Annotated in this window: 444 protein-coding genes, 3 tRNA genes and 8 pseudogenes (2 of these 455 cut by a window edge); 223 read left to right on the top strand and 232 right to left on the bottom strand. The window is 63.5% G+C overall.

What is annotated here, in order from left to right:
- From HGP13_RS05180 to HGP13_RS05150, 7 genes are all read left to right on the top strand, one after another.
- Positions 1-550, top strand: partial view of an ABC transporter permease gene (locus HGP13_RS05180; RefSeq protein WP_172222368.1) — the 3' portion only. It extends 245 nt beyond the left edge of the window; the window shows 550 of its 795 coding nt (coding positions 246-795); its start codon lies off the left edge, out of view; it ends in the stop codon at positions 548-550.
- Positions 547-1,620: an ABC transporter ATP-binding protein gene (locus tag HGP13_RS05175; protein ID WP_172222365.1), complete on the top strand. Its 1,074-nt coding sequence runs from the start codon at positions 547-549 to the stop codon at positions 1,618-1,620. Before HGP13_RS05180 ends, HGP13_RS05175 begins: the two co-directional genes overlap by 4 nt.
- A gap of 10 nt (positions 1,621-1,630) precedes the next feature.
- Positions 1,631-2,905, top strand: a complete 1,275-nt coding sequence (locus HGP13_RS05170; RefSeq protein WP_172222362.1) for a glycosyltransferase — start codon at positions 1,631-1,633, stop codon at positions 2,903-2,905.
- Entirely contained in the window at positions 2,902-3,252 is a 351-nt protein-coding gene (locus HGP13_RS05165; RefSeq protein WP_172222360.1) for a cupin domain-containing protein, read from the top strand. Before HGP13_RS05170 ends, HGP13_RS05165 begins: the two co-directional genes overlap by 4 nt.
- A 17-nt stretch (positions 3,253-3,269) precedes the next feature.
- On the top strand, positions 3,270-3,587 hold the full coding sequence (locus tag HGP13_RS05160; protein WP_246707288.1) for a cupin domain-containing protein: 318 nt from the start codon (positions 3,270-3,272) through the stop codon (positions 3,585-3,587).
- 45 nt (positions 3,588-3,632) lie between these two features.
- A complete protein-coding gene (locus HGP13_RS05155; RefSeq protein WP_172222357.1) occupies positions 3,633-3,977 on the top strand; it encodes a cupin domain-containing protein in 345 nt (114 codons plus the stop codon).
- 171 nt (positions 3,978-4,148) lie between these two features.
- Complete coding sequence (locus HGP13_RS05150) at positions 4,149-5,657, top strand: aldehyde dehydrogenase family protein (RefSeq protein ID WP_172222355.1); 1,509 nt, start codon at positions 4,149-4,151, stop codon at positions 5,655-5,657.
- Positions 5,658-5,696: 39 nt separating this feature from the next.
- Here the strand turns inward: HGP13_RS05150 and bla are convergent, their stop codons facing one another.
- Positions 5,697-6,521: a class A beta-lactamase gene (gene bla / locus HGP13_RS05145; protein WP_246707287.1), complete on the bottom strand. Its 825-nt coding sequence runs from the start codon at positions 6,519-6,521 to the stop codon at positions 5,697-5,699.
- A 174-nt stretch (positions 6,522-6,695) separates the two neighbouring features.
- On the opposite strand from bla, the pseudogene HGP13_RS05140 reads away from it, so the two are divergent.
- Positions 6,696-7,533, top strand: a pseudogene (locus HGP13_RS05140) (LysR family transcriptional regulator).
- A gap of 79 nt (positions 7,534-7,612) precedes the next feature.
- On the opposite strand, the gene HGP13_RS05135 reads toward HGP13_RS05140, so the two are convergent.
- The 5 genes from HGP13_RS05135 to HGP13_RS05115 form a co-directional block, all read right to left on the bottom strand.
- On the bottom strand, positions 7,613-9,682 hold the full coding sequence (locus tag HGP13_RS05135; protein ID WP_172222350.1) for a 3-hydroxyacyl-CoA dehydrogenase NAD-binding domain-containing protein: 2,070 nt from the start codon (positions 9,680-9,682) through the stop codon (positions 7,613-7,615).
- Between the two features lie 130 nt (positions 9,683-9,812).
- The gene (locus HGP13_RS05130; protein WP_172222347.1) at positions 9,813-10,760 is read right to left on the bottom strand and encodes an ABC transporter permease; all 948 of its coding nucleotides are present in this window, start codon (positions 10,758-10,760) and stop codon (positions 9,813-9,815) included.
- Between the two features lie 3 nt (positions 10,761-10,763).
- Positions 10,764-11,744, bottom strand: a complete 981-nt coding sequence (locus HGP13_RS05125; RefSeq protein WP_172222344.1) for an ABC transporter permease — start codon at positions 11,742-11,744, stop codon at positions 10,764-10,766.
- A 1-nt stretch (position 11,745) separates the two neighbouring features.
- On the bottom strand, positions 11,746-13,215 hold the full coding sequence (locus tag HGP13_RS05120) for a sugar ABC transporter ATP-binding protein (RefSeq protein WP_172222342.1): 1,470 nt from the start codon (positions 13,213-13,215) through the stop codon (positions 11,746-11,748).
- A gap of 49 nt (positions 13,216-13,264) precedes the next feature.
- Positions 13,265-14,278 carry an ABC transporter substrate-binding protein gene (locus HGP13_RS05115; RefSeq protein WP_172222339.1) on the bottom strand — a complete coding sequence of 338 codons (1,014 nt, stop codon included), beginning with the start codon at positions 14,276-14,278 and terminating at the stop codon, positions 13,265-13,267.
- A 196-nt stretch (positions 14,279-14,474) separates the two neighbouring features.
- Between HGP13_RS05115 and HGP13_RS05110 the strand changes: the two genes are divergently transcribed.
- The 8 genes from HGP13_RS05110 to HGP13_RS05075 all read left to right on the top strand — a co-directional run bounded on the left by HGP13_RS05110 (position 14,475) and on the right by HGP13_RS05075 (position 23,816).
- Entirely contained in the window at positions 14,475-16,883 is a 2,409-nt protein-coding gene (locus tag HGP13_RS05110) for a glucan 1,4-alpha-glucosidase (protein WP_172222337.1), read from the top strand.
- A 55-nt stretch (positions 16,884-16,938) separates the two neighbouring features.
- The gene (gene gnd / locus HGP13_RS05105) at positions 16,939-17,958 is read left to right on the top strand and encodes a phosphogluconate dehydrogenase (NAD(+)-dependent, decarboxylating) (protein WP_172222334.1); all 1,020 of its coding nucleotides are present in this window, start codon (positions 16,939-16,941) and stop codon (positions 17,956-17,958) included.
- Between the two features lie 22 nt (positions 17,959-17,980).
- Entirely contained in the window at positions 17,981-19,357 is a 1,377-nt protein-coding gene (gene zwf / locus HGP13_RS05100) for a glucose-6-phosphate dehydrogenase (protein ID WP_172222332.1), read from the top strand.
- Positions 19,358-19,371: 14 nt separating this feature from the next.
- Complete coding sequence (locus HGP13_RS05095; RefSeq protein WP_172222329.1) at positions 19,372-20,076, top strand: ROK family protein; 705 nt, start codon at positions 19,372-19,374, stop codon at positions 20,074-20,076.
- A 212-nt stretch (positions 20,077-20,288) separates the two neighbouring features.
- On the top strand, positions 20,289-20,747 hold the full coding sequence (locus HGP13_RS05090; RefSeq protein ID WP_172222327.1) for a MucR family transcriptional regulator: 459 nt from the start codon (positions 20,289-20,291) through the stop codon (positions 20,745-20,747).
- Between the two features lie 223 nt (positions 20,748-20,970).
- The gene (locus tag HGP13_RS05085; protein ID WP_172222325.1) at positions 20,971-22,071 is read left to right on the top strand and encodes an aminotransferase class I/II-fold pyridoxal phosphate-dependent enzyme; all 1,101 of its coding nucleotides are present in this window, start codon (positions 20,971-20,973) and stop codon (positions 22,069-22,071) included.
- Between the two features lie 159 nt (positions 22,072-22,230).
- Complete coding sequence (locus HGP13_RS05080; RefSeq protein WP_172222323.1) at positions 22,231-23,469, top strand: MFS transporter; 1,239 nt, start codon at positions 22,231-22,233, stop codon at positions 23,467-23,469.
- Positions 23,470-23,507: 38 nt separating this feature from the next.
- The gene (locus tag HGP13_RS05075; RefSeq protein ID WP_172222320.1) at positions 23,508-23,816 is read left to right on the top strand and encodes an NIPSNAP family protein; all 309 of its coding nucleotides are present in this window, start codon (positions 23,508-23,510) and stop codon (positions 23,814-23,816) included.
- Between the two features lie 21 nt (positions 23,817-23,837).
- Here HGP13_RS05075 and HGP13_RS05070 read toward each other — a convergent pair whose 3' ends face one another.
- From HGP13_RS05070 to hemC, 6 genes are all read right to left on the bottom strand, one after another.
- Positions 23,838-24,554: a glutamine amidotransferase gene (locus tag HGP13_RS05070; protein ID WP_172222318.1), complete on the bottom strand. Its 717-nt coding sequence runs from the start codon at positions 24,552-24,554 to the stop codon at positions 23,838-23,840.
- A gap of 19 nt (positions 24,555-24,573) precedes the next feature.
- A complete protein-coding gene (locus HGP13_RS05065; RefSeq protein ID WP_172222315.1) occupies positions 24,574-25,053 on the bottom strand; it encodes a TerB family tellurite resistance protein in 480 nt (159 codons plus the stop codon).
- Between the two features lie 53 nt (positions 25,054-25,106).
- Positions 25,107-26,708 carry a heme biosynthesis protein HemY gene (locus tag HGP13_RS05060; RefSeq protein WP_172222312.1) on the bottom strand — a complete coding sequence of 534 codons (1,602 nt, stop codon included), beginning with the start codon at positions 26,706-26,708 and terminating at the stop codon, positions 25,107-25,109.
- Between the two features lie 10 nt (positions 26,709-26,718).
- The gene (locus tag HGP13_RS05055; protein WP_172222310.1) at positions 26,719-28,185 is read right to left on the bottom strand and encodes a COG4223 family protein; all 1,467 of its coding nucleotides are present in this window, start codon (positions 28,183-28,185) and stop codon (positions 26,719-26,721) included.
- 109 nt (positions 28,186-28,294) lie between these two features.
- On the bottom strand, positions 28,295-29,011 hold the full coding sequence (locus HGP13_RS05050) for a uroporphyrinogen-III synthase (RefSeq protein WP_172222307.1): 717 nt from the start codon (positions 29,009-29,011) through the stop codon (positions 28,295-28,297).
- Between the two features lie 2 nt (positions 29,012-29,013).
- Positions 29,014-29,940: a hydroxymethylbilane synthase gene (gene hemC / locus HGP13_RS05045; RefSeq protein WP_172222305.1), complete on the bottom strand. Its 927-nt coding sequence runs from the start codon at positions 29,938-29,940 to the stop codon at positions 29,014-29,016.
- A 157-nt stretch (positions 29,941-30,097) separates the two neighbouring features.
- Between hemC and tsaD the strand changes: the two genes are divergently transcribed.
- From tsaD to HGP13_RS05010, 7 genes are all read left to right on the top strand, one after another.
- Positions 30,098-31,183 carry a tRNA (adenosine(37)-N6)-threonylcarbamoyltransferase complex transferase subunit TsaD gene (gene tsaD / locus HGP13_RS05040; protein ID WP_172234613.1) on the top strand — a complete coding sequence of 362 codons (1,086 nt, stop codon included), beginning with the start codon at positions 30,098-30,100 and terminating at the stop codon, positions 31,181-31,183.
- On the top strand, positions 31,180-32,193 hold the full coding sequence (locus tag HGP13_RS05035) for an NAD(P)H-dependent glycerol-3-phosphate dehydrogenase (protein WP_172222302.1): 1,014 nt from the start codon (positions 31,180-31,182) through the stop codon (positions 32,191-32,193). The genes tsaD and HGP13_RS05035 overlap by 4 nt, the downstream gene beginning before the upstream one ends.
- A gap of 25 nt (positions 32,194-32,218) precedes the next feature.
- Positions 32,219-32,515, top strand: coding sequence for a YciI-like protein (locus HGP13_RS05030; protein WP_027042903.1), 297 nt, complete (start codon positions 32,219-32,221; stop codon positions 32,513-32,515).
- A gap of 40 nt (positions 32,516-32,555) precedes the next feature.
- Positions 32,556-32,981 (top strand): EVE domain-containing protein, encoded by a 426-nt coding sequence (locus HGP13_RS05025; protein ID WP_172222299.1) that lies wholly within the window; start codon positions 32,556-32,558, stop codon positions 32,979-32,981.
- A complete protein-coding gene (locus HGP13_RS05020; protein WP_172222296.1) occupies positions 32,936-33,634 on the top strand; it encodes a methyltransferase in 699 nt (232 codons plus the stop codon). The genes HGP13_RS05025 and HGP13_RS05020 overlap by 46 nt, the downstream gene beginning before the upstream one ends.
- 69 nt (positions 33,635-33,703) lie before the next feature.
- Positions 33,704-34,120, top strand: a complete 417-nt coding sequence (locus tag HGP13_RS05015) for a DUF1761 domain-containing protein (protein ID WP_172222294.1) — start codon at positions 33,704-33,706, stop codon at positions 34,118-34,120.
- 15 nt (positions 34,121-34,135) lie between these two features.
- Positions 34,136-34,873, top strand: a complete 738-nt coding sequence (locus HGP13_RS05010) for a glycosyltransferase family 25 protein (protein WP_246707286.1) — start codon at positions 34,136-34,138, stop codon at positions 34,871-34,873.
- A gap of 27 nt (positions 34,874-34,900) precedes the next feature.
- Here the strand turns inward: HGP13_RS05010 and gcvA are convergent, their stop codons facing one another.
- Complete coding sequence (gene gcvA, locus HGP13_RS05005; protein ID WP_172222290.1) at positions 34,901-35,830, bottom strand: transcriptional regulator GcvA; 930 nt, start codon at positions 35,828-35,830, stop codon at positions 34,901-34,903.
- Positions 35,831-35,996: 166 nt separating this feature from the next.
- Here gcvA and HGP13_RS05000 point away from each other — a divergent pair, with 166 nt between their 5' ends.
- Positions 35,997-36,239 (top strand): hypothetical protein, encoded by a 243-nt coding sequence (locus HGP13_RS05000; RefSeq protein ID WP_172222288.1) that lies wholly within the window; start codon positions 35,997-35,999, stop codon positions 36,237-36,239.
- A gap of 108 nt (positions 36,240-36,347) precedes the next feature.
- Here HGP13_RS05000 and HGP13_RS04995 read toward each other — a convergent pair whose 3' ends face one another.
- Positions 36,348-36,884, bottom strand: a complete 537-nt coding sequence (locus tag HGP13_RS04995; RefSeq protein ID WP_172234612.1) for a L,D-transpeptidase — start codon at positions 36,882-36,884, stop codon at positions 36,348-36,350.
- 144 nt (positions 36,885-37,028) lie between these two features.
- Here HGP13_RS04995 and HGP13_RS04990 point away from each other — a divergent pair, with 144 nt between their 5' ends.
- The 3 genes from HGP13_RS04990 (at position 37,029) to HGP13_RS04980 (ending at position 38,861) form a co-directional block, all read left to right on the top strand.
- Positions 37,029-37,712 carry a response regulator transcription factor gene (locus HGP13_RS04990; RefSeq protein WP_010912284.1) on the top strand — a complete coding sequence of 228 codons (684 nt, stop codon included), beginning with the start codon at positions 37,029-37,031 and terminating at the stop codon, positions 37,710-37,712.
- Between the two features lie 122 nt (positions 37,713-37,834).
- Entirely contained in the window at positions 37,835-38,290 is a 456-nt protein-coding gene (locus HGP13_RS04985) for a cyclic nucleotide-binding domain-containing protein (protein WP_027031869.1), read from the top strand.
- Positions 38,291-38,384: 94 nt separating this feature from the next.
- Entirely contained in the window at positions 38,385-38,861 is a 477-nt protein-coding gene (locus HGP13_RS04980; RefSeq protein WP_246707285.1) for a GNAT family N-acetyltransferase, read from the top strand.
- Here the strand turns inward: HGP13_RS04980 and HGP13_RS04975 are convergent, their stop codons facing one another.
- From HGP13_RS04975 to tesB, 6 genes are all read right to left on the bottom strand, one after another.
- On the bottom strand, positions 38,862-39,668 hold the full coding sequence (locus tag HGP13_RS04975) for an exodeoxyribonuclease III (RefSeq protein ID WP_172222286.1): 807 nt from the start codon (positions 39,666-39,668) through the stop codon (positions 38,862-38,864).
- A 357-nt stretch (positions 39,669-40,025) separates the two neighbouring features.
- Positions 40,026-40,706, bottom strand: coding sequence for an outer membrane lipoprotein carrier protein LolA (locus HGP13_RS04970; protein WP_172234610.1), 681 nt, complete (start codon positions 40,704-40,706; stop codon positions 40,026-40,028).
- Between the two features lie 134 nt (positions 40,707-40,840).
- On the bottom strand, positions 40,841-43,501 hold the full coding sequence (locus HGP13_RS04965; protein ID WP_172222284.1) for a DNA translocase FtsK: 2,661 nt from the start codon (positions 43,499-43,501) through the stop codon (positions 40,841-40,843).
- 439 nt (positions 43,502-43,940) lie between these two features.
- Positions 43,941-45,302: an ammonium transporter gene (locus tag HGP13_RS04960; RefSeq protein ID WP_172222282.1), complete on the bottom strand. Its 1,362-nt coding sequence runs from the start codon at positions 45,300-45,302 to the stop codon at positions 43,941-43,943.
- 31 nt (positions 45,303-45,333) lie between these two features.
- Complete coding sequence (locus HGP13_RS04955; RefSeq protein ID WP_010912291.1) at positions 45,334-45,672, bottom strand: P-II family nitrogen regulator; 339 nt, start codon at positions 45,670-45,672, stop codon at positions 45,334-45,336.
- Between the two features lie 322 nt (positions 45,673-45,994).
- Positions 45,995-46,855 carry an acyl-CoA thioesterase II gene (tesB, locus tag HGP13_RS04950; protein WP_172222280.1) on the bottom strand — a complete coding sequence of 287 codons (861 nt, stop codon included), beginning with the start codon at positions 46,853-46,855 and terminating at the stop codon, positions 45,995-45,997.
- 99 nt (positions 46,856-46,954) lie between these two features.
- Between tesB and HGP13_RS04945 the strand changes: the two genes are divergently transcribed.
- Positions 46,955-48,214 carry a ubiquinone biosynthesis hydroxylase gene (locus HGP13_RS04945; RefSeq protein WP_172222278.1) on the top strand — a complete coding sequence of 420 codons (1,260 nt, stop codon included), beginning with the start codon at positions 46,955-46,957 and terminating at the stop codon, positions 48,212-48,214.
- Here the strand turns inward: HGP13_RS04945 and HGP13_RS04940 are convergent.
- The 4 genes from HGP13_RS04940 to HGP13_RS37750 all read right to left on the bottom strand — a co-directional run bounded on the left by HGP13_RS04940 (position 48,211) and on the right by HGP13_RS37750 (position 50,242).
- Positions 48,211-48,609 carry a GFA family protein gene (locus HGP13_RS04940; RefSeq protein ID WP_172222275.1) on the bottom strand — a complete coding sequence of 133 codons (399 nt, stop codon included), beginning with the start codon at positions 48,607-48,609 and terminating at the stop codon, positions 48,211-48,213. The two genes, HGP13_RS04945 and HGP13_RS04940, sit on opposite strands and share 4 nt — an antisense overlap.
- Before the next feature lie 214 nt (positions 48,610-48,823).
- Positions 48,824-49,351: a hypothetical protein gene (locus HGP13_RS04935; RefSeq protein ID WP_172222273.1), complete on the bottom strand. Its 528-nt coding sequence runs from the start codon at positions 49,349-49,351 to the stop codon at positions 48,824-48,826.
- Positions 49,352-49,511: 160 nt separating this feature from the next.
- Positions 49,512-49,868, bottom strand: a complete 357-nt coding sequence (locus HGP13_RS04930) for a YciI family protein (RefSeq protein WP_172222270.1) — start codon at positions 49,866-49,868, stop codon at positions 49,512-49,514.
- Positions 49,865-50,242, bottom strand: coding sequence for a hypothetical protein (locus HGP13_RS37750; protein WP_246707284.1), 378 nt, complete (start codon positions 50,240-50,242; stop codon positions 49,865-49,867). The genes HGP13_RS04930 and HGP13_RS37750 overlap by 4 nt, the downstream gene beginning before the upstream one ends.
- Before the next feature lie 171 nt (positions 50,243-50,413).
- Here HGP13_RS37750 and HGP13_RS04920 point away from each other — a divergent pair, with 171 nt between their 5' ends.
- Entirely contained in the window at positions 50,414-50,839 is a 426-nt protein-coding gene (locus tag HGP13_RS04920) for an OsmC family protein (protein ID WP_172222267.1), read from the top strand.
- A gap of 98 nt (positions 50,840-50,937) precedes the next feature.
- On the opposite strand, the gene HGP13_RS04915 is transcribed toward HGP13_RS04920, so the two are convergent.
- The 8 genes from HGP13_RS04915 to HGP13_RS04880 all read right to left on the bottom strand — a co-directional run bounded on the left by HGP13_RS04915 (position 50,938) and on the right by HGP13_RS04880 (position 56,826).
- Complete coding sequence (locus HGP13_RS04915) at positions 50,938-51,567, bottom strand: DUF480 domain-containing protein (RefSeq protein WP_172222265.1); 630 nt, start codon at positions 51,565-51,567, stop codon at positions 50,938-50,940.
- A 91-nt stretch (positions 51,568-51,658) separates the two neighbouring features.
- The gene (locus HGP13_RS04910; protein ID WP_246707283.1) at positions 51,659-52,246 is read right to left on the bottom strand and encodes a nucleotidyltransferase domain-containing protein; all 588 of its coding nucleotides are present in this window, start codon (positions 52,244-52,246) and stop codon (positions 51,659-51,661) included.
- Between the two features lie 7 nt (positions 52,247-52,253).
- Positions 52,254-53,033: a succinate dehydrogenase iron-sulfur subunit gene (locus tag HGP13_RS04905; RefSeq protein ID WP_172222262.1), complete on the bottom strand. Its 780-nt coding sequence runs from the start codon at positions 53,031-53,033 to the stop codon at positions 52,254-52,256.
- Entirely contained in the window at positions 53,033-53,470 is a 438-nt protein-coding gene (locus HGP13_RS04900) for a DUF3052 family protein (protein WP_172222259.1), read from the bottom strand. Before HGP13_RS04900 ends, HGP13_RS04905 begins: the two co-directional genes overlap by 1 nt.
- A 2-nt stretch (positions 53,471-53,472) precedes the next feature.
- Positions 53,473-55,308 carry a succinate dehydrogenase flavoprotein subunit gene (gene sdhA, locus HGP13_RS04895; RefSeq protein ID WP_172222256.1) on the bottom strand — a complete coding sequence of 612 codons (1,836 nt, stop codon included), beginning with the start codon at positions 55,306-55,308 and terminating at the stop codon, positions 53,473-53,475.
- Between the two features lies 1 nt (position 55,309).
- Positions 55,310-55,705, bottom strand: coding sequence for a succinate dehydrogenase, hydrophobic membrane anchor protein (gene sdhD, locus HGP13_RS04890; protein ID WP_172222254.1), 396 nt, complete (start codon positions 55,703-55,705; stop codon positions 55,310-55,312).
- A 2-nt stretch (positions 55,706-55,707) separates the two neighbouring features.
- Complete coding sequence (gene sdhC / locus HGP13_RS04885; protein ID WP_172222251.1) at positions 55,708-56,127, bottom strand: succinate dehydrogenase, cytochrome b556 subunit; 420 nt, start codon at positions 56,125-56,127, stop codon at positions 55,708-55,710.
- A gap of 258 nt (positions 56,128-56,385) precedes the next feature.
- Positions 56,386-56,826 carry a hypothetical protein gene (locus HGP13_RS04880; RefSeq protein WP_172222248.1) on the bottom strand — a complete coding sequence of 147 codons (441 nt, stop codon included), beginning with the start codon at positions 56,824-56,826 and terminating at the stop codon, positions 56,386-56,388.
- 256 nt (positions 56,827-57,082) lie between these two features.
- Between HGP13_RS04880 and HGP13_RS04875 the strand changes: the two genes are divergently transcribed.
- A complete protein-coding gene (locus tag HGP13_RS04875) occupies positions 57,083-57,445 on the top strand; it encodes a hypothetical protein (RefSeq protein WP_172222245.1) in 363 nt (120 codons plus the stop codon).
- 63 nt (positions 57,446-57,508) lie between these two features.
- Here HGP13_RS04875 and HGP13_RS04870 read toward each other — a convergent pair whose 3' ends face one another.
- From HGP13_RS04870 to rplS, 9 genes are all read right to left on the bottom strand, one after another.
- Positions 57,509-58,720: a GGDEF domain-containing protein gene (locus HGP13_RS04870; protein ID WP_172222243.1), complete on the bottom strand. Its 1,212-nt coding sequence runs from the start codon at positions 58,718-58,720 to the stop codon at positions 57,509-57,511.
- Between the two features lie 76 nt (positions 58,721-58,796).
- On the bottom strand, positions 58,797-59,993 hold the full coding sequence (locus tag HGP13_RS04865) for a GGDEF domain-containing protein (RefSeq protein WP_172222240.1): 1,197 nt from the start codon (positions 59,991-59,993) through the stop codon (positions 58,797-58,799).
- Between the two features lie 161 nt (positions 59,994-60,154).
- Positions 60,155-61,564: a 3-isopropylmalate dehydratase large subunit gene (leuC, locus tag HGP13_RS04860; protein WP_172222238.1), complete on the bottom strand. Its 1,410-nt coding sequence runs from the start codon at positions 61,562-61,564 to the stop codon at positions 60,155-60,157.
- 294 nt (positions 61,565-61,858) lie between these two features.
- Complete coding sequence (locus HGP13_RS04855; protein WP_172222235.1) at positions 61,859-62,494, bottom strand: class I SAM-dependent methyltransferase; 636 nt, start codon at positions 62,492-62,494, stop codon at positions 61,859-61,861.
- Between the two features lie 54 nt (positions 62,495-62,548).
- On the bottom strand, positions 62,549-63,355 hold the full coding sequence (locus tag HGP13_RS04850; protein ID WP_172222232.1) for an amino acid ABC transporter permease: 807 nt from the start codon (positions 63,353-63,355) through the stop codon (positions 62,549-62,551).
- A 45-nt stretch (positions 63,356-63,400) separates the two neighbouring features.
- The gene (locus HGP13_RS04845) at positions 63,401-64,201 is read right to left on the bottom strand and encodes a transporter substrate-binding domain-containing protein (protein WP_172222230.1); all 801 of its coding nucleotides are present in this window, start codon (positions 64,199-64,201) and stop codon (positions 63,401-63,403) included.
- Positions 64,202-64,366: 165 nt separating this feature from the next.
- Positions 64,367-64,903: a MarR family winged helix-turn-helix transcriptional regulator gene (locus tag HGP13_RS04840; RefSeq protein ID WP_172222227.1), complete on the bottom strand. Its 537-nt coding sequence runs from the start codon at positions 64,901-64,903 to the stop codon at positions 64,367-64,369.
- Positions 64,900-65,313 carry an organic hydroperoxide resistance protein gene (locus HGP13_RS04835; RefSeq protein WP_172222224.1) on the bottom strand — a complete coding sequence of 138 codons (414 nt, stop codon included), beginning with the start codon at positions 65,311-65,313 and terminating at the stop codon, positions 64,900-64,902. Before HGP13_RS04835 ends, HGP13_RS04840 begins: the two co-directional genes overlap by 4 nt.
- A 155-nt stretch (positions 65,314-65,468) precedes the next feature.
- Positions 65,469-66,014 (bottom strand): 50S ribosomal protein L19, encoded by a 546-nt coding sequence (gene rplS, locus HGP13_RS04830; RefSeq protein ID WP_027055127.1) that lies wholly within the window; start codon positions 66,012-66,014, stop codon positions 65,469-65,471.
- A gap of 329 nt (positions 66,015-66,343) precedes the next feature.
- On the opposite strand from rplS, the gene HGP13_RS04825 reads away from it, so the two are divergent.
- The gene (locus tag HGP13_RS04825; RefSeq protein ID WP_172222222.1) at positions 66,344-67,096 is read left to right on the top strand and encodes a sulfite exporter TauE/SafE family protein; all 753 of its coding nucleotides are present in this window, start codon (positions 66,344-66,346) and stop codon (positions 67,094-67,096) included.
- Here HGP13_RS04825 and trmD read toward each other — a convergent pair.
- Together trmD and rimM are read right to left on the bottom strand one after the other, a co-directional pair.
- Positions 67,078-67,776, bottom strand: a complete 699-nt coding sequence (trmD, locus tag HGP13_RS04820; protein ID WP_172222220.1) for a tRNA (guanosine(37)-N1)-methyltransferase TrmD — start codon at positions 67,774-67,776, stop codon at positions 67,078-67,080. The two genes, HGP13_RS04825 and trmD, sit on opposite strands and share 19 nt — an antisense overlap.
- Positions 67,773-68,372 (bottom strand): ribosome maturation factor RimM, encoded by a 600-nt coding sequence (rimM, locus tag HGP13_RS04815; protein WP_172222218.1) that lies wholly within the window; start codon positions 68,370-68,372, stop codon positions 67,773-67,775. Before rimM ends, trmD begins: the two co-directional genes overlap by 4 nt.
- Positions 68,373-68,491: 119 nt before the next feature.
- Between rimM and HGP13_RS04810 the strand changes: the two genes are divergently transcribed.
- Together HGP13_RS04810 and HGP13_RS04805 are read left to right on the top strand one after the other, a co-directional pair.
- A complete protein-coding gene (locus tag HGP13_RS04810; protein WP_172222216.1) occupies positions 68,492-69,430 on the top strand; it encodes a tyrosine recombinase XerC in 939 nt (312 codons plus the stop codon).
- Positions 69,431-69,492: 62 nt separating this feature from the next.
- On the top strand, positions 69,493-70,563 hold the full coding sequence (locus HGP13_RS04805) for a TraB/GumN family protein (protein ID WP_172222214.1): 1,071 nt from the start codon (positions 69,493-69,495) through the stop codon (positions 70,561-70,563).
- A gap of 3 nt (positions 70,564-70,566) precedes the next feature.
- On the opposite strand, the gene HGP13_RS04800 is transcribed toward HGP13_RS04805, so the two are convergent.
- The 14 genes from HGP13_RS04800 to HGP13_RS04730 all read right to left on the bottom strand — a co-directional run bounded on the left by HGP13_RS04800 (position 70,567) and on the right by HGP13_RS04730 (position 85,832).
- Positions 70,567-71,043 carry a DUF2867 domain-containing protein gene (locus tag HGP13_RS04800; protein ID WP_172222212.1) on the bottom strand — a complete coding sequence of 159 codons (477 nt, stop codon included), beginning with the start codon at positions 71,041-71,043 and terminating at the stop codon, positions 70,567-70,569.
- 774 nt (positions 71,044-71,817) lie between these two features.
- Positions 71,818-73,224 (bottom strand): dihydrolipoyl dehydrogenase, encoded by a 1,407-nt coding sequence (gene lpdA / locus HGP13_RS04790; RefSeq protein WP_172222210.1) that lies wholly within the window; start codon positions 73,222-73,224, stop codon positions 71,818-71,820.
- A gap of 24 nt (positions 73,225-73,248) precedes the next feature.
- Complete coding sequence (locus tag HGP13_RS04785; RefSeq protein WP_172222208.1) at positions 73,249-74,004, bottom strand: SDR family oxidoreductase; 756 nt, start codon at positions 74,002-74,004, stop codon at positions 73,249-73,251.
- Entirely contained in the window at positions 74,001-74,453 is a 453-nt protein-coding gene (locus HGP13_RS04780) for a hypothetical protein (RefSeq protein ID WP_246707426.1), read from the bottom strand. Before HGP13_RS04780 ends, HGP13_RS04785 begins: the two co-directional genes overlap by 4 nt.
- A 65-nt stretch (positions 74,454-74,518) precedes the next feature.
- The gene (locus HGP13_RS04775) at positions 74,519-75,100 is read right to left on the bottom strand and encodes a hypothetical protein (protein ID WP_172222204.1); all 582 of its coding nucleotides are present in this window, start codon (positions 75,098-75,100) and stop codon (positions 74,519-74,521) included.
- An 11-nt stretch (positions 75,101-75,111) separates the two neighbouring features.
- Entirely contained in the window at positions 75,112-76,389 is a 1,278-nt protein-coding gene (gene odhB, locus HGP13_RS04770) for a 2-oxoglutarate dehydrogenase complex dihydrolipoyllysine-residue succinyltransferase (protein WP_172222202.1), read from the bottom strand.
- A gap of 30 nt (positions 76,390-76,419) precedes the next feature.
- On the bottom strand, positions 76,420-79,407 hold the full coding sequence (locus HGP13_RS04765; protein ID WP_172222199.1) for a 2-oxoglutarate dehydrogenase E1 component: 2,988 nt from the start codon (positions 79,405-79,407) through the stop codon (positions 76,420-76,422).
- A 139-nt stretch (positions 79,408-79,546) separates the two neighbouring features.
- Positions 79,547-80,449 carry a succinate--CoA ligase subunit alpha gene (sucD, locus tag HGP13_RS04760; RefSeq protein ID WP_027042853.1) on the bottom strand — a complete coding sequence of 301 codons (903 nt, stop codon included), beginning with the start codon at positions 80,447-80,449 and terminating at the stop codon, positions 79,547-79,549.
- Between the two features lie 12 nt (positions 80,450-80,461).
- Complete coding sequence (locus HGP13_RS04755) at positions 80,462-80,959, bottom strand: DUF1579 family protein (RefSeq protein WP_172222196.1); 498 nt, start codon at positions 80,957-80,959, stop codon at positions 80,462-80,464.
- Positions 80,960-80,961: 2 nt separating this feature from the next.
- Positions 80,962-81,333: a cupin domain-containing protein gene (locus HGP13_RS04750; RefSeq protein ID WP_172222194.1), complete on the bottom strand. Its 372-nt coding sequence runs from the start codon at positions 81,331-81,333 to the stop codon at positions 80,962-80,964.
- 4 nt (positions 81,334-81,337) lie between these two features.
- Complete coding sequence (sucC, locus tag HGP13_RS04745) at positions 81,338-82,531, bottom strand: ADP-forming succinate--CoA ligase subunit beta (RefSeq protein ID WP_172222191.1); 1,194 nt, start codon at positions 82,529-82,531, stop codon at positions 81,338-81,340.
- Between the two features lie 49 nt (positions 82,532-82,580).
- The gene (gene mdh / locus HGP13_RS04740) at positions 82,581-83,549 is read right to left on the bottom strand and encodes a malate dehydrogenase (RefSeq protein WP_172222189.1); all 969 of its coding nucleotides are present in this window, start codon (positions 83,547-83,549) and stop codon (positions 82,581-82,583) included.
- Positions 83,550-83,906: 357 nt separating this feature from the next.
- A complete protein-coding gene (gene zapE, locus HGP13_RS04735; RefSeq protein ID WP_172222186.1) occupies positions 83,907-85,106 on the bottom strand; it encodes a cell division protein ZapE in 1,200 nt (399 codons plus the stop codon).
- Positions 85,107-85,292: 186 nt separating this feature from the next.
- On the bottom strand, positions 85,293-85,832 hold the full coding sequence (locus HGP13_RS04730; protein ID WP_172222184.1) for a protease inhibitor Inh/omp19 family protein: 540 nt from the start codon (positions 85,830-85,832) through the stop codon (positions 85,293-85,295).
- 278 nt (positions 85,833-86,110) lie between these two features.
- Between HGP13_RS04730 and HGP13_RS04725 the strand changes: the two genes are divergently transcribed.
- The 9 genes from HGP13_RS04725 to HGP13_RS04685 all read left to right on the top strand — a co-directional run bounded on the left by HGP13_RS04725 (position 86,111) and on the right by HGP13_RS04685 (position 94,039).
- A complete protein-coding gene (locus HGP13_RS04725) occupies positions 86,111-87,130 on the top strand; it encodes an MBL fold metallo-hydrolase (protein WP_172222181.1) in 1,020 nt (339 codons plus the stop codon).
- Positions 87,131-87,202: 72 nt separating this feature from the next.
- A complete protein-coding gene (locus HGP13_RS04720; protein WP_172222179.1) occupies positions 87,203-87,769 on the top strand; it encodes a hypothetical protein in 567 nt (188 codons plus the stop codon).
- A 97-nt stretch (positions 87,770-87,866) separates the two neighbouring features.
- Entirely contained in the window at positions 87,867-88,028 is a 162-nt protein-coding gene (locus tag HGP13_RS04715) for a DUF1328 family protein (protein ID WP_027059387.1), read from the top strand.
- A gap of 73 nt (positions 88,029-88,101) precedes the next feature.
- Positions 88,102-88,986: a diaminopimelate epimerase gene (gene dapF / locus HGP13_RS04710; protein ID WP_172222176.1), complete on the top strand. Its 885-nt coding sequence runs from the start codon at positions 88,102-88,104 to the stop codon at positions 88,984-88,986.
- Positions 88,986-90,326: a tRNA (N(6)-L-threonylcarbamoyladenosine(37)-C(2))-methylthiotransferase MtaB gene (gene mtaB, locus HGP13_RS04705; protein ID WP_172222173.1), complete on the top strand. Its 1,341-nt coding sequence runs from the start codon at positions 88,986-88,988 to the stop codon at positions 90,324-90,326. The genes dapF and mtaB overlap by 1 nt, the downstream gene beginning before the upstream one ends.
- A 12-nt stretch (positions 90,327-90,338) precedes the next feature.
- Complete coding sequence (gene ftsY / locus HGP13_RS04700) at positions 90,339-92,102, top strand: signal recognition particle-docking protein FtsY (protein ID WP_172222171.1); 1,764 nt, start codon at positions 90,339-90,341, stop codon at positions 92,100-92,102.
- 45 nt (positions 92,103-92,147) lie between these two features.
- Positions 92,148-92,822: a septation protein A gene (locus tag HGP13_RS04695; RefSeq protein WP_172222168.1), complete on the top strand. Its 675-nt coding sequence runs from the start codon at positions 92,148-92,150 to the stop codon at positions 92,820-92,822.
- Positions 92,823-92,845: 23 nt separating this feature from the next.
- Entirely contained in the window at positions 92,846-93,466 is a 621-nt protein-coding gene (locus tag HGP13_RS04690; RefSeq protein ID WP_172222165.1) for a pyridoxamine 5'-phosphate oxidase family protein, read from the top strand.
- A 39-nt stretch (positions 93,467-93,505) separates the two neighbouring features.
- Positions 93,506-94,039, top strand: coding sequence for an NADPH-dependent FMN reductase (locus HGP13_RS04685; RefSeq protein ID WP_172222163.1), 534 nt, complete (start codon positions 93,506-93,508; stop codon positions 94,037-94,039).
- A 9-nt stretch (positions 94,040-94,048) separates the two neighbouring features.
- Here HGP13_RS04685 and HGP13_RS04680 read toward each other — a convergent pair whose 3' ends face one another.
- Together HGP13_RS04680 and HGP13_RS04675 are read right to left on the bottom strand one after the other, a co-directional pair.
- Positions 94,049-94,258, bottom strand: a complete 210-nt coding sequence (locus HGP13_RS04680; RefSeq protein ID WP_172222160.1) for a 4-oxalocrotonate tautomerase family protein — start codon at positions 94,256-94,258, stop codon at positions 94,049-94,051.
- A 153-nt stretch (positions 94,259-94,411) separates the two neighbouring features.
- Positions 94,412-95,332, bottom strand: coding sequence for an SMP-30/gluconolactonase/LRE family protein (locus tag HGP13_RS04675; RefSeq protein WP_172222158.1), 921 nt, complete (start codon positions 95,330-95,332; stop codon positions 94,412-94,414).
- A gap of 275 nt (positions 95,333-95,607) precedes the next feature.
- Between HGP13_RS04675 and HGP13_RS04670 the strand changes: the two genes are divergently transcribed.
- Complete coding sequence (locus tag HGP13_RS04670) at positions 95,608-95,775, top strand: hypothetical protein (RefSeq protein ID WP_172222155.1); 168 nt, start codon at positions 95,608-95,610, stop codon at positions 95,773-95,775.
- 158 nt (positions 95,776-95,933) lie between these two features.
- On the opposite strand, the gene HGP13_RS04665 is transcribed toward HGP13_RS04670, so the two are convergent.
- The 4 genes from HGP13_RS04665 to ccmA form a co-directional block, all read right to left on the bottom strand.
- Entirely contained in the window at positions 95,934-96,509 is a 576-nt protein-coding gene (locus HGP13_RS04665; protein ID WP_172222152.1) for a DsbE family thiol:disulfide interchange protein, read from the bottom strand.
- Positions 96,506-96,679: a heme exporter protein CcmD gene (ccmD, locus tag HGP13_RS04660; protein ID WP_172222149.1), complete on the bottom strand. Its 174-nt coding sequence runs from the start codon at positions 96,677-96,679 to the stop codon at positions 96,506-96,508. The genes HGP13_RS04665 and ccmD overlap by 4 nt, the downstream gene beginning before the upstream one ends.
- Before the next feature lie 161 nt (positions 96,680-96,840).
- The gene (gene ccmB / locus HGP13_RS04655; RefSeq protein ID WP_172222146.1) at positions 96,841-97,506 is read right to left on the bottom strand and encodes a heme exporter protein CcmB; all 666 of its coding nucleotides are present in this window, start codon (positions 97,504-97,506) and stop codon (positions 96,841-96,843) included.
- A gap of 208 nt (positions 97,507-97,714) precedes the next feature.
- Positions 97,715-98,323 (bottom strand): heme ABC exporter ATP-binding protein CcmA, encoded by a 609-nt coding sequence (gene ccmA / locus HGP13_RS04650; protein WP_172222143.1) that lies wholly within the window; start codon positions 98,321-98,323, stop codon positions 97,715-97,717.
- A gap of 286 nt (positions 98,324-98,609) precedes the next feature.
- On the opposite strand from ccmA, the gene acnA reads away from it, so the two are divergent.
- A complete protein-coding gene (gene acnA / locus HGP13_RS04645) occupies positions 98,610-101,300 on the top strand; it encodes an aconitate hydratase AcnA (RefSeq protein WP_172222140.1) in 2,691 nt (896 codons plus the stop codon).
- 109 nt (positions 101,301-101,409) lie between these two features.
- Here the strand turns inward: acnA and HGP13_RS04640 are convergent.
- Positions 101,410-102,082, bottom strand: a pseudogene (locus tag HGP13_RS04640) (ceramidase domain-containing protein).
- 182 nt (positions 102,083-102,264) lie between these two features.
- Here HGP13_RS04640 and HGP13_RS04635 point away from each other — a divergent pair.
- Positions 102,265-103,044 (top strand): thioredoxin family protein, encoded by a 780-nt coding sequence (locus HGP13_RS04635; RefSeq protein ID WP_172222138.1) that lies wholly within the window; start codon positions 102,265-102,267, stop codon positions 103,042-103,044.
- A gap of 654 nt (positions 103,045-103,698) precedes the next feature.
- Complete coding sequence (locus HGP13_RS04630) at positions 103,699-104,085, top strand: DUF2794 domain-containing protein (RefSeq protein WP_172222135.1); 387 nt, start codon at positions 103,699-103,701, stop codon at positions 104,083-104,085.
- Between the two features lie 81 nt (positions 104,086-104,166).
- Here the strand turns inward: HGP13_RS04630 and HGP13_RS04625 are convergent, their stop codons facing one another.
- The 4 genes from HGP13_RS04625 to HGP13_RS04610 form a co-directional block, all read right to left on the bottom strand.
- Positions 104,167-104,745: a GNAT family N-acetyltransferase gene (locus tag HGP13_RS04625; RefSeq protein ID WP_172222133.1), complete on the bottom strand. Its 579-nt coding sequence runs from the start codon at positions 104,743-104,745 to the stop codon at positions 104,167-104,169.
- A 119-nt stretch (positions 104,746-104,864) separates the two neighbouring features.
- Entirely contained in the window at positions 104,865-105,638 is a 774-nt protein-coding gene (locus HGP13_RS04620) for a Bax inhibitor-1/YccA family protein (RefSeq protein ID WP_172222130.1), read from the bottom strand.
- Between the two features lie 237 nt (positions 105,639-105,875).
- Complete coding sequence (locus tag HGP13_RS04615; RefSeq protein ID WP_172222127.1) at positions 105,876-108,425, bottom strand: ABC transporter permease; 2,550 nt, start codon at positions 108,423-108,425, stop codon at positions 105,876-105,878.
- A complete protein-coding gene (locus HGP13_RS04610; protein ID WP_172222125.1) occupies positions 108,425-109,120 on the bottom strand; it encodes an ABC transporter ATP-binding protein in 696 nt (231 codons plus the stop codon). The genes HGP13_RS04615 and HGP13_RS04610 overlap by 1 nt, the downstream gene beginning before the upstream one ends.
- Before the next feature lie 85 nt (positions 109,121-109,205).
- Here HGP13_RS04610 and HGP13_RS04605 point away from each other — a divergent pair, with 85 nt between their 5' ends.
- A complete protein-coding gene (locus HGP13_RS04605) occupies positions 109,206-109,850 on the top strand; it encodes an arylesterase (RefSeq protein ID WP_172222122.1) in 645 nt (214 codons plus the stop codon).
- A 128-nt stretch (positions 109,851-109,978) separates the two neighbouring features.
- Positions 109,979-110,575, top strand: coding sequence for an RNA 2',3'-cyclic phosphodiesterase (gene thpR / locus HGP13_RS04600; protein WP_172222119.1), 597 nt, complete (start codon positions 109,979-109,981; stop codon positions 110,573-110,575).
- On the opposite strand, the gene HGP13_RS04595 is transcribed toward thpR, so the two are convergent.
- Positions 110,479-110,997 carry a low molecular weight protein-tyrosine-phosphatase gene (locus HGP13_RS04595; protein ID WP_172222116.1) on the bottom strand — a complete coding sequence of 173 codons (519 nt, stop codon included), beginning with the start codon at positions 110,995-110,997 and terminating at the stop codon, positions 110,479-110,481. The genes thpR and HGP13_RS04595 overlap by 97 nt on opposite strands.
- 104 nt (positions 110,998-111,101) lie before the next feature.
- On the opposite strand from HGP13_RS04595, the gene HGP13_RS04590 reads away from it, so the two are divergent.
- The 3 genes from HGP13_RS04590 to HGP13_RS04580 all read left to right on the top strand — a co-directional run bounded on the left by HGP13_RS04590 (position 111,102) and on the right by HGP13_RS04580 (position 112,666).
- The gene (locus HGP13_RS04590; RefSeq protein ID WP_172222113.1) at positions 111,102-111,398 is read left to right on the top strand and encodes a 4a-hydroxytetrahydrobiopterin dehydratase; all 297 of its coding nucleotides are present in this window, start codon (positions 111,102-111,104) and stop codon (positions 111,396-111,398) included.
- 127 nt (positions 111,399-111,525) lie between these two features.
- The gene (locus HGP13_RS04585) at positions 111,526-111,888 is read left to right on the top strand and encodes a YkvA family protein (protein WP_172222110.1); all 363 of its coding nucleotides are present in this window, start codon (positions 111,526-111,528) and stop codon (positions 111,886-111,888) included.
- Between the two features lie 274 nt (positions 111,889-112,162).
- Positions 112,163-112,666 (top strand): invasion associated locus B family protein, encoded by a 504-nt coding sequence (locus HGP13_RS04580; RefSeq protein WP_172222107.1) that lies wholly within the window; start codon positions 112,163-112,165, stop codon positions 112,664-112,666.
- Positions 112,667-112,719: 53 nt separating this feature from the next.
- Here the strand turns inward: HGP13_RS04580 and HGP13_RS04575 are convergent, their stop codons facing one another.
- Both HGP13_RS04575 and HGP13_RS04570 read right to left on the bottom strand, forming a co-directional pair.
- Positions 112,720-114,075, bottom strand: a complete 1,356-nt coding sequence (locus HGP13_RS04575; RefSeq protein WP_172222104.1) for a chloride channel protein — start codon at positions 114,073-114,075, stop codon at positions 112,720-112,722.
- Positions 114,076-114,330: 255 nt separating this feature from the next.
- Positions 114,331-114,630 carry a hypothetical protein gene (locus HGP13_RS04570; protein WP_172222101.1) on the bottom strand — a complete coding sequence of 100 codons (300 nt, stop codon included), beginning with the start codon at positions 114,628-114,630 and terminating at the stop codon, positions 114,331-114,333.
- Between the two features lie 362 nt (positions 114,631-114,992).
- Between HGP13_RS04570 and rlmN the strand changes: the two genes are divergently transcribed.
- From rlmN to HGP13_RS04555, 3 genes are read left to right on the top strand one after another with little or no spacing between them, the layout of a single operon-like run.
- Positions 114,993-116,225 carry a 23S rRNA (adenine(2503)-C(2))-methyltransferase RlmN gene (gene rlmN / locus HGP13_RS04565; protein WP_172222098.1) on the top strand — a complete coding sequence of 411 codons (1,233 nt, stop codon included), beginning with the start codon at positions 114,993-114,995 and terminating at the stop codon, positions 116,223-116,225.
- Complete coding sequence (locus HGP13_RS04560; protein WP_172222096.1) at positions 116,222-116,668, top strand: hypothetical protein; 447 nt, start codon at positions 116,222-116,224, stop codon at positions 116,666-116,668. Before rlmN ends, HGP13_RS04560 begins: the two co-directional genes overlap by 4 nt.
- Positions 116,668-117,150, top strand: coding sequence for a hypothetical protein (locus HGP13_RS04555; protein WP_172222094.1), 483 nt, complete (start codon positions 116,668-116,670; stop codon positions 117,148-117,150). The genes HGP13_RS04560 and HGP13_RS04555 overlap by 1 nt, the downstream gene beginning before the upstream one ends.
- Here the strand turns inward: HGP13_RS04555 and HGP13_RS04550 are convergent.
- A complete protein-coding gene (locus HGP13_RS04550) occupies positions 117,122-117,763 on the bottom strand; it encodes a LysE family translocator (RefSeq protein WP_172222092.1) in 642 nt (213 codons plus the stop codon). The genes HGP13_RS04555 and HGP13_RS04550 overlap by 29 nt on opposite strands.
- 85 nt (positions 117,764-117,848) lie before the next feature.
- Entirely contained in the window at positions 117,849-119,903 is a 2,055-nt protein-coding gene (locus tag HGP13_RS04545) for a bifunctional diguanylate cyclase/phosphodiesterase (protein ID WP_172222090.1), read from the bottom strand.
- Positions 119,904-120,285: 382 nt separating this feature from the next.
- On the opposite strand from HGP13_RS04545, the gene HGP13_RS04540 reads away from it, so the two are divergent.
- Positions 120,286-121,509 (top strand): argininosuccinate synthase, encoded by a 1,224-nt coding sequence (locus HGP13_RS04540; protein ID WP_172222087.1) that lies wholly within the window; start codon positions 120,286-120,288, stop codon positions 121,507-121,509.
- 5 nt (positions 121,510-121,514) lie between these two features.
- Entirely contained in the window at positions 121,515-122,039 is a 525-nt protein-coding gene (locus HGP13_RS04535) for a hypothetical protein (protein ID WP_172222085.1), read from the top strand.
- 150 nt (positions 122,040-122,189) lie between these two features.
- Here the strand turns inward: HGP13_RS04535 and HGP13_RS04530 are convergent, their stop codons facing one another.
- Positions 122,190-122,987, bottom strand: a complete 798-nt coding sequence (locus tag HGP13_RS04530) for a lytic transglycosylase domain-containing protein (RefSeq protein ID WP_172222083.1) — start codon at positions 122,985-122,987, stop codon at positions 122,190-122,192.
- 364 nt (positions 122,988-123,351) lie between these two features.
- Between HGP13_RS04530 and HGP13_RS04525 the strand changes: the two genes are divergently transcribed.
- The 7 genes and pseudogenes from HGP13_RS04525 to HGP13_RS04495 all read left to right on the top strand — a co-directional run bounded on the left by HGP13_RS04525 (position 123,352) and on the right by HGP13_RS04495 (position 129,855).
- Complete coding sequence (locus tag HGP13_RS04525) at positions 123,352-124,449, top strand: putative zinc-binding metallopeptidase (protein WP_172222081.1); 1,098 nt, start codon at positions 123,352-123,354, stop codon at positions 124,447-124,449.
- A gap of 65 nt (positions 124,450-124,514) precedes the next feature.
- Entirely contained in the window at positions 124,515-125,120 is a 606-nt protein-coding gene (locus HGP13_RS04520) for a DUF1236 domain-containing protein (RefSeq protein WP_172222078.1), read from the top strand.
- A gap of 169 nt (positions 125,121-125,289) precedes the next feature.
- Complete coding sequence (locus HGP13_RS04515; RefSeq protein ID WP_172222075.1) at positions 125,290-126,246, top strand: type II CAAX endopeptidase family protein; 957 nt, start codon at positions 125,290-125,292, stop codon at positions 126,244-126,246.
- Positions 126,247-126,529: 283 nt separating this feature from the next.
- A complete protein-coding gene (gene ffh, locus HGP13_RS04510) occupies positions 126,530-128,125 on the top strand; it encodes a signal recognition particle protein (protein WP_172222072.1) in 1,596 nt (531 codons plus the stop codon).
- A 25-nt stretch (positions 128,126-128,150) separates the two neighbouring features.
- On the top strand, positions 128,151-128,477 hold the full coding sequence (locus HGP13_RS04505; RefSeq protein WP_019862096.1) for a chorismate mutase: 327 nt from the start codon (positions 128,151-128,153) through the stop codon (positions 128,475-128,477).
- A 40-nt stretch (positions 128,478-128,517) separates the two neighbouring features.
- A complete protein-coding gene (rpsP, locus tag HGP13_RS04500; RefSeq protein ID WP_172222069.1) occupies positions 128,518-128,919 on the top strand; it encodes a 30S ribosomal protein S16 in 402 nt (133 codons plus the stop codon).
- Positions 128,920-129,010: 91 nt separating this feature from the next.
- Positions 129,011-129,855, top strand: a pseudogene (locus HGP13_RS04495) (acyl-CoA thioester hydrolase/BAAT C-terminal domain-containing protein).
- A gap of 83 nt (positions 129,856-129,938) precedes the next feature.
- Here HGP13_RS04495 and HGP13_RS04490 read toward each other — a convergent pair.
- The 4 genes from HGP13_RS04490 to HGP13_RS04475 all read right to left on the bottom strand — a co-directional run bounded on the left by HGP13_RS04490 (position 129,939) and on the right by HGP13_RS04475 (position 132,320).
- A complete protein-coding gene (locus HGP13_RS04490) occupies positions 129,939-130,202 on the bottom strand; it encodes a YMGG-like glycine zipper-containing protein (RefSeq protein WP_172222063.1) in 264 nt (87 codons plus the stop codon).
- Between the two features lie 126 nt (positions 130,203-130,328).
- Positions 130,329-130,856 carry an SRPBCC family protein gene (locus tag HGP13_RS04485; RefSeq protein WP_172222059.1) on the bottom strand — a complete coding sequence of 176 codons (528 nt, stop codon included), beginning with the start codon at positions 130,854-130,856 and terminating at the stop codon, positions 130,329-130,331.
- A gap of 18 nt (positions 130,857-130,874) precedes the next feature.
- On the bottom strand, positions 130,875-131,285 hold the full coding sequence (locus HGP13_RS04480) for a DoxX family protein (protein ID WP_172222056.1): 411 nt from the start codon (positions 131,283-131,285) through the stop codon (positions 130,875-130,877).
- A 129-nt stretch (positions 131,286-131,414) separates the two neighbouring features.
- Positions 131,415-132,320, bottom strand: coding sequence for a bestrophin family protein (locus HGP13_RS04475; RefSeq protein ID WP_172222053.1), 906 nt, complete (start codon positions 132,318-132,320; stop codon positions 131,415-131,417).
- A 193-nt stretch (positions 132,321-132,513) separates the two neighbouring features.
- Here HGP13_RS04475 and HGP13_RS04470 point away from each other — a divergent pair, with 193 nt between their 5' ends.
- Positions 132,514-132,927, top strand: a complete 414-nt coding sequence (locus tag HGP13_RS04470) for an ACT domain-containing protein (RefSeq protein WP_172222050.1) — start codon at positions 132,514-132,516, stop codon at positions 132,925-132,927.
- 4 nt (positions 132,928-132,931) lie between these two features.
- On the opposite strand, the gene HGP13_RS04465 is transcribed toward HGP13_RS04470, so the two are convergent.
- Positions 132,932-133,171: a GNAT family N-acetyltransferase gene (locus HGP13_RS04465; protein ID WP_281410998.1), complete on the bottom strand. Its 240-nt coding sequence runs from the start codon at positions 133,169-133,171 to the stop codon at positions 132,932-132,934.
- Positions 133,172-133,196: 25 nt separating this feature from the next.
- Positions 133,197-134,231, bottom strand: coding sequence for an aspartate-semialdehyde dehydrogenase (locus HGP13_RS04460; RefSeq protein ID WP_027031979.1), 1,035 nt, complete (start codon positions 134,229-134,231; stop codon positions 133,197-133,199).
- A 448-nt stretch (positions 134,232-134,679) separates the two neighbouring features.
- On the opposite strand from HGP13_RS04460, the gene HGP13_RS04455 reads away from it, so the two are divergent.
- On the top strand, positions 134,680-136,548 hold the full coding sequence (locus HGP13_RS04455; RefSeq protein ID WP_172222047.1) for a DEAD/DEAH box helicase: 1,869 nt from the start codon (positions 134,680-134,682) through the stop codon (positions 136,546-136,548).
- A 29-nt stretch (positions 136,549-136,577) separates the two neighbouring features.
- On the opposite strand, the gene HGP13_RS04450 is transcribed toward HGP13_RS04455, so the two are convergent.
- Positions 136,578-137,942: a glycosyltransferase gene (locus HGP13_RS04450; protein ID WP_246707281.1), complete on the bottom strand. Its 1,365-nt coding sequence runs from the start codon at positions 137,940-137,942 to the stop codon at positions 136,578-136,580.
- Positions 137,943-138,167: 225 nt separating this feature from the next.
- Here HGP13_RS04450 and HGP13_RS04445 point away from each other — a divergent pair, with 225 nt between their 5' ends.
- From HGP13_RS04445 to HGP13_RS04430, 4 genes are all read left to right on the top strand, one after another.
- A complete protein-coding gene (locus HGP13_RS04445; RefSeq protein WP_172222041.1) occupies positions 138,168-138,872 on the top strand; it encodes a DUF805 domain-containing protein in 705 nt (234 codons plus the stop codon).
- A 514-nt stretch (positions 138,873-139,386) separates the two neighbouring features.
- Positions 139,387-139,599 carry a DUF805 domain-containing protein gene (locus HGP13_RS37745; RefSeq protein ID WP_246707280.1) on the top strand — a complete coding sequence of 71 codons (213 nt, stop codon included), beginning with the start codon at positions 139,387-139,389 and terminating at the stop codon, positions 139,597-139,599.
- Positions 139,600-139,795: 196 nt separating this feature from the next.
- The gene (locus HGP13_RS04435; RefSeq protein WP_172222038.1) at positions 139,796-140,224 is read left to right on the top strand and encodes a polyketide cyclase; all 429 of its coding nucleotides are present in this window, start codon (positions 139,796-139,798) and stop codon (positions 140,222-140,224) included.
- 49 nt (positions 140,225-140,273) lie between these two features.
- Positions 140,274-140,672 (top strand): MarR family transcriptional regulator, encoded by a 399-nt coding sequence (locus tag HGP13_RS04430; protein ID WP_246707279.1) that lies wholly within the window; start codon positions 140,274-140,276, stop codon positions 140,670-140,672.
- Between the two features lie 17 nt (positions 140,673-140,689).
- Here HGP13_RS04430 and leuB read toward each other — a convergent pair whose 3' ends face one another.
- The 5 genes from leuB to leuD all read right to left on the bottom strand — a co-directional run bounded on the left by leuB (position 140,690) and on the right by leuD (position 144,395).
- Entirely contained in the window at positions 140,690-141,793 is a 1,104-nt protein-coding gene (gene leuB / locus HGP13_RS04425; protein ID WP_172222032.1) for a 3-isopropylmalate dehydrogenase, read from the bottom strand.
- Positions 141,794-141,931: 138 nt separating this feature from the next.
- A complete protein-coding gene (locus HGP13_RS04420) occupies positions 141,932-142,282 on the bottom strand; it encodes a VOC family protein (protein WP_172222028.1) in 351 nt (116 codons plus the stop codon).
- Between the two features lie 4 nt (positions 142,283-142,286).
- A complete protein-coding gene (locus HGP13_RS04415) occupies positions 142,287-142,670 on the bottom strand; it encodes a RidA family protein (protein WP_172222025.1) in 384 nt (127 codons plus the stop codon).
- Between the two features lie 112 nt (positions 142,671-142,782).
- Positions 142,783-143,718, bottom strand: a complete 936-nt coding sequence (locus tag HGP13_RS04410; RefSeq protein ID WP_172222022.1) for a hypothetical protein — start codon at positions 143,716-143,718, stop codon at positions 142,783-142,785.
- 71 nt (positions 143,719-143,789) lie between these two features.
- Positions 143,790-144,395: a 3-isopropylmalate dehydratase small subunit gene (gene leuD, locus HGP13_RS04405; protein ID WP_172222019.1), complete on the bottom strand. Its 606-nt coding sequence runs from the start codon at positions 144,393-144,395 to the stop codon at positions 143,790-143,792.
- Between the two features lie 212 nt (positions 144,396-144,607).
- Between leuD and HGP13_RS04400 the strand changes: the two genes are divergently transcribed.
- From HGP13_RS04400 to HGP13_RS04380, 5 genes are all read left to right on the top strand, one after another.
- Entirely contained in the window at positions 144,608-145,033 is a 426-nt protein-coding gene (locus HGP13_RS04400; RefSeq protein WP_172222016.1) for a GNAT family N-acetyltransferase, read from the top strand.
- A gap of 82 nt (positions 145,034-145,115) precedes the next feature.
- Entirely contained in the window at positions 145,116-145,433 is a 318-nt protein-coding gene (locus HGP13_RS04395; protein WP_172222013.1) for a metalloregulator ArsR/SmtB family transcription factor, read from the top strand.
- A complete protein-coding gene (locus HGP13_RS04390; protein ID WP_172222010.1) occupies positions 145,433-145,879 on the top strand; it encodes an SRPBCC family protein in 447 nt (148 codons plus the stop codon). The genes HGP13_RS04395 and HGP13_RS04390 overlap by 1 nt, the downstream gene beginning before the upstream one ends.
- A 162-nt stretch (positions 145,880-146,041) precedes the next feature.
- Positions 146,042-146,413: an SRPBCC domain-containing protein gene (locus HGP13_RS04385; protein ID WP_246707278.1), complete on the top strand. Its 372-nt coding sequence runs from the start codon at positions 146,042-146,044 to the stop codon at positions 146,411-146,413.
- A 121-nt stretch (positions 146,414-146,534) separates the two neighbouring features.
- Positions 146,535-147,215, top strand: a complete 681-nt coding sequence (locus HGP13_RS04380; RefSeq protein ID WP_348647132.1) for a DUF72 domain-containing protein — start codon at positions 146,535-146,537, stop codon at positions 147,213-147,215.
- 247 nt (positions 147,216-147,462) lie between these two features.
- Here HGP13_RS04380 and HGP13_RS04375 read toward each other — a convergent pair whose 3' ends face one another.
- Genes HGP13_RS04375 through HGP13_RS04355 form a run of 5 tightly spaced genes read right to left on the bottom strand, consistent with a single transcriptional unit; the run spans position 147,463 to position 152,657 of the window.
- Positions 147,463-148,629, bottom strand: a complete 1,167-nt coding sequence (locus HGP13_RS04375) for an FAD-binding oxidoreductase (protein ID WP_172222004.1) — start codon at positions 148,627-148,629, stop codon at positions 147,463-147,465.
- Positions 148,630-148,657: 28 nt separating this feature from the next.
- Positions 148,658-150,259 carry an ATP-binding protein gene (locus HGP13_RS04370; protein ID WP_172222001.1) on the bottom strand — a complete coding sequence of 534 codons (1,602 nt, stop codon included), beginning with the start codon at positions 150,257-150,259 and terminating at the stop codon, positions 148,658-148,660.
- Positions 150,250-150,942 (bottom strand): response regulator transcription factor, encoded by a 693-nt coding sequence (locus HGP13_RS04365; protein WP_172221998.1) that lies wholly within the window; start codon positions 150,940-150,942, stop codon positions 150,250-150,252. Before HGP13_RS04365 ends, HGP13_RS04370 begins: the two co-directional genes overlap by 10 nt.
- A gap of 3 nt (positions 150,943-150,945) precedes the next feature.
- Positions 150,946-152,493, bottom strand: coding sequence for a DUF4173 domain-containing protein (locus HGP13_RS04360; protein ID WP_172221995.1), 1,548 nt, complete (start codon positions 152,491-152,493; stop codon positions 150,946-150,948).
- Positions 152,490-152,657 carry a hypothetical protein gene (locus HGP13_RS04355; protein WP_172221992.1) on the bottom strand — a complete coding sequence of 56 codons (168 nt, stop codon included), beginning with the start codon at positions 152,655-152,657 and terminating at the stop codon, positions 152,490-152,492. The genes HGP13_RS04360 and HGP13_RS04355 overlap by 4 nt, the downstream gene beginning before the upstream one ends.
- 379 nt (positions 152,658-153,036) lie before the next feature.
- On the opposite strand from HGP13_RS04355, the gene HGP13_RS04350 reads away from it, so the two are divergent.
- The gene (locus HGP13_RS04350) at positions 153,037-153,912 is read left to right on the top strand and encodes a CoA ester lyase (RefSeq protein ID WP_172221989.1); all 876 of its coding nucleotides are present in this window, start codon (positions 153,037-153,039) and stop codon (positions 153,910-153,912) included.
- A gap of 34 nt (positions 153,913-153,946) precedes the next feature.
- Positions 153,947-154,153 (top strand): DUF1737 domain-containing protein, encoded by a 207-nt coding sequence (locus HGP13_RS04345; protein ID WP_027046018.1) that lies wholly within the window; start codon positions 153,947-153,949, stop codon positions 154,151-154,153.
- A 102-nt stretch (positions 154,154-154,255) separates the two neighbouring features.
- Here the strand turns inward: HGP13_RS04345 and HGP13_RS04340 are convergent, their stop codons facing one another.
- Positions 154,256-154,678, bottom strand: coding sequence for a metallopeptidase family protein (locus tag HGP13_RS04340; protein WP_172221986.1), 423 nt, complete (start codon positions 154,676-154,678; stop codon positions 154,256-154,258).
- A gap of 135 nt (positions 154,679-154,813) precedes the next feature.
- Between HGP13_RS04340 and HGP13_RS04335 the strand changes: the two genes are divergently transcribed.
- The 4 genes from HGP13_RS04335 (at position 154,814) to HGP13_RS04325 (ending at position 161,338) form a co-directional block, all read left to right on the top strand.
- Entirely contained in the window at positions 154,814-155,446 is a 633-nt protein-coding gene (locus tag HGP13_RS04335) for a LysE family translocator (protein WP_172221983.1), read from the top strand.
- A gap of 111 nt (positions 155,447-155,557) precedes the next feature.
- Positions 155,558-156,577, top strand: a complete 1,020-nt coding sequence (locus HGP13_RS37740) for a hypothetical protein (protein ID WP_246707277.1) — start codon at positions 155,558-155,560, stop codon at positions 156,575-156,577.
- Positions 156,519-157,994 (top strand): DNA polymerase Y family protein, encoded by a 1,476-nt coding sequence (locus HGP13_RS04330; protein ID WP_246707276.1) that lies wholly within the window; start codon positions 156,519-156,521, stop codon positions 157,992-157,994. Before HGP13_RS37740 ends, HGP13_RS04330 begins: the two co-directional genes overlap by 59 nt.
- Entirely contained in the window at positions 157,991-161,338 is a 3,348-nt protein-coding gene (locus HGP13_RS04325) for an error-prone DNA polymerase (protein WP_172221977.1), read from the top strand. Before HGP13_RS04330 ends, HGP13_RS04325 begins: the two co-directional genes overlap by 4 nt.
- A gap of 273 nt (positions 161,339-161,611) precedes the next feature.
- On the opposite strand, the gene HGP13_RS04320 is transcribed toward HGP13_RS04325, so the two are convergent.
- The 4 genes from HGP13_RS04320 to HGP13_RS04305 form a co-directional block, all read right to left on the bottom strand.
- Positions 161,612-161,854: a Trm112 family protein gene (locus tag HGP13_RS04320; protein ID WP_172221974.1), complete on the bottom strand. Its 243-nt coding sequence runs from the start codon at positions 161,852-161,854 to the stop codon at positions 161,612-161,614.
- Between the two features lie 9 nt (positions 161,855-161,863).
- Entirely contained in the window at positions 161,864-162,535 is a 672-nt protein-coding gene (locus HGP13_RS04315; RefSeq protein ID WP_172221971.1) for an LON peptidase substrate-binding domain-containing protein, read from the bottom strand.
- A 123-nt stretch (positions 162,536-162,658) separates the two neighbouring features.
- Entirely contained in the window at positions 162,659-163,666 is a 1,008-nt protein-coding gene (trxA, locus tag HGP13_RS04310) for a thioredoxin (protein ID WP_172221968.1), read from the bottom strand.
- An 81-nt stretch (positions 163,667-163,747) separates the two neighbouring features.
- Positions 163,748-164,245, bottom strand: a complete 498-nt coding sequence (locus HGP13_RS04305) for a prolyl-tRNA synthetase associated domain-containing protein (protein WP_172221965.1) — start codon at positions 164,243-164,245, stop codon at positions 163,748-163,750.
- A 212-nt stretch (positions 164,246-164,457) separates the two neighbouring features.
- On the opposite strand from HGP13_RS04305, the gene HGP13_RS04300 reads away from it, so the two are divergent.
- Positions 164,458-164,532 (top strand) — tRNA-Gly (locus tag HGP13_RS04300).
- Positions 164,533-164,692: 160 nt separating this feature from the next.
- Here the strand turns inward: HGP13_RS04300 and istB are convergent.
- A complete protein-coding gene (istB, locus tag HGP13_RS04295) occupies positions 164,693-165,505 on the bottom strand; it encodes an IS21-like element helper ATPase IstB (protein ID WP_172221962.1) in 813 nt (270 codons plus the stop codon).
- Entirely contained in the window at positions 165,495-167,024 is a 1,530-nt protein-coding gene (gene istA / locus HGP13_RS04290) for an IS21 family transposase (protein WP_172221959.1), read from the bottom strand. The genes istB and istA overlap by 11 nt, the downstream gene beginning before the upstream one ends.
- Positions 167,025-167,072: 48 nt before the next feature.
- Here istA and HGP13_RS04285 point away from each other — a divergent pair, with 48 nt between their 5' ends.
- Positions 167,073-167,495 carry a hypothetical protein gene (locus HGP13_RS04285; RefSeq protein ID WP_172221956.1) on the top strand — a complete coding sequence of 141 codons (423 nt, stop codon included), beginning with the start codon at positions 167,073-167,075 and terminating at the stop codon, positions 167,493-167,495.
- 343 nt (positions 167,496-167,838) lie between these two features.
- On the opposite strand, the gene HGP13_RS04280 is transcribed toward HGP13_RS04285, so the two are convergent.
- On the bottom strand, positions 167,839-168,429 hold the full coding sequence (locus HGP13_RS04280) for a hypothetical protein (protein WP_172221953.1): 591 nt from the start codon (positions 168,427-168,429) through the stop codon (positions 167,839-167,841).
- Between the two features lie 174 nt (positions 168,430-168,603).
- On the opposite strand from HGP13_RS04280, the gene HGP13_RS04275 reads away from it, so the two are divergent.
- The gene (locus HGP13_RS04275; RefSeq protein ID WP_172234608.1) at positions 168,604-168,813 is read left to right on the top strand and encodes a helix-turn-helix domain-containing protein; all 210 of its coding nucleotides are present in this window, start codon (positions 168,604-168,606) and stop codon (positions 168,811-168,813) included.
- Here HGP13_RS04275 and HGP13_RS04270 read toward each other — a convergent pair.
- Positions 168,804-169,007 (bottom strand): AlpA family phage regulatory protein, encoded by a 204-nt coding sequence (locus HGP13_RS04270; RefSeq protein ID WP_172221950.1) that lies wholly within the window; start codon positions 169,005-169,007, stop codon positions 168,804-168,806. The two genes, HGP13_RS04275 and HGP13_RS04270, sit on opposite strands and share 10 nt — an antisense overlap.
- Positions 169,008-169,481: 474 nt before the next feature.
- Here HGP13_RS04270 and HGP13_RS04265 point away from each other — a divergent pair, with 474 nt between their 5' ends.
- Positions 169,482-170,723: a Xaa-Pro peptidase family protein gene (locus tag HGP13_RS04265; protein WP_172221947.1), complete on the top strand. Its 1,242-nt coding sequence runs from the start codon at positions 169,482-169,484 to the stop codon at positions 170,721-170,723.
- 8 nt (positions 170,724-170,731) lie between these two features.
- Here the strand turns inward: HGP13_RS04265 and HGP13_RS37735 are convergent, their stop codons facing one another.
- Positions 170,732-171,022: a hypothetical protein gene (locus tag HGP13_RS37735; protein ID WP_246707275.1), complete on the bottom strand. Its 291-nt coding sequence runs from the start codon at positions 171,020-171,022 to the stop codon at positions 170,732-170,734.
- 129 nt (positions 171,023-171,151) lie between these two features.
- Between HGP13_RS37735 and HGP13_RS04255 the strand changes: the two genes are divergently transcribed.
- The gene (locus tag HGP13_RS04255; RefSeq protein ID WP_172221944.1) at positions 171,152-172,936 is read left to right on the top strand and encodes an NAD(P)/FAD-dependent oxidoreductase; all 1,785 of its coding nucleotides are present in this window, start codon (positions 171,152-171,154) and stop codon (positions 172,934-172,936) included.
- Between the two features lie 108 nt (positions 172,937-173,044).
- On the top strand, positions 173,045-173,626 hold the full coding sequence (locus tag HGP13_RS04250) for a CatB-related O-acetyltransferase (RefSeq protein ID WP_172221941.1): 582 nt from the start codon (positions 173,045-173,047) through the stop codon (positions 173,624-173,626).
- Positions 173,627-173,651: 25 nt separating this feature from the next.
- On the opposite strand, the pseudogene HGP13_RS04245 reads toward HGP13_RS04250, so the two are convergent.
- Positions 173,652-174,888, bottom strand: a pseudogene (locus HGP13_RS04245) (amidohydrolase/deacetylase family metallohydrolase).
- A 32-nt stretch (positions 174,889-174,920) separates the two neighbouring features.
- On the bottom strand, positions 174,921-175,286 hold the full coding sequence (locus tag HGP13_RS04240; RefSeq protein WP_172221938.1) for a RidA family protein: 366 nt from the start codon (positions 175,284-175,286) through the stop codon (positions 174,921-174,923).
- Between the two features lie 226 nt (positions 175,287-175,512).
- Here HGP13_RS04240 and HGP13_RS04235 point away from each other — a divergent pair, with 226 nt between their 5' ends.
- Complete coding sequence (locus tag HGP13_RS04235; RefSeq protein ID WP_172221935.1) at positions 175,513-175,998, top strand: hypothetical protein; 486 nt, start codon at positions 175,513-175,515, stop codon at positions 175,996-175,998.
- Here HGP13_RS04235 and HGP13_RS04230 read toward each other — a convergent pair.
- The 3 genes from HGP13_RS04230 to HGP13_RS04225 form a co-directional block, all read right to left on the bottom strand.
- Complete coding sequence (locus tag HGP13_RS04230) at positions 175,995-176,909, bottom strand: peptidase C39 family protein (RefSeq protein ID WP_246707273.1); 915 nt, start codon at positions 176,907-176,909, stop codon at positions 175,995-175,997. The two genes, HGP13_RS04235 and HGP13_RS04230, sit on opposite strands and share 4 nt — an antisense overlap.
- Positions 176,870-177,055 carry a hypothetical protein gene (locus HGP13_RS37730; RefSeq protein WP_246707272.1) on the bottom strand — a complete coding sequence of 62 codons (186 nt, stop codon included), beginning with the start codon at positions 177,053-177,055 and terminating at the stop codon, positions 176,870-176,872. Before HGP13_RS37730 ends, HGP13_RS04230 begins: the two co-directional genes overlap by 40 nt.
- Positions 177,056-177,131: 76 nt before the next feature.
- The gene (locus HGP13_RS04225) at positions 177,132-177,767 is read right to left on the bottom strand and encodes an isoprenylcysteine carboxylmethyltransferase family protein (protein ID WP_172221932.1); all 636 of its coding nucleotides are present in this window, start codon (positions 177,765-177,767) and stop codon (positions 177,132-177,134) included.
- 275 nt (positions 177,768-178,042) lie between these two features.
- On the opposite strand from HGP13_RS04225, the gene HGP13_RS04220 reads away from it, so the two are divergent.
- From HGP13_RS04220 to HGP13_RS04200, 5 genes are all read left to right on the top strand, one after another.
- A complete protein-coding gene (locus tag HGP13_RS04220) occupies positions 178,043-178,300 on the top strand; it encodes a hypothetical protein (protein WP_172221929.1) in 258 nt (85 codons plus the stop codon).
- Positions 178,301-178,441: 141 nt separating this feature from the next.
- Complete coding sequence (locus tag HGP13_RS04215) at positions 178,442-179,236, top strand: hypothetical protein (protein ID WP_172221926.1); 795 nt, start codon at positions 178,442-178,444, stop codon at positions 179,234-179,236.
- Between the two features lie 105 nt (positions 179,237-179,341).
- Complete coding sequence (locus HGP13_RS04210; protein ID WP_172221923.1) at positions 179,342-180,025, top strand: winged helix-turn-helix domain-containing protein; 684 nt, start codon at positions 179,342-179,344, stop codon at positions 180,023-180,025.
- A complete protein-coding gene (locus HGP13_RS04205; RefSeq protein ID WP_172221920.1) occupies positions 180,022-181,392 on the top strand; it encodes an ATP-binding protein in 1,371 nt (456 codons plus the stop codon). The genes HGP13_RS04210 and HGP13_RS04205 overlap by 4 nt, the downstream gene beginning before the upstream one ends.
- 195 nt (positions 181,393-181,587) lie before the next feature.
- Positions 181,588-181,842, top strand: coding sequence for a DUF1344 domain-containing protein (locus HGP13_RS04200; RefSeq protein WP_172221917.1), 255 nt, complete (start codon positions 181,588-181,590; stop codon positions 181,840-181,842).
- A gap of 73 nt (positions 181,843-181,915) precedes the next feature.
- Here the strand turns inward: HGP13_RS04200 and HGP13_RS04195 are convergent, their stop codons facing one another.
- The 4 genes from HGP13_RS04195 to HGP13_RS04180 all read right to left on the bottom strand — a co-directional run bounded on the left by HGP13_RS04195 (position 181,916) and on the right by HGP13_RS04180 (position 186,197).
- Positions 181,916-182,467: a phosphatase PAP2 family protein gene (locus tag HGP13_RS04195; RefSeq protein WP_172221914.1), complete on the bottom strand. Its 552-nt coding sequence runs from the start codon at positions 182,465-182,467 to the stop codon at positions 181,916-181,918.
- A gap of 116 nt (positions 182,468-182,583) precedes the next feature.
- The gene (locus tag HGP13_RS04190) at positions 182,584-183,744 is read right to left on the bottom strand and encodes a glycosyltransferase (protein WP_172221911.1); all 1,161 of its coding nucleotides are present in this window, start codon (positions 183,742-183,744) and stop codon (positions 182,584-182,586) included.
- Complete coding sequence (locus tag HGP13_RS04185; RefSeq protein ID WP_172221908.1) at positions 183,741-185,408, bottom strand: glycosyltransferase family 39 protein; 1,668 nt, start codon at positions 185,406-185,408, stop codon at positions 183,741-183,743. The genes HGP13_RS04190 and HGP13_RS04185 overlap by 4 nt, the downstream gene beginning before the upstream one ends.
- Positions 185,409-185,768: 360 nt before the next feature.
- Positions 185,769-186,197 carry an Lrp/AsnC family transcriptional regulator gene (locus tag HGP13_RS04180; protein ID WP_172221905.1) on the bottom strand — a complete coding sequence of 143 codons (429 nt, stop codon included), beginning with the start codon at positions 186,195-186,197 and terminating at the stop codon, positions 185,769-185,771.
- A gap of 124 nt (positions 186,198-186,321) precedes the next feature.
- On the opposite strand from HGP13_RS04180, the gene HGP13_RS04175 reads away from it, so the two are divergent.
- Positions 186,322-187,425, top strand: coding sequence for a saccharopine dehydrogenase family protein (locus HGP13_RS04175; RefSeq protein WP_172221902.1), 1,104 nt, complete (start codon positions 186,322-186,324; stop codon positions 187,423-187,425).
- Between the two features lie 164 nt (positions 187,426-187,589).
- On the opposite strand, the gene lpdA (HGP13_RS04170) is transcribed toward HGP13_RS04175, so the two are convergent.
- From lpdA (HGP13_RS04170) to HGP13_RS04155, 4 genes are all read right to left on the bottom strand, one after another.
- The gene (gene lpdA / locus HGP13_RS04170; protein WP_172221900.1) at positions 187,590-188,987 is read right to left on the bottom strand and encodes a dihydrolipoyl dehydrogenase; all 1,398 of its coding nucleotides are present in this window, start codon (positions 188,985-188,987) and stop codon (positions 187,590-187,592) included.
- Positions 188,988-189,233: 246 nt separating this feature from the next.
- Positions 189,234-190,553, bottom strand: a complete 1,320-nt coding sequence (locus tag HGP13_RS04165; protein WP_172221897.1) for a dihydrolipoamide acetyltransferase family protein — start codon at positions 190,551-190,553, stop codon at positions 189,234-189,236.
- A gap of 1 nt (position 190,554) precedes the next feature.
- A complete protein-coding gene (locus tag HGP13_RS04160) occupies positions 190,555-191,568 on the bottom strand; it encodes an alpha-ketoacid dehydrogenase subunit beta (RefSeq protein ID WP_172221894.1) in 1,014 nt (337 codons plus the stop codon).
- A gap of 3 nt (positions 191,569-191,571) precedes the next feature.
- Positions 191,572-192,804, bottom strand: coding sequence for a 3-methyl-2-oxobutanoate dehydrogenase (2-methylpropanoyl-transferring) subunit alpha (locus HGP13_RS04155; RefSeq protein WP_172221891.1), 1,233 nt, complete (start codon positions 192,802-192,804; stop codon positions 191,572-191,574).
- A gap of 394 nt (positions 192,805-193,198) precedes the next feature.
- On the opposite strand from HGP13_RS04155, the gene holA reads away from it, so the two are divergent.
- The gene (holA, locus tag HGP13_RS04150; RefSeq protein ID WP_172221888.1) at positions 193,199-194,245 is read left to right on the top strand and encodes a DNA polymerase III subunit delta; all 1,047 of its coding nucleotides are present in this window, start codon (positions 193,199-193,201) and stop codon (positions 194,243-194,245) included.
- 240 nt (positions 194,246-194,485) lie between these two features.
- On the opposite strand, the gene HGP13_RS04145 is transcribed toward holA, so the two are convergent.
- The 5 genes from HGP13_RS04145 to mnmE all read right to left on the bottom strand — a co-directional run bounded on the left by HGP13_RS04145 (position 194,486) and on the right by mnmE (position 200,491).
- Positions 194,486-195,373, bottom strand: a complete 888-nt coding sequence (locus HGP13_RS04145) for a ParB/RepB/Spo0J family partition protein (RefSeq protein ID WP_172221885.1) — start codon at positions 195,371-195,373, stop codon at positions 194,486-194,488.
- A gap of 64 nt (positions 195,374-195,437) precedes the next feature.
- Entirely contained in the window at positions 195,438-196,238 is an 801-nt protein-coding gene (locus HGP13_RS04140) for a ParA family protein (RefSeq protein WP_172221882.1), read from the bottom strand.
- A gap of 54 nt (positions 196,239-196,292) precedes the next feature.
- A complete protein-coding gene (gene rsmG / locus HGP13_RS04135; RefSeq protein ID WP_172221880.1) occupies positions 196,293-196,925 on the bottom strand; it encodes a 16S rRNA (guanine(527)-N(7))-methyltransferase RsmG in 633 nt (210 codons plus the stop codon).
- Entirely contained in the window at positions 196,922-198,811 is a 1,890-nt protein-coding gene (mnmG, locus tag HGP13_RS04130) for a tRNA uridine-5-carboxymethylaminomethyl(34) synthesis enzyme MnmG (RefSeq protein WP_172221878.1), read from the bottom strand. Before mnmG ends, rsmG begins: the two co-directional genes overlap by 4 nt.
- 348 nt (positions 198,812-199,159) lie before the next feature.
- On the bottom strand, positions 199,160-200,491 hold the full coding sequence (gene mnmE / locus HGP13_RS04125) for a tRNA uridine-5-carboxymethylaminomethyl(34) synthesis GTPase MnmE (RefSeq protein ID WP_172221875.1): 1,332 nt from the start codon (positions 200,489-200,491) through the stop codon (positions 199,160-199,162).
- 61 nt (positions 200,492-200,552) lie between these two features.
- On the opposite strand from mnmE, the gene HGP13_RS04120 reads away from it, so the two are divergent.
- Positions 200,553-202,571, top strand: a complete 2,019-nt coding sequence (locus HGP13_RS04120; protein ID WP_172221873.1) for a thioredoxin domain-containing protein — start codon at positions 200,553-200,555, stop codon at positions 202,569-202,571.
- Between the two features lie 343 nt (positions 202,572-202,914).
- On the opposite strand, the gene rho is transcribed toward HGP13_RS04120, so the two are convergent.
- The 3 genes from rho to hemE form a co-directional block, all read right to left on the bottom strand.
- Positions 202,915-204,180: a transcription termination factor Rho gene (gene rho / locus HGP13_RS04115; protein ID WP_172221871.1), complete on the bottom strand. Its 1,266-nt coding sequence runs from the start codon at positions 204,178-204,180 to the stop codon at positions 202,915-202,917.
- Between the two features lie 176 nt (positions 204,181-204,356).
- Entirely contained in the window at positions 204,357-204,845 is a 489-nt protein-coding gene (gene hemJ, locus HGP13_RS04110; protein ID WP_172221869.1) for a protoporphyrinogen oxidase HemJ, read from the bottom strand.
- Between the two features lie 65 nt (positions 204,846-204,910).
- Positions 204,911-205,942, bottom strand: coding sequence for a uroporphyrinogen decarboxylase (gene hemE / locus HGP13_RS04105; RefSeq protein ID WP_172221864.1), 1,032 nt, complete (start codon positions 205,940-205,942; stop codon positions 204,911-204,913).
- A 403-nt stretch (positions 205,943-206,345) separates the two neighbouring features.
- On the opposite strand from hemE, the gene HGP13_RS04100 reads away from it, so the two are divergent.
- From HGP13_RS04100 to dnaQ, 5 genes are all read left to right on the top strand, one after another.
- Positions 206,346-207,167, top strand: coding sequence for a pyruvate, water dikinase regulatory protein (locus HGP13_RS04100; protein WP_172221861.1), 822 nt, complete (start codon positions 206,346-206,348; stop codon positions 207,165-207,167).
- A 28-nt stretch (positions 207,168-207,195) separates the two neighbouring features.
- Entirely contained in the window at positions 207,196-207,795 is a 600-nt protein-coding gene (locus tag HGP13_RS04095) for a Maf-like protein (RefSeq protein ID WP_172221859.1), read from the top strand.
- Positions 207,788-208,630, top strand: a complete 843-nt coding sequence (locus HGP13_RS04090) for a shikimate dehydrogenase (protein ID WP_172221857.1) — start codon at positions 207,788-207,790, stop codon at positions 208,628-208,630. The genes HGP13_RS04095 and HGP13_RS04090 overlap by 8 nt, the downstream gene beginning before the upstream one ends.
- Entirely contained in the window at positions 208,627-209,208 is a 582-nt protein-coding gene (coaE, locus tag HGP13_RS04085) for a dephospho-CoA kinase (protein WP_172221855.1), read from the top strand. The genes HGP13_RS04090 and coaE overlap by 4 nt, the downstream gene beginning before the upstream one ends.
- A gap of 96 nt (positions 209,209-209,304) precedes the next feature.
- Positions 209,305-210,009 carry a DNA polymerase III subunit epsilon gene (dnaQ, locus tag HGP13_RS04080; RefSeq protein ID WP_172221853.1) on the top strand — a complete coding sequence of 235 codons (705 nt, stop codon included), beginning with the start codon at positions 209,305-209,307 and terminating at the stop codon, positions 210,007-210,009.
- Here the strand turns inward: dnaQ and HGP13_RS04075 are convergent.
- The 3 genes from HGP13_RS04075 to HGP13_RS04065 are packed head-to-tail and all read right to left on the bottom strand — an operon-like array spanning position 210,004 to position 212,954.
- Entirely contained in the window at positions 210,004-210,957 is a 954-nt protein-coding gene (locus tag HGP13_RS04075; protein WP_172221851.1) for an alpha/beta hydrolase, read from the bottom strand. The genes dnaQ and HGP13_RS04075 overlap by 6 nt on opposite strands.
- 24 nt (positions 210,958-210,981) lie before the next feature.
- Complete coding sequence (locus HGP13_RS04070) at positions 210,982-211,662, bottom strand: isochorismatase family protein (RefSeq protein ID WP_172221849.1); 681 nt, start codon at positions 211,660-211,662, stop codon at positions 210,982-210,984.
- Positions 211,659-212,954: a Xaa-Pro peptidase family protein gene (locus tag HGP13_RS04065; protein ID WP_172221848.1), complete on the bottom strand. Its 1,296-nt coding sequence runs from the start codon at positions 212,952-212,954 to the stop codon at positions 211,659-211,661. The genes HGP13_RS04070 and HGP13_RS04065 overlap by 4 nt, the downstream gene beginning before the upstream one ends.
- Positions 212,955-213,679: 725 nt before the next feature.
- Between HGP13_RS04065 and HGP13_RS04060 the strand changes: the two genes are divergently transcribed.
- On the top strand, positions 213,680-213,997 hold the full coding sequence (locus tag HGP13_RS04060) for a DUF2251 domain-containing protein (protein ID WP_172221845.1): 318 nt from the start codon (positions 213,680-213,682) through the stop codon (positions 213,995-213,997).
- A gap of 45 nt (positions 213,998-214,042) precedes the next feature.
- Here the strand turns inward: HGP13_RS04060 and HGP13_RS04055 are convergent, their stop codons facing one another.
- From HGP13_RS04055 to HGP13_RS04035, 4 genes are all read right to left on the bottom strand, one after another.
- Positions 214,043-215,011 carry a GlxA family transcriptional regulator gene (locus tag HGP13_RS04055; protein WP_172221842.1) on the bottom strand — a complete coding sequence of 323 codons (969 nt, stop codon included), beginning with the start codon at positions 215,009-215,011 and terminating at the stop codon, positions 214,043-214,045.
- Positions 215,012-215,267: 256 nt separating this feature from the next.
- A complete protein-coding gene (locus tag HGP13_RS04050; protein ID WP_172221840.1) occupies positions 215,268-216,449 on the bottom strand; it encodes a PLP-dependent aspartate aminotransferase family protein in 1,182 nt (393 codons plus the stop codon).
- On the bottom strand, positions 216,446-217,885 hold the full coding sequence (locus HGP13_RS04045; protein ID WP_172221837.1) for a pyridoxal-phosphate dependent enzyme: 1,440 nt from the start codon (positions 217,883-217,885) through the stop codon (positions 216,446-216,448). Before HGP13_RS04045 ends, HGP13_RS04050 begins: the two co-directional genes overlap by 4 nt.
- A gap of 694 nt (positions 217,886-218,579) precedes the next feature.
- Positions 218,580-218,756: a hypothetical protein gene (locus HGP13_RS04035; RefSeq protein WP_172221835.1), complete on the bottom strand. Its 177-nt coding sequence runs from the start codon at positions 218,754-218,756 to the stop codon at positions 218,580-218,582.
- A gap of 308 nt (positions 218,757-219,064) precedes the next feature.
- On the opposite strand from HGP13_RS04035, the gene HGP13_RS04030 reads away from it, so the two are divergent.
- The 3 genes from HGP13_RS04030 (at position 219,065) to HGP13_RS04020 (ending at position 221,723) form a co-directional block, all read left to right on the top strand.
- Positions 219,065-219,433 (top strand): septal ring lytic transglycosylase RlpA family protein, encoded by a 369-nt coding sequence (locus tag HGP13_RS04030; RefSeq protein WP_172221832.1) that lies wholly within the window; start codon positions 219,065-219,067, stop codon positions 219,431-219,433.
- A gap of 233 nt (positions 219,434-219,666) precedes the next feature.
- The gene (locus tag HGP13_RS04025; protein WP_172221829.1) at positions 219,667-220,944 is read left to right on the top strand and encodes a polyhydroxyalkanoate depolymerase; all 1,278 of its coding nucleotides are present in this window, start codon (positions 219,667-219,669) and stop codon (positions 220,942-220,944) included.
- Positions 220,945-221,102: 158 nt separating this feature from the next.
- Complete coding sequence (locus HGP13_RS04020; RefSeq protein ID WP_172221826.1) at positions 221,103-221,723, top strand: transglutaminase-like cysteine peptidase; 621 nt, start codon at positions 221,103-221,105, stop codon at positions 221,721-221,723.
- Between the two features lie 214 nt (positions 221,724-221,937).
- Here HGP13_RS04020 and HGP13_RS04015 read toward each other — a convergent pair whose 3' ends face one another.
- From HGP13_RS04015 to HGP13_RS04000, 4 genes are read right to left on the bottom strand one after another with little or no spacing between them, the layout of a single operon-like run.
- A complete protein-coding gene (locus HGP13_RS04015) occupies positions 221,938-222,306 on the bottom strand; it encodes a helix-turn-helix transcriptional regulator (RefSeq protein ID WP_172221823.1) in 369 nt (122 codons plus the stop codon).
- 25 nt (positions 222,307-222,331) lie between these two features.
- Positions 222,332-222,862 carry a Smr/MutS family protein gene (locus tag HGP13_RS04010; RefSeq protein ID WP_172221820.1) on the bottom strand — a complete coding sequence of 177 codons (531 nt, stop codon included), beginning with the start codon at positions 222,860-222,862 and terminating at the stop codon, positions 222,332-222,334.
- Positions 222,859-223,959 (bottom strand): murein transglycosylase A, encoded by a 1,101-nt coding sequence (locus tag HGP13_RS04005; protein ID WP_172221817.1) that lies wholly within the window; start codon positions 223,957-223,959, stop codon positions 222,859-222,861. The genes HGP13_RS04010 and HGP13_RS04005 overlap by 4 nt, the downstream gene beginning before the upstream one ends.
- 22 nt (positions 223,960-223,981) lie before the next feature.
- Positions 223,982-224,689 (bottom strand): Tim44/TimA family putative adaptor protein, encoded by a 708-nt coding sequence (locus HGP13_RS04000; RefSeq protein ID WP_172221814.1) that lies wholly within the window; start codon positions 224,687-224,689, stop codon positions 223,982-223,984.
- 233 nt (positions 224,690-224,922) lie between these two features.
- Between HGP13_RS04000 and HGP13_RS03995 the strand changes: the two genes are divergently transcribed.
- From HGP13_RS03995 to HGP13_RS03980, 4 genes are all read left to right on the top strand, one after another.
- Positions 224,923-225,423 (top strand): FxsA family protein, encoded by a 501-nt coding sequence (locus HGP13_RS03995; protein ID WP_172221811.1) that lies wholly within the window; start codon positions 224,923-224,925, stop codon positions 225,421-225,423.
- Positions 225,424-225,681: 258 nt separating this feature from the next.
- Complete coding sequence (secB, locus tag HGP13_RS03990) at positions 225,682-226,185, top strand: protein-export chaperone SecB (RefSeq protein ID WP_172221808.1); 504 nt, start codon at positions 225,682-225,684, stop codon at positions 226,183-226,185.
- Between the two features lie 283 nt (positions 226,186-226,468).
- On the top strand, positions 226,469-228,109 hold the full coding sequence (locus tag HGP13_RS03985) for an ABC transporter substrate-binding protein (RefSeq protein WP_172221805.1): 1,641 nt from the start codon (positions 226,469-226,471) through the stop codon (positions 228,107-228,109).
- 545 nt (positions 228,110-228,654) lie between these two features.
- The gene (locus HGP13_RS03980) at positions 228,655-228,882 is read left to right on the top strand and encodes a hypothetical protein (protein ID WP_172221802.1); all 228 of its coding nucleotides are present in this window, start codon (positions 228,655-228,657) and stop codon (positions 228,880-228,882) included.
- A gap of 910 nt (positions 228,883-229,792) precedes the next feature.
- On the opposite strand, the gene lepA is transcribed toward HGP13_RS03980, so the two are convergent.
- A complete protein-coding gene (lepA, locus tag HGP13_RS03975; RefSeq protein ID WP_172221799.1) occupies positions 229,793-231,598 on the bottom strand; it encodes a translation elongation factor 4 in 1,806 nt (601 codons plus the stop codon).
- Positions 231,599-231,760: 162 nt separating this feature from the next.
- Here lepA and HGP13_RS03970 point away from each other — a divergent pair, with 162 nt between their 5' ends.
- The 5 genes from HGP13_RS03970 (at position 231,761) to msrA (ending at position 235,654) form a co-directional block, all read left to right on the top strand.
- Positions 231,761-232,840 carry a pilus assembly protein TadG-related protein gene (locus HGP13_RS03970; protein WP_172221796.1) on the top strand — a complete coding sequence of 360 codons (1,080 nt, stop codon included), beginning with the start codon at positions 231,761-231,763 and terminating at the stop codon, positions 232,838-232,840.
- 323 nt (positions 232,841-233,163) lie between these two features.
- Complete coding sequence (locus tag HGP13_RS03965) at positions 233,164-233,490, top strand: hypothetical protein (protein ID WP_172221793.1); 327 nt, start codon at positions 233,164-233,166, stop codon at positions 233,488-233,490.
- Between the two features lie 155 nt (positions 233,491-233,645).
- Positions 233,646-234,344, top strand: a complete 699-nt coding sequence (locus tag HGP13_RS03960) for a DUF1223 domain-containing protein (RefSeq protein ID WP_172221790.1) — start codon at positions 233,646-233,648, stop codon at positions 234,342-234,344.
- Positions 234,345-234,429: 85 nt separating this feature from the next.
- Positions 234,430-234,771, top strand: a complete 342-nt coding sequence (locus HGP13_RS03955) for a hypothetical protein (protein ID WP_172221787.1) — start codon at positions 234,430-234,432, stop codon at positions 234,769-234,771.
- A gap of 157 nt (positions 234,772-234,928) precedes the next feature.
- Positions 234,929-235,654 carry a peptide-methionine (S)-S-oxide reductase MsrA gene (msrA, locus tag HGP13_RS03950; RefSeq protein ID WP_172221784.1) on the top strand — a complete coding sequence of 242 codons (726 nt, stop codon included), beginning with the start codon at positions 234,929-234,931 and terminating at the stop codon, positions 235,652-235,654.
- Between the two features lie 171 nt (positions 235,655-235,825).
- Here msrA and HGP13_RS03945 read toward each other — a convergent pair whose 3' ends face one another.
- From HGP13_RS03945 to HGP13_RS03935, 3 genes are all read right to left on the bottom strand, one after another.
- A complete protein-coding gene (locus HGP13_RS03945; protein WP_172221781.1) occupies positions 235,826-236,326 on the bottom strand; it encodes a hypothetical protein in 501 nt (166 codons plus the stop codon).
- Between the two features lie 66 nt (positions 236,327-236,392).
- Positions 236,393-236,680, bottom strand: coding sequence for a hypothetical protein (locus HGP13_RS03940; protein ID WP_172221778.1), 288 nt, complete (start codon positions 236,678-236,680; stop codon positions 236,393-236,395).
- Positions 236,658-236,930, bottom strand: a complete 273-nt coding sequence (locus tag HGP13_RS03935; protein ID WP_172221775.1) for a DUF4242 domain-containing protein — start codon at positions 236,928-236,930, stop codon at positions 236,658-236,660. The genes HGP13_RS03940 and HGP13_RS03935 overlap by 23 nt, the downstream gene beginning before the upstream one ends.
- A gap of 244 nt (positions 236,931-237,174) precedes the next feature.
- Between HGP13_RS03935 and HGP13_RS03930 the strand changes: the two genes are divergently transcribed.
- Positions 237,175-239,763 carry an AAA family ATPase gene (locus tag HGP13_RS03930; RefSeq protein WP_172221772.1) on the top strand — a complete coding sequence of 863 codons (2,589 nt, stop codon included), beginning with the start codon at positions 237,175-237,177 and terminating at the stop codon, positions 239,761-239,763.
- Positions 239,764-239,862: 99 nt separating this feature from the next.
- Here HGP13_RS03930 and HGP13_RS03925 read toward each other — a convergent pair whose 3' ends face one another.
- Both HGP13_RS03925 and HGP13_RS03920 read right to left on the bottom strand, forming a co-directional pair.
- Positions 239,863-240,867, bottom strand: a complete 1,005-nt coding sequence (locus HGP13_RS03925; RefSeq protein ID WP_172221769.1) for a cytochrome d ubiquinol oxidase subunit II — start codon at positions 240,865-240,867, stop codon at positions 239,863-239,865.
- Between the two features lie 4 nt (positions 240,868-240,871).
- On the bottom strand, positions 240,872-242,233 hold the full coding sequence (locus HGP13_RS03920) for a cytochrome ubiquinol oxidase subunit I (protein ID WP_172221766.1): 1,362 nt from the start codon (positions 242,231-242,233) through the stop codon (positions 240,872-240,874).
- Between the two features lie 240 nt (positions 242,234-242,473).
- On the opposite strand from HGP13_RS03920, the gene HGP13_RS03915 reads away from it, so the two are divergent.
- Positions 242,474-243,400, top strand: coding sequence for an ABC transporter ATP-binding protein (locus HGP13_RS03915; RefSeq protein WP_172221763.1), 927 nt, complete (start codon positions 242,474-242,476; stop codon positions 243,398-243,400).
- Positions 243,397-244,158: an ABC transporter permease gene (locus HGP13_RS03910; protein WP_172221760.1), complete on the top strand. Its 762-nt coding sequence runs from the start codon at positions 243,397-243,399 to the stop codon at positions 244,156-244,158. Before HGP13_RS03915 ends, HGP13_RS03910 begins: the two co-directional genes overlap by 4 nt.
- A 31-nt stretch (positions 244,159-244,189) precedes the next feature.
- Here the strand turns inward: HGP13_RS03910 and HGP13_RS03905 are convergent, their stop codons facing one another.
- Positions 244,190-245,227 (bottom strand): phosphatidylglycerol lysyltransferase domain-containing protein, encoded by a 1,038-nt coding sequence (locus tag HGP13_RS03905; RefSeq protein WP_172221757.1) that lies wholly within the window; start codon positions 245,225-245,227, stop codon positions 244,190-244,192.
- 440 nt (positions 245,228-245,667) lie between these two features.
- Between HGP13_RS03905 and HGP13_RS03900 the strand changes: the two genes are divergently transcribed.
- Positions 245,668-246,858, top strand: coding sequence for an NAD(P)/FAD-dependent oxidoreductase (locus HGP13_RS03900; RefSeq protein WP_172221754.1), 1,191 nt, complete (start codon positions 245,668-245,670; stop codon positions 246,856-246,858).
- Between the two features lie 46 nt (positions 246,859-246,904).
- Here the strand turns inward: HGP13_RS03900 and HGP13_RS03895 are convergent, their stop codons facing one another.
- Complete coding sequence (locus HGP13_RS03895; RefSeq protein ID WP_172221751.1) at positions 246,905-247,129, bottom strand: hypothetical protein; 225 nt, start codon at positions 247,127-247,129, stop codon at positions 246,905-246,907.
- 391 nt (positions 247,130-247,520) lie between these two features.
- Here HGP13_RS03895 and HGP13_RS03890 point away from each other — a divergent pair, with 391 nt between their 5' ends.
- Complete coding sequence (locus HGP13_RS03890) at positions 247,521-248,051, top strand: hypothetical protein (RefSeq protein ID WP_172221748.1); 531 nt, start codon at positions 247,521-247,523, stop codon at positions 248,049-248,051.
- Between the two features lie 240 nt (positions 248,052-248,291).
- On the opposite strand, the gene HGP13_RS03885 is transcribed toward HGP13_RS03890, so the two are convergent.
- Positions 248,292-248,954: a response regulator transcription factor gene (locus HGP13_RS03885; RefSeq protein ID WP_172221745.1), complete on the bottom strand. Its 663-nt coding sequence runs from the start codon at positions 248,952-248,954 to the stop codon at positions 248,292-248,294.
- A complete protein-coding gene (locus tag HGP13_RS03880; protein ID WP_172221742.1) occupies positions 248,951-250,345 on the bottom strand; it encodes a sensor histidine kinase in 1,395 nt (464 codons plus the stop codon). The genes HGP13_RS03885 and HGP13_RS03880 overlap by 4 nt, the downstream gene beginning before the upstream one ends.
- 168 nt (positions 250,346-250,513) lie before the next feature.
- Here HGP13_RS03880 and HGP13_RS03875 point away from each other — a divergent pair, with 168 nt between their 5' ends.
- The 4 genes from HGP13_RS03875 to HGP13_RS03860 all read left to right on the top strand — a co-directional run bounded on the left by HGP13_RS03875 (position 250,514) and on the right by HGP13_RS03860 (position 254,007).
- On the top strand, positions 250,514-250,852 hold the full coding sequence (locus tag HGP13_RS03875) for a hypothetical protein (RefSeq protein WP_027054900.1): 339 nt from the start codon (positions 250,514-250,516) through the stop codon (positions 250,850-250,852).
- A gap of 28 nt (positions 250,853-250,880) precedes the next feature.
- Positions 250,881-251,582: a phosphatase PAP2 family protein gene (locus HGP13_RS03870; protein WP_172221739.1), complete on the top strand. Its 702-nt coding sequence runs from the start codon at positions 250,881-250,883 to the stop codon at positions 251,580-251,582.
- Between the two features lie 334 nt (positions 251,583-251,916).
- Positions 251,917-252,174: a helix-turn-helix transcriptional regulator gene (locus HGP13_RS03865; protein ID WP_172221736.1), complete on the top strand. Its 258-nt coding sequence runs from the start codon at positions 251,917-251,919 to the stop codon at positions 252,172-252,174.
- 99 nt (positions 252,175-252,273) lie between these two features.
- Positions 252,274-254,007, top strand: a complete 1,734-nt coding sequence (locus tag HGP13_RS03860; protein ID WP_172221733.1) for a SulP family inorganic anion transporter — start codon at positions 252,274-252,276, stop codon at positions 254,005-254,007.
- A 45-nt stretch (positions 254,008-254,052) separates the two neighbouring features.
- On the opposite strand, the gene HGP13_RS03855 is transcribed toward HGP13_RS03860, so the two are convergent.
- The 3 genes from HGP13_RS03855 to HGP13_RS03845 all read right to left on the bottom strand — a co-directional run bounded on the left by HGP13_RS03855 (position 254,053) and on the right by HGP13_RS03845 (position 255,992).
- Entirely contained in the window at positions 254,053-254,679 is a 627-nt protein-coding gene (locus HGP13_RS03855; protein WP_172221730.1) for a DNA-3-methyladenine glycosylase, read from the bottom strand.
- Positions 254,658-255,032 carry a nuclear transport factor 2 family protein gene (locus HGP13_RS03850; RefSeq protein ID WP_172221728.1) on the bottom strand — a complete coding sequence of 125 codons (375 nt, stop codon included), beginning with the start codon at positions 255,030-255,032 and terminating at the stop codon, positions 254,658-254,660. The genes HGP13_RS03855 and HGP13_RS03850 overlap by 22 nt, the downstream gene beginning before the upstream one ends.
- Before the next feature lie 99 nt (positions 255,033-255,131).
- The gene (locus HGP13_RS03845) at positions 255,132-255,992 is read right to left on the bottom strand and encodes an ATP/GTP-binding protein (protein WP_172221726.1); all 861 of its coding nucleotides are present in this window, start codon (positions 255,990-255,992) and stop codon (positions 255,132-255,134) included.
- 114 nt (positions 255,993-256,106) lie between these two features.
- Here HGP13_RS03845 and HGP13_RS03840 point away from each other — a divergent pair, with 114 nt between their 5' ends.
- Together HGP13_RS03840 and HGP13_RS03835 are read left to right on the top strand one after the other, a co-directional pair.
- Positions 256,107-256,901 carry a helix-turn-helix transcriptional regulator gene (locus tag HGP13_RS03840; protein ID WP_172221723.1) on the top strand — a complete coding sequence of 265 codons (795 nt, stop codon included), beginning with the start codon at positions 256,107-256,109 and terminating at the stop codon, positions 256,899-256,901.
- Positions 256,902-257,005: 104 nt separating this feature from the next.
- Positions 257,006-258,382 (top strand): adenylate/guanylate cyclase domain-containing protein, encoded by a 1,377-nt coding sequence (locus tag HGP13_RS03835; protein WP_172221721.1) that lies wholly within the window; start codon positions 257,006-257,008, stop codon positions 258,380-258,382.
- A gap of 81 nt (positions 258,383-258,463) precedes the next feature.
- Here the strand turns inward: HGP13_RS03835 and HGP13_RS03830 are convergent, their stop codons facing one another.
- From HGP13_RS03830 to HGP13_RS03820, 3 genes are read right to left on the bottom strand one after another with little or no spacing between them, the layout of a single operon-like run.
- A complete protein-coding gene (locus HGP13_RS03830; RefSeq protein WP_172221719.1) occupies positions 258,464-259,291 on the bottom strand; it encodes a YiiX/YebB-like N1pC/P60 family cysteine hydrolase in 828 nt (275 codons plus the stop codon).
- A gap of 55 nt (positions 259,292-259,346) precedes the next feature.
- Positions 259,347-260,291, bottom strand: a complete 945-nt coding sequence (locus tag HGP13_RS03825) for a CHAD domain-containing protein (RefSeq protein WP_172221717.1) — start codon at positions 260,289-260,291, stop codon at positions 259,347-259,349.
- On the bottom strand, positions 260,288-260,761 hold the full coding sequence (locus HGP13_RS03820) for a CYTH domain-containing protein (RefSeq protein WP_172221715.1): 474 nt from the start codon (positions 260,759-260,761) through the stop codon (positions 260,288-260,290). Before HGP13_RS03820 ends, HGP13_RS03825 begins: the two co-directional genes overlap by 4 nt.
- Positions 260,762-260,849: 88 nt before the next feature.
- Between HGP13_RS03820 and HGP13_RS03815 the strand changes: the two genes are divergently transcribed.
- Genes HGP13_RS03815 through HGP13_RS03800 form a run of 4 tightly spaced genes read left to right on the top strand, consistent with a single transcriptional unit; the run spans position 260,850 to position 264,593 of the window.
- Complete coding sequence (locus tag HGP13_RS03815) at positions 260,850-261,593, top strand: DUF1956 domain-containing protein (RefSeq protein WP_172234607.1); 744 nt, start codon at positions 260,850-260,852, stop codon at positions 261,591-261,593.
- Positions 261,590-262,543, top strand: coding sequence for an HlyD family efflux transporter periplasmic adaptor subunit (locus HGP13_RS03810; RefSeq protein ID WP_172221712.1), 954 nt, complete (start codon positions 261,590-261,592; stop codon positions 262,541-262,543). Before HGP13_RS03815 ends, HGP13_RS03810 begins: the two co-directional genes overlap by 4 nt.
- Entirely contained in the window at positions 262,540-263,460 is a 921-nt protein-coding gene (locus tag HGP13_RS03805; protein WP_172221710.1) for an ABC transporter ATP-binding protein, read from the top strand. The genes HGP13_RS03810 and HGP13_RS03805 overlap by 4 nt, the downstream gene beginning before the upstream one ends.
- On the top strand, positions 263,457-264,593 hold the full coding sequence (locus HGP13_RS03800) for an ABC transporter permease (protein WP_172221708.1): 1,137 nt from the start codon (positions 263,457-263,459) through the stop codon (positions 264,591-264,593). Before HGP13_RS03805 ends, HGP13_RS03800 begins: the two co-directional genes overlap by 4 nt.
- 46 nt (positions 264,594-264,639) lie before the next feature.
- Here HGP13_RS03800 and HGP13_RS03795 read toward each other — a convergent pair whose 3' ends face one another.
- Entirely contained in the window at positions 264,640-265,623 is a 984-nt protein-coding gene (locus HGP13_RS03795) for a threonine/serine dehydratase (RefSeq protein ID WP_172221706.1), read from the bottom strand.
- A gap of 167 nt (positions 265,624-265,790) precedes the next feature.
- Positions 265,791-266,114, bottom strand: coding sequence for a hypothetical protein (locus HGP13_RS03790; protein ID WP_172221703.1), 324 nt, complete (start codon positions 266,112-266,114; stop codon positions 265,791-265,793).
- Between the two features lie 173 nt (positions 266,115-266,287).
- On the opposite strand from HGP13_RS03790, the gene mbfA reads away from it, so the two are divergent.
- Complete coding sequence (gene mbfA / locus HGP13_RS03785) at positions 266,288-267,271, top strand: iron exporter MbfA (RefSeq protein WP_172221701.1); 984 nt, start codon at positions 266,288-266,290, stop codon at positions 267,269-267,271.
- 366 nt (positions 267,272-267,637) lie between these two features.
- On the opposite strand, the gene HGP13_RS03780 is transcribed toward mbfA, so the two are convergent.
- Both HGP13_RS03780 and HGP13_RS03775 read right to left on the bottom strand, forming a co-directional pair.
- The gene (locus HGP13_RS03780; protein WP_172221699.1) at positions 267,638-267,982 is read right to left on the bottom strand and encodes an antibiotic biosynthesis monooxygenase; all 345 of its coding nucleotides are present in this window, start codon (positions 267,980-267,982) and stop codon (positions 267,638-267,640) included.
- Positions 267,979-268,311 carry an NIPSNAP family protein gene (locus tag HGP13_RS03775; RefSeq protein ID WP_172221697.1) on the bottom strand — a complete coding sequence of 111 codons (333 nt, stop codon included), beginning with the start codon at positions 268,309-268,311 and terminating at the stop codon, positions 267,979-267,981. The genes HGP13_RS03780 and HGP13_RS03775 overlap by 4 nt, the downstream gene beginning before the upstream one ends.
- A gap of 172 nt (positions 268,312-268,483) precedes the next feature.
- Here HGP13_RS03775 and HGP13_RS03770 point away from each other — a divergent pair, with 172 nt between their 5' ends.
- The gene (locus tag HGP13_RS03770; RefSeq protein WP_172221694.1) at positions 268,484-269,158 is read left to right on the top strand and encodes a winged helix-turn-helix domain-containing protein; all 675 of its coding nucleotides are present in this window, start codon (positions 268,484-268,486) and stop codon (positions 269,156-269,158) included.
- 36 nt (positions 269,159-269,194) lie between these two features.
- Here HGP13_RS03770 and ligD read toward each other — a convergent pair whose 3' ends face one another.
- Together ligD and HGP13_RS03760 are read right to left on the bottom strand one after the other, a co-directional pair.
- Positions 269,195-271,702: a DNA ligase D gene (gene ligD / locus HGP13_RS03765; RefSeq protein ID WP_172221691.1), complete on the bottom strand. Its 2,508-nt coding sequence runs from the start codon at positions 271,700-271,702 to the stop codon at positions 269,195-269,197.
- Between the two features lie 12 nt (positions 271,703-271,714).
- Positions 271,715-272,584, bottom strand: a complete 870-nt coding sequence (locus HGP13_RS03760; protein WP_172221689.1) for a Ku protein — start codon at positions 272,582-272,584, stop codon at positions 271,715-271,717.
- Positions 272,585-272,962: 378 nt separating this feature from the next.
- Between HGP13_RS03760 and HGP13_RS03755 the strand changes: the two genes are divergently transcribed.
- From HGP13_RS03755 to HGP13_RS03740, 4 genes are all read left to right on the top strand, one after another.
- Positions 272,963-273,103 (top strand): hypothetical protein, encoded by a 141-nt coding sequence (locus HGP13_RS03755; RefSeq protein WP_013892047.1) that lies wholly within the window; start codon positions 272,963-272,965, stop codon positions 273,101-273,103.
- Positions 273,104-273,359: 256 nt separating this feature from the next.
- Positions 273,360-273,746, top strand: coding sequence for a DCC1-like thiol-disulfide oxidoreductase family protein (locus HGP13_RS03750; RefSeq protein WP_348647139.1), 387 nt, complete (start codon positions 273,360-273,362; stop codon positions 273,744-273,746).
- Between the two features lie 181 nt (positions 273,747-273,927).
- Entirely contained in the window at positions 273,928-274,296 is a 369-nt protein-coding gene (locus HGP13_RS03745; RefSeq protein WP_027041032.1) for a YciI family protein, read from the top strand.
- 46 nt (positions 274,297-274,342) lie between these two features.
- Positions 274,343-275,587, top strand: a complete 1,245-nt coding sequence (locus HGP13_RS03740) for an RNA polymerase sigma factor (protein ID WP_172234606.1) — start codon at positions 274,343-274,345, stop codon at positions 275,585-275,587.
- A gap of 3 nt (positions 275,588-275,590) precedes the next feature.
- Here HGP13_RS03740 and HGP13_RS03735 read toward each other — a convergent pair whose 3' ends face one another.
- From HGP13_RS03735 to hrcA, 6 genes are all read right to left on the bottom strand, one after another.
- Positions 275,591-276,217 carry a glutathione S-transferase family protein gene (locus tag HGP13_RS03735; protein ID WP_172221685.1) on the bottom strand — a complete coding sequence of 209 codons (627 nt, stop codon included), beginning with the start codon at positions 276,215-276,217 and terminating at the stop codon, positions 275,591-275,593.
- Positions 276,218-276,354: 137 nt separating this feature from the next.
- Positions 276,355-277,335: a cysteine synthase A gene (cysK, locus tag HGP13_RS03730; RefSeq protein WP_172221683.1), complete on the bottom strand. Its 981-nt coding sequence runs from the start codon at positions 277,333-277,335 to the stop codon at positions 276,355-276,357.
- A gap of 198 nt (positions 277,336-277,533) precedes the next feature.
- Positions 277,534-278,151 (bottom strand): LysE family translocator, encoded by a 618-nt coding sequence (locus HGP13_RS03725; RefSeq protein ID WP_172221681.1) that lies wholly within the window; start codon positions 278,149-278,151, stop codon positions 277,534-277,536.
- A gap of 287 nt (positions 278,152-278,438) precedes the next feature.
- The gene (locus HGP13_RS03720) at positions 278,439-279,806 is read right to left on the bottom strand and encodes a sorbosone dehydrogenase family protein (protein ID WP_172221679.1); all 1,368 of its coding nucleotides are present in this window, start codon (positions 279,804-279,806) and stop codon (positions 278,439-278,441) included.
- Between the two features lie 93 nt (positions 279,807-279,899).
- Complete coding sequence (locus HGP13_RS03715) at positions 279,900-280,097, bottom strand: hypothetical protein (RefSeq protein WP_172221677.1); 198 nt, start codon at positions 280,095-280,097, stop codon at positions 279,900-279,902.
- Positions 280,098-280,120: 23 nt separating this feature from the next.
- Positions 280,121-281,206, bottom strand: coding sequence for a heat-inducible transcriptional repressor HrcA (hrcA, locus tag HGP13_RS03710; RefSeq protein WP_172221674.1), 1,086 nt, complete (start codon positions 281,204-281,206; stop codon positions 280,121-280,123).
- 198 nt (positions 281,207-281,404) lie between these two features.
- Here hrcA and rph point away from each other — a divergent pair, with 198 nt between their 5' ends.
- From rph to HGP13_RS03685, 5 genes are read left to right on the top strand one after another with little or no spacing between them, the layout of a single operon-like run.
- Positions 281,405-282,121 carry a ribonuclease PH gene (rph, locus tag HGP13_RS03705; protein WP_172221671.1) on the top strand — a complete coding sequence of 239 codons (717 nt, stop codon included), beginning with the start codon at positions 281,405-281,407 and terminating at the stop codon, positions 282,119-282,121.
- A 15-nt stretch (positions 282,122-282,136) separates the two neighbouring features.
- Entirely contained in the window at positions 282,137-282,547 is a 411-nt protein-coding gene (locus tag HGP13_RS03700; RefSeq protein ID WP_172221668.1) for a VOC family protein, read from the top strand.
- The gene (gene rdgB / locus HGP13_RS03695) at positions 282,547-283,194 is read left to right on the top strand and encodes an RdgB/HAM1 family non-canonical purine NTP pyrophosphatase (protein WP_172221665.1); all 648 of its coding nucleotides are present in this window, start codon (positions 282,547-282,549) and stop codon (positions 283,192-283,194) included. The genes HGP13_RS03700 and rdgB overlap by 1 nt, the downstream gene beginning before the upstream one ends.
- Complete coding sequence (hemW, locus tag HGP13_RS03690; RefSeq protein WP_172221663.1) at positions 283,191-284,369, top strand: radical SAM family heme chaperone HemW; 1,179 nt, start codon at positions 283,191-283,193, stop codon at positions 284,367-284,369. Before rdgB ends, hemW begins: the two co-directional genes overlap by 4 nt.
- 3 nt (positions 284,370-284,372) lie before the next feature.
- The gene (locus HGP13_RS03685; RefSeq protein WP_172221661.1) at positions 284,373-284,696 is read left to right on the top strand and encodes a low molecular weight protein tyrosine phosphatase family protein; all 324 of its coding nucleotides are present in this window, start codon (positions 284,373-284,375) and stop codon (positions 284,694-284,696) included.
- A 279-nt stretch (positions 284,697-284,975) separates the two neighbouring features.
- On the opposite strand, the gene HGP13_RS03680 is transcribed toward HGP13_RS03685, so the two are convergent.
- Positions 284,976-285,161 carry a hypothetical protein gene (locus tag HGP13_RS03680; protein WP_172221659.1) on the bottom strand — a complete coding sequence of 62 codons (186 nt, stop codon included), beginning with the start codon at positions 285,159-285,161 and terminating at the stop codon, positions 284,976-284,978.
- 243 nt (positions 285,162-285,404) lie between these two features.
- Here HGP13_RS03680 and rsmI point away from each other — a divergent pair, with 243 nt between their 5' ends.
- Together rsmI and HGP13_RS03670 are read left to right on the top strand one after the other, a co-directional pair.
- Positions 285,405-286,307 (top strand): 16S rRNA (cytidine(1402)-2'-O)-methyltransferase, encoded by a 903-nt coding sequence (gene rsmI / locus HGP13_RS03675; RefSeq protein ID WP_172221657.1) that lies wholly within the window; start codon positions 285,405-285,407, stop codon positions 286,305-286,307.
- Entirely contained in the window at positions 286,300-286,677 is a 378-nt protein-coding gene (locus HGP13_RS03670; RefSeq protein WP_172221655.1) for a YraN family protein, read from the top strand. Before rsmI ends, HGP13_RS03670 begins: the two co-directional genes overlap by 8 nt.
- 172 nt (positions 286,678-286,849) lie before the next feature.
- On the opposite strand, the gene HGP13_RS03665 is transcribed toward HGP13_RS03670, so the two are convergent.
- Positions 286,850-287,656 (bottom strand): undecaprenyl-diphosphate phosphatase, encoded by an 807-nt coding sequence (locus tag HGP13_RS03665; RefSeq protein WP_172221653.1) that lies wholly within the window; start codon positions 287,654-287,656, stop codon positions 286,850-286,852.
- A 159-nt stretch (positions 287,657-287,815) separates the two neighbouring features.
- Between HGP13_RS03665 and HGP13_RS03660 the strand changes: the two genes are divergently transcribed.
- The 11 genes from HGP13_RS03660 to HGP13_RS03610 all read left to right on the top strand — a co-directional run bounded on the left by HGP13_RS03660 (position 287,816) and on the right by HGP13_RS03610 (position 297,994).
- Positions 287,816-288,508 (top strand): glutathione S-transferase family protein, encoded by a 693-nt coding sequence (locus tag HGP13_RS03660; protein WP_027055582.1) that lies wholly within the window; start codon positions 287,816-287,818, stop codon positions 288,506-288,508.
- The gene (queG, locus tag HGP13_RS03655) at positions 288,489-289,643 is read left to right on the top strand and encodes a tRNA epoxyqueuosine(34) reductase QueG (protein ID WP_172221651.1); all 1,155 of its coding nucleotides are present in this window, start codon (positions 288,489-288,491) and stop codon (positions 289,641-289,643) included. The genes HGP13_RS03660 and queG overlap by 20 nt, the downstream gene beginning before the upstream one ends.
- A complete protein-coding gene (locus HGP13_RS03650; protein WP_172221649.1) occupies positions 289,640-290,539 on the top strand; it encodes an SDR family oxidoreductase in 900 nt (299 codons plus the stop codon). The genes queG and HGP13_RS03650 overlap by 4 nt, the downstream gene beginning before the upstream one ends.
- A 64-nt stretch (positions 290,540-290,603) precedes the next feature.
- Positions 290,604-291,698 carry a penicillin-insensitive murein endopeptidase gene (mepA, locus tag HGP13_RS03645; RefSeq protein ID WP_172221647.1) on the top strand — a complete coding sequence of 365 codons (1,095 nt, stop codon included), beginning with the start codon at positions 290,604-290,606 and terminating at the stop codon, positions 291,696-291,698.
- 189 nt (positions 291,699-291,887) lie between these two features.
- Positions 291,888-292,913 carry a glucokinase gene (locus tag HGP13_RS03640; RefSeq protein ID WP_172221645.1) on the top strand — a complete coding sequence of 342 codons (1,026 nt, stop codon included), beginning with the start codon at positions 291,888-291,890 and terminating at the stop codon, positions 292,911-292,913.
- Positions 292,914-293,075: 162 nt separating this feature from the next.
- On the top strand, positions 293,076-294,932 hold the full coding sequence (locus HGP13_RS03635) for an ABC transporter ATP-binding protein (protein ID WP_172221642.1): 1,857 nt from the start codon (positions 293,076-293,078) through the stop codon (positions 294,930-294,932).
- Positions 294,929-295,750 carry a 4-hydroxy-tetrahydrodipicolinate reductase gene (gene dapB / locus HGP13_RS03630; protein ID WP_172221639.1) on the top strand — a complete coding sequence of 274 codons (822 nt, stop codon included), beginning with the start codon at positions 294,929-294,931 and terminating at the stop codon, positions 295,748-295,750. Before HGP13_RS03635 ends, dapB begins: the two co-directional genes overlap by 4 nt.
- Positions 295,751-295,839: 89 nt before the next feature.
- Positions 295,840-296,460 (top strand): 2,3-bisphosphoglycerate-dependent phosphoglycerate mutase, encoded by a 621-nt coding sequence (locus tag HGP13_RS03625; protein ID WP_172221636.1) that lies wholly within the window; start codon positions 295,840-295,842, stop codon positions 296,458-296,460.
- A gap of 152 nt (positions 296,461-296,612) precedes the next feature.
- Positions 296,613-296,697: transfer RNA gene (locus HGP13_RS03620), tRNA-Leu, on the top strand.
- A 289-nt stretch (positions 296,698-296,986) separates the two neighbouring features.
- The gene (locus HGP13_RS03615; RefSeq protein WP_172221633.1) at positions 296,987-297,529 is read left to right on the top strand and encodes a cytochrome b; all 543 of its coding nucleotides are present in this window, start codon (positions 296,987-296,989) and stop codon (positions 297,527-297,529) included.
- Positions 297,530-297,772: 243 nt separating this feature from the next.
- The gene (locus tag HGP13_RS03610) at positions 297,773-297,994 is read left to right on the top strand and encodes an ATP-binding protein (protein ID WP_246707271.1); all 222 of its coding nucleotides are present in this window, start codon (positions 297,773-297,775) and stop codon (positions 297,992-297,994) included.
- A 7-nt stretch (positions 297,995-298,001) separates the two neighbouring features.
- Here HGP13_RS03610 and HGP13_RS03605 read toward each other — a convergent pair whose 3' ends face one another.
- From HGP13_RS03605 to HGP13_RS03595, 3 genes are read right to left on the bottom strand one after another with little or no spacing between them, the layout of a single operon-like run.
- Entirely contained in the window at positions 298,002-299,513 is a 1,512-nt protein-coding gene (locus HGP13_RS03605; RefSeq protein ID WP_172221630.1) for an RnfABCDGE type electron transport complex subunit D, read from the bottom strand.
- A complete protein-coding gene (locus HGP13_RS03600) occupies positions 299,510-300,253 on the bottom strand; it encodes an FAD:protein FMN transferase (protein ID WP_172221626.1) in 744 nt (247 codons plus the stop codon). Before HGP13_RS03600 ends, HGP13_RS03605 begins: the two co-directional genes overlap by 4 nt.
- A gap of 4 nt (positions 300,254-300,257) precedes the next feature.
- Entirely contained in the window at positions 300,258-301,091 is an 834-nt protein-coding gene (locus HGP13_RS03595; RefSeq protein WP_172221623.1) for an FMN-binding protein, read from the bottom strand.
- Positions 301,092-301,336: 245 nt separating this feature from the next.
- On the opposite strand from HGP13_RS03595, the gene HGP13_RS03590 reads away from it, so the two are divergent.
- Positions 301,337-303,022 carry a cyclic nucleotide-binding domain-containing thioredoxin-disulfide reductase gene (locus tag HGP13_RS03590; RefSeq protein ID WP_172221620.1) on the top strand — a complete coding sequence of 562 codons (1,686 nt, stop codon included), beginning with the start codon at positions 301,337-301,339 and terminating at the stop codon, positions 303,020-303,022.
- Between the two features lie 14 nt (positions 303,023-303,036).
- Entirely contained in the window at positions 303,037-303,345 is a 309-nt protein-coding gene (locus HGP13_RS03585) for a UBP-type zinc finger domain-containing protein (RefSeq protein ID WP_172221617.1), read from the top strand.
- An 86-nt stretch (positions 303,346-303,431) separates the two neighbouring features.
- Here HGP13_RS03585 and HGP13_RS03580 read toward each other — a convergent pair whose 3' ends face one another.
- The 3 genes from HGP13_RS03580 to HGP13_RS03570 all read right to left on the bottom strand — a co-directional run bounded on the left by HGP13_RS03580 (position 303,432) and on the right by HGP13_RS03570 (position 305,972).
- Entirely contained in the window at positions 303,432-303,605 is a 174-nt protein-coding gene (locus tag HGP13_RS03580; protein WP_172219721.1) for a hypothetical protein, read from the bottom strand.
- 102 nt (positions 303,606-303,707) lie between these two features.
- A complete protein-coding gene (locus HGP13_RS03575) occupies positions 303,708-303,887 on the bottom strand; it encodes a hypothetical protein (RefSeq protein ID WP_172219698.1) in 180 nt (59 codons plus the stop codon).
- Positions 303,888-303,983: 96 nt separating this feature from the next.
- Complete coding sequence (locus HGP13_RS03570) at positions 303,984-305,972, bottom strand: BTAD domain-containing putative transcriptional regulator (protein WP_172234605.1); 1,989 nt, start codon at positions 305,970-305,972, stop codon at positions 303,984-303,986.
- 239 nt (positions 305,973-306,211) lie between these two features.
- Here HGP13_RS03570 and HGP13_RS03565 point away from each other — a divergent pair, with 239 nt between their 5' ends.
- The 3 genes from HGP13_RS03565 (at position 306,212) to HGP13_RS03555 (ending at position 309,224) form a co-directional block, all read left to right on the top strand.
- Positions 306,212-307,300, top strand: coding sequence for a pyridoxal-phosphate dependent enzyme (locus HGP13_RS03565; RefSeq protein ID WP_172221614.1), 1,089 nt, complete (start codon positions 306,212-306,214; stop codon positions 307,298-307,300).
- A 12-nt stretch (positions 307,301-307,312) separates the two neighbouring features.
- Positions 307,313-308,800, top strand: a complete 1,488-nt coding sequence (locus HGP13_RS03560) for an aspartate aminotransferase family protein (RefSeq protein WP_172221611.1) — start codon at positions 307,313-307,315, stop codon at positions 308,798-308,800.
- A 67-nt stretch (positions 308,801-308,867) separates the two neighbouring features.
- Positions 308,868-309,224 carry a hypothetical protein gene (locus HGP13_RS03555; RefSeq protein ID WP_172221608.1) on the top strand — a complete coding sequence of 119 codons (357 nt, stop codon included), beginning with the start codon at positions 308,868-308,870 and terminating at the stop codon, positions 309,222-309,224.
- Between the two features lie 21 nt (positions 309,225-309,245).
- Here the strand turns inward: HGP13_RS03555 and HGP13_RS03550 are convergent, their stop codons facing one another.
- Positions 309,246-310,763: a winged helix-turn-helix domain-containing tetratricopeptide repeat protein gene (locus tag HGP13_RS03550; protein WP_172221605.1), complete on the bottom strand. Its 1,518-nt coding sequence runs from the start codon at positions 310,761-310,763 to the stop codon at positions 309,246-309,248.
- 262 nt (positions 310,764-311,025) lie between these two features.
- Here HGP13_RS03550 and HGP13_RS03545 point away from each other — a divergent pair, with 262 nt between their 5' ends.
- The 6 genes from HGP13_RS03545 to HGP13_RS03520 all read left to right on the top strand — a co-directional run bounded on the left by HGP13_RS03545 (position 311,026) and on the right by HGP13_RS03520 (position 317,614).
- On the top strand, positions 311,026-311,238 hold the full coding sequence (locus tag HGP13_RS03545) for a DUF1127 domain-containing protein (RefSeq protein WP_172234604.1): 213 nt from the start codon (positions 311,026-311,028) through the stop codon (positions 311,236-311,238).
- 266 nt (positions 311,239-311,504) lie between these two features.
- On the top strand, positions 311,505-311,873 hold the full coding sequence (locus tag HGP13_RS03540; RefSeq protein WP_172221600.1) for a hypothetical protein: 369 nt from the start codon (positions 311,505-311,507) through the stop codon (positions 311,871-311,873).
- Positions 311,874-311,978: 105 nt separating this feature from the next.
- Entirely contained in the window at positions 311,979-312,605 is a 627-nt protein-coding gene (locus HGP13_RS03535) for a CDGSH iron-sulfur domain-containing protein (protein WP_172221597.1), read from the top strand.
- Positions 312,606-312,663: 58 nt separating this feature from the next.
- Positions 312,664-312,966: a cupredoxin family copper-binding protein gene (locus HGP13_RS03530; RefSeq protein ID WP_172221595.1), complete on the top strand. Its 303-nt coding sequence runs from the start codon at positions 312,664-312,666 to the stop codon at positions 312,964-312,966.
- A 170-nt stretch (positions 312,967-313,136) separates the two neighbouring features.
- Positions 313,137-315,179 carry a hydantoinase/oxoprolinase family protein gene (locus HGP13_RS03525; RefSeq protein WP_172221592.1) on the top strand — a complete coding sequence of 681 codons (2,043 nt, stop codon included), beginning with the start codon at positions 313,137-313,139 and terminating at the stop codon, positions 315,177-315,179.
- A 263-nt stretch (positions 315,180-315,442) separates the two neighbouring features.
- A complete protein-coding gene (locus tag HGP13_RS03520; protein WP_172221589.1) occupies positions 315,443-317,614 on the top strand; it encodes a malate synthase G in 2,172 nt (723 codons plus the stop codon).
- A gap of 269 nt (positions 317,615-317,883) precedes the next feature.
- On the opposite strand, the gene HGP13_RS03515 is transcribed toward HGP13_RS03520, so the two are convergent.
- Entirely contained in the window at positions 317,884-318,057 is a 174-nt protein-coding gene (locus HGP13_RS03515) for a hypothetical protein (protein WP_172221586.1), read from the bottom strand.
- 268 nt (positions 318,058-318,325) lie between these two features.
- Between HGP13_RS03515 and HGP13_RS37540 the strand changes: the two genes are divergently transcribed.
- A complete protein-coding gene (locus tag HGP13_RS37540) occupies positions 318,326-318,631 on the top strand; it encodes a hypothetical protein (RefSeq protein ID WP_210267850.1) in 306 nt (101 codons plus the stop codon).
- Positions 318,632-318,826: 195 nt separating this feature from the next.
- Here the strand turns inward: HGP13_RS37540 and HGP13_RS03510 are convergent.
- A pseudogene (locus tag HGP13_RS03510) lies at positions 318,827-318,937 on the bottom strand (ATP-binding protein); the annotation flags it as partial.
- A gap of 60 nt (positions 318,938-318,997) precedes the next feature.
- On the bottom strand, positions 318,998-320,314 hold the full coding sequence (locus HGP13_RS03505) for an IS701 family transposase (protein WP_172221580.1): 1,317 nt from the start codon (positions 320,312-320,314) through the stop codon (positions 318,998-319,000).
- A gap of 453 nt (positions 320,315-320,767) precedes the next feature.
- On the opposite strand from HGP13_RS03505, the gene HGP13_RS03500 reads away from it, so the two are divergent.
- Entirely contained in the window at positions 320,768-320,995 is a 228-nt protein-coding gene (locus HGP13_RS03500) for a hypothetical protein (RefSeq protein ID WP_172221572.1), read from the top strand.
- A 196-nt stretch (positions 320,996-321,191) separates the two neighbouring features.
- Positions 321,192-322,064, top strand: a complete 873-nt coding sequence (locus HGP13_RS03495; RefSeq protein WP_210266340.1) for an SAM-dependent methyltransferase — start codon at positions 321,192-321,194, stop codon at positions 322,062-322,064.
- Between the two features lie 389 nt (positions 322,065-322,453).
- Here HGP13_RS03495 and HGP13_RS38720 read toward each other — a convergent pair.
- Both HGP13_RS38720 and HGP13_RS03485 read right to left on the bottom strand, forming a co-directional pair.
- Positions 322,454-322,582: pseudogene (locus tag HGP13_RS38720) on the bottom strand (ATP-binding protein); the annotation flags it as partial.
- A gap of 3 nt (positions 322,583-322,585) precedes the next feature.
- Positions 322,586-323,493, bottom strand: a pseudogene (locus tag HGP13_RS03485) (ATP-binding protein); the annotation flags it as partial.
- Positions 323,494-323,736: 243 nt separating this feature from the next.
- On the opposite strand from HGP13_RS03485, the gene HGP13_RS03480 reads away from it, so the two are divergent.
- Both HGP13_RS03480 and HGP13_RS03475 read left to right on the top strand, forming a co-directional pair.
- Entirely contained in the window at positions 323,737-325,503 is a 1,767-nt protein-coding gene (locus HGP13_RS03480) for an adenylate/guanylate cyclase domain-containing protein (protein WP_172221569.1), read from the top strand.
- A 357-nt stretch (positions 325,504-325,860) separates the two neighbouring features.
- A complete protein-coding gene (locus tag HGP13_RS03475) occupies positions 325,861-326,553 on the top strand; it encodes a class I SAM-dependent methyltransferase (protein ID WP_172221566.1) in 693 nt (230 codons plus the stop codon).
- A gap of 319 nt (positions 326,554-326,872) precedes the next feature.
- Here the strand turns inward: HGP13_RS03475 and HGP13_RS03470 are convergent.
- Positions 326,873-327,513, bottom strand: a pseudogene (locus tag HGP13_RS03470) (magnesium chelatase domain-containing protein); the annotation flags it as partial.
- Positions 327,514-327,997: 484 nt separating this feature from the next.
- Between HGP13_RS03470 and HGP13_RS03465 the strand changes: the two are divergent.
- Positions 327,998-329,071: a glycosyltransferase gene (locus HGP13_RS03465; RefSeq protein ID WP_172221563.1), complete on the top strand. Its 1,074-nt coding sequence runs from the start codon at positions 327,998-328,000 to the stop codon at positions 329,069-329,071.
- 92 nt (positions 329,072-329,163) lie between these two features.
- Here HGP13_RS03465 and gshB read toward each other — a convergent pair whose 3' ends face one another.
- From gshB to HGP13_RS03450, 3 genes are all read right to left on the bottom strand, one after another.
- Complete coding sequence (gene gshB, locus HGP13_RS03460; RefSeq protein ID WP_172221560.1) at positions 329,164-330,117, bottom strand: glutathione synthase; 954 nt, start codon at positions 330,115-330,117, stop codon at positions 329,164-329,166.
- A 160-nt stretch (positions 330,118-330,277) separates the two neighbouring features.
- Complete coding sequence (locus tag HGP13_RS03455; protein ID WP_172221555.1) at positions 330,278-330,652, bottom strand: GtrA family protein; 375 nt, start codon at positions 330,650-330,652, stop codon at positions 330,278-330,280.
- A 3-nt stretch (positions 330,653-330,655) separates the two neighbouring features.
- Positions 330,656-331,645: a glycosyltransferase gene (locus HGP13_RS03450; RefSeq protein WP_172221550.1), complete on the bottom strand. Its 990-nt coding sequence runs from the start codon at positions 331,643-331,645 to the stop codon at positions 330,656-330,658.
- 163 nt (positions 331,646-331,808) lie between these two features.
- Here HGP13_RS03450 and HGP13_RS03445 point away from each other — a divergent pair, with 163 nt between their 5' ends.
- The 7 genes from HGP13_RS03445 (at position 331,809) to HGP13_RS03415 (ending at position 339,687) form a co-directional block, all read left to right on the top strand.
- Positions 331,809-333,602: a GtrA family protein gene (locus HGP13_RS03445; protein WP_172221547.1), complete on the top strand. Its 1,794-nt coding sequence runs from the start codon at positions 331,809-331,811 to the stop codon at positions 333,600-333,602.
- 152 nt (positions 333,603-333,754) lie between these two features.
- A complete protein-coding gene (locus HGP13_RS03440) occupies positions 333,755-335,104 on the top strand; it encodes an EAL domain-containing protein (protein ID WP_172221544.1) in 1,350 nt (449 codons plus the stop codon).
- A 155-nt stretch (positions 335,105-335,259) separates the two neighbouring features.
- Positions 335,260-336,027, top strand: a complete 768-nt coding sequence (locus HGP13_RS03435; RefSeq protein ID WP_172221541.1) for an SDR family oxidoreductase — start codon at positions 335,260-335,262, stop codon at positions 336,025-336,027.
- Positions 336,024-336,983 carry a 2-dehydro-3-deoxygalactonokinase gene (locus HGP13_RS03430; RefSeq protein WP_172221538.1) on the top strand — a complete coding sequence of 320 codons (960 nt, stop codon included), beginning with the start codon at positions 336,024-336,026 and terminating at the stop codon, positions 336,981-336,983. The genes HGP13_RS03435 and HGP13_RS03430 overlap by 4 nt, the downstream gene beginning before the upstream one ends.
- A complete protein-coding gene (locus HGP13_RS03425; protein WP_172221535.1) occupies positions 336,980-337,618 on the top strand; it encodes a 2-dehydro-3-deoxy-6-phosphogalactonate aldolase in 639 nt (212 codons plus the stop codon). The genes HGP13_RS03430 and HGP13_RS03425 overlap by 4 nt, the downstream gene beginning before the upstream one ends.
- Positions 337,618-338,493 (top strand): SMP-30/gluconolactonase/LRE family protein, encoded by an 876-nt coding sequence (locus tag HGP13_RS03420; protein WP_172221532.1) that lies wholly within the window; start codon positions 337,618-337,620, stop codon positions 338,491-338,493. Before HGP13_RS03425 ends, HGP13_RS03420 begins: the two co-directional genes overlap by 1 nt.
- Positions 338,494-338,625: 132 nt before the next feature.
- Entirely contained in the window at positions 338,626-339,687 is a 1,062-nt protein-coding gene (locus tag HGP13_RS03415; RefSeq protein ID WP_172221529.1) for a D-alanine:D-lactate ligase-like protein, read from the top strand.
- 2 nt (positions 339,688-339,689) lie between these two features.
- Here HGP13_RS03415 and HGP13_RS03410 read toward each other — a convergent pair whose 3' ends face one another.
- Positions 339,690-339,875: a hypothetical protein gene (locus HGP13_RS03410; RefSeq protein ID WP_246707270.1), complete on the bottom strand. Its 186-nt coding sequence runs from the start codon at positions 339,873-339,875 to the stop codon at positions 339,690-339,692.
- A 78-nt stretch (positions 339,876-339,953) separates the two neighbouring features.
- On the opposite strand from HGP13_RS03410, the gene HGP13_RS03405 reads away from it, so the two are divergent.
- Positions 339,954-340,700, top strand: a complete 747-nt coding sequence (locus tag HGP13_RS03405; protein WP_172221526.1) for a GntR family transcriptional regulator — start codon at positions 339,954-339,956, stop codon at positions 340,698-340,700.
- A 105-nt stretch (positions 340,701-340,805) separates the two neighbouring features.
- On the opposite strand, the gene HGP13_RS03400 is transcribed toward HGP13_RS03405, so the two are convergent.
- From HGP13_RS03400 to dnaK, 6 genes are all read right to left on the bottom strand, one after another.
- Entirely contained in the window at positions 340,806-341,093 is a 288-nt protein-coding gene (locus HGP13_RS03400) for a DUF1330 domain-containing protein (protein WP_172221523.1), read from the bottom strand.
- A gap of 29 nt (positions 341,094-341,122) precedes the next feature.
- Positions 341,123-341,836: an orotidine-5'-phosphate decarboxylase gene (gene pyrF, locus HGP13_RS03395; protein ID WP_172221520.1), complete on the bottom strand. Its 714-nt coding sequence runs from the start codon at positions 341,834-341,836 to the stop codon at positions 341,123-341,125.
- Positions 341,833-342,429 carry an NADPH-dependent FMN reductase gene (locus HGP13_RS03390; protein ID WP_172221517.1) on the bottom strand — a complete coding sequence of 199 codons (597 nt, stop codon included), beginning with the start codon at positions 342,427-342,429 and terminating at the stop codon, positions 341,833-341,835. Before HGP13_RS03390 ends, pyrF begins: the two co-directional genes overlap by 4 nt.
- Before the next feature lie 239 nt (positions 342,430-342,668).
- Positions 342,669-343,274, bottom strand: a complete 606-nt coding sequence (gene pmtA, locus HGP13_RS03385) for a phospholipid N-methyltransferase PmtA (protein ID WP_172221514.1) — start codon at positions 343,272-343,274, stop codon at positions 342,669-342,671.
- A gap of 149 nt (positions 343,275-343,423) precedes the next feature.
- A complete protein-coding gene (gene dnaJ / locus HGP13_RS03380) occupies positions 343,424-344,554 on the bottom strand; it encodes a molecular chaperone DnaJ (protein ID WP_172221511.1) in 1,131 nt (376 codons plus the stop codon).
- Positions 344,555-344,755: 201 nt separating this feature from the next.
- A complete protein-coding gene (gene dnaK, locus HGP13_RS03375) occupies positions 344,756-346,672 on the bottom strand; it encodes a molecular chaperone DnaK (RefSeq protein ID WP_172221508.1) in 1,917 nt (638 codons plus the stop codon).
- Between the two features lie 213 nt (positions 346,673-346,885).
- On the opposite strand from dnaK, the gene HGP13_RS03370 reads away from it, so the two are divergent.
- From HGP13_RS03370 to HGP13_RS03345, 6 genes are all read left to right on the top strand, one after another.
- Positions 346,886-349,123 (top strand): hypothetical protein, encoded by a 2,238-nt coding sequence (locus tag HGP13_RS03370; protein ID WP_172221505.1) that lies wholly within the window; start codon positions 346,886-346,888, stop codon positions 349,121-349,123.
- A gap of 10 nt (positions 349,124-349,133) precedes the next feature.
- Positions 349,134-353,114 (top strand): hypothetical protein, encoded by a 3,981-nt coding sequence (locus tag HGP13_RS03365; protein ID WP_172221502.1) that lies wholly within the window; start codon positions 349,134-349,136, stop codon positions 353,112-353,114.
- Positions 353,115-353,323: 209 nt separating this feature from the next.
- Positions 353,324-354,001: a ribulose-phosphate 3-epimerase gene (gene rpe / locus HGP13_RS03360; protein ID WP_172221499.1), complete on the top strand. Its 678-nt coding sequence runs from the start codon at positions 353,324-353,326 to the stop codon at positions 353,999-354,001.
- Between the two features lie 402 nt (positions 354,002-354,403).
- Complete coding sequence (locus HGP13_RS03355) at positions 354,404-355,147, top strand: GntR family transcriptional regulator (protein ID WP_172234602.1); 744 nt, start codon at positions 354,404-354,406, stop codon at positions 355,145-355,147.
- 182 nt (positions 355,148-355,329) lie between these two features.
- Positions 355,330-356,844, top strand: a complete 1,515-nt coding sequence (locus tag HGP13_RS03350) for a malonyl-CoA synthase (RefSeq protein ID WP_172221496.1) — start codon at positions 355,330-355,332, stop codon at positions 356,842-356,844.
- 71 nt (positions 356,845-356,915) lie between these two features.
- A complete protein-coding gene (locus HGP13_RS03345) occupies positions 356,916-357,431 on the top strand; it encodes a hypothetical protein (RefSeq protein WP_172221493.1) in 516 nt (171 codons plus the stop codon).
- 110 nt (positions 357,432-357,541) lie between these two features.
- Here the strand turns inward: HGP13_RS03345 and HGP13_RS03340 are convergent, their stop codons facing one another.
- From HGP13_RS03340 to HGP13_RS03315, 6 genes are all read right to left on the bottom strand, one after another.
- On the bottom strand, positions 357,542-359,590 hold the full coding sequence (locus HGP13_RS03340) for an ABC transporter ATP-binding protein/permease (protein WP_172221490.1): 2,049 nt from the start codon (positions 359,588-359,590) through the stop codon (positions 357,542-357,544).
- 72 nt (positions 359,591-359,662) lie between these two features.
- On the bottom strand, positions 359,663-360,778 hold the full coding sequence (locus HGP13_RS03335) for an NAD(P)/FAD-dependent oxidoreductase (RefSeq protein WP_172221487.1): 1,116 nt from the start codon (positions 360,776-360,778) through the stop codon (positions 359,663-359,665).
- Positions 360,779-360,788: 10 nt separating this feature from the next.
- On the bottom strand, positions 360,789-361,961 hold the full coding sequence (nagA, locus tag HGP13_RS03330) for an N-acetylglucosamine-6-phosphate deacetylase (RefSeq protein WP_172221484.1): 1,173 nt from the start codon (positions 361,959-361,961) through the stop codon (positions 360,789-360,791).
- A complete protein-coding gene (locus HGP13_RS03325) occupies positions 361,958-362,992 on the bottom strand; it encodes an SIS domain-containing protein (RefSeq protein WP_172221480.1) in 1,035 nt (344 codons plus the stop codon). Before HGP13_RS03325 ends, nagA begins: the two co-directional genes overlap by 4 nt.
- On the bottom strand, positions 362,989-363,771 hold the full coding sequence (locus HGP13_RS03320) for a GntR family transcriptional regulator (RefSeq protein ID WP_096452258.1): 783 nt from the start codon (positions 363,769-363,771) through the stop codon (positions 362,989-362,991). Before HGP13_RS03320 ends, HGP13_RS03325 begins: the two co-directional genes overlap by 4 nt.
- Positions 363,768-364,649, bottom strand: coding sequence for an N-acetylglucosamine kinase (locus HGP13_RS03315; RefSeq protein WP_172221477.1), 882 nt, complete (start codon positions 364,647-364,649; stop codon positions 363,768-363,770). Before HGP13_RS03315 ends, HGP13_RS03320 begins: the two co-directional genes overlap by 4 nt.
- 198 nt (positions 364,650-364,847) lie before the next feature.
- On the opposite strand from HGP13_RS03315, the gene HGP13_RS03310 reads away from it, so the two are divergent.
- The 6 genes from HGP13_RS03310 (at position 364,848) to HGP13_RS03285 (ending at position 371,258) form a co-directional block, all read left to right on the top strand.
- Complete coding sequence (locus HGP13_RS03310) at positions 364,848-365,777, top strand: N-acetylmuramic acid 6-phosphate etherase (RefSeq protein WP_172221474.1); 930 nt, start codon at positions 364,848-364,850, stop codon at positions 365,775-365,777.
- A gap of 117 nt (positions 365,778-365,894) precedes the next feature.
- Positions 365,895-367,154 carry an ABC transporter substrate-binding protein gene (locus HGP13_RS03305; RefSeq protein ID WP_172221469.1) on the top strand — a complete coding sequence of 420 codons (1,260 nt, stop codon included), beginning with the start codon at positions 365,895-365,897 and terminating at the stop codon, positions 367,152-367,154.
- Between the two features lie 252 nt (positions 367,155-367,406).
- Positions 367,407-368,336 carry a sugar ABC transporter permease gene (locus HGP13_RS03300; RefSeq protein WP_172221466.1) on the top strand — a complete coding sequence of 310 codons (930 nt, stop codon included), beginning with the start codon at positions 367,407-367,409 and terminating at the stop codon, positions 368,334-368,336.
- A 10-nt stretch (positions 368,337-368,346) separates the two neighbouring features.
- The gene (locus tag HGP13_RS03295) at positions 368,347-369,186 is read left to right on the top strand and encodes a carbohydrate ABC transporter permease (protein WP_172221463.1); all 840 of its coding nucleotides are present in this window, start codon (positions 368,347-368,349) and stop codon (positions 369,184-369,186) included.
- The gene (locus HGP13_RS03290; RefSeq protein ID WP_172221460.1) at positions 369,183-370,244 is read left to right on the top strand and encodes a Gfo/Idh/MocA family oxidoreductase; all 1,062 of its coding nucleotides are present in this window, start codon (positions 369,183-369,185) and stop codon (positions 370,242-370,244) included. The genes HGP13_RS03295 and HGP13_RS03290 overlap by 4 nt, the downstream gene beginning before the upstream one ends.
- 15 nt (positions 370,245-370,259) lie before the next feature.
- Positions 370,260-371,258, top strand: coding sequence for an ABC transporter ATP-binding protein (locus HGP13_RS03285; RefSeq protein ID WP_172221457.1), 999 nt, complete (start codon positions 370,260-370,262; stop codon positions 371,256-371,258).
- Between the two features lie 171 nt (positions 371,259-371,429).
- Here the strand turns inward: HGP13_RS03285 and HGP13_RS03280 are convergent, their stop codons facing one another.
- The 5 genes from HGP13_RS03280 to HGP13_RS03260 form a co-directional block, all read right to left on the bottom strand.
- Positions 371,430-372,275, bottom strand: a complete 846-nt coding sequence (locus HGP13_RS03280; protein ID WP_172221454.1) for a fumarylacetoacetate hydrolase family protein — start codon at positions 372,273-372,275, stop codon at positions 371,430-371,432.
- A gap of 26 nt (positions 372,276-372,301) precedes the next feature.
- Positions 372,302-373,033, bottom strand: a complete 732-nt coding sequence (locus tag HGP13_RS03275) for an SDR family oxidoreductase (RefSeq protein ID WP_172221451.1) — start codon at positions 373,031-373,033, stop codon at positions 372,302-372,304.
- A gap of 188 nt (positions 373,034-373,221) precedes the next feature.
- Positions 373,222-375,594, bottom strand: coding sequence for an aldehyde dehydrogenase family protein (locus HGP13_RS03270; RefSeq protein WP_172221448.1), 2,373 nt, complete (start codon positions 375,592-375,594; stop codon positions 373,222-373,224).
- Between the two features lie 67 nt (positions 375,595-375,661).
- A complete protein-coding gene (deoC, locus tag HGP13_RS03265; RefSeq protein ID WP_172221445.1) occupies positions 375,662-376,708 on the bottom strand; it encodes a deoxyribose-phosphate aldolase in 1,047 nt (348 codons plus the stop codon).
- 188 nt (positions 376,709-376,896) lie between these two features.
- Entirely contained in the window at positions 376,897-377,724 is an 828-nt protein-coding gene (locus HGP13_RS03260) for a ferredoxin--NADP reductase (RefSeq protein WP_172221442.1), read from the bottom strand.
- A 222-nt stretch (positions 377,725-377,946) separates the two neighbouring features.
- Between HGP13_RS03260 and HGP13_RS03255 the strand changes: the two genes are divergently transcribed.
- The 5 genes from HGP13_RS03255 to HGP13_RS03235 all read left to right on the top strand — a co-directional run bounded on the left by HGP13_RS03255 (position 377,947) and on the right by HGP13_RS03235 (position 384,153).
- Positions 377,947-380,031: a hydantoinase/oxoprolinase family protein gene (locus HGP13_RS03255; protein WP_172221439.1), complete on the top strand. Its 2,085-nt coding sequence runs from the start codon at positions 377,947-377,949 to the stop codon at positions 380,029-380,031.
- Positions 380,032-380,047: 16 nt separating this feature from the next.
- Positions 380,048-381,739 carry a hydantoinase B/oxoprolinase family protein gene (locus HGP13_RS03250; RefSeq protein ID WP_172234601.1) on the top strand — a complete coding sequence of 564 codons (1,692 nt, stop codon included), beginning with the start codon at positions 380,048-380,050 and terminating at the stop codon, positions 381,737-381,739.
- Positions 381,726-382,094, top strand: a complete 369-nt coding sequence (locus tag HGP13_RS03245; RefSeq protein ID WP_172221436.1) for a hypothetical protein — start codon at positions 381,726-381,728, stop codon at positions 382,092-382,094. The genes HGP13_RS03250 and HGP13_RS03245 overlap by 14 nt, the downstream gene beginning before the upstream one ends.
- 98 nt (positions 382,095-382,192) lie before the next feature.
- Positions 382,193-382,969 (top strand): ABC transporter substrate-binding protein, encoded by a 777-nt coding sequence (locus tag HGP13_RS03240; protein WP_172221433.1) that lies wholly within the window; start codon positions 382,193-382,195, stop codon positions 382,967-382,969.
- A 53-nt stretch (positions 382,970-383,022) separates the two neighbouring features.
- A complete protein-coding gene (locus HGP13_RS03235) occupies positions 383,023-384,153 on the top strand; it encodes an aminomethyltransferase family protein (RefSeq protein WP_172221430.1) in 1,131 nt (376 codons plus the stop codon).
- A 152-nt stretch (positions 384,154-384,305) separates the two neighbouring features.
- On the opposite strand, the gene HGP13_RS03230 is transcribed toward HGP13_RS03235, so the two are convergent.
- The 3 genes from HGP13_RS03230 to HGP13_RS03220 all read right to left on the bottom strand — a co-directional run bounded on the left by HGP13_RS03230 (position 384,306) and on the right by HGP13_RS03220 (position 386,985).
- Complete coding sequence (locus HGP13_RS03230; protein WP_172221427.1) at positions 384,306-384,962, bottom strand: methionine ABC transporter permease; 657 nt, start codon at positions 384,960-384,962, stop codon at positions 384,306-384,308.
- Positions 384,943-386,040, bottom strand: coding sequence for a methionine ABC transporter ATP-binding protein (locus HGP13_RS03225; RefSeq protein WP_172221424.1), 1,098 nt, complete (start codon positions 386,038-386,040; stop codon positions 384,943-384,945). Before HGP13_RS03225 ends, HGP13_RS03230 begins: the two co-directional genes overlap by 20 nt.
- Positions 386,041-386,130: 90 nt before the next feature.
- Positions 386,131-386,985: a MetQ/NlpA family lipoprotein gene (locus tag HGP13_RS03220; RefSeq protein WP_172221421.1), complete on the bottom strand. Its 855-nt coding sequence runs from the start codon at positions 386,983-386,985 to the stop codon at positions 386,131-386,133.
- 535 nt (positions 386,986-387,520) lie between these two features.
- Between HGP13_RS03220 and hpaR the strand changes: the two genes are divergently transcribed.
- The 8 genes from hpaR to HGP13_RS03180 all read left to right on the top strand — a co-directional run bounded on the left by hpaR (position 387,521) and on the right by HGP13_RS03180 (position 396,344).
- Positions 387,521-387,916: a homoprotocatechuate degradation operon regulator HpaR gene (gene hpaR, locus HGP13_RS03215; RefSeq protein WP_246707268.1), complete on the top strand. Its 396-nt coding sequence runs from the start codon at positions 387,521-387,523 to the stop codon at positions 387,914-387,916.
- Positions 387,917-388,401: 485 nt separating this feature from the next.
- Complete coding sequence (locus HGP13_RS03210) at positions 388,402-389,496, top strand: transporter substrate-binding protein (RefSeq protein WP_172221415.1); 1,095 nt, start codon at positions 388,402-388,404, stop codon at positions 389,494-389,496.
- On the top strand, positions 389,493-390,110 hold the full coding sequence (locus HGP13_RS03205; RefSeq protein WP_172221412.1) for an ANTAR domain-containing protein: 618 nt from the start codon (positions 389,493-389,495) through the stop codon (positions 390,108-390,110). The genes HGP13_RS03210 and HGP13_RS03205 overlap by 4 nt, the downstream gene beginning before the upstream one ends.
- A gap of 19 nt (positions 390,111-390,129) precedes the next feature.
- Complete coding sequence (locus tag HGP13_RS03200; RefSeq protein WP_172234600.1) at positions 390,130-390,996, top strand: ABC transporter permease; 867 nt, start codon at positions 390,130-390,132, stop codon at positions 390,994-390,996.
- Positions 390,993-391,913: an ABC transporter permease gene (locus HGP13_RS03195; protein ID WP_027032292.1), complete on the top strand. Its 921-nt coding sequence runs from the start codon at positions 390,993-390,995 to the stop codon at positions 391,911-391,913. The genes HGP13_RS03200 and HGP13_RS03195 overlap by 4 nt, the downstream gene beginning before the upstream one ends.
- Positions 391,914-391,964: 51 nt before the next feature.
- Entirely contained in the window at positions 391,965-393,608 is a 1,644-nt protein-coding gene (locus tag HGP13_RS03190) for an ABC transporter substrate-binding protein (RefSeq protein WP_172221409.1), read from the top strand.
- Complete coding sequence (locus HGP13_RS03185) at positions 393,598-394,542, top strand: acetamidase/formamidase family protein (protein ID WP_172221406.1); 945 nt, start codon at positions 393,598-393,600, stop codon at positions 394,540-394,542. Before HGP13_RS03190 ends, HGP13_RS03185 begins: the two co-directional genes overlap by 11 nt.
- Positions 394,539-396,344: an ABC transporter ATP-binding protein gene (locus HGP13_RS03180; RefSeq protein WP_172221403.1), complete on the top strand. Its 1,806-nt coding sequence runs from the start codon at positions 394,539-394,541 to the stop codon at positions 396,342-396,344. Before HGP13_RS03185 ends, HGP13_RS03180 begins: the two co-directional genes overlap by 4 nt.
- 33 nt (positions 396,345-396,377) lie before the next feature.
- Here HGP13_RS03180 and HGP13_RS03175 read toward each other — a convergent pair whose 3' ends face one another.
- The 3 genes from HGP13_RS03175 to HGP13_RS03165 are packed head-to-tail and all read right to left on the bottom strand — an operon-like array spanning position 396,378 to position 402,085.
- Complete coding sequence (locus HGP13_RS03175; protein ID WP_172287155.1) at positions 396,378-399,926, bottom strand: glycoside hydrolase family 99-like domain-containing protein; 3,549 nt, start codon at positions 399,924-399,926, stop codon at positions 396,378-396,380.
- Positions 399,919-401,214, bottom strand: coding sequence for a rhamnan synthesis F family protein (locus HGP13_RS03170; protein ID WP_172221397.1), 1,296 nt, complete (start codon positions 401,212-401,214; stop codon positions 399,919-399,921). The genes HGP13_RS03175 and HGP13_RS03170 overlap by 8 nt, the downstream gene beginning before the upstream one ends.
- A 22-nt stretch (positions 401,215-401,236) precedes the next feature.
- Positions 401,237-402,085, bottom strand: a complete 849-nt coding sequence (locus HGP13_RS03165; RefSeq protein WP_246707267.1) for a glycosyltransferase family 2 protein — start codon at positions 402,083-402,085, stop codon at positions 401,237-401,239.
- A gap of 465 nt (positions 402,086-402,550) precedes the next feature.
- Between HGP13_RS03165 and HGP13_RS03160 the strand changes: the two genes are divergently transcribed.
- Together HGP13_RS03160 and HGP13_RS03155 are read left to right on the top strand one after the other, a co-directional pair.
- Positions 402,551-403,390: a hypothetical protein gene (locus HGP13_RS03160; protein ID WP_172221391.1), complete on the top strand. Its 840-nt coding sequence runs from the start codon at positions 402,551-402,553 to the stop codon at positions 403,388-403,390.
- A gap of 293 nt (positions 403,391-403,683) precedes the next feature.
- Complete coding sequence (locus HGP13_RS03155; RefSeq protein ID WP_172221388.1) at positions 403,684-405,678, top strand: GGDEF domain-containing phosphodiesterase; 1,995 nt, start codon at positions 403,684-403,686, stop codon at positions 405,676-405,678.
- 40 nt (positions 405,679-405,718) lie between these two features.
- Here HGP13_RS03155 and HGP13_RS03150 read toward each other — a convergent pair whose 3' ends face one another.
- From HGP13_RS03150 to HGP13_RS03105, 10 genes are all read right to left on the bottom strand, one after another.
- Positions 405,719-406,699 carry a 2-dehydropantoate 2-reductase gene (locus HGP13_RS03150; protein ID WP_172221385.1) on the bottom strand — a complete coding sequence of 327 codons (981 nt, stop codon included), beginning with the start codon at positions 406,697-406,699 and terminating at the stop codon, positions 405,719-405,721.
- A gap of 2 nt (positions 406,700-406,701) precedes the next feature.
- The gene (locus HGP13_RS03145; RefSeq protein WP_172221382.1) at positions 406,702-408,222 is read right to left on the bottom strand and encodes an acyl--CoA ligase; all 1,521 of its coding nucleotides are present in this window, start codon (positions 408,220-408,222) and stop codon (positions 406,702-406,704) included.
- A 91-nt stretch (positions 408,223-408,313) separates the two neighbouring features.
- Positions 408,314-409,900 (bottom strand): gamma-glutamyltransferase, encoded by a 1,587-nt coding sequence (gene ggt, locus HGP13_RS03140; protein WP_172221379.1) that lies wholly within the window; start codon positions 409,898-409,900, stop codon positions 408,314-408,316.
- Between the two features lie 130 nt (positions 409,901-410,030).
- Positions 410,031-410,723 carry an ABC transporter permease gene (locus HGP13_RS03135; protein WP_172221376.1) on the bottom strand — a complete coding sequence of 231 codons (693 nt, stop codon included), beginning with the start codon at positions 410,721-410,723 and terminating at the stop codon, positions 410,031-410,033.
- Positions 410,720-411,433: an ABC transporter permease subunit gene (locus tag HGP13_RS03130; protein ID WP_172221373.1), complete on the bottom strand. Its 714-nt coding sequence runs from the start codon at positions 411,431-411,433 to the stop codon at positions 410,720-410,722. Before HGP13_RS03130 ends, HGP13_RS03135 begins: the two co-directional genes overlap by 4 nt.
- A gap of 74 nt (positions 411,434-411,507) precedes the next feature.
- The gene (locus HGP13_RS03125) at positions 411,508-412,359 is read right to left on the bottom strand and encodes a transporter substrate-binding domain-containing protein (protein ID WP_172221370.1); all 852 of its coding nucleotides are present in this window, start codon (positions 412,357-412,359) and stop codon (positions 411,508-411,510) included.
- Positions 412,360-412,449: 90 nt separating this feature from the next.
- Entirely contained in the window at positions 412,450-413,091 is a 642-nt protein-coding gene (locus HGP13_RS03120) for a GntR family transcriptional regulator (RefSeq protein WP_246707266.1), read from the bottom strand.
- Positions 413,092-413,405: 314 nt separating this feature from the next.
- On the bottom strand, positions 413,406-413,585 hold the full coding sequence (locus tag HGP13_RS03115) for a hypothetical protein (RefSeq protein WP_172221364.1): 180 nt from the start codon (positions 413,583-413,585) through the stop codon (positions 413,406-413,408).
- Positions 413,586-413,592: 7 nt separating this feature from the next.
- Positions 413,593-413,799 carry a hypothetical protein gene (locus tag HGP13_RS03110; RefSeq protein ID WP_172221361.1) on the bottom strand — a complete coding sequence of 69 codons (207 nt, stop codon included), beginning with the start codon at positions 413,797-413,799 and terminating at the stop codon, positions 413,593-413,595.
- A gap of 80 nt (positions 413,800-413,879) precedes the next feature.
- A complete protein-coding gene (locus HGP13_RS03105) occupies positions 413,880-414,638 on the bottom strand; it encodes an SDR family NAD(P)-dependent oxidoreductase (RefSeq protein WP_172221358.1) in 759 nt (252 codons plus the stop codon).
- Between the two features lie 310 nt (positions 414,639-414,948).
- On the opposite strand from HGP13_RS03105, the gene HGP13_RS03100 reads away from it, so the two are divergent.
- Entirely contained in the window at positions 414,949-415,332 is a 384-nt protein-coding gene (locus HGP13_RS03100; RefSeq protein WP_172221355.1) for a VOC family protein, read from the top strand.
- Between the two features lie 27 nt (positions 415,333-415,359).
- Here the strand turns inward: HGP13_RS03100 and HGP13_RS03095 are convergent.
- Together HGP13_RS03095 and HGP13_RS03090 are read right to left on the bottom strand one after the other, a co-directional pair.
- Positions 415,360-415,436 (bottom strand) — tRNA-Arg (locus HGP13_RS03095).
- 277 nt (positions 415,437-415,713) lie between these two features.
- Positions 415,714-417,201: a HAMP domain-containing sensor histidine kinase gene (locus tag HGP13_RS03090; protein ID WP_172221352.1), complete on the bottom strand. Its 1,488-nt coding sequence runs from the start codon at positions 417,199-417,201 to the stop codon at positions 415,714-415,716.
- A gap of 280 nt (positions 417,202-417,481) precedes the next feature.
- Here HGP13_RS03090 and rpmH point away from each other — a divergent pair, with 280 nt between their 5' ends.
- The 4 genes from rpmH (at position 417,482) to HGP13_RS03070 (ending at position 420,570) form a co-directional block, all read left to right on the top strand.
- On the top strand, positions 417,482-417,616 hold the full coding sequence (gene rpmH / locus HGP13_RS03085; protein WP_008833937.1) for a 50S ribosomal protein L34: 135 nt from the start codon (positions 417,482-417,484) through the stop codon (positions 417,614-417,616).
- Positions 417,617-417,630: 14 nt separating this feature from the next.
- Positions 417,631-417,984, top strand: coding sequence for a ribonuclease P protein component (gene rnpA / locus HGP13_RS03080; RefSeq protein ID WP_172221349.1), 354 nt, complete (start codon positions 417,631-417,633; stop codon positions 417,982-417,984).
- A 14-nt stretch (positions 417,985-417,998) separates the two neighbouring features.
- Positions 417,999-419,810 (top strand): membrane protein insertase YidC, encoded by a 1,812-nt coding sequence (gene yidC / locus HGP13_RS03075; RefSeq protein WP_172221346.1) that lies wholly within the window; start codon positions 417,999-418,001, stop codon positions 419,808-419,810.
- A gap of 199 nt (positions 419,811-420,009) precedes the next feature.
- Positions 420,010-420,570, top strand: coding sequence for a fasciclin domain-containing protein (locus HGP13_RS03070; protein ID WP_172221343.1), 561 nt, complete (start codon positions 420,010-420,012; stop codon positions 420,568-420,570).
- Positions 420,571-420,762: 192 nt separating this feature from the next.
- On the opposite strand, the gene HGP13_RS03065 is transcribed toward HGP13_RS03070, so the two are convergent.
- The 3 genes from HGP13_RS03065 to HGP13_RS03055 are packed head-to-tail and all read right to left on the bottom strand — an operon-like array spanning position 420,763 to position 423,834.
- The gene (locus tag HGP13_RS03065) at positions 420,763-422,310 is read right to left on the bottom strand and encodes a DHA2 family efflux MFS transporter permease subunit (RefSeq protein ID WP_172221340.1); all 1,548 of its coding nucleotides are present in this window, start codon (positions 422,308-422,310) and stop codon (positions 420,763-420,765) included.
- Positions 422,307-423,602 carry an HlyD family secretion protein gene (locus tag HGP13_RS03060; protein WP_172221337.1) on the bottom strand — a complete coding sequence of 432 codons (1,296 nt, stop codon included), beginning with the start codon at positions 423,600-423,602 and terminating at the stop codon, positions 422,307-422,309. Before HGP13_RS03060 ends, HGP13_RS03065 begins: the two co-directional genes overlap by 4 nt.
- The gene (locus HGP13_RS03055; RefSeq protein WP_172221334.1) at positions 423,595-423,834 is read right to left on the bottom strand and encodes a hypothetical protein; all 240 of its coding nucleotides are present in this window, start codon (positions 423,832-423,834) and stop codon (positions 423,595-423,597) included. The genes HGP13_RS03060 and HGP13_RS03055 overlap by 8 nt, the downstream gene beginning before the upstream one ends.
- 116 nt (positions 423,835-423,950) lie before the next feature.
- Here HGP13_RS03055 and HGP13_RS03050 point away from each other — a divergent pair, with 116 nt between their 5' ends.
- Both HGP13_RS03050 and yihA read left to right on the top strand, forming a co-directional pair.
- On the top strand, positions 423,951-424,325 hold the full coding sequence (locus tag HGP13_RS03050; protein ID WP_246707265.1) for a hypothetical protein: 375 nt from the start codon (positions 423,951-423,953) through the stop codon (positions 424,323-424,325).
- A 164-nt stretch (positions 424,326-424,489) separates the two neighbouring features.
- Positions 424,490-425,149 (top strand): ribosome biogenesis GTP-binding protein YihA/YsxC, encoded by a 660-nt coding sequence (gene yihA, locus HGP13_RS03045; RefSeq protein ID WP_032937353.1) that lies wholly within the window; start codon positions 424,490-424,492, stop codon positions 425,147-425,149.
- On the opposite strand, the gene HGP13_RS03040 is transcribed toward yihA, so the two are convergent.
- Positions 425,146-425,886 (bottom strand): TetR/AcrR family transcriptional regulator, encoded by a 741-nt coding sequence (locus tag HGP13_RS03040; RefSeq protein ID WP_172221331.1) that lies wholly within the window; start codon positions 425,884-425,886, stop codon positions 425,146-425,148. The genes yihA and HGP13_RS03040 overlap by 4 nt on opposite strands.
- A 127-nt stretch (positions 425,887-426,013) precedes the next feature.
- Here HGP13_RS03040 and HGP13_RS03035 point away from each other — a divergent pair, with 127 nt between their 5' ends.
- On the top strand, positions 426,014-427,201 hold the full coding sequence (locus HGP13_RS03035) for an HlyD family secretion protein (RefSeq protein ID WP_172221328.1): 1,188 nt from the start codon (positions 426,014-426,016) through the stop codon (positions 427,199-427,201).
- A 73-nt stretch (positions 427,202-427,274) separates the two neighbouring features.
- Complete coding sequence (locus HGP13_RS03030) at positions 427,275-428,870, top strand: DHA2 family efflux MFS transporter permease subunit (protein WP_172221325.1); 1,596 nt, start codon at positions 427,275-427,277, stop codon at positions 428,868-428,870.
- 196 nt (positions 428,871-429,066) lie between these two features.
- Here HGP13_RS03030 and msrB read toward each other — a convergent pair whose 3' ends face one another.
- The 5 genes from msrB to HGP13_RS03005 form a co-directional block, all read right to left on the bottom strand.
- Positions 429,067-429,570, bottom strand: coding sequence for a peptide-methionine (R)-S-oxide reductase MsrB (gene msrB / locus HGP13_RS03025; protein ID WP_172221322.1), 504 nt, complete (start codon positions 429,568-429,570; stop codon positions 429,067-429,069).
- Between the two features lie 226 nt (positions 429,571-429,796).
- A complete protein-coding gene (locus HGP13_RS03020; RefSeq protein ID WP_172221319.1) occupies positions 429,797-430,354 on the bottom strand; it encodes a fasciclin domain-containing protein in 558 nt (185 codons plus the stop codon).
- A 225-nt stretch (positions 430,355-430,579) separates the two neighbouring features.
- Positions 430,580-431,302, bottom strand: coding sequence for an anti-sigma factor (locus HGP13_RS03015; RefSeq protein ID WP_172234598.1), 723 nt, complete (start codon positions 431,300-431,302; stop codon positions 430,580-430,582).
- Entirely contained in the window at positions 431,299-431,838 is a 540-nt protein-coding gene (locus HGP13_RS03010) for a sigma-70 family RNA polymerase sigma factor (RefSeq protein WP_172221316.1), read from the bottom strand. The genes HGP13_RS03015 and HGP13_RS03010 overlap by 4 nt, the downstream gene beginning before the upstream one ends.
- A 116-nt stretch (positions 431,839-431,954) precedes the next feature.
- Positions 431,955-432,718, bottom strand: a protein-coding gene (locus HGP13_RS03005) for an IS5 family transposase (RefSeq protein ID WP_172220738.1) whose coding sequence is annotated in 2 segments (ribosomal slippage) — positions 431,955-432,379 and positions 432,379-432,718 — 765 coding nt in all. Because the reading frame shifts where the segments join, the coding sequence is not laid out codon by codon here.
- A 95-nt stretch (positions 432,719-432,813) separates the two neighbouring features.
- Between HGP13_RS03005 and HGP13_RS03000 the strand changes: the two genes are divergently transcribed.
- Both HGP13_RS03000 and argB read left to right on the top strand, forming a co-directional pair.
- On the top strand, positions 432,814-434,310 hold the full coding sequence (locus HGP13_RS03000) for an amidase (RefSeq protein WP_172221313.1): 1,497 nt from the start codon (positions 432,814-432,816) through the stop codon (positions 434,308-434,310).
- 216 nt (positions 434,311-434,526) lie between these two features.
- Positions 434,527-435,420, top strand: a complete 894-nt coding sequence (gene argB, locus HGP13_RS02995; protein WP_172221310.1) for an acetylglutamate kinase — start codon at positions 434,527-434,529, stop codon at positions 435,418-435,420.
- 7 nt (positions 435,421-435,427) lie between these two features.
- Here argB and bchE read toward each other — a convergent pair whose 3' ends face one another.
- Positions 435,428-436,993, bottom strand: a complete 1,566-nt coding sequence (gene bchE, locus HGP13_RS02990) for a magnesium-protoporphyrin IX monomethyl ester anaerobic oxidative cyclase (protein ID WP_172221307.1) — start codon at positions 436,991-436,993, stop codon at positions 435,428-435,430.
- A 113-nt stretch (positions 436,994-437,106) separates the two neighbouring features.
- Entirely contained in the window at positions 437,107-437,583 is a 477-nt protein-coding gene (locus HGP13_RS02985; protein ID WP_172221304.1) for an Lrp/AsnC family transcriptional regulator, read from the bottom strand.
- A 139-nt stretch (positions 437,584-437,722) separates the two neighbouring features.
- Between HGP13_RS02985 and phhA the strand changes: the two genes are divergently transcribed.
- Positions 437,723-438,559: a phenylalanine 4-monooxygenase gene (phhA, locus tag HGP13_RS02980; RefSeq protein WP_172221301.1), complete on the top strand. Its 837-nt coding sequence runs from the start codon at positions 437,723-437,725 to the stop codon at positions 438,557-438,559.
- Positions 438,560-438,640: 81 nt separating this feature from the next.
- On the opposite strand, the gene HGP13_RS02975 is transcribed toward phhA, so the two are convergent.
- Positions 438,641-439,045: a VOC family protein gene (locus tag HGP13_RS02975; RefSeq protein WP_172221298.1), complete on the bottom strand. Its 405-nt coding sequence runs from the start codon at positions 439,043-439,045 to the stop codon at positions 438,641-438,643.
- Positions 439,046-439,148: 103 nt separating this feature from the next.
- Here HGP13_RS02975 and HGP13_RS02970 point away from each other — a divergent pair, with 103 nt between their 5' ends.
- Positions 439,149-439,781, top strand: a complete 633-nt coding sequence (locus HGP13_RS02970) for a TetR/AcrR family transcriptional regulator (protein ID WP_172221295.1) — start codon at positions 439,149-439,151, stop codon at positions 439,779-439,781.
- A 48-nt stretch (positions 439,782-439,829) separates the two neighbouring features.
- Here the strand turns inward: HGP13_RS02970 and HGP13_RS02965 are convergent, their stop codons facing one another.
- Positions 439,830-440,327 carry a MarR family transcriptional regulator gene (locus tag HGP13_RS02965; RefSeq protein ID WP_172221292.1) on the bottom strand — a complete coding sequence of 166 codons (498 nt, stop codon included), beginning with the start codon at positions 440,325-440,327 and terminating at the stop codon, positions 439,830-439,832.
- Between the two features lie 94 nt (positions 440,328-440,421).
- On the opposite strand from HGP13_RS02965, the gene HGP13_RS02960 reads away from it, so the two are divergent.
- Complete coding sequence (locus HGP13_RS02960; RefSeq protein ID WP_167335231.1) at positions 440,422-440,589, top strand: hypothetical protein; 168 nt, start codon at positions 440,422-440,424, stop codon at positions 440,587-440,589.
- An 84-nt stretch (positions 440,590-440,673) separates the two neighbouring features.
- Here the strand turns inward: HGP13_RS02960 and HGP13_RS02955 are convergent, their stop codons facing one another.
- The 3 genes from HGP13_RS02955 to HGP13_RS02945 form a co-directional block, all read right to left on the bottom strand.
- A complete protein-coding gene (locus HGP13_RS02955; RefSeq protein WP_172221289.1) occupies positions 440,674-442,113 on the bottom strand; it encodes a GMC family oxidoreductase in 1,440 nt (479 codons plus the stop codon).
- Positions 442,110-442,310 carry a hypothetical protein gene (locus tag HGP13_RS02950; RefSeq protein ID WP_172221286.1) on the bottom strand — a complete coding sequence of 67 codons (201 nt, stop codon included), beginning with the start codon at positions 442,308-442,310 and terminating at the stop codon, positions 442,110-442,112. The genes HGP13_RS02955 and HGP13_RS02950 overlap by 4 nt, the downstream gene beginning before the upstream one ends.
- Before the next feature lie 185 nt (positions 442,311-442,495).
- Positions 442,496-443,257 (bottom strand): GGDEF domain-containing protein, encoded by a 762-nt coding sequence (locus tag HGP13_RS02945; RefSeq protein ID WP_172221284.1) that lies wholly within the window; start codon positions 443,255-443,257, stop codon positions 442,496-442,498.
- Between the two features lie 162 nt (positions 443,258-443,419).
- On the opposite strand from HGP13_RS02945, the gene HGP13_RS02940 reads away from it, so the two are divergent.
- Positions 443,420-444,139 carry a pyrimidine 5'-nucleotidase gene (locus HGP13_RS02940; protein WP_172221281.1) on the top strand — a complete coding sequence of 240 codons (720 nt, stop codon included), beginning with the start codon at positions 443,420-443,422 and terminating at the stop codon, positions 444,137-444,139.
- Between the two features lie 78 nt (positions 444,140-444,217).
- On the opposite strand, the gene HGP13_RS02935 is transcribed toward HGP13_RS02940, so the two are convergent.
- Positions 444,218-445,063, bottom strand: a complete 846-nt coding sequence (locus HGP13_RS02935) for an LOG family protein (RefSeq protein WP_172221278.1) — start codon at positions 445,061-445,063, stop codon at positions 444,218-444,220.
- Positions 445,064-445,205: 142 nt separating this feature from the next.
- Here HGP13_RS02935 and dapD point away from each other — a divergent pair, with 142 nt between their 5' ends.
- The 4 genes from dapD to HGP13_RS02915 all read left to right on the top strand — a co-directional run.
- Positions 445,206-446,060, top strand: a complete 855-nt coding sequence (dapD, locus tag HGP13_RS02930) for a 2,3,4,5-tetrahydropyridine-2,6-dicarboxylate N-succinyltransferase (protein ID WP_172221275.1) — start codon at positions 445,206-445,208, stop codon at positions 446,058-446,060.
- A gap of 72 nt (positions 446,061-446,132) precedes the next feature.
- Positions 446,133-446,486, top strand: a complete 354-nt coding sequence (locus HGP13_RS02925; RefSeq protein WP_172221272.1) for a DUF805 domain-containing protein — start codon at positions 446,133-446,135, stop codon at positions 446,484-446,486.
- The gene (locus HGP13_RS02920) at positions 446,479-446,856 is read left to right on the top strand and encodes a DUF805 domain-containing protein (protein ID WP_172221269.1); all 378 of its coding nucleotides are present in this window, start codon (positions 446,479-446,481) and stop codon (positions 446,854-446,856) included. The genes HGP13_RS02925 and HGP13_RS02920 overlap by 8 nt, the downstream gene beginning before the upstream one ends.
- A 13-nt stretch (positions 446,857-446,869) precedes the next feature.
- Positions 446,870-447,407, top strand: partial view of a hypothetical protein gene (locus tag HGP13_RS02915; RefSeq protein WP_172221266.1) — the 5' portion only. The gene runs 236 nt beyond the window's last position; only the first 538 of its 774 coding nucleotides appear in the window; its start codon is at positions 446,870-446,872; the stop codon falls past the right edge of the window.

Here is a 447,407-nt window from a genome sequence, read left to right as displayed (position 1 = left end):
CGGCACTTTGCTGGCCATCGGCGTCGAGATGCGCCGGCAATACGGCAAAGGCCTCGAAGCCCTGATGTTTGCGCCGATGATCATTCCCGACATCGTGCTGGCGATCGCATTGCTGTCGTTCTTTTCCATGCTCAATCTGACCATGGGCCTGCACACAATCATCCTTGCCCATGTCGTCTTCAACCTTGCCTTCGTCTGTTCGGTGGTGCGCGCAAGGCTGAAGAGTTTCGACTGGTCGATCGTCGAGGCCTCAGCCGATCTCGGCGCCTCCGCGCTCACCACCTTCCGGCGCGTGACCTTGCCGGTGATCCTGCCGGCGGTGATCGCCGGCGCCCTGCTTGCCTTCACGCTCTCGGTCGACGAGTTCATCATCGCCTTCTTCACATCAGGCGCCGGCCGCGCCTCGACCACGCTGCCGATGCAGATCTACGCCATGATCCGCTTCGGCATCACGCCGGAGATCAACGCGCTGGCGACCATCGTCATGGCGGTCTCGATCACCGCACTGACCCTGTCGCAGCGGCTTAACAGGGGGATCATCGGCCAATGAGCGAACCGCGCACGCTGCTGGCCATCGACAATGTGTCGAAGAACTTCGGCCGCGTCACCGCCGTCGACGGCATTTCGCTCGATATAAGGGAGAACGAGTTCTTCGCGCTGCTCGGCCCCTCCGGCTGCGGCAAGACCACGCTGCTGCGGATGCTGGCCGGCTTCGAGACGCCGAATGACGGCCGCATCCTGCTCGACGGCAAGGACATCGCCCGAACCCCGCCCAACAAGCGGCCGGTCAATCTGATGTTCCAGTCCTACGCGCTGTTCCCGCATATGAGCGTCCGCGCCAATGTCTCCTACGGCCTCGAGGTGGAACGTTTGCCGGCGAGCGAAATCCGTTCCCGCGTCGACGCCATTCTGGCGACGACCGAACTTGTCCCCTTCGCCGACCGCAAGCCCGAGCAATTGTCGGGCGGCCAGAAGCAGCGCGTCGCGCTCGCCCGTGCGCTGGTCAAGCGGCCCCGGCTGCTGCTGCTCGACGAGCCGCTCGGCGCCCTCGACAAGAAGCTGCGCGGCGCCATGCAGCTGGAACTGAAGCGCCTGCAGCACGAGGTTGGCATCACCTTCGTCATCGTCACCCATGACCAGGAGGAATCGCTTGTCATGGCTGACCGCATGGCCGTATTGAAAGACGGCAAGCTGCTGCAATGCGACACGCCGCATGCAATCTATGAACATCCCGCCGACCGCTTCGTCGCCGACTTCATCGGCGTGATGAATTTCATTCCGGGCAAGGCGTCAGCCGAGGGCGTGATCGCCGCGAATGGCGCGGGCATTACCGGCAAGGTCCCCGCAACGCTTTCGCCCGGTGCGTCCACTGTCGCGTCGGTGCGGCCCGAACGCATCCGATTATTCCCATCAGCCGAAACCGCCAACCGCACCAACGGCACGGTCGAGGCGCTCGCCTACCACGGACTAGACCTGCAGCTGCATGTCCGCACCGCTTTGTCGCCAAAACCATTCCTGGTGCGCGTCACGGCCGATGCCGCCGACCGCCGGCCGGTGTCATCGGGCGACCAGGTCGAGCTCGGCTGGGATGCCGCCGATGTCAGAATTTTCGCAGAATAGGAGAAGCTTGATGGCGCAGAAGACGATCGCGTTTTTTCCCGAAGCGGCCTACGGCCCGGCGCTCAATTCCGTCGGCATCGCGCAAGCTGTCGAGGCGCGCGGCCACAAGGCTGTGTTCCTGTCGGACCCCGGCTTCGTCGAGGTCTACAAGGGCTACGGCTTCGAGGCGCATCCGGTGAACCTGTCGGAGCCGATGCCACCCGAACAGATGGCCAAGTTCTGGGAGGACTTCATCAACGGCCACATCCCGAACTTCCGCAAATCGCCCTACGACCAGGTCGATAACTATGTGAAGGATTGCTGGACGGCGATCGTCGACAGCGCCAAATGGGCGCAAAAGGATCTGCCGCGGGTCTTGGCCGCCATCAAGCCTGATGTCATCTGCGTCGACAATGTCATCCTGTTCCCAGCCATCAAGCAGTTCGGCAGGCCGTGGGTTCGCGTCATCTCCTGCTCGGAAAACGAGATCGAGGACGAGGACATCCCGCCGCATCTTTCCGGCTGCGGCGAGAACGACCATGCCGGGCATCAGCGCTATCGCGATCATTTCAACGCGGTCATCAAGCCGATCCATGACGACTTCAACGCCTTCCTCACCGCCAACAACGAGGCGCCCTATCCGATCGGCCAGTTCTTCGAGGCGTCGCCCTATCTGAACCTGCTGCTCTATCCCGAAGCGGCGAAATTCAAGCGCCGCCATCCGCTCGATCCGGCAAAGTTCCAGTATCTCGAAGGCTGCGTGCGGCAGGAGAAACCTTACGCGGTACCGACCTTCGCCAGGAACAATGACGGACCGCTGCTCTATGTCTCCTTCGGCAGTCTCGGCGCGGGCGATGTCGAGCTGTTGAGGCGGATCATCGCGACACTGGGCAAGACCCGTTACCGCGCGCTGGTCAATGTCGGCGGCTACAAGGACCAGTATACCGACGTGCCCGGCAACGTCATCGTCGAGAGCTGGTTCCCGCAGCCTTCGGTGATCCCGCAGGTCGATGCCGTCATCCACCATGGCGGCAACAACTCATTCACCGAGTGCCTCTATTTCGGCAAGCCCGCGATCATCATGCCCTATGTCTGGGATGGCCACGACAACGCCACCCGCGTCGAGGAGACCGGCCACGGCTTCGGCATGCCGCGCTACGACTGGAACGATGGCGAGCTGGTCGCCAAAATCGAAACCTGCCTGACCGACCCGACGATGAAGGCGAAGCTGGCGAAGACATCGGCACAGATGCACGCGCAGAACGGGCCTGAGAAAGCGGCTGGTCTGCTGGAGAAGCTGCTGTGACCTCCTCCGCCCCACACCTCTACCAGGCCTCAACCCGCACCGATCTCGCCGACTGGGGCGCCCAGCCTGACCCACTGGACGGCGCCTCCCACTCCACCGGCAAGCTCGTGCATAAGGGTCCGAACAACCAGCCGGAATCCGGCATCTGGGTGTGCACGCCGGGCCGCTGGCGGCTCTCGATCCCGCGCGATGAATTGTGCCATTTCGTCGCCGGCCGGGCGACCTACCGGTCGGATGTCGGTGAAGTGATAGAAGTGTCGGCCGGGACCGTGGTCATGTTCCCCGCCGGCTGGACGGGCGAATGCACCGTGCATGAGACCATGCGCAACGTCTACATGCTGGCCTGAACAACGGAGCTAACCACATGTCGATACCGCATTGGCCGCAGGCCGCGAGCGTGGAACTGGAGGATTGGGGCGCGGGCAGCAACACGCTTGCCGGCGCGCCGCGCGCCTCCGGCAAAATCCTGTCGCAGAACCCCGACGGATCGAGCGAATGCGGCTTGTGGTCCTGCACGCCTGGTACCCGCAAGGTCACCTTTGCCGCCGACGAGTTTTGTCATTTCCTGTCGGGACGCGGCAGCTATGTCCATGACAATGGCGAACAGATTCCGGTCGGGGCCGGAACGCTGGTCTTTTCCGCGCCGGCTGGACCGGCATCTCCATCATCACGCAAACGCTGACCAAGGCCTTCATGTGCCGGTGAGCCTCATTTCAAGGAAATCCCTATGACCACACCAATCATGCAATCGCCGCTCGCCGTCACTGACCTCGTCGACTGGGGCGTCATCCCGACCATGATCGAGGGTGAGTCCCACACCTCGGGCAAGCTGCTCTACAAGGGACCCGAAGGCCGTTCCGAATGCGGGCTATGGGTCTGCACCCCCGGCAAATGGCACTGCCACGTCACCCGCGACGAGTTCTGCCACTTCCTCGAAGGGCGCTGCACCTATGTCCACGCATCCGGCGAGGTCATCGAGATCGAGCCGGACACCGCCGCCTTCTTCCCGCAGGACTGGAAAGGCGTCTGCACCGTCCATGAGACGATCAAGAAGGTCTACATGATCCGCTGAGCCTTTCCGATAGTTCTACCCTGCCGGACACCTGACGCGGCTTTCTGCGCTTCCGGTGCTCACGGACCAAATGTCCGCTGCGCTCGTCGACGGTGTCGACCCCGAAAGCCACGCCATCTGCCTCGGCAGGGCGAATTCTCAAAAAGGCTCCCCACGTGGAGGAGGACAAAAATGCATTTCTCCCCTGACCGGCCGACCTTCTTCGTCAACCCGGACTACCGGCCGATGGCTGGCACGACCAAGCCGGTGATCGATCCGGCGACGCTGGAAACCGTCGGCGCCATCACCGGCGCCAGCGATGGCGAGATCGACGCCGTGCTGACCGCCGCAACCAGGGCGCAGGCTAGCTGGAAAAAACTCGACGCCAAGAGCCGGGCAAAGCATCTGCATGCCGTCGCCAACGCCATCGAGGCGGCTGACTTCACCCGCTGTGCCGAGCTGATGGTGCGCGAGATGGGCAAGCCCTATCCCGAAGCCATCGGTGAGATCGCCAATTGCGCGCCGATCTTCCGCTACTATGCCGAGATGGCGCGCGACGAGGCCGGCAAGATCGCCGGCACGACGCAAGCCGGCTCGTTCCAGTATGCGCGCTACGAGCCTTACGGCGTCTCCGTCCACATCATGCCCTACAACTTTCCGATCCTGCTGATGTGCTGGACCGTCGCGGCGTCGCTCGCCGCCGGCAATGCCTGCATCATCAAGCCGGCCGAGGCGACGACGCTGTCGACGCTGGATTACATGACCGTATTCCGCTCGTTGCCGGAAGGGCTGGTTTCCTGCCTGCCCGGCGGCGCGGCCACGGCGCAGGCTCTGATCACTTCCGAGCGCACCCATGCCGTTGCCTTCACCGGGTCGGTCGCCGCCGGCAAGGCGGTGGCGGTGGCTTGCGCCGAACGCATGAAGCCATGCGTCATCGAAGCCGGCGGCAGCGATCCACTGATCATCAGTGAGCACGCCCCGCTCGAGATCGCGGCGGCCGGCAGCGTCACCGCCGCCTTCCATCTCACCGGCCAGGTCTGCACCTCGGCCGAGCGCTTCTTCGTCGTCGACGCCGTGCATGATCATTTCGTCGAACTGTTCGCCGAAAGGACGCGGGCGCTGCGCATTGGCAACGGCATGGACAAGACCGAGATCGGCCCGCTGGTCAGCGAGGTTGCCCGTGCGAAAGTCATGCGGCTGGTCGACGATGCGATCGCCAATGGCGCCAAGGCGATCACCGGCGGGCGCATTCCGCCGGCGCACAATGTCGGCTGGTTCTACGAACCGACGATCCTCACCGGCGTCACCTCCGACATGGCGATCGTGCGCGAAGAGTGCTTTGGGCCGGTCGCCGCGATCTGCCGGGTGAGGGATTTCGACGAGGCGATCCGGCTTGCCAATGACAGCCCGTTCGGGCTCGGCGCTTCCGTCTTCACATCAGATCTCGCCGAAGCGCATGAGGCGGCCGAGCGGCTCGAGGCCGGCATGGTCTGGGTCAACAATCCGCTGATCGACAATGACGCTCTGCCCTTCGGCGGCTGGAAGGCCTCAGGCCTCGGCCGTGAACTCGGGCGGCAGGGGCTCGACGCCTTCCGCCGCTCGAAGATGGTCATCATCGACCACAGACCGGCAATCCAGGATTGGTGGTATCCCTATCCCGACAGCTGGTTCCGCGAGACCGGCGGCCGCAAGCACGTGTGAGGGCAGCGGCGCTGCAAGGCCGCGCCAATCGATACTGCTTTACGCCTCGATCGCCTCGACTAAAGCGCGCGAAACCGAGGCAATGACAGCATTGCGCTTGGCCAGGTTCTGCTTCGTGCCGGTCAGGTAAACCGACATCAGGATGGGATCGCCTGATGTCGGCCAGATGACAGCCGCGTCGTTGGTGCTGCCGCGATCTCCCGTGCCGGTCTTGTCGCCGCATTTCCAACCCTTCGGCAGCCCTGCCCTGATGCGGTCGTCACCGGTCTTGTTGGCGACCAGCCATTCCACAAGCTGCGCCTGACCTTTATTCGAGAGGCCGTTGCCGAGAGTGAGGCGCTCGAGATTGTTGACCATCGCAAGCGGGGAGATCGTGTCGCGCTTGTCATCGGGCAGTGACTCGTTCAGATCCGGTTCGGTTCGGTCCAACCTGCCCACATCGTCGCCTAGAGACCGCAAGTAGGCCGTCAATTGCGCCGGTCCGCCAAAGGACTCCAGCATGAGATTGCCGGCACCGTTGTCGCTAACCGTGACCGCTGCCTCGCAGATGTCGGCCATCGTCATCTCGGTGCCGATATGCTTCTTCGTGACCGGTGAGTTCGCGACCACGGCATTGTCCGGAACCTTGATGCGCCGATCCAACTGCTCGATGCCGCCGTCGACACGGTGCAAGACCAGCGCAGCGGCCAGCAGTTTGAACGTGCTGCACATCGGGAACAGCTCGTTTTCGCGATAACCGAACTGCGACGTTGTGCCGGAGATGCGACAGGCTACGCCCAGCCGGCCACCGCTTTTCGCCTCAACCTGCCTTATTTTCGGCGTCAGACCATCAAATTTTGTCGGGCTCGTCGCCGCCTTCGCCATCGCGTCAAGCGTGATGGGGACCGTCAAAAACACTGCGAGACCACCGATGAAACTGCGTCTGCTTGTCATGTCCACACTCTCTGTTGCCCCGCACCACAGGACTGGACCCGATCCGGCGCCATCGCAAATGAGTAAACGTCGCCTCCGCCATAAGAAAAACTAGGGCTCGCGCCGATGAAGCGATCACACCTTCCGCTGAATGGCTTGCGTGCCTTCGAGGCCGCCGCCCGGCATCTCAGCTTCACCGGCGCCGGTCTCGAATTGCGCGTCACCCAGGCCGCCATCAGCCATCAGGTCAAGGGCCTTGAGGAGGTGCTTGGCGTCAGGCTTTTCCGCCGGCTGCCGCACGGCCTTGCCCTGAGCGAGGAAGGCGAAGCCTTGCTGCCGGTGCTGAGCGACGCCTTCAACAGGATCAGCGTCACGCTCGACCGCTTCGAGGGCGGCCGCTTCCATGACATCGTCACCGTCGGCGTCGTCGGCACTTTCGCCTCGGGCTGGCTGATCCCAAGATTGCCGCTTGTTTCATCAGGCCTATCCGGACATCGAACTGCGCATCTCGACCAACAACAACCGTGTCAATCTCGCCGCCGACGGTCTCGACTTCGCCATCCGCTTCGGCGACGGCTCCTGGCAAGGGACGGACAACACGCCGTTGCTGCCGGGCTCGTTCTCACCGGCCTGCACGCCCGACATCGCGACGCGCCTGCGTGATCCCTCCGACCTCGCCCGCGAAACGCTGCTGTGTTCGTACCGGGAAGACGAATGGCTGCGCTGGTTCGAGGCGGCGGGCCGCCATTGCCCGCCGATCAAGGGCATCGTTTTCGATTCCTCCGTCACCATGGCCAACGCCGCTGTCCAGGGTGCCGGCGTGGCGCTGCTGCCGGTCTCGATGTTCAGCCGCGAACTTGCTTGCGGCCAGCTGGTCCAGCCCTTCGCCAGCACGGTCGATGTCGGACGCTACTGGCTTTCGGCAAGGCGCAGGCGCCAGAATTCGCAGGCGATGATTGGCTAAAGGCCGAGGCGGCTCGATCTGACGAAGCCTTGGAACCAGCTCCAATCGCGTCCTAGGGACGTTCTCCGTGCCTCCGAGCTCAACTTGGCGCGCCGTCCCAGGAACCGGTTTCGGCCATCCGTTTCAGCAGCGGTGCTGGCTTGAAAACATCCTTGCCGGTTCGCTGATGCCAGTGGTCGAGCCGCTCGATGATCTTGGCCGCCCCTTCGAGGCCAGCCCAGAACATCGGGCCGCCCTTGCCGATGGGAAAGCCGTAGCCATTGACCCAGACGACATCGATGTCGGACGCGCGGACCACTATGCCTTCCTCCAATATCTTGGCGCCCTCATTGACCAGGGGGTAGAGCGTACGCTCGATGATTTCTTCCGCACCGATCGCGCGCGGCTCAATGCCTTTTTCAGCGGCCTTGTCGCGGATCAGTGTCTCGACTTCGGGATCGGGAATGCCTGCCCGCGCACCGGCCTCGTAGAGATAGAAACCCCGGCCGGTCTTCTGGCCGAAACGCCCCTGTTCGCACAGCGTGTCGGCAATGACGGCCGTGAGGCCCCGCGCCTTGCGATTGCGCCAGCCTATATCGAGGCCGGCGAGATCGCCCATCTGGAACGGACCCATCGGCCAGCCGAAATCGGTGAAGGCCTTGTCGATCTGGCTGGGTGTTGCGCCCTCCAGCAGCAACGCCTCCGATTCCGAGCCACGTGCGGCCAGCATGCGGTTGCCGACGAAGCCGTGGCAGACGCCGACGACGACAGCCACCTTGCCGATCCGCCGCGCCATATCGACGACAGTTGCCAGCGCATCGGGTGCGCTCTTGTCGGCCCGCACGATCTCCAGCAGCTTCATGACATTGGCCGGGGAGAAGAAATGCAAGCCGACCACATCCTGTGACCGCGAGATCGAGGCGGCGATTTCATTGATGTCGAGATAGGAGGTGTTGGTGGCAAGGATGGCGCCCGGCTTGGCCACCGCGTCGAGCTTGCCGAACACCTCTTTCTTCACCGCCATGTCCTCGAACACCGCCTCGACGATCAGGTCGCACTCGGCGAGGTCTGCATAGTCGGTGGAACCCTTGAACTGGCCCAGCCGCTGACGCCTGGCATCCTCCGTCATTGAGCCGCGCGAAACGGAGACGGCATAGTTCTTCTCGATCGTGCCAAGTCCGCGTTGTAGCGCTTCCTCGCCGGTTTCCAGCAAGGTGACCGAAAAACCGCCATTCACGAAAGCCATGGCGATGCCGCCGCCCATCGTGCCGGCGCCGATGACGCCGACACGGCCAATCCTGCGCTTGGGCGTGTCCTTGTCGGGAACCTTGGCCGCCTCGTGTTCGGCAAAGAACAGATGGCGCTGCGCCCGCGACTGGTCGCTGGCGACGAGTTTCACGAACAGCGCCCGCTCCGCCGCCAGCGCCTCGTCAAAGGGCAGTGTGACGGCATTGCGCACTGCTTGCGCGCAGGCGATTGGCGCTTCGAGCCCGCGCGCTTTCTTGGCAAGATCAGCCGCTTCGGCATCGAAGGCCGCGAGGTCGGTTTCCCCAAGCAAGTCATCGCGATCACGCACCGGCGTGAACGGACCACCCTTGCGGGCGATTTCCCGGGCAAAGTTCACGGCATGCGTGGCCACATCGCCTTCGAAGACAGCGTCGACGAGGCCCGCTCCATGCGCCTCGGCAGCGCCGATCGGTGTACCCGAGACAATCATCTTCAGGGCCTTCACCGCCCCAACTAGGCGTGGCAGTCGCACCGTGCCGCCGCCGCCGGGCAGCAGGCCGAGCTTCACCTCGGGCAGACCGAGTTTCGCGCCGGCATCGGCAACGCGGAAATGGCAGCCGAGCGCCAGTTCGAGACCGCCGCCGAGGGCCGTGCCGTGGACGGCGGCGACTGTCGGCTTGGCGATGGTTTCCAGCATCGCCACGATGGCGCGCAGATCGGGCTGCCGCACCGGCTTGCCGAATTCGGTGATGTCGGCGCCGGCGACAAAAGTCCGGCCGGCGCAGGCGATGACGATAGCCGCGACCGAAGCATCATCGCGCAAGGCAACCAGCGCCTGCATCAGCGGCTCGCGGACATGAAAGCTCAGTGCGTTGACCGGCGGATTGTCGATGGTGACGAAGGCGACGCCGTTCTCGTTCACGACGCTGACAGAACTGGACAATCAGAGCCCTCCCGAGGCCAACTGTGATCGCGCAAGGGTTTACTAGGGCGCGCCGCGAATGGGAACCCGATGTTGGTCTGGCCTAACGATTGTCCGGGAGCTCAGCGTCGACGCGTCGTGATCCTCCACGCTAGCGCACCGCCTTCTCCCCACCCGCAGCGGTGATAACCCCGACGATGATCAGCCCGGTCAGCAGCAGCCGCACCCCGGCACTCACCCCAAAGGTGTTGAGCATGGTCAAAAGCAGCACCAAAAACAGCGCCGCGCCCCAGACGCCCGGCACATTGGCCTTGCCGCCGGCCACCGACGTGCCGCCGATGACGACGACGGCGATCGAGGCCAGCAGATATTCATTGCCGATATCGACATTGGCGCCGCGGAAATAACCGGCCAGCAGCGCGCCATCGATGCCGCCGAGCGCCCCCGACAGCGTGTAGGTGAGGAAGCGGATGCGGCCGACATTGACGCCGGCGAGCCAGGCGGCGCGGATGTTCTGGCCGATCGCCAGCACCGAGCGGCCATAGATCATGCGCTGCAAGGCGATGGCCGCCCCGATGGTGAACAGCACGGTGAGGATCGCCAGCACCGGAATGCCCAGGACCTGCCAGTTGGCGAAATCGGCGAAGCCGGGCGGCGGCTTGATCTGCAGCCCACGCCCATAGCTGATGTCGATCGACTGGATGATGAAGCTCGCCGACAGCGTGGCGATGATCGGCGGAATGCGTAGCGCCCAGATCAGCAGGTAGTTCACCGCGCCGATCGCAGCACCGCAGGCGAGTGCCGCCAGCAGCCCCACCACGATCATGGAATCGCTGCCGGCCATGACCTTCATGGCGACGGCGCTGGCGAGACCAATATTGGCCGGCAGCGACAGGTCGACATTGCCCGGTCCGAGCGTGATGACGAACATCTGACCGACGCCGACGATGACCGTGAACACGGCGAGCGACAAGGCGGCGGTGACCATGCCGCCGGCGCCATAGCCGCCGGTGAAGGCGATCGTTGCCAGCCACACCAACAAGGCGCCGACAAACGACCAGATCCAGGGTTTGGCAACCAGCGATCTAACCAGTGCCATCGCTCACCTCTCCCTGCGGCTGATCAGCACCCGCGCCGCCAACACGATGATCAGGATGGCGCCATTGGCCGCCACCTGCCAATCGGGCGGGATGTGCATGAAGGTGAGCAGCGGCGAAGCCGCCAGCGCCAGTGTCAGCGCGCCGATCACCGCGCCGATCGGCGACACCCGGCCGCCGACGAATTCACCGCCGCCCAGGATGACGCCGGCAATCGCAAGCAGCGTGTAGCCATTGCCGATATTGGCGTCGGCCGAGGTGGTGATGCCGATCAGCGCCATGCCGGACAGCACGCCGAACAGGCCGGCCAGCGCAAACAGCACGATCTTTGTCTTCAGCAGCGACCAGCCGGCGCGCTTGAGTGCCGCCGGATTGCCGCCGGAGCCGCGCAGGATGACGCCATAGGAGGTACGCATCAGGCCGAAGTGGACCATGTGCCCGATCAGCAGCGCCGCGATGATCGGGAACGGCACGAAAGGCGGCTTGAACGCCATGAGCCCAAGCAGCCAGTCCGGCGCCTTGCCGCCGGGCTTGGGCAAAACGAGGATGGCGAGCCCCTGCCAGACGAAGCTCATGCCGAGCGTCACCACAATCGACGGCAGATTGCGCAGATGGGTCAGCGCGCCGAGCAGCGCATAGATACCGATCGATCCGAGCAGGATGGCGACACCGATGAACGGCGCGTCCTTCAGCCAGGTCGCGGTGACGCAGCCGACGAAACCGACAAAGGTACCGATCGACAGGTCGAGCTCGTTTCCGGCGATTACGAACATCTGCGCGATCGTCGCCAATGCGATCGGGATCGCCAGGTTCAGCATCAGGCTGAAGCCGAAATAGCTGATGGCGCGCGGGTTGAGCCAGGCGATGGCGAGCAGCACCAGCGTCAACGACAGCGCCGGCAGCAGCCCGCGCAACAGGCGGGCGCGGGCCAGTGCGCCACGCTCGGCGGAGTTCTTTCGGCCGGTGTCGAGGCTCGCCGCCGTCATCTCAGGCCGCGTCGCCGAAGGAGGATTGGATGATCTTCTCTTCCGTCAATTCGTCGCGGCGCAGATTGGCGACGATGCGGCCGTTCTTGAAGACATAGACATGGTCGCAATTGTCGAGCTCTTCCGTTTCCGTGGTGTACCAGAGGAAGGTGCGGCCATTGCGCGCCTCTTCGCGAACAAGGTCATAGACCTCGAGCTTTGTGCCGATGTCGACGCCACGCATCGGATCGTCCATCAGCACGATTTCCGCATCCGAGCCGAGCGCGCGGGCAAACAACGCCTTCTGCTGGTTGCCGCCCGACAGCGAAAAAATGTTGTTGCTCATGTCGGGCGTGCGGATGCCGATCTTCTTCTGCCAGACCGCGGCAAGTTCGGCCTCGCGCTGCGGCGAGATCAGCAGCCCGCTGCGCAGCCGTGCCAGCGAGCGGATGCCGATATTTTCAGCGATCGACCATTGCGGGAAGATGCCGTCCGACTGGCGGTCCCCGGCGACCAGCGCCACAGGTGCTGTCACCTCGATGCCTGCCTTGGCGCGCGAGGCCCCGCTGAAGATCGCCAGCAGCAGATCGGTCTGGCCGTGTCCGGCCAGTCCGGCAAGGCCGATGATCTCACCGGCGCAGGCAACGAGGTCGGTGCCGTCCTTCTGCGCGGCGGGACGCGCCCGAACCCGCAACGGGCTGGCCGCCGGTTTGGTTGCGGCAATCTCCGCCGCGATTTTCTGGCGCGCTTCCGCACCGCCCATCGCCGTCACCAGCCGGTCGCGGTCGAAGGCATTTGCCGCGTCGGCGACGACCACCTTGCCGTCGCGCATCACCACGATGCGGTCGGCGTTTTTCAGCACTTCGCCCAGCACATGCGAAATCAGGATGCAGCTTTTGCCACTGGCGACAAAGCGGCGGACAAAGGCCAGCAGCTGGCCGGCCGTATGCGCGTCGAGCGACGAGGTCGGCTCGTCGAGGATGACGAGGTCAAGCCGGTCCTGCGTGACCGTGAAGGCCCGTGCCACTTCGACCATCTGGCGCCGCCCGATCGACAGATCGCCGACAATGTCCCAGGCCGAGATGCCATGGTCAGGAAAAATCTCGTCCAGCTTGGCGGTGATGAGTGCTGCCGCCTTGCGCCGCCAGCCGAAGCCTGAGAGCGACGCGTGGTTGATGCGCGTGTTCTCGGCGACGCTGAGATTGGGGCACAGCGACAGTTCCTGGAACACGCAGCGTATGCCGAGTTTTTGCGCCCGCGATACCGAGTAGTTGTCTTCGATGCCGCCATGCACGCCGATCTTGCCGCTGTCGGGCGTGAGTGTGCCCGTCACCATGTGCATCAGCGTCGATTTGCCGGCGCCATTGTGGCCGACGAGGCCGACGCATTCGCCGGGGCCGACATGAAAGTCCACCCCGCCAAGCGCTCGAACGGCGCCGAAATGTTTTTCGGCGCCGTTCAGTCTGATGATGTCAGCGTTCCCTTCAGGCATGCTTAGAGATATCCGCGCGATGATACGAAGGGCAACGCTGCCGTGACACTTACTTGATGTTGGCCTTGATCGCCGCGAGGGCGTCTTCCTGCGTGTATTCGTGGGTGGCGACGCCGCCTTCCTTGATCTTCGGCAGCGCTGCCTCGAAATCGTCCTGGGTGAAGGCGAGATACGGCACCAGCAGATCGTGCGGAATGTCCTTGCGGCCATCGAGCACCTGCTGCGCCACCCAGAAGGCGAGTGACGACACGCCGGGCGCGATCGAAGCCGACCAGGTCTTGTAGCCGTCCTTGTCTTTCTGCTCCTTCCACCACTTCAGCTCGTCCTGGCGGTTGCCCATGATGATGGTCGGGCGCGGCTTGCCGGCGGCGGCGAAAGCCTGTGCGGCGCCATAGCCGTCACCGCCCTGGTCGACGATGCCGACGACATCAGGCAGCGAGGGCAGGATGGTGGCGACCGCCTTCTGGGCGGTGGTCTGATCCCAGTCGCCGGTCACCGAGCCGACGATCTTGAATTCGGGATGGGCGGCGACTCCTTCGAGGATGCCGGCATGGATGGCATCATCGATCGAGGTGCCGGCCAGTCCACGGATTTCCAGCAGGTTCCCGCCCTTGGGCTGGAACTTGGCCATCTGTTCGACTTCCTGCTTGCCCATGTCCTTGAAGTCGACGACGACGCGGTAGGCGCAGGGTTCGGTGACGGTGCCGTCGAAGGAAACGACAGTGATGCCGGCATCGCAGGCCTGCTTGATGGCGCCGTTGAGCGCGTCCGGCGAGGCGGCGTTGATGACGATGGCGTCATAGCCCTGCAGGATCAGGTTCTGCACCTGCGCGGCCTGCGTCGGCACTTCCTTGTCGGCGGTGGTGAAGATGTCGGCGGCGCCGACGACCTTGTCGTCGACCGCCTTCTTGGTGACGATGCCATAGCTGTCGAGCATCGCCTGTCGCCACGAATTGCCGGCGTAATTGTTGGAGAATGCGATCTTCTTGCCGCTGGTGTCGGCAAGCGCTGTGCCCGAGGCCAACATAGCCGCCAGCGCACCCAGAACGAGCAGTTTCTTCATATGATTTCCTCCCAAAGTTGCTAGTTTCGCCTGATGATCGTTACGCCCAGTCCCTGTTTTTTATCTATTGTCAGACAAATTCAGACGAACCGCAAGCTGTCAACTGCAAAGCTTGGCATGCCTTCGATCAACTTGCGGTGCGATGATTGAAAAAGCCGTCGGCACATGGTCTAGGAGCACGACAGGAGACCAATTGATGGCAGTAACGCCGACCGTTGCCAAAGGCGCGCCCGGAATACCGGCCCGCTGGACATCAAGCGCCAAGAGTGGCGTCGGCACCGCGTTTTCAGCCAAGAGCCCGCTGTGGTTCACCATCAGTCACGGCATCTTGAACGAGATCTACTATCCGCGTCTCGACAGCGCCTGTACGCGCGACATGGAGCTGATCGTCACCGGCCCCGGTGGCTATTTCTCGGAAGAGAAGCGCGACGCCGCGCACGCAGTAGCGCCGTTCGAGGATGGCGTCCCGGGCTACAGGCTGACCAACACCGCGACAGACGGCGCCTACCGTATCGAAAAGCGTATCATTACGGATCCGAAACGGCCCGTCCTGCTGCAGGAGATCGCATTCGTACCGCTGAAAGCCTCAGTGGCCAACTACCATGTCTACACGCTGCTTGCGCCGCACCTCGTCAACGCCGGCATGGGCAACACTGCCTGGGCCGGCGAACACAAGGGCCAGCGCATGCTCTTCGCCACCGGGCGCGGCGTATCGCTGGCGCTGGTCTCCTCGCTGCCCTGGAATAGCTGTTCGGCCGGCTATGTCGGCGTCTCCGACGGATGGCAGCAATTGCAGAACGGCGGCGTGCTGGATCCCTCCTGTCAACGGGCGGAAGACGGCAATGTCGCCCTGACCGGCGAGATCGGCTTTTCCGCCGGCAAGACCACGGCCTTGCTGGCGCTCGGCTTCGGCGCGTCGCCGGAAGCAGCCGCCGACCTGGCGCTGGCCAGTCTCAAGCAGGGTTTCGACGCCGCCGCGCAAACCTATGTCGAGAACTGGCGGACATTCCAGGCCGGGCTTGAGAAGCTCGACCGCCACACCGCCTCCGGACTGAACACCTATCGTGTGAGCACAGCGGTTCTGGCCTCGCATCTCTCGGTCGCCAGACCGGGTGCTGCCGTTGCCAGCCTGTCGATCCCATGGGGCTTCAACAAGGGCGACGACGATCTCGGCGGCTACCATCTGGTCTGGCCGCGCGACCTGGTCGAGACCGCCGGCGGTTTCCTTGCCGCCGGCGACGGCAAACAGGCGCTGCAGATCTTGACCTATCTGCGCTCGATCCAGCAGCCGGACGGTCACTGGCCGCAGAATGTCTGGTCGGACGGCACCGCCTACTGGCCCGGCATCCAGATGGATGAATGCGCCTTCCCGCTGCTTCTGGCCGATGCCTTGCGCCGCGCCGGCCACCTGCCGCGCGCTAGGCTCGCCGATTTCCTGGCTATGATCGAGACCGCCGCCTCCTATGTCGTGCGCAACGGCCCCGTCACCGGCGAGGACCGCTGGGAGGAAGACGCCGGCTACAGCCCGTTCACGCTGGCCGTCGAGATCGCCGCGCTGCTTGCCGCCGCGGATATGCTGGATGTCGTTGGAAAGAGTGAGCCGGCAAACTACCTGCGTGAAACCGCTGATTGCTGGAACGATCAGGTCGAACGCTGGACCTACGTCACAGGCACTCAGGTCTGCATCGAGGCCGGCGTCAGAGGCTACTATGTCCGCATCGCGCCGCCCGACGATGCGGGCGCCGCTGCGCCGAAGGACGGCTTCGTGCCGATCAAGAACCGGCCGCCAGGCGACACCGACAAGCCGGCGGAAGCCATAATCAGCCCCGACGCTCTGGCCCTGGTTCGCTTTGGCCTCAGGGCGGCCGACGACCCGCGCATCGTCGATACCGTCAAGGCCGTCGATACCCTTTTGCGTTGCGATCTGCCGCAAGGCCCGGTCTGGTACCGCTACACCAGCGACGGCTATGGCGAGCACGAGGATGGCACGCCTTTTGACGGCACTGGCCAGGGACGCGCATGGCCCCTGGTCACCGGCGAGCGGGCGCATTATGAGCTGGCGGCTGGCCGCAAGGAGAAAGCCGCGGAGCTTCTCGATACCTTCGAGCGCTCGGCGGGTATAGGCGGGCTGCTGCCGGAACAGGTCTGGGACAGCCCGGATGTGCCGGACCGCGAACTGTGGCTGGGCAAACCGTCCGGCAGCGCCATGCCGCTGGTCTGGGCGCATGCCGAGCACATTAAGCTGTTGCGGTCGCTGCGCGACGGCGCGGTTTTCGACATGCCGCCGCAAGGCGTCGAGCGCTACATCCAGGGCAAGACAGGCTCGCCGCTCAGGATATGGCGCTTCAACAACAAGATCCGCTCCATTCCGGCCGGCAAGGTTTTGCGCGTCGAGCTTTCGGCGCCGGGCGTTGTCCGTTGGAGCAGCGACAAATGGCTGACGATCGAGGACCACAAGACCAGTGAAAACGCTTTCGGCGTCCATCTGGTCGACCTGCCCGTCGCCGAACTGGTGCAGGGGAGCACGCTCGTCTTCACTTTTTTCTGGCCCGATGCGATGCGTTGGGAGAATGTCGACTTCAGCGTCGACATTGACGCATCATGATGAAAGCAGCCGGGCCGATAGATTTTTTCTTTCCTCAAGCAATCGGGACGAAACCATGCAGATCGGAATGATGGGACTGGGCCGGATGGGCGCCAACATGGTGCGCCGCCTGATGCGCGACGGCCATGAATGCGTCGTCTACGACATCAACGCGGCAAGCGTCGCGGCCCTGGTGAGCGACGGTGCACTGGGGGCGGCATCCCTGACGGAATTCGTCGGCAAGCTCGCCAAGCCACGCTGTGTCTGGCTGATGCTGCCGGCAGCCATCACCGGCAAGATCATCGACCAGGTCGCGGCCCTGATGGAACCCGGCGACATCGTCATCGACGGCGGCAATTCCTACTATCACGACGCCGTCGACCAGGCCGCGAAATTGGCCACCAAGGGCATCCATCTCGTCGATGTCGGCACCAGCGGCGGTGTCTGGGGCCTGGAGCGTGGCTACTGCCTGATGATCGGCGGTCCCGACGTGGCGGTGCAGCATCTCGATTCGGTCTTCGCCACGCTGGCGCCTGGTGCCGATACCGGCGCGCCCACTCCGGACAAGGCTACTGCCGGCACTGCACCGTTCGGCTACCTGCATTGCGGTCCGAGTGGCGCCGGCCACTTCGTCAAGATGGTGCATAACGGCATCGAATATGGCGTCATGGCCGCCTACGCCGAAGGCATGAACATCCTGAAATCGGCCAATGCCGGCAAGCGGCAACGCACGGCGGATGCCGAGACCAGCCCGCTGGAAAACCCGCAATACTACCAGTTCGACATCGACCTTCCGCAGGTGGCCGAGGTCTGGCGCCACGGCAGCGTCATCGGCTCCTGGCTGCTCGATCTCACCGCCGGTGCCTTGAAGAGCGATCCGGCCCTGGCACAGTTCGGCGGCCGGGTTTCGGATTCCGGCGAGGGCCGCTGGACGCTGAAGGCGGCGATCGACACCGGCGTGCCGGCGCCGGTGCTGTCCTCGGCGCTGTTCGATCGCTTCTCCTCGCAAGGCGAATCCGAATTCGCCGACAAGTTGTTGTCCGCCATGCGCTATGCCTTCGGCGGCCATCTCGAAAAGCCGAAGGCCGGCAAGTGACGCCACAGCAGGAGACGCACGCATGAGCCAGGAACGGTCCGACACGCTGGTGCTCTTCGGGGCGACCGGCGACCTCGCCCACAAGAAGATATTTCCAGCCCTGTACCAGATGGTCGCCAAGGGCACGCTCACCGAACCGGTGATCGGCGTCGCCTTCGACGCCTGGGATTTGAAGCAGTTGCAGGACCGCGCCCGCGACGGCATCGTCCACGCCCTCGGCGCCATCGACGAGACGGTGTTCGCCAAATTCGCCTCGCTGCTGCGCTATGTCAGCGGCGACTATCGCGATGGGGCCACGTTCGAGAAGCTGAAGACCGCGCTCGGCAGCGCCCGGCGGCCGCTGCACTACATGGCGGTGCCGCCGACCATGTTCGAGACTGTCGTGCAAGGGTTGGAGCAGTCGGGCACCGCGCATGGTGCGCGGCTGATGGTGGAAAAGCCCTTCGGCCATGATCTGCAGTCGGCACGCTGGCTGAACCGGGTGCTGCATCTGGTGTTCGACGAACAGTCGATCTTCCGCATCGACCACTATCTCGGCAAGGAAGCGATCCAGAACCTGCTCTATTTCCGCTTCGCCAATTCTTTCCTCGAGCCGATCTGGAACCGCAATTACGTCGAGAGCGTGCAGATCACCATGGCCGAGGATTTCGGCGTCGAAGGGCGCGGTAAATTCTATGACGATGTCGGCTGCATCCGGGACGTCATCGAGAACCATCTGCTCAACATCCTGTTGCTTCTCGCCATGGAGCCGCCGGTCGGCCGCTCCGCCGACGATCTGATCGACGAGAAGGTGCAGGTGCTGCGCGCCATCCGCACGCTGACCAGGGACGACGTCGTGCGCGGCCAGTTCACCGGCTATCTCGCCGAGCCCGGCGTTAAGCCGAACTCGCCGGTCGAGACCTTCGCGGCGGTGCGCTTCTTCGTCGACACCTGGCGCTGGCAGGACGTGCCGTTCTTCATCCGCGCCGGCAAGAACATGCCGGTGCATGTCACCGAAGTGGTGGTGCGGCTGAAGCGGCCGCCGCTCGACGTCTTCGATCCGATCAAGCCCGCCGACCAGAATTACGTGCGTTTCCGCATCGACCCGCAGGTGGTGATCGCCATCGGCGCCCAGCGCAAGGCGCCCGGCGATGACATGGTCGGCGAGCAGGTAGAACTGACGGCGCTCGACGACAGCAAGGCCGACATGCCGCCTTACGAACGGCTGATCGGCGACGCCATGAACGGCAATGGCCAGCTCTTCACGCGCCAGGACGCGGCCGAACTCGCCTGGCGCATTGTCGGCCCGGTGCTTGGCGACACCACGCCGCCGCATCTCTACGAGCCGAAGACATGGGGGCCGGCGGACGCCATGGCCGGCTTCGGGCCGCCAAATGGCTGGATCGATCCGGTGGCATGAGGGGAGAGGACGCGATGGCCAAGGCGGTGAAGCAGACAGCATCCGACGCCGAGCAGATCGTTCTGGCGATCGACATTGGCGGCTCGCACGTCAAGATCCTGACCAGCGCCGGTGGTGCCGAGCGTCGGGACGATTCCGGCCCGGACCTGACGCCGCAGCAGATGGTCGACAAGGTGAAGAAACTCGCCGAAGGTTTGTCCTATGACGTCATCTCGATGGGCTATCCCGGCCCGGTGCGTCACAACAAGCCGGTGCTCGACCCCAAGAATCTCGGCAAGGGTTGGGCCGGCTTCGATTTCGCCGCGCAGTTCGGCAAGCCGGTCAAGCTGGTCAACGACGCGTTGATGCAGGCCATCGGCAGCTATGAGGGCGAGCGCATGCTGTTCCTCGGCCTCGGAACCGGCCTCGGCGCGGCGATGATCGCCGACCATGTAGGCCTGCCCATGGAACTCGCCCACCTTCCTTACAAGAAGGCCAAGAGCTTCGAGGATTATGTCGGTGAACGTGGCTTGGAAAGGCGCGGCAAGAAGAAATGGCGCGAATCTGTTTTCGACGTCGTCAACCGGCTGCGCGCCGCCCTCCAGCCAGACTATGTCGTCATTGGCGGCGGCAATGTCGACAAGCTCGACGAGTTACCGGCCGACTCCAGGCGCGGTGACAACACACGTGCCTTCGAAGGCGGATTTCGTCTGTGGCGAGACAAGGCGTTGATCGTCTGATAGTATTACAGTTTAGTATAGTTGTTCAAAATAACGTGTGACGCCGCGCTAAATCATTGCGTTATGCAGATTTGCCGACTAGGAATTTCGCGTACTGCCCGCGTGCTCCACTGGATACGCTAAAGACGCTTCAGCATTTTTTGATTTTAGTGCCTCGTCCTTTCGAAAACGATCCCCATTTTCGAGGCCGTGCGCCATAGACGGAGGAAGAATTGACCGACGATAGCAACGACGCTCGCACCGACCTTCTCGAGCTGACCGCCCACATCGTGTCCGCTTACGTTGAAAAGAACCGCTTGCCCGTCTCCGGCCTGGCCGACCTCATCGCCAGCGTCGCCACCTCGATCGGCGGGCTCGGCAAGCCGGCCGTGCCAGTGGCAGAACCGCTGGTTCCCGCAGTCAACCCGAAGAAGTCGGTGACGCCGGATTTCATCATCTGCCTCGAAGACGGCAAGAAGTTCAAATCGCTGAAGCGCCATCTCGGTGTGCATTTCAACCTGACCCCGGACGCCTACCGCGCCAAATGGGGCCTGCCATCGGACTATCCGATGGTTGCTCCTAACTACGCCGCCTCGCGTTCGCAGCTGGCGAAGTCGATCGGCCTCGGCCGCAAGGCCGCCGAAGTGGTGCCCGTCAAGGCCAAGGGCCGCAAGGCCAAGGTTTCGGCCTGAGCAGTTCAGTCCTGAGCCAATATTTAGGATAACTGGAACAGAAGCCTGCCGGCGAATTCGCCTTGGCAGGCTTCGTGCTTTTGTGGCTTGGATAGCCAGAGCATGATCCCGAAAAGTGGAAACCGGTTTTCGGAACAGATCATGCTCCAGCAAAGAGATGGATCAGGACGGCGGTTCAATTAAGCGTCTTCCTGATCCGGACAGGATGATCCGGGGGGAAGCCATGAACTACACCAGGATGGTGATCGAGAAGGAAGCGCCGGAGGAATACGGCTACGACCGCATCCGCTACAATCTCTCCGAAAGCTCGATCGCCGACCAGAAGCTTTCCGACATCGGCCTGTCGCTGCCCGACCTGACGCTCTTCTATGGCGAGCATCGCGGCGACAAGGACTTGCGTGCGCTGATCGCGGCGCAGGATGCCGGCGTTTCGCCCGGTGATGTCCTGGTCACCGCCGGGGCCGCTGGCGCGCTGTTCATCATCTCGACATCGCTTCTGTCGGCGAGCGACCATCTCGTCGTCATCAGGCCGAACTACGCCACCAACATCGAAACCCCACGGGCAATCGGCTGCGCCATCAGCTTTGTCGACCTCGCCTTCGAGGACGGCTTTGTCATCGACGTCGAGGCCATCAAGGCGGCGATGCGGCCGAACACGAAGCTGATCAGCGTTACCTGTCCGCACAACCCGACCGGCACGATGATGAGCCGTGCCGAACTCGACGCATTGGTGGCGCTCGCGGAGGCCAGCAACTGCCATTTGCTGGTCGACGAGACCTATCGCGACCTTTCCTATGGCAGGCGCCTGCCATCGGCGGCCTCCTTGAGCCCGAAGGCGATCAGCGTTTCGTCGCTGTCGAAAGCCTTCGGCATTCCCGGCATCCGCATCGGCTGGCTGATCACCGGGGATGCGGTTCTTCAGGAGACATTCCTCGCCGCCAAGGAGCAGATCGGCATTTGCGGCAGCGTCATCGACGAAGGCATTGCGCGCGGCATGCTGGAGCGCCGGGATGCCTTCTTGGGCGTGCTGCTGCCCGAAATGGCCAGGCGCCGCGACATCGTCCAGGCCTGGATCGACCGCGAGCCGCTGGTCGACTGGATCAGGCCCGAAGGCGGTGTCGTCGGCTTTCCTCGCCTCAATGTCGATCCCGGCTTCGATCTCGACCGCTTCTATGTCGATCTGCTGGAAAATCATGGCACCTATGTCGGGCCCGGCCACTGGTTCGAAATGGAAAAACGCTTCTTCCGCGTCGGTTTTGGCTGGCTGACGGAAGCCGAATTGCGGGGCGGCCTCGACGCCATTTCGGCCGCGCTGCGACGGTAACTTCCTTATGCGATCGAAGGAACAGCATGAAAATCCCTTGATCCAGGCCTGATTTTAACGCACATCCCGCCGCGAACTTTGTTAGACGTTCCATTGGTCGGACCAGCGCCCTTCTGGGAAGTGCCCCGCCGATCAATGCCATCGCAACGGGGCCTCTCCATGACATCAGTACAAACTTCACCGGAGCAGCGTTACGCCGCCTTCCGGCACAAAGCCTTCCTCAGCTACTGGACGGCGCGTTTCCTCACCACTTTCGCCACCATGATCGTGTCCGTCGCGGTCGGCTGGCAGATCTATGATCTGACGCGCGACCCCTTCGACCTCGGCATTGTCGGCATCGTCCAGTTCCTGCCCTCGCTGCTCTTGGTGCTGGTCACCGGCGTCGTCGCCGACCGCTTCGGCCGCCGGCTGATCATGGCGCTGGCAACGGTGGTCGAGGCGAGCTGCGCGCTCGTTCTCCTGTACTTCACGGTGCGCGGCCTCGTCAGTCCGCTGCCGATCTTCGTCGTTCTGGCGCTGTTCGGCATGGCGCGTGCCTTTTACGGACCGGCCTCGTCGTCGCTGTTCGCCAATCTGGTGCCGCCGGAGGATTTCGGCAATGCGATTGCCTGGAACTCGTCCGCCTGGCAGACGGCAACCATCGTTGGGCCGGTCGCCGGCGGCCTGCTCTACGGCGTTTCGCCGGAGGCTGCATACGCCGTCGCCTCTGTGCTGATGCTGGTGGCTGGTCTGCTGATCTTCACCATTCCCAAGCCTGCCCAGCAGACCGCCACCGACAAGCCGACGATGGAGACGCTGTTTGCCGGCTTCCGCTACATCTGGAGCGAGAAGATCGTGCTTGGCGCCATCTCGCTCGACCTCTTCGCCGTGCTCCTGTCCGGCGCCTCGGCGCTGTTGCCGGTCTATGCGCGCGATATTCTTGAACTCGGCCCATGGGGCCTCGGCCTGCTGCGCTCCGCGCCCGGCATCGGCGCCATCTGCGTCGCGGTCTGGCTGGCCGGGCACCCGCTTCGCGACAATGCCGGCAAGATCATGCTCGGCTTCGTCGCGGCATTCGGCGCCTGCACCGTATTGTTCGGCCTGTCGACCGTCACTTGGCTGTCGATCGTCGCATTGGCCCTTCTCGGCGCCACCGACATGTTCAGTGTTTATATCAGGGAGACGCTCATCCAGTTGTGGACGCCGGACGAGGTGCGCGGCCGCGTCAATGCCGTGAACCAGGTTTTCGTCGGTGCCTCCAACGAAGTCGGCGAATTCCGGGCCGGCACCATGGCGGCGCTGATCGGCACCGTGCCGGCGGTGGTGATCGGCGGCGTCGGCGCCATCGCGGTCGCCGGGCTGTGGGCGTATCTGTTCCCGCAATTGCGCAAGGTGCGCCACCTCAGCGGGCGAAACTGACACTCAGCAAGATACATCACCCTGCCACAGGAACTCCCATGATCACCTGTTACCTGAAATATGTCATCGACCCTTACAAGCTTGCCGAGTTTGAAGACTATGGCCGTCGCTGGATCGGTCTGGTCAATCGCCTGGGCGGCAACCATCACGGCTATTTCCTTCCGAGCGAAGGAGCAAACAATATCGCCTATGCCATGTTCAGCTTTCCGAGCCTTGCCGACTACGAGGACTATCGCAAGCGGATGGCTGCCGACCCGGAATGCCAGGAGGTGTTCGAAACGGAAAAGCGCAATCGCAGCATTCTCAGCTATGAGCGCAGCTTCCTGCGGCCGGTGCTCGAACCCTAGAGAATTGCTGGAGAGAGGGAGCTATCGCACCACCGGCGTCCCGAACACCATCCGCAAGAACTCGTCCAGCCAGCGCTTCAGATGCATGTCCCAGATCAGCCGGCCGCCAAGGTGATCGCGGCCGGGCTGCGCGCCCGGCAATTCGAAGCGATGGGCGCCACGCACCACCCAGCGCTGCATCATCACCCTTGTCAGTTCGCCATGGAACTGGATGCCCCAGGCATTGTCGCCGTAGCGAAAGGCCTGGTTGGGATAGGTATCGGCCGTCGCCAGCAGCGTCGCGTCTCTTGGCAATGAAAAGCCTTCGCGGTGGAACTGGTAGACCATGTCTGGCCAGTGCATCAAATTCCTGCCGGCCTCGGTCGCCTTGAGCGGATACCAGCCGATCTCGACCAGCCCTTCACCGTGCCCCTCGACCTTGCCGCCGAGATGATTGACCAGCATCTGCGCGCCGAGGCAGATGCCGAGACATGGCCGGTTTTCCCTGAGCGGAATTTCCAGCCAGTTGGTCTCGCGGCGGACGAATTCGTCGTCGTCATTGGCGCTCATCGGTCCGCCGAACACTACCGTGCCGGCATGGCCATCCAGCGTTTCCGGCAAGGTGTCGCCGAGTGGCGGGCGGCGGATGTCGAGCTCAAAACCCTCTTCGAGCAGCATGTGGCCGACGCGTCCGGGGCTCGAATTCTCCTGATGCAGCACGATCAGGATTTTTGGCTTCGAACTCGTTTGGCGCGGCATCGTCAGGCGAGATCCCCGTCTATTCGTCGCTCGACGTTCCACGCGCACCAGGCGCCTGCGCCGCCGCTTTGCGGCGCGCCTCGACCCGGTCGTGACGCTCGACGCCGATCAGTTCGGCGACACGCCAGACCGTATTGTCCTCGAGCTCATGCAGCTCGCCATCGGCATAGACGATCTCCCACATCAGGCCGATGAAGGCCTTGCGCCCCTCCGCATCGAGATGACGCTTGAGCACGCTGGTGAAGGCATAGAGATCGATCGCCTCGTTGTCGGCACGCTCACCGGCGGCGGCGAGCGCTTCGAGTTCGGCGCCGCTGATCGAGTAGCTTTCGGAGAGCACCGCCTTGAACCGCTCCCATTCGACATCCTGGCGCACGCCGTCGGCATTCATCACATGGTAGAGCAACGCCGAAGCCGCGACGCGCGGATCATCCGTGCTGGCATGCGCGCTGGAGCCGGCTGGTAGATCCCTGAGAAACGACAGAACGCGTTCGAACATCAATCCATTCCCAAACGGCCCAAAGGCCAAGTCAAATCACCCGATGGCCAAAATCAAAACAGCCGGAACCGGCGTGGCGACTTTTCCGCTTCCTCGTCCGGATCGACGCCTGGATCGTCCGGCAAGCGCGCCAGTTCTTCCGCCGGCTCGACGGCCTCCGCATCGGTCGGCACGGCCGCGAAGGCAGCGGCCGTGACCGGCGTGACGTGGTCTTCGCTTCTATCGGTTCCTTTGCCCGCGGCCTCGCTGCCTTGGACAGCATGATCGACGACGTCGATCGGCTTTTCCGACACCGGTCTGATCGGCGCTTCGATTGCGACAACTGCAGCGTCCGGCGCCTCGTCACGGCTGTCGATCAACTGGCCAAGCCGCTCCATCGGTGCGCGCCACTCGAAGGCGTCCAGCCGACCGCTGACCGGCGATACCGGCGCCCAGCGCTCCGACACCACGCCATCGGCGACCCAGGCCGGGTCGCGCGGCGCCCGCACCGCCTTGGACAGCAGCTGCCGTACCTTTCCCTGGTCGCCGGTCTCGGCCTCCTCGATATCGGCCAGGAGCAGATAGGCACCCTCGCGGCGGTCCATCCGGATCGCCGCCTCGGCCTCACGGCGGGCAGTCGGGAAATCCTGCGCGTCGAGTGCGGCCCGCGCCACCGTCATCGACGATTCGGCGTGGTTCTTCTTCATCTCCTGCAATTTCTTAGCCCTGTTGAGCCGATCGAGCACGGCATCGCCCGGCCTTGCATGGGTATAGAGCTCGGCGATCTCCGGATGCGGCTCGGCCTTCCACGCTGTCTCGAGGATCTTCGAGCCCTTGCGCACGTCGTTCTGCTTGAACAGGGCGGCGGCGGCGGCAACGGCGGCAGGCGCGAAATCCGGCCGGAGCTTGTTCGCCTCCAGTGCCGCCGTCCTTGCCGTCGCAGGATCGCTGCCGGCGAGCGCCTGCGCCTTGGCGGTCAACAGCACGGCGCGGCGGCGGTTAGCGGCGTCGCGTTCGATCTGCCGCGTAGACTTCTGCGCGTCGACCAGTTTCAAGGCCCCATCCCAGTCGCCGCGCGCGGTCAGCTCTTCCAGCGTCGATTCGGCAGCCCAGGCCAGTTGCGGCGCCACGGCGGCGGCGCGACCGGCATAGTGCCGGGCGGCGTTGCGGTCGCCCAGCCGTTCGGCTTCGAGATAGAGCCCACGCAGGCCGAGCAGGCGCATTTCGGGATCGTCGAGCATGCTCTCGAACTTTTGGCGCGCGCCTTCATGGTCGCCCTCGAGCAGCGAGGCCTGCGCTTCGAGCAGATGGATCAGGGGTTCCTGGTCGGAACGGATCAGCTTGGCCGCTTCCTTGGTCTTCTTGCGGGCCAGCGCGCCGTCACCGGCGCCGGCTGCGATCATGCCCGTCGACAGCGCCTGATAGCCACGGTCGCGGCGGCGCACGCGGAAATAGCGCGAGATGGTGTAAGGGCTGTTCCACAGCGACTTGACCAGCCACCACAGGATCATCACAGCGGCAACGACGGTAACGACGGCCACCGCCGCCACCATCAAGCTGACCTGGTACTGATAGCCGTTGAAGGTGACGACCATGTCGCCCGGCCGGTCGGCCAACCAGGCAAAGCCCAGCCCGAGCGCGAAAACGACGATGAGGAAGGCGAGCAGGCGGATCATCGTGTTGCCCTCATGCCTTCATCGCGCGGGAGATCAATGCGTCGACCTGGGTTTCGACCTCGATGCGCGCCTTCAGTTTGCCGGCAAAGTCGGCACCCGCCGCCTTCACCGCTTCGGGCAGTTTGTCATACTCGCTGAGCGCCTTGGCATAGTCGCCCTGGGTGACCGCCACTTCCATGCGCGCCACCGTTTCCGGCGCTCCGGCGCCTTCGACGGCGCCGATCGGCCGGACTTTGACCAGCGACTCGGCACTCGACATCAGGTTCTGCAGGAAGCCGGCATTCTGATCGACCGGTGTAGCAGCGGCGACCATGGCATTGGCGGCGGCATCCATCTGCGAGGCGATCTCGGTGCGGGTCGGCACGCCCTTTTCGGCATAGGGCCGCAAGGTCGCGAGCTCCGGCGCGTCGGGTGAAATCGCAGCCAGCGTATCGAGTTCCGCCGAGAACGGCGCGCCGCGTTCGAGCGCCGACTTCAAAGCCGACGCGGCTATGGCGAGCGCGATCTTCGGCTGTCCTGCCGCCGCCTCGACCTTGCCGGAAAGCTGCGATACCGACTGCTCCAGCGCGGTGAGCCTACCATCCTGCGCCTTCGCCGCTTCGCCCGCCGACTTCACCAGCGCATCGAGGCTGGCCAGCTTTTCGTTGAGCGGGCCAAGATCGAGCGGTGCTGCGCTGCCGGCCTTGCCGAGGGCAGCGACCGCGGTTTCGATCTGCTTGACCTTGTCGCCAAGGGCGGCGAGCCCGGCATTGTCGCCCGCGCCACCTTGTTCGACCGCCGATTTCAGCGCCGCGACATCGGCCTTTACCTGCTCCAGCCCCGAGGAAAGCCCTACCACCTTGGCCGCTGCATCGTTGTTGCCGCCGCCCTCCTTCAGGCCGGCAATGTCGCTTTTCAGCGAAGCAATCTCGCCATTGACGCCGTCGAGCGTGACACCGGCGCCGGAACCCGGCGCTCCGAGCAGGCCGGCAAATTGCAGGCCGCCGGCGCCGACCAGCGCGATGACACCCCCGATAATGCCGGCGGCAATACCGTTGAGGCCGCCACGCTTTGCCGGAGGAGGTGTCGGCGCCATCTTTTCGCCCCGTGTCTCGGTTTTTTCCTTGCTGTCGTCGCTGCGCTTCGCCGATGCGTCCTCGAAATTGTAGTCGGAGGCCTTGGCGCGATTGGCTGGCGCATCAGAACCGGGATAGGGCAGCTCCGGCTCGTTGGCTTTGGCCTCCGCAGATGTGTTTGCTTCGAGCGATGCTGCGGCGGTATCGGCATGCTCCCAAGGCTCGAGATCGGCTTGGTCGGCATGCACCGGCTCTTCAGGAATCTCTGCTTGAGAGGTGGTCTCCACCAGCGCTTCTTCGGCGTCAGACTCCGGCCTGGCGGCATCCTCGTCGACGATGCGGGAGACGGCGCCCGGCTCGAGATCGATGGTCACCGGCTCGCGGCGGCTTTTCGAGTGTCGCATCTTCGGCGTCTTGACCATGCCGGGGCTCCGCAAATTCGCTTCGTCTCAACGCCTGGCGGCGCGTGATGGTTCAGAAAGGGTCTAGCACATCACCAAGCGGTGAAAAGGGGCGGTGTGATGACGCGGCTCAGGGCAGCACCCGCAAAAGTGCCAGCAGCGCCTCCTCGTCGGGCCGTGCGGCAATGCCGATTGCTTTGCCAGCGCCGTCGTTGAAGGCAGCGGCGATGCGCGCGGAAAGCACGAAAAAACGCGTCTTTTCAAAGGCCTCTTGCAGAGCAAGCCGTTTGGCCAGAACCTGCATCGCGGCCGCCGCCTTGGCCGAATAGAGCAGCACCGCATCGACCGGTTCGCCGGACAGCAGTGCAACGATGGCCTCGTCCGAATAACGCACCGGGATCGTATCATACGTCTCCACGACGCGGACCTGGACACCAACCGCTTCCAGCCGCTGCTCAAACACCGGAAACCGCACGCGTCCGCAGAGATAGGCGATTGCCTTGCCGGAAACCGCCGCCGCAATGCTGTCGGCCAGCGCCTCGGCATCACTGGCGCCTTCGATGACCGTAGAGAAACCCATCTTGCGCGCCGCTTCAGCGGTTCTCGCCCCCACCGCATGGCAAGGCAGAGCAGCAAGCGCCGCGATCACCTCTTTTGAAGCATGGCGCACGGCATTGGCGCTGGTGACAGCAACGGCGACAGTATCATCTGGAATGAGTTCGGCATCGACCGGCAAGGCCACAGTTTCGGTCAGCGGGAGAACAACCGGCTGGAATCCCATTTCCTGAAGCCGCCGCGCCGTGCGCGATGCGCCCGGTTTCGGTCTGGTCACCAGGACGCGAAGCATCTTCAGAGCCAGCCGTCGAAGAATTTTTCGCCGGCCCTGGCCCGCACCGTCCGCGCGGCCTCATTACCAATGCGGGCGGCATCCTGCGCTGGCCCCTGCAACTCGACCGTGTGCGACTGGGTGCCATCTGGCGAGATGATCAGGCCTGCGAAAGAGAGCTTTCCGGCCTCGATCGCCGCATAGCCGGCGATCGGCGTGCGGCAGGAGCCGTCGAGTGCGGCCAGGAAGGCGCGCTCGCAAGCCAGCGCCTGTCCGGTCGGCACGTCATGGATCGCCACCAGCATCCTTTCGGCGTCGCGGTCGCCAACGCGGGTCTCGATGCCGATCGCGCCCTGTCCGGGTGCGGGTGGGAAGATGTCGAGCGGTATCAGGTCGGTAACGACATGTTCGAGCCCCAGCCGCTTCAGCCCGGCATAGGCGAGGATGGTGCCGGCGGCGACCCCTTCGTCTAGCTTGCGCAACCGCGTCTGCACATTGCCGCGGAACATCACCACGTCGAGATCCGGCCGCATGCGGCGGATCAGTGCTTGCCGCCTGAGCGACGACGAGCCGATTTTTGTCCCGTGCGGCAGTTCGGAGATCGTCCTCACCGCCTTGCCGACAAAGGCATCGCGCGCGTCCTCGCGCGGCAGGAAGGCGGAGAGCTCCAGGCCTTCGGGCAGTTGCGTCGGCATGTCCTTCGACGAATGCACGGCGATGTCGATCGCACCCGCGAGCAGCGCTTCCTCAATCTCCTTGGTGAACAGGCCCTTGCCGCCCGCCTCCGACAGCGGTCGATCCTGGATGCGGTCGCCGCTGGTCGAGATGACGACGACCTCGAACGCTTCCGCCGGCAGGCTATGCGCGGCCATCAGCCGCGCCTGGGTTTCATGCGCCTGGGCCAACGCCAGCGGGCTGCCGCGTGTTCCGATTTTCAAGGTTGTTTGCATGACGCGCCGTCCGTGATAACCCCCGGCCGGAGCATTTTGCAGCCAGGTGGAGCCACTTGGCGTCGCAGAAATGCGGCTAAAATAACCGAGGCCTTTCCGGGCATTCTCCTAAAGGGGAAAGGCCCGATAAACAATCTCTTGGGATAGCGACGAATTGATCCGCGTTCTGGGCATTGAGACGAGTTGCGACGAGACCGCCGCCAGTGTCGTGGCGCTGGAGGGCGACTCCGCGCCGAAAATCCTGTCCAACGTCGTGCTTTCCCAGATCGAGGAGCATGCCGCCTTCGGTGGTGTCGTGCCGGAGATCGCCGCGCGCGCTCATGTCGAGGCGCTGGACGGCATCATCGAGGCGGCCCTTGCCGATTCGGGCACGGCCCTTGCGGATATCGATGCCATCGCCGCCACCGCCGGCCCCGGCCTGGTCGGCGGCCTGATCGTCGGGCTGATGACGGCCAAGGCGATTGCGGCTGCGGCAGGCAAGCCACTGATCGCCATCAACCACCTCGAAGGCCACGCCTTGACCGCAAGGCTGACCGATGGGCTCGATTTCCCCTATCTGCTGCTGCTGGTCTCCGGCGGCCACACGCAAATCCTCGCCGTGCGCGGCGTCGGCGACTATCAGCGCTGGGCCACCACCATCGACGACGCGCTCGGCGAAGCCTTCGACAAGACCGCCAAGATGCTTGGCCTGCCCTATCCCGGCGGGCCGAATGTCGAAAAGGCGGCACAGAGCGGCAATGCCTCACGCTTTGCCTTCCCCCGGCCCATGAAGGGCTCGCCGCAGCCTGACTTCTCCTTCTCCGGCCTGAAGACCGCCGTGCGCCAGGCGGCAACGGCCATCGAGCCGCTGAGCGACCAGGATGTCGCCGACATCTGCGCCTCGTTCCAGGCGGCGGTCGCCGATGCGCTGGCCGACCGCGTTTCGCGCGCCCTGGCCCGCTTCAGCCAGACATTCCCCGGCACGGAAAAGCCCGCGCTGGTGGTTGCCGGTGGCGTCGCCGCCAACCGCACCATCAAGGCAACGCTGGAGCGGCTCTGCACTGACGCCGGCTTCACCTTCGTCGCGCCGCCGCTGAAACTTTGCACTGACAATGCCGCGATGATCGCCTGGGCCGGCATCGAACGGCTCAGGAAAGGCATGGCGCAGGAAAACGGCTTCGATTTCGTGCCGCGCTCGCGCTGGCCGCTGGACAGCATCTCGGCGCCGATGGTCGGTTCCGGCCGTCGCGGAGCCAAGGCATGATTGGTCGAGCCAACGATCCGGGCAAAGGCAGCTGGCGCGTCACCGTGCTCGGCGGCGGCGCCTGGGGAACGGCGCTGGCGCTGGCCATGCTGCGCGCCGGCCATGCGGTGCGGCTGTTTGCGCGCGACCCGGAAACCGTGGCCGCGATCGGCCGTGGCGAGAACCCGCGCTATCTGCCCGGCATTGCGATTGCGCCCGGCATCGAGGCAACATCAGACATCAAGGCAGCGCTCGCTGGCGCCGATTGCGTGCTGGCGGTGACGCCGGCGCAGTCCTTGCGGGCGACGCTGGCGGCGGCGAAAGACCATATGCCTCCTGGCATCCCGCTTGTTCTCTGTGCCAAGGGCATCGAGCGCGACACCGGCGCCTTGCTGTCGGCAATCGTCGAGGAGATCCTGCCGCGAAACCCGGTCGCCGCGCTGTCGGGCCCGAGCTTCGCCACCGATGTTGCCAGGGGCTTGCCGACAGCGGTCGTGGTCGCCGCCGGCGACGAGGCGCTTGCCGCCGACCTTGCCGCCCGCTTTTCCGCCGAGAACCTGCGCTGCTATTCGAGCGACGACCTGATCGGCGTCGAGATCGGCGGCGCCCTGAAGAACGTCTTTGCCATTGCCGCAGGTGCCGTCACCGGCGCCGGGCTCGGCGCCAGCGCCCAGGCCGCCATGGTGACGCGCGGCTTCGTCGAGCTGCGCCGCATCGGTGCCGCCTTCGGCGCCAGGCCAGAGACCTTGATGGGCCTTTCCGGCCTTGGCGACCTGCTGCTGACCTGCTCGTCGGCGCAATCGCGCAATTTCGCCTATGGGCTGGCGCTCGGGCAAGGCAAGGCGCTTGCCGGGCTGCCGCTGGCCGAGGGCGTGCCGACAGCGGCGATCGCCGCCCGCATCGCCGCGGAGCGCGGCATCGACGCGCCGATCATCGCCGCCGTCGCCGCCATACTGGACGGCACCATCACCATCCGCCAGGCCGTAACGGCCTTGATGACCCGGCCGCTGAAGACCGAAACCAACGATTGATCCCGACCACTGTGGAGAGAAGACAATGCTGTTTGCTTTTGTTTGCAAGGACAAGCCCGGAAGCCTGCAGGTGCGCCTCGACACGCGGCCCGTGCATGTCGCCTTCCTCGAAGGCCTGAATGCGGAGAAGAAACTGGCCTTTGCCGGTCCGTTCCTCGATGCCGACGGCAAGCCCAATGGCAGCCTCGTGGTCGTCGAAGCGCCCGATCTGGCCGCCGCGCAGGCCTTGTCGGCCGCCGACCCCTATGCCAAGGCCGGGCTGTTCGAAAGCGTCGAAATCCGCCAGTGGAACTGGACGTTCAACAAGCCGGCGGCTAGTTAATTTCCGATAGCCCGCGATTGGCTCGCAAGGAGGAGAAAAAATGAACTACTGGCTGTTCAAATCGGAGCCTTTCAAGTTCTCCTTCGAGATGCTGAAGGCCAAGGGCAAGGCCGGCACGCAATGGGACGGCGTGCGCAATTACGCCGCCCGCAACAACATGAAGGCGATGCAGATCGGCGATCTCGGCTTCTTCTACCATTCCAATGAGGGGCTCAACATCGTCGGCATCGCCGAAGTCTGCGCGTTGGCCCACCCCGACACCACTTCCGACGATCCGCGTTGGGAATGCGTCGACATCCGCGCCGTCAAGGACGTGCCGAACCCGCCGACGCTGGAACAGGTCAAGGCCAACCCAAAACTTGCCGAGATGGCGCTGGTGCGGCTCGGACGGCTTTCCGTGCAACCGGTCACCCCGGCGGAATGGAAGGAAGTCTGCCGCATGGGCGGCTTGACGCCTGCTCCGTGACGGCGCTGACCCCGCACAGCGCCAAGCAATTCATTCTCGACAACACGGCGCTGATGGCGTCGCCGCATGTGCCGGAGATTGTTCTGCGCCTCGCCGATGAAGCGCACGATCTTTGGCAGCGGACCGAGGACGAACTGGTCGAGATCGGCCTGCCGCCGCCCTTCTGGGCCTTCGCCTGGGCCGGCGGCCAGGGCCTCGCCCGCTATGTCCTGGACAACCCGGACATGGTGCGGGGCAAGCGCGTGCTCGACTTCGCCTCGGGCTCCGGCCTTGTCGCCATCGCCGCCGCCAAGGCGGGTGCTGCTCAAGTGATCGCCGCTGACATCGACCCGTTCTGCGCCACCGCGATCCGCCTCAACAACGAGGCCAATGGCGTCGGGATCGAATTCCTCGGCACGGACTGCATCGGCACCGATGCCGGCTGGGACGTGATTCTCGCCGGTGACGTTTTCTACGACAAATCCTTCGCCGATAGCCTGATGCCGTGGTTCGCAACGCTCAAGGCGCGCGGCGCGGAGATCTTCGTCGGCGATCCCGGCCGGTCGTATATGCCCAAAGCCGGCCTGGAGCCGCTTGCGGTCTATGAGGTCGCCGTCACCCGGGCACTGGAGGATTCCCTGGTCAAGCGCACCACCGTCTGGCGCTTTGCTTGACGCCATCGCCGAAGCGCTTGATACAAAGTGCACGCACGCCGCACGGCTTGCATCTGGAGGGGGAAGCTCATGGATTTTTCAGCAGTGAACTGGCTGGCGGTGATCGCCGCCGCCGTCGTTGCCTGGTTGTTCGGCGCCGGCTGGTACATGGCGTTGAGCAAGCCGTGGCTGAAGGCCGCCAGGCTCGATCCAGCGACGATGAAGAAATCGCCGCTGCCTTTCGTCATCAGCTTCGTCGCCGAACTGCTCATGGCCACCATCATGGCGCTGGTTGTCGGCGCGATGACCGGTGGTGAGCCGACATGGCTTGCCGGGCTTATCTTCGGCTTCGTGCTTTGGCTCGGTCTTGTCGCCACGACGCTGTCGGTCAACCATCGCTACGAGAATTTCGGCTGGGACCTGACCCTCATCGACGGTGGCCACTGGCTGGGTGCCCTGCTGATCATCGGCACGGTGATCGGCTGGTTCGGCGCCGCGGCAAGCTGAGACGGTGCGTTGACGATGGCAGCCGGATTTCCACGCGACCTGGTGTTCACCCGGATCTGCCACGTCAAGCAGGGCTATGACGACCGGCGTCGCCACATCGTCCGCGAATTCGAGCGGCGTGGCGTGCCGGTCTATTTTTACACGGACTGGGACCGGCCCGACATCACCCCGGAGATCCGCAACGAGCTGATTGCCCCTGCCTTTACCCACCCGCCGGCCGTCTCGCTGGCGCTGAAGCATGTCGGCATCTGGCGCGATTTCCTCGAGACCGACATGCCCTATTGCCTGGTCTTCGAGGACGACGTCTTCCTCGCCCGCGACTTCGTCGGCAAGTTCCGCCAGGGGCTGGCTGAGCTCGGCAGTCCCACGCGCAAGGCCGTCATCTATCTCGGCAATGGCAGCAACTACTACACGCCGAGCTGGAAATTGCGGAAGGGTCAAAGGCTCTACCCGGCCCTGCACGCCAGATGCACCGATTCCTACCTTATCACCCGACCGGTCGCCGAAGCCCGTTGCGCCTGGATCGAGCAGAACAAGATCTACACCTCGATCGACCACCAAGTCGAACAGATGGACGAGAAGCTCGGCATTGAAATGCTTTGGTTCGAGCGGCCGATTGTCGAGCAGGGCAGCGAGAACGGAGCGTTTCAGACGTCCATTTCGGCGAAGAGATACCCGCGTTTGTACAAGAGCCTGAAATGGAAGTGGAAGAAATACACCCGCATGATCTTCGGCCATAACGCCCGGTCGTGACCGGAAGACGGGCTCGGCGCAGCCGGCTCATGCCTCCGTGCCGTGGGTCTTGGCCGCCTCCTCGAGAAGCCACTCGCGAAACGCGACGATGCGCGCGTCGTCCTTCGCGGTTTGCGGATAGACCAGGAAATAGGCGAACTCCGGCGCGACCTTGATGCCGAGCTCGAAGGGACGGACAAGCCGCCCCTGCGACAAATCGTTGGCGACCATGGCGAAGTCGGCCAGCGCCACGGCGTTGCCGTCGAGTGCCGCCTGCGTGGCATCGGTCGAGGAGCCGAAGACGAGGGTGCGGCTGTCGTCGAAGTCGTCAACGCCGGCTGCCTGCATCCACATGCTCCAGTTCGGCCAGGTGACGCCTTGCCGCGACCATTCGATATGCGCCAGCGTATGCCCGAAGAGGTCGCGCGGTTCATTGAGCGGCGGGCCTGAAGCGAGCAGCGCCGGACTGCACACCGGGATGATGATGTTGTCGAACAGCCGGTGCGCGCAAAGCCCGGGATATTTGCCGGTGCCGAAGCGAATGCCGATATCGACGTCATCGCGCTCGAAATCCCTGACATCGTAGGTGATGTCGAAGCGCAGCTCGATGCCCGGCCTTTGACGGCGGAAATCGTCCACGCGCCGCATCAGCCATTTTGTCGCAAACTGCGCGTCGAGCGTCACTTTCAGCAGCGCCGTGCCGCGCGTCATCTTGCGCGCCCGGGACACTGCCCGGTTGAGCAGGTCGAGCGCGTCGATCGACGCCTCGAACAGCACGTTTCCCGCTTCCGTCAGCCGCATGGTGCGACTGGTGCGCGTGAACAGCACCAGTTCGAGCTGCTCCTCGATTTCCTTGACCTGGTGGCTTACCGCGGCCGGCGTCAGCCCAAGCTCGTCGGCGGCGCGGGTGAAATTGAGGTGACGCCCAGCCGCCTCGAAGGTCCTCAGCGCACGCGTCCCGGGCAGGAGGCGAGACATCAGCGCATAATTTCGAAAGAGCGGATCATAGCGTCTCGATCCTCAAACAAAACTTGATGATTGAGCAAAAACTACTCGTTTCCTCCCAAGATTTCAATCAGGCATGATGCGAGCATCGAAGTACCATTAAACCGGATTTGAAGTCCGGAGAGAAACGGATCGCATCATGTCTCACATCGCTCTTCACCCCGCAAACACCGCCCCGCCGGCCTGGCTGTCGGCGGTCCGCGATTGGCTGCGTCAGGCCAGGGTCGCGGTCAATCTTCCGCACCAGAACGTCGAGGATCTGTCCGATCGACAGCTGCGCGATATCGGCGCTGGCCGCAAGGATATTGGCCGCGCCATGGACCGCGAGATCGGCCGGCTGGGCCTGCTCGATATCGGCTGGCAGCAGCCGCGCCGGAGGTGAGTAAGGGAATAGGGGAGTAAGGCAGTAGGGGAAAATCAAGGCAACACCGGAAGATACACCCTACTGCCCTACTGCCCTACTGCCCTACTGCCCTACTGCCCTACTGCCCTACCGCACCACCCTCATCACCGTCCTATCCAACAGCAGCGGCAACAGCCGCTTCATCGTGCGCGCGGTCACCGCGACGCAGCCTTGCGTCGGCGTGAAGCCGGGGCGTGCCAGGTGGAAGAAGATGGCGCTGCCGCGTCCCCTGCGGCGCGGCGAGATGTTCCAGTCGAGCACCAGGCAGGCGTCGTAGAGCCGGTCGTCGCGCCGCATGCGTTCATGGCTGGCGCCATAGGGAATCTTGACCGGCCTGTTGTAGTTGCGGTCGTCAGGCACTTCGCACCAGCCGAGATCGGGCCCGATCGGCGTCATCGCCAGTCGCGTCCGGCGGCCACCGGCAAACTGATCTCCCCTAAAATAACCCGACAGGATTCGCATCGAGCCAAGCGGCGTGGCGCCGTCGCCCTCGCGCTTGTCGGCAGAGATGCCGCCGCGCCCCAGCGCGCAGGCAAACACCGCATTTCCGGCCTGCAGCAGGCCCTGGCTGGGGTGGCCAGGCCTTGCCCGAACGGTCAGCACACGCAGCCGTTTCAGCAAAATTGCGCCGGCTGCATTGCGATCGCGTTTTTTCTTGTATGATCGTGCCACGGAACAAATCACTGTGATCGGCTATTGTGTCGGCCAGCTTCCGCATAAATACGCAGCGGTCAACTGAATTTCATTTTCAAAACAACGGATTGATCCATGACTTCACGCACCATTCTAATCGTCGACGACGATGACGACCTGCGCGGCACACTGGTCGAGCAACTCGCCCTCTATGAGGAATTCGACGTGCTGCAGGAAGCTACTGCGGCAAAAGGCGTCACCGCGGCGCGCGGAGGGCTCATCGACCTGCTCATCATGGATGTCGGCTTGCCCGACATGGATGGCCGCGAGGCCGTCAAGATCCTGCGCAAGGGCGGCTACAAGGCGCCCATCATCATGCTGACCGGCCACGACACCGATTCGGACACCATTCTGGGTCTCGAGGCCGGAGCCAACGACTATGTGACGAAGCCGTTCCGCTTCGCGGTGCTTTTGGCGCGCATCCGCGCCCAGCTGCGCCAGCATGAGCAGAGCGAGGACGCCACCTTCTCGGTCGGCCCCTACACCTTCAAGCCCAGCCAGAAGCTGCTCATCGACCCACGTGGCGGCAAGGTGCGGCTGACGGAGAAGGAAGCTTCGATCATCAAATATCTCTACCGCGCCGATCAGAAGGTGGTGACGCGCGACGTGCTGCTGGAGGAGGTCTGGGGCTACAATTCCGGCGTCACCACGCACACGCTGGAAACCCATGTCTACCGGCTGCGCCAGAAGATCGAGCGCGATCCTTCCAATGCGGAAATTCTTGTGACAGAAAGCGGCGGCTACAAGCTGGTTCCTTAAACATTTCATTATCCAATAAGCGGTCTGGGCGGGGCCGCGTTCGGGTGCGATCCTGTTGGAGGAGATTCAGGATCTACCCGTGAAGGAGGGATTGGACTGACCGTTCGGGGACGCAGCTAGAGATGGCGCTGGATGACGACATCCGCATCCTGTCCGCCGTGAAGCTCTTCCAGGGTTTCACGCAGGAACAGCTGCGTCTGCTCGCCTTCGGCGCCGAGAACACCCTGCTGCAAGCCAACCACAAGCTTTACCGCGAGGACGATGAGGCCGATTCGGCCTATGTCGTGGTCAGCGGCCGCATCGTGCTCTATCGCGAGCAGACTGGCGAGCGCATCCCGATCGGCACCGCCGGCCCCGGCACCATCCTGAGCGAACTGGCATTGATCGCCGACAGCAACCGGTTGACCAGCGCGTCGGCCGAAATCGATTCGGAAGTGATCCGGCTGAGCCGCAAGATGTTCCGTCGCATCCTGGAGGAATATCCCGAAGTCGCGGTGAAACTCCACGAGCGCATTTCCGAGGAATTCCAGACCATGATCCGCCGCATCGAGAAACTGGCGCCACGGTTTTCGGGATAGAGCAATTCCAGGAAAAGTGTGAAGCGGTTTTCCCTCCGGAATTGCGTCAAATCAAAGAGACAGAGGCGCGATGCGAACATGACCTTTCAGCTTTGTGCGCGCCACCGAGAACGACCTACCCTTCATCATGGCCACCGAACGGCGTGAAGGCTACGAGGCGTTCGTCGGGCGTTGGGATGAAACGCGCCATCGCAAGGCTCTCCTCGATGACAACCATACCTATTTTCTCGGCGTCGGCGATTCCTTGCCGATCGGCTTCGTCATCCTGCGCGGTTGGGCCTCTGCCGAGTTTGTGACATTGGTCAAGCGCATTGCCGTCGTCGCGTCGGGGCAAGGCCAGGGCAGAATGCTGCTGACCGCAGCGGTTGATAGGGTCTTCGTCGAGACCGACGCCAATCGGCTCTGCATCGGCCTTTTCCCGGACAATCATCGCGCGCGCCGCGCTTACGAAGCCGTTGGATTCAAGGCTGAAGGCATTGCACGCGGCAGTGCGTTCTTCAACGGCGAACACCGCGACGAACTGGTCATGGCGCAGCTGCGGCCGGAATGGGAGAAGCGCCGGTCCGAATAATCAATCCAGGTCGAACCGCGCAATGACAGGCACATGGTCCGACGGCCGGTCCCAGCCACGCGCCGCTCTCAGGATTTCGTAGCCGGTGAAATCAGGCACCAGGTTTGGCGACGACCAGACATGGTCGAGCCGTCGGCCGCGGTTCGACGCTTCCCAATCCTGCGCGCGATAACTCCACCAGGTGTAGAGTTTTTGCTCAAGCGGCACGTTGAGCCGCATCAGGTCGACCCAGTCGCCGGCCAGCCGCATCGCTTCGAAATTTTCGGTCTCGACCGGCGTGTGGCTGACCACGTTGAGCAACTGCTTGTGCGACCAGACATCGTGCTCGAGCGGCGCGATGTTGAGGTCGCCGACCAGCACCGAGGCGGACACTTCGGTGTGCTCGGCGCGGATGGCGTTCATCTCGGCGACGAAATCGAGCTTGTGCTTGAACTTCTTGTTGATCTCGGGATCCGGCTCGTCGCCGCCGGCTGGGACGTAGAAATTGTGCAGCAGGATCGTCTTGCCGCCGGCGCGTACAGTCACCGACAGATGCCGGCTGTCTTCGACCTCGCAGAAGCGGCGTTTTTCGACCAGTTCGATCGGCCGCCGCGCCACCGTCGCCACGCCGTGATAGCCCTTCTGGCCATGGAAGGCGATGTGCTGGTAGCCGAGCCTGCGGAATGCCTTTTCGGGAAACAGCTCATCGGGAACCTTGGTTTCCTGCAGGCACAGCACATCGGGGGCGTACTCATCGAGCAGGCGCTCGACGATCGGCATGCGCAGGCGCACGGAGTTGATGTTCCAGGTGGCGATGGAAAAGGGCATTGGCGGTCCGGGACAGCGTGATTCCGGCCAGGACCGATGGACCCTGACGAAGAAGACGCCTTTTGAGGGAGTCAGTCCGGAAACTGCCAGCCGGGCGTCACAAACACAAGCCGGGCTATGCCCGGAACCTGCTCAGGCGGCCGCCAATGTGGACTGGGATTCAGGTCAGGCCGAGTCGAGAATGGTGGCTTCCGGGGTCGCCCTTGCGACGAGCGGAGCGTACTTTTCGTAAGCGAGCACCGGCCTACGCCGGCCATAGCCTTGACTGCCCCGACCATCAAGTGCTTCGGCCGGCGAAGGCCGGAAGCGCAGGTATCAGCCATTCGCGGGCCGGCCTCATCTGAATTTCCGCGTACCTTAGCGCGTCTTGGAGTTCAGCTCGCGGTTGGCCGTATAGTCGATGGCAAACGTGTCTGGGGCGAAGCTGACGCCTTCCTTGGTGTTGAAGATCATCACCGTGGTATCCTTGCCTTGCGCGTCGGTGATCGTCCACTGGCGCAGATCATAGGTTTTCGGATCGAACATCATGGTGATCATCGCATTGCCGAACACCGACTTGTCGGAAAGCTTGATGGTGGTGAGGTCGTCTTCTTCCTTGACACTCTTGACGCGGTCGCCTGAGAGGTCGATCCGGTCGTCGAGCAGCAGCTTGAGCGGCGTCTTCGACAGCGGATAGAGATCGGACGTCCTCATTTTCTTGTTGAGGATGACCACCGACTTGCCGTCCGAAATCACCTTGAAATTCGACGCCCCGTCATAGTTGAAGCGGATCTTGCCCGGCCGTTCCAGGAAGAACTTGCCGCCGGTCTGCTCGCCCTTGGGGCCGAACTGGACGAATTCGCCGCTCATCGATTTGACCGAGGAAAAATGGTCGGCGATCTTCTGTGCGGCGGCGGGCACGCCGGCCTGCGCCGAGGCCAACAATTCGAAGCCAGGCACCACATTGAGGGCAGCGGCACCCGCGATGACAACGCCGAGGCCGAGCAGCTGGCGGCGGGTGGGAGCAAAATCGCTGAGTGCGGAAAGATCGTTCTTCATGTCGGTCACTCGCTTGGTGATTCCTGTGTCTATCGCTGTCGTGAACCCCCAGTTGGGCTGAAGTTTGGCGGTAGAGCGGCGCTGCTTCGCCTCAACGCGTCAGGGGGTTCAAAGTTGCCGTGAACTCCCTGCGATCAGAATTTGTCGTCCTCGGTCGGCACCAGAATCTCGCGTTTGCCGGCATGGTTGGCCGGCCCGACAATGCCTTCCTTTTCCATCTTCTCAATGATCGAGGCGGCCCTGTTATAGCCTATGCCGAGACGGCGCTGGATGTAACTGGTCGACGCCTTGCCGTCGCGCAGCACCACGGCGACCGCCTGGTCGTAGGGGTCGTCGGAATCCTCGAAATTGCCGCCGCCCCCGCCACCGGAGCCGCCCTTGCCGGACGGTTCGTCGTCGTCCTCGTCATCATCCTCGGTGATGGCATCGAGATATTCAGGCACGCCCTGCAGCTTCAAATGCCCGACGATCTTCTCGACCTCGTCGTCGGAGACAAACGGGCCGTGCACGCGCTGGATGCGGCCACCGCCGGCCATGTAGAGCATGTCGCCCATGCCGAGCAGTTGCTCGGCACCCTGCTCGCCCAGAATGGTGCGGCTGTCGATCTTCGACGTCACCTGGAAGGAAATGCGAGTCGGGAAGTTGGCCTTGATGGTGCCGGTGATGACGTCGACCGACGGACGCTGCGTCGCCATGATGACGTGGATGCCGGCCGCACGCGCCATCTGCGCCAGGCGCTGCACCGCGCCTTCGATGTCCTTGCCGGCGACCATCATCAGGTCGGCCATTTCGTCGATGATGACGACGATATAGGGCATCGGCTCGAGATCGAGATTCTCGGTCTCGTAGATCGCTTCGCCCGTCTGGCGGTCGAAGCCGGTTTGCACGGTGCGCGAAATCTTCTCGCCTTTCTTCTCCGCCAACTGGACGCGGGCGTTGAAGCCGTCGATGTTGCGCACGCCGACCTTGGACATCTTGCGGTAGCGGTCCTCCATCTCGCGCACAGTCCATTTCAGCGCCACCACCGCCTTCTTCGGATCGGTGACGACGGGTGTCAAAAGATGCGGGATGCCGTCATAGACCGAAAGTTCCAGCATCTTCGGATCGATCATGATCAGCCGGCATTCCTGCGGCGTCAGCTTGTAGAGCAGCGACAGGATCATGGTGTTGATGGCGACGGATTTGCCGGAGCCGGTGGTGCCGGCGACCAGCACGTGCGGCATCTTGGCGATGTCGACGATGACCGCCTCGCCATTGATGGTCTTGCCCAGGGCCAGCGCCAGCTTGGACTTGGTGGTTTCGAAATCGCGGCTGGCCAGTATCTCCCGCAAATACACGGTCTCGCGCTTGGCGTTCGGCAGTTCTATGCCGATGGCATTGCGGCCCGGCACCACGGCAACGCGGCACGCGATCGCGCTCATCGAGCGGGCGATGTCGTCGGACAGGCCGATGACGCGCGACGATTTGATGCCGGGCGCCGGTTCGAGTTCATAAAGGGTGACCACCGGGCCGGGCCGTACGGCGATGATCTCACCCTTGACGCCGAAATCCTCCAGCACGCCCTCGAGCAGGCGCGCATTCTGTTCCAGCGCGTCCTTGGAGAGACTTGGGTCTCGCGCCACGTTCTTCGGTTCCGACAGGAAATGCAGCGACGGCATCTCGAACGTGTCCGAGCCGATCAGCGAGGTCTGCGCCTCGCGCTGGACGCGCGCGCCGGGCACCGGGCGCGCCGCCGGCGCCTCGACGCGGGTGGCGGCGTCGGAGCGGAACTGCTGTACCTTGGCTGTTGGCGCCGCACGGCGCTGGGCGACGGGCTCCTCGTCGAAATCCATGTCCGCGTCATCGCGCTCGAAGATATCGCCATCGTCCGGATCGACGGAAACGCTGCGGTCATTGACCATGGCGGCGAAGAATTCCGGCTCGACGCGGGCGCGGCCGTCCTGGCTCATCCGCGACTCGGCGAACTCAGCCGATTCGACCCGTTCGGCTGCGCGGCGCCAGGCAGTGGAGCGCTGCTCCATCTCCGGCTCGTATTCGTCCCGTTCCTGCCTGCGGCGCACGGCGCGGCGATGCATCCACGCACGCAGCGAGAGCCACCAATGCGTAATCGCGCCGAGCGCCAATATGCCCTCGTCGCCCTCATCCTCGTCATTGTCGAACAGAAGATCATCTTCGCGTGGATCGGCGGCAGCAGGCTCTTCCATGACGGCGAAGCCGTTCTTGCGCCCGATCAGCGCCGCGCCATAGGCGAACAGCCAGAGCGCCGGCGCGGCCAGCAAAACGGCAAGCACGCTGGCGATCAGCCCGGTCGGGTAACCGCCGATGAGGACGCCGGGAATCTTGAGCACCATGTCGCCGAACACGCCGCCGAGCCCGGTGGGCAGCGGCCAGGTCTTGGGCGGGACGATGCAGCCGGCGATCGCGGCGGCGAGCAGCGCGAAACCGAACCAGAACAGCCCGCGCTTGGGCAGCCTGTCGACGCCGCGCGCCGAAAACAGCAGATACCCCCAGATGACGGCGGGGACCAGCGCGGCGACCGCGGCGAGGCCGAAGAACTGCATGGCGAGGTCGGAGAACACGGCACCGGCATAGCCCATGGCGTTGGTGACGGTGTTGTTGGTGGCGTGCGAGAAGCTTGGATCGGCAACGTTCCAGGTAGCGAGGCTGGCGACGCCGAAGGCGACAGCCAGGAACAGCCCGGCGCCGACCAGCCGGCCGACCTGGCGCCTCGCGAAAGCCTGGATGCCGTGCCCCGTATCGGCCAGCGCGAGCGGTGCTGAAGCCCCTGAACGCATGCTCTTCCCCGTCAGTGATTGACTGACCCGAGCGCATGACGCACTCCGGCAGATTCGGAGGTCAGACTAGCTGTGGGAAGGTTAAGGGCGCATTAACCATGGCGGGATTGCCGCGGTCTCGTAAGTCCAGCTACGACAATAGCGAGCAAGACTGCTCGCCATCATTCGTTATGTCTCAAGACACCGTCAGGCGCTGGCCCGAAACGATCGCCAGAACGACGATCGCATTCACAGTTCGGAGCCAAGATATTTCCTCGAAAATCTTTTTCACGCGAACGTGATTGCGCAGAGCCGATCTCAGCCAGGATGAGCCAAAAAAGAGGCCCGGATCGCTCCGGGCCTCAATGCGTGAGCCTCTTTCGAGAACGTCACGACGGGATCTCTGGAAATCTGGGGCCGGCGGGAGGAGGGTTCCGCCGGCCCCGTTGGCGAGGCGGCCTTACGGCACCACTTCGCCATGCTGGGAGATGTCGAGGCCCTCGACCTCATCCTGGGTCGTCGGACGCAGGCCGACCAGCGCCTTGACGATGTAGAGGATCACGAAGGTGGCAACCGCCGTCCACAGGATGGTGAAGGCGATACCATAGAGCTGCTTGCCGACCGAAGCGTCCTTGCCAAGCGCATTGATCGCCGGATCGGCGAGTGCACCGGTGAGCAGTGCGCCGACGATGCCGCCGATACCATGCACGCCGAAGGCATCGAGCGAGTCGTCATAGCCGAGCGCATGCTTGAGCTTGACCGCCGAGAGGTAGCAGATGACGCCGGCGAGAATACCGACGATGAAGGCGCCGGTCGGGTTGACGAAGCCGGAAGCCGGCGTCACCGCGACGAGGCCGGCGACGGCACCCGAGATGATGCCGAGCACCGAGGGCTTCTTGGCGACGATCCATTCGGCGAACATCCAGGCGAGCGCCGCAGCGGCGGTGGCGACCTGGGTGTTGAGCATAGCTGCACCGGCAAGGCCGTCAGCCGCCAGTTCCGAACCGGCGTTGAAGCCGAACCAGCCGACCCACAGCAGCGAAGCGCCGATCACCGAATAGACCAGGTTGTGCGGCGCCATGTTGGTGGTGCCGTAGCCTTCACGCTTGCCCAGAACGAGCGCGCAGACCAGACCGGCGACACCGGCGTTGATGTGGACGACCGTGCCGCCGGCGAAGTCGAGCACGCCGGCCGCGCCAAGGAAGCCGCCGCCCCACACCCAATGCGCGATCGGGCAATAGACGAACACCAGCCACAGCGCCATGAAGAGCAGCAGCGCCGAGAACTTCATGCGTTCGGCGAAGGCGCCGGCGATAAGGGCCGGCGTGATTATGGCGAAGGTCATCTGGAACATCGAGAAGACGAATTCAGGGATGTTGGAGACCCCTGGCAGCCACAGCGTCGAGACGGTGATGCCGTGATGGAAGAATCTCGAGAAGCCGCCGATGTAGTTGTTCAAGCTGGCGGAATCATTGGTGGTGAAGGCGAGCGAATAGCCGAACATGAACCACAGCACCGTCACCAGGCAGGTGATGGCAAAGCTCTGCATGATGGTGGCGAGCACGTTCTTCTTGCGCACCATGCCGCCGTAGAACAGCGCCAGGCCCGGAATGGTCATCATCAGCACCAGCGCCGTCGAAGTCAGCATCCAGGCCGTGTTGCCGGTATCGAGCACCGGGGTAGGCGCGGCTGCCGGAGCGGCCGCTGCAGCGGCGGGAGCCGCGGTCTGCGCGAATGCGGAGACCGTGCCCAATGCAGCGAGAGCGAGCGAGCCCAGCGCCGCCACGCGTCCCGTTGTCTTCAAGGTGGAAGGTATGTTCATTGAACTCTCCATTGGAATACGTGTTCGCCGCTCAGAGTGCGTCGGTGTCTGTTTCGCCGGTGCGGATGCGCACCGCCTGATCGATGCCGAAAACGAAGATCTTGCCGTCGCCGATCTGGCCGGTCTTGGCAGCGGCGGTGATGGCTTCGACGGCCTTGTCGACCGTGTCGGCACTGACCGCGACCTCGATCTTGATCTTCGGCAGGAAACTGACCGCGTATTCCGCCCCGCGATAGATTTCCGTATGCCCCTTCTGACGCCCGTAGCCTTTGACTTCGGTGACGGTCAGGCCCTGGATGCCGACGGCGGTAAGCGCTTCGCGTACCTCGTCCAGCTTGAACGGCTTGATGATTGCCATCACGATTTTCATAAGGTTTCACCCTTTGCTGTTGCGGTCCCCCGCGTTTGCACACCTTCACCGATCCCAAGGAGCCGGAGAGTGCTCCCAAGAATTCAAGCTTCGTGCCAAGTGCCGAAGCAGCATGTTAACCTGTTGTAAACAAAGGGAATGGAGTGGCCGAGGCCAGCCGGTGCCGAGACCTTCGGCACGCCACATGCTCAAAAATTATGCAATTTTTCGAATTTGCCTAATTTGCCGGCTTTGCGCACGGCGCCGAAAGGCGGAGCCTGGCCTTTTCGGACAAACGGTTTTCGTTTGTCCAGAGACTCTGCACAAACAAGACTCGCAGTGCTCAGCGCTTGAGCCGGATCAAGCCTTCCTGAGCCATCGAGGCGATCAGCGTGCCGTTGCGGGCATAGAGCGTGCCGCGGCTGAAGCCGCGCGATCCCGAACTCGACGGACTGTCCTGCGCATAAAGCAGCCAGCCGTCGAGTGAATGCGGCCGGTGGAACCACATCGAATGGTCGAGGCTCGCCGCCTGGATGTCGGGATCGAACAGGCCACGCCCATGCGCGAAGGTCGAGGTGTCGAGCAATGTCATGTCGGAGAGGTAGGCGAGCAGCACCGACTGCAGCGCGCGGTCGTCGGGAACCGGCCCGGCAAGACGTATCCAGACATTTTGCCGGGGCGGCAGCTTGTCGCGGCTTTCATAGTGCTGGAGATTGACCGGCCTGAGCTCCAGCGGCCGCTCGCGCGCCCAGAAGCGGCGCACCGCTTCCGGCACCCGCTCGGCCCTTTCGAGCAGCTGCCGCTGCGTCGGCAGCCCTTCCGGCGGCGGCACGTCATCGGGCAGCGCGAACTGATGTTCGAGCCCCTTCTCGTCGACCTGGAACGAGGCTTCCAGAGAAAAGATCGCCTGGCCGTGCTGGATCGCCAGCACGCGACGGGTGGTGAAGGAGCCGCCGTCGCGGATGCGGTCGACCTCGTAGACGATCGGCACCCTGATGTCGCCCGGCCGCATGAAATAGCCGTGCAGCGAATGCACGAAGCGGTCCGGCTCCACCGTTCGCTGCGCCGCCACCAGCGCCTGGGCGATGGTCTGGCCGCCGAACACGCGCTGCCACTCCACCTGGGGGCTGCGACCACGATACAGATTGTGTTCCAGCCTCTCGAGGTCGAGAATGCTCAGAAGCTCGTCCATGGCCGCCGTCATGTTTTGTGACCTCGCCGCAAAATTGCTATGGCGGTTTCCGACAGGAAGAACGAGCCGTCAAGGGCGCAGGCCCGGGCCGGCGCGCAAGGAGCCAACACGATGGAACGCAAGGCTGATGCCAAGATCAGATCCGGGCTCGATGTCCTCGTCGCCGGCGCCGGCTATGTCGGGCTGGCCACCGCCGTTTCGTTGAAACAGGCGCGACCCCACCTTGCCGTGGCGCTGGTCGATGCCGCGCCCGCCGGTGCCTGGCAAAAGGACGGCCGTGCCTCGGCCATTGCCGCGGCCGCCTGCCGTATGCTCGACCAGCTTGGCGTCTGGGCCGAGATCGCGCCGCAGGCGCAGGCGATCACCGAGATGATCATCACCGATTCGCGCAGCGCCGATCCGGTGCGCCCGGTGTTCCTGACCTTCGGCGGCGAAGTGGCGCCGGGCGAGCCGTTTGCGCATATGGTCGCCAACAGGGCGTTGAACGGCGCCTTGCGCGCCAGGGCCGAAACGCTCGGCATCGACATCATCGAAGGTGTGGCGGTGCAGGGTTTTGAGACCAACGGCGCCAGCATCACTGTGCATCTGGCCGACGGTGCCGCGCTGACCGCACGGCTGCTGGTCGCCGCCGACGGCGTCAATTCGAAGCTGCGCGACATGGCCGGCATCAAGACGGTGAAGTGGGACTACGGCCAGTCCGGCATCGTCTGCACCGTGGCGCATGAACGCCCGCACAATGGCCGCGCCGAAGAGCACTTTTTGCCGGCCGGCCCCTTCGCCACCTTGCCGCTGAAACCCGACAAGGACGGCACCAACCGCTCGTCGATCGTGTGGGTCGAACGCGCCGAAGATGCAAAGGCGCTCGTCGAAGGCGACGATCTCGTCTTCGAGCATGAGTTGGAACAGCGTTTCGGCCTGAAGCTCGGCGAGATCCGCGTTGCCGACAAACCGCGCGCCTGGCCGCTTGGCCTCACCATCGCGCGCGCCTTCGTCGCACCGCGCGTGGCGCTTGCCGGCGACGCCGCCCACGGCATCCATCCGATCGCCGGACAGGGCCTCAACCTCGGCTTCAAGGATGTGGCAGCACTTGCCGAGGTGATCGTCGAGGCCGACCGGCTCGGCCAGGACATCGGCGCGCTCGACGTGCTTGAGCGCTACCAGCAATGGCGCCGTTTCGACACGGTGCAGATGGGCATCACGACGGATGTGCTGAACCGGCTGTTTTCCAACGACATCACCCCGCTGCGCACCGTCCGCGACATCGGCCTCGGCCTGGTCGAGCGCATGCCGCGCTTGAAGGAATTTTTTATCCGGCAGGCGTCGGGACTGTCGGCCGGCACGCCGAGGCTGTTGAAGGGCGAGGCGATCTAGTCTTTCGTATAGTCAGGCCCGACACGTGTCGGCAGGCCGTCGGCGAGTTTCAACCAAGGGAGCTTCTCCTCAAAAGCGACATGCAGCGTTGGTGCAAAATTTTCCGGCTCCTGCATCGCTGCGGCAAAAAAATGCATGACACCGGACATGTTCTTTGAGCGGAAGGACAGCGGCGAGCCACAGTGATCGCAAAATGTTCTTTCCACACCGGGAGAAGAGTTGAATACCTTCGGCGGCCTGCCCAGCCATCGCCATCGGCTGTCCAAGACGCCAATGTAGGTTGTCATCGGCGCAGAACATTGCCGCCGGCAACTTTCACAATGACAGCTCACGCAGGCTTGTGCCGGGCCATCGACTTCAAAAGCAATAGCGCCACATAAGCAATGACCGCGCATGCAAAGTCTCCTCGAGGCAACCAACCTGACCGATAATTTATACCGGTCGTAATGAGGGAGTCGGCGTGAAATGCGCTGAACTGACGCCCAATTCCGACACCGTGTCGAGAACGGTAGTTTTTGAGAACGGAGCGGGGCGTACTCAAAATACGTGAGCAATGGAAGCGCAGGAAGCCGTCGTTCGCAGGCCGGCCTTACCTGAATATCAGCACACCTAATTCACCTCGAAACCCAGCTTTTGCCGCAGCCGCAGCATGCGCTGGTCGGCGATCTCCAGTTTCTTCTCGCCGCCCTGGGCGGCTCGATTGACCATCTGCAGCAGATCGTTGCGCTCGGCCACGTCAAGACGCTCGCGCAGGAAAGGCGCCAGCTTGTCGATGACGACCGTGGTGTCGTCGATCTGTGACGCCGCCCATTTGGCGTAGATCACCGCCTCGTCGGTCTTCTTCTTGTCGGCGATCTCGGAAATGACAGCGCGGATGACGGCCTCGCGCTGCGGCAGGATCGGCCCGCTCTCGGAGACGATCGATGTGATCAGCGTCGCGGCGGCGACCACCGGATCGTCGATCGCCGTCAGCGGCGAAAGCGCCGCCTGCTTGCGCAGCTTCTTGCGCCTGATGTTGCCTTGCACGCGCCCGACGACATCGGCGACCTCGCGCGCGGCGTCGTTCATGGCCTTCATCCGGTACCACCAGAACGCCGCCGCTCCGAGCACGCCAAGGACAGCAATCAGGAAAGGCATGTCGACATCCCCCAGCAATCCGCGCGACGATAGGAGAACTGCCGCGTTGCTTCAACACGCAAGAGTTGCCTGCGGCCAGGAAAATTCAATTTGCGGCTGGTGACACTCAGGCCATTAAACGGGCCGATTTGCCGGTCCCGACCGCCCAGGCCAGCGCCGCCTATGACCCTGGTATGTCGTAGATCGCCCGCACCTCGATCGTGCCGAGTTCGGCCAGCGGAATGCCGGCGGCGATGTCCAGCGCTTCGTCGAGAGTGTCGGCCTCGACCATCACGAAGCCAAGCAGTTGCTCCTTGGTTTCGGCGAAGGGGCCGTCGGTGACAAGGCGCTTGCCCTCGCGCCGTTGCACCGACTTCGACGTCCTCACCGATTGCAGCGCCTGTGCGATGATCAGCTTGCCCTCTAGGTCCAGCGACCTGTCATAGGCCAGCGAATCGGCGTCGAGCTTGGCCCCCTGATCGGGGGTCAGCGCATAGAGGTCTTTCTCCTCGCCATAGACCAGGCAGACATATTTCATTTCCAGCTCCCTTGCTGCGATGAACCATAAGATGCGGTGACGAGCGTGTCAGCCTTGCCGTCGACCGCGGCCGCGTGGTCGAGAAGCCATGCCGCGACACCGATGATGGCAACAGCCGCCAGAAGCCTGCCGAAGACGGGTGCCGGCGAATCCAGCCAGAAGTCTTCCTGCCGCCCGGCTCTATCGCCTGGGCTCTTCCACAGTGCGAAAAACAGATTGTCCATGTGAACCTCCATCCGGCCACGAAAACCATGGCCGCCCGCAGGACGGCCGGGCCGGATGGAAGTCGACATTTTTTGCCCGAATATTTTTCCGGAGAGCCTAAATATTTTTCCGCAAGGCCAGATATTTTCCCGCAAGGAATGAACCGTCATCGCGCCGTGGTCGAAACAGCGCAGTGGTCTTCGCGCCCGCCCGCGCTATAGTTGAGCGGACGCCGGGCTCACCCAGGCCAAGTTCACGACAACCCTAAGTTCACGACAACCCCAAGTCACGGCAACCCCAAGTCACGGCAACCCCAAGTCACGGCAACCAAGGAGGACTTCATGGACCGCATCGCAACCGCCGTCTGGAAAGGCAATCTGAAAGAAGGCAAAGGCACGCTCGACAGCCAGAGCGGGACGCTCAAGGGCACGCCCTATTCGTTCAAGGCGCGCTTCGAGGATGAAAGCGGCAAGTCCGGCACCAATCCGGAAGAGCTGATCGCCGCCGCGCATGCCGGCTGCTACGCCATGCAGCTTTCGCACTTCCTGGCCGAGAACGGCACGCCCGCGGCCGAACTCGACGCCAAGGCCGTGGTGACACTGGTTCCCGGCACCGGCATCACCGGCAGCGCCATCACGTTGGTCGGCAAGGTGCCCGGCATCGATGCGGCGAAGTTCAAGGAATTGGCCGAGAAGGCCAAGGCCGAATGCCCCGTCTCCAAGGCGCTCGGCGCGATCAAGGTGTCGCTCGACGCCAGGCTCGGCTGAGCAAGGTGACCTGAAGTGACAAACGCCGGCCTTCGGGCCGGCGGTTTCATGACGGACAACCGCGCCTCTGAGCAGCTATATCTGGATTGCTGGCGGCCTCAACCGCCCAGCGCGTCAAGCCGGGCACGTAGTGCGGCGACTTCCTGCTCCAGCGCCTCCACTCTCGCTTCCAGGTCGGAGTGAGGCATGGCCGGCGCGCTGCGTTGCGCCGATAGCGCTGCAACATCCACCGCGCCAGCGAGAAGATGCACGTAGCGGTCCTCGCGCTGGCCTGGCCCGCGCGGGACTTCCTGGATCAGCGGCGGGCGGCGGCCGATCAGCATGTCGAGTTCAGCGCGCAGGTCCTCGATCGACGCAAACCGCGCCATGCGCTCGGCTCGCGCCAGGAGCTCATGCGCCGTCTGCGGCCCGCGCAACAAGAGCAGGCCGAGCAAGGCGGTCTGCGGCGTGGTCAGCGAGAAGCGCTGCGCCATCTGATGCTCGTAGCGCTCGACGCGCGAGCCGAACATCTGCCGCACCAGCCCCTTCTGCTCGAGCAGCTTCAGACCCCGGTGCACCTCTGTCTGCTCCAGCGCCATCACCGGCTCGCGCGCCGTCTTCTGGTTGGCTGCGGCAAGGGCTGCGTTGAGCGTCAGCGGGTAGACATCCGGCGTCAGCTCCTTCTTCTCGATCAGGCAGCCAAGCACGCGCGCTTCGATCGGGGAGAGGATGGGCAGGTCTTCGCTCATGAAATTTGTTCAGCCTCCCGGCGGCAAAAATCGATTGCAAAGGCATGGTTGCGCGCCTGGCGGGCCTCATCCCTGACCGTGGCGGCGAGGTTCATTTCGTGGTGACCATAGCGCGCTTCGAGATAGTGCGCGATTGCGGTTGGGATGAGACCAGACCCCATCTCCCGCGTCTGGCTTTTGCGCTCGACCAGGCGGGCTTCTTCAGCTTAACCTCGCCGGAAAAACTGCCGATCTTGGCGACATGCGAGCGCGCCAGGCCGAGATAATGGTGCGAGACCTTTGCCGGATCGACGATCTCGGCCAGCAGGTCGAGAAGGCGTGCGCGAAATCCCACGACTTGCTCATAGACGATTGGTGACTTTGTCCACTCGACGATGACCGCATTGCCGCCGAGCGCCAGCAGCAAGGCCTTGCGCAAATCCCAGCCACCGGCATCGATCTCGCCTTCGATCGGGAACTCGATCACGTCGCGCGGCTGTTGCAACACGAGATGATCCGACACAGGCCTGATATAGACAAAACGGCAGTCATAGTCGCTGTCGGGCGACGGGAAGCCCCAGGCGCGACTGCCGCTTTCGATGGCGAACAGGATTTTTACACCCTGGCTTCGCACCAGATCGAGGCGCGCGCGGAGTGCCGCGACGGCGTCCGGCGAAAAGTCCGCAGGCAGCGGCTCCATGCAGGGCCTAAACCCGCCGCTCCACCATCATCTTCTTGATCTCCGCGATCGCCTTGGCCGGGTTGAGGCCCTTCGGACAGGTCTGCGCGCAGTTCATGATGGTGTGGCAGCGGTAGAGCCGGAACGGGTCTTCGAGATTGTCGAGCCGCTCGCCCTTGGCCTCGTCGCGGCTGTCGATCAGCCAGCGATAGGCCTGCAACAAAGTTGCTGGGCCGAGATAACGGTCGCCGTTCCACCAGTAGCTCGGGCACGAGGTCGAACAGCAGGCGCACAATATGCATTCGTAGAGCCCGTCGAGCTTCTCGCGGTCTTCATGGCTCTGCAGCCATTCCTTGGCCGGCTGCGGCGACACCGTCTTCAGCCAAGGCTCGATCGAGGCGTGCTGGGCGTAGAAATTGGTGAGGTCGGGCACGAGGTCCTTGACCACCTGCATATGCGGCAGCGGATAGACTTTGACCGCGCCGGAAATGTCGTCGCAGCCCTTGGTGCAGGCCAGCGTGTTGGAGCCGTCGATGTTCATGGCGCAGGAGCCGCAAATGCCTTCGCGGCAGGAGCGGCGCAAGGTCAGCGTCGGGTCGATCTTGTTCTTGATCCACAGCAGCGCGTCGAGCACCATCGGCCCGCAATCGTCCATGTCAACGAAATAGGTATCGATGCGCGGATTCTCGTCATCGTCCGGCGACCAGCGGTAAATGCGGTATTCGCGGAGATTAGTCGCGTCTTCCGGCTTCGGCCAGGTTTTTCCCGCTTTGATCTGCGAGTTCTTGGGGAGCGTCAGTTCGACCATTACCTCAGGTCCTTTCGGATGACGAGCTTCAGCCCGGACCAGATTTCATTGACGGCGGCGACCTTGACGTCGACGAGGTCGCGCTTCAGCGCTTCCGTGCGGACAACACCCTCGGTGACATCGGTCGGCACTTTCGATGCCTTCTTCGGCCAGGACACCCAGACCATGCCGTTGCGCTTGATCGCCGCCTCGACATCGCCGAGGCGATCCTCGATCTCGGCGCGCTGCCGGGTGAAGGCGTGGACGGCGTCGTATCTTTGACGGCTGCCCGAAATGTCAGACCATTCGGCCAGCCGGTCGACCTCGGCAAAAGCCACGGCGCCAACCAAGCCGTCGAGTTCCGCTGGCAGCGCAATGAAGGCGGCAGTCATGCCGTCCTTCAGGCCGAGCTTGGCCGGAAGAGGCGTGCCGGAATAGCCTGAGCCCGCCAGCGCCATCGTCAATACACCCGCGCCTTGGGCGCGATCTTGGCGAGGCTGATGCCACCGTCCTTTTCCGCCAACAGCGGCTCGGTGTGCACCGGCCGGTAGCTCAGCGTCACCTTGCCGTCCTCGCTCAGCCTGGCCAGCGTGTGCTTGCGCCAGGTGGCATCGTCGCGCGCGGAAAAGTCTTCCCGCGCATGCGCGCCGCGGCTCTCCTTGCGTGCCTCGGCGCTGTAGACGGTGGTGATGGCGTTGGCCATCAGGTTTTCCAGCTCCAGCGTCTCGACCAGGTCGGAATTCCAGATCATCGAGCGGTCGGAGACCTTGATGTCCTTGAGCTCGCCCCAAATCTGCGAAATGCGCTTGCAGCCGTTTTCCAGCGATTCCTGCGTGCGGAACACGGCGGCGTCTTCCTGCATCGCCTTCTGCATCTTCTCGCGCAGCACCGCGGTCGGCGTCGAGCCATTGGCGTGGCGCAACCCGTCGAAGCGGTCCATGATCTTCTTGACCGAGGCTTCGTTGGGCGAAGGGATCGCCGACTTGCGGTCGATGACCTGGCCGGCGCGGATCGCCGCGGCGCGCCCGAACACCACCAGATCGATCAGCGAGTTCGAGCCCAGCCGGTTGGCGCCATGCACCGAGGCGCAGCCGGCCTCGCCGACCGCCATCAGCCCGGGCGACATCCGGTCCGGGTTCTCCGATGTCGGGCTCAGCACCTCGCCCCAATAGTTGGTCGGCACGCCGCCCATATTGTAGTGCACCGTCGGCAGCACCGGGATCGGCTCCTTGGTCAGGTCGACGCCGGCGAAGATTTTTGCTGATTCCGAGATGCCCGGGAGCCTTTCGTGCAAGACCGCCGGATCGAGATGATCGAGGTGGAGAAAAATATGGTCCTTCTTCTTGCCGACGCCACGGCCCTCGCGGATCTCCAGCGTCATGCAGCGCGAGACGACGTCGCGCGAGGCAAGGTCCTTGGCCGACGGTGCGTAGCGCTCCATGAAGCGCTCGCCCTCGGAATTGACGAGATAGCCGCCCTCGCCGCGCGCGCCTTCGGTGATCAGGCAGCCGGCGCCATAGATGCCGGTCGGGTGGAACTGCACGAACTCCATGTCCTGCAATGGGAAGCCGGCCCGCGCTGCCATGCCGCCACCGTCGCCGGTGCAGGTGTGCGCCGAGGTCGCCGAGAAATAGGCGCGGCCATAGCCGCCGGTCGCCAGCACCACCATCTTGGCCGAGAAGCGGTGGATGGTGCCGTCATCGAGATTCCAGGCGACGACGCCGGTGCAGGTGCCGTCCGGCTCCATGATCAGGTCGAGCGCGAAATACTCGATGAAGAATTGCGCGTTGTTCTTCAGCGACTGGCCGTAGAGCGTGTGCAGGATGGCGTGGCCGGTGCGGTCGGCGGCGGCGCAGGTGCGCTGCACGGGTGGACCTTCGCCGTAATTCATCATGTGGCCGCCGAATGGCCGCTGGTAAATCTTGCCCTCGTCGGTGCGCGAGAACGGCACGCCGTAATGCTCGAGCTCGTAGACCGCCGCCGGCGCTTCGCGCACCAGGTACTCCATGGCGTCGACGTCGCCCAGCCAGTCCGAGCCCTTGACGGTGTCGTACATGTGCCACTGCCAGGAATCGGGGCCCATATTGGACAGCGACGCGGCGATGCCGCCTTGCGCGGCCACCGTGTGCGAGCGGGTCGGGAACACTTTGGTTATACAGGCGGTGCGCAGGCCCTGTTCGGCCATGCCGAGCGTGGCGCGCAGACCGGCACCGCCGGCGCCGACGACCACCACGTCGAATTTGTGGTCGACAAAGGTGTAGCCTGCCGTGTTGGCCGATTTCGCGTCTTTGGCCAACTCAGCCTCCGAATGCCAGTTTAAGCAGGGCGAAGATCGAGGCGACGCCAACCGCTATGGTGAAAAATGTGTTGAGGGCGATCAGCGCCAGCTTCATGCCTTCGCCATGCACGTAGTCTTCGATGATCACCTGCATGCCGAGCCGCATATGGATAAGGCCGGAGATGAGCACCAGGGCCAGCACCAGCGCCACGAACGGATTGGCGAGTGCCGCGCGCACTTCCGCATAGCCGGCGCCGTTGAGCGCGATCAGGAACCCGACGAAGAACAGCGTCAGCGGGATGTTGGCGATAGCGGTGAGGCGCTGGCGCCAGAAATGCCCGGTGCCTTCGCGGGCCGAACCCAGGCCGCGGACCTTGGCTAGCGGCGTGCGCATGTCGCTCTTTCCGGTGCTCATGATCAGGCTCCCCGCGCCATATAGCCGGCAGCCCAGATCAGCAGTGTGAGCAGGATCGAGCCGGCCAGCGTCGCCCAGGCGATTTTTGAGGCGGTGTGCTTCTGAAGGCCGGCGCCGGTGTCCCAGACCAGGTGGCGCACCCCGCCGAGCATATGATGCATCAGCGCCCAGGTGTAACCGAACAGGATGAGCCGGCCGAGCCAGGTGCCGAAAGCCCAGTTGACCAAATCGAAGGTCGCCTGCGAGCTTGCCGCAGCCATCAGCCAGACGGCGACCAGCAGCGTGCCGAAATAAAGCGCCCCGCCGGTGATGCGATGGATGATCGACATCGTCATCGTGATCGGCGGCCGGTAGATCGACAGATGCGGCGAGAGCGGCCGTTCACGTCTGGCGAATTCGCGGGTGGCTGGTGATTTGCTCATGGCTCCCCCAGGTTCGGCGTCTCAGGAACCGCAGGTGAAAATGCGGCATCGCCGCTTCCGGTTGCGACTTCGGACAGCCGGTTTCTAATGCTCTTTTTGCACCGCGTCAAAGCCGGAAAATCGTTTTGGAAACGTCATTTAGTCTGACAAAAGGGCAGGCGCGGGCTTCAATCGATTAGCGACTGATGACCGGCAGCCGGCTCGATATCGCTGCAGTGCAGCATATCTGGTCCAGGCTCGGCTGTGTTGAGATTCGAACTATCGCTTGCAGGTCTGCGGCGTCGAGCCCCGCTTCATCACCAGCGCCTCACGCCCGTCGATCACGATTGCGTTATGCGTGGCGGCCTCCTGGTAGCGGCTGGATTGGTTGGCGGGCGACGCAACAAACTCTTCGGTCGCGCCACCCGGCTCGATCACACGCAACGACGAGCCCAGATTCTGAATGGTGATCGCACTGCCATTGCCGCATCCATAGGTCGCTGTACCCACGGTGGATCGCGGCGCGGTGAGATCGGTGGTGATCTTGGTTGCCGGTGCTGGAGGCGCGGATGCCGGGGGCGCCCCGGCTGCGATGGCCTGCTGAGCCGGCGCGGGCAGGATGGTATTGGCCGCCTTTGGCGCGCTATCCTGCGGCACACAGGCAGCGACGACGCCGAGCAACGGGAAAACGGACACCCAAACCGTCCGGCGTAACGCCATATGCTGTCCTCCCATGCGACAAGCTAGCCGCGATGCTTTGCCAAGATCAAGGGCACCCACCGCTGTCGCATTCGGAGCCGGCCGCGATGGTGCGGCCAAGCATGGCCGAATGATGGCCGCCGGGTTTTTCCTCCGGTCGGATATTAACCATGTTTGACGAGACATCGCCGCGCAACGCGCCGGCCTCTTAACAAAGGTTAATAAAAGGTTAATTTCTGATTCGAGGAGGCTCTTCTCCAACCATCAGGAGGACGCCATGCGTTCTAACTTTGGCAGATCGCGCCTTGCGGCGCTCATCTTGGCGGCCACGGTCGCCGGGCTGGCTGCACCCGCACTTGCCGGCGCGCGTCATCAGGATCGCGTCTACGCCGATTCCTTCGGCAATCTCGTCATCGAAAGCGCCGCCGGCTACAAGCGCATCATCGTCGGCGAAGGCAAGCTCGCCAAGCAGCTGTCCGACTACACCAGCGCCGGCCAGCCCAAGGTGATCTACCAGAACGAAGCCGACGAGATTTCGGGCTACAGCGATTGCTACCGGCCGCCGGTCTTCGTCAAAGGCCGCAGCTACATGTACGGCCTGTCCGACGGCGAAATGCCCGAACTCAGCCCTTGCCGCTAGAGCATGATCCCGAAAAGTGGGAACCGGTTTTCTCGGACAAACGGGCTCCCGTTTGTCCAGAGATCATCCTGATCTAGAGCTCATGACGATTGCGCTGGACGACCACTCGCCTCCCGGTCCGGCCGAGACACGCACGCAGTCGCGCCCGGCATTCTTCGCCAGATAAAGCGCCTCGTCCGCGCGCCGCATGAGATCGGCGATGGTCTCGCTGGGATGAAGTTCGGCAACCCCGAAACTCGCCGTGCAACTGATGTCAGCCGGCAGCCCGTCGATGGGCAGCGTGCCGAACGCGCTGCGCGTACCCTCGGCGAACAGCCGGGCGGCGGCAAGGTTGGTCCCCGGCAGGATGATGGCGAATTCCTCGCCGCCGATGCGGCCCGCGACATGGTGCCCGGCGGCGGCCTCGCGCAGGAAACCGGCAAAGGTCTCGATCACCCGGTCGCCGGAGGCATGGCCGAAATTGTCGTTGATGCCTTTGAAATGGTCGAGATCGGCGATGACCAGCGTGACCGGAACGCCTTGCCGCACGGCGCCGAGCAATGCCTGCTCGGCCTGGCGCGTGAAGGCACCGCGATTGAGCAGCCCCGACAGCGTATCGGTCTCCGACCGCGACGTCACTTCAACCAGCACCTCAAGAACCAGGATGGCCAGTATCAGCAGCGCCAGCGCCAGGGCAAAGACGGTGCCGAGCGATTGCGACACCAGCGCGTAGTTGCTCTGCAGATAGGCCTGCGGATTGGCGCCCCAGCCACCGAGCGCATGCGCGATGAACGGCTTTGACGCAAACTGCACAGCGCTGGCGGCGAGCACGGCCATGAGGATGCGATCGAGCCGGCCACGCCTTTGCCTGGACGACCAGACGATGGCCAGGCCGACGAATTGCATGACGGCATAGGGGAGCTGGTAGGCCATCATGCGGGCCAGCGACTGGCGCGGCAGGTCCTGGACGAAGTAGACGGCGATGGTGGCGGCGACCAGGAAGAACAGCATCGGCGGCCATGGCGGCGCCACGCCGTATTTGCGGGCCAGTCCGGCATTGAAGGCGATAGTGGCGCCAAGGAAGACCGCAAAGGCGGTGACCACCGGGATCCGGGCATCGGTGAAGACGGGAATGCTGAATTCGATCGCCGAATAGGCCATGCCCAGGACATAGCCAAAGGCAAACCAGCGCGCCGGGGCGCGGCCGACATCGTGGAACGCCACCGCCATGAACGATGCCGCCAGCAGGCCGGCAACCGACAGGTTGATCAACAGGATGAAGTTCGCGCCGCTCATCTCTTCTCGCACACCGTGCCTCAGCTAAGCATCGACGGGCGAAAAAGACGTTAACGTGCGCTAAAATATGCGGATGTCAGCCGGTCCTGGACGGCTCCGGCGCGAACACCATTTCGGGCCGTTCGTAGGAGAGGCGCACGCTGTCGCGGCCGTTTTTCTTGGCCTTGTAAAGCGCCTCGTCGGCACGGCGCATCAGGGGCTCCAGCGCTTCGTCGCCGCTGCGGGCCGCCACGCCGAAACTGGCGGTGACCTTGGTGCCAGGGGGCAGCCCGTCGACGACGCCTGCGGAGTAGAGCGTACGGACTGCCTCGGCGAACAGCCGCGCGGCCGCCAGATCGCTCAAGGGCAAGAGAACCGCGAACTCCTCGCCGCCGATGCGCCCGGCGGCGCCGCGCGCGCCAGTGGCCGCCCGGAGCTTGGCGGCGAAATCGGCGATCACCCGATCGCCGGCGGCATGCCCGTGCACATCGTTGAGCGCCTTGAAATGATCGAGGTCGGCCAGCACCAGCGCCACCGGAAACCTGGCCATCGCACAGTGTAGCAGGAGCTGGTCCGCGCGCTCCTCGAAGCCGCGCCGGTTGAGCAGGCCCGACAGCGGATCGGTGTGCGTTTCGGCCTTCAGCGCCTTCATCACGTCGAGGGCTGCGGCGGTAAACAGGCAAAGCGCGATCAGCAGCGACAGCAGCGCCTGCGACAGCAGCGCCGTCGTCCAGTACGACGAGCCGTAGAACCCGTCATAGCTGGTGAACGGCCCGTGCGCGATGACGACGGCAAGGGTGCGCACGAAGAAGTTCAGCCCCGACAGCAGCGCCAGCACGAACAGGATGTTTTCGGTCGGGCCGTTGCGGCGCACCGGCCGCAGTTCGGCGGCGACCAGAAGGCTGATGCCGCCGAAGGCGAAATTCATCGACAGGATGCGCCAGGTGAGATCCGGCGCGACGAACAGGAACCAGCACAGCGACGCCAGCCCGCCGCCGCCCAGGATGCCGATCGCCACATAGGGGACCTTGCGGCCATAGCGGGCGACGATGGCGCCGGACAGGCAGCAGGCGGCAAGGGTGAAGCAGATGTTGGACACCAGCTTGGTCGGCAACATGCCGATCGGCAAGGTGAAATACTGGAGCAGGAAGCCGGCCGCCGAGAAACAATAGCTCATGGCCAGCACGGCGAGATAGGGGCGGTGGCGCTGATGGACCCATAGCACGAAGAAGGCCGCGCCGAGGGCCAGCGCGATCGTCGGATTGAGCAGCGCTATCAACAGGCCGGTGTCCAAAGGACGATGACTTCCCTCGCTTGACGTCAGGGAAGAGCTTAGAGCGCAAGCCCAAACAAGCGGTTAAGCCCGGGCGAATATGCGCACCGCGCGAATGAAAAAGACCCCGGACCGCAATGCGGTCCAGGGTCCGGCAATCATCGGAACGCGTGGACCGGACGTTATTTCCAGTCGCGGATGTCGACGAAATGGCCGGCGATCGCCGCCGCCGCCGCCATCGCCGGCGACACCAGATGGGTGCGGCCCTTGAAGCCTTGCCGTCCCTCGAAATTGCGGTTCGAGGTCGAGGCGCAGCGTTCATGCGGCTTAAGCCGGTCGTCGTTCATGGCGAGACACATCGAGCAGCCCGGCTCGCGCCAGTCGAAACCGGCGGCGAGGAAGATCTTGTCCAGCCCCTCGGCTTCCGCCTGTTCCTTGACCAGGCCCGAGCCCGGCACGATCATGGCGTTGACGCGCGGATTGACTTTTCTGCCCTCGATCACCTTGGCGGCGGCGCGAAGATCCTCGATGCGGCCATTGGTGCAGGAGCCGATGAAGACGCGGTCGAGCGCGATGTCGGTGATCTTGGTTCCCGGCGTCAGGCCCATATAGTCAAGCGCGCGCTGCTTGGAGGTCCGCTTGTTCTCGTCGGTGATGTCGTCCGGGTTCGGCACGATGCCTTGCACCGAGACGACATCCTCGGGCGAGGAGCCCCAGGAGACGATCGGCGGCAGTTTCGCCGCGTCGAGCACGATCACCTTGTCGAAATGCGCGCCTTCGTCGGACTGCAGCGTCTTCCAGTATTCGAGCGCCGCATCCCAGGCCGCGCCCTTCGGCGCACGCGGCTTGTCCTTGACATAGGCGAAGGTGGTCTCGTCGGCGGCGATCAGGCCGGCGCGCGCGCCGCCCTCGATCGACATGTTGCAGATCGTCATGCGGCCTTCCATCGACAGCGCACGGATCGCCTCGCCGGCATATTCGATGACATAGCCGGTGCCGCCGGCGGTGCCGATCTCGCCGATGATGGCCAGGATGATGTCCTTGGCGGTGACGCCTTCCGGCAACTGGCCGTCGACGCGCACCAGCATGTTCTTGGCCTTGCGCTGGATTAGCGTTTGCGTCGCCAGCACATGCTCGACCTCGGATGTGCCGATGCCGTGCGCCAGCGCGCCGAACGCACCGTGGGTCGAGGTGTGGCTGTCGCCGCAGACGATGGTCATGCCGGGCAAGGTAAAGCCCTGCTCCGGGCCGATGATGTGGACGATGCCCTGGCGGATATCGTTCTCGGAATAATATTCGACGCCGAAATCCTTGGCGTTCTTGGCCAGCGCCTCGACCTGGATGCGGCTTTCCTCGTTCTTGATGCCGAACTTGCGCTCGGGCGAGGTCGAGACATTGTGATCGACCACGGCGAGCGTCTTTTCCGGATGCCGGACTTTTCGGCCGCTCAGGCGCAGGCCTTCGAAGGCCTGCGGGCTGGTCACTTCATGGACGAGGTGGCGGTCGATGTAGAGCAGGCAGGTGCCGTCGTCCTGGCGGTCGACGACATGGTCGTCGAATATCTTGTCGTAGAGGGTGCGCGGTGCGCTCATGTGCGTAAATCCGTCGATATGAGAATGGGTAAGAGCAGAAGCCCGCAATCTCCGGCCGGCGAACGACCTGGACGGGTCGGCCTAGCTAAGTCGGCTGGTCAGCGCACCGCTGACGCGCGCGGAAAAGCGCGACGGCAGGCGTTTTCTGTCCTGCAGCACGAAACCCTTATAGGCCGGATCGCCAAAAAGCTCTTCCATGGCGTGGCTCATACCAATGTTTTGGCTTTTCGGCAATTGCGGCGTGGCGGTGCGACTTCCCCTTGTCCCCCAGGGGAGAAGGGAAGATGGCGCCGCTCATATCACCTCGAACACAAACGTCTTCACCAGTGCGTCGGGCTCGGCGATCGCGTAGCAGCGGAACCACGGGCTCTGTTCGACGAGCCGCCATTTGCCCACCTGCTCCAGCTCATCAAAAACGCCCTGAAAGCCGCCGCTCTCGAACACTTGGTCGCGCACGGTAAAGATGGCGCGGCCGCCTTTCCCGGTGATGCGCACCAGTTCGTGCAGGCCCGACGCCGGCGCGTGGCTGATGGTGAAGACGCCGGTCGAGAAGAAGGCGCGGAAATGGCCGTCCGGCCATGGCAGCGGCCCGCCGAGCATCGCCTGTTTCAGCTCGCTATAGGCATTGCGGCTGCCAGCGATCTTGAGCATGTCGTCCGAAAGATCCAGCCCGGCAATGTCGCCATAGCCGAGCGCCTTCAGCGACGGCCCCGACAGGCCGGTGCCGCAGCCGGCGTCGAGCAGCGGCCCTTCGCCGACGGGAACATGGCGCGCTACCCAGGCGGTGATCAGGAACGGCAGCAAATAGCCGAGCGAGGCGGTCTCGCTGTCATAGGTCGCGGCCCATGCGGCATAGGCCTGCGCCAGCGTTTCCGGCGTGTCGGCGCCATAGACGGAATCCAGTGCCGCATTGGCCTTGTCGACGATCATGAAACCTCCTCAACGAGATATGCCGGGGATCGTAGCGCCGTCTCTGCTGGAAAACTATTCCTGATGCTGGTTTCTCAGCCGCCGTTCCAGCGCCCTAAGCGCCAGCGACAGGCTGACGGTCAAGATGAGATAGATATAGGCCGTTATCGAATAGGTCTCGAAGAAGCGAAACGAGCCGGCGGCATAGACCTTGCCCATCTGAGTGATGTCGGCGACGCCGAGCACCGAGACCAGCGAGGAATCTTTGACCAGGGCGACAAAATCATTGCCGAGCGGCGGCAGTATGGTGCGGATCGCCTGTGGAAAGACGATCAGCCGGAAGCGCTGCGAGCGGCTCAGCCCGAGCGCCTTGGCCGCCTCGATCTGTCCCTTCTCGACCGCCTGGATGCCGGCCCGGAAAACCTCGGAGATGAAGGCCGAGTAGCCGATCGTCAATGCAATGATGGCGCGCCACAACAGTGACACGTCGCGCACCAACAACTCGCCGAGATAGCCCGCACTTTGCAGCGGCGCGGTCAGCGCGTTCCAGGCCGCGACGAAGGCGGGCGCGCCGGCAAACGCGATCCAGAACAGCAGCACCAGGATCGGCACGCCGCGGATGATCTCGACGTAGAAGCGGGCGACCTGGCGCAGCCAGGGCGAGCCGGACAGGCCCATCAGCGCAATGCCGAGACCGATGATCGACGCCAGCGCGAAAGCCACCACGGTGACAAAGACGGTGACGCCGATGCCCTTGGCGACAGTGGCGAAGACCTGGGCATAGAGATCGCTGGTGGCGATAGACAAGGCCGCGACCAGCGCCAGGGCAGCGGCAACGGCAAGCCACCAGGGGAAGTCGGATTTGGGGGAGGAGGCCCGCATCAAAAGGATCGCGCCAAGGCACCCCCCGTCCGCACCAGGATCGCCCTACTGCCCCATCTTGTAATCAAGAAACCACTTCTTGTTCAGCGCATCCAGCGTCCCATCCGCCTTCAGTGTCGCGATCGCCGCGTTGACCGGCTTCACCAGGTCCGATCCTTTCGGGAAGATGAAGCCAAAATCCTCGGTGCCGAGCGGGCCGCCGATCAGCTTCAGCTTGCGCTCGGAAGCATCGACATAGCCCTTGCCGGCGGTACCGTCGGTCAGTACGACGTCGACATCGCCGGACTTCAGCGCCTGCACCGTGGCGCCAAACGTCTCGAACAGCTTGATGCGCGGGTTTTGCTCATTGCCGTCGAGCACGCTGTAGACGGCGGTGTAGAACGGCGTCGTGCCGGGCTGCGCGCCGATCAACCCGTCCTTGAAGGCGCCGAAGGTCTTGGCATCGGTGAAGCGGTTTTCGTCGCCGCGCACCAGCATGAACTGCTCGGAACGCATATAGGGGTCGGAGAAGTCGACCTTCTGCTTGCGGTCGTCCTTGATGGTGATGCCGGTCATGCCGATGTTGTACTGATTGTCGGAAACCGCCTGGATCATCGCGTCCCAGGAGGTGTTCTGGTACTCGACCTTGAAATTCAGCCGCTTGGCGATCTCGTTCATCGCGTCATATTCCCAGCCGATCTGTTTTCCCGTCTTGGGATCGATGAACTGCAGCGGCGGATAGGCGTTTTCGGTGACCACCACCACCTTCTTGCCGGCGAGATCGGGCAGCGCATCGGCCGCCCACGCGGCGACGGGCGCCAGCACGAGGGCCAACAGGCCGGCCAGCAGTAGTTTCGACTTGGTCATGACACACTCCCGAAAATTGAAAGTGCCCGGACATTGGCCGGGCTTACTGGAAAATCCGGCGCCGACTTTAGCTTTCCGCATGCGTCATGCAAGACGCTCCGCTGCGTCATCGCACGCGAAAAGGGATTCGGATGCCCTGAATTCAGGGATTTCGGGATGATGTGGTTATGTCGAGCCGGAAACCAACGCTTCCGCGTCCGCCGCCGGGTCTTCCGTTACGGCGTTGCGCAGACCTGCGACAAGATTGGTTAGCGTCGCGTGCAGCGCTTTCGCTTCGCCGGGCTCCAGCGGCACGCTGCAGGCAAGGGCTGAGGACACATCCTTGATTCGCGCGCGCAGCGCCTGGCCCTTGGCCGTCGGCTCGACCATCACCCGGCGCTCGTCCACCGCATCGCGGCGGCGAGTAACGAGGCCGCCCGCCTCCATCCGCTTGAGCAACGGCGTCAGCGTCGCGGAATCCAGGCCAAGCGCTTCGCCAAGCGCGCCCACCGTGCTCGGCGCGTGCTCCCATAGTGCCAGCATGGCCAGATATTGCGGATAAGTCAGGCCAAGCGGATCGAGCAGGGGCCGGTAGAGCTTCGTCATCAGCCCGCTCGCCGAATACAGCGCGAAGCACAGCTGCTGGTCGAGCCGAGGGACCCTTATCGTCCCGGCGCCCCCCGCCGGGACGTCGCTGGTGCTCTTTGTGGTCTTTCCCGTCATGCCGCCTTTACCGAAAGCTCCACCTCGATATTGCCCCTGATGGCATTGGAATAAGGGCAAACCTGATGCGCTGCCGATACAAGCGCTTCCGCCGCCGCCTGATCAAGGCCTTTCGTTTCCACGGCAAGCGCGACGCCGAGTTTGAAGCCCTCGCCATTGGGAAGCAGGCTGACGGTCGAGGTTATCCCGGCATCCGTGAGCGGCAGCTTCTGTTTGCGCGCGATGAAGCGGACCGCGCTTTCGAAGCAGGCGGCGTAACCGATGGCGAAAAGCTGCTCGGGATTGGTGGCGCCCCCAGGCCCGCCGAGTTCCTTGGGCATCGCCAGATCGACCTTGAGCAGACCGTCGCTGGTCTCGCCATGGCCGGCGCGGCCGCCGGTCACGTGAGCCTGTGTGATGTAGAGTGCCATATCAAATCTCCAATTATATTGTACGCGATTATTTAGTACACAAGATAATATGCCGTCAACACCCTGATCTCGTTTCCGTGGCTGAAACCGTTCACAGTCCGGTGAAACGAAAAAAGGCGGCCGAAGCCGCCTTTTCAAAAGAGATTTCCGAAATCTTATTCGGCCGGGGTCGCTTCAGCGGCCTTGGCAGCCTCAGCCTCGGCGGCGGCCTTCTTCTCGGCGGCTTCCTTGGCAGCCGTCTCGGCGGCGAGCGCCTGGGCAGCGGCGACCTTCTCGGCCTCGATGCGGGCCTTCTCGGCGTTCAGCGCATCGCGCTCCTCATCATTGAGTTTGCGGGCGCGCACGCCGGTGTTTTCCGAAATACGGGCCGACTTGCCGCGACGATCGCGCAGGTAATAGAGCTTGGCGCGACGCACCTTGCCGCGACGCACGATCTCGACGCCTTCGACCATCGGCGAGTAGACCGGGAACACGCGCTCGACGCCTTCGCCGTAGGAGATCTTGCGGACGGTGAAATTTTCCTGGAAGCCGGAACCGGCGCGGGCGATGACGACGCCCTCATAGGCCTGGACGCGGGTGCGGGTGCCTTCGGTCACGCGGACCTGGACGCGCACGGTGTCGCCGGGCTGGAATTCGGGAAGCTTGCGCTTGGCTTCGATCTTGGCGGCCTGCTCGGCCTCGAGCTGACGGATGAGATCCATCTCAATAATCCACTTCTTGTTCTTCCGACAGTCAGAGCGTCCGACACTCGCCTTGCAGTTCCATTGACCGCTCGGCTATGTCCTTTGTCTCTAGACATTTTTGTCTCTGAGACATCGGACAGGGGCGACTACACCGTCATTGTTGACGGGTCCGGCAGATTCTTCTGTCCGGTACGGGCGGGCACATACAGCTATTTCAGCGCTTTGTCACGCCTTGGCACGAGTCTTTTTTGCCGGCATGGCACCGTCGCAATCGCTTCGTGCCGGGTTGCGCCGCTCCCCGGGGCTCTCTAAGCCTGACATAACACAGTTTTCCGTGGCGGCATTGCATGTCTGTTTTCGACGCCATCCTGCTGTTCCTGGCAGGCTTTCTGTCCGGCGCCGCCAACGCGGTCGCCGGCGGCGGCACCTTCATCACCTTCGGCGCCATGACATTGGTCGGCGTACCGCCGATCGTCGCCAACGCGACTTCGTCGGTCACGCAATTCCCCGGCTATATCACCTCGACGTTGGCCTATTGGGACGACATCAGGCATTTCTGGCGCGGCGCCTTACTGCTCTGCCTGATCTCGGCAATCGGTGCGCTGGCCGGTGCGCTGATCTTGCTGGCGCTCGAGAACCCGTCGTTCCGCGTCCTAGTGCCGTGGCTGCTGTTGGCCGCGACCGCCCTGTTTGCCGCCGCGCCATGGCTGAAGCCAACGCCAAAGCCCGGGCAGGAAGCGGCTGTCGGCTCATTCGTCGGTTCGCTGGCACAGTTCGTCACCGCCATCTATGGCGGCTTCTTCGGCGCCGGCACGGGCGTGATGATGCTGGCGACGCTCGGCCTGACACAGGCCGGCGACTACCACCGGCTGAACGCGCTGAAGAACATGCTGGCCGTGGTCATTGCGGCTGTCGCCATCATCGTCTTCGTCTCCGGCGGCGTCGTCGCCTGGCCGCAGGCGATCATCATGATCCCGGGCGGTGCGCTCGGCGGCTATGCCGGGGTGTGGATCGCCAAGCGCGTACCGCAAAACGTTGTGCGCGGCTTCGTCATCGCCGTCGGCCTGTTTCTGGCTTTTTACTACTTCACCAAGGGCTGATCATCGAGCAGGTCCGGCCGCCGCTCTTTGGTCAGCTTCTCGGACTCCGCGCGCCGCCAGGCCGCGATCTTCTTGTGATTGCCGGAGATCAGCACTTCCGGAATCTCCAGGCCCTCGAACTCCTGCGGCCGTGTGTAGTGCGGATGTTCGAGCAGGCCGTTTTCAAAGCTCTCTTCCTCGCCGGACACCGCATTGCCCATTACGCCGGGCAGCAGCCGCACCACCGCGTCGAGCAGCACAAGCGCCGCCGGCTCGCCGCCCGAGAGAATAAAATCGCCGATCGAGACTTCCTCTAATCCCCGCGCGTCGATCACCCGCTGGTCGACGCCCTCGAAACGTCCGCACAGAATGACGGCGCCCGGCCCGGCGGCGAGCTCGCGCACACGCGCCTGCGTCAGCGGCTTGCCACGCGGGCTCATCAGCAGGCGCGGACGCGCGTCGCCCGGCGGCGAGGCGTGGTCGATCGCCTTGGCCAGCACATCGGCACGCATCACCATGCCGGCGCCGCCGCCGGCCGGCGTGTCGTCGACGGTGCGGTGCTTGTCGGTGGCGAAATCGCGGATCTGGATCGCTTCCAGCGACCATGTGCCGGCCTCGAGCGCGCGGCCCGCCAGCGACAGGCCGAGCGCGCCCGGAAACATCTCGGGATAGAGCGTCAGCACGCTAGCCGAGAAACTCAACGGTTGCCCCCGGCGTCGCGCGGTCCGCGCGGCCTGCCCTTCGGGTCGAAATCCTCGTCGCGCGGCGCGGCGCCATCCCCGTCCTCGACCAGTCCGGCCGCCACCGGGTCGACGCGGACAAAGCCCTCGGCGATCGACACATCAGGCACGGCGGCCTGCGTGAACGGGATCAGCACGCCCTTGCGGCGGGCAAGCGTCACATCGAGAATGTCGCCGCCGCCGAAATTATGCACGGCGACGACTTTGCCGAGCGCGGCACCCGTATCGTCCCGAACCTCCAGTCCGACCAGGTCGGCATGGTAGAATTCATCCTCCTCGCCATCGTCCGGCAGCATCGAGCGGTCGACGAACAGTTCGGTGCCGGCGAGCGCCTCGGCGGCGTTTCGGTCAGCAATGCCTTTGAAGCGCACCACGACAACCGTGTTGGCGGGACGGATATCGATGATCTGGAAGGCGCGCCCATCCCTGGCATAAAGTGGCCCATAGTCGGCCAGCGCCAGCGGCTCGCCGGTGAAGGTTTTCACCCTGAGTTCGCCCTTGATGCCGTGGGCGGCGCCGATCACGGCCATCTGGACGGGGTTTTGGAGCTTGCTCATGGCGAAATTTCCTTTGGCCTGCTCTAACCCCAGCCCGGCGTCATTTCAATGATCGCCCCTTGTCATTTCAATGACGGGCTCTTCACCGCTTCCTAACCCGAATACCCCAAAATGCCGCCATGCAGGAATTCCTCATCCCGGCGAAACCCGATCTCCAGGCGGCGCGCGAAAGCTGGCTGAAGATGCTGGCGCGGGAGCGCCGGCTGTCGCCCGCAACCGTCGAAGCCTATGAGCGCGACACGCGCCAGTTCCTGCATTTCCTCACCGCCCATTGCGGCGGCTCGCCCGGCATTTCCGACATCGCCAATCTACGCCCCGCCGATCTCCGCGGCTTTCTCGCCGCGCGCCGCAACGCCGGCGCCGGCGCCCGCACGCTTGGCCGCGGGCTGGCCGGCATCCGCTCGCTGCTGCGTTTTCTCGAGCGGCGCGGTCTTGCCAATGCTGCGGGTGCCGCAGCGCTTCGCGCGCCGCGCCAGCCGAAATCCCTGCCCAAACCGCTGACGGCGAGCGACGCCAAACATGTCGTGTCGGTGGAAGGCCAACTGGCGGAAGAGCCCTGGATCGCGGCCCGCAATGCTGCCGTGCTGACGCTGCTCTACGGCTCCGGCCTGCGCATTTCCGAGGCGCTTGGCCTCGCCGGCGCCGATCTGGCGTCTGAGACCGACACGGTGCTGCGCGTCACCGGCAAGGGCGGCAAAACGCGGCTGGTGCCGGTGTTGCCCGGGGCGTTGCGGGCAATCGCCGCATACCGCCGGCTCTGCCCCTATCATCTCGATCCGAAGGGCCTGTTGTTTCGCGGCGCGCGCGGCGGCCCGCTCAACCCAGCCATCATCCAGCGCGACATGGCCAAGCTGCGCTCGACGCTCAACCTGCCCGATACCGCGACACCGCACGCGCTGCGCCATTCCTTCGCCACGCATCTGCTAGGCCGTGGCGGCGATTTGCGCACCATCCAGGAATTGCTTGGCCACGCCAGCCTGTCGACGACGCAGATCTACACCGGCGTCGACACCGCCAGGCTGCTCGAAATCTACGAATCGGCGCATCCGAGGGCGTGAAGCCTTCAATTTCGCGGTACCAATTAACCGTTTTGCCGCTTTTCGGTCCTAGGAATAGGATCATGAAACGTGTCATCGCCATCGCCGACCGTGCAGCTTCCCTGTCGCTGAAGCTGCTTGTCGCCCTCAACGTGCTGTTTTTCCTGTCGTTCCTTGCCGTCCTTTTGTTCGCGGCCGGCAGGGCGCATGCGGAAGTCCCGACCTGCAGCGGCGCCGACATGCTGTCGGCCCTGCAGAAGAGCAACCCCGCCACCTACAGCAAGATCGAGGCGGAGGCCGCTGCTACGCTCAATGGCAAGGGCCTGTTGTGGAAGCTGGAAAAATCAGGCGAACAGCCATCCTACCTGTTCGGCACCATGCACATGACCGATCCCCGCGTCACCACGCTGACGCCGGACGCACAGAAGGCCTTTGACGCCGCCGGCACCCTCATCATCGAAACCACCGATGTGCTCGACAAGCAGAAGATGATGACGGCGATGCTGAAAGAGCCGGACCTGATGATGTTCACGGACTCCACGACGCTGTCGTCCTTGCTGACGCCGGACGAAGCGGCGGCGATGAGTGCAGCACTCGACGCGCGCGGCATTCCGCCGGCAACGGTCGCCAAGATGAAGCCGTGGATGCTGTCGGCGATGATGGCGCTGCCGGCTTGCGAACTCGCCCGCCAGTCGGGCGGCGCGCCGGTGCTCGACGTCAAGCTGGCCGAAAGTGCCAAGGCCGCCGGCAAGCCGGTGGAAGGATTGGAAACGGCCGAAAGCCAGTTGCGCGCCATGGCCTCCCTGCCGCTCGCCTTTCACATGAAGGGCCTGGTCGACACGTTGAAGCTGGGCGACAAGGTCAACGACATCAACGAGACGATGATCATACTCTACCAGCGCGGCGACACCGGCATGTTCTGGCCGCTGTTCCGCGCCGCCATGCCCGAGGAGCAGAACGATCCCGCCGGCTATGCGGCCTTCGAGGAAACCATGATCACCAGCCGCAACAAGGTGATGGTCGATCATGCTGAGCCGATCCTGGCGAAGGGCAATGCCTTCATGGCGGTCGGCGCCCTGCACCTTCCCGGTCCGCAGGGACTGGTCGAGGATTTCCGCAAGGCCGGCTACACTGTCACGGCAGTGGGGCTTTAACCCCTATTTGATCAACACCTGAGCCACCATTGCCGGAGCGATGATCCGGTGAAACGGCATGATGATGGCAAGATACGTCCGCCCAAACAGATTGTGCGTCTTCACGATCGTCGACACAGCCACCTCCTGCCGGCCCGCGCCGAGGTCGTTCACCTCCACCAGAATGCGGAAATCGAGATGCCGGTCGTCCAGGCCAAGGACGGCTCTGCCTTGTGCCTGGCTGATGAGCGGAAAGATGCCGATCCTGCTTTCCGGCGGCGCGTCGGGTTCCGCCCCCGCTTTCAGGCCAAATGGCCTCACGGCGAGATTGCGCAGCTGCGTAAGCCAGCCGACCCATCGCGGTGACCGCCCCAGGACACGTTCGGCGGCGCCAATGGCGGTCAGGGCAAGACCATCGGTTGTCAGAACGTATCGGTCGGCGAACTGAGCGCCGGCAAGTGGGCCTTCGGCATTGGGAAAAGTCTGTGCAGTGGGCGTCATACCGGCAACTCCCTCACAACCAACGATAGCATCGGTTGGTTTGGCTTGCTGCGTGGCGAAACGACGCCTGTCCGGCGAGGGACTGGTCGAGGATTTCCGTAAAGCCGGCTATACTGTCGCCGCCGTCAATTGAGTCGGATGGCAGTGGGAGGCCCAACGCCGCGTTTTCGGCGTTTTCCTTCCCTAGCGTGAAACCCATTCAACGCTTGCGCGTTGATGGCTGTTGATTGATCATTTTAATCCACGGAGGGCACTTTATGGCAAATCCATCAAACGACAGGCCAAGCGGCGGTGGCGGCAGCCCCTGGCTGATTGCGCTGGTCGTCGTTATCCTGGCGATTGTCGCGTATTACGTTTTCGGCAGAAGCGGCGAACATCCGGCACCCGCCGAGCCGCCAGCGGCCAGCACACCGGCTCCGGCGCCCGCGCCGGCAGAACCGATGAAGCCAGCCACACCTGCGCCCGCTCCGGCACCCGCGCCTGCGCCCGCTCCGGCTCCCGCGCCTGCTCCGGCACCTGCGCCTGCTCCGGCTCCCGCGCCAGCACCGGCTCCTGCCAACTGATCGGCGCGACATCGAATACGAACGGCCCGCTGAAAGGCGGGCCGTTTTGTTTGGGGCGATGGCGCCCGAAAGGCCCTTTAGAAACTCGCTCCGGTGAGTCAGCTGGCGTGGCTTTCGAGAACCGGAGCGGAGCGGACATTCAAGTCCGAGAGCACCGGAAGCGCAGAAAGTCGCGCCAGATGGCCTCCGGAGTAGAGTTTATAATGGGCCTTTAGATGTGGATCGGCTTGAAGAATGTGGCCAGCGCCGCTTCCTTCACCGCCTCCGACATCGTCGGATGCGCGTGGGTGGTGCGGGCGAGGTCTTCGGACGAGCCGCCGAACTCCATCAGCACCGCCGACTCATGGATCATCTCGCCGGCGCCGAAGCCGACGATGTGCACGCCGAGCACGCGGTCGGTTTGCTTGTCGGCGAGGATCTTCACGAAACCGTCCGTGTGCAGCATGGCGCGTGCCCGGCCATTGGCGCTGAACGGGAATTTGCCGACCTTGTAGTCGATGCCGGCCTTCTTCAGCTCTTCCTCGGTCTTGCCGACGGAGGCTATTTCGGGGCTGGTGTAGACGACGCTCGGAATGACATCGTAATTCACATGGCCGGCCTGGCCGGCGATGGTTTCGGCGACCGCCACGCCCTCGTCCTCGGCCTTGTGCGCCAGCATCGGTCCGGCGATGACGTCGCCGATGGCATAGATGCCAGGCAAATTGGTCCTGAGATGAGCGTCAGTCTTGACCCGGCCGCGCTCGTCGACCTCGACGCCTGCTTCCTTCAACCCGAGCGTGTCGGAATAGGCGCGGCGGCCGGTGGCGATCAGCACGACATCGGCAGCGATGGTTTCAGCCGCACCACCCTTCACCGGCTCGAAGGTGACGCTGGCGCCCTTCTTGGTCTTGGCGACGCCGGTCACCTTGGCGCCGAGCTTGAACTCGAAGCCCTGCTTGGAGAGCAGCCGCTGGAACTGTTTTGAGACCTCGCCGTCCATGCCGCCGAGGATGGTGTCGAGGAACTCGACGACGGTGACCTTGGCGCCGAGCCGCGCCCAGACCGAGCCGAGCTCGAGCCCGATGACGCCGCCGCCGACCACCACCAGATGGCCGGGAACCTTGTCCAGCGACAGCGCGCCGGTCGAAGAAACAATCACCTTCTCGTCGATATCGACCTTGACGCCGGGAATGCCGGCGACATCGGAACCGGTGGCGATGACGATGTTCTTGGTCTCGATCTCCTCGACCTTGCCGTCTTCGCCCGTCACCGACACCTTGCCGGCCGCAAGCACCTTGCCGGTGCCACGAAAACTGTCGATCTTGTTCTTCTTGAACAGGAAGGCGACGCCGTTGACGTTGGACGACACCGTCGCATCCTTGTGCGCCATCATCTTCTTGAGGTTGAGCTTGGGTGCCGCGATCTCGACGCCGAGCGTGTCGAAGGAATGGCCGGCCTCAGCGAACATCTCAGAGGCATAAAGCAGCGCCTTGGACGGAATGCAGCCGATGTTGAGGCAGGTGCCGCCGAAGGTGGCGTTCTTCTCGACCACCGCCACCTTCAGCCCAAGCTGTGCCGCCTTGATGGCGCAGACATAGCCGCCGGGTCCCGATCCGATGATAACGACGTTATAAGCCATGATACTGTCCTTCTCGATTGGGGTTCAGCGGCCGCCGCTGACATTCAGGATCGCGCCCGTCGTGTAGGACGCGGCGTCGGATAGAAGATAGAGGACCGCGCCGGCGACTTCATCCGCGGTGCCGGCTCTTTTCATCGGCAGCGTGTCCTGGAGCAGCGCCACCCGGTCCGGCTGTCCGCCGGAGGCGTGGATGTCGGTGTCGATGATGCCCGGCCGCACCGCGTTGACGCGAATGCCTTCCGTTGCCACCTCGCGGGCAAGCCCGATGGTGAACGTGTCGATGGCGCCCTTGGAGGCGGCATAGTCGACATAATTGTCCGGCGCACCCAGCACTGCCGCGGCCGACGAGATGTTGACGATCGCTCCGCCCTTGCCACCATGGCGCGTCGACATGCGCTTGACCGCCTCGCGGGCGCACAGGATGGAACCGACGACATTGATGCGCATCATGCGTTCGAGCCGCGCCGCGCTCATCTCGTCGACGCGCGCCTTGGCGTCGACGATGCCGGCATTGTTGACGAAAGCGTCGAGCCGGCCCCAGGTGCGATCCACCGCGTCGAAGATGGCCAGGATATCGGCCTCGCTGCCGACATCGCCCTTGACCGCAAACGCATCCCCGCCAGCGGCCTTGATGCCGCCGACCAGCGCGTCGGCGGCAGCCTGGTTCGAGGCATAGTTGATTGCCAGCCGATAACCAGCCTTCGCCCCGAGCCGGCAGACGGCGGCGCCGATGCCGCGGCTGCCGCCGGTGACCAGCAGCACTCTTTGCGCCTCGTTCATTCCTGGCATCCCTTCAGCGTAAACACATCCGCCGGCACTTTCGAAAATCCAGTGCCGCCAAAGGCCAGCGAATGCCGCAATGACGGCCCGAGGTCGGGAAGGATCAGTGTCTTCGGCGCATCGACGCCTTGCGCCGGCAACAGCCCGATCGCGCCATTGTCATCCGACGTATAGATCACACCGTTCCACAGCGTGCAGGCGGCAAGCTCGCCGCCAGTGACGTCGCCCTCAGGGCATTTATACATCAAGGAGCCGTTCGGCCGGGCTTCACCCGAGCTCCACATCACAATGCCGTTCAGCACCACGTTGTTGTCGAGGATCATGCGGAAGCTGTTGGTGACAACAGCCGAGGTCCCGGTCGGCGTAAAATCGATCTCACTGCCGCTTTGTGCGTCGCCATAGACGGCGAGTTCGATCGGGCAGGCGGCATGGGCGATGACTGGGATCATCGCTACCCCGACCGCTATCGATGCGGTCGACAGGCTTGCGGACAAGAAAGAACGGATGGTCACCGCTATCCGCCTTGAACAGCTTGATCGAGGATGAAGACGGTCGAGAGAAAATAGTCTATCTCGAACGCAACGTTTTTATCCCTGTCGACCGGAACGGTGTTCACCTCGTATTTGAGGGTTAAGATGCGGGAACTCTCCGCCAGTTCAATATAAACGTCGCGCTCTCGACCACCGCCGATTGTCCACTTGAATTCGCTTTCGTTCAGGAACCGCAGAGCCTTGGGCAAGGTATGTACCTCTATCGGCTTTCTGCCCGCAAAAGTAATCGGATGCTCCCCCACATCGACGTCCAGATCACCGTACCAGGTGGGCGTCATTCCACCCGATTGCAATCTTCCAAAGACAGGTTCGATGCTAATCGACCGCAAGCGAAAATCGGGGCTGAAGAAGAACTCGCAATTCGCGCCATAGATGCACCACGCCGAATCGCTGTCTCCGTAGCGATAATGATTGTCCGCCCGCATATCCTCCGGGTCGATCAAGGCTCGAACCGCTTCGCGGCTGCTTTTACCGAGTTCGATCGGCCCTGCCCGGCCTGTCATTACAAGCTCGAACAGGTCGATTGGCTCGACAGACTCAGCCACCGAGCCAACCCCTAGAGATCGAGCACCAGCCGTTCCGGATCCTCCAAGCTCTCCTTGACGCGCACCAGGAAGGTCACCGCTTCCTTGCCGTCGACGATGCGGTGATCGTAGCTGAGCGCCAGATACATCATCGGCCGGATGACGATCTGGCCGCCGGCCACGACAGGCCGGTCCTGGATCTTGTGCATGCCCAGGATGCCCGATTGCGGCGCATTGAGGATTGGCGTCGACATCAGCGAGCCATAGACGCCGCCATTGGAAATCGTGAACGTGCCGCCCTGCATGTCGGCGACCGACAGCTTGCCGTCACGCGCGGCAATGCCCAGCCGGCCGATCTCCTTCTCGATCTCGGCGATGGACATCTGGTCGGCATCGCGCACGACCGGCACGACGAGGCCCTTCTCGGTGCCGACGGCGACGCCGACATGGGCAAAGTTCTTGTAGATGATGTCGGTGCCGTCGATCTCGGCATTGACCGCCGGGATTTCCTTCAGCGCGTGGGTGACGGCCTTGGTGAAGAAGCCCATGAAGCCGAGCTTCACGCCGTGCTTCTTCTCGAACACGTCCTTGTATTTGGTCCTGAGCGCCATCACCGCCGACATGTCGACCTCGTTGAAGGTGGTCAGCATGGCGGCGGTCGACTGCGCTTCCTTGAGCCGGCGCGCAATGGTCTGGCGCAGCTTGGTCATGCGCACGCGCTCTTCGCGCGAGGCGTCGTCACCCGAGGATGGCGCACGCACAGCAATCGGCGCAGGAGCAGCCTTCGGCGTCTCGGCCGGTTGCGATGGCGCGCCCTTGGAGATGGCGTCGAGGACGTCGCCCTTCAGCACCTGGCCGCGCTTGCCGGAACCCGAAAGCTGGTCGACCGCGAGATTGTTCTCGGCCAGCAGTTTTGCCGCCGCCGGCGCCGGCGGCATGCTGCGCGGCTCGACCGCGCCGGCATCGCCGGCGATCTTGGCGGTCTCGGCCGCAGCCTGCTTGGTGGTCGTCGCCGCATCCGGCGAGGAGGCCTGCGACACCGCCTGCGGCTTGGTCGCTGGGGCAGCGGCGCCACCTGCCGAAATCGAGCCCAGCAAAGCACCGACAGCGACCGTCTCGCCTTCCTTGGCAACGATTTCGCCCAGCGTGCCGGCGGCCGCAGCGGGCACCTCCACCGTAACCTTGTCGGTTTCGAGTTCAACCAAGGGCTCGTCGACGGCAATGGCATCGCCGACCTTCTTGAACCATTTGCCGATGGTCGCCTCGCTGACGGATTCGCCGAGAGTGGGAACGCGGATTTCGGTAGCCATTGTGCCTGTCCGTTTTCTTGTCGGGTTCTGTTATTCGCCGAGCGCGTCTTCGAGCAAGGCGGCGAGCTGGGCAAGGTGCTTGGACATCAACCCGGTCGCCGGCGACGCGGCCGCCGGCCGGCCGGTGTAGCGCACCCGCTGATGCTTGGCATCGATATGCGCCAGCACCCATTCCAGATATGGGTCGATGAACGACCAGGCGCCCATATTCTTGGGCTCCTCCTGGCACCACACCATCTCGGCGTTGCGGAAACGCGACAGTTCGGTGATCAGCGCCTTGGCCGGGAACGGATAGAGCTGTTCGACGCGCAGCAGATAGATGTCGTTGATGCCGCGCTTCTCGCGCTCCTCGTACAGGTCATAATAGACCTTGCCCGAGCACAGTACGACGCGGCGGATCTTCGAATCCTTGACCAGCTTGATCGCTTGGCCGGAGAGCAGTTGGGCGTCATCCCACAGCAACCGGTGGAACGAGCTTTCGCCCGAGATTTCCGGCAGCGTCGACACCGCCCGCTTGTGGCGCAGCAGCGACTTCGGCGTCATCAGGATCAGCGGCTTGCGGAAGTCGCGCTTCAGCTGCCGTCGCAATATGTGGAAGTAGTTGGCCGGCGTGGTGCAGTTGGCCACTTGCATATTGTCTTCGGCGCAAAGCTGCAGGAAGCGCTCCAGCCGGGCCGAGGAATGTTCCGGGCCCTGGCCTTCATAGCCGTGCGGCAGCAGGCAGACCAGGCCCGACATTCTGAGCCACTTGCGTTCGCCAGACGAAATGAACTGGTCGAACACCACCTGGGCGCCGTTGGCGAAGTCGCCGAACTGCGCTTCCCACAGGGTCAGCGCCTTGGGTTCGGCCAGGCTGTAGCCATATTCGAAGCCCAGCACCGCCTCTTCCGACAGCATCGAGTTGATGACTTCATAGCCGGCCTGTGCCGCCGACAGATTGTTGAGCGGGATGTAGCGGGTCTCGTCGCGCTGGTCGTAGAGCACCGAATGGCGTTGCGAGAAGGTGCCGCGTTCGGAATCCTGTCCCGACAGGCGGATCGGATTGCCGTCGAGCAGGATGGCGCCGAAAGCCAGCGCCTCGGCCGTCGACCAGTCGATGCCTTCGCCGGAATCGATCGCCTCGCGGCGGTTTTCGAGGAAGCGGATGATCGTCTTGTGCGCCTCGAAACCCTTCGGCACCTCGGTCAGCTTCTTGCCGATTTCCTTCAGCGTCTTGACCGGCACAGCGGTCTTGCCGCGCCTTTGTTCGTCCTGGTTGTCGGCCGTGCGCAGGCCCGACCAGGCGCCGTCCAGCCAGTCGGCCTTGTTGGGCTTGTAGTGCTGGCCGACTTCCCACTCCGATTCCAGATGCGCGCGCCAGTCGGCCTTCATCTGGTCGAGCTCGGCCTGGCTGATGTGGCCTTCGGCGATCAGCCGCTCGCCATAGATCTGCACCGTCGTCTTGTGGGTGCGGATGTTGCGATACATGATCGGCTGGGTGAAGGCCGGTTCGTCGCCCTCATTGTGGCCGAAGCGGCGGTAGCAGAACATGTCCACGACCACCGGCTTGTGGAACTTCATGCGGAATTCGATCGCCACCTTCGTGGCATGCACCACGGCTTCCGGATCGTCGCCATTGACGTGGAAAATCGGCGCCTCGATCATCTTGGCGACATCGGACGGATAGGGCGACGAGCGCGAGAAGCGCGGATTGGTGGTGAAGCCGATCTGGTTGTTGATGATGAAATGCAGCGTGCCCGCAACGCGGTGGCCGCGCAGGCCGGACAGGCCGAGGATTTCGGCGATCACGCCCTGGCCGGCGAAGGCGGCGTCGCCATGCAAGAGCAGCGGCAGCACCTTGGCCCGTTCCTCCAGCGGCACGATCTCCTCGCGGCCGCGGCCGAACAGATAGTCCTGCTTGGCGCGCGCCTTGCCCATCACCACCGGATCGACGATTTCCAGATGCGACGGGTTGGCGGTCAGCGACAGATGCACCTTGTTGCCGTCGAACTCACGGTCCGACGAGGCGCCGAGATGGTACTTCACATCGCCCGAGCCCTCGACTTCGTCGGGTGCGGCCGAACCGCCCTTGAACTCGTGAAAGATGGCGCGGTGGGGCTTCGCCATCACCTGGGACAGTACGTTCAGCCGGCCGCGATGCGCCATGCCGAGTACGATTTCCTTCATGCCGAGCTGGCCGCCGCGCTTGACGATCTGCTCCAGCGCCGGGATCAGCGCTTCACTGCCGTCGAGGCCGAAGCGCTTGGTGCCCTTGTACTTGACGTCGATGAACTGCTCGAAACCTTCCGCCTCGACCAGCTTCGAGAGAATCGCCTTCTTGCCGGTGGCGGTGAACGAGATTTCCTTGTCGGCGCCTTCGATGCGCGCCTGGATCCACGCCTTTTCCTCAGGGTCCGAGATGTGCATGAACTCGACACCGAGCGTCGAGCAATAGGTGCGGGTCAGGATCTCCAGCATCTGCCGGATGGAGCCGAATTCGAGCCCCAGCACATTGTCGAGGAAGATCGGCCGGTCGTAGTCAGCTTCAGTGAAGCCGTAATTCTCGGGCGACAATTCATTGTAGTCCTCGAGCGGCTTGGCGATGCCGAGCGGGTCGAGATCGGCGTGCAGATGGCCGCGCATGCGGTAGGCGCGGATCATCATGATGGCGCGCACCGAATCGCGCGTCGCCTGGTGCACATCGGCATCGGACAGGACGACGCCGTTGGTGATCGCCTTGTCCTTGACCTTCTTTTCCAGGTGCTTCTCGACGATACCCCAATTGCCGTCGAGCGCCGACACCAGCTCGCCATTGGCCTGCAGCGGCCAGGAGGGTTTTGCCCAGGAAGCGCCCTTGGCATTCCTGCGCACATCGCCGGCATCGTCCTTCAGTCCGGCGAAGAACTCCTGCCATTCGGGGTTTACCGAGGCAGGATCGTCCTCATAGGCGGCATAGAGCGCGTCGATATAGTCGGCGTTGCCGCCATAGAGGAACGAGGTGAGCGAAAATTGGTCGTTGGCCTGATCTTGTCTTGCCATTTTTGCCTGCGGAGCCTGGCTCCGTCTCCTTGCGTTTGGAGGGGAGTGGGGCATTAAGACAATAGGGCAGTGGGAAAGTGGCGTTGCCGCCGCTCGTCCCGTTCTTCCTATTCCCCTACTGCCATACTGCCCTACTCCCTTAACCCTTGATCGCCTCGACCAAGGTCGTGCCCAGCCGTGCCGGCGACGGCGAAACCTTTATCCCGGCCGATTCCATCGCCGCGATCTTGTCCTCCGCGCCGCCCTTGCCGCCGGAGATGACAGCGCCCGCATGGCCCATGGTGCGGCCGGCCGGCGCCGTGCGCCCGGCGATAAAGCCGGCCATCGGCTTCTTGCGGCCACGCTTGGCTTCGTCCTTGAGGAACTGCGCGGCGTCTTCCTCGGCCGAACCGCCGATCTCGCCGATCATGATGATCGACTTGGTCTCGTCGTCGGCGAGGAACATCTCGAGCACGTCGATGAATTCGGTGCCCTTGACGGGGTCGCCGCCAATGCCGACGGCGGTGGTCTGGCCGAGGCCGACATTGGTGGTCTGGAACACTGCCTCATAGGTAAGTGTTCCCGAGCGCGAAACAACGCCGACCGAGCCCTTGCGGAAGATGTTTCCGGGCATGATGCCGATCTTGCATTCGTTGGGGGTGAGCACGCCCGGGCAGTTCGGGCCGATCAGCCGCGAGGTCGAGCGGTCGAGCCGCGCCTTGACCTTGATCATGTCCATCACCGGAATGCCCTCGGTGATGCAGATGATCAGTGGGATTTCCGCCTCGATCGCTTCCAGGATCGCTTCGGCGGCGCCCGCCGGCGGCACGTAGACGACGGACGCGTTGGCGCCGGTCTTTTCCTTGCCCTCGGCGACGGTGGCGAAGATCGGCAGGCTCTCGCCCTTCGACCCGGTCCAGGTCTCGCCGCCCTTCTTGGGGTGGATGCCACCCACCATCTTGGTGCCGTGATAGGCCAGCGCCTGTTCGGTGTGGAACGTGCCGGTCTTGCCGGTCAGGCCCTGCACCAGCACCTTGGTGTTCTTGTCGACGAGAATGGACATCGGAGCCCTTTTCTAAAAACCGTTGATCGAGGAAGGCGAGACGCGCTTGTAGACGCCGCTCACCATGTCTTGCCAGGCATCACTGCCGGCAGGTTTGAAATGCAATCGCATGCGGTAGATGTCGGCATCGTCAAAAATATACGTCACGCGCGCGGAGCCGCGCGGCGACGATCGCTCCAGGACCAGCTCGCTGCCGTTCCAGCTGCCCATGGCCGGCGAAACCGGCACAAAGCCCATCGAATCGAACTGGTGCATGGTGACGAGGCTGTTCTGCTGGTCGAAGCCGAACACGCTATGCGCGCCGAAGGAAATCGTGCCGTCGCGGCGCTGGCGATAGCGCTGCACCACGAACAGGCCACCGAACTGTGCCTCCGCCAGCACTTCGGACGTCGCCGGGCCGCCGTCGGCCCATTGTGTGTCCGCCACCTCTTCCTCGCCGCGCCACGCGCCGACCAGCGCCAGCAGGCGCTGGTGATCGGCCGAGAGCGAAGAGAAGGATGCAGCGTTCATGGTCAGAGCCGCTTCAGGTCGGTGACGGTGAGGTCGCTCTTGGCATTGCCGGTGTTGAGCGTCGTCGCCGGCTCGAACATCAGCACCACGGGCTCTGCCGTAAGAGAGCGCGGCCGGTGCTCGACACCACGCGGCACGACGATGAAATCGCCCTCGCCGAGCTCGACGGGACCGTCGCGGAAATCGATGGCGATCCTGCCCCGCAGCACGAGGAAGGCTTCATCCTCATGCTCATGCGCGTGCCAATCGAACACCTCGCCGAACTTGGCGACCTTCGCCTGACTGTCATTCACGTCGCCGGCGATATGCGGATCGAAGACCTTGGTGATCTTCGCATCCGCCGCCTCGACGAGGTTTATCTTGCGCGGAGGCATCCGCTCAGCCCTTCACCGCCGCCACGATCTTCTTGGCTGCGTCATCAAGATCATCGGCCGATACGACATTGAGGCCACTGTCGTTGATGATCTTCTTGCCGAGCTCCGCATTGGTGCCTTCGAGGCGCACCACCAGCGGAACCTTCAGGCCGACTTCCTTGACCGCGGCAATGACGCCCTCGGCGATGATGTCGCACTTCATGATGCCGCCGAAGATGTTGATCAGTATGCCTTTGACCGCCGGATCCTTGGTAATGATCTTGAACGCCGCCGTCACCTTCTCCTTGGAAGCGCCGCCGCCGACATCGAGGAAGTTGGCCGGTTCGGCGCCATATAGCTTGATAATGTCCATCGTCGCCATGGCCAGGCCGGCGCCATTGACCATGCAGCCGATATTGCCGTCGAGCGCGACATAGGCGAGGTCGTATTTCGACGCCTCGATCTCCTTCTCGTCCTCTTCGGTGGTGTCGCGCAGTTCGAGCACGTCGGGATGGCGAAACAGCGCATTGTTGTCGAACGATACTTTGGCGTCGAGCACGCGCAGCCGGCCGTTCTTCATGACGATCAGCGGGTTGACCTCGAGCAGGCTCATGTCCTTCTCGACGAAGGCCTTGTAGAGGATCGGGAACAGCGTTTCGCCGTCCTTGGCCGCGTCACCGTCGAGCTTCAGCGCGCCGTTGAGCGACTTCAGATCGGCTGCCGTCACGCCCTTTTCCGGGTCGATGGCGACGGTGATGATCTTTTCCGGCGTGTCATGCGCCACCGCCTCGATGTCCATGCCGCCTTCCGTCGAGACGACGAAGGCGACGCGGCCAACCGAACGGTCGACGAGGATCGACAGATAGAGCTCGCGCTCGATGTCGGCGCCGTCCTCGATATAGAGGCGATTGACCTGCTTGCCGGCCGGGCCGGTCTGCTTGGTCACCAGCGTATGACCGAGCATTTCGTTGGCGTTGGCGACGACGTCGGCGACCGACTTCGCCAGCCGCACACCACCCTTGGCATCGGGGCCAAGCTCCTTGAATTTGCCCTTGCCGCGGCCGCCGGCATGGATCTGGCTCTTCACCACATAGAGCGGGCCGGGCAGCGCCTTGGCCGCGGCTTCCGCCTCGCTCGCCTTGAACACCGGCACGCCTTCGGCCACCGGCGCGCCAAAGCTCTTCAGCAGCGCCTTGCCTTGATATTCATGGATGTTCATTGGGAACTATCTCCAAGTCTTTTTTGCCGGGATTGACGTTTTGGCGGAATTACTTCGAGGCGAGCTGCGGCGCGATCTTGACGCAGGCCTCGGTCAGGCCCTGCACGGTCGCCACCGAACTGTCGAACATCTTCTGCTCGGCCTTGTTGAGGTCGATCTCGATGATGCGCTCGACGCCGCCGGCGCCGATCACCACGGGAACGCCGACATAGGTGCCCTTGACGCCATACTGGCCGGAGAGGTGGGCAGCACACGGCAGCACGCGCTTCTTGTCCTTGAGATAGGCCTCGGCCATCTGGATCGCCGAGGCGGCCGGCGCGTAATAGGCCGAGCCGGTCTTGAGCAGGCCGACGATCTCGGCGCCGCCGTCGCGGGTACGCTGCACGATCTGGTCGAGCTTCTCTTTCGAGGTCCAGCCCATCTTGATCAGGTCGGGCAGCGGAATGCCCGACACCGTCGAATAGCGGATCATCGGCACCATGGAATCGCCGTGGCCGCCGAGCACGAAGGCGGTGACGTCCTCGACCGAAACCTTGAATTCCTCGGCCAGGAAATACCGGAAGCGCGCGCTGTCGAGCACGCCAGCCATGCCGACGACATGGGTCTTGGGCAGGCCGGAAAACTTCTGCAGCGCCCAGACCATGGCGTCGAGCGGGTTGGTGATGCAGATGACGAAGGCCTTCGGCGCGTACTTCTTCAGACCGGCGCCGACCTGCTCCATGACCTTGAGGTTGATGCCGAGCAGGTCGTCGCGGCTCATTCCCGGCTTGCGCGGCACGCCGGCGGTGACGATGCAGACGTCCGCGCCCTCGATGCCGGCATAGTCATTGACACCGGTCAGCCGGGAATCGAACCCATCGACCGGCGACGACTGCGCGATATCGAGCCCCTTGCCTTGCGGAATGCCCTCGGCAATATCGAACAGCACCACGTCGCCGAGGTCCTTGAGGCCGATCATGTGGGCCAGCGTGCCGCCGATCATGCCCGAGCCGATAAGCGCTATCTTGTTGCGTGCCATGTGAGGATGTTTTCCCTTTGTCTGTGACTGCGCCCAAATCTTTGACGACTTGATGACGGCGTCGAGGAAGAGGCCGGAATGCAGCGGAAACCCGCGAGATTTCGCCGCACCCAATAGCCCTGGTGCAAGATAAATTCAAACGATTATTTTGGGGTGAGTATTTTCAATCGGTTAGATGGTTTGGGATTTACGTAAACGTCAAAGTTTGTAAGCCGACCTGCCAGAGATTACACAATTAGGGTGACGATCAGAAGGCTTGAAGAGGCGATGACGACCTTGTGATGCGGGTCGCCGAGGATGTGAGTTTTAAGCAGCGGCGGGACAGAGGGGTGCGATGGATCGCGAACTTTCTCGCCTCTAAGCCTGCGCCTGCGACGCTTCTGTCGGCGCCGTCGCCTTCCGCCGCTCGGCCCAGCCTTCCAGCCAGTCGCGGCTCTGCATCTCGATCAGGCGCGACGCGGTGCGTTCGAATTCGAACACCTCGACGCCGCGCTTGGCCACATAAAGCTCTTGCGGCGGCGCCTCTGCGCTCACCACCAGCCGCACGTGATGATCGTAAAGCGTGTCGATCAACAGGATGAAGCGCTTGGCCTCGTTGCGCTTGCCTTCGCCCAGCACCGGCACGTGATCGATGAAGATGGTCGAGAAGCGTCCGGCGATGGCCAGGAAATCGCGCGCGCCGAGCGGTTTTTCGCAGAGATCAGCGAAGGAAAACCGCGCCGCGTCGCCCGCCGCGGCCGGCACCACCACTTGCCGTCCCTTCAGCGTCAGCGAGGTCGCTTCTATCGGCGCGCCGCGTGTCATCGTCCGCCAGGCCTCATCGAGCGCCCGGTCGGCCACAGTATCGGCCGGCATGACATAGACCGGCGTGCGGGCGAGCTTTTCCAGCCGGTAATCCTTGTCTGCGTCGAGCGACAACACCTGCGCGTGCCGTTCCAATATGCTGATGAACGGCAGGAACAGCTGGCGGTTGAGCCCGTCGCGATAGAGATCTTCCGGCGCCACGTTCGAGGTGGCGACAAGCACGACGCCATTGGTGAACAACGCCGAAAACAGCCGCGACAGGATCATCGCGTCGGCGATGTCGGTGACCGAGAATTCGTCGAAGCACAGCACCCAGGCCTGCTCGGCCAAGGCTTTTGCCACAGGCGGGATCGGATCGTCTTCCTTTACGTCACCATTCTTGCGCGCCTGCCGGTGCTTCTGGATGCGATCCTGCACGTCGGCCATGAAGTCGTTAAAATGGACGCGGCGCTTGCGCCGGACCGGCAGCAGCTCGAAGAACATGTCCATCAGCATGGTCTTGCCGCGGCCGACGCCGCCATGGATGTAGAGGCCCCTGACGAGGTCCCGCGTCTCGCGCTTGCGGGCGAACAGCCAGCCTAGCGCACTGGATTTGTGCGCCAGCCGTTTTGCCGAGATTTCCGATGTCAGCCGATCGAGCGCTGCCGCGATGCGTTCCTGCGCCGGATCGCGCTCGATCGCGCCGGTGTCCACCAAATGGTCGTAGCGCTGCCTGACGGTCGCATGGGTCTGGAGGCCGTCACGCAGATGCATCGGTCACGTCGTTTGTTCAGAGCAGGATGCTCCGGGGGACTAGGTGTGTCGAGATTCAGGTCAGGCCGAGCCGAGAATGGCGGCTTTCGAGAACCGGAGCGGAGCGTACTTAAAGTACGTGAGCACCGGAAGCGCAGAAAACCGCCGTTCGCAGGCCGGCATCACCTGAATATCGGCATATCTGGCTTATCGTGTAAGCGAAATCGGCTGACCGCTGGAAGTCTGGCCATCGAATTTCGAACCGCCCGAGGAATAGAGCCGCGCCAGCGAGCCGCCATTCTCATCGTAAAGCGTCAGCTGCTTGCCGGCGACGTTCCACGACTTGATGCCGTCGATCGGGGCCGGGCAATGCAGCGGCCCGGCGCGGAAGCCGGCGCCGAACTTGGTCTGCGGCGTCGCAATCTTGCAGCTCTGGCCGGAAACGCTGGCGTTCCAGACGCCGGCGACGGCAGCCGCGCTGAGATCCGAGGCACCGGCGGGCGCCGAGCCGTCCGGCGGCAAGGACGCAACCTGCGTGTTTGCCGGTGCGGTCGGGAATTGCGACGGGTCGGTGGTGCCGGGCGAGGCCGGCGGCGGCAGCTGGTTGGAACTCACTTGGCCGGCCGGAGCCGCAGGCAGCGGCGCGGGCTGCTGGTCGTCCATCGACGAGAAGCGTGTGGTCGAGCAGCCACTCGCAACGAGCGCAGCCAGCGATACGGCCACAAGGCCGCTTTTCGAAAAATTCATTCCAACCTCCGTCGGATCCGGCTGGGGGATGCCGTCCGCGCAATCTCACCTCCACCAAGATGGAGAAGGTGGCGAAATTTCAACCTGATATGGTTAAAATAGGGTTTGCGGCAAGAATTGTTGCAAATTTATCGCAATCAGGACGGGTCCGGCGGCTCGCCGCTCAGCCTCCGGATCCCCAACCGACAAGTCCCCCGTCTTCGCCATTTGACCGGCGACGCTTGCGCCAACCGGCACAGAACCTATGTCAAGGAGCCGAAACCGCTGGAGCGCAGACCTTGGCCGCGAGAAAGAAAGGCGCCAACCGCTATTACAGCGGTCCGGCCAACGACCATTTCGATGGCACTCTGTTCTTCAATCCCGGCGGCCAGATGCCGGGGCGCTTCACCGATCTGCTGAAATGGCAGTTCAACGGCCAGCGCGCGAAATGGCCGGCGACCAGTCCGAGCCTCTTTCCGCAGGCAAGGCCGGCCGCGCGGGTCGAAGGTTCCGATCTGACCGTCACCATGGTCGGCCATTCCACTTTGCTGATCCAGACGGCCGGACTGAACATCCTCACCGATCCCGTCTGGTCGCAACGCACCTCGCCGTTTTCCCTCGCCGGACCAAAACGCGTCAATCCGCCGGGCATCGCCTTCGACAATCTGCCGCCGATCAACATCGTGCTGGTCAGCCACAACCACTATGATCATCTCGACCTAGCCACATTGAAGCGACTGAAGGAAAAACACGATCCGCTGGTGGTGACGCCGCTCGGCAACGATGTGCTGATCGGCGAGGCGGTTCGCGATATGCGGCTGTCGGCACATGACTGGGACGACAGGGTTGAGATCGTTGACGGCGTTTTCGTCCACGTCGAGCCGGCGCATCACTGGTCGGCGCGTGGCGCCCGCGACCGCCGCATGGCGCTGTGGGCCGGCTTTGTCATCGAAACCGCAGCCGGGAAAATCTATTTCGCCGGCGATACCGGCTTCCACGACGGCATCAACTACCGGCTGATGGCGGACAAGCATGGCGGCTTCCGCTTCGCCATCCTGCCGATCGGCGCCTATGAGCCGCGCTGGTTCATGGCGCCGCAGCATCAGAATCCGGAGGAAGCGGTGCAAGGCATGAAACTGTGCAATGCCGCCTTCGCCGCCGGCTGCCACTGGGGCACTTTTCAGCTCACCGACGAACCCATGGACGAGCCAGCCCGCAAACTGGCCGAGGCGCTCGAGGTCGAGGGCCTGCCGCAGGACCGTTTTCGCGCCTTGCGGCCCGGCGAGATCTGGAAGGTACCGGAGGTCGAACAAGGCTGAAGTTTCTGCATTGGCCATTTACGGCACCATCATTTTCGCCGATGGTCCGGCCAGCAAAAAGGGGGACTTCAGATGAAATCGATCGTTGCAGCTCTGATGGCGCTGGCAATTTCAGCACCGGCGGCTTTCGCGGGGGAGATTACCGATCGCGCGGCCGAAGCCGAAAAGGCGCTGCAAGCCGGCGATGGCGCTGGCGCGCTGGAGAAATTCCGCGGCGCCGAGGAGGCCTTGTGGCAAGCGATGCCGCTTGCCGTGCAGAACGTCAAACAGGTCGACTCGGCCAGTGGCTTCGGCATCTACAACGAGCGCGCCAATCACATTTATAAGCCAGGCGAGAAGGTCGTACTCTACATGGAGCCAGTCGGCTATGGCTACGGCTCGGACGGCCTCGGCAACAGCCAGATAGCGCTTTCCGTCGACCTCACCGTGCTCTCCGACTTAGGTGAAGCTTTGGGCACCTTCGAGAAGATCGGCAGCGTTCAGGTCGCTTCCCGTTCGCACAACCGCGAACTCTTCTTCAAGCTCGACCTGTCTCTCGACGGTCTGCCGGCCGGCAAATACAAGTGCAATTTCCTCATGCATGACCAGAATTCGACCAAGACGGCACCGTTCAGCACCGACATCGAGATCGCCGGCTAGTTTTTGCCACCGCCACAGCCTCGCAACCTACGGAACCCAAGCGCTACAGCCGCGTTTTCATGCGGTTTTAGAATCTGTCGGTTTGCGAGGCATTCCCATGATCAAATGGATCATCATTCTGCTCATCGTCGCCGCCGCGGCGAGCCTGCTCGGCATGCCGGCGCTGGCCGGAGCCGCTGCCACTGGTGCGCGCGTCCTCATTGGCATTGTTCTGGTCATCTTCCTGCTGGTGGTGCTTGGCATCTTCGCCGTCACGTAAAGCGCCTGCAGACTGGTAATTCCCGCCCGTTTCCGCCATATAGCGCCAAACGGACATGGAATTTCGCGGAGCTATGGCAAGCACTGCCCCTTTCGCCAAGATGAACGGCATCGGCAACGAGATCATCGTTGCCGACATGCGTGGCCGTGCCGACCTGGTGACGGCGGCGGCGGCGCTTGTGCTCAACGCCGATGCCGCGACCCGCTTCGACCAGATCATGGCGATCCATGATGCGAAGACGCCAGGCACCGCCTACTATGTCGACATCCTGAACTCGGACGGCACCAGTGCCCAGGCTTGCGGCAACGGCATGCGCTGTGTCGTGCAGGCGCTCGCCGCCGAGACCGGGCAAAAGACCTTCACCTTCGAAACCCGCGCCGGCATTCTTAACGCCCGGGAACATGCCGACGGTACGATCTCGGTCGACATGGGCATACCGCGTTTCGGCTGGCAGGAGATTCCGCTGGCGGAAGAATTCCGCGACACCCGCATGATCGAATTGCAGATCGGCCCGATCGACGCGCCGGTGTTGCATTCGCCCTCCGCCCTCTCGATGGGCAATCCGCACGCCATCTTCTGGGTCGACCGCGACGTCTGGTCCTATGAGCTCGAACGCTTCGGTCCGCTGCTCGAGAACCACCCGATCTTCCCCGAACGCGCCAACATCACCATCGCGCGGGTGACGTCGCCCGAAACCATGATCATCCGCACCTGGGAACGCGGCGCCGGCCTGACCAAGGCCTGCGGCTCGGCGGCTTGCGCCGCAGTGGTGGCCGCGGCCCGGACCAGGCGCACCGGCCGCAGCGTCGGCCTTTTGACCCCGGGCGGCGGCACGCTGCATGTCGAATGGCGCGACGACGACCACGTCATCCTGACCGGTGCCGCCGAATGGGAATTTTCCGGCAGCTTCGATCCCTCGACCGGCAGTTGGGCCCGCGACACCGAAAGCGCTGCCTGATGTCGGCTGCTCTGTCCAAGAGCCCGGTCTTCGAAGGCTCCCTTTCCGAGGCCCCCAGCCGCATTGATGTGGTGACCTTCGGCTGCCGGCTGAACACCTATGAATCCGAAGTGATGAGGCGCGAGGCAGAAACCGCCGGGCTCGGCGCGCTGCAAGGCGGCGCCGTGATCTTCAACACCTGTGCCGTCACCGGCGAGGCGGTGCGCCAGGCCAAACAGGCGATCCGCAAGGCGCGCCGCGACAACCCGCAGGCGCGCATCATCGTCACCGGCTGCGCCGCCCAGACCGAACCTGAAAAATTCGCCGCCATGGACGAGGTCGATCTCGTGCTTGGCAATGAAGAAAAGCTCAAGGCGCATTCCTATCGCGCGCTGCCGGATTTTGGCGTCAACGACACCGAGAAGGCTCGCGTCAACGACATTTTCTCGGTGCGCGAAACCGCCGGCCATATGGTCGATGCCATCGAGGGCCGCGCGCGCGCCTTCGTCCAGGTGCAGAATGGCTGCGACCACCGCTGCACCTTCTGCATCATCCCCTACGGCCGCGGCAATTCGCGCTCGGTGCCGATGGGCGCGGTGGTCGAGCAGGTCAAGCGGCTGGCCGGCAACGGCTATGCCGAGATCGTGCTGACCGGCGTCGACATGACGTCTTTCGGCGCCGACCTGCCAGGCGCGCCGAAACTCGGCAAACTGGTGAAGACTGTCCTGAAACAGGTGCCCGACGTGAAGCGTCTGCGCCTATCCTCCATCGATTCGATCGAGGCCGACGACGAATTGCTCGACGCCATCGCCACCGAATCCAGGCTGATGCCGCATCTGCATCTGTCGTTGCAATCCGGCGACGACATGATCCTGAAACGCATGAAACGCCGCCATCTGCGCGACCAGTCGATCCGCTTCTGCGAGGACGTGCGCAAATTGCGTCCCGGCATCGTTTTTGGTGCCGACATCATCGCCGGCTTCCCGACAGAGACCGAAGACATGTTCGAGAACTCGGAAAAGATCGTCGAGGAATGCGGCCTGACCCACCTTCACGTCTTCCCGTTCAGCCCGCGCGAAGGCACGCCCGCCGCGCGCATGCCGCAGCTGCGCCGCGAAGTGGTCAAGCAGCGCGCCGCTAGGCTGCGTGCCGTCGGCGAAGCCGCGTATCGGCGCCATCTGTCCTCGCTGCCCGGCACACGCCAGTCGATCCTGGTCGAGCGCGACGGGCTTGGCCGCACCGAAGGCTTCACGCTTGCCGCGCTCGGCACGGGCGCGCCGGGCGAGATCGTCGAAGCGACAATTACTGGCCACGATGGTATCAGGCTGATCGCAGCCCCGCTTGCCGCACGCGCCGCCTGAGAAACGCAAAGCATGGCTGGTTTTTTCAAGAAGATATTTTCGTTCGGCAAGAAAGAAATTGTCGAGGAGCGGATCGACGAGACCGCGCCGCTGCCGCCGATCAAATGGGATCAGCTCGATGCGCTGAAGCCGGCGGCCGAGCAGGTCGTTCCGGAGTTCTTGAAGCGTGACTTGCCGCAGCCCGAGGAGGAGGTCGTGCCGGCACCGGCGGTCGAGCCTGTTGTAGCGCTGCAGCCGGAACCGGCGCCTGTCGAAGAACCAGTACCCGAGCCCGCTCCGACCATCCCGCCGGTGCCTGAGCGGACTGTTCCGTCGGAACCGCAGCCTGAGCCGGCGCCGGTCGAAGAACCGGCACCCGCGCCAAAGCCAGAGCCGCCGGCACCCGAGGAAGTTCCGCTTCCCCCGCCTGCTCCGAAACCCGCCCCCGAACCGCAGCCGCAAGAAGTCCCTGCACCAGCCGAGCCGGAAATTGCGCCGCCACGTCCGGAACGGCAGCCGGAACCGGCGCCGATCGAAGTGCCGGCGCCGCCCGCCGAGGTTCCAGCTGAACAGCCCGCGCCGGTCGAAGTGCCGCCACCGGCCGCGCCTTCCGCGCAACCGACTTCAAAGGCTGGAGCCGCCCCTTCAACCATCGAGGCTGCTCCGGAAGCCCCGGCGGCGGAAATCGCTCCCCCCATTCGCCAGCCGGCGCCGGTCGCGCCGCAGCTCGTCATTGCCGAGATCGCGCCCGAGCCGCAGCCCATCCTGCCACCGGCCCCACAACCCCTGCCGGAGCCGAAACCCGCTCCCGGCAAGGTGACGGTGGCGAAAAAAGTCGAGCAGAAGGCCGAGCCGCAAAAAGCACCGGAGCCGGCGCCGAGGCGCTCCTGGTTCCAGCGCATGCGGGACGGGCTTGCCCGTTCGTCGCGCGAGCTCACTGGCAACATTGCCGGCGTCTTTACCAAGCGCAAGCTGGACGAGGAAACGCTGCAGGACCTCGAGGATGTGCTGATCCGCGCCGACCTTGGCATGGAAACCGCGCTTCGTATCACTGACGCGCTGGCCGCCAGCCGCTACGGCAAGGACGTCTCCGACACAGACGTGCGCACGGTCATGGCCGCCGAAGTGGAGAAGGTGCTGACCCCTGTCGCCCGGCCGCTGGAGCTCGACCTCTCGCACAAGCCGCATGTCATCCTGGTGGTCGGCGTCAACGGCACCGGCAAGACCACCACCATCGGCAAGCTGGCGGCAAAACTGACCGATGGCGGCCTGTCGGTGATGCTCGCCGCCGGCGACACCTTCCGCGCTGCCGCGATCGAGCAATTGAAGATCTGGGGCGAGCGCACGAAATCGCCTGTCATCGCCTCCAAGATCGGCGCCGATGCTGCCGGCCTCGCCTATGACGCCTTCGAGAAGGCGAAAGAGGCAGGCTCCGACGTGCTGATCATAGACACCGCCGGCCGGCTGCAGAACAAGACCGAGCTGATGGCGGAACTGGAAAAGATCGTCCGCGTGCTCGGCAAGCTCGACCCGGAAGCGCCGCACACCGTGTTGCAGACGGTCGACGCCACCACCGGCCAAAACGCGCTCAACCAGGTCGAGATCTTCCGCAACATCGCCGGCGTCAACGGCCTGGTGATGACCAAGCTGGACGGCACGGCGCGCGGCGGTATTCTGGTGGCGATCGCGGCAAAGCACAAACTCCCGGTCTATTTCATCGGCGTCGGCGAACAGGTCGACGACCTCGAACCTTTCTCGGCAAGCGAATTCGCCAGGGCGATCGCTGGCGTGGCGTAACGGCATGATCCCTTTTGAACGGGACCGTGTGTAAGAAGGAAGATCATGAACCCACCCATTCTCGAACGCGATCCGTCCGACCCGCAGAAAGAGAAGAAGGAAGGCGTCAATCCCGTGCTTAAGCTGGTGCTGGAGCTGGGGCCTCTGCTGGTCTTCTTCTTCGCCAATGCGCGCGGCGAATGGCTGGTGCAGAAATTCCCTGTTCTCGGTGAGTTCGGCGGTCCGATCTTCGTCGCCACCGGCCTGTTCATGGCCGCCACGGCCATCGCGCTGATCGCCTCCTGGCTCCTGACGCGCACCTTGCCGATCATGCCGATGGTGTCGGGCGTCGTCGTCTTCATTTTCGGCGCGCTGACGCTCTATCTGCAGGACGACATCTTCATCAAGATGAAGCCGACCATCGTCAACACGCTGTTCGGCGGCGTGCTGCTCGGCGGCCTCTACTTCGGCAGGTCGCTGCTCGGTTATGTCTTTGATTCGGCCTTCAAGCTCGATGCCGAAGGCTGGCGCAAACTCACCTTCCGCTGGGGCCTGTTCTTCATCTTCCTGGCCGTCGTCAACGAAGTGGTCTGGCGCAATTTTTCCACCGACGCCTGGGTTACCTTCAAGGTCTGGGGCATCATGCCGATCACGCTTTTGTTCACCTTCAGCCAGATGCCGCTGATCCTGCATCATTCGCTGGACGACAAGGCGAGCGGGGAAGAAAAGCCCGGCAAGTAGAGGCGGAAAATAAGGGGAGAGCCATGGAATTCGTCACCACGCGCGACGAGCTGAGGACGATCTACAAGACGCCCCTGCCCACCGATGGCTCGATCCGCAAGGAATTGAGGTCGCTGGACGGCCATTGCCGCTCCTTCATCGGCAAGAGCCCGTTCGTGCTGATCGGCTCCTCCGACGGTGAAGGCAATGCCGACGTGACGCCGAAGGGCGACAAGCCCGGCTTCGCCGCCGTTCTCGACGACCGCACCATCGCCATCCCCGACCGGCCCGGCAACAACCGGCTGGATACGCTGGAGAACATCCTGCGCAATCCCTCGGTCGGGCTGCTTTTCCTCATTCCCGGCATGAACGAGACGCTGCGCGTCAATGGCAACGCCCGCATCACCGTCGATGCTACCCTGCGCGAGCGCCTGGCCGTCGACGGCAAGGAGCCGCAAAGCGTCATCGTCGTCGCCGTCAAGGCCGCCTACATGCACTGCGCCAAGGCCTTCATGCGCTCCGATTTGTGGAAGCCCGAAAGCTGGTACGACCGCGCGACGCTGCCGACACTTGGCCAGATCCTGCGCGACCAGCTCGCGCTCGCCGATTCGGCCGAGGCGACCGATCGCTGGCTGGACGACGATTACAAGCAGACCATGTGGTAGGCTTTTGCGGACGCGATTCGTCCGAACTGGCTCCATACCTTGCTGAACATCCTCGCCATCTCCGGCAGCCTGCGCGCGGCCTCCACCAATTCGGCCCTGGTCGCGGCCCTGGCGCGCAACGCGCCAACCGGCTGCCGCGTCAGCGTCTATGACAGGCTCGGCCGCTTGCCGATCTTCAACCCCGACGACGAGGCCGAGCGCACGCCGCGCGAAGCGGCCGACCTGATCGATGCCGTCACCGGTGCCGACGGCATCATCGTCTCCTGCCCCGAATATGCCCATGGCGTGCCGGGCGGGCTGAAGAACGCGCTCGACTGGCTGGTCTCGCGCGACGCCGCCGTCGCCAAACCGGCCATGCCAGTGCACGCCTCGCCACGCTCGCTGTTCGCCCGCGCCGCCCTGGCCGAGATCATGCGGACGATGTCGTTTGCTCTTTATGAGGACGCGGTGCTGGAGATTGCACTGCTGGGGAAGAAGCCGCAGGAGGTGGCGGCTATTTTGGCTGAGCCGGCGAATGTGCTGGCGATGCGAGACGCGCTGGCTGCCTTCGCGGAGTTTATCGCCTCGCGTTGAGCCGCGGCCTTACTTCTTCCCTCGCAACGTCTCGACATCGGTCTTGCCGACATACCAGTCGCGGGCGTTGACCTCCTCGAAAACCACCCAGACATCGTCATTGCCGAGCCCGGTCGCCTCCATGATGGCTGCCGTGACTTTCTTGGCGATATCAGCCTTCTTGCCTGCCGGATCGGCGGCGATCACTTCCTTGACGATGCGGATGTTGACGAATGGCATGACGTCCTCCCCTTGGATTGTGCCTGATACCGGCAAGAAACTGCTTCGATATCCTCTCAGGCGAACTGAATGGTGGCGGCGCCGGCAACCGTGGCGCGAGGGGCATGCGCAGAAACGCCATCAAGGCCCGCCAGAGAAAAGTTCGAAGCAGCCTCAATAGGTCTTGGCCCCGTTCACCATCAGCCGCACCGAGTAGAGCGAGGTGGTGCCGGCGATGTAGAGGCAGTTCAGCTTGGCGCCGCCGAAGACGCAATTGGCGGTCACTTCGGGCACCTTGACCTTGCCGATCAGCGTGCCGTCCGGATCGTAGCAATGGATGCCGTCGGCGGCACTGGTCCAGATGCGTCCGTCCGCGTCGAGCCTGAACCCGTCGAACAGGCCGGCCGTGCAGTCGGCGAACACCTTCTCGCCCGAAACCTTCTTGCCGTGCTTGCCGACGTTGAACACCCGCATATGCGCCGGGTTGTCAGCGCCATGCGTGCGGCCGGTGTCGACGACATAGAGCAGGCTCTCATCGAGCGAGAAGGCAAGCCCGTTCGGCCTGACCATATCGGTGATGACGGCCTCGACCTCGCCGCTATCGGGATCGACCCGGTAGACATAACAGGCGCCGATCTCGCTCTCGGCCTTGTCGCCCTCATAGTCGGTGTCGATGCCATAGGTCGGATCGGTGAACCAGATCGAGCCGTCGGACTTGACCACCGCGTCGTTGGGCGAGTTCAGCCGCTTGCCCTTCCATTTGGCGGCAATCGTGGTGACCGAGCCGTCATGCTCGGTGCGGCTTACGCGACGGCCCGAATGCTCGCAAGTGACCAGCCGGCCTTGCCGGTCGACGGTGTTGCCGTTGGAATTGCCCGACGGCTGCCGGAAGACACTGACGCTGCCATCCGTCTCGTCATAGCGCAGCATGCGGTTGTTCGGAATGTCGGACCAGACGACATAGCGGCCGGCGGCGAACCAGGCCGGCCCTTCCGCCCAGCGGCATCCGGTGAACAACTTTTCCACCTGCGCGTTGCCGTTGAACAGGCGCGCGAAGCGCGGATCGAGAATTTCGTAATAGTCTTCGGCCGCCATGCATTTCCTCCCGGCATCATGTGACGGCGGATCAAGCCAGCCCGCGATCGATCTGGCAAGACGGGGCCTTCGCAATTTGTATGACAAAACGGAGAGGAAACAGCCGCGCGACTAGGCCTGTCTCGCCTTAGGACTCGATTAACCGGCTATGCGCTGCGTGCAATGGTGCATTGCAACATCTTCTTTTTGCAATGCACCATTCCTATGTCATGATCCGTATTGACCAAGGGAGGAAGAACCGGCCGCCAGAATGCGGCACAGAAGGAACCCTTGCTATGATCTTCAACGATCTCATGAACCGCGCTCGCAGCAGCATCGCCAAGCGCAAGCACTACAACCGCCTCGTCGCCGAAATCGACAGCTTCTCCAGCCGCGATCTGGCCGACATGCGCGCCGATCGCTCGGAAATGCTCTACCAGGTCCACAAGCAGATCTACGGCTGATCTCACGTCTCGTGGCACGCGCCGCCGAGGCGCGTCGAGATTCAGGTCAGGCCGAGCCGAAAACGGTGGATTCCGAGAACCGGAGCGGAGCGTACTTTTCGTACGTGAGCACCGGAAGCGCAGGAAGCCGCCGTTTGCAGGCCGGCATCACCTGAATATCAATGCGCCGCCAATGCCTTGTCGATCTGCGGCAACAGCAGCGTCCGCGCCGCCTCCGTCGTCAGCGGGCCGACATGCTTGTAGGCGATCTTGCCGTCCTTGCCGATGACGAAAGTCTCCGGCACACCATAGACACCCCAGTCGATCGCCGTACGGCCGGCTTCGTCGACGCCGATCGCCTGGAACGGATTGCCGAGGTCGCCGAGGAACCGGCGGGCATTTTCCGGCCGGTCCTTGTAGTTCAGCGCTGTCATCACGAAGCGCTTGTCCTGCGACAGCGCCAAAAGCACCGGGTGCTCTTCCCGGCACGGCGCGCACCATGAAGCAAACACGTTGACCAGCGTGACCTTGCCGGCAAACGACCTGGAATCAAGCCCCGGCAGGTTTGCCCCCTCCAGCGCCGGCAAATTGGTCTGCGGCGCCGGCCGCCCGATCAGCGCCGACGGCACTTCCGAGACATCCCGACCGGACAAAAGCTGCGACAGGAACAGGCCGGCCAGGCCGAGGAAGACAAAAAGCGGCAACAGCACGAACAGGCGGCGACCCCGCGTCGGCGTTTCGGTTTCCGTGCTCACGGCTTCTCAGCCTCCGCCTTGTCGGAACGTCGCCGCACGCCTGCTGCTTCCAGTTCGGCAAGATCCCGCTTGCGCCCCCTTTGGTCGAGCAGGATCCAGCCGATCAGCGCGGCCAGCACTATGGCGGTGATGCCATAGGCGACCGTGACATAGAGCGCATGCGCGCTCATGCCTGTCGCTCCATCGGCACGTGTCTTTCCGACCTTCCGGTTCGTTCGATCATGCTTTCCCTTAACGGCCTGCCCGCGGCTTCGCAACGCACCGTGGTCTCAAACATACATGGCCACCGTGCCGCTGCCCTTGATGTCGCGCAAACCATGGCCACCCTCGCTCAGTCGGTTCCATGCCGCAGCGCCAGCGCCGCCGAGACCGGCCCAAGCACGGCAAGAAACAGCGTCAGCGCGGCAAGAATGAGGAAAGGTTGCAGGAACGGATCGGGGTTGGCCGTCGCGCCATAGCTCGCCGAAACGCCGAAGATCAGCACCGGAATGGTCAGCGGCAGCACCAGCACCGAGATCAGCAGCCCGCCGCGCGGCAGCGCCACAGCCACGGCGGCACCGGCAGCGCCGATGAAGGTGATCGCCGGCGTGCCGACCAGCAGCGTCAGCGCGGTGGCGCCGATGGCGAGCGGCTCCATATTCATGAACAGGCCGAGCAAGGGAGCAGCGACGACAAGCGGCAAGACGCTGCCCGCCCAATGCGCCAGGCATTTCACCAATACGGTCACCGCCAGCATGTGCCGGTCGTTGCCGAGCACTAGGAGATCGAGCGAGCCGTCCTCGCGATCGGCCTGGAACAGCCGGTCCAGCCCGAGCAGGCAGGCGAGCAGCGCGCCGATCCACAGGATCGCCGGGCCAATACGGGCCAGCAGCTTGAGGTCTGGCCCGACGCCGAACGGAATGGTGGCGATGACGGCGAGGAAGAAGATGACGCCGGTCAGCGCCCCGCCGCCGGCGCGGATGTTGAGGCGGATGTCGCGCAGGAAGAGGGACCACATTACGATGTGGTCCCTGGTTGGGGACGGCGTTCTGTGGCGCCCCCCTCTGTCCTGCCGGACATCTCCCCCACAAGGGGGGAGATTGGCAGCTTCGCCGTCAGCGCACTTCTTGCAACGTTGGAGATTGGCGAAAGCCGAGCCAACAGCCGATCTCCCCCCTTGTGGGGGAGATGTCCGGCAGGACAGAGGGGGGCGCCTCGCACCGTCATCAATCCGTTTCCCCCATTCTCAATTCCGTCGCCCCCTCCAGCCCCAACGGCAGATGCGTCGCCGCGACAATCATCCCACCCCCAGCGCAATGCTTCATCATCAGCCCCGCAAACCGCGCCTCCGAAGCCTTGTCCAATCCCGCCGTCGGCTCATCCAGCAGCCATAGCGGCCGCTGACTGACCAAAAGCTTGGCGATCGCCGCGCGCCGCCGCTGGCCGGTCGAGAGATAGCCGAACGGCAGATGACCAATGCCAACCAGCCCGACCGTCTCCAGCGCCTCGTCGACGCCGACAGCTCCACCACCATTGAAGTCGATCCAGAAGCGCAGGTTTTCCATCACGCTGAGCGCCGGCTTCATCGCGTTCTGATGGCCAAGGTAATGACAGGCCGAGGCAAGAGATGGAAACGCCTCGCCGCCGCCTTCGAGCAGCACTCGGCCCTCCGCCACCGGCAGCAGCCCGGCAATGATCCTCAGCAAGGTCGATTTGCCGGATCCGTTCGGCCCGGTGACGACCAGCGCCTGGCCGTCACCGAGGTCAAAACCAACCCCGGAAAACACGCTCTCGCCGCCGCGTTCGCCGCCCAGATTTTCGGCGATAAGCCGCATCCCTCGCCTGCCCTGAAAACAATGTTTCGCGAGCGCTGCCGCATCGCACAAATTTGCTCTCCGACTGTCTAGAACTATTCCAGAAAATTCTCTATATGCGGTGCATCCGTGCCAGCGGTCGGCACGGGAACAAAAATTTGCGCCGAACCAGCGCACGCGCCGCCTTTAACGGCTCGGGTTGCTTGGGAACGGACAGCGGAAATGGCCGTACCCGCACCTTTGCGCGTGATTGCATGCCATCGGCGTCCGTTCCCTTTCAGGCTGAACAGACAAGGACGGACCGCACGTGTCAAAATCCCTCGATAGTTTCAATTGCCGTCGCACGCTGACCGCGGGCGGCACCGAATATGCCTATTTCGACCTCATCGAGGCCGAGAAGAACGGGCTGACCGGCATCGCCCAGCTGCCCTATTCGATGAAGGTGCTGCTGGAGAACCTGTTGCGCAACGAGGACGGGCGCTCCGTCACCAAGGAGAGCATCCAGGCGGTTGCCGGCTGGCTCACCGACAAGGGCACCGCCGGCGTCGAGATCGCCTATCGCCCGGCCCGCGTGCTAATGCAGGATTTCACCGGCGTTCCGGCCGTGGTCGACCTTGCCGCCATGCGCGACGCCATGGCCTCGCTCGGCGGTGTTCCGCAGAAGATCAACCCGCTGGTTCCCGTGGACCTCGTCATCGACCATTCCGTCATCGTCGACGAGTTCGGCACGCCGATGGCCTTTGCCCGCAATGTCGAACTCGAATATGAGCGCAACGAGGAACGCTACAAGTTCCTGAAATGGGGCCAGCAGGCGTTCCGCAACTTCCGCGTCGTGCCGCCCGGCACCGGCATCTGCCACCAAGTCAACCTCGAATATCTCGGCCAGGTGGTGTGGACCAACACCGAGGATGGCGAAACCACGGCCTATCCCGACACCTGCGTCGGCACCGATTCGCACACCACGATGATCAACGGCCTTGGCGTACTCGGCTGGGGCGTCGGCGGCATCGAGGCCGAGGCGGCCATGCTCGGCCAGCCGGTCTCCATGCTGTTGCCCGAAGTCATCGGCTTCCGCCTCACCGGCAAACTGAAGGAGGGCGTCACCGCCACCGACCTGGTGCTCACCGTCACCCAGATGCTGCGCAAGAAGGGCGTCGTCGGCAAGTTCGTCGAGTTCTTCGGCCCTGGCCTGTCCAACATGACGCTGGCCGATCGCGCCACCATCGGCAATATGGCGCCCGAATATGGCGCCACCTGCGGCTTCTTCCCGGTCGATAGCGAGACCATCCGCTACCTGACCATGTCCGGCCGCAGCGAGGATCGCATCGCGCTGGTCGAGGCTTATTCGAAGGCACAAGGCCTGTGGCGCGACACCGGCTCCGCCGACCCGGTCTTCACCGACCTGCTCGAACTTGAGCTTGGCAGCGTCGTGCCGTCGATGGCCGGCCCCAAGCGCCCCGAAGGCCGTGTCGCGCTGGAAGGCATCCCGGCCGGCTTCGCCAAGGCGATGGAGACCGAGTACAAGAAGGCGGCGGAAATCCACAAGCGCTATGCCGTCGAAGGCACCGACCATGACCTTGGCCATGGCGACGTCGTCATCGCCGCCATCACCTCGTGCACCAACACCTCCAACCCGAGCGTGCTGATCGGCGCCGGCCTCTTGGCGCGCAACGCCAACCGCCTCGGCCTCAAGCAGAAGCCCTGGGTGAAAACCTCGCTCGCCCCCGGCAGCCAGGTCGTCGCCGAATATCTCGAAAAATCCGGCCTGCAAAAGGAGCTTGACCAGATCGGCTTCAACCTGGTCGGCTTCGGCTGCACCACCTGCATCGGCAATTCCGGCCCGCTGCCGGCGCCGATCTCGAAAACCATCAACGACAAGGGCCTGATCGCCGCCGCGGTGCTTTCCGGCAACCGCAACTTTGAAGGCCGCGTCTCGCCCGACGTGCAGGCCAACTACCTCGCTTCGCCGCCGCTGGTCGTGGCGCATGCGCTGGCTGGAACCGTCACCAAGGACCTCACCACCGAGCCGCTCGGCGAGGACAAGAACGGCAATCCGGTCTACCTCAAGGATATCTGGCCGAGCTCGGCCGAGATCCAGGAGTTCATCGAGAAGAACGTCACCCGCGAGCTGTTCGCCCGCAAATATGCCGACGTCTTCAAGGGTGACGAGCACTGGCAGAAGGTGCAGGCGCCGGAAGGCCAGACCTATGCCTGGGACGACAATTCGACCTATGTGCAGAACCCGCCCTATTTCGCCGGCATGACCGCTGGATTCGGCAAGATCGGCGACATCAAGGGCGCCCGCGTGCTCGGCCTGTTCGGCGACAAGATCACCACCGACCACATCTCGCCGGCGGGTTCGATCAAGGCCGCTTCCCCGGCCGGCAAATACCTCACCGACCATGGCGTCGGCGTCGCCGACTTCAACCAGTACGGCACGCGGCGCGGCAACCATGAGGTGATGATGCGCGGCACCTTCGCCAACATCCGCATCCGCAACCACATGCTGGGCGAGAACGGCCGCGAGGGCGGCTACACCATTCACTACCCGTCGAAGGAAGAGGAATCGATCTACGACGCGGCGATGGAGTACAAGAAGGAAGGCGTGCCATTGGTCATCTTCGCCGGCGTCGAATACGGCAACGGCTCGTCGCGCGACTGGGCGGCCAAGGGCACCAACCTGCTTGGCGTCCGCGCCGTGATCGCCCAGTCCTTCGAGCGCATCCATCGTTCGAACCTGGTCGGCATGGGCGTCATCCCCTTCGTCTTCGAGGAAGGCACCTCATGGGCCTCGCTCAACCTAAAGGGCGACGAACTGGTCGCGATCGACGGGCTGAGTGCCATCAAGCCGCGCCAGACGATGACCGCCAAGATCACCTATGGCGACGGCACGGTGAAAAACGTGCCGATCATCTGCCGCATCGATACGCTGGACGAGCTCGACTACTTCAAGAACGGCGGCATTTTGCAATACGTGCTGCGCGATCTGGCTGCGTAACAAGGGAATAAGGCAGTAGGGCAGTAAGGGAGTAGGGCAAGGAAGTCATCTCCCTACTGCCCTACTGCCCTACTGCCCTACTGCCCTACTGCCCTACTGCCCTACTGCCCTACTGCCCTACTTTCGGTGCCCCAAATCGCGCCGCCGCCGCCAACAGCACCCCCAGCATCAGTCCGTTGAAGATGTGCCACAGGAAGTGGGTGCCGAGCGGAAAGCTGGCGCAGACCCATCGGGTCAATCATGCGGCAGATGACGGACACCACGAAGATCGCCGACCCCGCCAGATTGTACCAGCCGGCCCGGTTGCCGCTGGCTGTCACCAGCACACCGAAGAAAGCGAGCGCCAGGAACGGCGGCAGGTAGCCTGTCGTGCCGTTCGATACCTGGCGCAGCCAGTCGGGCACGGCGACGGTCATCGCGCCTGCCACCGCATAGAAGACGGCAAAGATCGCGATCGCCTTGCCCTGGTCCATGCCGAGGAAGCGGCGCAGGTTGAACAGCGTATAGGCGAGCGTGAAGCCGGCGATGGGCAGGATATCGACCCAGATCGTGCCCTTGGTGGCAAAGGTATGGAAGATCGTCGAACCGATGCCGATCGCCACCACCCACCAGGCCAGCACTTCGGCAAAGCTGCCGGCCTTGCACCGGCGTACTTCCCGCACGCCCCATAATCCCGCGGCAATGAAAGCAAGGTTGGTCAAAGCATTCATCGGCTCGGACCAAAGTCCAGGGCCGGTCCGCTCGCAATAGAGATCGACAGGGGTCAAGAGAGTTTGCCACATGGTGATGCTGCCACCCCCCGATTCGAACCACGCCGTGAAATGCAGCTCTCCTATTGCGGCCTTACCTGCGGCTGCAATGGCAAAATTTCACCGCAACGTGACTTCCCGTTGACTTCCGCTTCTGCCACATATTTCAGACAATCAGAACAAAGCCGGCGCCACCGGCGGGAATTGGAATTGTCATGGCCTGGCGAAGATCATTTTGGCTGGCAGCTTTTGCGCTGGCCTTTTCGGCTTTTGCCGGTGCCGGCCATGCCGGCGAGGCCGAGCGCATCCAGGCTGACAAGCCCCAGCAGGACAAGCCGCTCGGCGTGGTCGAACTGTTCACCAGCCAGGGCTGCAGTTCCTGTCCGCCGGCCGATGCCTTCTTCGCCGAACTTGCCGCCAAGGAAGACATCGTCGCGCTTTCCTATCACGTCGACTATTGGGACTATCTCGGCTGGAAGGACACGCTGAGCCGCAAGGAAAACACCGAGCGGCAATATGATTATATGCGCGCCTTCGGCAGCCGCTCGGTCTATACGCCGCAGGCGGTTCTCAATGGCCGCGTGCACGTCAACGGCGCCAATCGCGGCGAGGTCGACGGCGCGCTCGCCCGGATGGCGAGATCCGGCGAAGGCATGCATGTGCCCGTCAAGGTCAGCCGCACCAGCGACCGCGTGATCATCGACGCCGGCGATGCCGGTGCCGGCCCGAACGACGCCCATGTCGTCATCGTCTATTTCGAGCCGCCGCAGACGGTCAAGATCGCCCAGGGCGAGAACTCCGGCCGGAAGATGACCTACTGGAATGCGGTCACCGGCATCCAGACCGCCGGCATGTGGCACGGCAAGGCGCAACGCTATGAATTGCCGATGAGCGAGATCACCAAGAAAGGCGGCTGCGCCGTGCTTTTGCAGTCGGTCGGCAAGGACGGTATGCCAGGCCCCATCCTCGGCGCCGCCTTTGTCCACAAGCCGTAACGGAATTGCCGAAACGGCCCTGCCCTCGTCATCCTGGGGCGAAGCAGGAGCGAAGCTCCGTCGCGGAGACCCCAGGATCCATGCCGTGACATTTGCTGCATGTAAAAGCGGTCCAGGGTCGAGCGTTTCTCTCGACTCGGCCTGATCGACACCAACCTTTTGCGGCCGCATATCCTGAACCGCCGCAGCATGGATCCCAGGGTCTGCGCGCCGCTTCGCGTCACTCCGCCCTGGGATGACGAAGGCTCTGGGCATCCCGGCGCCTCAGACCACGGGCATGAAAAAACCGACGTCAGCTTGCTTCTGACGCCGGTCATTTAGGTTTTGGGATCGTCGCACCCGATTCTTCCGAAGAAGAACCGAGGTTGGTTCGATCCGACGCAGACCCGTGGGCGGGGGGCTTGGGGTTTACGAGCCGGTGCCGGACCGAACCGTCTCAGGCAACGCCGGTAAATTCGTCGGACATTGGGGCATGAGCGCGGATAAAAAAAGGCGAGAATGTGGCGAAGCATCACCAATTCCAACATGCGGTTCGCAAACGTGACTGGACGTTGCAGAAACGGCGCGCCGCCGCCACTGCTTCGCCGGCTCTTGCAATTGCGGCGCGAAGGGGCCAATTTTGGTTGGCAAAGATTCATTTTGAAGGATCGAGGCATGACTGACGACAGCGGCGGGACGGGGGATGGTGACGCATCCGCAATATTGATCCCGCTGCACGAGGCGCGACGTGAGCGCCTCGACCAGCCGGTACGCTTCGACCGGCGTGAACTGGACCAGATCCTGAGGCTCTACGGACGCATGGTCGCCGCCAATGAATGGCGTGACTATGCCATTGATCATCTCACCGACAGGGCCGTGTTTTCCGTCTTCCGCCGCGCCAGCGAAGTGCCGCTGTTCCAGATAGTCAAGGACCCGAAACTCGCCCGCAAACAGGGTGCCTTCGCCGTCATCGCCGCCGGCGGGCGCATCCTCAAACGCGGCCAGGAACTCGGCCGCGTGCTTGGTGTGTTCGATTCCAAGCTCAAGGTTGTAGGGGCCTGAGCTGCGGAATTGGAGAACTGAAGAAAAGGGCATCGGCGCCTGATATGCCCGCCGGGTTCTTTCGCTCTTCAACTCCTCAATTCATTTCCCCCTAAGCCCGTCGCGAAATATGCGCTCCGGCAGAGAAGCCGGATCCGGCGGCAGCGTCGCCCCGCCATTCAGCGGCAGCTGCATGAACACCGTGTCCAGCCAGCGCCCGTGCTTGTAGCCGGAGCCTTCGAGCCGGCCTGAATGGCGAAAGCCGAGCTTTTCGTGCAGCCTGACCGAGGCGCTGTCGGCATGGCCGTCGCCGATCACCGCGACGATCTGGCGGAAGCCCGCCGCCTCGGCAGCCGCGATCAGGCTCAGCATCAGCTTGAGGCCGACACCCTGGCCCTTGGCTTCAGGCGCGATATAGACCGAATCCTCGACGATGAAGCGATAGGCCGGGCGCGGTCGGAAGGCGCCGGCATAGGCATAGCCGAGCACGGCGCCGTCCTTTTCCGCCACCAGATAGGGAAGGCCGCCGGCCGTGAGCGTGTCGAATCGCGTGCCCATCTCGGCCCGGCTTGGCGGGTCCAGTTCGTAGCTCGCCGTGCCATGTGTCACCGCGTCGGCGTAGATATCGGTAATGGTGTCGAGGTCGGCCGCGATGGCCGGCCGAATCACAATATTGCTCATTCTTTATGCAAGCCTTCAGTCTGCCTCGGATAACAGCAAACGCCGGCGCAAAAGAAAAGGGCGGCCGTTGGGCCGCCCCTTCCAAACCCTATGGTCCAGTCAAACCATGATGCGAAGCCTTAGCGGCGGTCGCCCATGAACTGCAGCAGGAACATGAACAGGTTGATGAAGTCGAGATAGAGCCTCAGCGCGCCCATGATGGCCTTGCGGCCGGCGACATCCGAAGCATCACCCTCGAAATACATCTCCTTGATCTTCTGCGTGTCATAAGCGGTGAGGCCGGCGAAGACCAGCACGCCGATCGCCGAAACGGCGAAGGACAGCGCTGACGAGTGCAGGAAGATGTTGATCACCGACGCGATGATGATGCCGAACACGCCCATGATCAGGAACGAACCCATCGCCGTCAGGTCGCGCTTGGTCGTGTAACCGAACAGCGACAGCGCGCCGAAGGCGGCGGCGGTGGCAAAGAAGGTCTGCGAGATGCTGGCCGCCGTGTAGACCAGGAAGATCGACGACAGCGACAGGCCGACGAGGCCGGCGTAGACCCAGAACGTCGTCTGGGCGGCAGCAACGCTCATCGACTGGACGCGAAACGATAGAAACATCACAGCTGCCAGCGGGGCAAAGATCACCACCCACTTCAGCGGCGAACCGAAGATCGCAACGCCGAAAGAGGTCAACATCTCGCCAGTCGGCAGCGTTGCGACAGCCGAGGCCGGATCGGTGGTGGTGGCCAGCATGATCGTGCCGACAGCGGCAAGGCCGGTGATGAGGAGGCCAAGCCCCATCAGATTGTAGACCTTGATCATATAGGCGCGCAGACCCTGATCGATGTCGGCGCGGACGCCGGGCACTGCCGACGTCTGATAATTGCGAATGGGATCAGCCATTGGAATCCTCTATTGCTTCTGCCCCGTCCGGTGTCGGGCCTCTTGCGGACCCAGGCGCCGCTGGCGGGGCTCCAGCATGCCTGTGGCGAAATATGATGGTTATTCGCGTCAAGAACAAGACCGTAACCGGATGTAACGGTTCGTGAGAGGCCGAAAGGCCGTTTCCCGGGCTTTCCGGCCGGCATCCTTACCGAGATTTAATCCGGGATGGCCGCTCCGGCCCTGAAATTCCTGAAGTTACAGCTCGCGCAGCACCGGTGCCGCCTTGTGGCCGAGCACCCGCCAGGTGCCGGCGAGACCGATGCCGACCGTGATCACCAGCGCAAAGACGATGGTCGCCACCGCCACCTCGGGCATGAAATGCGACGGCAGCGTCATGATGCGGGCGACAACGTACCAGGCCGCGATGCCGCCGGCGGCTAGCGCAAAGAGCGCGGTGGCCAGTCCGATCAGCATGTACTCGAGAGAGAAGGCCGTGATCAGCGTTCGCCTGGTGGCGCCGAGCGTCTTCAGCACGACCGCGTCGTGGACGCGCGCCCGGTTGCCGGCGGCGAGCGCGCCGGCCAGCACCAGCACCGACGCGATCAGCGCCACGCCGGCCGCGGCCCGAATCGCCGTGCCGAGCTGGCCGACCAGCCGGTTGACGACATCGAGCGCATCCTTGACCCGCACCGTCGTCACCGCCGGAAAGGCGCGGGTGACGGCATTGAGGATGCGCGCGTCATCAGCCGTCGTGGCGCTCTTTTCGGTCAGCGTCGCCATCCAGCCATGCGGCGCCCCAGTGAATGTATTGGGCGAGAACACCATGACGAAATTGATGCCCATCGTTTCCCATTGGACCTGGCGGAAATTCGCGATCCTAGCCGTCACGTTGCGGCCGAGCACATTGACGGTGATAGTGTCCCCGAGTTTCAGCCCGATTTCCTTGCCTTCTTGCGCCGAGAATGAAACCAGCGGCTCACCGGTATAATTGTCCGGCCACCATTTGCCCTCGGTCAGCGTCGCGTTTTCCGGCTGTTTGGCGTCATAGGTCAGGCCGCGGTCGCCTTTCAGCACCCAGGCGCCTTCGGCCGGCACCTTGACCTTGTCGACATCGACGCCGTTGAGCGCCATCACGCGGCCGCGCAGCATCGGCACCTTGGCCAAAGTCCCCTTTGGCGCCTCCTTGCCGATCAGCGCCGAAAACGCATCGACATCGCTGCCCTGGATGTCGACGAAGAAGAAGTTCGGCGCCCGCTCCGGCAGGCTGCCGGAGATCTGTTGCCTGAGATTCCCGTCTATCAGCGCCAGCGTCACCAGCAGCGTCAGCCCGAGCCCCAGCGACAGCACCACCGATGGCGTCAAGGCGCCCGGCCGGTGGATGTTGCCGACGGCGAGCCTGAGCGCCACGAAGCGCACGCGCGGGCTCTTCCTGGCCGCCCATTGCACCAGCGCGCCGACGAGGCGCAGCACCAGGAAGGCGAAGATGGTAGCGCCGACGAAGATCGAGGCGATGCGTTGGTCGCCCGAGAACAGGATGGCCAAAGCCGCCAGCAGCAGCGCGATGCCGATGGCCGATGCGACATAGATCGGACGCGGCAAGCCACGGCTTTCCAGACCCATCTCGCGGAACAGCGCGGTTGCCGGCACATCGCGGGCGCGGCCGAGCGGCAGCAGCGCGAAGGCCAGCGTCACCAGCAGCCCGAACAGCGCCGCCATACCGAGCGCGCCGGGATAGAAGCCACTCTCCGCCGGCACCGGGATGACGGACTGCAGCGCGGCACTCGCGGCAAAGGGCATCAGCGCGCCGAGCACGAGACCGAGCACGATGCCAAGTGCCGCGATGATCAGGATCTGCACGAGATAAACGGCAAAGACGAAGCCGCCGGAAGCGCCGAGGCTCTTGAAAGTGGCGATGACGCCGCGCTTACCGTCGAGATAGGCGCGCACCGCATTGGCGACGCCGACGCCGCCGACCACCAGCGCCGTCAGCCCGACCAGCGTCAGGAATTGCGAGAAGCGTTCGATGTTGGAGGACAGTGCGGGTGCCGCATTGCTGCGTGTACGGATCGACCAGCCGGCCTCGGGAAAGTCTTTCGCCGCCTGGTCCTGGATCGCCTTGAGCCGCGCCTCGTCCGCATCGGCGGGCAGCCGGACCTTGTAGGCATTTTCAACCAGGCTGCCCGGCTGCACCAGCCCGCTGGCCGCCAGGCCTTCGGTCGAGATCATCAGCCTTGGCGCGAAACCGAAACCGTCGGATACGGCATCCGGCTCGGTGACCAGCCTGGCACGCAGCTCGAAGGTCGCGGTGCCGAGCTTCAGCCGGTCGCCGGGCTTGAGATGCAGCCGTTCGAACAGCAGATCCGGCGCCGCCGCACCGAAGACGCCAAACTCTTCGCCGAACAGCTGCTGCTTCGACAGCTTCGGTTCGGTTTCCAGCGCGCCATAAAGCGGATAGGCCTCGTCGATCGCCTTGGCCTCGACCAGCGCCTGGTCCGAACCATCGGCCAGGCGCGCCATCGAGCGCATGCTTGCGGTACGCGAAACTGTGCCGAGTCCATCGAGAAAGCCGCGCTCCACCTGGTTGGCATCGCGCTGGTTGATCTGGAAGCGCAGATCGCCGCCAAGCAGCGTCTGGCCCTGGTCGGCGACGCCGGCGCTGATCGAACGGGCAACCGAATTGACGCCGCCGATCGCCGCGACGCCGAGCGCAATGCAGGCGAGGAAGATCAGGAAGCCGGACAGGCCGCCGCGCATCTCGCGCAGCGAGAAGCGAACGGCGAGCTTCAGCGTCTGCGCCAGGGGCATCAGGCGGTGACCTTGACCGGCGCCGGCGCTTCGATCCGTCCCGAGCGCATCGAAACCTGGCGCGAACAGCGTGCCGCAAGGGCGGGATCATGGGTGACCAGCACCAGCGTCATGCCGCGCTCGGCCGCCTTGGCGAACAGGAGGTCGGCGACCTGCCGCCCCGTCGCCTGGTCGAGATTGCCGGTCGGCTCGTCGGCAATGAGAATGCGCGGCGATGGCGCCAGCGCCCGGGCGATCGCTACGCGCTGCTGTTCACCGCCCGAGAGTTCGCCGGGATAATGGGTGACGCGGTCGGAGAGGCCCACCGCCGCCAGCTCGCGTGCCGCCACCGAAAACGGATCGGCATGGCCGGCCAGCTCCAGCGGCACCGCGACATTTTCGAGCGCCGTCATATTGGGGATGAGATGGAAGGATTGGAACACGATGCCAATGTTTCGGCCACGAAACGAAGCAATCTGGTCCTCGCTTTTGCCGTTGAGCAGCTCGCCGGCGATTCGTACCGTACCCGAATCGACCCTTTCCAGGCCTGCCAGCACCATCAGCAAGGTCGACTTGCCGGACCCCGACGGACCGACGATGCCGGTCGCCTCGCCGTGCGCCACTTCAAGGCTGACACCCTTCAGCACATGGACGGATGAAGCGCCCTCGCCGAGCGTCAGGGATACGTCTTTCAGCGCGATGACGGCTTCTGTCAAAATGAAAGTGTCCTATATGGAAGGTGAAGGCTCTGCTTGCCGGAAGCCGTCGCCGGAAGATTTTCTGTCATATGGGGCCCGTCGCATGTCTTTCAAACGCAGTATTGCCGCAGGCCTGATCCTTTTCCTCGCCGTTTGCGGCGCCATTTCGTCGGCGCGGGCCGAGCCCTTCAAGATCGTCGGCTTCGGTGACAGCCTGATGGCGGGGTTTGGCCTCGGACCCGGCGAGGGCTTCACCGACAAGCTCCAGGCGGCTTTGCGCGACAGGGGCCATGACGTGATCGTCGCCAATGCCGGTGTTTCCGGCGACACCACCAGCGGCGGCCTGGCGCGGCTCGACTGGTCGGTGCCGGACGGAACCCGGCTGGTCATCCTCGAACTCGGCGCCAACGACATGCTGCGCGGCGTCTCGCCCGATATCACCAGGAAGAACCTGGACGCCATGCTGGCGAAGCTGAAGGGGCGCAAGATCGCTGTGCTGTTGGCCGGCATGCGCGCCGCGCCCAATCTCGGCGCCGACTACCAGAGTGCTTTCGACGCCATCTTTCCGCACCTTGCCAGGAAATACGACGTCAAGCTTTACCCGTTCTTTCTCGACGGCGTCGCCGGTCAGCCCGGCCTGCAGCTCGAGGATGGCATGCATCCGAACGCGCAGGGCATCGACCGGATGGTCAAACGCATCCTGCCCACGGTCGAGAAGGCCATCGCGGCGGTGCAGGGAGGTTTGTGAGGACGACAAAGCCGCCTTCCCCTGCGGAAACTATTTGGCAAAGCCTGTGACCAATAAACCTCTTGCTCCATTTGACTATCGATGATTCGCTAGGGATGACAGTTCGATTCGAGGAAGGGAGGCTCATCATGCCGCGTCTTTTCACCGCCCTCGAAATTCCGCGTGACGCCGCTCTTTCGCTGTCCCTGCTTAGGGGCGGCCTGCCGGGGGCCCGCTGGATCGACGTTGAAAACTACCATCTGACGCTGCGCTTCATCGGTGATGTCCCGGGCCATGTCGCCGACGAGATCGCCAACGCGCTCGACCGCGTCCACCGCCCCTCCTTCTCGCTGACCCTGTCCGGTGTAGGCGCTTTCGGCCAGAAGAAGCCGCATGCGGTGTGGGCCGGCGCCTCCGCTTCGCCCGATCTCGCCGCCCTTCAGGGCGAAATCGAACGCATCTGCCAGCGGCTCGGCATCCCCGCCGACCCGCGCAAGTTCATGCCGCATGTCACGCTTGCGCGCCTGCGCAATTCCACCCCGCTGGATGTCGCCCAATATCTGTCGGCGCGTGGCAATTTCTCGACGCTGCCGTTCCGCATCGGCCGTTTCGTCCTGATGTCGTCTCGCGATTCGGTCGGCGGCGGCCCCTATATCGTCGAGGAAGCCTGGCCGCTGTCGGGCAACGATGCCCGCGCCGCCAGCCGCGCCGCCAGCGCCTCCGACGCCTCGCGGATCATGCGGTAGACTTCGGCAAAGGCCTCCGCCCCGTCATAATAGGGATCGGGCACGTCGCGCGCCTGTCCGTGCGCGAACTCCAGGAAGAGTTGCAGCCGGTCGCGCGCAGCCGCCGGCGCCAGCGCCTTGAGATCGGCGACATTCGAGCGGTCCATGCCGAGGATCAGGTCGAAACGGGAGAAATCCTCCGGCCTGACCTTGCGTGCCCTCTGCCCGGAAATGTCGATGCCGTGACGCACCGCAATCGCGATCGAGCGTGGATCGGGCGCCGAGCCGACCTCCCAGCCGCTGGTAGCGGCCGAATCCAGCTGGATATCCTGGCCCCGGCCACGCTCCGCCCAGACGGCGCGAAAGACGCCCTCGGCCAATGGCGAGCGGCAAATGTTGCCGAGGCAAACGAACAGAATGGAATTTATCGGCTTCATGCTCATTCGATATGCGCCGTTTGTGCATTTGGAACCCCAAAACCGCAAAGCACTTTTGGGCGACTTGCATTATGGTGAGGGTCGAATTCGAGATAGCACGGGAAATCATCATGACGAGAGAAAAACTCAGCAAGGACGCCATCACCGCGGCCCTTGCCGAACTCGGCGACTGGTCGCTGGCCACGGACGGCGCCTCGATCAAGCGCCGTTTCGCCTTCAAGAATTTTTCCGAAGCCTTCGCCTTCATGACCCGCGTCGCGCTGGCAGCCGAGAAGATGGACCATCACCCCGACTGGTCAAATGTCTACAAGACCGTGGACGTGACGCTGAACACCCATGACGCCGGCGGCGTCACGGCGCTCGACTTAGCGCTGGCAAGGAAGATGAACGGCTATTTCGGCGGCTGAATGTACGCTTGGCCGCAAGCGTCGATCCAAATCGGCGCCCGCATCTTGCAGCGGGGGCCGGCTTTCACCACATTTTCCCTCGCGAGGCATGCGCCAGGATGCGCATGAGACCCGCAAGGAGTGATTGATGGCGCAACAACCCGGTTTTGATTTCTTCGGCTTTGGCGACAAGCTCGGCGGCGAAAGCGAAGTGCGCGAAAAATTCTGGCGCACCGCCAAGAAGGCCGCACGGCAGATCCCGTTCATGGAAGACGTCGTCGCCGCTTACTACTGCGCCATGGACAAGAATACACCGATGCGCGCGAAGGGCATATTGGTGGCCGCGCTCGGCTATTTCGTCCTGCCCTTTGACCTCATCCCCGACTTCATTTTCGGGCTCGGCTTCACCGACGACATCGCCGTGCTGACCGCCGCGATCACCGCCGTCAGCACCCACATCACGCCGGCGCATCGCCAGGCCGCCAAGGACGCCATCGCCGACAAGGGCTGAGCGTCTTCAGCCGGCACGTGTCCCCTGGATCCCAGGCGTTCAGCAGCCGGCGAAAAAGTCAAACTCTTGCCGCTTTCGTGGCCTCCAAGTCGCCGAAGGGACGTCGCGCCGACCGCTGACAAGGCGGTGGCGCGGGAATGGCGGCGGTTTCCTGGGGTGAGCGTCCTTTTGTTGAGGGAAATTCACCGTTTGGTAACCCAGATTAAATCAAAATGAAGCGACGGCAGGACGCCAAGCGGCCCGCCTCCGCACCATTTGGAATACAGGAAAGACGATGCGCGGATTGATAGCACTGGTTTCGAGTCTGTTCCTGGTGGCCTCTGCAGCGCCTGTTCTGGCGCAGCAGGCGACCAAGATCGGCCAGCACAATGCCTGGGGCACCTACAGCTATCAGGCATCGGGCGGCAAGGTCTGCTACGTGCTCACCGTGCCGACCGACAAGCAACCGCCGACGCTCGACCATGGCGACATGTTCTTCTTCGTCAGCCAGCGGCCGGGACAGCAGGTGTCCTACGAGCCGCAATTCATTGCCGGCTACACCTTCCAGGAAGGTTCCAAGGCCACCGTCACCATCGACAAGAAATCGTTCTCGATGTTCACGAAAGGCAAGTCGGCCTGGGTCGAGAACGCCGCCGAGGAACCGGTTCTGATCGCCGCCATGAAGACCGGCACCGACATGAAGGTGACGGCCAAGTCCGGCCGCGGCAACCCGACCTCCTATGTCTTCTCGCTGAAGGGCATTTCGGCGGCGCTGACATCCATCGCCAAGTGTAAATAGGCACAAGCCGCATTTGAACCGAAGGCCGGGCCACCAGCCCGGCCTTTTGCTTTTCAGCCATGGCCTGACTCTGGTGCCGCTTCCGCCCGCCGCCGCCGGATCGCCTCTGCGATGAACACCCGTGACAGCGCATGATAAAGCGGCTCGTGCGAGATCATGCGCGCCGTGCCATAGCCCAGCATCGAGGCCAGCATCAGTGCAATGACATTGTCGTGATTGCCGGTCATCTCCAGGATGATGACGAAGGCCGTCATCGGCGCCTGCACGACACCGGCGAAATAGCCGGCCATGCCGAGCAGTGCTGCAGCGCCGGTGCTGGCGCCCAGCAGCAGGCCGAGCGAGCTGCCGATCCCGGCGCCGACCGCCAGCGACGGTGCGAAGATGCCGCCTGGGATGCCCGAAACCATCGACAGCAGCCCGGCGACGAATTTTTCGGCAAAGAAGAACCATGGCAGCGGCGTGCCTTCGACGGCGCCGCGCGCCTGCGCGTAGCCGGTGCCGAAAGTCAGCCCGCCCGAGGCGATGCCGATCGCCGCCACGGCAAGCCCACAAACAGCGGCCACCAGCAAGGCACGCGCCAAGGGCTGCTGCGTGTGCCAGCGCCGGATCCGCCGCGTTGTCTTCAGCGCCAGCAAGGAGAACAGCGCGCCGAACCCACCGCCAATGATGCCGCAGGCGATCACTAGCGGCCACTCCGCGGCGAACGAGATCGTCTCTTTCGAGACGCCGAAATAGGTGTAGTTGCCGAGCAGCCCAAGCGAGGCGAGCCCGGCCAGAATCACGGCCGTCAGCACCAGCCCGTTGGTGCGGGCTTCATAGGTGCGGCCCATCTCCTCGATGGCGAAGACGATCCCGGCCAGCGGCGTGTTGAAGGCCGCCGCAATGCCGGCTGCCGAACCGGCCAGGATCAGGCCCCGCGCCTGCGCCGTGCCGCCCCAGCGCGCCGCCTGCAGCATCAGCGAGGCGCCGACCTGCACGGTCGGGCCTTCGCGGCCGATCGAAGCGCCACAGAACAGGCCGACAACGGTGAGCGCGACCTTGCCCGCCGCCAGCCGCAACGAAAGCAGGTGGTTGCGATCCTCGTCTTCGCGCAAATGGCGCGCGGCGATCGCCTGCGGAATGCCGCTGCCTTGCGAGCCGGGAAAGAAGGCGGAGGCAAGCCAGGCGCACAGCACAAAACCCAGCGGCGTGACGATGAGCGGCAATAAGAAACGCCAGCCGCTGTCGTTTCCTGTCATCAAGTGGAACAGCGCCTGCGCCTTGTCGGCCAGCACCGCAAACAGCACGCTGATCACACCGATGCCGACAGCGCCGGCCCAGAACACCAGCCGTGGCTGCCAGACACGCCGTGAGCCCAGCATGGCGCGCGAACGCCGCAGCATGGGGTATTTTCGCGATGTGCCGGCCATATCTGTCCTCGCAATGGAGGCCCAGCCCTAGCATAGGCATGACGTCGATCAAGCCTGTCGGATCAAGTCGGCGTCACGCGATTATTTGAAAACTGCCTCGGCCAAACGGCCGTGATCGCCCCTGTTGGACATAGGCGGACGTTTTAGAGGCTAGTCCCGGACGCAGCCCGAGGCTCGGCGCCGGCGTCGGTGTTCCGCGCGCCGGATGCTCCCGCCAGCTCCTGCCGGCGGGAGCGGTTCCTGCGGATTCAGGTCTCACATAGCCATTTTTTCACATTCGGCCTGGGCCTTCTTGGTCGACGTATCGATCATGTAGGCTTTGCCCTTGGCATCGGTGATCATCATCATGCAGTGCTTGATCGGCTTGGCCATCTTCATCATCTCGGCGCCCATTTTTGCATCTGGCATCATGGTTCCCATATGCCCGTCCGGCATGATCGCCGTCACCTCCCCGCCTTTCATCATGGTCATCGTGCCCATTGCGTCTTCGGCAAAAGCCTGCGGGGTGGAAAGGCCGACGAGGGCGGCAATGACGGCGAGCTTGATCGAGTTCATTCAGCATACTCCCATTTTTTGCAGGGGCATGGTTGCCCCCTTCAGCCTTCGAAGGCGGCAGGGGAATCGTTACGTCAACACGACTATGTGATCGGCACCCGCGCGCCGGGAAGATTGGGCGCAAGGCTGCCAGTCGGTCGTAGCGGGCTGTCGTGGGTGCGACAAACTGGTTTATCCGATGAACTTTCGGTTCAGACGCCAGGGACCGTCTGTCGATCAGAACATTCGCGATCGAAACGCTCCGCCCACCCGGGGTTGTGTTCGCCACCGCATGACTCCTCCCTCAACCTGTGCTATGCGCCGCGCTTCATATCAGGCACGATGGATGAAATCGGCCGCAAACCGCTTATATCTGTGCAACCATGACCCTTTCCTTCGACCTCACCACTGACGGCGCCCGTGACGCGTTGCGCGCCCGCGCCGCGCCCGAGAAGCCGTCGCTGATCGGCCTGACGCGCGCAGAACTCGCAGAGGCGCTCGTCGCGTCCGGCATCGTGCCGGAGCGCCAGGCAAAGATGCGCGCCCAGCAGCTCTGGCACTGGATGTATGTGCGCGGTGTCTCCGACTTCCCCGGCATGCTCAATATCTCCAAGGATCTGCGCGCCGAACTCGACAAGCATTTTACGGTCGCGCGGCCCGAGATCGTCGAGGAACAGATTTCTTCCGACGGCACCCGCAAATGGCTGTTCCGCTTTCCGCCGCGCGGCGCCGGCCGTCCGGTCGAGATCGAGACCGTCTATATCCCCGAGGAAGGCCGCGGCACGCTCTGCATCTCCTCGCAGGTCGGCTGCACGCTGACCTGTTCGTTCTGCCACACCGGCACGCAGAAGCTGGTGCGCAATCTGACGGCCGAGGAAATCCTCGCCCAGTTGCTCACCGCGCGCGACCGGCTCGGCGACTTCCCCGACCGCGACACGCCGGACGGCGCCGTCGTGCCGGCCGAGGGCCGCAAAGTGTCCAACATCGTCATGATGGGCATGGGCGAGCCGCTCTACAATTTCGAGGCGGTGAAGAAGGCGCTGCTGATCGCCTCCGACGGCGACGGACTGTCTTTGTCGAAGCGCCGCATCACGCTGTCGACCTCCGGCGTCGTGCCGGAGATCTTCCGCACCGGCGAGGAGATCGGCGTCATGCTGGCAATCTCGCTGCATGCCACCAATGACGATCTGCGCGACCTCCTGGTGCCGATCAACAAGAAGTATCCGCTCAAGGAACTGATTGCCGCCTGCCGAGCCTATCCCGGCCTGTCCAACGCCAAGCGCATCACCTTCGAATATGTGATGCTGAAGGACGTCAACGATTCCATCGAGGACGCCAAGGGCCTGATCAAGCTGCTCAAGGGCATTCCGGCCAAGATCAATTTGATCCCGTTCAACCCATGGCCCGGCACCAATTACCAGTGCTCTGACTGGGAGACGATCGAGAAATTCGCCGACTACATCAACAATGCCGGCTACGCCTCGCCGATCCGCACACCACGCGGCCGCGACATCCTCGCCGCCTGCGGCCAGCTGAAGTCGGACTCCGAGCGCATGCGCAAGGTCGACCGGCTGGCGCTGGAAGCCATGATGATCGCGGGGCACGGCGAGGCGTGAGCCGTCTCGTCGCCGGGCTCAAGCGCTTCGCCATCATAGCCGTCGGCTATATCGCCGCCGTGCTGACCTCAATCGTGGTGCCTGTGCTGCTGATCACCCTTCTCGAAGGGATCGAGTATGGCAATTGGTCCCTGGTTTTCACCTTCGACTGGCTGGGCTCCTTCCCGCTCGCCGTGTTGACCGTGGCGGTCTGCGCGCTGCTGATCGTCGGCCCCGCGATCCTGGTCGCCGAATGGCTGTCGCTGCGGGGGTGGTTCTATTTCGCGGTCACGGGCGCGATCACCTCCATCGCATTTGGCGTTCTCGTCCCGGGCTCGGCCGGCGGGTTTGTTTTCAATCCGGGCTTTCTCGGGTTCCTGGCCACCGCCGGTACGGCCGCAGGTTTGGTCTACTGGCTGTTGGCCGGATGCAGGTCAGGCCGTCTTGTGAAGCGAAATCCGTGATGGGCCGCTTCGTCGCCTATCTCGTTCGGTTCGCCATTATCCTGTTCGGCTATGCCGTCGCCTCGCTGGCGGCGAGCGCCTTCCTCAACATCCTGTTCCTGGCCTCGCTCGGCTATACGCCTGACCACGCGCACCCGACAGCGACGGCTGCGCTGTATTTCTCGATCCCCTTCGTCGCTTTGTTCGTCGCCTATTTCGCCTTTATGCCGGCGGTGGTCGTCATCCTGGTTGCCGAAATCCTCGGCCGGCGCGACTGGCTGTACTATGCGCTGGCGGGTGCCGTGGTGGCGGCCGCCTATCTCGGCCTAGTCGACCACGCCCAAGAGCCCACCTTCGCGGTCACCGATACCAGCGCCATCATGGCGGTGATCGGCGGCGGCATGGTCGGCGGCATCTTCTACTCGCTGAGCGCCGGTCGTTGGGCCGGAAGCTGGTGGAAGGACGAGAACGCTTCTACTTCGCCTGGGCCGTCAGGATCTTGAGCGCGAAGGCAGAGAACACGCCGGCGAAGAGATAGTCGACCACCCGCGTGACGCGCGGGCTGGCCTTCATCGCCGCGGAGAATTTCTCTGCCGCCAGCACCATCGGCGCTGTCACGGGGATCGACAGCACGATGAACATGGCGCCGAGGACGAACAGCTTTCCCGGCGCGTGCGGATCATGCGCGGAGACGAACTGCGGCAGGAAGGTCATGAAGAACAGGATGATCTTCGGGTTGAGCAGATTGACGCCGAGCCCCGCCGCCCAGCTGCGCAACAGCGAGATCTGCGGACCTGTCTTCTTCTCCGGCGAAAAGGCCGAGCCCTTGGCGATCGCCTGCCAGGCCAGGAAGACGAGATAGCCGGCGCCGAAAATCTTCAGCACGAAGAAGGCCATCGGCGAGGCGACGATCAGCGCCGAGACTCCGACCACCACCAGCGTGGTGTGGATCAGCGTGCCGCACAGCGCGCCCGCCATCGAGGCAAAGCCGGTGGCACGCCCCTGGCTCAGCGTGCGCGAGACAAACAAGGTCATGTCGGGACCAGGCGTGATCGCCAGGATGACCGTGGCGATGGCGAACTGGATCAGCGTGGTCGTGTCGGGAATGAAGGACATTGCAGGCCCCAGGGAAAGCGTAGGCCTATACAAGATGCGTCGCGCCGGCGCCAGATGCGAGGTGGGCGCCCGACAGCAGTGATGTCTAAGCCGCCGACTGATCGAGCTCGACCACCATGACAGCTGCCGTTCCGGGCAACAAAATCTGATCGATCGGCTTGGGGCGGCCGAGGAAATAACCTTGCGCCTCGTTGCAGCCTTCGACCTGCAGGATGGTGAGCTGGACGTGGGTCTCGACGCCTTCGGCGAGCACCGGAATGTCGAGGCTGCGCCCCAGTGTCAGCACCGCGCGGATGATCGCCTTGGCCTGCGGGCTGCGCTCGACATCGGCCATGAAGGAGCGGTCAAGCTTGATCTTGTCGAACGGAAACGAGCGCAGCGTGTCGAGCGACGAATAGCCCGTACCGAAATCGTCGATAGCGATCGTCACGCCCAGCGCCTTGATCTGGCGCAGCACGTGCAGCGTGCGCACCTTGTCGGCGACGATCGTCGATTCGGTCAGCTCGAGCTCGAGACGCTTCGGCGACAGGCCGGTCTCGATCAGGATCTGGTGGACGAGCTTGGCCAGGTCGGCATGGGCGAACTGCACCGGCGACAGATTGACCGCGATCTTGTGGCCATTGTCCCAGGAGGCCGCCTGGCGGCATGCGGTGCGCAGCACCCATTCGCCGATCCCCAGGATGGAGCCGTTTTCCTCGGCGATCGGAATGAATTCGGCGGGCGGGATCATGCCGTGCACGGGATGCGTCCAGCGCAGCAGCGCCTCGTAACCGCAGGTGGCGCCGGTCGCAACCGAGGTCTGCACCTGATAGTGCAGCGAGAGTTCGCCGCGCTCGATCGCCAGGCGAAGGTCGGTGGCGAGCGCGCGCCGCGCCCGCGCCGTCTCGTCCATGGTCGATTCGTAGAAGCAGACGGCCCGCGTCACGTCATTCTTGGCCCGGTACATGGCCAGGTCCGCATTGCTGACCAGCCTCTCGCGGTCGGCGCCGTCGCGCGGATAGACAGCGACGCCGATGCTGGCGCCGGTGACGGTCTCGAAATCGTCGATCCGTAACGGCTGGAACAATGATTTTTCCAGCCGCGACACCAGGCCGAGCAGCTCGTTCTGGTCCTTGAAGCGCTTGATGGCGGCAAATTCGTCGCCGCCAAGCCGGGCGACAAACTCGCCGTCGCCGGCCAGTTTCGCCAGCTTGCGGGCAACGATCTTGAGCGCCTGGTCGCCGGCCGCGTGTCCCCTGAGGTCGTTGATTTCCTTGAAGCGGTCGAGATCGATGACGATGACGGCGGTCATCGTGTCCTTGTCCTCGCCCGCCCGCTCGATCTCATGGTCGAGGCGATCGTTGAAGGAGACCCGGTTGGCAAGGCCGGTAAGCGAATCGTTCAGCGCCAGATGCTGCAGGCGCTCGAAGCTCTCGGCCCGGCCGCGTTCGTCGATCAGATAACTGGCGAAGCCGGTGGCAGCGACGATCATACCGACCACGGCGACCGCGACGGCCATCGCTTCGAGGATATCGGGATTGGTGCCGGTGGTGATGAAGGAGAGCGGCGTCACCGCCACCGCCGCCATCGCCGTGAAATGCAGGCCGACGATCGCCAGCACGAGCAGTCCGATGCCGAGATAATGCGACCAGCGATACGGCCGGCGCGCCGCCTGGCCGATCGCCGCGGCGGAGAACGCCATCGCGATCAGCACCGAAGCGACGACATAGCGGGCGTCCCATTCGACGATGCCGGCCACGTGATAGGCCATCATGCCGGTATAATGCATGGCCGAGATCGCCAGCCCGACGAGGCATCCGCCCCATTCCGGCGCCAGGCCGCGGCTTTTGTCCAGGGCAAGGCCGAAGCCCGCCCCGGTTCCAACCATGGCGATGACCAGCGAGATCATGGTGAGCACCGGATCGAAGGTGATCGGCGCGCCGGGCTGATAGGCCAGCATGGCGATGAAATGCGTGCACCAGATCGAGGAACCGGCGGCGACCGCGGTCAGGAACAGCCATCCCCGCATCTGCACGCCGACGGTTTTCCTGGCGCGATCCAGGAGACCGATCGTCACCCAGCAGCCGGTGACGCACATCAGCGCCGCCAGCAGGACGAGCCACAGATTATGTTCCGTGACGATGCATGATATAACGCGCATCAAGAATGGTCCAAGCCCGAGGACTCCCGCAATGAACGGGCAAAAGCCGCCTCGGCACGGTCGCATTGCCCAGTGCAGCTGTATCTCGCCGATTTAGCGGCCGGACATGAAAACTTGCTTAAATCCTCGGCATAAATGCAGCCCATGATTGTAGCGGTTGTTTCCGCAAGGGCATGATCCCGAAGTGGCAACCGGTTTTTCTCTGGCAAACGGTTTCCGTTTGTCCAGAGATCATGCTCCAAAAGAGATACGATGCCGCCTGCAGCGCGCTGGATCAGCAATCTGGGGCCGCGCGCGCTTGCTCGCTTTGCCGTTCCTGCTAAAAGGCGCTCCGACAATCCGTGACGCCCTTGCCCAAGCGTCCGCCATCGACGGAGCAGAAATGTCCAAGACCAAAGACGTCAAGAAAGTCGTGCTCGCCTATTCCGGCGGTCTCGACACATCCATCATCCTGAAATGGCTGCAGACCGAACTCGGCGCCGAGGTCGTCACCTTCACCGCCGATCTCGGCCAGGGCGGCGAACTGGAGCCGGCGCGCCAGAAGGCCGAGATGATGGGCATCAAGGACATCCGCATCGTCGATGTGCGCGAGGAATTCGTCTCCGACTTCGTCTTCCCGATGTTCCGCGCCAACACCGTCTACGAAGGCACTTATCTGCTGGGAACCTCGATCGCGCGGCCACTGATTTCAAAGCACCTTGTCGAGATCGCCAAGGAGACCGGCGCCGATGCGATCGCGCACGGAGCCACCGGCAAGGGCAACGACCAGGTGCGTTTCGAGCTTTCCGCCTACGCGCTGAACCCCGACATCAAGGTCATCGCGCCCTGGCGCGACTGGTCGTTCAAGTCGCGCACCGACCTGATCAACTTCGCCGAGCAGCACCAGATTCCGGTGGCCAAGGACAAGCGGGGCGAGGCACCGTTCTCGGTCGATGCCAATCTCCTGCACTCGTCTTCCGAGGGCAAGGTTCTCGAAGATCCATGGAGCGAGCCGCCGGAATTCGTCCACCAGCGCACCGTTTCGCCGATGGATGCGCCCGACAAGGTCACCGAGATCGAGATCGAATTCCTGAAGGGCGACCCGATCGCGCTCAACGGCAAGAAGCTGTCGCCGGCGACCATGCTGGCCGCGCTCAACGATCTCGGCCGCGACAATGGCATCGGCCGGCTCGACCTGGTCGAGAACCGCTTCGTCGGAATGAAGTCGCGCGGCGTCTATGAGACGCCCGGCGGCACCATCCTCATCGTGGCCCATCGCGCCATCGAATCGATCACGCTCGACCGGGGTGCCGCGCACCTCAAGGACGAGTTCATGCCGCGCTATGCCGAGCTCATCTACAACGGCTTCTGGTTCTCGCCCGAGCGCCTGATGCTGCAGGCGATGATCGACAAGAGCCAGGAAGACGTTGAAGGCACGGTGCGGCTGAAGCTCTACAAGGGCAACGTCATCGTCACCGGCCGCAAGTCTAAGAAGACGCTCTATTCCGACGCACTGGTCACCTTCGAGGACGACCGCGGCGCCTACGACCAGAAAGACGCCGCCGGCTTCATCCGCCTCAACGCGCTCAGGCTCCGCACGCTTGCCGCGCGCAACCGAGCGAAGTAGGACTGATGCATGGCCTTGGCCGCCACCTGACGTTGCTGGTTTTTCTGGCGACGCCGGCCATGGCCGAGACCTTCGATCCCAGCTCCCTCGAACTTGCCGCACTGATAGAATGCAGGGCCGACGTGCCGGCCTATAATAGCTTTGCCCTGTGGCTGGGCGGCGAGCCCGGGGCGGCGGGCACGCTCGGCTGGAAAGAGGTTCCATCCGGCAATCCCTTCCTGCGGCAGTATCGACTGCCCGCACCGGTTCATGTCTTCAGGCACGAGACGGGGACAATCGTCTTCACCGCGACCGGGCCGATGGCCGTGCTCGACGGCATCGCCGCGCCGGAACTCGCCCGGCAGCTTGGCGTCCCGGCGACGGTCTCCAGCCCGGACAAATTCCTCGGCGAAAAAGTCATGGCCGAGAGAACCGAGGACAGCGGCGGCGTGACCTTCGCCACGCGCATTGCGCTCAGCGTCTCGACGGTCGATACCCATCCCGGCCAGACGCTGGCGGGCTGCTCCTACGCGCTCGAAATTGGCGATTAGCCGGAAACATCCGTCACTTCGTCATCCACGGGCGGAGCAAGGAGCGTAGCGACGCTGGGGACGCTTCGGTCGATCTCGAACGTCCGAAATGCTTCCCTCGACAAAAAAAGCCCGGAGCATGGCCGGGCTTTTGTCGAACAGGGCTTTCAATCAGTCGCCGTCGATCGCGGTGGCGATCTGCACTATGGCCTGCTGGTAGACGTTTGCGTCATTCCAGCCGGCAATTGCGCCGATATTGGCCGCAGCGCTCGCACCCCGCCGCCAACCATGGGCCTTGAGGAAATTGGCGGTGGAAGCCAGCGCCGTCGCCTTGTCGCGCAGGTTTCCGCTGCCCACGCCATATTTCAGGACATTCCCGGGCAGGAACTGCGTATGGCCGATCTCGCCATGGGCAGCGCCGACCGACGAGGCGCTCAAAGCCCCGCGATCAACCAGCTTCAGGGCCGCAATGGCATGTGGGTGGAAAAACGCCGGACGGCGGCAATCATAGGCAAGCGTCAAGATGGCGGAAACCGTATTCTGGTTGCCCATGGACGAACCGAAGCCGGTCTCCATGCCCCAGATCGCCAGCAACACACCTGGCGACACGCCGTAGTTGCTTTCGATCTGGCTGAACAGCGCCGCGTTCGACTTCTTCAGCACACGGCCCTTGGAAATGATCGCCGCCCCGCCACGGCGCTTCATGAAGGCTTCCACCGAGCCGCTAAAAGCCTTGTGGATGCCGCGATCGACGGAGATCGTCTTTGTCGCGTAAGTAGCGCCAGCCAGCGCGGCCAGACCCCTGGCGCCGACACCTTCGGCCTTGGCCTCTGCGGCGAACCCCGGCTTCCAAGCATCGAAGCCGGCACCGGTGCTGCCACAACTGGCCGCCGCCTGTGCCCCCGTCGCCAGCCCAAGCGCCGCCACCACCGCGGCCGCAAAAATCCTACCCTTGGCAAGAAATGCCATGTTGTTCTCCTGGTTGCCTGATTCACGTCCCATCTGCGAATTTGCCAGCGAAACGCGCACTTGTCACGGTCTGCGGCACAATGCTGGCGAATGCCGGGGAATTTGCCTACGATCAAGTGATTATTGTGGCGGGGTCGAAATAGCCATGGAAGACGTTGATGTGGTCGGCGCCGGCGAGCACCTCGCCGGCCGCTGATCCCGACCTGCGGCGGTGCGCGTCTGTCGGGCGAAGCGGTGGCGAGGCAGGTCGTCGCCCAGCTTGCCGCGAAATAGCTTCGAGATCTGCGGAACGCCTGCCCGGCGATTGGCGTTGGGCACCTGCCGCCGCGCACCTATATGCTGGCTCTGATGGTTTGAGACCGACATGAAACTCTTTGATTGCCCGCATTGCGGCCACCGTCTCTATTTCGAGAACGCGCAGTGCCTGAATTGCTCCAGCCTTGTGCTCTACGATCCCGAGCATGCCCGCTTTGCCTTGGCGGGCGCGGACGGCATCTTCCAGTGCACCAATGCCGATGAATGCGCCTGCAACTGGATGGCCGAACCGGGACAAGGCTTTTGCCGCGCCTGCGGTCTGAATCAGCTGATCCCCGATCTCTCCGTCGACGGCAACCGCCGCCGCTGGATCCGCGTCGAGGCGGCGAAGAAGCGCGCCATCTATTCGCTGCTCGCCTTCGGCCTGCCGGTGGCGCCCAAGCAGAGCCCGACGGACGAGGTCGGCCTCGCCTTCGACTTCCTCGCCGATCCGATCGGCGGCGGGCCAGGCGGTGAACGCATCCTGACCGGACATGACAACGGCCTGATCACGCTCAACGTCGCCGAGGCCGATTCAGCCGAGCGCGAGAAGCGTCGCGTCCAGATGGGTGAGAATTACCGGACGCTGCTCGGCCATTTCCGCCATGAGCTCGGCCATTATTACTGGGACCGCCTGATCCGCGACGATCCGCAAAGGCTGGAGGCCTTCCGCGCTCTGTTCGGCGACGATCGCGCCGATTACGAACAGGCGCTGAAGGCCTATTACACCAACGGCGCGCCACCCGACTGGCAGCAAAACCACATCTCGGCCTACGCCACCTCGCATCCGTGGGAGGACTGGGCCGAAACCTGGGCCCATCATCTGCACATCACCGACACGCTGGAGATGGTCCATGCGCTGAACTTCCCGCTCGGCCGGCTGAAGACGGTGGTGGCCAATGATTTGCCGCGGGGCGACACCGGCGGCGAACTGCAGGCCGCCCCTTCGGAACCTGCGAACACGCCCGAGCCCTTCGAAAAGATCCTTGCCCGCTGGCTGGTGCTGTCGGAAGCCTCCAATTCGATCAACCGCTGCATGGGCCTGCCCGACCTCTATCCCTTCGTCATTTCGGACGTGACGGCGCGAAAACTGGCCTTCGTTCACGACCTTTTGACTGGTCTGCCGAAAGAGACGGGAACAAATCGTGAGGTGGCGCCGGCATTTTAGCCGGAACGCATGCGCCGCTGCCCCGTTTTCAAACCCGAGGGGACAATGAAAACGGAGAGAAAACCATGAAGTCCGTATTGTTTCCCGCAATCGCCGGGATGATGACCGTGATGTCGGGCGCCGCGTTAGCCGACACCGCCGTCTCGGCCGTCACCGATCTCAACGTCCGCGCCGGTCCGGGTCCGCAATATCCTGTTATCGGCGTGCTCGCCGCTGGCCAGTCGGCGACCCTCAATGGCTGCATCGAAAACAGCAAATGGTGCACCATCGCCGAAGCCGGCGGCCAAGGCTGGGTCTATTCGGACTATGTGACCGCCGATTTCAGCGGCAGCCGGGTGGTGCTGACGCAGCGTCCCCACGGCTCGAGCGTTGCCGTCGTCTCGCCGCCGGAAGATATCGGCAACTACTCGAACGACTATACCGGTGCGATCATCGCCAGTGATCCAGTCGAGGGGGACTTTCCTCCTCCGCCAGCCGAAGTCCGCACCTATGTCGACACGCATCGCCTCGACCCGGTCTATCTCGACGGCGAAGTGGTGACCGGCGCGACCTTGCCCGACACTGTCGAGCTGCGCGAAATTCCTGATTACAACTACCGCTATGTCTATGTGAACGGTCAGCCGGCGCTGATCGATCCGCAGACGCGGCGCATCATGTACGTGGTGCGTTGATGGAAACCAGCGGTCGACAAGGCGGGCGCTGGCCACAAACAGGACGGCTGCTTCCGTGGCGCTTGGGTGCCACAAGGTCTGTTGCGCATTGATCCCTGACGAATAGCGATTCCGATTCCCGAAGCCATCGGCTAGATCAAAGGCGATGGATTCGGGCGAAGGACTCTGCGTGACGATCGACGACACTGCCTTCGAGCGCTACCGGCAGTCGCCGAACGCCAGGACGACCTTTCTGCGTCTGTTCCTGGGAACGCTGATCGTCGTCGTGTTGTGGGGTGCCACCACCGCAGCCGTGATCATCGGCGGCACTCGTCTCTTCTTCGCCTGGCAGGCTTCGGCGGCTTCATCCGCCGGTATGGAAGGCTTCCTCGCCTCGCCCATCGGCATCCTCAGTGCGCTCGCCTCCTTCGCCGGCATCTGGATCGGCCTGTGGATCGCCATGCGCTGGGTGCATGGCGAACCGCTGTCTGCGCTGCTTGGCGCCAGCCGTCGTGTGTCGCGGCCGGACTTCCTCAAGGGGCTGGTCGCTGTGCTGATCACCTCGGCTCTGTCCGAAATCCTGCTCTACCTCCTGCAGCCGGGGATCGCGCGCGGCACGATCAGCCTGTCGTCGTGGCTGCTGTTTCTGGTCCCGATCGTCGCGCTGACCTTGCTGCAGACGTCCTCGGAAGAGGTGCTGTTTCGCGGCTATCTGCTGCGCGGCCTGGCCAGCCGGTTCAGGAGCCCGCTGATCTGGGCGCTGCTGCCCGGCCTGCTGTTCACCTCGCTGCACTGGAGCAGCGCGTCGTCGGCCGCCATCAACGCCTGCGTGCTGGTCTCGATCGCCGCCTTCGCGCTGCTTCTGACACTCGTCGTCTACGCCACCGGCAATCTCGGCGCGGCGCTGGGCGCCCATCTCGGAAACAATCTGACCGGCTTCCTGCTGATCTCGCACCAGGAGAGCTACAACTCCTTCGCCCTGTTCACCGCCAGGCCGCTCGAAGGGCCGGGCTGGATGATGTCGGATGCCATTCTCATCGCCCTCATCGGCATCGCCTGCAGCCTGCTGACGATTGTGTCGCTGCTGCATCCCCGCTCGCCGCTCAGGGTTGGAGCCAAGCTTCCGGACGCCAAGGGCGCGGCCTGATTGCGACACACGGGACGGCCAGACTGGCCCTTGTCTTGACTCTTCGGCCGATTTCCTGTCTACACGCCTCGAATTCCGCGACGAGTATCCCTCCGAGCAAGCCGACCAGGACGCCGAAGCCTCTTTGGGGCCAAGTGCTGTAAATCGATCCTGGAGGCCAACACCCGGCAGCGCTGAGCGCCCCCGGGTGCTTTTTGGTTGTGGGCTTTGCTTTTGCTTGGACACTTGGCGCGAACGCATTACCTCTCGGGCACCATCCGGGTGTCAGGGAAAAGGAAAACGAATGTTTGAATCGCTGCAGGAGCGTCTTGGCTCCATCCTGAACGGCCTGACCGGCCGCGGCGCGCTGTCGGAGGCTGATGTCTCGGCGGCGCTGCGCGAGGTGCGCCGTGCGCTGCTCGAGGCCGACGTGGCGCTCGAAGTGGTGCGCTCCTTCACCGACAAGGTGCGCGAAAAGGCCGTCGGCGCCGCGGTGCTGAAGTCGATCAAACCCGGCCAGATGGTCGTCAAGATCGTCCATGACGAGCTGGTCGACATGCTCGGCGCCGAGGGCGTCGCCATCGACCTCAATGCGCCGGCGCCCGTCGTCATCATGATGGTCGGCCTGCAGGGCTCCGGCAAGACGACCACTTCGGCCAAGATCGCCAAGCGGCTGACCGAGCGTCAGAACAAGAACGTCCTGATGGCCTCGCTCGACACGCGGCGTCCGGCCGCGCAGGAGCAGTTGCGCCAGCTCGGCGAGCAGGTCAAGGTCGCGACGCTGCCGATCATTGCGGGCCAGAACCCGGTCGATATCGCCAGGCGCGCCGTCCAGGCGGCCAAGCTCGGCGGCCATGACGTCGTCATCCTCGACACCGCCGGCCGCACCCATATCGACGAGCCGCTGATGGTCGAAATGGCCGACATCAAGAAGGTGTCGAGCCCGCATGAAATTCTGCTGGTCGCGGATTCGCTGACCGGCCAGGACGCCGTCAACCTGGCGAAGAGTTTTGACGAACGCGTCGGCATCACCGGCCTGGTGCTGACCCGGATGGACGGCGACGGCCGTGGCGGTGCAGCCCTTTCGATGCGCGCCGTCACCGGCAAGCCGATCAAGCTGATCGGTACCGGCGAAAAGATGGACGGGCTGGAGGAATTCCACCCCAAGCGCATCGCCGACCGCATCCTCGGCATGGGCGACATTGTCAGCCTGGTCGAAAAGGCCGCCGAGAACATCGACGCCGAGCAGGCGGCGGCGATGGCCAAGAAGATGCAGTCGGGCAAGTTCGACCTGAACGACCTCGCCCAGCAGCTTCGGCAGATGTCGAAGATGGGCGGCATGGGGGGCATCATGGGCATGATGCCCGGCATGGGCAAGATGAAGGACCAGATGGCCGCCGCCGGTCTCGACGACAAGATGTTCGGCCGCCAGCTCGCCATCATCTCCTCGATGACCAAGGCCGAGCGCGCCAACCCCGACATGCTGAAACACTCGCGCAAGAAGCGCATCGCCGCCGGCTCCGGCACCGACGCGGCCGAGATCAACAAGCTCTTGAAGATGCATCGCGGCATGGCCGACATGATGAAGGCGATGGGCGGCAAGGGCAAAGGCGGCGGCCTCATGCGCGGCATGATGGGCGGCCTTGCCTCGAAAATGGGCCTCGGCGGCATGATGCCCGGCGGTATGGGCGGCATGGGTGGCATGCCCGATTTGTCGAAGATGGATCCCAAGCAGCTCGAAGCCTTGCAGAAGCAGGCGCAGGCCGCCGGCCTCGGCGGCATGAAGGGCCTGCCCGCCCCCGGCGGCGGTGGCCTGCCCGGCCTGCCGGGCGGCATGAAACTTCCGGGGCTTCCCGGCCTCGGCGGCGGCGGACTGCCGGGTCTTGGGAAGAAGAAGTGATGGGGCAAGAAGAAGTGAGGAGACCATGAACGAAGAAAAGGACATGGCCGACGCCCGCACCATCCTGGCCGGCTACCGCGCCTCGATCGACAACATCGACGCCGCCCTCATCCACATGCTGGCCGAGCGCTTCCGCTGCACCAAGGCGGTCGGTGTGCTGAAGGCCGAGCATGGCTTGCCGCCGGCGGACCCGGCGCGCGAGCAGCAGCAGATCGCCCGTCTGCGCCAGCTGGCCAAGGACGCGCATCTCGATCCCGATTTCGCGGAAAAATTCCTCAACTTCGTCGTCCGCGAAGTGATCCGCCACCACGAACAGATCGCCGCTGCCAACGGCGTGACGAAAACCGGCTGAAATCCAATCCAACGAAATCAGAGCTTTTAGGAGAAAAGAAATGGCACTGAAGATCAGACTGGCCCGTGCGGGCTCGAAGAAGCGTCCTTACTACCACGTCGTCGTCGCCGACGCCCGTTCGCCGCGCGACGGCCGGTTCATCGAGTCGCTCGGCTCGTGGAACCCGCTGCTGCCCAAGGACGGCGAGCGCGTCAAGGTCGACGCCGACCGCGTCAAGCATTGGCTGTCGCATGGCGCCCAGCCGACCGACCGCGTGCTGCGCTTCCTCGACGAGGCCGGCATTGCCAAGCGCGACGCCCGCTCCAACCCGAAGAAGGCCGAGCCGGGCAAGAAGGCCCAGGAACGCGCCGCCCTTCTGAAGAAGGCGCAGGAAGACGCTGCCGCCGCTGTTGCAGCCGCAGCTGCCGCACCGGCCGAGGCGGAAGCCGCCACTGCCGAATAAAGAGTGCTTCATCGCATCGACAAAACGGCGGGCCTGTGCCCGCCGTTTTGCTATTGTCCGGCAATGCCAGGCATTGAGGCTGATGAATCGGATGGGCGAACCGGCAATCACGGAAGAAATCCTGTCGGGCAGCGTTGCCGGAACCCTCCTGCGATGCGCTGACGCACGACCGGCGTCGTGGTGTTGAGCGGATCGAGCGGCCGCGTCGACGTCGCCCGCGCCAGGCTGTTTGCCGGGCAAGGGGCGTCCGCGCTCGCGCTCCAGTGGTTTGGCGGCGAAGGCCAGGTTCCCGGCATCTGCGAAATCCCCTTGGAGACGTTTTTCGCCGCAACGGATTGTCTTGTCGGACTGGGATGCCGGCGCATCGTCTATATCGGGACATCAAAAGGCGCCGAGGCATCCCTGCTCGCGGCCGTTCATGACCCGCGCATCGACGCCGTGGTCGCGATCAGCCCGACATCGGTGGTTTGGGGCAATATCGGACCTGGCCGCGACGGCATCGATTGGCCCGAACGATCATCATGGACGCTGAAGGGCGTCCCTTACCCGTTCGTCCCAAGCAATCCCGATTGGAGCGCTGAACACGTCGACGGCCTGGTGTCTTACCGGGGGCTTTTCCAACGCGCCCTCCAAACTTTCGCTGACGCGGCGAGCAAGGCCGCCATTCCTGTCGAAGCCATTTCGGCGGAAATCGTGCTGGTTGCCGGCGGCGATGACGCGCTGTGGCCATCCCTCTGTTTTGCCGACCGGATTGTTCGGCGTCGCAAGGATGCCGGGAAGACCACCGGCCTCGTTTCGGCGCCCGACGCCGGTCATCGGATTCTGCTGCCGGGTGAAACCACGCTGCGGTCGAGATTGCACGCCCATGGCGGCAACGATGACGCCGATGCAAGGCTAGGCCGGGAAGCGTGGAGCTATATCCAGAAGCTGCTGTAGCGCAGCCCGCAGCTTTCCGGCCCATCCCACGAAAACGGCGGGCCTGTTGCCCGCCGTTTTGCTGTTTCAGTCCTGAGCGCGGCTCAATAGCCGTCAGGGCAGCGGTCAACATAGACTCGCCCATGGCGGTCGCGGTACCGGCATTGGCCGCTTTCGCTGGCATGGCCGATGAGCGCCCCGGCCACTGCACCGACTGCGCCGCCGACAATCGCGCCCTGCACCGGATCTCCGGCCACGGCCGCGCCGATCGCAGCGCCGCCAAGGCCGCCCACGGCAGCACCTTTTTCCGTCTGCGAACAAGCACCAAGCGCGGTCGTCAGCAGCAGAATGGTCAAGATTTTCTTCATTTTCGTTCCTCTCACATGCGGATCGCCGTCTCGCCGCCAAGGCCTTAACTCTCAGACGGCTAATTTGATCCCAGGGAGAATGAAGATCGCGACGCCGCCTGTTCAAACAAGCGGCGTCCATACCGGTCATGCCTCGGTGTTGCGCTTTAGATTGGCGAGGCCGACCTCGAAATCCCGGCCGATCAGCGTGTCGAAGTTCATGAACAGGCCCATCAGCTTGGCGATGAAGGGCCGGCTGCCGCGCATCGCCCAGCTGACGGCGGTGGTGTCGCCAGAAGGCGTCAGGGTGAAGTCGACGCTGTTGTTGGCGCGGAACGGCTTCTCGAAATCGAGCTTGAGCGCGACCTGCGAGGACGGCACCGAATTGACGATCTCCATGCGCCCCTTGCCGGCCTTGCCATTGCCTTCCCAGGCATAGGCGGCGCCCTTGCCGCTTGCCGCGCCGGAGAGTGTACGCTTCATGTTGGGGTCGAGCTTTTCGTAAGGCGACCATGTCGGCCAGCGGTTGAAATCGTTGATCATTGGGAAGATCGCTTCCGGCGGCGCCTTGATGGTGGCGGTGCGGGTGGTGACGAAATCATTCGGCCGTGTCGCGGCATAGATGAGGATGGCGGCGACAAGGGCGACCAGGATAATGAGGATGGTGCTGAACATTTTTCTCTCCTTAGAGGCTCAACGGCTGAACGGGATCAGCGCGCGCACCTTGGGGTCGCGCAGATAGAGGCCGCCCCACAGGATGATGCCGAGATAGACGCCGAACAGCGTGTGCGAGAACAGCGGGCTGTCGATGCGCAGTTTTGTGGCGATGGCGCCGCCCATATAGGCGGTGAGCAGTATGGCGCCGAGAACCGAAGTGCGCGGCCATGCGTAGAGCGCCGTCGCGAACAGGCCGATGACGCCGAGCAAGCGCGCCATATCAGGGTCTGCCGGCCAGCCGAGCGGCACCATCGTCTGGGTGACGACATCGAGCGGCGGCAGCTTGATGGCGCCGTCGAAGATCATGAACAGGATGGTGAGGCCGCTGAGCACGCGGCCGGTCCACAAGGCGCCGGACGAAACGGGCGCGGTTTCAGAAATGCTCATGGTGTTCCCTCCTGATGGTTCGAGCCCTTTTCGCCGGGGTCGAACCAAGGACGCGGCATGAGGCGGCAATCCTACAGGGGGTTCGGATTCTTTCTGAGCCGTCCCTCGGCTGGCAAGCTGGGCCGCAGCTCAGGAGAAGTAAAACCTCTCGGCCGCGATCATCTTCGGCGGTGTTTCGCCCAGCGCCTCGAAGACGGAGATTTCGCAGACACGGCACAGGCCGTCCAGCGCCAGGTCGTTGGCCTCGGTGCCGAACGGATCCTCGAGCTCTTCCGACAGCGCGTCGAGGCCGAAGAAGGTGTAGGCGATCAGCGCCGTGAACAATGGCGTTGCCCAGCCGGTGCTCGAGATCAGCCCGATAGGCAGCAGCAGGCAGACGATGTAGGCCGTGCGATGCACCAGCAGCGTATAGGCAAACGGCAAGGGCGTGCCGGCGATCCGCTCGCAGCCTGCCTGAATGGCCGTGATCGATGCCAGCCTCTCATCCAGGATGCGAAAGCCGATCGAATCGACCTCGCCGGCCCGGCGCTGTGCGTTGGCGCGGCGGCCCATGCGCCTGACCATCTCGTCGGCCGGATTGGCGAATTTTGCAGCCGTGTCCGTCTCGGTATCGATGAAGGCATGGGCGTCTTTCACACTGTCGGTCTTGCGCAACTGCCCGCGCAGGAAATGGCAGAAGGCAAGCGCCTCCATGAGCAAAGCACGCTGCTCGGCCGGGTCGGCGATCAGGCTAGTCGTGGCCCGCGCCAGATTGCGGATCTCGAAGACCAGCGCGCCCCACAGCTTGCGCGCCTCCCACCAGCGGTCATAGGCGGCATTGTTGCGGAACGACAGGTAGATCGACAGGGTCACGCCGACCAGTCCGAAAGGCGTGATGTTGAAGACGCCAAGATCCAGCTGAAACCTGCGTGCGAGAGCGACGATGATCGCCGAATAGAGCGCGAAGCCAAAGATCTGCGGCAGGATACGTGGCACCACGGAGCCGCGCATGATGAAGAACAGCTGCAGGAATGTCGGGCGCGGGCGAACGATCATCAGGAGCCTTTCACGGACCGGCGCTGGTCCTCAACTCCTTTATTGTGCGATGCGACAGCTTCGCAAGCCTAGCCGCCAGCGACATCGCCATGTCGTCTGTGCGGTGCGCGCTGGCGCGGACTATCGGCATTCATCGGTCGCGGGTATTGAAGGTCTGTGGGCTGCCCGCCCTGCATCCATTGAGAAAAGACAGATGACCGGCGAGACCGATCTCAAGACATTGCTGGCATCGATGACGCCGGAACTGCTCGACGGCATCTATGTCTTCACCACGCTGGCGCCTGGTATTCTCCAGCCCGAAGGCCTCGAAGCGACGATGGTGTTTCGCGAGCGCGAGGGCACGACGCTTATCGTGACCGAGGAAGCGGCAAAGGCAGCCGGACTGACCCCTTCGTTCCGCTGCCGAATGATCACGCTGAACATCCATTCCTCGCTGGAAGCAGTCGGCTTCCTCGCCGCCATCACCACGCGGCTCGCCGCCGTCGGCATGGGCGTCAATCCAGTCTCGGCGTTCTATCACGACCATCTGTTCATCCCGGCGGAGCGGGGGGAGGAAGCGATGGTCTTATTGCGCGGACTGGCGGCAGAGAATGGACGGATTGAGTAAGGCGTCAGCGCCTGCGGACGTACAGAATATCCGGCAGGCCTTCCTCGTTGGTCGTGCCGTCGCCAAACGACTCCGCCTGGAACCCACGACCCTCATAGAAGCGCCGGGCGCCGGTGTTGGCCTGGAAGCAATGGAGTTTCACGACCGGCAGAGCAGCGGTCGCGTCTAATAGCAACCGGCTGCCTATGCCTTGCCCCGTCCAGGCCGGTCGTCCGGCGCCCTCGCGGAGGGCCCGCCGCGGCAGCGGCGGTGCGGCCCGTGAGCGGTAACTAGGCCGCCTTCTTCTTCGGCTGGATCAGGCCACGCTCGACCAGAAGCTCGGCGATCTGCACCGCGTTGAGCGCCGCGCCCTTGCGCAGATTGTCGGAGACGATCCACATCGACAGGCCGTTGTCGATGGTCGAATCCTCGCGGATGCGCGAGATGAAGGTGGCGTCCTCGCCAGCCGATTCGAGCGGCGTGATGTAGCCGCCATCCTCGCGCTTGTCCAAGACCTGGCAGCCCGGCGCCTCGCGCAGGATATCACGCGCCTCGTCGGCGGTGATCGGCTTTTCGAACTCGATGTTGACCGCTTCCGAATGGCCGATGAACACCGGCACGCGCACGCAGGTCGCCGTCAGCTTGATCTTGGGATCGAGCATCTTCTTGGTCTCAGCGACCATCTTCCACTCTTCCTTGGTCGAGCCGTCGTCTAGGAAGACGTCGATATGCGGGATGACGTTGAAGGCGATGCGCTTGGTGAACTTCTTGACCTCGACACCGTCGGCGACGAACACGGCTCGCGTCTGCGTGAACAGCTCGTCCATGCCTTCCTTGCCGGCGCCCGACACCGACTGGTAGGTGGCGACGACGACGCGCTTGATGGTGGCGAAATCATGCAGCGGCTTCAGCGCCACGACCAGCTGCGCCGTCGAGCAGTTCGGATTGGCGATGATGTTCTTGCGCGTGAACAGCGAGATCGCGTCCGGGTTCACTTCCGGCACGATCAGCGGCACGTCCTGGTCGTAGCGGAAGGCCGACGAATTATCGATGACGACGCAGCCCTGCTTGCCGATCTTGGGCGACCATTCCTTGGAAACGTTGCCACCGGCCGACATGATGCAGATATCGGTGTCGGAAAAATCATATTGATCGAGCGTCTTGACCTTCAGCGTGCGGTCGCCGAACGACACTTCCGTGCCCTGGCTGCGCCGCGAGGCGAGCGCCACGACTTCACTTACCGGAAAGCCGCGCTCTTCCAGTATGTTGAGCATTTCCCGGCCCACATTGCCCGTGGCGCCGACGACTGCAACCTTGAAACTCATCGAAAAATCTCCTGTCCCTCTCCGCTTGGTTTTTGGAGAAAACCCGCTGGCCGATGCGGGTTCCGTCCCCCGGGCCGGACCCGGGAGAGGGTGGTTAGGCCAAGGGAATCACACCGTTTTGCCGGTTTTCTTGGCCAAGAATGGGGTTTTGCTGGAACGAGGGGACGCGCCAGAACGCCCGGCCCAATGATGTGCATTGAGGCTGGGGGCGTCGAATGCAAGAAGAGCCATCAAAAGGCCGCGCATCGAAAACGATCCCGTTCGAAGCGGGCTTTTACGCGGTTTGCGGCAGGAGTCAATTGGCGACGCATCGCCTGGCTTTCAAGGCGCGCCCTGTACAAGAGCGGCGCCAGGAAGTACGAACGGCCAAGATTGTTTGGCTGGCGTGACGCCGGCCCCGGCTCGTGCTCCATGATGAGCGCAGAACCCCGAATTCCGAAAGAGCGAGATGTCCAACTTCGAAGCTATTGTCCCAGCGCTTGCACAGGCGCTGGAAAAACGCGGTTATTCCGAACTGACGCCGGTGCAGAAGGCGGTTCTGGAGCTCGGCCAGGCTGATGCGCTGGTCTCGGCGCAGACCGGCTCCGGCAAGACCGTCGCTTTCGGTCTTGCTCTGGCGCCGACCCTTCTGGGCGATGCGGAGCGCTTTGGCCATGCCGCAGCCCCGCTGGCACTGGCCGTGGCGCCGACGCGCGAACTGGCGCTGCAAGTGACACGCGAACTGGAATGGCTCTATGAACTGACCGGCGCGACGGTGGCGTCCTGCGTCGGCGGCATGGACATGCGCACCGAGCGGCGCGTGCTGGACCGCGGCGCCCATATTGTCGTCGGCACACCGGGCCGCCTGCGCGACCACATCACGCGAAACTCGCTCGATATGTCGGCGCTCAAGGCCGTGGTGCTGGACGAGGCCGACGAGATGCTCGATCTCGGTTTTCGCGAGGATCTCGAATTCATCCTCGACGCCGCCCCGGCCGACCGCCGCACGCTGATGTTCTCGGCCACCGTGCCGCGTTCGATCGCAACGCTGGCCCAAGGCTACCAGCGCGATGCCATACGTATTTCCGCCGCCGGCGAGGAAAAGCAGCATCTCGACATCGAATACCGGGCGCTGAGCGTCGCCCAGGCCGACCGCGAGAACGCCATCATCAACGTGCTGCGCTTCTATGAAGCGAAGAACGCGCTGGTGTTCTGCAACACGCGCGCCGCGGTCAATCATCTGACCGCGCGCTTCAACAACCGCAATTTTTCGGTCGTGGCGCTATCGGGCGAACTTAGCCAGAACGAACGCAGCCATGCTCTGCAGGCGATGCGCGACGGCCGCGCAAAAGTCTGCATCGCCACCGACGTCGCGGCGCGCGGTATCGACCTGCCCAACCTCGAACTGGTCATCCACGCCGACCTGCCGACCAATCCCGAAACGCTGCTGCACCGCAGCGGCCGCACCGGGCGCGCCGGGCGCAAGGGCGTCAGCGCGCTGATCGTGCCCAACAGCGCCCGCAAGCGCACAGAACGGCTGCTGCAGAACGCCGGGCTGAAGGCGACATGGGCAAGCCCACCTTCCGCCGACGACGTGATCCGGCGCGACGACGAACGCATCCTGGCCGACCCGGCCTTCGACGAGCCGGTGAAGGATGACGAGCGCGGCTTCATCGACGCGCTTCTCGCCAAGCATGGCGCCGAACAGGTGGCTGCCGCCTTCGTGCGCCAGTGCCGCGCCAGCCGCTCGGCGCCCGAGGATCTGATGGACGTGGCACCGTTCACGCCTTCGCGTGAAAGACCGGCGGGCGAAAACTTCGCGCGCCGTGACGAGGCGCCCAGCCGCCGAGAAGATTTCGGCAACAGCGTCTGGTTCTCGCTGTCGATCGGACGCCGGCAGAACGCCGAACCGCGCTGGCTGATCCCGATGCTGTGCCGCACCGGCAGCATCTCAAAGCGCGAGATCGGCGCCATCAAGATGCAGCCGGAAGAGACCTACGTGCAGATCGCGGCGGACTGGGCCGACCGCTTTCTCGCCGCGATCGGACCCGACCGCAAATTGCAGGGCAACATCGTGGTAAAACGGCTGGAGGGCACGCCGGACCTGTCGCGCGCCGGCTATCAGCCGCCGAGCCCGGACAAGAAGCCGCATCGCGGCAAGGCGCCATTCGACCCGAACGCGCCGAAGCGCAAATTCGAGAAGCTCGCACCGGCTTCAGCCGACCAGCGCCCGGCAGCCGCGCATGAGGCAAAGCCATGGGCAAAAAAGCCGGGCAAGCCGAAATTCGACAATGCCGGCCCGCCGAAGCACAAGAAGGCGAAGAAGCACCCTTCATAGGACCGCTTTGAACCCGCAGGCTGTTGCGATCAGCCTGCCTGCTGTTCGGTGCGCTGGCGGGCTGCGCTCGCCTGCAGGCCTGCCTTGATGGCAGCCCAGCTTGCCGACGCAGGCGTCGGCCGGTGGTTTTGGGCGATGCGCTCCGCCAGCGAGGCGCGCCAGGCGTGATCCTCCGCCATCCTGCGGATCGCAGCATACCAGCCGGCCTGATCGTTGGAATCGATCGCCGGCATCAGGCCTCCGGTCGCCTCGATCAGCGACGGCGTTGTCGAGACGATGACCGGAACGCCGAAATCTAGACATTCCGAGGCGCCGTAGCCCCAGCCCTCTATATGCGAGGGAAAGACACCGAAGCTGGCGCTGCGATAATATTGGATGAGCTGCTCGTCGCTGACCAGTCCGGTGAAAGTGACCGACTGGAGCAGTTCGGGATGCGCCTTGAGATAGGCGCGCAGCGGCTCGATCATCCAGCCCCAGCGCCCGGCGCAGACAAGCCTTGGCAGCTTGACGCCTTCCTCGAGCGCTTGCTGCCAGATCCGCGCCAGGAGGATGTGGTTCTTGCGCACTTCGATGGTCGAGCAATAGAGCACGAACGGCTCGCCGGCCTCGATACGCGAGGTCGTGCCGGCGCGCGATGCGTTTGCGTGCAGGATCGAGGGCATCGGAAAGCGGTACACCACGGGCGCGGCGATGCCGGCCTTGCGCATATGCTCGGTCAGCGTCGCGCCGACCTCGTCGGAGGCGCAGAATGCCGGAGCGCCGGAACGCACGAGCTGCTCGAGATAGGAGCCGAAGCGGCGCTCGCTGGTGCCCGAGCCAAGCAGATCGGGGCGCAAGGCCGGGATGATGTCGTGACAGAGGAAGGCCAGCTTGCCGGCGGCCCCCGAGACGGTGGACCGGTCTTCCTGGGTCAGGATATGATGGCTGATCAGCACAAGGCCGGGTTCCGCCTTGACCGGCTGCGCTATCGCGTCCTGGCGCAAACCAAACCGGATCCTCGCCCGCTGGTCCAGACGATAGGCGCGGATCAGGAGCCTCGTCGCCTGATAGGCGATCCCCTTGCGGCCGTTGGTCACCGTCCTGGCCAGATGGCGGTCCATCTCACGCTTGTCCCAAGGCTGCTTGCGCACCACCTCGAAGGCCTGCGACAGCGCTGTGCATCTCCCCCGCCACCTTTTGACACGATGCGGTGAAATCTCGCCCGCCGCGACATGGTCCTGTTCGTAAGGGACGAGCGGCCGGAACCGGCCTTCCCCGGACCTGAACGCCACCACCTCCACGCTGGGGTCGGGATCCGCCAGGGCCGCATTGACGAGAAAACTTTCGACCCGCGGAATGCCCGCCAGGCCCTTGCCGGGCGGCCAGAGCATCAGCCCGGTGGCATCGATGGCCAATGTAGGAGTCAGCCTCGGAGGTTTTATACCCTCGGTCGCGGCGCTGGCTTCAGAATGCTCGACTGTCATGGTCCGCTTTGGCGACGAGGCTGCACGTGAAGCCTTATGCTTGATTTGCCGCTGATATGGTAGCCATGTCGCACGGCCCATGTCGCACGGGCTTGCCCGCTGGCTTGGCCTTGTGTCACACCTTGGCAGCGACGTGGCGACAAAAGGGGGTGGGTGATGCGCGGCGAAGTGCTCCACTATGACGAGGATCAGGGCTTCGGCTTCATCACCGGAGCCGACGGCAACCGCTACACGTTCACCCGCGAGAACCTCCGCCGGCAAGCCGCGATGCCCAAGGGAGCGGCAGTCGAGTTCCAGGCCGGCGGCGGCCAGGCGCGTGACGTTTTCTCGATTGCCTCACAGACAGCAAGCCCGGCCGCCGAGTCCAGCATAAGCGCCGCACCGGCTCAAGCCGTTCCCGCAGCCAGTGCAGCGCAGGCGCAGCCTTTCGGCCGGTCTTCCGAACCAGCCGAGCCCACCGATCTCTGGGGTTATTTCTGGCGCGGGGTGACCCAAAACTACTTCAACTTCGCCGGCCGCGCCCGGCGCAAGGAATATTGGGGCTATTGCCTGTTCTGGACGATTGCGTTGCTGATGATCATGGGCGTCGGCGTTTTCGCCGATGTCGAGATGGGCAATTTCGACAACGCCGAGGTGCCGGCGATGACGGTCGGGCTTTTCGGCCTTTTCCTGCTGGCCACCTTCCTGCCCAATCTCGGCATGATCGTGCGCCGCCTGCACGACCTCGGCCTGACCGGCTGGCTCTGCCTGCTCATCCTGATCCCCACCTTCGGCAGCCTGATCATCCTGGTCTTCGCGCTGATCCCGACACAGGGACGCGAAAACCAGTGGGGGCCGGTGCCGGCGGGCCTCATCATTTAGCCTGGCGTGCATATTGCAATTGTGAACAACTCTGGGTAGCATTTGCGCATCGCATTGTAAGGGGGAAGCATGCGCGGCGCGGTTTATCACTATGACCAGGAGCAGGATTTCGGTTACATCAATGGCGTCGACGGCAAGCGCTATATCTTTACGCGTAACGACCTAAGCCCTGACATCGCCCCCGCAAGGGGAACCCTCGTCGAATTCCAGCCGGATGATGGCGCGGCCCACAATATCGTCGCCGCCTCAACCACGCCGTCGTCAAGCAGCGGTCAACCATCACGGCCTGGCCAGCTTGCCGAAAATCGGCCTGCCGGGTCTACAGGACTGTGGGCCTACTTCCTGCAAACGGTGACCGTGAATTATTATAATTTCAACGGACGCGCTCGCCGCAAGGAATTCTGGGCCTTTTGCCTGTGCTTTATCCTGGTGCAGCTAGTGCTTCTCGGCTTCGGGATACTCGTCAATCGCTATCAATGGCTTCGGCATCAACGCGGGCCAGAGCACGATAGGGTTGATACCCGCTCTTATCTTCACATTTGCAGCCGGCCTGTCGTGGATCGCACTCGTTGTGCGGCGTTTGCACGATGTCGGCCTGAGCGGCTGGTTTGTCTTGCCCTGCTTCATCCCAGCCGTCGGCGGGGTGGCCATGCTGGTCTTGGGGCTTGTGCAGTCTCAGGTGGGCGAAAACCCCTGGGGGCCGGTGCCGGCAGGGGTCAGGACCTAGAGACCAGTCCCGAGAAAACAAGAAATCTTTCCCGCTCGAAGCTGCATACGAGCAGGGAGAGGTTAAGTCCCACTCAAGAGCCACCGTTCAGGCAGGGGCATCGCGGCAGAAGATTCCTCTTGCAATATTATCTGTGCACAGATAGTCTGTGCACAGATCGAATAATCGGTCGGCCAGGATGAACGGAGCCAAGACAATGTGGAGCAACGAGTACACCGCAATTTCCTCCCTTCCCGCAGCAGCCGTCTGGAACGCGCTGAAGGCGCTGCATGAAGGCCGCCTGACCTATGAGGGCTCCGACACCTTCGTGCTGCACGGCCCGTTCGCGAAGGGCACCCGTGTCTCGGTGACGCCGGTCGGTCAGGACACGTTTGAATCTGTTATCGTCGATCTCGTCGAGAACGTCACCTATGCCGACGAGACCTCGTTCGGTGACACCAGGCTGCTGTTTCGGCATACGCTGGTGTCGGTCGAAGGCGGCACGCAGGTGACCCATCGGCTCGAAATATCAGGCCCTTCGGCCGCCGAGGTCGGACCGGAACTCGGGCCGCAGATCAGCGGCGATTTCGACACCTCGATGGCTAAATTGTTCGAGCAGGCAGAGGAGCTGGCAAGCCGTGGCTGATGGGCAGGATTTGAACACACGCTTCAGCGGACCATCGGAGAGCCCCGGCTTGTTGCTCTGGCGAACCACCATGCGCTGGCAGCGCGTCATGACGGCGGCATTGGCCCCACTCGACCTGACCCACGTCCAGTTCGTGCTGCTTGCCTCGGCGATGTGGCTCGGCCGCAATGGCGAGCCGCCCAATCAGGTGCAGCTCGCCGCCCAGGCCGGTACCGAGGTGAAGATGACGTCGGATGTCGTTGCCCGGCTGGAGGCAAAAGGATTGATTGCGCGGGAGGTCGACCCCAGGGATTCCCGCGCCAAGGTGATCCGCATCACGCCGACAGGGACGGCCGCAGCGCAGCGCGCCATAGTCGCCGTCGAGGCCGCCGACGCGGCCTTCTTCGAGCCGGTGGACGAAGCGCAACTCGTTGGCTTGCTGCGCCAGCTGGCCGGCGAGATACGCTGAGTGGGTCCGCCCCGGAATTATCCCAGGAACTTGGCGATGATCGCGTCGCCCATCGCAACCGTGCCGACCTCGGTCATGCCGGCGGACAAGATATCCTTGGTGCGCAGGCCCTGATCGAGCACGGCGGCGATGGCGCCTTCGAGCTTGTCGGCTTCATCGACCATGCCGAAGGAATAGCGCAGGCACATGGCGAAGGAGGCGATCATGGCGATCGGGTTGGCGATGCCCTTGCCGGCAATGTCGGGCGCCGAGCCGTGCACCGGCTCGTACAGCGCCTTGCGCTTCTTGGTCTTGGCGTCAGGCGCGCCGAGCGAGGCCGACGGCAGCATGCCGATCGAGCCGGTCAGCATGGCGGCGATGTCGGACAGCATGTCGCCGAACAGATTGTCGGTGACGATGACGTCGAACTGCTTGGGCCAGCGCACCAGCTGCATGCCGCCGGCATCGGCCAGCATATGGTCGAGCTTGACGTCGGAATAGCGCGCCTTGTGGGTCTGGGTGACGACCTCGTTCCACAGCACGCCCGACTTCATGACGTTGCGCTTTTCCATCGAGGTGACGTGGTTCTTGCGGGTGCGCGCCAATTCGAAGGCGACGCCCGAAATGCGCTCGATCTCGAACGTATCGTAGACCTGGGTGTCGATGCCGCGCTTCTGGCCATTGCCGAGATCGATGATCTGCTTGGGTTCGCCGAAGTAGACGCCGCCGGTCAGCTCGCGCACGATGAGGATATCGAGGCCTTCGACCACTTCCTGCTTGAGCGAGGAGGATGCGGCCAGCGCCGGGTAGCAGATCGCCGGGCGCAGATTGGCGAACAGCTCCATGTCCTTGCGCAGGCGCAGCAGGCCGGCCTCCGGGCGCACCTCGTAAGGCACCGCATCCCATTTCGGCCCGCCGACCGCGCCGAACAGCACCGCGTCGGCCGCCATCGCCTTTGCCATGTCGGCATCGGAGATCGCTGCCCCATGCGCATCGTAAGCGCAGCCGCCGACCAGGCCCTCATCGGTGACGAAGCCGCTGCCGAGCTTGTCGTTCATGGCCGCGATCAGTTTCTTGACCTCGGCCATGGCCTCGGGGCCGATGCCGTCGCCGGGGAGCAGGAAAAGATGCTTCGTTGCCATGGAGAAACCGTCCCAGAAAGAATGCGTTTCGATTTTGCACAGCGTCCTTTGCGCGCCACGAGGCGCGCGGCGCTGTGCGACCGCGGCCTTGCTAACCGCCAACCGGCCTGCGCGCAAGCCTGCGCTTGAGAAGCGCCATCACCGATGCGAGAGAATGTTGACCAGCCGGCCCAGGGGATCGCGCACGTAGAAGCGCCGCACGCCCCAGGGTTCGTCGGCCGGTCCGTATTCGATGGCGAAGCCGGCCGCCTTCATGCCTTCGAGTGCCGCCTCGACATCGTCGACCTCGATCGACAGATCCGGCACCGGCGTGCCCGATCCGCCTTGCTCGGCAAAGCTGATCTGCACGTCCATTGTTTCGTGCGAGCCATACGTGGCGATCCAGCCGTGATCCATGAGCAAATCAAGGCCAAGCACGTCCTGGTAGAAGCGCTTCGCAGCCGTGATGTCGTGCGTGCCTATATTGGCGATGATGCGTTTGACCTTCATCCGCTCAGGCCGTCCGCCGCAGCGCCGTGACTTCGATCTCGATCTTCATTTCCGGCTTGTTGAGCTGGCAGACGATCATCGTCGCCGCCGGCCTGATGTCGCCGAACGTCTCGCCGAGGATCGGGAAGACCACATCCACGAAGGCCTGGTCGGTGATGTAATAATGCGCCCGCACCACATCAGCCATGTCGAACCCACCGTCAGCCAGCGCCTTGCCGATCGTCGCCAGGCAATTGCGCGTCTGCGCCTCGACCGTCTCCGGCATCGTCATCGTCGCATAGTCATAGCCGGTCGTCCCCGAGACGAAACACCAGTCGCCCTGCACCACGGCGCGCGAATAGCCGGCTGTCTTTTCGAAGGGCGAGCCGGTGGAGATGAGTTTGCGCATGGGGTCCTCGCGGGGTTTGTCAGCCTGCATTTAGCAGGCGAGACACCGCCGGTCGTGGGCCAAGCAGGGCGGACCGTTGTCACGACGCGGCGCACGCGGACCGTGGAGAACCCTAGTTCGCCGATCCCTGCGCGTCGTCCAGCGCCTTCTTGATATCGTCCGGCCAGTCTTTCAGCGCCGGCCAAGCCGCCGGCTCGCCGTTGTCGCCGCGTCGCGAGAAATAGAGTTTGTGCTTGGCCGGGTCGACCGCCATGAAGCCGTCATTTCCGCCGCAGTCATGCGGCACGCATCCGCTGGCGTAGAAGGCACCCGACGCAGTCTTTTCCGTGCCACCACCGACCAGCAGGCTGGTGGCCATGTCAGGCATGGTGTCGCCAAGCAGCGCCTTGGCCGCCGTGTAGACAGCCTCGTTGTGGAAGGCATCGATGATATTCTCATACTTCGCCGGATCGACATCCTTCCAGTCGGTGCCGGGTTCCGGCGTATAGGCGAGGTTGCCGGAGGTCGTCAGGCCTTCTGTCGGCGACCATTGCAGTGCCGCCTTTATCTCGCCGGGCAGCAGATAGGGCACGAAATAGATGGCGCTGTCCGAGATTGCCGCCGGCGGCGCGCCGCATTCGTCCTGTTCGACCGTCGTGGTCTTGATCTCGCCGTCTTTCGGCTTCCAGACGATGACCTTGGCCGGGCCGCATTGATTGCCGCCGTCGCCGACGTCGACCAGCGCCACGTTGACGTCGCCGATCTTCACGATCTTGTCGAAGAAGACATCGTAGTTGCTGGCCAGCTGCTTGCCGTCATAGGCGAGCACCTTCTCGCCATCCTGCTCCGGCTGCGTGATGGTCAATTGGCCGCCCTCGAACGCGATCGGCGCCTGCTTGTCGTCGTCGGAGGGCGCCGCGTCGCTGGTGTTCGACGACCCCTGGTCGGTCGCCGGCTGATCGGCCGGCTTCTGGGCTGCGGCAGGCGTCTGTGTCTGGGCAAAGGCGCTCACGGCGGGCACCAGCAACAGCGCCAGTCCGCAAACGCCGGCAAGAAGCGAACGTGCCATGACTGTCCCTCCCATTCAGTCGTCGCCAACCCGGCCTGAAAGGGCCGGGCCTATATCTCGGATCGTGCCGCTCAGGCCCAGGGGCGCTGTTCGGCGTTCTTCTTCTCGAACGAGGCGATGGCGCCGGCCTTCTCCATGGTCAGGCCGATGTCGTCGAGGCCGTTGAGCATGCAGTGGCGCTTGAAATCGTCGAGGTCGAAGGTGACGACGCCGCCATCGGGGCCGCGGATTTCCTTGGCTTCGAGGTCGATCGACAAAGTGGCGTTGGAGCCGCGCGAGGCGTCATCCATCAGCTTCTCCAGATCCTCGGGGCTGACGGTGATCGGCAGCACGCCGTTCTTGAAGCAGTTGTTGTAGAAGATGTCGGCGAACGAGGTAGAGATGATGCAGCGTATGCCGAAATCGAGCAGCGCCCACGGTGCGTGCTCGCGCGATGAGCCGCAGCCGAAATTGTCGCCGGCGACCAGGATCTGCGCCTTGCGGTAAGCCGGCTTGTTGAGCACGAAATCCGGGTTTTCCGAACCGTCGTCCTTGTAGCGCATTTCGGCGAACAGGCCGGTGCCGAGCCCGGTGCGCTTGATCGTCTTGAGATAATCCTTCGGGATGATCATGTCGGTGTCGACATTGACGATCGGCATCGGAGCGGCGACGCCGGTGAGCTTGGTGAATTTTTCCATGACTTTGGCCCGTGTTTTCGTTTCGGGGGATTTGCTGAGGCCCGGTTTACACAAAGCCGCGGGCAAATAAAAGGCAACTGTTTGTGCGCGCTGGCATAAGAGGCAATGCATGTCGCCCAAAAGTGGCCCCGGTTTTCGGGAGAACGACATGCATAGAAACAAGAGGCGAAAACGGCTTCGAATTCGCTGCCCCCTGGTGCAGTCTGACCAGCATGGTTGAAAACTCCCACGTCCTCTACAACAGTGAACCGGCGCTCGGCACCGCCGAATTCCGCAAAGTGCTGGTGGAATCCGGCCTCGGCGATGTCAGGCCCATTGAGGACGACATCAGGCTGCAGGCGATGCTGTCCGGCGCCGATCTGGTGCTGACCGCGCGTCTCGACATCGAGGGCAAGCCGCTCATCGGTGTTATCAGGGCCATCACCGACTTTTCGTGGATCTGCTACATCTCGGAACTCGCCCTTGCCCAATCAGCGCAAGGGCTTGGCATCGGCAAGGGCCTGATGAACGAGGCGCGCCGGCAACTCGGCCCGTCGGTCGCCATCAGCCTTCTCTCCATGCCGGAGGCCGCCGCCTTCTACGAGCGCATCGGCATGAAGCGCATGCCGGACGCCTTCTGGTTCTCCCGCAAGCGCTGATTCTTTCTCCCGCGGTCGCGCCCCGGCGCCAACGCGCACTCTTGCCACTTGACATGCAACTAAATGGTTGCATATTAACGCCATGAGCATGGATGCCGTCTTTCGCGCCTTGGCCGACCCGACACGCCGGCAATTGCTGGACAGCCTCCATGCCCGGAACGGGCAGACGCTGAACGCGCTGTGCGCGGAGATGGCCATGACGCGCCAGGCTGTGACCAAGCATCTGGTGATCCTGGAGGAAGCAAACCTCGTCTCCACGCTCCGCCGGGGCCGGGAGAAGGAACATTACCTCAACCCGGTTCCGATCAACGAGATCGCCGAGCGCTGGATCGGCAAATTCGAGCGCCATCGGCTGGATGCATTGAGTGACCTGAAGAAACGCCTCGAAAGGGAAGACTGATGAGCAACAGCTTCGTTTACGTGACCTACATCCGCACCACGGCCGAAAAACTGTGGGAAGCGCTGACCGACCCGGAGTTCAACCGGCAGTTCTTCCTCTGCTCCTATCAGGAGAGCGAATGGAAGGTGGGCGCCAGCTGGAAGCTGATCTTCCCTGACGGCCGCGTCGCCGACAGCGGTGAAATCCTCGAGATCGACCCGCCGCGTCGCCTGGTCATCAAATGGCGCAATGAATGGATGCCGGAGATCAGGGAGGACGGCTACACGCGCTGCACCTTCGCAATAGAACAGGACGGCGAATTGATGAAGCTTGCCGTCACCCACGAAGCGGACGGGCCGCACAGGCTGATCGGCAACGTCGCCAAGGGCTGGCCGCTGGTGCTGGCCAGCCTGAAGAGCCTGCTCGAGACCGGCAAGGGTTTCGAGCGCCCGCCATCGAAAGGATGAAAGGCTCGTTTCGATACCGAAACAAATATTTTTGGAGGCATCCGTGACACACATTCCCAGGGTGCGGAGCATGACCAATGGCGAGACGATCATGGCATCAGCCGAGATCGAAGCGCCGCCGGAACGCATCTTTACGGCGCTGGTCACGAAAGAAGTCGAACAATGGTGGGGTCCGCCGGCACCTACCGGATGGCCGACTGGTCGGCCGACCTTCGCGTCGGCGGCCGCTGGACCGTTGTTGTCCGCACAGTTGACGGCAGCGACCTCCCGGCCAGCGGCGAATTCCTCGAGATCGAAGCGCCACGCCGGATCGTGCAGACGCGGGCCTATGCATGGGACCACCCGACGCTTGGCCGGCGGCAGACGACGGTCGCCTGGTTGCTGCAACCGATCGCCAGGGGTACGCGCCTCACCATCTGCCATGGCGGTTTTGCCGGGCGCAGCGATGCGGCGGCTGAACATGCCGAGGGCTGGGGCTGGGTGCTGGCCTGGTTGCAGGCCTATGTCGCGGCTGGGAGACTGGCGGCGGCTTAGGCGGCGGGTCGCGCCCCCGCCTTGACCCGCACCTCATCTGGTCCACATCCCATGCATGGAAAAGCAGCGATGTTTCATAGGCACGGCCAGCTGGGGCATTCCAACCCGATACAAGGAAGACTTGCCCCAGCCCGGCTCACATCTCGAACGCTACTCCAGGCACTTTCCGATCGTCGAGATCGACACATCCTTCTACAAGCCGCATCGCCGCGAGACCTATGAACGCTGGGCAGGCTCTGTGCCGGAGCGTTTCCGCTTTGCCGTGAAAACGCCGAAAGCGATGACCCATGAAAATCGGCTCGTCGACTGTGAAACGCTTGCCGATGCCTTTCTTCAGCAGGTTGACGGTCTCGATGAAAAACTGAGCGTCCTTCTGGTACAGCTGCCGCCGAGCTTGGCCTTCGAGCCGGACGTCGCGGACGGTTTCTTCGAGATGCTGGGATGGCGCAGTCTCGCCAGGCTGGCATGCGAGCCGCGCCACCCCAGCTGGTTCGAAGCAGAGGCGGAAGCGCTTCTCGCAAGCCGCAGGATCGCGCGCGTTGCCGCCGATCCCGCTCCGGTCCCGGCGGCGGCAGTGCCGGGCGGTTGGGCCGGCCTCGCCTATTTCCGCTGGCACGGCATGCCGCGCGTCTACTATTCGGACTACGACACCGAAGCGCTCGACCGGATCAGCCGGCAAGTGCAAGCAGCGTCCGCTTCGGGCGCCGAGGTCTGGGGCATCTTCGACAACACGGCTGCCGGCCATGCTCTCGGCAACGCTCTCAGGGTTGATGCGGTGATACCCCGAACTTCGTCATTCTAGGGCGGAGCAAGGAGCGAAGCGACGCGCGCAGACCCTAGAATCCATGCCGCGACGTCGATGTGTCGCGACGGATCAGAACTGTTAGGACAACGCACGGGCGTTTCATTCTGCACCGCTGGCGCCCATCGGCAGCGGTAACGGCATGGATTCCAGGATCTCCGCGACGGAGCTTCGCTCCTGCTCCGCCCTGGAATGACGAAGAAACTGGGACGCCTTGGCAAATATTGAAGGTCGTAGCCCGCCTCGCTCAAATCACATTCAATTCCCGGAACGCCCTCCCTTCGGCTACCCGCCCGTATCCAAACGACGAGCAATCCACCGTCCGATACCCGCCATGCACCAAAAACTCGGCCAGCGCCTTGCCCACCGCCGGCGCCTGCTGCAGGCCGTGGCCGGAAAAGCCATTGGCGAAGATGAAATTGCCGACCTCTGGATGCGGGCCGATAACGGCGTTCTGGTCGAGCGTGTTGTAATCATAATGGCCGGCCCAGGCGCGGGTCGCCTTGATCGCCTCGAAGGCCGGAATGCGGGTTGCCAGCACCGGCCAGATCACCTCTTCGAACAGCGACCAGTCGACGTCGAAATCCCCGGGATCGGCCGGGCCGTCGCCCTCTTCCGGTTCGGCGCCGCCGGTGAGGTAGACCGAGCCTTCCGGCCGCACATAGATGCCCGAGGGATCGACCAGCAGCGGCATGTCGGCATATTTCTCGCGCGCCTCGAAGACGAAGACGTTGCGCTTGCGCGGCTCGACCGGCAGCGAGAGATGGGCAAGCGCTGCGACCTTGCCGGCATTTGGCCCCGCGGCGTTGACGACGATGCCGGCCTCCAGCATCTGGCCATTGTCGAGGGAGACGCCGGTGACGCGGTTGCCGTCGCGCGCAATGCCGGTGACCGAAGTGCTGATGAAATCGATCTTCTTGTCGCGCAGCGCCTTGCGGAACAGCATCAGCATCGCATGCGCGTCGAACCAGCCTTCGCCGGTGCGGCCATAGGCGCCGGCAGCAATACCTTCGGTCGACAGCCACGCGAAGCGCCGCGCCAGCTGCTCGGCATCCTCGAGTACGATGTCGGCGCCCTCGGCGATCTGCGCCTTGTGATTGGCCTTGAGGATCGGCAGCCCGGCTTCTCCGGCGAGGATCAGATAGCCGCCCTCGCGGAACCCGATATCGGCATCCGTGCCGAATTCTTCCTTTAGCCGCCTGAACAGTTTTAGCGTGAACTGCGACAGGCGGATGTTTTCCGGTATCGAGAACTGCTGGCGGATCGAGGCCATGGACAGCGTCGTTGCCGCATGGGCGAATTGCGGATCGCGCTCGATGAGCGCGATGGAGCCGGAAAACCCTTCCTCGCGCAGATAGTAGGCGATCGAGGACCCGACGATGGCCCCACCGATGATGACGATGTCGTAGCGCATTTTTTCTCCGATCCGGGCGGCGGCCTGTCTATGCCGCCGGCAGGATGATCTCGAAGCGCGTGCCGCGCTCGCTGTCAACCAGCCGGATCATACCATCATGCGCTTTCAGGAGGGCCAGCACGATGCCGAGGCCCATGCCGGTGCCGCCGGTAGCGCGCCGCGTGGTGAAGAACGGCTCGAAGATGCGCGCCCGGTTGCTGGGTGAAATGCCGTCGCCATCGTCGCTGATCAGCAGCGTCGCCTTGTCGCCGGCGCTTGTCGCTGTGATCGAAACCAGCGTCGCGCCGTGCCTGGCCGAATTGTCGATGAGATTGGCAAGCACGATTGCAGCGTTCTCGGCCGATATGCGCAAGGCGAGATCGCCGCCCGCCTCGATGCGGACCGCCAGCCTGGTGTCGACCGGAAGCAGTGCCAGCGCCGCAACGATGGAGCTGCTTTCGCCGCTGGGTGCAAGATTTTCGGCCTTCGCTAGGTCGAGCAGGCGCCGGACCAGCAGATTGAGCCGCCCGGCATCGGTGACGATGTTGTTGGAAAAGCGCCGCCGCTCGTCATCATCCATCGCCGAACCGGAATCGCGCAGCAGTTCCGCCGCGCCCTGGATCGCCGTCAGCGGCGATTTGAGCTCGTGCGAGACATGGGTGGCAAAGGTCTGGATCGAATCCGAGCGCGCCTGCAGTTTTTCCGCCATGTCGAGGAAGGCGGCGGACAGTTCCGCCATTTCATAGGTGCCGTGGTGGTCGAGCGGCCGGATCGCGTCGCGCTCGCCGGCGGCGATGCGCTGCGTGCGGTCGATCAGCGCGTAGATCGGCCGGCTGACGGTGCGCAGGAAGACGAGGCCGATGAGCAGCGTGCCGCCGAGGATGGCGATAGCCGCCAACGTCACCTTGCCGCGTTCGCCGTAGAGATGCTTTATGATGTTGTTGGGCGTCCGCGAGACATAGACCACGCCGGCGACCCGGCCGTCGACGGCCACCGGCAAGGCGACGAAAACGCGCACCTTGGTGCCGCGGCTGACCGAATAGAGCGGTGGCGTCGGCTGGTCCGGGATGCGCAGGCGCAGCGCACTGGCATAGTTGCCGGCGAGCGCGGCGCGCACCTCCTCGACCTCGCCAAGCGACTGCCCGACATCGCCGCGCCCGGCAATGACCACGCCTCGGGGATCGAGCAGCCGGAAGCCGGCCAGCGTGGTTTTCTGCGTCGCGTCGAGAATGCCGGACAGGCGCGTGCCGATCGCGGCAAAGGCGGGATCGGCGGTGGCGGGAACAGCGGCCGGTCGGGTCGGCAGCACAGTGTCGGAGGCGAGATCGAGGCTCGGCTCGATCGGCCTGTATGGCCCGTCGGGATTGGCGTCTCGGCTGGCACCGCCATTGGCCTGCGGCATCGGCGCGCCGAGTTTTTCCAGGGCAATGCCGGCGTCGCGCACCTCCTGCGCATAGGTGGCGGCGATGGCCGCCCCTTGCGCGATCAGCTCCGCCTCAGTCTGGCGGATCAGCTGGTTCTCGTAGAGGCGGAAGAAGAACAGGCCGACCAGCGGCAAGGCCATGACCAGGATCAGGATGGCGACGACGACCGTGGCAAGCCGTGGCCGCCATTTGCGGCCGATCCATTTGCGCGAAGTCGTCAGCCGCATCGGCCGAGCCGGAAGCCGACGCCATGCACGGTCTCGATGGCGTCGAGGCAGCCCACCGCCGCCAGCTTGGCGCGAATGTTGCGGATGTGGCTGTCGACGGTGCGGTCGGCGACATGGATTTTTCCCGCATAGGCATTGGCCATCACCGCGTCGCGGTCGAGCACATAAGTCGGCCGCGCCAAAAACCCTTTCAGGATCGAGAATTCGATGCCCGTCAGAGCCAGCGGCTTGCCGTCGAAGCTGACGCTGTGGCTGGCCGGCGCCAGGCTGAGCTTGCCATGCGCGAACTGCCGGTCGTCGGCCGGTTCGGGCGGCACCGGGCGCGCGCGCCGCAGGATGACGTTGACGCGGGCGACCAGCTCGCGCGGGGAAAACGGCTTCGTCACATAGTCGTCGCCGCCCATTTCCAGCCCGAGAATGCGGTCGATTTCTTCATCGCGCGCGGACAGGAACAGCACCGGCACATCTGAAGTGTGGCGCAGCCGCCGGCAGACCTCCAGCCCGTCCATCTCCGGCATGCCGATGTCGAGCACGACAAGGTCAGGGGTGCGCCGTTCGATCTCCTGCAAGGCGGCGGCGCCGTCGGCCACCCCAAGCGTTTTCATGCCGGCCTTTTCCAGGGCGAAGCAGATCACTTCGCGGATATGCGGGTCATCGTCGGCGACGAGGATGTGGTGCGGCATCGATCAGCGGCCCGGCAAGGAAGGTTGCGAAGGCTGAGGAAGCACGAGCGACCCCTTGCTGTCGAGATATCGAATCAGGCGCCAGTCGCGAAAGCTCCAGGCCCTCCAGTTCTGCTGGGCGGCGCGGTACCAATCTTCGTCGCTGGCCCGCAATCCTTCAAGTTCGCGGACCGCGCCGGCGGCAGCCGTTTTGCCCTGATGATCGAAGAAACGATCAAGCGCCGGAAACGCGCCGGGGCCAAGCGAGCGCAGATACCAGGCGTCGAGGGGAATGCCCTGGCCGGTCATTTCGAGGGAATGGTCGACATTGTAATTGGCAATCGTCGCGGCGAAATTGATGAAGCAGCAGGCATAAAGCGTCAGCGATAACGTCAGAAGATTGGCGGAGGAGAGCCATTCATTGGATTTTCTGAGCGCGATGCGGGCGATGATCAGCGCCAGCCCTGCCGCCACCAGCCCCATCCAGACGAAAGCGGCGATGCGCCAGTAGGTCAGCGCATAGATGCCGATATAGAGATCGAGCCGCAGGATCGACGAGACGACCAGCATGATGTTCTGCGCCACCCAGGCATAGACCAGCCGGCGGATGAGCGGATCGCCTGAGGTCTCGCTTCCAGGCCTGAGCGCCGCCAGCACAAAACCGGCGGCAAGCAGCGCCGTGACGATCAAGGGATAGGCGCCGCGATGCGCATAGGCGGCGTAGCTCAAGCCATCGGGAAGCGAGACCCCACCCCAGAGATAGGTGGCGTCGAGCCCGGTCTGCAGCGCGAACAGCACGTTGAAGACGATCAAGGCGCGCAGGATGGCTGCCTTGCCGAACACGATATCCTCGACGACGTGCCTTTGCGCATCGGTCACCGGTTGAGCAGCGGCAAGAGGATTGTTCGGCCGGGAGACGCGCTTCGAAAAACGCGGCAGGCGTGGCCGCAAAAAGACCCAGACGCCGGCGAGCACGAACAGCCAGAAGGCAATCCGCGCCAGCTGGATCAGATCGAGCAATTTCATTAGGTCGATCAGCGACAGCCAGTATTCGATGACCGGATTGGCGGCGCCGAACAGCGCCAGGAAGACGGCGCCCAGCGTCAGCGGCATCACCCAGACGGCAATCGCCGCCAGCCGCACGCGGCGCCGGCCGAAGCGCCGCGCCGTCTTGCGCCAGCGGATGAAATCTCTGATGAAGCGGAACAGCGCCGCGAGCCCGAACAACGCGACCTGGCCGGGAATGCGAGCGATGCTGTGCCGTAGGCGGCCGCTCAGCGAAAGCGCGAAAACGACCAGCGCCGCCAGCGCGATCGAGACCGACAGAGGGCTGACATTTTCGGCGAGCGGCAGCAGCGCGACAAGCAGGGCGGCGGGTTTGAGCCAGACCCTGATGTCGCTGAAGGCTGTCGGATGCACGGCCACGACCGCGGCGGCAATCAGGGTGGCGAACAGGAAGATCGTGATGCCGGCAGGCTGGCCATAGAAGAGAAAATCCGCCAGCACGACCAGCAGCACGGCAACGCCGAAGCGACTGCAATAGCTCGGCGCGGCAGTGAAAAACGATGTCATGATCTGGCCTTCCTGATCGCTTCCCGTCGCCATGGCGGCGAGCTCTTGCGGACATAGGGAATGAGGATCGCCGCAGGATTTGCGCGCGGCGGATCGACCAGCGACCAGCCTTCGCTGCGCAGCCGGTAGGGGAGGGACCAACGGGGTTTTGCTCGCTTGTGCATGCCGCCTGTCTCGCAGGCCGGCAGGGAGACGGCAGGGCGGATCCGAGGAGCTTTTCCGCAGCTGCGTGCAGTTTTCGTGCAGAGGGTGGCAATCACTTGGGTTGGAATTCGGCCAACCCTCCAGAGGTTGGCGCGGCCCCTCATCTGCCTGCCGGCATCTTCTCCCCGTGAACGGGGAGAAGGGAGCTGTCACCGCTGTTTTCGCCAACTGTCAGCGGTGCGGAAAGGATGCCGGCGTTGCGGCCGGCTTCTTTCGCCCCGTTTACGGGGAGAAATGCCCGGCAGGGCAATGAGGGGCAGCGCCAGCTTTCGCAATTGGCTCGTCTCAGGCACAAGCCGGACGCTTGCCTCACTCGCCCACACGCGGCATAGAACAGGCATGGAACCCTACCGCCCGCGCCGCTCGGTGCTCTATGTCCCGGCCTCCAACGACAAGGCGCTGGCCAAGATCGCGCAGCTGTCCTGCGATGCCGTCATCATCGACCTCGAGGATGCCGTCGCCCCGGCCGACAAGATCGCCGCCCGCGATAAGCTGGCCGGAATTTTCGCCGATCGCCCCGCTAGGCGCTGCGAGATGGTGGTGCGCGTCAATGCGCTGGCCAGCGACTGGGGCGCCGACGATCTGCTGGCCGCGTCAAAATTCGAGCCCGACGGCATCCTTTTGTCCAAGGTCGCCACACCGCGCGATATCCTCGAAGTCGGCGATGTGCTCGACGACAATTTTGCTCCGGACAGCGTGAAACTCTGGGCGATGATCGAGACGCCCAGGGCGCTGCTCAACATCGGCGCCATTGCCGAACTCGGCCGCGATCCGGCCTCCCGCCTCAATTGTTTCGTTGCCGGAACAAATGATCTGGCCAAGGACACCGGCGTGCTGGCGACGCCCGATCGGCGCTACCTCGTGCCATGGCTGATGCAGATGGTGCTGGCGGCGCGCGCCGGCGGCCTCGACATGCTCGACGGCGTTGCCGATGATTTCCGTGACCTCGATGCCTTTGCCCGTGAGTGCGCGGAAGCCGCCGCCATGGGCTTCGACGGGAAGACCCTCATTCATCCGGCCCAGGTCCAAGCGGCTAACCGCGCCTTCGCGCCCTCGCCGGAGGCGATTGCCGAGGCGCGTCTGGTTAAGGAGGCCTTTTCACTTGCGGAGAATGCTGGCAAGGGCGTGATCGCGCTGAACGGCAGGATGGTCGAGCGGCTGCATCTGGCGCAGGCCGAAAAACTGCTGGCGAAAGCCGCCGCCATCGGCGCATGATCCCGGCTAAGTCTATTCACGACAGGACTGAAAAATGAAACTCTACCGCTTTCTGACCGCCCCGGATGACGCCAGCTTCTGCCACAAGGTGACGGCGGCGCTGAACAAGGGCTGGCACCTGTTCGGCTCGCCGACCTACGCCTATGACAAGAAAGCCAAGACCATGCGCTGCGGCCAGGCCGTGGTGAAGGATATCGACGGCCAGGAATATGGGCCGGACACCAAGCTCAGCGACTGGTAGATTTTTGCAAAAAGCGCCGAGGCCCTCCCTTCTCTTCGTCATCCTATGGCGAAGCAAGGAGCGAACCGACGCGGCGCAGATCCCAGGATGACGAAGTGTGGCCTACTCGGCCGCCTCTTCGAGCTTCTCCATATCATCATCCGACAGGCCGAAATGGTGGCCGATCTCGTGGATCAGCACATGGGTGACGATGTCGCCCAGCGTTTCCTCGTTTTCGGCCCAGTAGTCGAGCATGGCGCGGCGGTAGAGCGTGATGCGGTTCGGGCCTTCGCCGGTCTGCGGGTTCCAGCGCTCGGCGATGCCGCGGCCCTCGAACAGGCCGAGCAGGTCGAACGGTGTTTCCAGCGACAGATCGTCCATGATCTCGTCGGTCGGGAATTCGGCGATCTGGATGACGATCTCGCCGGTCAGCTTGCGAAAGTCCTCCGGCAGATGGGCGTAGGCCTCCAATGCCAGGAACTCGAACTCCTCCATCGAGGGCGCGAGTTCGCTATGCCAGGTGCGGGTTTTGTAGATGCGGGCCATGCTTTGTCCTTTGAACCCGGCATATAGGCTTTCGCACCGGTCGAGGCAAATGAAGCGGCAATTCTTGCCGCAGCGCCTTTGCCGTCGCCGGGGAATCGCGTAGGGGTCGGTTCCGGCCATCTCTCAGGAGTTCTCATGCCGGACCTTTCCACCATCGGACTTTTTGCCATTGCCTGCCTAGCGCTGACCGCAACGCCGGGGCCGGACATGCTGTTGATCGCTTCGCGCAGCGCCAGCCAGGGGCGCGCATCGGGCCTGGCGACCTATGCCGGCATCGCCGCCGGCACCTATTGCCACGCGCTGGCTGCCGCCTTCGGCCTGTCGCAACTGTTCCTGGCAGCGCCCATCGCCTACGACATCGTGCGCTATGCCGGCGCGGCCTACCTCGCCTGGCTGGCCTGGAAGGCGTTCCGTTCTGACGGAACGGCTCTTGCCCCGGTCGCCGGCCTGCCGCGCTATTCACGCGGCCGGATTTTTCGGCAAGGCCTGCTGACCAATCTGCTCAACCCGAAAATGGCGCTGTTCGTGCTGGCGCTGTTCCCGCAATTCGTGCGCCCCGAGGCCGGTTCCGTCGCCGGCCAGATCCTGTTGCTGGCGACCGTGCTCAACCTGATCGGCCTGCTGGTCAACGGCCTGGTCATCCTGACCGCCAGCCGGATCGGAACGGCGTTGTCGAAGCGCACGCGGTTCCAGCGCGCGCCGCAGATCCTGCTCGGAACCGTGTTCGCGGGTCTGGCCGCACGGCTGGCATTTGGCGGCCAGCGCTGAAGCACACGCGTTTGCAGGAATAAATTCCTTATGACTCTGCTTGACTCTTCGGGCCGCCTCTGGAATCTATAGGAACATAACAGGAACAATTGTGAGTGGACACTGACCGTCATGGCGATATCAGCCGTGGCGCGGGAAACCGTTTTTTCCCTGCGCCGCCAGATCGCGAAAATCGAGGGAACGCTGCCGGAGCGCTTGCAGGCGCCGGCTGGCGCGCCGCTTGATGCTGACGCCAATGCCGATCTCACAATCGTCCGGCGCGGCCTTGCCGCAGCCTTGCCGGATGCCTTCCTGCCCATCGGCGTCGAGCGGCTCGATGCCGCTTTGGGTGGCGGCCTGCCGAAAGCCGCGCTCAGCGAAATCCATGGCCTGGAAACCCGCGATGCCGGAGCCGTCGCCGGCTTCGCCCTGTCGCTCACCAGCCTGATCCTCAAGCAGGCGCAAGGGCTGCCGGTGCTTTGGATCGGCACCACGGAAATCTTCCGCGAGGCCGGCTTTCCCTATGCCAGGGGGCTGCAGGCCTCGTTCGGCATCGAGCCCGGGCAATTGCTGTTTTCCGAGGCGCCAAAGCTCGTCGATGCGCTGTGGGTCGCCGAGGAGGCCGCCCGGATGACGGCGCTCGCCGCCGTCATCCTCGAAATCCGTGGCAACCCGCAGCGGCTGGACCTGACCGCGACGCGCCGGCTGCACGCCAGGGCGCAGGCCGCCGGCCGCCCGGTGTTCCTGCTGCGGCAGGCGGCCGCGCCCGAGCCGACGGCAGCGCCCGTCCGCCTCATCCTCGCGTCGGCGCCGGCAACACCACGCGATACCATCGCCGGGCCGCTCGCCGGCTCGATCGGCCGCCCCGCCTTCACCATCACCATCGGCAAGAGCCGCACGGCCCTGCCTGGACAATTCACACTGGAGTGGAACCCCGATGAACGCGCATTCGACGAAAGAAGAGGCGAGGAAAAACGGGAACGGGCAAAGAATCCTGTCGCTGTGGTTTCCCTATCTGGCGGCCGAAAGGATCCTGCGGCAGCGTCTAGGGCGGTCGTGGCGTTCCCGGCCGTCGTCGGATCATACGCCACTGGTGGTCAGCCACCGCCAGGGCAACGCGCAGCGCATTTCGGCCCTCGACGAGCGGGCTGAGGCGCTGCACCTGAAGCGCGACATGGGCATCGCCGATGCGCGCGCCATGCATCCGTCGATCGACATCGTCGAGGCCGATCCCGAGGCCGACCGCCGCCTGCTCGAAGGCCTGGCCGACTGGTGCGACCGCTACACCCCGCTGGTGGCGCTGGACGGCGTGGACGGCCTGTTCCTCGACGTCACCGGCTGCACCCATCTGTTCGGCGGCGAACGCGCCATGCTGGACGACATCCTGTCGCGCTTCTTCCATCAGGGCTTCGATGTCCGCGCCGGCCTTGCCCCGACTCCAGGCGCGGCCTGGGCGGCGGCCCGGTTTTGCGGCGACCGCATCGTTGATGGCGGCGACGAGGAAGCCCTGCTGGCACCCTTGCCGCTCGCCGCACTGCGCATCGACCCGGCAACCCGCGCCAGCCTGGAAAGCGTCGGCCTGCGCACGGCAGGCGCCGTCATGGCCGCGCCCCGCGCGCCGCTCGCCCGCCGCTTCGGCGCCACCTTGCTGCTGCGTCTCGATCAGGCACTTGGCCGTCTCGACGAGGCGGTCTCGCCGCGCCTTCCCGTCGCCCCGCTTTCCGTCGAGCGGCATCTTGCCGAGCCCGTCACCTTGACCGAGGACATCGAACGGCTGGTCGGCCTGCTGGCGACGACCTTGAAGACCGATCTCGAGCGTCGTGGCGAGGGCGCCCGGACGCTGGCTCTGCTGCTCTTCCGTGTCGACGGCGCCGTCAGCCGCATTGCGCTCGGCACCTCACGGCCGCTGCGCGACCCCCGGCTGATCCAGAAACTGTTCCATGAAAGGCTGGCGGCGCTAGAGCAGGACATCGATGCCGGCTACGGCTTCGATCTGGTGCGGCTTTCGGTGCTGGCCGCCGCCGCTTTCGACATGGCGCAGGCCGATCTGACCGGCGACGTGACCGACGACGGCGCCGACATCGCGCTGTTCGCCGACCGCATCCGCGCCCGGCTCGGCGAGGGCGCGGTGCTGCAGCCGGTCCTCGTCGAAAGTCATCTGCCGGAACGCGCCGTCGCCACCATCCCCTTCACCGAGGCGCCGCGCCGAACCACACCGCCGAAGAAGCCGGGCAGACTGCAGGCGCCCAAAACCATCTTCCCCCCGGAGCGGCCGATCCGGCTGTTCCGCGCGCCCGAGCCCATCGAGGTGCCGGCGACCGAAATGCCCGAGGGTCCGCCGCTCAATTTCCGCTGGCGGCGCGCGCTCTACCGCGTCACCCGTGCCGAGGGTCCGGAACGCATCGCCGCCGAATGGTGGCGTGAAGCGTCAAGCGATCCGCTCACATCGACCCGCGACTATTTTCGCATCGAGGATGTCGACGGCCGCCGCTACTGGCTCTACCGGCAAGGCCTTTACGGCAACCCGCAGGTGCCACCGCGCTGGTTCATGCATGGCGTCTTTGCATGAACGCGCTGACCGTCATCCCCTATGCGGAGTTCGGCATCCAGTCGAATTTCTCCTTCCTGCGCGGCGCCTCCAAGCCGGAAGAACTGGTGGTCGCGGCCAAGCTGACGGGCTTTTCCGCGATCGGCCTTGCCGACCGCAACACGGTGGCCGGCGTGGTGCGCGCCTGGCAGCAGGCCAAGGTCGAAAAGCTCGCCTATCACCCCGGCTGCCGGCTGGTTTTTGGCGACGGCACGCCGGACATTCTCGCCTATCCCAGGGATCGCGCGGGCTGGGGGCATCTCTGCCGCATGCTCACCCAGGCCAATCTGCGTGACGAGACCGAAAAGGGCGCCACCCTGCTCCAGCGCCGCGACCTCTTCGAATGGGGGGACCTGATGTCGCTGGCCGTCCTGCCCGATCTGGCGGCGGACGCTGAAGACAGCCTTGCTTTGCTCCGCCAGCTCAAGGACCGCTTCGGCAGGACCCTGCGGCTTGGCGTCTCGCCCTGTTATGCAGGCAATGACCGGTTCCGGATCGAGCAGGCGGCGGCGTTGGCCGAAATTACCGGCATCCCGCTGATGGCGACCAACGATGTCCTCTACCACACCGCCGAACGGCGCCCGCTGCAGGATGTGCTGACCGCGATCCGCCTCAACACACCCGTCGCCGAGGTCGGGCTGGAGCTCACCGCCAATGCCGAGCGCCATTTGAAGCCACCGCTGGAAATGGCCCGCTTGTTCCGCCGCCATCCGCAGGCGCTGGCCGAGACGCTGCGCTTTGCGGAAGAGCTGACCTTCTCACTCAGCGACCTCCAGTACAACTACCCCGACGAACCGACAGAATCCGGCCTTGGCCCGCAGGCAGAACTGGAAAGACTGGCACGGGAAGGTGCGGTCAGGCGCTTCCCCGGCGGTGTCCCGGCCAGCGTCATAAAACGCATCGAGGAAGAGCTCGCTCTGATCGAGCGTCTCAACTACGCGCGCTACTTCCTGACCGTCTACGACATCATCAAATTCGCCCGCAACCAGAACATCCTCTGCCAGGGCCGCGGCTCCGCCGCCAATTCGATCATCTGCTTTTGCATCGGCATCACCGAGGTCGGGCCGGACAAGATCGATACGCTGTTCGAGCGCTTCATTTCCGAGGAGAGGAACGAGCCCCCGGATATCGACGTCGACTTCGAGCATGAGCGGCGTGAAGAGGTCATGCAGTACATCTATACGAAATACAGTTCCAAACGCACCGCGCTTGCCGCCGCCGTCATCAGCTATCGCGGCCGCTCGGCGCTGCGCGAAGTCTCCAAGGCGATGGGCCTGTCGGAAGACGTCAGGGCGTCGCTTTCCGGCTCGATCTGGGGCTGGTCGACATCCGAGCTTGGCGAGAAGGAAGCCCGCGCCGGCGGCCTCGACCGCAGCGACCCCACGTCGCGGCATGTGATGGAGCGGGCCAACGAGATCATGGGCTTTCCCCGTCACCTCTCCCAGCATGTCGGCGGCTTCGTCATCACCAGGGACCGGCTCGACGAGATCGTGCCCATCGTCAAGACGGCGATGGACGAGCGCAAGATGGTCGAATGGGACAAGGACGATCTCGACTCGGTGAAGATCCTCAAGGTGGACATCCTGGCGCTCGGCATGCTGACCTGCCTCCAGCGCGCCTTCACCTTGCTTGCCGACCACTATCCGAAGGCACGGGATCCATACGGGCAACCCTATGTGCTGGCCACTCTGCCGGCAGAGGATCGACGCGTCTATGACATGATCTGCCGCGCCGATACGCTCGGCGTCTTCCAGATCGAGTCTCGCGCACAGATGTCGATGCTGCCGCGGCTCCAGCCGCGCGATTTCTATGACCTTGTCATCGAGGTGGCTATCGTTCGGCCGGGCCCGATCCAGGGCGATATGGTCCATCCCTATCTGCGCCGCCGGCAAGGCAAGGAGAAGGCGGAATATCAGAAGGCGGAATTGAAAGAGATCCTCGGCAAAACGCTGGGCGTGCCGCTGTTCCAGGAGCAGGCGATGAAGATCGCCATCGTCGCCGGCGGCTTCAAGCCGGGCGAGGCCGATGAACTGCGCCGCGCCATGGCTACCTTCAAGCGCACCGGCACGATCGGCAATTACCGCGATCGTATGATCAATGGCATGGTCGGCAAGGGCTACACCAGGGACTTCGCCGAGCGCTGCTTCAAGCAGATCGAGGGTTTCGGCGAGTACGGCTTTCCCGAAAGCCATGCCGCCTCCTTCGCCTTGCTCGTCTATGCCTCGTGCTGGTTCAAGACCTTCTATCCCGACGTGTTCTGCGCCGCGATCCTGAACGCGCAGCCGATGGGATTTTACCAGCCGGCGCAATTGGTGCGCGACGCGCGCGACCATGGCGTCGACATCCGCGACGTCGACGTCAATTTCTCCGTCTGGGACTGCACTTTGGAAAAAGCGCCTTTCGATCCGGCCCGCATCCTGCCGCGCCATGCCGAGATGCGCGGTGTGATCGAGACGAGCCATGCGTTGCGGCTCGGTTTCCGGCAGATCAAAGGCCTGTCCAAGGAACGCATGGAGCAATTCGTCGCGCGACGCGGCTCCGGCTACTCGACCGTCCGGGATGTCTGGCTGCGTTCCGGCCTCGATGTCGACGAGATCGAGCGGCTGGCGCAGGCCGATGCCTTCCGCTCGATCGGCCTCGACCGCCGTGCCGCGCTGTGGGACGTGCGCGCGCTGGGCGCCAGGAGTGCGGCCGAAAAGCTGCCGCTGTTCGACCAGCCGGCGTTGCGCCTTCGCGAACTGGAACCCGAGACGAAGCTGCCGAAAATGCCGCTCGGCGAGCATGTCATCCACGACTACCGCTCGCTCGGCCTGTCGCTGAAGGCGCACCCGGTCGCCTTCCTGCGCGAGCGGCTCGACCGCGCCGGCGTTACCCCCAATGCCAACCTGCCATCGGTGCGCGACGGCAGGCGGGTTTCCGTCGCCGGCCTGGTGCTGGTGCGGCAGCGCCCGGGCAAGGGCAACGCGATCTTTCTCACGCTGGAGGACGACAACGCCGTCGCCAATGTCATCTTCTGGGAGCGAACTTTCACCCGCTTCCGCCCCATCGTCATGGGCGCGCGGTTCGTCAAGGTCAGCGGCAAATTGCAGTCGGAATCCGGTGTGGTCCATATCGTCGCTGAGAAGGTCGAGGATCTGACGCCTTGGCTCACCGTGCTTCTGGAGAAGGTCAGCGGGGCCGGGCTGCCGGCCACGCGACACGCCTCCAGCGACGGTCCGGATCGCTCCAGCCAACCCGCGATACAAAACGCGCCAGCTAGGCAGGACCTCGCAACACTGTCGGAAGAAGCGGAAAGCGTCATGCCCAAGGGACGGAATTTTCAGTAGAGCTGCGGCGCACGGGCTTTCTGCACGTACCTTCGTCATCCACGGGCGGAGCAGGAGCGCAGCGGCGTCGCGGAGACCCGAGGATCCATGCCGCGACAGCGATCAAAGAATGCCACGGTCCAGAATTGCGTCTCTATATCGTGGGAAGAAAAGGCACCTGGTTCTGGCCCGCTTTCGCACGTCACATACGTCGCGGCATGGATCCCAGGGTCTCCGCGACGCCGCTGCGCGGCTGCTCCGCCCTGGGATGACGAAAGGAGGGCGCTCTGACACTCAACCCGGCCCACCCAACCTCGGCGGCGCCAGCACATCCTCCGCCGACAGCGTCCGCGCCTCCGAAGGCAGCATGATCGGGATGCCGTCACGCACCGGATAGGCGAGCTTGGCGACCCGCGAGATCAGCTCGCCCCGCTCCGGATCCCAGGCCAGCGGCCCCTTGGTCAGCGGGCAGGCCAGGAGCTCCAGCAGCTTGGGGTCGACATTGGCTCTCTTTCCGTCCCGTTCGTCCGCCGCCATCGCGCCCTCTTATTGTAAGCTCGAGCCAAAGTCCTCATTCTCGCGCGCCAATGCCATTTCGGTGATGGCGATCAGCGTTTCGGCCCGCGTCTTCAGGTCCGCCGCCTCGAGCAGCGCCTGTTTCTCGGCCGGCCCGTAGGGCGCCATCATCGACAGCGCGTTGACCAGCATGGCATTTTCGGCGCGGCTGACGCTTTCCCAGTCGGCTTCGAGATCATTGGCCTGCAGATAGGCGCGAAATGCCTTCAGCAGCGCCGGCCGATCGATCTCGTTCGCCGCCGGATCGTCATCGAGATCGGCGAGGAAGGGCGCGGGCTTCGCCTGGCGAAACGGCGTCTTGACCGTCAGTTCATGGGCGATGCGGAAGCGAAACACGCCTTGCAGCGAAATCAGGTAACGGCCGTCGCCGGTTTCGGAAAAGGCGATGATGCGGCCGGCGCAGCCGACATTGCACAGCTCCGGCTCGCCATCGTCGCGCAGCCCACCGTCGAGACGGGGCTGGATGACGCCGATCAGCCGCGAGCCGGCCACCGCTTCATCCACCATCTGCAAATAGCGCGGCTCGAAGATGTTGAGCGGCATGCGGCCGCCCGGCAGCAGCAGCGCCCCCTCGAGCGGAAAGATCGGGATCGTCGACGGCAAATCCTTGGCGAGCCGATAATGCGCGTTTCCCGCTTGCACCTCATTCCTCCGATCGACTTCTTCCGCCTCCCGCCACAGGGAACCTCGGCCTGCCGAAGTCAGGTACCTAATCTGGCGCGGCCACCGCCGACGCCAAGCCCATGCGACGATTGAGCCGCCGGCTCAGGAAAACAGCAGCGCCGACAATTTGCGCCGAGCAGCCAGCGTCGCCTCGTCGGTCATGCCCCAGGCCTCGAACAGCTGCAGCAATTGCGCCCTCGCGCCATCCTCGTTCCAGCTGCGGTCGGCCTTGATGATGGCCAGCAGATTGTCTGCTGCCGCCGTGCGCTCGCCCCTGGCGTTCTGGATCATGGCCAGATCGAAACGCGCCTGATGGTCTTTGGGATTTTCCGCCAGGCGGCGCTCGAATTCGGCCGGATTGCCAAGCGCTGCCGCTTGCGCGGCCAGCGCCATCTTGGCGCGCACGGCGGCAAGCGCCGGCGCGTCCTTCTTGGCCTCGGGTGCCGTTGCCAGCAACGCCTCGGCGCCTTCCGTGTCGCCGGCCTCGAACAACAGATCGCCCAGCCCGGCGATCGCCTCGATCGTCTCAGGCGCCTGCGCCAGGACGGCGTCAAAAATGTCGGCGGCGGTCTGCATGTCGCCGGCATCGCGCGCCTCGGTCGCTGCCGCCAGTGCGTCGGCGACGGCAGGCGCGCCATTGCCCTTGCCGCCGACCTTGGTGATGAATTCGTTGATCTGGCTCTCGGGGATCGCCCCCATGAAGCCGTCGACCGGCTGGCCGTCCTTGAAGGCGATGACCGCCGGAATGGACTGGATGCCGAGCTGGCCGGCGATCGAGGGGTGATCGTCGATGTTCATCTTGACCAGCTTGACCTTGCCGCCGGCGGCCTTGACCGCCTTTTCCAGCTGCGGCGTCAGCTGCTTGCAAGGCCCGCACCACGGCGCCCAGAAATCGACCAGCACCGGCTGACGACGCGATTCCTGGATGACGTCGGCGGCAAAGGCGGCGGTCGTCGTGTCCTTGATGACATCGCCGGCGGGGGCGGCAGCCGGCGCACCGCCAAGCGCGACCTTTGCCGGCGCTGGTGCGGTTCCGCCATACTGCACGGTGGTGGCATACTGGCCGCCACTGCTGCCGAATGACCCGCCAAACGGCTTGTTGTCGCTCATCTCGTCACCCTTTCGGTCGCGCCGCCGGTCCGCCGGTCGCCGCCGTGTCATTGGAAGTCGGTTTCGCCATGCATGTGGCGATCATGCCGAGACTTTCAAGATAGCAGCATCATGCCCGGTTGCCTCGACGAATCTGATGAGATCGGCCGCGCCGATCGATGTCGTCGCCTCATTGGTCAGCGGATGCGCGTTGATGACGGCATGTTCCATCAAATCCTTGTCGAGCACCAGCTTCACACGCTTTGCCGTGTCGTTGATGACGCCGAAGACGGTAACGGCGCCCGGCGAAACGCCCAAAAGCTCCATCAGCATCTCCGGCTTGCCGAAGGAAACACGGCTGGCGGCGCCGATCAGCTGGTGGACCTGCTTGAGATCGACGACAGCATCCTCGCCGACCGTGACCAGGAAGAAATTGTCCTTCTTGTCCTTCAGGAACAGGTTCTTGGTGTGCCCGCCGGCGATTTCGCCGCGCAGCGCCTGCGAATCGGCCACCGTATAGAGCGGCGGATGGCGTATCGTCGAAACGGCAATGCCGAGTTCGGCTAGAAAGGCAAAAAGTTCGGCTTCGCTCTTCGGCATCGATCTTCTTCTTCGTCCAATTCCTGCCTTGCCGTTTACGGCCAATGCGGTGGCCGACACAAGACCATCGCGCAACCGCGTGGCAAAATCCGCGCGGCGCGGGCGGTTTGCCGGCGTCGCCCAGGACGTTGCAAAAAGCCTGCGATTTCCCTGTTGCAATCGCCGCGCTCTTCAGCCATATAGGCCCGGCTTGCGGCCAAGACGCCGTGTGAGCGGGTGTAGCTCAGGGGTAGAGCACAACCTTGCCAAGGTTGGGGTCGAGCGTTCGAATCGCTTCACCCGCTCCAGTTTTCCTAGGGAAATCAAGCAATTAAAGCGGCTGCCGAAAGGTGGCCGTTTTGCGTTCTATTCCTGGTGTCCACCGGGTGACCACTGCTGTGTGATCTCAAGGATGTTGATTTCCACTGAGAAGTGACCCGGCATTTCCACCGAGAAGTGACCCGCCTGTCATGTATGTTTCGGTTCGGGGTTTACGGTCAAGGTTCTGGCTTTCTCCTTCGCTTTTTTGGGCTCGTGTGCGGAGCTGTTTTTGAATCGGAAGCTATCGTTTCCGGTTTCCAGGATGTGGCAATGATGGGTCAGCCGGTCGAGTAGCGCGGTTGTCATCTTGGCATCGCCGAAGACGCTGGCCCATTCGCTGAAGCTGAGGTTGGTGGTGATAATGACGCTTGTGCGTTCGTATAGCTTGCTCAGCAGATGGAAGAGCAATGCTCCACCTGATGCACTGAACGGCAGATAGCCAAGTTCGTCCAGGACGACGAGATCAGAATGGACGAGGCGATTGGCGATCTGGCCGGACCTTCCCTGTGCCTTCTCCTGTTCCAGCGCATTGACCAACTCGACAGTCGAGAAGAAGCGAACCCGTTTGTGATGATGCTCGATGGCCTGCACGCCGAGAGCGGTCGCAATATGGGTTTTGCCTGTTCCAGGGCCGCCGACGAGCACGATGTTGTTGGCTTCGTCGACGAACTCGCAACGATGAAGTTGCCGCACCAGTGCCTCGTTTACCTCGCTGCTGGCGAAGTCAAAGCCGTTGAGATCACGATAGGCTGGAAAGCGAGCTATCTTGAGCTGATAGGCTGTCGACCTGACCTCGCGTTCTGCCGTCTCGGCCTTCAGCAGTTGCGACAGGATGGGAATGGCGGCTTCAAACGCCGGCGCTCCCTGTTCGGTGAGTTCGCCTACAGCTTGCGCCATACCGTGCATCTTCAGGCTCCTGAGCATGATGACGATTGCGCCACTGGCAGGATTATGACGCATGGCGCACCTCCAAGGCCTTTCTCAAAGCATCGTAGCGTTCGACATTGGCCTTCGGCTCGTTGGTAAGCGTCAAAGCCTGAGGAGCGTCGATGGTGGGGGGTGTGAGGGATTTGCCATCGACCAGGCGATGAAGCAGATTCAGCACATGGGTCTTGGTGGGAACACCGCCCTGCAATGCCATCTCCACGGCGGAGAGCACCGCCTGCTCGTCGTGCTGAAGGACAAGTGCCAGGATGTCGACCATCTCGCGATCGCCGCCGGGCTTCTTGAGCAAATGCTGCTGCAAAGATCTGAATGCATCGGGAAGTTCGGCAAAAGGTGCTCCGTTGCGAAGGGCGCCTGGTTTGCGCTGAACAACAGCCAGATAGTGCCGCCAGTCATAGACCGTCTGTCCTGGCCGATCATGTGAGCGATCGATGATGCGGCGATGCTCACAGATGATCAAACCTTCCGCGGCAACCACGACACGATCTGGATAGACCCGCAGGCTCACGGGCCGGTTGGCAAAGGACGCCGGCACGCTGTAGCGGTTGCGCTCCAGATGTATAAGGCAGGTCGGAGACACCCGCTTGGTGTATTCGACAAACCCATCGAAGGACCGTGATGTCGGCATCAGAGACTGGACTTCTTCGGTCCAGACGTCATTGATGGTCCCCCTCATTCGCCCATGTGGCGTCTGCTGCCACAACACCCTGCAACGCTGCTCAAGCCAGTCGTTCAGGGCATCCAGCGAGGGAAAGCGTGGAATGGGCTGCCAAAGCCGGTGACGTGCGTCCTGAACATTCTTCTCGACTTGTCCTTTCTCCCAACCCGATGCGGGATTGCAGAACTCGGGTTCGAACAGATAGTGGCTGGCCATTGCCATGAAGCGGACATTGACGTCGCGCTCCTTGCCTCGTCCGACCCTGTCGACCGCCGTCTTCATGTTGTCGTAGATGCCGCGCCGGGGAATGCCGCCAAACACACGGAAAGCGTGATTGTGCGCGTCAAACAGCATCTCGTGCGTCTGCAGCAGGTAAGCCCGAACAATGAAGGCACGGCTGTAGCTCAGCTTCGTATGGGCCACCTGCAGCTTGGTGCGCTCATTGCCGATGATTGCCCAGTCTTCGGACCAATCGAACTGGAACGCTTCGCCGGGCTCAAACACCAAGGGAATGAAGGTCCCACGGCCGGATGTCTGCAACTCCCTTTGCCGATCAGCTCTCCAATCCCGGGCAAAGGCCGCCACCCGATTGTATGAGCCCTCATAGCCAAGGCTGATCAGATCAGCGTGCAGCTGCTTGACGGTTCGCTTCTGCTTGCGAGACCTGTTGGCTTCTGTCTTCAGCCAGGCAGACAATCGGTCGGCAAAGGCATCGAGCTTGCTCGGCCGGACCGGCACCTTGAACTTCGGCTCGACGCCATCAGAACGCAGATATCTGCGAATGGTATTCCGCGACAGGCCGGTCCTGCGGCTGATCTCACGGATCGATAATTGCTCTCGAAAATGCCAGCGTCGGATCACGCTCAATAACGCCATGTCGATCACTCCATAACCCCCGCTGAGACAGCAAGGGGTGGTTCAAACATGGGTCAATTCTCGATGGAAATATCCTCCAATGCCGGGTCACTTCTCAGTGGAAATCAACAAGCCATGCTGACTAAAAGTGGATGGCAAGATATTGCCGAGTTCGGCAACAAGTTCATTGCTCACGCTGCCGACGAGCATTCGCGCGGTACTTTGTTGGACGGTCAGGACGGCTTCTCTCTCGACAAGCTTGCACGCTGCCACGAGGGCATTTGCCGCGCCGCAGCGGCGATATATGGGCCCCTCCTGTGGGAGGGATCGAGCGGGTTGCTCCCCATCCCCCAGTTTAATCATTTCGACAATCTTGAGGCCGCATGGCTCCTGCCTCAGGACATCGAGACGCTTTCCGCATTTTGGGATGCGCATGTCGAAAATGTCGAGTCGTGGACTGAGAGGGATCCGCTCGAAGAAAGGCCAGACTGACAGCCGGCGGTCCTCCTTTGCCGTGCGCAGGAGGAAGCCATAGTGCACATTGGTTAGGGATCCCGTCGCGCCGAGACAATCGCAACGATGTTCACGACTGAGCCCGTCGCTTCCAGGCTGATCGCCGCATCTCGGAAACCAGGGGTTCGCTTGTGCGTGGTTTGATTGGCAACATCAATGGCCGAGCGCGCGTGCTTTATGAGTTCCTCGACCGCGCCGCCTACAAGCTCGACTGCGATTTACGCCTCTATCATCCTCTTGAAGTCTGAAGGGCCAAGGCCTTGCTGTCGAGGATCGGTGTCGTGCGGCCACGAAAACTTCGTTGGCCAATCAAAGAAGGCCCTCACTCCGCCTTAATGCGCAACACGGAGCTACGGCCTAAACGAAGGTTAGCGGCCTGCTTTTCCAGACCGATCATGTCTGCCGCCATCGCTTGATATCGCCTGCAGTCCGTCTGAACGACGGATCGCTCAGGCCGTCCAAGGGGAGGGCTCCCGGCGATTTTTTTCAAGTCGTCAAGGACCGATGCAATGTGCGGCCAGGGAAAGTCTGTTGGATCGTCAATGTCGCGATCTGCGCCGGCGATGATTTCAAGCTTGGCAACAATGCCCAGAAGCGACCGCGCCTGGATGCAAGGAAGATTGTCTTGGAGCTTTAAGGCAGCAGTCGCGGCCTCGACTTCCGCTTGGCAGGCGATCGAATAGCCGACCTTCTCATCCATCGCATCCGGGGCCGCAGCATCGAGAACGCGCCTCTCGAGACGTTGTTGAAGTCGGCAAAGGACGTGCGAAGCATACTCTGCCCGCAGCCATTCTCGCTGCAGTAGGATGGCAGGGTCTGAATCGTCGAAATATCCATACGCGTTTGAGACCTGCCGATCGCGGCGGCTGTGCGTGACGGAAGCCAAAGTCGTGCTATTGTCGGAATCAGTCATGATCCGAGCTCCTCGCAGCTTGGGCGTGGCAAGGCTGCTGAAGGTGGTAATAACACCGTCAGCAGCCGCAGTAAGCGACTCCCATAATCGTATCAGGGTTACGATATCTCAGGTGACGATGCAGATCAACATAAATCGTATCGATGTTACGAAATGAACGTCGTCCAGTGCAAAATGGCGCGTGTCGCCCTCGGTTGGGGGACGAGAGACTTGGCTCGGAATGCTGGAGTTTCACCTGATACCGTCGCCCGGTTTGAACGGGGAGAACAACTAAAGGGCACTACCGTCGCGGCACTTCGGAACACATTTGAGGCTGCCGGGGTCGAATTCATTCCAGAGAACGGCGGCGGCCCTGGTGTTCGTCTGTCTCGCAATCAGACCTGACGCTCTTGTCGCCATGCACCTGGATCGCCGACCCATCGATTGACATCGGATTCCCGCCAGCCCACCCCGTTGATGCTTAACTTGATCTGAGCCGGGAACGTGCCTTCGGCGATCTTGCGATCGATGGTTGAACGGGACAGGCCGGTCCTGGCAAGGACGGTTTTGAGGCGTACAATACGATCCGGCTCGGACATAGCTTGCCTGCTTCTCAGTGGTTGTTGCTGGTATCTACTGGGACAGACAGAGCGAACTGATTCTCGACGCAATCGAAGTTGCCGCTTCGTCTATCTATGGCGTGCAGCCGGCGGCAAATCGGCTTGCCTTAGATCCCAATGCCCCGACCCTTACCTATGCCATGGCTGAATGCGAGTTCCGCGCCCAAGCGACGACCCGAATCCACGTTGATGCCAAGCTCGCGTTTGCGGTTGCTCGAGACGATCAAGTAGCGGTTTCGCCGTTCGATTGGGTGTGGACTGGGTCTACCATCATCGCATGCCTCGACGATTAGCGGAACGCCGCCCTTTTCCTTCGTCATCCACGGGCGGAGCAAGGAGTGCAGCGACGCAGCGCAGACCGAGGATGACGACGCTGGGGAGGCATCACAGCAACCGGCTTGATTGTCTGCACCCACAATGCTCCGTTGCCGCTTCGGACATCCGGAGAAAGACATGACGGGCTTTGTCGACCGCCAGCGCGCCGCGCAACTGATGCAACGCGCCGGCATCGAAGCACTTGTGCTCTCGGCGCCCGAGGCCTTCCACTATGCGACCGGCGCGTGGATCGGCCCGGCCGGCCTGTTCCGGCGCGCCGGCGGCGGCTTCGTCGTCATCCCGGCCAAACCAGACCTGCCGATCGGTGTTGTCGTCGCGGACTTCAACGCGGCGCAGCTGCGGCTCGCCGCGCCCGAAGCGGTTGTGCGTTCGCACCCGATCTGGATCGAGTCCGCACCTGTGGAGACAGGCGCTCACGGTCTTCTGGCCGAGCGCATCGAGGCCGGCCTGGCCTCGCTTGGCCGTGCGCCGGATTTCTCGCGGCCCGCGACCTTCGATCTCGCCGGCTCGGTGCGCCAGTTGCAAACCTTGCTGGACGACTTCGGACTGGCGCGCGCAACGCTCGGCATCGACCTCGACTTTATTCCAGCCGCCGATTTCGCGGCCATCCAAGCACTGCTACCGGGTTGGCCGATGGTCGACGGCTCACCCGTGCTGGACAGGCTACGAGCCATCAAGTCGCAGCGCGAGATCGATCTCCTGCAGCAAGGTATTTTTCTGTCGGAGGCCGGGCTGGAGCGGCTGCAGGTGGACGCGATGGCCGGCATGCGCCAGGCTGATCTCATCGCGCTCTACCGCAAAGGCGTCGCCGACGCCGCCGCCGGGCTGTCACATCCGGTCGTGACAGCCGAATATGTGACGCTGGGCGCCCGGGCCAAAAGTGCCGACGCCAGGGCCATGGCCGGCGATCCCTTGAAATGCGACATGGTCTGCACGGTCGGCTTCTACGCCTCCGACATGTCGCGCAATTTCATCTTCGGGCCGCCTTCCGCCGACCAGGCAGAGCTGCACGCGATCGCCGAGCGCGCCTTCGAGGACGGGCTGGCGGCGCTGATCCCCGGAAACACGCTCGCCCATGTGCACCGCGTCACCGCCGACAGCCTGGCGCGGCGGGGCCTGCGCTCCTACCGCCGCGGCCATTTCGGGCACAGCGTCGGCCAGTCGGTCTTTTCCGAGCAATGGCCGTTCATTGCAGCCGACAGCGAAGTCGTGATCGAGGCCGGCATGGTGCTGGCCTTCGAAATCCCGCTCTACATAGACGGCCTCGCCAGCTTCAACCTCGAGGACCAGTTCCTCATCACGGCGGATGGGCCTGTTGCGATGAACCGGCTGCCGAGGCGGCTGGAGACGATTGGGTAGCGGGGGTTTCACTCCGGAGATTGGCCGAGGCCCTTCCACGACGGGAAAGGTTCTGCCGTTCCCGCCCATTTGGCGTTGTAGCGGTCGATGTCGGTCTCCGACATGTCGTAATAGCCGAACGGGCACGGCAGTTGCGTCGGCGTCGGCGTGATGAAAAGGTCGTAGGCAGTGAGATCGCCGACAATGTCGCGGGCGACCTGGCGGAGCTGCTCGACATCGCAGATGTGTGGCACGATGAAAGGCCGGCGACGCCGGGACGCTGTGAAGCAGCGGGGAAACCCGGCGGGTGGATCGTCCATCGCCCGGCCCTTCGCAGGCTCAGGGCGTTCGAAGCTCGAAAAGCCAGGCAGTTGGCTTTTCGTCCGCTACGCAGACCGCTTCTCACCCCATAAGGCGGCCGCGCCAATGTGAAACGAAAGAGGGAAGACATGCTCGATATCGCACCAACGAAACAGGCCGCCGCATGGCTCGACTCCCTGGCCCAAGCGCTCGCAGCCGGCGATGCGACGGCGGCGAGCAACCTCTTCGTCGACGATTGCTACTGGCGCGATCTTCTGACCTTCACCTGGAACGTCACGACGATGGAGGGGCGCGAGGCCATCGCCGACATGCTCAAGGCAACGCTGGCGACGACCAAGCCAACGGCTTGGCAGCTCACCGGCGAAGCGACCTCGGACGAAGGCACGATCGAAGCCTGGTTCACATTCGAGACCGCGGTGGCCTGGGGACAAGGCATCATGCGGCTGCGCGATGGCCGCTGCCGCACCCTGTTCACGGCGATGACCGACCTCAAGGGGTTCGAAGAGCGCAAGGGTGCGGAACGGCCGCTCGGCGTGCGCCACAAGGCCGACCCCGAACGCGAGACCTGGTCGGAAGCGCGGGCGCGAGAAACGCGCGAACTCGGCGCCTCCGAGCAGCCCTATTGCCTGGTCATCGGCGGCGGCCAGGGCGGCATCATGCTGGGCGCGCGACTGCGGCAGCTCGGCGTGCCGACCATCGTCATCGAGAAGAATGCAAGGCCAGGCGATTCCTGGCGCAACCGCTACCGCACGCTCGTACTGCACGACCCGGTCTGGTACGACCATCTGCCCTACATTCCGTTTCCGGAAAACTGGCCTGTCTTCACGCCGAAGGACAAGATGGGCGACTGGCTGGAAATGTACACGCGCGTCATGGAGCTCAATTACTGGGTCGCCACCAAGTGCCTCAGCGCCTCCTATGACGAGACCGAGAAGGTCTGGACCGTGGTGGTCGACCGGGTCGGCCGCCACATCACGCTGAAGCCGAAACACATCGTCTTCGCCACCGGCGCCTATGGCCCGCCGCGAAAGATCGACCTGGCCGGCGCGGATCAGTTCAAGGGCGAGCTGCTGCATTCCAGCCAGTATTCGAACGGCGACAAATTCCGCGGCAGACGCGTTGCAGTCATCGGCGCGGCAAGCTCCGGTCATGACGTCTGCGTCGATCTCTGGGAAAGCGGCGCCGACGTAACCATGATCCAGCGCTCGCCGACGACCGTGGTCAAGTCGGACACGCTGATGGAGGTCGGCTTCGAGATCTTCTCGGAAAGCGCCTTGGCGCGCGGCATCACGACCGAAAAGGCCGACATGATCGTCGCCTCGACTCCCTTCGCGCTGGTGCCCAAGGGCCAGCGCGCGCTCTACGAGGTGATCAAGGCGCGCGACGCGGCCTTCTACGACCGCTTGCGCACCTCAGGCTTCGCCATCGATTTCGGCGACGACGAAACCGGCCTGCTGATGAAGGCCTGCCGCACCGGCTCCGGTTATTACATCGATGTCGGCGCATCGGACCTGATCATCGACGGCAAGATCGGCATCCGCAGCGGCGTCGCCATCAAGTCGCTGACGCCGAAGGGCATCCTGTTCGAGGACGGCAGCGAAATCGAAGCCGACGCCATCATCGCCTGCACCGGCTACCAATCGATGAACGAGAATGTCGCCGCACTCGTCTCACGCGAGGTCGCCGACAAGGTCGGTCCCTGCTGGGGCCTTGGTTCGGGTGTGAAGGGCGACCCCGGCCCCTGGCAAGGCGAGCTGCGCAACATGTGGAAGCCGACGGCGCAGGAAGCGCTGTGGTTTCACGGCGGCAATTTGGCGCTGTCGCGGTTTTATTCGAAATATGTGGCGCTGCAGATCAAGGCGCGGATGGAAGGCATCGAGACGCCGGTTTATGGAAAGCCGAGCAACGCCTGATCCCGCAACGCAACTAGCGTTGGGCCAGTACTCGAAATTGCTTGCGAACTTTCCATATACGGTGAGTAGTTCTCCCCTGTATTGCCTGGCATTCTGGGAGGGGAGCCGGTGGGACTGCTGAGAGGGCTTCGCATAAAGCTTGGACTGAAGAAGGACCCATTGCCGGCATTGCCTGGTGTCACGATTGGTCGCCATACCTACGGTCTCAACAGAGGCTCGTTCTTCGTCCCGCATAAGAACGTGCCGGTGCGCATCGGGTCGTTCTGTTCGATTGGCCCGGGTGTTCTCTTCATCTGCGCTGCCGAGCACCGCATCGACACCGCGACCACCTTTCCGATCCAGTTCGTGGACGGAAAGATCCGCAATGCGCCCGGCACGGCGGGCAAGGGGCCGATCACGGTCGGTCATGACGTGTGGATCGGTGCCCGCTGTATTATCCTTGGCGGCGTAACCATCGGCAATGGCGCGGTCATTGGTGCCGGCAGCATCGTCACCCGCGACATTGCGCCCTATGCCGTCGCTGTCGGCAATCCGGCCCGCATCATGCGCTATCGTTTCGCGCCCGAAATTATCGAGCGCCTACAGGCGTTGCAATGGTGGAACTGGAGCGACGATCTGATCCGTGAACGCGTCGAGCTGTTGACGACGATGGGCGTCGATCGGTTCCTGAGCGCGGTCGAGCCGGCGTGAACATGCCGGCACCGCATCCTCGCACTCAATCATGCCGATGCCCGAAAATGCCGGGCGGCAACCTCGACATGCGTGTGGCTGGCATGCGCCTCGAAACGCTCCGTCTCGCTGACATCATTGACCGCCTCGTTCGGCCACCAGGTGCCGCCGATGACGATGCCTTCCGACACCAGCCGCTGATCGGCGACCAGCGAAGCCCCGACGGCGTCCACGAAAGTGAAACGACCCGACCGCTGGCGAAGGACAGCGACGTCGCCGACAGTACCGACCGCCAGCGTGCCGAGGTCAGGCCGTGCGATGGCCTGCGCCGGCGCTTGCGTCGCGGCGCGCAAGACCTCGACCAGCGGCATGCCGAGCGCCATCAGCTTCGACATGCAGACAAGAATGTCGAAGGCCGGCCCGTCGACGCAGTAGAGATGCACGTCGCTTGAGATCACGTCCGGCGCCAGCCCCTCGGCGAGCATCGCCCGGGCGACCTCGAAGTCGAACGAGCCCATGCCGTGGCCGAGATCGAAGATGACGCCGCGCTCGCGCGCCAGCCGCATGTCGGGCCGCACCGCGCCCGAGGCGAAGACCGGCGCGTTGGGAAACGGCCGGAAGCAATGGGTGAGGATATCGCCCTTGCGCAGGCGCGGCAGCACTTCGGAGCGGCCGGGCGGCGGCTCGTCAATATGCGCCATCAGCGGCAGGCCGGCTTTGTCGGCGGCCTCCAGCGCCAGATCGACTGGCGCGATGCCGCTGGTGCCGCCGGCATGCTTGCCGGAGCGCACTTTCACGCCGACGACGACATCGGCGTGTTCGCGCGCCGCGGCAACCACCTCGCGCGGTTCGCAGAGCCTGAGATCGCTGCATTCGCCGACCGACACCGTCTGCGAGAAGCCGAAAATGCCGGCAAAGGAAATGTTGACATAGGCCAGGATGCGCACCTTCGAGCGCTCCATGACATGGCGGCGGAAGCCGAGGAAATTGCCGGCGCCAGCACTGCCCGCATCGATGAAGGTGGCGGTGCCGCTCTTTGCCGCCAGCCGGTCGGCATCGACCCCGAGTGAAGTGCCGCCCCAATAGACGTGGCTGTGCAGGTCGACGAGGCCTGGCGCGACGATGCAGCCCGTCGCGTCGACAATTTTGGCGGCGCTGGTCACGGGGATATCGGCGTCGATCGCGGCGATGCGGCCATTGGCGATGGCGACATCACGCGGCGCGTCGATGCCGGACGCCGGATCGATCAGCCGTCCGCCCTTCAGCAGGAGGTCGAATTGCATTTTTTGGGGGAACCTCCGCTTCGTTGTCTGTCTTAGACGGGCCGGTAGGCGACGGCCTCGACCTCGATCTTGATATCGATCATCAGCCGCGATTCGACCGTGGTGCGGGCCGGCGGGTTCTTCGGAAAATGCCTGGCATAAACCGCATTGAAAGGGCCGAAGTCGCGCGCTTCCTCTAGCCACACCGTGGTCTTCACCACATCGTCCAGCGTGCAGCCGGCGAGCGCCAGCGCCGCCTTCACATTGGCAAGCACCTGTTCCGTCTGTTCCGTAATGCCGCCCTTGACCACGATGCCGTCGCTGCCGACCGGAACCTGGCCCGAGACAAAGACAAAGTCGCCGGCCCGCACGGCGGGCGACAGCGGCACATGTGACGTTCCAAAAGTCTGCTTGGGCAAGGCATGCCTCCTCTGATCGTTACGCGACAGGGCCCCGGGGCGGCGCCCGCTTCGGCGCAGATTTACCGCGATCGGGGCGGCCCCGATAGGGCTCTTGTTGGAAAGCAACATTCATTCCTTGAAATTCGTGTTGCTTTATTACAGGAGCGCTTGCATCGTGCACGCCGGCCGCGCGGCTTTCAAGCCGCGATGGACCGATGCCTGCGCGAGACCGGAGAAACCGAGAATGACCTTCGACAAGAACCCGTTTCCGTCAGGCGACGCCGATCGCCACGCGCTGTGGGAGATGCTGGTGCGGCGCGACATCGACGCCTTCATCGGCCAGGACTGGTCGATGGTCGAAAATGATTTCATCGCCGAAAGCTTCTTCGGCATGCATGCGCATTTTCTCGCCAACGCCGACGGCTGGCGGCTGCAATTCCCACGGCTGGAGATCTATCGCGACGAATGGCTGCGCCAGGCCGAGGAGACGGCGGCGACCAAATTCGCCGAGCCGCTGCGCGAGGCGATTTTTCGCGTCACCAATCTGCGCGACATCGATGTCGACGGCGACCGCGCGGTGCTGCACAAGAAGTTCGACGGCACCATTGCCAAGGCGGATGGCAGCGTCGACCGGCTGAAATGGCAGACGCTGTATTTCTGCAGGAAGGTCGAAGGCAGCTGGAAGATAGCCGGCTTTGTTGGGTATATGCCGTATCCGCTGGGAGCCTAGATCCCGGGGTTCGGCCCAACCAGCACCGCCGCCCTGTAGGCCGGATTGCCGTACCAGGCCATCCGGTCGAGCTCTGCCGCCATCACCGGCAGGTCGACAACGTCCATCATCTGTTCGAGCCGGTCCGGCTCGATCCAGGGGTCGTTGAGGAAATAGACCCCGCCGCCATGGCCGTGGACGAGCACCCAGTGCGGGCAGGTGTAGCCCATCATCGGTGCCTGATCGATCAGCACCAGCGCCGAGAAGCCGCGATCGAGCGCCTGGGCGATTTCTTCGACTGCAAAGGCGCGGGGCTCGATCGGCAATGATGCGGCTTCGATCCGGCGCTTGAAGCCGGCCTGCACGAAGCGCATCAGCCCGCGCCTTTCCTCCGAGGCGGCGCGGTCGAGGAAGATCGGCTCGGTGCTACTCATGAACACTTTGGTCCGCAGCCCGCGCCGGTGCGCCGCCAGCGCCAGGCCGTAGGGATCGCAGCCGCCCGGCCCGCTCGGACCGATGATGGTGGTGGCTTCACGCCAGAGCTCGATCTCCAGCGCCCGGTCCGGCCGCAACGCCGGGTCGACGCCGGCCATCACCATGGCCAGCGCCGATGGCCCGCAGGTGAAGCCCGCGGTCTGCGGCAAGGATGGCGGAAGGCGCTCCTGCCGGCGGATCGGCTCGATGCCGATCCAGCGCTGCAGAAAGCCGTCGCGGCGCTCCCATTGGCCGCCGATGCGCAGCACTGTGTCGTCGTCGGCGCGCAAGCAGAGCACATCTTGCGCATGCGCCTCCTTCTCCAACGCCTCCAGCAGGCGCGGGCCGCTGATGAAGCCGGCGGCGGACCAGAACAGGCCGATCCGCATCATCGCCGCCGCCGGCCGGCGCTGGCCGATCACGATCGCCTCGGCGCCGCCGTCGCTGTATTGCGCCACGCCGGTGACGCCGGAGATTTTTGCAGGGCGGCCAGGCGATCGCCGATCTCGGCCGGCACCGCCGCCATCAGGTCCGCCCAGGCGGACGCATCTTCGGCTGTGAAGACTGTCACACTGGCCCTGCCGGTCAGCAGCGAAGCTGGCATGGCGTCATCTCCGTTCAAACCAATACCGGCCGGGCTTCCGGCAACGTCATGATTTAACGGCAGCAGGCCTTAATGATCAGTAGAGCGTGATGAAGGCCGGGAACAGCAGGCCCGTCCCGCGGAAATACTCAATCAGCTCGATGGCCGGGAAGATGGCGAGGAAATAGAGCCCGTCGAAGAAGGTGCGCTTCAGCGCCCGCGTCGAGAACTGCAGCTCGTCATTGTCGCGGTAGAGCAGCGGGTTCGGCCAGAACCTTGGCGTTCTTTTGATGTAGGCAAGATAGGCGGGGCCGAACTTGCCCAGCAGATATTCCGCTTCCTTGCGCGCCGTGACGCGGAAGATGAAGAAGCTGGCGAGGCCGAGCGCCAGGGCGGCGAAAGCCGAGCCGTAGAGCAGACCGATGCCGACCGCCCCGAGCGTCGAAAAGAAATAGAGCGGGTTCTGGCTCATCGAGAACGGCCCCGTCGAAACCAGCTCCTCGTTCTTCTTGCCGCCGACATAGAGGATGCTCCAGAGCCGGCCGGCGACGCAGGCGAGTACCAGGCAGAAGCCGAAGAATTCGAGCGCTTCGTGCCCGTTTGAGCCCTCGGCGAGTGCCGGCTTGGTGAGGAACAGCAGCAGCACCGCCAGCACCGCCGCCGCCCGCACGAAAATCAGCCGCTTGCGCTGCACGAAAGCCTTTGAAACCGGCTTGAGGGAAGCATAGGTCATTCGTGTTTTCCTGGCCGATTGCAGGCTTGGGCACTGGGACACGCCATTGATGGCAGATGCAAGGCGGTGGCTTCTATCTGCGCGCGCGCGCGCTTCGTAAAGGCCTTTTCTGCCGTCTGCGTCTATTCTTACGAATTTGTATGCCGGCAGACAGGCTGGAGTGAAGTCGCTTCCCTATCGTTGAGATGCCGGCCCGCCAATTAGGGGCCCGCTTCAATTATCGCAGCCGGACCGCCTTTATCAGATGGGGCCGCCATCATGCAGGGAATGGTTTCATGACAAGATTTGCACTTGCCGTCGCGGTCGGCATCCTCGCTGTCTCGGCCTCGATTTCCACCGTTTACGCGGCGCCGGCGCCTTGCGAGGAGACGCTGAAGGCACTGCGCGCAGCGGAGGCTACGGCCAAGCTCAACGACGCCGACAAGAACAAGGTCTCGGAACTGGAGACCAAGGGCATCGAACGCTGCAACGCGGATGACGACAAGCGCGCCGACGACTTCTTCGCCCAGGGCATGAAAGTCATGGGCAAGTAGTCCTTCCTGTCCAAAGCACCCTCGTGCTCACCCGAGGGTGTTCAGCGATTGAGACATGACATGCATGAAATAGAGGGCGGATCGCATGAACCCGTCGCAGTCGCTTTCATCGCGCCGTAACCATCAACCTCAGGATCAGCCATGCTCCCGACCAACAAGCAGCCTGCCGAACCGAGCCAGAACAGGGTCCCGGACGTTGCCATCGATTTCTGGCTGATCAAGCTGATGGCGGTCACCATGGGCGAGACGGCGGCCGACTATCTCGCCGTCAACCTCGGGCTCGGGCTGACCGTCACCTCGCTGATCATGACCGGCGTCCTGATCGTCGCCCTCGTCCTGCAGTTCGCGCAGAAACGCTACGTACCCTGGGCCTACTGGCTGGCGGTGGTGCTGATCAGCGTCGTCGGCACACTGATCACCGACAATCTCGTCGACAATTTCGGCGTACGCCTGCAGACGACGACGATCGCCTTTTCGGTCGCACTCGCGGCGACATTCGCGGTCTGGTACGCCAGTGAGCGGACGCTGTCGATCCACACCATCTTCACGACCAGACGCGAAATCTTCTATTGGCTGGCGATCCTGTTCACCTTCTCGCTCGGCACCGCCGCCGGCGATCTCGTCGCCGAGAGCTTCGACATGGGCTATCTCGCGTCCGGCCTCATGTTCGGCGGCGTCATCGCGGGGATCGCGCTCGCCTATTACCTCATCCACCTGGACGCCATCCTGGCCTTCTGGCTTGCCTACATCCTGACGCGGCCGCTCGGCGCCTCCTTCGGCGATTTTCTATCGCAGCCGACCGAATATGGCGGCCTCGGCTTCGGCACCACCTTCACCAGCCTGATCTTCCTCGGCTGCATCGCGGCCCTGGTTCTCTACATGACATTGAAAAGAACCGCCGGCGATGCCGACGAGATCCTGCTGGAGTCGGACTGAACCTGCGGCACGCCCCGGAGGATTGGCTGGCCTTGCGACCATCCTAGGAAAGGGCCCATGCCGGTGATAGCCTGTGCCCGATATCGGCGATCAACCGGGACAGCGATGCGACTTCTTCTTGTCGAGGACGACCACAGGACGGCGGACTATATCGTCAAGGGGCTGACCGAGGCCGGTCATGTCTGCGACCTCTTGCGCAACGGCCATGACGCGCTTTTCGCGGCGACCCGGGACAATTACGACGTGATCATCGCCGACCGCATGCTCCCGGGTCTCGACGGCCTGTCAATGGTCAAGGCGGTCCGAGCCGCGGGTGTGCGCACGCCGGCGATCTTCCTCACCTCCATCGGCGGCATCGACGACCGCGTCGAGGGGCTGGAGGCCGGCGGCGACGACTATCTGGTCAAGCCCTTCGCCTTTTCCGAGCTGCTTGCCCGCATCCATGCGCTCGGCCGCCGGCCGGCGGCGCAGGAGCAGAAGACGGTTCTGCGGGTCGGCGACCTCGAAATGGACCTCATCATGCGGCGCGTCACGCGGGAGGGCCAGCCGATCGACCTGCAGCCACGCGAATTCAGCCTACTCGAGGTGCTGATGCGGGGCGAAGGCCGCGTCATCACCCGCACCATGCTTCTGGAGCGCGTCTGGGACTTTCATTTCGATCCCAAGACCAGTGTCGTCGAGACCCATATCAGCCGGCTGCGGGCCAAGATCGACAAGCCGTTCGAGACCCAGCTCATCCACACCATCCGCAACACCGGCTACAGCCTGCACACTCCGCTCGCACCATGACCGGAACCTGGTCCCGCCTGCTGCGCAGCACGCCGTTCCGGCTCGCGCTGACATTCGGCTTTCTGTTCATGCTGGCCTTCGTGCTGTCGGGCGCCATCGTCTACCAGATGATGAGCGCCGATCTTGCCGAGCGCCTAGACGACACCATCAAGGAAACCTACGCCGTTGTCGCCGCCACCTATACCGATAACGACCTGGAAGACCTTGTCGCCACGATCGAAAGCCACGCCAAGCTCAGCCCGAAGAAAGAACAGCTGTTTTCGCTGACCGGCCCCACCGGAAACCACCTGGCCGGTAACTTCACCGCGGCCGGGCTTCCCGACGGGTTCTCGGCATTCGACGCCATATTGCCCGGCGTCCCTCCGGATACGGAGTATCGCGCCTTTTCCGGTTCGGTCGGCGGCAACAATCTGACCGTCGCCTTCAGCCTGTCCGAGACGGAGGAACTGGAAACGGTGGCGATGATGAGCTTCGGCTGGGCAACGCTGATCATCACCGGGCTGGCTGTCACCGGCGGCGCGCTGCTCGCCTCGCGCGTCCAGCGCCGCCTCGATGGCATCGCCGCCACCATGGTCGATGTGTCACATGGCAGGCTCGATGCCCGCATTCCGCTAACCGGCAAGGGCGACGACATCGACATCGTCTCCAGCCAGGTCAACGCGGCGCTCGACCGCCTGTCGGCTCTGGTCGAAGGCATGAAACAGGTCAGCGCCGACATCGCGCATGATTTGAAGACACCACTCAACCGGCTGCAGATGATCCTGGAGGGTGCGGCCGACAAAGCCGGGCAGCATCAGGACGTTTCCGGCGACCTGGCCGATGCGCGCGCCGAGGGCCATCAGATCAACGAGACCTTTGACGCGCTGCTGCGCATTGCGCAAATCGAGGCCGGCGCGCGCAAGGCGCGCTTCACCGATGTCGATCTGGGCCTGATCCTGCAAACCATCGCCGAGATCTACGCCGACGTGGCCGAGGATGACGGCAAGTCGCTGTCATCGCTGCCGCAGCACGCAACGGCGGACCGGATCCACGGAGATCGCGAACTCTTGACGCAGATGTTCGCCAATCTGGTCGAAAACGCGCTGCGCCATTGCCCACCCGGCGCGACGATCAAACTGTCGCTGGAGCGCCAGGGCGATCGTGTCCTTGCCGGCGTCGCCGACAATGGACCGGGCATTCCAGCCGACGAACGCGAAAAAGTGTTTCAGCGACTCTACCGGCTGGACCACAGCCGCTCGACGCCGGGCAACGGCCTCGGGCTGAGCCTGGTCAGGGCCATCGCCGATCTGCACGGCGCAACCATTGCCCTTGAGGACTCCGGGCCCGGCCTCGCCGTGATGGTGAGCTTTCCCATAGCGACGGAGTAGCCGGCAAAGTGGAGGGCTCTCCGTCCGCTGGTCTTACTCATCCGTAAGGGCACGGCAAGCCGCTCAAGAACTCGGCACGTTATGATCCCTGATCTTCTCTCGATCCCGAGGGAAGCGGGTTGGCGACTGCAGGCGTCGCGGCCATATCGATGCCGGAGCAGTTCGGCACCCCGACCAACATCAGGAGAAAAGACCATGAAGAAACTCGTCATCGTCGCCACAACCGTGCTGGCGACCGCGATGTCGACCGCGGCCTTTGCCAGGACGGTCACCAGCACCATCGTCAGTGTCGATGCCAAGGGCGACGCCATTACGCTGGCCGATGGCAAGACGCTGAAGCTGCCGGAAGGCATCGAGGTCGAGACGCTGAAGGCCGGCCAGAAGGTCGTCGTCACCTATTCGACTAAGTCAGGCAAATCGCTGGTGTCGAGCATCCAGCCCGCCAAATAGACGAACACTACGCAAGATCTGAGGCGCGCCGGTAGCGATGGCAACTACCGGCGGGTCATCCGCGCCGACTTCGTCAAAATATTCGGGTAATCAGGCGATCGAGCCGGGTGTTTTCCCGATACGCAAGGCGCACCAGCGCTGCGGCCAGAAAGCCGGTCATGGCGCCGCCCAGAACATCGCTGACATAGTGGGTCCCGAGATAGACACGCGACAATCCAATCAGCAGCGCGGCCGCAAGGAAGCCAAACCCACGCCGCGAGAGCCCGTGGACGACAAAGGCCGCCGCGATGGCGAAGCTTGCCGTCGCGTGGTCTGAGGGGAACGAGAAGTCGACGGTTCTATCGATGATCAGATGCGTGACATCTGCTTCGTAGGGGCGGGCCCTTTGCACGAACAGCAAGATCAGCTGGTTGATGCCAAGCCCCAGAAGAAACGACGTGCCGGCCGCTATCAAGACATGACGGATGGCCGGATCGGCGCGCGACAGCCACCACTGCGACACCACGGCCAGCACGAGCAGAGGCACGCCTGCCGTCGATATGCCAATCATCACGGTATCGAGCATCGGAGCGTGTCCGGCCCATGTGTTGGTCCAGGCAGTCAGCGCGGCGTCGAGTTTGAGCATGCGTGGTTGGCCTCGGTCAGAGCAAGTCCTGGAAAGTGCGTGATGGTTTTCCGTCCGACTTGTGTGGAACAAAAGAAATAGAGAGGTTATGCGTTTCCGTGAAACGGTGAACCGGTCTATTGGCGGCGCCAGGTGATGGCGGAATTGGTGATGTAGTTCCACGCAGAGCCGACGACAGCGCCGGCAAGGCCGGCGACCCACCAGCGTGAGTGGCTGCTATAGAGAAGCGTCGACACGCCGACACCTGCCACGACGCCAAAGCTGCACAGCGCCGCGAACATCAGCAAGCCGGTCAAGAATCGCCAGCCGCGACGGCGCTGGTCGCGATAGGTGAAGCTGTTGTTCAGCGTGTAGTTGAAGGCCATCGCGGTGAACATGGCGACTGTCTGGGCGACGGCAAAGGACAGTCCGTGCGGCAGCAACGCATGCAGGACCCCGAGATGGACGGCAACGCCGGCGGATCCGACCAGGCCAAAGGCAAGGAAGCGCGTCGAAATCAGGTCTCCCGACATTTTCGCGACCAGCAGACCGGCATATTCAAGCGCGACCAGGGAGTCGAGCTTGCTCTGTCCGTGCAGGCGCGGGCCAAACACGTAGGGAATTTCCTTGATCCTGATGGTGGCTGGCGAAGACGCGACAATGTCGAGCAGGATCTTGAACCCTTGCCGCGACAGTCGCGGGGCCACCGCGTCAACGATTTCCCTGCGCAACATGAAGAACCCGCTCATCGGATCATCGACCGGCGTTCTCAGAAGCAGGCGCGCAAGACGCGTCGCCAGCCGGCTAATGCTCGACCGCAGCCTGCTAAATCCGCCAAGGGCACTGCCATCGCCCTGGTAACGGCTGGCAATCACCAGATCGGCTTCGCCACGCCGCAGGATCGCGAACATGGCGGACAGACAGGTTTCGTCATGCTGCAGGTCTCCGTCCATCACGGCGACGATTGGTGCCGAGCTCGACAGGATGCCCTCGAGGCAGGCACCGGCAAGACCGCGCCTGGCAATACGCCGGATGCCGCGAACGCGATGATCGCCTGCCGCAATGTCACGAACCGCCAGGATCGTGCCATCCTTCGAATCGTCGTCGACAAAGACCACTTCCCAGTCGATGCGTGCCAGCGATTGCCGCAGCCGCGCCACCAGCAGGCCGATATTGGCGCGCTCGTTCAGTGTCGGAACCACGAGCGTCAATTCCGGGCCGCCATGCCGGGCCGCGACGGGAAATGCGCTGTCCGTTGCAAGCGCCACGGCGCCATGCTGGGAGGCCGCGTGGTTCATGGCAGTTTCACGCCTTCAGCCGGCTGGACGTCGGCCTTGGGGAGCGGCGGCCGCGCGGGTTTCACCGGCAGGACCAACATGTCGAAGACCGGAAATCCGGAGAGCCGCTGCGTTATGTGCCGGGCGTCGCCGTCGACGACGAACAGGCCGCCGAGACTGACGCGATAGTCCTGTTCATGAGCAGCCTCGTCGCTGAAACTCAGGGCGGCAATGAAAAAGCCGGTGTTTCGGCCGGCAAGGGGCCCGTTGTCCATGAACTGGAAATGACGCGGGTCGCCGGGAAGCACCTCGATCGGAATGTTCGGGCCAAGCTCGTAGGACAGCTTTGCCGCCTGCATCCAGTTCGAGGCAACGACATATCCGTTGGCGCGCCTGATCTCGTCGGCGACCTTGCTGTCCGTCAGTGCGGACCAGTCGACGAGCTGCCAGTTGACGTCGAACTTCGGCGCACTCTGGAAGAATGGCCTGGTCAATGCGGCGGTTGTCGCCTGCACCGCAAACCCGGTGGCCAGAAGCGGAACGACGACAGCGGCGACGACAATGGACACCACGAGCAGTCTTGGCCTGCGCAATGAGAATGCGCCGCACCATTGACCGACGAGCGGAAAGGCCAACAGGAAGCCACTCATCGACCAGTGCGGCAGCGAGTGGGCGCTGAACAGGGCGATCAGATCGAAGAATATGATGGAAGGCGCCGAAAGCAGCACGAAGAGGCGACCGGCCTCCGTGTCGCCCGAGGCGCCTCGCCACAGGCACGCCATGGCGACCGCCCAGAGCGGCGGCCAAACATACAGCGCCTGGCCGAGCAACGTGACGGCGAGATTGCCGGGATGCAGGAGATAGCCGGCATTGGCCGTACCCCGCCCGGATTGGAACGCCAGCGAGATCCAGTCATGGTCCATGTTCCACAGAACGACCGGCAGCAGGCCAAGTGCAGCGATGGCGCCGGCCATCCATGGCCCGGCAGTCCGCAGCTGGTCCCGGCCAGATTTCGTCAACAGCAGCACTAGCAGGGCGGAAAGGCAAAACAGACCGGCCTGATATTTCGACATCAGTGCCAACCCGAGCGCCACGCCGGCCGCGCACCAGCGCAGGAACGCGAAGCGCGGCTCTGCACCGAAAAGCATCGGCACGGCCAGGCAAGCGGTTGCCAGCAGAAAGAAATCGAGCGGCCCGTCGGGAACGACGAAATGGCCGGCCGATATGAGAAAGAACGGCGCGACGCTGTACCAGGCCACGGCCCAGAATGCGGCAGTGACGCCATAGGTGTATCTCGTCAGCGCAAACAGCAACAGCGCCGACGCAGAGCCGAGCAAGACATAGGGAAGCCTCACCACAAGCCGGCATTCGCAGCCGGACATATCCGCCATGAAGCGGGCAAGCGCGAAGCCGAGCGGCGGATGATCGAAATAGGATAGCGAATGGCTGCGCGACACCACCACCGCATAGGCTTCGTCGATCGACAGTGGGATGACCGACGCAAGCCCTATCCTGAAGATCAGGAACGCTCCGACCAGGAAGAGCATCTGCAAAACCGGAGAGGCGGGTGCAAGGCCTTGCCCGGAGGACCAGCCAAAAAGGCCTTTGGCTATCCCTGTCTCCGCCACGTCCGGCGAACCGGCCGTCGGACCGTAGTTGGCGGCCGACGCCTGGAAAGCCCGCATCCTGTCTACCACATCCACAGCATGTGCCAGCGCTCATCGGCCGCAAACCCATAGCCGGACACAACGGTCGACAATAAAACGAGGGTAAAAGTCACCAGGGAAGTGGCGACCAAGGCCAGTTTGCTCAAACTGGCGGAGTGAATTCTGTACAGCATTTGTGAAAACCGAACCAAGAACAATAATTATGATTCTTTTGGACGGGCTTTCGACTTTCGTCGACTATAGTCATCAACGGCCCGCGCAGCACAATGCGCCCATGAACATACGGGAGATTTGCCGGTTTCTTACAAATTTGTAAGTACCCCCGGCCGGATCGGTATCGATTCGGACCTGCGCAATCCGCCGGGTCCGAAGCCGGTCTCATCTGTCTATGCGCGTCGACAGGATGATCGACGACGCGGTCCGCTCGACTCCATCCATGGCGCCGATCTGGTCGAGCAGCGCGTCGAGGTCGCGGATCGACGGTGCGTCGACGATGACGATCATGTCGAAATTGCCGCTGACGGAGTGCAGCGTCCGCACCGGCGGCAACGCCTGCAAAGCCCGCACCACCTTGTCGGCAAGCTTGGGCGTCACAGTGAGCAGCACATGCGCCTTGACCAGCCCCTGCTCATAGTCCGCGGACAGTTTGACGCCATAGCCTGATATGATGCCGCGCTGTTCCAGCCGCTCGATCCGGCTCTGCACCGTCGTGCGCGATACGCCGAGCTGCCTCGCCAGCTCGGCCGTCGAGGCGCGGGCGTTGGAACGCAGCAGGGAAAGCAGCGCCTGTTCGGCTTCACTGAGCATTTCGACGGAACCTTTCGGCGGATCCGTTAAAGATAGGGTTCATTCTGCCAGATTTCACGCTTCCTTTCGACAGGCAAGCTGCGATGAATCCTGTCAAATCGAAATTTGGCAGGGATATTTGATCATGAACAACATCATTATCGTCGGCGCTGGCAAGATCGGCTCGACCATCGCCGGCATGCTTGCCGTAACGGGCGACTACCGCGTCACCCTCGTCGACCGCTCGGCGGCCCAGCTTGCCGCGGCCGAAGTGCCCGCCGGCGTCGAGACGCTCGAACTCGACATCGCGGCCGTCGGCACCCTTGAGGCAGCATTGGCCGGCAAGTTCGCCGTGCTCAGCGCCGCCCCCTTCCATCTTACCACGCGCATCGCCGAGGCTGCGGCCCGCGCCGGCGTCCACTATCTCGACCTCACCGAGGATGTCGTCTCGACCCGCCGCGTCAAGGAGCTGGCGCGTTCGGGCAAAAGCGCCTTCATCCCGCAATGCGGGCTGGCGCCGGGCTTCATCTCGATCGTCGCCAATGATCTCGCCAGCCGCTTCGACACGCTGGAAAGCGTGCGCATGCGCGTCGGCGCGCTGCCGCAATACCCGTCCAATGCCCTGAACTACAATCTGACCTGGAGCACCGACGGCGTCATCAACGAATATTGCGAGCCCTGCGAAGCGATCGTCGAGGGCGAGCTGATCGAAGTGCCGCCGCTGGAAGAGCGCGAGGAATTCTCGCTCGACGGCGTCACCTATGAGGCGTTCAACACCTCGGGTGGGCTCGGCACTTTGGCCGAGACACTGAAGGGCAAGGTGCGCACGCTGAACTATCGCACCATCCGCTATCCCGGCCACGCCGCGATCATGAAGGCGCTACTCAACGACCTTGGCCTGCGCCACCGCCGCGACGTGCTGAAGGACATTTTTGAAAGCGCCCTGCCGGCGACGCTGCAGGACGTCGTCATCGTCTTCGTCACCGTCTCCGGCCGCCGCAACGGCCGCCTTTTGCAGGAGACCTACGCCAACAAGATCTATTCGCAGCGCATCGGCAACCAGGTCCGCAGCGCCATCCAGATCACCACCGCGTCGGGCATCTGCGCCGTGCTCGACATGCTGGCCGACGGCAGCCTGCCGGCGACCGGCTTCGTCAGGCAGGAAGACATCGCGCTCGATGCTTTCCTCGCCAACCGTTTCGGCCGCGCCTACGCGCAGCACGAGATGGTAAGCCGGCTCGCGAGCTGAGCGCCTAATCTCCCCCCTTGAGGGGGAGATGTCGCCGAAGACGACAGAGGGGGTCGCCGCACGTGAGGCGCCAACTTCCTTCTGTCGCAAGAGGGTCGCGTCCAGTCGAACCGACCCCCTCTGGCCTGCCGGCCATCTCCCCCTCGAGGGGGGAGATCACTCCCTCAAATATGCAGCGCGTGCCCGAGCGCCTTCAGCGCCGCTTCCTGGAACCCCTCGCCCTGCGTCGGATGCGCATGGATGGTGCCGGCGATATCCTCCAGCCGCGCGCCCATTTCCAGCGCCAGCCCGAACGCCGCCGACAGTTCCGACACGCCCTGCCCGACCGCCTGGATGCCGAGCACCAGATGGTTGTCCGCACGCGCCACGACGCGAACGAACCCATCCTCGCCGAGCTTGGTCATCGCCCGCCCATTGGCGGCGAACGGGAACAGGCCGATCTTGATCTCGCCGCCAAGCGCTTTCGCCTCGTCCGGCGACAGCCCTGATGTCACCAGTTCGGGATCGGTAAAACAGACGGCGGGGATCGAGCGCTTGTCCCAGCTGCGCTTGTGGCCGGCGACGATTTCGGCGACCATTTCGCCTTGCGCCATCGCCCGGTGCGCCAGCATCGGCTCGCCGGTGACGTCGCCGATGGCGAATATGCCGCGCATCGAGGTGCGGCACTGCTGATCGATCTTGATGAACTTTCCCGCTCTGTCGAGGTCGATCTGGTCGAGCCCCCAGCCTTCGGTCACCGGCCTGCGCCCGACCGTCACCAGGATCTTGTCGGCGGCTACCTTGACGCTCTTGCCGTCCGCTGTTTCGACCAGCAGCGCGTCGCCTTTTGTCGACAGCCCCTTGGCCTTGGCACCCAGCATCACCTCGATGCCGAGCGCGGCGAGTCGCTTGACGACCGGCCGGGTCAGCTCGGCATCATACTGCGCCAACACACGCGGCAGGGCTTCGACCACGGTCACCTTCGCCCCCATCTTGGCGAAGGCCATGCCGAGTTCCAGCCCGATATAACCGCCACCGACAACGGCAAGCTTCTTGGGCACATCGCTTAAAGCCAGCGCATCGGTGGACGAGATCACTGGCCCGCCAAAGGGCAGGAACGACAATTCGACCGGCGCCGAGCCGGTTGCGATGACGATCGTCTCGGCCCGGATCACCTGGCTTCCCATCTCGGTCTCGACCTCCACGGTCTTGCCGTCACGGAACGTCGCCCAGCCATGCACGGTCTTCACGCCGGCCTTCTTCAACAGGCCGGCGACGCCGCTGTTGAGCCGGCTGACAATACCGTCCTTCCAGGCGACGGTTTTGCCGAGATCGAGCACGGGTGCCGAGACCGAAATGCCGAGCGGGCTCTTGCCGCCGGCCATGCGCGCGACCTTCTCGAATTCTTCCGCCGCGTGGATCAGCGCCTTGGACGGAATGCAGCCGACATTGAGGCAGGTGCCGCCAGGCTTGCCGGCTTCGACGATGACGGTGTCGACGCCGAGCTGGCCGGCGCGGATGGCGCAGATGTAGCCGCCCGGACCGGCGCCGATGACGAGCAGCTTGCAGGAGATTTCTTTCATGTCGACTGCTTCCTTTCGGCGAAGGCCGCGTCGCAGCCCTTCCTTCCCCCCTTGTGGGGGAAGGTGGATCGGCGCGTCAGCGCCGAGACGGATGAGGGGTGTTCCAGCGGAGTGAGAGGTCGGCGTTCCCTGGAACACCCCTCATCCGTCGCCTTCGGCGACACCTTCTCCCACATGGGGAGAAGGGGGAGCACATCCCCCGGCGCCGACAACTTCCGACGAGCCGTCTTGATCAACCGCATCCCCTCAATCCACAAAAATCAGCGCCGGCGTTTCCAGCAGCGCCTTGATCCGCTGCACGAACACCGCCGCGTCCCAGCCGTCGATCACGCGATGGTCGAAGCTCGACGACAGGTTCATCATCTTGCGTGGAATGAACTGGGTGCCGTCCCACACCGGCCGCACCATCATCTTGTTGACGCCGATGATCGCCACTTCCGGATGGTTGATGACCGGCGTCGTCGCGATGCCGCCCATGGCGCCGAGCGAGGTGATGGTGATGGTCGAGCCGGACAGCTCGTCGCGTGTCGCCGTGCCGGACTTGGCCGCTTCCGCCAGCCTGATAACCTCGGCCCCGCAATCCCAGATGTCTCGCGCCTCGGCATGCTTGACCACAGGCACCACCAGCCCCGACGGCGTCTGCGCGGCAATGCCGATATGGATGCCGCCATGCTGGTGGATGATGCCGGCCTCGTCGTCGAACAGCGAATTGAGCTGGGGCTGGTCAGCGATCGCCTTGACCATCGCCCGCATCAAAAACGGCAGCAGCGTCAGCTTCGGCCTGTCCTGACGCTTTTCCTTGTTGAGCGCGGCACGCAAATCCTCGAGCGCGGTGACGTCGATCTCCTCGACATAGGTGATGTGCGGGATGCGTGACTTGGACAGCGTCATCTTCTCGGCGATCTTGCGCCTGAGACCAACAACCTTGATGTCCTCGACCCCGTCGTTGCGGGCGAGACCCGAGGTCTTGGCGACCTGCGGTCCGCGCGCCAGGAACGCCTCGATATCGTCATGGCCGATGCGGCCGGCCGGGCCGCTTCCCGCGACTTGCCTGAGATCGATGCCAGCCTCTTTCGCCCGCAGGCGTACGGCCGGCGACGCCAGCGGTTTTTCACCTTCGGGGCGCGGCGCGCCGGACGTCTGCCCAGCGCTCTTCGAAACGCCAGCGCTTTTCGATGCGGCCGGGGCGGGCTTCATCTCCGCAGCGCTGGCCTTTGCCGGGGTCTTCGCGGCCGGCGCGGCGGTCTCGGGTTTCGGGGTTGGAAGCTTGGCCGGAGGCTCGGTCGCCCCCTCGGCCTTGGCGCCACCCCTCACATTGCCCTCGCCCACCACCTTGAGCCGCACGATCGGCGAGCCGATCGCCACCGTGTCGCCGATCTCGGCGCCCAGCCACAGGATCTCGCCATCGACGGGGGACGGAATCTCGACCGTCGCCTTGTCGGTCATCACGGCGGCAAGCACGGTGTCCTCGCGCACGATGTCGCCGATCTTGACGTGCCACTCGACGAGCTCGGCCTCGGCGACGCCTTCGCCGACATCGGGCAGCTTGATGATGTGTTCGCCCATGTCAGGCCTCCATGGTTTCGACCAGAGCGCGGCCGACGCGGGCGGGACCGGGAAAGTAATCCCATTCCTGTGCATGCGGATAGGGCGTGTCCCAGCCGGCGACCCGCGCCACCGGCGCCTGCAGATGGTAGAAACAATTTTCCTGCACCAGCGCCGACAACTCGGCGCCGAAGCCCGAGGTCAGCGTCGCCTCATGCACGATGACGCAGCGCCCGGTCTTCTTGACCGACGCGACGATCGTGTCTAGGTCGAGCGGCAGCAATGTCCTGAGATCGATGATCTCGGCATCGATGCCGGTCTCCTCGGCCGCGGCCTGCGCGACATAGACCATGGTGCCGTAGGCCAGCACGGTGACCGCGGAGCCCGCCCTGCGGATAGCCGCCTTGCCGAGCGGCACGGTGTAATGGCCGTCGGCGACTTCGCCGAGTTCATGCTTCGACCATGGCGTCACCGGCCGGCCGTGGTGGCCGTCGAACGGGCCGTTGTAGAGCCGCTTCGGCTCGAGGAAGATCACCGGGTCCGGATCCTCGATCGCCGCGATCAGCAGCCCCTTGGCGTCATGCGGGTTGGACGGCACCACCGTCTTCAGCCCCGACACATGGGTGAACAGCGCCTCGGGGCTCTGGCTGTGCGTCTGACCGCCAAAAATGCCCCCGCCGGTCGGCATCCGGACCACGATCGGGCAAGTGAAATCGCCATTCGAGCGGTAGCGCAGCCGTGCTGCTTCCTGGGTCAGCTGGTCGTAGGCCGGATACATGTAGTCGGCAAACTGAATTTCCACACACGGCTTCAGGCCGTATGCCGCCATGCCGATGGCCGAACCGACAATGCCGGATTCGTTGATCGGCGCGTCGAAGCAGCGGCTCTTGCCGTACTTGGCCTGCAGGCCCTGCGTGCAGCGGAACACGCCGCCGAAGAAGCCGACATCCTCACCGAACACGACGACGTTGTCGTCACGCCGCATCGACACATCCATGGCATCACGGATCGCCTCGATCATGGTCCGTCTTGGCATGGCTTAGACTCCCGCCTGCTGGCGCTGGCGCCGCAGGTGCGCAGGCATTTCGGCAAAGACGCCCTCGAACATCTCGCGCGTCGATGGCTTGCCGCCGGCATGCAGCGTGCCGTGGCTTTCCGCTTCCTTCTGCGCCGCGATCACCGTGTCGAGGATTTCCGCCTCGGCCTGCGCGTGGCGCTCGTCCGACCAGACGCCGAGTTGAATGAGATGGTTCTTCAGCCGCATGACCGGGTCGCCGAGCGGCCAGGCGTCGGATTCGGTCTTCGGCCGGTAGGCCGATGGATCGTCCGAGCTGGAGTGGGCGCCGGCACGGTAGGTGACGTATTCAACCAGTGTCGGCCCAAGATTGCTGCGCGCCCGCTCCGCCGCCCATTTGGCCACTGCATGCACGGCGAGATAATCATTGCCGTCGACGCGCAGCGACGGGATGCCGAAGCCGAGGCCCCGCGCGGCAAAGGTGCCGGAGCCGCCACGCGCAATGCCTTGAAAAGTCGAGATCGCCCACTGGTTGTTGACGACATTGAGCACGACCGGCGCCTTGTAGGTGGAGGCGAACACCAGCGCCGAATGGAAATCGGATTCCGCCGTCGAGCCGTCGCCGATCCAGGCCGCCGCGATCTTCGAATCGTTCGAGATCGCCGAGGCCATGGCCCAGCCGACCGCCTGGATATACTGCGTCGCCAGATTGCCGGAGATCGAGAAGAAGCCATGCTCCTTCGAGGAATACATGATCGGCAGCTGCCGGCCCTTCAGCGGGTCGGCCTCGTTGGAATAGATCTGGTTCATCATCGTGACCATCGGATAGCCGTCGGCGATGAGCAGGCCGGCTTGCCGGTAGGTCGGGAAATTCATGTCGCCCGGCTCGAGCGCCTTGCGGAAAGCGCAGCTCACAGCCTCTTCGCCGAGATGCTGCATGTAGAAAGAGGTCTTGCCCTGGCGCTGCGCCATCTGCATGCGCGCATCGAAGGTTCTAAGCGTCATCATGTGGCGCAGGCCCTCCAGCAATTCCTCGCTGGAGAGCAGCCCGGCCCAGGGGCCGACGGCTTCGCCATCGCGGTTCAGCACACGGATGATCGAGAAAGCCATGTCGCGGATGGTGCGCGGATCGACATCGATGTCCGGGCGCGGCACCGAACCTGCCGGCGCAAGGGTCACATTGGAGAAATCAGGCGCCCCGCCCGGCCGCACTTCCGGCTCCGGAACATGGAAACGCAACATCCCAGCATCGGCCATGACCTTTGTCCTCCAATGTTGCCTGGCGCCGATATTTGCACATCCGCGCGTCCAGTGCGAATTCGTCGGGCAAGGCCTCACGCATCGGACCGGCCGCACCGGCCGATCCAGCCTCCCGCCCACAAGATGTAGATATATCCGCGAAATTTCTTGTCGATGTTGGGCGGTGGCGCGCAATTTGGCGCAAGGTTGGGCGGGATTTCGGGCCAGATAAGGTGATTGGTTGGCAAGAGGTCGGTTCCCTGCCCCACTTTACATCTCCGGAGGGAGAGGAAGGGCGCGCCAAGGTTAGCGAACTCGCGCTTTTCATCTGGCCGTCGATGGCTCTCATGGTTGGCGGGGAACCCAGCTTGAAACCATTCACCTCGTCCCCTTGTCATGCTAACCACCCTCCATGGCACAGAAGAAAGCGTTCGAGGTCGATTCGTGGCTCGCGAAGCCTGATCCGCGCATCTCCATCGTCCTGCTTTACGGACCCGATCGCGGCCTCGTTTCGGAGCGCGCGAAGGCCTTTGCCGAAAAGACCGGCCTGCCGCTCGACGATCCGTTCTCCGTGGTTCGGCTCGAGGGCTCGGAGGTCGACCGCGACGAGGGCCGGCTGCTCGACGAGGCTCGCACCGTGCCGATGTTTTCAGACCGGCGCCTGCTGTGGGTGCGCAATGCCACCGGCCAGAAGGCGCTGGCCGACGACGTCAAGGCACTGACAGCGGAGCCGGCGCGGGATGCCATCATCTTGATCGAGGCCGGCGATCTCAAGAAAGGCGTCGGCCTGCGCGCCGTGGTCGAGGCCGCGGACGGTGCCATGGCGCTGCCCTGCTACGCCGATGAAGCCCGCGACATCGACACGGTCATCGACGACGAACTACGCAAAGCCGGCATGTCGATGACCATGGAAGCGAGACAGGCGCTGCGCCGCAATCTCGGCGGCGACCGGCTGGCCTCGCGCGGCGAGATCGAAAAGCTCATTCTCTATGCCCACGGCCAGAAGGACATCGGGCTGGAAGAGGTCCGGGCCATGTCTGGCGACGTCTCCGGCGCCTCCTTCGACGACGCCGTTGATGCGTTGCTCGAGGGCAAGGTCGGCGACTTCGACACCGCCTTCACCCGCCACTGCCAGTCCGGCGGCCCGCCCTTCCTCGTGCTGTCATCGGCGATGCGCCAGCTGCAGCAAATCCAGATTATGCGCGGCCAGATGGATTCGGGCGGCCGCAACGCCGCGTCGGTCGTTGCCGGCGCGCGTCCGCCGGTTTTCTTCTCCAGACGCAAGCTGGTGGAGAAGGCGCTCGATCGCTGGAGCAGCGATGCGCTCAGCCGCGCACTGACCCGGCTGCAGACGGCGGTGCTGCAGACGCGGCGAAGGCCGGACCTTTCGGTGGCGCTGGCACGGCAAGCGCTGCTGGGGATTGCGGTAGAGAGCGCGAGGCTGGGGCAGCGCGGGTAATCTCCCCCCTCGAGGGGGAGATGTCGCCGAAGGCGACAGAGGGGGTCGGCGCGACTGGATGCGACCTCCTTGTGGCAGATGAAGGCTAGCACCCGGTCGGACCGACCCCTTCTGGCCTGCCGGCCATCTCCCCCTCAAGGGGGAGATCAGCGCTTCGCCGATTTCGCTCCATCACCAGCGCCATTAGAGAAGGACCGGCCTAACAGCCAGCCCTTAGAGTCCAAATAATTCGCCGGCTAACTACCGCTCCTGCTTCAGTCGTCGGCACAGCTCATCCAACTGCTCCAGCGACCGGTACGACACCCGGAGCTCGCCGCCCTTGCCCTTGTGGTCGATGGCCACAATCATGCCGAGCGTGTCGGTCATCAGCTTTTCCAGCGCCAACGTGTCGGTGTCCTTTTCCGACGCGGCTTGAGCCTGCTTCGGTTTGGCCGGCGTAGGACCGGCCGGCATTTGAGCCAGCGCTTCGGCCTGGCGCACCGAAAGGCCCTCTTCGACGATGCGCTTGGCAAGGCCGGCCGGATCCTCCGCCGTCACCAGCGTACGGGCATGGCCAGCCGACAGGGCGCCATCGACCAGCATGTCGCGGATCACATCCGGCAGCTTCAACAGCCTGAGCGTGTTGGCGACATGGCTGCGGCTCTTGCCGATGACATTGCCCAGGTCGGCCTGGGTGTAGCCGTGATCGTCGATCAGCTGCTGGTAGCCGAGCGCCTCCTCGACCGCGTTGAGGTCGGTGCGCTGGACGTTCTCGATGATCGCCAGCTCGAGCGCGGTGCGGTCGTTGACATCGCGGATGATGACCGGGATCTCGGTCAGCCCGGCGCGCTGCGCCGCCCGCCAACGCCGCTCGCCGGCGATGATCTCGTAACGACCCGCCTGCGTCGGCGACGGCCGCGCCACCACCGGCTGCACAACACCGTGTTCGCGGATCGATTGAGCGAGGTCCGTCAGCTCGGCATCGCCGAAATGCCTGCGCGGATTTTTCGGATTGGGGCTGAGGAACTCGATCGGCACCTTGCCGTCGGCGCTCATGCCGGGCTTTTCCGGTGCCGCCGGGCGATCAATCTCGCCGATCAGCGCGGCCAGCCCACGGCCCAGTCTTTTTCTCGAAAGGTCTTCGCTCATGTCTATTCCAGGTCTCAAGATCGTTTCGGTATCGAATCGGCTGTTAATTATGCGGCGGACGTAATCAAGCGGCGCGCAATTTGCGCTCGCGGCGGATCACTTCCGAGGCCAGCTGCAGGTAAGCCTGGCTGCCCGAGCACTTCAAATCGTAAAGAATCGCCGGCTTGCCGTAGGACGGCGCCTCGGACACCCGCACATTGCGCGGGATGATGGTCTCGTAGACCTTGTCGCCCATATGCGCCCGTACATCCTGCACCACCTGGTTGGCGAGGTTGTTGCGGCCGTCATACATGGTCAGCACGATGCCCTGGATAATGAGGTCCGGATTGATAGAGCGGCGCACCTGCTCGACGGTTTCCAGCAATTGGCTGAGGCCTTCGAGCGCGAAGAACTCGCATTGCAGCGGCACAAGAACAGAATCCGCAGCGGCCATTGAATTCAAAGTCAAAAGGTTCAGCGAAGGCGGGCAATCGATCAGCACATAATTGAAGGGCGCCCCGCGCGCGCTCGCGGCGCGCAGCGCATTGCGCAGCTTGAGCACGCGGTCGGGCGCCGAGGCGATCTCCATTTCGATGCCGAGCAGATCGAGCGTCGACGGCACGATCGACAGACCGGGCACGGCGGTCGGAATGGCCGCGGCTTCCAGGTCCAGCTCGCCCGTCAGCACATCGTAGGATGAGACCGTGCGGTCCTTGCGATCGATGCCGAGACCGGTGCTGGCGTTGCCTTGCGGGTCGAGATCGACGATCAGCACCTTTTCGCCGATTGCGGCGAGCGCGGTGGCTAGATTGATGGCGGTGGTCGTCTTGCCGACACCGCCCTTCTGGTTGGCTACGGTGATGATTCGCGGGCCGTTTTTCATCATGGATCTATGCCAGAAGTTCATTTTTGGGTCGCCAATTACCCGACAAATCGAAGCTCAGACAGGCCTGATATCGGACAGTTCGAGGATGACGCCATGAGGGTCGGTCACACTGGGATGTTCTACCAGATCGAAGGCCCATCGGTTAATGCTTTCTTGCACTTCGGCGCGATAATCCCGGCCTTTGTGGAACAGCCCGCGCGCGCCGGACGTCAGCCAGGGCGCCGTCAGATCGAGCAAGACCGAAAGCGACGCAAGGGCCCGCGCCGTGACGATTTGTGGCGTCGAAACAAGCGCATGGCTGTCCTCGATGCGGCGCGCCACGACCCGCGCCGGCAGGCTGAACTGGCCGATGACAGTCTGCAGGAACGACGCCTTTTTGCGGTTGCTTTCGACCAGATCAATGCTGGCTCCCGGACGCTCGGCGAGCAGAAAGGCCATGACCAGGCCCGGAAATCCCCCACCCGATCCGATGTCGACCCAACGCGTGGCATTGGGCTCTATGCGCGCAAGCTGCGCGCTGTCCAATATGTGGCGCTGCCAGACATCGGCCGCGGTCGACTGCGCCACGAGGTTGATGCTGCGATTCCATTTCTGGAACATCTCTTCGAACGCCACCAGACGATCAAATGTTTCACGTGAAACCGGGCCGGCTGCGACCTTTAGGCTCTCTAGCGACAAAGAACTCACGCAACGTCTCTTTGCGAACCTTGGGGTCTCTGCGCACTCTCATGGTACCGGACATGCGCGACAATGATCGCCAGCGCTGCCGGAGTCATGCCTTCCATGCGCTGCGCGTCCGCAACCGAACGCGGCCGCCGCGCCTGCATCTTCTGCCTCAATTCATTGGACAGTCCGGGCACGCCGCCGAAATCGACGGTCTCTGGGATCAACCGGCCCTCTTCATGGCGGATCTGCGCCACATCCGTCTTCTGACGATCGAGGTAGACAGAATATTTCGCTTCCGTTTCGAGCCGCTCGGCGGTCTTGGCATCGATTGCAGCAAATTTCGGCTCGACCCTGGCCAGCCAGGCGACGTCGACATCGGGATAGGCCAGCAGCTCATAGCCGGACCGGCGCACGCCATCCCTATTGATCTCCAGCCCATGCCGCGCCGCTTCATTGGGGGTCATCGCCACCGCCTTCGCCAGGTCCCGCGCTGCGTCGAGCCTTTGCATGACATCGCCGTAGCGTTGCATCCGTTTCGCAGAAGCGATCCCGAGCCTCTCCGCCACCGGCGTCAGCCTTTCATCGGCATTGTCGGCGCGCAGCGACAGCCTGAACTCGGCCCGCGAGGTGAACATACGGTAGGGTTCGCTGATGCCGCGACTGGTGAGGTCATCAACCATCACGCCAATATAGGCCTCGGTGCGGCTGAGCACGATCTGTTCGCCGCCCGCCGCGCGCCGCGCCGCGTTGAGGCCAGCGAGCAGGCCCTGGCCGGCGGCTTCCTCATAACCGGTCGTGCCGTTGATCTGCCCGGCGAGGAACAGGCCTCCGACGCGCCTGGTCTCCAGCGTCTGATGCAATTCGCGCGGATCGACGTGATCGTACTCGATGGCATAGCCGGGCTGCAGCATGATCGCGCGCTCCAGCCCCGGGATGGTTTTCAGGATGTCCAACTGCACATCTGCGGGCAGCGAGGTCGAAATCCCGTTGGGATAGACCGTGTCATCGTCGAGCCCTTCCGGCTCGAGAAATATCTGGTGGCCGTCGCGGTCGCCGAACTTGACGATCTTGTCCTCGATCGACGGGCAATAGCGCGGCCCGACGCCTTCGATCGAGCCGGAATACATGGCCGAGCGGCCGAGATTGGCGCGGATCAGCTCATGCGTGGCTGACGTCGTGCGGGTGATGCCGCACTCGATCTGCGGCGTTTCGATGCGGTCCGTCATCAGCGAGAACGGCACCGGATCCTCATCCGCTGCCTGGCTTTCCAGCGACGCCCAGTCGATGGTTTTTCCATCCAGCCGCGGCGGCGTGCCGGTCTTCAGCCGGCCGAGCTTGAAGCCCGCACGGTCCATCGTTGCCGACAGGCCAAGGCTCGCCTGCTCGTTCATGCGTCCAGCGACGATCTTCCTTTCGCCGATATGAATGAGCCCGCGCAGGAAGGTTCCGGTCGTCAAAACCACGGCGCCGCAGCCGAGCCGACGGCCATCCGCCAGCAGGACGGCGGCGATTCGCCCCTCGACGATCTCGAAGTCCAGGACTTCGCCCTCGACCACATCGAGATCGTTCTGGTGCCGAATCGCTTCCTGCATCGCCAGGCGATAGAGCTTCCGGTCGGCCTGGGTGCGCGGTCCGCGCACAGCCGGGCCCTTGCGGCGGTTGAGCAGGCGAAACTGGATGCCGGCGGCATCCGCCACCCGGCCCATCAAACCGTCCATGGCGTCGATCTCGCGGACCAGATGGCCCTTGCCCAGGCCGCCAATCGCCGGATTGCACGACATCACGCCAATCGTGTCGAAGCGCAGCGTCACCAGTGCAGTCCTGGCCCCGGCGCGCGCGGCTGCGCTGGCCGCCTCGCAACCCGCATGGCCGCCACCCACCACAACCACATCATAGTGATCGGTCATTTCAATTTTCCTGGACTCAACGATTGAAGGGACACATGTCCCCGCGCGGCCAAGCTGTCAAGAAACCTTCGCTGCAAGTTTCACGTGAAACAAGACATTACGTTACCCGAAGGGCCACTGCACAGCGGCAGCGGGTGGGCGTCGCGCAGAACCCATCCGGACCTGCGGTCCAACCTCCCCGCAAGGCAGAGGCAGGGCGCAGCGCCGTGTTTCACGTGAATCATGGCCGTTCTACTTGTTTCACGTGAGTCACAGCCCGGAGGCGTCCCAACTTCGGGCGTTCCCGCAAATACTTCACCACCGCAAAAAACCAAGCTCATATTCGACCAAGCCATTGTTTCACGTGAGTCATTTCCCGATGCAGAACTGCCCGAAGATCACGTCCAGCATGTCCTCGACATCGATCGCACCGACGATTCGGCCCAAGCGGTCAGCCGCCTGCCGCAACTCCTCGGCCCGCAACTCCTGGCCGACGGCGTGGCCATCGATGGCCCGAAGCAAATGGCGATTCGCCTCGGCGAGCAATTCCACATGCCGGAGGCGTGACGGCAGCACGTCACCGACGTCGCCCGCCGCATCCGCCGCGCGCCGGCCGATCTCAGCCAACAGCGCTTCCACACCAGTCCCGTCCAGAACTGAAATGACGAGGTCATATCGGCTGGACGCATCCCGGGCGGCCTGTTCATCCAGCATGTCGAGCTTCGTGCCGACGCGCAAAAGAGGCCCTGCCGCTGGGACTGGACCGGTTTCCCGTGGGGAAAGAACGTCTTCCAGCAGCAGCAAAAGATCGGCACGATTGGCCTTGGCCCGCGCCTTTTCGATGCCGATCGCCTCGACCTTACCCGGCGCCTCGCGCAATCCAGCTGTGTCCGTCAGCCTGACGCGCAGCCCGCCGAGATCCAGCGTCACCTCGAGCAGGTCACGAGTCGTGCCCGGTTCATCCGTTACAATAGCTGCATCCCGCCTCGCCAGGGCGTTGAACAGACTCGATTTGCCGGCATTCGGCGCGCCAAGAATGACCACCTCGAACCCATCGCGGATGATTTCGGCCGCGTGAAATCCGGCGATGTGGCGATCGATCTCGCCGATCATCGCCCTCACATCGGACCAAACCGTATCCGAAACGGACCCGGGCACATCGTCCTCGTCAGCAAAGTCGATTTCTGCCTCGATCATCGCCCGCGCATGGATCAGCCGGCGCCGCCAGCTCATATAAAGATCGCTCTGGACGCCTTCGGCATTCCGAATGGCGAAGCGACGTTGTGCCTCGGTCTCCGCGTTGATTAGGTCCGCCAGTGCCTCAGTCTCGACCAGGTCGAATTTGCAATGGAGAAAGGCGCGGCGCGTGAATTCGCCGGATTCTGCGTGCCTGACGCCGTCAAATCCGGCGATCACCTCCAGCATCCTGGCCACCACAGCGCGTCCGCCATGGACATGGAATTCAGCGACATCCTCCCCGGTGAAGCTGGCTGGGCCAGGGAAGAAGATGACAAGACCGCTGTCCAGCATGGTTCCATCCGGCGCCCGCAACTTGCGCAGAACCGCCGCGCGCTCCCTAACCATGCCGCCGGCGATCGTTTCGACCACGAATCGAGTCTGTGGGCCGGAGATACGCAGCACGGCAACGCCCGCCGGAAGCCGGCCGCTCGACAGCGCAACGATCGAATCGCCTGAAATCATTTGCCCGCTCTGTTGAACCGCCCTAGCTTCGCGCCTTCAAACCAACCCGAGTGTGCTCATCGTGACGCTGCCCGCGCAAAATCTGCTTGCCGACGAAGCCAGCCCCTATCTGCAGCAGCACAGCGGCAATCCCGTCCATTGGCGGGCCTGGTCGCCGGCTTCCCTCGACGAAGCAAAGACGCTCGATCGCCCGATCCTGCTCTCTATCGGCTATGCCGCCTGCCACTGGTGCCATGTCATGGCGCATGAAAGCTTCGAGAATGACGGCGTCGCCGCCGTCATGAACCGTCTGTTCGTCAATATCAAGGTCGACCGCGAGGAGCGCCCGGACATCGATCAGATCTACATGGCCGCCCTGTCCTCGATGGGCGAGCAAGGCGGCTGGCCGCTGACCATGTTCCTGAGGCCGGACGGCAAGCCTTTCTGGGGCGGCACCTATTTTCCACGTGAGGCGCGCTACGGCCGCCCGGGCTTCATCCAGGTCATGGAAGCCGTCGACAAGGCGTGGCGGGAAAAGCGCGCCAGCCTGCATCAAAGCGCCGACGGCCTGACCTCGCATGTCGAGGCGCGTCTTTCCGGTACGCATGCCAAGGAAAGCCTTGATCGCGGCAGGCTCTCCGACCTCGCCGGCCGCATCGACGGCATGATCGACCGCGACCTTGGCGGCCTGCGCGGCGCCCCGAAATTCCCCAACGCGCCGTTCATGCTCACGCTCTGGCTGTCCTGGCTGCGCGACGGCAACGCTTCCCACCGCGACGACGTGCTCATCAGCCTCGAACAGATGCTGAGCGGTGGCATCTATGACCATATTGGCGGCGGGCTCAGCCGCTACTCGACCGATGCCGAATGGCTGGTGCCGCATTTCGAGAAGATGCTCTACGACAATGCGGAGCTGATCCGCTTCTGCACCTGGGCCTTCTCGGCGAGCGGTAATGATTTGTTCCGGGTACGAATCGAAGAGACCGTCGACTGGCTGCTGCGTGAAATGCGCGTCGACGGCGGTGCCTTCGCCGCCAGCCTCGACGCCGACAGCGATGGCGAGGAAGGGCTTTTCTACACTTGGAGCAAGGACGAGATCGAGGCCGTCCTCGGTGACGATTCTGCATTATTTTTCAAATACTTCACGCTCTCCAGCCCGCATGGCTGGGAGGGCAAGCCCGTTGTCCACCAGACCCGTTCCCAACAAGCCCAAGGCGTGGCCGATCGCGATCGGCTGATCCCGCTAAAAGCCAGGCTTCTCGCTGCCCGGGAAGGGCGGGTCAGGCCTGGCCTCGATGCCAAGACCCTGACCGACTGGAACGGTCTGATGATTGCAGCACTCGCCGAGGCCGGCCGCTCGCTGGGGCGGCCCGACTGGATCGAGGCCGCGGCCGGGGCATTTGCCCATATCAGCTCCGCCAGCCGCGACCACCGTTTGCCGCATTCCATGCTCGGCCCAAGAAAGCTGTTTCCCGCTCTGTCGATCGACTATGCCGCCATGACCAATGCGGCGATCTCGCTGTTCGAAGCATCGGGCGATTGGAACTATATCGACCAGGCAAAGCAGTTCATTGAACAGCTGGACCATTGGCACGCCGACGCCGCGGGCACGGGCTATTATCTCACGGCTTCGGACAGCACCGATGTCCCGATCCGCATCCGAGGCGATGTCGACGAGGCCATTTCGTCGGCCACCAGCCAGATCATCGCAGCGCTGGTACGGCTCGCTTCCGTCACCGGCGATCTCGACCTCGGGGAAAAAGCCTGGACGGTTGCCGAGCATGCGGCCGGCCGCGCGGCGCACCAGGCCTATGGCCAGGCCGGCATCATCAACGCCTGCGCGCTTGCCATCGAGCCGCTGAAGCTGGTCGTCGTCGACAGTGTGGACGAGCCAAAGCTCGTTCCGGTTACGAATCGATGCCCTGACCCGCGCCGCGTCGACATTGTTCTCGCAATTGGTTCGGAAACGAATCGACCCTTACTGCCTGGGGGGATTCTACCGCCGACCGACAAGGTAGGCGCCTGGCTTTGTACCGGGCAGGTGTGTTTGCCAGTGGTGACGGATGCAGGGGAGTTCGAGCGGTTGCTGCGACGAAGCTAGAAGAGCCGGCGGACTACGCCGGCGGCCCCTTACCTCACATATCAAACGTTAGCGCTGCCCATCACCTGCCTGCCGGCATCCTCTCCCCATAAACGGGGCGAGGGACGCTGTCGTCGCTGCCTTCGCCAACTGTCAGCGCTGCAGAGGAAGGCGCCGGCGCTGCCGCTGGCCTCTTTCTCCCCGTTTACGGGGAGAAATGCCCGGCAGGGCAATGAGGGGCGGCGCCGACCTGGGCGACTTACCGCCATGGCAATGCAGACCTAACCCCTGGCAATGAAAAACCCCATCCCGGTTTCCCGGAACGGGGTTTCAATTCGCAGGTCGGAAAACTCCGGACAGATCCTTACGTGTTCATCGAGTCGAAGAAATCGCCATTGGTCTTGGTCTGCTTCAGCTTGTCGATCAGGAACTCGATCGCGTCGGTGGTTCCCATCGGTGCCAGGATGCGGCGCAGCACGAAGATCTTCTGCAGGTCCGAGCGCGGAACCAGCAGATCTTCCTTGCGGGTGCCGGACTTCAATATGTCCATGGCCGGATAGATGCGCTTGTCGGCAACCTTGCGGTCGAGCACGATTTCCGAGTTACCCGTACCCTTGAACTCTTCGAAGATGACTTCGTCCATGCGGCTGCCGGTGTCGATCAGCGCGGTGGCGATGATGGTCAGCGAGCCGCCTTCCTCGATGTTGCGGGCGGCACCGAAGAAGCGCTTCGGCCGCTGCAGCGCGTTGGCGTCGACACCGCCGGTCAGCACCTTGCCGGATGACGGCACCACGGTGTTGTAGGCGCGGCCGAGGCGGGTGATCGAATCGAGCAGGATGACGACGTCGCGGCCATGTTCGACCAGGCGCTTGGCCTTCTCGATGACCATTTCGGCGACCTGGACGTGGCGCACCGCTGGTTCGTCGAAGGTCGAGGAGACAACCTCGCCCTTCACCGAGCGCTGCATGTCGGTCACTTCTTCCGGCCGCTCGTCGATCAGAAGCACGATCAGATAGCATTCCGGATGGTTGGTGGTGATGGAGTGGGCGATGTTCTGCAGCAGAACGGTTTTACCCGTGCGCGGCTGCGCGACGATCAGCGCGCGTTGGCCCTTGCCGAGCGGCGCCACCAGATCGATGACGCGGGCCGAGATGTCCTTGGAGGCTGGAACCTCCATTTCCATCTTGAGCCGCGAGGTCGGGTAGAGCGGCGTCAGATTGTCGAAGTGGATCTTGTGACGGATCTTTTCGGGATCGTCGAAATTGATCGTGTTGACCTTGAGCAGCGCGAAATAGCGCTCGCCCTCTTTCGGGCTGCGGATCGGTCCTTCGACCGTATCGCCGGTCTTCAGCGAAAAGCGCCGGATCTGCGACGGCGAAATGTAGATGTCGTCGGGACCTGGCAGATAGTTGGCATTGGCCGAGCGGAGGAAGCCAAACCCGTCCTGAAGCACTTCGACCACGCCGTCGCCGATGATCTCGACGTCCTGGGCGGCCAGCTTCTTCAGGATCGCGAACATCAGCTCCTGCTTGCGCATGACGCTGGCATTCTCGACCTCGAGCGATTCGGCATAAGCGATCAGCTCTGGCGGTTTCTTGTTCTTGAACTCGGCGAGTTTCATTTCTTGCATAAACGGACCTTGAATAGATGGAGTCTGGGCAGGCTTTGGGAAGATATCGACGGGATGCGACAAATGCCGGGCGCGGCCGAAAGCAATGAGGGGCGGCGCATGACGGGAAGGAAGACCCGTCTTTTATCGTCGGTCGGGTGAAAGAGCAAGCCGCGTTTTGCGGGACTTTGGAAGCGCTAGAACGGCTTGACAACAACCAGGATCACGATTGCGATCATCAGCAATGTGGGGATCTCGTTGACGATCCGCCAGTGCCTTGCCGGCTTTTCATTGCGGTCCTCGGCAAATTTCCGCACCGCGCCGGCCAAATAGCCATGAACGCCGGACAACAAAAGCACCAGACCGATCTTGGCGTGCAGCCATCCGCCCTGGAATCCGAAAACTTTCCAGGCGAGCCACAGGCCGAATACCCAGGTCACGATCATAGCCGGATTGATGATGCCCCGTAGCAGGCGCCGCTCCATCACCTTGAAGGTCTCGGACTGCACCGAGCCTTTCTCGGCATCGACATGATAGACGAACAGCCGCGGCAGATAGAGCATGCCGGCCATCCACGAAATGACGGCAAGGATATGGATCGCCTTTGCCCAGGGATAGAAACTTTCCGGCCCGAAAAAAAACAGAAGTACCGTCAGCACAATCAGGACACCGATCCCGATAGTCATGCGCATCATCGCCTGGCCCGTGCTGTTCGTGTTGCCAGCGTCTTTCGTATTATCTGACCGAGCCATCAGCGTGTCGCGCTCCGAACCTGTTTCACCATCGCCTCGACATGGGCGATCGGCGTCTCCGGCGTGATGCCATGGCCGAGGTTGAAGATCAGCGGTCCATCACCAAGCGCTTTCAGGATTGTCTCGACGCCATCGGACAGGGCCTTGCCGCCAGCCACGAGGCGCAAGGGATCGAGATTGCCCTGGACGGCACCTGAGCGCTGCAAGTCCTTCGCTGCCGCCAGCGGCACCGTCCAGTCGATCCCCAGCCCCGTCACACCGGTCTTCTGGCGATAGGTCCGGTAGCGGGCGCCGGCGCCCTTGGGAAAGCCGATGATCGGAACATCGGGATAGACGGCGCGAACCTGCCTGACGATCTCGGCCACCGGCCAAACGCAGAACTGGTCGAACGACGCATCGTCGAGCACGCCGGACCAGGAATCGAAGATTTGCACCACATCGGCGCCAGCTTCGATCTGCCGGATCAGATAGGCAGCCGAGTGATCGGCGAGCACTTTCAGCAGATGTTGAAACGCCTCCGGCTCGCGATAGGCGAACAGCCGTGCCGGCGCCTGGTCGGGCGTTCCATGCCCGGCGATCATGTAGGTCGCCACCGTCCATGGTGCGCCGCAGAAGCCGATCAGCGTGGTCTCGTCAGGCAGTTTTGCCCGCAGCCGGCGAACCGTCTCGTAGACCGGTTCGAGATTCACGTGAAACACATCGCTCTCCAGAGCCGCGATCTCGGCCACGGTAATCGGCGTCAAAAGCGGCCCTCTTCCCTCTTCGAAGCGCACGTCACGGCCAAGCGCATGCGGAACGACAAGGATGTCCGAGAACAGGATCGAGGCGTCGAAGCCGAAGCGCTCGATCGGCTGCATTGTCACTTCGACGGCAAGGTTGGGATCGTAGCAAAGGTCGAGGAACGAACCGGCGCGTCTGCGCGTGTCCCGATACTCCGGCAGATAACGCCCGGCCTGGCGCATCATCCAGAGCGGAGGCGGAAAATGAGCCTCGCCCTTGAGGACGTCCAGCATGATCCGGCTTTTGGGCATCGAGCTCGCCTCTCCCAGCCTCTCTATAATCTTAAAGATTCTTATATCTAAGTTTCTTCTGATTCTAAGAGTCTGTTGGTTGTGGTGGTTGTCACCTGTCCCGCTTTGCCCCGAAAAACACCAGCCAGCATATTGTCGCGCGCTTCGCTCTCCCGGATGTAGGGTTCTGGGGATGGTTCGAAATCCGCCACTGGAGTCAAAGCCTTAGCATGCGGCGGGAAAAGCCGGGCCTGTGGACGGCCGAGGCGCAAGAAAACTGGTCCCCAGACTTGTCCCCAGCCGCCCGACGAGACTGACAGCACAGCGAATTGTGGACAAACTGCCATCTGATACAGTCGCCTCCGACCGGCCTCTCTTTCTGTCCCGGTTTATCCACACAAGCCCACAGCCCCAGGTGTACCCTGTGAACAAACCCCAGAGCTTCTTTCACCTGCACCTGATTTCCGACGCGACCGGCGAAACGCTGCTCGCTGCCGGCCGGGCAGCATCCGCGCAATACAAGGATGCGCGCGCCATCGAGCACATCTACCCGCTCATCCGCACCGAAAAGCAGGTGGCCAAGGTGTTCGAGGACATCGAGGAGGAGCCGGGCATCATCCTCTATACCGTCGTCGACCAGAAGCTCGCGCGCGGCATCGACGAGCGCTGCGCCACAATGGGCCTGCCCTGTGTGTCGGTGCTGGAGCCAGTGCTCACCGTCTTCCAGTCCTATCTCGGCACCCCGGCCGGCCGCCGCGTCGGCGCCCAGCATGTTCTCGACGCCGAATATTTCCGCCGCATCGATGCTCTCAACTTCACCATGGAACATGATGACGGCCAGCTGCCGCTCAACATGGACGATGCCGATGTCGTGCTGATCGGCATTTCGCGGACATCGAAGACGCCGACCAGCATCTATCTCGCCAACAGAGGCATCAAGACCGCCAATATCCCGATCGTCCTCGGTGTGCCGGTGCCCGAAAGCCTGGTCACCGCCTCGAAGCCGCTGATTGTCGGCCTGATCGCCACCGCCGAGCGCATCTCGCATGTCCGCCAAAACCGCATCCTCGGCAACAGCAGTTCCTATGAGGCTGGCGACTATGTCGACCGCGCGGCCATCACCGAGGAGCTCGCCTACGCCCGCCAGATCTGCACGCGCCATGGCTGGCCGATGATCGACGTCAGCCGCCGCTCGATCGAGGAAACGGCCGCGGCCATCGTTGCCCTGCGGGGGAAGACGCGCTAGGGCGGAGCGCCAACCCTGGTAAACAACCATGACCGAAAAAATCATCCTCGCCTCAGGCAGTCCGTTCCGCAAGACGATGCTCGTCAATGCTGGCATCGACGTCGAAGCGGTGCCCGCCGATGTCGACGAACGCGCGCTCGAGGCGCCTTTGCAAAACAGCGGCGTTTCCCCCGAGGATGTCGCTTTGGTGCTGGCCGAAGCCAAGGCCACGGAAGTGAGCGAGCGCCGACCCGGCGCACTGGTGCTCGGCTGCGACCAGACGCTGTCGCTCGGCGATGAAGTGTTCCACAAGCCGGCCGACATGGAAGGCGCACGGCGCCATCTGCTGGCGCTGTCGGGCAAGACCCATCAGCTCAACAGTGCCGCGGTCCTTGTCCGCGACGGCCAGGTGCTGTGGCGCCATGTCGGCATAGCCTCGATGACCATGCGCAAGCTGGAGCCCGGCTTTATCGGCCGCCATCTGGCCCGTGTCGGCGCCAAGGTGCTGGCCAGCGTCGGCGCCTACCAGATCGAAGGCGAAGGCATCCAGCTTTTCGAGAAGATCGAAGGCGATCATTTCACCATTGTCGGCCTGCCGCTTTTGCCGCTGCTGGCGGGACTGCGCACGCTGGGAGCGATCGATGGCTGAGGCGTCGAAAAAAGCGTTCGTCACCGGCCACCCGATCAAGCATTCGCGCTCGCCGAAGATCCATGGCTATTGGCTGACCAAACACGGCATCGACGGCAGCTACGAGGCCATCGACGTGGCGCCGCAGGATTTTGCTGAATTCATCGCGACATTGCAGGCGGCCGGCTATCGCGGCGGCAATGTCACCATTCCGCACAAGGAAGCCGCCTTCGCGCTGGCCGAACGCCGCGACCAGGCCGCGGAAGAAATCGGCGCCGTCAACACGCTGTGGTTCGAGGACGGTGTCCTTTGGGGCGGCAACACCGATGGCCATGGCTTTGCCGCCAACCTCGATGATTACGCGCCGGGCTGGGCGAGCACCGGGCCTGCGGTTGTGCTCGGCGCTGGCGGCGCGTCCCGCGCCGTCATCCAGGCGCTGAAGCGCCGCGGTGTCGCAGACATCCGCATCGTCAACCGCACGCTCGCCCGGGCGCAGGAATTGAACGATCGTTTCGGCGCCGGCGTCTCGGCGCACGGCACGGCGGCAACCAATGAGCTGCTGGCTGACGCCGGACTGCTGATCAACACCACCGCACTCGGCATGGTCGGCAATGAGGGCCTTTCCGCCGATCCGGCTTTGCTGCCGAACCACGCCATCGTCACCGACCTTGTCTATGTGCCGCTCGAAACCCCGTTGCTCGCCGCCGCGCGCGCCAAGGGGCTGAAGACGGTCGACGGTCTTGGCATGCTGCTCAACCAGGCCGTGCCCGGCTTCGAACACTGGTTCGGCGTCAGGCCGCAGGTGACGGCTGAGCTCCGCGCGATCATCGTGGCCGATCTGGCGCCCAAATCATGATCGTGCTCGGCCTCACCGGCTCGATCGGCATGGGCAAGTCGACGACGGCAAAAATGTTCGCCGAGGCCGGCGTGCCGGTCCACGATTCTGACGAGACCGTGCATCGCCTCTATTCCGGCGTGGCGGCGCCTTTGGTTGAAGCCGCCTTTCCCGGCACCACTGTTGCGGGCGTGGTCGACCGCGCCAAACTTGGTGCACGCGTGCTCGGCGATGCCGCCGCGCTGAAGCGGCTGGAAGCCATCATTCATCCGCTGGTCCGCGCCGATGCCGATGCCTTTCTGGCCAGGCATCGTAACGCGGCCGAATCGATCGCCGTGCTCGACATTCCACTGCTGTTCGAAACCGGCGGCCGTGGCCGCGTCGACAAGGTCGTCGTCGTCACCGCGCCCGCCGAAGTCCAGCGCCAGCGCGTGCTGGCACGGCCTGGCATGACCGAGGAAAAGCTGGCGGCGATCCTGGCCAAGCAGGTGCCGGATGCCGAGAAGCGCAGGCTGGCGGATTTCGTCATCGACACCGGCCAGGGGCTGGATGCCGCGCGTGCTGCCGTCGCTTCAATCATTGCCGAACTCCGGGGATAAGTCCGGCGAAGCCGGTTACTGACGCCACCGTGTCAGCATTGCCCATTGCCATTTTGTTCCGGTCTCGTGATTCTGCCCCCAGGAGCACCTGATTCGATGCGCGAGATCATCTTCGATACCGAAACCACCGGCCTTGATTCGCGCGACGACCGCGTGATCGAGCTGGGCGGCGTCGAGCTGGTCAATCGTTTCCCGACCGGCAGGACCTTCCACCACTACATCAACCCGCAAGGCCGCGCGATCCACGCCGAGGCGCAGGCGGTGCACGGCATCAGCGCGGCGGATCTCGCGGGCAAGCCGACCTTTGCCGACATCGCGCAGGAGTGGCTGACCTTCACCGACGGCGCCAAGCTGGTCGCGCACAACGCCACCTTCGACATCGGCTTCCTCAATGTCGAATTCGGCCGGCTCGGCCATCCCGTCGTCGATCCCGGCCTTGTCGTCGATACGCTGGCGCTGGCGCGACGCAAGCACCCGATGGGCCCCAATTCGCTCGACGCGCTGTGCCGGCGCTACGGCATCGACAACACGAAGCGCACCAAGCACGGCGCGCTGCTCGATTCCGAACTGCTGGCCGAGGTCTATATCGAGCTGATCGGCGGCAAGCAGGCGGCGCTCATCCTCGACAGCGCCACGGCGCCGGCGCAGGGTGAAAATGTCAGGCACATCGAAATCATCGTCGCCCAACGCCCAAGGCCGTTGCTGCCGCGCCTGACCGAAGCGGAGCGCGCGGCGCATGCCGCCATGGTCGCCACGCTTGGCGAAAAGGCGCTGTGGCTGAAAGCCGGTTCTTCCTCATAGATACGGCCACTCACCCCACCCCAGCGCGGCGACTGCCGCGACGATGTGCGTGAATGCTTCCGCAGCGGCCGGCACCGTCGTGCGAGCGCGCAGAAAACTGTGCACGAGACGGGGCTCCTCATGCCACCACGCCTTGCCGCCGGCCGCAACGATGCGGTCGCGATAGGTCTCGCCGTCCGACGACAACGGGTCACATTCGGCTGTGATGATCACCGTTGGCGGCAGGCCGGAAAAGTCGCTGTCGCGCAGTGGCGAAAATGTCGGATCATCAGGCAATTGCCGCTTGGCCGAGCGGACATCACGGTAGAAGGCGATGTCGCCGACCGACAGCAGCGGCGCATTCGCATGCTCGACATAGGAGCCCGCGCTCTCGTCGCCGCCGAGCCCGGGATAGATCAGCACCTGGCCGATCGCGGCGCGGGCGTTCCTCCGCGTCGCCTGCGCCACTGCCGCTGCGAGATTGCCGCCGGCGCTCTCGCCGCACAGCAGCAGCGGTAGGTCTGACGCCGCTGCCGCCCACTCAAAGGCGGACATCGCATCCTCGAAGGCGGCGGAATGAAGATGCTCCGGCGCCAGCCGGTAGTCGACCGACAGCACATCGAAGCCGGTGCCGGCGCAGAGCTCGGCGCAGATGTCATCATGGCTGTCGAGCCCGCCCAGGATAAAACCGCCGCCATGGAAGTACAGCACCATCGCCCGCGCGGCCTTGCTGGCGCGCTGGTAGTGGCGGATCGGGATGCCGTGGCCCGAGGCGGCGATTAAGCCGTCACTGGCCTTGACCCCTGCCGGGCGACCCCGGTGGAAGGCCCGGCACATCCGGTCATAGACTGCGCGCTGCTTGTCGATCGGCAGGCCGATGATCTCGGGCGGATACCAGGCGTTGACGCTGTCGATATAGGCCCACAGCGCCGGATCGAGCCGTGTTTCATATTTGCCGCGGCCGGTCATGTCAGTCCTGTTGGTAGAGACACGTCAAAGCTCGGCATAAAGCTTGGCGGCATTGTCGAAGCTGAAGCGCAGCGGCACCGAGCCCTCGACCTGCCAGACGGCAACCTTCTCGCCGGCCAGCAGCCGGCAGGCGCCATCCGTGTCGGTGACGGCGCCGCCATAGAGCCGGTTGGCGAGGTTGAGGATGCCGGTCTGGTGCATCGCTGCACTGCCGCTGCCGCAGGCATCCTTGACCAGCAGCACGCGAAAGCCTTTGGCCACCGCGTCTTTCACGGTGGCGTCGATGCAGGCCTCGGTCCATACGCCGGCGACGACAAGCCATTCAACGCCGGAGGCCTTGAGCTGATCAGCCGCCGGTCCGCTGCGAAAAGCGCTCGCCTCGGCCTTGATCAGCAGCGCCTCGCCGTCCGCCGGTGCCACCTCATGGCAGATTTCGGTCAGCGGATCGCCCTTGTCGGAAAAAGCCGACTTGCCGTCGGCATCGAGCGGATGGAAGGGCCGGTCCTGCTTGTCGAGATCAACGATATAGGCCCAGTGCTGGAGCGCCACATGGTTCTGCCTCGCCGCCGCCTGCAGGCGCTGGACGTTGGCCAGGATGTCGCCATAACCCTCGACCAGATAGCGCGGGTCCTGCCGGTGCTCTTCCTGCAGGTCGATGAAGACAGCGGCCACCGTGCCGCGTTTGATGGTGATGGGAGCCTTCACGCCAGAAACTCATCCTCATACGGAAAGCGCGACAGCAGCTCCGTACCCGTCTCGGTGATCAGGATCTCGTCCTCCAGCTTGACGCCCTCGCGGCCGCCCTTCTCGCCGATATAGCTTTCCACGCTCACCACCATGCCTGGCACGATATGACCGTCGCGGCCATAGGTCTCGTAATCCATGGCATGCGCGATGAACGGTGTCTCGCCATGCATGCCGACGCCATGCATGATCGAGGTGTAGCGCTGGTCGACGAAGCGGTCCGGAATCTTCCACGCTTTCTCGCCAATCTCGCGAAACGCCATGCCGGGTTTGACGATCGAAATATTGTGCTGAACCTGGTCATGAGCCATGCGGTAGAGCGACTTCTGATAGGGCGTCGGTCTGCCCGGCCCGCAGCGGAAGGTGCGGGAGAAATCAGAATAATAGCCGTAGCAGCCAATCGTATCGGTATCGAGCGCCAGCAATTCGCCGGGCCGGATCTTGCGGCCGCTGGCCTCGTTGAACCACGGATTGGTGCGCTGGCCTGATGTCAGCAGACGCGTCTCGATGAACTCGCCGCCCTGGCGGATCACCTCGCCATACATGATGGCGAACAAATCGTTTTCGGAGACGCCGGGCTTGATCGCCTCGCGCACCGCGTAGACGGCGGCTTCGGCGCCCGCCATCGACACTTGCAGGCATTTCACCTCCTCGGGCGTCTTCACCGCGCGCACGGCCAGGATCTCGCCCTGGCAATCCCGCACCTCGCAGCCGCGCTTTTCCAAAGCCAGCGCCTGCAGATGGCTGCAGCGGTCGAGCCCGAGCTTCATCGAGCCGCCGCCATGCTTCTTCAAAAGCTCGGTGATCTCGTCGGCGAACGGGCCGGCGGTCTCGTCGTCGCGTCCGGAGACCGACGACCAGACCAGCTTGGACGGCCGAGCCTCGTCGATCGTGTCGAGAACCATCGAGACATGGTAGCTCTGCGGATATTCGAACAGCACGATCGGCCCGTCGGTCGGAATAAAGAAGTAGCGGGTCGAGTTGCGCAGGAAATAACCGAACATGTTGCGCGAGCCGGTGGCGTAGCGCTGGTTGTAGGGATCGAACAAGACGACGCCGCCATAGCCGGCGTCACGCATCCAGGCCCGCAGCTTGGCCAGCCGGCCTTTGCGCAAGGCGTCGGCATCGATGAAGGACGGCTCGGTGTCCGACAGCCACATGCCGCCAGCCGGATCGGCCGCCGCCGGGTGGCGCATGCGGTCCTTGAAGTCGACGTCCTCGGTGCTGTCGGGGTCGAATACGACGATGCTCATGGGTGCCTGGCCTTGGGTGGGTTGCGAGGCCTGACCATGGCGCAGGAGGCGTGGAAGCATTGTGCGGAAAACCGCGTGTGTTGTGCGGGATACCGCCGCACCTAGATCAAACCTCATCATCCCGAACGACCGACTTCGACCCTTGGCGGACGACCGTCACCACGTGTTAGAAAGCAGGTAGCAATCGCGGGCACCCATGATGAACAGCTACCAGAACCGACTTGGCGTGACATATTACCTGCCAGACTTCGGTCCCCCGTTCGTTGGTTCTCGGACGTTCCTTCGTCCGGTGGGACCAACCTGGACCTTCCTGTCGTTTACTACTTTGAATGCGATGCCGAAAATATTGGCTGTCGGGCAATGCACATCTACAACGATGGTCGCGTGATCCTCGCATACCCCGGCGGTCTCGACGGCGATTGCTTGCCAGAAGGGGTACTGCCGCCTGTGGGAGAGACTGACCGGGATGGCTTGCAAAGCCGAGAGATCACCAAAATCGAGTTCGACGCTCTGTGGGCTGCAATGTCTCGCCTGCAAGCTAGCGTGTGAACGGCTACTAGCCGCTCATCCTGTCGCTAGCGGCAACCAGCGGGTTGAGCTTCTGGTCTTAATGCCTCCTTGCCAGTTTCGGCGGATGCCCATGCTCCTCGCGAAAAGCCCGCGCAAAGCTGGACATCGAGGCAGAGCCGCAGGCCAGTGCCACGACGGTGATGCGAGGAGAGGGCATGATTGACGTTTATGAAAGCGCTGTTGATGCTGCGGGCCGATACGCCGCTGCCTTCGAGCGCGACGATGAAACTGCGTATTTTTACCTGCTCGACCTTGCTCGAGACGAAGGTAGCCAAATCGTCGAAGCCTTCAGCGCGCACACCGTCACCACCATGCCTGCTGATGCGCCAGTCTTTGTGCAGTGGAACAGTGGTGGCGAGGCGGTAGGTCTTTTCATTGCCGGTGACTTGATTGCCGTGTTCGAGCTCCGAAGCCATGGCAAAAAGGGCCGCTGGGCGACTGACGACGACAAGAGCCTGTTCGTCCGCCACTAAAGTCCGCTTTCCACGGATCTCAGCCGTCGGGGCAAACAGCTGATCCTAATGCCGCCTCGCCTGCTTCGGCGGGTGCCCATGCTCCTCACGAAAAGCCCGGGCAAAGCTCGACATCGAGGCAAAGCCACAGGCCAGCGCCACGTCGCGCACGGCAAGCGTCGAATGCGCCAGCAGATCGGCGGCGCGCTTCAGCCTGAGCCGCCGGTAGTAGCCATTGGGCGAGATGTCGAGTTCGGAGCGGAAGGAGCGTTCGAGCTTGTCGGAGGAGACGCCAAGGCGCGCAGTCAGCTCGGCCATGCCGAGCCGCTCCTCGACCGCGTCCTCCATGATGGCGATGGCCGACAGCACCAGCTCGTTCTGCACGCCGGTGCGCAGCCTGAGCGGCATCAGCTTGCGGTCGACGCTGGAGCGCAACTGGCTGTGCACGAACCATTCGGCGACGCCGGCGGCAAGCTCGGCGCCATAATCCCGGGTGATGATCTCCAGCATCATGTCGAGGCTGCCGACGCCGCCGGCCGAGGTGAAACGCTTGCGATCGATGACATAGAGGTCACGCCGTAGCTCGATTGCAGGAAAGGCCTCGGTGAAGGCGGCCTGGCTGGTCCAGTGCAAGGTGCAGGCATGGCCGTCGAGCAGGCCGGCCCGCGCCAGGAAAAACGCCGCGTCCGCCACCGCGCCGATATGCGCGCCATTGCGCAGGCTGCGGCGGATCCAGCTTGCCGCATCCTCGGCAACGAGGTGATCGGCATCGCCGCCCGAGCAGACGACGATGCGATCAACCTTGGGCGCATCCTCCGCGTAAAAACCCGGCTGGATGACGACGCCGTTCGAGGCCTCGACCGCCCCTTTCGTGCCACCGACGATGATCCAGCGATAGCACTGCCGCTTCGCCAGGATGTTGGCGGCACGCAACGGCTCGATGACCGAGCTGAACGCCATCATCGGAAAGCCGGGGAAAACCAGCACCGCGAAGGTCAGGGGTTCGATGGGTTTCGGGGGTTCGCGCGTGGCCATGGGCGTTACATTTCGGGCGAATGGCGCGCGAGGTCAACCTGGGCGATGACTGGTCCATCATCATTGACGTCGGCGCCGCCCCTCATTGCCCTGCCGGGCATTTCTCCCCGTAAACGGGGCGAAAAGGCTAACCGTCTGCCGCCGGCGATTGGCGAAGCCGGCGACAACAGCTTCCCTCGCCCCGTCTACGGGGAGAGGATGCCGGCAGGCAGGTGAGGGGCGGCGCTGGCTTGGGAGATTGGCTCGACTCCGCCGCTCAGCCCCCCAACGCCTGCTCCAGATCAGCGATCAAATCATCGCCATCCTCGATGCCCGCCGACAGCCGCACCAGCGAATCCGATATCCCGATCTCCGCCCGCTTCTCGGCGGGAATGGACCCATGCGTCATCAGCGCCGGGTGTTCGATCAGGCTCTCTACGCCGCCGAGGCTTTCGGCCAGCGTGAACAATTGCGTGCGTTCGAGGAAGCGCTTTGTCCCGGCAAGGTCGCGGTCGAGCACGGCTGATATCATGCCGCCGAAAGCATGCATCTGCTGCACGGCGATGGCGTGCTGCGGATGACTGGCGAGGCCGGGATAGATCACCCGGCGCACATCCTTGCGGGCCTCCAGCCACTGCGCGATTTTCAGGCCGTTGTCCGAATGCCGCTCCATCCTGAGCGCCAGCGTCTTCAGGCCGCGCAAGGCGAGAAAACTGTCGAACGGGCCCGATATGGCGCCGATGGCGTTCTGCAGGAATTTCAGCTGAGCGGCGAGCTCCTTGTTGTCGCCGACCACGGCGACGCCGCCGACCATGTCGGAATGGCCGTTGAGATACTTTGTCGTCGAATGGACGACGATGTCGATGCCGAGCTCCAGCGGCCGCTGGATATAGGGGCTGCAGAACGTGTTGTCGGCGACCGACAGGATGCCCTTGCGTTTGGCCAGAGCCGCGACGCCTTCGAGGTCGACGATGCGCAGCAGCGGGTTGGTGGGCGTCTCGACCCAGAGCAGTTTCGTCTCCGGTCGGATCGCGGCCTCGACCGCCGCAAGGTCGGTGAAATCGACGAAGGAGACCTGCAGATTGGCCGAGCGCTTGCGCACCCGCTCCATCAGCCGGAACGAGCCTCCATAGATATCGTCGGTGGCGACGATATGCGCGCCGCTGTCGAGCAGTTCCAGCACCGTCGAAATCGCCGCCAGGCCGGAGGCGAAGGCGAAGGCTGCGGTGCCGCTTTCGAGATCGGCCACGGCACGCTCGAAGGCGAAGCGCGTCGGGTTCTGGCTGCGAGCATATTCAAACCCTTTGTGCACGCCGGGCGACTGCTGGCCATAGGTCGAGGTGGCGTAGATCGGCACCATCACCGCACCGGTCAGCGGGTCGTGGCTCTGGCCGCCATGGATGGTGCGCGTCGAAAAGGCCAGGCGGTTCTTGCCGGCCGGCGGGGTATGTTTGGTCATCGTGCGCGCCTCAGATGGTTGATCAGGTCGATGCGGGTTATCAGGCCGACGAACTCGTCGCCGTCGAAGATGATGGCGACCTCGTTGCGGTCGAACACCGGCAGCAGCGCATCCAGCGTCTGGCTGGCTTGCAGCGTGTGCAGATTGGAGGTCATCGCCGTGCGCACCGGGCCGTTGAAGCGTTCCCAGCGCCCGTCATGCGGACCCTCGACCTTGGCCAGGATGTCGCTTTCGTCGACGATGCCGACCAGCTTGCCATTGTCGAGCACCGGCAGCTGCGACACATCGGAGCGGCGCATGCGGCCATAGGCGTTGAGCAGGCTTTCGTCCGGCCCGACGGAGACCGTGTCACCGGTGCGATGCGAGCGCATCACCAGGTCGCGCAGATCGCCATGATGTTCCTGCTCGGCCAGGCCCTGTTCGGCCAGCCAGAAATCGTCGAACACTTTTGACAGATACTTGTTGCCGCTGTCGCAGACGAAGGTTACGACGCGCTTGGGCACTGTCTGCTCGCGGCAATAGCGCAAGGCGGCCGACAACAGCGTGCCCGACGACGAGCCGGCCAGGATGCCTTCGCGCGACAGCAGGTCACGCACCGCCAGCATGCTTTGCTTGTCGGTGATGGAATAGGCCTTCTTGACCAGCGACAGGTCGGCATTGGGCGGCACGAAATCCTCGCCGATGCCTTCCACCGTCCAGCTGCCGGCCTCTTCCATCTTGCCGGTCTTGATCAGTGGCGCCAGCACCGAGCCGACCGGATCCGCCAGCACCATCTCAGTCTTCGGCGACACTTTCGAAAAATAGCGGCCAAGTCCGGTCAGCGTGCCGCCCGAGCCGACGCCGACCACCACCGCGTCGACATCGCCATCGAGCTGCGAAAAGATCTCCGGGCCGGTGGTCGTTTCATGCGCCAGCGGATTGGCCGGATTGGCGAACTGGTTGGCGTAGAAGGCGCCCGGCACTTCGGCCGCGATCTTCTCGGCCATGTCCTGATAATATTCGGCATGCCCCTTGCCGACATCGGAACGGGTCATGCGCACTTCCGCGCCCAGCGCGCGCAGATGCTGGATCTTTTCACGCGACATCTTGTCGGGCACGACCAGCACGATGCGGTAGCCCTTGGGAATGCCGACCTGGGCAAGGCCAAGGCCGGTATTGCCCGCGGTCGCCTCGACGATCGTGCCGCCGCGCTTGAGCTTGCCCTGCTTTTCGGCGGCGGCGATCATCGACAGCGCGATGCGATCCTTGATGGAGCCGCCGGGGTTCTGGCTTTCGAGCTTGATGAACAGCCGGCATTTGCCGGTGTCGAACTTGGTCAGCTCGACCACCGGCGTCTGGCCGATCAGGTCGAGAACCGAGGCATAAGGTGGCCGCAGGCGGGATAATGGACCATCCGAGGGGGTGCTGCCTGGCGCAGCCTTTCCGTGCTCGCTCATATCGAAGCTCCCTGATCAAGCGACCAGCTCGGGGGCGGAGCGGCAGCGTAGCCTCTTTTCCAGCCGTTTGTCGCGGGAAAGAAGATAGAACGTGCCAATCAGACGGCCAGACGAGGAATGAAATTCCACAGGTGCTTAATCTCCCCCCACGTGGGGGGAGATGGCCGGCAGGCAGAGGGGGTCGGTTCGACCGGGCTCGGCCTATCTGCTGCAGAAGGAGGTTAGCGCTTCACGCGCGGCGACCCCCCTCTGTCGGCTTTGGCGACATCTCCCCCTCAAGAGGGGAGATTATGCCTCAACCGCCGCCTGGCCCTCGATCTCGATCAGGAAATCCGGATTGGCGAGGCCGAGCACGCGGATGCCCGTCACCACCGGCGGCGGCCCGCGATCCGCCCAGAACGCCATCCAGACGCCAAAGGCCGGCCTTGTCCGAACCGGATAGATAGGTAACAGAATCGACCGGTAGCATGGGTGACGGTTTTCTTGCTCGCCGGGTTGTGGCTGTCTTGCGACAGCGCGATTGACGAGCGGCTTCCCCCACTCCGTCGCTGCTTCGCAGCGCTACCTCTCCCCCCTCCGGAGGAAGAGGAAGGGAGCCAGCCGGCATAAGTTCGCGCCTTTCCTCTCCCCCGTCGATCGGGGGAGAGGTGTCGAGCGAAGGTCGACGGAATGGGGGTCGACCTTTTAGCGAAGCCTACCGGTTCGCCCACACCAGCCCGGCCAGGCCGACCAGCATGGCGACGAGGCCGATGTAGAGCCATTGCGACTGGCCGGTCATGAAGCTGCCGCCGACGACGCCGATGCCTTGCAGCGACCACAGCGCGCCGATGGCCAGCACAATCAAGGCCAGCAGATTTTTGGTCAGTCTCATTGACGGATCTCTCTTTTCAAGTCGATCGCCCATGGCGCCGTGAGCGTGATGAAAGAGCCAAAGGAAGAGGCCCAATCTCGCCGGATTCTACTTGGATATTAACCCGATATCTTGTCAAAGCGATCTCGAATATCGACCCGAAGATCATCGAGAATTGATCAGATATCGTGGAAAATCCCTGACAGACTGTTACCCGCTGACTCCAAACGTGTGATCTCGCCACGGAACGGACAGATGCTTGCCGCATTTCCTGCCTTATTCGCCACCTAACGGCTGGGGTCTGTCAAAAACGGAGCCACCCCCTAAAGATGAAGAACCTAAACCAGACCGCGCTTGTCGCGGTAACGATCGCTGCTGGCCTTATGGTCGGCGCTTCTGCTACCTCGGCAACCGCTGCCGCCGGCCAGTGTGGCCGCGCCTCCTGGTACGCGCTGCACTCGAAGACCGCATCGGGCGAGCGCATGAACCCTTCGGCGATGACCGCCGCCCATCGCACTCTGCCGTTCGGCACCAAATTGCGGGTCACCAACCAGCACAATGGCAAAAGCGTCATCGTGCGCATCAATGATCGTGGCCCGTTCATCAGGGGTCGCATGCTCGACCTGTCGAAGGGTGCCGCAGGCCAGCTTGGCTTCATCAGCTCCGGCCAGACCGCCGTCTGCGTCGCGCGCGTCTAGTCCTACTCTTGTGTCCGGCATCAGGGCCGGACACATTTCCTACACATTTCGGCACTGCACATTGAGCCGGCTCGGCCATTCCAGGCGGATTTGCAAGCCTTTGGACGAAAGAACCATTGGTCACGCAACGTGACGTATTGCGTCGCAGCAATTAGTTGTTAACTTCGCCGCGAGACATTTAAGGCTCGGCGCTGCTCGTCGTCCCTTCGGTCGAGGCAGCAGCGGGGTTCTTTATGTTCTACCAGCTCTACGAAATGAACCACGCTGCCTTGCAGCCCGCGCGCCTTTACGCCGACGCGGTGCGGATGTTCTACTCCAACCCGCTCAATCCGTTTTCGCACACGCCCTGGGGCCGTTCGATCGCGGCGGGCGCCGAGCTGTTCGAACGCACCACGCGCCGCTACGGCAAGCCCACCTTCGGCCTCGACAAGACGGTCGTCGACTGGAAGAGCGTCGCGGTCACCGAGAAAACCGTCTGGTCGAAGCCGTTCTGCAATCTCGTCCGCTTCGAGCGCGCGGTGGCTGCTGGCCGCAAGCCGGATCCGAAGCTTCTGATCGTGGCGCCGATGTCGGGCCACTATGCCACGCTGCTGCGCGGCACGGTGGACGCCATGCTGCCCTATGCCGATGTCCACATCACCGACTGGGTCGACGCCCGCATGGTGCCGCTGGCCGACGGCAGCTTCGATCTCGACGACTATATCGACTACATCATCGACATGTTCCACGCGCTCGGACCCGACACCCATGTGATGGCGGTGTGCCAGCCTTCCGTGCCGGTTCTGGCGGCGGTGGCGCTGATGGAGGCCAAGGGCGACCCCTTCGTGCCTTCGACGATGACCCTGATGGGCGGCCCGATCGACACCCGCCGCAACCCGACCGCAGTCAACCTTTTGGCCGAGGAAAAGGGCATCGACTGGTTCCGCGGCAACGTCATCATGCGCGCGCCCTGGCCGGAGCCGGCCTTCGGCCGCGAGGTCTATCCCGGCTTCCTGCAGCTGTCCGGCTTCATGAGCATGAATCTCGACCGCCACATCGCCGCCCACAAGGACTTCTTCATGCACCTTGTGAAGCATGATGGCGACAATGCCGAGAAGCACCGCGACTTCTATGACGAATATCTGGCGGTCATGGACCTGACGGCGGAGTTCTACCTGCAGACCGTCGACACCGTCTTTGTTCGTCAGGCCTTGCCGAAGGGCGAGATGATGCATCGCGGCACCCGCATCGATCCGTCCGTTATTCGCAACGTCGCTCTGTTCACCGTCGAGGGCGAGAACGACGATATATCGGGCCTCGGCCAGACCAAGGCCGCGCAGGACCTCTGCGTCAACATTCCGGCCGAAAAGAAGGCCCACTACATGCAGCCGGCGGTCGGCCATTACGGCGTCTTCAACGGCTCGCGCTTCCGCTCCGAGATCGTGCCGCGCATCGTCGACTTCATCACCAGCTACGGCCGCCAGAACCGCGTCGCGGTGAAGCCGAGGCTGGTCCGCAGCGCCAAGCGATAAGCAATTCCGCGACAAAATCGGCCGTCAGGCCGATCCTGTTGCACATTAGACGCCCTTCCTCCCGCGGGTAACCATGCTGCAAATCAGGCCGTCGTCGTAATTGACACGGACTGTCAGTCGCCCTTAACGTTTCGTTAACAACAGGGTGAGCGGGGACAATGAATTCCTCAACAATGGCGAGAAGGCTGCGCTTGTGCACGGCTGCGGCCGGTCTGGCAGCCACGGCAGGCTGGATGACACCGGCAATGGCAGCCGGAGCGATGGCGACCGGGGGGCTGACCTCGCAGCCGATCGGCCATTATGATTTCTGCCAGCTGCACCCCGGCGAATGCTCGATCCGTCCGAGCAATCTGGCACCGGCCAGGATGACCAATGGGCTGATGAGCAAGCTCGCCGGCGTTACCGCCAGGGTCAACGCCGCCGTCAAGCCGATGAGCGACATGGACATCTACGGCAAGGACGAGGTCTGGGCCTATCCCGACAAGGGCGTCGGCGATTGCGAGGACTACGTGCTGGAAAAGCGCCGCCGGCTGTCCCACATGGGCATCTCGCTAGCCGATCTTCTCATCACCGTAGTGCGCAAGCCCGACGGTGAAGGCCATTCCGTGCTGACGGTGCGCACCGACAGGGGCGACTACGTGCTCGACAATCTGACCGACAAGGTCAAGGCCTGGGACCAGACCGGCTACCGCTTCCTCAAGCGGCAGGCGATCGACAATACCGGCCGCTGGGTCTCGATCCGCGGCGGCCAGCAGGTTCTGGTCGGGTCGGTGGAATAGGGACGCGTTCGCGGTCCCGCCGACGTCCTCTTCAGCAACGGCGGAGGTTGGCGCCGCCCCTCATTGCCCTGCCGGGCATGTCTCCCCGTATAGTGACGGGCGAAAGACGCCGCCATCGTCGCTTTCGCCAATTCATCAACGTCGTAAAACAACGCCAGCGGCGCGGCCACTCCCTTGGAGTGGACACTCGGCCGTCGCAATCCGGCAAAACCAGTTACTTCAGCCGGCCAAGTGCCGCGCGGATCGAGGCGGTGATGCGGCGCAGTTCCGCTTCGTCCAGCTTCTCGATGTTCTCGGCCAGAAGATTGGCGAGTTCGGTGGCGGCGGGGCTGAGGCCCGACGTATCGAGTTTTACGCGTGGATGCGAGGCCTCGGCCAAGCGCGCCAGTTCCTCGGCATCGTCCCAGATGACGTTGAAATAGCCGATGATCTTCTGGATTAGCGTCCAGGTCGGCGCGCCGCGCCTGCCATGCTCGAGCGCTGAGAGATAGGCGGCGCTGACACCGATCGCCGCCGCCATGTCCTTCTGGCTGACGCCGCGCTCGGCGCGCAGCGCCCGCAGCCTCTCGCCGAACGGCGTCATGCGCCCGGCCTCCCGGCGCCAGCGCTCATGCGCGCACCCGCCGCAGCCTGATATAGAGCGCGCCCGAGCCGCCATGATTGCGGGCGGCATGGTCGTGGCTGGAAACCAGCGGCCGGAACGCCGGCGTCGACAGCCAGGCCGGCACGGCGCGCCGCAAGACGCCGTCGCCGCCGGAGGACGACCCTTTGCCGGTGATGACCAGCACATAGCGGATGCCGCCGGCATGCGCGCGGTGCAAAAAGGAGAACAGCAGCGAATAGGCCTCGTCCTGCGTCATCCCGTGCAGGTCGACGCGGCCCTCGATCGGCAGCCGGCCTTTCGACAATTTGTCCAGCGTCGGATCATCGAGCCGGTGCGTGACATGCTGGACCTTCGGCTTCACCGCGCCCGGCGCATTGGCGGCGGGCTGGGCCGTCTGCGGCGCCGTCCGCTTGGCCTCGATGGCCAGGTCGGGAATATCGACCGAAATCCTGCCCTTGAGCGGCTTGGCCGTGCGCGCCACCAGGTTCCACAGCACCCGGTCGTCTTCGCTCAGCCTGTCCGGGCGCTTGCTCATCTGGCGCCCCCGGCCAGCGCGCGCGGCACCAGCGCGTAAAAATCCGCCGCATTGCGCACCACGCCGGCGATCTCGCCGGCGGCATCGCCCGAGCCGGCGAAGAGATCACCGCGCGCCGGCCCGGTGATGGCCGAGCCGGTGTCCTGCGCGATCATCAGCCGCCGGAATGGGTTTTTGTCGAAAGCGGTCAGCGTCGGCGCGTCGATATGGAAAGGCGTGCCGAATGTGTGCAGCAGCCGGTCGACGGCGACCGAGCGGCCCGGCGTCAGCGGCACCTTGGCGGCGGCGATCGGACCGAGCGCCGCGTCCTCCACTTGAGCTTCGCGGAAGAAGATGTAGGAGCGGTTCTGCCACAGGATCTCGTCGACCCGGTCCGGATGCGCCTTGAACCAGGCGCGGATCGACTGCATCGTCACTTCGGCGAGCGGGATTTCGCCCAGTTCGCTCAGCACCTTGCCCGGCCCGGTAAAACGCTGGCCGGACTTGGCGGCGTAGGTGACGCGGCGAAGCCGGCCGTCTGTCATGGAGAGCCGCGCCGCCCCTTGCACATGGATGAAGAAGGCGTCGACCTTGTCGGCCAGCCAGGCGATCTCCAGCCCTTGGCCTTCAAGCGCGCCGCGCTCGATGGCGCCACGGTCCGGATATTCAGCCAATCCATCCGTAAGCCTGCGTGCGAAGGCAAGATAAGAATCCATCCCCTGCGGCCGGTTGGCGTCGTCGACATCGACGAGATCGGCGGGACGCGACATGAGCGGCACGGCAAACCGGTCCGTGCGCACCGGCGACGCCTCGACCTGCGGCTCGTAGAAGCCGGTGACGAGCCCGGCGCCGGTTTCGGCGCGGACCAGCATGGGCACGAAATGGCGCTCGAAGAAAGCTCGCGCCTCCGCCCGGTTCGTGGGCGGTGCACTGCGCGCCTGCGCATACGCCTCGGCAAAGGCGCCGAAATCGACGCCGAGCGCGCCGCTGCGATAGGGCTTTACCGGCACATGGAAGGCGGAGCGGCGAAAAGCGTCGAAGGCCGGCAGATGGTCGTCGTCGCCCCAGCCGGGGAGATCATCGAAAGACTTTGCCGTAAAGAGAGGCGATAGCGACACCGGAGCCCCGCTCTGTCTGGGCTCAGTCTTCTTCTTCGGTGGCGACGAGCTTCCAGTTCGGATCGCGCGAGCGCGTGTCGCGGGCGAAGGTCCAGACATCCTTGACCTCGGCCACGGTTTCCGGATCGCCGTCGATGACGGCGCCAGCCTTGTCGCGCGTCGCCGAAATCAGCTCGCTGATGATGCGCAGCGTCACATGCGCCTCGCCGCCCTTCATCTCGGCCGAGACGATGTCGGCCTTGTCGATGCCGACGAAGGAGGACTGGATCTTTTCCGCCTTGGCCTCGCGTTCGCCGATCGCTGCGACAAAACCGTCGAAAACCTCGCGCGACAACAGGTTCTTCAGCGTTTTGCGGTCGCCGTCGGCATAGGCCATGACGATCATCTCATAGGCCATCTTGGCGCCGTCGATGAAACCCTTGGGATCGAAGGACGGATCATTGTCCTTGATTGCGCGCAGCCCCTTGTTGAGATCGGTGTCCGGCTTGGCGAAAGCGTCGATCGCCGTATAGGCGTCGGCCGGCGCCGGCTCACCGGGCAGACGCTTGCGCGGCAGCGAAACGACATTCTCGGGCTTCTGCGTGGCGTCCTTGTCGGTGCGCGCCGCCGTGTAGGGATCGAAAGGCGGCCGCTCGCTACCGGTCCGACGGCCCAGCACGTTGCGCAGCTGGAAGAAGATCACCACCGCCGCGATCAGGAAGAAAATCGTGCCGAAGTCGAAGAATCCCATATCTTCCGCCAATCAATCCCTGCCTGGAGGCCGGACCATCCAGCCAACAGGCCGCGGTCGCATAGCGTTCAACATTCAAAGCATATAGAACGCAAGGTGCAATCATTCAAATCAAAGGCAGGCATACCTATCTAACAGCCACAGTGCCAGCGGCGATTGGCCGCCGACGGGCCAAAACAATCGAAACGACCAAAACGACCGAAAAGGTTGCCCAAGGAAAAGGTTGCCAAGACTTGCGTATTTCGCTGCTTCCCTTTTTTCTTCTCGCCCTGCCGCTGCTGGAAATCGCCGGTTTCGTCATCGTCGGCCGTGAGGTCGGCGCGCTGGCGACGGTCGGCCTGGTGCTGGCTTCGAGCATTGCCGGCGTGCTTTTGCTCAGGCACCAGGGTTTCGGCGTCATGGCGCGGGTGCGCGCCGAGATGGACGCCGGCCATGATCCCAGCCGCCATCTTGCCCACGGCGCCATGATCGTGGTCGCCGCGATCCTGCTGATCATCCCCGGCTTCATCACCGACATTATCGGCCTGCTGCTGTTCCTGCCGCCGGTGCGCGACCTCGCCTGGCGCCGGTTCAAGGGCCGCATCGTCGTCGCCACCGATTTCTCGGCCGGCGGTTTTCGCGGCCGCCAGCGCGACAAGGTCATCGACCTCGAAGACGGCGACTATTCGCGCGAGGATGATTTCAAGCGCGGACCCGACCACAACTCGCCCTGGCGGCGTCTGAAGGACGATTGAGACTGTATCGATTTTCAGGTGATGCCGGTCTGCAAATGGCGGCTTCCTGCGCTTCCGGTGCTCACGTACTTCAAGTACGCTCCGCTCCGGTTCTCGGAAACCACCATTTTCGACTCGGCCTGACCTGAATCTCGACACAGTCTGGGTCACCTGCCGTCGCAAGGCGGCAAACCTTGTCTTGTCCTGTTGGCCATGCTAGCCAACGCCCGATTTCAATTCGGTCAGCAACGCTGCCCAGGGGAAAAGGATTTGAGGCTCATGGCCAGCAATGATGACGCGCCAGCCGGCGCGGCCAACGGAAACGGCAACACGGCGGCGCAGCCGTCGCTCAACGTGCTCGCCCAGTATGTGAAGGATCTGTCCTTCGAAAGCCCCGGCGCGCCGAACTCGCTGCGCGGCCGCGACAAGGCCCCCGGCATCGCCATCAACGTCAATGTCAACGCCAACCCTCTCTCCGACAAGCAGTTCGACGTCAATCTGACGCTGAACGCCAAGGCCTCCTTCGACCAGGAAGTGCTGTTCAACGTCGAGCTGGTCTATGGCGGCGTCTTCGCCATTTCGGGCTTCCCGCAGGAGCACATGCTGCCGATCCTGTTCATCGAATGCCCGCGCCTTTTGTTCCCCTTCGCCCGCCAGATCATCGCCGAAGCCACCCGCAATGGCGGCTTCCCGCCGCTAATGCTCGACCCGATCGACTTCGCGCAGATGTTCCAGCAGAAGATCGCCGAAGACCAGGCCGCGTCGCAGGTCAAGGTCAGCTGAGGCTTCTCCTTCGCGTTTCTGAAAAACCCGGCCTCGCGCCGGGTTTTTTGTTAGGGGCCACCCCTCGACTTCGTCATCCTCGGGTCTCGGCGCCGCCGCTGCCGCCCCTTGCTCCGCCCGTCGATGACGACGTTGCGGAACACCGCACAAGCTCTGCGGATTCCAGAACACTTCCCAACGTCACCTCACCCTATCATCGCCGCCTCAGGCAAAGGCGTCCCGGCGGTCGCAGCCGCCCCCGCGTACGCGACCAGTCGGGGCGCCCAACGATAAGGGAACGACGATGAAATTCATGCTGACCGACCGCAAACTGCACCCGCAAGCCAAGCCCGTCGCCGACGATTTCAAGAAGGGCGGCATCAACCGCCGCGAATATTTTGCCCTCATGGCCGGCCTCGGCGTCAGCGCCGCCGGCGCGCTTGCCCTTGGCGGTCTGACCGCGACGCCTGCCCGTGCCGCCGCGCCCAAGAAGGGCGGCACCTTGCGCGTCGCCATGAACGTCAAGGGCTTCAAGGACCCGCGCACCTTCGACGGCGTCGAAATGTCCAACGTCGCCCGCCACTGCAACGAATATCTGGTGCGCTGGAACACCGATTTTTCCTTCGAGCCCTGGCTGTTGGAAAAATGGGAGATGAGCGACGACGCCAAGACGCTCACACTTCACGTGCGCAACGGCATTTCCTGGTCGAATGGCGACGCCTTCAACGCCGACGATGTCGTCCACAACCTCGCCCGCTGGTGCGAGGCCGGCGTCGCCGGCAATTCGGTCGCCGCACGCATGGGCGCGCTGGTCAATGCCGACACCAAGAAGGTGGTCGATGGCGGCATCGAGAAGGTCGACGACTTCACCATCAAGCTCAACCTGCCCAAACCCGACATTTCGCTGATCGCCGGCATGGCCGACTACCCCGCGCTGATCATGCACCGCTCCTACGACGGCGACGGCTCCCCGATGAAGGCGCTCGCCATCACCACCGGCCCCTGCGAATTGGTGAAATGGGACGCCGAGACCGGCGCCGAGGTGAAGCGCAAGGACAAGCCGTGGTGGAAGGGCGAATTCTGGCTCGATGGCATCCAGTGGATCGACTACGGCTCCGACCCCAACGCCATGCTGTCGGCCTTCGAATCCGGCGAGATCGACACCGACCACGAAACCGCCTCCGATGCCGTCTCGCAGACCGACAAGATGGGGCTGAAGAATTCCGAGATCGCCACCGGCTCCACCATCGTCGCCCGCTTCAACATCGGCAACGCGCCTTATGACGACGTCAAGCTGCGCCGCGCCGCCCAGCTCGCCGTCGACAATGCCGCCGTGCTGCAGCTCGGCCTCGATGGCCGCGGCAAACCCGCCGACAACCACCATGTCGGCCCCATGCATCCCGAATATGCCGATATCGGCCCGGCCAAACGCGACATGGACGAGGCGAAGAAACTGCTCACCGCCTCCGGCAAACCGGACCATGAATATGAGCTGATCTCGGTCGACGTCGAATGGCAAAAGAGCACCGCCGACGCCATCTCGGCGCAGATGCGCGAGGCCGGCCTCAAGATCAAGCGCACCGTGCTGCCCGCCGCCACCTTCTGGAACGATTGGAGCAAATATCCTTTCTCCTGCACCGAATGGCTGGGCCGCCCGCTCGGCGTCCAGGTGCTCGCGCTCGCCTACAAATCGGGCGCCGCCTGGAACGAAAGCGCCTACGCCAGCAAGGAGTTCGACGACCTCCTCGACAAGGCGCTGGCCACGCCGGACGCCAAGGCGCGCAAGGAGATCATGGCCGGCATCGAGAAGAATCTGCGCGACAGCGGCATCATCATCCAACCCTACTGGCGCTCGGTGTACCGGACCTATCGCAAGGGCGTGGAAGGCTGCGAGCAGCACCAGGCGCTCGAGCAGCACTTTGAGAAGGTTTGGATTGAGGGGTGAGGCGTCGACGCTTCTGCCTTCTCCCCCTGTGGGGTGAGAGGCGGTCCGCGTCAGCGGACGGAAAGCCAATTGCTTGGCTTTCCGAGCCTCGAACGCCCTGAGCCTGCGAAGGGCCGGGGCGCTGGCGCTGCGTTGGTCTTTCCTTCTCCCCTTGTGGGGCCCGAAGGGCGGGCGAGGCGCGTGACTCGCCCAGGGCGGTGGATTGCCGCGAAGCGGCAAGACGGATGAGGGGTGCTCCAGCTTGACGCCACGTCAATAGTCACGAGACCGAACCAGAAAGCACCAACGCCTCACTCCGCTGGAACACCCCTCATCCGTCTCGGCGCTGTCGCGCCGATCCACCTTCCCCCACAAGGGGGGAAGGCAAGGCCGAGCCAGCGCCCCATCTCCCACACCCCAACATTTCATGTACGACGCAAAGCGTGCGACGCCGGGCGGTGGACCGCCGCCGCCACAGGGCGCATGGTTGCGCTGTCGCCGGCCACTCAATGGGCGCTGGTGCTTGAGAGTGTCAGCGTACTCCCGCCCTTGTCGGGAGCAATGCAATGGAAGACCCCACCGGGCCGCAACTCACTTTCCATGCGTTGCGCAGGGCGTTCCAGACCTCCATTGCCGAACACCTCATCCCCGAGGCGCAATGGGCTGATCATTGCAAGGCCCTGCTGCGCGAACGCACGGGCAGGGCGCATGTCGACAGCGGCCTGGTCAACTGGATTGTTCGCGGCGAGATGGCCGGGCGCATGCAGGGAAGTGGCCGGCGCGCATGCCGGTGAAGACAATTGCCTGAGTCCCGCGCCGGCCACTGGCGACCTGATAAAAGGTCCGCCGCCCGATTTGTGTAGCTGGCGATGGGGGCCCGATCAACCAAGCCGGGATGCTTGGTACGGTTTCGTACAAAACTTGCTGTGGTGCGGGAGAGCGGCTGGCGGCGAACGGCTGGAAGAAGCGGCCGTTAAGCGCCGGGAGGCCCGCCCGGCAGGGCGGGCCTTGAAGCGGAGCCTGTTATTTGCAGGGCTGCGATATCGGGCAGGTTACAGCCGTCACCGCCGAAAGCTTCTCGCGCCTGTTCAGCGTCGGCTTTTCATAGATCTTTTTCATGGACAGTTCCCCTTAGCCCCCAATGGCCGGGGCCCAAAGGCGCTGGTATTGGCGCGATGTCAATGCGGGGGCGCTCTTCGGGGCAGGTGAAGCGCGGTCCTCCCTTCTCCCCTTGTGGGGCCCGAAGGGCGGGCGAGGCCCGTGACTCGCCCAGGGCGGTGGCCTCGCGAAGCGAGGTCGGATGGTTCCAGCTTGGCAATAACGTCAAACAGTTACGAAATCGAACCAGAAAACACCAACGCCTCACTCCGCTGGAGCACCCCTCATCCGTCTCGGCGCTGCGCGCCGATCCACCTTCCCCCCACAAGGGGGGGGAAGGTGGAGGCCCCCTCACCGCCCAGCCCTCACCAGCGTCCAGATCCATCCAACAAAAGTCAGCACCAGGAACGGATAGCCGGCGGCGGGCAGCGGCGCCGAGGTCGGCAGCGAAGGTGGGTCGCTGTGACCTGGAAGAAGTACCTCGCTCGCACCGTCAGCGCCGCGCTGGCGGGGGGCCCGCTGCCTCCGGCAGCTCCCCCGCTTTCGAAGCCTGTCATCGATCCACCGGATCGATGACTTGGCGCGCTGTGCGCGCCAACCGGCTTCTCAATCCCCCATCTTCAGCGCCTGGATAAACGCCTCCTGCGGAATATCGACCTTCCCGAACTGCCGCATCCGCTTCTTGCCTTCTTTCTGCTTGTCCAGCAGCTTGCGTTTGCGCGAGACGTCGCCGCCGTAGCATTTGGCGGTCACGTCCTTGCGCAGCGCCGAGATGGTTTCGCGGGCGATGACCTTGCCGCCGATTGCCGCCTGGACCGGGATCTTGAACAGATGGTTGGGGATCAGCTCCTTCAGCTTCTCGACCATCTGCCGGCCGCGCTTTTCCGCCGCCGTGCGGTGCACCAGCATCGACAGCGCGTCGACCGGCTCCTCATTGACCAGGATCGACATTTTTACGAGGTCGCCCTCGCGATAGTCGGTCAGGTGATAGTCGAACGAGGCGTAGCCCTTGGAGATCGACTTCAGCCGGTCGTAGAAATCGAAGACCACTTCGTTGAGCGGCAGATCGTAGGTCAGCATGGCGCGCTTGCCGACATAGGACAGGTCGGCCTGGATGCCGCGCCGGTCCTGGCAGAGCTTTAGAATACCGCCGAGATAGTCGTCGGGGGTCAGGATGGTGGCGCGGATCCACGGCTCCTCTATCGACGCGATCTTCACCACGTCGGGCATGTCGGCCGGGTTGTGCAGCTCCTTCTCCGTGCCGTCATTGAGCTGCAGCCGGTAGACGACGGATGGCGCGGTGGCGATCAGGTCGAGGTTGAACTCGCGCTCCAGCCGCTCCTGGATGATTTCGAGATGCAGCAGGCCGAGGAAGCCGCAGCGATAGCCGAAGCCGAGCGCGGCACTGGTTTCCATTTCATAAGAGAAGGAAGCGTCGTTGAGGCGCAATTTGCCGACGGCGGCGCGCAGATCCTCGAAATCGGCGGCGTCGACCGGGAACAGGCCGCAGAACACCACCGGCTGCGCCGGCTTGAAGCCGGGCAGGGCTGTTGCCGTCTGGCGCTTGTCCTCGGTGATGGTGTCGCCGACGCGTGTGTCGGCCACTTCCTTGATCGAGCCGGTGAAGAAGCCGAACTCGCCGGGGCCGAGTTCGTCGACATTGATGCGGGCCGGCGTGAACACGCCGGTGCGCTCGACCAGGTGCTTGGCGCCGGTGCCCATCATGCGGATGGTCTGGCCCTTCTTCAAAACGCCGTCGATGATGCGCACCAGGACGATGACGCCGAGATAGGCGTCGTACCAGCTGTCGACCAGCATCGCCTTCAACGGTGCAGTCGCATCGCCTTCGCGCGGCGGCGGCAATTGGTGGACGATGGCTTCGAGCACATCTGGAATGCCAAGCCCGGTCTTGGCCGAGATCAGCACGGCGTTGGAGGCGTCGATGCCGATCACCTCCTCGACCTGCTCGCGGATGCGCTCCGGCTCGGCGGCCGGCAGGTCGACCTTGTTCAGCACCACGACGATCTCGTGATTGTTGTCGATCGCCTGGTAGACATTGGCCAGCGTCTGCGCCTCGACGCCCTGCGAAGCGTCGACGACCAGCAGCGAGCCCTCGCAGGCGGCCAGCGAACGCGACACTTCATAGGCGAAGTCGACATGTCCCGGCGTGTCGATCAGGTTGAGGATATAGTCCTCGCCATTGTTGGCGCGGTATTTCAGCCGCACCGTCTGCGCCTTGATGGTGATGCCGCGCTCGCGCTCGATATCCATCGAGTCCAGCACCTGCTCCTTCATGTCGCGCAGCTCCAGCCCGCCTGTGGACTGGATCAGCCGGTCGGCAAGCGTGGATTTGCCATGGTCGATATGGGCGACAATGGAGAAATTGCGGATGTGATCGAGGGGCGTGCTCATCCGCGCGCTTTAGCAGGGGCGGAAAGCTGCGGCAAGCGGCGGCCTTTGCCGACCATTTCTGCCGCATTGCGGGAAAATCAATAAACTTTAACCAAATGCGTTAGAGCATAATTTTATACCCGTATGTTAGTTCTGCGAAATGTTACGTTGAAAGGGCAGGAAATGCGGGGGATTGCAGTCAGGTTCATGGAGTCGCGCAGCGGCTCGATAATGCCGTTGTTCTTTCTCATGCTGGTGCCGGTTATATCCGCGGTCGGCTTCTCGGTCGACTATACCAGCGCGATCCAGACCCGGTCCAACCAGCAGCAGGCGCTGGATGCCGCGCTGCTGTCGATCACCACCATGGACACCACCTCGACGCTGGCGCAGCGTCAGGCGGCGCTGCAGGATTCTTTCAACGCCAATGGTGGCCAGGGCACTGCGACGCTGAACAGTTTTGTGGCTGGTACCACCACCGCCGCCGCCACCGGCCAGGCCTCGGCAAGTTTCTCCATGCCGACCATTTTCATGAAGATCGCCAGGATCGACACCGTGCCGGTTGCCGTCGTGTCGGCGGTCAGCAAGCCGCCGGCGCTGGTCAATGCGACCTTCAAGATCACCAAGGTGTCGGGCTGGTGGAACAAGACGATGACGCTCTACGGCACGCAATTTGGAGCGACGTCGGCCAAGTCGCTGATGTCTATCGAGTATACCTATAACGGCTTCGGGGATCCGAAGGGGTACGGCACCACGAACGTGTATACGATCACCAACAATGGTGGCGCGGACATCAAGACGCTCGTCCAGTCGCAAGTTTGCACCACCGCCATCGTGAGCACTTTCACCGGTTTGCCCGCCGATGCGATCCTCCAGACCAGTGGTAGCAGAAAATATTCCACAACCTGCGTCAACACCATGTATCCAGCCAACGGCGCCGGCGCGTCGATCGATGTCAGCCAGATGGGTGGCCTCTCTCTGCAGATGTACGTGCCATCGGGCAACCCGCAATACCTTAAATCGGACGATGCGAGCACCTCCAACCGACTCTACAACGGGGTGGACGCGAACGCCCTGACCGAGACCGCGACCGGGACGAAGGTCGACATCTTCTCCATCGTGCCTTGTGGCGTCACCAGCTATCAAGCCTGGGAAGACGGTGGCACAACGGTGCCGACTCCGTCCTCGAATGCCGACTTTTTCTACAACGTCACCGGCAAGTGCGACTTCAACAAGCGGCCCTCGGACACGGCGCTGACGCAGTAAGAACGCTGCCGATCTCCCCCTCGAGGGGAGATGTCGCCGAAGGCGACAGAGGGGGTCGCCGCGCGTAGAGCGCCAGCCTCCAGCCCTGGCGTTAGGGGCGCGGTTTTCCCTTCTCCCCCTTGTGGGAGAAGGTGTCGCCGAAGGCGACGGATGAGGGGGTGCTCCAGGGAACGCCATCGTCTCACTCCGCTGGAACACCCCTCATCCGTCTCGCCGCTGCGCGGCGATCCACCTTCTCCCACAAGGGAAGAAGGAGGAGGCGCCTTGTGGGCCTGGGTCGGCATGGCCTAGCGTGCGGTGCGTCAGCTCCTGGAGAAAACCCGATGTCAGAGCCCGTGCTGCGTGTGTCCATCTTGCGCTGCGATGCCACGAAGTTTGCACTGTTGCGAGAGATGATGCTGGAGGCCGAGGCTGCGCTTCGGCCCGGCATCGAGGCCATGCCAGGGCTGCTCACCTTCTACGCCGGCGCCGACGAGGCGACACTGTCGCTGATCAACACCAGCGTCTGGGACACGCTCGAGCACGCCAGGCAGCTCGATACCTTCCAGCCCATGCTGGATGCAGGAAAGCGATTTGTCGCCGAAGGCGCAATTTTTGAGCGGCCGATCATGCACTACACATCACTGTGGCGTTTTGGGCAGCGCGCATAGGCCTGGCGCCATGGCGCTTCTCCCTTATCCCCCCGGGGACGAAGGAAGAAGGCGCCGTGATCACAAACCGGTGAGCGCTGTAACGAAGCGGCAAACGGCAGCGAAGTGGGGGAATGACCGGCGCATTTGAGCGCCGTCCCACACGGAGCCAGCCGATGCCGAGAGCCAGAAAATTCGCCGCGTTGTCCAGCCTGGGCGCGCTGGCGCTCGCCGCCTCGCTCGGTGCCGCCGCCGCGCAGCCGCTCAGCGTCGTCGAGCTGTTCACCAGCCAGGGCTGCTCGTCCTGCCCGCCGGCCAACGCCAACCTCATCAAGGTCAAGGACCAGCCCGGCGTGCTGGCACTGTCCTTCAACGTCACCTACTGGGATTATCTCGGCTGGAAGGACACGTTCGGCAAACAGGAATTCACCCAGCGCCAGGTGTCCTACGAACCGCCGCTCGGCCATGACGGGCCGTTCACGCCGCAAGTCGTGGTCAACGGCCACGCCGATGTCGTCGGCGCCGCGCCCGGCGAAATCCAGCATCTGATCGCGGCGACGGACAAGACCGGCGGCCCCTCGCTGTCGCTTGGCGGCGGCAAGGTCTCGATCGGCGCCGGCGCTGTGCCGGGCGGCAAGGCCGATGTCTGGCTGGTGCGCTACACCAAGGGCGTCGTGCAGGTGCCGGTGGCGCGTGGCGAAAACACCGGCCGCACACTGCCGCATGCCAATGTCGTGCATGCGCTGACAAAACTCGGCAGCTGGACCGGCGACGCCACCGCCTATCCGCTGCCCGCCGAGTCCGGGGGCTTGAGCACCGCCGTGCTGGTGCAATCACCAGGCGGCGGACCGATCCTGGCCGCTGCCACCAACTGATCATCCCTTTTATCGCGCGGGGCCGTGGAACGCGGCAGCGCATCACCCGGCCCGCTTCCGCGCGCCAAAACCCAAGGAGACTCTCGTGAACAAGTACCTGACCCTGCCGGCGCTCGCCTTCGCCCTTTCGGCCGCCGTTTTCGTCGCCGGCGCCCGCGCCAACGACACGACCGACGCGATGAAGCCCGCCAATGCGATTACCACCGACGCCATAAAGCCGGCGACAGATGCCATGAAGCCGGCGGATGCCATGAAGCCCGCGACCGACGCGATGAAGCCTGCCGACCCGATGGCCACCAATGCCATGAAACCGGCAACCGATGCCATGAAGCCAGCGGCGGATGCGATGAAGCCGGCCGCTGATGCCATGAAACCGGCGACCGATGCGATGAAGCCGGCAATGGATGCCACGGCACCGGCCAATTGAGATTGGCCCTGGCCTTCTGTCCCCGGCGGTCTCTGTCCAGCCGGGGACAGTTTATGGAGCATCGCACGAATGTGAGACTGCGCCGCAACTCGCGCATCGCGTCATCGTAGCTGATCCAGTAGACTGATCCCAAATGGAAGCCATGAGGAGTGCAACCATGACCAATACCAAGAACCGTTCAATCGGCTTTGTCAGAGGCACGCTGGCAGCGATGGCCTTTGCTGCAGCCGGCGCCGCTTTCTGGCTGACTCCCGCCGTCTCGGCGGAAGACGCTGTCGTCATCCCGCCGCCGGCGCTCGACGAAAAGGCAGCCTCGAGCAGCGAGACGGCGATCTTCGCCGGCGGCTGCTTCTGGGGCGTGCAGGGCGTGTTCCAGCACGTCAAGGGCGTCAGCCAGGCCGTCTCCGGCTACACCGGCGGCGCCAAGGATGACGCCGTCTACGAGACCGTCGGCACCGGCCGCACCGGCCATGCCGAATCCGTCGAGATCACCTATGATCCCTCGAAGGTCACCTATGGCCAGCTGCTGCAGGTCTATTTCTCGGTCGCCCACAATCCGACGCAGCTGAACTACCAGGGTCCGGACTCCGGCACCCAGTACCGCTCGACGATCTTCGCCGAAAACGACGCGCAGAAGAAGATCGCGCAGAGCTACATCGACCAGCTCGACAAGGCCAAGCTCTATCCGGCACCAATCGTCACCACGATCGAGACCGGCAAGACGTTCTACCCGGCTGAGAACTACCACCAGGACTTTCTGACGCTGAACCCGACCTATCCCTACATCGTCTACAACGACCTGCCCAAGGTGGCGAACCTGAAGCAGCTGTTCCCGGCGCTGTACAGCGACAAGCCGGTGCTGGTGCTGTCGGCGAGCAATTGAGGCTTGGTTATCTCCCCCTCGAGGGGGAGATGGCCGCGAAGCGGCCAGAGGGGGTCGGTCCGACCGGGCTCGGCCCCTTGCGACAGAAGGAGGCTAGCGCTTCACGCGCGGCGACCCCCTCTGTCGCCTTTGGCGACATCTCCCCCTCGAGGGGGGAGATTCGCGCCCCTGTTACATGGCCTTCATCGCGTCGCACGACACATCGGGATTCATGTCGGCGAAGGTGCCGGTGGGGTTCTTCTTCCAGGCCCAGACATGCAGCTCATAGAAGGCGCCCAGGCCGTAACGGTTGGGCGTGCTGTTGAAGTTGAACAGCTGTCCCTCGAGCGAGGCCGGGCCTTTCGATGTGATGTACTCCACCGCCACCAGCTTCAGCTTGCCGTCCGCCATCGGCTCGTACATCACCGCTTCCGGCTTCGCCAGATCGACGGCATCGTCCTTCAGGTAGGCCGCGTTGACATAGTGGATGCCCATGGCGCCGCCGGTGATGCCGCTGGCACAAGGGATCGGCGCATAGCCATCAGCGGTCGCCATCGCCACATTCTCGAAACGGCTGTTGGCTGCCCGCACTTTCTCATCCAGCGTGCCGGTATCATGGGCATTCGCCGCCGTGGCCGCGATCGACAGGATCGACAGGTTGATGAGGTGTTTCGTCCACAGATGGATGTTCATCTTCTCTCCTCGTTGTTGATGCGCGGGAGCAGCCGCTCCCGCCGCGACGTCGGATGGCTGCGCGTCTCAGTGGTTCCGGGTGAAGTCCCAGTACTGCGGCAGCTCCTCGAGCTCCGGCAGGCCGATGTCGCGTCTCAGATAGTCGTCCTGCGGAGGCAACCGGCGCCGATTCTTGCGCCATGGTGCGAACAGCAGCGAGGCAAGCCACCGGAGAATCCGGCCCAGTAGCGGGCCTCGTCCGACTGGTCTCGCACCCGCCGACACCGCGCTGGGCGCGTTGTCAGGCAAGCCGCCACCGCTGCGAAGGGCAGTTGGATGGTCATTGTCGGGATCAACGGTAAAAGTAAGGGTCAAGGACCCGCACCTCCGTGATCTTGTCGACCGGCAGCGCGTTCTTCTGGGCGGTGCTGCGGATCGCCTCGGGCGACGGCGCATCATAAATGCAGAAGCTCTGCTTCTTGTCGGGCGAGACGAAGGACTGCACCCAGGTCACACCTTTTTCGGCGTTGCGCATGATGACGCCGCCCAGCGCATCGGCGCCGACATCGTTCATCGGTACGCTGAGGCCATTTGGAAATGTGCGTTCAACTACATAGCGAGGCATATTGGATTTCCCTTTTGTGTTGATTCACGCTCGATTTGAGCGCGGCCGGACATTGATCACGCTCGCAAAGGGCGCACATCGGCACCTTTCCCTATATTTTGTGTGGAAGATTCCCTATATTAGCGTCGTTATGTGGAGAATGGCACCGGAATGTGTGGAGGGTCACATTTTCGGGCAAGCGCCTTGGACAGTCGTGGCGGATGTCCGGCGCAGCGGTGAAACCGACCCCATTTGAGCGATGACGATGCTTCTGGAACGGCAGGCGCAGCTGGCGCAACTGGACGAACTTTTGGCGGAGGCCAGCCGCGGACGCGGCCGCGTCGCGGCATTGTCGGGCGAGGCCGGAGCCGGCAAGTCGGCGCTGGTCGAAGCCTTTACCAGCCGCGCCGGGCCGGATGCGCGCATCTTCCGCAGCGCATGCGAGGACCTGTCGATACCCGACCCGCTCGGGCCTCTCTACGATCTTGCGCGCGAGGCGCAATGGGCGATGCCGCAGGCGGTCGACGCCCGGCAAGGCCAACGGCTGCCGCTGTTTTCCGATGCGATGGAGGTGTTCGAGGCAAGGACGGGTGCGACGCTGTTGGTGATAGAGGACCTGCACTGGGCCGATGACGCGACGCTCGACTTCGTCCGCTTTCTCGGCCGCCGCATCGCCAACTCCCATATCCTGCTGCTTCTGACGGCGCGCACCGACCGCAGCGAGGGACAGGCGCGCGTGCGCCGGGCGCTGGGTGAAATCCCGTCGGGCAGCATTGCACGCATCGACGTGCCTCTGCTCAGCGAAGCAGCGGTGCTGTCGCTCGCCGCCGGCGCCGGCCGTGACGGCGATGCCATTTACCGGGCGACCGCCGGCAATGCCTTCTTCGTCACCGAATTGCTGAGCGCCGAAAATGAGACGGCGTTGCCGGCCAGCGTGCGCGATGCGGTATTGGCGCGCGCCGAACGCCTGTCTGAGGGCGCCCGCTCGATGCTCGACGCGGTGTCGGTGTTTCCAAGGCGCGCCGACGCCTGGGCCTTGCAGGGCCTGTGCGGCGTGGCCGCCGCCGGCCAGCTCGCCGAATGCGTCTCGAATGGGCTGCTCGACGATCTGGGCGACGGCTACGCCTTCCGCCACGAGATCGCCCGCCGCGCCATCGAGACGATGCTGACGACAAGCCACAGACGAGCGTTCAACCAGCGCGCCCTTACCGCGCTGCTCGAGAACGCGTCCGTTGCGACGGCGCGCCTGGTCCACCACGCCGTGGAGGCAAACAATCCGCAGGCGGTGCGTGAATTCGCGCCGATCGCAGCGCGGGAGGCCTCCCGTGTCGGCGCCCATCGCGACGCCGCCGGCTACTATGAGGTGGCCTTGCGCCAGGCCGATGCCTTGCCTGAAGAAGAGCGCGCCGGCCTCTACGAGCACTATGCCTTCGAGTGCCATTTGATCGCGCGCATAGACGAGGCCATCAAGGCGCAGGAACAGGCGCGTGCCTTGCGACAGGCGCTTGGCAATACGTTGAAGGAAGGCGACAGCCTCAGATGGCTTTCACGCTTCGCCTATCTCCTGGGCGATCGAGAGGCGGCCGACATGTTCGGCGCCCAGGCGGTCGCGTTGCTGGAGACCGTGCCAGTCAGTGCCGAGCTTGCGATGGCCTATTCGAACCTGTCTCAACTGGCGATGCTGGCCGAAAGGCTGGACGAGACCTTGTCGCTGGGCGCCAGGGCGATCGAGCTCGCCGAACGGTTGAACAGGCCGGAAGTCGTTTGCCATGCGCTCAACAATGTCGGCGCCGCCGAGCAGTGGCTGGATCTGGACTCGAGCCGGCTGCATCTTGGCCGCAGCCTCGAAATCGCGCTTGAAGAGAATTTCCAGGAACATGCGGCCCGCGCGTTCACCAATTGTGCTTGTGGTGAAATGAACCAGCTGGGCTACAGCCGGGCCCGATCCTTCCTTGATCGCGGCATCGACTATTGCGTCGAGAACGATCTGGCGACGTGGCGCGATTACATGCGTGGTGTGAGGGCCCAGTTGTTGCTGCGTCAAGGATGCTGGGATGAGGCGGCCGCCGAGGCACTGGATGTGATTGCCAACGACCGGGCGACCGCCCTGGTGCGCTATCCGGCCCTGGTGGCGCTGTCGCGGCTAAGGGTCCGTCGTGGCGACCCCTCGGCAGAGCCGCTTCTGGCCGAGATGAAGCAATTCCTGGAAAAGGGAGCCGAACTGCAGCGCCTGTCGCCTTATGCGGCGGTGATTGCCGAACAGGCCTGGCTCGGGGAGGCGGACAGGGACGAGGCGCTGCGGCTTATCGGCCTTGCCGAGAGCCTGTCGCCGACGCGGGGGGTCTTCGCCGAACTCGCCGGTTGGCGGCGGATGCTGGCGCCGGATGTCGATCCGGGCGACACCACAGGTATGGCCACGCCCAACCGGATGCTGCTGGCCGGAGACTGGCGGGGCGCCGCCATTGTCTGGGCGGAACTCGATGCCCCTTACGAACGTGCGCTGGCGCTCGCCCAGGGCGACGAGGCCGCACAGCGGGAGGCGTTGGAGATTCTCGAGGCGCTCGGCGCCCGTCCGGTCGCAAACCATGTGCGTGAACTCATGCGGCAGAACGGCGTCATTCGCATTGCCCGGGGGCCGCGCCGCACCACCCGTGCCAACAGCGCCGGCCTGACCCAGCGCCAGATGGAAGTGCTGCAGTTGATCGAGCGCGGCCTGTCCAATAAGCGTATCGCCGACCACCTCGCCATTTCGCCAAAGACGGTCGATCACCACGTCTCGGCGGTGCTGGGCAAGCTGGATGCGGTCTCACGCGGCGAGGCCACAGCCGCCGCGCGCGACTCAGGACTGATCTGAAACCAGCAATTCCAGGAAAAGTGGGACCCGGTTTTCCCGGGAAAAGCGCATTGCGCTTTCCCTTGGGAGTTGCGTCTAAACAAAGAGACAGCCGGCGCCTCAGTCGTAAGTCAGGTCCGTCGCTTTGCCGCCGAACACCCGGTAGGCATAGAAGGAATAGAAGATGATGACCGGCAGCACGACGACCGTGCCGGCCAGGATGATGGCCAGGCTTTCGGTCGCCGACGCTGCCTGCCAGATGGTCAGCTTGTCGGGCACCACGAACGGATAGAACGACCAGGCAAGACCGGCAAAGCCGAGTGCGAAGATGGCGGCCAGCGTCAGGAACGGCGTCAGCGCATGGCGGTCGTCGGGCTTCGGCAGATGGAAGGTCTGCCGCCACAGCCACAGGAACAAAAACGCCGACAGGATCGGCAGCGGCGAGAGATACAGCATTTCCGGCCAGACGAACCATTTGGCGAAAATGCGCGGGCTGGCGAAGGGCGTCGCCAGCGATACCGCCACCATGCCGAGCGCGGTCAGCACCAGTGCGGTGCGCAGCCAGCGCACCGCCTTCTTCTGCAACTCGCCTTCGGTTTTGTAGATCACCCAGGCGGCGCCCATCGCCGCGTAGGCCGCGGCCAGGCAGAACGCCACCAGCGCGCCGAACGCCATGCCGCCGAAGCCGACATCGAGGCCGAGCACATAGACGCCCAGCATATAGCCCTGCGCCAGCGAGGCGATGACCGAACCCAGGAAGAAAATGCGGTTCCAGCGGTGTTTCTTGCCGCTCGGCACCTTGGCGCGGAAGTCGAACGCGACGCCGCGCAGGATTAGCCCGACCAGCAGCACGAAGACCGGAATGTAGAGCGCGGTCAGGATGACGCCATGCGCCAGGGGAAAGGCGACCAGCAGCAGGCCGACGGCCAGCACCAGCCAGGTCTCGTTGGCATCCCAGAACGGACCGATCGCCGCGATCATCGTATCCTGCTCGGCATCGTCCGCCACGGCGAACAGGATGCCGATGCCGAGATCGAAGCCGTCGAGGATGACGTAGATCAGGATGGCGAGGCCCATCAGGCCGGCGAAGATCAGGGGAAGCGCGGTTGGCCAGTCGAAGGTCATTTTCTTACTCCCCCGCCGCCGGCTGCGACATGGCTGCCTTCATAACACCCGGCAGCGGCGAGGCGTCGCCATCCTTGGCCGCCTTCAGCGCCAGATGCACCAGCACGCCGAGATAGGCGATCAGCAACAGCACGTAGAGGATAAGGTAGATGGCGAGCGTCAGCGCGACATGGCTGACCGCCACCGGGCCGACGGCATCGGCGGTTTTTAGCACGCCAGTCACCAGCCAGGGCTGGCGGCCGATCTCGGTCGTGTACCAGCCAGCCAGCGTCGCCAGCCAGCCTGACAGCGCCATCGGCACCATCAGCATGGCGAGCGGCTTCGGCAGGCTATGCCGGCGCTTGAGGAAGAAGGCGGCGGACCAGGAGACGGCGAGCATCAAAAGGCCGGTGCCGACCATGATGCGGAAGCTCCAGAACAGCGGGAAGACCGGCGGATGGTTGCCGGGATAGTCGTTGAGCCCCGGCACCACGCCGCTGGTCGAGTGCCTGAGCACCAGGCTGGCGCCGTCGGGAATGGCGATCTCGAATTTGTTTTCCTTGGTCGCCTCATCGGGCAGCGCGAACAGCACCAGCGGCACGTTGGGGCCGGTGTTCCAGTTAGCCTCCATCGCAGCGATCTTCTGCGGCTGGTGCTCCAGCGTGTTCAGCCCGTGCTGGTCGCCGGCAAGGATCTGGATGGGGATCAGGACCGCGGCGGTGAAGACGCCGGTGCGCAGGGCCTTCCACATCGATTCCGAGCGGTCGCCGTTGAGATAACGTAGCGCCGACAGGCCTGATATCAGGAATGACACCGTGAGACCCGAGGCAAGCAGCATGTGGACCAGCCGGTAGGGCATGGACGGGTTGAAGACAACAGCCCACCAGTCGACGGCGTGCGCGACGCCATCGCGCATCTCGAAGCCGGCCGGCGTCTGCATCCAGGAATTCAGCGCGATGATCCAGAAGGCGGAGACGGTGGTGCCGCCGGCGACCAGCACCGTCGCCAGCGTGTGAACGCGGTTGGAGACGCGGCGGAAGCCGAACAGCATGATGCCGAGGAAGGCCGCTTCGAGGAAGAAGGCGGTCAGGATTTCGTAGGCCAGCAGCGGCCCGGCAATGTTGCCAACCTTTTCCATATAGCCCGGCCAGTTGGTGCCGAACTGGAAGCTCATGGTGACGCCCGAAACCACGCCCATGGCGAAGGACAGCGCGAACACCTTCACCCAGGTGAAATAGGCGCGCATCCAGGCGGAATCATTGGTCGCGTTGTAGCGCAGCTTGAAGAACAGCAGCACCCAGCCAAGGGCAATGGTGATCGTCGGAAACAGAATATGAAACGAGATATTCGCGCCGAACTGGATGCGCGACAGTATGAGCGGGTCCATGGCGGGCTCCGGCTGCTGCAAGTACTAGGCGGAGAGTAGGCCCGAAGCGGGTTCAGGTCAAAGCGGCGTCCCGCCGCGAGGCTGAACGCCACAGGACAATTTTACCGGCTGCACCAGGCACATCCCCAGTCCCTGCCGCACTGGCTGTCCAGAACTGTCAGCAGCACCATTGACTTCCGGTTGCACGCTCCGACATTCGGCCTATATCAGGGGACCTCTTTCAGGCAGCCGTTTTCAGCCATGCCCTCCGTTCTGTCCATTTCCGGGGTCTCCAAGACCTACGCCACCGGTTTCACCGCGCTCAAGGAAGTCAATCTCGACATCCAGCGCGGCGAGATCTTCGCGCTGCTTGGGCCCAACGGCGCCGGCAAGACGACGCTGATCTCGATCGTCTGCGGCATCGTCAACCGCTCGACCGGCACCGTCACCGTCGACGGCCACGACATCAGCAAGGACTATCGCGCCGCGCGCCGCCTGATCGGCCTGGTGCCGCAGGAACTGACCGTCGACGCCTTCGAGAGCGTCTGGGCGACGGTCAATTACAGCCGCGGCCTGTTCGGCAAGCCGGCCAACCCGGCCTTTGTCGAGAAAGTGCTGCGGGACCTGTCGCTGTGGGACAAGAAGGACGCCAAGGCGATCACGCTGTCGGGCGGCATGAAGCGCAGGCTGATGATTGCCAAGGCGCTTTCGCACGAGCCGCGCATCTTGTTCCTCGACGAGCCGACGGCGGGCGTCGATGTCGAGCTGCGCCAGGACATGTGGGAGATGGTGCGCCGGCTGCGCGAGGATGGCGTCACCATCATCCTCACCACCCACTATATCGAGGAGGCCGAGGCGATGGCCGACCGCGTCGGCGTCATCAACCGCGGCGAGATTATCCTGGTCGAGAACAAGGCCGAACTGATGCGCAAGCTCGGCCGCAAGCGGCTGGTGCTGGAATTGCGCAGTCCGCTGACCGCCATTCCGGAAGCCTTCTCGCGCTACGCGCTGGAACTGTCGGCGGATGGCGGGCAGCTGACCTACACCTATGACAACCAGGCCGAGCGGCCGGGCGTCGCCTCACTGATCCGTGACCTCGAGGCCGGCGGTATCCAGTTCCGCGACATCGACACGCAAAACAGCTCGCTCGAGGAGATCTTCGTCAATCTGGTGAGGAAAGACGCATGAACCTGCGCGCGGTCTGGGCTATCTATCGGATGGAAATGGCGCGTGCATTCCGCACCGTGCTGCAGAGCATCGTCTCGCCGGTCATTTCGACATCGCTCTATTTCGTCGTCTTCGGCTCGGCCATCGGCTCGCGCATCACCGAGATCGACGGTATCAGCTACGGTGCCTTCATCGTGCCGGGGCTGATCATGCTGTCGCTGCTGACGCAGTCGATTTCCAACGCCTCCTTCGCCATCTACTTCCCGAAATTCGTCGGCTCGATCTACGAATTGCTGTCGGCGCCGGTCTCCTACCTGGAGATCGTCATCGCCTATGTCGGCGGTGCCGCCACCAAATCGATCATCCTCGGCCTGATCATCCTGGCCACCGCCTCGCTGTTCGTGCCGCTCACCATCCTGCATCCGTTCTGGATGGTCGCCTTCCTGGTGCTGACGGCGATGACCTTCAGCCTGTTCGGCTTCATCATCGGCATCTGGGCGAAAAGCTTCGAGCAGCTGCAACTGGTGCCGCTGCTGATCATCACGCCGCTGACTTTTCTGGGCGGCAGCTTCTATTCGATCAACATGCTGCCCGGCATCTGGAAGACGATCACGTTGTTCAATCCAGTGGTGTACCTGATCAGCGGCTTCCGCTGGAGCTTTTACGGCAAGTCCGACGTATCGGTCGGCATCAGCCTTGGCATGACGCTGGTCTTCCTGGCCGTCTGCATCGCAATCGTCGCCTGGATCTTCAAGACCGGCTACCGGCTGCGGAACTGACAGGGCAAAGGCACGCTGACACGCCGACGATCTAGATCGCCTTGACCAGCCGGAGCAGCCCCAGCATCTCGATATAGGTCCCCTTGCGAAAGGCGATGTAGACCGGCTCTTCCATGCCATGAAAACGGCGCTTGAATGCCGCTTGGCCCTGCAGGTTGAACCGGCGGCGATTGACCCATGGCGAATCGTAGGCGCGCTGAAAAGCATTGCGCCAGAAGTCGCTTTCGGCAAATCCGCTGGGGGCGACGTCGACAAGCGGCGACAGGCCAAGCGTCACCACCTCCATGCCCTCTTCGCGAAACCGGTCGACGGCGAATTTGGTCAGGCCGATCTCGGCGTGCGGCGAGGCATCGATATGCTTGCGCTTGAAGGCGGTGGTGTAGCCGATGACCTTGCCATCGCGAAAAATCGGATCGAAATCGAGCAGGGCGATCAGCTCACCCTCGGGACCATGCAGGACGAAGCGGCGCATGTCGGTGCCGAGCTGGTCGTGGAACCGGCGGTTGAGGAAGCCCATCTCCCAGCGCTTGACGATGCGGTCGCTGCGCCAGTTTTCGGACAGCCGGGCGATTTCGTCGAGGAATACCGTCCGCTTGTCTTCCTCGAACGAAAAGCCTTTCTTCGAGAGCCAGCGCTCGGAATAGCGCACGGTCTCGTTGCGCTTGCCGGAAAAATCATGCTCGGGCAGGACGAGACGGGTGTCGATGCCCAGCCGGTTGACCTTGTAGCCGAGCCCGGCCAGCACACGTGCGGTCTCCTCGCCGATCTGCACGAACCACGGGTCACCGGCGGTCTCGACGAAGCGTCTGATGTAATAGGGTCGCCGGGCCGTTGCCGCCACTGGGTCGCCAAGCGCGAAATGATGTTTCATCTTGGTGCCGAAAGCGATGTAGCCGTCGGCGTCGCCAAAATAGGAAAGCTTGGCTTGCACGGCGGTGGAATAGGCGAGCGAGAAATCGCCATGGCGGCGGACAATCGCCAGCCGTTCGACATGCGTCAGCGCCTGGCGCTCGACCTTGGGCGAGGCGCCCTCGAGGATGTTATCGAAAGAAATCCGCAAGGAGGGCATGGTCGAGATTCCGCGTGCCGTCTGTGGCGCGACGTGCCTTTCGACACGCTGGACGCGCCACGGCGTCCTGATTTTTCGCGGGAAACCAAAATCGCTGCGATTTGGAATTCCTGCGTCGGTAACGAGATCCGCCAGCCCCCGGAGCTCGAATCAATCACATTGCCGCGACCTGATTATCGCCGATGCCGCGGATATGCCATATAGGGCTGCATGGTTTCGGACAGAAGCGGGCATCCCGCTCCATGTCGTTGTTTTGGCCGCATTTCTGCGATGGAAGTTGTTTCCGCTTGGCGGCGCAATGCTCTGGAGCGCAAGCGCGGCCCGGCGCAGGGCCCCGGCAACCGGTACCGATCCGCTGTATGGGTTTGCGCGCGATCAAACGGTTACAGCGTCCTGCGAACCTGTCGGATGCTGCAGCGATTGAATGGGTTTGAGAGTGAATGGCTGATACGACGACCAGATCGATGGTGGAGCAGTTGGTGGCGATCGAGCCGGCGATAGTCATTGGCGCCGGCGCCGCCGGACTGGCTGTCGCGCAGGCTTTGATCAAGGCCGGCGTGCCGACGGCGATCCTGGAAAAGGAGAGCCGGCTGGCCGAACCTTGGCATCGGCGGCACCAGCAACTGCATCTCAACACCCATCGCGATCTCTCGGCACTGCCCGGCCTTACCTATCCCGGGGATACGCCAGCCTTTCCACCCAGGAATGTCGTGATCCGCCATATGAACGATTTCCGCGAGGCGAATCGGCTGCCGGTGGAGTTCGGCGTCGCCGTCGAGACCATCGTGTTCAGGGGCGACCATTGGGCCGTGCGCACCAGTGCCGGCTCGCGCCTGGCGCGTCATGTCGTCGTCGCCACCGGCCGCGACAAGGAACCGTTCACACCGCAGTGGAAGGGCATGCAGGCTTTCGCCGGACGGATCATCCATTCGGCGGATTTTGGCGACGCCAAGTCCTATGCCGGCAAGAAGGTGCTGGTCGTCGGCGCCGGCAATTCGGGCTTCGACGCCCTCAATCATCTGGCTGGCGTGGATATGGCTGCTCTCTGGCTGTCGGCCCGCAATGGCCCCGCCCTGCTGCCCAAGCGGATCGGCAAGATCGCCGTGCACCGGCTCTCGCCGCTCATGGCGCGCCTGCCGCTGCGCGTCGCCGATGCGGCGATCGCCGCGACGCAGCGCCTAGTTTTCGGCGATCTGACCAAATTCGGCATGCCGCCCGCGCCGTCGGGCGGCGCCAGCCGCCTGACCTCCGACTACACCGCGATTGCCGCGGACGACGGCGCCGTCGACGCCATCAAATCGGGCAAGATCACCGTGGTGCCGGCGATACGCGAGTTCAGCCGCGAAGGCGTGATCCTGGCCAATGGCCGCCTGATCGATCCCGATATCGTCATTGCCGCAACCGGCTACCGCACCGGGCTGGAGCGCATGGTCGGCAGTCTCGGCGTGCTCGACAGCAAGGGGGTGCCACTCTTCAACGGCGGCGACGCCGATCCGAAACTGCCCGGCCTGTGGTTCACCGGCATGCGGCCGAGCATTCGCGGCTGCTTTGCCAATGCCGGCATATTGGGCAAGGCGATCGCCAGGCGGATCGCCGGTGCCGAACCTCACCAGCCGCGCGCCTCTCGCTGATCGGTTCAAGCCGGCGGCTTCGGTGGCACGGAAGCGGCTCTCGATCTCAGGCCGATTTCGGCTCCAGCCGGCGGAAACCGACGGCGTCCGTCAGCATTTCCTCGTCGACCATACCGGCATTGTGGAGCGCCAGCAGGGTCAGGGCGATTTCGCGCGCTTCCGGCGAATCTGGGTGGGCTTCGCGCCTGAGGCAAGCTTCGTCAAAGACGCGCTGCAGCCTGGCGATGTCGCCGGGCTTCAGCAGGCCACGATCATAGACGGACTTCGACAAGGCGGTCTCCTGAAGGAGGAGTTAGGGCGCCACCTGTAAATTGGCAATCTTTCCCGGAGCTTGAATGGGCTTCATGCCGAGAAGGAGGGGCATTCGGGAACCGAAACCCCTCCCAAGGCTGCAAACCGGCGCCCGAGATCAGACCGCGATCTTGCCGCCGCCCTGCCTGGTGATGGCGACGATCGAGGGCGTGACATCATACAAGCTCCAATACCCGGGGCGAGGCAACTTGCTCAGGCGCACCTCAGACTTTGGTCCAATCTTGCGCGGGCAAAGGTCCTGGAGGACAACCGCAACGGTCGGAGGTCGCTTCCGGTCACTACATCTTTCGGCGATGTTGCTGGTTGCAACGTTGGGGTGGGCGCGCCGGCTCAAGCGACGGAGATCAGGGATGCACGGATCGATCACGGCCCGTTGTCGCCGGCTGACGCTCGTTTCGGCGGCTGCTCTGGCGTTGACCATCATCCCCTATCGAATTTCCCTGCACGGCTCCGCCCCCGGGATCGACACTGCCACCGCACAGGCCGCCAAGGGCGGCAATGGCGGCGGCAACAGTGGCGGCAACGGCAATAGCGGTAACGGCGGCGGGAATAGCGGTAACGGCGGAAACAGTGGCAACGGTGGTAACAGCGGCGGCGGCAATAGTGGCAACGGCAATGGAAACGGCGGCAGTTCCGGAACAGATGGCGATGGTAGCGGCTCGGGATCCAGCAATGGCCAGAGCGACCAGGGCGCCAGCCACGTCAATGCCACGACCGGTGACAAGGTCGACGTGAGCGGCAACAAGATCACCGTCACGCACCCCGACGGCTTGACCGAGAAGATCGAGAACGGCCGTTTCAGGATGCTGGATGCGCTGGGTCGCACGATCATCGACCGCCGGGCCACGCCCGCCGATGTCCGCCGTCTGAAGGCCATGTGAGGCTGGTCAACAGGCAACGGCCAGCTTCGCACGTCACCTCCGCAGCCCCCGGCGGAGGTGACGTCTCATTGTCTGGCAATCGCGCGGGTCCGCGCTGGCCCTAAGAGAATGGCCCAGAGCAATTCCAGGAAGAGTGTGAAACGGTTTTCCCGGGCAAAGCGCGTAGCGCTTTCCCTTGCGGAATTGCGTCAAAACAAAGAGTTAGAGCAATTCGCCGTTTCCGTGAAACGGTGAATTGCTCTAAGAGCGGTTCCTGTCCTGGTCGCGAAACTCGCGCATCATGAGAGCCGCTTCAGTGCGGTTTCGCACATTGAGCTTCGACAGCACCCCGGTCATGTGATGCTTGACCGTCTTCTCCTGCAACTCTAGGCGCAGGGCGACCTCCTTGTTGCTGAGCCCCTCCGCCACCAGCCGCAGGATTTCCGTCTGTCGTTCGGTCAGTTGCCGCAGCCGGTCCGCTATGCCATTGGCAGGCTGCGGGGTCTGGAGATCCGAAAGCAGCCGCGCCGACAGGGTCGGCGTAAGATAGCTCTCGCCGGAAGCCACGTTGCGCAGGATGTCAGCGAGCGCGCGCGACCCGACACCTTTCAGGATATAGCCCTGCACCCCAGCGTTCAGGGCCCTGGTCACATCGGCATTGGCCTCCGAAACGGTCAACATGACGATCTTCTGGGCGGGATGGTCGGCAAGGATGGTTGCAACCGCGGCCAGGCCGCCGCCCGGCAGGGATATGTCGAGCAGCAATAGGTCGGGCCGCACCGTCGAGGCGATGCGTTCGGCATCCTGCGCCGTCGCACCTTCGCCGACGATCTCGAAGCCTCCGATCTCCGACAGGCTGCGCGTCACGCCTTCGCGAAAGAGCGGATGGTCGTCGACAATAGCGATGCGAATGGCGCCAATCATGCTTGCTCCTCGACCGACAGGCTGATCACCAGCCGTGTGCCTTGCGGTCCAGTCCGGGTTTCGAAATGGCCGCCAATGCTTTCAACCCTATCCCTGAGGCCAGCCAGCCCCAATCCTTCGACCCGTGCCGCTGGATCAAAACCTGGCCCGCCGTCCGATACTTCGACGAAGAGCCTGCCGCCTTTCATTTCGGCATGCACCGCCTGATCCTTGCCCCGCCCGTGGCGATAGGCATTGTTCAGCCCTTCCTGCACGAAACGATAGATGCTGATCTTCTCGGAGGCTCCGGGTTCGGGCAAATGCCTCGGCAGCGTGAGCGTCACCGACGTTCCCGTCCGGCGCTGGTGTTCGTCGACCGCCAGCCGCAATATGTCCATTGCGGCGGCCGTCTCTATCTGCGGCAGCACGAGGCCGGTGCAGATGCCGCGTATTTCGCGCATTGCATCCTCCAGCGTCTTGCGGATCATCGTGACCTCGGTCGAACGGCTTTCGCCCCATTGGCCGTCGCCGGAAAATATCGGGCTGTCCATGCGCAGCGCCGCCAGGGCCACCAGTTGCGCCGGTCCGTCATGAAGGTCGGCGCCGATCCGGCGCAGATATCTTTCGTTGAACGCGGTGGCGCGGCGGGACGCCCGCTGCACACGCTGTCGCAAGGCGCTGTTTTGCGTCACCAGGCCCTGCAGCTCCGACACCTGGCGGCGCAGCGCCCCGCGCTGGTCGTCGATGGTGCGGCTGGCGCGCAGCACGATGCCCGACAAGAGTAGAAAAGCCGTCAAGGTGGTGCCGGCCACGATCAGCCAGCTCGACAAGAGCGCGGAAGCCAGCGTGGCCTTGAAATCGCTGGCGACCTCGAAGAATTCGGTGACCGCCACCACTTCGCCGGACCAGGGTTCGCGCACCGGGTTGTAGATCTCCAGCAGCGGCACACCGCCGGCCCGCTCCTTCTCTTCGTCGTCGTCGAACCTATCGAATTGGGCGGTGACGTTGCCCTGGAAGGCGGACCGCAAATTGTCGGTCAGATCGAAGCGGCGGCCGATCAGCGCCGAGTCTTTCGCGTAGAGCACGGTACCGTCGCGGCGCCAAAGCCTGAACGAGACCAGGCGCTTGCCCAGCGCGCCCTGGCCAAGCGTCTCGTCGAGCGCCTGCTTGACGGACTCGCTGAGCTCCTCGCTCTTGCGCAGGTCAGGCAGCAGCGGCGCAATCACGCTGTCGACATAAAGCGCCGTCGTGGCCGCCGAATTGCGGGTGACGCCGTCCCGGATCTGCGTCGTCACCCAGGAGCCCACCACGAGCATCACAGCCAGAAGCCCAAAGCCGCCGGCAACGAGGAATTGCAGGGCAAGAGAAAGCTCGCTCCAACGCCGCGCCAAGTTCTGCAGAATACGACTCATTAGCCCCCCGCCGCCCTTCCATCGACAGCTGGACGACATCGGTACATTGAGCCTCAGTCTGGCCGTTGCCAAGGCCTTCGTTAGAACGAGGCCGCTTGACGTCTCGGCGAGCTTGCGAAACAAGGTCCGCGGCACACGCGGCGGCAGCCGCTTCGAGAGGAACGGACGTTGAGTTTTTCGGGACTGCTGCAGCTTGGCTTTTCAACGGTGATCTTCCTTCTGGCGGCGACCGCCGCAAAGCAATGGGGACTGGCGCCGAGCCTGGGCAAGATCCTTTTGACGCTCGCGCTCTATTCGCTGGGCAATCTGATCATGCTGCGGCTGATCCGCGAATTCGGCATGTCGGTGTCGTTCAGCCTCTCGGCGGTCATCCAGCTGGTCTCGGTCAACGTCGTGGCGCTGGTTTTCTTCGGCGAGCGCGTCAACGCGTTGCAGGCCAGCGGCATCGTACTGGCGATCGCCGCGGTGGCGCTGATCACGCTCGGGCCCTATCTGCAGGGGCGTTGATTGAGATGAAGGCTCCGTACACGCTCCGATGAAAGACACCGCAAGCACCCTGCTCAACCGCATAGAATTCCCGGTCCTGCTGGCCGGCCTGATCATCGCTGGCGGGCTATGGGGTTTTGAGGAACTGATGGAGGTGGCGCGTGCCACCTCCCCGCACGCCTTCGACACCGAAATCCTGCTTGCCTTCCGCCAGGCCGGGCAACCAGGCGTTCCGATCGGCCCATCATGGCTGGAAGGGGCGATGCGCGACATCACCAGTCTCGGCAGCTCAGCCGTGCTTGTGCTGATCACGACGGCGACGATTATCTATCTTCTGCTGATCCGCAGGCCCGGCACCGCGCTTCTCATCTTTGTCGCCGTGGCCGGCGGCCAGGTGCTGTCGAGCCTGCTGAAGGTCGGCGTCGACCGCCCGCGGCCCGAACTCGTGTCGCATCTTGTCAACGAGACGTCGCTCTCGTTCCCGAGCGGCCACGCCATGCTGTCGGCGGTGACCTATCTCACGCTCGGTTCGCTCGCGGCGCGCTTCCTGCATGGCCGGGCGACGAAGGTTTACGTCTTGTCGCTGGCCGTGCTGACGACGGTGCTGGTTGGCGTCAGCCGTATCTATCTCGGCGTCCACTGGCCGTCGGACGTGCTGGCGGGCTGGTGCGCAGGCTTCGCCTGGGCGATGCTATGCTGGTTGGTGGCGCGGGTGCTGCAGCGGCGCAAGCTGGTCAGCGACGACGCCTGACCAACCAGCAAGCAAGCGCGGTGTCAGATCATCCTGTTGATGACGTGCCCGCAACCCGCCAATAGCAGGATCATCGGCAGCACGCATGCCGGCGTCATCAAAGCCTTCAAGATTTTCAACGGCTTATCCCCTCAATACTGTCGATGAAAAACGGGATCGGAGTCGATTTCCCGCGAACGGCGACAACGCGGTAGGCTAGCATGAATTCCGTAGTCATCACGACGTCGCTGATAACGAGCAATAACCATGTTTCATATATGCATATTGATGGTTGAAACATCAAAATGATTGTACTATACGTTGGCATTGCAGACTCAGACGGGAGTTTCGACCGATGATCACTGCCGCGCAGATGCGCGCCGCGAGGGCGCTGGCCGGCATCGATCAGAAGACGCTCGCCGAACGCGCCGGCGTTTCGCTGCCGACCGTCCAGCGCATGGAGGCGAGCGACGGTGTGGTCAGGGGCGTGGTCGATACGCTGATGAAGGTCATCCAGGCACTCGACGAGTCCGGGGTGGAACTGATCGGCGAGAACCACGCCAGCGAGCGCGGCGGCCGGGGCGTACGCCTCAAGCAGCCCGCGTCGCGCTAGGCGCTCCCGCCCTCTTGAGTCGGCACACTTAAGTCGCGACGCGACCGCCGACGATCCTGCCGACGATCCCGCCGCCTTCACGGAGCGGAAGGCACATTCATGGACCAGAGCCATCAGGCAAGCCGCCAGCCGGCCCAGAAGTCGGCCCAAAAGTCGGCAAAGCCGACATTCGCCGAACTGTTCACGCCCAAGCTGGTGACGGTCTGGCGCGAGGGTTACCACTTGCCGCAGTTCAAGGCCGACTTCATGGCCGGGCTGACGGTCGCCATCGTCGCGCTGCCGCTGTCGATGGCGATTGCGATTGCCTCCGGCGTGACGCCGGAGCGGGGCCTGTTCACCGCCATCGTCGGCGGCTTCATCATCTCGGCGCTCGGCGGCAGCCGCTTCCAGATCGGCGGCCCGGCCGGCGCCTTCATCGTGCTGGTGGCGGCAACCGTCCAGCGCGAAGGCGTTGACGGGCTGCTCCTGGCAACGATGATGTCCGGCGTCTTCCTGCTCGCCATCGGCTATCTCAGGCTTGGAACCTACATCAAATTCATTCCCTATCCGGTGACGGTCGGCTTCACCGCCGGCATCGCGATCATCATCTTCTCCGGCCAGATCGTCGAACTGTTCGGACTGAAGCTGGCGGGCAAGGAGCCCGGGCCATTGCTGCCGAAACTCATGGCGATCGGGCAGGCGGCCGGCACGGTGAACATCTCGGCGACATTGGTGGCGGTGCTGACCATCGGCACCATTGTCGCGGTCAAGCACTGGCGGCCGGGCTGGCCGGGCATGCTGATCGCCGTTGGGCTGGCCTCGCTGGTGGTGGCGCTGCTGGCACTGCCGGCGGAAACCATCGGCACGCGCTATGGCGGCATTCCGCGCAGCCTGCCGTTTCCTGCGCTGCCGGCGCTCAGCCTGGGCAAGGTGGTCGCGGTGCTGCCGGACGCCATTGCCTTTGCCTTGCTCGGCGCCATCGAATCCTTGCTGTCTGCCGTCGTCGCCGACGGCATGACCGGACGCCGGCATCGCTCCAATTGCGAACTGGTGGCGCAAGGCTTTGCCAACATCGCCTCGGCGCTGTTCGGCGGCATCTGCACCACCGGCACCATCGCCCGCACCGCCACCAATGTGCGGGCCGGAGCGCATGGGCCGGTCTCGGGCATGCTGCACTCGCTGTTCCTGTTGGTCTTCATGCTGGTGGCGGCGCCGCTGGCCAGCTACATCCCGCTTGCCGCCCTTGCCGGCGTGCTGGCGGTGGTCTGCTGGAACATGTTCGAGAAACAGGCCTTTGCCACCCTGCTGCGCGCTTCGCGCGGCGACGCGCTGGTGCTGTTGGCGACCTTCCTGATCGTCGTCTTGCGCGACCTGACCGAAGGCATCGTCGTCGGCTTTGCACTCGGCTCGATCCTGTTCATCGACCGAATGGCCAAGTCGATCGCGGTCGAGGCTGACGTGCCGCTGGTGCAGGACGATGTCGCCGACAGCAGCGGCCGCGCCTATGATGCCAGCGAGGCAAGCGACACCGAGACCGTCGTCTACCGCATCTCCGGCGCCTTCTTCTTCGGCGCCGCCTCCACCGTCGGCAGCGTGCTCGACCGCATCGCCGACCAGCGCAAGAATTTCATCCTCGACTGTTCCGCCGTGCCGCTCTTCGATTCAACGGCCGCCAACGTTATCGAAAGCGCGGCCCACAAGGCCAGCCGCGCCGGCGTGCGCTTCATCATAGCGGGCGCCTCGCCGCAGATACGGCGCACCCTGATCAACCACGGCGTCAAACGCCCGCTGGTGACCTACGCCGCCTCGATCAAGGACGCGAGGGCGCAGCTGGCGGGGAACCTGGAGGCGTAGTCCCTTCGTACCCAGCGACCCTTTCCAGGGAGGCGGCTGGCCCTGTCATTGGTTGAACGATCTCGGACCGCTGACGAACGGACTGCCCCTGACAAAAAATCGCAGCGGCCGGTCGGCATCCCTGGTAATGCCGATCCTGATGCCTTGCCAGATCTCGCCGGGCTCAAAGTCATCGCTTGCGAGCCATAGCGGCCCTTTCCGGCAGAGGTCGAGCCCGTCGAGCGAACGATCGATCCGCAACGCCGCCGCCAGCCGTCCCGGCCCGCGCGCCAGGTCGCGCAGGCGCTCGACGCCGCGGTTCTGGCGCATGATGGCGATGCCTTCGAGCGGCTCGAGCGCCCGGATCAAGACGCCGGTGCCGATGCCTTCCATCTCACTGGAGACATTCAGCATCATGGAGATGCCATAGGCGACATAGACATAGGCGTGGCCACGCTCGAGGAACAGCGAACGGTTGCGGGGGGTCATCCCCCTGAAACCATGCCCGGCGGCGTCGCCGATGACATAGGCCTCGGTCTCGACGATGCGGCCGCTGACGAGGCCTTCGGGCAAGTCGCGCATCACCAGCTTGCCGATGAGGTAACGAGCGAGAGCGGCCGTATCACCCGGCAGCTCCGAACGGGCGATCGGCGGATGGTCGTCCCTGTGGCTCACGGTATCCGCTCGACCCATTGCGCGCGCGACGGTCCCGGCTCGAACGGATCGCTGAAATACTGGGTCTCGCGGGCCACCTTGCCGTCGAGGAATTCCATGATGCTGACCGTGTAGGAGGGCCGCCCGTCATAGGTCAGGACGTATTCGGTGACCCAGAGATCATCCGCGCCAGTGATCCGCCGCACGCTGAAGTGCTTGCGGTTCGGCTGCGCGGCGCGCGACGACTGGATGTTGCGCCGTCCCCGGATGCGCTCGCCCGATTGCGGATAGTCGAGCACCGCATCCTCCTTGTAGATCTCGTGCTCCGTCTCGAAGTCACCGGCATCGGAGGCAGCCCAGTGCCGATCCAGAGCCGCGGGGATGTCGTTCATGGCAACCTCCTTGACCATCACCGTGGGATGGACCGTCGTAGCACGGTCCATCCCACGGCTGTTAGCAGGGGGCGGGCGGATCGGCCTCAAGCGGCCGACTCAATCGAGCTTCAGCGCCGCCACCTCGCCCTCGTTCATCAGTGGCACGTAGAGGATCGACTTGCCGTCGGTGCCGATGTCGGCGCTGCCGGGCTTGAAATGCGCCACCGCTTCCGGCGCACCGCCAGCCTTGTAGCGATAGAGCGTGCCGGTCATGTAGGCGGTGGCATAGATGCTGTCGCCAATGGCGATGACGCCGTCGAGGTCGGCGAATTTCTGCGCCCCGGGCAGCGGCGAAACCACCTTGCTGGCGAGGTCGACGGCCAGCAGCCCACCCGGCTCCGCCGTGCTGAAGTCGGGCTTGATGCCCTTGCCCCAGGAGGCGACGATCAGCCGGTTGCCATCGGCGAAGACGCCGTTGGGCGAGGCCAGCAACGCATCCCTGGCGAACAGCTCCGGTCTGTCGCCGTCGACGCGGTAGATCGTGTCCGCCAGCATGTCGGTCACGTAGACCTTGCCAGACACGTCGGCGGTCATGTCGTTGAGGAAGACGGCATTCGGCACCACGATGCTGGCGATCAGTTTGCCGCTGGCCAGATCGACGACGCGGACCTTGGTGATGTCGGCGACATAGAGCTTGCCACCCGAGATCGCCATGCCCTTGGGCGCGTCCATGCCGTCGGTCCAGTGCCGGGTGACAATCTTGCCGTCCAGGGACAGCACACTGAGATAACCGTTGCCGTCCACATCGCCGGCATTACCGACGATATTGGACACGATGATGCGGTTGTTGGCGGCGTCGAACAGCGCCGATTCCGGCTGTTCGAGGCCCGTGGCGCGCCAGAGTTCCCCGGCCTGGGCGGCTGGTGCCGCCGCGATACTGATGCTGGCGGCAAAGGCTGAGATGATGAGGCGTTTCATAGCTGTTCTCCTGTGATGACAGGCGGAGAGCTAGGATTTTCGATACTTTTCTGGAAGCTCGATTACCACTAGTATCGAGTATCGATACGAAATCGCTGGCAAGAGGTGCATGCCATGAACGGTCTGATCTTCGAGGCGCTGAAGCGGACGCTGAAGGCCAGGGGCGTCACCTATCGCGAACTTGCCGAACGCATGGGCGTTTCCGAGCCGACGGTGAAGCGCATCTTCCACGAGAAGAACTGCAAGCTCGACCGGCTGATGGAGATCTGCACCGCCGCCGGCGTCGAGCTGGAAAACGTGCTCGGCTCGATGAACCGCGGGCCGGGACCGGTCAACCACATCGCGCCCGAGATCGAGCGCCGGCTCGCCGGCCGTCCGGCGCTGCTGTTCATCTTCGTCATGCTGTCGGAAAAATTCACGCCCGAAGGCATCATGCGTTCGCAAGGCCTGAGCGAAGCCTCGATGTTCCTTTACCTGCGTGACCTCGAGGAACTCGGCCTGATCGCGCTCGGCCGGGGTCTTTCGGCAAGATTGCTGGTCGAGACGCCGATCCAGTGGAATTTCGAGGGGCCGCTCAGGCCGCTGTTCGAGATGACCAACAAGAATTTCATCGGCTGGGCCATCACCCATATCGAGAAGGAGGCGACCTTCGTCAGCTTCTCCAGGCGGATGCGGCCGGAGACGGCGGAGATGGTGCGCCGCGAGGCCGAAGAGCTGGCCGAACGCGCCAAACTGCTCGCCCATCACGATCAGCACACGACGCCCGAGGACGCGCTGACCGGCTACAAATTCACGTTTGCCTTTGGGGCGACGCCGTTCCCCGCGATCATGCCGATCGGCCCGCACCCGCGCGATGCGGGTGCCCAGCCCGCCGTTCCTGCAAAGGGGCGCCGTCCCTTGCCGGCCTGATCCGGCACCAATATTCATGATAGAATTCGCACACGGATTTGCCAGACTGTAGAGGGCGGGTTTGCCGAATGCGTGACACGTCCCCGTCAAATCGAAGTGATCCTATGCCGACCGCACCAACGCTTGAACTTCGCCGCTATTCGCGCCTGAAAAATTTGCGGGAACGCGCAGAACGCCAGGGTGCTGCATTGCAGTTCTGGGCGCGTACGGCATCGCTCGCTGTGATCTCCTGCTTCTTTTCATTGATCAGCCGCTGGGATGCCTCACTGCTCTTCGTGCTGGCGGGCCTCGTGCTGTTCCAGCTCGTCGGCCTGATCCAGTTTCTCTTTGCGCGCCGTCGCGCGGCGCCATGGTGGATCGGTTACCTCGTCGGTACGCTGGACATCATTCTGTTGACCATTCTGCTGGTGACGCCCAACCCGTTTTCCCTGGAGGTCGCGCCGGCCGCGATGCAACTGCGCGAGGGCAGCTTCAAATTCCTGCTGATTTTCGTATGCCTTGGCGCGCAGACCCTTTCGACACGATTGGCGCTCTATCTCGGCGCGCTCGCGGCCGTGACGTGGGCGATCGGGGTGGGATGGGTGGTATTTCATCCGGGAACCGTCATTCCGGCGACGAACCTCTATTCGATGCCGATGACGGAGCGACTGAACCTCTATCTCAACCCCAATTTCGTCGATACGTTCGCGCAGGCGACCAACGTCTTGGTTGTGCTGATTATCGGCGCGATCATGGCGCTGGTCGTCTCTCGTTCCCGACATCTGTCGGAAGACTATGTCAAGGCAGAGCGCGCCCGCGCCAATCTCGCCAGGCATTTTTCGCCCAACGTCGTCGATCAGCTCGCCACGGATGACGAGCCCTTCGGTCCGGTCCGCCGGCAGGATATCGCGGTTCTGTTCGCCGACATCGTCGGCTTCACACACTATTCCGAGGATCATCCGGCCGAAGCTGTGTTCGAACTTCTGCGTCAGTTCCACCGTCGCATGGAGCAGGTCGTTTTCGACCACAATGGCACCGTCGATAACTATATCGGCGATTGCATCATGGCGACATTCGGGGTTCCGCAAGCCAGCCATGACGACGCGACTCGCGCCATCCAGTGCGCTGAAGCGATGATCGCCACTCTCGAAGACTGGAATGTGCAGCGGGTTTCCAGGGGATATCCGCCGCTGGACGTTCGAATCGGTGCACAATATGGCGCAGTCGTCATCGGCGCGGTCGGCAGCGAGCGCAATCTGTCCTTCGCGGTGGTGGGCGACACCGTCAACGTCGCCAGCCGTTTGCAGTCGCTCTGCCGTGAGCTTCAGGCGAATATCTGCTTTGGGTCACGACTGATCGAGGCCGCGAAGGCGGAATCGCCCACGACACAGTTGAATGCGCGCGATCATGGGCCGGTGAGCATCCGCGGCCGGGACGAACCGGTCCATGTCTGGGTCGAACAGAGAGCCGAAAACCAGGGCGCCGTTGCGGTTTCGGCATGATGTAGGCCGCCATGTGAGACGCCTGCACCTCGGCCGGATAGGCCGCGCTATAGGGGCATGTCCTGACCCAGGCCGAAGCCATCACGTGTCTGAGGCAATTGCTCCAGCCTTTGCGGCTTCGGCGTCTGTGCTTGCCTGGTCGTCCCAGACCATCTGCCGGTAGTCGAAACCATATTCCAGCGTCGGCTTGACGATGCGGAAAAACGGAGACAGGTCGAAGTCGCGCGGCGTGTAGAGCGAGTGATGGCGAATGTGCAGGATTTCCTTGCGCATATAAGTCGACTGTGCCGAAGCGCGGCCGGGGACGCGGGTGATTTCGGGCAGGATCGGGTAGTGGATCTGGCCATAGGCCTCGGCGATGAGCGAGGAGCAGATGGCCCGCGTCGGGTCGCCGGAGCCGAAGGCCAGCATACGGCGGCGCCAGCGCACCGGCACTGGTGGCGTAGGCAGGAAATAGCGCAACATGTCGAAAATGTTCTTGAGGTCGTATTTCAGGCCAAGCTTGCCGATCATGAAGGCGACGACCTTGTCGCGGTCGTCCGGTGTCAGCCCGCTCGCCCGGCAGATGCGGGTGTTGTAGGTGCGATAGCGCGACAATGGCACCGCCACGCAGCCTTCGCCGAGCGTGACCTCGATCAGCCGCCGTCGCTCGGAGCCGTCTTCCGGCTCGGGCAAGGCATCACCGACATAAAAGGCCGCATGCGACCAGGTCGACTGGGTGAGGTACTTGATCGCCGCCGAGATCTTCTGGTTGCCCTCGATCAGCAGGATGTCGCCGGGTTCCAGCGTGCGGCGCAGCGTTTCAGGGTCGGACGGCGTGTACGGCTCATAGCCGGAGGATTCTTCCTGCAGCCGGCCGGCGAGCCAGCGGCCAAGTCGATCCAGAAGCGTGTTGCTGGGCTCGGTCATGGTAGAGCGTGACTAGCACGGCTCGGCGGAGAAGTGCCAGCGCGTCGGCGCCTTGTCAGCCCGCGGCAGCGCTCGTCTCGTCGTGCGGCGCCGGGCTGGCAAGGTCATCGCGCACCTTGCGGGCCAGCTTCTTCGTCGAGTGCTTGGGGTTGTCGCCAAACAGCTCGGCGGCCTCGGCAAGGCAGGATTTCCGCAGGCTCTTTTCCGAGCGCTTCAAGAGCTTGCCGAGAAGCTTTGTGTCCTCGTGCGGCCCAAGCGGCTCGTCGTCCGCCTCGAGCAGCGCGCGCATGACGAACAAATCATGCAGTTCGCCGAGCCGTTCGCCCAGCGCATCGACCGCCTTGCGCCGCGCCTTGATCGGCGTCGGCCAGAGCCTGCCGAGCAGCGACAGGTGCATGCCATGCGTCTTGGCCGCCTTGCGCAAATCGTGGAAATCATTGGCCTCGCCGCGCGCGCCGGCCCTGTCGAGCGCCTTCCTGGCACGGCGCAAGGTGACGCGGGCGCCTTCGGCAAGCACATCGGCCGCCTGTTCCGGCTGGTCCGGCAAGGCCAGGCTTTCGATCCGCTTGATGCCGTCTTCGCAAGCCGCGGTCGCCGCGCCGATCGCTGCTTCGAGGCCAGCGCCTTCATGCAGATCGTGCTGACGGGCGACGAGCCTGTCGCGCACGGCATCGAGCCCGCCATCGGCGCTGTCCTTGGGAAAAGCTGCCGCCAACCGGTCGACGGTCTCGATCAGCGCCGTCGCCTCGCGCGGGCCGGCAAGCAGAGCCGCCACGTTGCGATAGCACTGGTTCTCCGTCGTGCAGAATGTTTCGTCTCCGGAATGAACCAGCCGCAGCAAGGCACGCGCGCTCTTCAGCCGCTTGCGGCATTTGTGCAGCCCCTGTTCCGGCCGGCTGCGCGCCGCATCCAGATGCTGGACTGCCTTGCCGATTTCCTCGGCAAGGATGCGCCTGACCTCGCCGGTCAGCGGCAGGCGCGGGTCGATGCGAAAGCTCATGCGGCGATCTCCGGTATCCCCCCGAGGGCGAGCGACGCGTTGTAGAATTTCTGCTCGCCGGTCACTTCACGGCCGAGCCAGTTAGGCAGCATTTCGTCCGGCACGTCTTCCGGCGTCTCGAGTTCGGCCACCACAAGTCCCGCGAGTGCACCGCCAAAGACGTCGACTTCATAGAGATGGCCGCGATGCCTAACATGATGACGTGTCTTCTCGATGACACGCCCGAGGGCGAAATCCAGCATCTCCACCGCCTCCGCCAGCGGGATCGGATATTCGAATTCGTCACGCTCGCGCGCCTTGCTGCCGAATTTGAGCGTCAGCTTGGCGGAAGCGCCATCGCTGATGCGGATGCGGATGGTTCGCCCAGGTGCGGTGGCGAGATAGAACTGGAGAATGCGGATCTCCGCCTCGGCCAGATCCCGCCACGCGGCGCTGGAGACCAGGAACTTGCGTTCGACTTCCTTGCCCATGGCCGCGCACTAAAGCGGTTGCCGCGCAGGATGGCAATACAGCCACGCACAAGTTGACTTTAATCAATCGATTGATTAAAGTTCAATGATGATCAAATTGCCTGACCCCAAAAGTCCCCGTCGCGACCCCTCTCCGGCCGATCTGACCCGCGACGCGCTCGTCCAGGCGGGGCTCAAACTGTTCGGGCGGCAAGGCTTCGACGGCACCTCGACCCGCGAGATCGCGGCGGAGGCGCAGGCCAATATCGGCTCGATCGCTTATCATTTCGGCGGCAAGGAAGGCCTTCGCATTGCCGCCGCCGACTACATCGTCGAAACCATCCAGACAATCGCTGGCCAGGCACTGGGTGCCGGCCAGGCGCCGGGCAATGGCCAGACCGCGACGGCAAGCGACCCGGAGGCGGCACGTCTGCTGCTGTTCGCGGCGCTGGAGCGGATGGGCGGCTTCATCCTGGCGCAACCGCAGGCCGGCGAGATCGTGCAATTCGTGCTGCGCGAGCTGTCGCATCCGACGGCCGCGCTCGACCGCATATACAACGGCGTGTTCGAGCCGACACACCGCCGGCTGTGCCAGCTCTGGGAGCAGGCGACCGGCGAGCCGGCGGAAAGCGAGCGGACTCGGCTCACCGTGTTCACGCTGATCGGCCAGGTCATCTATTTCCGCATCGGCCGCGAGGCGGTGATGCGCCGCATGGGCTGGCACGACATCGGCGCCGCCGAGGCGGCCAAAGTGGTGTCTGCCGTATCAGACAATCTCAGCGCCATACTGGCCGCCCGAATGGGATCAAAACCCCCAATGGGATCGAAACCCAAGATGGGATCAAAAAAATGAGTTTCCTCTGTTCCTTGCCGCTTGCCGCTCAGCTCTTCGGTGCCTGTGCGCCCGCCTCGCCGCTCGCTGTCGGCTATGTCGAAGGCGACTATGTGCTGCTGGCGCCCATCGAGGTGGCACAGGTCGATACAGTTACCGTGAAGCGCGGCGATCGCGTCACGCCGGGCACGCCCGTGGTGACACTGGAAAGCGCCGACGCCAGGATCGCGGTGGCACAGGCCGAAGCCGGCCTTGCGCAGGCGCAGGCGCAGCTCGCCGACCTGCAGGTCGGCAAGCGGCCGGAAGAGATCGCCGTGCTGAAGGCCGAGGTCGACATGGCGAAAGCCCAGGCGGCCGACGCCAAGCGCAAATACGACCGCGCCGCCGACCTGTTCAAGCGTGGCGCCGGCACGCAGGCCGACTACGACACCGCCTCGGCGACGCTGGAGACGGCAGAAGCCCAGGTCGGCCAGGCCGAAGCCAATCTCGCCGTCGGCGGCCTGCCGGCGCGCCCCGAGACGATCAAGGCCGCCGACAACCAGGTCAAGCAGGCGCAGTCGACGCTGGAGCAAGCGCAATGGCGATTGTCGAAACGGGTGCTGGCGGCACCCTCGCCCGGCCGCGTCAACGACGTCATCCGCAATCCCGGCGACACCGCCGGCCCGACCGCGCCGGTCATCTCGATGCTGCCTGACGGCGCGGTGAAGCTCAGCGTCTACATACCGGAGGCCGCCTTCTCCTCGGTCAAGATCGGCAGCCTGCTCAGCGTTCATTGCGACGGTTGCGGCCCTGACGTGAAGGCGCGCGTCAGCTATGTCTCGCCCGATCCCGAATTCACCCCGCCGGTGATCTATTCGCTCGAGAACCGGCAGAAGCTGGTCTATCTGGTCGAGGCACGGCCGGAGGGCGATGCCGGCCTGCTGCAGCCAGGCCAGATCGTCGACGTCGATCTTGCGGAAACGGCAAAATGAACGCCATCGACGTTCATGGCCTGGTCAAGCGCTTCGGCGACAAGACCGTCGTCGACCATGTGACGATGTCGGTCGCCGAAGGCGAGATCGTCGGCTTCCTCGGCCCCAACGGTTCGGGCAAGACGACAACCATCCGCATCATGTGCGGCCTGCTGACGCCGGACGAAGGCGAAGGCACGGTGCTGGGCTTCAACATCCGCACCGACTCGCTCAGCATCAAGCGCGAAGTCGGCTACATGACGCAGAAATTCTCGTTCTACGAAGATCTGACCATCGGCGAGAACCTCGAATTCGTGGCGCGGCTCTACCAGTTGAAGCCGGTCGGCGAGTACGTTGCGAGGACGCTGGAAGAACTCGGCCTGACCTCGCGCCGCAACCAGTTGGCCGGCACGCTGTCCGGCGGCTGGAAGCAGCGCCTGGCGCTCGCCGCCTGCATCATGCACAAGCCGAAGCTGCTGCTGCTCGACGAGCCGACGGCCGGTGTCGATCCGAAGGCGCGGCGCGAGTTCTGGGATGAGATCCATCGCCTCGCCAGCGGCGGGCTGACCGTGCTGGTCTCCACCCACTACATGGACGAAGCCGAGCGCTGCCATCGCATCAGCTACATCTCCTACGGCAAGATGTTGGCCACCGGCACGGTTGCCGAAGTGGTGAAGAATGCCGGCCTGACCACCTTCGTGCTGCAGGGTCCGCAACTCGCCAAGGTGGCCGAAGAGCTGCACGGCCGCCCCGGCGTCGACCAGGTGGCGCCGTTCGGCGCCACGCTGCATGTCGTCGGTTCCGACAAGAAGAAGCTCGAAGCAGCGCTTGCCGATGTCGAGAAGCAGCACAAGGGCGTGACGGTGGCGCCGGGCGAAACCAGCCTGGAGGACGTCTTCATCCAGTTCATGTCGGGGTCGAAGGACAACATGGCATGAACAGCGTCTTCTCCTTCGCCAGGCTCGGCGCGCTGCTGATCAAGGAGTTCATCCAGATGCGGCGCGACCGCATCACCTTTGCCATGATGCTTGGCGTGCCGCTGCTGCAGCTGGTGCTGTTCGGCTTTGCCATCAACAATGACCCGAAGGGCTTGCCGACGGCTCTGGTGGCGATGAGCGACGACCAGTATACGCGCGCCATGGTCTCGGCACTGCAGGTGACGGGTTACTATCGTTTCGACCATGTGACCGCGAGCGCCGAAGAGGCGGAATTCCTGATGGCACGCGGCGACGTCTCCTTCGTCGTCACCATCCCGGCCGACTTCGCCAGCCGAGTCGAGCGCGGCGACAATCCGCAGATCCTGATCGAGGCGGACGCGACCGATCCCTCGGCTGCGAGCGGCGCCATTTCCACGCTGAGCACGGTGGCGAGCCAGGCGCTGCTGCGCGCCCAGGGCATGCAGGCCGCCGCCGCCGAGAATGCCAGGCAGCAGCTGCAGGTGGTGGTGCACCAGCGCTACAATCCCGAAGGCATTTCGCAATACAACATCGTGCCCGGCCTGCTCGGCGTCATCCTGCAGATGACCATGGTGATGATGACGGCCATGGCGCTGACCCGCGAAACCGAGCGCGGCACGATGGAAAACCTGCTCGCCATGCCGTCCAGCCCGGCCGAGATCATGCTGGGCAAGGTGCTGCCCTTCCTTGTCGTCGGCGCGGTGCAGGTCGCGGTGGTTCTGGTGGCGGCGAAGTTGCTGTTCGACATCCCGTTCGTCGGTAGCCTGACGCTGCTGTTGTCGTCGGTTCTTGTCTTCGTGCTGTCGCTGGTGCTGCTCGGCTACACCATCTCGACCATGGCCCGCTCGCAAATGCAGGCGATGCAGCTCACCTTCTTTTTCTTCCTGCCGTCGCTGCTCCTGTCCGGCTTCATGTTCCCCTATCGCGGCATGCCAGGCTGGGCCCAGGCGCTGGGCGAAATCTTCCCGCTGACGCATTTCCTGCGCATCACCCGCGCGGTGATGCTGAAGGGCGCCGATTTCCATGCCATCGCCGCCGAGATCGGCTGGCTGGTGGTGTTCGTGCTGGTGTTCGCGGGCACCGCGCTGCTGCGGTTCAGGCGCACGCTGGACTAGAGCCAATTCCAGGAAAAGTGCGAACGGTTTCCGTCCGGAATTGCGATCAGGCGGCCGCTATGATCTCCGCGTATGTGCCGAAATCGACATTGCCGCCGGACAGCACCACGGCGATACTTTTGCCGGACAGCTCGATCTCGCCCGATGACAGCGCCGCCAGCGCGACGCAGCCGCCGGGTTCGACCACCAGCTTGAGATAGGCCATGGCGTCGCGCATCGCCTGTGCCGTCGCCTTGTCGGAAACGGCAATGGCGCCGGCGAGGTTTTTGCGGTTGATCGCGAAGGTGATCGCGCCCGGCTCGGCGGTCAGGATCGCGTCGCAGATAGAGCTGTAACCCGGTTCGTTCGAAACCCGGGCGCCGGCGGCGAGCGAGCGGCGCGTATCGTCGAAATGCTCGGGCTCGACCGCCCAGACCGCTGTGCTTGGCGAGGCATCCTTGACCGCGACCGAAATGCCGCTCGATAGGCCGCCGCCACCGCAGGGAATGACGACGGCATCGAGGCTGACACCGAGCGCCCTGGCCTGTCTCATCAGCTCGAGACCGATCGTGCCTTGCCCGGCAATGATGGCCGGATCGTCGAAGGGCGGCACCAGCACCATGCCCCTTTCGACGTAGGGGCGAACCACGCTCATCCGGTCGTCGCGAAAACGGTCGAAGGGCACCACTTCGGCGCCCATCTTGCGAACATTGCCGATCTTCATTGCCGGCGCGTCGGCGGGCATGGCGATGACCGCCTTGACGCCGAACATGGCGGCCGAAGCGGCGACGCCTTGCGCATGATTGCCCGAGGAGAAGGCAACGACGCCCCGGCTGCGTTCCGCCTCGCTAAGCGACGACAGCTTGTTGTAGGCGCCGCGGAACTTGAACGAGCCGGTGCGCTGCAGCGTCTCCGGCTTGAACAGGATACGCCCGCCGAAGCGCTCGTTGAGTTCCTGCGATTCGATCAGGGGTGTTTCGAGGATCAGACCAGCAAGCCGCGCGGCGGCGGCGTGGATGTCGGCGATGCCGGGAGGGGTAGTGGCGGTCATGCGAGGTCCAGCAAAAAGAGGTAGCGTCCTCTCATGATGCCCGCAAAGGCATGGTGCGCACCATTGAAAAAATGTGACCGTTACAAAGTTGGCGAGTCATGGCAGATGGGCAGCGCCGAAATTTACAGATTCGCCGCTTCCTGCCCGCCGGGCGGTTTTGACCCTGCCTAGCCAAGCAAAGTCCGCTGCCTCTTGGTCCCACCCAGCTTGCGCCAATTGTTGAAGCGGTGGCTGGCGGCGGCGAAGGAGATCTTCATCTGCTGGGCGACCGAATAGCGCGACTTGCCCTCGTCGAACATGCGGTAGCAGCACTCGACGCCTTCCTCGGTCAGCTTGCCGTCCGGCGCCTTGTTGTGCGGGTTGGCAGGATCGAATTTTTCCACTTGCTGCTCGACCAGGCCTTTCAGCCTCTGCAAATCGGCCTCGATGCTGGCGATGAGATCGAGAACGGGTTTTGGGTCATAGCCTTGCGGGGGCTGGTTTGCCGTCATCTACGGATTCCTTTCTCTCGAGGTTGGTCCATATATAGGTGAACATTTGCTGATAATGAAGGGCGGAACTTCCGCGCGGCTTCAACAATTCTTGACACCGCGACCTCTGCGCGATTGACCCGGGGCACGCCAAACCCTACTTTAGAACTATTCTAAACTAGGGTGATTTCCTCATGCTTTCTCGTGTTTTCGGCTTCGGCCGCCGCCCCTTCGAATCGCTCTCCGAACAGGAAATCCTGGCGCTGGCCATTTCATCCGAGGAAGATGATGGCCGCATCTATCGGGCCTATGCCGATGGGCTGGCGGAAAGTTTTCCGCAATCGGCAAAAGTGTTCGAGGAGATGGCCGAGGAAGAGGACGGTCATCGCGACGTGCTGATCGAGCTCTTCCGCAAGCGTTTCGGCGAGCGCATCCCGCTGATCCGGCGCGAACATGTGAAGGGCTATTATGAACGCAAGCCCGACTGGCTGGTGAGACCGCTCGGCATCGAGCATGTGCGCCGCCAGGCCGAAGCGATGGAGCGGCAGGCTTACCTGTTCTACCTCGAAGCCGCAAAGCGCACCACCGATGCCTCGACACGAAAACTGCTCGACGATCTGGCGATAGCCGAACAGGGCCACGAGACGCTGGCGCAGCGTCTCGAGCAGAAGCACGTGCCCGGCGACGTGAAGGATGAAGAAGCTGCCGCCGAGCAGCGCCAGTTCATCCTGACTTATGTGCAGCCGGGACTGGCCGGCCTTATGGACGGTTCGGTGTCGACGCTGGCGCCGATCTTCGCTGCTGCCTTTGCCACGCATGACACTTGGCAGACATTCCTGGTCGGGCTTGCCGCGTCGATCGGCGCCGGCATCTCCATGGGCTTTACCGAAGTCGCTTCCGACGACGGCAAGCTCTCGGGCCGCGGCTCGCCGATAAAACGCGGCATCACCACCGGCGTCATGACATCGGCCGGCGGTCTCGGCCACGCATTGCCCTATCTCATCCCGCATTTCTGGACGGCGACGGCGGTTGCCGCCGTGGTGGTGTTCTTCGAACTGTGGGCCATCGCCTTCGTCCAGAACCGCTACATGCAGACCCCGTTCCTGCGCGCCGCCTTCCAGGTGGTGCTGGGCGGCGCGCTGGTGTTTGCGGCCGGTGTGCTGATCGGCAATGCTTGAGCTTTCTTCCTTCCCCCTTGTGGGGCTACGGTATGCACACATTTCCACGCAGCGAGTCTTCGGCGAAAGCATGCATGGCAGCTTGGTTCATGCATTGTCTCATGCTGCGCTGGTCGACCCCCACTCCGTCTCGGCTTCGCCGAGCCACCTCTCCCCCGATCGACGGGGTAGAGGAAAGGCACCAAGCTCTTGCCGTAACGCTTTTCCAACGAGGCTCCCTTCCTTTCCCTCCGGAGGGGGAAAGGTGGCGCTGCGAAGCAGCGACGGATTGGGGGAACCACATGGCAATCAAGCCGCGGGCCGGTCAGTTACGCCAATCACAGAAGAGTGTGCATAGGGTGGCCTTTGTGGGGGAAGGAAAGGCACTCACCCATTCACCGCCCGGCTGTCCGCCGGCGCCTCATCCCTCTCGGTCAGCCCATAATCCCTCACCACATGGGCGATGCGCAGTCGGTAGCCGGCAAAGATGCCACCGCGACCAGCCTGCTGCGCCTGCCTGTGTTCCTCCGTGTTGCGCCAGGCTTTCACCGCTTCCTCGTCGCGCCAGAATGACAGCGACAGGATGCGGTTGGGATCGGCCAGGCTCTGAAAACGTTCGATCGAGATGAAGCCGTCAATGCTGTCGAGCAAGGGACGCAGTTTGGCGGCGATGCCGAGATAGGCATCGCGTTTGCCCTCCGCCGGCTGGACCTCGAAGATGACGGCGATCATGTCTTCACCAACCGTGCGTGCGGCCCGGAGACGTGTTTCAGGAACATGCGGTCCTCCTTGAGGATGAATCGTCCACGCTTGGCGAACTCGTAATTTGCCTTGCCGGCGGGATCGGCGGCAAGCCGCGCCCGATAGGCTTCATAGGCGGCCAGGCTTTCGATGTTGTAGGCCGCGTATGCCGTCGTCGCCGAGCCCTCATGCGGCGCGTAATAGCCGATCAGATCGGCGCCGCAGCGCGGAATGGCTTGGCCCCAGTTGCGGGCATATTCCTCGAAGGCAGGCTTGCCGAACGGGTCGATCTCGTAGCGGATGAAGCAGGTGATGGTCATGGTCGTCTCCTTGGGTTTTGGCATCAACGGTTAGAGCGTGGTCGAAACGTCATGCGCATCGATGTGCTAGGTGGTTTCGTGTCAGGCCCCGTTATTGCTTGCCTCGTCGTCTCCTTGATCGGATCGGAGAATAGTGGTTATCTGACGAGAATGCTTCGATGAGGAACGAACTATGCGTGAAGGACCTGACATTGCCCGCATCGCCAGCCTGGTCGGCGACCCGGCACGGGCCAACATGCTGAACGCGCTGATGGGCGGCACGGCGCTGACCGCGAGTGAACTGGCGCTGGAAGCCGGCGTGTCGCTGCCCACCGCCTCCTCGCATCTGTCGAAACTGATGGAGGGCGGGTTGCTGACCTTGGCCAGCCAGGGAAGGCACCGCTACTATGGCCTCGCCGGGCCGCAAGTGGCAGGCATGATCGAGGCCATCACTGGTGTTGCGGAAGCTGTTGGCCCCAAGCGCGTGCGGCCGGGCCCGCGCGACGGTGCCATGCGCGTGGCGCGTGTCTGCTACGATCACCTCGCCGGTGAGCAGGCGGTGGCGATGCTCGACCGCCTTGTCGAGAAAGACATCCTGCTGCGTGACGACAAGGAGATCAGGCTCGGCCCGTCGGCGGCATCGCATTTTTCCGCGATTGGCATCGATGTCTACACCAAACCGCGCCGCCCGGTTTGCCGCGCCTGCCTCGACTGGAGCGTGCGCCGCTCGCACCTCGCCGGCACGCTGGGCGCGGCCATCCTCGACAAGATTCTTGCGGAGAAGTGGGCAAGGCGGGAAAAGGACAGTCGCGCGGTGGTGTTTTCGCCACCAGGCAAACAGGCCTTCGAGAGGGTGTTTTTGAGCTGAGGTGTCGGGGCTCACCCACACCTTCGTCGAGTAGGCTCACCCCCGCTTCAACGTCTTGCCCTGCTTAAAGAAATCCGCCCACGGATCGGCTCCCGCCAACTTCGCCAGCGTCGTCTTGTCGCCGATCGGGAACGCATTCGGCGCCAGGCCGGCATCGATCTCGGCCCAAGTCACCGGCATTGATACCGTTGCGCCCTTCTTGGCCCGCGACGAATACGGCGCGACTGTCGTCGAGCCCCTGCCATTGCGCAGATAGTCGACGAAGATTTTGCCGGTGCGCGCCTTTTTCGACAGCGTCGCCGTGTAGCGGTCTGGAGCACCTTGCTCTAGGGCCTTGGCGAAATCATGCGCGAAGGTTTTCACCGCGTCCCAATCGGCCGATGGCTTCAGCGGCACCAGCACATGATAACCCTTGCCGCCCGAGGTCTTGACGAAGTTCGGCAGCGACAGTTCGTCGAGCTTGCTCCTGATATCGAGCGCCGCCTCGCGCACTGCTTTGACGTCGACGCCTTCATCGGGGTCGAGATCGAAGATGATCTGGTCGGGCTGTTCCAGCATGTCGATCGTACAGCCCCAGATGTGGATTTCGACCACGCCGTACTGGACCAGTGCCGCGATGCCATCGAAATCCCGTATGAACAGGATTTCCTCGCCATCTGTTGGATCCTTCATACGCGCGATCTTGTCGCTCATGCCGGCCGAGGCATGCTTCTGGAAGAAGCGTGGACCGCCGACACCGTCCGGCGCTCGCACCAGGCTGAGCGGCCGCTTGACGACGAACTGCTCCATGCGCGGCCAGACCTGCGCGTAATGGTCGAGCAGGCCCTGCTTGGTGATCTTTTCCTCGGGCCACAGCAGCTTGTCGGGATGGGAGAGTTTGACCATCGTGGTCATCGCCCCGGTGGATTTACCGGCGCTGCTTGATGCCGGTTCCGCCTTGGCCGCGCTCCTTGCTGTCGATGCCTTGGGCTTTTCCTGCACCACATCCTCCGCCGGCTTGTCCTCGCGCAGCCCCTGGAACGAGGCATGGCGTATTATACGGTCCGAGGTCCAGCTGCGAAACTCCACTTCGCCGACAAGCTCCGGCTTGACCCAGACCAGGCCCTTGCCTTTTGGCACGGCCTTGTCGAAAGGCGAGTCCGTCGCCTTCAGCGCGTCGAGCTTTTTCTTGAGCTCGGTGGCGCCTTTCGCGGAGAAACCGGTGCCGACGCGCCCGGCATAATGCAGTTTGCCGGCCTCGTAATAGCCGACCAGCAGCGAGCGCAGCCCGCGCCCGGTCTTGTCCGACGGCAGGTAGCCGCCGATGACGAATTCCTGCCGCGCCGTGCATTTCGACTTCACCCAGGACGGGCCGCGCCCGCTGCGATAGGGCGCATCGGCACGCTTGGAAACGACGCCTTCCAGCCCCATGCGGCAGGCATGCTCCAGCATGATCCTGCCGGGCTCGGAAAAGTGGTCGGAGAAACGCACCGCCGTATTTTCCGGCTGCTTGCCGAGCAGCTCCTGCAAGGCCTGCTTGCGCTCGACCAGTGGCTCTGCGCGTAAATCCTTGCCGTCGAGCCGCATCAGGTCAAAGACGTAGTAGATGAAGCGATTTGTCCGCTTCGCCGACAGATCCTGCTGCAGCAGCGCGAAGGACGAGACGCCGCTGTCGGCCAGCACGACGATCTCGCCGTCGATGATGGCGTCGCTGCATTTCAGCGCTGCCAGTTCCGCAGCGATTTCGCTGCCGAATTTCTCCGTCCAGTCGAGGCCGGTGCGGGTCAGCAGCCGCACATCGGTGCCGGCGATCTGCGCCTGCATGCGATAGCCGTCGAATTTGACTTCGTGCAGCCAGTCCTTGCCACCGGGTGCATCCCGCTCGAGCGTCGCCAGTTGCGGTTCGATGAAGTCGAGTTTCCGGGCTTCGGCCTTCGGCTTGCCGGCGGCCGGCTTGTTGGAATGCCAGACTTTCGGCTTCTCACCCTTGGCCGCCTTGCCCTCGCCGACCTCTTCGATCGTCAGGCCCGACTTCACCGATTCCGGTGCATCCTTCAGAATATCCTCGCCTGGACGAGCCGCTGCATCGTCCGACTTGATCAGCAGCCAGTTGTCACGTTTTTCCCCCGCCCGTGGCTTCAGCCGCACCAGGTGCCACAGCCCATGCAGCTTGTGGCCCTTGAGCTCGAAGCTGATATGGCCCTTCTTCATCGCCTTGGCCGGATCGATCTCGGGCACCCATGTGCCCTCGTCCCACACAATGACCGAACCACCGCCATATTCGCCCTTGGGGATCGTGCCCTCGAAGGAGGCATAGTCGATCGGATGATCTTCGACATGCACCGCGAGCCGCTTTTCGTGCGGATCGAGGCTCGGGCCGCGCGTCACCGCCCAGCTCCACAGCACGCCGTCATGCTCGAGGCGAAAATCGTAGTGCAGTTTCGTCGCGGCATGTTTCTGGATGACGAAAATGCCGCCGGCTTTCGTGCCGCGAACAACCTTGCCGGCCGGCTCCGATGTCTTCTTGAAATCGCGCTTGGCTTTATATGGCTCAAGGCTTGCCATGGCTTGGTGTCCTCAGGCCGATTTGCGCTTGGGCGCGGCGGCTTTCGCCTTGGCGCGCTTGGCCGTCGGTTTGGCTTTCGCCGGCGAAGATGTTTTCGATGACCCGGAGTCCGACAGGCTCTTCTTCAGCGCGTCGAACAGGTCGACGACGTTGGAGGGTTTGGGTGCGGCTTTCGCCTTCGGCGCCTCGTGCCCGGCCTTCTTGGCGCGGATCAGTTCGAGCAGCGCATCCTCATATTTGTCGTCGAATTTCGACGGATCGAATTTTGCTTTCTTCTTGTCGATGATGAGTTCGGCCAGCTCGGTCATTTCCTGGTCGGTCTGCACCGCCTTGATCTCGCCGAACACGCTGTCCGGCTGACGCACCGTATTGTCATAGCGCAACGTCGTGAGCACCATGCCCTTGCCGAGCGGCTCGATCACCACGGGCCGCTCCCGGCTGTAAAGCACGATGCGGGCCAGCCCGGCCATCTTCTTGCCGGCCATGGCGTCGCGGATGACGGCAAACGCCTCCTCCGAGACCTTGTCGGCCGGCGCGACATAATAGGGCGTGTCGAGATAGATATGCTGGATCGAGGCTTTGTCGACGAAGCCGTCAAGCGCCATCGTGTGCAAGGACTCGATCTGCACCGCCTCGATCTCGTCCTCATCGACATGGACGAAATCGCCATCGTCCAACTCATAGCCCTTGATCTCGTCGCCATCGCCGAGCGGCTTGCCGGTTTGCGCATCGACATAGATGCGCTTCACCGTATTGCCGGTCTTGCGGTTCAGCACCCGGAACGAGACCTTTTCGGTATGGGTGACGACGTTGGTCAACTCGACCGCGCAGGTGACCAGCGACAGCTTCAAATAACCCTTCCAGGCTGGGCGTGGCGCCATGGCAATTTTCCTTCAGCAATCAGATGAAGGTGAGAACGGCCAGCGCCCGCTACAGTTCCGCCGGCGCGTGACATCAGCCATGCCGAAGCGCACCTGAGCCATTGTGGTCGCCAGAACGAAAATTTCACGAGCGCTGGAGAAATTGAAACAGAACCGCGCGCAGGCGACATTCAAACGAAACACATGTGATGCAAAAGTCACACTGGGCGGAATGGCGACAAGGAGCACTGAAAGACCCCGAATCAGCCGCATTCCGGCCACGAAGCAACGGGTTTTCGACCAGATATTAACATCGTGTTCACCGACTATTCACGCCTCGGCGCTATGATGTCCGTCAATCGGAAGGGACATCCGAAAATCGGTACAGGGACAGGGTAAATGAACTTCCTTACGCACCTCATCGGCTATGCCGCCGCCATCCGCGAATTCGTCGCGCCGACCTATCGGCCCGAGCGCTATTATATGCGCGGCCCCGGTCCGGCTTGCGCCCGTCGCGGCACGTCGCTGGGTGCGCATTGATCATGACCTTCGAGAGCCGCCACAACAGCCGTATCTGCAGGCCGGGTGCCGATACCCGCGCCACCACCTATCGTTCCGAGCGCCCGGCTCTGAGCGACAGGCGTCGTGCGACATCGCCACGTCTTTGATCCCGCCTCCGGCTGGCCTAGTGTCCCAGGACACGAGCAGCCGAGGCCCGCGTGACCGACCTTCCCCAGTCAAGTCTGTCTCAGTCCAATCTGGCCAAGTCCAGTCCTCCCGCTGAGCCAGCCATCCGCTGATCGTCTTCGACGGCATCTGCGTGCTGTGCTCCGGCGTCGTGCGCATGGTGGTCAGGCTCGACCGCAAAAACCGCTTTTGCTTCACTACCGCGCAATCGCCCCTTGGGGAGGCGCTGTTCCGGCAACATGGGCTGCGGACGGACAGTTACGAAACCAATCTCGTCCTTGTCGATGGCGCCGCCTTCACCCACCTCGACAGTTTCGTCGCCGTCATGTCGGAACTCGGCTGGCCGTGGCGCGCGGCGAAAGCGCTGTTGCTGCTGCCGCGCCCGTTGCGCGACGGGCTTTACGAGCGCATCGCCAAAAATCGCTACGCCCTGTTCGGCCGAAAAGACAGTTGTGACATTCCGTCGGCCGAGCTGCGTGGACGCTTGATTGGCTGAAGTCTCGTCGCGACGACGCTTCGCGGCTGCTCCGCCTCGGTACAACGAAGGTGCGAAGGCTTGCGCCGTGCCCGATCAGGGCCGAAAGTTTTTTCCTGCGCCCTGTCGAAATCGGTGGTCACCGCGCGACATACGTCTGGCCCCGCAAGGACGCGGCCTTCGAAACCACGGGAGAAGACCCATGCGATACATGATTTTGATCAACGGCGACGAAGCCGCTCTGGCGAACACGCCGATCGAAAAGGCCCAGCAGATGAGCGCGGCCTATGGCGCTTATACCGAAGCGTTGAAGAAATCCGGCGCATGGCTCGCCGGCGAACGGCTGCGCCCCAGCCAGGCGACCACCTCGGTGCGGATAACCGATGGCAAGACCAACGTGATTGACGGCCCCTATGCCGACACCAAGGAGCAGCTTGCCGGCTTCTACATGATCGAGGCGGCCGACATCGACACCGCCATCGAATGGGCGGCACGCTGCCCGGCGGCCAGCACCGGCACGGTTGAGTTGCGGCCGATCTGGGAAATGGCCGACTACATGCCCAAGAAATGAGGACGTGCCCAGAAATGACGATGTGCCCAGAAATAACAATGTGATGATGGACAGTCGCCCGGAGATCGCCCGGGCGGCCGCGGAGGCCGCCGCCCGGCAGAGCTATGGCAAGCTGGTCGCATGGCTCGCCGCGCGCACGCGCGATGTGGCTGCCGCCGAGGACGCGCTGGCCGATGCCTTTGCCGCCGCGCTCGAACGCTGGCCGAAGTCAGGCGTGCCCGAAAAGCCGGAAGCCTGGCTGCTGGCCGTGGCACGGCGCCGCCGCGTCGATGCGGTGCGGCGGCGGCTCACCCGGGAGGCTGCCCGCGAGCATCTCCAGCTGGTCGCCGAAGAGATGGAGGCGCGCATGACCGACGAAGACCTGCCCGACGAGCGGCTGCGGCTGATGTTTGCCTGCGCGCATCCGGCGATCGAGCCGGGTGTGCGGGCGCCGCTGATCCTGCAGACCATCCTTGGCTTCGATGCCGCGACGATCGCTTCCGCCTTCCTGGTATCGCCGGCAACGATGAGCCAGCGCCTGGTGCGCGCCAAGACGCGGCTCCGCGAAACCGGCATTCCGTTCCGTGTGCCGGAGCGGGCCGAACTCGGCGAACGGCTCGATGCCGTGCTGGAGGCGATCTACGCCGCATTCGCCGAAGGCTGGTCGGATCCGGCCGGCACGGAGACTAGGGCGCGCAACCTTGCGACCGAAGGCATCTGGCTTGGCCGCCTGGTGGCGACGCTGATGCCTGAAGAGCCGGAAGCGCTTGGCCTGCTGGCGCTGATGCTGTTTGCCGAGGCGCGTCGCGCCGCCCGGCGCAGTGCCGAAGGCGACTTCGTGCCGCTGGCCGAACAGGATTGCGATCTATGGGATCGCGCTCTCATCGATGAGGCGGAGGCGCTGCTTTCCCATGCCGCGGTGAGCGGCGTCGTCGGCCGCTACCAGCTCGAGGCGGCCGTCCAGTCGGCGCATGCGGCGCGGCGGCTGACCGGCCACACCGACTGGCCGGCGATCCGCGCGCTCTACGACGCGCTGTTTTCGATCGTTGGATCGCCGGTGGTGGCGATCAACCGCGCGGTCGCACTCGCCGAGACGGAGGGCGCCATGGCGGGGCTGGCAGCGCTTTACGTGCTGGGCGACGACAAGCGGCTCAATGAGTATCAGCCCTATTGGGCGGCGCGGGCCGGTCTCCTGGCCAGGCTTGGTCAGGTGCCGCAGGCAAGCGAGGCCTATGACCGCGCGATCGGCCTCGAGCGCGATCCGGCGGTGCGCCGGTTCCTGCAGGGTAAAAGGGCCGCGCTGCTAAATTGACCTTCAGCCCGGCCACATCTCGTGCGAAATGTTGAGCGTCTTCAGCAGCGGATGCTCGCGCAGCCTGGCCCAGAGCCGTTCAATGTTCGGCCATGTCGTCCGCGCGGTTTCGATGTCGGGATGCCAGGCCACGAGCATGACGAGATAGATGTCGGCCAGCGACATGGTCTCGCCGACCAGCCAGTCACGGCCTTGCAGAGCGGTATCGAGAACGGCGAAGCCGCGGTCCATTTCGACGATCGCCGCCTGCTTGACGGCTTTCGTACCGTCGGCGTCGGCCGTGTAGCGATGGGCGTAGTAGAGCCGCAGCATCGCCGGATAGAGCACCGACGACATGAAGGCCATCCAGCGCAGGAAATCGGCGCGGGCGGGCGCGTCGACCGCCGGTGCCAGGCCGGCCTCGGGATGGCGTTCGGCAAGCAGGATGCAGATCGCCGCCGATTCGGTCATCGAACTTCCGTCCGGCAAGGTCAGCACCGGCACCTGGTTCAGCGGGCTGATCTCGAGGAAGGCCGGGTCGGGCTGGTCGGACTTCGGCACGTCGATCTGCTCGAATGGTGCGTTGGCCAAGGCGAGTGCCGCCTCGACGACGAAGCCGCCGCTACCCGGGCGGGTGTAGAGCTTGTACATGAAATCCTCCCCGGCCCACGCAAAGCGGGCCGGTTGCGATATGAACCGGAAGCAAGGTGCTACTCAAGCCGCCGGTGGTCGCCACCAGCGGTTTTTCAGCGGGCCAGCAAATGCCGCAGTCCGTCGAGGCTGTGGAACTACGCCCCCAACCCTTCGAACAGGATCGTCGACAGATAGCGCTCGGCGAAGGATGGGATGATCACCACCAGGGTCTTGCCCTTGTTCTCCGGCCGCGAGCCGACGACGATCGCCGCCTGCAGGGCGGCACCCGACGAAATGCCGACCGGCACGCCTTCGAGGCGGGCGACAAGGCGGGCGTTGGCGACCGAATCCTCGTTCGAGACCTTGACGATCTCGTCATAGACCGTGGTGTCGAGGATCTTTGGAGCGAAGCCGGCGCCGATGCCCTGAATCTTGTGCGGGCCAGGCTGGCCGCCCGACAGCACCGGCGAAGCCTCGGGCTCGACGGCGACGATCTGCACCGAGGGCTTGCGCTTCTTCAGCACCTGGCCGACGCCGGTGATGGTGCCGCCGGTGCCGATGCCGGCGACGAAGATGTCGACCTCGCCCTGCGTGTCATTCCAGATCTCCTCGGCTGTCGTCGTGCGGTGGATTTCCGGATTGGCGGGGTTTTCGAATTGCTGCGGGATGATGGCGTTGGGGATCGTCGCGGCCAGTTCGTCGGCTTTGGCGATGGCGCCCTTCATGCCTTTCGGGCCTTCGGTCAGCACCAGTTCGGCGCCGAGCAGCGCCAGCATTTTTCTGCGCTCGACCGACATCGTCTCCGGCATGGTCAAGATCAGCTTGTAGCCCTTGGCGGCGGCGGCGAAGGCGAGCGCGATGCCGGTATTGCCGGAGGTCGGTTCGACCAGCGTCGTCTTGCCGGGCGAAATCTTGCCGGCCGCCTCCAGCGCCTCGATCATCGCCACGCCGATGCGGTCCTTGACCGAGGCGATCGGGTTGAAGAATTCGAGCTTGGCAACGAGATTGGCGACGATGCCCTTCTCCTTGGCGAACTTGTCGAGCCGTACCAGGGGCGTGTCGCCGATCGTGTCGGTGATGGAACTGTAGATGCGGCCGCGGCCGGGGATGCGGGCGGAGGTGACGGGCTTGTTCATTGGTTTCGCTCCCAGAATTTCAGGCAAGTGGAGAATTTCAGGCAAGTAGCGTTGCAACCGGCAAGATAAGGCTTTCAGCCGCGCAACATAAGCTGTCGGCCGGAAATATCCGAGTGGGGCCTGTGTCTAAAACGCCCCTGTCCCGGAAAAGCATTTCGCGGGGAGGCCTGCCCCCGGAATGTTTTGGCGGAAAGGGTGCTACTGGCGGGCCGCGATCGCTGCCGCTGCTCCTACCATGAAGCCGGCGGCGGTGCGGTTCAGCACTTTCAGCGCACGCGGCGATTTCAGGAACCAGCGCGCCTTGGCCGCCAGCGCCAGATAGGGAACCAGCACGACGAACAGGACGACGATCGTCAGTGCGACGAGAATGCCGTAGTCGGCCAGCGTGATCGTCTTCAGGTCGACGATGGTCGGCGTTATCGCCAGATAGAAGATCATCGTCTTCGGATTGCCGAGCGTGACGGTGAGGCCGGCGATGAAGCTCGAAACCAGTCCGCCTTTGCCTTTTTTCGCTTCGACGGTTTCGGGCGTGATGCCCGCAGTCCAGAAGCGCCAGCCCAGAAATGCGAGATAGGCGACACCCAGCCATTTGATGGCGAGGAACACCATGCCGAAGGTCTGCGCGACGAAGGCGAGGCCGAGCACGACGGCGGTCAGATAGGTGAGGTCGCCCAGCATCAGGCCAAAGGACATGGCCAGCGACGAACGAAAGCCGGAGCCGAGCGCCCGCGCGACAAGCGCGGTGACGCCGGGGCCCGGAATGGCGGCTGCGATGCCGAGGGCGGCACTGTAGGCGAGGAAGCCGGTGAGGGTCATGGCGAATGGTCCTGGGTCAGGCGGCCTTTTCGCATGGAACGGGCCAGGATTGAATTCCCTGGCGGGCGGAATCCATTGCACCAGCTATCTCGGCCTTCGCCTTACGAGGCCCCCTCATCCGGCCGCTACGCGGCCACCTTCTCCCCGAGGGGGAGAAGAGAGAAGGCGCCAGCGCCGGCAGGCTCCTCTCCCCGCCGGGGAGAGGTCGGATTGCCCCCAATTGCCCTTTGCAATTCGGTTTTGGCAATCCGGGTGAGGGGGCCTGCGCCGTCCCTACCTAGGATTCCTCAGGACCGCCCGCCACCATAAGTCACGCGCCAGATGGTGCCGTTGCCGTCCTCGGTCATGATCAGCGCGCCATCGGCCGCCACCGCCACGCCCACCGGCCGGCCCCACACCTCGCCGTTGGAGACGACGAAGCCGGTCATGAAATCCTCGTATTCGCCGGTCGGCTTGCCATCCCTGAACAGCAGGCGGACGACCTTGTAGCCGGTCCTGTTGCCGCGATTCCACGAACCGTGTAGGGCGACAAAGGCGTCGCCCCTGTATTCCCTGGGAAAACCGGCGTCGGCGGGTAAGTCCTTGCGGTCGTAGAAGGCGATGTTGAGCGGCGCCGAATGCGCCTGCATCAGCACGTCGGGAATGGTTGCCTTGCCGGCGAGATCGGGTCGCGCGCCCGTGTGGCGCGGATCCTCGTGGTTGCCGATATAGTACCAGGGCCAGCCATAGAAGGCGCCGTCCTTGACCGAGGTGGCGTATTCGGTGGGCACATTGTCGCCGAGCGCGTCGCGCTCGTTGACGACGCACCACAGCGCGCCGGTCGCCGGTTGGATGGTCATGCCCGAACAGTTGCGCAGGCCGGTGGCGACGATGCGGCCGTTCTTGCCGTCGGAATCGAAGGCCAGCACATCGGCGCGGCCGTCCTCGGAGCCCCAGGTGGCGCCCAGCGGCTTCGACTTCACCCACGCGTCGATGCCGCCATCCGGCGCCTTGCCCATATCCTCGGCGACATTCGAACCCGAGCCGACCGACAGATAGAGCGTCTTGCCGTCAGGCGAAAAAACGATGTCGCGCGTCCAGTGATGGTTCGAGGGAATGTTGTCGACGATGGTTTCCGGCTCGCCCGATGCCTTCAGGTCGCCCTTGCGGTAGGCAAAGCGCACGATACTGTCGCTGTTGGCGACATAGACCCATTGCGGGTCGTCACCCGGCGGGTAGAAGGCAATGCCATAGGGCTGGTTGAGATTGCCGGCGAAAATGCCGTCTTCGGCGGGTTTGGCGCTGCCCTTCGCCAGACGATAGACGCGGATCTGGTTGGCCTCGCTGTCGGCGACGAACAGGTCGCCATTGGGTGCCACGCGCACGACACGCGGATTGTCGATGCCCGAGGCGATCAGCTCGGCCGAGAAGCCCGGCGGCAATTGCGGTTTTGCGCCTGTCGGCATGTCGGCAAGGCCGGCGCTGTTCGACGCCGATTTGGTGACATAGGGCTTTGGCAGGTCTTCCGGCTTGATCAGGCGGCGCACGCCGGGCTTATCGGCGCGCCAGTCGCCAAAGGCCGCCGCACCCTTCAGCACCGGCTGGTCCGCCTGCTCTGCGAATGCCGCGCCTGTGAGCAAGAGGGCGGGAAGCACCAGTCCGGCCAATCGGATCATTTTGTCCTCCATCGGATCGCGAAGGAAACCAACGGCCGGTTTGTCCCCGGGTTCCGCCTCGGATGCGCTGGGGGCGAAAGTCCGGGCTCCGGTCTACGTCCCGGCGGCGTAAAAATCGTCGTCGAGGCGTTTTTCCAGCGCGACCAGATCCGCCGGCAACGGCAGGCCCATGGCGCGCATTTCCTGCAGCTTTTCGCGCAGCTGTTCCTGGATCTCGTGCTGGTCTTCCGGCTGGTTGACCATCTCTTCGAGCAGCAGGCTGATCCGGGCCTTGAGTTCTTCGAGCGCCATTCTTGTTCTCCTCGGTTCTCAGCTCAACGGAGCATGCGCGATATCAACTGCGCGGTGTAGTCGACCATCGGCACGATGCGGGCATAGTTGAGCCGGGTCGGGCCGATGACGCCGAGCGCGCCGACGACGCGGGCATCCTTGTCGCGATAGGGCGCAACCACCAGCGACGAACCCGACAGCGAAAACAGCTTGTTTTCCGAACCGATGAAGATGCGCACGCCCGATCCCTGCTCTGCCAGATCAAGCAGCTGGATCAGTCCGTCCTGCGTCTCCATGTCCTCGAACAAATGCCTGAGCAGTTCGATATCGGCCTGGGCGGTGACGTTTTCGAGCAGGTTGGCGCGGCCGCGCACGATGAGCCGCGCTGGCAGGCCGCTGTCGGCGCCAGCCCACACCGCCAGGCCCTTCTCGACGAGGTCCTGCGACAGCGTATCAAGCGCCGCCCGTGTCTCTTCCTTGATGCGCGCGATCTCGACCCGCGCTTCGGCCAGCGTACGGCCACGAATATGCGCATTGAGGAAATTCGACGCCTCGTGCAATTGCGAAACAGTGATGCCGGCCGGCAATTCGACGACGCGGTTCTCGACGTCGCCATTCTGCGACACCAGCACGGCCAGCGCCTTGGTCGGCTCCAGCTGGATGAATTCGATATGCTTCAGCGCCACCTCGTTCTTGGCGGCCAGCACCAGGCCGGCGCCGCGCGACATGCCCGACAGCATCTGGCTGGCCTCGGTCAGCATGTGTTCCAGCGTCGCGCCCGAGCCGGAGGCCCGCACCTGTGCCTCGATGGTACGGCGCTCCTCGTCGGAGAGGTCGCCAAGTTCCATGAAGGCGTCGACGAAGAAACGCAGGCCGGCTTGGGTCGGCAGCCGACCGGCCGAAATGTGAGGCGCGTAGATCAGGCCAAGATGTTCGAGGTCGCTCATCACGTTGCGGATGGTGGCCGGCGACAGCGAGGAGGGCAGGATGCGCGAGAGGCTACGCGAGCCCACGGGTTCACCATCCCTGAGATAGGAATCGACGATGCGCCGGAAGATGTCACGCGAGCGCATATCCAGCGATTGCAGAGCGGGCGACAGCAAACTTGGTTCGGCGACTGCTTTGGTCATGTGGCCAAAAACCTCCGGCCCAAGGATATAGACTTACACTGGGCCGGCGCAACCCAGTGTCTGTGTCAGACACCCGGTGTCTGTGTCGGATCACCCGGTGCCGCGTTTGCGTTCATCAAGCCATTTTCCTTTGCGCCATGGGCCCCATGCGGCTACAAGCCGGCCAAGATTTCAAAAAGTGACAAGAAAGTAGCCTGAATGCGCCCCTCCAAACGCCAATTCGACGAAATGCGCGCCATCTCCTTCGAGCGCGGCGTCTCCAAGCATGCCGAAGGTTCATGCCTGGTGAAGTTCGGCGACACCCATGTCCTGTGCACCGCAAGCCTCGAGGAGAAGGTGCCCGGCTGGATGCGCAATTCCGGCAAGGGCTGGGTCACCGCCGAATATGGCATGCTGCCGCGTTCGACCGGCGAGCGCATGCGCCGCGAGGCTTCCGCCGGCAAGCAGGGCGGCCGGACGCTGGAAATCCAGCGCCTGATCGGCCGTTCGCTGCGTGCCGTGGTCGATTTGCAGGCGCTGGGCGAACAGCAGATCACCGTCGACTGCGACGTCATCCAGGCCGATGGCGGCACCCGCACCGCCTCGATCACCGGCGGCTGGGTGGCGTTGTATGACTGCCTGCGCTGGATGGAAGCGCGGCATATGGCCAGTGTCGCCAAGGTGCTGAAGGACCATGTCGCGGCGATCTCCTGCGGCATCCATGATGGCCAGCCGGTCATCGACCTCGATTATCTCGAGGATTCTTCGGCCGGCACCGACGCCAATTTCGTCATGACAGGCAAGGGCGGCATTGTCGAGATCCAGGGCACCGCCGAGGGCGAGCCGTTTTCCGAGGATCAGTTCGGGGAATTGATGGGCCTGGCGAAGAAGGGCATCCAGCGCCTGGTCAGCTTGCAGCAGATGGCGGTGGCTTAGGCCATTGGTTTTCTGGTGACACCCTCCGCCATCCTGGAATCAGCCCTGTACGTCACCGATCTGGCGGCGGCGGAAGAATACTATGTCGGCATCCTCGGCCTCACCCTCCTCGGCAAGGTCGACGGCCGCCACCTCTTCTTCCGTTGCGGACCCGGCGTGTTGCTCGTCTTCAACGCCGAGGTAACCAGGATCCCGCCGGCCCCCGACGCCCGACTGCCGGTGCCGCCGCATGGCACGGCCGGCGAAGGCCATCTCTGCTTTGCGGCCAGCGCCGACGAGCTCGCCGGCTGGAAAGCGAATCTGGCGGCAAAAAGAATCGCCATCGAAAGCGAATTCGAATGGCCGCAAGGTGGCCGTTCGATCTATATACGCGACCCCTCGGGCAATTCGATCGAGTTCGCCGAGCCGAGAATCTGGGACCTTTGATGCATACTCTTGATGGCAAGAAGATCGTCGTTGCCAGCCACAATGCCGGCAAGCTGCGCGAATTCGCCGATTTGATGGGGCCGTTCGGGTTCGAGGCGAAGTCCGCGAAGGACTATGGCCTCCCGGAGCCCGACGAGACCGGCACCACTTTCGAGGAAAACGCCTACATCAAGGCGCTGGCCGCCGCACAGGCTACCGGCCTGCCGGCACTGTCGGACGATTCCGGCCTCTGCGTCGACGCGCTCGATGGCGCGCCCGGCGTCTACACCGCCAACTGGGCCGAAACGCCGGATGGCAGCAGAGATTTCGCCATGGCCATGCAGCGCACTGAAGTGGCGCTGCAGGAAGTCGGCGCAGCCTTGGCCGAACAGCGCAAGGGCCGCTTTGTTGCCGTCATCTGTCTCGCTTTCCCTGATGGCGAGGCCGAGTACTATCGCGGCGAGGCCGAAGGCACGCTGGTCTGGCCGCCGCGCGGCGAGCTTGGCTTCGGTTATGATCCGGTGTTTTTGCCGGATGGGTTCGAAAAAACCTTCGGCGAGATGAGCGCCGAGGAGAAGCATGGCTGGAAGCCTGGTCAGGCGACCGCTCTGTCGCACCGCGCCCGCGCCTTCCAGAAATTCGCCAAAGCGAGATTGGGCTCGGCATGACTGGATCCGGCATCACCATGCCGCTGGATCGCAGCCCCGGCTTCGGCGTCTACATCCACTGGCCGTTCTGCGCGGCCAAGTGCCCCTATTGCGACTTCAACAGCCATGTCCGCCACCAGCCGGTCGACCAGGAGCGCTTTGCCGCCGCCTTCGAGGCGGAACTCGCGACCATGCGCCAGCGCACCGGGCCGCGCGAGGTGACCAGCATTTTCCTCGGCGGCGGCACGCCGTCGCTGATGAAGCCGGAAACCGTGGCCAGGGTGCTGGACGCCGTGGCCAAGAACTGGACGGTGCCTGACGGTATCGAGGTGACGCTGGAGGCCAACCCATCCTCGGTCGAGGCCGAACGGTTTCGCGGTTACCGCGCGGCCGGCGTCAACCGCGTCTCGCTCGGCGTGCAGGCGCTCAACGATAAGGATTTGCGTTTCCTCGGCCGCCTGCACAATGTCGACGAGGCACTGCACGCCATCGGGCTGGCACGAGAGATATTTCCGCGCCTGTCCTTCGACCTGATCTATGCCCGGCCCGGCCAGACGCCGGAAGATTGGCAGGCCGAACTCGAACAGGCGATCGGCCACGCCGCCGACCATCTGTCGCTCTACCAGCTGACCATCGAGGAAGGCACGCCGTTCCACGCCCTGCATGCGGCGAAGAAATTCATCATCCCCGACAACGACCACGCCGCCGACCTCTATGCGTTGACGCAGGAGATCACCACAGCGCACGGCCTGCCGGCCTATGAGATTTCCAACCACGCCAGGCCTGGCGCCGAAAGCCGGCACAATCTGACTTACTGGCGCTATGGCGAATATGTCGGCGTTGGCCCCGGCGCGCATGGCCGCTTCGTCGAGCATGGCCGCCGCACGGTGACGATCGCCGAAAGAATGCCGGAAACCTGGGCCAACCTCGTCGAGGCCAAGGGCCATGGCGTCGCCGGCGGCGAGATCCTGACGCGCTCGGAGGAGGCCGACGAGTTCCTGCTGATGGGGTTGCGTCTGGCCGAAGGCATTGACCTCTCGCGCTACGAGGCGTTTTCCGGCCGCGGCCTGTCGAGCGCCCGGCTGTCGACGCTGCAGGGCGAGGGGCTGGTGGCGCCGATCGGCAATGCGCGGCTGCGCGCCACGCCGGCCGGCATGATCGTGCTCGACGCCGTGGTCGCGGATCTGGCGCGCTGACCCTTGAAAAACGTCCTCTTCGTCTGCAGCCAGAACCGTTTGCGCAGCCCGACCGCCGAGCAGGTTTTCTCCAAGCGCCAAGATATCGAAGTCGCGTCGGCGGGAACAAATCATGACGCCGACACGCCGCTGACGCATGATTTGGTCGCCTGGGCCGACATCATCTTCGTCATGGAAAAGGTGCATCGCACCAAACTGCAGAAGAAATTCAAGACCAGTTTGAAAAAGGCCCGCGTTATCTGCCTCGATATGCCGGACGACTACGAATTCATGGACCTGGAGCTGATTGACCTTCTGAAGGCCCGCGTTTCACGGTATCTGGGCTGAGACAGGCCTTCGTCACCCTCGGCTCTACGCCGCGTCGCTTCGCCCAGGATGACGAAGCGAGGGCAATCCTGAGATCGCAATGGTCAAGCGTCGTGCTTGAAACGGCGCTTGCCGCGATCCTTCTCGGCATGCGCCGTTCCGTTCCGGGCCGGTTTGGCGTCGGCCTTTTCACGGCGAACGCTGTGCTGGTCGTTCATCGGATGTGGGGGCACGCCTTCTCTGGCGCTTTTTGTTTCAAGACGGGTGATGAATATATCGAAGCGATTGGGCATCGTCCGGTCAGTGCTCCGTCGCGCTTTGTGGTTCGTTGTCGGAAAGCCTGACATTGGTAGGCAAGGCGGTTGTCGCCTGCTTGGTCAGGCTGGTGTCGGTCTTGGCTGGCAGGCGCTTGTCCCTGGCGGCGGCAACGCGCTTGCGGCCGGCATAGTAGGGCTCGAAAGCGTCCTGTATCTTAAGGCTGTCCATCCTGTCCTCCCGGGGAATCAGGGGCTAAATCTGCCAATGCCGGTTTCGTTCCCTACTGTGGCAAAGGAATGGCGCTAGCCTTACATCGACATGAGCTTTTGCAAGGCCGCGCCAGCCATGCCAAACAAGATTTGGCAGGCCAAACAAGATTTGGCAGGCCAAACAAGATTTGGCAGGCCAAACAAGATTTGGCAGGCCAAACAAGATTGGCAGGCCGAACAGGGCTGAACGGAGACGGCATCAGTGACCGATGAGACGGGCAAGCGCAGCTATGTGGTCGGGCAGACCGAGATCGCGGCCCGCCCGCTCGAGCCGGCGCTCTATCTGGTGGCGACGCCGATCGGCAATCTCGCCGACATCACGCTGCGTGCGCTGGAGACGCTGGCCGCCGCCGACATCGTCGCTTGCGAGGACACCAGGGTATCGCGCGTGCTGCTCGACCGTTACGGCATCCGCCGCCGCACCACGGCCTATCACGAGCACAATGCCGGCGAGGCCGGGCCGAAGCTGATATCGGCCCTTCAGGCCGGCCAGAGCGTGGCACTGATTTCCGATGCCGGCACGCCTCTCGTGTCCGATCCCGGCTATCGGCTGGTCGGCGAGGCGATCGACCATGGCATTCGCGTCGTGCCGATCCCAGGTCCGTCGGCACCGCTGGCCGCGCTGACGGCATCCGGTCTGCCATCCGATGCCTTCCTGTTCGCCGGATTTTTGCCGGTCAAATCAGGCCAGCGGCTGACGCGGCTGGAAGCCCTGAAAGCTGTACCGGCAACACTGATCTTCTTTGAATCGCCGCGCCGGCTGGCCGAGTCGCTCGGCGCCATGGCCGAGGCCCTCGGCGGCGAGCGCAAAGCCGCCATTGGCAGGGAATTGACCAAGACCTTTGAGGAAATGCGCATCGGCACGTTGCGGGCGCTCGCCGACCATTATGCGGCGGCCGATACGCCGAAGGGCGAGATCGTCGTCTGCGTCGGCCCCGCCGAGGCCAAGCCGGACGAGCCGGCCGATATCGACCGGCTGCTGTTGTCACTCGCCGCTGAAATGCCGGCCTCCAAGGCGGCGGCTGAGGCCGCCAAGATGACCGGCGGTCAGAAGCAGGCGCTCTATCGGCGGCTGTTGGAGCTCAGGGAAGGCGACGGTGGCTGAGCGGCCGAGCGCCAGCCGCCAAAAGGCCTATCGGCGCGGCCATCGCGGCGAATGGCTGGCGGCTGCGGCATTGATGCTGAAGGGCTACCGTATCCTCGCCCGCCGCCACCGCACCCGCTTCGGCGAGATCGACCTGATCGCGCGGCGGGGCGACCTGATCCTGTTCGTCGAGGTCAAGGCGCGTCGCACGCTGATGGAAGCCATGGAGGCAATCGGCCACGAATCGGAGCGCCGCATCGAAGCGGCGGCCGACATCTGGCTGTCGCGCCAGCCGGACTATGGAAAACTGTCGATGCGCTTCGACATGGTCGCGGTGCTGCCGTGGCGCTGGCCGGTGCATGTCGAGAATGCGTTTTATGGGCGGAATTAGAGGCCACTCACGGGCGCTGCTCGCCCTTCGCTGGCTCCCTGCCCTTCGGGCGTTCAGTCTTCTTCAAAAGGGCCACTGGACCTTCTGATCCGCCCGAAGGCGGACCAGCCCCCACCGTTCGTCGTTCGGAAAGCCAAGCAATTGGCTTTCCGTCCGCTACGCGGACCACTCCTCACCCCCAGATCATCAACGCCACCAGCCCGACAATCCCCACCACCAGCCGCCACCAGCCGAACAGCGAGTAGCCGTTGCGCGAGACGTAGTCGAGCAGGTAGCGCACGACCACCAAGGCCGTGATGAAGGCGGCGACGAAGCCGATGGCGATGATGGGCAGGTCGGCGCTGCTCAGCACATTGCGGTTCTTGAACAGGTCGAAGGCAAAGGCGCCGACCATGGTCGGGATGGCGAGGAAGAAGGAAAATTCCGCCGCCGCCCGCTTGTCGACGCCCAGAAGCAGCGCGCCGACGATGGTCGAGCCGGAGCGCGAGGTGCCGGGGATCAGCGACAGGCACTGAAAAAGCCCGATCTGCAGATAAAGCCGAGTCGGAAAGCGCTCGACGTCGCGATAGACCGGCTTCAGGTTCATACGGTCGACCGCCAGCAGGATGACGCCGCCGATGATCAGCATGATGCAGATCAGCCGTGGCGATTCGAACAGCACCGTCTTGATGAAATCATGCGCAAGCGCGCCGATGATCGCCGCCGGCAGGAAGGCAATGAGGATGCCGATGACGAAATGCCGCGTCAGCCGGTCATGCGGCAGGTCGAGCAGCATCTGCCACAGGCGGCGGAAATAGACGCTCAAAATAGCCAGGATGGCGCCAAGCTGGATCAGGATCTCGAAGGCCTTGCCGGTCGAATGGAAGCCGAGGAAATGGCCGGCGAGCAGGATATGGCCGGTCGAGGACACCGGTATGAACTCGGTCAGCCCCTCCAGCAGGCCGAGCAGCAGGGCTTCGACGATGGTCTGGCTTTCCATGGCTACCTCGGCTTTGCGCGACGGCTAACAGAACGGCTTGCTTGTCATGGCGTTGAAGTCCCCCTATAGGTCGCAACACCCTGACGGCCCGCTAACCGGGCGGCCAAGACTTACCGGTGCGCCTGGCGATTCGCCAGTGCGCTTTATCATCGCGGAACCATGCTGACGCTTTTCCATCACCCCATGTTCGCCACCTGCCGCTTCGTCCGCCTCGCCTTTGGCGAGTATGGCGAGGAGCTGGCGCTGATCGAGGAAAAGCCGTGGACGCGGCGCAAGGAGTTCTTGGCGCTGAACCCGGCCGGCACGCTGCCGATCCTGCTCGCTGAAGGCGATGTGCCGATCGTCGGCGCAACCGTCATCGCCGAATATCTCGACGAGACGCGCGGCGTCCTGAAGCGCGACAAACGGCTGTTCGCCGAAGACCCGATGCAGCGCGCCGAAATCCGCCGGCTGACCGACTGGTACCTCAACAAGGCCGAGAGCGAAGTCACCCGCCACCTGGTGCGCGAACGCGTGCTGAAACCGGTCATGCCGGAAACGGCGGGCGGCGGCTCGCCCGATTCGGGCGCCATCCGTGCAGCACGCGCCAACATCCGGCAGCATATGAAATACACCAATTGGCTGGCCGGCACCCGCCATTGGCTGGCTGGCGGCAGGGTCACCTATGCCGACCTCGCAGCCGCGGCGACGCTGTCGGTGCTCGATTATCTCGGCGAGATCGACTGGCGCGAACATGCCGCGGCGCGCGAATGGTACACGCGGGTGAAGTCGCGGCCCTCGTTTAGGCCGCTCCTGACCGACCGCGTGCGCGGCCTGTCGCCGGTGTCGCATTATGCGGACCTCGACTTCTGACGCCGCAAAGCTGCGCGCGCTGATCGACGCGGAGGCGCATCGCGCCGGCTTCGATGCCATAGCCGTCACCTCTCCCGATGCGATCCCGCTGGCGCCGGCCCGTCTTGCCGAATTCGTCGCCGACGGTTTTCACGGTTCGATGGACTGGATCGCCGAGACGATCGCGCGCCGGGGTGAACCGACGGCGCTTTGGCCTGAAGTGCGCTCGATCATCGTGCTGGCGATGAATTACGGCCCGGACCATGATCCGCGCGACCTGCTGGCCAAGCGCGACCGGGGCGCCATCTCGGTCTACGCGCAAAACCGCGACTATCACGAGGTGATGAAAGGCCGGCTGAAAGAAATCGCCGGCAAGATCGTCGCACGCGCCGGCGGCGACGTGAAGGTGTTCGTCGACACCGCACCGGTCATGGAAAAGCCGCTGGCCGAGGCCGCCGGCCTCGGCTGGCAGGGCAAGCACACCAATCTGGTCAGCCGCGAACATGGTTCCTGGCTGTTCCTCGGCACCATCTTCACCACGGCCGAACTCGCGCCCGACCGCGCCGAGATCGATCATTGCGGCTCCTGCCGCGCCTGCCTCGACGCCTGCCCGACCGATGCCTTCCCGGCGCCCTACCGGCTCGACGCGCGGCGCTGTATTTCGTATCTCACGATCGAGAACAAGGGACCGATCCCGCATGAATTCCGGGAAAAAATCGGCAACCGCATCTATGGCTGCGACGATTGTCTGGCCGCCTGCCCGTGGAACAAGTTCGCCAAGACGGCTTCGGAGGCAAAGCTCGCTGCGCGCGACGATCTGCGCGAGCCGGCGCTCGCCGACCTGTTGCAGCTGGACGAAGCGGCCTTCCGTGTCCTCTTCTCGGGTTCACCGATAAAGCGCATCGGCCGCGATCGCTTCATCCGCAATGTGCTGATCGCCGCCGGCAATTCCGGCGATGCCGCCCTTGCAGGCAGTGTCCGGGATCTGCTTGGAGACGCCTCGCCGCTGGTGCGCGGCGCGGCAATATGGGCGCTGGCGCGGCTGGTGCCGGACGCCGAATATTCTGAGCGGGCCGAGACCGGCTTGAACACCGAGATTGATGGGCCCCTACGCGAGGAATGGCGTATGGCGCGGCCAAGCAGGACACATGCATGAGCGAAAGACAGGTCTTCATCTTCGGCTCCGGCTATTCCGGCAAGGCCTTTGCCCGCGCCAAAACTGGTGCCACTGCGGTTCTTGGCACGACTCGTTCCGAGGAAAAATTCGCGGCGCTGCAGCAGGCCGGCATCGCACCGCTGCTGTTCGACGGCGCTCTGACTGGTGAAATCGCCGAAGCGCTGAACAAAACGACGCATCTGGTGATTTCAATCGCCCCGGAAGAGGCGGGCGATCCCGTATTGAATCCTGCCCGCGCCGCGATCGCCAAAATGCCGGCGCTGGAATGGATCGGCTATCTCTCGACTGTCGGCGTCTATGGCGACTATGGCGGCGCCTGGGTCAACGAAAAGACGACGTGCCGGCCGGTGTCGAAACGCTCCGTCATGCGGGTTGCGGCCGAGCGGGAGTGGCTGAAGCTCGGCGAGGAAATCGGCCGGCCGGTGGCGATCCTGCGCCTTTCCGGCATTTACGGGCCGGGCCGCAATGCGCTGGTCAATCTGGAAAACGGCACCGCAAGGCGGCTGGTCAAGCCCGACCAGGTGTTCAACCGCATCCATTGCGACGATATTGCCGGCGCGTTATGGCAGCTCATCGAGGGCAACAAAGGCGGCATCTTCAACGTCACCGACGATGAGCCGGCGCCGCCGCAGGACGTCGTCACTTATGCCGCGTCGCTGATGGGCATCGAGCCGCCGCCCGAAATTCCCTTCGACACCGCCCAACTTTCGCCCATGGCGCGGTCTTTCTATGGCGAGAACAAGCGTGTCGCCAATGCGGCGATCAAGGTTGCGGGCTATCGCTTTCGTTTTCCGGATTACCGCGCCGCCTTCGACCATATGTGGGCAAGCGGCGACTGGCGCGACGGCGAGGCGCGCAGCCCGATGAAGCGCTGACGATCGAAGCGTCATGCGTTGCGTGCTATGATTCGGGCTGAGATTGCGGTGGGGATCCGGTTTCATGAAGGCAACGAAACGGCCCGGTACGGGTAAGAAATTTCGGTTGGCGGCTGCCCTTGGCTTGCTAGCCCTGACTGGTGTCGCCGCTCAGCCGGCGGCGGCCGAGGAACGGGCAAAGGACCTGTTCGGCGCCGAGAAACTGCCGACCGCGAGCGCGGCGCAGTCGATCGGCTTCTACTCCAAGGGCTGTTTTGCCGGTGGTGTCGCCATTCCCATGGATGGCCCGACCTGGGAAGTGATGCGGCCGTCCCGCAACCGGCGCTGGGGTCATCCGGCGATGATCGCGCTGATCGAGAAGCTGTCGCGCGACGCGGCCGCCGATGGCTGGCCGGGCCTGCTGATCGGCGACATCGCGCAGCCGCGCGGCGGCCCGATGCTGACCGGCCACGCCTCACACCAGATCGGGCTTGATGCCGACATCTGGCTGACGCCGATGCCAAGCCGTCCGCTGTCGATGGCACAGCGCGAGTCGATGAGCGCCACCTTGATGGTCGACGAGAAAACCCATCTGGTGAAGGACGCGTTGTGGACGCCGCAGCATACGGCGTTGCTGAAACAAGCGGCGAGCTACGCGGAGGTCGAGCGCATCCTGGTCAATCCGGGCATCAAGAAAAAGCTCTGCGACACGGTCAAGGGCGACCGCTCCTGGCTGCGCAAGATCAGACCGTTCTGGGGCCACGACTACCATTTCCATATGCGCATCGGCTGCCAGCCTGGCTCGCCCAATTGCAAGGCGCAGGAAGCAACGCCGGATGATGAGGGCTGCGGCAAGCCGCTGGCCTGGTGGTTCACCGAGGAGCCCTGGCGACCCAACAAGAACCCTGATGCGCCGAAGGCGCGCGACTTGATGACCATGGCCAACCTGCCCAAGGAATGCCGCGCCGTGCTTGAAGCGCCGGGGCCGGCCTCGGCCGAGGCGGCGACCTACCACGGTGGCGCCATGCCGGTCGTGGTCGCCGCGCCCGAACCGGAAGCGCCGCCGCAGCCCGCCGCCACGGCCAGCGGGGGCGGCGATTTGCCAGGCGCGGCAAATGCTTTCGCGGCGACACCCAGAATGGGCGCGCCCGTTCCTCGGCCACGGCCGCCCGTGAACTGATCACCGCTGCGCCATCGGCGGGCTCAATCGGTTTAGCGGCCTGTTTTTTGGCTAAACAGTGGCCGTTTGGCCGCAGAACCTCACTGCGCGCGCTGCGGGGTTCGAAAACCGTTTCCCTTTTCAAACTCATGCGCTAGTCAACGGAAGAACGGCGATACGCCGTCAGGGGCGCCGAGGACGGACGAGAGCATGCCAAGCGTAAGCGATACCGACACGTCGTTGCGGTTTCCGGTCCTGATCGGCGACATTGGCGGCACCAATGCGCGCTTTTCGATCGTGCTCGACGCCAATTCCGAACCGACCGAGCCGCAAATCTTCCAGACCGCCAATTTCAACACCATCGACGAGGCAATCCAGGCGGCGGTGCTCGACCGCTCGTCGGTCCGGCCCAATTCGGCGGTGCTGGCGGTGGCCGGTCCGGTCGACGGCGACGAGATCGAACTCACCAACTGCCCGTGGGTCGTCAAGCCGAAGCAGATGTTCGCCAGCCTCGGCCTGAGCGACATTGTCGTGCTCAACGATTTCGAGGCGCAGGCGCTGGCCGTCGTCGCCCTCGGCGAGGAGCATATGGAAAAGATCGGCGGCGGCACGCTGGAGCCCAATGCCGGCCGCGTCGTGCTCGGGCCGGGTACCGGTCTCGGCGTCGCCGGGCTGGTCTATGCGCTGCGCCACTGGATTCCGGTGCCCGGCGAGGGCGGTCATATGGATATCGGCCCGCGCTCACCGCGCGATTTCGAGGTTTTCCCCCATATTGAGAAGCTCGAGGGCCGCATTTCCGGCGAGCAGATCCTGTGTGGCCGCGGCCTCGTCAACGTCTACAGGGCGGTGGCCAAGGCGGACGGCAAGCCGTCGCCCTTCACCACGCCGGCCGAGATCACCGGTGCGGCATTGGCCAAGACCGATCCGGTGGCGCAAGAAGCGCTGGAAACCTTCGTCACATGCCTCGGCCGCACCGCCGGCGATCTCGCTTTGGTCTTCATGAGCCGCGGCGGCGTGTTCTTGACCGGCGGCATCGCGCAAAAAATCGTACCGGCGCTGAAAGCAGGCAATTTCCGCGCCGCCTTCGAGGACAAGGCGCCGCACAGTGCGCTGATGCGCACCATGCCCGTCTATGTCATCACCAATCCGCTGGCAGCACTTCTCGGCCTTGCCGCCTATGCCCGCAACCCCTCGCTGTTCGGCGTCCAGACGGCGGGCCGGCGCTGGCAGGCCTAGTTTTCTGCTGCAGGACCCCATGGGAGACCGCGGACGCGCTTAAGCCCCCGCGACGAAGTTAATCAGGTGCGGGCATAGGCAATCAGGCCGCAGGGCGTTAAGAGGGGTGCCGAATTTGCAGCCCCGGTCCCACGAGGCGGAAAACCACAAAGCGCTCCTGATTTGACACTTCAAGCCCCCAAACAAAAAGTCCAGCCCGGCGAGGTCACGGCGGTGCTCCGCCGCATCCTCGCTGAAAACGGCAATGAGTATCGCTGGACCTATGTCGTCGCCGTCTCTTGCCTACTGATTGTTTCCGGCACCACTGCTTTTCTGGCGTGGATCATGGCCCCGATGATCGATGGGATATTCGTCGAGCGGCGCAGCGATATAATCTTCTGGGTCTGCGCCGGTTTCATGGGAGCCTCGCTGTTGCGCGGCTTCGCCGGCTACGGCCAGGCGGTGGCACTGGCCAGAATTGGCAACAACCTGGTGGCGCGCTACCAGAAACGCACCTTCGACCATCTGATGAAGCTCGGCGTCAATTTCTTCAACGACACGCGTTCCGGCCGGCTGGCGGCACAGGTCAGCGAGAATGTCGGCGGCGTTCGCGATCTGCTGTCGCTGACACTGACCTCCATCAGCCGCGACGCGGTCTCGCTGGTCGCCCTCGTCGGCGTCATGATCTACCAGGATCCGGTGTTGTCGCTCAGCTCGCTGCTGATCGGCCCACCGCTGATCTGGGCCGTCGTCTACATCACCCGCCGATTGCGGCGTATCAACCGGGAATCCGTGCTGATCAATTCGCGGCTGAACGGGTCCGTGCAGGAGGCCACGCAAGGCATCGCCATCGTCAAGGCCTTCACCTTGGAGGCCGAGCTGGCGCGCCGCATCGGCATCATGGCCGATACGGCCGAGCAGCGTAACAACAAGATCGCTCGCGTCGCGGAGCGGCTGTCGCCGATTTCCGAGATTCTGGGCGGTCTCGCCATTACCTCCGTGGTTGCCTATTCCGGCTACCGGGCGCTGTATCTTGGGCAGCCGCCGGGCGCGGTGTTTTCCTTCATCACCGCGCTGATCATGGCCTACGATCCGGCAAGACGCTTGGCGCGCACACAGGTGGGCATGGAACGTGCGCTGGTCAACGCGCGCATGATCTACGAGTTGCTCGACCTGGAGCCGAAACAGGGCGACGCGCCCGATGCTGTAGAGGCCAGGATCACCACCGGCGAGGTGCGCTTCGACAATGTGACGTTCGGCTACAGCGCCGACATGCCGGTGCTGAGGGATCTGAGCTTTACCGCCGCCGCCGGCAAGGTGACGGCGATCGTCGGTGCGTCGGGCGCCGGCAAATCGACGCTGGTGGCGCTCTTGCAGCGCTTCTACGACGTCGACCAGGGCAGCATCGAGGTCGATGGCCAGGACATCTCGAAGGTGACCAAGCATTCGCTGCGGCAGTCGATCGCCTATGTGGCGCAGGCGCCCTATCTGTTCGAGGGCACAATCCGCGACAACATCCGCTACGGCCGCCTGTCGGCCACGGACGCCGACATCGAGCAGGCGGCGAAACAGGCGGCAGCCGACGAGTTCATCCGCCAGCAGCCGCAAGGTTACGATACGCCGGTCGGCGAAGGCGGCTCGACCCTTTCCGGCGGCCAGCGCCAGCGCGTCTCGATCGCCCGCGCCATCGTGCGCCAGGCGCCGATCCTGCTGCTCGACGAGGCGACCTCGGCGCTCGACAACGAGGCGGAAGCCCGCGTCCAGGAAGCGCTGACCCATGTCATGCAAGGTCGCACGACCATCGTCATAGCGCATCGGCTATCGACGGTGGTCAATGCCGACCACATCCTCGTGCTGGAGGAGGGACGCTTGGTCGAGGAAGGCACCCATGCGACGCTGATGGCCGACCCGGGGAGCATCTATTCCCGCTTCCACCGCATCCAGGGCAAGAAGGGGCTGGGGCTTGTCGATGACAGCAAGCCGATCCAAACTCCGGTCCGGGCCCCGCGTGCGAAGAAGACTGCTGTGAGGAGCACATGAGCGAAGCAGGCGATATGGGCCTGGTGGTGGTTGGCGCTGCCGGCCGCATGGGCCAGACGCTGATCCGCGCCATCCATACCATCCCGGGCGCCCGCGTCATTGGCGCGGTCGAGCGAGCCGAATCGCCTCATCTGGGCAAGGATGCCGGCGAGCTGGCGGGCATCGGCATCATCAACGTGCCGATATCAGGCGATCCGCTGCCGGCTTTCGCCAAGGCCGACGGCGTGCTCGACTTCACCACGCCTGGCTCATCAGTCGAATTCGCCGGCTACGCGGCGCAGGCGCGCATCGTCCACGTCATCGGCACGACGGGCTGTTCGGCCGACGACAATGCCAAGATTGCTGCCGCGGCGCGCCATGCCACGATCGTCAAGTCGGGCAATATGAGCCTCGGCGTCAATTTGCTGGCGGTGCTGGTCGAGCAGGCGGCGCGCGCGCTCGACGCCGACGATTTCGACATCGAGATCCTCGAGATGCACCACAAGCACAAGGTTGACGCGCCGTCGGGCACCGCACTGCTGCTTGGCGAGGCCGCCGCCACCGGGCGCGGCATCGCGCTGGCCGGCAATGATGTGCGTTCACGCGACGGCCACACGGGCGTGCGAAAGACCGGCTCGATCGGCTTTGCCACGCTGCGCGGCGGCTCTGTCGTCGGCGACCACAGCGTGATCCTGGCCGGCACCGGCGAGCGCATCACACTGTCCCACCATGCCGAGGACCGCGCCATCTTCGCCCGCGGAGCCGTCAAGGCAGCCCTGTGGGCGCGTGACAAGAAGCCAGGACTGTATTCGATGCGGGACGTGCTTGGCCTGAGCTGAGCAAACCACAACCACACTTTGTTTTAACGCAATTCCGAACGGAAAACCGCTTCACACTTTTCCTGGAATTGCTCTTGTAGGGAGCAAAAATGTCGAGAACCCTTGTGCTCGTGCGCCATGGTCAGAGCGAATGGAATCTGAAGAACCTGTTCACCGGCTGGCGCGACGTCGACCTGACCGAGCAGGGCCACGCCGAGGCCAAGGCTGCCGGGCAAAAACTCAAGGCGCGCGGGCTGAAGTTCGACATCGCCTTCACCTCGGCGCTGACGCGGGCGCAAAAGACCTGCCAGCACATTCTCGACGCGGTCGGCCAGAGCGATCTGAAGACCATCCGCGACCAGGCGCTCAACGAGCGCGACTATGGCGACCTTTCGGGCCTCAACAAGGACGATGCCCGCAAGAAGTGGGGCGAGGAGCAGGTGCATGTCTGGCGCCGCTCTTATGACGTGCCGCCGCCCGGCGGCGAAAGCCTCAAGGACACCGGCGCCCGCGTCTGGCCCTACTATCTGCATGACATGCAGTCGCACGTGCTGCGCGGCGGCACCGTGCTGGTCGCCGCCCACGGCAACTCGCTGCGCGCGCTGATCATGGCGCTGGACGGCAAGTCGGGCGAGGAGATCGTCAAGCTGGAGCTCGGCACCGGCGTGCCGGTCATCTACCAGCTCAACGCCGATTCGACGGTAGCGTCGAAGGAAGTGCTGGAGAGCTGAGCCGGCAAGCCGCGGGCTGTTCTTGATCAAGCATGATCTCTGGACAAACGAAAACCGTTTGTCCGAGAAAACCGGTTCCCACTTTTCGGCATCATGCTTTAAAAAAAGCGCGTTGACAGCCATCGCTTGCCCGCTTACATGAGCCCGCACCAGCCCAGATGGCGGAATTGGTAGACGCGCACGGTTCAGGTCCGTGTTCCGCAAGGAGTGGAGGTTCGAGTCCTCTTCTGGGCACCAAATTCCCGTTTCGAACCGCTCGATGGTTCAGAGACCCAAAGGAAAAGCCCGGTTCGTCCGGGCTTTTTCTTTGTCCAGCATATCGGCGTTGTCCGGTGTCCGACTGTCAGCGAATTGACAGGTTCCCCCCGCCAAGGTCCGCCAGATCACGATCGCCAAAGCCCGGTTCCAGAACCGCCTTGTCGGGCGACCGCCACAGCCTCCTCGATCGCGGTCGAAAGGGTCCGCCCGACAAAGCTTTGACATGATCGCGGCTAGTTTAGAGACCTTCAAAATTGGATGACCCGGCATGAATCCCACCTACACAAGCGCACAGAAGGCTATTCATTGGGCGGTGTTTCTGCTGGTCGTCGGCCTTTACGGCCTGACTTATGTCGCGGATATCTTTCCACGCGGTGATCCTGGCCGCGCGCTCGTCTGGTGGTTCCATATCTCGTTCGGCATACTGCTGTTCGCGCTTGTCGTCATCCGCATTGGCCTGCGCCTGACATTGGGAACGCCGGGGCTGCCGCGGGAAATGTCAAAGCTGGAACGATGGGTGGCCAAGGTCGCGCATCTCATGCTGTACGCGCTGCTGGTGACCATCCCGGTGCTCGGCATCCTGCTGACCTGGTACAGGGGCGACGCCTTGAGTTTCTTCGGCCTCGTTACCATCCCGGCTCCTGTGTCCGCGGACATCGCGACGGCTCGAATCATAAGGGAACTGCACAGCCTCTGCGCCAATCTGATTCTTATCCTCGCCGGACTGCATGCGGCGGCCGCGCTCTGGCATCATTATGTCCGCAGTGACGACGTGCTCAAGCGCATGCTGCCGGGGACAAGTGGCTCCTGATCAACGGTCAAATGCCAGCGGCTCGATCTTCCCGTCATATCCAGACCGGGAGACGGGCCGGATTGAAACACAAGGTCTGCGATATGGCCGTTGGATGAAATCGCTACTGAAACGCTTGGCCACGGCGAAGCTGGTCGGGCTCATTCTGCTTCGACCGCTCCACGCCCGCGCGGACGAGGATGACGACAGCGATCACGACCGGGCGCGGGACGGCGAAATAAAGGGCTTGGCCAACTCCTGAGCGTGGTCCATGCCATCGCTGTCGCCGATGATGGGCCGGGCATCCCCGATGCGGATCGGGAAGCTGTGTTGTCGCGCGGCGTGCAGCTGGACAGCGAAGGCGGCAGCAGCGGACTCGGCCTGGCCATCGTCTCCGACATAATCGAAACGTATGGCGGACGCCTGACGATGGCCAATGCCGATCCTGGCCTGGTCGTGACCATTGCCTTGCCCCGGCACGGCTGAGCGGCGCTCAGGCAAATCCCGGAAAATAGTCCACCTTTATCTTCGAACGGCGAACGCCCATTGCCAGCAGCTTGCCACGGAGTGCCTTGACCATGGCTTGCGGACCCGAAATGTAGAAGGTTCGCTCCAGATAGTCTGGGATGGCGAGGCGCACGAGGCGTGCGTCGATATAGCCAGGATACTGGCCACGCTCGGCGCCTTTGGCGACGGCGAGAACCGTCCTCACGCCAAGTTCTCTTTTTGCCGTGTCGAGGACGTCTCGATAGGCGATGTCCTGCTGGGTCTCGGCTCCGTAGAGGACGATGATCGGTCGCTTTTCGTGGATGTCGACGAGATATTGCAGCATCGAGCGAAATGGCGTGATGCCGATGCCGCCAGCCAGGAACGCAATCTTGGTTTCGAGGTTGGCCGGCAGTATGAAGTCGCCGGCGAGCTGGGAAGCGTGGATGGTGCTGCCCGGCTTCATCGTGCCCAGCGCCTGCTTGAACGCGCTCGATTTCGGATAGAACTTGACGCCAAGCCGAACGGATCCCTCCGTGGGGGCCGATGCGACCGTGAAAAAGCGACGGTTGCCGCGATTGTCCGGACGGTCGAGACCAAGCGTCCATTCCAGGTACTGACCGGCCTGGAAGGCAAGCTTGCGCGGTGACCTGAAGACGAAGTCGTAGCTGTCGACGGCCGATTGCTCGACACGTTCGAGCGTCAGCACGAAGCGTCCTTTCGGGCTCACCGCAAAGGCAAAAAGATTGCCCGTCAGAAGCGCCAGCTCCGGCGTGAAGTAGAACGAGCCGACATGGATGTTGGGCGCAAACAGGAAACCGACGATCGCAGCGAAGGCAATGCGCGGTAAGCGCGTCGTCGGCGCGGTCAGCGGCTCGGTCAGCATCACGAAGGCGAAGAAGAACAGCGGCGACGAGCCAAGTGTCTCAGTCAGTGCTGTCGCATATTGCGATGGCTCGGTCGTCGAGAGGGTCATCGCCAGCGCAACGGCGATGAAGATGACGACGAGATCAAGCCGGCGTAGCTTGCGCACGATGAGCAGGCCGCCGGCAAGCACGACGGGAAGCAATGGCAAGTTGCCTCCGACCCACCAGGTGGCCGGCTGGTCAAGCAGCAAGGCGGTCAATGCCACGCCCAGTGCCGCCGGATTGAACAGGTGCTTCCTGCCGATGGCGAGGATGAACTTGGATGAAATCGCCCAGACGCAGGCGAGCACCACCGCGCCGATCCCCTTGAGGTCCGTGGCGGCCACCGGATCGAGGATGAGCGCCAGGATGAGGGCGGTGATGTAGACCGACTCGTTGTTGGCCGGAACCTGGAACACAACAGCGAAAATCCGGTTGGTGATCCAGCAGGCGGCCAGCATCAGGCCCGCCGTGAAGGCGAGCGCGACCGGATCATGCGGCACAAGCTTGAAGAAGCCGAGCACAAAGGCGGTGCCCAACAAGGCGATGAGATAGTAGAGAACCAGCCGGTACATGGTCTGATGGTCGAGAAACCGGTCGATGGTCTTGATCATGATTGGCAAAAAGCTCCGAAGCCGCTTGTCGGCGTGGCGCGGCCGTCGCTGCCGACGACGTAGCCCTCAAGGCCCGGCGTCTGCTCGAGAAAGAGAATGCCATCCCGGCCCATGGCGAAAGCGGCGGTGGCGAAACGGTCGGCTTCCAACACATCCGCGCCGATGACGGTCAGGCTGACGATTTCGGTGATCGGGTCGCCAATCCCAAGCGGATTGTAGATGTGCTGCCCGCGCACATAGGTGCCCGAGGTGGCGACGCCGTGTCCGCGCGGATAGACGATTTTGATGATCTCATCTGCCTTGAAGGGATTGCGGATGCCGACGCTCCAGTCGAGGCCCGAAGCATTCCTGCCGCAGCACTGGATGTCGCCGCCTGCCTCGATGAAGAAATCGCCGGCGCCGGCCTCGCGAGCGATCGCGGCCGCATTGCGGATAGCCCAGCCCTTGACGATGCCTGACGGGTCCAGCGACCCGTCAGGCTTGCGAATGTCGAAATATCCATCCGTCTCATTTTTTGTCTTTGCTGCGAGAGCCATCACTTCCATCATCTCGCCGCTCCAGTCGCGGACAGGAAGGTCGCCACGGTTGATGGCCGAAATCTCGCTGTCGGTCCTGTAGGTGCTGAAGCGCCGGTCGATGTGGTCGAAGTAGTCGAAGACCGTGTCGACAAGGCCGCTGGCCGAGGCGCCGCCGATGTCGACGGTGATGGGCATGCCCATCAGGATCCTTGTGTCGCGCATGGAACTAGGAATGTGCTTGCTTCAATGCGCCAGCAAGCGACTGCCTGAAGGCCCTGCTGGTCAGCGTGGCGCCCGAAATGATGTCGACATTGGCGCTCTGCGCGCTGATCGCTTCGTCCCGCAGCATCGGCAGCGCCTGCCGATTGATGCTGACCGAGGTGCGGCGGTCATTCGGGTATCTCAGCACCTTGAGCGCGGTGAGACGGCCGCCTTGTATGGACGCTTGAATCTGAATGAGTCCGTAATAGGCATCGGTGACAGGACCGGTGTAGGTGCCATCGGCAAACCCGTGCCCGGCCGGCTTGGTGCGGGGACTGGCAGCCGACGTCATGCCCACCTTAATGACGCGGACGGGTGCCCGCGGATAGTCCGGCCTCGGCTGGGGAACGGGGATGTAGACGGCCGGGGTTACGGCGAAGGCTGCCGTGCGCGGCGCAGCATCGGCGACGAGTTGAGCTGGCGCCTGTTCCGGCGGTGGTGCGGGCGCTTGCGAAAGCGGGAGAGGGCTGGCAGAGCGCGGCGGCATTGCCGGGTTCTGCTCCCGGGCGGGAGAGGCGATCGCGGCGGTGGTTTCGCCGCCGACCTTGGTCGGCGTGGTCGCGGGAGGATCGAGGCGTACACTCTGTTGGCGATTCCCAAGCAATGGCGGTGCGGGCGCTGGAATGGGATCACTTGGAACGGGGCTGGCTGGAGCAGGGGGCTGCAACACGCTATCCTCGGCGGCATTGGCGATACCCGCCGTGTCGATCATGTCACCAGCGGGACCCTTTCCCGCCTGGTCCCACACGTAAGCACCCGAAGACGCGATCACGAAAAGTGACAGGGCAATCTGTTTCATGGGCTCATTCCATCTTGAATCCGGCGCCGGCGAATCGGCTTCGCGGCATTTCGGACACAATGTCTCACGACACAGCTGACAATTGGCTGTCAGGCACGGACCCCGTCGACAGCACCGATCCTTGACCCTCCAGTCGTCATCTCGGAACGAACAGGGCGATTGGGGTCGTCCACCAAACCTCGCCTCGCGGCTAGGCGCTGAACAAACCGCTTCAAACCGAGCCAAGGCTTCGCTACGCTAAAGCCATGGCTCAATCCGCTACCGCAATCTTCGGCGCCCGTCGCGATCAGGCGTTTCCCACGCTGAGCGAGGCTGACATCGATCACATGCGCCGGTTCGGCGAAGCCAGCTTCTATGCCGCCGGCGAGCACATCATCAAGGCCGGCGATGTCGCGCCCGGGCTGATCGTCGTCCTGAAGGGCAAGGTCGAGATCACCCAGGATGGCCTCGGCCGGCGTGAAACGATCGTCAGCCATGGTCCGGGCAGCTTCGTTGGCGAGCTGGCGCAGCTTTCGGCGCGCCCATCGCTGGTCAATGCCGAGGCCGCCGAGCCGGTCGAGGCCTTCGTCATCCCCTCGCAGCGCGTGCGCGACCTGATGGTGCAGGAAGCCAATCTCGGCGAGCGCATCATGCGGGCGCTGATCCTGCGCCGTGTCGGGCTCCTGGAAAGCGCCACCAGCGGACCGATCATCATCGGGCCATCAGGCAATGCCGACGTGTTGCGGCTGCAAGGATTTCTGGCCCGCAGCGGCCAACCGCACCGCGTGCTCGATTCCGGCAGCGACCCCTGCGCCAAAACCCTGGTCGAGCGCTTCGACGTCGACCCGCACCATCTGCCGGTGGTGTTGTGTCCGAACGGCATGCTGCTGATGAATCCCGGCGAGAAAGACCTCGCCCGCTGCATCGGCCTGCTCAGGCCGATCGATACCGACACACTGTATGACGTGGCGATTGTCGGCGCCGGGCCGGCGGGGCTGGCGGCAGCCGTCTATGCGGCCTCCGAAGGACTGTCGACCATCGTGCTCGATTGCCGGGCCTTCGGCGGTCAGGCCGGCGCTTCCTCGCGCATCGAGAACTATCTCGGTTTCCCCACCGGCATTACCGGCATGGCGCTGATGGCGCGTGCCTACAACCAGGCGCAAAAATTCGGCGTCGAAATGGTGATTCCCGACGAGGCGAAGCTGTTGAGCGCCGCCACCGACAATTCGGGCGCCCGCTACCTGCTCGACGTCGGCGACGGCGAGACGGTGCGCACGCGCAGCGTGGTCATCGCCAGCGGAGCGCGCTACCGCCGCCTCGATGTCGCCAACCTGTCGCAGTTCGAGGGAACGTCCGTGCATTATTGGGCTTCGCCCATCGAAGGGCGGCTTTGCGCCGGCCAGGAAGTTGCGCTGGTCGGCGCCGGCAATTCGGCCGGCCAGGCGGCGGTCTACCTCGCCAGCCATGCGCGCAAGGTGGCGCTGCTGGCGCGCGGCGGCAGCCTCGATGCCTCGATGTCGCGCTATCTGGTCGAGCGCATCAAGGCGCAGCCGAACATCGAGGTGCTGACCGAGACCGAAATCGAGGCGCTGGAGGGCGAGGACGGCAATCTTGGCACGGTCCGCTGGCGCAACCGCGTCAGCGGCGAAGAAATGACGCGCCCTATCCGCCATCTCTTCCTGTTCATCGGCGCCGATCCGAACACAGACTGGCTGGCGCAATGCAACGTGGCGCTGGACGCCAAAGGGTTCATCCGCACCGGACCGGAGCTGGGATCGGATCATGGTCTGATGGAGACCAGCCGCAGCGGCGTGTTCGCCATCGGCGATGTGCGTTGCGGCTCGGTCAAGCGCGTTGCGGCGGCCGTCGGCGAGGGTGCCCAAGTGGTGGCGGCGCTGCATGCTTATCTAGCGCGGGACGGCAGCCAGGCCGTCGCTTCAACAGAGAGATAGTTCAGGAGAGTGTGATGGCGGACGAATGCAAACATGCGGCCGGGATCAAGGACGTGACGCCGAGCGCGCTTGGCTGCGAGGAATGCCTGAAGAGCGGATCGTGGTGGGTGCACCTGCGGCTCTGCCGCAGCTGCGGCCATGTCGGCTGCTGCGACGACTCGCCCAACCGCCACGCCACAAAACATTTTCACGCCACCAGCCATCCGGTCATCGAGGGCTACGATCCGCCGGAAGGCTGGGGATGGTGCTATGTCGACGAGGTCTTTCTCGACCTCGGCGACCGTACGACACCGCAGAACGGTCAGATTCCGCGCTTTTATTGAGGCGACGCGTTACGAGGTAAGTTTCCGAGGCGCAAAAAAAGCCCGGTTGCCCTGGCTTTTTAATGCCTGACATCCCGATCTCGCGATCAGTCCTGCTTTGGCTTCACCGGCGCGGGCGCCGGATTATCGACGCTGTTTTCATTCACCTGGAAGGCTTTGCCCTCGACCGGCTTTTTCTTCAGGTCCTCGCGAGTCTCAGGCTGAGGCGGGCGCTTGGGATTTTCTTTGGTGTTGTCGTTGATGTCGAAAGCTCCGGTCATCATGTCCTCCAGGGGCTGTGCTGGAAGACAATGTCCGACGGCGCGCGGGGTTCCGCCGCTGAAGGCTCGACCACCGGTGCCGGGTAGCCGCTGCGGCATGGCCTAGCGCACGGACCCGGTGACCGTCCGGTCGACGTCGGGAACGGATTTGCGGTCATTGCCGGCAAGGGCGGCGATGATCAGCAGGCTGGCGACCACCGGGACGAACAGGATGGCGACACGGGCCTGTACATAAAAAATGGCACGCCATTCGCTGCGCTTGTCGGGGCTATCGCTCATCATACTCACTTTGCCATGGACCCCCCGGGAGGTGACATAGAGGGTAACTGTTAAGCAACTCCTTCCGACTTTGTTAACGGATGGAGCTCAAGCGCGAAATCAGCTGAGCCCGATGCGCCTGGCGCCTTGCCGGAACAGCGCCTCGGCGTCGGGCTCGAAGCGGAAGGTGCCGATGAAATCGTCGGCGCGATAGTCCGGCAGTGTCTTGCGGATGGCGGCGGCAAAGCCGCGCGCCTCGTCGAGCCGGCCGGCCAGCGCCAGGCAGTGCGCGGCGATCGCCAGGATGATGGTATGGGCATTGGGCCGTGCCGCCGCCTTCAGCGCCCAGTCGGCCGCCTCCTCGAACTGGCCGAGCCGGACATGCGACATCGCGCGCGCCCCCAACATGCCGAACAGCAGCGGGTCGAACGGGCTCAGATGACGCGAATGGTCGGAGGAGCTTATCGCCGCCTGCGGATCGCCCGACTGCGAATGGACGAAGGACAGCGCGTAATGGCCGAGCGCGAAATTGGGGCTGAGATCCACCGCCCGTTCCAGTTCGGAAAGCGACCCGTCCTGCTCGCCGCGCAGCCACAGCGCCCGGCCCATCGCCCAGTGCGCGGCCGGATTGTGGTCGTCGACCAGCAGGCTGTGGCCGGCGCTCTCGAAGGCCAGCGCGCTTTCGCGGTCGCGGTCGCCCCAGCGCTGGAAGGCATTTTGCCAGTGGGTAAAGGACAGGCCGGCATAGGCGCGGGCAAAGGTCGGGTCGAGCTGCAAGGCCCTGTCGAAGAAATGCCGCGCCTGCTCGTTCTCGGCCTGGGTGAAGCGGTACATGTGCCAGAGGCCGCGATGATAGGCTTCCCAGGCGGTGAGCGAGTTGGGCGCCTTGAGCATGGCGCGGTTGCGCTCGACCGTTTCGATCTCGACCGAGATCGACGACACGATGCTGTTGCCGATATCGTCGAGCACGGCAAAGAGGTCGTCGGGCCGGCGCTCGAACGTGTCGGCCCAGACGATCCTGGCGGTGCGCACCTCGATCAGTTCGACGCTGACAATCAGGCGGCCGGCCGTGCTTCGCACCGTGCCGGTGGCGACATAGTCGACATTGAGTTTCCTGCCGGCCTCCTCCGGCGCGATGGTCTTTTCGGCCAGCGCGAACACAGATCCCCGCGCGATGACGAAGAAATCGCGGAGCTTGGCAAGACGGGTGATGATGTCATGGGTGAAACCGTCGGCCGGCCCGCCGCGCGCACCGCTTTCGTCGACAAACGGCATGACGGCCAGCGAAGCGTGACTAGGTTCGACGGGGTCGGCATCGCCCGATGTAGTCGCCAGAGACGATGCCGTGGACAGGCAGGCCGGTTGCGCCTGGTGCGAGGCACTTGACCGTTGGTCACGGATCGCGCGCCAGGCCGCCCGAAGCGGCGCGAAATCCAGGTCCTCCGACTGAAACAACCTTTCCGCCGAAGCCAGATGCTGCTCGGCTGCAGCGATTTCGCCGCGCCGGGCGAGACTGGCCAGCAGTGCCGCATGCGCACGTTCATCGAACGGCGCCAGTTCCACCCATGTGTCGAGATAGGCGACAGCCTCGTCGCTTTCCGCCGGCAGGCTAGCGACGAGCTGTTCCAGCACGGCAGCGTGACACGCATGAAAACGCCGGCGCTGGGCGATCAGCCAGCTGTCGAAAAGCGGGCTGCGCTCAAGCCCCAGCCCGTCGAGCAGATCGCCGGCGAAATGTCCGGCCAGCGCTCGCAGACGCTCCACGTCAAGCGTGCCGATCCCTAGCGTGGCGGCACGGCTGATCTCCAGCGCATCGACGAAACAGCCTTCCAGATCGAGCGCGACCGTATCGCCCTGTGTGGTAACCCGGCGCCGGTCCGGCGTGTCGAGGGCGGCGCGCAGCTTGCTCAGGCACCAGCGCAACTCACCGCGGGGATCGTTGGGCACATCCCACAGCAGTTCGCACAGCCGGCTGCGCCCAACCGGATGCGGCGCCAGCGCAAGATAAGCAAGCAGGGCACGCAGTTTGCGGGACGCAGGCAATGCCACCGGCACGTCGTTCCGCATGATTTCCAGCGGTCCGAGCAGGCGCACGGACAGGATCGGCATCTCGCCGTCCAGCCTTGATGGTGCGGATTCCACGTCCGTTTCCACGCCTGCTCCCACGCTGGCCTGTCGGCCCTTGCTCTATCACCAAACACGACACGGCGCACCCGGCGGCGAATTGCGCGCCGGCAGCGTCCGTTGCCGCATCGCCGGCACGTCAGTAGCGCGGCAAGGTCTCGAAACCTCGCCGCCCAAGCCACCGGTTTGTAACCGGCCTGTGAAGACAATCGAGGAGATCAACGATGTTGAACAAACAAAAAATCCGGACCACGGCCGGGCGCGGCCGCCTGTTCGACAGCATTCTGGACACCGTCGGCGACACGCCGGTGATCCGCATCAACAATCTCGCACCGGCCCACGCGACGATCTACGTCAAGGCCGAGTTCTTCAACCCCGCCGCCTCGGTGAAGGACCGGCTGGCGCTCAACATCATCGAGGAGGGCGAGCGCAGCGGCGCGTTGAAGCCGGGCCAGACCGTGGTCGAAGCGACCAGCGGCAACACCGGCATTGGCCTCGCCATGGTCTGCGCGCAGAAGGGCTATCCGCTGGTCGTCACCATGGCCGACAGCTTTTCCGTCGAGCGCCGCAAGCTGATGCGCATGCTTGGCGCCAAGGTGGTGCTGACGCCGCGCGCCGAAAAGGGTTTCGGCATGTACAAGAAGGCGGTTGAACTGGCCGAGGCCAATGGCTGGTTCCTTGCCCGCCAGTTCGAGACGGCAGCCAACGCCGCCATTCACGAGGCGACAACGGCACGCGAGATCGTCAATGATTTCGCCGGCTCGCGGCTCGACTGCTTCGTCACCGGCTACGGCACCGGCGGCACCGTCGTCGGCGTGGCGCGCGTGCTGCGCCGCGAGCGGCCGGAGACCCGCATCGTGCTCTCCGAACCGGCCAACGCGCAGCTTGTCGGCAGCGGCAAGGCGCAGCAACGTGGTGCTGGTGGCGCCCCGGCCGCCAGCCATCCGGCCTTCGAGCCGCATCCCATCCAGGGCTGGACGCCGGACTTCATCCCCAACGTGCTGCAGGAGGCGATCGACGCCAGCCTCTATGACGAAGTGATGCCGATTGCCGGACCCGAAGGCATCAAATGGGCCAAGGCCCTGGCGCAGAAGGAAGGCATCTTCACCGGCATTTCCGGCGGCGCCACCTTCGCCGTGGCGCGGCAGGTCGCGGAAAAGGCGCCGGCCGGATCGGTGATCCTGTGCATGCTGCCCGACACCGGCGAGCGCTATATGTCGACACCATTGTTCGATGGCATCGAGGCCGAAATGGATGCCGACGAGTTGGCGCTGTCGCGCTCGACGCCCGGCTGCCAATTCCCGGCAGCTTGACGGGTGGATGTCATGGATATCGCGCAGGAAACCCTTGGCAAGGTGGCCGAGGAAACGCTTGACCCCTTGGACTGGGCCGATGTGCAGGCCCTGTCGCATCGGGTCATCGACGACGCCGTCGATTATCTCAGCAATATCCGGGACCGTCCGGTCTGGCGGGAGATGCCGGCGGAGGTGCGAGAAGCCTTCGCGGCACCCCTGCCGAGATCGCCGGCGTCGCTGGCTGCTGTCTATGACGAGGTCTCGCGCACCGTGATGCCCTACCCGATGGGCAACATCCATCCGCGCTTCTGGGCCTGGTATATGGGATCGAGCAACTTCACCGGCGCGCTCGGCGATTTCCTGGCGGCGATCCAGGGCTCCAATCTCGGCGGCGGCAACCACGCCGCCGGGCTGATGGACAGCCAGGTGGTCAACTGGTGCAAGCAGATGCTGGGACTTCCGGCCTCCGCCTCGGGCACGCTGGTCAGCGGGGGCTCGATGGCCAACATCATCGGCCTGACGGTGGCGCGCAACACCAAGGCCGGCATCGACGTGCGCGAGCACGGCGTCGCGGCAACCGAAAAGCCGCTGCGGTTCTATGGCTCGGACCAGATCCATTCCTGCCACCGCAAGGCGATGGAAGCGCTCGGCCTCGGCAACCGGGCGCTGCGCCGCATCCCGACCGACGCCGGCCTGCGCATCGACATTTCGGCGTTGCGGGCTGCGATCGCTGAAGACCGCGAAGCCGGCTTCAAACCGGCCTGTGTCATCGGCAATGCCGGCACGGTCAACACCGGCGCGATCGACGACCTGCAAGCGCTGGCCAAACTCGCGCATGAGGAAGACCTCTGGTTCCATGTCGATGGCTGCATCGGCGCGCTGATCGCGATTGCGCCTGATAACGCGCATCGCGTCGTCGGCATCGAATGGGCGGATTCCGTCGCGCTCGACCCGCACAAATGGCTGCATGCGCCGTTCGAGGTCGGCTGCGCCCTGGTCAGGGACGCCGTCGCACATCGGCGGACCTTCGCGGTGACGCCCGAATATCTGGAATCGACGCCGCGCGGCCTTGCCTCCGGCGACTGGCTGCACGATTACGGCCTGCAGACATCGCGCGGCTTTCGCGCGCTCAAAGTGTGGATGGCGCTGAAGGAACATGGCGTCGACAGATTCGGCCGCCTGATCGACCAGAACATCGCCCAAGCCTTCTATCTCGCCGGGCGGATCGAGGCCGAGCCTTCGCTGGAACTGGCGATGCCGCCGACCATCAACATCGTCTGCTTCCGCTACCAGCCGGGGCTCACCGGCGAGGCGCTGAAGGCGCTCAACACCGAAATCATGCTGCGGCTGCAGGAGCAGGGCATTGCCGCCCTCTCCGACACCACCGTGCATGGCGAACACTGGCTGCGCGTGGCGATCGCCAACCATCGCACCAGGCGCGACGATCTCGACCTTCTGGTCGCGGAAACGGTGCGGCTGGGGCGGGAGATCGCGGCCGAAGGCTCCCGCGCGAAATAGGTCAGAACGCGAGCGACAGGCATCGGCGGCCATGCGATTCTGCGGCGGTGATTCGGGAGGTCCGACCGTGACGCTGTTTCGTATGGCCGTGCTTTCGGCGCTGGTCTGCACCAGTTCGGCCGAGGCCGCCGACATGGCCTTCTTCGTCAAGAACCTGCGCAAGGAAGCCGTCGCGGTCGAATTGTTCAGCCGCGACCGCGAGACGGTCTGGCCGGGCAACAACAAGGTGTTCATGATCGACCCGAATTCCCAGAAATCGGTGCCGCTGTCCTGCAATTCCGGAGAGCGCATCTGCTATGGCGCCTGGGTCGACGGCAACGACCAGATCTCCGCCGGCGTCGGGCCTGATAACGACCAGCCTTGCGACAACTGCTGCTTTATCTGCGTCGAACACACGACCGAGACGATCGACCTGGTGCCATGATTGGCGCCTCTGCGCAGGAGTTTACTCCGGCAGACCGGCCTTGCGAAAACCATCGACGAAATGCTCGAACATAGCTGCGTCGCGGAAAGGCTCGGTCCAGACCCAGTGGCTGGTTGTGAAATGCGGGTTGCCGACGAGGAACAGCTCGACCTCGGCGCGCGCCTCTTCGAGCCGGCCGAGCTGGGCCAGGCTTGCCGCCAGGAAACGGCGTGAACTCGTGCGATAGGTCTCGTCCCGGCGCAAGGTCTCGACGGCGGCCTCGTAGTCGCGCGCCGCATATTGCGCCTGGCCAAGGGTGAGATAATACCAGCTCGCCGGAAACGGGTTCAGCCGAAATGCCTTGCGGATCTGCTCGAGGCCCTCATCGACCCGCCCGGCCAGTGTCGTGATGTCGGCCAGTGTCGCCCAGGCGTCCGCCTCGTTCGGGTCAAGTTCGAACGCCCTGGCGAATTCGGCATCCGCCTCTTCGAAGTCGTGCTCATAGGCAAGCAAATTGCCGAGCACCCAGCGGCAACCGGCATCGTTGGGATCGATCGCCACGGCCTTGCGCGCCAGTTGCAGCGCCATGCGACGGTTGGGTTCGACCGGCTCGCCCCAATGCACCCATCCCATCCAGTGGTTCATGGCAAGCCAGCGATGGGCCTCGGCGTAGTCCGGATCGAGCGCAAGCGCGCGCGTCAGCATCAGATGCGCTTCCCGTGCCGTCTGCGGCGAATCGTCGATCAGCTTGCGCGCCCGCACGCAGAGATCGTAGGCCTCCAGATTGTTGGGCCGGTTGCGCGGCGGCGGCGCGCGTAGCCGACCGAGCAGCGCCTCCACAATCTTGGCCGTGGCCTCGTCCTGAACGGCAAAGATATCGTCCAGGCCGCGGTCGAAGCGTTCGGCCCACAGATGCTCGCCGCTCATGGCGTCGACCAGCTGGGCGTTGATGCGCACGCGCCCGGCGGCGCGTCTGGCGCTGCCCTCCAGGAGGTAGCGCACGCCGAGCTCCTCGGCGATCGCGCGCACATCCATCGCCTTGCCCTTATAGGCAAAGGTCGAGTTGCGCGCGATGACGAACAGGCCCGGGGCCCTGGACAGGTCGGTGATCAAATCTTCGGTCAACCCGTCGGCGAAGGCCTCTTGTTCGGGGTCGTTGCTGAGGTTGACAAAAGGCAGCACCGCTATCGACGGTTTGTCGGGCAGCGGCAAGGGTTTACGCTTCGCACGATCGAGCTGTTCGATCGCCCCGGTGAAGCGGTAGCCGACGCGCGGCACCGTCGATATCCATTCACCGCCGTCGGCAGGCGGACCAAGCAGCTTGCGCAGCTGCGCGATCTGGACGGTGAGGTTGCCTTCCTCGACCGCCGTGCCCGGCCACGCCGCGTCCATCAGCTCGGCCTTCTCGAGGATTTCGCCGGGCCGTCCGACCAGCGCCGCAAGCAGCTTCAGCCCGCGATAGCCGACGGCAACGGGATCGTCGTTCCGAAGCAGCGTTCCCGCACCCGGATCAAGCACGAACGGACCAAAGGCAAAGCGCGATCCCTGCATAGGGCGCATCTATAGAGCAATTCGAGGAAAAGTGTGAGGCGCCTTTCCTGGGAAAAGCGCGGTGCTCATCCTGAGGAGTCGCGTCAAAACAAAGAGTTAGAGCCGGTTTGGAACTTTTGAGAACTATTTGGGAGGGCTTAATTACGGCGCCGTCCGTATCCTGCAAAATCCAGCCTCATTCAGATCGTTGGCCCCTCAAATCGTATGAGGGCCTCGGAAACCTATGGAGGTTGTCATGACCAATATTTGCGCATCGACCCCGCGTCGGACAATGCGGCGGGGACAGCCAGTCGGGCCGGCGTCGCGCCGGCGCTATAGCCTTGCGGACCTGCGAAACACCATCGCCGCCTGGCGCCAGCGGGCACACTTGCGCTGGGACCTCAAGCGAATCTCGGACACCAATCCGCATCTGATCGACGATATCGGCCTGACCAGACGGCAAGTCGATGAAGAGATCGCCAAGCTGCCCTTCTGGCAACGCTAATGCATGTCGCCCAAAAAGTGATCTCGGTTTTGGGAAGACGACATGCATAAAAACCAAAAAGCTTAAAGCGCGACGCATGAGTCCGTTTCGACGCGACGCGCTTCAGGGCGAAGAACCGCAAGGACGCTGGTTCGTCCGGCCTGTGTACGATTATATCAGCGCGTGCGATTATATCAGGGATTGTCGCCACCATCCCTTTAGCCTCCGCGCGCATCGTGCAATGATTCCCTATCGGCCGTGGGGGCCGATTCTTCACGGGGGTTTCCATGTCTTTCACGTCCGCGCGCCTTGCCGCCGCGTTTTCGCTTGCCGTCCTGTTTGCACCGGCCGCCCATGCCGGCGACGTCACCTTTACCGTCAAGAACAGCCATCCCAATGCCATGCGCCTGGAGCTCTACAGCCAGGACCGCGACTATGTCTGGCCGGGCGAAGGCAAGGACTTCTACCTCGACGATGGCGAGACCAAGTCGTTGCCGATCTCCTGCAACGAGGGCGAATCGATCTGCTACGGCGCCTGGGTCGATGGCGACGAGGGCACCTATTGGGGCGTCGGCCCCGGCAACAAGCAAAAATGCGAGGATTGCTGCTACACCTGCAGCGGCGGCGAGACCGAAGAGATCAATCTCGTCCCCTGACCAGTTTGCCAGCTTGACGGTTTTCCTGTTCGAGCCATAGCTTGCCCAAACACCCAAGGCACGCCGCGTCAGACGCGGCGTGCTCCAGGCAACAGGAGCACCGCGATGGCCGGCATGGTCGAAAGCGACAAGATCGACGTCGGTTTTTCCGGCAAGCGCTGCATCCATTCGCGCAATTGCGTGCTTGGCGATCCGCATGTCTTCGTGCCCAACGCGCCGGGCCAATGGATCCATCCCGATGCGGCCAGCGTCGAGAAGGTGGTGGCAATCGCCGAAAACTGCCCGTCTGGCGCCATCACCTATGTCAGGAAGGATGGCGGGCCGCAGGAACAGCCACCGGTGGTCAACACCGTGCGGCTGCGCGAAAACGGCCCGCTTGCCGTTCACGCCGAGATCGTGCTCAACGGCGAAACCTTTTATCGCGCCACGCTGTGCCGCTGCGGCGCTTCGGAAAACAAGCCGTTCTGTGATGGCAGTCACACCAAGGCCGGCTTCACCGCCACCGGCGAACCGGCGCTGAAGGACACGCCGGCGCTGGAGGCGCGGAATGGCCCGCTCAACGTCACCCCGACCACCAACGGCCCGCTCAAGCTCGAGGGCAATGTCGAGATCGTTACCGGCACCGGCCACACGATCGATCGCACGCAACGCTCCTTCCTCTGCCGCTGCGGCCATTCGGCCAACAAGCCGTTTTGCGACAACACGCATAAAAAGATTGGCTTTGTGGCATGAAAGGCCATTCGGCAACGTTAGTGTAGGATGAGGGTTCGCGCTCAGGAGGAAATCCATCATGCGCACCATGCTTGTACTTGCTCTGCTTGCCTTTGCCATGCCCGCCTATGCCGCCAATCATGCGGTCCAGATCAAGGGCATGAAATTCAACCCGTCGAAAATCTCGGTCGCCGTTGGCGATACCATCACCTTCACCAATGCCGACTCGATGACGCACACCGCCACCGCGCTCGATGGCTCCTTCGACACCGGCCATCTCGCCACCGGCAAGAGCGCCAAGGTCAAGGTATCAGTTGCCGGCGCACATCCGTTCCATTGTGCGATCCACAGCTCGATGAAGGGCACTGTCACGGCCAAATAGCGGCATCCTCGCTGCGTAGCGGCCAACGTTGCCGATCTCCCCTCTCAAGGGGGAGGTCGGGCTCGTATCACGGTCATCGCGTGTTGGCCCAGCGCTCGCGGCTTTATCGGCGGGCCCGTATCGGATAAGGGCGGGGAAGTAAAAGTCCCTACCGTCCGGATCCGCCAAGAATGACCGCCAAGACCAAGCCAAAACCACTCTTCCTCGGCATCGACACCGGCGGCACCTATACCGATGCCGTGCTGTGGTCTGAAACCGAAGGCCCACAGCAGGGGCCGAACAAGGGCAAGGTGCTGGCCAAGGCCAAGGCGCTGACCACCAGGCACGATCTCGCCGTCGGCATCTCCGGTGCCGTCGACGCGGTGCTCGAAAAAGCCGGCACCGACCCGGCCGCGATCAAACTGGTGTCGATGTCGACGACGCTTGCCACCAATGCGCTGGTCGAGGGCCAGGGCGGCCGCGTGGCTCTCATCATGATCGGCTTTTCCGAAGCCGACCTCGCCCGCGATGGGCTGAAGACGGCGCTCGGCACCGATCCGGTGGTGTTTTGCCCCGGCGGCCACGACGTCCACGGCAATGCCGCCAAACTCGACCTGTCCGGGTTGGAAGCGGCCTTGCCGGAGCTCGGCGCCTCGGTGTCAGGCTTTGCCGTCTGCGCCTATTTCGCCACCCGCAATCCGGCGCATGAGATCGCCGCCCGCGAACTGATCCGCGACAAGACCGGCCTGCCGGTCACGGCTAGCCACGAACTGTCGGCCAAGCTCGGCGGCCCGCGCCGGGCGCTGACGACGCTGCTCAATGCCAGGCTGATTTCGATGATCGACCGGCTCGTTGCGGCGACCGAAGGGTTTCTGGAAGCCCGCAACATCGCCGCCCCCTTGATGGTGGTGCGCGGCGACGGCGCGCTGGTCTCGGCGGCGTTTGCCCGCCAGCGGCCGATCGAAACGATCCTCTCCGGTCCGGCGGCCAGCCTGGTTGGCGCCCGCCATATGACCGGGCTCGACAATGCCGTGGTCTCAGACATTGGCGGCACCACTACCGACGTCGCCGTGCTCGACAAGGGCCGCCCGCGGCTCGATCCCGAAGGCGCCACCGTCGGCGGCTTCCGGACCATGGTAGAGGCGGTCGCCATGCGCACCTTCGGCCTTGGCGGCGATTCCGAAGTGGCGCTGGACGATGGCGCGCTCAACCCGAAAATCCTGCTTGGGCCGCGCCGCCTGGTGCCGCTGGCGCTGGCCGGCATGGCGCATGGCGACGCCGTCAGATCGGAACTCGAGCGCCAGCTCCGAGCGCCCAACCCCGGCCGCATGGATGGCCGTTTCGCGGTGCGCACCGGCGTACCGGAAAGGCTTGCAGCTGGTCTCACCGCTCCGGAGGCGCGGCTCTACGAAGCGATCGGCGCGACCCCGCTTGCCCTCGACAGGCTGCTGACCTCGAATGCCCAGAACGCCACCTTGAACCGCCTGGTCTCCCGCGGGCTGGTGCATATCTCCGGCTTCACCCCGTCGGACGCGGCGCATGTGCTGGGCAAGCAGGCCAACTGGGATGCCACGACCGCTCGCCTCGGCGCCGAATTGTTCGCCCGCAAGCGCGATGGCCGTGGCCAGCCTATTGCCGCGTCGCCGGAAGTGATCTCGGAGCGGGTGCTGGTGACGCTGACGCGCTGGTCGGCCGAATACATCCTCGAAACCGCCTTCGCCGAGGACGGCCTCGATGGCGCCGCGACCGTGGCACACGCGCTGGTGCAGCGCGCCGTCGACGCCCACCCCGGCATCGCGCGGCTGAGCGTCGCGCTCGACCGCCCGGTCATCGGCCTCGGTGCCTCTGCGCCGCTGCACTATGCTGGCCTGGCGCCGCTGGTCGGCAATGAGTGTGTGGTGCCGGAAGACACCGATGTCGCCAACGCGCTCGGCGCCGTCGTCGGCCAGGTCAGGGTCTCGGCCGAGGCCCGGGTCAGCCAGCCCAAGGAAGGGCTGTTCCGCCTCGCCTCCGGCGAGACAGTGCGCGATTTCCTCGACGAGGCGGCGGCGATCGCGGCGGCCGAGGCCGATGTGCGGGCCATTGTCGCCCAGAGGGCCAAGGACGCCGGCACCGACAGCGCCGAGATTGATGTTGCGACGGAGTTCCGGGTCTCTACCGTCGAAGCCCAGCGCATGTTCATCGAGGCGCATGTGGTGGCGGTGGCTTCGGGAAGGCCGAGGATCGCGGTTTAGGGTAATCTCCCCCTTGAGGGGGAGATGTCGCCGAAGGCGACAGAGGGGGTCGGTTCGACCGGACGCGACCTCCTGATTTGAACAGAAGGGGCTAGCACCTTACGTCCGGCGACCCCCTCTGGCCTGCCGGCCATCTCCCCCTCAAGGGGGGAGATCGGCAGCGTCGCCGGCGGCTAAATACGCCACCTTCAACCTAAGCTGAATTGACCCTGCAACCCCAACATGCCAAACGCCCCGCAAAGCCTTTCATCTGGAGTAGCCTGATGACCGATCGCATCGAGATCGCCGGATTGCGGATTGCCCGCGAGCTGCATGATTTTGTGGCTGGCGAGGCCCTGCCCGGCACCGGCATCGAAGCGGAGGCCTTCTGGAACGGCTTCTCGGCCATCGTCCACGATCTCGGCCCGAAAAACCGCGCACTGCTGGCTAAACGCGACGCCATGCAGGAAAAGCTCGACGGCTGGTATCGCGACAATGGCGCGCCGATCGACATGGAGGCCTACAAAGGCTTCCTGAAGGAGATCGGCTATCTCGTTCCCGAGGGGCCGGCCTTCAGTGTGTCCACGGAGAATGTCGATCCGGAAATCGCGGTCGTTGCCGGGCCGCAGCTGGTCGTGCCTGTCATGAATGCGCGCTATGCGCTCAACGCCGCCAATGCGCGCTGGGGCTCGCTCTATGATGCGCTCTACGGCACCGACGCCATTCCCGAAATCGGCGGCGCGGAGAAGGGCAAGGGTTTCAACCCGGTGCGTGGCGCTAAGGTCGTCGCCTGGACGAAGAGCTTCCTCGACGAGGCTGCGCCGCTGACCTCAGGCAAATGGGCAGGGGTGAACGGCCTGTCGGTGGCCAATGGCGCGCTGAAGCTCAGCGCCGGCGCCGGCTCGACGACGCTGGCCGATCCCAGGCAATTCGTCGGCTATCGCGGCGACGCCGCCAATCCGCAAGCCGTGCTGCTGGTCAAAAATGGCCTGCATGTCGAGATCGTCATCGACCGCGCCAACCAGATCGGCCGCACCGATCCGGCCGGCATTGCCGATGTCATCCTGGAATCGGCGCTGACCACCATCCAGGACTGCGAGGATTCGGTCGCGGCGGTGGATGCGCAGGACAAGGTCGTCGTCTATCGCAACTGGCTCGGGCTGATGAAGGGCGATCTGGCCGAAGAGATCAGCAAGGGCGGCAAGTCTTTTGTCCGCAAGCTGAATCCCGACCGCGCCTACACCGCACCGGCCGGCGGCCAGATCACCTTGCCAGGCCGCTCGCTGATGCTGGTCAGGAATGTCGGCCATCTGATGACCAATCCGGCGATCCTGGACCGCGACGGTAATGAGGTGCCGGAAGGCATCATGGACGCGGCGCTGACGGCGCTGATCGCGCTGCACGATGTCGGCGCGAAAGGCCGCCGCGCCAATTCCCGCGCCGGCTCGATGTATGTCGTGAAGCCGAAGATGCACGGCCCGGAGGAAGTCGCCTTCGCCGTCGAGATCTTCGACCGTGTCGAAGCGTTGCTCGGCATGGCGAAGAACGCCATCAAGATGGGCATCATGGACGAGGAGCGGCGCACCACCATCAACCTCAAGGAGGCGATCCGCGCGGCAAAGGATCGCGTGGTGTTCATCAACACCGGCTTCCTCGACCGCACCGGCGACGAGATCCATACCTCGATGGAAGCCGGGCCGATGATCCGCAAGGGCGACATGAAGCAGGCCGCCTGGATTTCCGCCTACGAGGCCTGGAATGTCGACACCGGGCTCGAATGCGGCCTCGCCGGCCACGCCCAGATCGGCAAGGGCATGTGGGCGATGCCGGATCTGATGGCGGCGATGCTGGAACAGAAGATCGCCCACCCCAAGGCCGGCGCCAACACCGCCTGGGTGCCGTCGCCGACGGCCGCGACGCTGCATGCCACGCATTACCACAAGGTCGATGTGCACGCCGTGCAAGCAGCGTTGAAGAACAGGCCGAAGGCCAAACTCGACGACATTTTATCCGTGCCGGTGGCCGTGCGGCCGAACTGGACGCCCGACGAGATCCAGCGCGAACTCGACAACAACGCGCAAGGCATCCTGGGCTATGTCGTGCGCTGGATCGACCAGGGCGTCGGCTGCTCCAAAGTGCCCGACATCAACGATGTCGGCCTGATGGAAGACCGCGCCACGCTGCGCATCTCCTCGCAGCACATCGCCAACTGGCTACGCCACAAAGTGTGCTCGGAAATCCAGGTCCGGGATTCCCTGCAGCGCATGGCGGCGATCGTCGACCGCCAGAATGTCGGCGATCCGCTCTACCGGCCGATGGCGCCGGATTTCGACAATTCCATCGCCTTCCAGGCCGCCTGCGACCTGGTGTTCAAGGGCACCAGCCAGCCGAATGGCTATACCGAACCGGTGCTGCACGCGCGGCGGCTGGAGCTGAAGGCGCACGGATCGACCTGAAAAGCAGGGTCGGCCGCGAGCATGTACGCCGCCTGCTCCGAACTCATACGACGATAGGAGATCGCCTTCGCCAGGTGAATGCGGCCGAAGTTGACGGCAGCCGCGGCGCCGGCATCGATTTGCCCGATCCCGGAGGTGTCCATCCTGCCAGCCTGGCCGCACTTGCGGCGGAGGGCAGGCTTTCTTTAAAAGTCGCTCATGCTAATTTAACCTTGAGTGCCGGGCCGCGGGTTGAGGGACGTCCATGAGGGGATTATTTCGGCACCGAACTACAGCAGCGCCTGCAGCGACGAGCCGATGAGCTTGCCGGCTGGGTCGTCAACACTCCCGGGCTCTGCAATGCCGGCCGAATGGTCTCCACGGACGACGTCGATCGTGTAGGGCTTGAAGCTTGTATCGCGATGGTGGAGGCGGACGGAGGCTTCGGTTTTCGCCTCGTGCATGAAGACCGCATAGCGGCGATATCGCACATTTGGCGGCCCGGGGACATCGCCTGGATTGGCGGGATACCTTCATGGGCTCCGCCGATGACGCACTGGCTGTGTCGAAACGGATCGTTGCGCAAGGCCCACCCCAGGGGCTCAATCGCATTCATCTGTCAGGTCGCCCGTCAGAGGCTTGCCTTGAGCGCGTGCAGGTCTTTCTTGCCGAGAATGGCTTGGCGCCGTCTCACGGTCGACCCTCGCAGGCGAAACGGTCAATGGGCGAACTTTGGCGCTTGTCGACGGGCATGGGGGTCTCGTCGCCACGTCGTTTGTCTATATGCCACACAATTCCTTCAGTCCGTTCCGCACCTACGCTTGGGGCGGTCTGGCCGCGGTCTCGCCGGCCCACAGGGGCAAGTCGCTTGGCAGCTACATCAATGCCTGCGCCGCCGCCACGGCATTCGAGCAACTCGCGGCGACCGTCTTTTACGAACAGGTCGCAACCAATGTTCCATCGAGACGGATGGTCGAAAGCATGCGGGCTGGCCCTGCACCCCTATCTGAAGAGCGGGCTTGCTTCGATCGGGGCTGAAAAGTTCACGCGCTGACAGTGTTCGGCTTGCCGCGAATAGGGAAAGTTGCAATTTCGATCTCTCAGGGCCGCCACCTCTCGATGCCCGCTTGGCCGTTGATGTCGGCGAGGTCGCGCACCGAGGCATAGATGCCGGCTTTGGGGCGAGACGGCACCTGGGTGCTGCGGAAGTGATTGGCGACGGTGGAAGGCGCTTCATGCCGTCTGTGCCACCCGTTCAGAACTCATGCGATAGGAAATCGCCTCGGCCAGATGGATGCGGCCGACCGTCCCGCTGGCGTCGAGATCGGCGAGCGTGCGCGCCACAGGATGACGCGAACAAGGGGCGGACTAAAGTGTCGCAGCTAGCACTACTTTGGCAGATTGTTAGCGGAGAGGGCTCTGCGGCAGTGGGGACAACGGATTGGGGGCGGCTGCGCTAGCGCGGTGAGGATGGCTTGCCTGACGGCGGGTAGGCTCGGTTGGGGCGGCGGGCCAACGATTCTTTTTTCCCCCTCCCGCTTGTTTGAGGCGGCGAGATTGCAGGAAGGCGTAGGCGATCATCGTCATCAGCGCGTGCCGGTGCAGGCCGGTCCATGAGCGCCCTTCGAAGTGGTCGAGGCCAAGTTCCTCCTTGAGCTGCTGATGCGCCTGTTCGCAGACCCAGCGCGCCTTGATGGCGCCTGCGATCTGCTTGAGCGGGGTGTCGGCGGGCAAGTTGGAGAGGTAGTATTTGCGCTCGCCGGTCGAGCGGTGCTCGCCGATCACCCAGACCTCCTCGCCGGGCAGATGCTGAGCGCCCATGTCGCGGATGCGCTGGGGTGGGCCATCTGCAACCCGGACACGGACAGCGGCGAAGCGCGCCGAGAGGCGGCCTTTGGTGCCACGCCGCCAACTGACCGCGCGCCATGGGGCTGTCTCCAGCATCGCCTTCGCGGTCATCGACTTCACATCGGGGATATGCCGCTGGCGCGGACGGCCGCGTCCGGCAACGGGAAAGATCATTGCCACGTCGGCGGGATAGACCTTCTGCTTGAACGGGATGCCGACGGCCCAGGTAAGGCCGCGCTCGGTGAGCGCCTGCCGGAAGGGGGCGCTCAAGCCATATCCGGCATCGGCGAGCACGCAGCCAAAGCGTAGGCCGGCTGCGCGAGCCCGGTCGATCTCGGCCAGCGCGATTTCGGGCTTGGTCCTGTAGGCACGATGGTCCTCGGGCACACCGGCACGGTCGAGCCGGGCGGGATCGGAAGTCCAGCTCTCGGGCAGAAACAGCCGCAGTCCCACCATGACCGGCACTTCGCTAGAGGCCAGCGTCAGCGACACCAGCGTCTGGCAGTTGGCGTTCTTACCAAGCGCCGAGGCATATTGCGGCGCGACGCCGACCGAGTGGCGCCCCTTCTTGGGGAGCGCTGTGTCGTCCACGATCAGCCATGCATCGTTCCCGCCAACTTGTCTGTCGGCCTCCGCAAGTAGCACCTTCTCCAGCGGCCCAGCATCCCACACGCCGCTCGCGATGAAGTGGTGCAGCTGGTCATAGTTGACGCCTGCGTCGCGCGCCGCCATCGGTTGGATGCTCTTGCGATCCCCAAGGCCAATCAGCCCAGCAATATAGGCCGGACACATCCGCGCACGCGTCTTGTGCCTCAACGCCGAGACGAACGGCTCAAGCCACTGCTCCAGATCGACTTGCCAATCCCTGTTCATGGCCGGCCCCTCCAACAGCCGACCTCTCATGAATCACGCAAAACCGCTCTTGGGAATCCTCAAACGCTCCCAGAACCAAAAAAATGCCAAAGTAGTGCTAGTTTCGCTGACGGCGCCCGCAATCGCGGCGGCGGGCCGTTCTAATTGGCCGCTATCAATACAGCACGTCCACCAGATTCTGACCGGACCGCGTCGGCGCGAACGGCCTCAGTTTTATCAAACGAGCAAGCGTTTCATTTACCAAGTTCCTTGAATAAATATAAAATATGTCAGAAAATTCAATGGTCAAAAACGATAGGAATATATGCGCATTGACTGATAGAAGACCTGGTGTAAACTACCATGGCCGAAGCAAATCGGTGCGCGCAGACTTGCGTTGACTTCATTTCCATTGTTAAAACATTCTTTTGGCGTGTGAACAACGCATGGCTGCCTTTTGAGTGAGGGAAGACAATGGCCGGAAAACTCGCAGCTTACTTGACAGATATCGCCAAGGACCACGCGAAAATGACTACCTTCAAGGCGGATCCTTATGGCGCGATGAACAATGCTGGCCTGTCAGACAAGGAAATCACTGCTGTTCTGAGCAAGAAACCTGAACTGATCGGCCAGGCGATCGGAGGCCGGGGCGGCCTTGCCGCAGCGGATGCAGATACAACAGTCGTCGTCGTGGTTCTCTGACTGTTTTCGAACGACGACAGCTTCCTAGAAACAGGTTTTGGCCCGCACAGGCCTATAGAACTGCACTCGTTCACCGTGTGCGGGCCAGCTTTCAACCAAAGGTTAGCGCTACCGCCCGTCGAGACAGACTTGGTTGGTCATAGTTTCTGGCCAGGGTTTTGTACCAACGTGTGCATCCGCACGACAGGAGGTCATTGTGAAACAGATCGCTTCCGGCGAATTGATCGTCGTCGGTACCGGCATCGGGCTGGCGGGGAACATGACGGCCTCGACGGAATCCATCATCATTCAGGCGGAGAAGCTACTGTATGTCGTGGCAGACGTGGCAACCGCCGCCCACCTTGAGCAGTTGAACAGCACGGCGGAATCCATCTATTCCCTGTATGACGAGAGTCTGGACAGGATCGACACCTATTACAAGATGACCGAATGCATATTGGACCATGTCCGGGCGGGGCTAAAAACATGCGCCGCCTTCTACGGGCACCCCGGCATCTTCGTCTTCCCAGCTCACGAGGCTGTCCTGAAGGCCCGGACGGAAGGCTATCGTGCCGAAATGAAGGCGGCCGTTTCGGCCGAAGATTGCCTGTTTGCCGATCTTGGCATCGATCCCGGGCGCGTCGGTTGCCAGTCATTCGAGGCAACCGACTTTCTTGTATATGACCGCATCTTCGACCCGAACAGCCTGCTGGTCCTGTGGCAGGTCGGGGTTATCGGCCAAATCGGATTTCGCAGGCAGTTCCCTATCGGACAAAATATCGAAGTGCTCAAAGAAGCGCTCCGTGCGCATTACCCAGCGGATCATTACGTGATTGTCTACGAGGCAAGTGTGCTGCCGGTATGCGACCCAGTCATTCGCCCGTTCCGCCTTGACAAGCTGGACCCCAGCGCGTTGTCACCGATCTCGACGCTCGTCGTGCCTCCGTTGTCGAGCCGGCGCGGCCCTAACATCGATATGGTCCGCAGACTGGATATCCCGGAACGCTATATTCTGAAGCGAGCAGAGGATCCGTCACTGTACGATCCGGCAAAGCCGGGCGCGCTCGTAAACTGGCCGGCAACGGTCTGATCTTGGATCAGTTGGGACGATTTCGAAGCCCGTAGTGTCGAAAAGGGACCGCCGCCAACGACTGCGACCGGACAGGTATGAGTCAAGAAAAATGACAAAACCCGCCGGTCAGCCTCCAGTGGGTTCGGAACCGAACATTGGCATCGAGCGTCCCCGTATTTCCCCTGCCGTGTTACGTACATAGCCGACTTCGAGGGCTACATGCAGCTATCAGTATCTCGTCATGGGCGAGGCCGGCTTCGGCTAGCGACCGCCCACGCGAAAAGTTCCTCCCGAAAGCGGAAGAGCAGCAACCGGCCCATTTCCGGGAATTCGAAAAATGGTCGCGAATGATAGGTCTTGGCCACCTAGCGGCCTTCTCTGGGCTCGATCATTCGTTTAATTGGTCACAATGTTAGAAGATTGTGCCCACCGGCCGCCGCCACTACCAGCGCCCACTTGGCCGTCTCCTGGCCCTTGATGTCGGCAAGGTCGTGCAGGTCGCGCGACTGGGTATGGATGCCGGCCTCCGCCCGCGAACTCTAAGCCGCCAGCGCCACCCGTTCCGAACTCATGCGATAGGAAATCGCCTCGGCCAGATGGATGCGGCCGACGGTCTCGCTGGCGTCGAGATCGGCGAGCGTTCTCGCGACCTTCAGGACGCGGTGGTAGGCGCGAGCGGAAAAGGCGAGCTTTTCGCTGGCGTCCTTGAGCAGCGACAGGCCAGCGGCATCGGGCATGGCGATGTCCTCGATGACCGCCGGCGCGCAGTGCGCATTGGTGGTGGCGCTGGTCACGCCGAGCCGCTCGAAACGCTCGCGCTGGATGGTGCGGCGCGGGCGACGCGCAGCGCCACGGCGGCACTTTTCTCCGCCCGGTCGGGGCGGATCAGGTCGCTGGCCGAGACCGCAGGCACTTCGATCCTGAGGTCGATGCGGTCGAGCAGCGGCCCGGAGATGCGCGCCTGGTAGTCGGTGCGGCAGCGATCGCCGCGCAGGCAGCGATAGCCCGGTTCGCCGGCCATGCCGCAGCGGCACGGGTTCATCGCCGCCACCAACTGGATGCGCGCCGGATAGGTGACGCGATGGTTGGCGCGCGCGATCATGCAATCGCCGGTCTCCAGCGGCTGGCGCAGCGCGTCGAGCGTCTGCGGCGTGAATTCGGGAAACTCGTCGAGGAACAGCACGCCATGATGCGCCATCGACACCTCGCCCGGCCGGGCGCGCAGCCCGCCACCGACCATCGCCGCCATCGAGGCCGAATGGTGTGGGGCGCGGAACGGCCGCCGGTCGGTCAGCTTGCCTTCGCCGAGCTCGCCCGCCACCGAAGCGATCATCGAGACTTCCAGCAATTCCTTCGGCGCCAGCGGCGGCAGGATCGACGGCAGCCGCTGCGCCAGCATCGATTTGCCGGAGCCTGGCGGACCGACCATCAGCATGGCGGACCCGCCGGGAGTGATACGGCTGAACGCAAATCTGAGGCAACGCGAAAGGGACCACTTCGGCGGCTTTGCGCCTCAAATCGGCCGTTGAGATCCGACTCGTCGTTTCCTGAAAGCAGACGTTCGGATAGGCGGCAGACCCAATGGTCACATGTGACCAATCGTTCGGACTATCTACCTTTGGTCTGTCGCCTTGTTTTGTGACGGGGAAGCCTTACCGTGTTGGATCGCTAATTTCAGGCTGAAGGTGAAATGAGTGAGACCCGCAAAATAGCAGCGATCCTGGTCTCGGATGTAGTTGGCTACAGCCGGCTAGCCGGCGCCGATGAGGATCGCATCTTGGCACGGCTGCGGGCGCTGCGCAGCGATCTCATCGATCCCACCATCGCTGTTCATCGTGGTCGCGTCGTCAAGCGCACAGGCGACGGGAGTCTCGTCGAGTTCAGCAGCGTGGTGGAAGCAGTGCGCTGCGCGATCGAAGTGCAGAACGCCATGATTGAGCGCAATGCGGGCGTGCCGCCTGATCGACGTATTGAGTTCCGCATAGGTATCCATGTCGGCGACATAGTCGAGGAGAGCGATGGCGACCTGATGGGCGACGGTGTCAACATTGCTGCCCGCTTGGAAGGTATTGCCGAACCAAATGGGATTTGCCTTTCAGGTGCGGCATATGAGCAGGTGCGCGACAAGCTGAAGGAAGAATTCGAGGATCTCGGCGATCAGGAACTCAAAAACATTGCACGGCCAGTGCGAGCCTATCGAGTGGCCTTGAGCCGGTACACGTCGAGCGAGCCGATTGTTCCCGGACTGTCAGGTGGAAAACTAGCGCTGCCCGACAAGCCTTCGATCGCCGTGCTGCCCTTCCACAACATGAGCGGCGACCCAGAGCAGGAATACTTCGGCGACGGGATCGCCGAGGATATCATCACCGCCTTGTCGAAACTTCGCGGCTTATTCGTCATCGCCCGCAATTCGACCTTCGCGTATAAGGGCAAGGCGCCAGATATCCGTCAGGTCGCGCGCGAGCTCGGTGTTCGCTATGTACTGGAAGGCAGCGTCCGAAAGGCGGGTGAGCGCCTGCGGGTAACTGGCCAGCTCATCGACGCGGCTAGCGGCAATCACATATGGGCGGAGCGCTACGACCGACCCACCACCGACATATTCGCTCTACAGGACGAGATCACGGCTAGCGTTGTCGCGGCGATCGAACCGCAGCTCTACGCTGCCGACAACCTTCGTTTGCGGAGCAAGCCAACCGAAAGCCTCGATGCTTGGGGCTGCGTCGTTAGGGCCATGCCCTACATATGGGTCTGGGTTTCCCAAAAAGACGACACCGGCATCAACCTTCTGAAACGGGCCATTGAACTCGATCCCGGCTACGCGCGGGCGCATTGCCTGCTGGCGTGGATCTTCGCCTCGCGGGTGCAGCTCGGCACCATGGACCACGAGCGCGGCATTTCCGATAGTCTGACTTTGGCCCAACACGCGATCGACCTCGATCCGGAAGACCCATGGGCCCACCTGGCCGCAGGCTATGTTTTCACGTTCGCGCGACGCACCGGACCGGCGGTTGAAGAGCTGAACGAAGCGCTGCAGCGCAACCCGAGTTTCGCCATTGCGCGGGTCTTTTTGGCCCTCGCGTACGGGTACGCCGGGCTTGCGGAAGACGGCTATCGCCAGTTGGAGATCGCCACGCGATTGAGCCCGCGCGACTACCTTCAGGCCGCGAATCTTTCAACCGAGGGACTATGCCATCTGGTCGCACACCGCTATGACGAAGCAGTTGTCGCCGAGCGGCGCGCTGTCCAGCTCCGGCCCGACTTCGGCACGGCTTGGCGCACGCTCGCCTCAGCAGCGGGCCTCGCGGGCGACCTAGAGCTCGCTCGACAGGGCCTCGCTGAATGCAAACGTCTGCAGCCAAACGTCAGCATCGCCTGGGTCGAGAAATACTATCCACTGATCCGGACTGAGGACCGCTCTAGGTATATCGATGGCCTACGTCGTGCGGGCCTCGAATAGTTCAGGTTAGATAGTGCCAGTCCTGCCGCCGATCTCGCCGGACTTGCTCAGTGGACTTGCCGATATCATTGCATCAACGGTTTCATTCCCGCGATCCCGGATTAGCCGAGTGTCAATTGACGGGAGGGATGCAGTTAACGCGGATATCCGTGTCACTCCACCTCACGTGCCTCAGGTTCGCTATTTCAAACTTACCATTGACTGCCCCCGGCCGCAGGCGGACAGTTCTCAGGGCTCAAACTGGCATTTGCGCCTTTGCGAACCGCTGCCTGGCGCCGAATCGAACCGATGTCCGAAAGACATGAGCGCAGTGCTGTGGGTTCCGGTACGCGAAATGTTCGGTCATGGGAGGGGTCTATGAGGTCCGACCAGGAACTATTCGCGAAGGGTCTTGCCACCTACCAGAAAGTGGTGGCGGCGAACTACATGGCCCACAGGGAAGTCTATGGAGTGCTGCGCCAAGTTCTACTCGATGAGGCCTCAAATGGCTTCGTCTTTGCCGATCTCGCATGCGGCACAGCTCCCGGTTCGGCAGCCGCACTGGCCGGCAGCAACGTCGCACGATATATCGGCATCGACATATCCCAACCGTCGCTCGACGCAGCCAAGGAAGCGCTTGCCCCACTCAGCTGTCCGGTCGAACTGCGTTGCGGAGATTTCGTTGCGGCCATCGATTATTGGAAGGGACCGCTTGACGTTGTATGGATTGGTCAGTCGCTGCACCATCTTCTTGCGCCGGACAAGGGGATCTTCATGGGCAAAATCCGAGACCTATTGCCGCGAGATGGTCTTTTCCTGATTTGGGAGCCCACGCGCCTCGAGGGCGAAGATCGCGAGGGATGGCTGGAGCGATTTCATCAGATGAGGCCTGAGTGGGCGTCGATCTCCGACGAGGAGTTCGCCGCCTTTGAGAGCCACTGCCGCGCATCCGACTATGCCGAGACGGCCGCGACTTGGATTGGCATGGGCCGCGACGCCGGTTTCAGAACTGCGGACGAACTGATGATGGTGCCGAACAGACTGGCACGCGTTTACCGGTTCCGTCACTAGGGTGGTGAACTCATAAATGCGGAATGAACCGAGACGAGTGAGACAACGGCCTGTCGGTTTCTTACGACGGAAGAGGCCGCCTTCAGAGGGCGCTATTCCAGCGCCAGAAAGAACGGGAAGTCCTCGCTCCGGTTCAAAGGTGAAGGCAAAAAAATAGAGTGTGAGCCATGAAGCAACGTTGCTTCGGCCCAGAGGGGGTCGCCGAGCGGAATGACGGCTTTCCGGCTAGCTTCGTCCCAGAACCGGACAGACCGCTTCCGGCCCATTAACGGCCTTTCCGGGCCTCGACAATCGCGCGCCGTTTAATTAGCCACAATGTTAGCAGATTGTGCCCACCGGCCGCCGCCACTTCCAGCGCCCGCTTGGCCATCTCCTGGCCCTTGATGTCGGCAAGGTCGGGCAGGTCGCGCGCCGAGGCATGAATGCCGGCCTCCGGCCGCGACAGCACTTGCGTGCCGCGGAAATGGTTGGCGATGGCAATCAGGCTGCGCGGCGCCAATATGTCGAAATCCTTGCCGGCCCAGGCCGCCTCCGGCCCACAGGCGAACGGGCAGATCAGGCCCTTGCCCTCGGCATTGGCGCCGATTGCCGCCGGCAGGCACCGGCGACGGCGGCAATCGTGCCGTCGAGCGACAATTCGCCAAGCACGACATAGCCTGCCAGCATGTCGCCTGGAATGGCGCCAAGGGCGGCCATCAGGCCAAGCGCGATCGGCAAATCGTAGTGGCTGCCTTCCTTGGGCAGGTCGGCGGGCGCCAGATTGACGGTGACTTTCTTCGACGGCATCGACAGGCCAGACGCGTGGAGCGCTGCCTGCACGCGCTCGCGGCTTTCGGCCACCGCCTTGTCGGCCAGGCCGACAATATGCATGTTGACCTTGCCGGGCGCGATCATCACCTGCACGTCGACCGGCACGGCCTCGATGCCCTGGAAAGCAACCGTGCGAACCCGCGCCACCATTTTCCCACCCCGGATGCGGGCCGCAACCCGCGCAATTGGCCTAGAATGACCCTCGCGGAAGACAATCACAATTCTACGGTCAAATCAAGAACATTACGGGAACAGGCAATCGCAGGGGTTGCAGCCGGATTGCGTCGGGTTGCAAAAGCGGAACATGGTTAATACGAAATGAAAACGGGCTACTTCCGCTTGCTCTCAACCGCGCTAGGAGGGCAACCAGTTCCTCCGGCAATCTGAGGCTGTTGCCGTCTAAGCGGTGACGAAGGCATCGACCGCACCTGAAAGGGATCGATCGAACAGGCTTGCCGGTGCCGTCAACCTCGTTGATAAAGACGTGGTGCGGCGCAAACTCCCTGTGCCGATTTATTCGTGCTCTTTCCGACTCCGTCGCAGATGACTCGTTTGAATCGCGATAAAAGACAAATGCGCAACGCTGGATGCCAATATCTCAGGCGATCAAATTTGGTGTGCGGAGGAGCGCCTCGTGAAAGAAAGCATCCTCCCAAGCGGGGCTGATTCTCACATCGCACTACCAACCGTATCCGTTTGCATAGGCTGTTTCAATCAAGAGGCATTCATCGACACTGCGATCAGATCCGTAGCGGCGCAGACGTACACTGCGTTCGAGTGCGTGGTGGTCGATGATTTTTCGACCGACGGTTCCCACCGAAGGATTGAAGAGTGTCTGTCCCAGCTTGGCGACAGTCGTTTCCGCTTTCTGCCCCGACAGCAAAATGGCGGGCAGTTGGCAACAATGATGACCGGGCTTGACGCGACGGCCGGACCTCTGATCTCCTTTCTTGACGGTGACGATGCTTGGCATCCTGACTTCATAGAATGCCATGCGACAGCGCATCTCAGTCACACCCGTATCGCGGCGATGTCGAGCTCCGATCAGGTGTTGATAGATGCGGCCGGCAACCTGCTTGCTGGCGGTCATCCCGTATTCCACCTGAATGACCCGCGATCGATGCCGAAAATGAGCGGCTACCTGCATGTCGATACGGAAGCTGACCCAACATTATTATTTGTTGATCGGGGTACTGTGGGTTGGTTTTGGTCAACCACATCGGGGATGATGTTTCGTCGAGCTCCGCTTGAAATCATGCGTCCATCTGATCCGGACGAAATAAGGATGTGTGCCGAGGGTTATATGGCTCGTGCTGCCCATATGATTGGGGGAACCGTGAGGATTGAGCGGGTTCTTGGCAGTTATCGACTTCACGGCGGCAATAGCTGGGCGGACGGGCGCGTCCTGGGAGGCGGAGTTGACCTCGGTAGGATGTCGCCTGATACCGAAAGAGCTATACGGCGGGCACTGGCCAATCGTTGGTGCGAAGTGGCGCCGGGACTGGAGCATTTAATCTTCCGCCACTCAATGCGCAGGACCTTGGTCGACTTGATCGGACTGTCTGCGGCTTTTGCATTGCTGGAAAAGAACTCCGATGCGGGTTTTCTGCTGGAAGACTGGGCAACACCACGGCGAAAATTGCAGACCAAACTTATCGGTCTCCTTCCCCCGAAACTGAGGCCTCGGCGCTTCCGGGACAGAGTTTGATGTGATGAGCCGCTTGCTCAGCAGTCCTTTTCGATAAAGAGCATCTTTCGCTGCTTCTCAGGGCTCACCGAAGTCCTCCGTAACAATGCAGATTACGCGGCCGACTTCCGCCGCTTCTCCTCCACGCAATCCCAGAACAGACTGGCAATGTCGGCGCCGCCGAAACGGGCGACCTCGCGCACCCCGGTCGGCGAAGTCACGTTGATCTCGGTCATATAGTCACCGATGACGTCGATGCCGACCAGGATGAAGCCGCGTTCCTTCAGCGACGGCCCGATGCGGGCGCAGATCTCGCGCTCGCGCTCCGTCAGGTCGGTTTTTTCGGCGCGGCCGCCGACATGCATGTTGGAACGTGAATCGTGCTCGGCCGGCACCCGGTTGATGGCGCCGACCGGTTCGCCGTCGATCAGGATGATGCGCTTGTCGCCCTTGCGCACCTCCTTCAGGTAGCGCTGCACGATATAGGGCTCGCGGAACATCTGGCCGAACATTTCGAGCAGCGAGGCAAGGTTGCGGTCGGCCTCGTGCAGATGGAAGATGCCGGCGCCGCCATTGCCGTAGAGCGGCTTGATGATGATGTCGCCGAATTCCTTGCGGAAGGCGGCGACTTCTTGGCTGTCCTTGGTGATCAGCGTGTCCGGCATCAAATCGGCAAATTCGGTGACGAAGATTTTCTCCGGACTGTTGCGCACCCAGGCCGGGTCGTTGACCACCAGTGTCGTCGGGTGGATGCGCTCGAGGATGTGGGTGGTGGTGATGTAGTTCATGTCGAAGGGCGGATCCTGGCGCAGCAGGATGACGTCCATCTCCGACAGGTCGGTGCGCACCTTTTCGCCCAGCGAATAGTGGTTTCCCTTCTCGTCGCGCACCTGCATCTCCTCGATGCGGGCAAACACCTTGCCGTCGCGCAGCGACAGCCGGTCGGGCGTGTAGTGGAACAGTTGATGGCCGCGCCGCTGCGCTTCCAGCGACAGCGCGAAAGACGTGTCGCCGGCGATCGACACGGTGGAGATGTGGTCCATCTGGACGGCGATTTTCAGCTTCATGGCAGGTCCCCAACGCAGTCGACGAGAGCGATATAAGGGTCGCGGCGCCTTCTGCCAATCGGGCCAGCGGCCTAAAGCGCGTCCATGCGACGCGCTTTAGGATTTCCTTTTATGCATGTCGTTGCCCCAAAACCGGGAAGCCACTTTTGGGCGACATGCATTAACGGTCGAAGACCAGCCTGGAGTAACCGAGGAAAGACAGCGCCATGGCGGCCAGCGAGGCGACGGCAAGGGCCGCCAGCGGTGGGGTCGCCGGCAGCGCGAACAGGATGGCGCAATAGACGAGATAGTTGACGATACTGGTGGCGATGCCGACGCCGCCATAGCGGACGCCTTCCCTGGCCACGCCGCGGCGCGAGGGCGAGAAGGTCAGATGCCGGTTGATCTGCCAGGTGACGCAGAGCGCAAAGCCGATCGACAGCACCCGGGCGACGAAGGGTCCGAGCGGCGTGACGGCGAGCAGCAGCCAGAGTGCCACCGCATCCGCGGCGAAGCCGATGCCGCCGGCGAAGGCAAACCGGACGAGACGTTGCATCGTTCAGGCCGCGCGCGGGGTCTTGCCCGGCTGCGGCTTTTGCACCACTTCGCCTGTACGCCGCTCGACGCGCCCGGAAGGCATCGAGAGATAAAAAATGCGCTTCTGTTCGGCCCGACCGCGCGAGACCGAATCGAGGATCAGCCCCGTTACCGCTGCCAGCATCGACAACAGCAGCAGGCCGACCGACAGCACCCAGGTCGGCATGCGCGGCACCAGCCCGGTTTCGGCGAACTCGACCAGCACCGGCGCCATCAGGAACAGGCTCGCAGCCAGGAAGAACGCGGCAAAGGCGCCGAAGAAGCGCAGCGGCTGCGTCTCCTTCATCAGCATGCCGAACATCCACAGGATCTTGGCGCCGTCGCCCCAGGTCGACAGTTTCGACGCCGAACCCTCAGGCCGGCGGCCATAGTCGAGCGCGATCTCGCTGACCGGCAATTTGAGCTGCGAGGCGTGCACCGACATTTCGGTCTCGATCTCGAAGCCGCCGGAGACGGCGGGAAAGCTCTTGACGAAGCGCCTGGTGAAGACGCGGTAGCCGGAGAAGATGTCGGTGAAATCGCTGCCGAACAGCCATTTGTAGAGGCCGTTGAAGACACGGTTGCCAAAAGCATGGCCGGCCCGGCCGGCATCGTCGGCGACGCCGCGCCGGGTGCCTACCACCATGTCGGAGCGTTCGGTCAAAAGCGTGTTGATTAGCTGCGGCGCGTCCTCGGGCGCATAGGTGCCGTCGCCATCGGCCATCAGATAGATGTCGGCATCGATGTCGGCGAACATGCGCCGCACGACATTGCCTTTGCCCTGGCGCGGCTCGCGCACCACGATGGCGCCGGCCGCGCGGGCGCGAAGCGCCGTCAGATCCTTCGAATTGTTGTCATAGACATAGATGGTGGCGGCCGGCAGCGTTTCGCGGAACCGCCGCACCACCTCGGCGATGGTCAGCTCCTCATTGTAGCAAGGCAGCAGCACGGCGATGACAGGGTCTTGCGGCATTTTCGTCTCCGAAAGCCTATCGACCACTAGGTCGCGCGCCGGAAACCGGCCTCGTTCAGGCGGTTTTACTATTTATTGAAGCCGTTAAGGCTAGGTTTAGAACCGACTTCACGAGTGTCGATTGGCCTGCAAAGGCCCGGCATTCCCGCCAGGGGCGATCGGGATGGGCACAGCAAGGGGAACTTCCTCAGGGAAGGCCGATATCGCGTTCGCGCTGCTTGCCGCCTTGCTGCTGCTGGCGCTGAATGCCCATGCCGGGTTCCCGCAACTGGCCAATCCGGCGGGCGACAATGACAGCCTGCTGCAGCTGGTCGAAGTCCGCGACCTCATGGGCGGCCAGGGCTGGTTCGACCTGCACCAGTACCGGATGGGGCTGGAGGGCGGCTTCGTCATGCACTGGTCGCGGCTGCTCGACGCGCCGCAGGCGCTTGCCATCCTAGCCGTCTCAGCCCTGACGGGCAGCATCGCTTTGGCCGAGCAAATCGTGCAAATACTCTGGCCCACGCTGCAATTCTGGCTTGCTGTCTTCTTCATCATCCGTGCCGCGCGCGCGTTCGCTGGCCCGCATGCGGTGCTGCCCGCTGCCGTCGTAGGCGGCGCGGCCCTGTATTACATCGGAATTTTCTCGCCCGGTGCGCTCGATCATCACAATGTCCAGCTGATGCTGACGCTGGCGAGCCTCGCTCTGCTGCTTGAGGCGCCCACGCGCCGGCCGGCTGCCCTTGTGGCGGGCATCTGCGCCACGCTGACCCTGTCCATCGGCATGGAAAGCGCTCCCTATGCCGGAACCCTCGGCGCCGTCGTCGCGCTGCTGTTTCTCGTCAAGGGCGACGGCGAAAGGCTGATCGCCCGGGATTTCGGCCTCGGCGTCGCCGGCGTCTCGGCGCTCGTCTTCGTCACCACCGTCCCCATGTCATCCTGGGGCCAGGCCCAGTGCGACACGTTCTCGATCGTGCAGTTCGCCGTCACCGGGCTTGCCGGGGCCGGACTGGCGATCATCTCGTCGTGGAAGGCCGCCAACGCCACGCTCGCCCGGCGCCTGATCTCGCTTGGGCTGCTTGCCGTAGCTCTCGCTCTCGTCGTGATGCTGCTGTTCCCGCAATGCCTGGCGGCGCCCTATGCCCATCTCGACCCCCGCCTGCAGCAAATGTGGCTCGGCTATATCGAAGAGGCGCAGTCGATCGTCCAGCTTGTCTCCGATGATCCTGCCCGGGCAGTGGCGCGCTTTGCCACGCCGCTGGTGGCGATCGTGCTGATGGCGCTTCGCTTCGGCCATGGCGGCTGGCGGCGGCAGGAGAGCCTCGTCGGCGCATTGCTGGTGGTGGCGGTCCTGGTCAGCGCATGGGAAGTGCGCGGCTCGACCTTCTCCATCGCCTTCGCGGTGATCCCGCTTTCGGCCTGGATCGCCAAATGGCGGCAGCGGGCCGAGGCCAGCCCGTCCAGCGGCTCGGTGCTCAGGATGGCCGCCGCCTGGTTGATCTCGGTGAACTCGATCTGGTCAGGCGCCGCCGAGGCCGCATCGAGCGCTTTCGAGGCCGGCGCACCTGTCAAGGACGCCAGCATCGATGCACCTTGCAACAGCAAGGCATCGTTCGCCGCACTTGGCGCGATGGCTCCCACCACGGTACTGGCCATCTCCAATCTCGGCTCGCCGATCCTCGCCTTCACCGGGCATCGCGTGTTCGCCGGACCCTACCATCGCAACGTTGCCGGGAACCTGCTGGTGTTCGACGCCTTGCTGGGCTTCGCCGCTGACGCCAAAACAATCGTCGAGAGCCACCATGTCGGCCTTGTCGCGCTCTGCCCCGGCAACACGGAAAGCCGGCTGTTCGCGGCCAGGGCGCCGGACGGTTTCCTGGCCGGGCTGATGCGCGGCAGCGTGCCCGACTGGCTGGAGCCGGTAGCGGAGACGCGCGGCGCCCCGCTGGAGCTCTACCGCGTCCGGCCAAACGGCTGAAGATCGGCCTGAAAACAAGGGGTTGACCCCAGTTGCATCGACCTTCCCAGGGACAATGCATTTTACCCACGAATAATCGATTTGGGGATACGTTTCCTAAAGGGTTTGCTGCCAGTCTGGAAAGAAATCCGACGTCGCAAACAGGGACACCGATGCAAACTTCGTTTGGCACCGGTCAGGCAAACAGGGAAAGCACGGATCTGGCATTCACCGATCCGTTGACCGGGCTTGGCAACCATCGCCGCTTCTTCGACAAGGTCGATCGCCTGATCAGCGACCGTGCCGACGATCCCGCACCCTTCACCGTCGGCATTCTCGACCTCGACGGCTTCAAGCCGATCAACGATCTGTTCGGCCACAAGGCGGGTGACGATATCCTCATCCAGGTAGCGATGCGGCTGCGCGCCTCTATGGACGGCCATTCGACGGTCTGCCGCATCGGCGCCGACGAATTCGCCTTCCTCTATCCGCTGGTGTTCTCGGAGGAGGCGGCGGCGGAAAAATCCCGCATGCTGATCGAAATCCTGTCGGCGCCCTACGATGTCGGCGAACGCACCGCCAGGCTGTCGGCCTCGGTTGGCTGCTCGCTGTTCTATTCCGGCGACGAGACCACCGAAATCCTCGTCAACAAGGCCGAAACCGCACTCTACCACGCCAAGCGGTCAGGCCGTGGCCGGGTCGTCGTCTACACCCGCGAGATGGAAGAGGCGGCCAAGCGCGTCACCCGCATCGAGCAGGCGCTGCGCCGCGCCGTTTCCGCCGGCGAGGTCGAGCCGCATTTCCAGCCGATCGTCGACCTCAACACGCGCCGCACCATTGGCTTCGAGACGCTGGCGCGCTGGACCGATCGCGACCTCGGCGCGGTGCCGCCGACGGTCTTCATTCCCATCGCCGAGGAGCGCGGCATTATCGGCCCGCTGTCGCAGTTGGTGCTGCGCAAGGCGACCGAGGCGGCCAGGAGCTGGCCGAAAGACTTGTTCCTGTCGTTCAACCTGTCGCCCTCGCAGCTCGTCGACCAGAACACCGGCCTGCACATACTGGCGATCCTCGACCGCACCGGCTTCGACCCGCGCCGGCTGGAGATCGAGATCACCGAGACCGGCCTGATGAACGACCCGGCCTCCGCCGCGCAGATCGTCGAGGATCTGCGCCGCGTCGGCATCCGCGTCTCGCTCGACGATTTCGGCACCGGCCAGTCCTCGCTCGGCCGCTTGCGCGAATTCCATTTCGACAAGCTCAAGATCGACCGCGCCTTCGTCTCCTCGATCCTCGATGACCGTCCGTCCGAACACATCATCCGCGCCATTCTCGCAATGTGCGAAGGGTTGGGCATGGATGTGGTCGCCGAAGGCATCGAGGAGGAAGCGCAGGCCGACCGCCTGGTCCAGTTCGGCTGCGCCGGCGGGCAGGGTTATCTGTTCGGCAAGCCGGTCGATGCCGACGCCACGCTCGGCTATCTCCGCGATTCCTTCCGCGGCGCCTTGCGCGCCAAGGCGATCTGACCGGCCATTTTGGCGCCGCCCACCATCGCGACTTTGGGCCGCGTGCGGCGCATTTTCGTTTTGTCTGACATATGTCCGCAAATCCGACGTTTCGCCCTTGCCCGCGCGACTTGCGTGGCTAGGATGCGCGCCGATTGTGCTGGGAGAGAAGAGACATGATGCCATCGGCGGATTTTGCCGACCTCAAGGGAGCCTCGGTGCTGATCACCGGCGGCGGCTCCGGGATCGGCGCGGCGCTGACCGAGGGTTTTGTCCGCCAGGGCGCCAATGTCGCCTTCATCGATATCGCCGATGGCCCAAGCACGCTGCTCGCCGACCGCATCGAGAGAGACTTCAAGCGGCGGCCGCTCTACCTCAAGACCGACCTGCGCGACATCGAGGCGCTGCGTGCCTCGGCGGCGAAAGCGGCAGAGGTGCACGGCGACGTGACGGTGCTGATCAACAATGCCGCCTGGGACGAGCGTCACGCCATCGAGGATGTCACGGCGGAGTTCTGGGACAACAACCAGGCGATCAACCTTCGGCCACATTTCTTTACCGCGCAGGCGGTGGCGCCGGGCATGAAGCGGGCCGGCGGCGGCTCGATCATCAACTTCACCTCGACGTCCTACCTTATCAACCATCCCGACATGCCGGCCTACACCGCCGCCAAGGCGGGCATCCTCGGCCTGACCAAGGGGCTGGCCGGCAAGCTTGGGCCCGACCGTATCCGCGTCAACGCCGTCGCGCCCGGCTGGGTGATCACCGAACGGCAGCAGGAACGCTGGGTGACCGAAGGGGCGCTTGAAGCCCATGTCGCCAAGCAGTGCATCAAGGAGGTCATGCGGCCGGACGACATGGTCGGCACCGTGCTGTTCCTGGCCTCGGACGCCTCACGCATGTTGACCGCCCAGATGCTCATCGTCGACGGAGGCTTCCTGTGAGCCCCGGCTTTGCCGGCAATGCTCCGGCGGTCGCGGCGCTCGATTGGGGCACGACCCGGCTCCGGGCATGGCTGATCGACGGCAGCGGCAAGGTGCTTGCCGAGCGTCGCGGCGATGACGGCCTGATCACCGCGCGCGAAAAAGGATTTTCGAACGTGCTGGAAGGCCATCTGGCCGCCATGGGCGCGCCGGAAGCGCTACCCGTCATCATCTGCGGCATGGCCGGCTCCCGCCAGGGCTGGATCGAGGCGCCCTATGTAACCGTGCCGGCGCCGATCGGCGCTATTCTCGGTGGTGCCGCCCGCGTGGCTGATCAGAAACGCGACATCCGCATCGTGCCCGGCCTCGCCCAGCGTCTGGCCGACGCGCCGGACGTCATGCGCGGTGAGGAAACACAGCTTGCCGGAGCTGGTTTGCCGGCAAGGGGCCGACATCTCGCCTGTATGCCTGGCACGCATTCGAAATGGGTCGCGGTCGAGGATAGCGCGGTTGCCGGCTTCGGCACATGGCCGACCGGCGAGCTGTTCTCGGTGCTGGCGGCGCATTCGATCCTCAAGCATTCGCTGGGCGAGCATCCGGCGCCGGTGGCGGCGGACAATCCGTTCTTCCGGCAATGGTGCGAACGCGCGCTTGGCGAGGGCGGCGACGTCACGTCAAAGCTGTTTGTCATCCGCGCCGCCGGGCTCCTGCAGGATCTGAAGGCTGAGGATGCGGCGGCCTGCCTGTCCGGACTTTTGATCGGCGGCGAGATCGCCTCGGCGAAGCGCCGTTATGGCGCCGGCGCCGCGCCGGTCGTGCTGATCGCTTCCGGCGCGTTGGCTTCGCTCTATTCGGCCGCACTCGGCCTCGCCGGCCTTGCCTTCCTTGCCGTCGACGCGGATGAAGCGGTGCGGGCCGGCCTTGTCGAGGCCGCACGCGAAAACGGCATGATCGCCAGAACCGGAGCCTTGGCATGACCGAGACCGCAGCCTTTCCAAAGCTCAAGCGCGGGCTGGTCGCCATCCTGCGTGGGCTGAAACCCGCTGAAGCGATTGCCATGGGGCAGGCGCTGTTCGATGCCGGCATCGAGGCGATCGAAGTGCCGCTCAACTCGCCCCAGCCCTTCTCGTCGATCGCCAGGATTGTCCAGGTGCTGCCGAAAACAGCCCTGATCGGCGCCGGCACAGTGCTGACGGCGGCCGATGTCGACGGTCTGCACGAGGCCGGCGGGCGGCTCCTGGTCAGCCCCAACATCGATGCCGAAGTGATGGCGCGTGCCATGCACTATGGCATGGTGACCATGCCGGGCGTGTTCACGCCGACAGAGGCCTTCCAGGCGATCCGACTCGGCGCCTCTGCCTTGAAATTCTTCCCGGCGAGCGCGCTGGGTGCATCCGGCATTTCCGCCATCCGGGCGGTGCTGCCGGCACAGACATTGGTCGGCGCCGTCGGCGGCGTTTCGGAGAAGGATTTTGCCGGCTACAAGGCGGTGGGCGTGACGGTCTTCGGTCTTGGCTCGAGCCTGTTCAAGCCGGGCATGAGTGTCGATGAGGTTGCCGCGCGGGCGCACGCCGCCGTCGCTGCCTGGGATGCGGTGTTCGGAGACGCATGATGAGTGAGGTTTCGGTTTTTTCCGATTACATCTGCCAGCTCGGCGAAGGGCCGAGCTACGACCCCGCCACCGACGCGCTGTTCTGGTTCGACATCGTCAACGGCAAGCTCCTGGAAAAACCGGTTGCCGGCGGCGCGCTGAAGATCCATGAGCTTGGCCAGATGGCGAGCGCGATTGCCATCATCGACGAGCAGCGCCAGCTGATCGCTACCGAGACCGGGCTTTTTGTCCGTGACGTCGCGACCGGCAAGCTGACGCTGCATACGCCCCTCGAGGCCGACAACCCGCTCACCCGCTCCAACGATTCGCGTGTCCATCCCTGCGGTGCCTTTTGGGTCGGCACCATGGCCAAGGACGAGAGCAAGGGCGCGGGCTCGATCTACTGGTTTTTCAAGGGCGAGCTGCGCACGCTCTACACTGGCATCACCGTGTCGAACTCGATCTGCTTTTCGCAGGACGGCACCATCGCCTATTACACCGACACCGAGACTGGCCTTTTGATGCGTACCGCCTGCGATCCGGCCACGGGCCTGCCGGTTGGCGAGCCAAAGGTGTTCGTCGACCATCGTGCTTCAAAGGGCTACGTCGACGGCTCCGTCGTCGACCGCGACGGCGTGCTGTGGAATGCCGTCTGGGGCGGCAAGGCGGTGAAGGCCTATTCGCCCGATGGCACATTGCTGCGCGAAATCCCCATGCCGGTGACGCAAGCGTCCTGCCCGGCCTTTGTCGGCGCCAAGGCCGACCGGCTGGCGGTGACCTCGGCCTGGAAGGGCAAGGACGAGAAACAGCGCCAGCTCGATCCGCAGGCGGGGATGACTTTCCTCATCGACATTCCGGTCAATGGCCGGTTCGAACCGCGCGTGCTGATCGCCTGAGCGGACTGGGAGCTCGCGCCGTTCGTATCCATAGCGCTGCTGTCACGCAGGCGTCTGGCACGGGTCGGTTTCGCGAAAGCCGTTTGTGTCGGCCGTGCGATGGTGGGCGATCGCACCGCCGGGAATTTGTTCATGTCGAGCCACAAGCCAAAGCTGATCCTTGTCTACGAGCCGGAAAAGGCTTGCTTCGACCGCCTGATATCGGACGGCTACGCGCCACAGCGCGCTACCGAAATCTCGTCCTATCTGGCGCAGTCGACCGATCTGGCTCTCGAATTCGCTGCGCTTGCCGCCGCCTGCGAGGCGCGCGGTCTCGCCTTTGCGCCGGTGGCGCTCGACGATGCCGCCGGGGCGCTTGATAGCGCGGATGCGCAGAACACGCTGGTCTGGACGCTGTCCGACGGCATCGCCTATTTCCGCGGCGGCGCGGCACCCGCGCTGGCCCGGCTCAAGGGATTGCGGACGATCGGCGCCGATGATTCGCTGTTTGCGCTCTGCCAGGATAAGTTCCGCTCCGGCGCCGTGCTTGGCGCGCTCGGCCTGCCGGTGCCACAGGCCGGCCTTGCCCGCGACGGCAAATGGCTGGTCGAGCCGCCGGCCTCCGCCGCCGGCTGGTTCGTCAAGCCCAACCGGCTTGGCGCCAAGATCGGCATCTGGCCGGATTCGCGCAGCAGCGACCTCGGCCACGCACTGGAGCTTAGCCGGCGGGTCTTCGCCGCCTATCGCGACGACGTCGTCGTGCAGCCCTATGTCGCCGGCCGCAACGTGCGCGCCAGCTTCCTTGGACTGACGCCGCAAGTTGGTGTCGAAGCGCTCGGCATCGCCTTTGTCGATTCCGGCGCCGATTTCCAGACCATGGCCGACAGTATGGCGCTCTACGGCGAAACCGGCGAGGCGGCGAAGGCGGCAGGACAGTATGTCGAACCGGAACTCGTCGCGGTTGCCGACGTGCAGCCGGTCGCGGATGCCAGGATCAGGGCGATCGCCAGCCAGCTGATCAGCGGGCTCGGTCTGCGCGACGTGTTCTCCGTCGACTTGCGCGTCGAGGCCGACGACACTGTCCACCTGATCGAATTCGAGGTCTGCCCCGGCCTGCCCTGCTTCGATTTCCGCGCCTACTGCCGCCAGCAATGGGACCTGGGACTTGCCGACGCCATGGCCGAGACCGCCGCCAGCCGGCTGACGGCTCGATAGAACTAGTGGGCAGATCCCCGCCGGAGCTCGTCCTCATCCTCCTCATGGACAAGTCTGCCGAGCGAATGGAAGCGATTTGTATAGTCGCTCAAGACGACCTTGACCTCGTCGAAGGGATGAGGGCCTGCCGCCGCGTTGACGATATCCTTGATCGCGGGGTAGAGAGGGGAGTCGGCGGATAAAGGCATGCCACAGCTCCTATCTGAGATGCTTAGATAGAATATCTAAGATGGCCAATGTCAAGGCCGATGCAAAGCGAGAGAAGCATGAAGCCGACAAAGGCCACGCCATCGAAATCGGCCGCGTCCCCGGGCGGGACAACGGCGCTATCCACCGCGGACCTGCTGCGCAGCGAACAGGCCTACGAACAGTTGAAGAGCGATATCGTCGCTTGCGTCCTGTCGCCCGGTGAAGCACTGACCGAAAAACAGATCGAGGCGCGCTACGGCATCAAGAAGGCGACGATCCGCTCGGCACTTGCCCGTCTGATGCAGGAAGGCCTGGTCAGAAGCGAGCCGCGCCGCGGCTATGTCATCACCACGCTGACCTTGCGCGACGTCAACGAGATCTTCGATGTCCGCAGCCTGATCGAACCCGAAGTGTTCCGGGTTGCCACCACTGATATCACCGAGCGCGGGTTGGACGAGATCAGGGTGGCGGCCAGAAAGGTGTTGAAGCCCGAGACGCTGCGCAGCCCGGTTGCGTTCTTGGCGGCCGACCGTGCCTTTCGCCTGGCGATTGCCGAGCTTTCCGGCAATTTGCGGCTGGCGCAGCTGCTCAGCCAGATCCTCGATCAGTCGGAGCGGACACTCCACCTCGGCTTCAAGTCGCGCGATTTCATGCCGCTGATCATCGAACAGCAGAAGCAGTTGCTGCAGGCCTGCGAAAAGAGCGAAGTCCCGGCAATCGTGAAACTTGCCCGCTCGCAGTGCCTTGCCCTCAAGCACCAGCTGGTCGGCGCCCTGCTTGGCGGGGCCAAGCTGCGCGACGTGAACCTTCAGGACCTCGTCTAAAGCAATTCCAGGAAAAGTGTGGACGGTTTTCCGTTCGGAATTGCGTCAAGCAACGGGGCTTAGAGCGGGTCGCCGTTTCCGTGAAACGGTGAACAGCTCTGAAGCTCAGGCGCCTTCGACCAGCACGATCTCGCCGTCGGCGACCTTCTGGCGGATGGCGACCGCGCGCTGATATTCCGGCGAATGGTAGCAGTCATGCGCCGCGGCGAGCGACTCGAATTCGATGATGACGTTGCGCGCGCGCCCCGGCCCTTCCGCCTTTTCATGCTCGCCGCCGCGCGCCAGGAATTTCGCGCCGAACCGCTCGAAGGCAGGTTTGGCGGCGGCGACATAGTCCTTGTAACCTTCGGCATCGCGCACATCGACACGAGCAACCCAGTATCCCTTTGGCATTGTTCTTCTCCGAAGCGGTTCTTTGGAAACTATGCAGAGCGCATTTCGTCGAGGATCGCTTGCACCGCCGCGCGGCGGTCGGTTGCCGCGACGATCGGGCGGGCCACCACAAGATGGCTGGCGCCGTTGCGGATCGCTTGCGCCGGCGTCACCACACGCTTCTGGTCGCCATGGTCGCTGCCGGCCGGCCGGATGCCGGGCGTCACCACCGCCATGTCGGGGCCGACGATGCGGCGCACCGCTTCGGCCTCTGCGGCCGAGCAGACGATGCCGCCCATGCCGGCATGCAGCGCCTGTTCCGAGCGCCTGAGCACCAGCGTGTGCGGGTCATATTCATAGCCGACATCGATCATGTCCTGCTCATCCATCGAGGTCAGCACGCTCACCGCGAGCAGGCAAAGCTCGCTGCCCCGCGCCGCTTCCACCGCCGCCTTCATTGCCTTCGGATAGGCGTGGATGGTCAGCATGGTCATGCCCATCTTGACGATGTTCTCGACGCCCTTGGCCACCGTGTGGTCGATGTCGAGCAGCTTCATGTCGAGGAAGATTTTTGTCCCGCCGCTGGCCAGTTCCCTGGCGAAGTCGAGCCCGCCGGCAAAGGCCAGCTGATAGCCGATCTTGTAGAAGGAGACGACGCCGTCGAGTTCGCGCACCGCCTGCTCGGCCTCTTTCACGGTCGGCACGTCGAGGCCGACGATCAGTCTTTCCTTCATGGAGTGGGGCTGCATGGTTGCGGCGATCACGCCTCGATCCGGGTCGACAGCATGCGCGAGGTTTCGATCAGCGTGCGGCATAGATGCTCCATCGATTTGTACAGTCTTTCGTCACGGAAATTGCCGCCTTCGTCAAAGGCGTCGCCGCCGTCCGGCACCGAGCATTCCGGCGTCACCACCTCCATCTGGCAACGCACCAGAACGGCGCGCAGATGGTTGGCGCAGCGTATGCCGGCAAAGTGGCCGTTGGACGACGAGCACAGCCCGGCAACCTTGCCGGCAAGCGGCCTGACCGTCCGGCCGCCATGCCTGCGCACGCGGCTCACCCAGTCGATCGTGTTCTTGAGCAGCGGCGGGATCGAGCCGTTATATTCCGGCGTGGCAATCAGCAGCCCGTCATGGGCGATGATCAGCCGCGCAAGCTTGTGGGCATTTTCGGGCACACCCTTTTCCTTCTCCAGATCCTCGTCGAGGATCGGCAAGGGATAATCGGCGAGCGAAATGCGGGTGACCTCGGCGCCCTGCACCGCAAGTTCCTTCTGCGCTACGTCGGCGGTCCTGCCGCTATAGGCGCCGCTGCGCACCGAGCCGGCGAAGACGAGGATTTTCGGGATCACTGCCATTGGCCACCCTTGTTCCCGGACAGGTACAGCCAAGGTTCGATCAAATCAACGCGCCGCAGCCGAAAAATCGAAACCGATTTGAGGACAAACGCGTGAAGGGTGTGCTGAGATTCAGGTCAGGCCGAGTCGAAAATAGTGGCTTCCGAGAACCGGAGCGGAGCGTACTTTTCGTACGTGAGCACCGGAAGCGCAGGGAGCCGCCATTTGCAGACCGGCCTGACCTGAATATCGGCACCACCCTAGTGCGCTTCGCGGCGGTAGATCCAGAGTTGCGTCGGCGGGATGTTGCGGAAGATGAAATCGAAATGCTTGACCGTGTAGTCACCACGGCCGGCCGGGATCGGCGACATCGGGCCGTAGGTCAGCTGCACGATCGGACGTCCGGCCGGGATGCGGTCGAGCAGGCTCTCGATATAGGCGATGCGCTGGGCGACAGGGAAATTGAGCAGCGGCACGCCCGATACGACGGAATCGAAGATCATGCCGCTCCTCTCGCCAAGCGTGGCGTTGAGGTTGAAGGCATCGCCCTCGATGATGTTGACGCCGGGATAGAGCCCGCGCAAATGGCGCACGAAATCCGTGTTGTATTCGACGGCATAGAGGTTTTCGGGCCGCACACCCTGGGCCAGGATGGCACGCGTGATGACGCCTGTGCCGGGACCGACCTCAAGCACCGGCAGGCCAGACCTGGGATTGACGATCGAGGCCATCTTGCGCGCGGTGATCGAGCTCGTCGGAACGATCGAGCCGACCGTCTTCGGCTTGTCGATCCAGCCCTTGAAGAACTTGAGCTCGTCGTCGAACTTTTCGGCAAGCGCCTTCCGCAGGCCGGGACCACGTGTCATGCAAGCTCTCCTCAGCGCTTCCCCCAGGTTACTTAACACCTGAGCAGCGCAAGGCAAGGCACGACCCTGCCGATGTCGTGGATAAGATAGATTTGGTCGCGTCCTGGGATGCGGCGCGTTTCATCTGATCACGCGCCATTCCTGGTCTGTCAACGTTCGCCGAAGGATTCGAAGAAATCCTTCATGCGGGCAAAAAACCCGCTCGATTGCGGCGAATTGTCCTGCGAGGAGAGCTGTTCGAACTCTTCCAGCAATTCGCGCTGGCGCCGGGTGAGGTTCTGCGGCGTCTCGACCGCGGTCTGGATGTAGAGATCGCCGACATTGGGCTGGCGCAGCACCGGCATGCCCTTGCCCTTGAGGCGGAACTGGCGACCGTTCTGCGTGCCTTCGGTCACCTTCACCTTGGTCTGGGTGCCGTCCAGCGTCGTCACCTCGAAGGAGCCGCCCAACGCGGCCGTCGTCATCGAGATCGGCACCTTGCAGTAGAGATCGGCGCCATCGCGCTGGAAGAATTCGTGCGGCTTTACCGCCAGGAAAATATAGAGGTCGCCCGAAGGCCCGCCGCGCAGGCCGGCCTCGCCCTCATTGGCCAGCCGGATGCGGGTGCCGTCCTCGATGCCGGCTGGAATGTTGACCGACAGCGAACGTTCCTCCGTGACGCGGCCCTGGCCGGCGCATTTCGGGCACGGATCCTTGATGGTCTGGCCGCGGCCCTGGCATTGCGGGCAGGTGCGTTCGATCGAGAAGAAGCCTTGCGTGGCGCGCACCTTGCCGTGGCCGTTGCACATCGAGCAGGTCACCGGCTGGGTCCCCGGCTTGGCGCCGCTGCCCGAACATTCCGAGCACGAGATCGAAGCCGGCACGCGGATCTGCGCGGTTTTGCCGGCAAAAGCCTCTTCCAGCGAGATTTCCATATTGTAGCGCAGATCGGCGCCGCGCTCGCGGCCCCCGGACGAGCGGCGCTGCCGCCCGCCCATCATGTCGCCGAAAATATCCTCGAAGATGTCGGCGAAGCCGCCGGCGCCAAAGCCTTGCGCGCCGCCATTCATGCCGCCCTGTTCGAAGGCGGCGTGGCCGAAACGGTCATAGGCCGCGCGCTTCTGCGGGTCCTTCAGCGTCTCGTAGGCTTCGTTGATTTCCTTGAACTTGTGCTCGCAGGAATGATCGCCGGGATTGCGGTCGGGATGGAACTGCATGGCGAGCTTGCGGAAAGCGCTCTTGAGCTCCTTCTCGTCGGCGCCCTTTTGCACGCCCAGCGTTTCGTAGAAATCAGCTTTCATTTTTTCCCGCAGTCCGGATGCTCAACGTCTTGATGCTTGTGGCGTCGTTTGCCGGCACGTTTTCTCGATTTAGGAGCGGTGCTGCCCGGATGCTAGGGCCAGCGCTGTCCCGTCTGTGATTTTCGGTGATTTTTCTACAAAGGGTTGCAAAAAAGCCCGGCTTTGCGCCGGGCTTTCTGCATTATCTTGCCGACAAGTGGCTCAGGCCGACTTCTTCTTGTCGTCGTCCTCGTTGATTTCCTCGAAGTCGGCATCGACCACATCAGAGTCCTTGGCGGCGTCCGCCTTGGCGTCGGCTTCCGCCGCTTCCTTCTGCGAGGCCTCGTACATGGCCTGGCCGAGCTTCATCGAAGCTTCGGCAAGCACCTGGCTCTTGGCCTCAATGTCGGCCGCGTCGTCGCCCTCGGCCGCGGTCTTCAGCGCCGCGATCGCATCGGAAATCGCCGTGCGCTCGGCTTCCGAGACCTTGTCGCCATATTCCTTCAGCGACTTCTCGGAAGAATGCACCAGCGCCTCGGCCTGGTTGCGGGCTTCGACCACGGCACGCCGCTTCTTGTCGCTCTCGGCATTGGCCTCGGCGTCCTTGACCATCTTCTCGATGTCGGCGTCCGAAAGACCACCCGATGCCTGGATGCGGATCTGGTGCTCCTTGCCGGTGCCCTTGTCCTTGGCCGAAACGTTGACGATGCCGTTGGCGTCGATGTCGAACGTGACCTCGATCTGCGGCACGCCGCGCGGAGCCGGCGGGATGCCCACCAGGTCGAACTGGCCGAGCGCCTTGTTGTCGGCGGCCATTTCACGCTCGCCCTGGAAGACGCGGATGGTCACGGCCGACTGACTATCCTCAGCGGTCGAGAACACCTGGCTCTTCTTGGTCGGGATCGTCGTGTTGCGTTCGATCAGCCGGGTGAACACGCCACCCAGCGTCTCGATGCCAAGCGACAGCGGCGTCACGTCGAGCAGCAGCACGTCCTTGACGTCGCCCTGCAGCACGCCGGCCTGGATGGCGGCGCCGAGTGCGACGACCTCATCCGGGTTGACGCCCTTGTGCGGTTCCTTGCCGAAGAACTGCTTCACGATCTCCTGGATCTTGGGCATGCGGGTCATGCCGCCGACCAGGACCACTTCGTCGATCTCGCCAGCCTTCAGGCCAGCATCCTTGAGCGCCGCCTTGCAGGGCTCGATGGTGCGCTGGACGAGATCCTCGACCAGGCTTTCGAACTTGGCGCGCGTCAGCTTCAGCGTCAGGTGCTTCGGGCCGGTCGCGTCGGCAGTGATGAACGGCAGGTTGATTTCGGTCTGCGTCGTCGACGACAGCTCGATCTTGGCCTTTTCAGCCGCTTCCTTGAGGCGCTGCAAGGCAAGCTTGTCGTTCTTCAGGTCGATGCCCTGTTCCTTCTTGAACTCGGCCGCCAGATACTCGACCAGGCGCATGTCGAAATCCTCGCCGCCGAGGAAGGTGTCGCCATTGGTCGACTTCACCTCGAACACGCCGTCGCCGATCTCGAGCACCGAAATGTCGAACGTGCCGCCGCCAAGGTCATAGACGGCAATGGTCTTGCCTTCCTTCTTGTCGAGGCCGTAGGCGAGGGCTGCCGCGGTCGGCTCGTTGATGATGCGCAGCACTTCCAGGCCGGCGATCTTGCCGGCATCCTTGGTCGCCTGGCGCTGGGCGTCATTGAAATAGGCCGGAACGGTGATGACCGCCTTCTCGACCTTCTCGCCGAGATAGGCTTCCGCCGTTTCCTTCATCTTCTGCAGGATCATGGCCGAGATCTGCGAGGGCGACTGCTTCTTGCCGCCGGCCTCGACCCAGGCATCGCCATTGTCGCCCTTGACGATCTTGTAGGGGACAAGCTTCTTGTCCTTTTCCGTCACCGGATCGTCATAGCGGCGGCCGATCAGGCGCTTGACCGCGAAGATGGTGTTTTCAGGATTGGTGACCGCCTGGCGCTTGGCCGGCTGGCCGACCAGACGTTCGCCGTCGCCCGAGATGGCGACGATGGAAGGCGTCGTGCGCGCGCCTTCCGCATTCTCGATCACCTTCGGTTCCTTGCCATCCATGATGGCGATGCAGGAGTTGGTGGTGCCGAGATCGATACCGATTACTTTTGCCATTTTTCTAGTCTCTCCTCTAAGCAGGCTTTTCAGGACCCATGAAGGCGTTCCGACGAAAGCCCCTGTTCATAAGAAATCCCGTTCGGTCACCGTTGTTCCGGCGCCGCACGGCTTGGCGCGTATATAAGAACAGGCGGCATCGGGCGCAAGCATTCTGCGCAACGCTTCCATGAACCTTTCCACCTCCGCGCGCGACTGACGTCCAGGTGCTGCATGGTGCGGCCCGGAAAGGAAGCCCCCATGACCAGCAACCCTGAGACTCCCAGGTCTCCGGGAACAACAGGAGCTCGGCGCGACCACCGCCTTCGGGACGGAGTCGATGCGCTGGGCTTTCCGCTGATTCCGTTGACCCTGCGTAAGAGCAGGCGTATCGTGATTTCGAGGAAAGCAGACAATTCGATCAGGGAAGAACGAGCCGGACCGCCGCGCCCTGCCCTGATTTGCGCGGCGGCCCCGGACGTTTCTCCCCTGGACTACGGGGGTAGTGCCATGTCTCGCATCCGCGGCTCGTTCGCATCGTCTCTCTATGGCTACTTGCGCCGCACCGCTTATGCCGGTGGCGGTTTGGTGGCCCTGGCACTTGCCGCCGGCCTTTGGCTTACCGGCACTGCCCAGGCGCAGGAAACCCAGATCATCTATCCCGGCTCGATGGCGGTCACCGGCTTTCCCGGAACCGTCATTCCCAATTTGGATGAGGGCCTGCCGCCCGGCGTCGATCCGGTCGACGAAACCTTCATCGACACAACGCGCGCCACCTTGCGCGTGTTCGACGTTTCGCATCTCGGCGGCCCGGCCTCGGGCCAACTCGTCTTTACCCCGCCGCCTTTCGAGGTGACATCAGGCCAGATCGGCGAAGTGTTCGGCCTTACCTATGATGACGGCGTGCGCGATGGTGTGCCGTCCGGCATTCCCAACCTTTACGCCGCCGCCACCTCGCTGCACGGCATCGAGATCGTCACGCCGGACGCCGACAGTGACGGCAGGCCGGAGCGGCAGCGCCGCGGTACATCAGGCGCCACCTTCATGAAAGGCCAGTTCGGCACCGAAAATGGCGGCGGACCGGGCACCATCTGGAAAATCGACGGCATCACCGGCCAGGTCGCCAAATTCGCCGACATCGACACCAACAGCGGTCCCGGCATCGGAAATATCACCTTCGATCCCAACCACCGCCAGTTCTTCGCCTCCGACCTCGACACCGGCCTGATCCATCGCATCGATGCCAACGGCGCACTGATCGACACCTTCGATCATGGCGTCGCCGGGCGCCCGGCGCATGGACTGGCTCCGGTCGCCGACGACGGCGCGGTGATGGACATACAAGGTGCCGCCTTCGACTCGGAAGACCCTGAGACCTGGGGTTACACGCAGGATGAACGCCGTGTCTGGGCCGTCTCCTATCATGGCGGCCGGCTCTATTATTCGGTCGGCGAAAAGTCAGAAATCTGGTCGGTGGGCATTGCCCGCGACGGCACCTTTGCCGGCGACCCGCGCTGGGAATTGACGGTCAAGGCCGACAAGGACTACGCGGTCACCGACATCGCCTTCGACAACAGCGGCTTCATGTACCTGGCGCAGCGCGGCCCGGTCGAAAACCGCTACGATTACAGCCGCTTCGCCGATTCCGGCAAGGGCGAGGTCATCCGCTACTGGCTTGAGAACCCGGACGATCCGGCGACCGAATCGGTCTGGGTGGAAGCGCCGCAGGAATATGCGGTCGGTTTTCCCCAAGGCAACCGGCAGTCGGCCGGCGGTCTCGACCTGCAATATGGCTATGACGCCGACGGCAATCTCGACACCTCGGTCTGCACCCAGACTCTGGTCAACACCGGCGACAAACTGCGTGACAATCCAGCCCTTGCCGACCAGCTCGCCGCCGGCGGGCCGCTCGCGGTGCATGGCGTCCAGATCACGCCCAAGGAACTGGTCAAGCCGGCCAACGTGCCGCCCTTCGGTTCCTGGTTCGTCGATTTCGACGGCTATTTCGAGGATCCCGAGGTGGAAGGCCATGTCGGCGACGTCGCCGTCTGGCATCCCTGCGAGGGCCGTGCCGGCTATTATGAAGAAATCCCGGGCGGCTATCTGCCCCCCTTCTATCCGCCGGACTTCCCACCGCCCGGCAATCTGCCTCCCTGTCTCGATGTCGAGGACGTCCAGTACTACTGCACGCCTTCGGGCCTCGAGGCGGATCTCTATCTCCATGACCATGCCGGCTTCGGCGGCGATTCGATCAAGGCCCAGTCCAGGACGCCAGGCGTCGGGGTGACTTCACCCATGTCGCATGCGCCCGGCAAGCCCTACACGATCAACATCACCGGCCATTATCCGGGCGACAGAGTGGATGTTGGACTTTGCTTCTACAGGAAGTCCGACAAGGACAAGGGTGGCTACTACCCTTGCTGCAAGATGACCTTGCCGCTCCGCACCCCAGCCGTCAGCTGCGAACGTTGAGGAGGGGAAGATGAAAAATCTCGCACTCTCCCCGCTCGCGGAAAACAACTCAAGCGACAAGCAGTCAACTGTCATGGAGACGATCATGAAACCCCTGTCATACGCCAGGCGCGGCGCGCGCTGGCTGATGGCGGCCGGTATCGCGGTCGCCACCCTAACCCCGGTGCAAAGCTTCGCCTTTGATGTCTACACCGCTGTTACCCAGCCCAAGCTCGATTTCGACAACCCACGCATCGTCAATCCGGAGCCGGGCCGGCTCGTGCCCTTCTTCACCAAGAAAGGCGGACAACGAAGCTGCGACTATGTCGAATATTTCCTGAGCTTCGGCGTGCGCGGCGATCCGCAGAATTTTGCCAACCCGAGCCTGGCGGCCCTGCTGAAGAAAGCCCAGCTCGACTTCAAGGACGTGCTTCCGCACGGCCTGCAGATCGTCAGCGTGCATGTGGCCGGCGACGGCACGGATTCGTCCGGCGGGCCTTTGCCCGGCGCTTCGATCAGCACGTCGACAAATCCCAACGATACGGCGACGGTTTCCGATTTCCGGCTTTCCGCCGACGATCTCGACGGCGTCGGCGCTCCCAATGAACGCGTCATCACTTTCCAGATCACGGCCAAGATCGACCACGCGGCGTTTCCCGCGCCGACGATGGTCGACAACCAGGGCCTGATCAAGGTGACGAACGGAACCGGCACGGGCTCCATCATCCCGTCGCAGGATCCGGGCAAGCCGGACGACGGCAACATCGCGACCGGCGAAAAAACGTCGATCAAGATCGACGTCACCAAATGCGACAAGCAGCCCCCGCCTCCGACCGACCATGAATGCTTCAAGGTCGAACGCGGCACGGTCGACTGCGTGCCCGGCGGTGGTGCCTTCATCTACCACATGCCGGTCGGCCCCGAGATGGGCGGCAAGTGGGTGCAGCTTTCGACCACCACATCGGGCATCAGCATCCTCCCCGACGCCCAGAAGGTGCCGGTGGGTGGCGGCGTGCTCGACTGGAAGATCGTCGGCGCGTCACCCGGCGAGACGATCCATATCATCGTCACGGGCATCAACACCTATGCTGGCCCGAAGGAAGGCTGGGGCCTGTGCTGCACGCAGACCATAGACATCGTCATCCCGCCGGACCTGAAATGTCCGCCACGGGACAAGGAACCGGACCTCAAGGTGGAAAAGCATGCCGATGTGCCGCGCTGCACCATGGCCGGCGGCTGCGACTTCACCATCAGGGTCACCAATGTCGGCACCGCGCCCTATAACGGCAAGATCGTGCTCGACGAGGTGACGCTGCCGGCCGGCTCGACGCTGAGTTCAGGGCCCAATCCGCCCTGGGTCTGCGTGCCCGGCGCCACCCCGATGACGTGCACCTATCCGGTGACCACGCTCAATCCGGGCGCCTTTGTCGACCTCAAGCTCGGCTTCAGGCCGGCCGGCGGCTGGCAAGGCCAGGTGTTGCGTAACTGCGCCACCTACAATTATCCGGCCAGCGGCAAGCCGCTGTTCGGCAGCCAGCAAAACGACAGGGGCTGCGCCTCGATCCCGATCTGCCGCCGTGGCGATCGTGACCGCGACTGCCAGCCGCCGGTCGAGAAGAAGGTCGACCTGATCCTGAAGAAGCGTGCCCGCACCGAGGTCTGCACGGCCGACGGCGTCTGTCTCTTCGTCATCGACATCATCAACAACGGCACATCAACCTATAGCGGGCCGCTGACGGTGATCGACAACTACCCCGGCGGCGCCCCGGCCTCTTCGACTTTCGGCCCAAGCCCGCCCTGGACTTGCGGTCCGAACGGCCCCGGCCAGTTCCGCTGCGACAATGCCGGCATCTCGTTGCCGGCGGGCGCCTCGACGCCAATCTTCGTCAAGGCGGTCATGCCGGCCGGCTACCAGTCGGATACGGTCGAGAACTGCGCCGCGGTCAAGGCCATCCCCGGTGAGGTCGACCTTGCCAACAACAAGGCCTGCGCCAAGGAACGCATCCGTCATCCCAATGGCGGCCAGCCCGGTCTGCGGATCACCAAGGTGTGCAGTGGCTCGCTGGCCGGTGCCGCGGTCGTATCTTGCCGTATCACCGTCTCCAACGGCGGCACCGCGGCCCCCACCGGTCCGGTGCGGGTCAACGATGCCGCCACGCTGGTATCGGGCGGCGCGCCCGTCCAGATCCAGACCGTCACTCCTGACGGTGCGGAATGGGCATGCGGACCGGTCCCGGCCAATGCGCTGTCGTGCCAGATTCCGGGCGCCGTCATGACGCCTGGGACCAGCCGCCACTTCGACGTGACGGTCTCGGCCAATGGCGAGTTCGAGAACTGCGCGCGCGGCTCCTACGGGCCGGCGCAAGGCGACGACGTCGTCTATCCGATCGGCCAGGCCTGCGCCAAGGGCGGCGGCTCTTCGACCATCCGTGTCGAAAAGACCGGCGACCGCGAATGCCGGCTCGGCCAGCCCTGCTCGTTCGACATCACCATCACAAATGATGGAACGAGCCCCTTCTCCGGTCCGGTTCGCATCGGTGATGCGATCGGCGTGGAAGGCCTCGGCCGGCTGGATGGCGTTGCGATCACCTCGATCGACCCGCCCTTCGGCTGTTCGCCGGAGCCGACGACACTGCCGGCCTCCTGCATTGCCAACCTGACGCTCGGCGCCGGCGAAAGCCAGTCGCATCACGTCACCGTGGTCATCCCCGACGATGGCCGCCTGGCCAATCTGCAGGGCAACGTCAACGGCCAGAACTGCGTTGGCGTCCTGTCTCCTGATACGCGGGTGCAGGGCGGCGGCGACGTGCTGGGCGGTGATCAGACCAACGCGCAGGGCGATCGTGGCAAGGCCTATGCGTGCCACCCCTTCATCATCACCCATGAGATGAAGAAGGAGTGCTCGCCAGGCTTCGTCATGAACGATGCTGGCCGCTGCGTCTGCCCGGAAGGCACCACCTTCCGCAACGGCCAGTGCACCGGCGGCGGCACCAACCTTCTGCCGCTCCCCGTGCCGCCGCCGAAGCGCTGCGTGCTGCTCGAAGGCCAGATCCGCACCGAGGACGGGCGCTGCATCTGCCCGCGCGGCACGGCGCTGGAGAACGGCGCCTGCGTCAGGACCGACAAGCCAGGCTGCACCATACCCGGTTCGGTCCCGACTTCGGACGGCAATGGCTGCTACTGCCCTGACGGCACGCATCTCGACAGGCAAGCGAATGCATGTGTGAGAGACAGGCCGAAGCCTGAGCAGTGCACCATCCGTGGCCAGATCCACAATGCCGATGGCGACTGCGTCTGCCCACAAGGGACCGAGGTGCGCAACGGTGCCTGCCGTCCGGCCCGGCCGAAGCCTGAGCAGTGCACCATCCGTGGTCAGATCCAGAATGCCGATGGCGATTGTGTCTGCCCGCAAGGGACAGAGGTACGCAATGGTGCCTGCCGTCCGGTCCGGCCGAAGCCTGACCAGTGCACGATCCGTGGCCAGATCCACAACGCCAATGGCGATTGCGTCTGCCCGGAAGGCACGGAAGTCAGGGGCAACGTCTGCCGACCGGTCCGGCCGAAGCCCGACCAGTGCACTATCCGTGGCCAGGTCCACGATTCCGACGGCAATTGCGTCTGCCCGAGGGGTACCGAGGTGCAAGGCAATGCCTGCCGGCGCAAGCAGCCGCAACAGCAGCAGTGCGACATACGCGGCCAGGTCCACAACCAGAATGGCGACTGTGTCTGTCCGCGTGGGACCGAGGTGGTCAACGGCGCATGCCGCAAACCAAGACAGCAGACGGAATGCGCTCCGGGCTCGCAGATGATCAATGGCCAGTGCCAGCCGATCTTCAGGCGGCGCTGCCCGGAAGGCACGATTGGGCGCTTTCCCAACTGCCGGCCGATGCGCGGACAGCCGTCGCTGGAGCTTAACCCGGGACTGCTGCTGCAGCAGGTCCTGCCACGGCGCCAGCCGCAGACCGATCAGCAGCCGGTACCAAACAGGATCCTGAAGCTCCAGCAGCAGTAGCCATCTGCTTGACGCCAGACCAGAGACCCGCCGGAGCAATCCGGCGGGTTTTTTCTTCATGCCAGGGGGCAAGTGGGAATTGGCGGCAACGCAGCAACGTCACCCAAGCCTGTGGAGCCGCCATGCCTGCGCCCTCGACAAGTTACCTGGAGCGCATTACGCAGTCGGTTCAGAGCCGAATGAACAAGGGCGCTCGGAAAGGCCGCACGATGAGCAAAAAGACCTTGATCGCACCGTCGGTGCTGGCTTCGGACTTCTCGAAACTCGGCGACGAGGTCGAGGCCGTCGCGGCCGCCGGCGCCGACTGGATCCATCTCGATGTCATGGATGGCCATTTCGTCCCCAACATCACCTTTGGCCCGCCCGTCATCAAGGCGATCCGCAACCGCACCAAGGCCTTCTTCGACTGCCATCTGATGATTGCGCCGGCCGATCCCTATCTCGCCGCCTTCGCCGAGGCCGGCTGTGACGGCATGACGGTGCATGCGGAGGCCGGGCCGCATCTCGACCGCTCGCTGCAGACCATCAGGAACCTCGGCAAGAAGGCCGGCGTGTCGCTCAATCCGGCGACGCCGGAAACCATGATCGAATATGTGCTCGACCGGCTCGACCTGATCCTGATCATGACCGTCAATCCGGGTTTCGGCGGCCAGGCTTTCATCCCTGCCATGGTCGACAAGGTGAGACGGGTCAAGGCGCTGATCGGCGACCGGCCGATCCGCATCGAGATCGACGGTGGTGTCTCCCCGGAAACAGCCCCCCTGGTCACATCCGCTGGCGCCGATGTACTGGTGGCGGGTGCCGCCATCTTCAAGGGCGGCAGTGTTGAAGCCTACCGCGCCAACATCGAGGCGATCAGGACGGCGGCCGACAAGGCCGCCGGCTAAACTCACCGCGATCATCCCGTTTCAATCCAACAGGTCGGCCAAGAGCCGTTGTGCGAACGCCGCACTTTCAGGGTACGCCCTGCCCGAACCAGATTCGCTGAGAAGACCTGATTCGGGCGAACCATCCGCTGTCTTTGCGCGCGACAGAAAAGATGCATGCATGGGCACACCAGAAACAGATGATCCTGCGTGCATACAAAACACGTTAAGTTTCTACTGGTTGTAGAGACGCGCGATTTTCCGCGATCGGATGCAGATCGGGGCACATTCCTTTGTGCTTAAGTACAATAGCGCACATCTTGTGCTTGAGCCTATGGACGCAAGCACTGTATGGTACGTGTACGGAAGGGATGCTTCTCGGACTCGAATTGCCCAGAGAAAAATGGGGACAAGGGGTCAACTTTGACATACGGAGCTGCCAACCTGAACGACGACGGCACAGGAGCCAAGAGCACGCTTGCCACTACGGTCTACCAGCAATTGCGGGATGATCTCCTCGGCGGCGCTCTTGAAACCGAAAGCAAGCTGCGGGTCGAGTGGGTTGTTTCCAAGTATGGCGCCGGCGCCTCCCCGGTTCGTGAAGCCCTTAACCGACTTGCCTCCGAGGGGCTCCTCGGCCGCCACGACCAGCGTGGCTTTTTCATCATGCCGGTCAGTGCGACAGAGCTCGAGGAGCTGACGCGCACCCGCTGCTGGCTCGAAGAGCGGGCGCTCCGCGAATCCATTGCCCACCGCACCGCCGAATGGGAGGAACAGCTGGTGCTGGCGCTGCATCGCCTGGGCCGCGCCTCACGTCTTTCGCCGCAAAATGCCACGTCGCTCGATCCCGATTGGGAGAAATTGCACCGCACCTTCCATAGGGTGCTGATCTCGGCCTGCCGGTCGCACTGGCTGGTGGGCTTCTGCGATCAGCTTTCCGATCACGCTTATCGCTACCGGCAAATGGCCAATGACCGCGAAGGCATCCGGCGCGACGATTTCGGCGAACACCGGCTGATCGCCGAAAGCGCGCTGGACGGCAATGCCGACGGCGCCGTCCAGGCCTTGATCGATCACTACCAGCTGACGGCTGCCATGTGCATGGAACGCTTCAAGCAAGGCGAAATCGCAAAAGCCGCCGTCGCGGCCGAACGCGCCAGGCGGTAACGATCATTCCCTTTGGCGGCCCTTGCCGCGATCACTAGCGATCTTTCGGCAGACGTGAGGCGCTGGACCGCTGTTGGCGGTCTTGACGGCGTGGCTAGGAAACGCGAACTCTTCGCCGCCGGCGCATACACCCTCGAAGAGCATGGCCGGTGCCGCCATTGCCGCCACCCAGGGAAAACTTCATGAGCAATCATCTGTTCGATGCGTTCCGGTCCCGGATGCCGGCGCGCGGGCGTCTGTTGATGGAGACCGACGACGGGCGCTCGCTCAGCTATGGCGACATGCTGGCGCGGTCGGCACAGCTCGCGCATGCGCTGCTGCAACTGGACGTCGAGCCCGGTGACCGGGTCGCCGTGCAGGTCGAGAAGAGCCCGGAGGCGCTGTTGCTCTATCTCGCCTGCGTCCGCGCCGGTGCCGTCTTCCTGCCGCTCAACACCGCCTATACCCTGACCGAACTCGGTTATTTCTTCGAGGATGCGGCACCTCGGGTCATCGTCTGCGATCCGGCGAAGTCGGCCGATATCGGGCGCATGGTCGAGCCATCCGGCGCCGTGGTGGTCACCCTCGATCGCAATGGCCGGGGATCCCTTACGGACCAGGCATCGCGACAGGCGTCCGATCTTCACGATGTCGAGCGGGGCGCGGATGATCTCGCCGCGATCCTCTATACGTCGGGAACCACCGGCCGTTCGAAAGGCGCCATGCTCAGCCATGAAAACCTCGCCTCGAACGCGCGGGTGCTGGTCGAGCAATGGCGCTTCACCTCAGACGATGTGCTGATCCACGCGCTGCCGATCTTCCATACGCACGGCCTGTTCGTCGCCACCAATGTCATCCTGATGGCCGGCGCCTCGATGCTGTTCGAGCAGAAATTCGATCCGGCCCGCATCGTCGCGCTGCTGCCGCGTGCCACGGCGCTGATGGGCGTGCCGACCTTCTATACCAGGCTTTTGCAACAAGACGGCCTGGACCGTGAGACGGCTAAGAATATCCGACTGTTCGTGTCCGGTTCGGCGCCGCTGCTGGCCGAGACGCACAAGGCCTGGCGCGAGCGCACCGGCCACGCCATCCTCGAACGCTACGGCATGACCGAGACCAACATGAACACGTCGAACCCCTATGAGGGCGAACGGCGCGCCGGCACGGTCGGCTTCCCCTTGCCTGGCGTGTCGCTGCGCATTGCCGATCCCGACAGCGGCAAACCTCTGGCACAGGGCGAGGTCGGCATGATCGAGGTCAAGGGTCCGAACGTGTTTGGCGGCTACTGGCGCATGCCGGAAAAGACCAAGGCGGAATTCCGCGCCGACGGTTTCTTCATCACAGGCGATCTCGGCACGGTTGACACCGAAGGCTATGTCCACATCGTCGGCCGCGGCAAGGACCTGATCATTTCGGGCGGCTACAACATCTATCCGAAGGAGCTCGAAAGCGAGATCGACGCGCTCGACGGGGTGAGCGAGAGCGCCGTGATCGGCGTCGCCCATCCGGATTTCGGCGAAGGCGTCACCGCGGTCGTCGTGCGGGCGCCGGCATCGCGGATCACCGGCGCCGAAATCCTCGGCGCCATCGCCGGGCGCGTGGCAAAATACAAGCATCCGAAGCAGGTGATCTTCGTCAACGAATTGCCGCGCAACACGATGGGCAAGGTGCAGAAGAATCTTCTGCGCGAAACCTACAAGGATCTCTATGCGTCCTAGGTTGTAGACGCTGCAAACCCGGCCGTGGCTGGTAGTGTTGGATCATGATGCTCTGAAGGTAGGATAGTCCGATGCTCGCATTTGAAGACCACCGATGGGGCGAACTGCAGCATGCGTATGGCCGCGCGGCGAACGTTCCGAGGTTACTCCGGGAACTCCGCTTAGCCACAAGTCCTAGGAACGGCTATCAGGAGGAGCCGTGGTACAGCCTCTGGTCAAGCCTTTGCCACCAAGGTGACGTTTATACCGCCTCATACGCGGCTGTTCCGCACATTGTGAAAATCGCGACTGAGACGCGAACGCCTATCGACTCTTCATTCTTCCAGCTACCTGCGGCTATTGAAGTTGCCAGGAGAACGGGCCACGGACCTGAGATCCCGACCGAGTGCGGCGAGGACTATCACCGTGCTGTGGCGAATCTTGGCGAGATCGTCAGTCTCCATCGAAACGAGGCTTGGGATCAATCGATGCTCTTGTCGGCAATGGCTGCTCAGGCAATTGCCAAAGGTCATGTCGATGTCGCTGAGGCCATGCTGAATTTAGACAGCGATTTGATCGCCAAGATCAACAGGCTCGAGTTCAATTAGCGGTTCGACCGCCAAGGCTGATTCACTGTTGGAACGAGCCGATGAGATCTATCAGGAGCACGTCCGTCAGGCATCGCGTCCAGACAACCAGATAGACCCCCTGGTCCAGCTTACTTGGCCTTCCCATTGCCGGAGCCCCACAAGGCGCGGTGGATCAGGCCGCGTTTGCGCTTGCGTGGCACAAGGTCGATATCCCCGACCAGTTTTGCGCCGCCCTTGTGCCGTTCCAGCGTGATCTTGCGGGTGTGGAAGGCTTCCAGTTCGGCGCGGTGCCCCACGCTGACCATGGTGACCTCGGGCAATTCGCGGATCACCGTTTCCATCATCTGGTCCTGGCTTTTTTCGTCCAGCGCCGAAGTCGCCTCGTCCAGCACGACGATGTCTGGGCGATGCAGCAAGAGGCGTGCGAAGGCGACCCGCTGCTTTTCGCCACCCGACAGGGTCTGGTCCCAGGGCGCTTCCTCCTTGATCCGGCCGGCGAGGTGGCCGAGGCCGACCTTGTCGAGGGCCGCCTTGATCTGCTCGAGCTTCCAGTGGTTGGCGGCCGCGGGGTAGGCGACCACCCGACGCAGCGTGCCGGACGGGATGTAGGGCCGTTGCGGCAGCATGAACAATCGCTTGTCGGGATGGAAATTGACGCTGCCGCTTCCCCATGGCCAGAGGCCTGCAATCGCCCGCACCAGTGTTGACTTGCCCGAGCCGGATTCGCCGGACACCAGCACCCGCTCGCCCGCTTCGACCCCGACTTCCGTTTCCTTGACCACTGACGTGCCGTCGTCCAGCGTCACCGAGAGATTGTCGAGGGAGAGCATCGTATCGCCCTTGGTCTCGCCGTGAAGGATGCGCCCCAGCTCGTTGCTCTGCTCGGCGCGCTCCAGCCCGTCGAGCGACATCATCAGCGAGGCGATGCGCCGGGCCGAGGCGTTCCAGTCGGCAAGGCGCGGATAATTGTCGACCAGCCAGCCGAACGCGCCCTGCACGATGGCGAAGGCGGAGGCAGCCTGCATGACTTGTCCGAGCGACATTGAGCCTTCGAGAAACTTTGGCGCGCACAGCAGCACCGGCACGACCGGCGCGAACAGGCTCGAGCCCTGCGACACCACCGTCGTGCGCATGTGCTGGCCGGTCAATTGCGCCCATCGCTTCAGCACGCCGGCAAAGGTCCTGTCGATGCCGCTGCGTTCCTCCTCCTCGCCGCCGAGCAAGGCGATGCTCTCACCGTTTTCGCGCACGCGCGTCAGTACGTAGCGGAATTCGGCTTCCGTCTGGTTCTTCTCTTCGGACAGCCGCACGAAATCGCGGCCGATAACGAACATCGAGGTCGAGGTGAGCGCGGCATAGATCACCGCCGTGATGACGAGGAAGCCGGGCACGGTGAAGGTCGACCCTCCCAATGTGAAGCTCAAGGCTCCGCCGATCGTCCACAGCACCACGATGAAGGTCGAGGCCGACAGGGTGGCGACAATCACGCCGGCGACGAAATCGACGGGCGCCTCGGTGGCGACCCGCAGATCCTCCGAGAGGCGGGCCTCGGGGTTCTGGTGGTCGCCTTGCACGAGGTTCAGCTGGTAGTAGCGGCCGTTGGCGAGCCAGCGCGCTATCACCGAGGTGGTCAACCAGGAGCGCCAGCGGCGCTGCATGGTCATGCGCAGATAGACCTGCGCGACGACAAGGCTGATGCTGCCAAGCACGAGCGGCACGAACACCGCACTCAGGAAATAGACGCTATGGGCGTCGCGCTTCTCGATGGCGTCGAAGATCGAGCGGTTCCAGACATTGATCCCGTACTGGAAGCCGACATTGACGACGATCAGGATCAGCAGCCCGATCGTCAAGGGCCAGCCGAGTCTGTCGCCGTGCCGTCCCCAGTAGCCGCGTCCGCTGATCCAGAACCGCTTCAGCAGGTATTTCTTGCGTGCCTGTTCGGCTTGCTCTGGCGTCAGCTGTGGATCGGGTTCGACGGCCTCCGGGGGCGGCGTCTCGTCGACAATTCCGGGAGCTGCCGCTTCGACGGTCGAGGCTTTCTTGTCGCGTGGCTTCTTTTCGCGCGGAACTTGGTCGGGCGGCCTCTCGTCACGCGGCTTTTGCCGTCGCGACTTGGGGGCGTTGCGCGGCTTGATTCCATCGGCCGGTGTCGATCTGGGTTTCGCGTCGGACATGCGCTCCGACAACGGCCTCGAAATCAAAAGGTTTCATGGTGTTCGCCTGAGAGGAGAGATTCCCGGCGGTGCTTATAATTGCGTATATAGCAGGTCGACGACATGGTCGGCGATCGCCAGGCTTGCCGTCAGGCCGGGGCTCTCGATGCCGAACAGATTGACGATCCGCCCGGCGCCATGATCGGCCGGACCCTGGATCATGAAATCGGCCGCAGGCTGACCGGGACCAGACAGTTTCGGCCGGATGCCGGCATAGGCCGGCTGCAGGGCGCCGTCGGCAAGATCGGGCCAATAGCGCCGGATCGCTTCGTAGAAGACGGCGCTTCGGCCGGGATCGACGGTGTAATCGACATGGTCGATCCATTCGACATCGGGCCCAAAGCGGGCATTGCCGCCGAGGTCATGCGTCAGATGGACGCCAAGGCCACCTTCGACCGGGACCGGATAGATCAGCCGCGAAAATGGCGAGCGGCCTGAAAGCGCGAAATAGTTCCCGCGCGCCAGCCATTGCCGGGGGATGAGATCTGTTGGGAAACCGTCGATGCGGCCGGCCACCGCCTGCGCTTCGAGGCCCGCGGCATTGATGAAGGTGCCGGCCTCCAAAGCGAAGGTCTCGCCATTGGCATCGCGCGTGTCGATCCGGATCCCGCCGGCCTCGATCGTCGCCCCCGCGAATGAGGTGAGGAATGCGCAAGATGCGCCGGCGGCTTCGGCGTCACCGCGCAGCGACAGCATTAGTGCATGGCTGTCGACAATGCCGGTCGATGGCGACAACAGCGCGGCGGCGCATGTCAGTGCTGGCTCCAGGCTTTCGGCTTCGCCGCGCGTCAAGAACTGGAGATCGTCGACCCCACAGCGTCGCGCATTGGCCTCGATCGCCCGCAATCTGTCGATCTGGCCGGCCTTGCTGGCGACGATCAACTTGCCGGCGCGCTTGTGGGCAATGGTGTGCTCGGCGCAGTAGGCGTAGAGACGCCGGCGTCCCTCGACGCAGAGCCGGGCCTTCAGGCTTCCCGGTGCATAATAGAGCCCGGCATGGATGACTTCGGAATTGCGTGAACTGGTGACCGTGCCGATCGCGTCGGCCTGCTCGACCACCACCACCTCGCGGCCCGACTCAGCGAGGGCCCTGGCAATCGCAAGGCCGACGACGCCTGCTCCGGCGACGACACAATCGATAGTCTGCATGGCCTCGCTTTCAGCGTGAAGCGCCGGCCTCGAACACCTTGTCGCCGCCGATCCAGACGCTTCCTATGCCAAGATCGTCAGACAGCGCAACGACATCCGCCGCCGTGCCGTTGGCAAGGCGGCCAAGCCGATGCGACTGGCCGATCGCTTGCGCCGGATAGAGCGAGGCCATGCGCAAGGCTTCCGAGAGTTCGACACCGACGACGCTGTGCATGAAGCGCACGGCCGAGATCATGTCGAGATCGGCGCCCGCCAGCGTCCCGTCGGCGAGCCTGAGGCTCCCATCCCGGCGGTAGATGGTGCGGCCGTTCAGCGTGAACGAGGTCATGTCGGTGCCGATCGTCGCCATCGCGTCGCTGACCAGCACGATCTTGCCCGGTCCCTGTTTGGCGTCGAGCGCGATCCTGATGGTAGCGGGATGGACATGGATGCCGTCGGCGATCAGCCCGGCGGACAAGGTGCCGATGTCGATGGCCGTGCCGGCCAGGCCCGGTTCGCGGTTGCCGATCTGGCTCATGGCGTTGAACAGATGGGTGACCACGCTGGCGCCCGCGTCGGCGAAAGCTTTTGCGGCAGCGTAACCGGTGTCGGAATGACCGAGGCTGACGACGACGCCGGCCTTGGCCAAGGCCGCAACGCGTGCCGGTTCGACGGATTCCGGCGCAATCGTGGTGAGCAGCACCGGCAGCTTCTGCCGTGCCGCGATCAGCATTGCCTGGTCTTCATCAGTCATCGGCCTGATCAGCGCCGGATCATGCGCGCCCTTGCGGGCGATCGACAAATGCGGACCTTCGAGATGCAGGCCGAGGAAACCAGGGATCTTTTGCAGCGCAGCGGCTTCGCCAGCGGTGATCGCAGCTGCGGTGATGGCGGGCGTATCGGTGATCAGCGTCGCCAGCAGCGCCGTCGTGCCGAACGGCGCATGCGCCTTGCATATGGTTTCGATCGAGGCGACATCGGGATGGTCGTTGAGCATGACGCCGCCGCCGCCATTGACCTGGATGTCGACGAAGCCCGGCGCCAGAATACCGCCACCGGTCTCGACGGTGCGGACGTCCGAGGGGACGGCGCCGGTGGGCAAAATGGCCTCGACGAGGCCGTCGCGCACCACAAGCGCGTGGCCCTCATGCCAGTCGTCGCCGTCGAAAATGCGGGCGCCGGTCAGGGCAAAGCGATTGCTCATACCGTCTCCGTCACCTTGCGAAGATTGCGCGGCGTGTCCGGATCGAGACCCCGGTGGCGGGCGAAGGCCTCGACGAACACGTAGAAGGAGACGATCAGCGTCAGCGGATCGGTCAGCGGATGGCCAGTGGCGACATGCGGCAGGCGCGTGGCGCGGTTGGCCAGTGTCGAGGTGACGAACACCGGTGCCCCCTTGGCCGCCAGCCCGTCGGCGGCTTCAGCGACGGACGGTTCGGACGCGTCGCGCGCGGCCAGCGCCAGCACCGGAAAGTCGGGGCCGATCAGCGCCAGCGGGCCATGCATGACTTCGGCCGCGCTATAGGCTTCGGCATGCATGCCGCAGGTTTCCTTGAACTTCAGCGCCGCTTCGTTGGCCATTGCCGCCGAAGGGCCGCGGCCAAGGATGAACAGCGATTTCTGCTTCTCGATGGTTTCGGCAAGCACGCTCATCCAGTCGCAGGCGATCGCCTTGCCGAAATGCTCGGGCAGGCGGGCCAGCGCTGCCAGAAGCGCCTCGTCGCCAGTGGAATGCGCCATCAAGGCGAGACCGGCGACAGCGGAATTAACGAAGGTCTTGGTCGCCGCGACACTGCGCTCGGGCCCGGCCAATATGTCGATCGCATAGTCCGAGGCGCGCGCCAGCGGCGAATCGGCGGTGTTGGTGACGGCGATGGTCAGCGCGCCGCCGGCGCGTGCGGTTTCGGCCATGGCGACGATGTCGGGGCTCTTGCCCGACTGCGAGATCGCTAGGCAGGCCGAGCCGCCAAGGCGAAGCTTGCGGCCATAGATCGAGGCGATGGACGGACCGACCGAAGCGACGGCAAGGCCCGCGGTCAGTTCGACGGCATATTTCATGAAGGTCGCAGCATGGTCGGACGAACCGCGCGCCACGGTGACGACAAACTGCGGGTCGCGTTCCCTGATGCCGCGCCCGGCCTCGGCGAGCACGGCGCCGGAGCCATCGAGCAGGCGGGCGACGGCTTGCGGGATCTCCTCGATCTCGCGCTGCATATGGGTGGTGTTGGAGATCATGGTCGGCCCTCTTCGCTCGGCCCTGTCAGCCGCAGTTCGGCGACGAAATCATAGGCGTCGCCGCGGTAGATGGAGCGGGTGAATTCGATCACCTTGCCGCTCGCCAGATAGGAAATGCGCTCGATATGCAGGCCGGCAATGCCCGGCGGCACTTCGAGCAGCCGCGCATCGCTGTCGCCGAGATTGGCGGCCGAGATGCGCTGCACGGCGCGCACCGGCCGGTTGCCGGTCAGTTCCAGCGCCGCATAGAGCGACGAACCGATACCCGCCGGGTCGGGCAGCACGCTGGCCGACAGCGAGGCGCGTTCGATCGCCAGCGGCGTGTCGTTGGCGATGCGCAGGCGCGCCACGCGTGCCACCAGTTCGCTCGACGACAGGCCAAGCACCATCATCTCGTCGGGCGAAGGCGCGTAGAGGCCGCGGTCGAGCCAGGCCGAGCGCACCGCCATGCCGCGCCGCGCCATGTCTTCGGTAAACGAGGTGAGCCGCGACAGCGACTGCTCGACGCGTTCCATGCGCGGCGCCACGAACGTGCCGGAGCCATGGCGCTGCACCAGAATGCCGCCCTTGACCAGGTCCTGCACGGCCTTGCGCACGGTGACGCGCGAAATGTCGGCCTTGGTGGCGATGTCGCGCTCGGACGGCAGCGCGTCGCCCGGCCCGATCAGGCCGCGATTGACGGCGTCCTCGATGCTCTTGCGCAATTGCAGATAGAGCGGCGCGCCGCTTTGCGAGGATTGCTTCAGCGTGGCGAAGATCTGGTCGGCGGCGTCGCTCATCGAGCCGCCTCCGCTGGTTTGGCGAACAGACGCGCCGCCATCTGCACCGCCCCGCCCAGCGCGTCGTCGAGCGGCGGCTTCAGCAGTGCCTGGTAGCGTGCCGAGAGGCGCGGCGCATAAAGCGGTGCCAGTCCGCCGAGCAGGCAAAGCGGCGCATCATCCGGAAGGCCGAGCGCGCCGAGCGAAGCCTCGACATCGCTGACCGCCTTGCCGACGATCCAGTTGGCGACGGCATCGTCCTTTTCGGCATGCTCGAACACTTTGGGCGCGAAGCCGCCGAAATCGCCGGGCTTGGCATTGGTGGTGAACTCGACCACGTCCTCGGGATTGTTGCGGAAGGTGGCCATCATGGCGTCGGTCAGCGGCGAGCGCGCGCGCACGCCATCATGGGCCAGCAGGGTCTGTTCCAGGAGATCGCGGCCGATGCGGGCGCCGCTGCCCTGGTCGCCGACCTGAAAACCCCAACCGCCGATGGCGCGCGATTTACCGTTTCTGCGCGCCATATAGGCAGTGCCGGTGCCGAGGATCGCCATGGCGCCGTCACCGGAGCCGACGGCGCCTTCGAGCGCGATCTCGGCGTCGGTCTCGACGCGGCTGGTGCTGAACGGCAGGATCGCTTCGAGCTGTTGCCGGTAGGTGCCGACATTGGCGCCGGCGAGGCCGAGAATGGCGGGGGTTTGCGGGATCAGTTCGGGATCCTGTCCAGCGGCAATGAAAGCCTGCCGCGCGGCGTCGACAATGTTTGAGCGCGCGCCGGTGAGGTCGGTGCGGATGTTGGCGGCGCCGCTTTTGGCACGGCCAACGACAGCGCCGTCCACTGTTGCCAGGGCGGCCCTGCAGCTGGTGCCGCCGCCATCGATACCGAGCACGAATTTCACGCGATTTCTCCTCCGGGCGGATAATACCAATAAAATACCAATAGCCAAGGGTTAATTTCCGTTTCAAAAAGATTAAGCCGTATTTTATTGAAAATCCTCAGCATTTCGTCGGCTCAGCGATTTCCTGCCCGCGAATTCGTTAATGCATGTGGACAAGTGGTATTTTTTTGGTATTGTTCGGGTATTGGAGGAACGCGGATGGCTGAAACGCGCACCGAAGCGCTTCACAGGAATGCCGAGGGGCTGGATATCCAGGCCCCGGAAGCCATCCTTGTTTCGCTGGTCGATGCGCAGATCGAAGCCGCCAAGGCCGTCCGCAATGCCATCCCCGCCATCGCCAGAGCAGCTGAAATCATTGCCGACAGGCTGAACCGCGGCGGCAAGCTTGCATATGCCGCGGCCGGCAGTTCCGGCCTGATGGCGCTGGCCGACGCCTTGGAACTGCCCGGCACCTTCGGCATCCGGCGCGACCGTATCGCCATCCTGATCGCCGGCGGCGACGAGGCGTTCAAGACGCTGGCCGGCGGGCCGGAGGATGACACCGAGGAAGCCGCGACGGCCGTCGCCAATGCCGGCATCGGCGCGGGTGATTGCCTGATCGCCCTTTCCGCCAGCGGCACGACACCCTATGCGGTGCGCGCCGTCGAGGAAGCCGCTCGTCGCGGCGCGGCCACCATCGGCATCGCCAACAACCGGGACACGGCCCTGCTCCGCCAGGCCGATACCGCCATCTTGCTCGAAACGCCGCCGGAAGTGATCGCCGGCTCGACGCGCATGGGCGCCGGCACCGCCCAGAAAATCGCGCTCAACATGCTGTCGACACTGACCGCCGTGCATCTCGGCCATGTCCATGACGGCTACATGGTCAACCTCATGGCTGACAACATCAAGCTGCGCGACCGCGCCGCGCGCATCGTCGCCGCCGTCAGTGGGCGCAGCACGGATGATGCGGCGCGGCTGCTCGAAAAGAGCGGCGGCGCGGTCAAGACCGCCATTCTGCTCGCCGCCGGCGCCGACAGCGCCGATGCGGCGCAGAAGATACTGGAAGAGGCCGGCCAGAAGCTGCGGCCGGCCCTTTCCGCGCTGGCGCATGATCCCGGAAAAGATCATGCCCGAACAAAGAAGTAGGGCCTGTGTCATCCCGATTTCCATCGGGGTGAAACGGGCTTGCGAGGGGAGCAAGGGGTCAAAAGCCTCTGTTCTCATCAAAACCGAACCTGAAAAAGGTCAACAGGGAGACTGAGCATGACAACGAAACTACTGACGGCACTGCTTCTGGGCACCAGCATTCTCGGCTCGGCCGGGATGGCTTCTGCCGCGGACGTAACGCTCAACATCGAAAGCTGGCGTGGCGACGACCTTGCCATCTGGAAGGACAAGCTGATCCCGGCTTTCGAAGCCAAGAACCCGGGCATCAAAGTGGTGTTCGCACCATCGGCTCCGACCGAATATGACGCGGCGCTGGGCGCTAAGCTCGCCGCCGGCTCGGCCGGCGACCTGATCACCTGCCGCCCGTTCGACAAGTCGCTTGAACTCTACAAGAAGGGTAACCTTGCCGATCTCTCGGCGCTGCCCGGCATGGAGAACTTCTCGCCCGTTGCCAAGTCCGCCTGGCAGACCGACGACGGCAAGGCGAGCTTCTGCGTGCCGATGGCCTCCGTCATCCACGGCTTCATCTACAACAAGGACGCCTTCGACAAGCTCGGCATCAAGATCCCGACGACCCGTGACGAGTTCTTCGCCGCGCTCGACAAGATCAAGGCCGACGGCACCTACATCCCGATGGCGATGGGCACCAAGGATCTCTGGGAAGCGGCGACCATGGGCTACCAGAACATCGGCCCCAACTACTGGAAGGGCGAAGATGGCCGTGCAGCGCTGATCAAGGGCGACCAGAAGCTGACCGACAAGGACTGGGTCGCTCCCTATGAGGAACTGGCCAAGTGGAAGCCGTATCTCGGCGACGGCTTTGAGGCCCAGACCTATCCGGACAGCCAGAACCTGTTCACGCTCGGCCGCGCCGCCATCTACCCGGCCGGCTCGTGGGAAATCGGCCTGTTCAACACCCAGGCCCAGTTCAAGATGGGCGCCTTCCCGCCGCCGGTCGAGAAGGCCGGCGACACCTGCTACATCTCCGACCATACCGACATCGGCATGGGCCTGAACGCTGCTTCGAAGAACGCCGACGCCGCCAAGACCTTCCTGTCCTGGGTGGCCTCGCCGGATTTCGCCACCATCTACGCCAACGCGCTGCCGGGCTTCTTCAGCCTGAACTCCTCGCCGGTGAAGATGGCGGACCCGCTGGCGCAGGAATTCGTCTCCTGGCGCGGCAAGTGCAAGTCGACGATCCGCTCGACCTACCAGATCCTGTCGCGCGGTACGCCGAACCTCGAAAACGAGACCTGGGTTGAATCGGCCAACGTCATCAATGGCACCGATACGCCGGAAGCTGCCGCCAAGAAGCTGCAGACCGGTCTCGACAGCTGGTACAAGCCGGCGAAGTAAGAACTCAGGCAACGGAGCCGGCTGGGCGTATGCCTGGCCGGTTCCGAATACCCTGGCTCATAAGTGCATCAGTTCAGATAGCGATTGTCGGCACCGCCTCGCGGCCTTACCCTTGCTGGTCTTGGGGAAGGCTAGCTGATCAGTCGCAGGCCTTTGTTCTTGCCGCATTGGGCAAGGATGTCAGGGCCGTGCATCGAGGCATCATCTAGCATCAACATCGTCTGGAACCGAGAGACGGCGGGGACCGAACTCATGGCCGCAGAAACACGACCGAAAAGACCGACCCGCTGGCACATCGGCGTCTTCCTGGCGCCGGCGCTGCTCGTCTACACGGCGATCATGATCCTGCCGCTGGCCGGCACGCTGCAGCTGTCGCTGTTCCGCAACATCGAGCAGCACCAGATCTTCGTCGGGTTTGAAAATTTCCGCACCTTGTTCGGCGATCCCAACTGGTCCGTCGGGTTCTGGAATGCGCTGAGGAACAACACTTGGTTCTTCATCATCCACATGCTGGTGCAGAACCCGATCGGCGTCATGCTGGCAGCACTTCTGTCCAGCCCGAGGCTCCGGTTTGCCGCCTTCTACCGCACGGCGATCTTCGTGCCGACCATCCTGTCCTTTGTCATCGTCGGCTTCGCCTGGAAGCTGATCCTGTCGCCGCTATGGGGCGTGGCGCCGCATATGATGGACCTGGTCGGCCTGAAAAGCCTGTTCACGCCATGGCTCGGCAAGGAACAATACGCACTGACCGCGCTCAGCCTGATCTCGGTCTGGCAGTTCGTCGGCATTCCGATGATGCTGATCTACGCCGCCCTGCTGTCGATCCCCGAAGAGGTGATCGAGGCGGCCGAATGCGACGGCATCACCGGCCTGTCGCAGTTCTGGAAGATCAAGCTGCCGCTGATCCTGCCGTCGATCGGCATCATCTCGATCCTCACCTTCGTCGGCAATTTCAACGCCTTCGACCTGATCTACACCGCGCAAGGGGCGCTCGCCGGGCCGAACTATTCGACCGACATTCTCGGCACCTTCCTCTACCGCGCCTTCTTCGGCTTCCAGCTGCAGGTCGGCGATCCCAATATGGGCGCGGCGATCGCCACGATGATGTTCCTCATCATTCTTGGCGGCGTTTGCGTCTACCTCTTCCTCGTCCAGACGCGCCTGCGTCGCTACCAGTTCTGAGGGGCAAGAGATGAGCACCGCCACCCGTTCGCTGCCCCGCACCATCGGCGCCCACGCGATCCTGCTGACCTACACGGCGATCGCGCTGTTTCCGGTGATCCTGGTCATCATGAACTCGTTTAAATCCCGCGCGGGCATCTTCGGCGCACCGCTGACGCCGCCGACGCCAAAGACTTTCGACCTGATCGGCTACACCACGGTGATCGGCCAGGGCGACTTCATCCACTATTTCCAGAACAGCCTCGTCGTCACTGTCGCCTCGCTGTTCTTCGTCCTGCTCTTCGGCGCCATGGCCGCCTTCGCCCTCTCGGAATACCGCTTCCGCGGCAATTCGCTGATGGGTCTCTACCTGGCGCTCGGTATCATGATCCCGATCCGGCTCGGCACCGTCGCCATCCTGCAATTGATGGTGGCGAGCGGGCTGGTCAACACGCTGACCTCGCTGATCCTGGTCTACACCGCGCAGGGCCTGCCGCTGGCCGTCTTCATCCTGTCGGAATTCATGAAGCAGGTGTCCGACGATCTGAAGAATGCCGGCCGTATCGACGGACTGTCGGAATACACCATCTTCTTCCGGCTGGTGCTGCCGCTGGTGCGGCCGTCGATGGCCACGGTCGCCGTCTTCACCATGATCCCGATCTGGAACGATCTCTGGTTCCCGCTGATCCTGGCGCCGTCGGAAGAGACCAAGACGGTGACCTTGGGCGCGCAGCTGTTCCTCGGCCAGTTCGTCACCAACTGGAACGCCATCCTGGCGGCGCTGTCGCTGGCGATCATGCCGGTGCTGATCCTCTACGTCATCTTCTCGCGGCAGCTGATCCGCGGCATTACTTCCGGAGCCGTCAAGTGAGTTCAGAAAAGCCTCTTCGCGTTGTCGTCGCCGGGCTCGGCAATATGGGTCGCAGCCATGCGCTGGCCTATCACACCAATCCGGGGTTCGAGATCGCCGCACTGATCAACCGCTCCGACGTGCCGCTGCCGGACGGGCTGTCGGGCTATGGCATCAGGCGCTCCTTCGACGAGGCACTGCGCGACGAGAAGCCCGATGTCGCCTGCATCGCCACCTATTCCGACAGCCATGCCGACTATGCGGTGAAGGCGTTCGAAGCCGGCTGCCACGTCTTTGTGGAAAAGCCGCTGGCAACGACCGTCGCCGACGCAAAACGCGTCGTCGCGGCCGCCAAGGCCAACGGCAAAAAGCTGGTGATCGGCTACATCCTGCGCCATCACCCGTCCTGGATCAGGCTGATCGCCGAGGCGCGCAAGCTCGGCGGGCCCTATGTTTTCCGCATGAACCTCAACCAGCAGTCCTCAGGGCCGACCTGGGAGACGCACAAGCAGCTGATGCAGACGACGTCGCCGATCGTCGATTGCGGCGTGCATTATCTCGACGTCATGCTGCAGATCACCGATGCGAGGCCGGTCGAGGTGCGCGGCATGGGCGTGCGGCTGTCGGAGGAGGTCGCGCCCTCGATGTACAATTACGGCCATCTGCAGGTGCTGTTCGATGACGGCTCGGTCGGCTGGTACGAAGCCGGCTGGGGTCCGATGATTTCCGAAACAGCGTTCTTCGTGAAGGATGTGATCTCACCGAACGGCTGCGTGTCGATCGTGATGAAGGAAGGTGTGAAGTCCGACGATATCGACACCCACACCAAGACCTCGACCATCCGCCTGCACAATGCGGCGACTGGGCCGGACGGCAAGTTCGTCAGGGAAGACGAAATGCTGTCGATGGCAGGCGAACCCGGCCACCAGGATCTCTGCGACTTCGAACAGGCCTTCGTGCTGAAGGCGATCCGCGAGGATATGGATCTCACCAAACACATGGACGACGCGGTGAAATCGCTCGCCGTCTGCCTTGCCGCCGACGAGAGCGTGCGCAGCGGCGCCCCCATCAAACTCTAGAACAGGGACGAAGCCGTGGGCTCGCTGAAGATCGAGAATGTGAAGAAGGCCTTCGGGCCGGTCGAGGTGCTGAAGGGTATCAACTTTGAAGTGAACGATGGCGAATTCGTCGTCTTCGTCGGCCCGTCCGGCTGCGGCAAGTCGACCTTGCTCAGGGTCATTGCCGGGCTGGAGGATTCGACCTCGGGCCGGGTGGTCATCGATGATGTGGACGTGTCCACCATACCGCCGGCCAAACGCGGCATCGCCATGGTGTTCCAGACCTACGCGCTCTACCCGCATCTGACGGTAAAGAACAATATGGGCCTCGGCCTCAAGCAGGCGGGTACTCCGGCGGCCGAGATCGAGAGGCGCATCGGCATCGCGTCCTCCATGCTGTCGCTGGGACCCTATCTTGAGCGAAGGCCCGCCGAACTCTCCGGCGGCCAGCGCCAGCGTGTCGCCATCGGCCGCGCCGTGGTGCGCGAACCCAAGCTGTTCCTGTTCGACGAGCCGCTGTCGAACCTCGACGCGGCGCTCCGCGTCAACACGCGTCTTGAAATCGCGCAGCTGCACCGCCGGCTCAAGGCAACGATGATCTACGTCACCCACGACCAGGTCGAGGCAATGACGCTGGCCGACAAGATTGTGGTGCTGAACGCAGGCCGGATCGAGCAGATCGGTGGCCCGATGGAACTCTACAATTCGCCGGCAAACGAGTTCGTCGCCGGCTTCATCGGCTCGCCGAAGATGAATTTCATCGACGGCGCCAGGCTTGGCGAGACGGCCAAGACCATCGGCGTGCGGCCCGAGCATCTGACGGTCGATACGAAGTCAGGTGCCTGGAAGGGCACGGTTGTGCATGCCGAGCATCTGGGTGCCGACACCAACCTCTATCTCGACTGCGAGAAGGCCGGGCTGATTACGGTGCGGATTTTTGGTGTGTATGACGCCGAGCCGGGGGCGACGCTGTATGCGACTCCGGAGCCTGGGAAGACGTACCGGTTTGGGGCTGATGGGAAGGTGCTGAAGTAGCGCGGCACCGCCCTCTTCCTTCCCCCCTTGTGGGGGAAGGTGGATCGGCGCGATAGCGCCGAGACGGATGAGGGGTGCTCCAGCGGAGTGAGGCGTTGGTGTTCCCTGGAACACCCCTCATCCGTCGCCTTCGGCGACACCTTCTCCCACAAGGGGAGAAGGAAGAGGCGCCTACACGTCAGCCTTGAACGTCTGCTTCTGCTGACCCAGGCCTTCGATGCCCAGCTCCACCACATCGCCAGCCTTCAAGAACACCGGCGGCTTCATGCCCAGCCCAACGCCGGGCGGCGTGCCTGTCGAAATAATGTCGCCGGGGTGCAGCGACATGAACTGGCTGAGGTAGGACACCAGGAAGGCGACTCCGTAGACCATGGTCTTGGTCGAGCCGTTCTGCATGGTCTTGCCGTTGACGGTCAGCCACATCTTCAGGTTCTGCGGGTCGGCGACTTCGTCCTTGGTCACCAGCCAGGGGCCGGTCGGGCCGAACGTGTCGCAGCTCTTGCCCTTGGTCCACTGGCCCTGGCGCTCAGCCTGGAAGGCGCGCTCTGAGACATCGTGGGCAACGGCATAGCCGGCGACATAATCCAGCGCGTCAGCTTCGCTGACATACTTTGCCGTCTTGCCGATCACCACGGCGAGTTCGACTTCCCAGTCGGTCTTTTCAGAGCCGCGCGGGATCAGCACGTCATCGTCCGGGCCGACAATGGCCGAGCTTGCCTTCATGAAGATGATCGGCTCCGGCGGCACTGTGGCGCCGGTCTCAGCGGCGTGGTCGGAGTAATTGAGGCCGATGCAGATGAACTTGCCGGTGCCGGCAACGCAGGCGCCGAGGCGAGGCTTGCCGGAAACCGCCGGCAGCGACTTCGCATCGAGCTTGCCTAGCATCTCCAGCGAGGCCGGATGAAGCACCGTGCCGGCAATGTCGGCGACATGGGCGGAGAGATCGCGGATCGTTCCATCCGCATCGAGCAGGCCGGGACGTTCGCTCCCCACCTCGCCATAGCGCAGCAGTTTCATTGAATTCTCTCCTCAGTCAGATTGGTTCAGATCGACCAGCCGCCGTCGATATTATAGGCTTGTCCGGACGTATAGGTGGCGCCGGCCAGATAGACGGCGAGATCGGCGATTTCCTCCGGCGTGCCGAGCCGGCCCATCGGCTGGCGGGCAATGAACGCCGCGCGGGCGGCTTCGTAGTCACCCTGCGCATGCATCCGGTCCTGCAGCGACGGGCTTTCGACAGTGCCGGGGCAGATGGCGTTGCAGCGTATGCCCTTGCCGACATAGTCGGCGGCAATCGCCTTGGTCAGGCCGATGACCGCGGCCTTGGTGACACCATAGGCGAAGCGGTTCGGCACGCCTTTGCCGGCGCCGGCGACGGAAGACATGTTGATGATCGATCCATCGCCGCGCTCCAGCATGCCGGGCAGCACCGCACGTATGGTGCGGATCATGGCGCGGACATTGAGGTTGAAGGCGAAATCGAGATCGGCGTCCTTCATCTCGAGGATCGAGCCGGAATGGACGAAACCGGCGCAGTTGAACAGCACGTCGACGACACCGATTTCGGCAAAGGCCGCGTTGACGGCTTCGTCATTGAGCACGTCGAGCTTGCGCGTCTTGATGCCGGAGGTCTTGGCGAGTTCCGCCAGCAGCGCCTCGTTGATGTCGGTGGCATGGACGACAGCACCGGCTTTGGCGAAGGCCAGCGCGCTTGCCTTGCCGATGCCTTGTGCCGCTGCCGTGACGACAACGACCTTGCCTGCTAGGTCTGCCATGCTGTTCTCCTCGTCTGCCTGATGCATCCGCCTTTATCGGTGGCTGGCCAAGGTGCCATGTGCCAGTCACGCGTCATCGTGCGGCCTGCGCGGGCGCCAGTTCACTGATAAAGATGTTTTTTCTCGTTAAAGAACATGTGTCCGGGCGTCAAGCCCGAACACGATCACCATTGCGACAGCCTGGCAATTCAGTCGCCGTAAGGCACCCAGACGTTCTTGACCTCGACGGCGCGGCGCAGGAAGGCATCGCCGGCCGCCTCGTCGGATGCCCAGTCGAGGCCGCGGCCATTGCCGCTCCAGACGCGCTTGAGGTTGCCGATGGAGTCGGCTTCCGCCTTGGCGCAAGTCTCGGCATCGGCGAATATCCACAGCCCGTCGACATCGTCATGCTTGGCCAGCACGCCGGCAAGCTCCGCCGTGCGGCCGGTGACGATGTTGATAGCGCCGGCCGGAACGTCGGAATATTCGATCACCTGATAAAGGTCGGTGGCGAGCAGCGGATAGCGTTCCGAAGGCACGGCAACCACCGTGTTGCCCATGGCCAGCGCCGGCGCGACCAGCGAGATCAGCCCGAGCAGCGGTGAAGTATCCGGCGCGACGATGCCGACGACGCCGACCGGTTCATGCAGCGCCAGCGTCACCGCGCGGGCCGGCGGCTGGTGCACGCGGCCCTCGAACTTGTCGGCTAGCCCGGCATAGAGGAACAGCCGTTCGATAGTTTGGTCAACTTCTTCCCGCGCAGCCTTGGGCGTAGCGCCGGTCAGCTCGGTCAGGCGGGCAGCGAATTCACCAGCGCGGCCGGAGAGGTTCTCGGCCAGGTAATAAAGCACCTGGGAACGGTTATAGGCGGTCGCCTCCGGCCAGCTTTTGCAGCCCCGGGCGGCAGAGACGGCATCACGGATATCCTTGCGGCTACCGAGCCCGACTTCGCCGGCCAGCTTGCCCTTGGCGGTCGCGACCGCCAGCGAATAATTGCCGTCCGGCCGAACCTGCTTGCCGCCGATGAACAGCTTTGCCGTGCGGTCGATGGCCGCGCCATCGGCCTGCTCGACCGGTTGCGCCGAGAGCGTCGCCGGCTTGATGAGCGGGCCGAGCGGCAGTTTAGCCGTGAGATATTCGAACATGCCTTCGCGCCCGCCCTCGCGGCCGAAGCCGCTCTCGCGATAACCGCCAAAACCGCAGGCGGCGTCGAACATGTTGGTGCCGTTGACCCAGACGACGCCGGCCTTCAACTGCGGCGCGACGTGGAGGGCGAGGTTGACATTCTCGCTCCACACGCTCGCCGCAAGGCCGTAGCGCGTATTGTTGGCAAGCTCGATCGCTTCCTCGGTGTTGCGGAAAGTCATGGTCGCCAGAACCGGTCCGAACACCTCCTCCTGTGCAAGAATATTAGCCGGCGAAACACCTGTCGCCAGTGTCGGCAGATGGTAGTAGCCGGAGGACGGCAGCACGGCATCCGGCTGCCAGCAGACGGCCCCCTGTTTCGCGCCCTCGGCGACCAGACCCTTGACGCGGTCGAGCTGTGTGGCGTCGACCAGCGGGCCGATATCGGTATTCTTGTCGAGCGGGCTGCCGACTCGCAACCGGCTCATCCGAGTCTTGACCTTGGCGATCAAGGCTTCGGCGATGCCTTCCTGCACCAAGAGCCGCGAGCCGGCGCAGCACACCTGGCCCTGGTTGAACCAGATGCCGTCGACCAGGCCTTCCACGGCGCTGTCGAGGTCGGCGTCCTCGAAAACGATGAAGGCCGACTTGCCGCCAAGCTCCAGCGACAGTTTTTTGCCCGACCCTGCGGTTGCCTTGCGGATGATCTTGCCGACTTCCGAAGACCCGGTGAAGGCGATCTTCTGGATGCCGGGATGGTTGACAATGGCCGCACCCGCTTCCGGGCCACCGTGAACAATGTTGACGACGCCCTTCGGCACGCCGGCGCGTTCGCAGATTTCGGCAAACAGGATAGCGGTCAGCGGCGTGAATTCGGCTGGTTTCAGCACCACCGTGCAGCCGGCGGCAAGTGCGGGCGCGATCTTCCAGGCCAGCATCAGCAACGGGAAATTCCACGGGATGATCTGGCCGACGACGCCGACGCCCTTGTGGCCAGGGAAATCCTTGTCCAGAGCCTGCGCCCAACCGGCGTGGTGGATGAAATGGCGAATGGCCAGCGGCACGTCGATGTCGCGGCTTTCGCGGATCGGCTTGCCATTGTCGATCGACTCCAGCACCGCGAACAGGCGCTGATGCCGCTGCATGGCGCGGCCGATCGCGTAGAGCACTTTAGCGCGTTGGTAGCCCGAGGACGCTGCCCACTTCGGCAGCGCCTTGGTGGCGGCCGCAACCGCCGCGTCGATATCGGCCGCGCTGGCGTCGGACACTTTGGCCAGCAGCTTGCCGGAGGACGGCTCGCTGGTCTCGAAAGTCTTGCCGCCTGAAGCGGCTTTCCAGCCGGCGTCGATGAACAGCGCCTTGCCGAAATCGCGCGCGGCAAGCCACGCATCGGCCTCGTTGCGGGCTTCCGGCGCCGGGCCGTATTCCATGGCATGATAGCGGTCGAGAATGTTCATGGGGTGCCTCCTTCACCCTTCCCCTTGGCGGGAAGGGTCGATCGGCCAAGCCGATCGGGGTGGGTGCTCAAGCCATTGCGTGGCGGTGATTGGCTGAATAGTGCCCGGTCAGATGGTGCTCGAGCTGGCGCTCGATGTCGGTCAAAAGGCTCGACGCGCCGAAGCGGAACAGCTCCGGCTCCAGCCAAGGCCGGCCGAGTTCTTCCTTCATCAGCACCAGCCAGTCGAGCGAAGCTTTCGCGGTGGAAATGCCGCCCGCCGGCTTGAAGCCGATGAGATAGCCGGTTTCCTCGAAATAGGCCCGGATGGCACGCACCATGGCGAGCCCAACCGGCAGCGTCGCATTGACGGTTTCCTTGCCGGTGGAGGTCTTGATGAAGTCGGCGCCGGCCATCATCGCCACCATCGAGGCCAGCATCACATTGCGCAAAGTGGCGAGGTCGCCGGTGCCCAAAATGACCTTCAGATGCGCGTCACCACAGGCGGCGCGCATCGAGACGATCTCGTTGTAAAGTTCTCGCCACTTGGCGCCGAACACCAGGCCGCGCGGAATGACGACGTCAATCTCGTCGGCACCATCGCGCACCGAGGCTTCGATCTCCTGCAGGCGGGTCGACAGCGGCGCCAGGCCATGCGGAAAGGCGGTGGAGACGGCGGCGACATGAATGCCCGTGCCGCGCACGGCGTCGACGGCCGTGGCGACGAAGGGGTGGTAGACGCAGACCGCGGCCGGCCGGATAGTTTCGCCCGCAATGCCGAGTCCCTCGACGATGTCGCGGCGGAACGGGTTGATCGCCTTGGCGCACAGCCGGCGCACGCGCTCCTCGGTGTCGTTGGAATTCAGCGTCGTCAGATCCATGCAGGCGACGGCGCGCAGCAGCCAGGCCGCCTGGTTGTCGGCCTTGATCGAGCGCCGTTTGGTCAGGCTGGCGACACGGCGCTCCAGCGCCGAACGGTTGACGCTGCGCACCGATTCCATGAAGCCGAGATCGAGCTTCATGCCGGGATTACGCGCGATGCGATGGTCCAGCGGGACCGCGGTGTTGGCGGCGGCACGCGCGGGCAGCGGCGTCACCTTCGTGCCAAGATCGGCTTCGCGGATTGTGCTGCTCATATCCTGCCCTTTCATTCAGCGACTTGCGCTTGATGTCTTGACGCACGTCGTTTCCCGACACGCACAAAGATAGCCCGTGAAGTCGTGCTTCACGAGTCCTCAAGCGAGGGATAGCTGAAAAAGGTCGCAAAAGCAGCTAGTTTTTGACCGCATGGTCAAAATGGGATCTTGACGCGTCCGCGTTTGGCTCAGCCGACGAAGGCGCGCTCGACGACGAAAGTCGCGGGATGGCTGAGCGAGCCTTCCTGGAAACCGAGGCTTTCGGCCATCTCCTTGACGTCCTTGAGCATGTGCATCGAGCCGCAGATCATGATGCGGTCGGTCTCGGGATTGAGCTTTTCAATGCCGAGATCGCTGTAGAACTTGCCGGAACCGATCAGCGCGGTGATGCGGCCCATGCAGGCCGACTCTTCGCGGGTCGTCGAATTGTAGAGCGTGACGCGCCCGGCGGTCAGCTCGCCGATCAGCGGGTCGTTTTCAAGTGCCGCCACCAATTCCTGGCCATAGGTCAGTTCGGCATTGTCGCGGCAGGTATGGGTGAGGATCAGCTGATCGAACTTTTCGTAGGTGTCGGGGTCGCGCAGCAGGCTGGCGAAGGGCGCGATGCCGGTGCCGGTCGAGATCATGAACAGCCGCTTGGCCGGGGTCAGCGCGTCGACCACCAGCGTGCCGGTCGACTTCTGGCGCATGATGACGGTGTCGCCGACCTGGATCTTCTGCAGTTCCGAGGTCAGCGGGCCGTCCGGCACCTTGATCGAGAAGAATTCCAGCTCTTCGTCCCAGGCCGGGCTCGCCACGGAATAGGCGCGGTACACCGGTTTCTCGGCATTGGGCAGGCCGATCATGACGAACTCGCCGGAGCGGAAGCGCAGCGACTGCGGGCGGGTGATGCGGAACGAGAACAGCCGGTCGGTGTAATGCTTCACCGAGACGACGGTCTCGGTATAGACGTTGGCCGGAATCGGAAACTGCAGCGGACGAGCGCCGGCGGTGTCGAGAGCGGATGTGGTGTTCATCAAATCCAACTTTCTGGCCCAGCATCACCGATGCGGGCGCCAAACTTTCACCTGCGCGCCCGGACCGTTCAGGTCCCGGCGTGCCGTTCGCACACTCCAAAGCGGTAAGCTCTTGTGTCCGGAATTTATTAGTATACAAACGATATTTGCGTCAAGATGCTACCTTAAAACACCTTTCCAAACTGACGCATATCCGTAGTCCCAGCATTTCGGGTTTCGACGATGAAAGAGAATTTTCCAGCGCAAGCGCGCGATTCCCTGGGAAATGTCGTTGCCGGCATCGATGTCGGCGGAACCTTCACCGACCTGCTTTTGATCGACGGCAAGGACGGCGGCAAGGTGCATATCGCCAAGACCCCGACCACGGTGGACAACCAGGCGTTCGGCGTGGTTTCGGCACTCGGCGCCACCGGATTTGCGATCAACGGCATCGACCTCATCGTGCATGGCACGACCACCACCACCAATGCGGTGCTGGAACGCCGGCTGGCCAGGACCGGCATGATCACCACGCGCGGCTTTCGCGACGTGATCGAACTTGGCCGGCGCACGCGGCCGCAACCCTATGGCATGACCGGCAGCTTCGTCCCGATCATCCCGCGCAATCTCCGGCTCGAAGTGTCGGAGCGCGTCGAGGCCTCGGGTGCGGTGCGCACGCCGCTCGACGAAGCCGAAATGCGCGAGGCGGTGAAAGCGCTGATCGACGCCGGTTGCGAATCCCTCGTCATCCATTTCCTGCATTCCTACGCCAACCCTGCGCATGAGCGGCGCGCTGCCGAAATCGCGGCCGAACTCTGGCCGAACAGCTACATCACCACAGGACACGCCCTGCTGTCGGAAGCACGCGAATTCGAGCGCGGGGTGACGGCTTCCGTCAACGCTTCGGTGCAGCCGATCCTCGAGCGCTACGTCGAGCGGCTGCGCAAGGAATTGGCGGCTAAAGGCTATGCCCGCGACTTCCTGATCATGAACGGCAATGGCGGCATGATCTCGGCCCGCTTCGTCACACGTGAGTCGGCGAAGACGGTGATGTCCGGCCCGGCCTCGGGCGTCATCGCCGCCGCCTATACGGGCAAGCGCGCCGGCTTCGAAAATCTCGTCACCTACGACATGGGCGGCACCTCGACAGACGTGGCGCTGATCCGCAACGCCGAGCCGGCGGTGTCGAACGAGATCGAGATCGAATATGCCATGCCCATCCATGTGCCGATGGTGGCGGTGCATACGGTCGGCGCCGGCGGCGGCTCGATCGCGCGTGTCGATGCGGCCGGCCTGATCCAGATCGGCCCGGAAAGCGCCGGCGCCAATCCCGGCCCGATCTGCTATGGGCGCGGCGGCCTGGAGCCGACCATCACCGACGCCAATCTGGTGCTCGGCCGGTTGGCGCCGAAGAAGCTTCTGGCGGTCGAAAACCCGGTCACATCGGAGCGCGTCACCGGCATTTTCGAGGACAGAATAGGCAAGTCGACCGGCCTGTCCGGCGTCGAAGCCGCGGGTGCGGTTCTCAGGCTCGGCAACATGAAGATGGCCGGCGCCATTCGCATGGTCTCGGTGTCGCGCGGCCATGATCCGCGTGATTTCGCGCTGTTCGCCTTTGGCGGCGCCGGGCCGCTGCACGCGACCGCTTTGGCGCGCGAACTTGGCCTGCCGCGTGTGCTGGTGCCGGCGCGTCCCGGCATCACCAACGCGCTCGGCTGCGTCGTCGCCGATCTGCGCCACGACTTCGTCAACACCATCAACCAGCCGGTTGTCGTGCTCGATGAAACCCAGCTTCACGCCGTATTGGAACGGCACCGAAACGAAGGCGAGGAACTGATCGGCAAGGAAGCGGTGAAGCCGGAGACGATCCGCGTCACCCACTCCGCCGACATGCAGTTCGTCGGCCAGACCCACATCATCAACGTGCCGCTGCCATCCTCCTCTGTGACCCGGCAAGAATTGCAGGCGCTGTTCGAAAAAGCCTATTTCGCTCGGTTCAAGGTCGAGCTGCCGGAAATCCGCGCCAACCTCGTCAACCTCAACACTTCGGTCACCGGCGTCAGGCCGGCGATCGACCTGTCGCGCCTGATCGACCCGGCAGGCCGCGCCAAGACGCTCGAAGAAGCACGACGCGAAATCCGGCCGGTCTGGTATGCGGGCCGGTGGCACGACACGCCGGTATACGCACGCGAAAAACTGCCGCTCGACGCGGTCATCGATGGGCCGGCGATCCTCGAACAGATGGACGCCACCACCGTGCTCGAACCCGGCGACCGCGCAAGATCGGACGCCGACGGCAACATCATCATCGACATCGGCGAGGCCTGAGATGCCTGACATTGATATGGCAAAGCTCGACGCCATCACCCTTTCGGTCCTCCAGGCGGCCTTGCAGCAGGTCTGCGACGAGATGGACCTGACCTTTTCCCGCGCTGCCTTCTCGCCTGTGATCGCCGAAGCCAATGACCGCTCCGACGGCATCTATTCCGCAGTCGACGGCTCGCTGATTGCGCAAGGCAGCCAGGGCCTGCCGGTGTTCGTTGGCGTCATGCAATATTCGACCAGGACGGTGATCGAGATGATCGCCGACGGCCGCTGCCTGCCACCGGAGCCGGGCGACATCTACATCGTCAACGACCCCTATCTCGGCGGCACCCATCTGATGGATGTGCGCTTCGCCATGCCGGTCTATCGGGCGGGAAAGATCTTCTGCTGGCTGTCCAACACCGGCCACTGGCCCGACATTGGTGGCTCGGTGCCGGGCGGTTTCTCGGCCTCGGCGACTGCGGTCGAGCAGGAAGGCCTGCGGCTGCCGCCGGTAAAGCTGTTCAAGAAAGGCGTGCTCGATCCGGAGATCTACGCCATCATCTGTTCCAACATCCGCGTCGCCGACCAGCGCATCGGCGATATCAGGGCGCAGGCCGCCGCACTGCTGATAGGCCAGGACAGGCTCAATGGAATCCTGGATCGTTACGGAGACGAAACCGTTGTCGAGGCGATCGCCGAACTGCGCCGCCGCGCCGCCGAACAGATGCGCGCCAACATCTCAGCCATTCCAGACGGCACCTATCATTCCAAGGCCTTTGTCGATTCCGACGGCGTGGTCAACGAGCCGCTGACCATCGCGCTCGCGGTAGAGAAGCAGGGCGACACGCTGACCTTCGATTTTACCGGCTCGTCGAAACCCTGTGCCGGGCCGATGAACAGCGTGCTGGCGACGACCTTATCCTCGGTCTACCTCGCCATGCGCCACATCTTCCCGGATGTGCCGATCAGTGCCGGCGCCTTCGAGCCGCTGATCGTCAAGCGGCCGGAAGGCACCTTCCTCGACGCCAAGTATCCACGGCCCGTGTCCGGTTGCGCCGCTGAGGTGTCGCAGCGCATCGCCGAGGCGGTGTTCGCCGCGATGGTGCAGGCATTGCCGGACAAGGTGACGGCCGCGCCCGCCGGTTCCAGCGGCAATTTCGCGCTTGGAGGCAACGATCCGGCGCGCGGTCGCGACTACGTCATGTACCAGATCTCCGGCGGCGGCTATGGCGGCAATTCGGGTCATGACGGGCTGACCAATGGCTGCTCGACCATAGGCATCTCCAAATCGCCGCCGGTCGAGATCATGGAGCAGGCTTTTCCGGTACTCTACCGCCACTATGCCTTGCGCGAAGGCTCCGGCGGCGCCGGCAAGCATCGCGGCGGCTTTGGGCTCGCCTACGAGGTGGAAATCCTGCGCGGCGATGCGCGCGCCTCCTTTGTCATGGATCACGGCCGTTTCGGCCCGCAAGGCGCGCTTGGCGGCAGCGATGGCGCGGTCAACACCGTCACCGTCTTCCGCAATGGCGAGGAACATGTCCCGCCACACCTCTCCAAGGAGCAGGACATCCCGCTGAAAGCCGGCGACCGCGTGCGCGTCGGCACGCCGGGCGGTGGCGGCTATGGCGATCCGCGCGAGCGTGATCCGGAACTGGTCGCCGAAGACGTCAGACTTGGCTATTATACGGAAGAGCAAGCCAGGGAGATGTTCGGGGGTGGTCGAGGATAAGTTCAAGTGCCGCGTTTGCGGATTGAGCCAGTTCCCGGATTTGCCATGGGGCGAGGACGGGCAAGACCCCGCCTACTTCATATGCGCATGTTGCGGAGTGGAGGCCGGATACGAAGATGATGGTCTTCAAAACTGTTTGTCCATTCGCCAGCATTGGGTGGAAATCAGGCGGTGTGGATGGTTCGCGCCGAAGGAGCGGCCTGTCGATTGGGATATGGCCGCCCAGATCAGAGGCATACCGTTGGCCTACAAAGGCGCTGACGACGAGCGGCTGATCCAGACCTATCTGGACACCGGAGAGCCACTTCCAAAAGGTTTAGCCGCCCTGAGCGCGGTTGAGAAGCCAAGCCGGTAGCACGCTATAGCGCCGTGATCGCCGCAGCACATGTCGTTTCCGTCTCCGCCGGGAGCACCAAAGCCCGTAGACTTCTGCAGTCAACGGGGATTTGGAACATGCGTCTTTTCGGTCGTTTCGTGCTTGCCGCTTCCGTCGCTCTCACCCTTGCCACCGGTGCTGCCAGCGCCCAGGACAAGAAGCTCAGGATCGGCACCGAGGGCGCCTATCCGCCCTTCAACTACGCCAGTGCCGACGGCACGTTGGGCGGCTTCGACATCGATCTCGGCAAGGCGCTGTGCGCTGAGATGAAGGCCGAATGCGAATTCATCGTGCAGGATTTCGACGGCTCGATCCCGGCGCTGCAGGCCGGCAAGTTCGACGCCATCATCAACATCACCATCACGCCGGAGCGGGCGGAGAAGGTCGAGTTCACTCACAAATACTACCAGACGCCGCCGGCCATCGCCGTGCCGAAGGATTCGACCATCGCCGGCACCTCGCCGGACGATTTGAAAGGCAAAGCGCTCGGTGTGCAGACCGCCACCATCCACCAGAAATACGCCGAGCAGAAATACGCCGGCTCGACCGTCAAGGCCTATCCGACCGGCGACGACGCCCGCACCGACATGGCCAATGGCCGCCTCGATGCGATGATGGACGGCTCGATCATCCTGACCGAGTGGCTGAAGAAGCCCGACGGCGCCTGCTGCAAGTTGCTTGGCACGCTGACCGCCGATCCGGCCATCCATGGCCCCGGCGTCGGTATCGCGCTGCAGAAGGGCAACAAGGAACTGGCCGACAAGTTCGACGCGGCCATAGACGCGTTGCGCGCCAACGGAAAATACAAGGAAATCAACGACAAGTACTTTTCGTTCGACGTCTACGGCAACTGAGACCGACAACAAATGCCTTCCGGCAGCGCCGCTTGGCGCTGCCGTTTTCATGAATGATGGAGACCTTCTTGGTTGAGCGGCGTTCCCCTTTTTACAGCAGCATTGTCGGGCTCGGCGCGACCATGGGTCGGGTCGGCGGCGATTTCATCTCGGCCAAATATTATTCCGGCATCGCCGACGAGCACCTGAACACGCGCGAGAAGGTCGGCGTCCAGGATCTCAGCACCATGGGCAAGATGGACATCAAGGGGCCGGACGCCGAGGCGCTGGTCAACCATGTCATCGTCAACGATGCCGCGGCGATGAAACCGGGCCAGGTCCGCTATTCCACGATCTGCCGCGAGGACGGCGGCATCATGGACGACCTCACCGTGTTCCGGCTGGGGCCGGAGCATTTCATGCTGGTGACAGGCTCGGTCAACCGGCTGAGGATGCTGCCTTGGCTGCAGCACCATGCCGGAGGGCGGAAAGCCTATGTCACCGATATCACCGCCGCCATCGCCTTCCCCACCATCCAGGGCCCGCGCTCGCGCGAACTGTTGAAGGCGCTGGTCACGGATGCCGATCTCGACGGCTTGAAGCGCTGGGCGTTCACCTCAGGCCAGATCAACGGCACGCGCGTCCTGATCTCGCGCACAGGCGTGACCGGCGAACTCGGCTTCGAACTGTTCTTGCCGGCCGACGAGGCAGCCTCCGTCTGGGATGCGCTGATGCGGGCTGGCAAGGATTTCGGCCTGAAACCCTATGGCGTGCTGGCGATGTTCACGCTCGGCCTTGAAAAGGCCTATCCGGCGCATGGCATCGACATGGACGAGACCCGCACGCCGTTCCATGTCGGCCTCGACCGCTGGATCAAATTCGACAAGGGCGATTTCGTCGGCCGTGGAGCCTTGCTCAAGATCCGTGACAAGGGCCTTGATGAACGCTGGACCGGCCTGATCCTCGACGGCGACAAACCAGCTGCAACGGATGCGCGCGTGCTGGCCGACGGCGAGGATGCCGGCGTCGTCACCTACAGCGACCACGGCTATTCCCTCGGCAAGGTGCTGGCGACGGCGCATCTGCGGCTGCCGTTCAGCGCTGTCGGCACCGAACTGAGCATCGATATCGATCGCAAGCTGACGCGTGCGGTCGTGGCGCCGATGCCGTTCTTTGACCCGGAAGGGACTAGGTTGCGAGGTTAGCGCGGCTTGCATCGGGGATCGCTGCCTGGGCGTTTAGCTGGACCGCCCATCGCTTCGTCATCCTCGGGTCTCCGCGACGCCGCTTCGCGGCTGCTCAGCCTGTGGATGACGAAGGTGAGGGAGGCCCGTCTAACCTCAAATATTCAGCCGGCTCACCCCCGCCGATCCAACCTCGCCACCAGACGATCCCCCACCCACTGGATGCCACAGACCAGAATGATCAGCACGATCACCACCGCCACCATCACCGACGTCTCGAAACGCTGATAGCCGTAGCGTATGGCGAGATCGCCCAAACCGCCGGCGCCGATGGCGCCGGCCATGGCCGAGGCGCCGATCAGCGTCACCAGCGTCACGGTGAAGCCGGCGACGATGCCGGGGAGCGCCTCCGGCACCAGCACCTCGCGGATGATCGTCCAGCGGTTGCCGCCCATGGCGCGTGCCGCTTCGATCAGGCCATGGTCGACCTCGCGCAGCGACACTTCGGCGATGCGCGCATAATAGGGCGTGGCGGCGATCGACAGCGGCACGATGGCGGCCCAGGTGCCGATCGAGGTGCCGACGATCAGCCGTGTCAGCGGGATCAGCGCCACCAGAAGGATGATGAACGGCACCGAACGGAAGCCGTTGATCACGGCGCCGAGCACACGGTTCACCCAAAGGTTTTCGGCAATGCCGCCGCGTTCGGTTGATATCAAGGCCAATCCTAGCGGCAGGCCGAAGACCAGCGAGATCAGGCCGGAGGCGGCCGTCATCAGCACCGTCTCCCAGATCGAACGCAGCAGAAGCTCAAACAGGATTGGCGACATGGCCAAGCACCTCCACCCGCGCCTGGCGGGCCTTCAGGAATGTGATCACTTCGGCGAGATGCCTTGCATCGCTGCCGGGGACAGAGAGAAACAGCGTGCCGACGGGCTGCTGCTGGATATGGTCGATGCCGCCATGGACGAGACGGAAGGCGCCCGGAACAGCCACGGCAAGGTCGGACAATAACGGGCCTCGCGCGGCTTCGCCGGCAAAGTCGATGCGCAGGATCGTCTCCGCGCCGGCTTCCGGCAGCAGCCGGGCCGCCAGTTCGGCTGGAAGTTGCGGCCGGATGGCGCCGAGCAGGCTTTTTGTGATGTCCGACTGTGGGTTGGCAAACACCGACCAGACAGGCCCCTCTTCGACGATCCGCCCGGCGTCGATCACCGCCACGCGGTCGGCGATCGAGCGGATCACTTCCATCTCATGCGTGATCAAAAGGATGGTCAGGCCAAGCTGCCGGTTGATATCTCTGAGCAAGGCAAGAATGGAGCGCGTCGTCTCCGGGTCGAGCGCCGATGTCGCTTCATCCGACAGAAGCAGCGCCGGCCGTGCGGCAAGCGCGCGGGCGATGCCGACGCGTTGCTTCTGGCCACCCGACAGCGATGCAGGATAGGCTTTCGCTTTCTCCGACAGCCCGACAAGCTCGAGCAACTCGGCTGCCCGCGCCAACCGCTCTGCCTTCGGCCGCCCCTCGATCTTCAGCGGCAGCGCCACATTGTCCTCGACGGTCTTGGCCGACAGCAGGTTGAAGTGCTGGAAGATCATCCCGATGCGCCGCCGCAGCGGCTGCAGGTCGCGCTCGCCGAGCCGGCTAATCTCGCGGCCCTCGATGAACACTTCTCCGGAATCCGGCCGCTCCAGCCCGTTCAGACAGCGGATCAGCGTCGACTTGCCGGCACCGCTGCGGCCGATAATGCCGAGAATCTCGCCCTTGCGTACCGTCAGCGAAATGCCGTCGATCGCCGGCGTGGCGCCAAAGCGGCGCTTCAGCTCGACAAGCCGCACCACGTCCTGCGACGTATCGGGCGGGGCGTGGGTGGGATCGGCGATCTCCTGGGATGCCGTTATATGCTGGTTCATGCGGTTTCCTGTTCTCGCCATCCGAAAACGCGATTGCGGCCCGCGCTCAGGCGCGGACCGCATTTGCACTCGAACTGGCGCCCGGTCGGATCAATAGGCGCTGAGGCCGGTGCCTTTGTAGACCTTGTCGAACTCGGCCTTCACCGCCTCGTTCTGGTAGGAAGCCACCAGCGTCTTCACCCAGGCCTCGTTCTCATTGCCGACTTTCACGGCGATGAAGTTGCGGTAGGGATTGTCGGCGATCGGCTCCTGGGCAATGCGGTTGTCCGGGGTCAGGCCGCTTTTCAGCGCCCAGTCGGTGTTGACCACGGCGGCGTCGAGATCCTCGACCGAGCGGCCGACGATGCCGGCGTCGAGCTCCTTGATCTCGACCTTCTTGGGGTTCTCCGAAATGTCGGCGGTGGTGGCCAGAATGCCGGTGCCGTCCTTCAGCTTGATCACGCCCTCGTTCTGCAGCACGCGCAGCGCCCGGCCTTCATTGGACGGGTCGTTCGGCACGCCGATGACGGCGCCCTCCGTCAGGTCGGCAACCGCCTTGAACTTCTTCGAGTAGAGGCCGATCGGCCAGACGCCGGTATAGCCGACGCGCACGATGTGATAGCCCTGCGTCTTGATCTGGTTGTCGAGATAGGGCTGGTGCTGGAAGGCGTTGGCGTCGATCTCGCCGCGCTCCAGCGCTTCGTTGGGCTGGGTGTAGTCGTTGAACACCACGGTCTCGATGGTCAGGCCCTTTTCGGCGGCTTGAGCGACGACGACGCGCCAGACATCCTCGTCCTCGCCGCTGATGATGCCGACCTTGATCGCCTTCTTGTCCTCGGCGAAGGACGCATGCGGCGCCATCAGGCTGCCGACCGCGACCGCCGAGGCGAACAGCAGAGCTAGGCCACTGCGCCGGTTGAGGGTTGACCAGAGGGAAGATGGCAAAGTGTTCTTGAAGTCCGACATGGTTTGATCTCTGCGGTTGTGAAGTCATGGCAGCCGGGCGGATTGCCTAGCCTTGGTCACACCATCAGAAATTCTATCGATTTTATCAAAGAACGTGTTTCGCCTTTGCCGTCGATGCCGGGAATATTCTCTCAAAAATTTCAGGGGCGCGAGCACAAGACGCCGTTGGAGCGACAGCAGTGGGCTGCTTTGTAGTCCCGCACCTCGAAGGAGGTCAGATTCGCAGCCGGGGCTCCAAAGCGCATGGCACCGGCGCGCTCAACTCGCCGATGTCGACCTTGGCATGGCGATCTTGGCTGAACGCGATGGGAGGCACCGCATGTCGTTCCCCGCCCTTATTGCGTTATTATAATTAACGCGCGTTGATTTATGCGAGGCCCTCGCGTGGAGCCTTGCGTCGCGCTTGGTACGACGATACCGGATGGTCTGGACGGGCTTGCGGCGGGCAGTTCGTACGAAGGCCGCCGTCCACAGCGAAGCCAGTGTTTGGAGCTTTCATTTCTTGCTGCCCAAAAACGCCCCTCGTTCCCTCCCAATGGCGCTGCTTCATGCCCGAGAAGCGGTGATGGCGCGGTTTCGCCCGATGCTTGCAGCGCATGACGTGACGGAACAGCAATGGCGCGTGCTGCGCGTACTGAGCGAAGCCGGCCCGGTCGAAGCGACCGAGCTCGCCGATCGTGCCTCGGTGCTGCCGCCCAGCCTGACACGCATCATCAAGGCGCTCGAGGGTCGAAAATTCATCACCCGCAACAAGGCGGAAGGCGATGGCCGCCGCGTCATCCTGACCATCGCCCCGGACGGCTCTGCCTTGATCGACGCCCTGTCACCCGAACGCCGCGTCATCTACGACGACATCGAGCGCCGCTTCGGCCACGAGCGGCTGGAGCAGTTGCTCGATCTGCTGGATACACTGATCGAAGCCGAGCGCTAGGCTCTCCCGCCAAGCCGCCAAGCCATGTCGGATCGCTGGCGAACTGACAGATCAAATCTTGGAATTGCTTTTCACACCTGCGCCCTGACCATCTTGTTCGGTTTCGCCACTTCGGCGCGACGAGCCAAGATCGTTGTTCAAAGGGTCCAGCTGAATCCGCAGATGCAACAGCCCGCATTGGCAATAGCGGGGGTCGGCGGCGATCTGTTCATCGAACAAGGGTGGAGGGCAGCGACGATGCCGACCAGCTGCGCAAATACCTAATGCGCTTCGATCGCAGTTTCGAGGACGTCGCCCGGAAGTGATAGACATCGCGCACGCCCAAATCCCATGATCGGGTTCCACGCACTTTCCCGCTTGACTGACCAGCCGGACCGAATACCCTAGCACAAAATACCGGCTCTGATCGCCGGGCGGCAAGAATGCCTCGTATGCCTCGCCCTTGCGGCGCTGGCTGCGGGGCATTGTCATTTCTGGGGTTCTGTTTGAAACGGCGTATCGAGATCGGCATCCTATATTCCCGCTCGGGCAGCTATCAGCTCGTCTCCGATGCGTGCCGCATGGGCGCCATGCGCGCCATCGCCGACATCAATGCCGACCGGAGCTACGGCATCGAACTGGTGCCGGTCGAGCGCGATCCGCAAAGCAATGCCGACCGCTACGCGACGCTTTGCGAGGATATTTTCAAGACCAGCAGCGCCCGCCATGTCGTCGGCTGCGTCACCTCCTGGAGCCGCAAGGAGACCATCCCCGTGCTGGAGAAGGCTGGCGGCATGCTCTGGTACGCTTGCCCCTATGAGGGCTTCGAGGCCAACGAGCATGTCGTCTACATGCACGCCTGTCCCAACCAGCACCTGGTGCCGCTGATGGCGCATGTCGTGCCGGGTTTCGGCGCCAACGGCTTCCTGCTCGGCTCGAACTACATCTGGGGCTGGGAGATGAACCGCGTCGCCCGCGACCTGATCGCGGACGCCGGCGGCAAGGTGCTTGGCGAGCGCTATCTGCGCATCGGCGAGACCGATGTGTCGCGCCTGATCGCCGAAATACGGGCGACACGGCCGAACTTCATCCTCAACAATCTGATCGGCACCTCCTCCTATGCATTCCTGGCGGCCTATCGCGATTTGGGCTGTGAGGATTCCACCTTTAGCCCTGAAACCTGCCCTGTCATCTCCTGCAATCTCACCGAGGGCGAACTGCCGGCGATCGGTGAAACGGGCAAGGGGCATCTGTCGGTCGGGCCGTATTTCGCACCACGGCGGGCCGCCTTCGCCTCGTCCTTCGAGGCCTCCGCCTATGCCTCCGTGCAGGTGATGGCCGACGTGCTCTCGCGAGATGCCGACGCCGGCCCGGCGGCGTTTTCGAAAGCTTTTGCCGAACGCCGCTTCTCCACCCGGCTCGGGCCGATCGCCATAGACGCCCACTCCCAGCACGCTACGTTGCCGGTGATCATCGGTCGGATTGCTGACGGCTTCTTCGAGGTCGTCAGCCGCGAGGACGAGGTCGCGCCGGACCCCTATCTGTCGCGCTACGATCCGGCCAGGACGTTTGGCCGGCCGCGCCTGCGGGTGGTGTCGTGACCAGAACGCCGCGCATCCCCAATCTCGGCGGCGCCAGGGCCTTCATCCTGCATCGCTCGCATCCGACGGTGCAGGCCATCACCAGGCAATTGTCGGCCATCGGCCTGGTCACGCTGGACTGCTGGCCCGAACTGCCGCCCGAGGCGCTGGCGGCCGACTTCGTCTTCTTCGATGCCGATCTTGGTTTCGACGAGCAATTTCCGTGGAAGCCGGGCGAGGCGCCTATGCCGCTAGTGGCGCTGATCGGCTCCGAGGCGCCGGGCCGCATTGAATGGGCGCTGTCGCATAAGGCCGACGCACAGCTCCTGAAGCCGGTCGGCAATGCCGGCGTCTACAGCGCGCTGCTTATCGCAAGGCAGAGTTTCGAGGCGCGAAAACACTTAGCCGGCGAAATTGCTGCGCTGCGCCAGCGTGTAGCCGAGCGCCAGACCATCGTACGCGCGGTGGCGGCGCTGTCGAAAGGCACCGACGACGAGCGCGCCTATGCGCAACTGCGCTCGCTGGCCATGAGCTGGCAGATCAGCGTCGAGGATGCCGCGCGCCGGATCGTGGCAATGACGAATGAGGAAGCAAAAGGTGAGGAAGGCGGCGATGACCAGTCCCATCGCGCCTGATTTCGCCGCGCCATCGCGCATGCCGGCCAAGCCACGTGCGGGCGTCTGGCGCCGGCTGGTCAAACGCCGTCTTGCGCTGCTTGGCCTGGTGATCGTCGCCATCGTCGTCGCCGGCGCTGTGCTGGCGCCCTGGCTGACCGGCTACGATCCCAATGAGCAGATGTTCGACGGCCTGACCATCGAGGGCTCGCCGCTGCCGCCGGACGCCAAATTCTGGCTCGGCACCGACCTGCTCGGTCGCGACCTGTTGACCCGTATCCTCTATGGAGCCCGCACCTCGCTGATCATCGGTATCGTTGCCAATGGCGTGGCGCTATTCATCGGCACTTTGGTCGGCGTCACCGCGGGCTATTTCCGCGGCTGGATCGGCAGCGCGCTGATGCGCTTCACCGATTTGATGATGGCGTTCCCGGCGCTGCTGCTCGCCATCTGTCTGGCGGCGGTGTTCCAGCCGAGCCTGTGGATCGTCGCCATGGTGATTGCCCTGGTCAACTGGGTGCAGACCGCGCGCGTCATTTACACCGAGACGAGCTCACTCGCCGAACGCGAGTTCATCGATGCCGAGCGCACCATCGGCGCGGGCGCGCCACGCATCCTGTTTCGCCACATCCTGCCGCATCTCCTGCCGACCATCATTGTCTGGGGCACGCTCGGCATCTCGACCACGGTGCTGCTGGAGGCGACGCTCTCCTTCCTCGGCATCGGCGTGCAGCCGCCAACAGCCTCCTGGGGCAACATCATCTTCGAAAACCAGACCTATTTTCAGGCGGCACCCTGGCTGGTGTTCTTCCCCGGTGCCGCGATCCTGGCGCTGGCGCTGGCCTTCAACCTGATCGGCGACGCACTGCGCGACATTCTCGATCCGACACAAAGGGGTCGGGCATGATCGCCTATCTCGGCCGCCGCCTGATCCAGTCGCTGCTCATCCTGCTCGGCGTCTCGCTGATCACCTTCGCGCTGCTCTATCTCCTGCCGGCCGACCCGGTGCGCCAGATCGCCGGCCGCAGCGCCACGCCGCAGACGGTCGAGAACATTCGCCAGCAGCTTGGCCTCGACCAACCTTTTGTGGTCCAATACTGGCGCTATCTGACAAAGCTCGTCAGCGGCGATCTCGGCCGCTCCTACATCCAGCGCTCCGAGGTGACAGAGCTGATCGTCTCGAGGCTGCCGGCCAGCCTGCTCCTGATGGTCGGCGCCATCCTGTGCGAACTGCTGATTGGGCTCTCGATGGGCCTGATCGCCGCCGTCAAGCGCGGTACCGCCACCGACCAGACGTTGATGGTCGCCTCCTTCGTCGGCGTTTCGGCGCCGCAATTCGTCGTCGGCCTGCTGCTGCTCTACGTCTTTGCCGTGCGGCTGAGCTGGTTTCCGATCGGCGGCTACGGCACCTGGCGCCATCTCGTGCTGCCGTCGCTCACCATGGGCATCCTCGGCGCCGGCTGGTATGCGCGCATGATGCGCTCGTCGATGATCGACGTGCTGCGCCAGGACTATGTCCGCACCGCGCGTGCGAAAGGCCTGGCGCGCAGCGCCATCATTTTCCGCCACGCTTTGCCCAACGCCATCCTGCCTGTCATCGCCATGATCGGCATCGACATCGGCATCTTCATGGGCGGCATCGTCGTCGTCGAAAGCGTCTTCGGCTGGCCCGGCATCGGCCAGCTCGCCTGGCAGGCCATCCAGCGCGTCGACATCCCGATCATCATGGGCGTCACGCTGGTCTCGGCCTTCGCCATCGTGCTCGGCAATCTGCTTGCCGACATCATCGCGCCCTTCATCGACCCCCGTATCAAACTCAGATGAGCATCAAGCTCAGATGAAACCAAGAAAACAAACAGAGAAAGGGAACACGAAATGAAAAAATTCCTTGCCTCCACAGTGGCGGTATCGGCGCTGGCCCTGATGCTCGGCATGACGAGTGCTCGCGCCGAAGACACCATCGATCCCAACGCCAAGCAGGGCGGAGAGATCATCGCCACCTACAAGGACGACGTCACCACGCTCGACCCTGCCATCGGCTATGACTGGCAGAACTGGTCGATGATCAAGAGCCTGTTCGACGGGTTGATGGATTACGAGCCGGGCACGACCAAGCTGAGGCCCGACCTTGCCGAAAGCTACGAGATTTCGCCGGACGGCAAGACCTTCACCTTCAAGCTGCGCCACGGCGTGAAATTCCACAATGGCCGTGAGATGACGGCCGACGACGTGAAGTATTCGCTCGACCGCGTCACCAACCCGAAGACGCAGAGCCCAGGCGCCGGCTTCTTCGGCTCGATCAAGGGCTATGACGATGTCGCGGCCGGCAAGGCGGACAGCCTCGCGGGTGTCACCGTCGTCGACCCCTACACCGTCAAGTTCGAACTAAGCCGGCCAGACGCCACCTTCCTGCATGTCATGGCCATCAACTTCTCGCATGTCGTGCCGAAGGAAGAGGTGGAGAAATACGGCGCTGATTTCGGCAAGCACCCCGTCGGCACCGGCGCCTTCAAGCTCGCCGAATGGACGCTCGGCCAGCGCATCGTCTTCGTGCGCAATCCGGACTATTGGCACAAGGGCCTGCCGCATCTCGACAAGATCACCTTCGAGGTCGGCCAGGAGCCGATCGTGGCGCTGCTGCGCCTGCAGAAGGGCGAGATCGACCTGCCCCTCGACGGCATTCCGCCGGCAAAATTCCAGGAGGTGATGTCCGACCCCGAACAAAAGGCGCGCGTCGTCGAGGGCGGCCAGCTGCACACGGGCTACATCACCATGAACACCACCATGGCGCCTTTCGACAATGTGAAGGTGCGCCAGGCCGTCAACATGGCGATCAACAAGGCGCGCATCATCCAGATCATCAATGGCCGTGCCGTGCCGGCCAACCAGCCGCTGCCGCCGTCGATGCCGGCCTACGACAAGGAATACAAGGGTTATCCCTATGACGTTGCCAAGGCCAAGGCGCTGCTTGCCGAGGCCGGCCATCCCGATGGCTTCGACACGCAATTGTTCGCCATGAACACCGATCCCAACCCGCGCATTGCCCAGGCGATCCAGCAGGATCTGGCGGCTATCGGCATCAAGGCCAGCATCCAGGCGCTGGCACAGGCCAACGTCATCGCCGCCGGCGGCGACAAGGCCGGCGCACCGATGATCTGGTCCGGCGGCATGGGCTGGATCGCGGATTTCCCCGATCCCTCGAACTTCTACGGCCCGATCCTCGGCTGCGCCGGCGCGGTGCCGGGCGGCTGGAACTGGTCGTGGTATTGCAACAAGGATCTCGATGCCAAGGCTGCCGAAGCCGACTCCATTGTAGACCCGGCGAAGGCCGAGGAGCGCAACAAGATGTGGAGCGATATCTACGCCAAGATCATGGCGGATGCGCCCTGGGCGCCGGTCTTCAACGAGCAGCGCTTCACCATGAAATCCGCACGCATGGGCGGTGCCGACAACCTCTATGTCGACCCGGTCCACGTTCCGATCAACTATGACAATGTGTACGTAAAAGATGTGCAATAACTGCGACTACACCATCCACGGGCGCCATCACCATTTCGGCTGGGACAATTCCTTCGTCCCAGCCGAGCGGGTAGCGCCCGGCTCGACCATCGAGTTCCAGTGCCTCGATTCCTCCGGCGGCCAATTGCAGGCCGACAGCACGGTCGCCGATATAGCCAAGCTGGACTTCGCTAGGATCAATCCGGTGACCGGGCCGATCTTCGTCGAGGGCGCCGAGCCCGGTGACGCGCTGAAGGTCACGATCGAGATGTTCAAACCGTCCGGCTTCGGCTGGACGGCAAACATTCCAGGTTTTGGGCTGCTCGCCGACGACTTCAAGCAGCCGGCGCTGAACATCTGGAAATACGACACCGCCTCGCTGGAACCGGCGCTGTTCGGCAATAACGCGCGCGTGCCGCTGAAACCGTTTGCCGGCACTATCGGCAACGCGCCGGCTGAGATGGGCCATCACTCGGTCGTGCCGCCCCGGCGCGTCGGCGGCAATCTCGACATCCGCGATCTCGCCGCCGGCACCACGCTCTATTTGCCGGTCGAGGTGACCGGAGCGCTGTTCTCGGTCGGCGACACGCACGCCGCGCAAGGCGACGGCGAGGTTTGCGGCACGGCGATCGAAAGCCCGATGGACGTCGTGCTCAAGCTCGACCTGGTCAAGGACGCCAGGCTGAAGACGCCGCGCTTCACCACCACCGGCCCGGTGTCACGTCACCTCGACGCCAAGGGCTATGAGGTGACGACCGGCATCGGCCCTGATTTGATGACTGGGGCCAAGGAAGCGGTGGCGCAGATGGTCGACCTGCTTGCCGGTCGCTACCAGATAGACCCGGTCGAGGCCTACATGCTGGCTTCGGTGTGCGGCGATCTCAGGATCAGCGAGATCGTCGACATGCCGAACTGGGTGGTGTCGTTCTACTTCCCGCGCTGCGTGTTTGAATGAACGCAGGCGTGGCCAGAAATCGGACCGGGGTGGCTGCCCCGGTGGCGGCGGGACCGGTGCTCGACATCGCCGACCTCTCCGTCAGCGTGCGTGGCGAGGACGGCCAACGTGAGGTCGTCTCCAACCTGTCGCTGACGCTCGCGCGCGGCGAAACGCTTTGCATTGCCGGCGAATCCGGTTCCGGAAAGTCGATGACCGCGCTGGCGATCATGCAGCTTCTGCCGCAGCCTGCTGCCCGCATATCGTCAGGCAGAATCCATCTCGGCAATACCGATCTGACTGATCTCGACGAGCGCCAGATGCGCCGCATTCGTGGCGACCGTATCGCCATGATCTTCCAGGAGCCGATGACCTCGCTCAATCCGGTGCTGTCGATCGGCCGGCAGCTCACCGAGTCGATCGAGGCGCACACCAGTCTCTCGCCAGCCGAGGCTCGCCAGCGCGCTATCGAGGCGTTGAAGGCGGTGCGCATTTCAGAGGCCGAAAGCCGGCTAAAACAGTTTCCGCACGAACTGTCCGGTGGCATGCGCCAGCGGGTGATGATCGCCATGGCATTGGCGCTTGAACCCGACGTGCTGATCGCCGACGAACCGACGACGGCTCTCGACGTGACCGTGCAAGGCGAGGTGCTGGAGCTCTTGCGCGACCTGCAGCGCCAGCATGGCACCAGCGTCATCCTCATCACCCACGACATGGGCGTGGTCGCCGAAATGGCCGACCGCGTCATCATCATGCGGCACGGCCGCATGGTCGAGGAGGGCAAGACGTCGGACATCTTCGCCCGGCCGCGGGCCGGCTATACGCGCGAACTGCTCGCTGCCGTGCCGCGCATCGGCAGCGGCGTCGGCCGCCAGAAATCCAGGAATGCAGCCGAAGCCTCGAAACCGGCCAACGTCGCCGATGTCAAGGATCTGCATGTCCGTTTCGACCTGCGCGGCGGCATCTTTGGCCGGGTCAACGCCAGAGTCCATGCCGTCGAGGGCGTCAGCTTCTCGATCGCACCCAACGAGACGCTGGCGCTGGTCGGCGAATCCGGCTGCGGCAAGTCGACCACGGCCAAGGCGCTGGCCGGGCTGGTGCCGTATAGCGGCAACATCGTCATTGGCGGGCGCAATCTCTCTGGTCTCGGTCGCGACGAGCGCAGGGCGGTACGCCGCGACGTGCAGATGATCTTTCAGGATCCCTTTGCTTCGCTCGACCCACGCATGCGCGTCGGCGACCTCGTCGCCGAGCCGCTGGTCATCCACGGCATCGCCTCGAAGGAGGAGCGCAGCCAGCGTGTCGCCGCGCTGTTCGAGCGCGTCGGCCTGTCGGCCGACCAGATGGAACTTTATCCGCACGAATTCTCCGGCGGCCAGCGCCAGCGCGTCTGTATCGCCCGCGCCCTCGCCTTGCGGCCGAAGCTAATCATCGCCGATGAAAGCGTGTCGGCGCTCGACGTCTCGGTGCAGGCGCGCGTGCTCGACCTGTTGAAGGAATTGCAGCGCGATTTCGGCGTCGCCTACCTTTTCATCTCGCATGACATGGCGGTGGTCGAGAACATTTCCGACCGTGTCGCCGTCATGTATCTCGGCCAGATCGTCGAGATGGGCACGCGCGACCAGGTCTTTTCCAACCCTCGTCACCCCTATACGAAACGGCTGATCGAAGCCGTGCCGGTACCCGACCCGGCGCAACGCAGAAGCCGCTTCGCCCGCCTCGACCAGGAAATCCCGGGCGCCACCCGCAGGATCGGCGAGGCACCGCTGAAACTGGCCTTGCAGGATGTCGGCAACGGCCACCTCGTCGCCGCCGGCGACTGATCCTGCGCAGCCGAATCGGATCGCCGCGCCAACTCACGCCGACGGGGAACGGCTCTCCGGTGGCCTCGCGGGGAGTTCGCGCAATTTGCTGAGCGAATACAAACTTTCCATCTCTTCGGCCGGGCGTCCGGGGAAGAGCTGCTTCCAGAGCTGCACGACATGTTCGGCCATTCTCAGCCTGATGGCCAAATCCGTTGGGTATGTCTGCAGCACATGCTGATGGATCATCTGCCGCGTGCGCAGCAGCGCCTCGGAATGGGAAGCCGTGATGATGCTGGTCACGCTGTCGCTATGCAGACGGTGGTGGTTGAGCGATGCAGCCTCATAGGCGACGGATCCGTTGCGGATTGCCTCGAGGATAAAGTGCCAATCGCCGCTCGTCGGCAGGGACAAGATGTACCCGACGAAGTCCGGCGTGATGCCGAATTTCCGGAAAACCGCGGCGCTGATGTTGATGACCGTGTTGGTGACGCCCAACCCCTCGTTGACCTCCTGTTCCGCCGAAACCTGGTAGCTGCGTTTCCATTTGGAATTGGAGAGATCGGTGAGGTACGGGCTGGACGGATAGTCGCCGACGATCTCGCTTCGATCGTTGATGATCTTCGATGCGCAAAAGGCAAGCTTCACGCTTGGGTCGCGGAACAAGGGCAGGAGTGTTTCGAGGAAAGCCGGGTCGGATACGTCGTCGGCTTCGGCAATCCAGATCAAATCGGCCCTTGCGAGCTCTATGCCCTTGAACCATTGAGGATAGGGCGCTCCGGAATTCCTTTCACTGACGATGATGCGGGTGCCATAGACGCCGGCATAGTAATCCAGAATCGATCGGCTATCGTCTGTCGAGGCATCATCCAGGATGATAAGCTCAAAATCCTGGAAGGACTGCCCCAGAATACTATCCATACGCTCGTGCAGGTAGCGGGCGTAATTGTAGTTAGGCACGATGATCGAGACTGCGGGCGGCTTGCCTGCGACCTTCCGCATGGTCGACAGCAGGCGCGGAAAGACCCGATCGGTGGAAAAATGCCGCCTTGCCTTGGCGCTCGCCTGTTTGCCGAGCTTCGTCCGCAAGGGCTTGTCCCGGATCAGTTTCAGCGTGGCATCGGCCATCGCGACGGGATCAGCCCATTCGACGATCATGCCGGCATCGTCTTCGACGAACTCCGGTGCCCCGCCGCTCCCGGCGAAGCAGATCACCGGCAACTCGGAGGATGCCGCTTCCAGCACAACGCGGGCGAACGGCTCTTCGCGGGATGTCAGGAGAAACAGATCAGCGCCCCGGAAATAGAAGCGCACATCGTCGACATCGCCCACGAAGGTGACCTTTTCGTCCAATCCGTCCGCCCGCAACTTTTCGAGCTGCTGCGACCATGTGCCGAGAGCCTCGTCCTTTTCCCGCCCCGGAAACGAGCCGAGCCAATAGAAATGATAGTCTTCGACCCCACGCGCTCGAAGAATTCGGGCCACCTCGATAAAGAGATCGGCACCTTTGCGGAAGGGCACTCCAATGCCCGATCCGACGACGATGGCCTTGTCCATCGGCCAGCCGGCAAGGCGGCGGCATTCAAGGCGCTGGATTTCCGTGTGGCCTTGATCAATGGCTGCTTGCGGAACCGCGCTTGGGACGACGTCTATGGCGCCCGTCGCAATGTTGTGCGCGGACACCAGATAGTCCCGGACACTTCGGGAACACGCCACAAATCTCTGCGTGTGGGAAACGACATCCCCCATGTCGTCCTTCACGTATCGAGCGACGCTCGTTGCCAACTCCCTGGCATGCGTCAGTATTGGCCGACCCAGTTCAGCAAGCAGCGCGTGCGCACGGCCGGTCGCCAGACTGTTGCAATAGACGAGATCCGGCTCGCCGCCGTACCAAGCCTTGATGCAGGCCAGTTTGGCAGCGGTCGTATCGGTCTGCGAAACCACATCGCTCAGAAGAACGGTATCGACGAGACGTCTAAACTGTTCGAGCCGTTGACCACCTTCCAGGCACAGCACCTTGATCTCCAAGTCCGTGTGTCGTTGGAGCCATTCGATAATGTTGAGCAACGATGCCTGGGCCCCACCGAGGGCTGCGTCGTGCGACACGAACAGGACACGCCAGGACTGACTTCTGGTTGATTTGCCGGCCGCTGGAGCCGACACCACGTCCCGCGTCTCTTGCAGATAGGCATAGCCGTAGCGGGCGTCGGGCTCGAGATAGGCTCCCTCCGCCCATTCGTTCCAGGCATTGATAAAGATCAGGCGGCTGTCGAAATCGGCGAAGCGATCGCTTGTATCGACGACCGCGTTGGCGAGCCATTCTCCGTAGCGGGACGGCGACGCGTTGACCAGAATGTAGGCCGCCTCCATCCTCCGCGCGGTGTTGTCCCAGGAGGGGCAAAGTCCGCGAAACAGTGTGTAAGGAACCTGCGGGTAGGCGCGGCTGCGATAAAGGAGTTCTGCCCAGTCGTAGATCTTCCCCCTGAAGCCGCTCTTGAGCGTTGGGATGCTGTCGCTGATCTCGGGGAACCTTCCAAGATTCGGCGGAAACTCGACGGCGGCGTCGAATCCGAATTCGGCGGGATCGCCCATGTCGAACGACTGAGGATAGGCAAGAAAAATCTCGCCGATGCCGGCTTCCCGGCAATAGGCCCTCCAGCGCTGTGCCGTTTCTGCCGGCGACGGAAACAATCCGGGCCGGTAGATCATAAGCAGTGGCCTGCCGCCGACACGGATGTAACGCCGGTCACGGAAATAGCCGGCTACATATTCGATGAAGGCCAGGTCGTCCTCGGGCGAGTGCGATTGCGCGATCAGCACTTCCTGGTCGCGCCCATCCCAACGGCGGCCCCAAGGCTCGTTTGCCCAGTTGATGCAGAAGCCCATCTCGTGCGCATCGTTCTCGACAAACTGGGTGATCGGCATCTCGAGCAGACGCCTGCCGTTGAACCAGTAGAAATGAAAACAGAACCCCGAAATACCATATTGTATGGCGATCTCGATCTGCTCCTTCTGGATGTCCTTCACCCGCAAATCATAGAAGCCAAGGTCTCCCGGCAGCCGGGGCTGATAATGACCGTCGAACTGTGGCACCGCGCGTGTCACATTCGTCCACTCCGTGAAGCCCTTGCCCCAAAAGGCATCATTTTCGGGGATCGGGTGGAACTGCGGCAGATAGAATGCAATCAGGCGCGCCCTCAAGGCGGCCGGTCGCTCCTCGCTGGATCGCGGTACATAGGTGGCGGGTCTCTGGATGTCGCCGGCATTTGTGCCCGGAGCACGTCGGGTGCTGCGCCCCTCAATCTTGCCGAAACGAATGTAGTGATCCAGCGGATTCATCGACGCGACAGCTACGTCGGGATATTTCTTCAGGTAGTATTCGTTGTCGAAGTTTGGACTTGGGTTCCGGGACTCGGCGACACCGTGCCTGATGTAGTGCAGGATCGGATCTTTCCCGCTCCTGACTACATCCGGATTCTGAACGAGATACCACGACACATCGAACAGCCCGCTGGTTCGAATTCGTTGACGGAGTCGAAATCTCTTCCATCGCCTTCTGCTGGTCAACGAACCCACGAAGATCAAAAATTCGGATTTATCCAATCGGGTCTGCCTCGCGGGAATCCGGCGTCATGTCATCATCCCAGGCAACGCCGGAGATATTTGTGCCGATCATTCCAAGCACACGCTCGAGTGCATGCTGCAATGTGCCGTCCTGCTGGTTTGACTCTTCGGGGAAGACTGCCAAAGGCAGGTCAAGCCACATGAGCGGTTCCAGCGCGCTGCGGCGAACCCAGAACATCGTCCCGGCAAAGAAGTCGAGACGAGAGCTGGAGGGCATCCCCATTGTCTCCAGCAAATTGAGGACCATCGCCCTGTTCTCGCCCCATGCAGCTTTCTCTCCCTTCCATTCATTTGGCAACCGAAAGCGTCTGGATCCAATCATCTGGGTGTCGGGCGAACGCTCGAACTCGGCGATAATGCGATCAACCACGTCGCGGGATCCGATCAGGTCGAATGCACTCGCCTGGCGCCAGATCTCACCGAGGACCATGCGCGGCCCGCTCGGCCCCGACTTCTTGCCATGCAGCTTGCAGATGAGATTGAAGGGATCGAGTCGTCCTTCGCGAAGCAGTTGAATGAAGGGGCCGATATCGCGGCCACGATTTTCATAAACAATAATCTCGGCATCCGGAAATCTTGCCTGAACGCGTTGCGCCAATGCCGCGTCGGGCCGGGTCAGCGTGAGAAAGATCTGGAATTGACGGTCGGTCGCTTCCAGCAGCGCCTCGAATTCGGGCCAGAGATCCGCGTAGTGCAGGTGAAGCGCGACGGCGATCTTCTGCTCGGCGCTGGGCCGGCGTTCGGCGGCCTCTGCGGGTGGGCCGTCGAAGTACCGCGACATGGTCTTCTGCAGATTGTCACTCCCGGTACCGAAGCCCCAACCGTGAAGGCTCCCGAGGGCACGGGCCAATTCGCGCCCTTCCGCTCCTGCGATGTGCAAGAGAGGCTGCAATACGAGGCCTTGGCCAAGCGGGACTTGAAATCGCTTGTGGCGATGGCGCCGAGTCAACAGCGCGCCAATATCCCTGATTCTTAAGGGTCGAACGCGCGCGGCAAGGATGTCACTGCTTTCAAATTGCAACACCAGGCCGTCTTCGGTGCTCTTAAGCAGATAGGACGTCCGCTTGGTAACCGGCACATAGACGATCCTGTCGGCATGTCCTGGGCGGCGAACATTGAGCCGGAGAAACGGCATCCGCCTGTCTGTCGGCGAAAGCTCGACGATGTAGCGTCCCGGCGCGTCGATGTGGATTTCGCTCACATCAGCGCTTCGGTCGACGCCCCATGCCTCTTCTTTTCGCGGCTCGCGGCGCAGGACATCAGCCAAGGCGACACTCGTGTCGGCAGCTTCAGGCGACATAGCCGCTGTTCCGATTCGCGCGCGATCGGTCAAGGATGCTGTCAAATATACCTATCAGTCGGCCCAGGGAATTGATCAGTCTGTTTCGATTAAGCGTCAGGCAATAGAAGCCTATTTTCGTGGAATAACGGAGTATGTCCACGAATGGGCTATAGGCGATGCCGTACTTTTTGCGCAAGTGGATTTCCGAGCGCATCTTCGACCGATACCGGAAGATCCGTGACCGGGTCGACTGCGCAACCGAAGTGCCAACGTCGTGGACAGCATGCGCGCCACTGACAAGGATCATGGGCTCGTCACGCTGCAGCAGACGGTACGAGAGGTCGTCATCTTCGAAATACAGAAAGATATCCTCATCAAACCCGCCCGTTTCCAGGAAGAGCGTCCGTTTGATCATGAACACGCCGCCATTGACGAAGCGGACGCAACAATCCCCCCACACCTGCCTGATACGCGTGGGCAGCGACACGCCGGAAAGGCGATCGATTTCGCTCTGCTCGCGAAACCACAGTCGCCCATCCACCGTGTTTGTGCGCGGCACGAAGACACCGCAATTCGGGTAGCGCTCAGCCGCCTGCATAAGCGCATCCACGGCGTCCGTTCCAAGACGCACGTCGGGGTTGATGAACAGCAAATACTCCCCCGATGCCGCGGCCGCGCCGATGTTGCAGGCGTGCCCAAAGCCGAGATTTAATGCATTATCAACACGATGAACGGAAAAGCCCGACAGGGCAGTAGAAAGATCGTCTGTACTTGCATTGTCGACGCATATGATCTCCAGCCCTGGAGGCAGGCGAGCAAGCGCGCCACGCACGGTATGCGCGCTGTTATGCGTCACGGTAATAGCGGTTATCGACCTATTCATTGCCAAGCCATTGCTGATATCTCAGTTGGCTTCCCCGTGGAAGGCTAGCGACCCATGCGCAATCTAAGCGCTGCCACTCCGGTGGTCGAGTCAATACTCCGACTAAGATAGGGGGTAATGGGCGCGCCGACCCCGCCGCGCGCCGCCGGTCTGCGCGCGATGAGCGGACCGCCAGGGAAGCGAGCCAAGTGAGGCAAGGCAGCGTCAAGTTCGAGCCTGAGGTGAAGAACGGAGCCATCGCCGCACAGGCATTGGCCTCCGTGGGTATGGACGGGCCGACGGATGCGCAATATGGGTGGGGATGAGGGCTGCTGTGGTGCTCACATTTTCGCCGCGTCGCTTAGGCAGGTGACGTTCGTTGAATGACGCTGCGCAGGGCGGGTTGGCCTTATGGTCTGACGCCGCCCGCGGAAGTGTCGATATCGGGGGATATGGTCAATGACTGACAACAAGCCGGACGTTACCAAGGATTGGCAAGCGACGCAGGGCCAGAAGTCCTCCGCCGCGCGCCTTCGCCTTTTTGCCGCACTCTCGTGGATCGTCGCCATCGGCGGCGAGATCTACGGAATTATCCTGCTTCGCCAGGGCAAATTCGACCAGGCACACCTGCCCTTGATCATCGGCCTTCTGGTCGGCATCGCGATTTTCGCGATCGCCGGCAACTTGCTGTGGAAGGCGGCCAACAGGCACGACCCGGCCCGCGCATCCGACACGGCCAGTTTCTTCTTCCAAAACCAGCTCGGCGCGATCATCACGCTGATCGCCTTCGTGCCGCTGGTCTTCCTCATCCTCTCCGACAAAAACATGGATCCGCAGACCAAGAAGGTTGCCGGCGGCCTCGGTGCTGTACTGGCCGTGGTCGCCGCGATAACAGGGGTCAGTCTCAAGCCTCCGTCTGTCGAGCAGTACACCCAGGACATGAACGCGTGCGCGACACAGATCAAGACGGGGCAACCGACCACGGCCTGTTCGCCCGACGTCGCCGCCCAGGCGCAGGCGATCGCCACGGACAGCGCCGCGGTGACAGCGGCGACGCAGGACGCGAGCCACCCGGCCGGTCAGGATGTCGTTTACTGGATCGCGCCCGAAAACGGAGCCAAGAAGTCCTCCGAGCCGCATGTTTTCCACCTCTGCGCAGGCGTGAGTCCGCTGAAGGACAAGACCGTGAATAGCGGCTCCGTGACGGAGGCCTACGCACAGAATGCCATCCGCATCACCAAGCAGATCGATATGGAACAGAAGCAGTGCGGGTTTACCGCTAAAGCCAGCACCAACTGAACCCACCCGCGCTCGATCGTCGGCGCCTCCAGCATAACGGTGCCCGCAAGCGCCCCTGGGTGCCTTCGTGGGCATGTGGTTCGCCCGCTTCTGGCGGGCGGTACAAGAACGCGGCGTGACTGGCTGGAGCAATTCCAAGGGAAGTGGGACGCGGTTTTCCCGGGAAAAGCGCTAGGCGCTTTCCCTTGGGAATTGTGTCCAGACAAAGGGCTGCTCCAGGAATCGAGCGATTGCGCCGCGGGCTGGTGAATCCTTAACGCGATTTTCACCGCGCTAGCCTAGCCACTTGGCATATGAGGCATTCCAAGCAGCCTGTTCCAGGGTCCGCCCCTCAAGGGCAGGGTGAATCCGTGGACGCCGGGATTCTCCGGGATCAGTTGGCTGATCTGCGGACCGGGATCTTCATTTCGATGCCTGTCGGCACGGTCCTCTCGGCCCTGATCCTGGCCGTGCAGATGCTTTCGGGCGGCGGGCTTGCGGCGGTTCTGTGGTTTGCGGCGGTCAGCACGATAAATGGCGCACGCATTGCCCTTGCTCTCTCCCAATCGGATAAGATCGACAACCGGCTGAAACCGGTCGGTGCAGGGCTCTCTTCTTATGGGATTCTGGCTCTGGCGTCGGGTATCGCCTGGTCTTTTCTGGCAGTGCTGACCGATGGCTACACCACGCCCCAGGCGCCGATCTATCTGATCGTTCTCGCCGGCGCGTCGGCCGGTTCCGTCACCTACGGAACATCATACGCCCCGTCCTCGATCAGCTTCATGACGCTGCCGCTTTTGATCACCATCGGCTGCCTTTCGGCAAAAGGCGGAGTCGAGAACTATATTCTGGCTTTCACAGTCCTGCTTTTTCTCGCTGGCATGGTCAGAAGCGCGCTTCTTGGACAAGCCCGCTTCCGCGAGGCGAGCCGCCTTAAATACGAGGCGAAGGCGTTCGCCACCGAGATGGAGCGAAACTCCAGGCGGGATCCGCTGACCAATTTGCTCAACAGGTACGGGCTCGAGCAGGCTATCCGCCAGCTCGGACTTGCCGACGGTCCGTTCGTGGCCATGCTGATCGACCTGGACGGCTTCAAATCCGTCAACGACACCTATGGTCATAATATCGGCGACGAGCTGCTGGTCAGGGTTGCGCGCAGAATAGAAAACCATGCGCCGCCAGGGGCAACCATTTCGCGCATCGGCGGCGACGAGTTCGTGCTGCTCTTTCCCGCCGGCAAGTCCGTGCAGTCGACCGGCGAACTTGCATCGTCGATCATCGCCGCCATCGCAAATCCGGATCCGGCGTTGAATTCGGTGCGTGTTGGCGCTTCGATAGGCATCTACGTATCGGAGAGACCGCAATTGACGGAGATGTTGCTGCGGGCGGACTTCGCACTCTATGCGGCCAAGCGCAGCGGCAGGAATGAATACCGTCTCTTCGATGCCGGGCTCGATCGCGGACTCGAACGCAAGCACTGCATCGAGCGCGATCTGCGCGGGGCCATCGAAACAGGCACTCTCTGCTCATGGTTCCAGCCCATGGTGCGACTGGACACGAATGCCGTGGTCGGCTTCGAGGCGCTGCTGCGGTGGCGCCACCCGGTTCATGGCCCCATTTCCCCGCCCGAAATCGTCACCGCGGCGCGTGAAACCGGGTTGCTTTCCCTGTTGACGGAAACGGTGTTTCTAAACTGCTGCGCCATGATCGAAGAGCTGGTGAGAAACGGGCGTCAGCATGTTCGGGTGGCGATGAATCTCTCGCCGCGCGAACTCGAGGCGGGCAATGTCGATGAAATGATCCTCGACACCCTCAAGACGAAGAATGTCCCTGTGGCGATGCTCGAGATAGAGATCACGGAAGAAGCGCCCGTGGATCGCGACAGGGTTGACGAAAAGCTGGAACGCCTGGCGGATGCGGGCCTATCGATTGTGCTGGATGATTTCGGCACCGGCTTTTCGACGCTGGTTTCGCTGAAGGACAGCCGAATCCGCAAGATCAAGATCGACAAGGACTTCGTTCGCGATCTCGCCAAATCCGTGGAAGATCAGGCCCTGGTCAAGGCAGTCATCGATCTCGGGCGAACGCTGGGAATGGAGGTGGTCGCCGAGGGGGTCGAAACCGACGCTGATCGCCTGATCCTGCGGTCGCTCGATTGCATGGTCGCGCAGGGCTTTCTCTTCTCGGCAGCACTTCCCATGCATGATGCGCTGGCCTTCGAGCCAGGCCGCTTCGACAACTCTCTCTCTACCTTCCTTGATCCAGCAGCGGGCTTGCCGCTCAAATCCCAAACCGGCGCCGCCGCTTAGCAACGGCCGCGTGCAGGCCAGCGGCGCCGACGCGTCCCCATCACCCGTAACACCCGCGTTCCACCGCCAGGCGCCGCACAAGCGCCAGCACGGCGTCGATCGTCGGCGTCGGCTTGTCCGTTAGCCGGCCAAGTTCTTGCACCGCGCTCACCAGCGCGTTGATCTCCATCGGCCGGCCGCGCTCCAGGTCCTGCAGCATCGAGGTCTTGTGTTCGCCGACATCGCCGGCGCCCTTGATGCGGCGATCGACCCCGATCGGAAAGCGCACGCCAAGGCTTTCGCCGATCGCTTGCGCTTCCAGCATCATGGCGCGGGCAAGCTGGCGGGTGCCTTCGTCGGCGACGATCGCGGCCAGCGTGGAGCCGGTCAGCGCCGAGATCGGGTTGAAGGAGAGGTTGCCCCACAGCTTCACCCAGATCTCGCTGCGTATGTCGTCGCGCACCGGCGCCTGCAGGCCGGCCTTGACCATTTCCTCGGCCAGGCGCGTCACGCGTTCGCTGCGCGCGCCCGAGGGTTCGCCGAGCGAAAAGCGCTTGCCTTCGACATGGCGGATGAGGCCGGGCGCGTCGACTTCGACGGCGGGATAGACGACCGAGCCGATGACGCGCTGCGGCCCGATCCGTTGCCAGATCGCGCCGCCGGGATCGACCGCGTTCAGTCTGGTGCCCTCGAGCGGCCCGCCAACGCCATGGAAATACCACCACGGCACGCCGTTCTGCATGGTGACGACGGATGTGTGGTTCCCGAGCAGCGGTGCGATCTGGTCCAGCGCCGGGGTCAGCGAATGGGCTTTCAGCGCCAGAACCACGTAATCCTGCACGCCGAGTTCCTCGGCCTTGGCTGCGGCGCGGACCGGCGCCACCGATTCTTCGTCATCCTCGATCAGGCGCAGGCCGTTTGCCTGGATCGCTTCGAGATGAGCGCCGCGGGCGACGATCGACAGCTCGGTGCGGCCGGCGATCGCCAGCTTGGCGGCGAGATAGCCGCCGATCGCGCCGGCGCCGAAAATGGTGATCTTCATCGTCAAAGCCCGAGTTTGGCGGCAAGCCCGATGCGCTGCAGCTTGCCCGTCGCACCCTTGGGGATTTCTTCGAGGATCAGCACCTTGCGCGGCACCTTGAAGTCGGCGAGCCGGGTCGCGGCGTAGGTGCGGATGTCGTTCTCATTGGCGCTCATGCCTTCGCGCAGCACCACGGCCGCCGCCACCTCCTCGCCAAGCTTTTCATGCGGCATGGCGAAGGTGACGACCTGCGCCACCGCCGGATGATCCATCAGCACGTCGTCGACCTCGAGCGGCGAGATCTTTTCGCCACCGCGGTTGATGATCTCCTTGAGCCGGCCGGTGACGCGGAGATAGCCGTCCTCGTCGAGCACGCCCTGGTCGCCGGTGTGGAACCAGCCATGCGCGAAGGCGGTGGCATTGGCATCGGGGTTCTTCTCATAGCCAGCCGTGACATTGGGCCCGCGAATGACGATCTCGCCGGTCTCGCCGGCTTTGAGCAGCTGTCCGTCGGGCGCCATGACGGCCACCTCCGGGCCGGCGCCGGCGCCGACGCTGCCCGGCTTGCGCAGGCCCGGCGGCAGCCGGTTTGAGGCCATCTGGTGGGCGGCCTCGGTCATCCCGTAGGATTCGATCACCGGGCAGCCGAAGGTTGCTTCCAACTCGCCCATCACTTGCGCCGGCAGCGACGCCGAGGAGGAGCGGATGAAGCGCAGGCGCGCGGACTCCAGAACCTCCGCATTGCGGGCCGCACGGGGCAGGATCGCCTGGTGCATGGTCGGCACCGCCGTGTACCAGCTTGGCTTCGCGTCGCTCAGCCACTGGAAGAAACGCAGCGCGTTGAAGCCCGGCGTGCAGTAGATGCTGCCGCCCGACGCCAGCGACGACAGCACCGCCGCAATCAGGCCGTGAATGTGGAACAGCGGCATGATGTTGAGGCAGCGGTCATCGGCGGTCAGGCCGACGGTTGCGCCAATATGGGCTGATGAAGCGGCGATGTTGGCATGGCTGAGCGGCACCAGTTTTGGTCGCGACGTCGTGCCCGATGTGTGCAGCAGAAGCGCGATGTCGCTATCCCGCGCCATATCGGGCGCCGCTTGCGGACCGACCGCCGCGCCCTCGATGGTGAAGCTGCCGGCGGGGGTGCCGGGCGAAACGACCAGCCGCAGCACGCCAATGCCGAGGCGTTCGGCCACCGCCACCGCCGGTCCGGTCTCATTCTCCGTGATAAGGATCGCCTTGGCACCGATGTCGGTGAGGTAGAAATCGAGTTCATCGGCGCGATAGGCGGGGTTGAGCGGCGCCGTCGAGGCGGCGGCGGCCATGGCAACAAAAGCGGTGGCCATCTCCGGCCCGTTCGGCAGCACGATCGCCACCCGGTCGCCCCGGCCGATGCCGAGCGCATGCAGCCGCTCAGCCGTGGCCGCGATCAGGCGGCGCAGTCCGCCATGGGTGAGGGTGGTCCTGTCGGGTGCCAGGATCGCCGGTGCGTCATCGGCGCCGGCGGCGAGACGGTGGGAGAGGTCTTTTGAATTCGTGCTCATGGTCACCGAATATGTTTCAAACGACTGCTTCTAGAAAGCCCAGAAGACGAAGGGCAGCGCCGACGTCCGGAAACCGGTTCTCGCGGTCACCTCAATATCCCAGCGCCAAACCATCCTTGCGCGGATCGGAGGCGCCGGTCAGCGTGCCTTTCTCCCAGTCGATCAGCACCGCCTGCCCGCCACCGAGTGGATGATGCGGCTCGACAATGCGATGGCCACGACGGCGCAAGCCTTCGAGCGCCTCGGCGGGAACGCCGCGCTCGGCCTCCACCATATCATCATTGTAAAACACCCGTGGCGCATCCAGCGCCTGCTGCGGGTCCATGCCGAAATCGATCATGTTGGTCAGCAGATGGACATGGCCGAAAGGCTGGTAACCACCACCCATCACGCCGAACGGCATGACCACGCGGCCGTTCCTGGTTGCCATGCCGGGCATGATCGTATGCATTGGCCGTCTGCCGGGCCCGATCGCGTTGGGGTGCGCCGGGTCGAGGCGGAAGCTCGAGCCACGGTTTTGCAGCACGACACCGGTCTTGGGGCCGACGACACCGCTGCCGAAGGAATAGTAGGTCGAGTTGATGAAGGAGACGGCGTTGCGGTCGCGGTCGACGATCGAGATGTAGACCGTGTCGCTGTCCGGCAGGTCCAGGCGCGGCAGGTGCGTCATGGCGCGGTCGCGATGGATCTCGGCGCGCAGCCGGTCGGCATAGGCGCCGGAAAGGATCTGTTTTGTCGGCACATGAACCCGGTCCTGGTCGCCGACGTAGCGGTCGCGGTCCTGGTAGGCCAGCCGCCCGGCCTCGATCTCCAGATGCAGGCGCTCGGCGCCATTGGGGTCCAACCCGCCGAGCTTGAAGCCAGACAGCACGTTCAGCATAAGCAGCGCCGTCAGCCCCTGATTGTTCGGCGGCATCTGGTGGATGTCGTAGCCGCCATAGGCGGTGCTGACCGGCGCCACATAGTCGCCCTTCGTCGCGGCGAAATCCTCATGCGAATGCAGTCCGCCCAATTCATTGAGCCGGCGCACTATGTCGTCGGCGACCGCGCCTTCGTAGAAGCCCGCGCGGCCCTGTTTGGCGATCACCCGCAGAGTGGCGGCGAGTTCCGGCTGGCGGTGTACGTCGCCAGCCTTCGGCGCCATGCCGCCCGGCAGGAAGATGCGTGCGGCATGCTCGTCGGCCGACAGGTCGGTTTCCGGCTCGGCCCAGTCGAAGGCGACGCGGTCATGCACGACATAGCCGTTCTCGGCATAGTGGATGGCCGGCGCCAGCACCTCGGCCAGGCTCTTGCGGCCATGATCTTCCAGGAGCCGGCTCCAGGCATCGACGGCGCCAGGCACCGTCACCGCATGCGCGCCCTGTTTGGGAAGCTCGCTAAAACCCTTGTCCAGATACCAGTCGACGGTGGCGCCCGCGGGCGCGCGGCCCGAACCGTTGAAAGCCAGCACCTTGCCCTGTCCTCCGGGGGAGTAGAGGACAAAACAATCGCCACCGATGCCGGTCGATTGCGGCTCGACCACGCCTTGCACAGCGGCGGCGCAGACGGCGGCGTCCATGGCATTGCCGCCGGCGCGCAGCATCTCTATCGCGGCAAGCGTCGCAAGCGGATGCGAGGTCGCGGCAAGCGCTTCTGTCGCACGAACCGGCGAGCGGCCGGGAAACTGGAAATCACGCATTCTGTCTTTGTATCCCTTGGTTTGATGGATGCGACGTTGCCGCCATGGCGTAACACGACACGGCAACGGATCGCTTCGGCTGCTCGACACTGCGCATTTTGCCAATTCTCCTCGTTACGCCAGACGCGTATCAGGCTCGGACCCGATAAGGCGTTAGCCAGGTTTCCACCGCGTTCAGTGCCGAGATGATCGTGAAATTGATGGTGAGATAGATCGCGCCCGCGGCCACGAAAACCTCTACGGCGCGATAGGTCTGCGAAATAAGCCCCTGGGCGATGCCCGTCACTTCCATCAGGGTGACGATCGATGCAAGCGACGTACCCTTTACCATGAGGATGATCTCGTTGCTGTAGCTCGGTATGGCTTGGCGCAGCGCCAAAGGCAGAACGACGAGGCGCAGGGTCTGGAGCCGTGTAATGCCTAGGGCAGAGGCCGCCTCGACAAGGCCGCGCGGCACACCCTGTATCGCACCCCGCAGGATTTCGCTGCCATAGGCCGCGGTATTGAGACTGAGCGCGATGATGGCGCACCAATAGGGCTCGCGAAACAGCCACCAGAGCCCAACTGCCTGAAGTGTGGGGCGGAACTGGCCGAGGCCGTAATAGATGAGGAATATCTGGACGAGCAATGGCGTGCCGCGAAAGACGGCAACGAAGGAGCGGATGGGCCAGACCAGCATCCGATGGTTTCCCAGCTGCGCCAGTGCGAGCAATAGGGCCAAGGCAAAGCCTATTCCGATCGACAACCCCGCAAGTTGCAAGGTTAGCGGCAAGCCGGAGAGAAGGGTGGGAATGATTTCTACAAAAAAGGCGAAGTCGATCATGCGTGGACCATGCCTCGCCACGCCCGTGCCTCGCCGTAGCGGAAGACCGATCCGGTCATGATAGCGATGAGGAAATACAGCGTCGCGGCTGCTATATAGAAGACGAAGGGCTCCCGCATCGATCCCGCGCCGATCTGAGATTGCCGCATCAATTCCACCAGGCCGATCACGGAGATCAAGGCCGAATCCTTGAGCACAAGCTGCCAGACATTTCCGAGGCCCGGCAGGGCGTGCCGCATCAGTTGAGGCACGATGACGAGACGCAGCAATTGGAACCGGGACAGGCCGAGCGCCTTGCCAGCCTCAAACTGGCCGAGATCGACGGCGAGATACGCTCCGCGATAGACCTCGGCTTGATAGGCGCCCGAAATGATGCCGATCGCCAGGACGCCAGTCGCAAATGTCGGCAGCCCGACGAAGCCTGCGCTGCCGAAGAATTTACCGATCTCAGTCAATGCTATGCTGCCGCCGTAGTAAAGCAGGTAGATCGTCAACAGATCGGGCACACCCCTGAACACCGTGCCATAGCCCTTGGCGACCCATGACGGTAAAGCTCTCGTGGAGAGCCGGCCTCCTGCTGCAACCGCGCCGAAGAGAGCGCCGAGCAGGAAGCCGAGGACTGACAGCGCAAATGTCACGCCAGCTGCCAGCAGCAGGGCTCCGCCCCAGCCGCCCTTGCCCACGGAAAGGATATGGAGTGTGTCCGTCATGTGAAACCCGATCGTTCAGCGCGGCGCCCGGCCGATCGGTTGATACCAATCGGCCGGACAGAATACACACGTGACTACTTGACCGGCGTCACGTCCGTTTTCACCCATTTTTCCGAGATGCGTTTAATCGTCCCGTCGGCAATGGCGGCGCTGATCGCGTCGTTCAGCATTTCCTTGAGCTTGGTGTCTTCCTTCCTGAGTCCCGCACCCGTTCCGGCGCCGAACAAGCCGCCGACAAAGCCCGGACCTGCAACCGTGAAGCCCGAGAATTCGGGTTTTGCGAGCGTCGCGGCGAGCGCTGTCTTCTGAGCGAATATTGCATCGATGCGGCCCGCGGCCAGATCGAGATCGTGCTGCTCGGTCGTCTTGTACTCACGGATCTCCACCGTGTCGCCGAAGTATTTCTTGACGAATTCGAGCATGGCCGTGGCCGCCTGGACACCGACCACCTTGCCCTTCAGCAAGGGCTTCAACTTGTCGACCGCGGCCTTGGAAGCGGCCTCATCGTCCAGTTTGAATTTCTCGGTCGAAGCGCCGAGCTTCCCCAGGTCGCTATCCTTGGCGGCTGCGAACCCGCCCGGGTCGATCGCATAAGGCTGGGTGAAGTCGATGGTCTCGAGGCGTTTCGGCGTGATGAACATGCTGGCCATGATCACATCGAACTTGCCGACCTTCAGCGAAGGAATAAGTCCGTCCCAGTCCTGAGCGATGATGGTGCATTTGACCTTCATCCGCTCGCAAAGATTGTTGGCGAGTTCGATCTCCAGTCCGTCGAGCTTGCCGTCTGCGTTGGTGAAGTTCCACGGAGCGTAGGCGCCCTCCGTGGCGATGGTTATGGCCTTGGGCGCGTCCTCGGCCAATGCGGTGTGCATGAAGCCGAACATGCTGAGTGCGGCCCCAACTGCGGCCAAACGACAAACTTTCATGTGGTTCCCCTTTTTTGATAGGCTGATCGAACTGTTCCTACGTCCGGCCGCATTGCCGGTTCGAGGCCATTCCTGCCCGGCCGGCGTTCGTCACCGGCTCGGACTCACAAACTCGGCCAGCATCGGTGCTGTGCTGAGAATATGATCCTGCATCACCTTTTCCGCGTGAAGTTCGTCGCCTGAACGCAAGGCCGCGATCACGGCGGCATGCTCCTCGCGCGCAGAATGCGGCTTGTCACAGTCGTCGAACCAGATGCGCATGTAGGGCTCTATCACCACATGCAGCGCCGATATCTGGTGGATAAGCTTGGGCCTCCGGCTTAGCGCACAGATACGGCCATGGAATTCCTGGTGGCGGACCACCCAGTCGCTGCTGCCGCTCTGGCCCGCGCGTTCCATGCGCTCGAGCAGGCGATCGAGTTCCTCGAACTCCTCCTCATCGATCCGGGGCATCGCCAGCCTTACGGCCAGTCCCTCCAGAACCGAGCGAATTTCGAAAATCTCGTAAAGCTCATCGACCGTCAGGCCTGCGACCACGCATCCACGATTGGGCCGCAGAACCACCAGCCCGTCGGAGGCCAGGCGCCGAAAGGCTTCCCGCACCGGCATGCGACTCATGCCGATCTCGGCGGCAATCTCCTCCGGAATAAGCCTTTCGCCCGGTTTGTAGCGGCCGAAGCGAAGGGCTCTATGAACGTGCCTGTACGCCTCTTCCTCGGCAGTGGCGGACATCTGTGGCTCTGCCGGAAAGGCTGCTGGCATGGGGCACCTAAAAGCATTTTTGTATCCACGTATTATCAAATCCGCTTTTTATTTCATCGTCAATACCCCGGTGACGACGTTCAGAAGCCGATACCGGTGCAGTGCACCAGCGGCCCGACGAGCATACCGAGATCGAAGCGATCTGCGCCGGCGATGTCGCGCGGGCCGGTGCGCCTGCACGAGCCCGTGCGCGGATCGCGTGCTGCGCCTGCTGCAGGCGAAATCGGATTATCAGAGCTTTTTCGCCAAGGCGTCGTGAGCAGCCAAGAATGACGGAGGCGGCGCTACTGATGCGCGCTGCGGACCCTAGCCGTTGCCTCAGCCAACATCGCCAGCGCCTGTTCGACATTCTGCGCCTGAGCGTCGGTGCGCTCGATATGCTTCACCATCAGCTTTCGCAGCACGGCGAGCTTTGCGGCTCGATTTGCCGCACTCTTTTCGGGAGATTCGAAGGGCATAGCCATGGGACAATCAGTGTGTCTTGGGATCGATGTGGCGGAGGCGAGAGCGCGCTTCAGCCAGACGCGTTTGCTCGGATCTGATCCGGCAGCACAAGGCAAGGCTGATACCGACGCCACGTTCCTCGTCCAGCATCTCACTCGCTCGCGTGAGAAAGAGTTCCGCACGCTTGACGCGCTGCCTGGCTCTCGCCAGTTCCAGTTCCAGATGGTCGTACATAATTCCGCATCCTTGAGATTTGCGGTCCCTTCAAGGAGAAAACCTTCGCTGAGCGGTTTGGTTCCCTGATTGGGAGGCACTCAGCCCTTGTGCTCCTGAAGGCAGTTGCCGCCATCGACCACCAGAAGAGCGCCGTTGACATAGCTGGCGCCTTCGGAGGCCAGGAACACCACTGCTGCTGCCACTTCATCCGGCCGACCGGCGCGCTCCGGGGGTGTGTGCAGGGCCGCTTCCAACTCCATCTCGCTCGACGAGCCCGTCGCGATCCAGCCGGGCGCCACGGCGTTGACGGTTATGCCGTGCCTCGCCACTTCGAGCGCCAGCGTGCGCGTCAGGCCGACCATGCCGGCCTTGGCGGCGGAATAGGCTGATGTGCCGACGAAGGACACCAGCGGCCCGGTGACCGACGCCACATTGACGATGCGCCCATAGCCTGCGTCGACCATCGCCGGCAGGAACGCATGGGTGACCAGAAACGCCGTCTTCAGGCTGACCTCGATGCCTTGATCCCAATCGGCCTCGGTCATCGCAACAAAAGTCTTGTCGACCGAAGGTGACGCCAGCGAGCCCATGCCGGCATTATTGACCAGTATGTCGACAGCGCCGACCTCTGCCCGCAGCCGCGCGACATCGGCGGCCTTGGTGAGATCGGCGACCACGGCCCTGGCACCGATGCCCTCTGCACAAAGCTCGGCGGCGCGATCAAGCACGCGCGCACTGGCGCCGGTGAGGCACACGGCATCGCCGGCGTGACCAAGCTGGCGGGCGATGGCAAAGCCGATGCCGTCGGTGGCTCCGGCGCCGGTGATCAGGGCGCGCTTGATGCTGGGATGGGGCATGGTCGGATCTACTCCAAAGGCTCCGCCCGCTGCATGCGAACGGACAGTATCGGCTGTATCGGCAGAAACTATATAAAGGAGGTTTGGCGCCGTGTGAGCCCAGGGGCGCGATCCCCGGCAACGGGAAGAAGCTAATCATCGTGCCAAGCAGCGCCAGCTCCTGGCCCAACGCCTCCGCTCCGAGCATGGGGCCGAGCTGCATGTCGAAGCCGACGACGATTGCCTGGCGTATCGACGCTCGATGGCCCTATTGACGGCAAAGGCTCGGCCAACGCACCATCCCCACTTTCGGTGGCTTTAGGAGACCGTCGTGGTGGCACTGCGCCTCAATCATGTTTCCCTCCGCGTCCGCGATCTGGCAGCCAGCGCGAAATTCTATCAGGATGCACTCCAACTGCCCGAGATTGCTTGTGGAGCAGGAAAGCCGAACATCCGCTGGTTCGGCCTTGGCGATGGCCAGTCGCTTCATCTGATCGAAGGTGACTTCGGCAAGACCTTTGTGACGATGTCGACGCATTTTTGCATCTCCACCACCGATTTCGATCAGGCTTTGCAGCATTTAAGCAGCAAGGGTATTCCGTTCTGTAACCTTGCGGGCGAAATCGGCAAGGAGCACGTGAGGGCGGACGGTCAGCGATCCGTCTATCTAAAGGATCCCGATGGCTACTGGATCGAGGTCAATGGCGACTATTAAAAGCGCTGGGAAATCAATCGGATGGAATGGCGCGCCCGAAGAGATTCGAACTCCTGACCCCCAGATTCGTAGTCTGGTGCTCTATCCAGCTGAGCTACGGGCGCGCATCAGGCCATGTTTTCAACGGCCCCGCGATCCGATCCCAAGGACCGGCCGCGAATGTGTGCAGTTCCCTAGCGACTGAATTTGGGAAAAGCAAGCCGAACCGGCAAAAGTTTTGTCGTGAGTTCGTCATCTGGCGTTGACGGCCCCGATCCCGAGGCTTTGAAGCTGTCGGGGAGCCAGCATGATTTCAGGCTGAGAGGGGAAAAATCTCGGCGAGGCTCATGGAGCGCGTCAGGTCTGAAGGGCAAATGCCTTGTTAAAACAGCGCCGAGGCCGTCATGCCGGGCGACGCAGGCTGCCGCGGGCCTGGTCGAGCCGCACCGGCTGGTCGGGGATGGTGACGGCGAAAGTGGTGCGTCCGCCAATCGACTCGACCAGTTCCACCGTGCCGCCATGCGCCCGGATCAGTTCGTGCGCGATGGCCAGGCCAAGGCCGGTGCCGCCGCTGCGCGCCGAGCCGCGGAACGCCGCGAACAGGTTTTCGCGCGCCTTCGGCGGCAGGCCGGGGCCAGTGTCGGTAACGGCGATGCGGCTGACGCTGCCCATGCGCTCGGCCGATACGGCGAGCCGCCGCACCACCGCGCTCTCGGTGTCCGCAGCCATCGCCTGGACCGAGTTGCGGCACAGATTGGTGAGCACGCGGAACAATTGGTCGGAATCGGCGTCCACCTCGAAAGCCGCCTCGACGGCGTTGATGAACTCTATGCCCTCCTCAATGTCGAGCAGCCCGTGCACGTCCTCGACCAGCTGGCGCAGCCGCACCCGGCGGCGCGAAGGCGGCGGCTCCTGCGTGCGGCCGTAGTGAAGCACACCTTCCGAGTAGGAGACGGCACGGTCGAGCGCGCGCAAAAGCTTCGGCGCGAAGGCCTGCACGGTCGGATCCCTGACCTGGCGCAGGCGGTCCGACATCAGCTGTGCCGAAGCCAGGATGTTGCGCATGTCGTGATTGATCTTCGAGACCGCCAAGCCGAGGTCGGCAAGGTGTTTCTGCTCGGAGAGCATTTTTTGCAGCCGCTCCTGCATCTGCGACAGCTCGCGTTCGGCAACGCCGATCTCGTCGGCGCGGGCGGCGGGATGGATGATGCGCCCGGGGTCGTCGGGGGCTTCGGAGAAGGCCAGCATCGAGCGCGTCATCGTGCGGATCGGCCCAATCATGATCAGGTCGATCGCGGCATAGACCAGCATGGCCGTGAACAGCGAGATCAGCAGCGAGACGAAGGCGACATTGCGCGAGTAGATGAGCATCGCCTTGCGCAGCGAATAGTCCGGCATGATCAGCTCGAACTCCTTGTCGCTGTCGCCGACCGGCCCGAAAACCCGCAGCATCCGGTCGCCGCCGAAGAACAGCGTGTCGAGCGCGCCGGTCATTCCCTTGACCATGCCGACGCTGGCGAGGTCGATGTGCTCGTCGACCTGCGGCGGCATGTCCGCCACCACCAGAAGCCGCGAGACGCCGCCGTCGCGCACCGCGATCGCCTTGGCGCCGATCGCCATCAGCACGTCGTTCTGCGCCGTGCGTGACAAGGAAGTGGACTCACCCTGCACCAGTACGATCGACACGGCGGCGGCCGTGCTCAGCCGCTCCTTGAGCCAGCTCAGCCGGTAACTGGCGATCCAGGGCAGGAAGATGAGCACTTCGGCCAGAAGCACGAAAACGATGGTGAGCAGCAGCAGTTTTGTCGACAGGCCGCGCGACAGCGGCACGCCGCGGACGGCGGCAGGCGCCGTGCCGATCCCTTCCCCCGCTTGGCTGATTTCGCTCATGCGACTCTGTCTTCACAATCACTTGATCAGCCAAGATTAGGCGATTGCGGCATTTTTGCCAATTTCATCCTTTGGCTGGAACATTAAATTACCGTCATAAAGCCTGCATCCTTGGCGCGACGACCCCGGATTGACTTCCAAAACCCTTCTTTCTATAAGCCCGCTCACGCTCGGGCCATTCGTCCCGGCGCGGTTTCGATCGCGCCAAAGCCGGCCCGGCAAAGCTCCTGTTACAAAGTGACAGAATCAAGAAGGGCCGCACCCCGCGGTATTAAAACAAATGAAGCGTACCTACCAACCGTCCAAACTCGTCCGCAAACGCCGGCACGGTTTCCGTGCCCGCATGGCCACCAAGGGTGGTCGTGGCGTCGTCGCAGCTCGCCGCAACCGCGGCCGCAAGCGGCTCAGCGCCTAAGCGAGACGAGATCGTTGCCCGCAACCGGTAAGCCAGTGGGGCAAGCTCCCAAGCGGCTTCTGAAACGCGCGGAATTCCTGGCCGTCCGTCGTGGTGAAAAGCGACGCGGACGGTTCTTCCTCGTCGAGGTCCTGGACCGCGGCGATGGCGGCGTGCCGCGCGTCGGCTACACCGTCACCAAGAAGGTCGGCAACGCTGTTGTGCGCAACCGCGTCAGGCGGCGGCTGAAAGAAGCCGTCCGCGTCCATGCCGCAGATGACATGGTGCCCGGCAATGATTATGTCATCGTCGGGCGCGATGACGCACTGCGCGCCCCGTTCGGCCAGTTGAAGGCCGAACTCTCCCGCCGACTTCGCGGAACACGATAGGCCAAGGGCTCTCGATGGAAAACAACCGGAACTTCTTCATCACCATCGCGCTGTCGGTGCTGATCCTGACTTTGTGGCAGGTTTTCTACATGAACCCGCGCGTCGCGTCGCAGCGCGAGGCCGCCAAGATCGAGCAGCAGCGTGTGGAAGAGCAGAAGAAGGCGGCCGAGGCGGCCAATCCGGGTGCTGGAACACCGGCTCCGGCGCCGGGCACCATTCCCAGCGCGCCCGGCGGTGATGCCGTCACCGCGGCCAGCCGCGACCAGGCGCTTGCCGCGTCGAAGCGCGTCAAGATCGATACGCCGAGCCTCGAGGGCTCGATCAACCTGACCGGCGCGCGCCTCGACGACCTCAAGCTCAAGCACTACACCGAAACCGTCGACAAGAATTCGCCCGAGATCGAACTGCTCAACCCGCAGGCTCTGCCCACCGGCTATTTCGCCGAGATCGGCTTTGTCGGCAACGACAAGACCGGTACGGTCCCGGGCGCGGAAACGGTGTGGAGCGTGGACGGCAATCCGACGCTGAGCCCGTCGACGCCGGTGACGCTCACTTACACCAATGACAAGGGCCTGACCTTCAAGCGCACCTTCTCCGTCGACGCCAACTATATGTTCACGGTCTCGGACACGGTGCAGAATTCCGGCGCGAGCGCGGTTTCGCTGTTCAATTACGGCCGAGTTACCCGCTATGACAAGCCGGCCGTGGCCAGCACCTATGTGCTGCATGAAGGCCTGATCGGCGTCACCGGCACTGAAGGCCTGGCCGAATACAAATACGCCAAGATCGAATCTGAAAAGCAGGTCACTCCGGGCAAGTCGACCGATGGCTGGCTCGGCATCACCGACAAATACTGGGCCGTCACGCTGGTGCCGACCGAGAAGCAGCCTTTCCAGCCGCGCTATGCCTTTTTCGAGGATGGCCGGCACCGCTACCAGTCCGACTTCCTTACCGATGCGATCAATGTCGATGCCGGCCAGTCCGCGACCGTCGAGACCGAGATCTTCGCAGGCGCCAAGGAAGTCGCCAAGATCAACGCCTACGAGGCGGACCGTCATATTCGCCAGTTCAATCTCTTGATCGACTGGGGCTGGTTCTATTTCATCACCAAGCCGATGTTCTGGCTGATCGACACGCTCTACAAACTCTTCGGCAATTTCGGCCTGGCGATCCTCGCCACCACCGTCATCGTCAAGGCCCTCTTCTTCCCGCTCGCCAACAAATCCTACGCGTCGATGGCGAACATGAAGAAGGTGCAGCCCAAGATGCTCGAGATCCGCGAGAAATACGCGGACGACAAGATGAAGCAGCAGCAGGCGATGATGGAGCTGTACAAGACCGAGAAGATCAATCCGCTTGCCGGCTGCTGGCCGGTGGCGCTGCAGATCCCGGTCTTCTTCTCGCTCTACAAGGTGCTCTACATCACCATCGAGATGCGCCACGCGCCGTTCTTCGGCTGGATTCAGGATCTGGCCGCGCCCGACCCGACGTCGATCTTCAACCTGTTCGGCCTTGTGCCGGTCACGCTGCCGCACATGCTGATGATCGGCGTGTGGCCGCTGATCATGGGTGTCACCATGTTCCTGCAGATGCGCATGAACCCGACGCCGCCGGATCCGACCCAGGCCGCGATCTTCACCTGGATGCCTGTTATCTTCACCTTCATGATGGCGGGTTTCCCGGCCGGCCTCGTCATCTACTGGGCCTGGAACAACTCGCTTTCGATCCTGCAGCAAGGCGTGATCATGAAGCGCCAGGGCGCTAAGATCGAACTGTGGGACAATCTGGTCGCGCTGTTTCGAAAGAAGCCGTCGCCGGCGGAGTAGCCGTCCCGTCTTCTGCAAAAAGCGGAATAGAAACGCTCTCTCCTTCGCGAAAAGCCCGGTTCGTCCGGGCTTTTTCTTTGCGCGGATAGTCGTTCACGTTCCCGTGATCGACGAAACTGCCAGCCGCCGCGCGGCGTGACTGCGTGTGCATTTCCAAAGGCTATCAATTCCGATCAGCCCTCACCCGGAGGAAGACCAAATGCGCTTGCCATCATTCCGCATCATCGCGCTTTCCGCGCTCGTCGCCAGCACCACGATCATTGCTCCGGCCTTCGCCAAGAACCCCATGGTTGGCGGCGCGCCGATGTACACCACCAAGACCATCGTCGAGAACGCCGTCAATTCGAAGGACCACACGACGCTGGTCGCCGCCGTCAAGGCCGCCGGCCTGGTCGACACCTTGCAGGGCGCCGGCCCGTTCACCGTCTTTGCGCCCACCAACGAAGCTTTCGCCGCACTGCCCAAGGGCACCGTCGATACGCTGCTCAAGCCCGAGAACAAGGGCCAGCTCACCAAGGTGCTAACCGCGCATGTCGTGGCTGGGAAGATTTCAGGCGCCGAGATGATGAAGAAAGCCAAGGCGATGGGCGGCAAGTACGAGATGAAGACCATCTCGGGCGACACGCTCACCGCCGAGGTCAAGAAGGGCAAGCTCTACATCATGGACGAGTCCGGCGGCGAGGCGAAGGTGACGATTGCCGACGTCAACCAGTCGAACGGCGTCATCCACGTCGTCAACAAGGTGCTGTTGCCGAAGTAACGGCTTCCGGCGAAAGGGGGCAATGGCAGCTCGTTGGGCTTTCTCGGTCTGCCATCCCCGCCTCATGACGAGGTCCATGTTTCCTTGGGAAGCCGTATCGGCGAGGCCGGGGTCCTGTAGTCCCTCACAGGATCCCGGTTTCTTTTTGCGTAGCGTGAGCTGGGCGTCAGCGGTCGAAAGCCGACCAGCCCCTCACTCCATCACGGCGCTGTGGTCGACCTTGGCCGGCGTGCCCGGCTTGCGCAGCAGGAGAACCAGCGGGATGGCGGCCAGCGACAGGATCATCATCAGCTTGAAGTCGTTCATGTAGCTGATAACAGTCGCCTGCAGCGTCACCACGCCGTCAAGTGCGGCGCGACCGGCGGCGGTGTAGGGGTTCATCGCTTGCGCGATCGCCGGATTGCCGAACGCCTGGTTGAAGGGCGTCACATAGGCGGCGATGTTGGCATGGTTGATCTGCACGTTCTGCGTCAGCAGTGCGGTGACCACCGAGATGCCGACGCTGGAGCCGATATTGCGCGACAGATTGTAGAGACCGGTGCCTTCCGCGCGACGCTCCGGCGCCAGCGTGGCGAACGTGATGGTGGTCAGCGGCACGAACAGGAAGCCCAGGCCCGCGCCCTGCACGAAGCCGGTGCTGATGATCGTCCATTGCGAGACGTCGGGGGTCCAGCCGGTCATGTCGTACATTGCCCAGGCGGTGATCGCGAGGCCGATGAACAGCAGCCATCGTGTATCCACCTTGCCGATCAGTCTGCCGACCAGGAACATGCAGGCCATCGTGCCAAGGCCGCGCGGGCCCATGACGATGCCGGCCGTCACCACCGGATAGCCCATAAGCGTCTGCAGATAGGGCGTCATCAGCGCCAGCGAGGCGAGATAGGTGATGCCGATGATGAAAATGAAGATCATGCCGACCGCGAAATTCCGGTCGAGGAACAGCCGCGGGTTCACGAAGGTGTTTTTGGCGGTGAAGGTGTGTACGAGGAAGATGTAGAAGGCGGAAGCGCAGATCAGCGCCTCGACGATGATCTCGGAGGACGAGAACCAGTTGAGCTGTTCGCCTCGGTCGAGAAACATCTGTAGCGCCGCGATGGTGATGCTGAGCATGCCGAAACCCAGCCAGTCCAGCCTTGCCTTGATGTCCAGCTTGGTTTCCAGGACGAACAGGGAGACGCCGGCGAAAGCCAGCGCGCCGATCGGTACGTTGATGTAGAACACCCAGCGCCAGCTGATGTTTTCGGTCAGCCAGCCGCCGATGACCGGCCCGAGCACCGGTCCGACCATGACGGAAATGCCGAACAGCGCCATCGCCGAGCCACGCTCTTCCACGCTGTAGATATCGAGCAGGATGCTCTGCGACAGCGGCACCAGAGCCGCGCCGAAAAAGCCCTGCAGCAAGCGGAAGCCGACGATCTGCGGCAGCGACTGCGCAAAGCCGCACAGCACAGAGGCGACCACGAAGCCGGTGATCGAGGTCAAAAGGATGCGCTTGCGGCCAAAACGATTGGCGAGGTAGCCCGAAGGCGGCGTCATCACGGCCGCCGCGACGATGTAGGAGGTCAGCACCCAGTTGATCTGGTCGGCGCTGGCCGAAACGCTGCCCTGAATATAGGGCAGCGCCACATTGGCGATGGTCGTGTCCAGCGCCTGCATGATGACCGCCAGGATCACGCAAGCTGTGATGGCGCCGCGATTGGCGACCACCGGTGTGGCACCTGCCGCGGTCGCGCTGCTCATGATTTCTGTCCGAGCCGATTCAGGAGGTTGGTGACGAAGTCCGGCAGGCCGCGCGCATGGCCGGTCTCGACGTCGACCACGGCGCTCATGCCGCCACGCAGCGGCGGTTTGCCTTGGGGATCATCGACCGTCACGCGCATCGGGATGCGCTGCACGACCTTGACCCAGTTGCCGGTGGTGTTCTGCGCCGGCAGCAGCGAGAAGCTCGACGACGAGGCGGGGCTGATCGAGGCAACAGTTCCGTGCCATACGGTGCCGGAATAGGTGTCGACGCTGATCGTCGCCGTCTGTCCTGGCCGCACATAGGTCAGCTCGGTTTCCTTCGGCTCCGCCTCGATCCACAGATCGGTCGACGACACCAGGCTGAAGGCCGGCTGCGAAGCCGGTAGATACTTGCCGACCTGCAGCGCGTCGACATTGGTGACGACGCCGTCGAACGGCGCCTTGACGACGGAGTCGCCGAGGTTGCGCTGCGCATCGTCGACACCCGACTGGGCCTGTAGGTAGAACGGGTTCTTCTCCACCGGCTGGTCTGCGTCGCCGCCCAGCTGGGCAAGCATGGCGTGCGCCTGTGCCTTGGCGACGGATACTTTCTGGCGTGCCGCGACGAGGTCGTGCTGGGCGCTGTCGAAAGACGCCTTGGAGGCGGTCGAGGTCTTCAGCAGGTCCTGCTGTCGCTGGAAGGCGGCCTCGTAATAGGGAATGTCGGCCTGCGCCTGTTCGATCTGCGCCAGCGACTGCTGGTAGCTCGCCTGCAAGGTCAGCACCTGGTTGCGCACGGTCCCGAGCTGCGCCTGGGCGGCGGCAAGAGCGGTTTCGAAGGAGGCCGGCCGCAGGCGGAAGAGCACGTCCCCCTTCTTCACCGCCTGGTTCTCGTGGACATCGATCTCCTGCACGGTGCCGGAGACGTCGGTGGAAACGCCGAGCGACTGTGCCTGGATGTAGGCATTGTCGGTCGTCATCACCTTGCCGCCGGTGACGTAGTAATAGCCGCCGACGACCAGCGCGACGGGAAGCAGGGCAAACAGCACCGGCCGCGTCAGGCTGCGCTTCGGCTTGGCCGGGGCAGGAGGGGTAATGGCGGCAGGCGTCTGCTTTGGCTGCGGCTCCTTGGCCGGAGCCTCGAGTGCCGCCGGCTCCAGCGCAACCGGGGCTTCCGGCCCGTCATTGTCGATGACGACATTGGCGCGCCTCTGTTCGCGTTCGCTGTCCAGCCGGATGACCTGGTCGCCGGTGCGACCTACGGAAGGGTCGTCTTCGGCAGGCTTCTTGGGGGATGTCGATTCAGCCATGTACTTTCTCCCGGTCGACGGCAAGCTGGGTGCAAGCCGCGAGCAGATTGGATTTGATCAAGCTTAGGGTTGGCAGCAGATGCTGCCGTGCATTGAACGAAAGGCCGGCGAAGGGCTCGTCTCGTGTTTTCTGGCCGTCGCTGCGCATCAGTCCCGACGTCCGCGAACGCCGCTTTCGAAGCAGGCGTGCGACGTCGTGCAGCACGAAGCTGATATTGGGCGAGGAGGACATGGGAGGAGATCAGGGTCTACGGACAAGCTTTCGTGAGCATGCTTATTATCATCATGCACATAATCCTGCTGGACGGCGCGTGCAAGACGGATTAAGCCGCCCGGAACAAAAATTGCATGGGCCACGGCGCCGAAAGACGCCCTGGCGGCGAGCGTTTTCCGGCGAGGATTTCGACGATGAACTGGATCAGGATCGCAGCCGTGACGGCTCTCGTCGGATGCCCGGGCGCCGCGTTTGCAAACGAGGCGGTCAGCTGCGGTGGCGCCGCCATGCTGGGTGGCGCGCAGTTGAACTGCAGCCACGTCAAACCCGCGGCACCACCGCAATTCTGCACCTTTAGCTGGGATCTCCACACCATGGCGGGCGATCAGAAAGTCGTCGAAGGCAGCTTCTTGCTGCCCCCCGGATACTCGAACGTCACCGTCTACCAGGGCAGCGGTTTCGACAGTGCGCTGTCCAATCCGATCGTCATCTGCCGCGGCAACAAATGAGCTTCTTCGTCACGGACGACTCGCTCACCAGCCGATTGGTGCTATAGGGCGGATCACGTTATTTTGACCGGGCGCGTGCGACCGCCTAAGTGCATGGCGGCCAAGATCGGCCGCAACCTCGACGCCATCAGGGGCGCCGACATCTCTCTTCTGGAGGCAGCAGCTTGAACGCTCTGAACAGCACCGTGATCACCACCGACCTCTTCACGCGCGGGTGGATCTTCATCCGTGGCGTGCCGGCCATGAAATTCCTGCCGCCGGAAGGACCGCCGGAAATCGCCTTTGCCGGCCGCTCCAATGTCGGCAAATCGTCGCTGATTAACGCGCTGGTCAACCAGAAGGGGCTGGCGCGCACCTCCAACACGCCGGGGCGCACGCAGGAGCTCAACTATTTCGTGCCGGATGGATTTTCGGGCGAGGGCGCCGATCTGCCGCCGATGGCGCTGGTCGACATGCCGGGCTACGGCTACGCCACCGCGCCCAAGGAGAAGGTCGACGAGTGGACCAAGCTGGTCTTCGACTATCTCAAGGGCCGGGTGACGCTGAAACGGGTCTATGTGCTGATCGACGCCCGTCACGGCATCAAGGCCAAGGACGACGAGGTGCTGTCGCTGCTCGACAAGGCGGCGGTGTCCTACCAGATCGTGCTGACCAAGACCGACAAGATCAAGGCCGCCGGAGTGCCGCGGCTGATCGAAGAGACGCTGGCCAAGATCAAGAAGCGCCCGGCGGCATTTCCGTTCGTCCTGGCGACGTCATCGGAAAAGGGCGAGGGGCTGGAGGAATTGCACGCCGCGATCGTACTCGCGGCCAATGGCGGCTAAGCCTTTGCCTCCAGGGCAATCATCGCGTGGCTTTCTTCCTCGGCAAGCGCTTTGGTGCCGTAGGCCGTCAGGAACATGCCGACGCCCGACCTGACGACGTGGTCTATCTCATCCTGGCTCGGCGCCTTGGTACGGTAGGCGAATATGCACTGCCGGAAGAGGCCGGCCAGGCACAGGTCGGTGAACTGATAGGCGGCCAGATCGACGTCATCGATCCGCAAAAGGCCACGCTCGATGGCGGCGTTGAAAAATTCCATCGTCTTGTCATGGCCGCGTTTGGGGCCGCGTTCATAAAACCGCGCGCCAAGCTCGGGCATCCTGTCGGTAACACCGATCACTGTGCGCTGCGCCTGGATGACCTTGGCCGACGTAATCTTCAGCGCAAGCACCTTGCCGTACTTCACCAGCGTCTCACGCAGATCGTCGGCGTTGTCCAGCAGGTCGTACATGTTCTTGAAGATGGTGCCGCGCTCTTCCTCGATCAGCGCTTCGAACAGCTCTTCCTTGTTGGCGAAGTAGACATAGATGGTGCCTTTGGAGACACCGGCCTCGCGGGTGATGTCATTCATGGAGGCGGCTTCGAAGCCCTTCTCGATGAAAACTCGACGGGCGCCGTCGATGATCTGGCTGCGCTTGGCCGGATCCTGCCCTGCGGCATGGCGGCCGCGGCGGATGCTGTCGAGCAAATCGCAGGGGTCTCTGGTCAGGGTTTCGGCATTGGGTAAGGTTTCGGCCATAGGGTGACACCTCGAAAATAATTCGAACCAATCGGTTCGATTGCCTCTTGATATGGTCTTCTTTTCACGCTATGTCAACGGCCGGATCGAACCGAACGGTTCAGTATTATTACTTTAGAGAGATGTCATGTCCTCGAACGCGCCCACCACTGCCGAAGTCCGCCCTTTCCCCAATGCCAAGGTCGCTCCGGCGACCGAAGCTCCGGAAATTCCCGTCCAGCCGGTCGCACCGCCGCCTGCGGCTGAAGCTCCGGCCAAGAAGAAGCGCTCGGTGCGTTCCTTCCTGCTGCCGATCATCGGCCTTGCGCTGCTGAGCGGCGGCGCCTGGTACGGCTACGACTACTGGACCACGGGCCGCTTCATGATCTCGACCGACGATGCCTACGTCCAGGCCGACATGGCGTTCGTCTCGCCCAAGATTTCGGGCTATGTCGACCAGGTCAAGGTCAGCGAGAACCAGTTGGTCAAGGCCGGCGACCCGCTGCTGACGATCGACGATGGCGACTACAAGATCGCCGTCGCACAGGCCGAGGCGCAGATTGCCACGCTGGCGAAGACGCTCGACCGCATCGACGCGCAGACCAAGGCGGCGCAGGCTTCCCTGCAGCAGGCCCAGGCGCAGAAGGTCGCCGACCAGGCCGCGGCCGACAATGCCGCCCGTGGTCAGCAGCGAGCCGCGCAGCTGGTCAAGACGCATGTCGGCACGCAGGCGCAACTCGACGACGCCCAGACCGCGCTCGACCAGGCCAATGCCGCTCTGGTCGGTGCCGATGCCCAGATCGCCGCCGCACAGGCCAATATCGGCGTGTTCGAGGCACAGCGCGCCGAATCGGCAAGCACGCTCGTCTCCTTGCAGCTCAGCCGCGACAAGGCCGCCCGCGACCTGTCCTTCACCGTGCTCAAGGCGCCTTATGACGGCGTTGTCGGCAACCGCTCGGTCGAGCAAGGCGACCTCGTCAGCCCCGGCCAGAAGCTCGCCGTCGTCGTGCCGATGGACAAGCTCTACATCGTCGCCAACTTCAAGGAGACCCAGCTTGCCCGGCTGGTGCCCGGCGAAAAGGTCAACATCTCGGTCGACGCCATCGACGGCCAGCCCATCCAGGGAACCGTCTCGTCGCTGGCGCCGGCTTCAGGAGCGGTGTTCTCGCTGTTGCCGCCGGAAAATGCCACCGGCAACTTCACCAAGGTGGTGCAGCGCGTCCCGGTCCGCATCGATGTCCCGGCAGATGCCCTGAAGACCGGCAAGCTGCGCGCCGGCCTCAGCGTTATCGTCAACGTTGACAGCCGCACCGCACCGGCCGCGACGACCAACTAAGCGCTTCTCGGAGGGCGGCTCGGTGGCTGATTGAGCACCGAGCCCCCCGGCCTGCCTCAAGGAGGCCCATGCAATGGCAACCGCAACAATCACCGCAGGAGCGCCGCCGGCACAGCCGGCGGTTCCTGATACCATCTCGACGCGGCGCGTCATCGCCTTCCTGGCGATGGTGTTCGGCATGTTCATGGCGATCCTGGACATCCAGATCGTCTCGGCTTCGCTATCCGAGATCCAGGCGGGCCTGAGCGCCAGCTCCGACGAGATTCCGTGGGTGCAGACGGCCTATCTGATCGCCGAGGTGGTGATGATCCCGCTGTCGGGCTTCCTCAGCCGCATGTTGTCGACGCGCGTGCTGTTCACCATCGCCGCCGCTGGCTTCACCGCGGCCAGCGCGCTGGCCGCGACCGCCACCAACATCGACCAGATGATCGTCTACCGCGCCGTGCAAGGCTTCATCGGCGGCGGCATGATCCCGAGCGTCTTTGCCGCGGCCTTCACCATCTTCCCACCCTCGCGCCGCGCCATCGTCTCGCCGATGATCGGCCTGGTGGCGACGCTGGCGCCGACCATCGGCCCGACCGTCGGCGGCTATATCAGCCACGCTTTTTCATGGCACTGGCTGTTCCTGGTCAACGTCGTGCCCGGCATTTTGGTGGCGACAGCCGCGTGGTCGCTGATCGATTTCGACAAGCCCAATCTCAAGCTGTTCAACAAGTTCGACTGGTGGGGCCTCGCCGGCATGGCGGCCTTCCTCGGTTGTATGGAATATGTGCTGGAGGAAGGCCCGAACAATGACTGGCTGCAGGACCAGGGGGTGTTCATCTGTGCCATCGTCATGACCGTCGGTGCGGTGATCTTCTTCTGGCGTGTCTTCACCGCCGAGGAGCCGATCGTCGATCTCCGAGCCTTCAGCAACATCAACTTTGCCTTCGGCTCGCTGTTTTCCTTCGTCATCGGCATCGGCCTCTATGGGCTGACCTATCTCTATCCGGTCTTCCTCGGACGCATCCGCGGCTACGATTCGATGATGATCGGCGAGGCGCTGTTCGTCAGCGGCCTGGCCATGTTCATCACCGCGCCGATCTCCGGCATCCTGTCGAGCAAGATGGATTTGCGGCTGATGATGATGATCGGCTTCTTCGGCTTCGCCACCGGCACCTGGTGGATGACGCATCTGACCGCCGACTGGGATTTCTATGAGCTGCTGATCCCGCAGATCCTGCGCGGCTGTTCTATGATGCTGTGCATGGTGCCGATCAACAACATCGCGCTTGGCACCTTGCCGCCCGACCGGCTGAAGAACGCGTCCGGCCTGTTCAACCTCACCCGCAACCTCGGCGGTGCCGTCGGCCTTGCGCTCATCAACACCGTGCTGATCGACCGCAATGCCTTCCACTATGCAAGGCTCGCCGAGCATGTGCAGTGGGGCAGTGCTGCCGCGCAGACCAAGCTGCAGAATATGACGCTCAATTTCGAGCAGGTCACGGGTCTCGATGCCACCAGTGCCGCGATCTCCAAGCTGTCGGGCATGGTCCAGCAGCAGGCGGCGCTGCTCTCCTTCATGGATGTGTTCTACATGCTGACGGTGCTATTCGCGACGCTTGGCCTGTTCACCATGCTGATCAACAAGCCGGCCGCGCCCGGTGGCGGCGGAGGTGGTGGACACTAAAGCAATTCCAGGAAAAGTGTGAAGCGGTTTTCCCGGGAAAAGCGCGTAGCGCTTTCCCTTGGGAATTGCGTCAAAGCAAAGGTACCAGACGTGGCAGTGGTTTCGGGAAGCTCCTCCAGTCCACGCCCGAAAAAGCTCTGACCGCGCAAAAAACTCCGGGCCGCAAGACCCGGAGTTTTTTGTATTTCTGGCTGGTTCAGGCCGTGGCGGGCTTGAAGGTCAGCGCAACGCCGTTGATGCAATGGCGCAAGCCGGTTGGCGCCGGACCATCGTCGAAGACATGGCCGAGATGGCCGCCGCAGCGGCGGCAATGCACCTCGGTGCGGGTCATGCCGAGCGACCTGTCCTCGGTCCTGCCGATGCCGTTGGCGATCTCTTGCCAGAAGCTCGGCCAGCCGGTGCCGGAATCGAACTTCGTCTCCGAGGGATAGACCGGCAGGTCGCAGCCGGCGCAGGCGAAAATACCCTTGCGGTGTTCGTTGAGCAGCGGGCTGGTGCCTGGATATTCGGTGCCTTCCTTGCGCAGCACGTCGAACGCGGCCGGCGACAGGATGGCTTTCCATTCATCGTCGGTCTTGGTGACCTCGAATTTTTCGGCGGCCTGTGCGGGCTGCGGGCTGCCCATGCGCAGCATGGTTGCCGCGGCCCCAACGACGCCAATGGCGGCGGCACCGCTCAAAAGAAGATCGCGACGGTTCATGACCAGTTCCTCCGGTTGCTCTTTTGCCAAACTATACCGCCACGCAGAAATCAAAAGCCGGTGACGGTTGCCCTCTAACGAAACTCCGCGCCGTTCCACGGTTGACCGTGGGCGGCGCGGAGCACGCGTGTCGTTTGCAGGGTCACGGGAGCGAGACTAAGCAATCGACGGAGGGCTCTTGCTGCAGGTTCGTCGCGGCAAGCCCTTTGTTACATTTTCGGGCCGATCACATCTTCGGGAGCAGAACCTTGTCGACGACGTGGATGACGCCGTTGGACTGCTCGACATCGGCGATCGTCACATTGGCGACGTTGCCGTTCTCGTCAGTGACGGTGACCTTGCCGCCCTCGGCCTTCAGCGACAGTTCGCAACCGCCAACGGTCTTGACCTTGTGCGTGCCGCCGTCGGCCTTGGCCATTGCGGCGACGTCCGCTCCCATCGCCTTGGCGCCGATGACGTGGCAGGCCAGGATCTTGGTCAGCTTGTCCTTGTTTTCGGGCTTGAGCAGAGTGTCGACCGTGCCGGCCGGCAGTGCGGCGAAGGCCTCGTTGGTCGGCGCGAAGACGGTGAACGGACCGGCGCCCTGCAGGGTCTCGACAAGGCCGGCTGCCTTGACGGCGGCGACCAGCGTCGTGTGGTCCTTCGAATTGACGGCATTCTCGACGATGTTCTTGTTGGCAAACATGGCGGCGCCGCCGACCATCGGGTTTTCGGCATAGGCAGCGGTGGCGAGCGCGGAAACGGCAATCGTACCGGCGATCAAAAGGGTGGCGAATTTACGCATGATGTTCAAACTCCTCGGGTTTTCTCTTCCCAGTTTTGGGGACGCGAGGAGATACGCAAAGCAACCACGCGAGTTTCAGAATATTTTTGGATTTTTAATTTTATCGCTCGGGCGAAGAGATTTATTGCGCGCAACGTTTTGCCGGCTCACATGCATATTTAGACATGCGTGACATAAGATAGATTGAAATTATTCTGGCGACGGCTTCGCAGCGAGGAGACGAGGTCAGATGCTCTTCAGGTCGCCCGCGGCCACCACCGGTCCGGTCGGCTGTCCGGTTGGTGAACCACCGGCGGGCTCAAGACTGACGGCCAGCACCGCACCCTGGGCAAGCTTCTGCTGGGCTGCCGGCGAGACGACGATATGGGCTGTCGACCCGACCGGGATGACACCCATCGACACCGGCGGATTCTTGCCCTCGATCATCCAAAGTTCGAAGTCCTTGCCGGTGGCACGCTCACCGGAGACATGCGACAGGCCGACCTCGTGATGCGCGGCATCGTAGACGGCAAGATATTTGACGTCGCTGCCATCGGCAGCCAGCGAGGCGACGAGGCGTGCCTGCGGCTGTGCGACCGGCGGGTTGACGTAAGGGATCGCAATGTAGATCGCCAGCGCGGCAACCGCCGCCGCGGCAAGGCCGCGCCAGAAGGCAAGGCTGGACCACAAGCCGGCGCGTGCGTCGGCTGAAGTGGGCGCGGTCGATGCAAAGAGCCGGCGATCGATCGCCGGCTTCACTGAAGCCGGTGGCTCGATTTCCGGATATGCTGCGGCCAGTGGCGAGAGGTGAACCTCCCAGCCATCGACGAGCCGTGCGAAATCGGTTTCGGAATCGATGCGCCTGGACGCGATCTGCCGCTCTTCCACCGGCAGAACGCCAAGAACGTATTCGGCGGCGAACATGTCGTCGCCCCCACGTTCCGGTCCATTGTCCTCTGCGAGCGTCATCTTTCCAGACATTCTCTGAGTTTCATCAGGCTGCGGCGCAGCCAGGTACGCATCGTGTTCAGCGGCACGCCGTGGCGTTCCGCCAGTTCGGCATAGCTTTCGCCCTTGAGATAAGCGCCCCGGACGGCCGCCGCCCGGTCCTTCTCCAGCTCTTCGAGACAATGATGGATGCGCTCGGATTCGTCGCCCGCAACCACCATCGCTTCAGGTCCCGGTGCCGGATCGGCCACGTCGAGCGCGGCATCGATATCGGCGGCAGGCTTGCGCCGCGCCCTGATGCGATCGATCGCATGATTGCGGGCGATTGCCACCAGCCAGGAGATCGGGCTCAGATCGGAGACAGCAAAACGGTCTGCCTTCGTCCATATCTTGACGAAGACTTCCTGTAGCGCTTCTTCCGCATCTCCCCGGTCATTCAATACACGAAGGCACACACCGAAAAGTTTCGCGCTCGTCTGCCGGTACAGCAGATCGAACGCAGCCCGATCCTTCATCGAAGTCCGGACGATCAGCTTGGTGATGTCCTGCGGCGTCATGCGGGTCAAATTAGGCGATTACGCTGTATTTGCAACGCCGGAAATATTCCTTGCACCTAAAGTTCCGGCGTCCGGGTGCAGGCTTCGATTGCCAAGGGAATCGCCGCTGGCTAGGGTCAGGACTCATTGATCCAGAAGATGAAGGCTGCAGCGAAGGCGATCGCCGACAGGAAAGTGTGAGCACATCGGTCGTACCTGGTGTGGATGCGTCGCCAGTCTTTGAGGCGTGCGAACATGTTCTCGATCCTGTGGCGTTGTCGGTATAGGACAGGATCGTAGCTGTGCTGAATACGATGCTTGGCATGGGGCGGGATGCATGGCGTGATACCGCGCTCGACGAGCGCCTGACGGAAGGCCGCTGAACTGTAGGCCCGATCGGCCAGCAGGGCGTTGGCGGCGGGCAAATCCTCGATCACTGCCGCAGCAGTCTTGTGATCATTGGCCTGCCCTTCGCTCAGATGCAGCAGCCGCGGGCGTCCCTTGCCGTCACAGACCACTTGCAGCTTGGTGGTCAGTCCACCTCGGCTGCGTCCGATACATCGGGATAGAGCCCCTTTTTAAGGAGGCTGGCGGCAGTGCGATGCGCTTTGAGATGGGTGGCATCGATCATCAGATTGTCCGTTTCGCCGCCCTGCGCGGCCAGTTCCGCCAGGATGCGATTGAACACACCCAGCCGACTCCAGCGGATGAAGCGGTTGTAGATGGTCTTGTGCGGACCGTAGTCAGAAGGGACATCTCGCCAGCGAAGGCCATTGCGGATCACGAACAGGATGCCGCTCAGCACCCGGCGGTCATCTACACGCGGCACACCATGCGACAAAGGAAAATAGGGCTCGATCCGGCGCATCTGCTCCGGGGTCAACATCAGCAAATCACTCAAGGCGGCACCTCCTGCCACCTTGAATCACCCAACAGAAATCAATTCAACAAATTAATAGGTCCTGACCCTAGCTTGGCGGGAGTGGGAGAGCTCAGATGTCGGTCGAACGGATCCTGTGGGAAGAAGACGCGACCGGCCTCGCCGGTCTTGTGCGCAAGGGCGAGTTGTCCGCGGTCGAACTGACCGAAGCGGCAATCGCCCGCGCCGAGGCCACGCGGCCTGAAATCAATGCCACGGCCGAGCCGCTCTATGACGCCGCGCGGGCGCGGGCGAAAACCATCGACCGCTCGCTGCCGCTGGCCGGTGTGCCCTTTGCCATCAAGGATCTCGGCATCGCCATCAAGGGCGTGCCGTCGCATGGCGGCAGCCGCATTCCGGCCTCGGTGCCCGACGTCAATTCGGTGATGACCGAGCGCTACCTCGCCGCCGGACTGATCCCGATCGTCACCTCGACATCGCCGGAACACGGTCTGCGGCTGATGACCGAATCAAAAGCCTTCGGCATCACCCGCAATCCGTGGAACACCGGCCACACCAGCGGCGGCTCGTCGGGCGGCGCGGCGGCCCTGGTCGCCGCCGGCGTCGTGCCGGTGGCGCATGCCTCCGATGGCGGCGGCTCGATCCGGGTGCCTTCGGCCTGCACCGGGCTGGTCGGCCTCAAGACCTCGCGCGGCCGCATCCCGCTGACGCCGATGGTCAGCGAAAGCTGGTACGGCATGGTGGTCGATCACGCCGTCACCCGTTCGGTGCGCGATTGCGCTTTGCTGCTCGACCTCACCCACGGTCCCGACCCCTTGTCGCCCTATGCGGCATTGCCGCCGACGGACACGTTCGCCGCTGCTGCCGCGCGCGATCCCGGCAAACTCAGCCTGGCCGTGTACCGCAAGTCGCCGCTTAGCCTGCCGATCTCGACCGAGACAATGAAAGCGCTCGACACGGCGGTGGCGCTTGCGCGAGAGGGCGGCCACACGGTCGAGGACATCGACCTGCCCTTTATCGGCCGCGATTTCCTGGCCGACTTCTGCCGGACGGTTGCATCAGCCGTTGCCGGCACGCTGCGGGCGGAAGCGTTGCGCGTCGGCCGTTCCGTTACCGGCGACGTCGAGCGCGCCACGCGGGTGCTTGGCCGGTTGGGCGAAATGCTCTCTGCCGGCGAGATCTACGCCGCCCTGCAGCGGCTGCACGCGGCCTCGCGGCGGATGATAGAGGAAACCGCGCAGTATGACGCCGTGCTGATGCCTGTTATCGCGCATCCGCCGCTCGCCTGCGGCGCCATGGATCCGAAAGGCGCCGATGAGCTGATCGAAAACCTGCTCGATAAGCTTCACCTGACGCCCTTGCTCAAGCTGAAACCACTGTTCGGCCAGCTGATGGACAAGAGCCTTTTCTTCACCCATTGGCCGGCGATCCACAATGTCAGCGGCCAGCCGTCGATCGCGCTGCCCGTCCACGTCACCGACGCCGGCCTGCCGCTCGGCATCCAGGCCGCCGGCCGCCCCGGCGACGAAGAGACGCTTTTGTCCTTCGCCGCGCAGATGGAGAAAATCTCGGGTTGGCTGACGAGGCGGGCGCCGCTGATGGTGCCGTCATGATGACGACGCCGTGAGCTCGGCGAATATGACAGCAATGCCATTTGCCCCTTGCGACAATTCCCGCTAAGACGCCGCCGTCCTTTCCAGTGCATGTCGCCCAAAAGTGCTTAGCGGTTTTGGGGTAACGACATGCATAAGCCAAGTGCATGTCGCCCAAGAGTGTCCAGCGGTTTTGGGACAACGACATGCACAAATCAAAAGCCGGGAACCACGCCGATGACGGAGATAACCGCCACCGCCGAAATGCAGGCTGCCCTGCTTTCGCGGGCGCTGCCCTACATGCAGCGCTACGAACACAAGACCGTCGTGGTGAAATATGGCGGTCACGCCATGGGTGACCTCGAGCTCGGCAAGGCCTTCGCCCGCGACATCGCGCTGCTCAAGCAATCCGGCGTCAACCCGATCGTCGTTCACGGCGGCGGGCCACAGATCGGCGCCATGCTGGCCAAGATGGGCATCGAATCCAAATTCGAAGGCGGCCTGCGCGTCACCGACCAGAAGACGGTCGAGATCGTCGAGATGGTGCTGGCCGGTTCGATCAACAAGGAGATCGTCGCGCTGATCAACGCCGAGGGCGAATGGGCGATTGGCCTGTGCGGCAAGGACGGCAACATGGTGTTCGCCGAAAAGGCGCGCAAGACCATGATCGACCCCGACTCCAACATCGAGCGGGTGCTCGATCTCGGCTTCGTCGGCGAGCCGGTCGAGGTCGACCGCACGCTGCTCGACCTTCTGGCGCGCTCCGAGATGATCCCGGTGCTGGCGCCGGTGGCCCCCGGCCGCGACGGCCACACCTACAACATCAACGCCGACACTTTTGCCGGCGCCATTGCCGGCGCTTGCCAGGCAACACGTCTGCTGTTCCTGACCGACGTGCCCGGTGTGCTCGACAAGAACAAGAAGCTGATCGACGAGCTGACCGTGGCCGAGGCCCGGGCGCTGATCAAGGACGGCACGGTGTCGGGCGGCATGATCCCCAAGGTCGAGACCTGCATCGAGGCGATCGAGCGTGGCGTCGAAGGCGTCGTCATCCTCAACGGCAAGACGCCGCATGCGGTGCTGCTCGAACTCTTCACCGAACACGGCGCCGGCACGCTGATCGTGCCTTAATCAACAGTCAGCCGGCTAATCGTTTCGCCGGCAGCTCGTGACTTGCGACGACAGGGGGCGCCGGCTTGCGCTGCGGGCGCCCGACGATCATCGATTCCTCTTCCGTGTCCTGCGGCGCGCCCCAGAATTCGGCGAGCGTCGGGCCGTCCTTCACCCTGATATCGCGGGCCAGAAAACCCCAGACCTCGCGGAACCAGACGCGGCGGCCCATTTTGGTGTACCAGCGCATCGAATGCCGCTGCTCGGGATCGGGGTGGAACAGGATGCGTGCCAGCGCCTTCGGCCGCGACTGCACCGCCACTTCGATCAGCTTGACGCTGAAGAACAGCATCCACGGCTTCAGCCGGGTCATCTGCAGGACCTGGTGCTTGTAGTCCCACAGCCGGGCATCCCTCTGGATCACCTTGCGATCGCGGGCGATCCTGAAGAACGGCGTCCAGCGATGCGGCGTGACGTAAAGCGCCTGGATCTGGTCGGGGTCAGAGGCAAGGAGCTGGCGAAAGCCGCGCCACAGGTCGCGAAACCCTTCATCCTCAAAGCCGGCCACCCAGGTCGCCATCGACAATATGCCGTGCTTTCGCAGCAGCCTTATCGCCTCGCGGTCGGATGAGGTGCTGCTGCCCTTGCGGATCAATTGCAGCGTCTGTTCGTCGGTGTTTTCCATGCCAAGCAGCCAGCGGATCACGCCCGCCCTGCGGTAGAGATGCAGGATGTCGGCATCGCGCACGATGTCGTCGGCGCGGGTCGAGCCGACGATCAGCACCGGAACATTCTCGGCGATCAGCGCGTCGAGAAAGGCGCGCCAGGCCTTCTTCGAAACCGTCGGGTTCTCGTCGGCAAGGTTGATCAGTTCGACGCCATGCTCGCGGTGCAGCCAGGCGATTTCCTGCGCGAATTTTTTGGGATCGCGATGCCGCCAGCGAGTCCAGAAACCGCGCTGGCCGCAATAATTGCACAGATGCGGGCAGCCGCGCGAAAACTGCATGACCACCGCGCGCTTGCCGCCCCAATAGCTGTAGCGCCGGTGGTCGATCAACTCCCAGCCGACGCGGTAGGCGTCGAGTTCGGCAATCGTCATGGCCGCCTGCGTGGCGAAGGGCCGCCGCAGATCGTCGCGAAAGGCGATGCCGGCGACGCTCGCCGGCGGCTGGTGCATTTCCTGCGCCTCGACCAGCGCCACCACGGTCGCCTCGCCCTCGCCGCGCACGATGAAGTCGAAGACGTCGGTTGCCGCGAGGATGTCGCGCCAGTGATAGGTCGGGAAAACGCCGCCATAGATGATGATGGTCGCCGGTTCGCGCTGCTTGATCATCCCGGCAATCAGCAAGGCGGTCGGGTGCGCCGAGGTCGAGCCGGAATGGCCGATCAGGACGAAGTCCGGGAAGTCATCCAATGCGTCGCGCACGACGCTATCGAGCGGCATCGGCCCGAATTCGGCATCGACCAGCCGCACCTCGTGGCCGGCATCGATCAGCGGGCCGCCGATCGCCAGCAGGCCAAGCGGCGGCAGATGATCGTCCGGCACGCGGCTGCCGATGGCGGTGTGCGGTGGGTTGATCAGGACGATTTTCATGGCGGACCTCCTGGGAAGTTGGTCCGCGTATGCTGGTCGGCGATGTGGACGCCCGATTGGCCCGTTTCAGCAGTTTGCGTGCAGCTTTTGGTCAGGAACGCCGGGGATGCGCGTCACTTCCGGAGATGCGCGAGCGGCACGTGGCCTGGCCCCTTGATGTTCTGCAGGACCAGCTGCGTGTGGACGTCGCGCACGCCACCGAGCCGCATCAGCCGGTGCATGACGAAGGCGTTGAGCTCGTCGACCGACGGCACCATGACATGCAGCAGGAAATCGTGGTCGCCGGTCATCGTCCAGCATGACGACACCTCGTCCATGCGCTGCACCGCGGCAATGAAGCTTTCGGGGGAACCGTCGCTGTGGCTGACCAGGCGAACCTGGATGAACACCTCGACCATCAGGCCGACCGCGCGGCGGCTGATCACCGCGGCAAATCCCTTGATGATGCCGGCATCCTGCAGCGCCTCGAAGCGCCGCGCGCATGGCGTCGTCGACAGGCCGATCTCCTGCGCCAGCTCGGAGACGGGCTTGCGGCCGTCGCGTTGCAGCACATCGAGCATCTTGATCTCGAAATCATCGAATTGAGGCATTTTCACTCCACTAGTGCCGATTGTGAGTGAATGTTATCTCGAATCCCGCGAGTGAGCTATCATCAAAACCAGATTGCCTCGGCAGATCCGGTTACGCTGCCGGCACGTCAGCCATTGATGACTTGCGAGGAGAAAAACCATGACGACAATGAGCGTTGCCGAATATGCCCGCGACTGCGCGGCGCAGGGGTTGCGCGGCGACTATTCGGTCTGCCGTTCCGATTTCACCGTGGCGCAGGGTTACGACTACAGCGCCGAGGAGCAGGCGGTGTGGCGCACTTTGTGCGACCGCCAGACCAAACTGACGCGCAAGCTCGCCCACCATTCCTATCTCGACGGTGTCGAAAAGCTCGGCCTGCTCGACCGCATCCCGGATTTCGAGGACGTCAGCGCCAAGCTGCGCACGCTGACCGGCTGGGAGATCGTCGCTGTGCCAGGTCTCATCCCGGCCGCCCCCTTCTTCGATCATCTCGCCAACCGCCGCTTCCCGGTCACCAACTGGCTACGCACCAGGCAGGAACTCGACTACATCGTCGAGCCGGACATGTTCCACGATTTCTTCGGTCACGTGCCGGTGCTGTCGCAGCCGGTGTTCGCCGACTTCATGCAGATGTATGGCAAGAAGGCCGGCGACATCATCGCGCTCGGCGGTGACGAGATGATCACCCGGCTCTACTGGTACACGGCCGAATATGGCCTGATGCAGGAGGCCGGCCAGCCGCTGAAGGCTTTTGGCGCCGGCCTGATGTCGTCCTTTACCGAACTGCAGTTCGCGGTTGACGGCAAGGACGCCCACCATGTGCCATTCGATCTCGAGACGGTGATGCGCACCGGCTACGAGATCGACAAGTTCCAGCGCGCCTATTTCGTACTGCCGTCCTTCGACGCCTTGCGCGATGCCTTCCAGACCGCCGATTTCGCGGCGATCGTCGCTCGCCGCAAGGGCCGGCCGGCGCTCGATCCGGCGATGGTCTAGCAAATCCGGCTCCAGCGTTTGAGGCGCGTCGCATGAATCCGTTTCAACGCGACGCGCTTCATACGGTTTGATCCCGACAGGCTATTGCATGGCGGCGGGGTTCATCCACAGGAACTCCCAGACGTTGCCGTCGGGATCTTCGATGTGGCGGTTGAACATGAAACCGAGATCCTGCGCTGGATTGGGATCAGCGCGGCCGCCTGCCGCCACACCCTTCTCGATTATGGCATTGACCTCGTCCTTGCTGTTAGTGGTGAGCGCGATCAGCATCTGGCTGTCACGCTTGGGGTCGCCGATCTGCCGAGCCGTGAACTGGCTGTAATGCTGGTGCGTCAGCAACATGACACCGATGGAGTCCGAGAACATGATCGAGCTGGCCTGGTCGTTCGAGAACTGCGGATTCAGCGTGCCTCCGATCGCGAGATAGAAGTTGGTCGCTGCCTGCAGATCGCGCACCGGTAGATTGACGAAGATCATTTTGCTCATCGGCTTAAGCCCTGCTTTCGTTGACGGGTACTAGCCAGTCTAGTACTGTGGTCGCAACTACCATGCAGGAACGGTACCGTCTAGTACTGGCCAGGAGGATTCCATGGAAATCGACGGCGAGACCAGATCAGCCCGCAAGGATCGTGAAATCATCCAGGCGGCCACGGCGGCGTTCATCGGCAAGGGCTATGATGGAACCAGCATGGAGGAAATCGCCACCAAAGCGGGGGCTTCCAAGCAGACCGTCTACAAGCATTTCACTGACAAGGAGACGCTGTTCGGCGAAGTCGTTCTGGCAACCGCTACCCAGGCCAACGACATCATCGAATCCGTGACGACGCTGCTTTCCGAGGCGAAATTCATGGAGGGTGGCCTGCAGCAGCTTGCCCGACGTCTGATAGCGGTTCTCATGGATGAAGAGTTGTTGAAGCTGCGGCGTTTGATTATCGCCAACGCGGATCGAATGCCGCAGCTTGGCCGCAGTTGGTACGAAAAGGGCTTCGAGCGCATGCTTGCCTCGATGGCGTCCTGCTTTCAAAAGCTCACCAGTCGAGGACTGATACAAACCAGCGACCCCTATCTGGCGGCCAGCCATTTTTTTGGAATGCTCCTTTGGATCCCCATGAACGAAGCCATGTTCACGGGAAGCAACCGGCGCTCCAAGGCCGAACTTGAACGGCACGCGGATGCCTCGGTGGAGGCGTTTCTTGTCGCTTATGGTGTCCAGCCGAAATAGTCCCGTTCCCTGCCGACTTTTGCAGTAACATTAGAACACATCGCATCCCTATCGCTGGAGGCTGTCCGGCCCCTCGGCCTTCAGCCGCGCAAGCTGAGCGCGCTGCAGGTCGAGCGCGGCGTTGACGAAGCGCGATATGGTCGCGAGTTCGTCGTAGCTGAAGCTGGCGATGACCTTTTCGCCCTCCTGCGCGATTGCGCCGTAATAGCGCGCCGACAGCTCCCGCGTCGCCTCGGTCGCTTCGATCACCACCTTGCGCCTGTCCTCGACGCTGCGCGTGCGGGTCAGCAGGCCGCGCGCTTCCAGCCGGTCGATCAGCGCCGTCACCGCCGCCGGCGTCAGCCCGGTCGCGGTCGCCACCGCGCCGGCCGATTGCGGGCCGCCATGGAGCAGCCCGATGCAATGGCGCTCGGCCATGTTCAGCCCGAGCCGCATCCCCACCGCGTCGTCATAGGCCTGCGTCGCGTCCTGCCACTGCATGATGGCAAGGCCGATGGCCGTGGTCATGGCGTTACGATTCTCGCTTGACGATTTTATTTCGATCATCTAACTATCAATCCGTCTAACATTTAGACCATTTCAGCAATATGCGGCTCTGGCTCAGACAAGGCAAGAGCGAGCCGCCGACCAGGAGTGAAAAATGAGCTTGATTCAACAGCGGCCGCCCCTCTCGCATGAGGACGAGTTCAAATATGCCAAGCTGGCGATGGAATGGTATGGCTGGGGCTCTCCCATCGGCCTCGGCATCCTGCTCGTGGCGCTTGCCGCCGCGGCCGTGCTGGTGCGTATCGCCATCTACGGTTTTTGAGGCCATGCCGGATTTCTGCCGGCGCCATCATTGGCGCCGGCAATGTCGGGATGCGTCAAACCGGCCGACTTGTGGTGGCTCCGCTCAGACGGAGACCACCTTGCTCAGATGATCCCCCAGCCGACAGGCCAGCGCGGTAATCGTCGTCGTCGGGTTGGCTTGACCCGACGTGCAGAATACCGAAGAGCCGCCGACATAGAGATTGTCCATGCCGTGCACCTTGCAGTTGGCGTCCACCACGCTCCTGGTCACGTCGGTGCCCATGCGCGTGCCTCCCATGTGATGGTGCCCCGCGGTCTCCTCGTTGGTCGGATAATCCTCGCCATTGGCGATCCAGTCCATGAGACGGACACGGCCGAGATCCTTCTCGATCAGTGTCGTGCCGAACAGCTTGAGGCCCTCGACAAGCGTGCGGCGTTCGAGCTCCGATTTCTTCCAATGCAGCTCGATACGCGGCACGCCGGCATGGTCGACATCGGTCTTCGACAGTTCGATCTGGTTGGACGCGAGCGGCGCCTGTTCCCAGGCGACATAGAGTTGGGCCGCGCAGCGCAGGTTCTGGCTGAGCTGATAGGCAACCCATTCGGCCATGTCGGGCGCCGTGCAGGCGAGATCGGCAATCACATGCTTGACGCCGGCATAGGGCGTCTCGATCAGCCTGATGCCGAAATTCATGATCCCCAGTCGCTCCATCGCGGCAAGCGTCGGCGAGAAGAAGGCCTCGTTGACGGCATCGACCTCGAACTCACTGTAGTCGGCCAGGATGGCATTGCCGCCCTCGAAGGTCGGATGTTCCATCCAGTAGCGGCCGAGCGCCGCCGCGTTCGGCACGACGCCGCCATTGGAGCGCTGGTTCGACCACAAAAGCAGCCGCGAGTTCTCCAGCCCGCCGGTGCAGACGATGAAGTAGTCTGCGCTGAACGAGCCGGCGTCCCGGCTGTTGGACCACAGTTTGGCGTCGGTCACCCGTTTGCCGTCGCCGGCAAGCTCGGTGGCATAGGTGTTGAGCACGACGGCGATGTTGCGGCTCGTGTCGAGTTCGTCGGCGAATTTTTCGGCAAAACGAACCGCCGGGCTCTTTATCAGCTGCACCCAGCGTATGTCGTCCGAAACCGGCACGTCAGGTCGGAAATCCGGAAGTTCGAGGATATCGTGCACCTCCGGCAGATAGGGCTCGAGGTCGGCGCGGCGGATCGGCCAGCCGGTGTCGGGCGCCCAGGCCTTCGGCTCGAAATCCTGCTTGTCGAGCACCCGGCACCAGCCGGCCCAGTGGTTGGAGCTGCCGCCCATGTAGCGCAGCCGGGTGATGTCGAGGTCGAAATAGAAATCCCCGACCGTGGTGCCGCGGTAGAAATCCTGCGACTCGTCGCTGAACTCCCGCGAGCCGGCCTCAAACACCACGACCGGGATGCCGGCGGCACCCAGCTTGCGGGCAATGGTGGTGCCGGCCGGGCCGGAACCGAGGATGCAGACCTTGGGTTTGAAGTTGGCGGCGCGATACGCCTCATAGCTGTCGAAGATCATGCCAGGTCGCTCCGCTTCAGGATCCAGCCATTGACCTCGACGATCTCATTCGGGTCGGCTCGGGATGGACCGGCCCGTGATGGATCGGAATGCGCGGCATTGGCCTCAGGCAGCTTGCGAAACACGGACAGGGCAGGCAGGGCGACCAGCGCCTGCACGAGCGTGCGGCGCGATATCTTTTTGATGAAGAAACTCATGACAGGTCTCTCGGATGGGGGCTTCGATGCGCGCATGACATTCCCCAAACGGCACACGCATCGTCACAGAGGCCAGTATCGTGCCAAGCTTGGTCTCAAGGCAGTGAAAAGGCGGGCAAGGGCACAACCGAATGCAAACAGAGTTAGAAATTCCTTAACGGGCAGGGTGTGCCGGGTCGGCCGGCTCAGGCGGCCGCGGAAATGTCCGTATCGAGGATCGTCAGGTTGCGACCGCGATGCTTGGCCTGGTAGAGGCGCCGGTCCGCGGCGCGCATCAGGTCCGACACGTTGACGTCCTCGCCGCAGACGGTGCCGCCGATGCTGACGGTCAGCGGAATGGTCCGTTCGTCGACCGGCCGGAAGCGGATCAGCTCGACCTCGCGGCGAATGCGCTCGGCGACACGCTTGGCCTCCTGCTCGGTGGCTCCTAACAGAAACGCGCCAAACTCCTCGCCGCCGATGCGGCCGAGCACGTCGCCGCTGCGCACGCCGCGTTCGATGGCGCTGGCGATCAGCAGCAGGGCGTCGTCGCCGGTCAGGTGGCCGAAATTGTCATTGATCTTCTTGAAATGATCGGCGTCGATGATCAGCAGCGCCCCACGGTCGGACTTGCGCCGGGAGCCGTCGAGCGCGGCAAAGAAGCTTTCCCGGTTGAGCATGCCGGTCATGTCGTCGCGGCTCGCCTTCTCCGCCAGGCGGCGGTGTGCCGCGGCAAGCTGGGCGTGGGCCCTCGCCAGTTCGCGATGCGCGTTTTTCAGCCTGTCGCTCTGCCAGAAGGTGCTGGCGCAGGCCACCCATGCAAGCACCAGCGGACACAAAGTGGAGGTCAGCCAGATCGTTCGGTTGATCGGGAATCCCAGGGCCGGAACGATAATCAGCGTCAAAAGGAGCGAGGCGGCGACGGAGGCGAAAGCGATAGCGGCGGATTTCAGAATGATGCTGTTCATCGCGGGCTCCCCACAGGACTGTCTCTGTGCCAGCAAGCCCTGAAGGCCACCTTTCCAGGTTGCCTAAAATTTGAATCGTGCGGCCATTTCGGCCACTGAAAGCGCGTGGAAGTTGTGGATAAAGTCTCTTTCAGATTCCCCGTTTCATGCCATAAGGAGCGCATGACCACGCTGCCTGATCCCGCCCGCTTCGCCCATGTCACCGACTGGGTGTTCGACCTCGACAACACGCTCTATCCGCATCATTCGAATCTTTTCTCGCAGATCGACGTCAAGATGACCGCCTATGTCGGGGAACTGCTGGCGCTGCCGCGCGATGAGGCGCGCAAGCTGCAGAAGGAGCTTTATCTCGAATATGGCACGACGCTGAACGGGCTGATGACGCGCCACGGCATCGATCCTGACGACTTTCTCGAGAAGGTGCACGACATCGACTATTCATGGCTGGTGCCCGATCCCGTTCTCGGCACCGCCATCCGCCAGCTTCCCGGCCGCAAGTTCATCTTCACCAATGGCGACCGCAGGCACGCCGAGCGCACCGCGCGCCAGCTCGGCATCCTCGACCATTTCGACGACATCTTCGATATCGTCGCCGCCGGCCTCAATCCCAAGCCCGCGCGCCAGACTTACGAGAAGTTCGCCGCACTGCACGCAGTCACCGGCCACAATGCGGTGATGTTCGAGGATCTCGCCCGCAACCTGGAGGTGCCGAAGTCGCTGGGCATGACCACCGTGCTGGTAGTGCCGCGCAATTTCGAGCCGACCTTTGCCGAAATCTGGGAGCGCGACCCCGCGCAGGAGGATGACGTCGACTACGTCACAGATGACCTGGCCGGGTTTCTGACGGGGATAGTCGCAGGAGCGGAAGGCAGTCGGGAATAGGCAATAGGCAGTCGGGGAAATTCACTTGGAAGCAAAGGCCGCAAACGCCTTATTCTCCTACTGCCTACTGCCTACTGCCTACTCCCCTAACTTGTAGAACCGGCTGATAATCCCCCACGCCTCATCCGCGGTGTCGACGAAATCGATGATGTCCTGGTCGCCGGGGCTGATCGTGCCTTGCTCGGCGAGGAAATCGAGGTCGATCGCCCGTTTCCAGAACGATTTGCCGAACAGGATCACCGGTACGCGCTCCATGCGTCCGGTCTGGATCAAGGTCAGCGTTTCGAAGAACTCGTCCATCGTGCCGAATCCGCCGGGAAACACCGCCACCGCCTTGGCGCGCATGACGAAATGCATCTTGCGGATGGCGAAATAGTGGAAGTTGAAACAGAGTTCCGGCGTCACGTAGATGTTCGGCGCCTGCTCGTGCGGTAGCACGATGTTGAGCCCGATCGACGGCGCGCCAACGTCATCGGCACCGCGATTTCCCGCTTCCATCACGCCCGGGCCGCCGCCGGTCACAACGACATATTCGCGGTAGTAGGAGGCGGCCGACTGCCGCGAGCACAGCCGGGCGAATTTGCGCGCCTCCTCGTAGTATTTGCTGTTCTCCTCGAGGTTCTTCTTTTGCGTCTCGTTCTTGGCCGCCCAGGCCTCGCCACCGGGTTCCGGCAGGCGCGCGCCACCGAACAGGATCACCGTCGAACGGATGCCGCGTTCGGCCAGGATCATTTCCGGCTTCAGCAGTTCGAGCTGCAGGCGCACCGCGCGCAATTCGCGCCGCGTCATGAAGTCGGGGTCGTTCCAGGCAAGCCTGTAGGTCTCGGCCCGCGTCTGCGGCGTGTCTGGCACGCTTTTCGACCGCTCCAGATCCTCGTCCGAATGCGGCAGCGGCGTCCACCCCGCCTTTTCCATAGGAGTCATAACTACCCGTCCAATTCCCTTAACTGCGCCGTCCCGTGACGCACACGCGATTGACCCCCATTAAGCCTTAACATAGGGTCCGCGCGACTTTCAAAACAGGTTAAGGCTCAGGCCCTTAACAGCTTGGTAATGGAGCGAATTCATGTCGAAGCCCGATCTGGCGAGCCTCGAAAAGACCATCGAGAAGGCCTTCGAGGAACGCGACACGATTTCGACCGCGACCCGCGGCGAAACGCGCGACGCCATCCAGTCGGCGCTCGAGTTGCTCGATCATGGCACCGTCCGCGTCGCCGAGCGGCAGGCGGACGGCAAGTGGCATGTCAATCAGTGGCTGAAGAAGGCCGTGCTGCTTTCCTTCCGGCTCAACCCGATGGAGATCATCAAGGGCGGCCCGGGCGAAGCCGTGTGGTGGGACAAGGTGCCGTCGAAGTTCGATGGCTGGAGCGCCGTCGATTTCGAGAAGGCGGGTTTCCGCGCCGTGCCGTCGTCGATTGTGCGCCGTTCGGCCTATGTGGCGCCGGGCGCCGTGCTGATGCCGTCCTTCGTCAATGTCGGCGCCTATGTCGATACGGGCACCATGGTCGACACCTGGGCTTCGGTCGGCTCCTGCGCTCAGATCGGCAAGAACGTGCATCTGTCGGGCGGCGTCGGCATCGGCGGCGTGCTGGAGCCGATGCAGGCCGGTCCCACCATCATCGAGGACAATTGCTTCATCGGCGCGCGTTCGGAAGTCGTCGAGGGCTGCATCGTGCGCGAAGGCTCGGTGCTCGGCATGGGCGTCTTCATCGGCCAGTCGACCAAAATCGTCGACCGCGCCACCGGCGAAGTCTTCTATGGCGAAGTGCCGCCAAACTCCGTCGTCGTCGCCGGCTCGATGCCCGGCAAGCCGTTTCCAAACAACGAGCCCGGCCCCAGCCTCTACTGCGCCGTCATCGTCAAACGGGTCGACGCCAAGACCCGCTCCAAGACCTCGATCAACGAATTGCTGCGCGATTGATCTTTCCGCAAAGCGGGCGCACCTTCCGCCGGCGCGACAATCCGTCGCGTTGGTTCAACATGGAGGGGTGACATGGACTGGAAATATCTGCTGACCAGCTATGAGGGTCGCATCAACCGCGCGAAATTCTGGGCTTGCGTGGGCGTCATTTTCGTTGGCGCGGTGATCGCGATGATCCTCGACAACATACTGGGCACGACATTCAACCAAATGCCTTACGGCTTTATCTATGTGCTTTACTCGCTCGCCATGCTCTATTCGATCTTCGCGGTCTACGCCAAGCGCTGGCATGATCGAGGCAAGTCCGGCTGGTGGACCCTGATCATCCTGGTGCCTTTCATCGGCGCGATCTGGTTTCTGGTGGAATGCGGCATTCTCGAAGGCACCAAGGGTGCCAATCAATACGGACCGGACCCGCTTGCCTGACAGTTCAAATCTTACCTGGCTTTTCTTCAAAACATCGGGCCGCGTTAGCCGCGCGGCCTATTTTCTTGGCGGGCTGCTGGTGGCCATCATCCAGGCGTTCCCGCTCTACCGCTTCACGCTGGTGCCGGAAGGCTCGGCCGAGAGCAACATGTGGTCGTTCATCTTCTTCATAGCCTTCATTGCCTCGCTGTGGTCGAACATCGCACTGGCGGTGAAGCGGCTGCACGACCTCGACAAGCCGGGCATTGCCGCACTGATCCTGTTCGTACCGGTTGTCTCGATCGTCGCCTTTCTTGTGTTGTGTCTGTTTCCAAGGCAGCCTGGGCCCAACCGTTATGGCCGGCGCACCAACGAGCCGGCGCAACCCTGAGGACCGATCGGACATGCGCTACCGCACGCTTGATCCGAAACTGATCATCGACACCGCCGAGCGGCTGGAGGGACGCGTCGCTGACCGTTTTCCCAATGCCGGATTGCGTGGCGTAGCTGGCGAACTGGTGTCGCTGTCGCGTGATCTGGCCAAGGCGGCAAAGGCGCTCGAGGAGCCGATCTGGTGGCTGCGCGGCCTGATCATCGCCGCCTTCGTCGCCGGTGTGCTGGTGTTCGTGTTCGTCGGCACCATCCTGCCTCTCGACCGCATCTCGGGAAACGACGATGCCCTGCAATCGGTGCAAGGCATCGAGGCATCGATCAACACCTGCATTCTCGCCGTGCTCGGCCTGCTGGCGCTGATCCGCACCGAGGAGCGCATCAAGCGCAAGAAAGTGTTTCGCCAGTTGCATGGCCTGCGCTCGTTGATCCACGTCATTGACATGCACCAGCTGACCAAGGATCCGGCGACGCTTTCGGCCAATTTCAAGCCGACGGCGCATTCGCCGGCCCGCATCACCAATGCCGCCGACCTGGCGCGCTACCTCGACT

The organism is Mesorhizobium sp. NZP2077 (assembly GCF_013170805.1).
Classification (GTDB): domain Bacteria; phylum Pseudomonadota; class Alphaproteobacteria; order Rhizobiales; family Rhizobiaceae; genus Mesorhizobium.
This window is presented reverse-complemented; position numbering and strand designations above follow the sequence as displayed.

Excerpts from the sequence above, each read along its gene's own strand:
- HGP13_RS05175 (WP_172222365.1), top strand. The coding sequence starts at position 547 with ATGAGCGAACCGCGCACGCTGCTGGCCATCGACAATGTGTCGAAGAAC.
- HGP13_RS05170 (WP_172222362.1), top strand. The coding sequence starts at position 1,631 with ATGGCGCAGAAGACGATCGCGTTTTTTCCCGAAGCGGCCTACGGCCCG.
- HGP13_RS05160 (WP_246707288.1), top strand. The coding sequence starts at position 3,270 with ATGTCGATACCGCATTGGCCGCAGGCCGCGAGCGTGGAACTGGAGGAT.
- HGP13_RS05155 (WP_172222357.1), top strand. The coding sequence starts at position 3,633 with ATGACCACACCAATCATGCAATCGCCGCTCGCCGTCACTGACCTCGTC.
- HGP13_RS05150 (WP_172222355.1), top strand. The coding sequence starts at position 4,149 with ATGCATTTCTCCCCTGACCGGCCGACCTTCTTCGTCAACCCGGACTAC.
- bla (WP_246707287.1), bottom strand. The coding sequence starts at position 6,521 with ATGGCGAAGGCGGCGACGAGCCCGACAAAATTTGATGGTCTGACGCCG.
- HGP13_RS05130 (WP_172222347.1), bottom strand. The coding sequence starts at position 10,760 with ATGGCACTGGTTAGATCGCTGGTTGCCAAACCCTGGATCTGGTCGTTT.
- HGP13_RS05125 (WP_172222344.1), bottom strand. The coding sequence starts at position 11,744 with ATGACGGCGGCGAGCCTCGACACCGGCCGAAAGAACTCCGCCGAGCGT.
- HGP13_RS05120 (WP_172222342.1), bottom strand. The coding sequence starts at position 13,215 with ATGCCTGAAGGGAACGCTGACATCATCAGACTGAACGGCGCCGAAAAA.
- HGP13_RS05115 (WP_172222339.1), bottom strand. The coding sequence starts at position 14,278 with ATGAAGAAACTGCTCGTTCTGGGTGCGCTGGCGGCTATGTTGGCCTCG.
- HGP13_RS05110 (WP_172222337.1), top strand. The coding sequence starts at position 14,475 with ATGGCAGTAACGCCGACCGTTGCCAAAGGCGCGCCCGGAATACCGGCC.
- gnd (WP_172222334.1), top strand. The coding sequence starts at position 16,939 with ATGCAGATCGGAATGATGGGACTGGGCCGGATGGGCGCCAACATGGTG.
- zwf (WP_172222332.1), top strand. The coding sequence starts at position 17,981 with ATGAGCCAGGAACGGTCCGACACGCTGGTGCTCTTCGGGGCGACCGGC.
- HGP13_RS05095 (WP_172222329.1), top strand. The coding sequence starts at position 19,372 with ATGGCCAAGGCGGTGAAGCAGACAGCATCCGACGCCGAGCAGATCGTT.
- HGP13_RS05085 (WP_172222325.1), top strand. The coding sequence starts at position 20,971 with ATGAACTACACCAGGATGGTGATCGAGAAGGAAGCGCCGGAGGAATAC.
- HGP13_RS05080 (WP_172222323.1), top strand. The coding sequence starts at position 22,231 with ATGACATCAGTACAAACTTCACCGGAGCAGCGTTACGCCGCCTTCCGG.
- HGP13_RS05075 (WP_172222320.1), top strand. The coding sequence starts at position 23,508 with ATGATCACCTGTTACCTGAAATATGTCATCGACCCTTACAAGCTTGCC.
- HGP13_RS05070 (WP_172222318.1), bottom strand. The coding sequence starts at position 24,554 with ATGCCGCGCCAAACGAGTTCGAAGCCAAAAATCCTGATCGTGCTGCAT.
- HGP13_RS05065 (WP_172222315.1), bottom strand. The coding sequence starts at position 25,053 with ATGTTCGAACGCGTTCTGTCGTTTCTCAGGGATCTACCAGCCGGCTCC.
- HGP13_RS05060 (WP_172222312.1), bottom strand. The coding sequence starts at position 26,708 with ATGATCCGCCTGCTCGCCTTCCTCATCGTCGTTTTCGCGCTCGGGCTG.
- HGP13_RS05055 (WP_172222310.1), bottom strand. The coding sequence starts at position 28,185 with ATGGTCAAGACGCCGAAGATGCGACACTCGAAAAGCCGCCGCGAGCCG.
- HGP13_RS05050 (WP_172222307.1), bottom strand. The coding sequence starts at position 29,011 with ATGCTTCGCGTCCTGGTGACCAGACCGAAACCGGGCGCATCGCGCACG.
- hemC (WP_172222305.1), bottom strand. The coding sequence starts at position 29,940 with ATGCAAACAACCTTGAAAATCGGAACACGCGGCAGCCCGCTGGCGTTG.
- HGP13_RS05035 (WP_172222302.1), top strand. The coding sequence starts at position 31,180 with ATGATTGGTCGAGCCAACGATCCGGGCAAAGGCAGCTGGCGCGTCACC.
- HGP13_RS05030 (WP_027042903.1), top strand. The coding sequence starts at position 32,219 with ATGCTGTTTGCTTTTGTTTGCAAGGACAAGCCCGGAAGCCTGCAGGTG.
- HGP13_RS05025 (WP_172222299.1), top strand. The coding sequence starts at position 32,556 with ATGAACTACTGGCTGTTCAAATCGGAGCCTTTCAAGTTCTCCTTCGAG.
- HGP13_RS05020 (WP_172222296.1), top strand. The coding sequence starts at position 32,936 with ATGGAAGGAAGTCTGCCGCATGGGCGGCTTGACGCCTGCTCCGTGACG.
- HGP13_RS05015 (WP_172222294.1), top strand. The coding sequence starts at position 33,704 with ATGGATTTTTCAGCAGTGAACTGGCTGGCGGTGATCGCCGCCGCCGTC.
- HGP13_RS05010 (WP_246707286.1), top strand. The coding sequence starts at position 34,136 with ATGGCAGCCGGATTTCCACGCGACCTGGTGTTCACCCGGATCTGCCAC.
- gcvA (WP_172222290.1), bottom strand. The coding sequence starts at position 35,830 with ATGTCTCGCCTCCTGCCCGGGACGCGTGCGCTGAGGACCTTCGAGGCG.
- HGP13_RS05000 (WP_172222288.1), top strand. The coding sequence starts at position 35,997 with ATGTCTCACATCGCTCTTCACCCCGCAAACACCGCCCCGCCGGCCTGG.
- HGP13_RS04990 (WP_010912284.1), top strand. The coding sequence starts at position 37,029 with ATGACTTCACGCACCATTCTAATCGTCGACGACGATGACGACCTGCGC.
- HGP13_RS04985 (WP_027031869.1), top strand. The coding sequence starts at position 37,835 with ATGGCGCTGGATGACGACATCCGCATCCTGTCCGCCGTGAAGCTCTTC.
- HGP13_RS04975 (WP_172222286.1), bottom strand. The coding sequence starts at position 39,668 with ATGCCCTTTTCCATCGCCACCTGGAACATCAACTCCGTGCGCCTGCGC.
- HGP13_RS04970 (WP_172234610.1), bottom strand. The coding sequence starts at position 40,706 with ATGAAGAACGATCTTTCCGCACTCAGCGATTTTGCTCCCACCCGCCGC.
- HGP13_RS04965 (WP_172222284.1), bottom strand. The coding sequence starts at position 43,501 with ATGCGTTCAGGGGCTTCAGCACCGCTCGCGCTGGCCGATACGGGGCAC.
- HGP13_RS04960 (WP_172222282.1), bottom strand. The coding sequence starts at position 45,302 with ATGAACATACCTTCCACCTTGAAGACAACGGGACGCGTGGCGGCGCTG.
- HGP13_RS04955 (WP_010912291.1), bottom strand. The coding sequence starts at position 45,672 with ATGAAAATCGTGATGGCAATCATCAAGCCGTTCAAGCTGGACGAGGTA.
- tesB (WP_172222280.1), bottom strand. The coding sequence starts at position 46,855 with ATGACGGCGGCCATGGACGAGCTTCTGAGCATTCTCGACCTCGAGAGG.
- HGP13_RS04945 (WP_172222278.1), top strand. The coding sequence starts at position 46,955 with ATGGAACGCAAGGCTGATGCCAAGATCAGATCCGGGCTCGATGTCCTC.
- HGP13_RS04940 (WP_172222275.1), bottom strand. The coding sequence starts at position 48,609 with ATGCGCGGTCATTGCTTATGTGGCGCTATTGCTTTTGAAGTCGATGGC.
- HGP13_RS04935 (WP_172222273.1), bottom strand. The coding sequence starts at position 49,351 with ATGCCTTTCCTGATTGCTGTCCTTGGCGTGCTCGGAGCGGCGGCGTTC.
- HGP13_RS04930 (WP_172222270.1), bottom strand. The coding sequence starts at position 49,868 with ATGAAATATGTCTGCCTGGTCTATGGCGAGGAGAAAGACCTCTATGCG.
- HGP13_RS37750 (WP_246707284.1), bottom strand. The coding sequence starts at position 50,242 with ATGACGGTTCATTCCTTGCGGGAAAATATCTGGCCTTGCGGAAAAATA.
- HGP13_RS04920 (WP_172222267.1), top strand. The coding sequence starts at position 50,414 with ATGGACCGCATCGCAACCGCCGTCTGGAAAGGCAATCTGAAAGAAGGC.
- HGP13_RS04915 (WP_172222265.1), bottom strand. The coding sequence starts at position 51,567 with ATGAGCGAAGACCTGCCCATCCTCTCCCCGATCGAAGCGCGCGTGCTT.
- HGP13_RS04910 (WP_246707283.1), bottom strand. The coding sequence starts at position 52,246 with ATGGAGCCGCTGCCTGCGGACTTTTCGCCGGACGCCGTCGCGGCACTC.
- HGP13_RS04905 (WP_172222262.1), bottom strand. The coding sequence starts at position 53,033 with ATGGTCGAACTGACGCTCCCCAAGAACTCGCAGATCAAAGCGGGAAAA.
- HGP13_RS04900 (WP_172222259.1), bottom strand. The coding sequence starts at position 53,470 with ATGGCGCTGGCGGGCTCAGGCTATTCCGGCACGCCTCTTCCGGCCAAG.
- sdhD (WP_172222254.1), bottom strand. The coding sequence starts at position 55,705 with ATGAGCACCGGAAAGAGCGACATGCGCACGCCGCTAGCCAAGGTCCGC.
- sdhC (WP_172222251.1), bottom strand. The coding sequence starts at position 56,127 with ATGAGCAAATCACCAGCCACCCGCGAATTCGCCAGACGTGAACGGCCG.
- HGP13_RS04880 (WP_172222248.1), bottom strand. The coding sequence starts at position 56,826 with ATGGCGTTACGCCGGACGGTTTGGGTGTCCGTTTTCCCGTTGCTCGGC.
- HGP13_RS04875 (WP_172222245.1), top strand. The coding sequence starts at position 57,083 with ATGCGTTCTAACTTTGGCAGATCGCGCCTTGCGGCGCTCATCTTGGCG.
- HGP13_RS04870 (WP_172222243.1), bottom strand. The coding sequence starts at position 58,720 with ATGAGCGGCGCGAACTTCATCCTGTTGATCAACCTGTCGGTTGCCGGC.
- leuC (WP_172222238.1), bottom strand. The coding sequence starts at position 61,564 with ATGAGCGCACCGCGCACCCTCTACGACAAGATATTCGACGACCATGTC.
- HGP13_RS04855 (WP_172222235.1), bottom strand. The coding sequence starts at position 62,494 with ATGATCGTCGACAAGGCCAATGCGGCACTGGATTCCGTCTATGGCGCC.
- HGP13_RS04850 (WP_172222232.1), bottom strand. The coding sequence starts at position 63,355 with ATGCGGGCCTCCTCCCCCAAATCCGACTTCCCCTGGTGGCTTGCCGTT.
- HGP13_RS04845 (WP_172222230.1), bottom strand. The coding sequence starts at position 64,201 with ATGACCAAGTCGAAACTACTGCTGGCCGGCCTGTTGGCCCTCGTGCTG.
- HGP13_RS04840 (WP_172222227.1), bottom strand. The coding sequence starts at position 64,903 with ATGACGGGAAAGACCACAAAGAGCACCAGCGACGTCCCGGCGGGGGGC.
- HGP13_RS04835 (WP_172222224.1), bottom strand. The coding sequence starts at position 65,313 with ATGGCACTCTACATCACACAGGCTCACGTGACCGGCGGCCGCGCCGGC.
- rplS (WP_027055127.1), bottom strand. The coding sequence starts at position 66,014 with ATGGATCTCATCCGTCAGCTCGAGGCCGAGCAGGCCGCCAAGATCGAA.
- HGP13_RS04825 (WP_172222222.1), top strand. The coding sequence starts at position 66,344 with ATGTCTGTTTTCGACGCCATCCTGCTGTTCCTGGCAGGCTTTCTGTCC.
- rimM (WP_172222218.1), bottom strand. The coding sequence starts at position 68,372 with ATGAGCAAGCTCCAAAACCCCGTCCAGATGGCCGTGATCGGCGCCGCC.
- HGP13_RS04810 (WP_172222216.1), top strand. The coding sequence starts at position 68,492 with ATGCAGGAATTCCTCATCCCGGCGAAACCCGATCTCCAGGCGGCGCGC.
- HGP13_RS04805 (WP_172222214.1), top strand. The coding sequence starts at position 69,493 with ATGAAACGTGTCATCGCCATCGCCGACCGTGCAGCTTCCCTGTCGCTG.
- HGP13_RS04800 (WP_172222212.1), bottom strand. The coding sequence starts at position 71,043 with ATGACGCCCACTGCACAGACTTTTCCCAATGCCGAAGGCCCACTTGCC.
- lpdA (WP_172222210.1), bottom strand. The coding sequence starts at position 73,224 with ATGGCTTATAACGTCGTTATCATCGGATCGGGACCCGGCGGCTATGTC.
- HGP13_RS04785 (WP_172222208.1), bottom strand. The coding sequence starts at position 74,004 with ATGAACGAGGCGCAAAGAGTGCTGCTGGTCACCGGCGGCAGCCGCGGC.
- HGP13_RS04780 (WP_246707426.1), bottom strand. The coding sequence starts at position 74,453 with ATGATCCCAGTCATCGCCCATGCCGCCTGCCCGATCGAACTCGCCGTC.
- odhB (WP_172222202.1), bottom strand. The coding sequence starts at position 76,389 with ATGGCTACCGAAATCCGCGTTCCCACTCTCGGCGAATCCGTCAGCGAG.
- HGP13_RS04765 (WP_172222199.1), bottom strand. The coding sequence starts at position 79,407 with ATGGCAAGACAAGATCAGGCCAACGACCAATTTTCGCTCACCTCGTTC.
- sucD (WP_027042853.1), bottom strand. The coding sequence starts at position 80,449 with ATGTCCATTCTCGTCGACAAGAACACCAAGGTGCTGGTGCAGGGCCTG.
- HGP13_RS04755 (WP_172222196.1), bottom strand. The coding sequence starts at position 80,959 with ATGAACGCTGCATCCTTCTCTTCGCTCTCGGCCGATCACCAGCGCCTG.
- HGP13_RS04750 (WP_172222194.1), bottom strand. The coding sequence starts at position 81,333 with ATGCCTCCGCGCAAGATAAACCTCGTCGAGGCGGCGGATGCGAAGATC.
- sucC (WP_172222191.1), bottom strand. The coding sequence starts at position 82,531 with ATGAACATCCATGAATATCAAGGCAAGGCGCTGCTGAAGAGCTTTGGC.
- mdh (WP_172222189.1), bottom strand. The coding sequence starts at position 83,549 with ATGGCACGCAACAAGATAGCGCTTATCGGCTCGGGCATGATCGGCGGC.
- zapE (WP_172222186.1), bottom strand. The coding sequence starts at position 85,106 with ATGCATCTGCGTGACGGCCTCCAGACCCATGCGACCGTCAGGCAGCGC.
- HGP13_RS04730 (WP_172222184.1), bottom strand. The coding sequence starts at position 85,832 with ATGAATTTTTCGAAAAGCGGCCTTGTGGCCGTATCGCTGGCTGCGCTC.
- HGP13_RS04720 (WP_172222179.1), top strand. The coding sequence starts at position 87,203 with ATGAAATCGATCGTTGCAGCTCTGATGGCGCTGGCAATTTCAGCACCG.
- HGP13_RS04715 (WP_027059387.1), top strand. The coding sequence starts at position 87,867 with ATGATCAAATGGATCATCATTCTGCTCATCGTCGCCGCCGCGGCGAGC.
- dapF (WP_172222176.1), top strand. The coding sequence starts at position 88,102 with ATGGCAAGCACTGCCCCTTTCGCCAAGATGAACGGCATCGGCAACGAG.
- mtaB (WP_172222173.1), top strand. The coding sequence starts at position 88,986 with ATGTCGGCTGCTCTGTCCAAGAGCCCGGTCTTCGAAGGCTCCCTTTCC.
- ftsY (WP_172222171.1), top strand. The coding sequence starts at position 90,339 with ATGGCTGGTTTTTTCAAGAAGATATTTTCGTTCGGCAAGAAAGAAATT.
- HGP13_RS04695 (WP_172222168.1), top strand. The coding sequence starts at position 92,148 with ATGAACCCACCCATTCTCGAACGCGATCCGTCCGACCCGCAGAAAGAG.
- HGP13_RS04690 (WP_172222165.1), top strand. The coding sequence starts at position 92,846 with ATGGAATTCGTCACCACGCGCGACGAGCTGAGGACGATCTACAAGACG.
- HGP13_RS04680 (WP_172222160.1), bottom strand. The coding sequence starts at position 94,258 with ATGCCATTCGTCAACATCCGCATCGTCAAGGAAGTGATCGCCGCCGAT.
- HGP13_RS04675 (WP_172222158.1), bottom strand. The coding sequence starts at position 95,332 with ATGGCGGCCGAAGACTATTACGAAATTCTCGATCCGCGCTTCGCGCGC.
- HGP13_RS04670 (WP_172222155.1), top strand. The coding sequence starts at position 95,608 with ATGATCTTCAACGATCTCATGAACCGCGCTCGCAGCAGCATCGCCAAG.
- ccmD (WP_172222149.1), bottom strand. The coding sequence starts at position 96,679 with ATGAGCGCGCATGCGCTCTATGTCACGGTCGCCTATGGCATCACCGCC.
- ccmB (WP_172222146.1), bottom strand. The coding sequence starts at position 97,506 with ATGTGGTCCCTCTTCCTGCGCGACATCCGCCTCAACATCCGCGCCGGC.
- ccmA (WP_172222143.1), bottom strand. The coding sequence starts at position 98,323 with ATGCGGCTTATCGCCGAAAATCTGGGCGGCGAACGCGGCGGCGAGAGC.
- HGP13_RS04635 (WP_172222138.1), top strand. The coding sequence starts at position 102,265 with ATGGCCTGGCGAAGATCATTTTGGCTGGCAGCTTTTGCGCTGGCCTTT.
- HGP13_RS04630 (WP_172222135.1), top strand. The coding sequence starts at position 103,699 with ATGACTGACGACAGCGGCGGGACGGGGGATGGTGACGCATCCGCAATA.
- HGP13_RS04625 (WP_172222133.1), bottom strand. The coding sequence starts at position 104,745 with ATGAGCAATATTGTGATTCGGCCGGCCATCGCGGCCGACCTCGACACC.
- HGP13_RS04620 (WP_172222130.1), bottom strand. The coding sequence starts at position 105,638 with ATGGCTGATCCCATTCGCAATTATCAGACGTCGGCAGTGCCCGGCGTC.
- HGP13_RS04615 (WP_172222127.1), bottom strand. The coding sequence starts at position 108,425 with ATGCCCCTGGCGCAGACGCTGAAGCTCGCCGTTCGCTTCTCGCTGCGC.
- HGP13_RS04605 (WP_172222122.1), top strand. The coding sequence starts at position 109,206 with ATGTCTTTCAAACGCAGTATTGCCGCAGGCCTGATCCTTTTCCTCGCC.
- thpR (WP_172222119.1), top strand. The coding sequence starts at position 109,979 with ATGCCGCGTCTTTTCACCGCCCTCGAAATTCCGCGTGACGCCGCTCTT.
- HGP13_RS04595 (WP_172222116.1), bottom strand. The coding sequence starts at position 110,997 with ATGAGCATGAAGCCGATAAATTCCATTCTGTTCGTTTGCCTCGGCAAC.
- HGP13_RS04590 (WP_172222113.1), top strand. The coding sequence starts at position 111,102 with ATGACGAGAGAAAAACTCAGCAAGGACGCCATCACCGCGGCCCTTGCC.
- HGP13_RS04585 (WP_172222110.1), top strand. The coding sequence starts at position 111,526 with ATGGCGCAACAACCCGGTTTTGATTTCTTCGGCTTTGGCGACAAGCTC.
- HGP13_RS04580 (WP_172222107.1), top strand. The coding sequence starts at position 112,163 with ATGCGCGGATTGATAGCACTGGTTTCGAGTCTGTTCCTGGTGGCCTCT.
- HGP13_RS04575 (WP_172222104.1), bottom strand. The coding sequence starts at position 114,075 with ATGGCCGGCACATCGCGAAAATACCCCATGCTGCGGCGTTCGCGCGCC.
- HGP13_RS04570 (WP_172222101.1), bottom strand. The coding sequence starts at position 114,630 with ATGAACTCGATCAAGCTCGCCGTCATTGCCGCCCTCGTCGGCCTTTCC.
- rlmN (WP_172222098.1), top strand. The coding sequence starts at position 114,993 with ATGACCCTTTCCTTCGACCTCACCACTGACGGCGCCCGTGACGCGTTG.
- HGP13_RS04555 (WP_172222094.1), top strand. The coding sequence starts at position 116,668 with ATGGGCCGCTTCGTCGCCTATCTCGTTCGGTTCGCCATTATCCTGTTC.
- HGP13_RS04550 (WP_172222092.1), bottom strand. The coding sequence starts at position 117,763 with ATGTCCTTCATTCCCGACACGACCACGCTGATCCAGTTCGCCATCGCC.
- HGP13_RS04545 (WP_172222090.1), bottom strand. The coding sequence starts at position 119,903 with ATGCGCGTTATATCATGCATCGTCACGGAACATAATCTGTGGCTCGTC.
- HGP13_RS04540 (WP_172222087.1), top strand. The coding sequence starts at position 120,286 with ATGTCCAAGACCAAAGACGTCAAGAAAGTCGTGCTCGCCTATTCCGGC.
- HGP13_RS04535 (WP_172222085.1), top strand. The coding sequence starts at position 121,515 with ATGCATGGCCTTGGCCGCCACCTGACGTTGCTGGTTTTTCTGGCGACG.
- HGP13_RS04530 (WP_172222083.1), bottom strand. The coding sequence starts at position 122,987 with ATGGCATTTCTTGCCAAGGGTAGGATTTTTGCGGCCGCGGTGGTGGCG.
- HGP13_RS04525 (WP_172222081.1), top strand. The coding sequence starts at position 123,352 with ATGAAACTCTTTGATTGCCCGCATTGCGGCCACCGTCTCTATTTCGAG.
- HGP13_RS04520 (WP_172222078.1), top strand. The coding sequence starts at position 124,515 with ATGAAGTCCGTATTGTTTCCCGCAATCGCCGGGATGATGACCGTGATG.
- ffh (WP_172222072.1), top strand. The coding sequence starts at position 126,530 with ATGTTTGAATCGCTGCAGGAGCGTCTTGGCTCCATCCTGAACGGCCTG.
- HGP13_RS04505 (WP_019862096.1), top strand. The coding sequence starts at position 128,151 with ATGAACGAAGAAAAGGACATGGCCGACGCCCGCACCATCCTGGCCGGC.
- rpsP (WP_172222069.1), top strand. The coding sequence starts at position 128,518 with ATGGCACTGAAGATCAGACTGGCCCGTGCGGGCTCGAAGAAGCGTCCT.
- HGP13_RS04490 (WP_172222063.1), bottom strand. The coding sequence starts at position 130,202 with ATGAAGAAAATCTTGACCATTCTGCTGCTGACGACCGCGCTTGGTGCT.
- HGP13_RS04485 (WP_172222059.1), bottom strand. The coding sequence starts at position 130,856 with ATGTTCAGCACCATCCTCATTATCCTGGTCGCCCTTGTCGCCGCCATC.
- HGP13_RS04480 (WP_172222056.1), bottom strand. The coding sequence starts at position 131,285 with ATGAGCATTTCTGAAACCGCGCCCGTTTCGTCCGGCGCCTTGTGGACC.
- HGP13_RS04475 (WP_172222053.1), bottom strand. The coding sequence starts at position 132,320 with ATGATCGTTCGCCCGCGCCCGACATTCCTGCAGCTGTTCTTCATCATG.
- HGP13_RS04470 (WP_172222050.1), top strand. The coding sequence starts at position 132,514 with ATGACCGGCGAGACCGATCTCAAGACATTGCTGGCATCGATGACGCCG.
- HGP13_RS04460 (WP_027031979.1), bottom strand. The coding sequence starts at position 134,231 with ATGAGTTTCAAGGTTGCAGTCGTCGGCGCCACGGGCAATGTGGGCCGG.
- HGP13_RS04455 (WP_172222047.1), top strand. The coding sequence starts at position 134,680 with ATGTCCAACTTCGAAGCTATTGTCCCAGCGCTTGCACAGGCGCTGGAA.
- HGP13_RS04445 (WP_172222041.1), top strand. The coding sequence starts at position 138,168 with ATGCGCGGCGAAGTGCTCCACTATGACGAGGATCAGGGCTTCGGCTTC.
- HGP13_RS04435 (WP_172222038.1), top strand. The coding sequence starts at position 139,796 with ATGTGGAGCAACGAGTACACCGCAATTTCCTCCCTTCCCGCAGCAGCC.
- leuB (WP_172222032.1), bottom strand. The coding sequence starts at position 141,793 with ATGGCAACGAAGCATCTTTTCCTGCTCCCCGGCGACGGCATCGGCCCC.
- HGP13_RS04420 (WP_172222028.1), bottom strand. The coding sequence starts at position 142,282 with ATGAAGGTCAAACGCATCATCGCCAATATAGGCACGCACGACATCACG.
- HGP13_RS04415 (WP_172222025.1), bottom strand. The coding sequence starts at position 142,670 with ATGCGCAAACTCATCTCCACCGGCTCGCCCTTCGAAAAGACAGCCGGC.
- HGP13_RS04410 (WP_172222022.1), bottom strand. The coding sequence starts at position 143,718 with ATGGCACGTTCGCTTCTTGCCGGCGTTTGCGGACTGGCGCTGTTGCTG.
- leuD (WP_172222019.1), bottom strand. The coding sequence starts at position 144,395 with ATGGAAAAATTCACCAAGCTCACCGGCGTCGCCGCTCCGATGCCGATC.
- HGP13_RS04400 (WP_172222016.1), top strand. The coding sequence starts at position 144,608 with ATGGTTGAAAACTCCCACGTCCTCTACAACAGTGAACCGGCGCTCGGC.
- HGP13_RS04395 (WP_172222013.1), top strand. The coding sequence starts at position 145,116 with ATGAGCATGGATGCCGTCTTTCGCGCCTTGGCCGACCCGACACGCCGG.
- HGP13_RS04390 (WP_172222010.1), top strand. The coding sequence starts at position 145,433 with ATGAGCAACAGCTTCGTTTACGTGACCTACATCCGCACCACGGCCGAA.
- HGP13_RS04385 (WP_246707278.1), top strand. The coding sequence starts at position 146,042 with ATGGTGGGGTCCGCCGGCACCTACCGGATGGCCGACTGGTCGGCCGAC.
- HGP13_RS04375 (WP_172222004.1), bottom strand. The coding sequence starts at position 148,629 with ATGCGCTACGACATCGTCATCATCGGTGGGGCCATCGTCGGGTCCTCG.
- HGP13_RS04370 (WP_172222001.1), bottom strand. The coding sequence starts at position 150,259 with ATGCGGCTGACGACTTCGCGCAAATGGATCGGCCGCAAATGGCGGCCA.
- HGP13_RS04365 (WP_172221998.1), bottom strand. The coding sequence starts at position 150,942 with ATGCCGCACCACATCCTCGTCGCCGACGATGACCCGCATATCCGCGAA.
- HGP13_RS04360 (WP_172221995.1), bottom strand. The coding sequence starts at position 152,493 with ATGACATCGTTTTTCACTGCCGCGCCGAGCTATTGCAGTCGCTTCGGC.
- HGP13_RS04355 (WP_172221992.1), bottom strand. The coding sequence starts at position 152,657 with ATGCACAAGCGAGCAAAACCCCGTTGGTCCCTCCCCTACCGGCTGCGC.
- HGP13_RS04350 (WP_172221989.1), top strand. The coding sequence starts at position 153,037 with ATGGAACCCTACCGCCCGCGCCGCTCGGTGCTCTATGTCCCGGCCTCC.
- HGP13_RS04345 (WP_027046018.1), top strand. The coding sequence starts at position 153,947 with ATGAAACTCTACCGCTTTCTGACCGCCCCGGATGACGCCAGCTTCTGC.
- HGP13_RS04340 (WP_172221986.1), bottom strand. The coding sequence starts at position 154,678 with ATGGCCCGCATCTACAAAACCCGCACCTGGCATAGCGAACTCGCGCCC.
- HGP13_RS04335 (WP_172221983.1), top strand. The coding sequence starts at position 154,814 with ATGCCGGACCTTTCCACCATCGGACTTTTTGCCATTGCCTGCCTAGCG.
- HGP13_RS37740 (WP_246707277.1), top strand. The coding sequence starts at position 155,558 with ATGGCGATATCAGCCGTGGCGCGGGAAACCGTTTTTTCCCTGCGCCGC.
- HGP13_RS04325 (WP_172221977.1), top strand. The coding sequence starts at position 157,991 with ATGAACGCGCTGACCGTCATCCCCTATGCGGAGTTCGGCATCCAGTCG.
- HGP13_RS04320 (WP_172221974.1), bottom strand. The coding sequence starts at position 161,854 with ATGGCGGCGGACGAACGGGACGGAAAGAGAGCCAATGTCGACCCCAAG.
- trxA (WP_172221968.1), bottom strand. The coding sequence starts at position 163,666 with ATGAGCGACAACAAGCCGTTTGGCGGGTCATTCGGCAGCAGTGGCGGC.
- HGP13_RS04305 (WP_172221965.1), bottom strand. The coding sequence starts at position 164,245 with ATGCCGAAGAGCGAAGCCGAACTTTTTGCCTTTCTAGCCGAACTCGGC.
- istB (WP_172221962.1), bottom strand. The coding sequence starts at position 165,505 with ATGCGTCATAATCCTGCCAGTGGCGCAATCGTCATCATGCTCAGGAGC.
- istA (WP_172221959.1), bottom strand. The coding sequence starts at position 167,024 with ATGGCGTTATTGAGCGTGATCCGACGCTGGCATTTTCGAGAGCAATTA.
- HGP13_RS04285 (WP_172221956.1), top strand. The coding sequence starts at position 167,073 with ATGGGTCAATTCTCGATGGAAATATCCTCCAATGCCGGGTCACTTCTC.
- HGP13_RS04280 (WP_172221953.1), bottom strand. The coding sequence starts at position 168,429 with ATGACTGATTCCGACAATAGCACGACTTTGGCTTCCGTCACGCACAGC.
- HGP13_RS04275 (WP_172234608.1), top strand. The coding sequence starts at position 168,604 with ATGGCGCGTGTCGCCCTCGGTTGGGGGACGAGAGACTTGGCTCGGAAT.
- HGP13_RS04270 (WP_172221950.1), bottom strand. The coding sequence starts at position 169,007 with ATGTCCGAGCCGGATCGTATTGTACGCCTCAAAACCGTCCTTGCCAGG.
- HGP13_RS04265 (WP_172221947.1), top strand. The coding sequence starts at position 169,482 with ATGACGGGCTTTGTCGACCGCCAGCGCGCCGCGCAACTGATGCAACGC.
- HGP13_RS37735 (WP_246707275.1), bottom strand. The coding sequence starts at position 171,022 with ATGGACGATCCACCCGCCGGGTTTCCCCGCTGCTTCACAGCGTCCCGG.
- HGP13_RS04255 (WP_172221944.1), top strand. The coding sequence starts at position 171,152 with ATGCTCGATATCGCACCAACGAAACAGGCCGCCGCATGGCTCGACTCC.
- HGP13_RS04235 (WP_172221935.1), top strand. The coding sequence starts at position 175,513 with ATGACCTTCGACAAGAACCCGTTTCCGTCAGGCGACGCCGATCGCCAC.
- HGP13_RS37730 (WP_246707272.1), bottom strand. The coding sequence starts at position 177,055 with ATGCCAGCTTCGCTGCTGACCGGCAGGGCCAGTGTGACAGTCTTCACA.
- HGP13_RS04225 (WP_172221932.1), bottom strand. The coding sequence starts at position 177,767 with ATGACCTATGCTTCCCTCAAGCCGGTTTCAAAGGCTTTCGTGCAGCGC.
- HGP13_RS04220 (WP_172221929.1), top strand. The coding sequence starts at position 178,043 with ATGACAAGATTTGCACTTGCCGTCGCGGTCGGCATCCTCGCTGTCTCG.
- HGP13_RS04215 (WP_172221926.1), top strand. The coding sequence starts at position 178,442 with ATGCTCCCGACCAACAAGCAGCCTGCCGAACCGAGCCAGAACAGGGTC.
- HGP13_RS04210 (WP_172221923.1), top strand. The coding sequence starts at position 179,342 with ATGCGACTTCTTCTTGTCGAGGACGACCACAGGACGGCGGACTATATC.
- HGP13_RS04205 (WP_172221920.1), top strand. The coding sequence starts at position 180,022 with ATGACCGGAACCTGGTCCCGCCTGCTGCGCAGCACGCCGTTCCGGCTC.
- HGP13_RS04200 (WP_172221917.1), top strand. The coding sequence starts at position 181,588 with ATGAAGAAACTCGTCATCGTCGCCACAACCGTGCTGGCGACCGCGATG.
- HGP13_RS04195 (WP_172221914.1), bottom strand. The coding sequence starts at position 182,467 with ATGCTCAAACTCGACGCCGCGCTGACTGCCTGGACCAACACATGGGCC.
- HGP13_RS04190 (WP_172221911.1), bottom strand. The coding sequence starts at position 183,744 with ATGAACCACGCGGCCTCCCAGCATGGCGCCGTGGCGCTTGCAACGGAC.
- HGP13_RS04185 (WP_172221908.1), bottom strand. The coding sequence starts at position 185,408 with ATGCGGGCTTTCCAGGCGTCGGCCGCCAACTACGGTCCGACGGCCGGT.
- HGP13_RS04180 (WP_172221905.1), bottom strand. The coding sequence starts at position 186,197 with ATGCTCAGTGAAGCCGAACAGGCGCTGCTTTCCCTGCTGCGTTCCAAC.
- HGP13_RS04175 (WP_172221902.1), top strand. The coding sequence starts at position 186,322 with ATGAACAACATCATTATCGTCGGCGCTGGCAAGATCGGCTCGACCATC.
- lpdA (WP_172221900.1), bottom strand. The coding sequence starts at position 188,987 with ATGAAAGAAATCTCCTGCAAGCTGCTCGTCATCGGCGCCGGTCCGGGC.
- HGP13_RS04165 (WP_172221897.1), bottom strand. The coding sequence starts at position 190,553 with ATGGGCGAACACATCATCAAGCTGCCCGATGTCGGCGAAGGCGTCGCC.
- HGP13_RS04160 (WP_172221894.1), bottom strand. The coding sequence starts at position 191,568 with ATGCCAAGACGGACCATGATCGAGGCGATCCGTGATGCCATGGATGTG.
- HGP13_RS04155 (WP_172221891.1), bottom strand. The coding sequence starts at position 192,804 with ATGGCCGATGCTGGGATGTTGCGTTTCCATGTTCCGGAGCCGGAAGTG.
- holA (WP_172221888.1), top strand. The coding sequence starts at position 193,199 with ATGGCACAGAAGAAAGCGTTCGAGGTCGATTCGTGGCTCGCGAAGCCT.
- HGP13_RS04145 (WP_172221885.1), bottom strand. The coding sequence starts at position 195,373 with ATGAGCGAAGACCTTTCGAGAAAAAGACTGGGCCGTGGGCTGGCCGCG.
- HGP13_RS04140 (WP_172221882.1), bottom strand. The coding sequence starts at position 196,238 with ATGATGAAAAACGGCCCGCGAATCATCACCGTAGCCAACCAGAAGGGC.
- mnmG (WP_172221878.1), bottom strand. The coding sequence starts at position 198,811 with ATGACCGATCACTATGATGTGGTTGTGGTGGGTGGCGGCCATGCGGGT.
- mnmE (WP_172221875.1), bottom strand. The coding sequence starts at position 200,491 with ATGATTTCAGGCGATTCGATCGTTGCGCTGTCGAGCGGCCGGCTTCCG.
- rho (WP_172221871.1), bottom strand. The coding sequence starts at position 204,180 with ATGCAAGAAATGAAACTCGCCGAGTTCAAGAACAAGAAACCGCCAGAG.
- hemJ (WP_172221869.1), bottom strand. The coding sequence starts at position 204,845 with ATGACTATCGGGATCGGTGTCCTGATTGTGCTGACGGTACTTCTGTTT.
- hemE (WP_172221864.1), bottom strand. The coding sequence starts at position 205,942 with ATGCCCAAAAGCCGGATCATGCTGGACGTCCTCAAGGGCGAGGCTCAT.
- HGP13_RS04095 (WP_172221859.1), top strand. The coding sequence starts at position 207,196 with ATGACCGAAAAAATCATCCTCGCCTCAGGCAGTCCGTTCCGCAAGACG.
- HGP13_RS04090 (WP_172221857.1), top strand. The coding sequence starts at position 207,788 with ATGGCTGAGGCGTCGAAAAAAGCGTTCGTCACCGGCCACCCGATCAAG.
- coaE (WP_172221855.1), top strand. The coding sequence starts at position 208,627 with ATGATCGTGCTCGGCCTCACCGGCTCGATCGGCATGGGCAAGTCGACG.
- dnaQ (WP_172221853.1), top strand. The coding sequence starts at position 209,305 with ATGCGCGAGATCATCTTCGATACCGAAACCACCGGCCTTGATTCGCGC.
- HGP13_RS04075 (WP_172221851.1), bottom strand. The coding sequence starts at position 210,957 with ATGACCGGCCGCGGCAAATATGAAACACGGCTCGATCCGGCGCTGTGG.
- HGP13_RS04065 (WP_172221848.1), bottom strand. The coding sequence starts at position 212,954 with ATGAGCATCGTCGTATTCGACCCCGACAGCACCGAGGACGTCGACTTC.
- HGP13_RS04060 (WP_172221845.1), top strand. The coding sequence starts at position 213,680 with ATGATTGACGTTTATGAAAGCGCTGTTGATGCTGCGGGCCGATACGCC.
- HGP13_RS04055 (WP_172221842.1), bottom strand. The coding sequence starts at position 215,011 with ATGGCCACGCGCGAACCCCCGAAACCCATCGAACCCCTGACCTTCGCG.
- HGP13_RS04050 (WP_172221840.1), bottom strand. The coding sequence starts at position 216,449 with ATGACCAAACATACCCCGCCGGCCGGCAAGAACCGCCTGGCCTTTTCG.
- HGP13_RS04045 (WP_172221837.1), bottom strand. The coding sequence starts at position 217,885 with ATGAGCGAGCACGGAAAGGCTGCGCCAGGCAGCACCCCCTCGGATGGT.
- HGP13_RS04035 (WP_172221835.1), bottom strand. The coding sequence starts at position 218,756 with ATGAGACTGACCAAAAATCTGCTGGCCTTGATTGTGCTGGCCATCGGC.
- HGP13_RS04030 (WP_172221832.1), top strand. The coding sequence starts at position 219,065 with ATGAAGAACCTAAACCAGACCGCGCTTGTCGCGGTAACGATCGCTGCT.
- HGP13_RS04025 (WP_172221829.1), top strand. The coding sequence starts at position 219,667 with ATGTTCTACCAGCTCTACGAAATGAACCACGCTGCCTTGCAGCCCGCG.
- HGP13_RS04020 (WP_172221826.1), top strand. The coding sequence starts at position 221,103 with ATGAATTCCTCAACAATGGCGAGAAGGCTGCGCTTGTGCACGGCTGCG.
- HGP13_RS04015 (WP_172221823.1), bottom strand. The coding sequence starts at position 222,306 with ATGACGCCGTTCGGCGAGAGGCTGCGGGCGCTGCGCGCCGAGCGCGGC.
- HGP13_RS04010 (WP_172221820.1), bottom strand. The coding sequence starts at position 222,862 with ATGAGCAAGCGCCCGGACAGGCTGAGCGAAGACGACCGGGTGCTGTGG.
- HGP13_RS04000 (WP_172221814.1), bottom strand. The coding sequence starts at position 224,689 with ATGGGATTCTTCGACTTCGGCACGATTTTCTTCCTGATCGCGGCGGTG.
- secB (WP_172221808.1), top strand. The coding sequence starts at position 225,682 with ATGGCCAGCAATGATGACGCGCCAGCCGGCGCGGCCAACGGAAACGGC.
- HGP13_RS03985 (WP_172221805.1), top strand. The coding sequence starts at position 226,469 with ATGAAATTCATGCTGACCGACCGCAAACTGCACCCGCAAGCCAAGCCC.
- HGP13_RS03980 (WP_172221802.1), top strand. The coding sequence starts at position 228,655 with ATGGAAGACCCCACCGGGCCGCAACTCACTTTCCATGCGTTGCGCAGG.
- lepA (WP_172221799.1), bottom strand. The coding sequence starts at position 231,598 with ATGAGCACGCCCCTCGATCACATCCGCAATTTCTCCATTGTCGCCCAT.
- HGP13_RS03970 (WP_172221796.1), top strand. The coding sequence starts at position 231,761 with ATGCGGGGGATTGCAGTCAGGTTCATGGAGTCGCGCAGCGGCTCGATA.
- HGP13_RS03965 (WP_172221793.1), top strand. The coding sequence starts at position 233,164 with ATGTCAGAGCCCGTGCTGCGTGTGTCCATCTTGCGCTGCGATGCCACG.
- HGP13_RS03960 (WP_172221790.1), top strand. The coding sequence starts at position 233,646 with ATGCCGAGAGCCAGAAAATTCGCCGCGTTGTCCAGCCTGGGCGCGCTG.
- msrA (WP_172221784.1), top strand. The coding sequence starts at position 234,929 with ATGACCAATACCAAGAACCGTTCAATCGGCTTTGTCAGAGGCACGCTG.
- HGP13_RS03945 (WP_172221781.1), bottom strand. The coding sequence starts at position 236,326 with ATGAACATCCATCTGTGGACGAAACACCTCATCAACCTGTCGATCCTG.
- HGP13_RS03935 (WP_172221775.1), bottom strand. The coding sequence starts at position 236,930 with ATGCCTCGCTATGTAGTTGAACGCACATTTCCAAATGGCCTCAGCGTA.
- HGP13_RS03930 (WP_172221772.1), top strand. The coding sequence starts at position 237,175 with ATGCTTCTGGAACGGCAGGCGCAGCTGGCGCAACTGGACGAACTTTTG.
- HGP13_RS03925 (WP_172221769.1), bottom strand. The coding sequence starts at position 240,867 with ATGACCTTCGACTGGCCAACCGCGCTTCCCCTGATCTTCGCCGGCCTG.
- HGP13_RS03920 (WP_172221766.1), bottom strand. The coding sequence starts at position 242,233 with ATGGACCCGCTCATACTGTCGCGCATCCAGTTCGGCGCGAATATCTCG.
- HGP13_RS03915 (WP_172221763.1), top strand. The coding sequence starts at position 242,474 with ATGCCCTCCGTTCTGTCCATTTCCGGGGTCTCCAAGACCTACGCCACC.
- HGP13_RS03910 (WP_172221760.1), top strand. The coding sequence starts at position 243,397 with ATGAACCTGCGCGCGGTCTGGGCTATCTATCGGATGGAAATGGCGCGT.
- HGP13_RS03905 (WP_172221757.1), bottom strand. The coding sequence starts at position 245,227 with ATGCCCTCCTTGCGGATTTCTTTCGATAACATCCTCGAGGGCGCCTCG.
- HGP13_RS03900 (WP_172221754.1), top strand. The coding sequence starts at position 245,668 with ATGGCTGATACGACGACCAGATCGATGGTGGAGCAGTTGGTGGCGATC.
- HGP13_RS03890 (WP_172221748.1), top strand. The coding sequence starts at position 247,521 with ATGCACGGATCGATCACGGCCCGTTGTCGCCGGCTGACGCTCGTTTCG.
- HGP13_RS03885 (WP_172221745.1), bottom strand. The coding sequence starts at position 248,954 with ATGATTGGCGCCATTCGCATCGCTATTGTCGACGACCATCCGCTCTTT.
- HGP13_RS03880 (WP_172221742.1), bottom strand. The coding sequence starts at position 250,345 with ATGAGTCGTATTCTGCAGAACTTGGCGCGGCGTTGGAGCGAGCTTTCT.
- HGP13_RS03870 (WP_172221739.1), top strand. The coding sequence starts at position 250,881 with ATGAAAGACACCGCAAGCACCCTGCTCAACCGCATAGAATTCCCGGTC.
- HGP13_RS03865 (WP_172221736.1), top strand. The coding sequence starts at position 251,917 with ATGATCACTGCCGCGCAGATGCGCGCCGCGAGGGCGCTGGCCGGCATC.
- HGP13_RS03860 (WP_172221733.1), top strand. The coding sequence starts at position 252,274 with ATGGACCAGAGCCATCAGGCAAGCCGCCAGCCGGCCCAGAAGTCGGCC.
- HGP13_RS03855 (WP_172221730.1), bottom strand. The coding sequence starts at position 254,679 with ATGGGTCGAGCGGATACCGTGAGCCACAGGGACGACCATCCGCCGATC.
- HGP13_RS03850 (WP_172221728.1), bottom strand. The coding sequence starts at position 255,032 with ATGAACGACATCCCCGCGGCTCTGGATCGGCACTGGGCTGCCTCCGAT.
- HGP13_RS03845 (WP_172221726.1), bottom strand. The coding sequence starts at position 255,992 with ATGAAACGCCTCATCATCTCAGCCTTTGCCGCCAGCATCAGTATCGCG.
- HGP13_RS03840 (WP_172221723.1), top strand. The coding sequence starts at position 256,107 with ATGAACGGTCTGATCTTCGAGGCGCTGAAGCGGACGCTGAAGGCCAGG.
- HGP13_RS03835 (WP_172221721.1), top strand. The coding sequence starts at position 257,006 with ATGCCGACCGCACCAACGCTTGAACTTCGCCGCTATTCGCGCCTGAAA.
- HGP13_RS03830 (WP_172221719.1), bottom strand. The coding sequence starts at position 259,291 with ATGACCGAGCCCAGCAACACGCTTCTGGATCGACTTGGCCGCTGGCTC.
- HGP13_RS03825 (WP_172221717.1), bottom strand. The coding sequence starts at position 260,291 with ATGAGCTTTCGCATCGACCCGCGCCTGCCGCTGACCGGCGAGGTCAGG.
- HGP13_RS03820 (WP_172221715.1), bottom strand. The coding sequence starts at position 260,761 with ATGGGCAAGGAAGTCGAACGCAAGTTCCTGGTCTCCAGCGCCGCGTGG.
- HGP13_RS03815 (WP_172234607.1), top strand. The coding sequence starts at position 260,850 with ATGATCAAATTGCCTGACCCCAAAAGTCCCCGTCGCGACCCCTCTCCG.
- HGP13_RS03810 (WP_172221712.1), top strand. The coding sequence starts at position 261,590 with ATGAGTTTCCTCTGTTCCTTGCCGCTTGCCGCTCAGCTCTTCGGTGCC.
- HGP13_RS03805 (WP_172221710.1), top strand. The coding sequence starts at position 262,540 with ATGAACGCCATCGACGTTCATGGCCTGGTCAAGCGCTTCGGCGACAAG.
- HGP13_RS03800 (WP_172221708.1), top strand. The coding sequence starts at position 263,457 with ATGAACAGCGTCTTCTCCTTCGCCAGGCTCGGCGCGCTGCTGATCAAG.
- HGP13_RS03795 (WP_172221706.1), bottom strand. The coding sequence starts at position 265,623 with ATGACCGCCACTACCCCTCCCGGCATCGCCGACATCCACGCCGCCGCC.
- HGP13_RS03790 (WP_172221703.1), bottom strand. The coding sequence starts at position 266,114 with ATGACGGCAAACCAGCCCCCGCAAGGCTATGACCCAAAACCCGTTCTC.
- mbfA (WP_172221701.1), top strand. The coding sequence starts at position 266,288 with ATGCTTTCTCGTGTTTTCGGCTTCGGCCGCCGCCCCTTCGAATCGCTC.
- HGP13_RS03780 (WP_172221699.1), bottom strand. The coding sequence starts at position 267,982 with ATGATCGCCGTCATCTTCGAGGTCCAGCCGGCGGAGGGCAAACGCGAT.
- HGP13_RS03775 (WP_172221697.1), bottom strand. The coding sequence starts at position 268,311 with ATGACCATCACCTGCTTCATCCGCTACGAGATCGACCCGTTCGGCAAG.
- HGP13_RS03770 (WP_172221694.1), top strand. The coding sequence starts at position 268,484 with ATGCGTGAAGGACCTGACATTGCCCGCATCGCCAGCCTGGTCGGCGAC.
- ligD (WP_172221691.1), bottom strand. The coding sequence starts at position 271,702 with ATGGCAAGCCTTGAGCCATATAAAGCCAAGCGCGATTTCAAGAAGACA.
- HGP13_RS03760 (WP_172221689.1), bottom strand. The coding sequence starts at position 272,584 with ATGGCGCCACGCCCAGCCTGGAAGGGTTATTTGAAGCTGTCGCTGGTC.
- HGP13_RS03755 (WP_013892047.1), top strand. The coding sequence starts at position 272,963 with ATGAACTTCCTTACGCACCTCATCGGCTATGCCGCCGCCATCCGCGAA.
- HGP13_RS03745 (WP_027041032.1), top strand. The coding sequence starts at position 273,928 with ATGCGATACATGATTTTGATCAACGGCGACGAAGCCGCTCTGGCGAAC.
- HGP13_RS03740 (WP_172234606.1), top strand. The coding sequence starts at position 274,343 with ATGGACAGTCGCCCGGAGATCGCCCGGGCGGCCGCGGAGGCCGCCGCC.
- HGP13_RS03735 (WP_172221685.1), bottom strand. The coding sequence starts at position 276,217 with ATGTACAAGCTCTACACCCGCCCGGGTAGCGGCGGCTTCGTCGTCGAG.
- cysK (WP_172221683.1), bottom strand. The coding sequence starts at position 277,335 with ATGAACAAGCCCGTCACCTCCGCCCGCATCCCCGGCCGCGGCCGCATC.
- HGP13_RS03725 (WP_172221681.1), bottom strand. The coding sequence starts at position 278,151 with ATGACCCTCACCGGCTTCCTCGCCTACAGTGCCGCCCTCGGCATCGCA.
- HGP13_RS03720 (WP_172221679.1), bottom strand. The coding sequence starts at position 279,806 with ATGATCCGATTGGCCGGACTGGTGCTTCCCGCCCTCTTGCTCACAGGC.
- HGP13_RS03715 (WP_172221677.1), bottom strand. The coding sequence starts at position 280,097 with ATGGCGCTCGAAGAACTCAAGGCCCGGATCAGCCTGCTGCTCGAAGAG.
- hrcA (WP_172221674.1), bottom strand. The coding sequence starts at position 281,206 with ATGACCAAAGCAGTCGCCGAACCAAGTTTGCTGTCGCCCGCTCTGCAA.
- rph (WP_172221671.1), top strand. The coding sequence starts at position 281,405 with ATGCGCCCCTCCAAACGCCAATTCGACGAAATGCGCGCCATCTCCTTC.
- rdgB (WP_172221665.1), top strand. The coding sequence starts at position 282,547 with ATGCATACTCTTGATGGCAAGAAGATCGTCGTTGCCAGCCACAATGCC.
- hemW (WP_172221663.1), top strand. The coding sequence starts at position 283,191 with ATGACTGGATCCGGCATCACCATGCCGCTGGATCGCAGCCCCGGCTTC.
- HGP13_RS03680 (WP_172221659.1), bottom strand. The coding sequence starts at position 285,161 with ATGGACAGCCTTAAGATACAGGACGCTTTCGAGCCCTACTATGCCGGC.
- HGP13_RS03665 (WP_172221653.1), bottom strand. The coding sequence starts at position 287,656 with ATGGAAAGCCAGACCATCGTCGAAGCCCTGCTGCTCGGCCTGCTGGAG.
- HGP13_RS03660 (WP_027055582.1), top strand. The coding sequence starts at position 287,816 with ATGCTGACGCTTTTCCATCACCCCATGTTCGCCACCTGCCGCTTCGTC.
- queG (WP_172221651.1), top strand. The coding sequence starts at position 288,489 with ATGCGGACCTCGACTTCTGACGCCGCAAAGCTGCGCGCGCTGATCGAC.
- HGP13_RS03650 (WP_172221649.1), top strand. The coding sequence starts at position 289,640 with ATGAGCGAAAGACAGGTCTTCATCTTCGGCTCCGGCTATTCCGGCAAG.
- mepA (WP_172221647.1), top strand. The coding sequence starts at position 290,604 with ATGAAGGCAACGAAACGGCCCGGTACGGGTAAGAAATTTCGGTTGGCG.
- HGP13_RS03640 (WP_172221645.1), top strand. The coding sequence starts at position 291,888 with ATGCCAAGCGTAAGCGATACCGACACGTCGTTGCGGTTTCCGGTCCTG.
- dapB (WP_172221639.1), top strand. The coding sequence starts at position 294,929 with ATGAGCGAAGCAGGCGATATGGGCCTGGTGGTGGTTGGCGCTGCCGGC.
- HGP13_RS03625 (WP_172221636.1), top strand. The coding sequence starts at position 295,840 with ATGTCGAGAACCCTTGTGCTCGTGCGCCATGGTCAGAGCGAATGGAAT.
- HGP13_RS03615 (WP_172221633.1), top strand. The coding sequence starts at position 296,987 with ATGAATCCCACCTACACAAGCGCACAGAAGGCTATTCATTGGGCGGTG.
- HGP13_RS03605 (WP_172221630.1), bottom strand. The coding sequence starts at position 299,513 with ATGATCAAGACCATCGACCGGTTTCTCGACCATCAGACCATGTACCGG.
- HGP13_RS03600 (WP_172221626.1), bottom strand. The coding sequence starts at position 300,253 with ATGCGCGACACAAGGATCCTGATGGGCATGCCCATCACCGTCGACATC.
- HGP13_RS03595 (WP_172221623.1), bottom strand. The coding sequence starts at position 301,091 with ATGAAACAGATTGCCCTGTCACTTTTCGTGATCGCGTCTTCGGGTGCT.
- HGP13_RS03590 (WP_172221620.1), top strand. The coding sequence starts at position 301,337 with ATGGCTCAATCCGCTACCGCAATCTTCGGCGCCCGTCGCGATCAGGCG.
- HGP13_RS03585 (WP_172221617.1), top strand. The coding sequence starts at position 303,037 with ATGGCGGACGAATGCAAACATGCGGCCGGGATCAAGGACGTGACGCCG.
- HGP13_RS03580 (WP_172219721.1), bottom strand. The coding sequence starts at position 303,605 with ATGACCGGAGCTTTCGACATCAACGACAACACCAAAGAAAATCCCAAG.
- HGP13_RS03575 (WP_172219698.1), bottom strand. The coding sequence starts at position 303,887 with ATGATGAGCGATAGCCCCGACAAGCGCAGCGAATGGCGTGCCATTTTT.
- HGP13_RS03570 (WP_172234605.1), bottom strand. The coding sequence starts at position 305,972 with ATGCCGATCCTGTCCGTGCGCCTGCTCGGACCGCTGGAAATCATGCGG.
- HGP13_RS03565 (WP_172221614.1), top strand. The coding sequence starts at position 306,212 with ATGTTGAACAAACAAAAAATCCGGACCACGGCCGGGCGCGGCCGCCTG.
- HGP13_RS03560 (WP_172221611.1), top strand. The coding sequence starts at position 307,313 with ATGGATATCGCGCAGGAAACCCTTGGCAAGGTGGCCGAGGAAACGCTT.
- HGP13_RS03550 (WP_172221605.1), bottom strand. The coding sequence starts at position 310,763 with ATGCGCCCTATGCAGGGATCGCGCTTTGCCTTTGGTCCGTTCGTGCTT.
- HGP13_RS03545 (WP_172234604.1), top strand. The coding sequence starts at position 311,026 with ATGCGGCGGGGACAGCCAGTCGGGCCGGCGTCGCGCCGGCGCTATAGC.
- HGP13_RS03540 (WP_172221600.1), top strand. The coding sequence starts at position 311,505 with ATGTCTTTCACGTCCGCGCGCCTTGCCGCCGCGTTTTCGCTTGCCGTC.
- HGP13_RS03535 (WP_172221597.1), top strand. The coding sequence starts at position 311,979 with ATGGCCGGCATGGTCGAAAGCGACAAGATCGACGTCGGTTTTTCCGGC.
- HGP13_RS03530 (WP_172221595.1), top strand. The coding sequence starts at position 312,664 with ATGCGCACCATGCTTGTACTTGCTCTGCTTGCCTTTGCCATGCCCGCC.
- HGP13_RS03525 (WP_172221592.1), top strand. The coding sequence starts at position 313,137 with ATGACCGCCAAGACCAAGCCAAAACCACTCTTCCTCGGCATCGACACC.
- HGP13_RS03520 (WP_172221589.1), top strand. The coding sequence starts at position 315,443 with ATGACCGATCGCATCGAGATCGCCGGATTGCGGATTGCCCGCGAGCTG.
- HGP13_RS03515 (WP_172221586.1), bottom strand. The coding sequence starts at position 318,057 with ATGCACGAGGCGAAAACCGAAGCCTCCGTCCGCCTCCACCATCGCGAT.
- HGP13_RS03505 (WP_172221580.1), bottom strand. The coding sequence starts at position 320,314 with ATGAACAGGGATTGGCAAGTCGATCTGGAGCAGTGGCTTGAGCCGTTC.
- HGP13_RS03500 (WP_172221572.1), top strand. The coding sequence starts at position 320,768 with ATGGCCGGAAAACTCGCAGCTTACTTGACAGATATCGCCAAGGACCAC.
- HGP13_RS03480 (WP_172221569.1), top strand. The coding sequence starts at position 323,737 with ATGAGTGAGACCCGCAAAATAGCAGCGATCCTGGTCTCGGATGTAGTT.
- HGP13_RS03475 (WP_172221566.1), top strand. The coding sequence starts at position 325,861 with ATGAGGTCCGACCAGGAACTATTCGCGAAGGGTCTTGCCACCTACCAG.
- gshB (WP_172221560.1), bottom strand. The coding sequence starts at position 330,117 with ATGAAGCTGAAAATCGCCGTCCAGATGGACCACATCTCCACCGTGTCG.
- HGP13_RS03455 (WP_172221555.1), bottom strand. The coding sequence starts at position 330,652 with ATGCAACGTCTCGTCCGGTTTGCCTTCGCCGGCGGCATCGGCTTCGCC.
- HGP13_RS03450 (WP_172221550.1), bottom strand. The coding sequence starts at position 331,645 with ATGCCGCAAGACCCTGTCATCGCCGTGCTGCTGCCTTGCTACAATGAG.
- HGP13_RS03445 (WP_172221547.1), top strand. The coding sequence starts at position 331,809 with ATGGGCACAGCAAGGGGAACTTCCTCAGGGAAGGCCGATATCGCGTTC.
- HGP13_RS03440 (WP_172221544.1), top strand. The coding sequence starts at position 333,755 with ATGCAAACTTCGTTTGGCACCGGTCAGGCAAACAGGGAAAGCACGGAT.
- HGP13_RS03435 (WP_172221541.1), top strand. The coding sequence starts at position 335,260 with ATGATGCCATCGGCGGATTTTGCCGACCTCAAGGGAGCCTCGGTGCTG.
- HGP13_RS03425 (WP_172221535.1), top strand. The coding sequence starts at position 336,980 with ATGACCGAGACCGCAGCCTTTCCAAAGCTCAAGCGCGGGCTGGTCGCC.
- HGP13_RS03420 (WP_172221532.1), top strand. The coding sequence starts at position 337,618 with ATGAGTGAGGTTTCGGTTTTTTCCGATTACATCTGCCAGCTCGGCGAA.
- HGP13_RS03415 (WP_172221529.1), top strand. The coding sequence starts at position 338,626 with ATGTCGAGCCACAAGCCAAAGCTGATCCTTGTCTACGAGCCGGAAAAG.
- HGP13_RS03410 (WP_246707270.1), bottom strand. The coding sequence starts at position 339,875 with ATGCCTTTATCCGCCGACTCCCCTCTCTACCCCGCGATCAAGGATATC.
- HGP13_RS03405 (WP_172221526.1), top strand. The coding sequence starts at position 339,954 with ATGAAGCCGACAAAGGCCACGCCATCGAAATCGGCCGCGTCCCCGGGC.
- HGP13_RS03400 (WP_172221523.1), bottom strand. The coding sequence starts at position 341,093 with ATGCCAAAGGGATACTGGGTTGCTCGTGTCGATGTGCGCGATGCCGAA.
- HGP13_RS03390 (WP_172221517.1), bottom strand. The coding sequence starts at position 342,429 with ATGGCAGTGATCCCGAAAATCCTCGTCTTCGCCGGCTCGGTGCGCAGC.
- pmtA (WP_172221514.1), bottom strand. The coding sequence starts at position 343,274 with ATGACACGTGGTCCCGGCCTGCGGAAGGCGCTTGCCGAAAAGTTCGAC.
- dnaJ (WP_172221511.1), bottom strand. The coding sequence starts at position 344,554 with ATGAAAGCTGATTTCTACGAAACGCTGGGCGTGCAAAAGGGCGCCGAC.
- dnaK (WP_172221508.1), bottom strand. The coding sequence starts at position 346,672 with ATGGCAAAAGTAATCGGTATCGATCTCGGCACCACCAACTCCTGCATC.
- HGP13_RS03370 (WP_172221505.1), top strand. The coding sequence starts at position 346,886 with ATGGTGCGGCCCGGAAAGGAAGCCCCCATGACCAGCAACCCTGAGACT.
- HGP13_RS03365 (WP_172221502.1), top strand. The coding sequence starts at position 349,134 with ATGAAAAATCTCGCACTCTCCCCGCTCGCGGAAAACAACTCAAGCGAC.
- rpe (WP_172221499.1), top strand. The coding sequence starts at position 353,324 with ATGAGCAAAAAGACCTTGATCGCACCGTCGGTGCTGGCTTCGGACTTC.
- HGP13_RS03350 (WP_172221496.1), top strand. The coding sequence starts at position 355,330 with ATGAGCAATCATCTGTTCGATGCGTTCCGGTCCCGGATGCCGGCGCGC.
- HGP13_RS03345 (WP_172221493.1), top strand. The coding sequence starts at position 356,916 with ATGCTCGCATTTGAAGACCACCGATGGGGCGAACTGCAGCATGCGTAT.
- HGP13_RS03340 (WP_172221490.1), bottom strand. The coding sequence starts at position 359,590 with ATGTCCGACGCGAAACCCAGATCGACACCGGCCGATGGAATCAAGCCG.
- HGP13_RS03335 (WP_172221487.1), bottom strand. The coding sequence starts at position 360,778 with ATGCAGACTATCGATTGTGTCGTCGCCGGAGCAGGCGTCGTCGGCCTT.
- nagA (WP_172221484.1), bottom strand. The coding sequence starts at position 361,961 with ATGAGCAATCGCTTTGCCCTGACCGGCGCCCGCATTTTCGACGGCGAC.
- HGP13_RS03325 (WP_172221480.1), bottom strand. The coding sequence starts at position 362,992 with ATGATCTCCAACACCACCCATATGCAGCGCGAGATCGAGGAGATCCCG.
- HGP13_RS03320 (WP_096452258.1), bottom strand. The coding sequence starts at position 363,771 with ATGAGCGACGCCGCCGACCAGATCTTCGCCACGCTGAAGCAATCCTCG.
- HGP13_RS03310 (WP_172221474.1), top strand. The coding sequence starts at position 364,848 with ATGGCTGAAACGCGCACCGAAGCGCTTCACAGGAATGCCGAGGGGCTG.
- HGP13_RS03305 (WP_172221469.1), top strand. The coding sequence starts at position 365,895 with ATGACAACGAAACTACTGACGGCACTGCTTCTGGGCACCAGCATTCTC.
- HGP13_RS03300 (WP_172221466.1), top strand. The coding sequence starts at position 367,407 with ATGGCCGCAGAAACACGACCGAAAAGACCGACCCGCTGGCACATCGGC.
- HGP13_RS03295 (WP_172221463.1), top strand. The coding sequence starts at position 368,347 with ATGAGCACCGCCACCCGTTCGCTGCCCCGCACCATCGGCGCCCACGCG.
- HGP13_RS03280 (WP_172221454.1), bottom strand. The coding sequence starts at position 372,275 with ATGAAACTGCTGCGCTATGGCGAGGTGGGGAGCGAACGTCCCGGCCTG.
- HGP13_RS03275 (WP_172221451.1), bottom strand. The coding sequence starts at position 373,033 with ATGGCAGACCTAGCAGGCAAGGTCGTTGTCGTCACGGCAGCGGCACAA.
- HGP13_RS03270 (WP_172221448.1), bottom strand. The coding sequence starts at position 375,594 with ATGAACATTCTCGACCGCTATCATGCCATGGAATACGGCCCGGCGCCG.
- deoC (WP_172221445.1), bottom strand. The coding sequence starts at position 376,708 with ATGAGCAGCACAATCCGCGAAGCCGATCTTGGCACGAAGGTGACGCCG.
- HGP13_RS03260 (WP_172221442.1), bottom strand. The coding sequence starts at position 377,724 with ATGAACACCACATCCGCTCTCGACACCGCCGGCGCTCGTCCGCTGCAG.
- HGP13_RS03255 (WP_172221439.1), top strand. The coding sequence starts at position 377,947 with ATGAAAGAGAATTTTCCAGCGCAAGCGCGCGATTCCCTGGGAAATGTC.
- HGP13_RS03250 (WP_172234601.1), top strand. The coding sequence starts at position 380,048 with ATGGCAAAGCTCGACGCCATCACCCTTTCGGTCCTCCAGGCGGCCTTG.
- HGP13_RS03240 (WP_172221433.1), top strand. The coding sequence starts at position 382,193 with ATGCGTCTTTTCGGTCGTTTCGTGCTTGCCGCTTCCGTCGCTCTCACC.
- HGP13_RS03235 (WP_172221430.1), top strand. The coding sequence starts at position 383,023 with ATGATGGAGACCTTCTTGGTTGAGCGGCGTTCCCCTTTTTACAGCAGC.
- HGP13_RS03230 (WP_172221427.1), bottom strand. The coding sequence starts at position 384,962 with ATGTCGCCAATCCTGTTTGAGCTTCTGCTGCGTTCGATCTGGGAGACG.
- HGP13_RS03225 (WP_172221424.1), bottom strand. The coding sequence starts at position 386,040 with ATGAACCAGCATATAACGGCATCCCAGGAGATCGCCGATCCCACCCAC.
- HGP13_RS03220 (WP_172221421.1), bottom strand. The coding sequence starts at position 386,985 with ATGTCGGACTTCAAGAACACTTTGCCATCTTCCCTCTGGTCAACCCTC.
- hpaR (WP_246707268.1), top strand. The coding sequence starts at position 387,521 with ATGGCGCTGCTTCATGCCCGAGAAGCGGTGATGGCGCGGTTTCGCCCG.
- HGP13_RS03200 (WP_172234600.1), top strand. The coding sequence starts at position 390,130 with ATGCCGGCCAAGCCACGTGCGGGCGTCTGGCGCCGGCTGGTCAAACGC.
- HGP13_RS03195 (WP_027032292.1), top strand. The coding sequence starts at position 390,993 with ATGATCGCCTATCTCGGCCGCCGCCTGATCCAGTCGCTGCTCATCCTG.
- HGP13_RS03190 (WP_172221409.1), top strand. The coding sequence starts at position 391,965 with ATGAAAAAATTCCTTGCCTCCACAGTGGCGGTATCGGCGCTGGCCCTG.
- HGP13_RS03185 (WP_172221406.1), top strand. The coding sequence starts at position 393,598 with ATGTGCAATAACTGCGACTACACCATCCACGGGCGCCATCACCATTTC.
- HGP13_RS03180 (WP_172221403.1), top strand. The coding sequence starts at position 394,539 with ATGAACGCAGGCGTGGCCAGAAATCGGACCGGGGTGGCTGCCCCGGTG.
- HGP13_RS03160 (WP_172221391.1), top strand. The coding sequence starts at position 402,551 with ATGACTGACAACAAGCCGGACGTTACCAAGGATTGGCAAGCGACGCAG.
- HGP13_RS03155 (WP_172221388.1), top strand. The coding sequence starts at position 403,684 with ATGAGGCATTCCAAGCAGCCTGTTCCAGGGTCCGCCCCTCAAGGGCAG.
- HGP13_RS03150 (WP_172221385.1), bottom strand. The coding sequence starts at position 406,699 with ATGAAGATCACCATTTTCGGCGCCGGCGCGATCGGCGGCTATCTCGCC.
- HGP13_RS03145 (WP_172221382.1), bottom strand. The coding sequence starts at position 408,222 with ATGAGCACGAATTCAAAAGACCTCTCCCACCGTCTCGCCGCCGGCGCC.
- ggt (WP_172221379.1), bottom strand. The coding sequence starts at position 409,900 with ATGCGTGATTTCCAGTTTCCCGGCCGCTCGCCGGTTCGTGCGACAGAA.
- HGP13_RS03135 (WP_172221376.1), bottom strand. The coding sequence starts at position 410,723 with ATGATCGACTTCGCCTTTTTTGTAGAAATCATTCCCACCCTTCTCTCC.
- HGP13_RS03130 (WP_172221373.1), bottom strand. The coding sequence starts at position 411,433 with ATGACGGACACACTCCATATCCTTTCCGTGGGCAAGGGCGGCTGGGGC.
- HGP13_RS03125 (WP_172221370.1), bottom strand. The coding sequence starts at position 412,359 with ATGAAAGTTTGTCGTTTGGCCGCAGTTGGGGCCGCACTCAGCATGTTC.
- HGP13_RS03120 (WP_246707266.1), bottom strand. The coding sequence starts at position 413,091 with ATGTCCGCCACTGCCGAGGAAGAGGCGTACAGGCACGTTCATAGAGCC.
- HGP13_RS03115 (WP_172221364.1), bottom strand. The coding sequence starts at position 413,585 with ATGGCTATGCCCTTCGAATCTCCCGAAAAGAGTGCGGCAAATCGAGCC.
- HGP13_RS03110 (WP_172221361.1), bottom strand. The coding sequence starts at position 413,799 with ATGTACGACCATCTGGAACTGGAACTGGCGAGAGCCAGGCAGCGCGTC.
- HGP13_RS03105 (WP_172221358.1), bottom strand. The coding sequence starts at position 414,638 with ATGCCCCATCCCAGCATCAAGCGCGCCCTGATCACCGGCGCCGGAGCC.
- HGP13_RS03090 (WP_172221352.1), bottom strand. The coding sequence starts at position 417,201 with ATGAGCGAAATCAGCCAAGCGGGGGAAGGGATCGGCACGGCGCCTGCC.
- rpmH (WP_008833937.1), top strand. The coding sequence starts at position 417,482 with ATGAAGCGTACCTACCAACCGTCCAAACTCGTCCGCAAACGCCGGCAC.
- yidC (WP_172221346.1), top strand. The coding sequence starts at position 417,999 with ATGGAAAACAACCGGAACTTCTTCATCACCATCGCGCTGTCGGTGCTG.
- HGP13_RS03070 (WP_172221343.1), top strand. The coding sequence starts at position 420,010 with ATGCGCTTGCCATCATTCCGCATCATCGCGCTTTCCGCGCTCGTCGCC.
- HGP13_RS03065 (WP_172221340.1), bottom strand. The coding sequence starts at position 422,310 with ATGAGCAGCGCGACCGCGGCAGGTGCCACACCGGTGGTCGCCAATCGC.
- HGP13_RS03060 (WP_172221337.1), bottom strand. The coding sequence starts at position 423,602 with ATGGCTGAATCGACATCCCCCAAGAAGCCTGCCGAAGACGACCCTTCC.
- HGP13_RS03055 (WP_172221334.1), bottom strand. The coding sequence starts at position 423,834 with ATGTCCTCCTCGCCCAATATCAGCTTCGTGCTGCACGACGTCGCACGC.
- HGP13_RS03050 (WP_246707265.1), top strand. The coding sequence starts at position 423,951 with ATGGGCCACGGCGCCGAAAGACGCCCTGGCGGCGAGCGTTTTCCGGCG.
- HGP13_RS03040 (WP_172221331.1), bottom strand. The coding sequence starts at position 425,886 with ATGGCCGAAACCTTACCCAATGCCGAAACCCTGACCAGAGACCCCTGC.
- HGP13_RS03035 (WP_172221328.1), top strand. The coding sequence starts at position 426,014 with ATGTCCTCGAACGCGCCCACCACTGCCGAAGTCCGCCCTTTCCCCAAT.
- HGP13_RS03030 (WP_172221325.1), top strand. The coding sequence starts at position 427,275 with ATGGCAACCGCAACAATCACCGCAGGAGCGCCGCCGGCACAGCCGGCG.
- msrB (WP_172221322.1), bottom strand. The coding sequence starts at position 429,570 with ATGAACCGTCGCGATCTTCTTTTGAGCGGTGCCGCCGCCATTGGCGTC.
- HGP13_RS03020 (WP_172221319.1), bottom strand. The coding sequence starts at position 430,354 with ATGCGTAAATTCGCCACCCTTTTGATCGCCGGTACGATTGCCGTTTCC.
- HGP13_RS03015 (WP_172234598.1), bottom strand. The coding sequence starts at position 431,302 with ATGACGCTCGCAGAGGACAATGGACCGGAACGTGGGGGCGACGACATG.
- HGP13_RS03010 (WP_172221316.1), bottom strand. The coding sequence starts at position 431,838 with ATGACGCCGCAGGACATCACCAAGCTGATCGTCCGGACTTCGATGAAG.
- HGP13_RS03000 (WP_172221313.1), top strand. The coding sequence starts at position 432,814 with ATGTCGGTCGAACGGATCCTGTGGGAAGAAGACGCGACCGGCCTCGCC.
- argB (WP_172221310.1), top strand. The coding sequence starts at position 434,527 with ATGACGGAGATAACCGCCACCGCCGAAATGCAGGCTGCCCTGCTTTCG.
- bchE (WP_172221307.1), bottom strand. The coding sequence starts at position 436,993 with ATGAAAATCGTCCTGATCAACCCACCGCACACCGCCATCGGCAGCCGC.
- HGP13_RS02985 (WP_172221304.1), bottom strand. The coding sequence starts at position 437,583 with ATGCCTCAATTCGATGATTTCGAGATCAAGATGCTCGATGTGCTGCAA.
- phhA (WP_172221301.1), top strand. The coding sequence starts at position 437,723 with ATGACGACAATGAGCGTTGCCGAATATGCCCGCGACTGCGCGGCGCAG.
- HGP13_RS02975 (WP_172221298.1), bottom strand. The coding sequence starts at position 439,045 with ATGAGCAAAATGATCTTCGTCAATCTACCGGTGCGCGATCTGCAGGCA.
- HGP13_RS02970 (WP_172221295.1), top strand. The coding sequence starts at position 439,149 with ATGGAAATCGACGGCGAGACCAGATCAGCCCGCAAGGATCGTGAAATC.
- HGP13_RS02965 (WP_172221292.1), bottom strand. The coding sequence starts at position 440,327 with ATGATCGAAATAAAATCGTCAAGCGAGAATCGTAACGCCATGACCACG.
- HGP13_RS02960 (WP_167335231.1), top strand. The coding sequence starts at position 440,422 with ATGAGCTTGATTCAACAGCGGCCGCCCCTCTCGCATGAGGACGAGTTC.
- HGP13_RS02955 (WP_172221289.1), bottom strand. The coding sequence starts at position 442,113 with ATGATCTTCGACAGCTATGAGGCGTATCGCGCCGCCAACTTCAAACCC.
- HGP13_RS02950 (WP_172221286.1), bottom strand. The coding sequence starts at position 442,310 with ATGAGTTTCTTCATCAAAAAGATATCGCGCCGCACGCTCGTGCAGGCG.
- HGP13_RS02945 (WP_172221284.1), bottom strand. The coding sequence starts at position 443,257 with ATGAACAGCATCATTCTGAAATCCGCCGCTATCGCTTTCGCCTCCGTC.
- HGP13_RS02940 (WP_172221281.1), top strand. The coding sequence starts at position 443,420 with ATGACCACGCTGCCTGATCCCGCCCGCTTCGCCCATGTCACCGACTGG.
- HGP13_RS02935 (WP_172221278.1), bottom strand. The coding sequence starts at position 445,063 with ATGACTCCTATGGAAAAGGCGGGGTGGACGCCGCTGCCGCATTCGGAC.
- dapD (WP_172221275.1), top strand. The coding sequence starts at position 445,206 with ATGTCGAAGCCCGATCTGGCGAGCCTCGAAAAGACCATCGAGAAGGCC.
- HGP13_RS02925 (WP_172221272.1), top strand. The coding sequence starts at position 446,133 with ATGGACTGGAAATATCTGCTGACCAGCTATGAGGGTCGCATCAACCGC.